This window comes from Leifsonia sp. Y862 (assembly GCF_057669585.1).
In genome coordinates this window covers 455,988-917,360 of sequence record NZ_JBYHFR010000001.1, presented here as the reverse complement: position 1 = coordinate 917,360, position 461,373 = coordinate 455,988, and the positions used below count along the sequence as shown (strand labels likewise).

The following is a 461,373-nucleotide window of genomic DNA, read 5'->3' as shown; positions in this document are numbered from 1 at the left end:
TCTTCCACGAGCGATCCCTTTGGGGTGCGGATGGCGAGCACGTCCTCACCGTCTTCGCCGCGCGTGTAGAGACGGGCAAAGGCGCCGTAGCGCACGTAGAGAGGGCCTTCGTTGTACCGCAGGTCGGAGAGGATGTATGGGCCGGGCATTCCGCCCACGAGATCGTCAAGGCCGAGCAGTGTTTCGCGCAACTGGTGCTCGTCCCGCGGGTAGACCGTGATGAATTTGCCCGATCCTGCGCGGTCGGCGTCTTTCGAGTTGCGTCCGACGAGGGCGTCGGCGGAAGGTGCGTATTTAAAGGTAAGAGAGTGTGCGTTGCAGTAGCCCGTTACGAGCCGCAGGATTTCGGCTGCCCCTGCGGGTGTCGCTGCCACGTGGATCTTCCAGCCCTGCTCGGGAAGTGCCGAATGGTGAGGGCGCCAACCCGACCAGTCATTGTCGACGTCGCGGCGCCATCCGTTCCAGTCGCTCTGTGCGTCTGGCATAAAGGTGTCGTGTCGTTGCTCCACAGAACCGCGGGCAGGCGTCTCGTAGAAGTACGGGTCGATTCGGGCAAAGCGCAGGTAGGTCGTATCCACGTAGGGAGCCTCTCGACGGTGCCTCAGCCCCCGGCTCGCCCGAATCGGCCGGCGCAGCTTCGCGTTACAAGTCTCCGAATTGCAGAGGTGCAGCGCGCCTGCCGAAAGTTACTATTCGCCCTATGTCGTTCGGCGCGCCCTTATGACGAGATGCCGTTGCGGAAGGCCCAGATCACGAGTTGCACGCGGCTCTGCACGACGAGCTTGCCCATGATGCGCGACAGGTGCGCCTTCACTGTTCCCGACTCGAGGTGTAGCAGCTCGCCGATCTGCGCATTGGTATTTCCGTGTCCAAGGGCTCGGACAATGTCCAGTTCGCGCGCGGTGAGCACGCCGGTGACGGCATCGGTGGCAACGGGCGAGCGTCGGCGCCGGGCAAACTCGGCGAGCACGCGCCGGGTGACGGCGGGCGAGACCAGGCCGTCGCCGCGGGCGGCAGCGCGCACGGCGGCGGCAAGTTCTTCGGGTCCGGTGTTCTTCAGGAGGAAGCCGACGGCCCCAGCTTCGAGCGCACCGAACACGTAGTCGTCGAGGTCAAAGGTCGTGATCACGATTACCGGCACCGGCTCTGGGCTGGTTGCGATTGCACGGGTAGCCGCGATTCCGTCGCCCTCTGGCATGCGGATGTCCATAATCACCACGTCGGGCTTCACGTCGTTCACCAGCTGGATCGCCTCAGGGCCAGACGCGGCTTCGGCCACCACCTCGATGCCTGGGAAGTCGTCAAGCAATACGCGCAGGCCGCGCCGCACGAGAAGTTGGTCGTCGACGATGAGAACTCGAATCATACGATGGAGCGCCGTTCTATAGGGATGACGGCGCGGGTCTGCCAACCGCCGTCGAGGGTGCGGCCGCTGTCGAGGCTACCGCCGAGCATGGTGGCGCGCTCGCGCATGCCGACCATTCCATAGCCGGGATCGGCGGTTGGAGCGGAGGCGAGCGCGGGCGCCGAGTTGGACACCCTGACTACGACATCGCGCGCGGTGCGATCGATGTGGATGGTCACGTAGGCGCCCGACGCATGTTTGCGCGCGTTGGTCAACGACTCCTGGATAATCCGGTAGCAGGCCAGCGACGTCGCGGGCGAGAGGTCATCGATGTCTCCTTCGACGACGAGATCGATCGTCGGGTGCAGGGCGCGCACCGATTCGATGAGGTCGGGCAAGCGACTGAGGGTCGGCTCTGGCACGGTGCCGATCTCTCTTTCTTCTCGAAGTACGCCGACGACCTCGCGAAGGTTCTGAAGGGTGAGCTCACCCTCGCTGTTGATCGACTCGAGCAACTCCGCGGTTGTAACCGGGTCTGATGTCTGCACCCGGATCGCCGCTTTCGTCTGCAGCAGGATGCCGGACAGGTGGTGCGCCGCCACGTCGTGGAGTTCCCGCGCCATGCGGTTGCGTTCTTCGGCGACGGCCGCGGCAAGCTGCCCGTCGCGGGCCTTGGTTATGGCGGAGCCCGCCTGGGCGGCAAGCTCGGCCCGCCGGCGCTGCGATCCGTAGAGCAGACCGGCAAGAATCGCCGTCACGTACGACGGCACTATACGGATGAGCGTCGCCAGAATCGCAACGGGCGGCAGCGCCCCGATGCTCACCCAGGCGAGGGTGAGATGGATGGTGAAATCGACGACGAATGCGGCGCCCAGCACAACACTCCAGGTTCGCCACGAGGTGAGAGCCGTGACATTGAACATCGCGAAGAGGAGTGTCGGGGTGACGGTGAGGTTACGGTCGATCGAAATTGCGATCGCGATTAAGAAACACGTGAACACGAGCACAAAGCTCAGCACCGGCAACCAGCTGCGCCAGATGAGCGGCACTGCCTGCAGGCCGAAGACGGCGACGCTCCCCCACACGCTCTCTGCGCTGACGGTAGGCCCGCCGTTCGCCTCGAAGAAGCTCGTTCCTGTCGCGATGGTGATCAGGAAATAGCCGATGGATGTGACGCCGAAGATCATTGCCCACGCCCAGTCGGGCAGAGGCAGGCGTTGGATCATTGGGCCCGAGGTGCGGGAAGCCATAGAGTCTCGTGTCTGTGTAGGGATGCTCCTGGCGGTGAGCGTCACAAGTTGGGGATTGCTCTTTCAGGCTATCCAAGCGGTGCCCGCGGCAGACGAACGGGAGTTTAATCCTCTCCAAACGACGTGCGGCACGGAAGCACCCCGAGTGCCCACTGTTATCCCGCGCCGTGCACGAACGGCATAGGCCTAATGGCCTACCCTGAGTGAATGGAGCAGACGCGATGATCCGGCGTGAACAGGCCAAACGCACGCGTGACGCACTGCTCGACGCCGCAGCGGAAGAGTTCTGGCTGCACGGCCTCGAAGGCACCCGTATTCAAGACGTGCTCGACCGCGCCGATATGACCAAGGGCGGGCTGTACCACCACTTCACGAACAAAGTGCAGATGGCCGAAGCAATCGTTGAGCTCGAGGCCGAGCGCTGGCCAGAGCTGGTCGCCCTGGTAGAAGGCTCTGGGCTTCGCGGACTCGCCGCACTCGAAGCGTTTTCCATCGCCGTCGCCGAGCGTATCGACGGTGATGTGCGCGCACGCGCGATCATGCGCATCGCCGAAGAACTCGACCCACCGGCCGTCGCGGCATTCGAGCTCTGGCATGACTTCGTGATCCTCGCTCTGCAGCAGGCCATCGCCGACGGCGACGTCTCCGACTCGATCCCGATCCGCGAACTCGCGCAGACGGTCGTTGAGTGCATCTACGGGGCCAGCATCTGCCCCTTCCCGATCAGCCGTCAAGTGGTCGTGAGCGAACGCCTCGCGAGGCTCTGGATGATCCTGGGTGCGGGCCTGCGCACGACCGCCCGCTGAATCTCGACACGGCACATTTGAGCGATTCGCCACAAATTAAAGTGATTCACCTGCCGGACATACGCGACTAACCGTATTCACCGACCCTTTCGCCCGTGAACTAGCGGGTTCGGATGACCGAACTCCGCCTCCTCCTGTGCTTCGGACGTGCGGCGTTAACCTAGTGTTCATCTTCGAAAGCGGCGTACCGGGCCCCCTGGCGGGGTTTTACCGACGAATAGGTTTGCGAAATTTCGTCGGGTATTGCATGATTGCCGAGCCAGCCACCGTGGGCCCCCGAGAAGCGGAACTCTGGCACGCACACGCCACACAAGCGCCAGAGCATCCGACCGACCGTCGGGTCTGTGAGCGCGCTCACCACTAGGGGGAACCGATGGAGATTCGCGACACAGAGCGAACCTCTCACGAGGGCGCAGTGCTCGAAGGCACGTCGCTCGACGACACGCCGCTCGACGAGCAGGCGCACGTCAAAGACAAACCACGCCAACTGACGACGGTGCGCGGCATCTCCGACAACGCCTTCCGATTCACGGCGCACGGCGGCGGTGTCGTTGTGCTCAGCATCATGACCCTCGTCGGCGTGTTCCTCGCGGTGCGCGGTGCAGAGGCGATCGCCGCCGCAGGCCCCAACTTCTTGACCGAGCAAGACTGGGAGCCCAACTCTGGCAGGTTCGGCATCGCCGCCGTTCTCTTCGGCACGGTGACCATCGCGCTCATAGCAATCAGCGTGGCCCTGCCGCTCGCCGTTGGCACGGCAACCTACATCTCGGAGTACGCGCCCGCCGCCATCAAGCGCTTCCTGGTGGGCATCGTCGACCTGATGGCCGCGATCCCCTCTGTGGTCTACGGACTGTGGGGCATGTTCTGGCTCGAGGGGTCGATCCTGCCGATCGCCCAGTGGATATCCACCTACTTCGGCTGGATCCCGATCTTCGCTGTGCCGAACTTCGAACCGGGCGACCCGCTCGCCACGCCGACGGTGTTCACCGCCAGCGCCTTCCTGGCCGGGCTGGTCGTGGCCATGATGGTGGCTCCGGTCGCGGCATCCATCATGCGCGAGGTATTCGCCCAGGCGCCCGTCGGTGAACGCGAGGGCGCCTTGGCGCTCGGGTCGACCAAGTGGGGCATGATCCGCTCGGTCGTCTACCCGTTCGGCCTCGGCGGCATGATCGGCGGCGCGATGCTCGGCCTCGGCCGCGCGCTCGGCGAGACCATCGCGGTCTACCTGGTGATCTCGCCGGTGTTCGTCATCCAGCCGCACATTCTGCAGACCGGCACCAACTCCATCTCGTCGCTCATCGCTCTGCGGTACGGCGAGGCGAGCCCGTTCGAGCTGTCGGCCCTGATGGCTGCCGGGCTTGTTCTGTTTCTGATCACGATGGTCGTCAACTTCGGTGCCGGCATCATCATCCAGCGTTCCCGTTCGGGCGCGGCGAGCTGAGAGACCCATGACCACGATCGAATCCCCCCGCACTCAGCGCCGCGTCCAGCGCCCGGCGCGCATCACGCGCACCCACCTGCCCGGCCGCGACGGTCGCAGCACACACCCCACCCGTCCGGAGACGCGGCGCAACCTCGCGCGCATCCGCCGCGATGACGTGCTGCGTGTCGTCGGCGCCGCGGTGGCCGCTATCGCGACCACGGCCTGGCTGTACACGCAGGTGTTCCCCTTCGAGGGGCCGGTCACCTTCGTCGTGGTCGCCTACCTGCTCTTCGTCGGCTTCTTCGTCACCGTGATCAGCTTCGACGACAACCGGGTGACGATCCTCGACCGCGTGGTGTCCGTGATCGTGCACTCCCTCGCTGTCGTGCTGATCCTCGCTCTCGCCGTGGTCGTCATCTTCACCCTCGGCCGAGGCACTGAGGCGTTTCTCAACTGGAACTTCTGGGTGCAAGACCTGTCGCTGGCCGGCCCTCTCGACCCGATGACCGTCGGCGGCATGGCCCATGCAGCGGTCGGCACGCTCATCATGATCGCCATCGCCCTCGCGATCGCCATCCCCCTCGGGCTGCTGTGCGCGGTCTTCCTCGCCGAGTTCCCCAGCCCGTTCGCCCGCATCGTGCGCACCGTGGTCGAGGCGATGACTGCGCTGCCATCGATCGTCTGCGGCCTGTTCATCTACGCCACCTACATTTTGCTGTTCGGCTTCGACAAGTCGGGATTCGCCGCCAGCCTCGCCATCACGATCATGATCTTGCCGATCATCATCCGCTCGGCCGACGTGGTGCTGCGGCTCGTGCCCGGCACGCTCAAGGAGGCCTCGCTCGCCCTCGGCACCAGCCAGTGGCGCACGATCTGGCACGTGGTGCTGCCCACCAGCAAGTCGGGGCTGATGACCGCGATCATCCTCGGCACCGCCCGCGGCATCGGCGAGACCTCGCCGGTGCTGCTCACCGCCGGCTACACCACGTTCTACAACTTCAACCCGTTCTCGGGCCCGATGGTGTCGCTGCCGTTCGCCACGTTCACCCTGGTGAAGAGTCCGGAGCCCACGCAGATCGCCCGCGGTTTCGGCGCCGCAGCTGTGCTCATGGTGCTGGTCTTCGTGCTCTTCCTCGTCGCCCGCATCATCGGCGGCCGCGGCGCAGGGCTCCTGTCGCCGCGCGGCCAGGCCCGCGCTCTCGCCGCATCACACCGCGACGCCGAACGCTTCGAACACCGTCTCGCGCCGGTCGCGAGCGGGGCGCCGCCCGCGAAACCCGCGATCACAGAAACATCGACAACAGGCACGGAGGCCAGCGAATGAGCATAACGCGGATGTCACGGTGGAGCTCAGCTCGCGCGGTTGCCGCGCTGCTCGGCCTCGTGCTGATCGGCACGGGTGTGCTCGGCTTCGTCGGCGCCCCGCAGGCCCTCGCCGTTGGCGCCGTTCACTCGCCGCTCGTCGGCTCGGGTTCCACCTGGTCGGCTAACGCGCTGCAGGCCTGGATCCGCAACGTGTGGGCCAACTACCAGTGGAAGATCACCTTCTCGGAGTCGGGATCGACCCAGGGCCGCAATGACTTCGGCAACGGGACATCCGATTTCGGCGTCTCGGAGATCCCCTACGGCATCGTCAACAGCAACGAGGCCGATGTTCGCCCCGAGCGCCCGTTCGCGTACATGCCCATCGTCGCGGGCGGCACCGCGTTTATGTACAACCTCGACATTGGCGGCCACCGGGTCACCAACCTGCGGCTCTCGGGCGAGACGATCGCCAAGATCTTCACCGGCACCGTCACCCGCTGGGACGACGCCCTGATCAAGGCCGACAACCCCGAGCTCGCGCTGCCGTCGATTCCGATCGTGCCCGTGGTGCGCTCCGACGGATCGGGAGCGACCGCGCAGGTGTCGATCTGGCTGCGGCAGGAACACGCGGCCGAGTGGGACGCCTACTGCCCCAAGGTGGGTCGGACGCTGGTCAACGGACACTGTGGCGTCACCAGCAACTACCCGGTCGTGCCCGGCACCGGTTTCGTCGCGCGGTCGGGATCCAACGGCGTCGCGGGATACGTGGCACAGTCGCATGCGGTGGGCGCGATCACCTTCGTCGAGTACTCGTACGCCCTCAACTCCGGGTTCCCGGTGGCGAAGGTGCTGAACAACGCGGGTTACTACACCGAACCCACGGCGCAGAACGTGGCGGTGGCGCTGCTCAGCGCGCGCATCAACGAAGACATGACCTCTCCCGACTACCTCACGCAAGACCTGTCTGGCGTCTATACTTCGGGCGACGCACGCACCTATCCGCTGTCGTCGTACTCGTACAGCATTCTGCCCACCGCGCTCGGTTCGGGATTCACCGAAGACAAGGGTCTCACCCTCGCCGACTTCGGTGCCTATTTTCTCTGCGAAGGGCAGATGAGCGCCGAGATACTCGGCTACTCGCCGCTGCCGATCAACCTGGTGCAGGCAGGCCAGAAGCAGATTCAGAAGATTCCCGGCGGCGACCCGCTGATCAAGGGCATCAACGACTGCAACAACCCCACCTTCTCGCCCGACGGGTCGAACAAGCTCGCCAACGAGGCGCCCCAGCCGCCCGACTGTGACAAAAAGGGCGTAACCCAGTGCACCACCGGCACCGGCGGGGCGAAGGATACGCCCACCACGGCGACGGGGGGCGGCGCGGCGGCGGGCGGAACCACCAACACCGACGGCACCACCTCGGGCGGCGCCTCTGGTGATGCGGTTGGCGACGCGGGCACCGGCTCGTCCGGCGGTGGCGGAAACTCGTCGGTCATCGACGCCGACGCGAGCCCGGTGATCGTCGCAGCAACCCCGCAGTCGATTCCCCCGGCCGGCGTGGGCGTTCTGCCCTCGGTGGCCATGCTTGGCGCGGGTGGCGGCCTGCTCGCCTTCGCCGCCGTGCCGCCGCTGCTCGGCAAGCGCGGCCGCAAGACACTCTTTCCCACTCCCACCCGCGGCTCCCCCAGCTCAACCCCGAAGGACTGATGCTCTCGTGACATTCCCCGCCCCCCGCAGCGACTCCGCCCGGCTGCGCCTCGTGCGCGGCCTGAGTCTGGCGCTCGTCGCATTCTCTGCCCTCGGTCTCGCCGCCGTCTCCACCCCGCCGAGCGCCCAGGCGGTCGTTGACGACTCGTCGGTCACCGTGGCGTGGGCGGGCGGCAATGACCCCGCGCTGCAGAAGTTTCAGCCGGCTCACCCCGACGCGACGGATAAAAGCGGCGACTACGAGGACTTCAAAGACCTCACGGTGACGGTCGATCGCACGCGGAACCTCGCCGACGGCGGGGTGCGGGTGACGTACGACGGGATGGGGGGGACGCAGCGTGGCACAGGGACTGGGTCGGGGGCGGTCAGTTACAACTTCCTCAGCGTCATGCAGTGCTGGGGGCCCAACCCACTCGCTGATAATTTCGCAGAGACGTGCCAATGGGGAGGGGTGTGGAACTCCGACCACGTGCTGCCCAGTAACGATGGCTCGGCAGGAAAGTACATCGACAGCGCGGGCCTCGCGACGACGGTCGTCGAACGTGGAGCGACAGCCTTCCGCTCCGCGGCAGGCGGAGGGTATGGGGAGAGCGACCCACAGTCGAAAAAGTTGGAGTACTTCGGTGAAACGACGACCAACGAAGTTTCTATAGCTCGTGTGGGAGCCGACGGGCACGGCGAAGTCACTTTTGAGACGCAGAACGCCGTCGGCGCGCCTCACTTGGGTTGCGGCGCCGACGACGACTCGGGCGCAGTCCGACGCTGCTGGCTCGTGGTGGTTCCCTATGGAAGTCACACGCAGATAGTCGACGTAGCAGACCCGAAGTACGGTGCAACGTTGACCGATATCGGGAGCACCGGGAGCCCGTTCGACCCACAGTATTCGCGGTGGAGTGAACGAATGGTCATCCCGCTCGACTTCACTCCCGTCGGCGCTGCGTGTTCGTCGGGAACCGAAGAAATTCGCGCCACCGGTTCGGCCCTGATGTCAAAGGCGATGGGGTCGTGGCAGCGCGAACTATGCGACAAGGGCCTGTACTCGATGGTGACCAACGGCGACGACGTCACCCGGGGGCAGATGCTCTCTGGATCCACCCCGTTCATCTACACCTCTCAGCCGGTGGATGCAGAAGCAGCATCGACAGCGGGCGCCGACATCGTGTACGCACCCGTGGCCGCGACGGGCGTCGTAATCGGCTACAAGTTCACGACCTTCGCGGGCACCGTGACTACCGCAGACATATCGCCACGGCTGCTCGCGAAGCTATTGACGCAGTCATACCCGCATCAGATCACCGGCAGGATCTCAAACATGGGCCCTTCCGAGACCACGACCAGCGAGCACCTCGCCTGGTGGAACGCAATCGATACTTCACCAGCGTTCTGGCAAGACCCCGACGTCGTGCGGGCATTTCACCTCGACGATCCAGACAACCCTTCCTCACGGAAGACCCCCTACCCGCCGCTGCCTCAGGTGCTTGGGCCGCAGACCGCGGATGCTTTTGCACAAGTCTGGGCGTGGATCCAGGCCGACGACGAGGCGCGCGCATTCCTCGAAGGCCGGCCCGATGCCGACAATCACGGCATGACAGTGAACCCGTATTACCTGCCTGTCGGCCACCCAGGAGCCGTCGTATCACCTGTCTATTGCGTGAACGGCCTCCCCGCGCTGAGCAGCGGGGCCCCTTGTGTCGACGGCGATAAGGTGCTCGGTCCGAACGGGGACCCGATCAGCAAGGCCGTCGGCCTCGATGTGAATCTCGCAACGGACACGATCAACTACTTTCCGAAGGCGGACGAGACCCAGGCTCCCTACTCTCACCCAACGGTTGTAGGGCAAGCCGGCTATTCCACGGAGGGCACGGTCCGCATTGACGCGCAATCGTACCCCAGCTACGCCGGGAGCTTCGAGAACGTAGCGCAGCGGATAGGTCGAGGCGACACCGGCCGACTCACCGCGTGGGACTACCAACTCAAGGCGTTCAAGGCTGAGCAGCCCTCATACCCGATTGCCACATTTGTAATAGGTATTCTCGACGCCCCCACGGCAGAGGCCTTCGCGCTGCGCACGGCGCGCCTTCAGCTGCCGAATAGGCCCGGCGTATTTGCCGGCGCGGATGCCGAGGCGCAGGGGCGAACGCTCGACGCGCAGAAGGCGACGAGCGTTGCGGGGGTGACAACCACCGACTTCGCCGCCCTGCCCGACGACGCCTACCCCCTCACCTCGATCGTCTATGCGGCGGCCGACCTCAACGACCCCGCGATGGGCGCTGACGCGCGCGGCAAGTACGCCGAGCTCATCCGCTATGCGGCGCAGGGGGGAAATGAACTCGGCTTCGGTCCGGGGCAGCTCCCGCCCGGATACGCGCCGCTGAACGCCGCGCTCGTGACTCAGGCGCTGACGGCGGCCGACGTGCTCGAGGCCGGGCCCCAAGCGGCGCCCGCCGCAGCACCGACCACGCCACCTGCCGCTTCCAGCGCCATCGTGACGGTCCCCTCGAAGACGTCCACCACCGGTGCGGCTCCCGCCGCGCCCGGAACCACCGCGACCTCGACCCGTGCGTCGACCACGGTGACCGCCGCGGAGCCGACGAGCAGCGTAGTCGGGTCAACGGCCCTCGGCGGGTCGCTCATCGCCGGCCTGGCCGGGCTGGTGGGAGCGCCGTTCCTCCTGCGACGGAAACCGCAATGAGTCGCCCTTAAAGCTTCTTGCCACACTAACGTCCGGTGGCATGAAGAAGCCCCCACCAAGGCTTCAAATCGTGGTGAGGGCTTCCGCGCAACAGCGCATGTAACAAGTGGACATCATAACCGAAAGGTTGCACAAAGTGAAACTCATCAAGAAAATGACGGTTTCGGCGCTCAGCGTCGCCACCATCGCGGCCCTCGCTCTCGGTGGAGCTACCGCCGCGAACGCGGACCCGATCGGCGACACCGCCGACCGCTCACTGCGCGGCGTCGGCTCCGACACCACGCAGGACTTGTACAACGGTCTCTCGCAGGCGCTGCTCGACGGCGTGGGCGACCAGTACATCGCCTCGTTCAACGCCACCCCGCTCGGCAGCACCATCAAGACCTGGAGCGGTGGAACCACGTTCAACCGTCCCGACGGTTCGAGTGCTGGCGTGAAGGCGCTGCGTTCGGCGATCGACGACACCACCACCCTGTTCAACGGTTCGACGAGCGTCAACCTCAACCACGACGACGTCAACTTCGCGCGCTCCTCGAGTGGCGCGAAGTGGCTGACCAGCGGTACCGGCGCGCTCACCTACCTGCCCTACGCGGCTGACGGCGTGACGTGGGCGACCACCGAGGACAGCATCCTGCCGACCACCATCCCGGTGGGCGAAACGACGGATGCGTCCACCCTGCTGACCCTGCGCAACATCTACGCGGGTAAGGTGACCAGCTACACGTCGGGCGGAACGACCATCACCCTGCACCCCCTGCTTCCGCAGGATGGTTCGGGAACGCGCAAGTACTTCACCGACACCGTTCTCGCCGGCACAACAATCAGTCCCACCATCCCGGCAACCTATGGACCGGCGAACACGCCGGTGCAGGAGAACAGCGGCGCGCCGCTGCTCGACGGCAGCTACATTGTGCCGTTCTCGGTCGGCGCGTTCATCGAGCAGAGCAACGCGGCAACCCTCAACGCCAACTACGCAGCCGGCGTAGTCGACCGTCGTGGAGCCGCAGAACTGCAGCAGGTCGATGCTAGCGTGCCCGTCTCGGGCGGCGTGCTGAACTCGGCATTCCCCCTCAAGCGCGTGGTCTTCACCGTCGTCGAGACGGCAGCGATCACCACGGGCAACGCCCTCTACAACGCCGACCTCGCCTCGACCTTCGTCGGAGCAGCCGGCTCGGCCTACACACGGAACAGCCCGTACAGCGGAAACAAGGTCTTTGAAGACTTCGGCTTCAACGCCCTCCCGCTGACCATCGGGGTAGACGCCTACACCGCCGGATCCACGGCGTTCACCATTAACTAGCACCACCAGCAACACCCTGTGGGGCGGATTCCGGTCCGCCCCGCAGGCGCACGTTTCTCACCCGCTCGCCTACCGAAAAGAGACAGACAGATGCACACCATCCCCCGCACGCGGCGCCAACGGCTGGTCGCCGCCCTGCTCGTGGGTGCCGGTCTGCTCGCCGGCATCGTTCTCGCGGGCACAGCAGCGCACGCCGCAGACGTCGACATCCCACCGGGGGTGGGCACCTACGTCGGCCCCCTGCACGTCGAGCCGAGCTCGGGCGGGTGGGACGACAAGCTCACCCGTGTCTGGACCGACACCGCCTTCGATCCTGCTGTCACGGCTACAACCCACCCGTTCGTGTGGCTCTCGCTACAGAAGGGCGTCGGCACGGGCACAATCGGCGTGCTGGATAGCAACGCCCTTTACACAGGCCCGCTGTATGGCCCCTACAACTTTGGCTCCGGCTCCGGCGCCGCGGGCGGCGACGTCATCACTCGGGCGTTCTCCGGGCGACTGAGCAGTGTACCAACACTCGACACCACGGCTGTCGGCTCGACCTTTTCGACGGTTCTCTCCGCGAGAAATACCACCGGGTCAACCTTCTACTTCCGCGCCGACTTCGAGGTCACCGCCACCGGCTGGAAACTCATCGAAACGGCGCCCGTGGTCAAGGCCGATACCGTGACGACCCTCGGCGCCACCGCGCTCAAGACCGGCGCGGTGCGGCTCTCCGCCACCGTGACTCCGGCGGCGGAGACAGGAACGGTGACGTTCAAAGACGCCACCGGAGCCGAGCTCGCCCAGGTGACCCCCGTGCGCGGCGTCGCCACGTGGACATCCGCGGTACTCTCCCCGGCCACCGAGCACACCTATTCGGCCGACTACTCCGGCAGCGACCTCTACAACCCGTCAACGGCCGCTGCCGTCACAGTCACCACGGTCGCCGACCCCATCGCGCCCGCGAACACGAACATCACCGTGGCGATCCCAACAGCCCCCATCGCCTTGCAGTTCACGATCACCCCCGGCGGCGTTTCGCTCAACAAGGCCCTTCTCGAAGGCGACGCTCTCGTCGCGACCGGCCAACTCAACAGGGTGACGGTGAGTGACCAGCGCCGCACTCGAACCGCGTGGACGCTCAACGGCAAAGCAACCGACTTCGTGAACGTGGCCGACTCGACCAAGACGATCGCGGCCTCGGGGCTCGGGTGGGTGCCCGCACTGGTAGGCCAGCAAGCGGACAGCGCTGGCAGCCCAGGCGCGATCGTCACCGCGGGCGTAGGAGGCGGGCTGTCTTCCGCAAAGCCGCTGGCGCAAGCAACGAGCGGCGCGACCAAGGTGCAGACGAGGGTGATCGCCAACGTCATCTTCACTGCGCCCGCCGACACCACTCCCGGCACCTACACGTCCACGCTCACGCTCACCCTCATCTAACTTCTTCCATCCGCTCCCGACCGCACACCTAGAGAAAGAGACACCCGCATGCCTACCCAGCCCACCACCCGCTCGCCGCGGCGGTTCGCCGCGCTGCTCATTGGCGCCGGCCTCGTCGCCGGTGCCGTGCTCGCCGGCACACCCGCCCACGCCGCAGACGTCGACATCCCGTCCGCCTACGGCACCTACGTTGGCGAGCTGCACGTCGAGCCCAGCTCGGGCACATGGGACGACAAGCTCACCCGTGCCTGGACCGACACCGCCTTCGATCCTGCTGTCACGGCTACCACCCACCCGTTCGTGTGGCTCTCGCTACAGAAGGGCAACTTCTCGGGCACAATCGGCACGCTGAACAGCGTCGCCGCCTACACGGGTCCGCTCTACGGCCCGTACAACTTCGGCTCCGACCCCGCGGCCACCGGCGGCGACATGATTGCCCGTACGTTCTCGGGCCGCCTCAGCTCGGTCACAACCATCGACACCACGGCAGTCGGATCCACCTTCTCAGTCGTGCTGCACGCTAAATCCACCACGTCGAATCCGTCGGCCGGCAACCCCTACTTCCGCGCCGACTTCGAGGTCACCGCCACCGGCTGGAAGCTCGTCGGCGACGCGCCCGTCGTTAAGACCGACACCGTCACGACCCTCGCCGCCAGCGCCCTCAACACGGGCGCGGTCACCCTCACGGCCACGGTTGCCCCCGCGGCCGCCACCGGAACGGTGTCGTTCAAAGACAGCGCCGGCGCCGAAGTTGCTAATGTCGCGCCCGTCAACGGTGTCGCGTCGTGGACCTCGGGCGTGCTGACCGAAGGAACTACCTACAGCTACACCGCCGCCTACTCGGGCGACGCGTTGTACAACACCTCCACGTCGAACGCGGTGACCGTGACCACGGTCGCCGAGCCCGCCCCGCCGCAGGACACGAACATCACCGTGACCATTCCGGCATCCGCAACCGGCCTGCAGTTCACGATCACCCCCGGCGACGCGGCGCTCGGCCAGCCGACGCTCGACGGAACCAACTACGTCGCCACCGGCGCACTCGGCACGGTGACGGTCTCTGACAGCCGTGCCGCGCGCACCGCGTGGACGCTGAACGGCAAGGCGGGCGACTTCGTCGGTCTCACCGACGCCACCAAGAAGATCGCAGCGAGCAACCTCGGTTGGGTTCCGGCCGCGGTCGGCGCCACGAACGCCGGGACCGCCGGTGCCGCCGTTGTCGCGGGCGTCAACGGCGGCCTGTCGAACGACAAGCCGCTCGCCCAGGCAGCGGCCGGAGCCACCACGGCGCAGACCACCGTCAACGCCGCCTTCACGCTGAAGGCTCCCGTCGACACGGCTGCCGGCAACTACACGGCGAAGCTCACGCTGACGCTGATCTAGCACGGTGTCGGGGGGGGGGTGTTCCTTCTCNCTCCCCCTTGTTTCCGGTTGGTGTCTCTCCTCTAGTCTCCCCAGCGCGACACACCCGCTCACTCTCCGCTCAACCCGAAAGACCCCGATGACCACTCACTTTACGGCCGCCACTGTGGCCGCCGCCCTGCTCGCGGCCGCGCTCGTCACGGCCGCCGCCACCCCGGCGCACGCCGAGGGCGAGAGCGACGTCACCTGGAGCGTGCAGCCCTCTTCCCCGCAGGGTCCCGATGCGCGTTCCGAATTCGACTTCACCGTGGCACCCGGCACCACGATCAGCGACTGGGTCGCCGTCTCCAACTTCTCCGCAGGCCCGGCCACCTTCCGCGTGTACGGCTCCGACGCCACCACCGACTACAACACCGCGGCCTTCACCCTCATCGGCGCCGACGAGGCCTCCACCGACGTGGGATCCTGGACCACCATCGACTCGTCGTCACCCGCCTGCGCCGACAGCAACGACGCCGGCGAAGCGGCCTGCGCGGCGACGATCGGCAAGACGATCACGCTCGAGCCGGGCACCCGCGCCGACATTCCGTTCACCATCACCGTGCCCGCCGACGCCACACCGGGCGACCACGCCGCCGGCATCGTGGCATCCTTCCAATCCGCGGCCACCGACGCCACCGGCTCGGCCGTGCAGGTGGAGCAGCGCGTCGGCACCCGCATCTACCTGCGGGTCGACGGCCCGCTCGAACCGAAGCTCGCCGTCACCGGCGTCGTCTCCGGGTTCGACGGAACCCTCAACCCCTTCGGCCCTGGCACCGGCCGCGCCGGATTCGACATCACGAACCAGGGCAACGTGCGCGTCTCGGCGGTGCCCACCGTGCACCTCACCGGCCCGTTCGGCATCGACTTCGGCTCGATCACCCTCGACCCGGTCGAGAACATCGTGCCCGGCGGGGTGGCCCACGTGGAGGCGAGCTTCCCCAACGTCGCGCCGTTGTTGCTGCTCTTCGCCGACATCACCCTCGACCCGGTACCGTCTGCCGGCGCCGCAGCGGCCGACCCCCTGCCGGCCGTGCAGACCGCGAGCACCATGGCGTGGGCCGTGCCCTGGTCGCTGCTCGGCCTCGTGGCCGCGATCGTGGCTGTCGTCTGGCTCACCCTCTGGTGGCGGCGCCGGTCGCGCGAGCTGCTGGGCTCCGAACTCGCCGCCTACGCCGAACAGATCCGCACCGAAGAACGCACCAACCTCGGGCACAGCGCCCCCGCACACGAAAGCGAGACCGTTCGATGAACGTTTACACCCAGACCCCAGGTCGACGAGCGGTGCGGATGCTGGTTTCCGCCGCCCTGCTCGGTGCGGCGTTCTCCGCGGTCAGCTTCGGCGCTGTCGCGGCCCACGCCGAAGACCAAGACACCGGCTTCACGGTGGTCATCCCGACGACGGCCCCCACTCCCACGCTAACTCCGACTCCGACTCCGACACCGACACCGACACCGCCTCCTGTCACCGCGCCGGCCACGACGAACACGACGACGAAGACCACGACCACCGTCAAGGCACCGGTGAAAGCGGCCACCACGTCGCCCACCGCACCGGCCGCTGCCGCCGAGTGCACGCCGGCCGAGCCGCCGGTACCCACGGCCCCCGCGTCGAACGGTTCGAACGCGGCTGTCGACAAGGACTTCTACGAGCCCGGCCAGAACGTCACCGCCACCGCCACCGGCTACGCAGCGGGCGAGCAAGTGCAGCTCGTGCTGTTCTCCGAGCCCACGCTCATCGGCACGTTCAGCGCCGACGCCGACGGGCAGGTTGAGGCCGTGTTCCCGATCGACAAGAAGACCACGCCAGGAACCCACACCGTGCAGTTCACCGGCTGGTGCAAGAAGATCGCGACCGCCGACGTGCTCATCGGCAGCGGCCCGCTCGTCGCGGCCAGCTTCGACATCCCCGTGGGCGTCTGGATCGCCGGCGGCGTCGGCGGCGCCGCGGTTCTCGGCGTCGCCGCCTGGCAGCTGCTCGGCCTGATGCGCGCACCCGTTCTCGGCAAGCTGGGCGCCTGATGACGATCGACACCCGACCTCCCGCAGCCCCGACGCCACCAGCGACATCGCGGTTCGCGGTGACCGAGAAGATTCGGATGCGCGTCGCCAGGGCCCACCGCCCGATCCCCGCGGGCGGCGGTCGGCCGCCCAAGCGCGGCGGCAAGCCCCGACCGCGGCTGCGCCTCCCAGACGCTCCCCGCCCGCTCGCACCGCGCGACACCCGCTGGTGGGCGGGCGCCGCGATCCTCACCGTGTCGCTGCTGCTCGTCGGCTTCGTCGGGCACGTCGCCCTGTTCTCGGTGTTCCAGCACAACCGCGCCCAAAACCTGAGCTACCACGAGCTGCGCACCACCCTCGCGAAGGCAGAGACCCCCGTGGGGCAGCTCAATCTCGACGCCGAGCTGGTGCCAGCCGGAACGCCCGTCGCGCTGCTGCAGATCGACGCCATCGGCCTGAGCGAGGTCGTCGCCGAGGGCACCACGGGCGAGGTTCTGCGCACCGGCATCGGCCACCGCCGCGACTCGGTGATGCCAGGGCAGGCCGGAACATCCGTGATCCTCGGCCGACAGACCACCTACGGCGGGCCGTTCGGCGGTCTCAGCCGACTGAAACCCGGCGACGACATCACGATCACCACAGGGCAAGGCACCAGCACTTTCCAGGTGTTCGCACTGCGCCGTGCTGGCGACCCGCTGCCCGAACCGCTGCGCGCCACGGAGGGCCGGCTCGAGCTGATGACCGCCGACGGCCTCGCACTGTTCCCCTCCGGCGTCCTGCACGTCGACGCCCAACTCACCTCGAAGGTGCAGACCACCCCCACCAAGGTGCTCGCCTACGCCGCCCTGCCGCCGGCCGAACGCGCCATGGGCCAGAACGCGAGCGGATGGTTCAGCTCGTTCTTCATACTCTTCTTCTTCGTGGCATCCGCCATCGGTCTCTGGTGGCTCTGGACCCGCTGGGGCCGCTGGCAGGCCTGGCTCATCGGCGTTCCGGTGATGCTCGTTCTCGGCGTCACCGCGGCCGACTCCGTGATGAACGCCCTTCCCAACCTCCTCTGACCACCCGCTAGCCCCAAGGAAACCATGACAGCCCCTTCTGCTCAGCCCACGCCGAGCCACAACGACATCACCACCGTGCACCTCACCGCGGCCGACGCCGCCGAGCTCGCCGCGGAACGCGTGCCGCTGCACAATGACGACGTCACCTCTGTGCTGCCCTCGCTCAGGATCTCGACCCGCCCGGCACCTCCTGCGCCGCCCGAGACCATCCACGACGCCGACGCAGAGATCGCCGACTCCGTGGCCCTCCCGACGGTGTCCGCCGCCCCGCTCTCCGGCCTCGAGGCGCGCGACGTCTCGGCCTGGTTCGGCGAGCACAAGGTGCTCGAACGGGTGTCGCTCTCGATGGGCGCCGGCGAGGTGACCGCGCTCATCGGGCCGTCGGGCTGCGGCAAGAGCACGTTTTTGCGCATCCTCAACCGCATGCACGAGCTGGTGCCCTCAGCCGCCCTCGCCGGCGAAGTGATTCTCGACGGCGTCGACATCTACGACCGCGAACGCAAGCTCACCGACGCCCGCCGGCACATCGGCATGGTGTTCCAGAAGCCCAACCCCTTCCCGGCCATGTCGATCTACGACAACGTGATCGCCGGCCTGAAGCTCACCGGCGTGCGCGCCTCGCGCGACACGAAAGACGAGATCGTCGAGCGCAGCCTCACCAGCGCCGGCCTCTGGCGCGAGGTGAAAGACCGCCTGCGCCAACCCGGCGGCGGACTCTCGGGCGGCCAGCAGCAGCGCCTCTGCATCGCGCGGTCGCTCGCGGTGAAGCCGAAGGTTCTCTTGATGGATGAACCGTGCTCGGCCCTCGACCCCACGTCGACCCGTGTCATCGAAGAGACCATGGGCGAACTGCAGAAAGAGGTGACGATCGTGATCGTGACCCACAACATGCAGCAGGCGCAGCGGGTGTCGCAGAAGTGCGCGTTCTTCCTCGCATCGCAGGGCACCCCCGGCGGCATCGTGGAACATGGCGACACCGATGCGATGTTCTCCGAGCCGCAAGACGAGCGCACGTTCGACTACGTGAACGGTCGATTCGGATAATCATGCACCTCGACGACCACCCCGAGAACCTCATCGGCGGCCGGTTCCGGCTGGCCGAGCTGCTCGGGGTGGGCGGTTCCGCCTCGGTGTTCGCCGCGGATGACACGCTAAACCCTGGTTTGCGCGTGGCACTCAAGCTGCTGCATCCGCACCTCTGTGCCACCGAGGAATCGCGCGACGCGTTTCTGCGCGAGGCGCGGCAGGCCGAGGCTTTGCGTCACCCGAACGTCGCCGCCATACACGCCAACGGGCTGCACGAGGCCGGCGGCATGATTCAGGCCTGGATCGCGCTCGATCTCGTTGACGGCGAGAGCCTGGGTGAACGGGTGGCGCGCGGAGGGCCGCTGCCGGCCGCCGAGGCCGCGGCCGTGCTCGACGGCGTGCTCGCCGGGCTCGGCGCCGCTCACGCCGCCGGGCTCGTGCATCGAGACGTGTCGCCCGCAAACGTGCTGATCACCACGCATGGCGGTCCGTTGGTCGCCTCGCACGTGCGGCTGGTCGACTTCGGGCTCGCCGATGCGACCGGACATTCGGTCGTCGGCCGCGACGTGCTGCTCACCACCAATGCTCCGGATGTCGCGGCCAGCGATATTGGCGTGATCGGCAACGCTGCCTTCATGTCACCAGAGCACGCGCAGGGCAGACCCGTGCGCGCAGCGAGCGACCTCTATCAGGCCGGCGCGCTGCTCTACTTTCTCCTGACAGGTCACCCGCCCTACCTGCGCGACAGCACCGCTCAGGTGCTCGAGGCGCACGTGTCAGCGCCGCCGCCCGTTCCGTCGGTGCTCGCGCCCGCCGCCCGCCCACTCGACCGCGTCGTGACACGCGCGCTGACCAAGACGCCGGCCAGACGGTTTCGCGACACCACCGAGTTTCGCGCCGCGCTGACCGACGCGCTGCCCGCGCTGCCCGACGCGGCGGATGCGCCCGCGGAGGCAGGCGCCACTATCGACCCTGCGACCCGCGTGCTGGGCTCGAGCACCGCGGGCCAGCTGGCCTATCTCTCCCCCGCGGCCCTGGCCCCCGCGACCCCGTCTGGCGTCGACGCCGGACAGCCGCAGCGAACTCCGGCAACGCCCGCCGGTCTCGCCGCGCTCGTGGTGGCCGCACTCATCTGCGGCCTCGCCGTCTGGGGAGTTGTGGCGGCCGCGGCAGTGCCCGAACCCGACGCCCACAAGACACCGATGGCGAGCGACACGTCCACGCCGACGGCCACGGCATCGGCGACGGCTGCGGAGACCCAACCCTTCGCATCCGCCCCGCCCAGCGAGTCGCCCGTCGCGACCGACGTCTCGGTGCCCACGCTCTACGGCACCCTCGCCGACGCCGAACGGGCCCTCGCCGCGCTGGGACTCGCGCTCGGCACCGTGTCACGCATCGACTCGGCCGAGAAGGCCGAGCGCGTGCTCGCTCAATACCCCCAGCCAGGGCAAACCGTGCCCGCGGCATCGGCCGTCGACGTGAGCGTTGCCTCTGGCACCAACACCGTCCCGGCAGTGGCCGCGCTCAGCGTCGGGGCGGCCACCGCCCTGGTCGAATCGGCCGGGTTTGTCGTGAACGTTCACGGCACCGTCTCGCCGGCCGCGATCGTGAGCGGCACCCTGCCGGCGCAGGGGGCCGTGCTGCGGGTGGGCGTGACCGTGGTGCTCGTCGTCGAGCCCCAACCGACACCGCCCCCCGCAGAACCGACGCCCGAACCAACGGAGGAACAATGACGTACCTGACTCTCGAAGGCTGGGCAATTGAGGTGCCCCTATCCGGCATCGACCCTTACCTGGCGGCCGCGATCTGGCTGATCGATCGGCGGGATGGGGCGCTTATCCTCGACCAGTCTGGTCACGGCAATTCCATTCATGCCCGAGTCCTGATCGAGACAGTGCCGGTAGTGGATCTGCGCCCACGTGCGGCCTTCGCTCACTCCGAAGGGCTGGGAATCGTGCTGGTCACCCCGACCCCGAAGACTTTGGAATTGCTCGACAGAAACGAGTTCTCCGCATCCGCTCAATGGTTGTTGATCCCCTCAGACGGCTCCAGCGTCGACCGTCCGTTCCAAGACGCCTGGCTCTGGGCGCAGCAACGGCCCGCGACGATTACCCTGGCCGGCACGACAATGCCCGATTACGATCTCTCGTACATTCTCACGCCGCACGAAACGTGGGCGCTGGCCGTGCGATCGGGTCTGTCGCGCTCTCAGATCGCAGACCTACGCGGAGCCGCGTTAGCCGCCTGACCCTCACCGAGCGCTGGCGGTAGCGCGCGGCACAGAAGATCATCGCGCGGAATCCTTCACCTGCCGTCGTCGTCGTGGGAGAGACGTCCGCGGTGCCGATCGCTGGAACGGCTTCACCAGCTGTTTACCGGCCGTTCTATTGCGAGTACCACGGTCTCGTAATTCCCGCTTACCTTCGCGAGTTTGAATACATGTGTTCTCGTAATCGTCGAGACCCGCACTCCGAAAGGTCACCATGCGTCGCTTTACCCTTCCAGCGGTGGGCTTGCTCACCATCTCCGCGCTTGCGCTTACCGGCTGCCAGGCATCCGGAGCAGACGCGGCGGCCGTGGCAAACGCTCCGATCACGATCGCTACCATTCCCGTCTCCGACGACCCGACGGCTGAGAACCCGATCGAGGTTCTTGCCGAACTGCTCGAGAAAGAGACCGGCCGCGCCGTCGAGATTACCGACGTGCCGGACTACCTCAGCGTCGTCGAGGCCATCCGCTCTGACCACGTGGACATTGGGATCATGAGCGGCTTCCCCTCCGCCCTCGCCCTCAATACCGGTGAAGTAGATGCATTGCTCGCGTGGAAAGGCAGCGACGAGCCTGTCTCGACATGCGTGGTGCTCGATGACTCGCCCATTGAGACTGTTAAGGATTTGAAGGGCACAACTGTCGCCTTTGCCGATCAAGCGTCGAGCTCGGGGTATTTCATGCCCGTGTACATGCTCCACGAAGCCGGGCTCGAACAGGGCGAGGACTATGAGTCCATCTTTGCGGGCGGCCATGAAGGAAGCTTCGCGGCGCTGCAGCAAGGCCAGGTGGATGCCGCATGTACAGCCTTCGCCATCACCGAGATGGGAGCGCCGATGTTCCCCTTCGCCGACGATGAGTGGAGAGCAGTTGGCGAAAGCCCGTCGATGGATGTCATCGGCACGGTTCTCGCACGCCAGTCGCTCGATGACGGGACCCGAAAGCTCCTTGAGGAGGCACTGCCGAAGGTGTTCTCGGAAGAGAACAAAGAAGCGCTCTCGGCATACAGCGCCTTTGTTGGTCGAGATGTCATCATCGAACCAAGCCCAAGCATCTTCGCGTCGTTTGCCAAAATCGCGGAGGTCGCGGGCGTGAAGCTCGAGGACCTCAAGTGAGTATGCCGGTTCGTTCTGTGCCACCAGGCACCACCCGTGCAACCTCTTCCAGGGACGTGGCTACATCGGAATTGCGCGCAGCTCTTCCCCTCGTCACGGTGCGTGGTCTCCGCGTCGCCTACGACGATCAGCTCGTTCTTGACGGCGTCGATCTCGACCTGTTTCCTGGGGAAATGGTCGCGCTCCTCGGCGCATCCGGGTCTGGCAAATCCACTCTCATGAAGAGTCTCACGGGCTTCGCGCCTGTTTCGGGCGGCACCGTCCGAGTGGCCGGCCACGACGTCACCAACCTCGGGCGGGGCGAGCTCCGCGGTCTCAGGTCTGAGGTGGGACAGGTATTCCAGCAGTTCAACTTGATCCCACGAATGAGCGTGCTCACCAACGTGCTCACCGGAGCGCTCCATGAAGCGGGCCCCATCAATATTCTTGGCGGGTTCTCCAGCGTCCACCGGAAACGGGCCATGCATCTTCTTGACCGGGTTGGAATCGCCCACAAGGCGAAGGACGCGGCGCGGGAGCTGAGCGGTGGCCAGCAGCAACGCGTCGCCATCGCTCGTGCACTCATGCAGGAACCGAAGGTGATCCTCGCGGACGAGCCCGTTGCATCGCTCGATCCGAAACTTGCTCATTCCGTTCTCGAGTTGCTTCGTGAGATCGCAACCGAGGATGGCATCCCCGTACTGGTGAGCCTGCATGTGCTTCCTTTGGCCCTCGCGCACAGCGACCGCATTGTCGGACTCCGGCACGGCGAGATGCTCGTTTCCGCACCCACCTCCGAGCTAAGCGCTGCGAAGCTTGCGGTGCTCTACGACGAAGAAGAGGATGCTGCCGATGACCACCACAGCTGAAAATCGCACCCGAAACACGGCTGCGCCCGCGCTGTCGAGGTCAGAGCGTGCGCGTCTCGAGCGCGCGGTCTCTGCACCTCGAACACGGTTTCTCGTTGCTATCCCTCTTGCACTCGTGTTGCTGGTCTGGTCATTCAATGGCGCGGAGTTCAACTTCGCGAAGTTGGGACAGGGCACTGTCAACATGGGCGAATTTTTATCCAGACTGTTCCCGCCCGACTTCGGCAAGTTCGAAACTATCCTGACGTTGCTCATCGAGACGTTCCAAATGGCAATCGTTGGCACTGTCCTTGGCGCGGTGCTTTCTCTGTTCGTTGCATTTGCTGCGGCGTCCAACATTGCACCGAGATGGCTGTATTTCCCGGCGCGCTGGACGATGAACATCATCCGCTCCGTGCCCGACCTTGTATTCGCTCTCATGTTCGTCTCGGCCGTCGGACTCGGCCCGTTCGCGGGAATCCTTGCCATGACCCTCGGCTCTTTGGGATCCATCGGCAAAATCTTCGCTGAGGCCATGGAATCCGTCGACCGAGGCCCGATTGATGCCATGCAAGCGGTCGGCGCATCGAAACGGCAGGTCGTGCAATACGGAGTCCTTCCCCAGGCGGCTCCGCTGCTGGTGTCATACACGTTGCTCCTGTTCGAGGGCAACGTCCGCGGAGCGACAATCCTCGGCCTCGTCGGCGCTGGCGGGATCGGCCTCGAACTCACCACAGCGATGCGGATGTACGACTACGGACACCTCAGCGCCATCATCATCTGCATCATCGTGCTCGTCACAGCGATAGACCAGGGCAGCGCCCTCATCAGAAAGAGAATCACATGACCATCTCCACCCTGGATATCCAGCTCAGCGCCCCGGCCAACATCCGTGACTTTGGCGGCATTCCCGTCGCAGGAGGCACCGTGCGCGAAGGATTCGCCATCCGCGCCGATGACCTCTCCACGATCACATCCGACGTGGCCAGCTCCCTCGCCAAGAACGGATTGGCGGCGGTGATCGACCTGCGCACCTCACACGAGGTAGCGATCACCGGGCGCGGACCGCTCGCAGAGCACCCGGTCGCGTACCACCACCTGCCACTCATCGCGAGCGTGGCCGACTCGATGTCAAAGGACGCACCGTTCATGGTCCATCAGGCGATGGGAGAGATGTACGCCGACATGGTCGAGAACGCAGCTCCCCAGCTGGTCACCGCACTGAACATCATCGCTCACGCCCCTGGGGCAACGGCATTCCATTGCTCAGCAGGCCGCGACCGCACTGGCATCCTCGCAGCAGTGCTCCTGCTCGCTCTCGGGGCGCACGACGACGACATCGTCACCGACTACGCACGAACCGGTCCCAACATGGCAGCGATCAGGGAACGCACCAAAGCCGTGATGGGTGCGCTATTTGCAGGCCTCGGTATCGACTCTGACCAAATCCGAGCGGCCACCATCTCGGACGAGCCCATGGAGGCGTCGATGCTCCTCCTCCTCGAACGCCTCCGCGAACGACACCGGGACGCGCTTACCCCGCTGCGCAATGCGGGCCTCAGCGAGAGCACGATCGCTCGCCTGAGGGAGAAAGCACTCATCGCGTGACGTCGAACGCGATTCAGGACGCCGGGACTGCGGTCCATCGCGGTCCCGGCCGTCCGCGCGACGAAGATCTCGACAACCAGATCATCGAGGCGACGCTCGCGCTCATCGATGCTGAGGAAGACATCACCGTCTCCCGAGTGATTGAACGCAGTGGCGTAAGCCGAGCGGCGCTCTACCGCCGCTGGCCATCACTCACGGCGCTCATCGCGGCTGCTTTAGATGTCGGACGGACAATCCCATCGTCCATCTCCACGGACGGCGACCTTCGCGAGGCGATCTTCACCGCAATCCTCGGTGGCCCAATCTCCGTGACCGCAGCCGGATACTCGAACGCGCGGTTCCGGCAACGGATCCGACTCGTGATGGCGGACCGCCAACTGCAACAGGCGTATTGGTCCTCCCATGTGGTGCGGCGGCGTGTTCCAGTCGAGAAAGCGCTTCGGGTCGGCGTTGAGCGCGGGATCCTTCGCGCCGACCTCGACGTCGAAGCATGCTTCGACGCGATAGCCGGCGTTCTGTACTACCAACTTGTGGTCCGTGGAGATGCGCTCGACTCCCCGGCCACTCAGTCACGACTACGCTCTGCAGTCGAAACGGTATGGCGCGGAATGCTGGCTGACAGTTCACCGACCGCTGAACAATCAACGCCGACATCCGCATGGGGCTGAGTTGAAAAAGGGTCGTGAGCGCGTCGGAGTGACGCTGTAGTGTCGTCGGAATGAGCATGAGCGCGAGCACGAGCACACAAGAGACAAGGGCGGCTGGACCGCGATCGGGCTGGGAAGTCGCCGCGTTCGTTATCCTCGGGTTGCTTCTGGGGTTCGCGACGATCTTTGCGAGCTTCATTGGCAGCTTTCTCGGCTTCGCCGGGATCACCGACCCGTCTGCCCCGTCGACACTGCCGGACGGGGTGAAGGTGGCAATCCTGTATGTTGCCATCGGTGGCCCGTGGGTGATCACAGCTGTCGTTCTGCTGTGGGGATTCCTGCGCCTCATGAAGGGCAAGGCGTCCTGGCCGCTTCCCCTGGCCGGTGGCGTCCTGCTCATCGTCAACTTCTACGTCTGCGGGGGCCTCATCACTTCATGAGCTGAGGAGGCGCTTGAGGTGCATGACTGAGCGCACTCACCTGGCGCTTTCCCCAATCGCAAAAACCGTCGACCCGACCGGTACGTGCAAGCTTCGTTCTAAAGGGCGATACGCCTTGAATGCGGGTGCGCCGGCGGATCAGCGATCAGCCAATCAGCCAATCAGCAAGTTACTGCGGCCTCCATGGCGGCGACGGCGTTTGCTTGGAGGGCTCCCAGGGCCTCCCTGTCAAGCTTTGCGTGCTTTGCGAGGCGATACGCGTACCAGGCGCGGTGCACCCGCATGTATGCCTCGTCGTTGCCCTCGTTGAGCCAGTCCAATGCGTCGCGACCATGAGCGACTAGGTCGTGATCGAAGTCGTCGGGCTCATCGAGCCGAAACGGCATGCGCCACAGTCAGGGACGCTCGACCGGCTCAGCGTCGTCGAGCCACTCGACTGGGCGGCCTGAGAGTCCAGCAGCGATCGCGGTTGCCGTCTCGCGCCAGGAGGTGAGCTCGGCGATGGCGAGGTGTGGCTGCCCCGTAGCGAACGACGCTCGAGCGGCGTTGACGAGATCCTGCGCGCACTGTGCCTGATCCTTCGCTGACAACGCAAGCATCCATTGGAACCGGTCAGCCATTCTCGATGCGAGAGTGCCCTTGTCATCGAGTGTGACCGTGATGAGGTCTGCTGCGAATTGCAGCAGGGCCGCGCGGGCGTCCGCCTCGCGCTGGGACATCAGCACCAGTGGCTCGCCATCGCGGCGCGTGATCTGGACAGTGTGGTCCTCGGCCTCGGCGAACACATCGGCCTGTTTGCTCAGCTCCCGCCTCCGATCACGTTGATGCCGATGATGATGACGATGGCAAGGAACGCGAGAACCCCACCCAGCACTGCGAAGAGATTCCACTGCGGCGTCGCCTTCGGACGGCGGAACGTTATCTGCGACTGGAGAAGCCCCTGGCTCTGGCTGACGAACTCCCAGCCGTCGTCCTGCCACTTCGCCGTCGTCTTGGCTTCGGTACCGCGGATCGCCTGCACCGTCGTCAGTTCGTATTTCACTGCATCGTCAGCCATAAGGCTCCCGACCCCCAATCGGACTTATGACTCGTGGAGCACTCGTGAGCATAACAGAGGAGTGCCCGCATACCGCGCCTTCCGCCAACGCTGGCGGTTCATCGATGACAGTGATGTCGAATTCCGGCCTACCGCCGAAGGTGCCCACAGGCAGGCGAGGCCGGCCGGGCATCAGCGCACCCCCTCACGGAGCGACAGATCAGCCGAGGGCTCGTGCAGTCCGTCCAGCCAGCCGACTAACTACGTCGGAGACGCGGTAACGAATCTCGCGCCCCACCCGAATGCCGGAGGGGCCGCGTCCGTCGGCGCGCAGATCGTAGATGGCTTGCACGTGCACGCCGAGATACTCGGCAAGTTCGCTCGTAGTGAGAACCGGCTCAAGGCTGAGCCCGGAGAGGCGTTCGGTGTTCATAACACCAAGGTGCTCGAGGCCATCCCAGATGAACCGAGGCGGGCCGAACACCACTCCGCGAAGGTGCCGCAGGAGGGTGGAATTTTCGAATAAGTGTTGAATAAACGTTGAGTCTATCAAGTTTCTGCCTTTTCACTAAGACAAGAAACCCTGATCAGACCAATCTTCCAGTAGGGCGGACGGGACTTGAACCCGTGACCGACGGATTATGAGCAAGTTAATTTTAAACCGCTGGTCACGATCATGTTTAATGCTGGTAAACCAGCGTTTAGCGACATCAATGCGCCCGTAGTGGCCCGGAGGAATACCGACAAACCCCGGAGCTAGAGCGGAGTTTAGAACGGACCTCCGGTGATCTAAACGGCACGAAGTCGACGGGCGGCGGCGATCATGGTGGACGTGTCCGTGAGGTCGGTATACGAGCCCCTGTTCACGGCTGCGTCATGCCCGAAGAAGGCCGCGCGGACCACCTCAGGCACCTCAAGCAGCATTGAATTGAGCGTCGCTCGCCAGACGTGCGTCCTCGCAGTGTTCAACAGTTTGATGTCGAGGGACTCAGCCAGTTCGAGGTAGAGCTTTGCAACCTCCCCACCGCAGTTGCGACGATCCCATTCGGTCGTCGAATCTGCTGGCGAGCCGATTACGTACGCCGCTTGACCCAGGGCAACGTTCTGGCGAGTCAGCAGCCGCTCGGCGACCCGGTCGTCGAGAACTGGCACGCGCCGCTCTCTATTAGTTTTGGAGATGTCCTTTGTCACGGTCACGTGGATCACGCCGCAGTCGTCGGTCTCGACGTGCCGCCGCCAAGTGATTGCGTTTGCCTCGGAGACCCTCAGACCCGTGGCCGCTTGGAGGAGTGTGAGGTCGATGGCGTTTCGGCGTTTTGCGATCTTGTCTCCGAGCGACCATCGGCCACGGCGTGGCTCGATCAGACCGTCCGCCGGATCGAGTTCCAAGAGGTAAGCCAGCACGGCGTCGTATTGATCCCGCGTGAGCGCCTGCCCTCCTCGTTCGATCGTGTTTGGCTTGGCGTTGGACTTGAGGTCAATCGACATTCCGGACAGCGGGTTGCCACTGATCACTTCGTCACGAATTAGCTGCTGCAAAACATACTTCGACAGCACTGTGCGGGCTTGCTTTGCGCTTTCGGCACCGTGCAACTCCGCGATTTCCATAAGGCACGCCTCCAACGCCCTGAAGCGCGTACCTGAACTAATTGAGTGACCCTTGAGTGAGTGTGCGTGCGCATGCCCTGCGCACTCCCCCACGAGTTGGCCCAGCACAATGAAATATCGTGCGCGGCTATTCGGCCTCAGCTGCGCGCTCTCAATTGACGGCCTCGACACTTGCTCGAGGTATTCAGTCAACGATGAAGTGGTTTTCCAGGCACTCCCGCCCGAGGAGAGCAGCTCGTCGGCAGTGGCTTTAGCGCGCTGGCGGAGCTGACCTTTGGTGGCACCCTGAGATCGTTTGGCCACCAGTCGGCCGTCGTGGAGCCGAATGGACCAATCGAGCAGCCATACATCCTCGCGCTTCCGGGGAGTCGCTCGGTCGATCGAGTGCTGCCCTGGCTCAAGACGGGTGGTTGCTGCACGCTGCGTGGTCATAGCTAGAACGTATTTTGTATACGCGTTCAAGTCAAAACGGGCGGCAACGGGCGGCAGCGGGCCGGTGTGATACGTTTACGCCAGCCCAATAATCTAAAAAGGGTCAGAGTCTCTCGGCTCGACGAAGTGGAAACGCCAAGCAACCGTTAATAGGTTCGGCTATCAGGTCCCTCGAAAATTCACAATTTTTGAGGACAATCATGGCCACCACTTCCACTCGGGGAAACCTCCCACACTCGATCGCTGCCATCCCGCCCTGCGCGCTGCCGAGCGTGATTGCTGCGCCCTACGTCGGCGTCTCACGTAAAACGCTGTCCAACTGGCGCGCGCTCGGCGAGGGCCCGCCGTACGTCCGACTCGGAAAGACCGGCGCCAGGATCGTCTACCGGATTGCTGATCTCGATCAGTATCTGGCCGACCGCGTGATCGGTGGTGCCCGATGAGCGCCGCCAAAAATACGGGCACCCACGATTCAGGGGGTTTCGCAGTGCCCAAATGCCAGAACCTAAACTTTGGGTGGACAGGACTCACAAGCCTGTCAGGAAGGATGGGCATCGTTGCCGGGCGTGTTCGGCGACGTGTGCAGGCGCCATTCAGACTTTCCCATGGAGCACTTCAAACGAGGGTTCTCCAGTCAATTGCACAGCCTGCACGACACCCGCGAGCCGCCAACTTACGTCGCGAGGCGTCGGGCGATGGCCAACGTCGGCCACGCTCCAGAAAGCTCAATCACGCGTTGAAGGTGCCCTTGCGCAGCGCGAACAAAGCAAGCGCGGCATGAGAACCAAGAGAGGGGCTTCCGCTCCGGTTCGAGTCCCCCGATGGCTGTCCGCGGTGGCCGCGGTGTTGGTGGCGGGCATATCCATGCTCGCCTTCGTCCTGTCGTTCGAGGTGTTGCGTGACCTCGCGTCCCGCTCAGGCGTTCCTGCCGAAATTGCGTGGGCCTGGCCGTTGATCGTGGATGGCAGCATCGTCACCGCGATGCTCGTGATCTTCGCATGGCGCGGTCGTTCACGCCGTGCGACAGCGTGGCCGTGGGTCACGTTGTCGGGATTCGCCATCGTGTCAGTGGTCGGAAATGGTGTGCACACAGCAGCCGTGTACGACCCCACCCAGGGAATCTCGATGGGTTTCGCAATCTTCGTGGGTGCGATTCCACCGGTTGCCCTGCTGTTCTCCAGCGAGATGCTCGTGCGTCTGCTGACACCGGCCGAAGAACTTGTCGCAGAGCTCGCGTCAATCGGGGAGGTTGTCGTGCCAGAGGCACCTGCGCCTGTCAGCTTGACAGTGGTGGATGACACGGCTGTCGCGGACACTCTCACAGCCGTCACTGCCTCCGATAGGGGCGCGACAGAGTTTGTCGCGCCTGTCACGATCCATGACACGACTGTCACAGCTGCTGTCACGACTGTCGCGACGCGTGACGCGGTGACTGTCACCCCTGACACTGGCGAGACAGAGGTTGTCACTCCTGCAGACCAGGTGCCGCACTTACACGCAGTTGAGTCCATTCCGGCTGACCGGGCAGGACAAGTCAATTGGATTGTGTCGCGGGCCGCGACAGGGCGTGACGTGACTAAGGAAACTCTGTCGCAGCTGTTCGGGGAGGCAGGAAAGCCCATGAACGACCGGACTGTATTGCGTCGTCTCGCTGATGCTCGCAAGCAGGCTCCCGACATGGTGCGCGCCAACTGGTGAGCAATCCCCGAACCAAGTGAACTATGAGAAGGAGGCCGGGTACGACTACCTCCACAGGGCACCCGGAGATCGACGGGCGGCCACGGCCGGGGCATCCGGACTGCGCCTTCGAAGCGTCGACCTGAGCAGCATTAGGCCTCAACCCGAACGGCATTGGGACTAACCCATGTCACACGACACACGACACACGACACACGACACGACACGAAGGAACCACATGAGGCAAACAAAGTCACAGCTCCGAGCTGAACAGATTGCGAAGCTCCAGGCCGAGCAAGACGCATACGACAGGAGCGTGAAAGAGTCGGTGAGAGCAGCAGCGTTCGCGCGCTGCGCTGCGGTCGAGGAGCTCTACGAGATGCTCCGCATCGAACCCGAGAAGCCTTCGATGCGCGAAGGCAAGAACGGACCTGTGCAGGTCTCGACCGACAAGGACGAGACCAAACGAACCGTCCGCCTCGTCGAGGCGGTTGCACGGCTCATCGGCGAGCGTGACGCGCGCGCTGCTGCTGCGCCCCAGCAGCAGCCACAGGCGGCGACCGCGCTTGGCGCGGCGTCGTCTGCTTCCGGTTAAACGATGGGCTTCCGCCAGGTTGGATGACCGGTGCGGAGCCACAGCATGACTGTGGCGATGCGCACAACGAAACCCCGCCACGCCTTGCGGTGCTGACGGGGTCTCGTTGTATCGGCAGGGGGGACCCGCCACAGGCGGGGGGAAGGCGCGAGCCCTCCCCCGGGTGTCGGGCCGGAGGCCTGACCAAGCCGTTATCCAGAAGACAAGAGCGAAGCGATATGTCTGACGGATAAACTGCTTGCCGTCTCTCTTGTAGGCTGGTACCACCCTCGCGGAGCGTGGGAGACACAGGACCAGGCTGCAAGAGAGACCGAGCGAAGGGGGCGGACTGATGACGAGGAACGATGAGGCAAGCGAAGCGACGCCGAAGCGTCCGAGGAAGAAGGCCGTCAACTTCGCGAAGCGCCGCACGTTGAGATTCAGCGACGATGAGGAACGAGCGGTCGATGACGTGCGACGGGCCTTGGCCCAGACCAGCGGCCGAGACCTCGACGAGGTCACGTTCAGTGAAGCATTGCGGCTGCTCATCACCGACAAGGTGGGAGCGGCCGACATTGAGGCTAAAGCGCTAGCGATCGAGCGAAGCGGTACCGCCTCGAGCGACTGGGGGCTTTACGCAATCTCTGACCGACTCGGCTACGAGCTTGGTCCGATTCGCAACCATGCTTCTCGACTCGGCGGCAATCTAAACCAGGTCGCAAAAAAGCTCAACGCCGGTGACCCAACCACCGCCGCGGAGATCTCCGCAGCTCTCGAAGGCGTCGCAGCGCTGCGCGCCGTGCCCGATGATATCGAGCGTCGAATTGCGCTCTTGGTCGATCGCGGGCTCCCCCGCCGCGGGGAGGCTTGAGCCATGGCGGTCATCATGGCGAGCCCGACGCGCAGCAGCGCTGCTCTGAACAACTACGTCCTCAACGACAAGAAGGACCAGCAGGGCGAGCGGTACGTCATGGCATCCGGCGTCGGTGGGCTGCTCGTATCGGTTGCCGAAAAACAGATGCGCGACGTGCGCAAGAAGTTCAACAAGGACAAGCCCGGCGCGTACGTCCAGGCCTACCACGTCATCCAATCGTTTGGACGAGACGAGATGGCGCCTGACGATCCGGATTCTTGGCTGACCGCGCAAAAGCTTGGGAGGGCTCTGGCAGAAGACAGATTTCCTGGACGGCAGGTGCTCGTTGTCACCCAGCGTGACGGCAAGACCGGGTGCATTCACAATCACCTCGTCGTCAATAGCATCGAGACCAAGACAGGAAGAAGCCTCAACAGCAGCATCGTCATGCACTCGCGTCTGGTCGAAGTGCATGAGCGAATTCTCGTGGCCGAAGGGTTCGAGCAGCGCGCAGATCTCAAGCAGGCATTCTCTGACGCAACTGAGCGTAGGGAGCGGGGTGAGCCGAGTGGCTTGCGAAGAGCTCACTCCACTCAAGGCAGCGAGCTTCGCGAGTTTCAGCGCTACATCCTGTGGGAAGCAGACAACGAGATTGCCGATGAGTTCGGGGCGGCGCACAAGCCTGAGCCGTTCAGTACGACCATCCTCAAGCACAGCATCGAGCAGGCTCTAGCGGACCCCGCGGCGACCGATTGGGCCGGGTTCGTTGAGGCCGGCCGAACGCACGGCGTGCGCATTGAGCAGCGGGGCAAGAAGGGCCGTGGAATCTCGTATGGCATGCTCCGCGAGCAGCCCGATGGAACACGCGCCGAACCTTCGTCGAGCGACCGGCGACGGTGCGCAACGCTCGGCGCAGACTTCGAAATGGACGCCGTGGAGGAGGCCCTGGCGCGCAATTGTGCAACAGTGCAAGCACAGGTTGCGCTCGCGCCGGTCGTTGCCACAGTGTCGCAGTCGGTCTCTTCAGGTCCACCGAACAAACCGATGCAACGGATGGCGTCGATGAAAGAACGGATGCGGGCCGCATTGGATGAGGCCGGCGAACAAGCGGACGCCATTACTCGACGCATGATCGCCGACCACGTGGCGGGCAAAACGTCGGAGGCGGCGCCACAGGAGACCAACGCAGCCCACGTGCAGGCCGCAGTGCAAGTTCCCAGTGGCGCATCGCTCTCAGATACCCGCGAAGCTGACGAGATCCAGGAAGCCACCCCGCCGGTTTCCTGGACGGGGGACGAAGCTGACACCACCGAGAAGGTCTCAGAAGTTCAGGTTAAGAAAGGCGAATCAGACGAGCTGCAAAAGATAAATGCGCGAAACCGTCGATTGGGCCTGCCGCCGGTGTCAACTGCGCAATACGCAGAACGCAAAGCGATGACGCTCGAGCAGCGCAAGCGGCGGCTCGAGCACCCCGAGTGGTTCGAGGACACCACGCTCGCCGCCACGCCCAGCAGGCATGGCCCCGAACTCGGCGACTGACACCTGCCACGGTTTCGCCTAGGGGCGAGGCCTGCGTGCGCATTGCCGCCGCGAATGCGGCCCAGAGCGTCGTCGAAAATGCATCGAGCACCCACTGTGCGGTGACGGGCCCTAGCCCACGACCGCGGCCGCGACCGTTTTGAGCCCAAGAACACGAGCATTGTTTGTCTTGCTTGTCTTGAATTCGGCCCGTGACTTCGGCGACGGGGACCTGCTGGTGTGAGTCAGCGACCTCACCCGCCAGGGTGCGCTTCGGCGGCGCGCTGGACCAGAGCCTGCGTCCCGTGGCCCCGCGCCTACATCCATCAGAACAAGTCGGGTAAACACGAAACACATTGATTTCCATGTTGGGCTGGCTGCTCGGTACCGTCGCCGATCCGCGTGATCCATGAGCAGCTCAGTGAACAACACTGAAAGCACGACTACAGTCAGGGGCATGAACCCTGCCCGCGATTCTGACTCCCCGACCGACGCATTCGTTCATTGGTGCGAGTCGTGTGGTCGTGAAGAACTGCTCGAGTCACAACGCGCATATGAGGCCGGTTGGGACTACCCACCCAAGATGGGAACGTGGGGTGTGATCTCGCCACGCACTTGCCCAGATTGCACCATCAAAGACACTGTGTGGTGGGTGATCGCGATCGAAAAGCGCGGCATCGACGAGATGACTCCTGAGCAGCGGAAGGCTGTTGGGCGAATCCTTGACGAGCTGCCGCCGGGCACCGTGACTGCCAGCAACCTGTGAATCTACCGAGTCGGCAGGCGTCCTGAACCTGAGAGATTCGTGCCTTATATGTTCGTTCCCGAGCAAAAAGGATGCCGCGATGGACCTCTTGAGCCCTATTCCCCCACGAGCAGCGATGCTGGGGAACCTCTAGCGTTGGCCCTTATGACGTGTTCGCCACCCGCCTCCAATGGCACCGAAGGACGATCTGGACCGCAGGTGTCGGACGACGCCCTGCGACGCTTCGGAGAAGCGATAGCTCAGCTTGGAGGCGACTCGAATTATTTCGTCCAAGCGCTCACCGAGATGTTGCTCGCCATGAGACCGGTCTCGAGAAACAGGCACACCGAGGCCGAAAAGTGCTTCCTGATCGAATCGGGCACGTTCACCGCTGAAGAGTGGACCGAGACTTCCGCGGCCGTGGACCGAGGTAGTTTGCAGCTCGGCGAAGCGGAGGAGTGGTTAATGGGTCTCTTCACAACCAAGTCGCTGGAGGACATCGCAGGATTCCTGGGTTGGAGCGACGAAGCCATCCAGGCTGCCGTTGCCGAGGGGCACCTGTACGCGTTCGAGATTTCGGGCCGGCTCCGCTTCCCCAGCTGGCAATTCAACGTCGGGTTCCCCGAGAAGCTGCTTCCCGGGCTCTCCGAGATTATCGAGGTCGTCACCCCTAGATTGCACTGGAGGAGCGCAGCCGCATTCATGGCGACCCCGCAGCGGAGCCTCGTCGCCGTTGGGCGCAAGACTCCAGTCGAATGGCTCCGCGACGGAGGCGTCGTCGACGACGTGACACAGATTGTTGAGACCAACGATTGGTGGTGAGCATCTAGTGGCAACATCTACCCTTCGCGCCGCGACCCATGTAGTCGTCGCCGGCGACTGGCACGGAAACACCGACTGGGTGGGCAAGGTCATGCCGGCAATAGCCCGCGAGATCTCTGGCGTAAGGACGATCCTGCATGTCGGAGACTTCGGAATCTGGAGTGGCGCGAAAGGACGCAAGTTCCTCCACGCTGTCGACTTCTGGTGTGACAGAGCCGGGATCTCACAAGTACTCGTCACCCCGGGGAACCACGAAGACTGGGCTTGGATCGACAAGGAATTCGACTCACAACCCGGCACACCGGTGGCACTGAGCTCCGTGGTTGAGGTCCTCCCCCGCGGCTATCGATTCCAGATCGGCAACAGGAGCTTCGCATCATTCGGCGGTGCCGCTTCCGTCGACTTTGAAATGCGAACCGCGGGCGTCGACTGGTTCCCTGGCGAGATGCCCACGGCACGGGACGTCACGCATGCGATCAGCGGCGGCCCCGCAGACGTCCTGCTCACGCACGAAACTATCGATGGAGGCACCTCGGCTTCGGAATCCGTACTCGGCAGCAACCCGATGCGCTGGCCCCCGGAAGCCTTGGACTACTCACGCCAGTCGCGGGCGCTCGTTACGCGGGTTTGGGAGGGACTCGCCCCTACATTGCTCTTCCACGGCCATATGCACGTCGCAGATGACGTCACACTCCCGTCAGGGCAGCAAGTTGTTTCGCTCGGCCGTGACGGCCAGGCCAGAAACCTCGCCCTCCTTGAGCTGTCGACGCTGAACTGGCAATGGCTCTCGGGCGCACCCAAGCCGCCGCGGGTTCGACGCACAAGAGATTGGGAGACCCAGTTTATGACCCGGCCCGAGAGCGAGGGAACCAATAGCTGAGCCGCAACTCCCCAAGACGATCGACGCTGTAAATGGCAGGTCTGATAAACGACGCGTTCTGCGGTTGATCCGGAGACTCTGCGCGCAAGCACGACCATCGCCAACAGTTCAGAGCCAGTGAATCCTACGTGATTGCCTAGGATCCACTCCCAAGGAGGCAGCGTGGCCATCGCATCAATCGACATAGACCAGGCCCAGCCCAAGGGTTGTCCAGGGTCACCTCGAATCGCAAAACTGTCGGACTTGCCTTCCGGACCCTGATCGCCGTCGCCGCGGGGCGCAAGACCCCAGCCGGGTTGCTCCGTGACGGCGGAGACGCCCATGGTGTGGTTGAATCCGTCGAAACTATTGGTTGGCGGTGAGTGACTAACACCAGCTCCGGAACATTCGGCACCCAAAACGTGAGAACATTCATGAGGGCAACGGATCCCCCACTTTGGAACGCTACCGACCGAGCTTCCAAAAAGTGAAAGAAAGCAAGTGGCTTCGCCGTATCGCTATTGTTCGTCGATGGATACGAGTTCCAGCATTTGGGTCGGCAATTGCAGATGGAGCTACCCATATGTCCACACGTACAACTCTCGCCCGCCGCGCATCCCTGCGAAGCGCCGCTCTACTCGAGCCCTACAACCACTCCCTCAACGCTCTCAAATCACGCCGAACTTCGGCTGCGATCGTTACGCCTCCCACCGCATCGCAACAATTTCTCGAGGGTGAAATATTCGGTTCGCTGCGACCGCTGCACAGTCCGATCCGTCGGGACCGTGCTGGAATCGAAATCACTCGGATCGCAGCGGCGAGCGACTCGCTCGAAGTCCATGTCTCTCCCAGCGGAGTGGCACGGCGTCTCGCTAGTGAATTGCTCCCCAATTGGGAGGAAGGCTCCAGCACCGTCAGCAATGGCATCCCCAGCCTCAGGTATCGGACACACCACGATCTGGATGGGGTCGAATTCTTTCTCCTAAACCGCCCAGGTTCAGTGCGCTTTGTGGGAGTACCCGTCGGTGAATTCCTTCGGGCTCGAAGGGCAGCATATGGGCGGGGAACAGGACATATCTCGGTGGGCCCAACCGACGTGCTGTCGCCACAAGAAATACAAACACAACTTCGCCCTGACGACGCTGAGGTCGTAAGTGCGGTAGTCAGACGGTTCGGGCTACTTCGCCGTTTTGGAGCCCGAAGCATTGACAGTTGGTGGAACCAACCCGGCCGATTCAGTGTGGAACTCACGGTGGAGCGATTTGACGCGCCTCGATTCGGTCGCTTGGTGTCAGCCCTCCAGTCACCGGAGTTCTGCCCCCGGCTGGTCCTGCGCGGAGCGAATATCAACCCGCAGCACACGTACTTTCGCGTCGCTGGGACGACGTCCGAACTCGATTTGCGCATCCATGAGGTCGGGGTCCCGCGAACCATTTCGCATGGAATTGAATTCGCATAAGGGCTTTCCGGCTGTATCCACTTCGGCGGGTGTGCAGACGCCGAGGTGCGAGCACACCACAATCACCTCATGCATCAACCGAAACGCGACGGCCTGACGGCGTTGCTAACTGCTCAGTGAACCCCGTGAAGTTGCCAGGCCATGTATCGGTTAGCTACCTCATCCGCCTAGGCAGGCCCTCAGTGTGTCTGGCAGCGTCGTAGTGGCCGCTCCATGGCCGGGCACCGGTTCCTGCCGCGGCCTTCGAAGGCGGACGTGGACCTGCTCGGGGCCGCATCGACGCCCATATGCGCTCCCGCGCTTTGGGCCCCGAGCCCAACCCCCACGTCTGGGGGCGAGTTGTTCCCGCGGGCCAGCACGAGGATGGGAGAGCCTTAGCAATGCCCAGAAACTCCATGAAGATCATTCCGATGACAATCATGGCCATCGCGACCATCCTCCTTGCAGGCTGCGCAGCAGCCGAGCCGGCCGCCTCTCAGCCAACCCCTGTACCCAGCGCGACCGCCGAGGTGCCTCAGACGGTGCCTGACAGTCGTGAGATCGAGATCGTCAGCATCACGAATGTCGCAACTCTCGTAGTTGCGCCCACCCAGGAGCTCGACCCGCTGTACGGCACGGACTTCACGCTGCACATCACCGGCGTTGTCGCACCCACTAAGGGTGAATGCGGCTACGAGGAATCTGTCACCTTCGCGTCGGAGAGAATCGGTATCCCGACCTATTTCGATTACACCTCTGTCACTGACGGGGTCTGGATCGACGCCGATGGTGATCACTATGGATCACTCCGTGCGAGAGGTCAGGATACCTACGGTTCGAACCTGATCAAGGTCGGATACGCCTACGCCTACGCCAACTCCGACACGACCTCCAACTACGTGCAGGTGCTTCAGCAAGAAGCTCAAGACGCACCGCTCGGCCTCTGGCCAGCTGCCCTGGCTTCGGCAAGTAACCCGCTGCCGAGCACCAACTACCAAGCACTCACCCCACAACTTCAAGAAGGAGATGATGACCATGACTGACGAGATCAGCACCCCAATCACCAAGCCACCGAGGTCGCGCACGAAGCTCATCGCGATCCTCGCGGCGAGCGTACTGGTCCTCGCGACCGGCGTTACCGTCATCTCCGTGAGCGTCGCCAGTGCAGCCGCTGACGAGACCGCGCGCCAGTGCGTCGCTGCCCTCGACAAGGGTGCGGCTGCGACCAAGGCTGCCAAGGCATCCATCGAGAAGGCAGACGCTGCGCTCGAGACGGTCAAGAGCACCACGTTGCCGGCGGATGCCAGTGGAACAGCGCACACGAGCGCTGACTACGCAACCGCGCGTCCCGCCGTCGAAGCGGTCAAGGCTGTGAAGGCAGTCGAGGCCAGCGAAGGCGTTGAGGCCGTTGCCGGCGTCGACGCAGTCACTGCTCGCGCCAGCGGCGCCGACCTGGTCGCCGACGTGACCACGGCTCGCGCGGCACTCGCGAAGATCAAGATCCCCACCGAGTGCACAACCCGCGACGAGGCTTCAGCCATCACGGCAAAGACTGCAGACTCCAAGACGGCCACCGAGGCGCTCGACACGAGCGTCGCGGCTCTGACCGCCGACTTCGCTGTGTTCCAGACTGGTGAAGCTGCCCGCATCGCCGCTGAGATCGAAGCCGCGCGCGTCGCGGCTGAAGCCGAGGCTGCTCGTGTTGCTGCTGAAGCCGCTGCCGCGGCCGAGGCTGCACGCATCGCTGCCGAACAGGCTGCTGCTGAAGCTTTCTACTACGACGACTCCGACTCCGGGTACTCCGGTGGAGGTGGCGGATCGAGCAGCGGTGGCGGTTCCAGTTCTGGAGGTAGCTCTGGTGGCGGGGGCGGCAGTTTCCACGTTGGTGGTCCCACAAACCCCACCGGCGGATGTCTAACTGACAACGGCATGGGCGGCACCAAGCCCTGCTAGGCGCCTAAGCCCAGAGCCCAGAGCCCATCACAATCACCTCGTCTACCAGCGGTAGATGGAGGATCGGGCCACGTCACCAACCGGGTGGCGCGCCCAGCACTGATGGTTCGCCCTCGGGCTCACCATCAACACACTGAATCCCCCGGGGAGCTTCGGCTCTTCGGGGGATTCTTTGTCTGCGACCCTAGTATCCAACGACAACACGAGGTTGATCATGGCTGACAACAGCACGCCAGCACAGCCGCTCACCGAAGACCAGATCAACGAGCGAATGGCCCGCGTCGATGGCATCAATGGCTCGGCCGGGCACACGCTCGAAGATCCATACCTGCGGGACCTCCTGCGCAAGTAGATTGCCGGCGAAATCACCGGCGACGAGTACGACGCCTCGGCATGGCACACCTACGCAAACGGGCGGAACGTTGAGCGAGTAGGACTACATCCCCGGACGCGGTGATCAAGAACCTCGTGGACGCCCGCTTCGAGCACCAGCGCCTTCGCGCCACAGACGCTCTCAGCGCCCAGGAGGCGGCTCAGGAGCTTGCGAACGTGTTGTTGCTCGTAATCGAGGCTGATCGGTCCCCAGAGGGCGCTCTGCGGCGCGGCAAGAAGACACATGCGTCTGTGACCGCGACAACCGTCAAAGAGCGACACGTGCGGCATCCAGAGCTGCGCGATATGACGCTCGACCCCCGTGGGCTGGAGCTGGAGCTGGAGCTGGACCCACAACGCGCCCCGCACTCCAATACCGATACCGATACCGACATCGACTACCAGCTCTGACGCGTGCCTTTCGGGGTGCGCACCAGAGCACACAACCTGAAAGGCACGCCCCATGACATATCAAGCCACTGGCCTAGTCCAGCCCATCATCGTGCGTCCCTCGACGCGCTTCGACACCATCGCCGCCGCAGCTATTGCCTCCGGGCTCGCCATGGCGAACGCCGACCTCGGTGCTGACCCCTGGCACACGTGGTTGCAGGGCAGCTTCACTAAGAGCGTGCGACGCACGAAGCGGCCGGCTGATCTTGAACGCCTCAGGCGGCTACCGCTGCTGAGCACCGAGGTGACCGTCGGTGAGGCCGTGGCTATCAGCTTCGCGCCGCTACGCTACGACGAGAGTCCGTCTGCAATTAGCCGGCTCCAGGTCGCGGGATTGGATCTTCACCGCGAGGCTGAGGACTTCTACCGTCCGGCGGCCGTGACCCCGTCCATCGAGGTCAATGCGGACGTCACCATGAGCACCGGCAAGACTGCCGCTCAGGTGGCTCACGCGCTGGGCGCCTGGCTGCTGGCGCAGTCCATCAGCACGCGGGTTGCCTGGGCTAATGACCCTGGTCTCAGCCTCTACGAGGTCAGCTTCGCTGACGACACAGACGCACAGGACCTCTCGATCATCACGATCGTCGACAAGGGTCTGACAGAGATTGTGCCGGGCACGGCCACAGCTCGCGCCCACCTCGAGCGCCGCGAACAGCTCGTCTGAGCACGCCAGAAGGCTGCTGAGCACGTGTTTTAGGGCCGAAAACCAGCCAGAACAGGCAGCGCACCTTATGTTGGATTGCAATCGGAGGTGCGGTGCTGCACTGTGTCTACTCCCCTAAAATGCCTGATCAGAGAGGGAAAGTGTCTCTCGTGTAAGCGATCGCCCAGAGGAGCGCACCTCCGATTAAAAGTCGATAAGGTGCGCTCTTTTTGCACCCTCACCAGGTAAAACGCTTCAATGCACCTTATGCACCGCGATATTGGAAGAACTATATGCGTGTGTGTGCGCAGGCGCGCATGTGTAGGGTTTCTGCGATGTGGAGGTGCATAAGGTGCATTTCTCTATAACTCTCTACTCTTTGTTGATAAATCAAGAGAAAAACACCCAAAGAGCGCACCTTCGATGTAAAAACCAGTCGAAATCGCCGGTGCGCTAGCTCCAACCCTGAGCTAGGGAAACACCTCCTCATCAGGCAATTATTCTGACGAGCGCGCACCTCCGATTGAAATCAATCGGAGGTGCATCTGCCCTTTTGCGCGGAAAAAACGGAACAAGTACAAACTCAACAAGGAAGAAGTCGCCATGCGCAACACCGAGCAGACCCTCAGTACCGCCATCGGCGAACTCAACTGCCTGAGCACCCACCGACCAGCCACCATCGACGAACTCACCGCTCTCAGCGCCGCACGAGACTGCGTCGACGAGCTACTTCGCTCCTGCGTCGCCGAGCTCCGCACTGATCCACAAACTCGCCACAGCTGGGCGGACATTGCCTACGCGCTCGGGCTGTCATCAGCATCTCTTGCCCAACAGCGCTACGACCTCAAGCTCGTCGACATCGACGCCGATGAGAAGGTCCTGGCATTCTGGAGCGCCTTCGCCGACCAGTTCGCCTGGGACTTCCTCCCCACGGACTTCGTCCACGCCCTGTACGAGCGGTGGATGGGTGTCGAGTTCCCCGAAGACGCACCCATCCGGAAGAAGGCGCTCACGCGACGCCTGAAGGAAATCATGAGTGCATCAGGCGAGTGGATCCACTACCGCTCACGTCCCGGCTCGCTGATGGATGCGCCTGAACCCCTCGCCAGCGGGCTGCCCTCCTGGACTCGCGACACGTCGCACGCTTGCATCCACGGGTTCCGCAGGGCCTCGACCCTGCCAGGCCGCGCCGGCACTGCCGCAGCTACCTCACGCTGAGCATACGCCTGGTGGCCTCGGCCAGCGACGTGCGCTGGAGGCCAACCAAATCAATCCGAGCAGGCCCGTGCCGGCACTGACAATCCAACGCCGATCTTATATAGTCACTTATATAGATCAAAGGAGGCACCATGGCCATCACCTCAATCGACATCGACCAGGACGAGCTCAAGCAGGCCAAGCTGCTGGCCGGGACCACGTCGAATCGCGAGACTGTTGATCTCGCCCTCCGAACCCTGATCGCTGTTCGCAGGCAGCCCTCCGCTGTCGAGCGCATCATCGGCCGCCGTTTCGAGCCAGACCAGATCGACGCGCCGACCATCGCGCCGACCAGCGCGAGCCTGCCAGCCGAGTACGACACGCTGTGACGACGTACCTCGTCGACAACAGCGTCTGGCAGAAGGCCGGCACCAGCCCGACCATCGCGCAGCGGCTCAGGGAGATCTCTCCCTATCACCTCATCATCACCTGCCCTCCCCAAGTCCTGGAGTACTGCCACTCCGCGCGAACAAGCGATGAGTACACGGAGCTGAGAGAGGATATGGAAGAGCTCCTCGCGGCGTGGGAGCATCCATCTGAGAAGGACGCGCTCAATATCCAGCAGGCGCTGTGGGAAAGCGGGCTGATGCGTGCCGCAGGCGCCTTTGACTGCCTCATCGCTGCATACGCCATCGCCAACGACGCTGTCGTCTTGAACTCCGATCACGACTTCAAGTACCTCGAGATTGCCACGGATGGCGCAGTTCGCCAGGAGTACATCACGGCGTAGGGTGCTGCGCTGTCTATCGAATGACCCTTCGAAACATGTCCCCAGCCTCAATACCAAGGAGCACCCACCATGAGCACTGAGATGACTCACCGAATAAGGGTGACGTGCAGCGACTGCACAGGAACTGATGACCATGGCTGCTTCGGTGGCACGTTCGGTTGGGCGACCAACGAGGATAACCAGTACGACGTAGACGACGGCGGAGCGAGCGAGGACGAAGCTGCAGTCTTCGAATCGGAGCAACGGGCACAAGTCGTCGCTGAACAGCTAAGAATGAGCACCGACTGGCCGAGCACCTGGTCGACCGAAGTCGTATCGATTCTCTGAGCCACACCTGCAATCGCCTCGCCTCAGAAGGGACCCCATGGCAAACGCCACCGAACAGTCGACAACCCGAGACGAGACACGTGAGACACGCGCATGCCTCGCTTGTGGGACCTGGGTCTGCGACGACTGCGGCGCCCAGCGGCCCTACGCCAGCCGGTTCTCCAGAACGCCGCAGCATTGCGCGAAGTGCTCAAGCGCCAGCGGCCACATGGCCACGGCTATGCACCGCGAGAGTCGCACCGACGACCACGATGAGTCCTATGACCGGAGCATCGCCAGTGGTCTCGTGCTGAGCTACCCGCTGGAGACCACAAAATGAACAACCCACGCGAGATCACTCGGCGCTTGAACGCCGCCCTCGGCGGCACCCTCGTCGCCGCTCTGGCTGGGTCGACTGACTCGGCCGCCGCAAGCGAATGGGTGAAGCATGACGGCCCCGAGCCGAGGGCCGAGGCAATAGCCCGCCTCCAGTTCACCTACGAGCAGTGGCAGATCGTCGCGAGGGCTGAGGGCGAGCATGTCGCGCGTGCTTGGTTCGTCGGCGCCAATCCCTGGCTCGAGAACGACACCCCAGTGAACGCGATCCGCGAGGGACGGCTGGATGAAGTCGCCCGCGCCGCCCAGGCGATGGTTGACGACGCGTTCAGCGGCTGAACCGAGCTGCAGTGCCCACGCTCCGTCCCCTACCTGTTCAGCATCGGCAGCCGGCAAGCCGGGCACAGCCAGTAGGTACGGCCGTGCTTCTCGACCGCGACGCACTGGTGCAGGCAATTCGGGCAGTTCGGAGGGCCCACGCTCTCAAGGTCAACCATGAGACCGGAGGCTACTCCGTGCTGTTGGCCAACGGCCAGAGGTAACTAGACGCCGGACCTCTCGACGAGTTGAGCACCCGGCATAGCTGCCGGCCGGCGCAGTGTCTCCGCATAAAATGTAGAACGCGGGCTACATGCTTGATAAGATCGAGTCATGAATACCGACCAGGCAGCGCCCGCGCAGACGGTACCTGCGCAGGCAGCGCCCCGACAAACAGTGGGCATCAGGGAGCTGAAACAAAACCCCAGCGAGATCATCGCCAGGGCGGCGAGTGGCGAGCAGTTTGACGTACTCAGCAACGGCAAGGCCGTCGGAGTGGTCATTCAGCGTGATGCCACAGTCCGGAGCAGATTCGTGAGCAGCGCGTCCCTGACCGCGATGTCCCGGCTAGCTGGCGCCAGCACAGCAACGAGCGAAGCCAGCGCAGACTGGGCCCGCGAACTTAGGGAAGCGCGAGAACTCGAAAACGATCCGATCGTTGATCCCTGGGATGCGGCAGCGCGCCGCGCCGCCGAGCAGGTCGCCGCCGCCGTTGGGCTTGAAGTGAACGCAGCCGCACAGGACGCAGCCGAAAAATGATCATGCTCGACACCAGCGTCCTCATCGACTTCCCTGCCGCGTGGCCGGAGAACGAGCTGTTCGTCTGTAGCGCGATCACGCTCGCTGAGCTTCAGTTCGGACTTCAGCTGACGATCGGTACTCCCAAACACGCCGCACGCCAGGCGAAGTTGACGCTCCTGGATTCCAAGTTCGAGTGGACACCGTTCGATGAGAAGGCGGCCATCGGGTACGGAACCCTGGCTGTCACCGTGCATCAAACGCGCCCGAATCATGCACGCAGCAAGGACATCATGATCGCTGGCCACGCATACGCAATGGGCGCTGCCCTGATGACCCGTAACCCGAAAGACTTCGAACTGGTCAACAAAATGATCGAAATCATCGCGGTCTAAACCTGCAGAGCACAGCGGAGCGCAAGACAGGCGTTTGAGTCGCGACGCTGAGGCGCATCTGTCGCTACGCTGGCCGCATGAGCAGCTCCAGCTTGCATGACATCCAGCACGTGCTCTCGGGCGAGGCCAACTACGACGACCTCGATGAGCGTGGTCAGGCACGAGCGAGCTGGGATGAACGAGTCAACTATCGCGTGGCGCATCTGAACCTCGCCGCCGAGCTCACACAGGCCCAGCGATCATGGACCGAGGCAGACGCGCAAGGTGGCATAGTCAAGCGCGGACCTGCGCGCTGAGCAACTATTCTGTGCGACCAGATGTTTCTCGTTCACGGACCAGCTGTACAGCGTCACGTGCCCGGTCCAAGGGAATGCGTTCTTGCTCGAGCCGTCGATGTCCTGTGCGCTGAATATCAAGGACACGCAGATACACGGCCCGTTCATCCGCATGGAGCCTCCCCACGGGTTTTGGGGTTCCGGCCGTGATCGCTTTTCCGTTCTTGTCGAAGTCGGTGCCGAACTGCTCGTACGCCTCGTAGGTCTCCGGATCCATGAGGATCGAGTCAACGTCGCGATCGAAGTCGACCCGGTAGCCGTCGAGGATCTCGTAGCCATCCCGGTCGATGTCGCCCCAGTAGACCACCACGGGCGCGTCTCTGACCCAAGGGAACGACGCGACCGTCTTGCCACCCTTGCCAACGCCTTCGACAGACATGCCGCCGGCAATGGTCGGGAAGTGGATGGCCGTGTCCTTGTTCTCCGAGATGACGACGACCTCGGGCTGATAGGCCGGCGCGAATGCATCGCCGACTGTGGCCGAGTCGTGGACGCGCGCACCGGACGCCCTGTAGTCAGGGTCGAGGTAGGTGAAGTGGATGCGGGACGGGTGTTCGGGCAAGAGGCCAAGGTCGGCAAGACCTGTGAGCGCTTGGACCCCCGGCCGGTGGGACTGAAGCCATTTCGCGTGCACGCCGGGGATCGGCACTTGGCGCGGGGTGACGCCGAGCGCGGCGCGGGCCGGATCCTGGAGGTACCAGTCGGCAACGGTGAGGAGCAACTCGAAATCGACATCCGAGTACGCGTCAACGAGCCGCAGCGTACGACCCATGTCGTTCACATCGGGGTAGCGCTCGCGCAGGATGATGAGCCGCGCGCGGCCGCGCTCAAGCTTGTCGGGCCAGTCGCCGCCAACGATCGCGACGGCGTGATCTATCGAATTGACTCGTGCGTGAGTGGGTACTCTCTGCACGGACTTGCCCTGAGCCTTACGATTTGTGAAGGCGAGCAGAACGTCGGTTCGCTTGGCCCAGTCCTGCAAGTCCTCCGTCCGCACATGTATTAACGCGTAGGCCTCGCTCAGCTCGACCTCGTCGGGAGCCCCCAGGGGGAACGCGCGCGGAAACACAGCTTCCTCGCCGACCAGGTCCGTGTGCCACTTATCGCTCAGTCGGCGGCGGATGTCCGCGACGATGGCGACAGGTGTCTTCATGCTTCATCTCCGGCATCAGGCTCATCGAGCAGATCAACGACGTACGAGTACCCACGGTCGTTCTTGGTGACGGTGAGCAGCATGTCCATGTGGGGCTCGAGTGCCGTCACCTTGTCGAGCGGTGCGCCGATGACGAGCTGGAACCCGAGGTCCTGCCATGCCTTGACGGCCCGGCCGGCGAACTCGCTGTCGGACTTCACGAACCCTTCGTCGAGGAACACCGGCGCGAACCGGGGCCGTGAACGTGCCTCGTCGCCGAGCTGGTACCGCAGCGCCGAGCCGACAATGAACGCGATGAGTTCCTGCGTCTCTCCGCCGGACTTGCCACCGAGGGAGTCGTAGCTTGCGATCTCGTGTCGGTTCTCGTCGAGACAAACCGCGGTTACGACGACGTGCTGGCGCACGTCCAGGTACCTGTCGCGCTGCGAGGTTGAGGACCGCGTGTGCCCTTCAGGGACGCGCAGGAGGGTCATGAAATCGCGAAGCTTCTTGAACCGAGTCTCGACCTGCTGGTCGGTGAGCTCCTGTGCCAGTCCTGACGACAGCTCGCGGAGGCCGCGACGGAACAGGCTCAGCTCGGCACTCTGCTGACGACGCAGGCTGATCTGCAAGACGCCCTTGCCGCCAAACGGAAGCGTCTCGAGGATCCGGTTGATGGGCAGGAGGCGGTCCTCAATGTCCTCCAGGGCAGTATCGAACGCGTCGTTTAGACGCAGCAGGTCGTCGCTGGACCACGCTGCGAACTCGCGGCGCCACCGGTCACGACGCTCATGCAGTCCCTCTGACTGGATCCGGTCAAGGATCTCGCGGTAGCCGTCCGCCGAGGCGACCGTGGTGCCGAGGTTGTGCTCCGTCCAACGGCCCTTGTACGCCTCGAACATGCTCTCCATCGAGTTCGCCGCGGTGCGGGCGCCGCGACGAGCAATGTCAACCTCCTCCCCCAGGCGCTTGTGCAGGGCGCTCATGTTCCTGGCGAACGAGTCCAGACTCGTGGCATCCCAGTTGTCCCTGAACAGCGCGTCCAAGTAGGCCTGCTGATCATCGGTGACGGTGGCTGTCTGCGCATCGACGATCGCATCCACCCCGTCCTGAGCGCTGTCCTGCCCGGTGACGAGATCGCCGTGGCGCTTCTCCAGCTTCTCCAGACTGTCCTGGGCGAGGACCTTGGACCGATTGGCCTTCTTCAACAGCGGCTTTATGCGTTCTTCGTCAGCCTGTAGGGCATCCAGGATCGAGTTGGCGGAGCGAAGCCTGGCGATCTCATCCTCGAGTTCGCCGATGCGACGTTCGATCCCGAGATAGTCGATATTGGCCCAGACGGTGTCCTGGACGAAGACGTGCGCCTCCTTCTGCTTGCGGAGATCGACGAGGCGTGCCTGCACCTGGTTGATCCGCTTGCGCACCGAGACGAGCTGTGGTTCGAGCTCAGTCAGTAGCCTGTCGATGTCGGCCAGCCGGCGCTCGTTGGAGAAGCCGATGATGTCGCCGTCCCCGGACTCCCCGTGCGCACCCTTGTCGCCGTTGCGGGTCTGCCCAGAAGGTGTGACGCGCGGCTCCCGCCCGTCGAGGGATGCCGTGTCGAGAACGCAGAGGTGGTCGACGCCCGGGTCACCCACTCGATCCTGAACCCAACGCGAGAAGGGCGAGTCCTTGAACGCGAGCTTCCCCGAAACGTGGTCAGCATCACCTCGCCAGTCCTCGTGCTCGGCGAGCGTGACAGCCTGAAAGCGGATGCGCGGACGAATCGAAACCCCGTCGATCGCGGCAGAGAGCTGGTCGCGGATACGTCGGTCAACGAGCACAGTCCGAGCGATGCCGCCGAGCGTGTTCTCGACAGCCGTGCGCCAGCGCGCTTCCTCCGGGAGCACGTCGATGAGCTCGGCCGCGAACGGCAGATCAGCCATCGGGTCAAGGCCCGCCGCCTGTGCCATCCGCACCCGCGCATCGTGCAGTCGGCGCGGTACCATTCCAGCACGCCCTGTGAGGGACTTCTTCTCGCCCAACAGATCCACTTGCCGGCTGGTCAACGGGGAAAGCTCGCCGCGGACCTCTTCCTCCTCGACCTGCAACGCCGTCTCGCGTGCGCTGAAACCCGCCATGAACTCCACTGCTGCGACCTGCGCCTCAGCGAACTGTTCAGTCGTCTCGGGCACAACCAGGCCGATGGCCTCAGTGCGCAGCTGGAACTTCACGTTGGCGTCGTACACGCCGTCTCGGCTGCCGCCGAGACGCCCCATCTCCTCCCGGCGCTCGTCGATTGCCTCGCCGCCGTTGCTGCGCTTGTCCTCTGCAATCTGAGTGAGCTGGCGCTCGTACTCGGCTTCATCGGCCTTGGCCTGCTTGTACGTAGCCGTGGTCTCGGCGTGCTCCCGGCGGTTCTCCGTCACGGCGGTGTCGAGAAGTCCCCGCTCAGTGCGCAGCATCCACAGCCGGAACGGTGATGGTCCCTGGTCGTCGGCGCCGAACTGGCGGATCAGGAGTTCTCTCGCCTCGGCCTCTGCGAAGTCCTGTTGCAATCCGGGCAGCCGGTTCAGCGCCTTGACCTTGTCCGCCTCCTCAGTCATCTTGAAGTAGGCCGCCTCCAGGTTGGCGAAGTGCTCGAGGGCGTCGTTGGCCACCTGGTAGGTGATCGGCTCCTCAAGGACCATCGACTTGTAGAGCCCGTCGACGCGCTTGACCTGCATCCCACCCTGAACGCGCGCGAGCAGCCGCATGGCCTTCCGGCCGCCGTCACCGACGCCGATGCCGAGACGCGTGTGGATGTTGTCTTCGAATTCCCAGAACGTGTTGAAGGTGACCAGACCCGGAAGGGCGGCCTTCAGCGCGCGCTTATCGAACCGAGTAGCTGCCAGAGGCGCGAGCCTAGAGAGATCGAGACGCCCCTCGAAGGTCGCGAAGGTCGTCGTGACGTCACTGCCAACACTCGCGCCGGCCTTGGCGAAGTAGATGCGCAGGACGGTGTAGCGCCGGCCGTCATCGTTGATGAACGTCCCAGCCAGTGCGCCCCAGATGGGCTTGCCGTCGGCACCGCGAAGCACCTGGTCGCGCAGCTCCTCCGAGCCGTCAACACGGCTCGTATCCATCTTGCCGCGTAGGTAGGTGAGCAAGTTGCGCTGCTCAGCCGAGCGGGCTCGTCCTCCGGCGTCGTTGGAGGCCCCGTTGAACGGCGTGTCAGAGGGCATCATCAGGGCGAGGTAAGCATCGAGCAGGGTCGACTTTCCCGCTCCCGAAGCGCCTGACATGAGGCTGGAACCGGGCGAGAAGTTCACCTCGTGGAGGCCGTGGAACCCACCCCAGTTCGCCATCTGGAGCGCTTCGATGCGCCACTGTGCATGATCCATTCCACGCGCCGGCTGCACGGGGATCACCAGGTCGAGCGTCATGCGTCATCCTCCTCAAGGTCGAACAGCGAATCGAGAGTGTCGTCGGAGTCGCCAGTGTCACCGTTGGTGTCACCTGTGTTCTCGGCGCCAGACACGTCAGTGCCGTTCTGGGCCATAAACCACGTCCACAGGGCGCGGAGCCGCTCTATCGGCATGAGGACCTCGATGATCGGCGAGATCCTGAATCGGTCCGGGTCTGCGGTCTTCAGGAGTACGCCCGCGCTGACCAAAGAGTCGATTGCCTTGGCGGCTCGCTTCTGATCCATGGCGCGGTGCGTGGCGTGCTCAGGGCGCTGGTCGGCAACTTCGTCGAGCAGCGTCTGGCGGTCCACGAACACGACGTCCTCGCCGTCCTGTTGCTGCGCAAAGAACCGCTGCCGCAGCGACATCAGCACGATGGTTTCTTCCTTGGTGTGCGCGATATCGCGCAGCAGTGAAGGGAGCGGATCTCCGGTCTCCGTGCTGGCCTGTCGCTTGAATGCAACCTGGAAGTCTCGGTCGACGTGGAGCTCGAGGAACAGATTGTTCAGGTGGCTCTTGATCACGTCCTCACTTACAAGGAGGGTCGCCCAGTACTCTGGGTGCCGCTCGGCCGAGATGTACCGCTGCTTCAGCAACGCATGGAGGCAACGTCGCTGATCGGGGAAGAGCGTGCCAGTGTCACCCTCGAACATCGCCAGGCTTGCCTGATCGGCCTCGTCGTCTTCGTAGTTCGGTCCCGCCTCGACGTCGAACGCATCGAACGCGTAGGTCGGGTCCTTCTCTACGGCGAGGACGCCCTCGTCGTCTGTCAGTGTGTCTGTCATCGCGGTTCCCCCTCGGAACGAGCATTCTCGGTTGCCTGGATAGTGGACGTCGGGATGAGGAACCGACGCATGCTGCCGTCCGGCCGCACTGCAGAGACTCGCTCGCGCAGCGCCGGGTCGATCTCTGCCCCCATCCGGGTGAACAGGTGCAAGAGGCCGAGGATCTCAACCGGCCGGCGAAGGTCACCGGGCAGCGCATTGAACAGCGCCGCCGCGGACTCAAGGTCGCCCGTAACCTGCATCTCCTCGATCTGCCGACGAAGCTGGTCCAACGACGGGCCACCCTGCTTGCGGATGTCGTCGAGAGACAGTCCAACAGGGGCCTCACGGGACACGTCCTCGAGCGGTTCGGGCGCGCGTTCGCTTTCAGGGTCGAACGTCCGGAACCTCAACGCTGCAATGTCCATGCCCGGTGGAACGAGCTCGACGTCCACGTGATCGCGGGCCTTGGCCGATTGCATCCACGCGCGCATCTCACGATCGACACCGCGCAGCGCAGCGTCAAGCTCGCGGTTCTTGATGTGGTCGTAGTTCTCGATGTGCTCGCGCAGCGTCGCCGTGAGCCGCTGGCGCTGGCTGAGGACGTCAGAAATGCCACGGCGAATCACGTCGACAGTCGTCCGGAGCTGGCGTTGCTCGTCGGGGAGCAGTGTGCCCGACCAAGGGTGAGCGAGGATCGTCTCGAGATCAACGCGCAGGCTCGTCAGCCAATCAGGCTTGCGGAGCAGCTCCAGGGCGCCAGAGAACGCTCGACCCTCAGGGGTCACGGTCAGCAGGTTGGCCGACTGGTCCAGATAGTCGTCGACCACTTCACCCACCGGGCGCTCCTCCTCGCGGAACCGCTTGGTGATGACCCGGTGCATGTCGCGGACGGTCTCTTCGACGCGGCGGAAGTCCGAGGGCAGGCCATCGAGTTCCCGCAGCACGTTCGCGAACTGCTCGGTCAGCTCGACCTCCGAAGACCCCGGCAGCTCGCCGCCGGCGTCCAGACGCTCGTACTCGAATTGCAGGCGGCTGATCTCTTCAGCGAGACGGCGCTTGCGCTCTTCGCGGTCTGGATTGGCAACGAGTGCCGCCTCGGAAACGACGCGTCGCATGGTCTCGATCCGAGACAGGGAGACGTTCAGCTGTGTGCGGGTCGCCCGGGTCACGAAGTCCATGGCCTGTTTGGCATCGCCGGTGAGCTGATAGGTCTCCTGGCCACGGCCGGGATCGCGGTAGAGCCAGCGCTCACGCACCCACTGCATCGCCAGAGTCTTCCCGTTGCTCGAAGGCGCGGCGTATCCCAAGCTCTTGAGCTCATCGAGAAGAGCCTCGACCACGCTGTGGAAGCGCTCAACCGGTATCGGCTGAGCATCCTGCTGGAACACGGCAGCGAAGATTGACATGGCGACGCCAGCGGACTTGCGGTCCAGCAGCTTCAGAGTCGGCGTGTTCAGGCCCGCCTCGATGCGTGCGACGTCGCCCTCTATACCTGTTGCCATGCCACCCAACTCCTTTGTTGCGATCTGGTCTACGTCAGTCGCCCGTAGTGGTGCGAATCGTTTCGAGCTGGGCGAGCAGCCGGTCGCGTTCGGCGGTCACAGTCCCCAGCGCGCCCTCGGCCCGGTCTGCTCGCGAGCGTTCGTCGGCAAGCCGTGACGCCTGGTCAGCCGCCGTCTCTGCCGCTAGGGCTCGTGCCGCCTCAAGGTCCTGCTCGAGTTCGTCGACCGCCGCGGTGAGCTTGGCCACTTCGCCCTCGGACGTGAGCAGCTTCGCCTCCAAGCCGGCACGTGCGCCATCGAACTCGGAACGGGACAAGGCGCGCGCCTCGCGCCATGCGCCTTCGAAAGCAGACAGGAGGCGGGCCTGAAGCTGCTCCGGCACTGGCTCGGCGAACTCTTCCCTGGACTTCTTCTCCCGCTCCTTCCACTCCCTCGAGGCCGCGAGTGCGGTGGACATGCGCACACCGGAGCGCTCTCGGACGGCCGCGGCAGTCACACTTAGACCCTCGGCGGCCAGCTCGTCGGCGGCGCTCGTGGCCCTCTCCTCGGCAGTGAGGCTCTTGGAATCCTCGCTCATGTCAGCTCCTCAAGAACGTCGGCAATTGGGCAATTCGGTAAGGGGAAATGCGGTAATAGCGTTACCTTACCAATTACCTTACCGAAAGACGAGACCGGATTCCGGACGCTTGGTGTCGTTGGCCAGGCGCATGGGCTGACTAACGGCCCGCCCCGCTAAGTTCGCCGTTAACCAGGTCGACAACGACGTTTCCCACTTCCGGCCTGAACCGGCGGAGCAATGACGGGGTGGTCGATGGGGCTCACGATTCCATGTTGGTCCCTGGGTCTGACATCAGCTCGACGCCGACCATCAGCACGCCTCCCGGGACGCGAACATCGACTGGACTTCCGAATACACTCCCGCAGAGTTCTCGAGGCCCTCGCCCTGTACGCGTATGGCAACGCACGTGAATCCGCCGCTGCGGCCCAATGGATCACATCCGCCCAGGAGGGGCTCCCCCGACCCCGACGACAGCCTGCCACCGTTGAGCGCATCATAAGTCGCCACTTCGACCCTGACCAGATTGATGCTCCAACGATCGTCCCGGCCTCAGGCGCGTCGTCGGCCGAGTGACCGCCTCGAGCAGCTACTTCCGGCGCGTCTTCTGCCTGGGATCGTTGGCCTCCGCAAGCGGGTCGAAGTAGTCCTTGCGCTGATTCGCCGGCACCCACCCGGTCAGTGCGTGGCGGCAAGCGCAGACAACCACATGCTCGCTGTAGTGCACAAAACGAACCGCGCAGAGGACCACGACGCGAGCTATCACCTGAAAGTGGCCAGAAAGCTAATCTCTCGCTGTCTGCTGTAGACCTGGCGCTCAGATGAGCCCCTCGAACTGGGGTTGCGAAGCACCCTGTCGCGCACAGTCGCCTTTATACACTCGGTTGTTATGGCCCGTTTGAAGCAAAGTCTCGTCCCCGCGGTCGTCCTGCTCCTCGGGGGGTTAATCACTTCCGGCTGTGCGACCAGTCAATCAGAACCCTCTCCCCCGCCCTCGGCGCAAACGGAGGCGGAGTCCGCGGCGGAAAAGCTCACAGAAAAGCCAACCCCCAAGCCGACACGTACTCCGCCGGCGGACACCGACGCGGATGGCGTGATCGACATACTTGACGACTACCCGCAGGATCCGACACGGTCGAAGCAATTGCTTTACGCCTCCGGAGCCCCCGTCGTGGAGGGCTACCCCCTCGTGGTCGACACGGCCCAACTGGACGACCGCCTAGCGAGTTGGATCAAGTCGCCGCAGACGGTCGCGCTCGCTCCAGGCGTCTACGTTGGCTACAACCCCGCAGTCACCGAACTCGCGACGTATTTGGAGTCCAATGTCGGCGATGGTGACTGCGCCGTTCGGGATCTCTATCAGTTTGGTGGCGGTGCTTGTTGGAACGGCGTCCTGGCTTCGCCGGCCGAGCCCCAGCCGTGACGCCCCTCGCGCCGAAAAGACAAGAAGCCCCCGCAATAGCGCGGGGGCTTCTGAGGTAGTCACGCCGGTCCATGCCCGGCGCTCATGGCGAAGACGCTACCACAAGGATTCAGGGATCCCCGCAGTTTCGAGTGAGCAGTACGCAACTGCCTCAGTGATCGCCACACCACGGGACGAGATCGAGTCTGGGATGCACCTCATCACGACCATCGAGTCTGGTTCGGGGTACCCCTTCTCCACTAGGCCCTTTTTCACATTGAGGATCGAGTCCCAGACACTCCGTCGGGCAGATTCGGTCAAACTCTCTCCGCCAGCCATGAGCGCAATATCCGTGGCGTCCTTCAGTTCGTCGTAGGTGTAATCGCCGCCCAGGATGACCCATGCCTCATGGATCGCGCCCTCGGTTTCGTCCGCCTCTGCGGGACTCGATACCTCTGAGCTGTCGACGGACTCTGCCTCATCGGCAGCATTCGCCGTCCCCGAGCTGCATCCTGTCAAGACGACTCCGGCTACCAACAGCCCAGCCGCGAACACTATCGAGCGCATTCCCCCACCTTCCATTAGGAACGCCCAGTCTGGCATGCGCAGCGCCGCTGGTTCGTGAAGCAGAGCAGCAAAGTCCCGCCAGCACCTGGGTCCCAATGTCCGAACCACTCAGTAAGGTCCAACCATGCCGCTATCAGCGCTTTTCCAAGGCGAACGCCTCGAGTCCTGGAGCATGACCCCAGACGATTGGGCTCAGCTCAAACGCGAGTACCGAGCCACCGGCCTCGTCATGTCGTGCGGTCAAGCAGGTGTGCCCAAGACCAGCAGCCTCGGTACGCAGTTCTTCGCTCACAAGTCCGACACAGACTGCCAGCTGCACGAAGGTGGCCCAGAGTCGCCGGAGCACCTGGCAACCAAAGCCGCAGTTGCCCAGGCGGCGCGCGAGATTGGCTGGAATGCCGTGATCGAGTTCCCGGCGCCTGACCGCTCATGGATCGCCGACGTCATGGTGACCAACGGCGAGCGACGCATCGCTATTGAGGCACAGTGGTCGCCGCAGTCACGTGTCGACTTCGAGCGGCGCCAGAAACGCTACGAGGCCGCTGGGCTCGAGTGTCTCTGGTTGACAACGGAGGCCAATCTCTCGAACGCTACAACCGTGCCGCACCACAGGATCGCCGGCGCCGTCGACGACCTGAGTGTCTGGTTGCCCGATCTGCCGACCATCGGCGCCTTCGAGCTGAGCGACGCGATCAGAATCATCCTGCAGGGAGAAATAGCGCCCGTCGCAGAGTTCATCGCAATGAGTGCAGCTGTGAGAACGCAGATGTACAAGTGCTGGAAGTGCGAGCGCTGGATGACGATGTGGACTGTCACCGAGCTCGACCTCGAATCACGCTGCGGGCGTGTGACAACGCTCATGTGGCACGAATCCTGGGAGCGGTGGGCCCAAGACCGTCACGAGCGCTTGCTCGAGGAGCCAATCCGGCTAGCGATCCAGAACAGCGACTTTCCTGCGCCGGTGAAGCTGATGTCCAAGCACAGCCGGATTGAGGACGTCACATACCTCGCGATGAACTGTCCAACGTGCGGCATCATCCAAGGCGATGGGCTCCTGGAGTGGCACCGGAGCTGGAGCGAGTACCAGATCTCGCTCAAACCCGGCATTCGGCTGCGCTTCACCGACCAGATCCAAGCAAGGCTCCATGCCTGCCAAGACGTCGGCCGTGGGCGGTGCTCGCAGGACTCGATCCAAGGGCAGGAGATTCCCGGCCTTGGCTACCCTCCTGCAAATGAGCACGTGTACGCAGATGGCTACGGCGTCGACCGCGAGACGCTGCCGCCGAAGGGCTCCCGCCGGGCGGCTCGGTAGCGAGGCGCCCACGTGCACGACTGACATCTCAACGCCGGCGCTTCCGCCTCATCCGCTGCTTCGCCACCTCGAGACTCACAGGCCATTCAAGCCCCAAGTTCGTCGCCGTGTTCTTGTGCGTTTCCAGCCGTGTGCCTCGGCCTGCGTTCTCCCAGGACTGCCTGATGCACGGCCCGTCCTTGAGCCCCATGCAGATGAGGCACATCTCCGTGTTGAACTGCGGACGATTCGGCTTGACCCGCACGATCTTCCCGCCCATCGAGCCACCTGTCTGCCCCTTAGCCATGGACTCCCCTATCCGCTCCGCCATGTGATTGAGCTGCTCGTCGGTGCACGCAGCACCTAGATCGCGACCTCGCCCCAGTCTCCACAGGAGCGCAGGCCGCTTCCGTTAGATCGTCGCACAACCTGTCGCATCGGGCCCAGCGATCGTGCGGGCTGCCAAACAAACTATCGCCGCCCCGGGCCCTCAAGCCCTTTTTTCAACTCCGCCCCATGTCACTTCAAGGGGTTGGTATTCTGTACCCGATAATCGCACTTATCCGGACTATCGGCGCGTAGTCACCGGGCGCCGGTGTTGCTCATTGCGAGTCCGGATCAGTTCGTGGCGTCACGATCCTGAAGTTGATTGACTGAGCCTTCGGAGGCGCAACGGTGTACACCTCTACCCCGAGCGAGTACTGCCCGCGGGTGTATCCGCGCTCGAAGCTTTGTTTGCCCGGGGGGAACTCGCCGTCCTTGTTTCGCTCCCAGCCCTGTTCCTCGAGCCAGGGCTCCAGCGCATCGGCGAACTCGGTTGGGGTCTGAGCACCATCAGGTTGAAGCTCGACTATCTGAGCCCAGTAATAGTATTTCGGCCACTCTTCGTAGTTGGCACCCGCCTGGCGAGTGCCACCGAGGAGGCCTGAGATGCTCGCTGTTTCGCCTGCGGGAACCTGCGCGATGATGTCTGCACCCCAAGCGTCTGCCTGATCAACAAATTCCCGCAGTTGGGCTTCCTGAGAGGCCACCGCTTCCGCCTTTCGCTCCTCCGACATTCCACACCCCGACAATAAGCACAGGACGACCCCGATCGTGACGACCGCCAGCGCGGCACGAGTATTGAGTTGCATCATCCCACCTTAGATAGATCCAGCGAAGAGATATCCTCCGCCGGTTTTCCCGCACCACTACCCGGGACGTCGACGCCCTGGACCCACCCTCCGCTGTGCACCCACTCAACGTCGTTCGGGTGGTAGAGGGAGACGGGATCCCCCTTAACAACACGCGCGATGTTTCCTAGAGAGGTGCTGTCCGGTGCGAACGGTGTCGAGTGGGTTTCAAAGCCACCAGGGCTTTCAATTGTGCCGGAGCCAGGATCGCGGGCATCGAGGTACCCCGTTTCGAGCCGAGTCACTCCGGGTGTGTCCAGCGGGTTTGCGTCGCCGTGACCAAGGCCGAGAATGGAGTTTCCCTGGTTCCAGCCCACGACCAAGTCATTGCGTGCCTGCAGTACGAAGTGTGGCTTGTCTTTTGTGTGTGGGAAGTCCGCGATACCTGTCGCATCGTGACCGAGGCCGGCCGGTGCAACATAAACGATGCGATCCGCCCTGAGGCCTAGCAGTTCCGCGGTCCCGAGCACAGCGGCGCCATAGCTGTGCGCGATCGGGACCATCGCTGTGCTTGCCGGAAGGGCGAGGCTGTTCGCAAAGGATGCTAGGCGTGGTGCTGCGGTGTCGGCAAAACCCTGTTCCGCGGCTTCCGCAAGGTGCGCACCGAGGTCAAAATCAGGCAGCGGCGCCCCGTGCCAAGTGAAGTATCCGGCCTCTGTGCCCGATAAGAAAAACAGGTCCTTCCCGCGATCGAGGTCGCCGGTGAATGCTGCGAGCTTCGATTTCGTGCCGGGCACCACCACACTCACCTGCATCATCCAGGACGGGACGTTGCCGGTCTCGGGGTCGAGCGCGCCCTGGAACGTGACGATACTGTCCCGAAGCGGGTTGAACCCGACCAACACAGCCCCGCTTTGGTACGAGGCCCTGCCGTTCTGATCAAAAACAAGGTACTCGCCGAACGGCTGACCGCTCGCATCCTTTTCCTTGGAGTATTTCCAGTTCCGGTCTCCGAGGATCGCGTCCAAACTCCTGACTTCGCCTTGCAAGCCAGAGATCTTGTCTGCGAAAAGCTGATCATCTCCGGATTGCTTCTCGAGGAGTTGAAACGTCTTGATCTGTTTCTCTAGCTCGCTGCGGTACTCCTTCGCCGTGATCACGTTCGCGGTGTTGCGATCACGCAAAGCAATGCCGTCGAGGTTGCCGATGAGCAGCGGAAAGTCAGCGATGAGCTGTTGACGTTGCTCCAAAGTCAGCGCCTCCCAGACTTCCGCGATGCGTGTGGGATCTTTTAGCTTCGCAATGTCGACTGCCGAGATCGTGCGTGTGGTGCCGTCTCGCATTCGCGCTGACACCCGCACCCCTGCCGAGATGGTCGGGGGGTTCGGCATTGCGTTCCGTGCGGAAACGTACTGCTGTCGATGTGTCAGGATGGAATTCGTCGCCGAGGAATTGGCCCCCTGCCGCTCCTCGTCGAGTGCCTGCAGCCGTGATGTCGCTGCTGAGACACGTTCCGTCGCTTCGTTCACCGCTCTTACGAGTCTTCGCCGTTTTGCCCAATCGACGTCGTCGCTCGATCGGTCAAAGTCGTTCAGTCTCTGCTGCGAGATGTCTTCATCCCGACGTGCCGAGTCAAGAGCGCTGCGTGCCGTATTAGCTCTGCTCTCGATGTCGGTCATCTTCGCGCCGAAGGCGGAGACGTCGCCACCCCAGGTCTGGTCTGCCATCTGGACAAGGTTTGCCGGGGCGGACGATGCCTGGATCATGGTGAGTATCCGCTCGACCGAGAGCGCGGAGCCTGACTGTCCGCCCAAACTCGTCGCCGCGGATGAGAGGCTGTTGTATGCGTTGGTGCCGACGGTGCGCCATCGCAGTCTTGACCCTGCTTGTCGGACCGTGTCAGGGTCACCTGCAAGCGCCGTGTCGCCTACGGTCATGCTCTCGGCCTCGCACACTTCATGGTTTAACCTGGGACGCGATCTGCGCGTCGAGCAGCTTGAACAGGGTGGTCATCTCTGCGCACGATTTGCTTTGCGCAGTCATGAGTTCGCTGAGCCTATGCAGGGTGGTTCGACGATCACTGGCCGCACTCGAATGGGCGTCGTCCGGCGCCGCGGCACCTGAGCCGAGCTCCCCAGATGCCGCTGGTTCAGCATTCACCTGCGAGGCAGCAGCCGCCAAACTTGTGGCTGCCCTATTCAGAGCGCTGTAATCAATTTGCATGAGTTATCCGTCAAACGTCACCAAGCAGTGCTGCAGCAACGCGTCGAGGACATCGCTGTCCCGGGGCCACAACAGCTCACCGCCTGGCAACGCTGTGAACGAAACGAATCAGTTGATCTTCGAGGCGATTTGCGAATCGAGGTCGCGCATCGCGTTCGCGGTCCCGTTCAGGAACTGCTGGATCTCGTTCAACTGTGAGATCAGCGTGTTCGCGCTCGTCGTGTACTTCGTGTAAGCGTCGTTGAACTTGCCCGACGCCTGATCGGTGACAAAGCCCGAGGCAACGAGCTGGCCGATCTGGCTCTGCATGTTCTGAAGCTTCGTTGTGATCTCTTCACGACCCGTACCCAGCTGGGTTGCGGCGGTCTCGATCTCGGCGTAGCTGACCTTGATATTCGACATAGAAGCGGGCCTCTCTCAATAAGCAGTAACTAGATAACGGTTCAATGCATCCGGAATCATAGATCCCCCCGGAACTGCCAATCACAGCGCGCAAACTTACGGTCTGTTCGCATTGGCCAATCGGCTACAACTTACAGGCGCTGTGTTCCTCTGCACAAGTTACCTGCAAAGATGCGTCGCATCACAAACGTGCCGGCAGTGCAATGTGCACCCCGGTGAGTTTTCCGCTTTCGATGAGGAAGCCTCGGCCCGGTGGGAAGTTCGCGCGACGCGCATGGGTGAATGGGGTCGTGAACACGCTCGGCGCGTCGTTGGCGTCAGGCTGAAGAGCAAGTGCCCAGCGGGCCCCGCGCAGCGGACTCGCAAGCTCCCACACTGTGCCCAGCGTCGCGTTTTCACCCTCGACGATGACGGTCAGCTCGCTCCGACGCAGAAGTTTGAGGAGCTGGGCCAGAGCACGCTCATTGCCGCTTCCGTCAAACCCACCGATGTCTTCGATCACAACTACCCCACGATGTCCCGGCATTGGGAATTCCGGTGCAGTCACTGGTTCAGCGGGCGGTGTTGCGGCGAGAGGAAGGCTTGTACCGATCAGCGGCAAAAGAGACAAGCCAACAGCGGCGGGCGCGCTTCCACCCAGGGACCGCGTCAAGTTTTCGATGACGACCTCGCGGCGCTCTGGCGAATCAGCGATCTCCTGCCAGATCGGCAGGTGACGCAGAGTCGATCGATTCGGGGAGATGAGGACCGCATCAAGCAGCTGCCCCGCCGCACGAGCTTGTACTTCAAACGCTTCCAGGAGTGAAGCGATCGCTGTTGTTCGGCCAGAACCGGCCGGCCCCGTGACCAGCAAGAATCCGCCATTCGGAGCGGCGAAGGGTTGGAGTTGCACGGTGTCGATCGCAAAGGGCGCACCCGCCAGCGCGGGCGCCCTCAGGTCAATTCTCTGAATCGCCTCCGGGATGCGGGGCACCGGCGCAGGCGCAAGCCCTGGCACCAAACGCTGCTGATCGGCCAACCGTGCAAACGCCGCGTCTGTGTCCGCGGGATCATTACTTGCCCCGGGGACCGCGAGTTGGATCTCGTCGTCTGCACCAATACGAACGGCGCGGCCCGCGGGAGCGCCCTCGAAGATGCCAGCTGAGACGCCGAGCATCTGATAGTCACTCTCAGCGGCCAGCCGGAGAACCAGGCGCTCCGGGATGCTTGAGGCCAGTGACGCGGGGAACCCGCTTGCGCGCTCTGACGTGAAGACAACGTGAACGCCGACATTTCGGCCCGACCGAGTGATCTCCACAAGGTCTGCGAATGGGTCTGCCCCGCCTCCGAGGTGTTCATAGGCATCCCGGAAAGCCGAGAATCCATCAATAAGGAGCAGCACCGGCGGCGAAGCCAGCTGTGCGGCGGCACGGTCGGCTACAAGGGAGCGCAACATTCTGAGCAGGCGAACAACCCGGTCGCGCTCGTCGCTTAGAAGGATGTCGCCTGTATTGGGAAGCTGAGCGAGAATGTCCAGGCGGCCACCGCTCGCATCAATGCCATAGATGTGAGTGCTGGGGTCTGCCGCGATCATCGCGGCCGCGATCGTCAGAAGTGCGGTTGTCTTTCCGCTTCCACCGCCACCATAAATCGCAACGTTGCCCACCTCGCCGAGCCCGCAGATGTACGGCGACTGGCGTTGCAGATGCGGCTCATCAATCAGTCCGGCAATGATGCTCAACGGGCCGCCTTGTGCCTGTGAAGAGCGGTCCATGGCAGGCCGTGACACGAGAAGCGCCTCAAGCGAGACAGTCTCTGGCAGTTGGTCTACCCAGGGTTTGCGTGGCGATGACACCTGCGCTCCCGTTGCGGCTTGCTGAATGTGCGCGGTGAGCACTTCGATGTCGCGGGGGCCCTTCTTCGCGCTGCGACGCTGGCTTCGCACCTCCGGCTGCAATGCCCAGGGTGCATGCTCGCCGAAACCCAGCGTTCGGACCTCGACGGGTTCCAGGTGCTGGGCTTCAGAGCGGCCGCCGAGGTAACCAGTCTGGAAGTGGGTGAGCCTGCCCGCACCAATCTTGACCGCAGCACGACCCGGAGTGTCAGGCGCGAACTCCGCCGCATCCGTCACCCCCAACACATCTGTGCTGTCGGCCGGGTCAGCCATGCGCAACCCGATCCGCAAGTTCGTGTTCGCCCGTAGATTGTCCTTGATCACGCCGGCTGGCCGCTGGGTCGCCAGTACGAGGTGTAAGCCGAGCGAGCGGCCTCGTTGCGCCACATCAATCACACCGTCCACGAACTCAGGGATCTCGCTCACCAACGCAGCAAACTCGTCGATCACGATCACGAGCGCTGGCGGGGCGTCCGGGTCAGATCGGCGTTCGAGGGCGATGAGGTCCTTCGCTCCCTTCGCAGCCAACAGCTCCTCCCGATACCGCAGCTCCGCCCGGAGTGAGGTCAATGCCCGGCGCACGAGGTGGGTGTTGAGGTCGGTAACCAGGCCGACCGTATGCGGAAGGGTCGTGCATTCTGCGAATGCGGCACCACCCTTGTAGTCAACGAGCAAGAATGTCAGCCGGTCCGGTGAATATTGCGCAGCCAACGACAAGATCCAGGTCTGCAAGAACTCCGATTTGCCAGATCCTGTCGTGCCACCGACCAACGCGTGCGGGCCATGTACGCGCAGATCGAGCGCGACCGTCCCTGCACCACCTTGCCCGACAACCGCTGTGAGCTGACCCGGCTCGCGTTCCCGGCCCGACTCCCAGTCCGACACCAGGCTGTCTGTGGAACGCCAGTTAGAGAGCACAGCGTCGCTGGCGCCCATCACATCGCGCGGCAGAATCTGTCCAAGTGTCACAGAACGCGGGAAATCGCTCTCATCAAGCACCCGCGCACCAGCATCCACAAACGGTGCGATCGCCCGCCCAAACGTCTCGGCAACCGGCGCGTCCACAGCATCGATTTGGCTCAGGGCCACCATCTCGCCCTGACGCACAAAGTGCACCCGCCAGGTGTTGTCCTGCACCTCAACTGTCGTGCGACACGCAGCAGGTACCGCGCCCAAGTGCTCGGCAACCCAGATGAGGTGCACTCCAACGTCGGCACCGTCTTCCGCGAGCCCAACCAGCCGGGCGCGCTCAACTTCTGAGTCAGCAAGCACGAGCACAACGACGGCCGGTGTCGGCGCCGGCGAGGACACCGGTGCGAGCCGTTCGCTCGAATCGGACGCACTGTCATCCACTCGTGATCTGACCGTCGCACCGCGAGCAGCGGTCGCACGCGTCGCGATCAAACCTTCGAGCGCGGTCAGCAGGACTGCCGAGCTGCGCTCATCGTCGGCGAGGTGAGGCACCGGAAGCGGACTATACGCTGAATCGGCGTGCGGGAGCCACTTGAGCCAGGCCCAACTCGACTGCGACTGCCCTCGATCAGCAAACACGGTGAAAGTGAGATCTGCCGGAGAATGCAGCGCAAGCAGCTGTACGAGCAGGGACCTCGCCACCGACTCCGACCAGAGCCGCGGACCCGCGACGCCCAGAGATCCACACCGATCTAGCCGTTCCAACACTGGAACATCGGCGATGGTGCTGAACTCGTCTTGAACGGCGGTCAACTGCTTCCAGATCTCCGCAGGAATCTTCCCCCTGGCAGGCATCTCGATCTGTTTGCGGCTCGGCATCTCCGCCCTTCCGAGGCGCAGTTCGAGAAACGCGCGGTGCTCCGGCCTGCGGGTCCACAGCAACCCATTTGGTTGAGACGGCAGCGTCAGCAGTTCGGCAGGAGACACGGATTCACGATTGCGTGCTTGGTGCTCCGTGTCGCGAGCCACCGTCAGCTCATCCGTCGCAAGCTGCAGACCCTCGTCAAACTCTTTCTGCTTTTCACGGAAGGTCCGCCGACGCGTCAGCCGGTTATCAAACCAGGTGCCCAGCATGATGATCGGCGAGAGGGCGATGAAGATCAGGCTGAGGGCAGACTGCGTCACCATGAACAGCACAGCGCCCATCGCCAGCGGTGCGAGCATCGCGATCAGCGGGAAGCGTGCAGGCTCCGGTGGGTCAGGCGGAGAAGGCAGAGTGATCGGCTCCGGGATGTGCACCGGATCCACGCGAGGCGACTGCAAGTGCGCAACGAACGCCTCAAGGTCCGGCCCTGCCAGAGCTGGCGGCCCCACCTCGATGCGCACCTGCACGTCACCCAACAAGAGGACGCTACTTCGTTGAATCAGTACCGTTGTGACCGGTTTCTGACCGGCACTCGTGCTATCCAGCAGGAAGCTGCTGTTCGCAGAACCCAGGTCCTCGAACGTCAGCGCCCCGTCTTCCGCACGCAGCACCGCGTGTTGTCTGGACACGCTTGGGTCATGCAGCTCAACCCGGTTTGCCCGGTCGCGGCCGATAAAGTTCTCGCCCTGCACGATGCTGAAGGCGACCCCCGACTGTTCCCCCGAAAGCACCGTTACCGTTGCAACCGGCGTCTTCGTCCGCTGCCCATCGCCTGGGCTCGACTCAAGTACCGGCTCAACCATGCTGCCTGACTGGATGCCAGATTTGCCGAGCGGATCACCCGCGTCCAGGATCAGTCCGGGCCGATTTGGGAACACTGCCCGGAGAGTCAACGGCGCGTGCCGGTGAACGGCAAAGCTCAAGAGCCGAGGATCGCCGGCCCCGGCACGAACCAATCCGCCCGCAACCTCGCCCACCGTCGCCGTGACATCGGCAGTCAAGGTGACATCTTTGCTCTGCTGCCTCGGCCCCGTGGGGTGCTCGGCTAGGGACACACGAAGTTTCAAACCAAAACTACTTTCGGAAGAGGGGCCACATGTTCAACACTGATGTGCCCGCCGGCGCAGTATTGGTGCTTATCCGAGATCATGCCATGACATCGACTACGTCGTGGCCAACAGCCAACCGCGGCGGCCGGAGTGTCAATCGGGCACCCATGGCAGGTGTTTCGCAGCAACTTGCGCGATTCCCTCCTGTCGGCGTTCGAACCTCCGTGCATTCCTGGTGCGGGCCATCACTGGACGCGTCACCTACGCACGAACAGCACACGCGAAATTGCACTCACCTTCGGGCCACACTTTTGGCTTTCGGACGAGAGAACACTGTCTTGAAGGACACTTTGTTCGTGTATTCGATCGACCCATATCGGAACAGTCGGACGGCGAGTTGGAGCACGACAGCGCTAAGCAAAAACAGTTCGGTGATGACGATAGCGGCTTCCCAGACGGCGAGAGAGCCGAACGCGTTGCGGAGCATCGCGGTGATCGGCGCCGAGTACGGGAAGTACGTGAACAGCTGCACGACGGGACTGTGCGGGTCCGAGAGGATTAGCGATAGAGCATAGAGCGGGACGATCATCAGGATGATCAACCCAGCGAATAGGTTGCCGGCGTCTTTCGCGGTGGGCATGACCGCCCCGATCGCGACCAATGTGCCCGTGAATAGGGCGAACCCGCCGAGTGCAAGCAGGGCACCGATGATCATCTGGACCGGGTCGAAGGTGAAGCTGGAGAGGTCGATCTCCGGCAAGTTCAGTGACGTGCGGAAGAACAGGTAAGCGATCAGCACGGGCAGCAGGAACACGAGGACTTGAACGAAGCCGACGATGAAGAGGGAGATGATCTTCCCGCTGATCAGCGCGGTGGGGTTCAGCGTGGTGAGGATCATCTCCGTGACCCGGTTCTCTTTCTCTTCCAGGGTGCTGGTGAGCATCTGGTTGGAGAGCAGGGTGAAGACGAGGAAGAAGATCACTACGAAGATCAGCGGCGGGATCATTCCCATGAACCCGGCTGCTTCTTCCCCAGCAGTGAAGGTGGTGGCTGTCACGGAGACGTTGCCCTGCGCCAACGCTGTCAGCGTGGGATCCCCAATCTGGTCCTGGGCGCTGGTGATCAAGACTTGGGTGGCGACACCGTTGTACTCACCGTTGCCGAACAGTCCTTTATCGACCCCGTAGACCTGAGTGGGTGTCGTGGTCGGGTCGGCCGGGTACACGAAATGGGCGTCCTCGTCCCCCGACTTCACCGCGGCGATCGCCGCCGCATCATCGGTGACAGCTGTGCCGCCGAGGGCGGTCGCCACGGCGGGGTCGACGTAGCCGGATGCGTCACTGTAGGTGAAGGTGAGTTTCGCGTCGGATTGGGCGTCGACCGTGCTCGCGGCCGACGTGTTGCCCAGGATCACTAGGGCCATGACGATGCCGATCGCGATCGGGACCAACAGGGTGATGATCCAGAAACGTTTTTTTCCCAGCGTGCGGCTGACTTCGAACCCGATGACAGTGCGGAGGTTGTGCTGACCCATCTCAGACTCCTGCCATTTCGTTCTGATCGCCATAGACGCTGACGAAGATCTCCTCGAGCGACAGCTTGCTCGTGGTGAAGCTTCGGACCAGCACGCCCGTGTCGACCAAGTCCCGCAAGATCAGGGCCTCGTCGACGGTACCGGTGAGGGTGAGTTCGGCGTAGTTGCGGTCGCGGAGACTGATCTCGTAATGCGCAGACGCCGGTATCTCACCGGAATAGCCGACTCGGATCATTGTCCCGCCGTACTGGTTCTGCACCTCGGGGATCGTCCCGTATGCCTCAGCCCGACCACCCTTGAGCAGGATCACCCGGTCGCACAACCGCTCGACTTCCTCCATCTGGTGCGTGACCATCAGCACCGTGGCGCCGGCCCGCTTCTGCTCCTCGATAATGTCCATCAGCAAGCGCCGATTCACCGGGTCGAACCCTTTTGTCGGCTCGTCCAGTATGAGCAGCTCCGGATCGTTCATGATCGTGACGCCCAGCTGGACCTTCTGCTGCTGCCCACCGGAGAGCTTTTCCACCCGGGTCTTCGCCTTGTCCCCCAGACCCACCCGCTCGAGGTAATTCGTCGACCAGGTCACTGCCGCCTTCTTGCTCAATCCTTTGAGCTCTCCGAAGTACGTCATCACGGTCAGGACGGATTCCTTCTTGTACAGCCCGCGCTCCTCCGGAAGATATCCCAACCGGCTACCAGCCTCCGGAGTGAACGGTCGACCCTCGATGTGGAGGATCCCCGCAGTCGGGATGTATATCCCCAGCAACGCTCGGAGCGTGGTGGTCTTTCCCGAACCGTTGGACCCGAGGAACCCGAACGTCTCGCCGCGCTTCACGTCGAAAGAGAGGTCCTCGACAACCGTTGTGCGGGCGAAATCCATCCGGAAATGCTCAATATTAACAAGTGACTCTTCATGAGATGTCATGCCCCAAACCCTAGCGGTGAGGTACGTCTCCACAGGCTGAAGGCGCATGGGCGGCCCTAGAACTGGGGTGTCAGCGTCTCATAACCCATGGGTTTCAACACACTGAGGTTATGAGACACCTCACATATGAGTCGGATTGCAGCGGGCGAGCTGCGCGGGCGCCTAGATCTCAGGGTTGCCCGCAGGAGGAACCTTTAGGCGGGCGAGGCCGTGGCCGACGCCGCTACGCTGCGGGAGCGCTCAGCGTTGACAGGAGTGCTGCGGGGGTTTCGGGGGCATTGAGCGAGAGAGCGAATTGCTTGCCGTTGGTGAGGTTGACGATGATTCCGGGGCCAGTGCGGAGAATGATTGCTGATCGGCCCGGCATGAAACGGTAGCCCCAGCCGCCCCATTGCATCGGTTCCAGGGCGTCGGTGTGAACAGACTCGACGGCCGTCAGCGGAATTGTTTTCAGCGAGATACCTAATATCCCCGTGACGACTTTGAGGCCGCGCCAGTCCACGCTGATCCGCAGTCGCGCGAATGCCAACATCGGTACAGAGAGAACTAACAGAACCACTGCGCCCCAGAAATCTTCTTCTGCTGTGCCCTCGCGCGCTGCGAGAATGAGCATAACCACTGCGGTGGCAAGCATCGCAAGGCCGACCAAAGCGAACAGCGGAACGGTCACGGTCGTGATCCATGCGCCGGTTTCTGTCGGTGCAAGCGTGACCTCCACGGGGGGCGGTTCGGGTGCATCGTCGACCCACCGATGCGCGGTCAGGAACGGGATGAGGCCATACCCCATCAACGCCATGAGAAGTAGCGGCCACGCACCCACTTCTGGTTCGGCATTCGCGCTGGCGGTGATTGTTGATCCGGCAACCATCATCCAGGTTCCGCACGCCAGTCCCGCAGCGAACCCGGTCCACAGGAATGTCTTCCGGCGGCTACGAGCCGCGCCCTGACGGAGCGCGAACGTTGCGATGATCGCCGAACCGAGGCAAACCAGCGCCACGAGGGCGATCGCGAACCACGTCGGCCACGTCGAGCTCACCCCACCGCTGCCCCACTGACGTGGCAACTCGGCCGGGAGCACATCCCTCCATATCAGCCACGTCGTGACGACAACGACGAGAGGTGCCCAGAGCGTGAGCGCTGCGATGACATCACGAACGCGTGCTTGACCGGATTTGAGTGTGTTCATGGTTAGGTTCCTTCAATCAGGCGATGGATCTCTGGCTGGGACAGCCCCAGCTTTCGCGCTTCAGTGAGGAGCTGATCGGCGAGTTCGGTCAGCCGGACGAAGCCCGGCTCCACGTCCTGGCGAACCCACGCTCCCCTGCCCTGCCGCATCTCTATGATGCGTTCATCGCGCAATGCGCCGTAGGCGCGGAGCACGGTGTGCATATTGACGCTCAACGCCGTGGCGAGTTCGCGAGCAGGCGGAAGGCGCTCGCCTGATTTGAGGTCACCATCGCGGATCGCTACACGCATTTGGACTGCGATCTGTTCCGCAAGCGAAACCGTGGACGCGTGATCCACTCGAAACAACATGTTCTACACACTAGTAGAACAATGCTGCAATGGGCCCAAAGCCGGCGGGTGCGAAGCATCTCCGTGCCGACGCCGCTGATGCAAGTGCCGCATGTCGTGCCCCCAGGCCCAATCTCAGTACAAGGGGACGCCGACAACTTCGACTTTGAAGCCTGCTTCGCCCACTGGCATTGGGGGCGTCGGTACCCGCTCGTGCTCACACGCTAGTCGCCAGCGTTCTCTTCAGCGCGCGATCGCTCCAGTGCGCCACTCCACCGTCTCGTAACCCTAGGGTTTCGAGACAGATCGGTGGGAAATCCTCAAGTGTAAATATCGGCGCACGAAAGTCGTTATCGATCAAGGCGTAAAGCCCGTGCGGATCAAATGGTTATGTGTGCCCCTCGGCGGCGCGAGCCCACAACTCAAGGGGGTGACGTGATTCGGCTGTTCATAATTGCTTCGGGCTATATAAAATCCGAGCCACGAATGTATACGAGAGTCCTTCCCTGGCTGTCTACGCCTTCTGTTATGACAAACTGCAGATGCAATTTTTGCCTCTCTGCCGACCAAGAAACCTGCTCCATCCCTTGTTCCTTTAGCTCCTTGGACTGAAACTCCGAAATGTCGTCGATTGCCACGTCGAGATAGGAATCGGCAAGCACAACGTCCCGATCAGCGGGCAAGCGGAGTAGCGCAGTCATATCCCAATTCGAAAGAACGCTACTTGTCTCGGATCGCAACACTTCCGTGTCGGCAGGAAATTTGGCATCGACGAGATTTGAGATGTAGGACGAGCTCAGATCCGTGCACCAGTCGGGATCAATTCGAGAACATGTAACGTCAGATGTTGTGTGGAAGGTGAGGGCATGAAGCCCCTGGGCGAGGACTGAACTGAGCCCAACGACAGCTGCAGCGAGCAAAAGCAAAGCGACCACAAGCCAGCCCAAGAGAGGCCCCGTTCGGGGAACGCCGTTGCCTGTGATGTCCACGAATTCAGGGCGTATTTCCTCTTCCATCCACACAATCTCTCATACTGGTCTGCCATAAGTCTTCCTTGGCGGCAGTTAGCTTTGCGGATTTGCGGACTTTGGCCCCATGCCTGATACAACTCTCCTGCCCGAGGTGAGTGCCTTGGGCGTCAGACAACCTCCAAGCGACGGCCCGCGGCGTTTGACTGCTCGATCCTGGGTTTCGCGGGCGAGCAGACCTGTCCTGCGATGAATCCTCCAGAGAAGGGAAAAGTGGGCTCTGGCCCGATGTCGTTTTTGAAGGTGTATGCCTCCGACTCCGTGTGAAGCGTCGGTGATACTGGCCTGGACAATACGATGCGGTCGGGCGACGCTCGCTACGATCTGCGATCGCGATTGACTCAGCTAATTGCGCAAGAGTAAATAGGCTATCGCCGCCAGGACCACGAGGAACACAGAGAGGCCGATGCCTAGTAGCGGCCGTTTGGCAAACAGGATGAGGCATAGTCCAGCGGTCTCCGCCAAAAGCAGGGCGGCCAGAGGAGCGTAGATATACCCGACTTCCTCGGAGGCCCGACATTGCACGCCCTCGGAGAAAACAACACCACCGCAATGGCGCAGATATTGCAGGACGCCATAGATAACTACGGTACCGATCACGACTGTTGAAAAGAACAACAGGCCGATCCCGGCCCATGCGACGGTAAGGGTCGACCGGTTTGGCACCACGAGATGCTGCGAATGATGAATCCCCTTGAGAGGCTCATCTTCTCTCAGTCGAGGCGGGTGGGTCATGCGGTGCAGTCTAATGGGGCGAGCTACTCGCTGGCGGTCTCACCCCGTGCGTCACTTCTCCCAGAGGACCTCTGCGAACGCACTCTGAAGTGATGAAATTCGGATCCTTCAAGGGGCTTCGTACCAAGTAGCGGGCTGGGCTGATCCGATGATAAAGCGGCACCCCGAACCCACAGACATCGCGGGGACGACACCAAGCCCGACCGTCCCTCCGGCGGTCAAGGCCGAGGAATGTCACCTCTGGGAGTTTGCGCTACCGGAAGACCCGGAAGCCGTGGCTGGGTGGAAACAGCAGATTCCCGTGGACAGCGGTCCACGCGAACAAGCCGCAGGTACTGTGACGCTTCGCGACTCTGGCGTTCCCGTCGCCTACGTCGTCGCAGCCGATGATTGGCCGATTGCCATCGGCGAGCAATTCTGCGTGAATCCGGCATACCTAAACGTGTTCAATGGCGTTCGCGGGCAGGGCGCCCTGCAACTCTGGGCTGGCGACACACTCAACCTGGACGCGCACGCCATCCAGAACGGCGTTGTCTACGACAACGCCCCATCGTCGCCGATCCCGCCACAGCGATGCCCGACGACCATTCACCGGTGCGCGAGAGCACGGTCGTTTCTGGGGCAAGGGCAGACAGAGGTCACTGGTGCCACGGCGCGGGAGGGCCGTTCACGCAATGTCGCCCAACTAGGCAATACACGAAGCGAGGAACATCGATGGAGCCAAGTCCAACCACACTCAGCGAGATCATCATGTTTTGTATCACCGGCGGTGTGGCTGTGTTAATTGTCCCCGGAACGTTGGCATGGTGGGTGATCGCTCAGCGGGTGAAGTACGTTCGTCGGAAAACGGGCATGCAGCGAGATGTGGGCTGCTGGCATCTCCTCCGCTTCGGCCCCGCCGCCCCGCTGTTGACGCTGATCGCGTTCATTGGTGGGGTGGTGCGGTTTAGCGAATCTTCGTTCCCAATCGATGCCATGGCGTTGACCGTTTTCGGCCTGGTGGCGTTCCTGATGAGCATGGTCCTCTGGTCGTACGCAAGCGACCCTGCAGAATCTGCGGAGGTGGAGTAGCTGGTTTGCGCCCTGGCCCCGTCGTGAGGAGTCTCGTAACCTAGGTGGCTCGAAACCCGTGGGATGCGAGACTGGGGATCGCTCGCGGCGCTAACCAGAGTGGCTCGTGAGATTTCCCCAGGGAAAAGCAATGCAGCTCGTACCGGGTCAGCTGGCTGTAACCGTTTGTGCTCGTATGGCAGGTAATGCTGGTCCCGCCTTCGTCCGGCCGCGAGACACCATCAGCCACGCTCCAACGAGGACGTGGAACACGAAGAGCAGAATCACAGCGCTCAATGCGGTCGCCTCCAACCCGGAGAGGACGACAGCGGATGGTCCAGGCCCCACGTCGCAGGAAATCTGGGTCGGGAACAACGTCGTGCTGATGTGCAGGGTTTTTCCGATTCCCCCGTTTGCACCCGCGTCGATGAGTGAATACCAGCAAGCCGAACGCAGCTCCTCCCCGTCCGGCAGGAACCACATGGGGAGGACGAAAGGCCAGCCCGCTAGGGAGAGTGCTCCGCCGCCGGCTGATAGTGCTCCCCACACAAAACGTGCTGTCTGACCGCGGGGGGGGGGTTACGTGTCGGAGCAATCGTGCTCGTACAACGGGTCCCCCGGTGTGCTGGTGCTCGGCGCTGACGGCGCACTCCTCACCGGTAGAGACGATTCACTCGGGCCGGTTGGCTCGCCCGGGACGACTGCTGAGCTCACGCCGGGGGCGCTCGCCCCAGGTGAGTCCGTCCAGGTGGAAGGACAGCTCACAGTAGCCAGCGCGTACGACTGCACGCCCACGACTGCGACCACGGTCCGGGTGCTCGTCACATCCGACGGTGCCGGCCCGGGCGTCGACATTCCGACCGACCTGCAGGTCTGCGGCGAGGCTCGGGGCGATCTCTCGATCGGTTCATTCTTTCCTGTTTCCTGACTCCGCTCGGTGCCACGCTGCGCTCGGCAGGCCATCGTCGTGTCGCGGCCCACATTGCAGCCCAGTAGCTCAGCGGTTGAGGGCGCCAGCGGCGACCGCCGGCGGCACCACGAAAAGGATCGCCTGCCGAACCAGTCGAACATCGCCACATGCGCGCACCCACGTGACCTGGGGACAAACTCCGAATGACGTCACCCTGGAAGAGAAGGTTGACGCCACTAAGGGATGCGCGGAGAAGCTGCGAGACTTGTGCCTACTTAGCCAAGCGCGAGCGCAAACCTTAAGGACGGTGAGTCCGAACATTGGAACCACGCTACGTCAGCCCAGCTGATACAGCCTTGTCACTGCTCATCATCCTTGTATCGCTAGCACTTGGCCCGGCCAGCTTGACCTGGTGGCTCATTGCCCAACACGTCAACAGTCGTATGATGCGCGCAGGAAGGCAGCTACACGGAGGTCGCTGGCACTTCCTGCGGTTCGGACCGACGGCACCTCTCATCTCGGCCGCTGCCTTTTTATGCGGAACTTTGGCATATTCAGTACCGCAAATTCACGACGCGCTTGACCCGGAAGTGTCCTTCGCGGCATTGATTCTGGCCGCTTGCAGTCTATTTTCCTTCATGATGAGCATGGTTCTTTGGTCATACTCCAACGCACCGCCACGACAGACAACGAACTAGCACGCACGGTCAATGGCGCGACCTCTAGTGCCTCGGAACCTAACTGTCTCTTATCCCATGGGGTTCCAGACTGGGGCCGTCTCCTGGGTTCCTCTAGTACGGCATCCGCAGGGACGGGGCGCGCGGCTTCGCTGCGTCTGAACGCACTGCCGTCGAATGCCAGCATGGGTTCTCCACGAGGCAGGACCGCGAAGCCTCATCATCCAGATACCCGACGGCTAGGATTCCACCGTGACCCTCGAAGAACATACGGTAACCCAAGGAGAGACACGCGCCGCCATCGGCGGCTACGGGGTCGGCTTGACCGTCCTCATCGCGTCTTTCATCGTCTCCTGCTTCGACCTTCCGGAGACCAACTACGCCAGCACTTCAGCTCTCATCCTTCTGCTGGCTGGCGCCGGCGTTGCATTCGTCTCATCATTCTTCGTCTGGACGACAAATATCGGGCAGACTGCACGCTTCGTGGCGGGCGCGCTGTCTGCCGGCGGCGCTGCACTCGGCCTTGCCATTTGGCCTCTCGCCCTCACCGCTTTCATGCTCCCGAGTGCTGAGGAATGGCGCTCGGTTTGCTGGTCCGCACTTATCGATGCCGGCGCCCACGGTGGGGTGGGCAAGACCCTCGAAATGTCTACGACGCTCCTACCGACACAGATCCACTGCAGCATCGGAACGGAGCCGTCCGCTGTCGTTCTAACTGGGCTCGAGTCCACGGCACTGAGCGCAGTAATCTTCGCGCTGGTGGTCCTTCTCATCGGCGGAATCTACTTGATGGTGACTCCGAGGAAGCCAAGCAGCGTAGGTGCATAATGCGCCTCGCAGCACCGCCCGCTTCAGCTGCGGCTGAGACTCGACGGGGAAGGGGCCGGTGAACGATGCGTTCGTCGACTGGACCGACAGACTAGGCAGGGAGGGCATCTACACGTAGGCCCATTCTCCAGTCTGTTTTCAGCGGCGGGGTGAACGGACACCTTCGCAATGACAAGTCGTCCTAGCGGGAATGAGGTAGCGCGGTAGACAACGGCCTCACGTGCGGTCACCTGGCGTCTTGCTCAGCGCGTCGGACGGAGGCGTGCTGTGATTTCAATCGCACGTAGACCCAAATTCGAATGGCAACTCCGGCTCCAAGGACAACGACAAGGGCTGAAATGACTACCAGGCCCCCAGTCGGCCAGCGGGCGATCAGCCCGTAGATGAGCCAGACAACGGCTCCGGCGAATACGAGGACGCCGATGACGATTGACACGAGGAGTGACGTTCGCGACTCGGGAAAGCTTCTCGGAACAGTGACGTCGCGCATGGTGACAGTTTCCACCTGCACCGCTGTGCTGGCTACTCCGCGACCAGTTCGCCCGACCTCTGAGAGATCAGTTCACGGCCTGCGGGGTGTCTCGAAACCCAACCGTCGCATAACCCATGGGATACGCGACATAGGGATCGCTCCTGGGGCTGTGTTTGTGGCATGTGAGACGTCTCGATTCCAAGGGTTTTGAGTCAATAGGATGACGTGCTTCCTGACATCTCATCATCAGGGCTCGCCCAGACCCAGTCGCAATTGCCGTTGCCATTCTGGTGGCCCGCGATTCTTCAACGAGCCCTGGGCTGTGCCATCATCGGAGCGGGTACGCCCTGGCAGAGTCGGCGGGCGATCAGAAATCGCCGGGGTCCCCCGGCGTCCGCCCGCGCGAGCGGCGCAGGAGCGTCAATGCGGAGCAGCGGCGGCCGACGCATTGAAGGTCAGCGTGGCGCAGCATCCTTCTACCGGTGGTTATCTCGTGGAGAATCTGCCACGATTCAACCGTGCAGCTCATCGAACCGCCAGCATTCGCGCGTCCAGCCCTGTTCGGAGTCTGGATAGCACATCCGAGAGCATGGTCGACCCTGGCCGTGGCCGCAGAGATCAGCGCTGGGGTCTTCGGCCTACAACAAGGTGGCCCGGCGGGTCAGTCACTTGTGATCGGAAGCGTCGTGGGCGTGGTGCTACTTATGCTGGTGCGCAAGCGACACGCCTGGGCGTGGTGGGTGTACGTGACGATCAACACCGTTGGATTCGTCTCAATGGCTGCTGCGACGTTGTTAGTCGTCGTTTCTGGGACTGGGACTGTCGTGATCAGCTGGCTCGGACTGAGTCTTTCTTTGATCGCCTTCGTGGCAGTCTTTGCGCCAGGAGTGCGACCGCGCAACGCTGTGCCCGATCAGCCCGCAGTCGTCGTGGGGCCGGACAGTTCTCCTTGGAACGACTGATGACGATTCGCAGAGCTACGTTCGCAACCTCACCATCTTCGACGCGAATGGGTCCCGCAGGGGGTTCGTCTTGAGGGTATCCCTGAGACCGAGGCGCCCCGCAGCTCGCCCATTGCAATCCGATTCATGCACGAGGTGTCTCATAACCTGGGTGCCTCGTATCCCATGGGTTTCGACACACTGAGGTTACGAGACAAGCTGTGGCGGTTCGCTTAGAGCAGTGACCGCTCAGTACCCGCCAGAGTAGAGAGCGAGCGCAGCGAGCGTGCCGCCGTCAACGACATCGCCGCTCCTGACCAGCGCCCAAAGTTCGGCCAGAGTCACCAGCGATGGAGTCCAGTCCTCGCCGGGTTCCAAGGCCGCGCTGTGTGTTGCAGCAAGAGTGGCAGTGAATACGTGGCAGCGGGAGGCACTAATGCCAGGCGACTCGACAAAGGATCCGAGTACCACCAAGGATGAAGCGGAGAAACCACTCTCCTCACGAGTCTCCCGGATCGCCGCATCGGCGGGTCCTTCGTCAGCCTCGATTGCCCCGCACGGAAACTCGTAGAACGAACCGCGGCCGGTGGTGTCACGCGTCCCACGAAGCACGAGGATCCGCTCATCGGGCGTTCTCCCGACGATCATCGCACTGTCCGACCGCTCAACCCGATACCACTCTTGGGTCGCGATTGCTGTGAGTGAGATCGAAAACCACGGGTTCGTGTGAACAACGGAAGCAGCCATTCTTTGAGCCTGCCACAGTGATTAGCCTGCATCGACTATGACAACGGGCACCAGCCCGGAATCTGGCGGTTCTGACAGCGCCAGAGCGCGACGGTACCCACGAGCTTGAGCTCGTCGTCCTGCTGTCTCACAACCTATGGGATACGAGAGGGTGCGATCGGCGCTGATCGCGAGAAGCGACGGGTGAGACGTCTTATATCCCTAGGGATACGAGACAGTTGGTGGTAATCGTCTGTCAGTACAGTCCGCATACTGGTCGAGCACCGAACGAGAGGGTATGCCGATGCGGGGTCTTTTGTGGTTCTTGATCATCGGGTCTTCCGGAGTGATCCTGGCGAGCCTCTGGCTGGTCTTTTTCGAGGGCTCGACCAACTGGATGACGCCTGCTGGTTCGGCATGCCTCCTGGCAGGTGCGACCTTCGCTCTGATATCGATGCATAGACAAAAGTCAGCGAAAGCTGCGGAGACCACAGAGAGCTCATCTCACGGAAACCCCGGGGCCTAGTTTCTCGGACGGCCCGTGCCCGACTATTCCATATTCCGTGAGGCGTCAGTCTCTGTGGCGTTTGACCTTTGGCTGCGCTGCTTTCGGATCTGAGAGAGGTTGATGCTTGCACTATCGGCGGAGACAATGGCGAGGACCACACAAGGGGCCGTGCTGTTCCGCAGAGAATTCCTCTTGCGTGACTCTGAGGACTCAAGATGCCCCTCCCCCAGGTCGGACCTGCAAAATCTGCCCTGCACAGTGCTAGACGGCAGCTTTGGCGCCACCCTCTCCCACCGACAAGCCAACGCTAGTGACTTAGGCCACACGCATCGACGACTCGAAGGTAGGTAATGCCCACTGAGGGATCTGCTCACGGGCTTGCGGTGGGCTGTCGGCTTTGCCGCGACAAGCAGGACCTTCGGTCCCCGGAGGTACCGAGCCAGACGCGCAGCGTACCGATCGTCGAAGATCCGCGGGAAACGAGAATCGATAGCAGTCTTCTAAGATCAGCAATGTGCCCTCGACAACATTTCAACGTACGGATACGCGCTACATAGCGTCAGCTCTGGCAGACAACACAACCCATTCGGGGATCGGTACATTCGAGTTGTCGCTCGGCAACTTCGAGAGTTCGGGCAACAAAGGTGAACGTGCCAATCAGATCGTGAGTGAGATTTTTACGCGAGCTGATACTGACGCTCTTGTGCTTGCGCTTCTGAATTATCTGTTCGTCGAGAACCCCTACGCGGTTACTTCCGAACAAAATACTTCATATCAAAACCTCTTAACAAAGGTGTTGAATCCCCGCGGGGTCGTCCTCACTGACAATGGCTACGCGCTGCCAGACGGCCGAGACGTTGACTCAATCAACCCCAGATCAGCAGCTCAGAAGAGCGGAATGCCTGCACCAGTTCGCCCGGAGCTGGCCACTGACACTCTCCCCCCATCGACGACGGCAACAACTCCTGCTGTATCCCGCGACCGCAAGAAGATATTTGTCGTGCATGGTCGTGATCCACGGCCGGTCACCGTCCTCGCCACGTACTTACAGTTCCTGCATTTGGAGATGATGCCCTGGTCGGCTGCTGTCGACCTCGCAGAGGGTACGCAGCCGCACACGTATGACATTGTCAAAGCGGGCATCAACAACGCGGCCGCCGTCATCGTAATTTTCTCCCCCGATGACAATGCCCGCATCAAAGACGAGTTTTCGACTGTCGGCGACCCCGACAGAATACCTACCGGCCAAGCGCGTCCGAACGTCCTGCTAGAAGCAGGTATGGCATTCGCTCTTGGTCGCGAGCGAACGATATTTCTTCAGAGCGCGAAAACACGCGACATCTCAGACATTGCAGGTTTCAACTGGGTCAAACTCAACGGAATCTGGGACAGCCGTAACGATCTAAGAAACCGGCTCGAGAAGGCGGGCGCTGACGTCCGGAAAGGCAATTTTGACCTGATGGACTCTCTTGCTGGTCCCTTCTCTGTAGTGCCGTAGTAGTAGTCCAGTCCAAAGAAACCGTCGTCTAGAGGTACGTCCACCGGAGACAAATCAAGTCCTACGTGATGGCTTTGGGGAGCTCGTTGCGGATCGTGTTCGCATAGCCTCGGAATGGATCCAGAGCGGCTGTCATGATGCCCGCGGCGAAGCCCTCAGCCTTGGTTCTTGAGCCAGTCGGTGTCGGCCTTCCCGTAGGGCGGCAACTCCGCGCCCTGCGCTCGCCCCATTCCTGCATCTGCTGCAATTCCGCGGAGACTCACATATGTCGGCGGGTTGATCTACACTTTCAGTATCGAATGTTTGTTCGAGACTTGTAAGGAAGTTGGCGCATGCCTCAGATCATTGACGCGGCCGTCGACGTGGAACTTTCCGCCGACGGCGACCCTCGCGCGTTCATCTGGAATCGCTTCGAGCACACCGTGATCGGGCAACCGCAGGCAGTGTTCACGCGTACGCGTTGGTGGGAGAACGAGGGCACGCCAACCCGGATTGACACCGAACTGTGGCGCTTAGACGCGTCGCGCGGAGGCGAGGAGCAGCACCGGTACGACCTGCGGCGGGACGCCGACGGGTCCTGGGTGCTCGCCCTCGACTGGGGATGACCTTCTCGCACCTGCACGTCGCCAGCGCCTACTCCACCCACTACGGCGTAACGATGCCGGAGACCCTCGTTGATCAGGCTGCCGCGCAGGGCGACACGTTCCTGGCCGTCACCGACCGAGACGGACTCTACGGAGCCGTGAAGCATGTTCGCGCCTGCGTCGCCGCCGGCATCCGGCCGGGGCTCGGTGCCGACCTGGCCGTCCACGACGAGGAGCACCGCCCATTGGGGCGAGTCGTGGTGCTCGCGCACGGAAACATGGCGGGCCGCGGGTACGCCGCGCTCTGCCGGGCGGTATCGGCCGCCCACAAAGCCGGGAAGAAACCCAGCATCAGCCGGGCCCGCCTCGCCCAGCTGGCTGGGCTCCGCTCCCTCACCGTGCTGATCGGACCAGCGTCCGACGTGGGTGCAGCTCTGCTTCGGCGCGACAGCACCGACGCACGCGCCCGCCTGACAGCCTGGATGCGGGTCATGCCGCCGGAGTCGCTGGTCTTGGAGGTCGTCTGCCACCTGGCCGAACCAGGGCAGGCAGGGAGCGTGGCTCCCGCAACACGGATGCTGGGCCTCGCCGAAGGATTCAGGTTGCCTGCTGTGCTCACGAACGCCGTCCGCTACGGGACCCCGGAGGAGGCGGTCACCGCGGATCTCGCCGACGCTACCCGCACCCTCACCCCGCTGGCGCAACTGGATCACCTGCAGGCCAACGGGCAGGCCTGGCTCAAGCCCGCCGCGTTGATGCGGCAAGTCGCCCGAATGGTCGTCGACGCCGGCAGTCATGATGACGGTGCGCTCGAACAACTCCTCCGAGACACGGAGCGTCTGGCGGAGCGCTGCGCCCTTGACCCGGTGGCCGACATCGGTTTGGGCCGGCCGAGAATGCCGGAGGCGAGTGTCATCGGGGTCACCGGGGACCCCATCGCGGAGCTGTGGCGGCGCGCCCGGCACGGTATCGACGAGCGCTACGCCCACACCGGCGCCCGCACCGTGGAGGCCGCGCACGCCCGCCTGGCACACGAAATGGAGACGGTGGAGCAGCTCGGATTCGCCAGCTACTTCTTGACTGTCGCCCGGGTCGCGGACCTGATCCGGGACATGGGCATCCGCATTCAAGCGCGCGGTTCCGGTGTCGGCTCCGTGTTGAACTACGCCCTGCACACCTCGTCGGTGGAACCGATCTCTAACGGGCTGCTCTGGGAGCGGTTCCTCTCCCCCGAACGCCAGACCCTCCCGGACATCGATTTGGATGTTGAGTCAGCCAGGCGGCACGACATCTACCGGGCCATCTTCCACACGTTCGGCGCAGACCGGGTGTCGCTGATGTCGATGACGAACGCGTACCGGGGCCGCGGAGCCGTCCGTGACGCCGGCCTGGCCCTCGGTATGCCCGACGATCAGGTGGCCGCGATCGCGAAACAAATGTGGCGGTTCAACGCCCGCGACTTCCGCCGCGCCCTCGAGGAGAAACCAGAACTCGAAGCGCTGGCCGCCGAAGTGCGCCAGTCCCAGCAGCTGGACATGCTGGTCGACCTCACCGCGAAACTCGACCGACTCCCCCGCCACATCAGTGTGCATCCCTGCGGTGTCATCCTTTCAGACACGTCGCTGCTGGATCGCACCCCGGTGCAGGCCTCCGGGATGGGTCTCCCCATGAGCCAGTTCGATAAGCACGACATGGACCCGATGGGCCTCATCAAGCTCGACATCCTCGGCGTCCGGATGCAGTCCGCGATGGCGCACGCCGTTGAGGAACACCGCCGACTCACCGGGGAACACATCGACCTCGACCGGGTACCGCTAGATGACCCGGAGACGTTCGAGCTGATCCGGTCCACCCGCACCCTCGGGATCTTCCAACTGGAATCCCCCGGCCAAATGGAACTCGTCGGGAAACTTCAACCGGAAGTATTCAACGACCTGACGGTTGAGATCTCCCTGTTCCGGCCAGGGCCAATGCAAAACAACATGCCGCTGCAGTATTTGCAGGCACGACACGGCGAGGTCACCCCTGACTACATGCACCCCCGGTTTGAACCGATCCTCCGCGAAACCAAAGGGGTCGTCATCTTCCACGAACAGGTGATGCGCCTCTTCGACGAGCTGACCGGCTGCGGCCTCGGCAAAGCCGACGTGTACCGTCGCCACCTCGGCAAACCAGACGACCTCCCCCCAATCGAGGCATACGTTCGCCAGCGCGCCCTCGAGCGAGGATTCCCACCGAATGTGATCGATCGGGTGTGGCAGGTCCTCGCCGGATTCGGCAGCTTCGGCTTCGCCAAAGCACACGGCGCCGCGTTCGCCCTCCCGACCTACCAATCGGCCTGGCTGAAAACCCATCATCCGGCCGTGTTCCTGGCCGGCCTGCTCACCCACGACCCGGGCATGTGGCCCAAAGACCTCCTCGTAGCCGAAGCCCGCACCCTCGGCGTGCCCGTGCTGGGGCTCGACGTGCAGCACAGCGCAATGGACTACCGGGTGGAAGAACTCGTCGACGGCCGACACGGCATCCGCCTGGCCCTCCCCGAGCTGGCCGGCAGCACAGAAGCAGAACGCACCCGCATCGCCCAGCATCAACCATTCACCTCACTGCAGGACTTCCGCGACCGCGTCCGGCCACGCCGAACCACGTTCGAAGCCCTCGCCCGGGTCGGGGCGCTGGACAGCTTCATCGGCTACGACCGCGACCGCCGCCACGAACTCCTCGCCCACATCCACGGCCTCCGCGGCACCGCGATCACCATCAACGACGACCAGCTCGCCTTCGACGTGGACCTGCCAGTCCCGACCTACAACAACACGATCACGTCCCTCGATCTGCGCGGGCGCACCCAAACCGACCTGGAGCTCCGCGACCTACACCTGGCTGCCAGCAGCCATCAAATGGCACGCTTCTACGCGCTGTTCCGAGAGCTGGGCGTCACGCCTGCCTCGGAGCTTGGGGCGCTTCCCGGCGGGACCGACGTGCTCATCGCTGGTGTTCGGCGCGCCACCAACACTCCCCCGATGCGAGGCGGCCGCCGAGTTGTCTTCGTCAGCCTCGACGACGGCACCGGCCCCGTCTCAAACGTGGTGTTCTTCCACGACGCCCAGGAACGCGTCGGCGGGCAGGTGTTCGCGACGAACTACATGCTCGTACGAGGCCGAACCCGCCGCTCCGGCGCCAAGGGTGTCTCCGTCACGGGTGAAAACCTTTGGGACCTCTTCGACGTCGCCCGCCAAGTTAAACAACGCCAGACCACCGAAGGGGTCACCGCGGAGGACGGGCGGCAGCACGACAACGTGCATCAGCTGTGGCCATCAGCGAAGCGCGCCTGACCCGTCTCAACGGTAGTTTGCGGTGAGAACGGTTAGTTGTTCTGCTTGTGTTCTGCTTGGGAGGCTTCGTCGCGGTCGAGTTGTTATCTGCTCGGTCCGCACTGCTGCGCCGTTCGCGTGCTTCTATTCTTCACGGAGCTGGGCGATGCGGCAGCCGACACCCCCAGTCATCTTGCTCAACGACGTTTCGCCCCGCTATACCCCCCCCCCCGAACAAACATCGCCTGATGCGAATGATCGATAGGTAGAGACAGAATGGCGCGCTTGAGTGATGTCTCTACGAATACCAATCCGCAAGACAATCAAAAAAACGGTCGACAACCGAGCCTGGCAAAGGCCATGTCGGGCTAGAGCAGCAGCCGCGAGAGAAGAACAGCCCCAAAGCGGATACTCCGGAGCTGTTCTGACAGTTGCGGCCAGATGGGCGTGTGTTTCGCGGGCATCAATCGAGGAGATGGACCTCGCCGCCACTGAAATGACTCGATCTGCGCAGCGGGTCGTTGAGCGCTCGCTCGAGTGTGGTTGTAGAGATCGTGCCGCCGCGTCGCACACCGGTCTTCACAGTGATCGTTCGTTCCGCGGCTACGTCAAGCTTGAAGAGCGTCAGCGGATACTCGGCATCCGGGCGGACGTCAGCCCACGGCACGGGCTGGAGGCTTGCGCTGTCTACGCCAGCTGGTGCCGCAATTGTCTCGCCTGCAACGCCTCGCTGCGTCTGCACCCAACGGACCGGGTAGACACCCACTTCGTAGAGACCGTGGCTGTTACGCGGAGCACCGGCCTTGTAGAGCGCCAACAACGTCGGGCGACGCGTTCCGATGTGTCCTGAGGAAATTGCCGGGCAGACGTACGCTTCGAGAATGTCCAGCTCAGACTGACCGCCAAGCCGATCCACAGGAGCGTACGCCGACTGAGTCGGTTGAAGCCGCCCGAAGAACTCGACGATGCGAGCTTCGGACCACACAGGCTTGTCGGTCCTTCGAAGATCCGGTTTCGGTAGCGTGCCCTCATCGACCATGCGGGGCAATCCTGCTACCGAGGAGAGCCCGAGCTGGTTGGCGAAGTTGGTGTCTAGGACAACGTTGGGCAATTCAAGCAATTCACTGATATCCATGGTTCTCCGTTCGTGACCCTTCGGCCATCATCCCGCTACTGGTTAGATAATGTTTAGTATGTTGTCATATTGATATAACCGTTGTCAAGCGGTAATCGGTCGACTGCTGAACGCTCTACGCACCCCTGAAACACGCACCTGTTCATGCGTGTCGGCGTTCAATAACCCGTTCAAAAACAGGTGGGTTCGAACTGCATAATTGAACACGTGTATTGAACGGAAGTATCTCCATGACACTGGTAGGACTCGTACGGGTAAGCACCACGGGTCAAGACACAGCAAGACAGCACGATGCACTCGACCCAATTTGCGTAAAGGTCTTTGAAGAGAAGGTCAGTGGCAAGCTCACGGTCGAACAGCGACCAGGCCTGATGGCTGCCCTTGAGTATCTCCGCGATGACGACATGCTTGCCGTTCAAGAGATCGATCGCCTGGGTCGCAACATGTTGGAGGGGCTCATCGTCCTCCACGGGCTGTTCGAGCGTGGTGCGGCTGTCAAAGTGCTGATGGGGACGGCAGCAGGCGAGCACACCGAACGTAACGTGGTTCTGGACATCGCACTGGCCCTAGCTGAAGACCGTCGGCGTGACATCGTCCGTAAGACCAAGGATGGTCTGGAGGCTGCACGTAAGCGCGGCAACCTCGGAGGTCGCCCTCGGGTGATCAACGACGACAAGCGCGCAGTGATCCTTGCTCGCCGCGAAAAGGGTGAGTCGATCCGGGTCATCGCCAGCGCACTGAACGTCTCTGTAGGGACCGTGCACAGCGTGCTGACCGATGAAGCGACGAGGATGGCAACATGGTCAAGTACCCATTAAATCAAGAGCCCGACTTCTGGGAGCCGAATCCAGGCGTGCAGTCACATCGCTTCGCGCTGGGAAATGCAGCCACGGCGGCAGTCGGCACCCCACCGCTCATCGTGATCGGCATGAACCCATCGCACGCGCAAGAAACACAAGCAGACAAGACCGTCAATCGGATCATCGAAGCTAGCCTGCATCACGGCTACGGCGGCTGGATCATGCTCAACCTCTATCCGGAACGATCACCTAAGCCAAGCAAGCTTTCTCAGTTCGATCCGGCGCTCTCGGCTTTGAACTGCGCCGCGATCGAACAGGTACTCCTGCGACATGACGCGACCGAGGTACTCGGCGCGTGGGGCAACATGCCTCATGCAACGCTCAGACGGGCGAAAGTGGATGTCGAAGCGATGCTCGACCAAATGCGCGTCCGGATCTTCACCTGGGACCCTCTGACCAAACAGAACAACCCACGGCACCCGAGCCCACCCGGAAAACCGCTGCCCATGCTCGGCCCGAAACTGTACCTGGCTTAAAGGCGACGCTAGTCGACCGGCTCAATGGGTGCGTCCGTGAAGCGATGCGCATCGTCAAGCATGCTTTCCAAGACCTCGACGTTGCTGAGAATGATCGACGACTCGTGGCTGTTCGTGACCTGTAGCCGCTGCATTCTGTCAATGAGTTCGCGATCAGGGAGCGACTCCAGCCACGCAATAAGCTGTTCGCGGCTCGGTGCACCGTCCATCTGCGCCAGCGATTCAGCCATGTCGAGACGCGTAAAGGCAGCACCGAGCCGTTCTCGGTGACGCTCGGCGGCTGAAACCATGGATCCGCCCGATAGCGCTTGACGCTCGTCATCATGACCGGTCTCGATGTCATATCGGGTGGGTAGAGCGGGGACCGGCGGCTCGGTACCGGTGATCAGGCGCGGAACGGCCTGGGTCCGCACCCAATGAGACAGTTCTTCGAGTTCCTTCATGAGAACGGGCCATCGCTCCGTGCCAGGTCGGTTGATGCCGATGGTCGGGAACAGCGCCACTGGAATTCGCTCACCTAGCGGCGTCCGCGCGATGACATCACCTACACGTAGCGGAAATTCGGGAAGCCGTTGCACGTCTGCTCTCGACGGAGGCGACTGATCTTCACGATGGATCGCGACCAGACGTACAGCCGTAATTGCGGGAGCACGGTGCTTCGAGTAGTTGGTGTGCAAAGTCAAAAGTGCCATCGGGTGATCTTGGGGATCTAGGGTCCGTTGGTAAGGCTGTAGCCCATCGATTCGGCGGACGAGGTCACTCCCTCGTTGCAGCGATCGAGGGCCATTCTTCCTCCGACGATCAATCCACTCCTGGAAGTCGACATATGTGAGTGCGGCTGGCATTTCAACGAGTCGTGCGGCCTTCCCATCCAGCAATCCGTCACGGAACTCGATCTCGCCGAAGATGGTGTGCTCGATGGCGTTGCGCAGAGACACCAATGCGTCTGCCACGAGCAATGGCACCTTCTTCGGGATCGGGGCGATGCTGGTGACGACAGTCTCGCTGTAGTTAACTACGGGTATCTCTTTGAGCTGGAAGATCCCGTTAGCTTTGCACTGGTACTCGTGAAGAATACTGGCCGCTTGGGCAATGACCCCGTCCGCATGTGCCAATGTTGCCGCGACCCCAAGATGGTGGTCAGGAAGCCAGTCATGGCGCCGATTCAAAGTGCCCCCCCTGGGCTGAGCGTAATGGTGACCTCAACCCGTGGCCCGAATCTGATCTTCCGAATAAGTCTCCAATATCGAGTATCCCAGCTTCGATACCGAGGATAGTTTGTTCTTCAACGTCGCCAAGAATGACGATTATCGAACATGCTCCGTCTGTGGCGGTGGCTGCGAGGCGGATGTCGGCTTGGGATCAAATGAGCACGGTGCGCGCATCGCGTCCCGCGCGTGCTCTCCTGGATGAGCATGTTTGATCAGGCCACCTTGCACACGTGCGCGAAAAGAGGCCCAGGATTCACTGCCGTGTGCGTTGAGCGGTAGCCGGCGGGTGAGCGGAGTACCGCCGAACTTACATCGCTTATCGACGCGATTAGCTCGCCATCCCGACGCGAAACGCTGAGCTGACTGCCCGCCTATCAGCGGCGAATCACAGCCCGATCTCAACCAGGAAAAGGGAGCCATATACCCACCTCAGTAAGTAACAGTTACCCCGGACATTGTTGTTCATATATGTGGGTACAGGGGCATGGTGATCCCTGACAATTCATGATTCGATAGTTGCGCGAAGCGTCGATTTGACACCTGCAGAGCAGCGGTCCAAGGCACGCTGCACGCCTACCCTTGGGCGCGGCGCAGATCAGTAGACGCGACCTGTGTCGTATGCATCGTGCGGAGCAGAGTGTCGGACAAAGTCTCATCTCTTACGCCGCGCCAACCTCCGGCGCTCGCGCTCTGACAATGCGCGCGTTCCCCGTTTGAACGCATGGAGTTGGAACGAAGGGTAATTCAGCTCGGAGGGAGCACCTGCCGGATCCGTCGCCGCACGTTGCACCGCTCGCACGAGGTCAGAGGGAAAGCTTTTGTCGCGAAGGTCTCCGTCGGCAAGAGACGCGAGGTGTTGAAATCCCGCGATTCCGGCGCTCGCAACTCGCCGATGGACACGAGGGTTGTCATGCGCCACCAGCACTTCGTCAGCAACGTGATCGAGCGCCTTCACGCTGCGGAGACTGGCGAACTCTTTCCACATCGACCTGTAGTCGTCATTCGTGCCGCTCAACGTTAGCAAGACTCCGCCGGGAACAAGTGATCGCGCCAAGGTTTCGAGATCGGCGCTCAAGACGCTCATCATCTCGTGCGTTGTGAGGAAATTCGCCACGATGATGAGGTCATAAGCTGAAGGCGGCGACATGCTCGCAGCATGCTGATCAAGAAGGTTTTCCTCGTCGAGCGGGTAGTAGAGGAACTCCTCCTCGTCGAGGAGGTGTCGCTTGTATTGTTCACGAGCGGAGACGTGGATGTGCTTCGGGTCGAAACCTGCCATTTCCTTGTATGTCACGCTGAAGAGCCCCACCTCCGAGTTCCGGTCACCGGTCCTCAACAGTTCCTCTGAAAGTCCATGCAGCAATGGGCCCCAAGCGCGACCTCGATCAAGTGTGTGCGCGTCTACGTTGGAGGAACTTCGAAATTCTCCTGCTAGTGAGCGGCTCCATGCGCCCAGTGCTGCGTAGTAGTGTGTGGTCGCGTACGAGGCTGGCGCAGGCCCGGAACCAACCTCAAGTATTCTTAGGGGCCGTTCAGGCTTTGCGATGGGGAGCGCTCCTAGAGCGAACAAACGATCGAGAGCTTGCGTTACCCGATGATAGCGATCGACTTGATGCCAAAGGAGGTACGCAAGACCTGACGCCTCATCGTCGAACGGGAGGACATCGCACTTCGCGAGCGTCGGAACCAAGTTGGAGAACACCTCGTTTGCGATCTCTTTCGTCGAGACACTCCTAGCGAGAAAACCCACCACCGCAGACGAAAACTGGTTCGCCAGTTGATTCCGCAGCGAAGATGCAGCAAGGCTCGTAGCGAACCACTCGTCTGCATTCTGCTCTTGCCATCGGCGTGCATTCATCCGAAGGTCCGGACGCTCAATCAGCGGAGGGTTGTCCAAGTGTGGGGCGCTCATTCGACGCAGTCTAACCGGGTTTGAATCCAACAGCTGCTGCCGGCGCGAGGCGTCGTCTCCAGACGATACCGGGACGGTCGCGGCGACAGAGGCTCGTCGGCGTGGACTAACACTCTGGGCGAATGGAGGCCTGTGCGTGCGGCGGGGACACCTCTAACTGGGAGCCGAACCCAGTCAACGGCCCGCGTCCCGATAAGCTCAGGATCGAGTCCCTGGCAATCGCCGACTCACTTTTCGCATGAGTAGAGGGTGGAGATGTCGAGACTTTCAGACCTGCTTCGGATAGCGTACTGACGATGGGCAAGGCAAGCAGGCTCAAAGCAGGGCGGGCTGCGCAGAAGCGTTCGGCACAGGCACAGCAGCGGACCGTTCTCTCGGCTGAAGAAGAACTGAGCGCAGCAGTCATCGTCGTCGGAGACGTCTTCGGTTCTGAACCAGACTGCGCTGGCGCAGCCGGTCTGCTCGCCGAAGTTGGTTTGCATCTCGGACATGAGCTTCGCCCACGCCCAGTCTCGGCGATCATCCGTGACAAGAAGACGAGCACGCTGCTTGCGATGGGTCCAAAGGCGACGGAGAAGTTCTCGTCAGATCAGCTAACAGAGATGGTCAACTTTCGCCCCGACGGCAAAGACAACGGGCATTTGGTCCTCACCTCCGAGGAGCACTCACTGATGCTCGACCCCAACATGCGACAACTGGGCACCTATGGCGTTGAAGCACCAAGCATTATCATCCGCGTCAGAAGCACGGAACCTCACTCCGGTGTGTGGGAGTTCACGAGGGGGGGCCTCGACATCCTCTACCTACTTGACGAGGAGAACCTAGCGCTCCTGCCAAGGTTTGAGGACGCCCGCAGCGAAGGAAAGGACTACGCCAAGGCGATCGCACGTAGCATTCGGGCAGGTCTAGCGCCTGAGCAGATAGCGACTCAGCTCCGGAGGAACTAGCAAGTGCGACTGCCTCATCAGGCCTTTGAGAGCACCGCGGACTCACGGGGTTCTCGGAGAGGGCCGGCGAGTCATCGGTGCGGATGCGACACCCGGCGCTGCACCACCCGATGCGAGAACACAATCCGGGAATGCGCCTAGCAACAGACATGCACCTCTGAGTCGGAAACATGAGTTCGGTTTCCTAGGAGCTGCTCGCAACGGATCATCCTGGACCTCGACGCCATGTCGGCCGCCCCACGACGATGTCGTCTCCGACATCAGGAGACTTCGTGTCGTGGTGCCGTACTCCTTTGGGGTTTCGATTCGGGCTCAGTGCCTTTGCTGCGGCTGCGCATAATCCTGGCCCGGAACGATCCCGGCTCCGCTGCCGTCAGGAGAAAACGACACGGCGCTTTCGGGCTTCATCGTTGGTCACGCATGTAACGTATCTGATACATTTTCAGAACGAGCAACTAAAGAATTGAGACGGCATGGCAAGTGCACCTACTGCATCAACGATGACAGCGCGCATCGTTTGGGACACCGCAGACAAGTTCCTTCGGAACGTTGTCGAACCCAATGAGTACGGCGACTATATTCTCCCCTTCACGGTGCTTCGTCGACTGGAGTGCTTGCTCGCCGACACCAAGCCCGAGGTCATCAAGTACGTCGAGTCTCTCGGTGAGATGCCTCTCCACTTGATCGATATCGCAGTGAAGCAGAAGTTCGGTCTGAGCTTCTACAACGTGTCGCCGCTCGATCTTAAGACGATCGCCTCGGTCGACGACAACGTCGAGAAGTCCGTGCTCAGCTACGTCGCCGGCTTCTCGAACAACATCGCGGACATCTGGACTTCGTTCGATCTAAATCGTTTGGTGACAACGCTTGCAGCATCGAACCGGCTGCATGCAGTGATTCGTCATTTCTCGACGCTCGATTTGAGTCCGACGAGTCTGAGCAACACGACCATGGGCGATCTCTTCGAGGACGTCATGTACCGGGCGTTTGACAAGAAGGGTAAGGCTGCGGGTGCGTTCTACACCCCACGTGACGCGATTAAGCTCATGGTCGATGTGCTGTTTGCCTCGGACGAGGACTCGCTGGCCGGCCAGAATGCGCTGCGTTCGATCTACGATCCGACCGCAGGCTCCGGCGGCATGCTGCTCGTAGCGCAGGAACACCTGACGAGTCTGAATCCTGACATTCAGGTCACGCTATTCGGCCAGGAGCTCATGCCCAGCGCCTACGCTCTGGGCAAGGCCGATCTGCTGATCCAAGGCGGTCGCCCGGATGCAATCCGCAAGGGCGACACACTGTTGCAGGACGAGTACGAGGGGCAGTCGTTCGACTACGTGCTCTCCAATCCCCCGTTCGGCAGCGACTGGGAGGTGCAAGAGAAGTCTGTCAGGGAGCAGGCGAAGATTCCTGGCTCACGGTTCAGTCACGGCCTGCCTAGCAAGAGCGATGGTCAGATGTTGTTCTTGGCACACTGCGCCTCCAAGCTCAGCCCCGCGGGTAAGAACGGGCATGGTGGTCGTGCGGCTGTGGTGTCGAACGCTTCGCCACTGTTCACCAGCGACAAGGGTCCGAATGCGATCCGCCAGTGGCTCTTTGATGAAGATCTCATCGACGCGATCATCGCGTTGCCGACTCAGATGTTTTATGGCACCGGCATCGCCACCTACGTGTGGATCCTCGACACCAACAAGGAGGACGAGCGCAAGGGCAAGATTCAACTGATCGACGCGAGCGGCGAGTGGTCATCAATGAAGAAGCCTCTTGGCGAGAAGCGTCGACGGATGAACAAGGGCAACCGTCTGACGGTGCACGAAGCGTACAAGGCATTCGAAGCCGCAGATCCGAAGATTTCCCGCGTGATGACTCCTGCAGACCTAATGTTCCGCGATGTGCCCGTGTTCAAGCAGGCGCACCTTGCGGCAAAGTTCAGCGACGAAGCAGTCGCAGCTGTGCGAGAGCACCGTGATTTTGTTGACGGTCATGAGCAGATCATGCGCGAATTTGATGGGAAGGCTTGGAACGATCTTGCTTCAGAGTTCCCGACGGCCGCTAAGGCTGCGGGTCTGAAGGCACCGCTAGGGCTGATTGACGCCGTGATGCAGGCCATGGCGGAAGTGGACGCTGACGCACCGCCAGCTCTGGACCGCAAGGGGCACCCTGTCCTCGCTGAGGGTTGGAAGATCACCGAACGCGTGCCGTTCAGCGAGGACCTCGATGATCACATGCAGCGCGAGGTACTACCGTTTGCACCCGAGGCTCAGTGGGACGAGCCCAAGGCCAAGACAGGCAACGAGATCCCGTTCACTCGTTTGTTCTATGTGCCCGAGGAGCCCCGTGCGCTCTCGGAGATCGATGCTGATGTAGAGAGGATCATGGCGGAGCTTGCAGAGCTGTTCCAGGCGGTGAGCGATAAGTGAGCGCACAAAATGCTCGACTTGTGCCCCTCAAATTCATTGCGCAGTTCGTAAGCGGCGGTACCCCAACGGCGGATGCCGCCAATTGGGGAGGTGATCTCCCGTTCGTAACTCCTCCGGATCTCAATGGCCTGGATGGTAGCTCGATCTTGGATTGGGGCCGTTCTCTGACGGATCATGGCGTATCTGGTTCGGCAATCGCGAACCATGCGGTACTACTTTCGTGCCGAGCCCCGATCGGCCACATCGGTATTGCCAATCAGGAAGTTGCATTTAATCAGGGTTGCAAGGCAGTTATTCCGGAGAGTCGTGAAGACCTCCGGTACCTCGCTTACACGCTAGTGGCTGGCCGTAAGGCACTAAATGCGATGGGTCGCGGCACGACGTTTACGGAACTGTCGACAACCCAACTTTCGATGTTCGAGGTGCCATGGCCGCTTTCTCCCCATCGGAAGGCCATCGCCGACTATCTCGACCGCGAGATAGGCGAGATCGACGCGATGGTAGGCAAGCTGGATGAGCTGGATGAGACGCTTCGCGTTCGGAAGAATACATTGGCCTCGCAGCTGTTCGTTATGGGTTTCGACCGTGTCAAGCTCAAGTGGCTTGTGACGGAGGTCGACCATCGGGCCGGAGCTTTGCGCAACGCCCTCCCGTTGCTTTCGGTTTCTATCCATCACGGGGTTCAGCTCCGAGAGGATTCAACGTCGAACCAGAGCGCAAGCGACGACCTGAGCCACTACAAGGTGGCTCGTGCGGGTGAGATTGTGCTAAATCGTATGCGCGCGTTCCAAGGCGGACTGGGTTTGGCCTCGTTCGACGGCTTGGTGAGCCCTGATTACTCGGTGATTGGGACTAACGAGCAACTCACCCCCATCTGGGCCGAATACATCATGCGGACTCCGGAGTTTGTTTCGGAGATGGCTCAGCGGCTGCGAGGCATTGGTGGCGCGGATCAGGCCAACGTTCGAACCCCCCGGATCAACTTCCGCGACCTTATCGAGCTAGAGATTCCTCTTCCATCGCCCGACGAGCAGAAGCGCATCGCTGATCGCCTCGACGAGGCGACCGGCAAGATCGACGCCATGCTGGCGAAGGTCACTGAACTTAAAGCACTACTGATCGAGCGCCGTGCTGCGCTCATCACCGACGTCGTTACCGGCCGAAAGGATGTGGCTTTGTGAGTGATAAACAGCTAATGGAGCTTGAATTTGAGGAGAACCTTTGTCGGGAGCTAGGCGAAGGTGGCTGGCTATATGAGAACCAGGGCAAGAACTCTGGCTGGGACGTCGCTCTGGCAATGGTGCCCGCCGACGTCATCTACTGGCTGGACACGCAGTACCCCGAGGAGTACGAGAAAGCTGTGCCGGCAAACTTGGTCAACGGTCAGCGCACCACGGCTGAGCAGAAGCTCCTTGCCCACATCGTGAAGGAGCTCGGGAAGACCACGAAGATGGACCCGACGACCGGTCACCCGGTGGGCGGCCTTCTGGGCGTGCTCCGCAAGGGTTTCACCTACGCACAGGTTGGGCGCCCCGCTGCGAAGTTTGGGCCAATGATGGCCTTCCCACCGGCGAATCCGAAGCTCACCGAGGTACTCGAAGCCTCAGATGCCGTTCGTCTGCGTGTGCTCCGCCAGGTGCGATTCGACACCTCGACCAACGAGTCGATCGATGTCGTCCTTACAGCCAATGGCCTGCCGGTGGCGACCATGGAACTCAAGACCAGCAACACGCAAACGGTTAATCATGCGGTCCGTCAGTACAAGCAGGATCGGGTGCCAGGCGCGAACCGCGCACTGCTGGCTCCAGGACGCGCGCTGGTCCACTTTGCTGTGTCAAACGATCTCGTCTTCATGGCAACGAAACTGGCCGGCGCAGACACCGTGTTTCTGCCGTTCAACCAGGGCGATAAGGGTCATGAAGGCAATCCGGCATCGAGCACTGGTTCAGCGACGAACTACCTGTGGCGCGAGATTCTGGCCCGCCCGATGTTCATGCGCATCCTGAAAGACTTCGCGCTTTATGAGCCGAACCGGTCGCAGAAGAACGATGGCCGTCTGGTCTTCCCGCGTTTCCACCAGCTGCGCGCAGTGGAGCGAGTCGTCGCAGACATCGAGAAGCAGGGCCCCGGCGGCAGATATTTAGTCTGGCACTCGGCAGGCTCCGGCAAGACGAAGACGATCGCGTGGCTGAGCCACCGTTTGATTCGCCACATGGATCAGAACGCCACTTCGACGTTCGACTCGGTCATCGTGGTAACCGACCGCACTGTGCTGGATGAGAACATCCGTGACGATATGAACCTTGTGCAGTCCAGCAAGGGACTGGTGGTCGCCGTCGGCGAGAAGTCCGGCGCTAAGTCGCCTCAGCTGAAGAAGGCGCTGGTAGACGGCAACCACATCATCACCTGCACCCTGCAGACCTTCCCCGAGGTTATGAAGCTGATCGAGAACACCACCGAACTCAACGGCCGGAGTTGGGCAGTGATTGCCGATGAGGCTCACTCCTCGCAGTCGGGCTCGACCGCACGAGATCTGAAAGCTCTGCTGGTCGACGTTGGCCTGGACGCCGACGATGAAGATTTGACGCTGGATGAGCTGTTGGCTGCGAAGGATTCCGCAATCGCAGCCTCGAGCAACATCACCTTCATCGCTCTGACCGCGACGCCGAAGTCCAAGACGCTGCGTCTCTTTGGAACTGAGTCGGATGGTCGCTGGGAGGCGTTCGACACCTACACGATGGCCCAGGCCATTGAAGAGAGCTTCATCCTCGATGTCCTGACGAACTACTCGACCTACGACATGTTCTTGCGCGTCAAAGATGAGCTGACAGGTGAGAACAGTGAAGAGAAGCTGGTTGAGACCGGAAAAGCAGTTTCAGATATCGTGCGATACGCCCGGTTACACCCGACGGCGATCACTCAGAAGGTGCGCGTCGTGGTCGAGCACTTCCGCCGCAATGTCGCGCACATGCTGAACGGCACCGCTCGGGCGATGGTCGTCACGGCTGGCCGCAAGGAAGCACACCTGTGGTCAGAGAAGATGAACGCCTACATCGAGGAGCAGGGATATGAGGGTCTGGGCACGCTGGTCGCCTTCTCGGGATCACTGACCACCGAAACCGGCGAAAGTGTCACCGAGGCAAGCCTGAACGGCCGCAGCGATATAGCCAAGGCGTTCCGTGAGGAGGAAGAGTACAAAGTGCTCATCGTCGCGAACAAATTTCAGACAGGCTTCGACGAGCCGCGCCTCATGGCGATGTACGTCAACAAGAAGCTCTCGGGTATCGCCACCGTCCAGACTCTGTCCCGGTTGAACCGCATGCATCCAGGTAAAGGCTCCCCCATGGTCGTCGATTTCATCAATACCCCAGCGAGCATCCAGAAGGACTTCAAGACGTACTACTCGGACGCTTTCGTCACCGGGGAGGTCGATCCGAACTCCCTCTACACTCTGGGCGACCGCTTGGACACGGCAGGGATCTACACACTTGACGAGATGATCGAACTGGCCGACGCGTATATCCAGAAGAAGGGTGGCGAGGCGATCGCGCGTGCCCTGGGGCCGATCAAAAACCGTTGGAACGGCCTTCTGCGTCAGGCTGTGCTAAATAAGGACAAGCCTGCCCGCGAAGCACTGGAAAGCTTCCGCGGTGACATCATCAGCTACCGCAATGCCTGGCAGTTTCTGAGCCAGATCGTCGACTACCAGGATGAGGATCTACACCGTCGTGCGATTCTCGCGACGCTGCTGAGCCGCAACTTGCATTTGAACGCAGAGGAGTACGACGACAGCTATCTGGCCGGCGTGCAGCTCTCGGGAGTCAAGTTGGTTCCGCAGGCCATCAGCACGGATTACTCTCTGACCGAAGGCAGTGACACCGGCATGGAGTTGCCCACATTCGAAGGCGAGCACCGCGGAGAGGCAACTCCACAGCGCGGGCCCTTGGAGGAGGCAATCGAGAAGGTCAACGAGATGTTCAAGGCAAAGAGCATCGATGTCAGCGCCAAGAGCATCTCGGGGTTCATCACCAGCTACTGGGGGTTCCTTGACGCCAGCGAAGAGGCTGTGGCCATGGCGAAGAACAACTCCGTGTCGCAGCTGAAGGCGTCCGAAGGCTTCAGCAATGCGGTCGGCCTTGCCATGTTCCAAGCGTTCCAGGAGGCGGAAGAGATCCGTTCACAGGTCTCTGACCCTGAAGTGCTCAAGCAACTCGCAGAGATCAGCGCGGAAGCACTGTACGCGCAGCATCATCTTCAGGCACAGGAGCCAGCAGAAGTTGAGGAGTCGGGCGATGACCAGTGATAAATCACCGACGACCGTAGCGATGGGTCTGGCGATTCGTGAAGCGAGGGCCAAGCATGGTTGGTCACAGAACGAATTAGCTGATCGTGCTGTGGTGTCACGGCCAACGATCGCCAGGGTTGAACGTGGTGATGATGTTTCCACTGCGACGCTTGCCAAGGTAGCTGCGGCGCTTGGAATGACCGTAGCGATCTCTGAGGAATAGGAAAAGGAAAAGGCTATGGATCTCCGTGGCCCTATGGTTGCGGGGATCTATAGCCTGAACTAGCTGAGCAATCTAATCTCCAGCTTCGCCTGGGCAGTCATCAGCCCAACGCGACAGTGTCTGACTCAAGTCGGCAGACTAAGAACGAGATCCCACCCACCTCTCGGTAGCCGATTGGTGGCGTGAACACTCCGAGGAATTGGTATCCCGATCGCCCGACTGCGTCCTTCGTTCGAACGAAAGTGCTCCGCCGGGCCGCCTCCCATGGATTCGACTCCGAGGGTTGCGGAGCTTCCCAGTCCGCGGTATTTACTCGACTGGTCATTTCCTCGTCCGAGAGAGTGTATTCCCAGGGTGGCAGCGGCTTGACTAGTGCTTCCGTGGCCTCTCCGCGCCGCGTGATGGATTCAGGGTTGGGGTCAGCCTGTCCGATCAAAACATCCTCAGAATCAAGAATGATCCAGTTGAGATAGCCCCCAGTGTTGATCGACCGAAGCGGCTCACCGGGGCGCTGAACCGCGAGTATTGGACACCAAACGACGTGAGCGTGATCTGGCAGTTCGAAGTTCGAGCGGAACGAGTTGAACTTCTCGCCTGTTCCATCCCCTAGCCCGAATAGCTCCCGAACCTGTCCGTTATGACGGAAGACATAGCCGTCACCCGCACGAAGCACCCCCGCGTCCCGAGCGAGCTCCCAGTCCAGCTGCTCGATTCTCCACGCGATGGGCCCCGACGGTGCCCAGTCAAAATGGCCGCTCTCCACAATGGCTTTGCGCTCAGCTATTCGTCGCACTACTTCGTCAATCTGATCAAGCACGGCCTCCGGCGACAACGCCACACCGTTCTCGTCTATCTCGACGCGCACTCGCAATTCTTCGTATCCCGGGATCGCTCGTTTGATGTCCGAGGTACGGGCACGATCAGCCTTAGTCGCCGATGAATCCTGATGCTGTGCTTCGTCGCATTCGACGCCGAGGCGCAACGCTGGGAAATATAGGTCGATCAGTGCACGCCGAGCGTCTTCCCCCTTCGTTCTTTCCTGACGTAGATCGACGAGTGCGAGGCCTCTGTGCTGCACGCTCCGATTTACATACTGCTGGGTGACGGGCCGCAGTGTTTCGTCTGCCAGCGCGTTCCAAATCGCGTTGACGACATAGTGTTCATACTTCTTCCCAGCGGGCCGCTTCGAGAGCGTGGCAACCAGGTACTCGAAGTTCTCTCGTGTCGCTTGCCGAATGCCCCCATCCGGCACCAGTCGCTCCGTCGGACGCATGCTCGCTCCATTGTCCATGCCAAAATGCTTTCAGCGTCGCCGCAGACCGATGCTCACTTTATCGTGAGCCCAGTGACTGCGTGAATGTGGCGGTGGTCTCAGTCGGGAGGCTGCTGTCTGATTCGACCGTGTATGGCTGAAGTCTAGTCATTCTCCCTCACCTACTCGTGGGCCCCACGGCCGCTTGATCGGCGGCCCTTAGCTCGTGAGCAACGCGCGCAGCTCGCGCAGCTCGCGACGGACTATCTTGTCGTGTACGTCGCTCGACGTCCATCCCGTCTAGGCCACCTCTTTGACGATCGTGTCGATGCGGTTCACGAGGCAAGGTGAGCTTGTCAAGACAAAATGATCGGGGGTGTCGTGTTCATCTCCTGCACTCCAAGGGTTGACTGCGTACCCGTTGATCCGCCCTTGGTCAAGGCTGCACGAGTCGCTCTAGCTTCGGCGGCGACGTAGCCCACAAGCGGATCGCCGTCATCGACCAAGGCGTCGATGATCCCAACAGGAACGTCCGGGTTCATTGCGACCAGTAGCGCGAGGTCGATGCTGGTGCCGGCGAGCTTGGCGAGGATGTCGGGTGGGGTCGCGCCGTTGAATGCAACCGCCTGGCGCACCTCTTCGTCCTTGTCCTCGGCGAGCGATCCTAAGGCGGCCTTGGGCGTGTTCGGGTTCGCCGCGACGGCACGCCTCACCTGGGCGCTTCGCCGCTCCCCGCCGAGGAGATCGAGTACATCCGGGGGCGTACGTCGGTCGAAGGCGACCTGCATCCGTACTTCCGCACGTGTGTTGGCGACTAGCTCATTGAGGTCGTCTCTGCTTGGGGCCGACGCCTGGTAGGCGAGTTCCCAGACGGCCTCGGCGTGTTCGCGATCCTCGGTGCTCGTTGCCGGGTTCCTTATTGCGGCCACCCGCACGGATCTGTCGTCGTCGAGGAGCAATTCGCCCAGCAGCGCAGTGCCGAGCCGCGGGCTTCTCGCTGCGCTCGCCCGGACCTCGGGTTCGTCATCGTAGGCGAGCGTGATGAGCAGGGCGATGTCCAGCGCCTCGTTGCCCGTCGCAGCCGCGCGCACCTGATGCACCGGGTCCACAGCGAGCATTGAAAGCGTCAGAGACGGCGTACGGGAATTGCCCGCGACGGCGCTACGCACGGAGTCGTCAGTGCTCCTGGCGAGCCGCTCCAGGGTCCGAGCTCCCGTGCGTTCATCGTCGGCTGCGATCGTGCGCATGTCCGGGCAGCGAACGCGGCTTTTGGATAGTCTCTCCAGCGCATCCTCGAGTAGTGTCTCAGACAGCTCAACGTCGGCCCGTGCCGCGACCGCATTGAGGGTGTCGAGCAGCTGCTCGTCCGTGCTGATCTGGAGGAGGGTCCCAGCGATGGAGGCCGCGATTGCGGCGGGCGCGCTCGGGTTCGCTATAACGGCCAGGCGAATGGACGGCTCTTGGTCGTCTGCCAGACTTGCCAGCGCTTCGGTGGGCGCTGCTTTGTTCCGCGCGAGCGCTATGCGCACTCGGGCATCTCGGTCGTTGACGAGCAACGTCGCGGCTGCGGATGGGATCCTGCTCGAGGCGGCGAGTCGTTCGCGGGGCTCGAAGGACCTTGTTGAGCATAGCCGTGGCAAGAGAGAGGCGAGGTCCACGCTAGGAAGGGAGGTGTTCTCGACGAGGCTCACGAGGATGTCGGCCGATTTCGTGGCCGTGAGTTCCCGGAGCGCCGCGAGAGGCGTGGAAGGGTGGGTTGCGACGAGTTGCAGGGTCTCTTTGTCGTGCTCGGCCGAGGTGCGGTTGCGCTCCCAGGTCGGCTGGTCGTCTCCCTCCGTTCGGAAGCGGATGCGCTCCTTCCGAGAAGCGGCGAGCTCGCCAAGCAGGGCACCGAGGACATTGTCCGGTGCGTCGACCGTTCGCTGAAGCGCCGACCAGCGAATCTCGGGATCGGCGTCCGCGAGGAGTATGTCCCGAACTGAGGGGTCGGCGACGGGCAAGTCTCGGGCGACGACCTGTCGCACCCAGGCCGGGCGGTCCTTGCGCATGAGGTCGTCCTTCACCAGGTCTGGGAGCCCCGCCTTCAGCCAGTCGGGAGCGTCGGCCGACCGCCCCGTGTTCCGGGCCCAGCGCTCACTGGCCGTGGGTAGAGGCATGCGGGAGCCGACGCCTTGTGGGAAGCCGCCCCTTGTGAGCATCAGGAAATCCCTAAACCACCGCGCTTCGAGGGCCGAGTTGTCGCGGTCCTGCGAGATCCGCACAACGGCCGCCTCTGCGGAACGGGGCAGGGCAACTTCATCGCTGCTCAAAGTCCCGGTGGCAAGCTGAGCCTTTCCGGACCGACCGTCGACAGGAGCATTCCCCAAAGCCATCTGGGGTGCTTTTGGGGTACGGGGGTTCACGACGGCCGCTCGTCGAACGACGGCGCTGCTGTCTTGGGAGAGCGCCTCGAGCACGTCCGTAGGTACGCTTTCGTTCTTTGCGACGCCTTCGCGGACCTTGGCGTACCTGTCCCGCGCGAGTTCCCGCATCGTCTCCTCGGGGGTCATCGCGTTCCGCCCGATGCGGAAGCGGATGCCTGCGTCCTCGTTTCGAGCCAAGTCGATGAGCATTCGGCGCGGTGTGTGCTTGTTGTCGGCGAGGATCTGGTGCTTGCGGCGCTGAGTGACCGGGACGTGGATCCCGATCTGCTGACCGCCAGTGGCTTTGAGGAACCCCTGGCGCAGCGCGGGCAGTAGTTCCTCGGGGTCTCCGCCGAGCAGCCTCTCGAGCTCCCACGTCCTCGTCAGTCCCTGTCTCGGGAGCCACATGCCTACGGTCCGGATGTGTAGTGAGTCGTCGAGGTCGAGCATGACGTACCCGAGGAGCTGCCGGATAAAGCTGCGTAGCTTCGGAATGGTGAGCTCCGCGTAGGCCTTGGAGTCGATGAGTACGTCCCCGACAAGCCAGTCGGCGTCGGCGCCACCAACGAGCATCGAGCCAGCGAACTCAGGGTTCGGCTCGAAACGCTCCCCGTTCTCTATCTGTGCCCCCCATTGATCTACCTGGGCGCTGTTGGACTCCATCATCAAGCGGAGGTCGGTCAGAGAGGGCGTATCGAGGGCGTCCGCGAATTCCTGGCCGTCGTCGGCCAGATCGCAGGCCTTCCCTACCGACCCTTCTAGAACAGCGATCCCGCCGCGATGGATCTGCTCGCAGTGGGCGAGCAGGAGTGCCGCTCGGTCGAGGTCTGCTTCGCCGGAGGGTCTCCCGAGGATCCGCACGGCCACCTCGAATGCCTCAGTGAGGATCCGCGCCCGATGGAATCCGTTCTCGACTTCGCCCTTGTGCAGAGACAGTTCAGCGACGCCACGAGCTGCGGCCGAGTTATGAGCATCGAATCCACCGAGCGCGATTCGCACACGGAAGTCGACCGCCGTTCCCGCCCGTGCGACATCCACACCGGGGGAAGGTGGCAGGATCGCGCTGTGCGCCGCGAGCTCGATGAGGCCGAGCGTATCGGCCGCTGCACGCGCCCCGCCGGTTCCGCCCTGCAGGCCGGCCAGGGCCGGCGAGACCCCGTCGATGTAGGCGCGGACCGGTGAGCCGGAATCCCTCAGATGCTCCGTGAGGCTCATGAGTCGTCCCCCAGGAACAGCGGCCGCGCGGGAATGCTCCGACGCCCCGGCTGGTGGAGGCCCTGGGGCGTCGTCGATACAGACATGTGCCAACGCTACCGTCCGCGCGGGGTTCAGAGAGCCGCCGACCCGTTCGATGGCGAACGTAGAGACGCATGAAGACGAATGGAATCGGGCTTACCGATCTAACCGAGTGCGCTCGCTATTTTCGTGGAGATCCGTGCTGGCTGAGGCCCGAATCCCCAAGGGTGCCCAGGGTGCAGCTATCACAGCCAGACGCCGCGGCGTCGATGCGCTGTCGATCGAGACACTGCACACGCTCTTCCGAACTGTGCCCCGATTTTGCCAATCTTCGCGGCACTTCGGGTTGTTGGGGGAAGTGCGCCGATCTGGCGTGAAAGTCAGGGCTTGATTTGCTTCATCTGCGCGTTCATCTGAATGGGTGAGGGTTTTCGAACAGGATGGAAGATGGAGGCCTGTTGCGGTGACGAAAGCACCGACGACATGTCAGCGCCGAAGACTTGTGTCGAGCACTGAGCGCGCACAAATCGGTATGCGCGATCCACGTTGAGCTTGCAAGAAGAACGGCCATCCAGATGAGACTGGTACGCCGCAATTTTTGCGCACTCCGGCCACGGGAGATTCGATGATTGCGGGACACGACGGCGCGCAACGGAGTCGCATGCGAAACGTCGTTCTAGACCGGAGCTTAGAGCGGAGCTTTAGCGAATCCCGAAGGAAAGAAGGCCACCTTGATCAACATAAACCCTGATCAGTTGGCCTTTATTAGTAGGGCGGACGGGACTTGAACCCGTGACCGACGGATTATGAGTCCGCTGCTCTAACCAGCTGAGCTACCACCCCGAGTCCTGCCTACTCCGGGGAGTGTGCAGAAGCTTCGTCGGTGACAAGATCTGCCACCGGCTCACCACGATACAGGCTTTCGAAAGTGCTCAGTGTGCGGTTGATGTCGTGAGCCTCAATCATCTTCAGCGACTCCCGCTTCAGCAGGTCGAGGTTGTCGGGTGACGCCGTCAGAACCGTCGTGAGCTTCTCCGCGAGGTCTGTCGCGCTGCCCGGCTCGAACAGGTAGCCGTTCTTGCCGTCGTGCACGAGGTGCGGCAGCGCCATGGCATCCGCTGCAACGATCGGCAAACCGGATGCCATCGCCTCCATCGTCGCGATACTCTGCAGTTCTGCAATCGACGGCATGGCAAAGACGGAGGCACGCGAGTATGCCGCGCGCAGCTCGTCATCCGTCACATAGCCGGTGAAGGTCACGCGGTCCTTGATGCCGAGGGTCTCAGCGAGGTGCTCCAGGTTGCGCTTCTGGTCACCGCCGCCCACGATCTCGACCTGCGCGTTGAGGTCTGCGCCGAGCAGCGCCACAGCCTGCAACAGCACATCAATCTGCTTCTCACCGGTAACCCGGCCAACGAAGAGAATGCGGTTCTCGGTGCGCGGCTCGAAGCTCGGCGAATAGTTGTCTGCGTTGATGCCGCAGGAGATGGCTCGCACGCCGGTCAGCCCGGTGTACTTCTCCAGGAACTCGGCAGCACGCCGCGTCGGAGTCGTGACGGCCTCTGCGCGCTGGAACGTGCGCCTGGCAGCCTTCCACGCCATCTTGATCCCGCGATCCTGCAAGCCCTTGGGGATGAGCGTGAACTCAAGCATGTTCTCCGGCATGAAATGGTTGGTGCCAATCATGCGGATGCCACGCTTCTCAGCTTCAATCGTCAGGCCGTGGCCGACGTTGATGTGCGACTGGAAGTGCACGACGTCGGGCTTGAAGTCGTCGAGAATCCGTCGACTGACCGGACGGATGACCCAGGGCAGAGCGAAGCGCAGCCAGTCGTGTGGGTACCAGCGCCAGCTGTGCAGGCGGTGCACAACCATCTGCTGGCCCTCGTGGGTCTCTGTCCATGAGCCGTGCTTGCGCGACGCTGCGGGGGCCATCACGTGAACCACATGCCCACGGGCCACAAGGCCGGCAGCAAGCCGTTCGGCGAAGCGCGCCGCACCATTCACATCTGGAGCAAACGTGTCCGCAGCGATGAGCACGCGGATCGGCGTCTTCGCCTGTGCGGGATCGCCGGCAACCGCGCCGCGTGGGTGGGTCGAATCTGACAAGTGGCTTGGTCCCTACGTTGGTGTGCCGGGAATCATCATCCGACAGGAAGTCTGGGAAGCGAAATAATAAGCGCTGATACGCACGTCACTCCGCACCCTATTCTAAACAGTCAGTCTGCGAGTGACCTTGCGCCCCGGCGCGTCATGACTCGACACTCTGTCTCAACTGCCGGATTCTGCGGACTGCGGGTGGTATTTCGACAACCGGAAAACGCCCCAGATTGCGATCGCACCCGCAACGATGAAGACGACAGCCGCCCACGGAGGCGCCTGCGAGGCCTCCCCCAGCACGATGATTCCAATGGCCACCGCAACGAGCGGGTCGACAACGGTGAGCCCGGCGATGACGAGGTCTGGCGGCCCGGACGAGTACGCATTCTGCACGAAGTATCCGCCGAGTCCGGCAGCGAGCAGCAAGCCGAGCAGGCACACGAAGGTCAGTCCTTCAAAGTTCTCGTGCTGCACCCGGTTAATGATGACCTTGGCCAGGGTCGCAACGAACCCGTAGAGCACGCCGGCCCCGATGATGTAGAAGATCGCCTTGAACCGCTTGCGCAACAGCACGAACGAGATGCCGGCGAGAACCAGTACAACGCCGAGAATGATGAGGATTGTCACCAGGTTCTGGTCGGTGACGGGCTTGTCGACTGCTGTGAATGCCGCAACTGTGACGAACAGACCAACGCCACCCACACACATGCAGATGGCAATGATCGACGCGCGATTCAGCCGCACGTGGCTGATCCTGGCGTTCAGGATCGCCGTGACGACCAGCGCGAACGCCCCGAGGGGCTGCACGACGATCAGCGGAGCAAAGAAGAGGCTCGTGAGTTGCAGCACGATCGCCAGGCCCAGCATGATCGTGCCGAACACCCACGACGGGCGGGAGAGCAGCAACAACAGCTGGCGAGGGTTGAGACCGCCCGTCACCTCGACGGTGTTTGCTTCCACCTTGTTGACGCCCCGGTGCTGGAACTGGGCACCGAGAGACAAGAACACGGCACCGATCAGCGCGAGCGGAATTCCGATGGCCTGTCTGGGGTCAATCGTGATATCCGCTGCGAGTTCGGTCAGGTCGGGGGTCACCATTCGACAATATCGAGAAGACGCCCGATATTCTTGCTGAATGGCCGTACGCTCAATAGTTATTTCTGGTGACCCTGTTCTGCACTCCCCCGCCGCACCCGTCGTCGACTTCGACGATGACTTGCGCACGTTGGTTGCCGATATGTACGAGACGATGGATGCCGCGCCAGGCGTCGGTCTTGCCGGCCCACAGGTCGGCGTTGGCCTCCGCTTGTTCACCTTCGGCTACACCGACGATGCCGACGTTCTGTGGCGCGGCGTCGCCATCAACCCCGAGTTGTGGATCACTCCTGTTCCCGCTGGATTCGCCGACGACGATGAAGACGTCGAAGGCTGCCTGTCCTTCCCCGGCGAGCGTTTCCCGCTGCTGCGCGCCCAGTCCGCGATCCTCCGCGCTGTTGACCTCGACCAGAAGCCATTTGAGATTCGAGCGGATGGCTGGCTGGCGCGCATTTTCCAGCACGAGTTCGACCACCTGGACGGCACGCTGTACGTTGACCGCCTTGAGCACCCATACGCCAAGATGGCCGCGAAGATCACTCGCAAGCGCAGCTGGGGCGTACCGGGCCTCTCCTGGCTCCCCGGCGTGGACGACCTCGACAGCTAGACGACCTCGACAGCTAGCTGAACGCGCGGATTGCGGCGGCGACCACCGCCGCAACCACGACCACCACGATGAATGGCACGCGGAGCGCGAAGAGCAGGACAGCCACGATCACGGCCGGCACCCGCGCGTCGATGACGACGGCCTGGCCCTGCCCGAGCGTCTGCACAGCGATCAGCGCGGCGAGCAGCGCCACGGTCAGCAGGTCGGCGATGCGGAGGGCGGCGGGTTTCTCCAACACGCGCGCCGGCACCAGGAAGCCCAGCATTTTGAGTACGACGCAGGCGATCGACGCCAGGATGATGATCTGCCAGAGCGTCATGCGGCATCCTCTCGTTCTCGTCTGGGCGCGAACCAGTTGAACGCGCCCACCACGATCGCGACCACGGCAGCAACCAGGATGGGGATGCCGGGCATCAGCACGGGCGTGAGCAACGTCGCCACGGCAGCTGCTGCAACGGCCACAGCACCGGTCTGAAGGTTTTTCAGGCGCGGCCAGAGCAGGCCGACAAAGGCAGCCGCAGCTGCTGCGTCCAGCCCGTATGCGCGCGTGTCCCCCAGAGCGTCCCCCAGCAACGCACCGGCCAGTGTGGTGATGTTCCAGCCGATGAAGATTGCGACGCCGGTGACCCAGAAACCGATGCGGCTGCTGCGCTGTGTCGGCTGCGCCAGCGCCACAGCCGTGGATTCGTCGATGGTGAGCCAGGCGCCAGCAATCCGCTTCCACCATCCGCTGCCCACAATGGGCGACGTACGGATGCCGTAGATGCTGTTTCGGGTACCGAGCAACGCGGCACTCGCGATGGCCGCAGGCCCCGCGGAGAGTCCCCCACCTGCCAGCACACCGACGAGCGCGAACTGGGATCCGCCTGAGAACAACACCAGGCTTAGGAAACACGCCTGCCAGATGGACAGACCGGATGCCACGGCCAGCGCACCGAAGGACACACCATAGGCCGCTGTGGCCAGCCCAACAGCCACGCCAGAGCGCACAGCAGTCCGGCCTGCTAGCACCTCAGCTTCGGGAAGCCCCTCGTCGTCCGCGGCGGCGGGCATGCTCACGAGCGGGCCAGATCCACTCCGTGAACGCCGTTGTGGAAGCGCAGGGACGGGAAGACCGCAGACACGGAGAAGCCAACGCCGGGAACGGTTCCGGCATTGAACACGCCGCCGAACAGCTGGGTGCGTTCGCGCATCTGGGTGAGTCCTGCTCCGGCGATTGTTTCGCTCAGTGCCTTGAGATCGTCTTCGATCGTGTACCCCGTGCTCGCAGCCTGCTCGTCAGGGCTGGCGTGTGCGCGGCGTGCTGCGGCACGAATGCCGTCGTCGTCGATCAGGAGCTGCAGCCCGTCATGGCTCCAGCTGAAGGAAACACGCGCTTCAGTGCCGATGCCACCGTGCTTGAGGGCGTTGGCCAACGCGCTCTGCAGGATTCGGAAAACGGCCAGTTCTGCGCCGGGCTTCAGCGGGAACCGGTCACCGGTCTCCGTGAAGTTGATGACGAGGCCTGCATCACGCATCACACGGAAGAGATCGCGAGCAGACTGCAGGCCGGGCTGCATGGTGGCGACCGATTCGCCTTCGCGTGCGATCGTGAGAACGCGGCGCATATCCGCCAACGCGTAACGCCCGTCCTCAACGAGGGCCGTCATCACCCGCACCGCACTCGACGGGTCGCTCTCCGCCGTGTAGCGGGAACCCTCTGCACGCGTGATCAGTTTGGAGACGGCCAACACCGCGACATCCTGCAGCTCACGGATGATGCCGAGCCGACCCTGCTGTTCTGCGAGCGACAGCTCGAGGTCGATCCGCGTGCGGTCAGCGGTTGTGCGGTCGAATCGCGTGCGGCGAGAACGGACCAGGGTTGTCACCCAGAGGACTGCAAACACCACGGTGAGAACGCCGAGTATCGCAGTGAGGACCAGCCAGAAGTCCATCGCGTGCCTTTCGTTGTACGTGCTGCATCACAGTTGATTGACTATGTCACCATCTGGGCAGTACAAGGGAATAAAAAAGGCCACCAGGGGTGGAGCCCTTGGTGGCCTTTCGCTCCCCGAGTTGGAGTCGAACCAACAACGATCCGCATGAAACGGTCGATGCCCTGCTTTATCCGGGGTGAGCTGAAGTTCTTTGTTCACGCTGATCTTCCAGCACTAGCTCTGAGACAACTATACCGGGCATGTCGTCTGCACGGCCGCCACTCGGCGCATCCGGACGGTGCAGGCGTATCGTGCGACGAGAAGAGCGTCAGGGCGTTCAACGCGGGCGACCAGAGGACGCACACACGTAGAACGAGGGAGATAAGGCTATGAAGGCATGGCAATTCACCGGCACGAACAAGCCGCTGGCATTCAACGACGTTGCAGAGCCAACGGCAGGCCCAGGTCAGGTCGTCGTCGAGGTCAAGGCAGCCGGAGTGTGCCACTCCGACGTCTCAGCACTTGATGACGCTGGATGGATGGCACTCTTTCCCGTACTCCCCCGCACCATGGGACACGAGAACGCCGGCGTGATCACCGAAGTCGGCGACGGCATGGACGAGTGGAAAGTCGGCGACCGCGTCGGTCTGGCCCCCGTGATGAGTGACGGCGACGCCCTGGGCTATGGCCAGTGGGACGGCGGCTTCGGCCCCAAGCTGCTCGCCACCAATGACAACCTCGTCAGGCTCCCCGACGAGGTCTCATTCGAACTCGGCGCCATGGCAACAGACGCAGGCCTCACCGCCTACCACGCCATCATGGCCGTCGGCGGTGCCAAGGCCGGCATGAAGGTCGGCGTGATCGGCCTCGGCGGACTCGGCTACATCGGTGCCCGCGTTGCGGCGCTGTCTGGTGCTGAGGTCTACGGCGCAGAGGTCAACCCCGAGACCCGAAAGCTGGCTGATGAGATCGGCCTGACCGATGTCGCGGATTCAATCGACGTGTTCAAGGATAAGAACCTCGACCTCATCGTCGACTACGCAGGCTTCGGAACCACCACCGCCACGGCGATCGAGACGCTCGCCGAGTTCGGCACCCTGGTGCAGGTGGGGATGGGGCGCCTTGAGTCGACCATCAACACCTACCCGATCATCATCAACCAGCTCACGATCAAAGGCTCGAAGTCAGGCACAAAGGAAGACCTGGAAGCCCTCTACGAGCTCATGAGGTCGGGCAAGCTGAACCCACCGATCAATCTGATCACCCAGGCGGAGATCCCTGACGCCATCGACAAGCTCCGCGCTGGCGGCGTAGTCGGTCGCTTCATCGCCCTGTACGAGTAGCCGCACTGTACGAATAGGGTGGTTGGTCAGCGCGCTGATGCACCTGTCGAGCGCGCACGCAGGTGCATGCGCTGACCCTGCTTGCCAAACAAACTCAAAATCTCGACCTGTCCGCCAGCTGAGCCGAACCAGTGCGGATTCTGGGTGTCGAATTCGCCGGCCTCACCGGGGCCGAGGATCACATCATGCTCGCCGAGCACGAGCCGCAGTCGGCCGGAGAGCACGTACACCCACTCGTATCCGCTGTGGGTGCGCAGCTCCGGGGTCCTTTCAGATCCGGCGATCGTGATCTTGTATGCCTGCAGATCGCCCGGATACTGGGACAGCGGAGTGAACGTTCGCCCGTCGGCGCGCGTGGAATTCAGCGACACCCGGGGATCCTCAATGGTGGGCGAGGTCACGATGTCGTCCAGGGGCACGCGCAGGGCGGCCACAATCGGCAGGAGCAGTTCAAGGCTGGGCTTTCGCTGGCCGGATTCCAGCCGCGACAGCGTGCTCTTCGAAATACCGGTCTCGCGCGACAGGTCGTCAAGGGTCACGTTCTTCTTCTGACGGATGCGACGCAGCCGGGGCGCAATCTGGTCGAGTTCCGTGGCCATCCGTTGCGTTGAGCTCATGACTCCATCGATATCAGGTTGTTCCGGTTTCAGCAACGAAAGTTCCGATTGTCTCAACAGGGGCGTCATCGTGGCTGCGGAGGTAGTAACTATGACCAATTCAACGGATGCCGCTGCACAGCACGGCGACTCTCACCACGACGTGATCATTCTGGGGGCCGGGGCCGCTGGCCTGAGTGCAGGACTCGTGCTCGCGCGTGCGCAGGCCGATGTGCTCCTGATTGATTCCGGCACGCCGCGGAACGCGGCAGCTGATCACATGCACGGGTTCATCTCGCGGGACGGAGTGCCGCCCCTCGAGTTCCTGCGTATCGGCCGAGACGAAGTCCTCGGCTACGGCGGCGCGTTCGTCGCTGCATCTGTCACCGATGTCCGACGTGATTCGGATGGCTGGTTCACCGTCGGACTGGCTGGTGGGCGCTCAGAGCGTGCACGGGCCGTGCTGGTCACGACGGGATTGGCCGATGAGTTGCCCGACCTGCCCGGCGTCAGGGAGCGGTGGGGAACATCCGTTCATCACTGCCCGTACTGCCATGGCTTCGAGGTGAAAGACCAGAACATCGTCGTCATCGGCGGGGCTGCTCGGGCGATGTCGCTCAAACAAGCGTGCCTGCTCCGCCGCTACAGCGATCGCGTGACACTCGTGACGAACGGTGTCGACTTCACCGACGTCGAGCTGCACCGTCTCGAAGCATTCGGCGTGGTGATCGTCGACGCTGTGGTCGAGGCCCTCGTCGACCACGAGCATGGCGGCACAGGACCGCTCGACGGCATAGTCCTGTCAGACGGACGGACGCTGGGGTGCGAGGCCGCCTTCATCGCGCCGAAGCCGCACCCCAACGACGGCGTCCTTCGGTCGCTGGGCTGCGACATCGATCCCACGACGGGACTCATCGCCGTCGACGCCACCGGACAAACCAGCGTTCCCGGCGTGTGGGCCGCTGGCAATGTCGTCACACCGAGCGCACAGGTCATCAGCGCCGCAGGGGCAGGCAGCACGAGCGCCATTGCACTCAACGGATGGCTGCTTGAGAAGGACCTCGACAGTGCCGCTCCGTCCGTCGACCAGTCACCGGCGGCGCCGGCAGCGGCTCCGAAATCGGCATCCGCACCGGCACCGGTCAAACCACCGTCTGTCCATGCCAGAGCGGCGATCACCTGGATCGCCATTTTCCCGCTCGTGTCGCTCGGCTTTTATGTCATAGCGCCATTTGCCGGCGACTGGCATCCGGTTGTGCGCGCCTTCGTGCTGACACTCATCGTGGTGCCGCTGGCCGTGTACCTGGTGGTGCCACAACTGATGCGCGCATACGGCAGGATCCGGCGAAGCCAGCGCTAAAGCGAGTTAGAAGCCGTACGCCACCGTCGAGGCGAGCGTACCCGCGCGCAGGTGTTCGAGCACGAAGAGCTCATGCGGAACGACGGGTGCCGGCAGCGCATCGAGCGGGAACCAGGCCAGCTCGGCGGCCTTCTCTTCCTGCAGGGCCGGTGTGCCGCTCCACTCGCGGCACGCGAAGAAGAAGTCGACTCGTTCATCGATCGCCCGGCCGTTGGCGTGGGTGCGGTGCATGGCGGTGAGCGGATGCAGCGCGGCCTCCGCGATCGCGATGCCGAGTTCTTCGGACGCCTCCCTGGCTGCGGCAGCGAAGACCGATTCGCCAGCCTCCACGTGACCCGCGGCGCCGGAGGCCCAGTGATCGTCGAAGTAGCCCGTACCTCGGCGCAACTGCAGGAGCACCTCGTCAGTGCCGGCGTCAGTGGCGGAGCCCGCGGCTGTGCCGGAACCCGGGCGAAGCAACAACACGTATGCTGCCGGAATCACCTGGAATCGGCTCATCACTGCGGCCGCGGCATCCGTGCGCTCGTGTCCACTCATAAGGCCAGTCCACTCATCAGGTCAGTCTATGGGCGAGCAGTAGATACAAAAAGGCCACCAGGGGTGGAGCCCTTGGTGGCCTTTTGCTCCCCGAGTTGAACTCGAACCAACAACCTGCCGGTTACCGCGAAAACTCGCGGATCTCCCCGAAATTAGCATCCATGCAATTCCAAGGGATTCCATCTAAAACGTGGACCTGCGCGATTGAAAACGTCGAGTAAACATGAACCTTGCCGCAGGCGCGGACATCGGCATTGCCGATGGCGCGCTCACTGCTGGCCAGGATCGGTTTCTGGGGTCACGATGCTGAAGTTGATTGACTGAGCTTTCGGAGGCGCTACCGTGTAAACCTCTACCGCGAGCGAGTACTGCCCGCGGGTGTAGCCACGCTCGAAGCTCTGTTTGCGCGGGGGGAACTCGCCGTCTTTGTTTCGAACCCAGCCCTGTTCCTCAAGCCAGGGCTCCAGATCATCGGCGAACTCGGTCGGCGTCCGGGGGCCGTCGGGATGAAGATCGACGCCTTGGTCCCAGTAGTAGTACTTCGGCCACTCTTCATAGTTGGCACCCGCCTGGCGACTACCACCCAGCTGCCCTGAGATGCTCTCGGCTTCGTCAGCCGGAACCTGAGCGATGAGGTCCGCACCCCACCCGGCAGCCTGATCAATGAATTCCCGTAGTTGGTCTTCCTGAGACGCAACCACTTCCGCCTTCCGCTGCTCCGACATTGCACACCCCGACAACAAACACAGCACGATCCCGGTCGTGAGGACCGCCAACGCGGCACGATTGAGTGGATTCCAGGTAAGAATCATCACAGCTCGAAGGTGTTGCTCACTGCGGGCCAGGATCGGTTTCTGGGGTCACGATGCTGAAGTTGATTGACTGAGCCTGCGGAGGCGACACGGTGTACACCTCCACCATGAGCAAATAACCCCCGCGGGTATATTTACGCTCGAAGCTTTCCTTGCCCGGGGAGAACTCACTGTCTTTGTTTCGCACCCAGCCCTGTTCCTCGAGCCAGGGCTCCAAGTCATCGGCGAGCTCGACTGGCGTCCGAGGGCCATCGGGGCGAAGATCAACGCCTTGGTCCCAGTAGTAGTATTTCGGCCACTCCTCGTAATTATCCGATGCTTGGCGACTGCCACCGAAGTTTTCGAAGATGGTCTCTGGTTCATCTGCGGGAACCTGCGCAATGATGTCCGCGCCCCAAGCGTCTGCCTGATCAATGAACTCTCGAAGTTGGACCTCCTGAGATGCCACCACTTCCGCCTTTCGCTGCTCCGACATCGCACACCCCGACAATAAACACAGCATGACTCCGGTCGTGAGGACCGCCAATGCGGCACGCGTATTGAGTTGCATCATTCCACCTTAGATAGGTCCAACGAAGAGATCTCCTCCGTCGGTTTTCCCGCACCGCTATCGGAGACTTCGACGCCCTGGACCCACCCTCCGCCGTGCACCCACTCAACATCGTTCGGGTGGTACAGCGAGACGGGATCCCCCTTGACGACACGCGTAATGTTTCCGAGAGAGGTGCTTCCCGGTGTGAACGGTGTTGAGTGGGATTCAATGATGCCACGGCTTTCAATTGTGCCGGAATCAGGATCGCGGGCATCGAGGTACCCCGTTTCGAGTCGAGTCACTCCGGGTGTCTTAAGCGGGTTCGTGCCGCCGTGACCGACGTCGAATAGGGATTTTCCCTGGTTCCATCCCACCACCTGGTCGTTGCGTGCCTGCAGCACGAAATGCGGCTTGTCTTTCGTGTGCGGGAAGTCCGCGATGCCTGTCACATCGTGACCGAGGCCGGCCGGTGCAACATAGACGATGCGATCCGCCCTGAGCCCTAACATCTCTGCGGTCCCGAGCGCTGCAGCGCCGTAGCTGTGCGCGATCGGGACGAGCTCTGTGCCCGAAGGGAGGTCGAGGCTATTCGCAAAGGATGCTAGCCGTGGTGCTGCGGTGTCGGCAAAGCCCTGTTCCGCGACATCGACGATGTGTGTCGAATCAAATTCAGGCATCGGCGCTCCGTGCCACGTGAAATACCCGGACTTTGTACCCGACCATCTGTGCAGGTTCTTGCCGCGATCGAGGTCTCCGGTGAATGTAGCGAGCTTCGAGTTCGTGCCGGGCACCACCACACCTACCTGCGCCATCCAGGACGGGATATTGCCCGTCTTCGGGTCGAGTGTGCCCTGGAACGTGATGATGCTGTCCCGAAGCGGATTGAATCCGACCAGCACGGCCCCACTTTGGAAGGATCTCTTACCGTTCTCGTCAAAAACAAGGTACTCGCCGAACGATTGACCGCTCGCGTCCGTTTCCTCGGAGTACTTCCCGTTCCGGTCTCCGAGGATCGCGTCCAAGCTCTTGACTTCGCCTTGCAAGCCAGAGATCTTGTCGGCAAAAAGCTGCTTGTCCCCGGATTGCTTCTCGATGAGTTGAAACATCTTGATCTGTTTCTCTAACTCGCTGCGGTACTCCTTAGCCGTGATCACGTTCGCGGTGTTGCGATCGCGCAAAGCGACGCCGTCAAGGTTGCCAATGAGCAGCGGAAAGTCAGCGATGAGCTGTTGACGTTGCTCCAGAGTCAGCGCCTCCCAGACTTCCGCGATGCGTGTGGGATCTTTTAGCATCGCAAGGTCGACTGCCGAGATCGTGCGTGTGGTGCCGTCTCGCATTCGCGCTGACACCCGCACCCCTGCCGAGATGGTCGGGGGGTTCGGCATTGCGTTCCGTGCGGAAACGTACTGCTGTCGATGTGTCAGGATGGAATTCGTCGCCGAGGAATTGGCGCCCTGACGCTCCTCGTCGAGTGATTGCAGACGTGATGTCGCTGCTGAGACACGCTCTGTCGCTTCGCTCACCGCTCTTACGAGCCTTCGCCGTTTTGCCCAATCAACGTCATCGCTCGATCGGTCAAATTCGTTCAGTCTCTGCCGCGCGATGTCTTCATCCCGACGTGCCGAGTCAAGATCACTGCGTGCCGAATTAGCTCTGCTCTCGATGTCGGTCATCTTCGCGCCATAGGCGGAGACCTCGCCACCCCAGGCCTGGTCTGCCATCTGGACCAGGTTCGCCGGGGCGGACGATGCCTGGATCATGGTGAGTATCCGCTCGACCGAGAGCGCGGAGCCTGACTGTCCACCCAAACTCGTCGCCGCCGATGAGAGGCTGTTGTAAGCGTTGGTGCCGACGGTGCGCCATCGCAGTCTTGACCCTGCTTGTCGGACCGTGTCAGGGTCACCTGCAAGCGCCGTGTCGCCTACGGTCATGCTCTCGGCCTCGCACACTTCATGGTTTAACCTGGGACGCGATCTGCGCGTCGAGCAGCTTGAACAGGGTGGTCATCTCTGCGCACGATTTGCTTTGCGCAGTCATGAGTTCGCTGAGCTTATGCAGGGTGGTTCGACGATCACTGGCCGCACTCGAATGGGCGTCGTTCGGCGCCGCGGCACCTGAGCCGAGCTCCCCAGATGCCGCTGGTTCAGCATTCACCTGCGAGGCAGCAGCCGCCAAACTTGTGGCTGCCCTATTCAGAGCGCTGTAATCAATTTCCATGAGTTATCCGTCAACCGTCACCAAGCAGTGCTGCAGCAACGCGTCGAGGACATCGCTGTCCTGCGGCCACAACAGCTCACCGCCTGGCGACGCTCTGAATGAAACGTGTCAGTTGATCTTCGAGGCGATTTGAGAATCGAGGTCGCGCATCGCGTTCGCGGTCCCGGTCAGGAACTGCTGGATTTCGTTCAACTGTGAGATCAGCGTGTTCGCGCTCGTGGTGTACTTCGTGTAAGCGTCGTTGAACTTGCCCGATGCCTGATCGGTGACGAAGCCCGAGGAAACGAGCTGGCCGATCTGGGTCTGCATGTTCTGTAGCTTCGTTGTGATCTCGTCACGACCCGCACCCAACTGGGTTGCGGCGGTCTCGATCTCGGCGTAGCTGACCTTGATATTCGACATAGAAGCGGGCCTCTTTCAATAAGCAGTAACTAGATAACGGTCAAAATGCATCCGGAATCATAGATCCCCCCGGAACTGCCAATCACAGCGCGCAAACTTACGGTCTGTTCGCATTGGCCAATCGGCTACAACTTACAGGCGCCGTGTTCCTCTGCACAAGTTACCTGAACAGATGCGTCGCATCACAAACGTGCCGGCATAGAGCAAATGTAAGGCGACCAATGTGGGTACAAAAAAGGCCACCAGGGGTGGAGCCCTTGGTGGCCTTTTGCTCCCCGAGTTGGACTCGAACCAACAACCTGCCGGTTAACAGCCGGCTGCTCTGCCAATTGAGCTATCGAGGATTACTGCTTTAGCAGCGTTGCTACTTTATCAAAGGTTGCGTATTCACCAAATCCACACGGAGCAAATATGGCCTCCTCAATACCCCAGGTGGGGATCAACAACCCCGATAAATCGGGCATCTGAGAGGAATGCGGCCACATTCAACCGAATTCTTTCCGCCAGCAATGGAGCAGTCATCTCGGGCGTGTCGGCCATGTGTGGCGTGATCAGGCATCGGGGCTCTGTCCACAGCGGATGCCCGTCTGGCAATGGCTCCGGTTCGGTCACGTCGAGCGCGGCCCCCGCAATGCCTCCCGCGCGGAGTGCAGCGACCAGCGCATCGGTGTCAACGAGCGGTCCCCTGGCGATATTGACGAGATATGCCGATTCCGGCATGAGTGCCAACTCGGCTGCGCCAATCAGGTGCGTGGTGCCGGCGGTGAGGGCAGCAGCCACCACAACGACATCCGCTGTTGGGAGCACATCGTGGAGCGAGGATGTCTGCACCGTGGCGTCTGCGCCGGCAACAGCGTCTGGACTGCGACGCACGACGGTAATGCTCACCCTGAACGGCGCCAACAGGGCGATCAGCTCATGGGCGATGCCGCCAGCCCCGATGATGACCACATTGAGTCCATAGAGGGAGCGTCCCGCAGGCACCGAATTCCAGCTGGTCGCCCGCGCGCGCTTCGGAAGCAGCCGCAGCAGCGCCAGGGTCAGCGCAAGTGCGTGCTCTGCAACTGGCTGGGCGTAGGCGCCCTTGGCACTCGTCCAGACGAGTCCTGGTCGGTCATGCGCCGCCATGACGCCGCTGAACGCGTCGACGCCAGCCCAGGGCAGCTGCACCCATCCAATCTCCGGATAGGCGGCGAGAGTGTCTCCCAGCTCCCCTGCGCGCGAGTACGAGAGCCAGACGAGGCCCCTCGTCTCCGAGGACAGCGGGGCAACGACTCCCCCGCCGGCCTCAACGGCCTGGGTGAAGACGAGCTCTGGGCTCGGCAGGACCGCGATGGGCCCTGGCGCCGGCGGCAGAGGAACCGGCTCTGTCCCTGTGGCATCTGCCGGAGTCACCGCGCAGTGCTGGGCCATTACTGTTGGCTACCTGAGTTCGGGTGGCTGTCCAATGCCGACGCCATGCTGGCGACGTACGGATGCCACGGGTCTCTGAACACGTCCTCGATCGTGCCGAGTCCCACGAGCACACCCTGGTGCATCACGGCAATCCGGTTCGCGAGGCGCCGCAACACCTGGAGGTCATGGCTGATGACGAGGGCGGAGAACGCACGCTCCTGCTGGAGTTCGACGATGAGGTCGATCACAGCATCCCGCACGCTCACGTCAACGCCGGCCGTCGGCTCGTCGGCAATGAGCACCGTCGGGCCGAGCACCAATGCCCGCGCCAGGGCCACGCGCTGGCGCTGTCCACTGCTCAATTCGTACGGGTACTGGGTGAGCACCGCCAGGGGCAGCCGCACCGCATCGATCATGGTGGCAACCAGCGTGTTGAGCGCAGCCGTGTTGTAGTGCCTGTCGCGATGAAGGATCGGCTCCGCAACAAGGTCTGCCACGGTCAGGTCGCCCTGCAGGCTCGCCGCAGCATCCTGCGCCAGGTAGCCGACCCCGAACGTGAGTCGCGCGAGCTTTCGTTTGCCGATGCCGCGAATGGGGATGCCCTGAACCGTCGCAGACCCGCCGGTGATCTGGGGCCTGAGCCCGCTGCCGGTCAGAGCCTCGCCGGCGAGAACCCTCGCCAGCGTGCTCTTCCCCGAACCGCTTTCGCCCAGCAGTCCCACGATCTCTCCCGGCGCGATCTGCAACGTCATCCCGTGCACTGCGACGAACGCCGGACTCGCTCCGTGCGGCGGATACTCGATCGTCAGGTCGTTCGTCGTAATCGGAAATTCTGATGCTGCGCCGCGAGTCATAGTACTTATCCTGCCGCACGCAGTCGGCGCAGCTCCTCCCGACGCAACGCTTGCTCCGCAGGATCCGGCACTGGAAGTGAGGCGAGCAGCCGTTGCGTATACGGATCCTTCGGTGCGCCGAGTACCTCTGCGCCCGTGCCTTCCTCCACCAGCTTGCCTTTGTACAGCACGGCAATCCGGTCAACGAGGATGTCGACGACAGCCAGGTCATGACTGATGAACAGGGCCGCAAAACCGAACTCGCGCTGCAGCTCAGCGAAGAGTTCGAGAACCCTCGCCTGCACGCTCACGTCAAGCGCAGAGGTGGGCTCATCGGCGATCAGCAGCTTCGGTTCGAGGGCAAGCGCCCGCGCGAGACTGGCACGCTGGCGCTGGCCACCGCTCAGTTCATGCGGGAAACGATCACCATACGCACGCGGCAGCTGAACAGCCTCGAGCAGGTCATTCACCCTGGCCCTCGCCGCACTCGTGCTCGATGCGCGCCCGTGCACGATGAGTGGCTCTGCCACGCAGTCTGCAATCGTCAGCAGCGGGTTGAAGCTCGACGCCGGGTCCTGGAACACGAAGCCGATATCACTGCGCACCGGCTTGAAGTTGCGTTCCTTGAAGCCGTTCATCTCGTGGCCGAGCACCTGGAGCGAGCCCCCTGTGACACGGGTGAGCCCGGCGATTGCCCGCCCAATCGTGGTTTTGCCTGAACCGCTCTCGCCCACCAGTCCCACAACTTCACCAGCACGGATGCTGAGACTCACGCCATCAACGGCGACGAACCCCGGCTTGCCGAAACGGCCCGGATACTGGATGCGCAGGTTGTCAGCCACCACGACGGCCGGCTTCGACGCCCACTCCTCGTCGCGGGCTTCCGCGCGTTCCGCAGCCCGTTCGATGCCCTGGCCGACGTGCGGAACCGCCGCGAGCAGCCGCTTCGTGTACGGGTGCTTCGGGCTCGAGAACAACGTCTGGGCATCCGCTTCTTCAACGACCTTGCCCTGGTACATCACGACAACGCGATCTGCGAGATCGGCGACGACACCCATGTTGTGGGTGATCAACACGATCGCGGTACCGAATTCGTCGCGACAGCGCCGCAGGAGGTTGAGAATCTCGGCCTGCACCGTGACGTCAAGTGCCGTTGTCGGCTCGTCGGCGACGATGAGCCCAGGATCAAGCACGAGAGCCATCGCGATGACCACGCGCTGCTTCTGTCCGCCGGAGAACTGGTGCGGGTAGTAGTTGATGCGGGTTTCGGGATCTGGAATGCCAACGCGCCCCAGGATCTCAATGGCCTTGGCCCGCGCCTCTGCCTTGGTGTACTCGCCGTGCGCGCGGATTCCCTCCGCGATCTGCCAGCCCACTGTATAGACGGGGTTCAGCGCGGTCGACGGCTCCTGGAACACCATGGAGACGTCAGTGCCTCTCACCTGCCGCAGCTGCGCCTTGCTCAGGGAGATGATGTCATTCTCGCTGCGGCCGTCTTTGCTTGACAGAACGACGGCGCCATTGGCTGTGGCCGTCTCAGGCAGCAGCCCGAGGATGGTCTTGGCGGTGACGGTCTTGCCGCTACCGCTCTCCCCCACGATGGCCACTACTTCACCAGGAGCGACGCTGAGCGAGACGCCATCGACGGCCTTCACCGCGCCGGCATCCGTTGAGAATGACACCCCGAGGTTCGTGATCTTCACGACATGTTTCACGGCTTGGTCTCCAATCCGTCTAGGTCTATTGTCGGATCACTTTCGAGTCCGTCAAGGCCTCCAGGGCCAGCGGTCAGCGTTCCGCCAGGAACGACGGATGTTTCAGCCACCAAACCGGCTGACTTTGCGACCTTGCGGCGTCCGCGGAGGCGCGGGTCGGCGAGGTCGTTGAGGCTTTCGCCCACGAGCGTGATACCCAGCACCACCAGCACAATCGCGAGGCCGGGGAACACGGATGTCCACCAGATACCGCTCGTGACGTCTGACAGCGACTTGTTGAGGTCGTAACCCCACTCTGCGGCCGCTGTCGGTTCGATACCGAAGCCGAGGAATCCGAGCCCGGCCAGGGTCAGGATCGCCTCTGAGGAGTTGAGCGTGAAGATGAGCGGCAGCGTTCGCGTGGCATTCCGGAACACGTGCTTGAACATGATCCGACTGTTGCTCGCACCGAGCACCCTGGCCGACTCGACGTAGGCCTCAGCTTTGATACGGACGGTCTCTGCCCTGATCACCCGGAAATATTGCGGGATGAACACCACGGTGATGGAGATGGCCGCGGCCATCACACCGCCGACGAGGTTCGACTTTCCGCCAGAGATCACGATCGACATGACGATGGCGAGCAGCAGCGTCGGGAAGGCGTAGACGGCATCGCAGACCACAACGAGTACGCGGTCGAGCCAGCCACCAAAGTAGCCAGAGACAAGACCAAGGAGCACGCCGGCGAAGATCGACAGGACGACGGCGACCACGATCACGAAGAGCGCGGTCTGTGAGCCCCAGATCACGCGCGACAGCACGTCATAGCCACCCACCGTCGTGCCAAGCGGATGCTCGCCACTCGGCGGCTGCTGAGCCCCGAACAGGCCGTCGGCGCCGCGCAGTTGGCTGAAGCCATACGGCGCGAGCAGCGGAGCGAAGATCGCGGTCAGCACGAAAAGGCCGGTGATGACGAGGCCGACGATGAGCATTCCGCGCTGCAGTCCGACGCTCTGCCTGAGCTGGTGAACGACAGGCAGCCGCGACCAAATGCTGCGCTTGGGGGCGGGAGAAACGACGGCGGAACTCGACGTGTCGAGCGCCTCAGGCTGCGTGGTCGGAAGCGTTTGTTCCGGTGGTGTCAGGGTTGACATGATCAGTACCTCACCCTTGGGTCGATGATGGCGGCAATGATGTCGACGATGAAGTTGGAGAGTGCAACGATCACTGCGAGCAGGGCAACGATTCCCTGCACGGCGACGAAGTCCCTGGCCTTCAAGAACTCGGAGAGCATGAAGCCAAGGCCCTTCCACTCGAAGGTGGTCTCCGTCAACACGGCGCCAGCGAGGAGCAGTGCAATCTGCAGGCCGATGACCGTGATGATCGGGATCAGGGCCGGGCGGTATGCGTGCTTGCGCACCAGGCGGAACTCGCTCACCCCACGCGAGCGGGCGGCATCGACGTAGTCGGTGCCGAGGGTTCCGATGACGTTAGTGCGCACAAGCCGGAGGAACACGCCTGCGGTGAGGAGCCCGAGGGCGAGAGCCGGGAGAACGGCGTGAGAGAGCACATCCGCTACCGCCGCAGGGTCGCCCGTCATGATGGCGTCGATCGTATAGAAACCAGTCTTGTTTGGCAGGAACTCCATTTGGAGTTCCGTGCCCGTTGAGGCACGGCCTGCAACGGGAAGCACCTTGAGCCAGACGGCGAAGACCAGCTTGAACAGCAGGCCGGAGAAGAAGACGGGAGTGGCGTAGCAGAGGATTGCGAACACGCGCAGGGAGGCATCGGGGGCCTTGTCACGCCAGTAGGCGGCGACCATGCCGAGCGGGATACCCACGATGAAGGCAACGAGCAGCGCGTAGAACGCCAGCTCTGCCGTGGCAGCGCCATAGGTGATCAAGATCTCGGTAACGGGCCGATTCGTGCTGATCGACGTGCCGAAGTTTCCGGTGAAGACGTGGCCGAGGTACTCGAAGTACTGCACGAGGATGGGCCGGTCGTACCCGGCGGCGTGGATGCGTTCGGCCAGTTGGTCTGCCGTGAGCCGGCCGCCCTGGGCTGCGGTGATCGGGTCGCCCGTCGCCCGCATCAACCAGAACACCATCGAAACCAGGATGAAGATTGTGGGGAAGATGAGCAGGAAGCGGATGAGGAGATACCGAGCCAGCCCACCCCCAGCTTTACGTGTGCGCTCTGCGGGCCGAGTGGAACTGGCCGGCGGCGTCGATGCCACTGTGGTCATTGTTACCTAACATGTGCAAAACGGGCCCGCCCGCAGAAGCGGGACGAGGCTGACAGACGGTTCTGACAAACGGTTCTTGAAACGGTAGTGCTTGAAACGGTGCAGGGGCACCCTGCTCAACACGCAAGCAAGATGCCCCCGGTAATCGCGCTAGAGCTTCATACCCTAGCGAAAGAACTACTAACCCTTGGCCAGCGCTCCGTAGCGGAACTTGAACGACGCGTCGAGCGTGGTGTCGGTTCCGGTGACGTCGGTGCCGGTCACGGCAACCTGTGCACCCTGGAGCAGGGGCAGGGTTGACAGCTGGGCAGCAACCTTGTCCTGGATCTCCTCGATCATTGCGGTGCGCTCTGCGACGTCAGGCGTCACGGCCTGCTTGAGAATCAAATCGTTGACCTCAGGGTCGTCGAAGTGGTTGCTCAGGAAGTTCTCCGTGAGGAAGAACGGCGTGAGGTAGTTGTCGGCGTCTGAGTAGTCAGGGAACCAACCGAGCTGGTACAGCGGGTACAGGTCTTCCGTGCGGTCCTTCGAGTACTGAACCCACTCTGTGGTCTGCAGGTTGACCGTGAACAGGCCGGTTGATTCCAGCTGGTCCTTGATCAGGGCGTACTCGTCACCCGACGACGGGCCGTAGTGGTCGTTGCTGTACTGGATGTTCAGCGTGACCGGCTCGGTGATCCCGGCAGCGGTCAGCGTTGCCTTAGCCTTCTCGGCGTCAGCGCCACCGTTGCCGTCGCCGTAGAGGGGCTTCAGCGACTCCGTGGCACCGGTCAGACCGGCGGGCACGTAGGAGTAGAGCGGAGTGTAGGTGTCCTTGTAGACCTGCGTCGCGATTTCTTCGCGGTCGATGGAGTCTGCAACGGCCTGGCGAACAGCCAGGGCCTTTGCCTCATCGGCTTCAGCGGTCGTAGCGCCGAACGGCTGCGTGTTGAAGTTGAAGACGATGTAGCGGATCTCTCCACCAGGACCATCGACGACCTTGACCTTGTCGTTGCCGCGCAGGTCTTCGATGTCGGTCGCAGACAGGCTGCGGAACGCGACGTCGATGTTACCTTCCTGCACGTCGAGCTTGAGGTTGGAGGAATCGGCGTAGTACTTCACGTTGACGACGTCGGTCTTTGGGGCGCCAAGGACGCCCGCATAGTCTGCGTATGCCTTGTAGCCGACGAGTTCGTTGAACTTGTAGCTCGTGATCGTGTACTGGCCTGCGAATGCGTCGCCCTTGACGATGTCGTCGTCTGAGGTGAGCTCGTCTGCAGCGAAGACCTCTTCATCAACGATCGGGCCTGCGGGGCTCGACAGGATCTGCGGGAAGATCTGGTCGTTGGCCTGCTTGAGGTGGAACACGACGGTGGTGTCATCCGTTGCCTCAACGCTGTCGAGGTTGTACAGCAGTGACGACGGGCCGTTTTCGTCAGCGATCTTGACCTGGCGGTCGAAGCTGAACTTCACGTCTGACGACGTGAGGTCGTTGCCGTTGGCCCACTTGAGGTCTGGCTTCAGCGTGACGGTGTACTCGGTGGGAGAGGTGAACTCTGCCTTCGTTGCGATGTCTGGCTCGACGTCGGGGCTGCCATACGGCGTGTTCATGAGGAACGGGAACACCTGGTTGGCGACCTGGAACGAGCCATTGTCGTAGGCGCCGGCGGGGTCGAGGGTAGTGACCTTGTCGGTCGTACCGATGGTGAGGGATGCCCCACCTGAACTGTTGGAACCGGCAGAGCAGCCGGCAAGCACGATCGCTGCCGCAGCGAATGCTGCGGTTGCGGCGATGGCGCGCTTACCGTTGGTGGTTGCGGATGTCATATCCGTATACCTCTTCCTGTTGGTGTCTGTACATCGAAGGCACGCGAACGTGCTTCAACGCAGTGCTGTACAGACAGAATTAGCACAGAAAGAGGGCAAAACCTGCGGATTACGCAGCTTCTTTACATACCTGCAATGTTGGGGGCTATTCCGCCCTGAGATTGCGCCGTTCAGCTTCGACGCGAACAAGCTCACGCTGGATGGCCGAATAGATCTCTCGATCTGTCGGGTCAGCGCGCTGGAGACGGCCCATGAGATCTGCTTTCAGCCGGAGCAGTTCGCGGTCGATCAGCGCGGTCGTGATGTCCTTCACGTAGGGGCCAACCTCACGCTCAGACCGTTCTGGCAACGGGGCGACGGCCAGTTCCTGTGCGAGGTTCGCGAGCGTCGCCGGCACTTCACCGATGACGTGATCGAGCCAGCCAGGGCTGTCGGTGTGATCAAGACTGGCCGCAATGCCGTCACGAACGACGGCGAGCGATGGGTGGGTGAACATGGTCTGTGTCGCCCTGGCAATGAGGTCGGCGCCGACAAGGGCTGGACGCTGCAACATGGCCATGAGCGCATCGCGCTCGAGCCTCGTTGCCGGATCAGTTGGAAGCTCGACCAGTGAGAACGGCTTCTCGCGTGGAGCCTCCTGCGTCTCATCAGAGTGGCGCTGCTGGGTCTTCTCTGACTTCTCAGACTTCTCGCCTGCACGTGCTCGTGCTGCTGCGGCGGAGACGGCCTTGGACACCTCGCTCATGTCGAGACCGAGCATGCGGGCAAGCTCACGGGAGTAGCCGGGCCGGAGCGCGGGGTCACGGATCTCGCTCACGATGGGAGCGGCAGAGCGCAGCGCCGCGATCCGACCCTCAACGGTCTCGAGGTTGTACTGGCTGAGTTGCTGCTTGATCACGAACTCGAACATCGGCTTCTTCGAGTCGATCAGGCGGCGAACGGCGTCATCGCCCTTGTTCAGCCGAAGGTCGCAGGGGTCGAAGCCTTCAGGTGCCACCGCGACGAAGGTCTGCGCGGCGAATCGTTGTTCCTCTGTGAAGGCGCGCAGTGCTGCCTTCTGGCCTGCGGCATCGGGGTCGAAGGTGAAGACGACCTCTCCGAGGCGGGAATCGTCGCCGAGCACTCGGCGAAGCACCTTGATGTGGTCGACGCCGAACGAGGTTCCACAGGTGGCGACGGCCGTCGTGACACCGGCGAGGTGGCAGGCCATGACATCCGTGTAGCCCTCAACGACGACAACCTGGTGCGTACGGGAGATGTCACGCTTGGCCAGGTCGAGCCCGTAGAGCACCTGTGCCTTGTGGTAAACCGGCGTCTCTGGAGTGTTGAGGTACTTCGGGCCCTTGTCGTCGTCGAGCAGCTTGCGCGCCCCGAAGCCGATCGTCTGGCCGGTGATGTCGCGAATGGGCCAGACGAGCCGGCCCCTGAACCTGTCGTAGACACCGCTCGCCCCCTCGCGGCTGGAGACCAGCCCGGCGAGGGTGATCTCCTCCGTGCTGAAGCCGCGCGAGCGCAGGTGGTTGGTGAGTTCGTCCCAGCTTTTCGGCGCGAAGCCGATGCCGAATCGTTCGGCTGCCATCGCATCGAAGCCGCGCTCACCGAGGAAGCGGCGGCCGACGTCGGCGCCTGGGCTGCTCAGCTGTTCGACGAAGAAGTCGGCAGCAGCCTGGTTGGCGGCGAGCAGGCGTGCTCGATTGGCATGGTCGGGGGCAGCGCCACCGTCTTCATAATGCAGCTCGATGCCGACCCGGCCGGCCAGCCGTTCGACGGCCTCGCTGAAACTGACGTGGTCCATTTTCTGCAGGAACGAATAGACGTCGCCGCTCTCTCCGCAGCCGAAGCAGTGGTAGAAACCCACCTGAGGGCGCACGTGGAAACTGGGGCTTCGCTCGTCGTGGAAGGGGCAGAGGCCCTTCATTGAACCGACACCCGCAGACTTCAAGCTGACGTAGTCGCCCACGATGTCTGCGATGTTCGTGCGGGCCTTGACCTCTTCGATGTCGCTCTGTCGAATTAGTCCTGCCATAGCTGAATTCTAGTGCAGCTCCCTTGGCGTAACCCGCTCGTGCGAGAGGTGCTCGTTGACGAGCCGTTCGTGCCAGGCCAAAGCCGACTGGTCGGTGAGGCTCGCGACCTGGTCGACGACAACGCGCTTGCGTGCGGCATCGTCAGCGGCGGCGTGCCAGTCGTCTCTGAAGCCGGGGTCGAGCTGTGAGGACCCGGTGGCCAGCAGTGCGTCAGCGAGCTCAACGAGCACCTCGCGCTGCATGGTGTAAATCGGTTGCCTCGTGGTCTTCGACATGACGAAGGCGGCGACAACGCCCTTCAACACCGCAATCTCGGCCTGGATTTCGCGGGGCACCACAATCGAGCCTGCGAAGCGGATGAGGTTCTCCTGCGGGTACGCGGCCCGGGTTGCCTCGACGGCCGCACCACAGAAGCGCCCGATCAGCTGGCTGGTGAGGTTCTTCAGCCTGCCCTGGTCCTGGCGGCTTGCGGTCCAGCTCTCGAGCCAGGCGTCGAGGGAGTCGAGCCGGTCGAATGCTGCGATGAGTTCGTCGTGGCTGATCTCGCCGCCGATCCACTCGTACATCGAGGCGACCAGCTCGTCGTGGTTGACGCGGCTGCCAAGCTCTGCCACGTCGATGTAGCCGTTGACGACGGCATCCTCGAAGTCGTGCACGGAGTATGCGACGTCGTCTGAGAGGTCCATGACCTGGGCTTCGATGCAGAGACGACGCTCTGGTGCACCGTCGCGCATCCAGGTGAAGGCTGGGGCGTCATCCGGGTAGAAACCGAACTTTGCCCTGCCGCTCGGGTCGGCGACCGACGACGCCGTCGGCCACGGGTACTTGCAGCTGGCGTCGAGGCTGGCGCGGGTGAGGTTCAGTCCGTAGCTGTGGCCGTCAGCGCCGAACACCTTCGGCTCAAGACGGGTGAGCAGGCGCAGGGTCTGTGCATTGCCCTCGAAGCCGCCGATGTCGGCAGACCAGGCGTTCAGTGCCTTCTCGCCATTGTGGCCGAACGGTGGGTGGCCGATGTCGTGCGCGAGGCACGCGGTGTCGACGATGTCGGGGTCGAGGCCAAGACGGAGCGCGAGCTCGCGGCCGACCTGGGCGACCTCAAGCGAGTGGGTGAGACGATTGCGGGCGAAGTCGAGCCCTGCGGTGGGGCTCAGCACCTGGGTCTTTGCGGCGAGCCGACGGAGCGCGCTGGAGTGCAGCAACCTGGCACGATCCCTGGCGAAATCACTGCGCCTGGAGCTGTGCGCCTCCGGCAGCGCGCGTTCTTCGTCGTGCGCGCTGTATCCCGTGCTGTTAGCCACCGCTGGTGTCCCCTTCGCCTTCGGTCAGATTCTCGCGCTGCACACCGTCGAGCTCGCGTGAGTCAAGCCAATTCTCCGGCAGGGCCGGCTTTTTCGGCGTTCCGGCGCGACCTCGGGGGCCTTCTGCGCCGATGCCGGGGTACGGCTGGTCGGCATCAAGCTGGCCGAGCAGATCGTCGAGCATGGCCAGCGACTGCACGGTGGCCATGCTGGCACGCAGGTCGCCGCCGACCGGGTAACCCTTGAAGTACCAGGCGACGTGCTTGCGGATGTCGCGGCATCCGCGCTCTTCACTGTCGAAGAATTCGGTGAGCAGCTCTGCGTGGCGGCGGAACGTCTGGGCGACGGTCCCGAGGTTCGGCTGGATCAAGCCCTCCCCTGGATGCGCCTCAGGGTCGAACGCTGCGGCGAGGTCGCCGAACAGCCAGGGCCGTCCGAGGCAGCCGCGGCCGACGACGACGCCGTCGCATCCGGTCTCGCTCATCATGCGCAGGGCATCGTCGGCCGACCAGATGTCGCCGTTGCCGAGCACGGGCACAGAGGTGATCGCGCTCTTCAGGGCCGCGATGGCAGACCAGTCGGCCTGACCGGAGTAGAACTCGGCGGCCGTGCGGCCGTGCAGCGCGATGGCGGCAACCCCGGCGCCCTCAGCGGCCTTACCGGCTTCGATGTAGGTGAGGTGATCGGAGTCGATGCCCTTGCGCATCTTGACCGTGAGCGGCAGGGGGCCTGCGGCCTTGACCGCGGCTTCGACGATCTGACGGAACAGGGTGCTCTTCCAGGGCAGTGCTGAGCCGCCGCCCTTGCGGGTGACCTTGGGCACAGGGCAGCCGAAGTTCAGGTCGATGTGGTCGGCGCGATCCTCTGCGACCAGCAGGGTCACGGCATCCGCCACGGTCTTCGGGTCGACCCCGTAGAGCTGGATGGAGCGAGTCTTCTCGCTCTCGTGGTGGGTGATCAGGCGCATGGACTCCGGCGTGCGTTCGACGAGGGCCCGCGACGTGATCATTTCGCTCACGTAGAGGCCGGCACCGAATTCGCGGCAGAGCCTGCGGTAGGCCGTGTTCGTGATGCCGGCCATCGGCGCAAGCACGACGGGAACGTCGAGCTTCAGGGGTCCGATGGTCAACGGTGCTGGCTGGCTTATCGTGGATACAGGAGTCATTAACTTCAATTCTCCCAGAAAGACGGGGCGTTTCATGAATGCTGCCAATGAGAGCGCTGAGACCGGCGCTGAGACGAGCAGTGCGACCGTCGGTCACGAGCGCGTTCTGACGGATGCCGCAGCGCGCGGCCTCGACGTTCGTATCGTTTCGCGTCCTGCCGCCGGCAGCCTGGCGGAAGCCGCCGCGCTGATGGGAATCGAGCCGGGCGACATCGTCAAGACGCTCGTGGTGAAGCGTCACGACGGCGACTACGTGTTCGCGCTGATACCGGGCGGCCGCAAGATCTCCTGGGCGAAGCTGCGCACTCTGGTTGGCGTGAACAAGCTCTCGCTCCCCCACGAATCCTTGGCGCTGGAGGCGACGGGATACGAGCGGGGAACAATCACTCCACTCGGGAGCACGACGGCGTGGCCGGTGTTCGCCGATGCGAGCCTGGTCGGTCGCGAGGTGGCGATGGGAGCCGGCGAACACGGCTACAGCGCATTCGTGGATGCCGATGCGCTGATCCGGGCCCTCGATGCGACAGTGGCCGACATCTCGGACGCTGAGTAGCGAGCTGGTCACGGAGGCTGATTTCGAGACCCTCGTCGCGACGATTTCGCGCTGCGCGGGTTGAACGCAGCTGCGCTGTCACTGCAGTTACCGCATCGCTGCGTTCGACCCGCGCGGCGCCGCCCTCGTGTTCGGCGGGAGCGGATTTCGAGACGCGACCTCGTTCCTCTGGCGCTCCTCAACCAACGAAAAACCGGTGGTCGAGGAGGCCCGCCAGGGCCGTCTCGAGACCCTAGATGCCGCAGGCACCACCACCGCAGCATCCGCCGGCCTCAGCCTGGCCGAGCAGTTCGATGGTCGGGCGTGCGCCAGCGTCGACGACGGTGGCTTCTTCGGTGGTGACGGTGTCGCTCATGTGGTCTACTCCTCGGTCGATGCGCTGGGGGTCGATGCGCTGGGGGTCAGCACTGCAGCTGACTCTGACTTCTCTGATCGTACTTGCTCAAGTACCTGGGCAAACGTTGACGCGTCCTGCGCGCCAGAGACGCCGTACTTACCGTCGATGACGAAGAACGGCACACCCTGGATGCCGTATTCCTGGGCCAGCGCGACATCCGCTTTCACGTCGGCTAGGAATTCGTTCTCGGTGAGGGCGCGCACCACGTCTGCACGGTCGAAACCGATCTCTGCTGCGAGGTCGGCGAGGTCTTCGATGCGTCCGACGTGGGCGCCATCAACGAAGTACGCCTTGAGCAGGCGCTCCTTCATGTCAAGCTGGCGGCCCTTCGACTTCGCGTAGTGAATGAGCTCGTGTGCCTTGACCGTGTTGGTCTGGTGCACAGAGCCGTAGTCGTAGTCGAGACCGACGCTCTTGGCGATGTCGGTCACGTTCTGGAGCATCTGCTCGACCTGCTCAAGGGGCATGCCCTTGCGCTGGCTGAGGTACTCGGTAGGGGTACCGGCGAAATCAACGGGGGTATCGGGCGAGAGTTCATAGCTGTGGTACTCCACCTCGACATCGCCGCCGAACTGGGCTGCGCCAGCTTCGAACTTGCGCTTGCCGATATAGCACCAGGGGCACTGGATGTCTGACCAGATGTCTACTTTGATAGTTTCACTCACGGTTGGCCAAACACGACACCCCTCCCCGGTATTCCCGATTCGCCGGTCTCCCGGCCGGCGGGCACGGCGACTACAGGCCGGCTGATTACAGGCCGGTTGACTCCGTCGGCTTGTCGATGGCTCCGCCGTAGCGCCGATTGCGCGACGCGTAGAGTTCGATGGCCCGCCACAGGTCGACGCGAGTGAAGTCCGGCCACAGCGTGTCGAGGAACACCATCTCCGCATAGGCGCTTTGCCACAGCATGAAGTTACTGGTGCGCTGCTCCCCTGAGCTCCGCACGAACAGGTCGACGTCAGGCAGGTCAGGAACGTAGAGGCGACGCTGGATCGACTTCTCCGAGACTGCCGACGGCTTCATCCGGCCTGCCGCGACGTCTTCTGCGATCTGGCGCACGGCATCCGTGATCTCGTTTCGCCCGCCGTAGTTGACGCACATGGTGAGGGTGAGGGTGCTGTTGTCCTTCGTCAGCTCCTCTGCATACTGCAGTTCGTTGATGACGGATGCCCAGAGCTTCGGCCGTCGTCCGGCCCAGCGCACGCGCACTCCCCACTCATTCAGCTGGTCGCGCCTGCGGTGCAGAACATCCCGGTTGAAGCCCATGAGAAAACGCACCTCGTCGGGAGAGCGCTTCCAGTTCTCGGTGGAGAACGCGTACACGCTCAGGTGCTTGACGCCGATCTGGATGGCGCCGGCGACGACATCCAGGAGCGACGCCTCCCCAGCCTTGTGCCCCTCGATTCGAGTGAGCCCACGCGCGTTCGCCCAACGACCGTTGCCGTCCATAACGACTGCGACGTGGTCTGGTACGACCTTGGCCGGCAGCGCAGGAGGGTAGAGCCCCGTCCAATCGAGTGGCTTGTACTCCACCGCGTCCTTGTGGGTGAACTGCTTCGGACTCATCGACTCTCTCTCACTTGCTGACGTGGCTCACTTGCTGACGTGGCTCACTTGCTGACGTGTCTCACTTGCTGACGTGTGTCACTTGCTGACGTGTTGCAGGGATTTCAACGATCGTTCCAGGTGCCACTGCGTGTACGCGGCGACGACGCCGGTCGCCTGCCCCTGAGTTCGTGCCTCAGCAGCTTCGGCCTGCGCCCAGTCGCCCGTGAGCAGCGCGCCGAGCAGCGCAATGGTGGCGGCGTCGAGGCGCGCGGATCCGGGAGGAGCACAGTCGTCGCAGACGATGCCGCCCAGTTGCACCACCACAACGGAATGCTCGCCGACAGCTCCGCACCGGGAGCAGTCCTGGAAGCTTGGAGCCCAGCCCGCCATCGACAATGCACGCAGCAGGTAGGAATCGAGGGTGAGAGCCGCGCCGTGCTCGCGCTTGGAGAGGGAACGCAACGCCCCAACGAGCAGCAGGTACTGCTGCAGCGACCCCTCAGACTCCGTCAGTTTGTCGGCGGTCTCCACCATCGCACTAGCCGCGGTGTAGCTCGCGTAGTCGGAGGTGATGAGCGCGCCGTATGACCCGAGTGACTCTGCCTGGGTAATGATGTCGAGGCTTCTGCCCTCGTAGAGCTGCACGTCGGCGACCATGAATGGTTCGAGCCGTGCCCCGAACTTCGACGTTGTCCTGCGCACGCCCTTGGCTACTGCGCGAACCTTGCCATGTTCCCTGGTGAGCATCGTGACGATACGGTCGGCCTCGCCCAACTTGTGGGTACGCAGCACAACGGCTTCATCTCGGTAAACAGGCACTCTTCTATTATCGACCGTTTATATCGACAGTTGCCGCACAATGGATTCATGATGACAGGCCAGGAACCGTGACCACCGTGCTGGTCACCGGTGCAACCGGAACGCTCGGTACGCCCACCGTTGCCCAGTTGCGCAGCGGCGGATATGACGTGCGGGCTCTCAGCCGCAGCAGCGGGCCTGGGCTCACCACCGGAAATCTGTTGACGGGCATCGGGCTCGCGTCGGCGGTCGCCGGCGTCGACACTGTCGTGCACCTCGCGACGGGAAAAGACGACGTTGAAGCGGCATCCAACCTCGTGACAGCCGCACGCGCGGCTGGGGTGCGGCACGTCGTCCAAATCTCGATCGTGGGCATCGACAACATTCCGCTGCCGTACTACCGCGACAAGCTGGCCATTGAGACCCTGGTGTCGACATCCGCCATGCCGTTCACCATCCTGCGCTCCACCCAGTTCCACCAGCTCATCGAGCGAATCTGCACAGCGCAGCGTCTCTCCCCCGTGCTGTGGGCACCATCATTCAGGGCGCAGCCGATCCACCCCGTCGAGGTCGCCACCCGCCTGGTTGAGCTGGTGGGAGCGGATGCCGCCGGCCGGGTCGCAGACATCGGTGGACCAGAGCGCCGCCCCGTCCGCGAATTCGAGGCGATCTGGGCCGCCTCAACCGGTACTCGACGCCCGATCTGGCCCCTCAGAATGCCCGGCAAGATCTTCACGGGCTTCGCAGCGGGCAACATCCTGGTTCCTGGAGAGCCGTATGGTCGCCGCACCTTTGCAGAGTTCATCGCCGAACGGGGTTCACGGGTCGGGTAGCGCGCACCGGCACCCTTCGCGTGGTACTAGTAGTAGGTGACCGAGACGCTTTTCACCATCCCCCTCTGGATCGACCTCGTAGCAGTCGCGATCGGTGCCATCCAGGGTGCGATGTTCGCCGGTCGCTTCAAAGACAGGCGCTTCGACCTGCTCGGCATCGCCCTGATCGGGATCGTCGTCGGACTCGGCGGCGGTATTCTGCGTGACATCCTGCTGGGTATCAGCCCCGCTGCCCTGCAGTCGAACTGGTACCTGCCGGTTGCGACGGTGTTCGCGCTGCTCGGCATGCTGCTGCAGAGTGCGTTCGACCGACTGGGTCCGCTCATCATCGTGCTCGACGCCGTCACCATCGGCTTGTTCGGCGTCATCGGAACCACCAAGGCGCTCGCCTTCGGGCTGCCTGAAATACCGGCCATGTTCGTGGGTGTGGTCTCTGCTGTCGGCGGGTCGATCATCCGTGACGTCATGCTGAACATCCCGATCGCCGTCATGCACGTCGGCTCGCTCTATGCGGTCGCCGCCGGCGTTGGCTGCGGCTTGATGGTCGTCTTCATCCGATTCGGCGTGCCGGTCATTGTGGCGGCAGTCATCTGCACGCTGGCGACGACGGTCATCCGGATCCTGGCCGCCAAGTTCGGCTGGAGCCTGCCCCAGCAGCGCGCACTCGGCAGCTGGCCGCGCTGGCGGCGACCCGCGATTGTGCTGAGGCGCCGCAAGCACGACTAGCGGGCGTGCGGCGCCTACTCCTGCGGTGTCGCGCACCTCACCCAGCGGATGTCGCGAAAACCGGAAAGGTCGCCGCAGAGAGCGCGATCCGTCCTGTATTCGGTGACAGTTGCTCGATTCATCCTGTTTTCGCTACAGGTTGGGCCGCTGCCGGCGCGACGGGCGTAACCGGCGCCCTGAGGCAGTGGATGCGGCATCCGTTCACCGAGAATCGCCGCTACAACCGAGAATCGCCGTTGGAGCGGCGATTCTGGGCGGAAACGGCGATTCTCGGGTGTGACAGCTACAGGTGCGACGAATACAGGTGGCGACGAGCTAGGCGTTCGCGAACTCGCGGTCGCCCGTCTCAACGCGGATGCCACGGTTGACCGCTGAGACGACGGCCTTCAGCGACGCCGTCGAGATGTCGGCGTCGATGCCGACGCCCCAGTAGCGCTTGCCGTTGACGTCGAGGTCGACGTATGCAGCGGCGAACGCGTCGCCCCCGGCCGACATCGCGTGCTCAACGTAGTCGTAGAGCGTCACGTCGATACCGCGATCCGCCATCACGCTGAGGAATGCGGCGATAGGACCGTTGCCGGATGCCGTCGCGCCAGACACCGTGTCGCCGTCGCGCAGCTCGACCTCAAGGTTCACCGAACCAGCCAGGTCACTCGACGTGCGGGTGGAGAACAGCTCAAAGCGGCCCCACTTGGCTTCGGCGTTGTCGTGCTTGGCCGGCAGGTACTCGTCGTTGAAGATCTCCCAGATCTGCTCGCTGGTAACCTCGCCACCCTCGGCATCCGTTTTGGCCTGCACGACGCCGGAGAACTCAATCTGCAGCTTGCGCGGCAGGTCGAGGGCGTGGTCGGTCTTCAGCAGGTAGGCGACGCCGCCCTTGCCAGACTGTGAATTGACGCGGATGACAGCTTCGTAGCTGCGGCCAAGGTCCTTCGGGTCGATGGGCAGGTACGGCACAGCCCAGACCAGATCGTCGACGCTCTTACCTGCGGCCTCCGCCTCAACAGCCATGGCCTCGAAGCCCTTCTTGATGGCGTCCTGGTGCGAACCGCTGAATGCGGTGAAGACGAGGTCGCCGGCCCACGGGCTGCGCTCAGGAACGGGCAGCTGGTTGCAGTGCTCAGCGGTGCGCTTGACCTCGTCGATGTTGCTGAAGTCGATCTGCGGGTCGATGCCCTGCGTGAACAGGTTGATGCCGAGTGCGACCAGGTCGACGTTTCCGGTGCGCTCTCCGTTGCCGAAGAGGCAGCCTTCGATGCGGTCTGCGCCGGCCAGGTAGCCGAGCTCAGCTGCGGCGATGGCCGTGCCGCGGTCATTGTGCGGGTGCAGCGAGATGATGATGTTCTCGCGCTGGGCCAGGTTGCGACTCATCCACTCGATCGAGTCTGCGTAGATGTTCGGCGTCGACATTTCAACGGTGGACGGCAGGTTGATGATGACCTTGCGCTCCGGCGTCGGCTCGAAGATGGCAACGACCTGGTTGCAGATGTCGAGGGCGAACTCGAGCTCTGTGCCGGTGTAGCTCTCCGGCGAGTACTCGTAGTAGATCGCGGTGTCTGGCACCGTGGATTCCATCGAACGACAGATGCGGGCGCCGTTCAGGGCGAGGTCGATGATGCCCTGCTTGTCTTCGCGGAACACCACATCGCGCTGCAGCACGCTCGTCGAGTTGTAGAGGTGAACGATGGCCTGCTTGGCGCCGGCCAGCGATTCATACGTGCGCCGGATGAGGTGCTCACGCGCCTGCGTCAGCACCTGGATGGTGACGTCATCGGGGATGGCGTTCTCTTCGATGAGGCTGCGCACGAAATCGAAGTCCGTCTGGCTCGCCGACGGGAAGCCGACCTCGATCTCCTTGTAGCCCATGCGCACGAGCAGGTCGAACATGATGCGCTTGCGCTCTGGGCTCATCGGGTCGATGAGTGCCTGGTTGCCATCACGCAGGTCGACGGCGCACCAGCGCGGCGCGACAGTGATGCGGTTGTCTGGCCACGTGCGATCCGGCAGGTTGACACGGAACTGCTCGTGGTACGGACGGTACTTGTGCACGGGCATTGCCGATGCAGACTGGTTGTTTTTCATAATCTGGAATCTCCTCGCGAATGGTGATGAGCCAACGACAAACTCCGCGACGAGGGAGGCCTCAGATTAGGACTCGTCGCGGCAGCTAAGGAGAAGCGCACCGAACAACACAGATTCAGGCTAGCACCGTTTATCGCAGATCGTTTCACGAATCAACGGATGCCGGTCGATCCTCTGGCCGGGAGGGGTCACCGGCGTTCACGCACAACGGTGAGCACATCCCGCACCGATGCCGACGGCAGGTATGCCCTGGCCAGGGCGAGGCCGATCGCCGGGAGCGCGATCGGGTCGGGGTAGGCCAGAAACAGCGGCTGGAATTCCGGCTGGAATTTGCGTTTGAATGCCAGAAGCGATCGAAAGCCGTACACCGGCTCGAGAGCCGCGCCCAGGAAGGCCAGGATTCGGTTCAGGAAACCGCTGTCGCCGGCCGCGGTGTCTACGCTCCCGTCTGAGCCTCGGTCCGTCACCGTCTGTGCGAGCGGGGCGGCGGAGAGACTGAGGAACTCGATCTCGGGCTGTTCCCGCAGCATGGTCGCCGTCTGCGCGATGAGAAACTCCATCACGCCATTCACGCCGTCTGGCCTGCGACGCATGAAGTCAAGCGTCCAGCCAATCACGACGCCGTTGCGATAGGTCGGCAGCCAGCTGGTGACGGCGTGCACATGGGAGCCACCATCGATGGCGAGCATGAGTCGCACAGCGGGGTCCGTGAGCTCTGGCAGTCCCCCGAGAGTGAAGCCGAGTTCCGGCAGGTCCTTCTCCTGCACCCATTGCTCCGAGATCTCGGCAATCTGCGCGGCACCGCCGGCTGGGAGTTCGTCGTAGCTCGACCAGATCGCTCTGACCCCTGCGCGATGGGCCCTGTTGATCGATGAGCGGATGTCTTGCCACTTCTTTCCCGTCGTCTCCCATGATCCGGGCCGCAACACCGTCTCTTCCGCGACGGTCATGCTCTGCCAGCCCATGTTCACAAAAACCGGCACCCACCGGGCATGCACGCTGTAGAAGACAGGAATCCAGCCGCGGTCGTCACACATGACGGCAAAATCGGCCACGGCCTTGACCGCTTCGCTGCCCACATCGTCGATCACCCCGCCGTCCGCCCCGCCGTCCACCTCACCAGCGCGACTGTCGGCATCCGTTTCACCGATCGGATCGGCGGTCGTGATGGCAATGCCGTTCACGACGCGGTAGGCGATCGCGATGGTTCCCGCATCGTTGAACCACACGGTATTACCGTCCCACGTCGACATGAACGACAGCGATTCACCCCCGCTTCGTTCCAGCAGGGCACGAAGGCGCGCCTCGTCATCCGCCAGCGCGGGGTCCTGGGAACCTCGCAGGCACACGATGGCACCTGCGATCGCGATGATCCAGAACAGCGGCCCCACCCACTGATACAGCGCCGTCGTGAGCGGATCGGTTGGCAGGAACGCAACCCGCTCCAGCCGAAGGAACCCGACGGGAATGAATCGTTCTGGGATGTCGGTGATGAGCTCCCCCAGCGTGACCGCGGGGCTGAAACTGCCGCGCAGCAGCCAGCCGACTCCGACGTACAGCCCAGCCAGGGCGGCAAAACTCACGACCGTCGTGACGACAAAGCGCCTCAGCCGGCGCGGCGTGACCTTCACGGGAAAGTGACGCAGGTTGCCCAGGATGATCATGGCCGTCGCGAGCGGGACAAGTATTGACACCAGTAGCATGAGCGCGATCTCCCAGTACGGGGTCGCATGCCAGTGCCAGACAAACGGTTGACCGGAAGTCGGCAGGACTCCGTAGTACCAGGCGCCGAGGGCCGCCAGGCCGAGATTGACTGCAATGGCGAGCCACGCCGCAAATCGCTTGCCGCGCGCCAGCCCGAATGACGCGACGAGCAAGAGGATCAAGGGAAGCAGGCCTACCAGAAGCGGGCCGATCCCATCCACTCTCTCCAGGGTGAGCTCGTGCACGCACTGCCGGGTGATGTTGCCGACCAGGCACCGGTCTGCGACATCCGCCGCATCCGGGATGTTGTGGGTGAACAGTGTGCCAAGCGGTGCCAGAATGCCGAATCGTCCGCCCGAGACCAGCGATGCCACTGGTCCGACAGCCAGCACGCCGACCACGACTGCGAGCAGTGTCCGCGACTCATGGTCTGAGCTGCGGTGCCAGGTGAAATGGAACTGTACCGGCCGGAAAGCGAGGCCAAGCGCGAGCCCCGCACCGGCGGCAATCAGCCGATACACGTCGGACGGCTGTCCGGAATAGAGCAGCAGAGTCAGCAGCACCGTCAGGGTCACCACGCGTATTCGGCGCTTCCACAGTGGACTCGCGAACCAGCTGGCTGCCATGATGCAGCCGGCCATGGGGGTGAACGGGTCGAACGTGAAGAGTTCACGCACGCCGCGCGACCACATCTCACCGTCGGCGACACCCAGAGCCTGGACCAGGATTCCGAGCCCAGGGCCGACGAGGCTTGTCACGACGAAGGCTGTCGCCACGCGCCAGGTCCCCACGAGGCGTTCAGCGTAACCGAGGACGATGATCGCCCCCAGAAGCGCCAAGACGAGATCTAGGCCATTGTCCACACCGAACACGCTCGTGAATGGCGACCACCAACGGCCATGACCTACAACGGAGTCGTAGCCGGTTCCGAGAGCACCCCTGATGGATTGGCGCATTCCGAACAGGGGGCCTGCGACACACGCAACAACCAGGACGGCGGCTGCGTAACCCACTGAGAACGGCTGAGTTGCAAGAAATGAGACCAGGGCGCGGGCCCGCAGTCGCGGTCCGCGCTCTGGGCTGTATGTGGGCTGCGAACTGGTTGCAGCTTCGGCCGAACTCATGTTGCTCCCCCTATTCCTCCCCTGACCGCGATGAGCTGCAGGGCCTGTTTCCAGCCGTACTGCACGGTGTGCCAGTCATGGGCCGTTCCGGGGGATACGAAGACGTGGGTGGTCGCCCCGGCTGCACGTGCTGCTGCAGAGAGAGTCGTAGCCCACGGGAGATAGCGCGAATCGTCAGCTCCCACCGCAAAGATCGTCATCAGGTCCGCATACGGCGCGTGGGCGGAGAGGATCGCGGCCGGCGCCGCGGCGGCGTAGGCGTCGGCGCTGCCGGCGAACCCCGTCGCGATCGTGTTCTCCTGGGTACCGTTCGCCGGTACCAGCTCCCCCGAAATATCGAGGATGCTTCCAAATAGCTCAGGGTGCGCAGCTCCGAGTTGCACTGAGCACGTTCCACCCTGCGAAAAACCCGCGATCGTCCAGCCGTGTGCGTCAGCGACGACAGGGAGATGCGCCCTGATCCAGTTGGGGACGTCAACGGTGAGATAGGTCGCCGAGTTCCCGAGCGCCGAATCAACACACATCGGGTTCTTGTCGGCCGCGCCCAGTTGATCTGGCACAACGACAATCGGTGCCTGTCCGGCGTGGGTCCCTGCGAACGAGTCGAGGATCGCTGCGAGGCCCCCTGCTGTGAACACGTCTGCAGGGCTTCCCGGCTGACCAGAGAGCATCACAACAACGGGCAGCGGAGGCGGGTTGTGCACACGTGCCGCCGGTGGCAGGTAGATCAGAGCGTCGCGCGCCGTGAAACCCGAGTCGGTGGCAGGGATCGGCACGGTCCCAACTACCCCATGTGCAGAGTCGGGGGTGCCGCCGGCGGCGCTAAACCCCACGCCAGGGTCCGACAGGGCAGCTTCGAGAGGCTGGTAGGCCGGGAGACCAAGTGCTGTGCGAAGCGTTGGGAACTGGCCGAAGTCCACATTCACGCCGGCAGCTGCCGTCACGATGACCAGCGGGATGGCGACCACTGCAAGAATGCGCAGCCCCCAGTGGCCGACTATCGCAGCAAGAGTGACCAATCCAAGGCCAGCAAAGCCAGCGGCGACCCAGAGCCGCGTCACGGGTGTCAGCGACACCCCGAAGACATCCCAGACATCGTCCACCAGCCAGCACACGGCGTACCCGAGCGCGCCGGAGAGCAGAGCGACGGACACGCCGATGAGCACCATTCGCCTGTGCCCGCGTCGCGCCAGCCCCACGAACAGCGCAAGTACAACGACACCCGCACAGCTGTACAGAACAGCCGGCAACGGGCCGTCCACGATACTCACGTCGAGCAGCGAATCGGTCATCTGCGTCCTCCTCGACCACTCTCACACCTGGAGGTGAAAGCGGCCGTTGGGAACGCGTGTTCTGAGTGAGCCTTCAGCCCGCAGGCTGCTCACTCACAGCGGTCATTCGGCGCGGGGTGAGGTTGCCTACTCTGTAAGGCGGTGTTCGAACGCGAAGACGACGAGCTGCACTCGATCGCGGAGCGACAGCTTCGCCAGGATACGGCTGATGTGGGTCTTCACCGTCGCCTCAGAGAGGAACTCGGCGGCAGCGATCTCGCCGTTGCTGAGTCCCCTGGCAGCCAGCACAAAGATCTCGCGTTCACGAGCGGTGAGGGTGCCGAACGATTCCGGTACCTCAGGTGCTGCCGACTGTCGTGCGTCGAAGTGCTGGAACAGCTCACGGGTGGCGGAGGCCGCGATCACGGCGCTACCGGAGTGCACCGTGCGGATGGCAGCCAGCAGGAACTCAGGGTCTGCGTCCTTCAGTACGAAACCACTGGCCCCGCCCCTGATCGCCCTGGTCGCGCTCTCGTCAAGGTCGAAGGTCGTGAGCACAATGATGCGCGGCGCGTCGCCCGCACGGCCTTCCGCAGATGCCACAATCTGGCGGGTCGCTTCGATCCCGTCCATGACCGGCATTCGGATGTCCATCAGGATCACGTCTGGATGGGTCAGGGCGGCCATGCTCACCCCCTCTGCGCCGTTGCCGGCTTCACCGACGAACTCGAGGTCGGCCTGCGACGAGATGAGCATGCGGATGCCGGCACGAAACAGCGACTGGTCATCGACGAGGGCGACCCTGATGCGCTGGGGAGGGGTCGGTATTTCTGAGTTCATGGATTCCCGATCTGTCATGAGTGCTGCAGCCGCCCTGCCGGTATGCGCGCGGTCACGGTGAAGCGGCCGCCCTGCGCGTCGGTGTGCAGGGTTCCCCCGGCCAGAAGTGCGCGCTCACGCATGCCGGGGAGGCCGTGACCAACGCTCCCCGCCACCGTGGCGGTAGCCGTTGAGCTGTCACGAATCGCGTTCGACACGGTGACGCTCACACCCTCAGCGTCCCAATCGATGCAGAGGCTCACCTCGCCGCCAGGTTCACCATGGCGCAACGCGTTGGTCAGCGCCTCCTGGATGATCCGGTAGGTCGCCAGTTGGGCGCCGGAGCCCAGGGCGAGCACATCGCCGGTGACACTCCAGGTGATGACGAGACCGGCACTCCGCATCTGGTCGACGAGGCGGTCGAGGTCGGCCAACATGGGCTGCGGCCCAACGGCCTCGTCTTGCCTCAGCTGCGCCAGCAACAGCCGCACGTCGCCGAGGGCTTCCCGTGCGGTGCTTGAGATGGTGATGAGAGCGGCGTCGACGGCGGTGGGGTCGCTCGCCCGTGCATAGCGGGCGCCATCCGCTTGGGCAATGACGACAGCGAGAGAATGCGCGACGACGTCGTGCATGTCGCGGGCGATGCGGTTACGTTCCTGTTCGACGACAATCGTGCGTTCGGCGAGCTTCTGCTCCTGGAGCGCGACCGATGCCAGCCGTTTGCTGGCGCGCGCCGTCTGCCAGGTGCGAACCAGCAGTCCGAGCGTCCACGCGAGGCCCAGTACGCCGATGGATGCGATGAGGGTGGCCACGAGTTGGAGAACGCCACCAGCGATGTCAACCGCCGCACCGATGCCGCCTGGGTTCAGCAGGCTCCCCGACCGGAGCGACACGTAGCCTGTCGCCAGGAGCGCACCAACGCCAACGGATGCCAGGCCAGCCCATTTGGTGATGCGGCCGCCATACGCGGCGCTGGCAAAGAGCACGATCAGGATTGCAAAGTCTGCGGTGAGAACGTCGAGGCCGCACAGCATCTGCAGGATGGCTGCAACCCACGCCACCGTGAGCGAGACACCGGGTGCAAACCGACGGGAGGCGACGGCCACTGCCAGCGTGAGCAGAACGATAGTGCCCTGCACCGATGACCCGCTCGATGTCACCATGTCGAGCGCCACGAAGACCACCGCTATCGTGACGTCGACCATGAACTGCCGCGGGGTGAGTTCGCGTATGAAGCGGGATGACGCAATGACCGCTCGATCGTTGACCCCGTCACCGGTACCGAGCAGCCACGCCTCCACGGCGCTCTGCGACACGTGGCCGTTCAGGGCGCGGCGTCGGAGCAGGAGTCCGATCGCCCACGAGCCGCACAGCACTCCCGCCACCAGCTGAGCGCAGCCCAGGAACAGTGCCAGCTCACTCACTGCTCCGCTGATGCCCGGCATGAACCCGGAACCGGTCGATCCACCCAAGGGCAGGACCGTGACCGACACGATGATCGAGACGACGACGGCACCCGTGAGCCCGATCCAGCGGGACGTCCGACTGCCGTAGGCACTGGCGGCGAAGAAGACGACGGCGCTGGCGACAACCAATGCGCCGCTCCCCAGCGCCCCGGCATCCGCTGAGCCGGAAAAGAGCACCATGAGGGCGAGGACACCTGACGCGAGAGCGCCGCCTGGGCTGACGCGCGACACGGCGATCGCCATCGTCAGGAGCAGGACCCCGCTGGTCTCTGCGAGGGTACCCGTCAGTGCCGCCAGGATCAGCCAGAGCACGAAGAACACCAGGCCGAGCGCCGGCTCGAGCAACCAGCGAGAGCGTTGGGCGTTGCCGGGCACACTCCACCATCGACGCAGTGAATCAGTCAGGCCAGGCACCGTTCTACAGTAGGCCGAGATCATGGGGAGTTGCCGACCCTGCCGCTCATCTCCATCGCGCGGCGACTGAAATCATCCTCTGGGTGTACGCCAGAGGACCCATGCGTTTGAACGCATGGATCCTCTGGTGTGCTGGTGGTGATGAGCCGTTAGAAGCCCAACCCGTTAGAAGCCCAGGCGGCCCAGCTGCTTCGGGTCGCGCTGCCATTCCTTGGCCACCTTCACGCGAAGGGACAGGAAGACGCGCTTGCCGACGAGCGGTTCGATCTGCTTGCGGGCACGCATACCGACGTCCTTCAGGCGGCTGCCCGACTTGCCGATGATGATGCCCTTCTGGCTGTCGCGCTCGACGAAGAGGTTCGCGTAGATCTCAACGAGGTCCTGGTCGTCGCGCTCGATCATGTCGTCGATCGTCACGGCGATGGAGTGCGGCAATTCATCGGTGACACCCTCGAGTGCAGCCTCACGGATGTACTCGGAGATGCGGGATTCCAGACTCTCGTCGGTGATGGCATCCGCTGGGTACAACGGAGCTTCGGACTTCGGCAGCAGGCGCAGCAGCTCACCGGCGAGGGTGTCGAGCTGGATGTGGCTGGTGGACGAGATCGGCACGATGGCCTCCCAGTCGCGCAGCTGCGAAACGGCAAGCAGCTGGGCGGCAACACTCGTCTTTGAGGCGGCATCGATCTTGGTGACGATCGCCACCTTCTTGGCGCGCGGGAACGCGTCGAGCTGCTCGTTGATGAATTTGTCGCCCGGGCCGATCGGCTCGTTGGCCGGGATGCACAGTCCGATCACGTCGACGTCGCCGAGCGTGGCCTGCACCAGGCTGTTGAGGCGCTCCCCCAGCAGGGTGCGCGGGCGGTGGATGCCGGGGGTGTCGACCAGGATCAACTGGCCGTTCTTCTGGTGAACGATTCCTCGAATCGCACGCCTGGTGGTCTGCGGCTTCGACGAGGTGATCGCAACTTTTTCCCCCACCAGTGCGTTGGTAAGGGTGGATTTGCCCACGTTGGGGCGCCCCACGAATGATACGAATCCTGCTCGGTAGTCATCGTTAGCCACGACCATGTGCTCCTTCTTCTTCAGGCTCTGTGACAAACGCGGTTTGCGCGTCGATCAAGGCCTTGTCACGCTCCACCAGCACCGTGCTGATGTGTTTTCGCCGACCCTCTGTTCGTTCGGCAGTCAAAACCAGTCCGCTCACGGTGGCAATCGAACCAGCTACTGGCAGTCGACCCAATGCCTTGGCGAGCAATCCCCCCACGGAATCCACGTCATCGTCTTCCAGTTCAAGGCCGAAGAGCTCCCCCAGCTCATCGACGGGAAGACGGGCGCTGACCCGGTAATGCCCGGATCCAAGCTCCTCGACCTCCACGACATCGCGGTCGTACTCGTCCGAAATGTCACCGACGAGCTCTTCGATCAAGTCTTCCAGGCTGACGAGGCCGGCAATACCGCCGTACTCGTCGACGACCATGGCCAAGTGGTTGGACTCCAGCTGCATCTGCCGCAGCAGAGCGTCTGCCTTCTTCGATTCGGGCACGAAGACCGCTGGACGTGCCAATTCGGCCACCGTGAGCGAATCGACGTTGTCAGGGCGTTCGTAAATGAGCCTGGCGACGTCCCTGAGGTACAGGATGCCGGTGACGTCATCGACTTCACCGTCGACGACGGGCACCCGGGAGAAGCCCTTGCTCAGGAACAAACCCATGCCGGCGCCCACCGACGTATCCGCGTCGATCGTGACCATGTCTGTGCGCGGGATCATGACCTCGCGCACCACTGTCTCGTTGAACTCGAAAATCGAGTGGATGAGTTCACGATCGTCTTCTTCGAGGACGTCGAGTTCTGTGGCCTCGTCGACCATGCTGAGCAGCTGGTCTTCAGAGGTGAAGGTGTTCAGGCGGCCGCGCCCTGGCGTCACCCGGTTGCCGAGCGAGACGAGGGCGTTGGCGATGGGGCCGAGCAGCACACGCAGGAAGTGCACGAGCGGGGCAGTGGCCGTCACCAGGCCGGCCGGATGCGCGCGGCCAACGCTGCGAGGGCTCGCGCCGACAAGCACGAACGACACACCCGTCATGATCAGCGCTGAGAGCAACAGAGCGAGCCAGATTTGATCGATCGTCGTGGCGAACACCAGGGTCACGAGAACGGCCGCGGTGGTCTCTGCGATGATTCGCATGAAGTTGAGGGCGTTCAGGTGCGCGCCCGTTTCACCGGCGATCGCCAGGAGTGAGCGCTTCGCTCGGGAGTCCTCTGCGAGCTCGATGATGTCTGCCCTGGATTGGGCCGTGATGGCAGCGTCGACTGCCGCCATCAGCCCGCCGAAGGCGACGAGGATGATGGCGAGAGCGACGAACCAGCCGATGAACATGATCAAACGCGCTTTTCCTGCAGGTTGAAGGCCAGGAGGATGTCGCGCTGAATGCCGAACATCTCCTTCTCTTCGTCTGGCTCTGCGTGGTCGAAGCCCAGCAGGTGCAGGATGCCGTGGGTCGTGAGCAACAACAGTTCATCGAGGGTGCTGTGGTTGGCCGCAATGGCCTGTTCCTCTGCGACCTGCGGGCACAGCACGATGTCGCCGAGCAGCCCTGGGGGCGTCTCAACTTCTGCGGTGCCAGGACGCAGCTCGTCCATGGGGAAGCTCAGGACGTCGGTGGGGCCCGGCTCATCCATCCACTGCACGTGCAGCTGCTCCATGGCGCCCTCGTCCACCAGGACGATGGCCAGGTCGGCATCCGCGTGCACGTGCATCGCATCGAGTGCGAATGCGGCCAACCGCAGGATGGCGGCCTCGTCGACGGGAATCGCCGACTCGTTGTTGATTTCGATGCTCAACTCTGTCTCCGTTTCGGGATGCGATCGCGCACAGAACCGGAGCGACGCTCGGCTCGGTTGGCGAATTCGCGGGCTTGTTCGCTTTCGTAGCGCTGCGCCTGCTTGTGGGCGTCGTACTCGGTGTACGCATCGACGATGCGGCCAACGAGCGAGTGACGCACAACGTCAGCACTGGTCAGGCGGGAAAAATGGATGTCATCAATGTGGTCGAGGACCCGGGTCACGAGACGCAGGCCGCTGGATCCGGCCGGAAGATCGACCTGCGTGATGTCGCCGGTGACGACCATCTTCGACCCGAACCCGAGGCGGGTGAGGAACATCTTCATCTGCTCTGGCGTGGTGTTCTGCGCTTCATCGAGCACGACGAACGACGAGTTCAGGGTGCGTCCACGCATGTAGGCCAGCGGGGCGACCTCGATGGTTCCTGCCGCGAGAAGCTTGGGAACCAGCTCAGGGTCCATCATCTCGTTCAGTGCGTCGTAGAGGGGGCGCAGATACGGGTCGATCTTGTCGGTGAGGGTTCCTGGCAGGAATCCGAGTCGCTCGCCGGCCTCGACGGCCGGGCGGGTGAGGATGATGCGTTCGACTTCTTTGCGCTGCAGCGCCTGGACGGCCTTGGCCATCGCGAGGTACGTCTTGCCGGTTCCGGCCGGTCCGATGCCGAACACGATCGTGTGCTCGTCCATCGCGTCGACATAGTCCTTCTGGCCCAGGGTCTTTGGGCGGATGCTCTTGCCGCGCGACGTGAGAATCGCCTGGCCGAGCATCTCTGACGGGCTGCGTGTGCTGTCGTCGTTCAAGATCTTCGCCGAGGTCGTCACGTCGTTCTCCCCGAGGTCCTGGCCGTTGTGGATCATCAACTGCAACTCCTCCATCAGGCGCCTGACGGCTTCCACCTGGACGGCGGGGCCGGTCAGCGTGATTTCGTTACCGCGCACATGCACGCTCACGCTGGGGTACTGCTTTTCGATGGTGGTCAGGAACCTGTCCTGTGGCCCGAGGAGGCGCACCATGGCGATACCGTCAATGTGGATTCGTGCCTCGGCCACATCCCCGGGCGCCGGGTTCCCGACCGCCGGGTTCACCGGCCCCGGATTCACTGCCGGATCCGCGTTCACGCCCGGCCCCTCGTTAGCGTCCGCCAAGGGATCCCTCCGCGAGGTGGCCGCCGAGCAGGTGCGCGTGCACGTGGAATACCGTCTGACCGGCATCCGCCCCGGTATTGAACACCAGGCGGAACTGTCCGTTCGTGCGTTCGACAGCGATCTCGTTCGCGACAGCGACGAGTTCGGCAAGCAGTGCAGGATCACCGGCGGCAAGCTCAGCCACGTTTCGGTATGCCTCCGTCTTCACCGTGATCACGATGTGTACGGGGGCCTGTGGGGCGATGTCCTCGAACGCGATGACGCGATCGGTTTCGGCCACAATGGTGGCCGGGATCTCGCGCGCGATGATGCGGCTGAAGATCGACGGTGCTGCACTCTCGGTATGGCCCGCGCTTGAAGAAGACATATCTCTATCTTAAGCGGCGCTTACCAACGGTGAAGCGTTGCGTTCAGGATCGCCAGGGCGGCCGGCCCGGCCGTCGACGTGCGGAGGACTGTCTCGCCCAGACGAACCTGGGTTGCCCCTGCCGCCTCGAGCATCGACAGCTCAGAGGGGGCGATGCCGCCCTCTGGGCCGACGACGAGCACGATGTCCCTGTCGTCGGGTGCACTGTCGTCACGTGCACTGTCGTCACTGGCACTGTCGTCGACGGTGAATTCGGTGAGTCGGAGTGACGCGGTCGGCTCCAGCAGCAGCATCCGCGTCTCGGCCGCGAGTTTCACCAACTGTTTGGTCGTCACGAGGTCGGCGACATCAGGCAGCCACGGGCGAATCGACTGCTTGCTCGCCTCGCGCACAATGGCAGCCCAGCGTTCCCTGCCCTTGGCGACCTTCGCGCCGTCCCAGCGCGAGATTGAGCGGGCGGCTGCCCACGGAATGACCCCGTCGACACCGAGCTCTGTCGCCGCCTGGATGGCCAGTTCGTCACGGTCACCCTTGGCGAGGGCCTGCACCAAACGGATGCGAGGGGTCGCCGCCGCGTGCAGCGTCGCTTCGTCGACGCGCAGCGTCAGCTCGCCGGACTCCGCCGTGACCACGGTGCCGGAGAGCACCAGGCCATGACCGTTTCCGAGCAGCAGCGACTCGCCGGGGCGAACCCGGCTGACCGTCACCGCGTGCTTGGCTTCGCTGCCGCCGATGCGCACAATGGCACCGGCGGAACAGTCTTCAGGGCGCAGCGATTCGTCCAGGTAGAAATGGGCCATCAGGATCTAGCCGAGGAAGCGATCGCGCAGCTTGGAGAACAGGCCCTGCTGGAACTGGCTGAGCTCTGGGGCGTGCCCCTTGTGCCTGGCCGCGAACTGCTGGATGAGTTCCTTCTCCTTGTGATCGAGCTTCGTCGGGGTGACGACCTGGATGCCGATCTTCAGGTCTCCTCGGCCGCTGCCGCGCAGCTTGGTGATGCCGCGGTCCTTGATGGTGAGGATCTCGGCGCTCTGGGTGCCGGGCTTCAGGTCGATCTCGATGTCGCCGTCGAGACCCTTGAGCGTCGTGGTCGTGCCGAGGATGGCATCCGCCATTTGCACTTCGAGCGTGCAGAGCAGGTCGTCGCCGTTGCGGCTGAAGATGTCGTGGTGACGTACCTTCATCTCGAGGTACAGGTCACCGTTCGGGCCGCCAGCGGGGCCGGCCTCTCCACTGCCTGGCATCTGCAGGCGGAGACCGGTGTCGACGCCGGCGGGGATGTCGACGGCCACGGTGCGACGGGCGCGAACACGGCCCTGTCCCTGGCAGGTGACGCACGGCGTTGCGATGATGGTGCCGTAGCCGCGGCAGGTGCCACAGGGGCTTGACGTCATCACGTTGCCGAGCAGGGAGCGCACTGCGCGCTGGATGCTTCCGGTGCCGTGGCAGATGTCGCAGGTGACGGGCGACGTGCCCGGCTGGCAGCAGCTGCCGTTGCAGGTCTCACAGACGATGGCCGTGTCGACCTCGAGGTCGCGGTGCGTGCCGAAGATGACCTCTTCGAGGTCAACCTCGACGCGGATGAGTGCATCCTGGCCGCGTTCACGACGTGAGCGGGGTCCGCGACTGCCGCCGCCACCGCCGCCACCGAAGAACGTCTCGAAGATGTCGCCGAAGTTTCCGAAGTTGCCGCCGTCGAATCCGCCACCGCCCTGGCCGCCCATGTCATATTGCTGGCGCTGCTTCGGGTCGCTCAGGACGTCGTAGGCGTGCGTGACGAGTTTGAACTGTTCCGATGCTTCAGCACCAGGATTCACATCGGGGTGGAGCTGCCTGGCAAGGCGACGGTACGCCTTCTTGATCTCATCGATCGTTGCGTCTTTGGAAACGCCCAGGACTTCGTAGTGGTCAGCCAAAAGCGGCTCTCCTTGTTGATCTGTGTGCGGGAAAGTGGATATAAAAGCTAGTTCTCACCGAGATGACGGGAGAGGTATCTGGCAACAGCGCGTACCGCAGCCATGTTGTTCGAGTAGTCCATGCGAGTCGGACCGAGCACACCCAGCCTGGCCAGGTCGCCGCCGGCTGAGGTGTATCCACTGGTGAGAACGGATGTCTCCCCCAGCCCGAATGACGCATTCTCACGTCCGATGCTCACCGAGACACCGTGCTGGTCGGCCACCATCTCACCGAAGAGGCGAAGCAGGACAACCTGCTCCTCAATCGCTTCGAGCACGGGGTAGATACTGCCACTGAAGTCTTCCTCAGTGCGCACCAGGTTCGCAGCTCCTGCCATCACCAGGCGGTCGTGGCGGTTCGCCCCGACCTGTTCGATGAGGGTGGACACGATCACGCCGAGCAGATCGGCTTCTACGGCAGGGCCGAAGTCGCCGGCATCCGTCAGCGTTTTGGCTGCCTCTGTCATGGTCGACCCACCGACAGACTGGTTGAGCCGGGCACGGATCGAGGCAAGCTGCTGCTCATCGACAGCACGGGGCAGGTCGATGACGCGCTGTTCAACCCGACCGGAGTCGGTGATCAGCACGGACAACACTCGGTGATCGGTCAGCGGCACGAGTTCGACGTGGCGAACGCGGGCGCGGGACAGCGACGGGTACTGCACGAGGGCGACCTGCTTCGTCAGCTGTGACAAAAGTCGCACGCTGCGAGCCAGGACCTCGTCGAGGTCGGAGGACTGACCGAGGAAGGTTTCGATCGCCTGGCGCGCAGCTGGAGTCAGCGGGCGCACATTGGCGAGGTGATCGACGAACAGCCGGTATCCCTTGTCGGTGGGGATGCGCCCCGACGAGGTGTGCGGTGCGGCGATCAGTTCTTCTTCTTCGAGCAGGGCCATGTCATTGCGAATTGTCGCGGCCGAGACGCCAAAGGAGTGCCTGTCGACGATCGATTTCGATCCGACCGGCTCGCGGGAGGCGACGTAGTCCTGAACAATGACGCGCAAGACTTCAAGGCTGCGTTCGGAAACCATGCTGTTACAGTCCCCTCTTCACTCGGCGTTCACGTCGGCGCTCGCATACTCTTCGCGTTAGCACTCGCATTGACTGAGTGCCAATCATATCGCGTCTACCTGTGCCTTCATTGATTGCCAACCGGAGTTTCACCGCAGTAGCGTTGGCATACAGAACGGCGCGCGAGATTGGCATGACCGCCTGGAGCGTGCAATCGTCTGAAAGGCGCGATCATGACTGATCCGGATGCACAGACTCCCCCAGAACCGCCAGACGGCGAGGAACAGCCGCCGCCCGGCTTCCGGCAGTCTTACGTTCCGCCGAACCCGAATACCACCCTGTCGACAATGGACGACCGGCAGTGGGCGTCCCTGGCTCATCTGGGCGGTATTTTGGGGTTCCTTCCCTCGCTCATCATCTGGCTTGTCTTCAGACAGCGCGGTCCGTTCACCAACGTGGAAGCCAAGGAAGCACTCAACTTCCAGATCACCCTGTCGATCGGGTACGTGGTGATCTACGTCGTCAGCTTCATCGTGACCGTCGTGACCTTCGGCCTGATCTCGTTCATCGGCCTGTTGTTCTGGGTGCTCTGGATCCTCGGTGTCGTCTTTTCCATCCTCGGCTTCATGAAGGCGAAGGATGGGTACCACTATCGCTACCCGTACGCCATCCGCTTCATCGGATAGCCGGCTTTACCAAATACGGGCTTGACCAATACGGGCTTGACCAAACAGTGGTCACGGAGCCCGCGGATGACGTAGCCACGCCAGACACGCGTATTCGTCCCCAATTGCGTCTCGCTCTGTCTGTACTGTATTGACTGGACATCACCGCGTTTTCCGCATGTCCGCGTTTCACTGCACGTCATCATTGCCCGCCCCGTGCGCGATCCAGCGCCATACGATCCCAGCGCCAAAGGAGACACCATGTCTGATGCACCTCCACCCCCTCCCGCCAACCCGTACCAGTCTCCCAGCCAGCTCAGCCCGGCTGACGAAAAGCTCTGGGCGACGCTCATCCACATCGGCGGAATCTTCTTCGAGCTGCTGCCCGCACTGATCGGTTACCTGGTCCTCAAGGATCGCGGCCCGTTCATTCGCCAGCACACCGCTGCGGCATTGAACTTCCAGCTCACCATGCTGATCGCGTACATCATCGGCGCCATCTTGACGGCCGTCTTCATCGGCATCCTGATCGTCTTCGCCGTATGGGTCGTGACGATTGTCTTCAGCATCATGGCCGCAGTCGCTGCCAACAAGGGCGAGGCGTACGTGTACCCGCTGTCGATCAAGTTCGTCAGCTAGCTCGCACTCTCGTGTGAGGCCGCACCGGCGGTCACGCGGAAGAAGCCGCTCACCAGGTCACGATCTGGTGAGCGGCTTCTTTCGTTGAGCGGATGTCGGAGCAGAACGTGAACGCGCGCTCGCGGCCCACGGTGCGCCCGGTGCGCGCTCGGGCCCCCTAGGAGCATGCTTCACGCGGGTCCTGATCATTCAACCGGGTGGGGTCTCGGACCAATACAGACACGGCCGGGTCGGTTCTGTTCAGCCCGTTTGCGGATGATCACGTCTATCGGCGAGTTGGTCTGCCATCCGGGTCGGGGACTTCGTGGCCACATGCCACCGCTGCTGCCCGTCCATCCAGATCGGGGCCTTCACCTGCGGCACCCCGTCGACCATCCGGATCTGCCACCCCGACCGGTGAATCGTTCGGTGGTGGAACCAGCACAGGGTCACTCCGTTACCCACCTCGGTGGGCCCGCCGAGCGCATCCGGGATGACGTGGTGAATCTCGGCCCACGCGGCCGGGCTCTGGCAGCCCGGGATGATGCAGCCGCCGTCCCGGAGGGTGATTGCACGGCGCTGCTGGCCGGAGAAGCACCGGTCGGTGACCCCAAGTTCGATGATCTTGCCCTTCGCATTGATCGTGACCGGTTGCACTCCCCCGGCACACGCCATCTGCTCCACCGTCAGCATTGAGATGGGTGCCACCTGCCCATCAATGTGACCGGCACCCGTGCCGGCCAGGAAGTCTTCCTGCCGCACGCTGACCAGCACGGTCGGGGCGGCCCCGCCAATCGAGGGTGCTTCGGCACTTCGCGCGGCAGTGTCAACGATCATCGTGAAGAGGTCGTGGCGCAGCTGGTCGCGGGTCCGATCGTCGTGCTCGAGCACGTCCCGGTCGATCTCTTGCTCCTGCTCCTCCACAGTCAGGAACTTGACCTGCGCGGTCCGCGGCGACATGTATGCATCCATCAACCGTTGGAACTTGGCGGCCGTCTCCGGCATCAACGCTCCCGACACGGGGATGAGTCCGTCGCGCTCGGTGCCGAGCCGGAACCCGCGGTTCAACATCGCCCGCTTCTCATCGGGCTCAAGACCGTCCGGGTCGATGAATGCCTTCCACACCTGCGCTTGCAGCAGCGTTTCATCCGCAGCCACCGGGGTCGTGGCCTCGTCGCCCGGCCCGATCGGTTGCCCCGTCGCCGCTGAGACGAGGGCTTCCTCGGCGAGTTGGATCTCACCGACCGCGATCCGGCCACGCAACGGGCTAAGTGCCGCAATGATCACTTCGGCACTGTCCCGACCGAGCAGCCCACTGGCCAGCCCGACCGCCACGGCCGGGAACTTCGCCGGGAACGCCGCCCCGTCCAACCCGTACTGGGTGCGGACGTGGTCGCCCAACCGGATGCGCTTGGCGATGGTCTTCGCCGACACGCTTGTGAGCCGTTCCAACAGCTCGGTGCCGCTCCGGCATCCGCGCTTGGATGACAGCCGCTCGGAGACCTCCAGGGTCTTCCGCGACCGCTCCTCAATCTCGGCGGCCAACGACACTCGGTACGCGTCGATGATCCGTCCGGCCTGCTCCGCCTGGATGGCACGTTCGACCAGATCATCATCACTGTCGACGCGCACCGTGGCGCAGGGCTGGGCCTCCGAAAACTCCGCCGTGAAATCCTGCAGCATGTCCTTCACTGAGCGGGATTCCTCGATTGTGAGCATGCCTCAATACTACCAGTATTAGAACAGATAGGCGAGCTTTTCTCAATCCCAGCCAGGGCTTAGTCGTAAGTATGTTCGGGTAGATGTTCCGGAGGGCGGGCCGCTATCGGCCCCGAGGTGCGAGGGTGCGAGGTGCGAGGGTGCGAGGGTGCGAGGTGCGAGGTGCGAGGTGCGAGGTGCGAGGTGCGAGCGAGAATAGGCGTTCGGTCACCGCGCCGAACTCTGGCGCGCGTTTTCCCGCCTGGCGCGCGGTTTATCGCGCGCCAGCCGCATTTTCGCGCGCCCCGATGAAATCACGACGGCCCGTCGCCCAGTTGACTCTCGTGGGCGGCGCTACGTGTCGAGGTGGCCGGTGGGACCCGCCGCGGGGGTCGAACGCGGCGGCGCGGTAGCTGCAACATGCGCATTGCTGCGTTCAACCCGCGTACCCCGCTGCCGGTGCCCCCTTGGGGTGCGCGGTCGTCTGAGTCCGCCGTGCCGCTTGATTCGGCGAGAAGGGTCTCGAGACACTCGCTGGCGCTCGCTCCTCGACAAACGGATTCGACCAACGGAGACCTCGGACAACGGAGACCTCGCTACTCAACCAAGAGCTCGCTCCTCGACCGCCGGAACCAAGCGCGAAGACTCACTTAGCCTGCCGAGACGAAGCGCAGGTCCGGCTCCATTGGCAGCGTGGCGGGGAGTACGACGCTCAGCACGCGGTCACCGAGCACTGCGCCGTGCGCCCGGTATCCACGGTGCTCAATTCGGATTCCGGCAACGGGCAGGCCGTCGATCTCGATCGAGTGCTCCAGAGCGAGGCTTGGATCGGTCGCATCCTGAGCCGAAAATGGATCCGCTTCCAAACCATTAGCAGAGGCATTCCGCCAGACGTGATCGAGGTGCTGCGCAAGGGCCGCAGCATAGGAACCCCACGACAGCGCATCAGTGGTGGTCGAGGTGCGCACGGCTTCCCACAGCATCGGGTACCTGGAGCGCAGCATCCGCTCTCGCACCCAGTCAGGCAGCCCATCCGCGCGCTCGGCAGACAGCAGATGCCCGTCGTTGTGTGCGTCATCGCGTCGAAGAAAGTTGGCGGGATCATCCCGATCGTCCGGATTGACAAGGACGCTGTAATGCACCGCGATCGCGGAAATCTCGCCATTCGTGCGTTCCACATTGACGCCCGCCTGTTCGATGTGCCGTTGCGGGGCAAAAGTGACCACGCGGCCGCCGAACTCTGCAACAGCGTCGTCGAATGACAACGGCGCCGGCGGCCATTCGATCGGTCCGGGAACGAACTGCATGAGGCGATCCTCTCGCTGACGACTGTGTGGTCACACGGTATCGCGCTCCAGACAGAAATTGGCGGATGCCACTGCGCACCCCAACGCTTTACGTTCGGCCCGCGGTGTGGTCGAGTGGAGCCGGGGCACCCGCTGCCCCACGCAGAACCAGTTCACGCTCAGAACCGAGTCCACACGCAGAACCGGTTCAACACGCAGAACCGAGTCAACAAAAGGAGTGCACCGCGATGGCTGAGAAGCAGAAGTCCACTGCAACATCCACGGCGAAAAGTGAGCCGGCCGAGGGATTCTCTGAGGAGGAACGGGCCGCCATCAAGGAGCGTGCCGCTGAGCTCAGAGCAGAGAAACGTCGCAGCAAGGACTCCGACAAGAAGGCGCAGGACGAGAAGGCCGTTCTCGCAGCAATCGCGGACATGCCGGACGCAGACCGTGCCCTCGCAGAGCGAGTCCATGCCGTCATCACGGAGAACGCACCAGACCTCGCACCCAAGCTCTGGTACGGGATGCCCGCGTATGCCATCGACGGCAAGATCGTCTGCTTCCTCCAGCCGGCAGAGAAGTTCAAGACGCGGTATGCGACCCTCGGCTTCAATGACGTGGCTACCCTCGACGACGGCACCATGTGGCCAACTGCATTCGCCCTTGCGGAGCTGACCGCGGCAGACGAAAAGAAGATCGGCGCCCTCGTGGCGCGCAGTGAGCTGACATGCAACGTGTCGAGTGGCGCCACAAGCCACGATCGACGCGAAGCAGGGCACGATCGACGTGAAGCAGGGCACGATCGACGCGAAGCAGGGCACGATCGACGCGAAGCAGGGCACGACGGCACACGCCGGGCTTGACCATTGCTGACGCCGGATGGATTCTGGGCCCATGGACACCCCAGGCAGCCAGACCACAGAGACCCTGCCCACTGCGATCGCTTTCCCCTTCGAACCACGCGGCCCACTCAGCGGGCGGCTTGTGGTCGCTCTCGCCGAACCGCCATCCGTCACTGACGACCTAGCGGATTTCCAGGCGGAGCTGGAACGCGCATTGGCGGACAGCACCGACCTCCTCCGCGACGATGACCTGCAGCTCACGCTCTTCGTGCTCTACGGCCTGTTCTATGGAGACGTTGGCACTGTCGACGATGCCTGGGAATGGCATCCGGCAACACTCGCCGCCCGTGCCAGCATCGAGGCGACGTTCGAGCGGCAACTGCGGAATTCCGTGGTCATACCGCCGTTGCCCCCGGCCGACGCCGAGTCGGTCGCTGCCGCACTGTTTCGGCTGACGGGTAAGGATTCGGGGCCCAGCCTCGCGCGATTCGTAGCGCAGCGTGCGTCGGCAGACCAACTCGTGGAGTTCGTGATCTACCGCTCCATCTACACACTCAAGGAGGCCGACCCGCACTCGTGGGCCATTCCCCGCCTCACCGGCAAGGCGAAGGCTGCCTTGGTCGAGATTCAGGCCGACGAGTACGGAGGCGGGCGCCCGGAGCGGATGCACTCCGCAATCTTCGCCCGCACGATGACAGAGCTTGGGCTCGATGCTCGCTACGGCGCGTACGTCGACCAGGTTTCCGCGCTCACCCTGGCGTCGATGAACATGATGTCGATGTTCGGCCTCAACCGTCGACTGCGTGGCGCCATCGCTGGCCACCTGGCTGCGTTCGAGATGACCTCGTCAATCCCGAACCGGCTCATCGGCAATGGATTCCGCCGATTGGGTTTCGAGAAGAACGTCACGGACTATTTCGACGAGCACGTTGAAGCGGATGCCGTGCACGAACAAATCGCCGGTCGCGAACTCGCCGGTGGCCTCGCAGAGGACCAGCCGGCACTGCTGGCGGACATCTTCTTCGGTGCGAGCGCCTGCCTGACGGTAGACGGATTGGCTGGGCAAGAAGTTCTCGACGCATGGACCTCTGGGCGGTCCTCCCTGCGCACTCCGCTCGCCCCGCAAGCACGTCCCGCACCCTCGGCATCATGAGCTCGCCCCTGCCGGCCGACTACGTACTGCCGCTCCTCTGGCGAGATGATCGCGGCATAGACGAGCTCACCGACTACCTGCACACGCTCAGTGGGTGGATCGCCGTCACCGTCGTTGACGGGTCGCCCGGCGGCATGTTCGACGACCACCACGACCGGTGGTCTGGGTTCGTTCGGCACGTTCGTCCGGATCCGTGGCCAGGCAACAATGGCAAGGTCGCCGGTGTCATGACCGGCCTCGGCCTCGCCGACACCAATCTGGCCGACGGCAATCGCGTCGTCATCGCCGACGACGATGTTCGTTACGACCTGCCTGGGCTCACCCGAATCGTCACGGCGTTGGACCACGCCGACGTGGTGCGACCGCAGAACTTCTTCACCAGCCTCCCCTGGCACGCCCGCTGGGATACGGGGCGCACTCTCGTGAACCGCGCGCTCGGCGCCGACTACCCTGGCACCCTCGCCGTGCGGCGCGACCGCATTCTGTCAGTCGGCGGATACGCCGGTGACGTCCTCTTCGAGAACCTGGAACTGATCCGCACTGTGACCGCAGCAGGCGGCCGGGAGGCGCAGGTTGCCGACCTGTTCGTGGGCAGGATTCCGCCCACCGTTGGCCACTTCGCCGGCCAACGCATCCGCCAGGCCTATGACGACTTCGCCCAGCCACTGCGTCTCGTTGCAGAGCTGGCCCTGCTGCCGCTGACGCTGTGGGCGCTCAGACGACCCCAGCGGATGCTCGTTGGCGTCGTCGTGGCGTGTGCCGTGGGTGAGTGGGGTCGGCGGCGAGCCAACGGCGCATCCGTCTTTCCCTGGACGAGTGCCGCCTGGGTTCCCCTCTGGATGCTGGAGCGCGCCATCTGCATGTGGCTGGCCGTTGGCCTTCGCGTGCTCGGCGGGCCCCGGTATGGAGCCGGACGGCTTCGCCGTGCCGCTACCCCGCTGCGGCAGCTGCGGGAACGCGTTGCCACACATACAGCAGGGACACATACAGCAGGGACACATACAGCAGGGACACTGACGTGAACGACGAGATGCAGGACGCCGCTGCAGAACCGACGGGCGACGAGCGACGGGAGAGCCTGCATCCGCTCATCACCGTGTGCGCCGATGGCCCCCTTCTCATCCGCGGCAGCGTCGACATCGTTGGAGCTGGGGGAGATCCTGTGCCCGTCACACGCAAGACCATTGCCCTTTGCCGATGCGGCGAATCGACCATCAAACCGTTCTGCGATGGCTCACACAAGCTCGTGGGATTTCACCCGGACCAGCCGCCTACGGAGTAACTCATGCCCCTGAGAACTTATTCGGTTCGAGCCCGGCAATGCGATGCGCGTGCTCCTGGAGATCCGCTTCGCTGATCTGGTGCCCGCCGTTCGCGAATCTCTCACGCAGCGCTTCCATGACTTTCGCCTCGTCGTGGCCGGCCAAATCCGCTTCCTGCTGCCTGAGAATGCCCGCCACCTTGGCGTCTTCCGGCTGAGAATGCTGGGCCTGAATTGGTTCGTCCTGGGTGTCATCGCGGTTCGTCATGCGTCCTCCGATCAGAGAGCTGCTTCGGGACTAGAGGTGCTTTCTGGCTATTGTGCCTCGTCTGCGGTGAGCTTTGGCTGTACGGATTCAGCTCGGTTCGCTCACGAAACCGATCTTGTTGCCGCCCAGGTCGGTCGGCTCACGGATCGGTGACTGGGATAGCGACTGTCACGTCCTTGGTTCTCAGACCAGACTCAGACCGGACCCTGGCGGGAACCGGATGCCCTAGTCGTCAGCGAGCAGGCGGCGCACCACGGCATCCGCGAGCAAGCGACCGGTGAGCGTCAGCTCAACCGTGCCAGAGAGTGCAGCACGCGGATCGACCAGCTGGTCTGCGATGAGTCCTGCGACCTCGAGCCTGCCTCGCTCCGACAGCGAGTCGATGCGAATACCCTCACGGATGCGGCTGGTCAGGAGAACCCGCTCGACCTCGCGGGTTGCGTCGTCGAGGGTCTCACGGCCGGCAGCTGGCGAGTGTCCGGCGAGCACCCGGTCTGCGTACGCTGCCGGGTGCTTGACGTTCCACCAGCGCAGTCCGCCGACGTGGCTGTGGGCGCCGGGGCCAACGCCCCACCAGTCCTGGCTGCGCCAGTACGAGAGATTGTGGCGTGACCTGTGGTCGACATCCGTTGCCCAGTTGCTGACTTCGTACCAGCCGTAGCCGGCCTCCTCAAGCATCCTGTCGGCCATCTCGTAGAGGTCTGCCTGGTGATCTTCGTCGACGGGAGCGATTTCGCCGCGCTTGATCTGCCGGGCGAGCTTGGTGCCTTCCTCGACGATGAGCGAATATGCGCTGATGTGGTCTGGGCGCTGCGCGATCGCGTGCGTAAGACTCGTGCGCCAGTCGTCGAGCGACTCCCCCGGCGTGCCATAGATGAGGTCGAGACTCACATCGAGGCCGACATCCCTGGCCCACTGCACGACGAGTGGAATGCGCTCTGGATCGTGGGTGCGCTCCAGCGTGGCGAGCACGCGCGGCACCGCAGACTGCATGCCGAACGAGACACGGGTGAAGCCGGCCTCAGCGAGGGAAGCGAGGTAGGCGGCATCCACTGAGTCTGGGTTGGCTTCTGTCGTCACCTCTGCGCCGTCGGCGATTCCGAAATTGGAACGGATGGCGTTGAACATCTTGACCAGGTCAGTGACCGGCAGCAGCGTCGGCGTGCCACCGCCGAAGAAAACGGTCGCGGCCTCCCGAGGGGCGACACCGGACTCGGCGAGAATCCGGGCACCTGACTCGACTTCGATCACGGCCTGGCTGGCATAATCGCTCTGCTTGACGCCGCGCAGCTCGGTGGCCGTGTAGGTGTTGAAATCGCAGTAGCCACAGCGCACCCGGCAGAACGGCACGTGCAGGTAGACGCCGAAATCGCGTTCAGCGGATCCAACCGCGGCGGATGCCGGAAGGAGTCCGTCGAGAGGTGCGGGGTCGCCGAGGGGAAGTGCACTTGGCACGTGGTTTACGCTCCAGACGCGGGGTGCAACGCCCGCAAGTACTGCTTTGTGATTTTTGCCTGCTGGTACCGGAGGATCGGCGCCACCAGCTTGTACTTCAGCGTGCTGGGCTGCGAGAACGACCGGATGGTCAGCCAGACGGAGTCGTCTTCGAGCTTCTCAACGACGAATGACTCTTCGCCGCTCTCCGGGTGCCCGGCCATGGTTCCGTACGCAAAGCCGATCTTGTTGGCTTCGTCGATGACGTAGACCACGCGAACCGGTGCGACGACATTGAACGGGCCTGCCTTGATGGACAGCTTCGCCGTCATGCCGTTGGCGATGTATGGGGTGCCGTCATCGGCAAAGGTCGCTTCATTGACCGGATGCCGCTGGTCGCGCGAGGGAGAGCCGTCTTCGTTGAACGCGATCCCCGCATACTGCACGCCGGTGCCGACTTCAAGGTCGGTGACCTCCATGCCGCTTCCGCGCTGCACGCCCCAGGTCATGAGCGACGTCGCTGCCGCCCTGAATCGGTCGCTGCCGCTACCGAGCTTCACCGTGCTTTCGGCCGGACGGTACCCGGCTGGCGGGAACGTCATGAGGTCGGCAGCCAGCGTTCCGCCGATCGCACCGTAGGTAACAGATGCATCGGTGAAGGTTGCGCGGCGCATCAGAGTACGTCCCGACCGTCTGTACGGGCGAGGCCCGACTGCGTGACGAACGACAACTGCTGATTCATGAAAAAACTCCCGCTTGCGCTTGAACTACTAGCTCTAAGGGTATGCGACGAACCCTTGGCGTTGGTCGCGTGTGCCGGCACGCAGCACAATGGGCTGCCTGGACCCAGTCCAGACAGCCCACCGAAAACCAGCTGCTACTTCTTGTCCTTCTTCTCCGTGTCTCCGGTAAGAGCTGCAACGAAGGCCTCCTGCGGAACTTCCACGCGGCCGACCATCTTCATGCGCTTCTTACCTTCCTTCTGCTTTTCAAGCAGCTTGCGCTTACGGCTGATGTCGCCGCCGTAGCACTTGGCAAGGACGTCCTTGCGGATGGCGCGAATGCTCTCGCGCGCAATGATGCGTGCGCCGATGGCAGCCTGGATCGGAACCTCGAACTGCTGGCGAGGGATGAGCTCGCGCAGGCGCGTGGTCATCAGCACGCCGTATGCGTATGCCTTGTCGCGGTGCACGATGGCGCTGAACGCGTCGACCTGCTCGCCCTGCAGCAGAATGTCAACCTTGACCAGGTCGGCTTCCTGCTGGCCGGTGGGCTCGTAGTCGAGCGAAGCATAGCCAGCGGTACGGCTCTTCAGCTGGTCGAAGAAGTCGAAGACAATCTCACCGAGCGGCATCGTGTAGCGAATCTCGACGCGGTCCTCACCGAGGAACTCCATGCCGAGCAGAACGCCTCGGCGGCTCTGGCAGAGCTCCATGATGACGCCGACGTAATCCTTCGGCGCGAGAATAGCGGCCTTGACGACCGGCTCCTCAACCTTGGAAATCTTTCCACTCGGGAACTCGCTCGGGTTGGTGACCGTGACGGTGCGCTTGTCGTCGGTGGTGACCTCGTACGGCACGCTCGGCGCCGTGGCGATCAGGTCGAGGTCAAACTCGCGCTCAAGGCGCTCCGTGATGATCTCGAGGTGCAGCAGGCCCAGGAATCCGCAGCGGAATCCGAACCCGAGGGCAACGGATGTCTCGGGCTCGTAGACGAGGGAGGCATCCGACAGCTTGAGCTTGTCAAGCGCCTCGCGCAGGACGGGGAAGTCACTTCCCTCGATCGGGTAAAGACCGGAGAAGACCATGGGCTGCGGTTCGGTATAGCCGGGAAGGGCAACGGTCGCGGGCCTGGCCGCCGTCGTGACGGTGTCACCGACCTTCGACAGGCGCACGTCCTTCACACCGGTGATCAAGTAGCCGACCTCGCCGACACCGAGTCCGTTGCTCTGGGTGGGCTCGGGAGAGCTCACACCGATCTCGAGAATCTCGTGCGTGGAACGCGTCGACATCATCTGGATCTTCTCGCGCGGCTTCAGTTCACCGTCGATCATGCGCACATACGTCACCACACCGCGGTAGCTGTCGTACACGGAGTCGAAAATCATGGCGCGAGCCGGTGCGTCAGGGTCGCCGACGGGAGCCGGGATCTGGCTGACGGCCAGGTCGAGCAGCTCGCTGACGCCCATGCCGGTCTTGCCTGACACGCGCAGCACGTCTTCTGGCTTGCCACCGATGAGGCTGGCCAGCTCTTTGGCGTATTTCTCGGGGTCGGCAGCCGGCAGGTCGATCTTGTTCAGCACCGGGATGATGGTGAGGTCGTTCTCGAGAGCCAGGTACAGGTTGGCCAGCGTCTGGGCTTCGATGCCCTGCGCTGCGTCAACGAGCAGGATGGCACCCTCGCAGGCCGCAAGGCTCCGCGAGACCTCGTAGCTGAAGTCGACGTGACCAGGGGTGTCGATCATGTTGAGCGCGTAAGTCTTGCCGTCGAGCTCCCAGGGCATGCGAACGGCCTGGCTCTTGATCGTGATGCCGCGCTCGCGCTCGATGTCCATACGGTCCAGGTACTGGGCACGCATGGAACGGTCGTCGACGACACCCGTGATCTGCAGCATCCGGTCGGCAAGGGTGGACTTGCCGTGGTCGATGTGGGCAATGATGCAGAAGTTACGGATGAACTCGGGGGCAGTTGCGGCCGGTTCAAGCGCTGTGTGAGCTCTCGGTGACATGATCTGCCCATTGTCCCATGAGAGGGCGACTTCGAGCGCCGCAGCTCGCTTCGAACTTCGCACGTGCGGCCGGCAACAGGGATTCACTCTTTTGATGGATGCTCGCTCACACGTGCGCTGGTTAGGCTGATCGCGATGTCCACCTCAGATGCCACGCTCATCAGCAGGCTGCCGCATTCCGCCCTGACTCCCGTCTTGACGGGCCTGCGCATTGCGCTGCACATGCTGATCGTTGGGCTCACCGCATTCGTGATTCTGCGCGCGGCGTTCGGCGTCTGGCCGTATCCAGCGCTCGTCATCACGCTCGCAGTTGTCTTCCTCGCCACGTATGTCGGTGGCAATGTGCTCCTCACGGTGCGCGCCGACCGCTGGATCGTGCCGGTGTGGCTGCTGGTCCTGATAATCGAATGGCTGGCGTTCACGTTGCTGGCCTCCGATGCCGCGTACATCGTCTTCCCCCTCTTCTTCCTGCAACTCCACGTTCTCCCGCTGCGCTGGGCGATCCCGACCGTTGCCGTCAGCGTGATCCTGGCGATCTGGGCGCTCACCTGGCACCTGGGCTGGAACCTCGGTGCCACGCTCGGGCCTCTTATCGGCGCCGGTGCCGCGGTGGCGGTTGGCCTCGGCTATCGCGCCCTCCTGCACGAGGCCGTCGAGCGGCAAGCGCTCATTGCCGACCTCATCGATACACGGGCGGAGCTGGCCGCGACGGCCAGGGCATCAGGCACCGCCGCAGAGCGGGAGCGCCTGGCGCGGGAGATCCACGACACGGTGGCCCAGGGTCTGTCGAGCATCCAGCTGCTGTTGCACGCCGCTGAGCGTACGGTGACGGATGCCACGGCGCTCGAACACCTGCGACTTGCGCGGGAGACCGCGGCGATCAACCTGCAGGAGGCCCGCCGCTTCATCCGGGAACTCACGCCGCCAGCGTTGGACGCCCAGACGCTGCCCGCCGCCCTGGCGCGGCTGGCTGAGGGGGTGTCGGCATCCGCTGAAACCGTGAGCGGCGAGCCTGGAGCAGCCCGGCTGTCGGTCATCGTCCACGTCACCGGCGAACCAGTGCCGTTGCCGATGCGCCTCGAGGCCACGCTGCTGCGCATTGCCCAGGGCTCGCTCGCCAATGTGGCCCAGCATGCCCGTGCAGACAGGGCCGAGCTCACGCTCAGCTATATGCCTGACTCCATCGCCCTCGACATCGTCGACAACGGCGTCGGGTTTGATCCGGCAGGGCCGCAACTGGCCGGGCGGCCGGACTCATTCGGCCTGCGCGCGATTCGTGCCAGGGTCGAACAGCTCGGCGGCACCTTCGTGCTGGAGTCGGCACCGGGCAGCGGAACCGCCATCGCCGTCACGTTCCCGCTCGACGAGTCGATCAACACGCCACTCGCTGACGTGCTGCTCACCGACGCGCCGCTCACTGACGCGCCGGCCGACCTGTCCATGCCGCCTGTCGACGCGCCACCAGCCGCCACCCCACTCAATACGGAGTTCTCATGATCCGCCTGCTCATCGCCGATGATCACCCTGTCGTGCGCGCCGGCCTGCGGGCGTTGTTCTCCGCCGAGCCCGACATGGACATCGTCGCTGAGGCATCGACAGCGGAACATGCCGTCGAACTGGCCGCAGAGCTCGACGTCGACGTCGTGCTGATGGACCTTCAGTTCGGCGGAACCCTGCAGGGCGCTGAAGCCACCCGGCGCGTGCGGGCGCTCCCCCAGCCTCCGCACGTGCTGGTGCTGACCAACTACGACACGGACGCCGACATCCTGGGCGCCGTCGAGGCCGGTGCCAGCGGATACCTGCTGAAGGACGCGCCCCCTGCCGAACTCGTCGCAGCCGTTCGCGCTGCCGCTGCCGGCGAGAGCGCACTCGCGCCCGCCATTGCCTCCCGGCTCGATCCGAGCACCAGGGAGCCGGAGACGCAGCTGACCCTGCGCGAAACGGAGGTGCTGACGCTGGTGGCGGCTGGGCTTTCGAACCGACAGATCGGGCAGGAACTGTTCCTCTCCGAAGCCACCGTCAAGTCGCATCTCGTACACATTTTCACCAAGCTCGGCGTCAGCTCGCGCACGGCCGCCGTCGTGCAGGCCAGGGCCCTCGGCACGATCAGGAACCCGCAGTAGCCTGCACGTGGGGTGCCACCTCGCCGGCACCTCATGACCACCGGCTGAAAGGTGTGCAGATGACAGACAGCATTCCGATTGTGCTCGTGCACGGCATCCGTGCCTCTTCGACCATGTGGCGACACCAGGTCGACGCGCTGCACAAGGCCGGCTATCGCGTGCTGGCAATCGACCTGCCCGGCCACGGCATTAACCTCGAGTCAGAGTTCTCAGTGGATGCCGCCCTTGACGCCATCGATGCCGGAATCGACGCCGTCGCAGAGCCAGGCGAACCCGTGATGCTGGTGGGCCTCTCGCTCGGCGGATACTTCGCCACGGCGTACGCCGCCACCCACCCTGAGCGGGTACGCGGGCTCGTTGCCGCCGACTGCGCCGCGCTGCCCCTAGGGTTGCCGCTCCGGGGATACCTCGCGCTGGCCGATCTCATTCACCGGATGCCGGACAAGGGGCTCTGGCTGCACACCACGATCGTGAAACGCACGCTGCCCGCAGAAGCCGCGGCCGACGTGCTGGCCGGCGGGGTGGCCCTCGACGTGATGGCTGCTGGGCTGTCGGCGACCGGAGCGCTCGATCCGCTGGGTGATCTTGCCGCGTATCCAGGGCCGGTGTGGCTGCTCAACGGGCAATTCGACCACTTCCGGCTGCACGAGCGACGCTTCCTGGCGGCCAACCCGCGCGCGCGGCTTGTGATCGTCTGCGGGGCGTCTCACCTGGCCAGCCTGTCGCAGCCGGAACGCTTCACGGCAGCCCTGCGCCGCATCGCGGCGGAACTGGATGCATCGCTCCGTCAGGATCCGGCGCCCTCGATTGTCGGCAAGGCCAAATAACTGATAACGTTGCTTGTTGACTTGCGTGATGGGTCCCACCCCACACGACTTTCGCCGCGAAACGCCCCTCTACCGTCTAGCGGCACATCCAATTAGAACCGAACGAGAGCGTATAAACGTGGCAAACATCAAGTCGCAGATCAAGCGTATTGGCACCAACAAGAAGGCCCAGGACCGCAACAAGGCCGTCAAGAGCGAGGTCAGGACCGCCGTCCGCACGACCCGCGCAGCTGTAACCGCAGGCGACAAGGACAAGGCTGTAGCCAGCCTGGCCCTCGCTTCGAAGAAGCTTGACAAGGCCGTCAGCAAGGGCGTCATTCACAAGAACCAGGCTGCTAACAAGAAGTCGGCAATTGCCAAGGCAGTTGCTTCCCTCTAAATAGCACTCTCGCCTTCGGGCGATTTCAATACCCCCGTCTTTCGAGGCGGGGGTTTTGTGCGTTAAAGGGCGGAGTTCGACCACCCGGTGGTCGAGGAGGCCGCCAGGCCGTCTCGAGACCCTGGTGAGCCGGGGTTCTAAAGGATGGCCTGCGAGGTCTCGAGATACTCGCTGGCGCTCGCTCCTCGACCACCGGCGGGGGTGCTTGCGCACGGCTGTCGCAGAAACAGGAACAGTTCTCCCAGAGAGCGCGATCCGTCCTGTTTTCGATGACACAAGCACGATTCGTCCTGTTTTCGCGACACTGCGGCATCCGTGACAGTTCGCACCGCGGCATCCGTTGGCAGGTCACCGCGCGGCATCCGTGACAGGTCGCCTCGCGGTATCCGCTGCTTCGCGATGATCCGCATCACGAGACGAGCACATGACGCCTCAACCGCGGGGCAACCATATGGTCGGTCACGGCCCTCTTTCGGCCTCATTCCCGCCGAGAGTCGCCGTTTCCGCCGAGAATCGCTGTTGCAACGGCGACTCTCGGTCGTAGCGGCGATTCTCGGCGAGCGGATGCGTGGCCCAGGGGTTCTGAAGGACGGCCTGCGAGGTCTCGAGACGCTCGCTGGCGCTCGCTCCTCGACCACCGAGGTGGTGAATCGCGCAGGCCGACGGGAACCGGTTCGACCACAGACCGGGATGCGGCGGGGTGCGGCCGGGGCCCTAGCAAGCGCGTCAGGGGGCGGGTAGGGGTTAGCTATCGCCGCGCTGGGCGATGACGCCGATCAAGCGCTCGAGGGCGAAGACCGGGTCGCGTCCTGCGCCCTTGATGCTGGCATCCGTTTCGGCCAGGACCTGGATCGAGCGGGCGAGACCTTCGTCGGTCCAGCCGCGCAGGTCGCGCTGGGCTCGTTCGACCTGCCACGGTGCGAGCCCGAACTGCGAGGCGAGCTGCCCGCTGCCGCCGCGCACGCCGTAGAGCTTCGCCATGGTGCGGATCTTGCTCGCGAACGCAGCGACGATCGGCACGGGATCGGCACCGGACGACAGGGCGTGACGCAGGGTGATCAGCGCCTCACCGCGGCGGCCGGCAATGGCCGAATCTGCCACCTTGAACGCGTTCGTTTCGATGCGACCGCCGTAGTACCGGTCGACCGTGGTCTCGGTGATCTCTGACGTGGCATCCGCAATCAGCTGCTGGCAGGCGGCCGACAGCTCGGCGAGGTCGTCGGAGAAGGCAGCGACGAGGGAACGCAGTGCGCTGGCCGTGACCCGCTTGCCGGCGACCTTGAACTCCGTTGACGCGAACTCGTACTTCTCGGCGTCTTTCTTCAGTTCGGCGCAGACGACCTCCACGGCGCCGCCGACGCCGCTCCGCAGGGTGTCGAGCAACTTCTTGCCACGCACTCCCCCGCCGTGCCGAAGAATCACGTAGGTGTCTTCAGCTGGGTTCGTGATGTACTCGAGGATTTCCGCAAGGAAGGTATCGCTGCACTTCTCAACGGATGCGACGCGAATGAGCCGGGGCTCATTGAACAGCGACGGGCTCGCGAGAGTCAGGAGTTCGCCAGGCGCATAGCTGTCGGCCTGGATATCGCTGACTTCAATGCTGGGGTCTTCCAACTTCAGGAAGTCGCGCAATTGACGCGTCGCGCGCTCAGCCAGGAAGGTCTCCGTGCCCGAAACCAGCACGATCGGGGCTGGGCGCACCTGATTCCAGCTGAGCTGCGGGATTGCCACTGAGGACTTTGCGCGGCTTGATGCTGCAGGTCGTGTCGCCACTCGGCTCCTCTTTCTCGTGCTTTCCAGCCTAGCCGTGACCACTGTCATCCATTCCCAGCTTGCCGTGCACAGCCAGCCCGCCCAGCTAGCGACCACTGCTACTACTACCTGCCAACCGCTCCGTCCAAATGGTGAGGGCATCGCCGTCCTCGTCGGGATCAGAGTCGGGATCGGGGTCGGGATCGGTGGCGGGCGCGATCACGACCAACCCCCGCTCGTCCGTGCGGAACTCGGTGGTGCGCGTGCTCTCCAACAGGTCAAGCAGGCGCGGCGTCGGATGCCCGTATCCATTGTCGAGTCCCACCGAGATCACCCCGACTCGCGCGCGCAGTCGCTCGTAGAGCTGGGCGCTCTGGTCGCCGGAACCGTGGTGGGCGACCTTGACCACGTCGACAGGTGCCGGATGCGACGCCGTCCAGAGCGCGTCCTGGGCCTCTTCTCCCAGGTCGCCGAGAAAAATTGAGCGGATGCCGCGCCCCTCGAACGTGACAACGACGCTGCCGTCGTTCCCCGTCTCAAACGACGAATCAGCCAGCGGCCAAAGCACCTCCCACCACAGTTCGCCGAGTTGGCCGGCATCACCCTTCGCCGCTTGCCGCACGTCAGCCGCACCGGCGCGCAGGCGGGCTTGCACGCGCTCGTCGGTGACTGAGGCCGGCTCGCCCACCAGCGCCGTGTCGACCATCCCGAGCACGGCGTCGAGTCCGCCGACGTGGTCCTGGTCGTAGTGGGTCAGCACCAGGAGGTCGATGTGCGTGATACCAACCTCGACCAGGCAGTCGTCGAGTAGCGCAGGGTCTGGTCCGACGTCGACGAGCGCGATCTGGCTTCCGTCACGCACGAGTACGGCATCGCCCTGACCGATGTCGCATGCCGCGATCTGCCAGTCAGCGGGGAAACTCGTTGCGCGCCCGATGAGCGAGCCGATGCCCGTTCCGGCGTATCCGGCGACGAAGGCGGCCAGCACGCAGAACCCCACGGCCCTCGCTATCTGCGTCGCCCGACGCCCGACACCGGCAGTCCGTGTCAGCAGGAGTGCCAGCGCCAACGCCGTCAGAACCACCAGCGATATGACACCAACCATGCCGCCCACCCAGGGCAGCCTGCTGCCCGGAAGCTCTGCAGTGAACCTGGCCGTTGCCGCGATCCACGACGACGGCCACCAGGCCGCCTGCAGCACAGCGTTGGCCACACCGGGCAGGAACGGCAGGAGCAGGCAGGCGAGGAGACCGAGCATCGTGGCAATCGGCGCAGCTGGCGCCGCGAGCAGGTTCGCCGGAACCCCATACAGTGCCACGGTGGGGCTGAGGAGCACGAGCACCGGTTGGCATGCCAGCTGCGCCGCCAGGGGAAGCGCGAGCAGTGCCGCCAGTCCCTGCGGCATCCAGCGCCCGAGCGCCTGTGCCAGCGGGGCTGCGAGCACCAGCAGGCCCGCGGTCGCCAGCACCGACAGCGCGAAGCCGTAGTTGCGGCTGAGCCAGGGGTCTGAGATGAGCAGGATGATGACGGCCAGGAGCAGGGCAGGCACTCCTCTGCCCGGCCGACCCGCACCCAGAGACAGCATCACGATCGACGCCATGACCGCGGCTCTCAGGACGCTTGCTTCCGGCGTGACAAGGACGACGAACCCGACAAGCACCAACAACGAGAGCGCGATGCGCAGCCCCCGGCGCAGGCGCAGGTAGCCGCCGCAGACCATGATGATCGCGATCACCAAAGCGCAGTTCGCGCCCGATACAGCGGTCAAGTGGCTGAGCGAACTCTGCTTCATGGCCGCGGCGAGGTCATCCGTCACCGCCGACGTGTCCCCGATCGACAAGCCTGGCAATAGGGCCGCACCATCGCCGCCCAGAGGGGCTGCGGCCGCAGAGAATCCCGCGCGAAGCTCATTGGCCCACGCGAGCCACCAAGCTGGCGGCGTGAGCACCTCTGGTGGGTTCGTACCGAAAAGCAACACAGCGGCTGCGTCGCCAGACGTGGTCGCCTTCATGGTGCCGGTCAGCGAGAGGGTTGCCCCGATCTCGTAGCGAGAAGCCGATTCGCCCGCTTCGAAGAAGATCACCGCCGGCACGGCGACTGCGTGCACGCTGCGACCGTCGTCACCCTCGCCGTGACCACCGTTCCCTGTGAGGCTCACGATCGTGCCCCGAGCTCTGAGTTGGACGCCACCTGCGCCAAACTGGCCGCCACCCATCGCGTCACTCGCCACGGGCACCGACTGAAGCACGATCTCCACCGTCGGGCTGTCATGAGTATCGATCGCCTGAGCCACCACAGCTGGCATGCGAGTGGGTTCTCTGACAGCAACAACGGATGCCAGGAGCGCCGCTCCCGCGAGGCTTACGCCGAGTACGGCGATCGTGGTGAGGCCGGGGACCGACCGCTTCGTGCCCGAGCGATGGTGACGGTGAAATGGCCGTGGGAGTTCGCGCCGGATTCCGCGCGCCGAGACTGCAAGCAGCGTGGCAGCAGCTGCGGCCGCAATCCCGAACGCGATCGCAGCAGACGCCGCCCAGTCAGGGAAGCCGATCAACAACGCCGCCACCAGCCAGCACGCTGCCGCCGGGATAGCCAGCCGCGCATCGATGCGCGCACGGTCAACCGGCACCAATCGAACGAATGGATCGTGCGATTCCGGATCCGCCATCTCAGCAGGCTAAGCAGGGGCGCGTGCTGGCGCCCGACCGCCTTGGCACCTGTGTAGACCTCGCGTCGAACGCCGGATGTGGAGAAGCAGGAGGGTGCATCCGGTGGTGGATCACAGACCGCTGCGGTTCAGCTCCCTCTCAGTCTGACTCCTGGGATCGAAGCAGGCCGCGTTCGCCGAAGACCTTCTTGGCGACGAAGGTAGCGTTGAGCGCTTTGGGCAAGCCGCAATAGACAGAAGAGTGAAGAAGCGCTTCAACGATTTCATCTGGGCTGAGCCCGACATTGAGCGCTGCGTTGATGTGCACCTCGAGCTGGGGTTCGCATCCGCCGAGCGCAGTGAGCATTCCGATTGTCACCAGTTGACGGTCACGCGGGGCAAGAGCAGGCCGCTCGTACATCTCGCCAAACGCCCACGCCACGACTTGATGACCGAGTTCGGGTGAAATATCCTGCAACGAATCGATGACGTTCTGCCCGGCTGCACCGTCGATTGCCGTCAAGGTTCGCATTCCGCGGGCGAACGCCGCCTCGCGAGAGGTTCGAGATGCTGTCGTGCCGTTGTCTGGGTTCATGATCGGTCTTCTCCCTGTGCGTTCTGCAGTTGCACTGCGTTCTGCAGTTGCTCATAGTGGGCGATCTTCTCGCTGAGGACGAGCGCGTTCTGTTGGAGGGTACGGATGTGGTCGGCAAGCCCGTCCGCATGAGTGCGGAGCATCGCAATACGGTCGGGGATCGACGGATCGCCCGCCGCTCTCAGATGAGCGAAGCGTTTCATTTCTGCGATGGACATTCCGGTCTCGCGCAGGCGCAGTAAGAATTCCAGCCACGCTAGATCTGCGGATGAGTATCGGCGCTGATTGCCCGTCGTCCGTCCGACGCGCTCAATCAAGCCTGCCTTCTCGTAGTAACGCAGCGTGTCTGTCGAAAGTCGAGTGAGCTCCGCGACCTGTGCGATGGTCAGGCTCGCATCATGTCGACCGAGCGTTTCATTTGCTGTCATGCCGCGAGCCTAGGACTTGGAGCGCACTCCAAGTCAAGCCGACCGCGCGTCCACGCCGCGCGTCATAGCGTGACCAGGTCTTTCAACGCCTCAAAGGTCTTGTCGCCGATCCCCGTGATGTTCCGCAGGTCGTCGATGCTGGAGAAGCGGCCGTTGGCATCCCGATAGTCCATGATGCGCTGCGCCATGGCTTCACCGATTCGTGGCAGCGTCTGCAGTTCAGTACTCGTCGCCGTGTTGAGGTTGACCTTGCCACCACTCGCGCCGTCCGCGCCTCCGGCGCCCGCTGCACCCGACCCGCCGGCTCCCCCGGCCGGGCCAGCCACTACTTCCCCAACAGCCGGGACATATAGTTGCTCGCCGTCGGACACCAGGCGGGCGAGGTTGACGCCAGCCGGGTCCGCGTTCCCGGCGAGGCCGCCTGCCGCCGCGATGACGTCGATCACCCGAGCGCCCTCGCCCAGTTCGAAGAGGCCCGGGTTCGCCACCGCACCGAGGATGTGCACAAATACCTGCGGCTGGCCATCGGCATCCATGCGCCCGCCAGCCTTACCAGCCTGACCCGTCGCATCCGTTTCCGTCTGCGCCGTCGACTCGTCGGTCGCCGGCATGATCGTTGAACGATTGTTTTGCGCACCGACGGCAGAGATCACCACTGACGCCGCGAGAGCGACCACCAACACCACGATCGCCGCGCCGATACCCCAGCGCCACCGTGCACCATGACTGGCACCCCGGCCGGGCGCCAGACGGGCGAATGGATCTTCCGGTGCCGCGGGGTGCTCCATTCCAGCAGGCTACGGTCGCCGAACCCGGTCCCCGCGCCGGTCGTCGCGCCTGTGGACTGCCGTCACCGGGGACATTCTGTGGAGGGGCGAGGGCACGCTCCCCGATTGGGGGGTGACCGATTCCTCGCGCCCGCCCGTGCTCCTCAGTACATTCAAGGGGCTCAGTACATTCGAGGGGCACTCACTCATTTAGCCGATGCGGAGTGTGCGTATCGGCGCCGTCGCCGAACCTGCGCACGTCACATGGCTGGTATTCGGGGGAATTCATGCAGAACGACGCATTCACGTCACCGCGGAGGTTAGCAGCAGGCGGAGGGGTTGCCGCGCTCTCGCTGGCGCTGGTTCTCATCGGCACATCGCTTGCTCCAGCTTCGGCCGCGACGCTCGATGTACCCGCCGACTCCCCGGCCGTGGACTCCTCAACATCGGTTGATGTTGAAGGCACAATCGTCATCTACTCCGGCCGCGACCTGACGCCGGGTGCAGGTGCAGAATCCCTACTGCCCGACATCATCAGGCTGCGCACCACAGACGGTCAGTCCGTCTTGATTGACGGCGCACTGACCGATGGCGTCGTCAGCGGCAGCACATTCGTCGGCACCGTGGCGATCCCTGCCAGCGACGCACCGGAGATCGCAGACGCAGTGCGCCTTGAACTTCCCGATGCAGAGCTGAGCGAGGCTCCTGTCGAGAGCACCTCAGACCTCGGCCAGGAGATCCTGGCGGCAGCAGAGAGTCTGGAGACCACTCTCACCGTTACGGCCGGCAGCATTACAGCCCCGCTGGCCGCAGCCCTTGTTGCTCCGCTTGCCCACACCGTCGACGTCGCGATCGTCACCGAGGCCGGCGGAGACATCGTGGTCGCAGACTCCGTCGTCTCCACGCTCCTCCAGACGCTGAGCGGCTATTGGGCGACACAGTCGGCGGGTCAGGTTGCGAGCATTGCAAAGCCACTCCCCATCAAGCGCCTTGTCGATGCAGACGCCTGCGACCCAGACCTCGCGTGGGAGGTGGCCGCAACCGCATTCGGCGACCCCAGCCAGGACAGCTACTTCGCCGACACAGGTCGGCACCTCATGGTGATCGTGCCGGATTCCTGCGCAAACGGAGACGGTATCGGCTGGGGCACGGTCGGAACGCTGAACTCTGGCGGAGTCATCTGGGGCACATATGTCGATTACGCGGCCACAGAGCTCCTGGCTCACGAATTCGGTCACAATCTCGGCTTGAGCCACTCCAACGGCCACTTCTGCCCCGACATGACCGTTGAAGGCGCCAACCAGGGCAACGGCACGTTCTCCAACGGATGCTTCGACGAGGAGTACTTCGACCCGTACGACATCATGGGTGCGACTTTCAGTACGCCGACGCTCTTCAACGCTCAGCTGACGGCGTTGAACGTCACCCAGAAGAGCCTGCTGGGCGCGCTCAGCCCCAGCGAGCTGCCGACGGTGACCAGTGCGGTCGGCACAGGGACGAGCACACAGTCATTCGCGGTGAACCCCGCCTCTGCGAGCTCCGGCGTGCGCGGGCTGCGCGTGATCGATCCACGCACCGGAGAGGCCTACTTCATCGAGTATCGCTCTGGGACCGGGATTGACGCCGGCTCTATCTATGCGTCGCCACAGGCCATTCCGACACTGCACACCGGAGTTCGAGTGCTCCGCCTGCGCGCCGACACCTCGTCGGCGGTGCTGACGGTGCCAAACAGCGCCGGCGTGAACGGTCGCCACTTCGCGCTTCGGGCGTCTGAATCCCTGGCGATGGCATCCGGTGGCCTGTCAATCAGTGTCGCGTCGCTCGGGGCAACCGCGACGGTGACGCTCTCGTTCGGCGCCTGGAAGCCGTCGGTCGATCGGCTTTGGGGCGACGACCGCTACACCACGGCAGTGAGCATTTCGAAGGCCGCATACCCCGGCACCGCGGCTGTCGTCTACATCGCGACGGGTGAGAACTATCCTGACGCACTCGGCGCGGCACCGGCAGCGACGAAGGAGGGCGGCCCACTGCTGCTGGTCCAGCCCGGCAAGCTCCCCGACGTGGTGGCCACCGAGATCCGGCGACTGAAGCCGGGGAGGATCGTCGTGGTCGGTGGACCGAACGCAGTCTCGGACGTCGCGCTGTCCCAGATCAAAGCCCTGGTGCCGAACACGATCCGGCTGTCAGGTGCCGACCGCTTCGAGACCTCGCGACTCGTCGTCGGGCACGCCTTCCCTGGCGCCGTCGGCGCAGCCTACGTTGCCACGGGATTGAACTTCCCCGATGCGCTGTCTGCCTCTGCTGCAGCCGGCACAGCGGGAATTCCCGTCGTCCTCGTTGATGGAGGCGCAGCATCCGTTGACAGCGCCACCACGACCATGCTGGCCGCCCGGAAGATCACCTCACTCACCATCGTCGGCGGCCCGAATGCCGTGTCAGACGGAGTCTCCCGGTCACTGTCTGCCGTTGGGACGGTTGCCCGCATCAGTGGAACCGACAGATTCGACACGTCGCAGAAGCTGAACAAGGCTGCGTTCTCCAGCGCCAAGCAGGTGTATCTCGCCACCGGGCTCGCATTCCCCGACGCCCTTGCCGGTGCGGCACTTGCCGGCGCGCGCAAATCGCCGCTCTACGTTGTGCAGCCGGGCTGCATTCCGCCGGCGATTCGCGCCGACCTGGTGGCGTACAGCACGCCGGCCGTGACGCTGCTCGGTGGCCCCAACGCACTCAGCGAGAACGTCGCAGCGATGAAGGGGTGCTAGGCCGTTCGAGCGGGTGAACGCCCCAACACAAACGCGCCCGCCCGACTGCATGACAGCAGCCGGGCGGGCGCGTTATCGCTGGGAGCGGGTGACTAGGCGGCGGGCGCCGTCACGATACTGACCATGCGGGGCTCCCGCACAATCACCTTCACGATGCTGCGGTCGCCGATAGAGCGGATGACGGATGCCGACTCACGGGCCAGCTTCTCCAGCTCGTCGCCGGAGATCTTCGGGGAAACCTCCAGGCGGTCACGAACCTTGCCGTCAACCTGGACAACTGCGGTCACGGATTCTTCGACGAGCAGGGTCTGGTCTGGCTTCCGCCACGGCACGAGTGCCACCGTCGCCTCGTAGCCGAGGTGCTCCCACATGTCCTCAGCCGCGTACGGCGCGAACAGGTTGAGCGTCATGGCCGTGACCTCAGCGGCTTCGCGCACCGCGGCATCCGCTGCACCTGCACCGGTGTCGATGACCTTGCGGGTCGCGTTGACGAGCTCCATAAGGCGGGCAACCACCACGTTGAACTTGAACGACTCGACGAGGCTCGGTGCGTCAGCGAGGAAGCGGTGGGTGACGCGGCGAAGCGACACATCTCCGGTCTTCCACTCGACGTCTGGAGCGCTCGTCACGTCACGCGCAACGCGCCAAGCGCGAGCGAGGAACTTCGCAGAGCCAACCGGGGACACGTCAGCCCAGTCGATGTCGTCCTCAGGCGGGCCGGCGAACGCCATGGTGAGGCGGATGGCGTCAACACCGTGACGGTCGACTTCCTCGGTGAAGTACACGAGGTTGCCCTTGCTCTTCGACATCTTGGCGCCGTCGAGGATGACCATGCCCTGGTTGAGCAGGGCGGTGAACGGCTCGGTGAAGGAGACGTAGCCGAGGTCGAACAGCACCTTTGTGATGAAGCGCGCGTAGAGCAGGTGCAGGATTGCGTGTTCAACGCCGCCCACGTACTGGTCGACGGGCGCCCACTTCTCGGCTTCCTTCGGGTCGAACGCCTTGGTGTCGTCCGTCGGGTTCAGGAAGCGCAGGAAGTACCACGAGCTGTCGACGAAGGTGTCCATCGTGTCGGCGTCGCGCTTGGCCGGGGTGCCATCGATCGGGTTGGTGACGTTGACCCAGTCGGTCGCGCCACCGAGCGGCGATGTACCCTTCGGCTTGAGGTCGAGACCTTCGGTCGGCGGCAGCAGCACGGGCAGCTGGTCTTCTGGAACCGGAATCTCGGTGCCGTCTTCGCCGTGGATGATCGGGATCGGGGTGCCCCAGTAACGCTGGCGGGAGATCAACCAGTCGCGCAGACGGTAGTTCTTGGCTGCGCGGCCGGTTCCGGCTGCCTCAAGCTGCTCAATGATGCGCTTGATCGCGGTGTTCTTGCTCATGCCGTTGAGCGCGCCTGAGTTGATCAGGCGGCCTTCGCCGGCCAAGGCGATGCCGGTGGATGCCGGGTCGAGCGGCGGCAGTTCTTCGTCGCCGGACAGCATGGCCTCGGTGACAACGGGGATGACCCCGGTGACCGGAGCCAGCGTGTCGACGACGACGCGAACGGGGAGGTCGAACTTACGGGCGAAGTCGAGGTCGCGCTGGTCGTGCGCAGGCACGGCCATGACGGCGCCGTGACCGTAGTCGGCCAGCACGTAGTCTGCGGCCCAGATCGGCAGGCGTTCGCCGTTGACCGGGTTGATGGCATAGCGGCCGAGGAAGACACCGGTCTTCTCACGGTCGGTGGCCTGGCGCTCGATCTCGGTGCTGTTCTGCACCTGGACGAGGTAGCTGGCGAATGCCGTCTTGATCTCGTCTGACGAGTCGGCGACGAGCTCAGCCGCGAGGTCGGCATCCGGTGCAACGACCATGAACGTGGCGCCGTGCAGGGTGTCTGGGCGGGTGGTGAAGACGCTGACGGGCTCGTCGCGGCCTTCGATGACGAAGTCGACGTCGGCTCCGATGGAACGGCCGATCCAGTTGCGCTGCATCTGCAGCACCTTGGTCGGCCAGCTGCCCTCAAGCTGGTTGAGGTCGTCGAGCAGGCGGTCGGCGTAGTCGGTGATCTTGAAGTACCACTGCGTGAGCTTCTTCTTCACGACAACGGCGCCGCTGCGCTCACTCGTGCCGTCGGCCAGCACCTGCTCGTTGGCGAGCACGGTCTGGTCTACCGGGTCCCAGTTGACCCAGCTGTCCTTGCGGTACGCCAGGCCCTTCTTGTACATCTGCAGGAACAGCCACTGGTTCCACTTGTAGTACTCAGGGTCGCTGGTGTGAATCTCTCGCGACCAGTCGAAGGAGGCCGCGTAGAGCTTCATGCTCTTCTTCTGCTGCGCGATGTTGTCGTAGGTCCAGCCGCGCGGGTCGATGCCGCGCTTGATGGCGGCGTTCTCAGCCGGCAGGCCGAAGGAGTCCCAGCCAATGGGGTGCAGCACGTTGAAGCCCTGGTGGCGCCAGTAACGGGCCACGATGTCACCGAGCGCGTAGACCTCTGCGTGGCCCATGTGCAGGTCGCCTGAGGGGTACGGGAACATGTCGAGCACGTACTTGCGCGGGCGGGTGTCGTCTGGGTTGTTCGTATTGAACGGGTCAAGCTCCTCCCAGATCGGCTGCCACTTGGCCTGGATGGCAGCGAAGTCGTAGACCTCTTCGTCGCTCTCAGGTCCGTTCGATGCGGTGTCGTGCTCGTGTGCCACGTGACTCTCATTCAGTGCGGTGATGGGGAAAGCACCCCAATGCAGCGCCAGCGTGGCGCCATCCAAGCTCCTAGGTTACTAAACCCTGACCCAATGCCGCGGCTAAGTCTGATTCGGGTACCCCAAGCACGACCGCCAGGGCTCGCGCCTTCACGAGAGTCTCCTCGATTTCATCGGCTGGATCCGACAGCGCCGTGATTCCCCCGCCCGTGCCAACGGATGCCCCGCGCGGGTCAAGCAGGATGCTGCGAATGACCATGGCCAGGTCTACAGAGCCGTCAACGCCGAGGTAGCCGAAGGCCCCTGCGTACACGCCGCGCGGCCCGGCCTCCAGTTCGTCGAGGATACTCATGGCGCGCATCTTGGGAGCCCCCGTCATAGACCCTGCCGGGAAAGCGGATGCGATGGCATCGAGCGCACTGAGGCCGTCGGCCAGGGTGGCGCTGACCGTGCTCACCAGCTGGTGCACATGTTCATAGCTTTCGACGGCCAGCAGATCAGTGACCTGCACAGACCCGAGCGCGGCAACCCTCCCCAGGTCGTTACGCATCAGATCGACGATCATCAGGTTCTCTGCCCGCTCCTTGTCGCTGGCCAGGAGTTCGGCAGCCAGTCGCGCGTCCTCAGCGGGATTCGCCGACCGCGGCCGGGTGCCCTTGATCGGCTTGGTTCGCATCCGGCCCTCCGGTGTCACCGTGAGGAACTGCTCCGGCGTCGCGCTGAGCAGCGAGTGGTCGCCGAACCTGAGGAGTCCGCCGTGATGGCTCGGACTCCCCCGCCGCAGTGTCAGGTACGCCGCCACCGGGTCTGGGGTGGCATCCACCCGGATTTCGTTGGTCAGGCACAGCTGGTAGGCGTTGCCGGCCCGAATCTCCTCCTGGCAGCGACGGATGAGTTCGGCGTATTCGGTGGCGCTGTGGCGCCAGGCCAGGGTGGGGGTGGGTGTGGATGCCGGTGGCACCGCAGCGTGGGCGTCAGCGGCATCGGCATCGGCATCGGCATCGGCATCGGCATCGGCATTGGCGTTGGCATCGGCTTCAGCATTCGCGGCGCGCAGCTGCGCCGCCGCCCAGGTGACCCAGTCGTCGAGTTCTGCAGGATCCTGCGTCTGTCCGGCATCGACGATCAGGGTGACGGTGCGTGCAGCGTGATCGAAGGCGACAACGCGATCGGCCTGCAGCCAGGCGGCATCCGGAAACCGAGACCGGTGAGCTGGGAGCCCGAGCGTCTTGGCGCCGAGCTCGTAGCCGAACCAGCCCACCCAGCCGAGCGTCAGCCCTGGCATCCGCTCACCCTGCTGCGACGAATGGACTGCTGCAGCGTCCCGGTTGTCCTGGTTGACCGCGTCGACCGCGTCGACACGCGGCAGCTCACGCGCGAGGAACTCGAAGATCGAGCCCTCGTAACGCACATCGGCGACCGTCGGGTCTGCCGGCCGGGTCACGGTGAGGGTTTCGAGGTCAGAAGCAGGGTCGACGGATGCCGTCACCCACCGGGTGCCGCGGCTCGCAGCCCCGAGGTAGCTCATCCCTGTCGTGGCGTTGACGCCTGCGTCGAGCCAGAATGCGTGTCGCGACTGGCCGAAAAGTGCCACGAATGCACGCTCTGGATCGCTCCATTCCCGGAGTGGAATACGTCGAATGGAGGAGGGCACCTGCCCAGCCTAGGGTGCACCGCTCTGACCGTTTAGGCTGAGTCGGATGAATGACATTCTCAGCTGGATTCTCGACACCGTCTCAAGTGTCGATCCAGTGCTGCGCACGGTGCTCGCCGGCGTCGCAATCATGCTCGAGACGTCAATCCTGATTGGCCTGGTCGTCCCTGGGGACACAGTCCTCATCGTGGCAAGCACCGCCGTGGCGAACCCGGTCGAGTACGTCGCGCTCATCGTCGCCGCGATCCTCGGGGCGCTGATCGGTGAGACCATCGGCTTCGCCCTTGGTCGGGCGTTCGGGCCAGTGATCCGACGCAGCTGGTTCGGTCGCAAGATCGGTGAGAAGAACTGGCACAGGGCTGAGAATTACCTGCGTAAGCGCGGCGGCATCGCCGTGTTCATCTCGCGGTTCCTGCCCGTGTTGCACTCACTGATCCCCTTGACCGTTGGTATGAGCCCGATGCGTTATCGCCGGTTCATCGCCTGGACTATTCCGGCGTGCGTGATCTGGGCGATCGCCTACGTGTCTGTGGCATCTGCCGCCGCCGGCAGTTACCGGGAAATGTCGGAGCGCCTGCACTTCGCCGGATACATCTTCGTGGGAATCATCGCGGTTTTCCTGCTGCTCGTCTTCGTCGTGAAGAAGGTGATCTCGCACCGGGAGGAGCGTCACATGGCAGACGCGGCAGCGCCGGTGGAGCCCCTGCAGCCGGCAGAGCCGGAACACGGGACAGACTCGGAGACGCAGCGCGACTAACCACGCCCCCGTTGGTCGAGGAGGCCGCTCACGGCCGTCTCGAGACCCCTCCGCCAGGCCTGCAGAAACCGGTGAGGTGGTCTCGAGACACTCGCTGGCGCTCGCTCCTCGACCAGCGGGATTGTCGCGAATACGCGATGCGCGCCATGAGAGGGCAGCCAGGTGCGGTCGCTACAGCGCGAGGTGCGTGAACCGGCCGTTCAGCATCGTCGCGGCCACCGGCATCCGCCTGAGGTCTGCAACGGATGCCACGAACGGGTCGATCTCGCACACCGTTAGGTCTCCGACATCACCACTGGCAACCGTGTGCCTGCCGCGCGCGCTGGCGGCCAGAGCGGCCTGGCGAGAGATCGCCTGTTCGAGGTGCCACGGCTCGCGGCCGTCCCTGGTGCGGCCGACAGCTGCGGCCATACTCACCCACGGGTCGAGGGGGGCGACGGGAGCATCGGACCCGAGGGCCAATTCGACGCCGGCTGCCCGCAGGCTGGCCAGCATGAATGCGTGGTCGGTGCGCCCAGCCCAGAATCGTTCGGCGACGTCGCGGTCGTCCATGGCGTGCTCCGGCTGCATGCTCGCCACCACGCCGAGCTCTGCGAACCGGGCGATGTCGCGATCGGTGAGCAGCTGGGCGTGTTCGATGCTGCCGCGGCAGCCGACCTCGGCGAATGCATCGAGCGCGAGGCTGTTGGCATGATCGCCGATGGCATGCACGGCAGGGCGGAGGCCGGCGGCATCCGCTTTCCGCATCCACTCGACCAGTTCCTCGTGCGGAACGGTCAACAGCCCGTGTGCGTTCGGCTGGCCGGCAAGGTCGGGATACTCGGCGAAGCAGAACGCCGTGCGCGTGTTGAGCGAGCCGTCGGTGATGACCTTGTACGGCCCGACGGATAGCAGGCCTTGCGTACCGTCAACGATCTGGCCTGTGCGGAGGCCGAGTTCGATCGCGCGATCGAGATCGTGTGTGTAGATGCCGAAGTCAACCCGGAGGTCTGTGGCCCCTGCGGCAATGCGACGCGTCCAGACGTCCAGATTCCAGTCCATCTCCAGGTCGACGATGCCGACGACTCCGCGCGCGGCGGCCTGCCGTGCGGCGTCGGCGGCCCAGACGTCCATCACATCGTCGTCGACCATCCCGATGGCCACCAGCACCGCGAACGCGTCGTCTTCGCGCAACAGTCCCGTCGGGTGGTCCCCGTGGCCGTGCGCGGCCAGCGCCGCCGAGTTCAGCCAGCAGCAATGCAGGTCACCGCTCACCAGTACCACAGGAACCGTGCCGGATGCCGCATCGAGCGTCGCTCGCGACGGCGCGTCTGGCCAGAGCCCGTCTCTGAACCCAAAACCGACCAGGGTCTCCCCCGGCAGCGACCTGCTGAGGCGATGCGCAACAAGGCCTGCAACGCCGAGAGCGGATGCCGCGTGCGACACGTCGAGGCGCCTGAACGTCTGCGCCCACTGCGTGAAGTGCACGTGGTTGTCCCAGAGCCCCGGCACCACGAAACGTCCACCGAGGTCGAGCTCCTCTGCAGAAGCAGAAGCGGAAACATCGCCGCCTGCACCGCTGCCGGCGCGGCCGATGTAACCCATGCGCCCAACGGTGGCCGTGCCATCCGCTGTCTTAAGAATCTCGATATCGACGACATCGTCGCTACCCGGCAGGCGGGCGTCCCGCAGGATCAGGCTCACGGCGCCTCCCGCTACCGCTGGCAATTCGGGCACCAGTAGAGCTTTCTGGCGCCCATGCCTTCCAGCGTGATGTGCACGCCGCAGACACGACACGGCAGCCCCTCGCGCTTGTAGACCCAGTGTCGGTCGGCGCGACTGCCCATCGCCTTCACGTAGTCCTCCGGCGACAGCTGGTCCATGGTCATCATCTGGCCGGTGGTGACGCCGATCTCAAGCAGGTGCGCCCAATCGCGCCACAGTCCCCTGACGATCTCTTCTGGAACGAGCTTGCCGGGCGTGTGCGGATCGACCCTGGCCCGATAGAGCATCTCTGCCCTGTACACATTGCCGATGCCGCTGACCACTGACTGGTCCATCAGCAACAGGCCGATCGGCGTGGCCTTCTTCCGCACGACGGCGGTGAACCTGTCTTCGGCAGCCTTGCTGGAGTCGAGCAGCGGATCGGGTCCGAGCCTCGCCAACACAGCCTCAACATCTTCCGGCTGCAGCACTTCGCACGCCGTCGGACCGCGCAGGTCTGCGCACACGGTGTCGGTCAGCAGCCGCACCCGCACCTGGCCGACCGGCTCAGGCGGGAAGGTGTCGATCTCGCCGGTTTCCTTCTCCTGCTCAGACATCCGCACCCTGGTGCGCCTGGGCGCCCCGATGCTGTGCAGCGAGTTCTCGCCGTCCGCGTCGAAAATGGCAGCGCCAGAATCACCAGCGCCAGCAGCAACACCCTGGGAAGCGGATGCCGCATCCAGCACCGTCCCGCGCTGGTTCGTCTGACCCATTCGGCCGTTCGCAGAGGCGATCGTGGCATCCATCTGGATCTCACCGGCGAAGTCCCAGGCCCCGTAGAGGCCGAGATGCACGCGCAGCCAGAGGCCGTTGTCGAATTCGAGGAACATCTGCTTGCCGACAGCCTTGGCATCGGTCATGACATGACCGTCCAGCTCGGCCGCCCCAGCGGCAAACCTGCCCTGCGGCGACGACAGCGAAACCCGCTTGCCCACAAAGTTGCGGGCGAATTGCCGGGCGATTCGATGAACGGAATGTCCCTCAGGCACGGCTAGTGGTCGATGCCTTTGCCGGCGATGTCGCCGGTGCGTTCGTACTCGGCGAGCTGCGCGATGCGGCGGGCGTGGCGCTCGTCGCCGGAGAATGGCTCTGCGATGAATGCGTCAATGAAGCTGGTGGCCTCCTCGATCGAGTGCTGGCGCGCACCGATCGAAATGACGTTGGCATCGTTGTGCTCGCGGGCCAGCTTCGCGGTGCTGAGGTTCCAGACGAGGGCTGCGCGAACACCGGTCACCTTGTTGGCCGCGATCTGCTCCCCATTGCCAGAGCCACCGAAGACGACGCCGAGCGCCTGGATGCCCGCTGCCTGGTCATTGACGACAGCCTGCGCCGCGTTGATGCAGAACGCCGGGTAATCGTCGAGCGCGTCATAGCTCGTCGGTCCGTGGTCGATCACGTCGTGACCGCCTGCGGTGAGGTGAGAGATGAGGTGCTGGCTGAAATCCAGCCCCGCGTGGTCGGTGGCGATATGGATGCGCATGAAAACAGTCTATTGAGGATGTGCGGGGCCCCGCGCTCGAGGCCCCGCACATGCCACTGGTCAGCTCTCGGTCAGCTGTCGTCGGTCAGCGTCGTCGCTGACGGGCGACCTGGCATCTCTAATTGAAGACTGGTCCTCGGGTTCTGGTGCGCTTGATCTCGAAGAATCCGTCGTAGCTGGCAACGGCCACAACGCCGTCCCACAGTTTGACGGCTTCTTCGCCGGTCGGGGCCGGCGAGATGACAGGGCCGAAGAAGGCGACGCCGTTGACCGAGATCACCGGGGTGCCGACCTCCTGGCCAACACGGTTGATGCCGTCGTTGTGGCTTGCCCGCATCTCAGCATCGAATTCGTCGCTGTCTGCATAGGCGGCCAGGCTCTCCGGCAAACCCGCTTCGGCGAGCGCCGCAGGAATCACCTCGTCCGGGTTTAGGTTGCCACCGGGGTGAATGCGCGTGCCCAGTGCGTCATAGAGCGGCTTGACGACCTCCTGGCCGTGCAGTTCCTTGGCCGCAGTCACCAGGCGGGTGTACTTCAGGGCGCGCGGGAAGAATGCCTTGTATTCGTCGCTCACGTCCTTGTCCTCATTGAGCACGGCCAGGCTCATCACATGCCAGGTGACGTCGAGGTCACGCTGGCGTGCGACCTCATCCACCCACCGGGAGGTCATCCAGGCCCAGGGGCACGACGGGTCAAACCAGAAGTCAACGGAATCAGTCATTCCCCCACCCTAAATGCGCCGCGCGTCCCATCTCGGCAGGCCTTCAGCCTGCTCAGCGTAGAATTCTCTGATGACCTCTGAGCTTTCCTCCCCTGAATCGGCGCCGCGCATTGACCCGAATGATCTTGAGGTCACACTCCGCGTCCTGGCGTCACTCAGCACCATTGACCCAGATGACCCTGACTACACAACAGTTCGCCAGGCCACAGCCAAGATGTTCAAGTCGGTAAAGGTCGTTCGCCGGGCAGAGAAGCGCCACGCCATCGCAGAGGCCGACCGGGACGTCATCGCCGCGACGGCTACAGGCGCCCCCACTCGTATCGACGACGAGACCCGCGGCGCACAGCTCACCCGGGGAACGGATGCCCCCACAGCCGGCGAATTGCTCGTCGCACGCCCCTGCTACATCTGTAAGCAGCGCTACACGCTCGTCGACGCCTTCTACCACCAGCTCTGCCCCAGCTGCGCAACCCTCAGCCACGAAAAGCGCGACGCCCGAACCGACCTCACCGGCAAGCGCGCCCTGCTCACCGGCGGTCGCGCGAAGATCGGCATGTACATTGCGCTTCGCCTCCTGCGCGATGGCGCACACACCACCATCACCACGCGCTTCCCCCGCGACGCTGTGCGCCGCTTTTCCGCCATGCCGGATTCAGCCGACTGGCTGCACCGCCTGCGCGTGGTCGGCATCGACCTCCGCGACCCCGCCCAGGTCATCGGCCTCGCTGACGATGTCGCAGCCCAGGGGCCCCTCGACATCCTGATCAACAACGCTGCGCAGACGGTTCGCCGCTCCGCTGGGTCGTACTCGCCCCTCGTCGAAGCTGAGTCCTCTCCGCTGCCTGACGGCCCGATGCCGGAGATCGTGAGCTTCGGGCACACGAACGACGCGCATCCGCTTGCCCTTGCCGCATCGGTGGCCAGCCACCCGATCCTGGCCGCTGCGGCCATCTCGGGGACCGGCGCACTCACGGCAGACGACCTCACAGCCCTTGCCCTTGCGCCGGGCTCCTCGTCGCTTGAGCGACTCGCGGCCGGAACAGCCATCGATGCCGGTGGCCTCGTGCCAGACCTGCACAAGGAGAACAGCTGGACGGCCAACGTCGAAGACGTCGATCCGCTGGAGATGCTGGAGGTACAGCTCTGCAACACCACAGCGCCGTTCCTCCTCGTGAGCCGCCTGCGTGCCTCGATGGCGTCGTCCAGTGCGCGCCGCACCTACATCGTCAACGTGTCGGCCATGGAAGGCGTCTTCGGTCGCGGCTACAAGGGACCAGGGCACCCGCACACGAACATGGCCAAGGCCGCCGTCAACATGCTCACCCGCACGAGTGCGAAGGAGATGCTGTCAGACGGCATCCTCATGACCAGCGTTGACACCGGCTGGATCACCGACGAGCGCCCCCACCCCACCAAGGTGCGCCTGGCCGAAGAGGGCTTCCACGCCCCCCTCGACCTCGTCGATGGCGCGGCCCGCGTGTACGACCCGATCGTGCGCGGCGAAGCGGGCGAAGATCTCTCAGGCGTCTTCCTCAAGGACTACAAGCCAGGCACCTGGTAGCGCAGCGCGACCCTGCACGCTGGCCCTACCCGCTGGCCTTGCCCGCTACCCCTGCCCTTCATCGGGCGGGGCGCGTATCGTTGAGACTGCACACCAGAGGCCTCAGCCAAGGAGTCGTCATGCCCAACCCATCTGCCCTTCCCTCCGTCGAACGGTGGTGGCCGCACCTCGATATCCCGGCCAAGCAGTGGCTGGTCGCCCATCTCGATGAGCCTGTTCCGGTGCGGATCGTCACGGAGATCACCACGCTGTGTGATGTGGACGCGATCGATGACGACACCATCGTGCTGACACCAGAGGACCAGCACTTCATCTCGACCCAGACCGAGTTCGTCGACTAGCGAGCGTCCCGTCTATTGCTGAGCACCCACTAGCTCAGCAACCAGCGCACCGTCCGACCATGCGGCTGCGTGAAGGCCACGGGCGTGCCATCCTGCGACAGCACGAAGTCGCTCGTCACCGTTGGCAGTTCACGCAGCTGCTCCACGACGCCCGGCACGACCTTCCGCCCCTCGTTGGCCAGCCAGGTCACCGGGAGCCGCGCCATCGTCGCGGCAAATCGCGCCCTGGCCGCATCATCGAGGTAGGCAAGCACCACAGTGTGGAAGACCACGACGGTGGCGCCGCTGGGTGCCTGCCCCACACATTCGTCGATCAACTCGTTCAGGTCGCCCCGCACGATCTGCACCGGCTCTCGCCTGGCCACCTGCACTGCAGCCGCCAGCCTCACCCGACGGTCCTCATGCTCGGGCCAGATGAGGGCGTTCAGCCAGGCGATATCCGCTTCACTGTGCACATCGAGCGGGTTGAGGTCGATTCCGGCACGCCACACCACCTCCGGCAGTTGGTCTGGGAGGGGAACAGGGCCGCTGACCTCGCACTCCAGCAGCACGGGGCTGGGACCGTCTGCAGGATCGATCGTGCGCACCCCGCCCCTGGCATCCCGATAGCGGTAGCTGTATCGGTCGGGGTAGAGGCAGAGACCAGCGGATGCCCCCACCTCGATCAGCGCAAGCGGCCCGGGGAGCCCGGCGAGCGCTGGCAGCAGCGGGGCACACCGCCCTGCCTCATTGGTCTGGGTGGAATGGGACAGGCATGTCTCCTCGACTGCACCCCAGTGCTCGGCGAGCCAGGCCGCGAAGTCCGCGTACCCGCCGGCTTCAGCGCCATGCAGGCGGGCGGCACTGAAAACGAGGTTGGGCTGGCGTTTGGCGGCGGGCAACCGATTGATCAATTCGAGTGTTGCCGGGTCTGACGCGACACCACGCGCCCAGGCTTCGTAGCACTCGCTCATCCCGCGAGCCTCCACCTCCGCGAAGACGCGATACCGCTCTGCTGTCGCGACGCGTGGATCCATGCTGACCTTCATCCGGAGCACCCTCCCTGCCAGCAGAGTAACCCTGCGGGGCGGTGTGCTGCGCTGCGCTCCGCCATGCGGATCATCAGTGCACAGGCGCGTCAGAGTGCAGAGCGCGGAGAGCGAACAACCGGTATCCCTGAGCACCCGTTCTACGCCGTCGATCATGGCTAGGCTTGACACTCGTGCACTGACGCCACGAGCGCTGGTGAGTCGTTGATCGAATTGGAGAAATCGTTGCCCGGAGAAAACCTGACCAGGGTCGAAGCCCAAGAGCGTGCCGCGCTCGTCGCCGTCCAGAATTATGACGTAACCCTTGACCTGACCACCGGGCCTGAGTCGTTCGCCAGCACCACCACGGTGACATTCACCGCCACCCCCGGCGCATCGACCTTCATCGACGCCATCACCAAGACTGTGCACTCAGTCACCCTGAACGGAATTGCACTCGACCCCGCCGTCGTGAGCGATGGCATCCGTATTCAGCTGAACGACCTCGCCGCTGAGAACGTGCTCACCGTCGTCGCCGACGCGCTGTACACGAACACCGGTGAGGGACTGCACCGCTTCGTCGACCCCGTCGACCAGGAGGTCTACCTCTACAGCCAGTTCGAGGTGCCGGACTCGCGTCGCATGTTCGCGGTCTTCGAGCAGCCTGACCTCAAGGCCACCTTCGCATTCACCGTGACCGCACCTGCCGAGTGGGAGGTCGTGTCCAACTCGCCGACCCCCGTGCCCACCGACGCAACACCAACGGCCGACGGCGCAGCTCGCAAGACCTGGGCGTTCGCTCCAACGCACACCATGTCCAGCTACATCACCGCGCTCGTCGCCGGCCCGTACGCCGTGGTTCGCAGTGAGCTCACCTCACGCGATGGCCGCACCATCCCGCTCGGTGTCTTCAGCCGCAAGAGCCTGTCTGAGTTCCTCGACGCCGACTACATCTTCGAGAAGACCCGCCAGGGCTTCGCGTACTTCGAGGAGAAGTTCGACTTCGCGTACCCGTTCGACAAGTACGACCAGCTGTTCGTACCGGAGTTCAACGCCGGAGCCATGGAGAACGCCGGAGCCGTGACGTTCACGGAGACCTACGTCTTCCGCTCCAAGGTGACGGATGCCATCAAGGAACGCCGCGTCGTCACGATCCTGCACGAGCTGGCACACATGTGGTTCGGCGACCTCGTCACCATGAAGTGGTGGAACGACCTGTGGCTGAACGAGTCTTTTGCCGAATGGGCATCGACCATCGCGACGGCTGAGGCCACCGAGTGGACCGAAGCCTGGACCACCTTCGCCTCCATGGAGAAGAGCTGGGCATACAAGCAGGACCAGCTGCCCTCAACCCACCCCATCGTTGCCACGATCAACGACCTGGAAGACGTTCTCGTCAACTTCGACGGCATCACGTACGCCAAGGGTGGCTCCGTCCTGAAGCAGCTCGTCGCCTGGGTCGGCATCGACGCATTCTTCGCCGGTGTAGCCGCGTACTTCAAGAAGCACGCCTGGGGCAACACCGAGCTGTCCGACCTGATGGTCGAGCTCGAGGCTGCCAGCGGACGCGACCTGTCTGAATGGACCAAGCTGTGGCTCGAGACGGCCGGCGTCAACACGCTGCGCCCCGAGATCACCATCGACGACGCCGGAATCATCACCGGTTTCGCCGTACTGCAGACCGCAGCTGCCGACTACCCGACAATCCGCCCGCACCGTCTGGCCATCGGCCTGTACGAGCTGCTCGACGGCAAGCTCGTTCGCACCAACCGCGTCGAGCTTGACGTTGACGGCGAGCGAACGGATGTCGCAGAGCTCGTCGGTCTCGCTCGTCCGGCACTCGTACTCCTCAACGACGACGACCTGGCATACGCCAAGATCCGTCTCGACGAGACGTCGCTGTACGTTGCCATCGAGAACCTTGCCGCTATCGAGAGCCCGCTCGCGCGCTCGCTCGTGTGGGGTTCGGTCTGGGACTCGACCCGCGATGCAGAGACGGCCCCGCGCGACTTCGTTCGCCTGGTGCTGAACAATATCGCCACAGAATCAGAGTCGACGACCCTGCGCACCGTGCTCGGCCAGCTGATCCTGACCGCGACGAGCTACGTGACGCCTGAGCACCGCGACGCGACCGTGACCGAGGTCGGCGATGCGCTTCTCGCGCTGGCACGCGGCGCAGAGGCCGGCAGCGACGCGCAGTTCCAGTTCGTCAAGTTCTTCGCATCCGTTGCCTCAACCCCTTCGCAGCTGGCCGCCGTGTCAGCCCTGCTGAGTGGTGCAGAGAAGCTCGATGGACTCGAGATCGACACCGACCTGGCCTGGGAGCTTCTCATCGCCCTCGTCGCCGGTGGCGTTGCAGGGGCCGCTGAGATCGATGCTGCACTGGCGGCGGACAACACCGCAACCGGTGCGCAGGCGGCGGCGCAGGCTCGTGCCGCGATTCCCACCGCGGAGGGCAAGCTCGCCGCCTGGTCGTCGCTCATCGATGTCGACACCGCGCCGAACACCATCGTGCGTGTCACCGCAGCAGGCTTCCTGCGCGCGAATGACACCGCGTTGCTCTCCCCGTACGTGGAGAAGTACTTCGCAATGGTGCAGACCGTCTGGGAGAACCGCAGCTACTCGATCGCTGAGAAGCTCATCGACGGCCTCTACCCGTCGCCGCTGGTGAACCAGGAGCTCGTCGACGCGACGCGCACCTGGCTCGACGCGAACGCTGCTGAGCCCGCAGCACTCCGCCGCCTGATCGTGGAGAACCTGGCCGGCGTCGAGCGCGCACTGGCGGCACAGGAGCGCGACGCGAAGTAGCACGTAACACCACCCCCACCCCGGTGGTTGAGGAGGCCCGCTAGGGCCGTCTCGAAACCACACACAGGCCAGCCCTCGGACCCCGTCCGGCGGCTGGCCTGTCTGGTTTCACCTGTGTTCTCTGCCCGCCAGGATCCGGCACCGCGCTGCTCACGGCATCCGTCGAGTGTCGCCGTTTGTGCCGAGAGTCGCCGTTACAACGGCGATTCTCGGCCGTAACGGCGATTCTCGGCGAGCGGATGCGCTGCCCTGCCACTCAGCCGACCTCACGCTCCGACCTCACGCCCGAAGTGCTGAGGTCTGATCAGTTCAGCCTTCGCACAAACCACGCTCAGTAGACTGGCGGAGTTATGGACTGGACCTCATTCTGGAAATCTGTCGACGCCTTCTTCGACACACCCGTTCTCGGCCCCCTCGTCAGCATCGTCATCATCGTGGTCATCGCCTTTGCCCTGCGGTGGATACTGCACCTGGCGATCGACCGCGTCGTCAAACAGATCGTGTCCGGCGCCAAGAAGAAGCAGAACGTCCAGGACACCCAATCGCTGTTGGTCTCCCCACTGGCCGCAGTCCGCCTGGTGCAGCGCACACGCACGCTCGGCACGGTGCTCAGCAACATCGTCAACGTCATCCTGCTGGTCGTCACGCTTATTCTGATCGTCAACACAATCGACCCGAGCATCCTGGGTTCACTGGCGCTCCTCACGGCCGCAATCGGTGCCGGTCTCGGTTTCGGCGCCCAGAACATCGTCAAAGACGTCCTGAACGGGCTGTTCATGGTGATGGAGGACCAGGTCGGTGTCGGTGACGTCGTCGACCTCGGACCCGCAACCGGTGTCGTCGAATCCGTGGGTATCCGCATCACGCAGGTGCGCGATGTGAATGGCACGCTCTGGTTCGTTCGGAACGGTGAGATCCTCCGCGTCGGCAACATGTCGCAGGGATGGGCTCGCGTCATCATCGACCTCGCCGTGCCGTACGACTCCGATGTCGACGAGGTGCAGGACGCGATCTCGCGCATCGCCCTTGAGATGGCATCCAGCTCCAAGTGGCGCTCCCGCATCCTCGAACGCCCGGAGGTCTGGGGCCTGGAATCAATCTCGGCTGAGGCGCTGGTCATCCGTCTCGTCGTCAAGACCCGCACGTCTGCCAAGGACGACGTGAGCCGCGAACTGCGCCTCCGGCTCAAGAAGGGGTTGGACGAGCTGGGCATCCAGCTGCCGTCGCTCAATACCGTCGTGCTCAGCGGCTTCGACAATGCCGGCAGCGTCATGGGCGCCAAGCCGCCGCGCACCCGCCCGATTCCCGTCGCCGAAGAGCCTGTCGCCACCGGCAAGAAGGCGCGCGCGAACTCGCGAGCCGCGAAGGCCGCTGCGGTATCCGCTGCCCCTGTAACGCCCCGCGTGGCTGCCACGCCAGCTGTGCCAGCCACCCCTCAGAAGGATGCGCGCAGCATCACCACGATCAAGAACTCCGGCGTGACGCCGGCATCACGATCGACAACGGCTTCGCCCACGACAGCATCGCCCGTGACTCCGCCCAGCACCACGACAGCAAAGCCGAGCACCACAGCCAAGCCGAGCACAGCGCCGCCGAGCACTGCGCCGCCCAGCGATGCAGACCCCTCCACCCCACGAAACACAAAGGCCAGCGATGAGTGAGAAATCCGGAGTTCACCTTCGAGACGGTGAGAACGGCGCGGCCGTCACGCCGAGCTTCTACGAGCAGGTAGGCGGTCGAGCGTTCTTCGAACAGCTCGTCGCTCGCTTCTACGAGGGTGTCGCCGGCGATCCCGTCCTGAAGCCGATGTATCCGGAAGACGACCTCGGGCCGGCGGCTGAGCGCTTCACGATGTTCCTCGAACAGTACTGGGGCGGCCCAGGCACGTACAGCGAACAGCGCGGGCACCCCAGGCTGCGGATGCGTCACCAACCGTTCACGGTGAACCCCGATGCCCGCGACCGCTGGCTCGGACACATGAAGAACGCTCTCGACACGATGGACCTCCCTCCACTGCAACGTGAAGTCTTGTGGGATTATCTCGACAGGGCTGCACACGCCATGTTGAATTCGTTCGAGAGCTAGAGCACCGCAAGCGCGCCGCACCACGCACCACACGCACTAACCATTGCCGACAAAGGAGTCGCGTTGAGTACACCCGTAACCGAAGCAGATGTCATCGTCGTTGGCGCAGGCCTGGCCGGCCTTGTCGCGACAGCCGAACTCATTCGAGCCGGCAAACGCGTGATCGTGGTGGAACAGGAACCGGCAGCCTCATTCGGCGGTCAGGCCTGGTGGTCGTTCGGCGGGCTCTTCCTGATCGATTCACCAGAGCAGCGCCGCATGAATGTTCGCGACTCGCTGGCACTGGCCACCCAGGACTGGTTCGCCAGCGCCGGCTTCGATCGCGAAGAGGATGCCTGGCCCAAGCGCTGGGCGGAGGCCTACCTCAACTTCGCCGCCGGAGAGAAGCGCGCCTGGCTGCACGAGAAAGGCGTCCGGTTCTTTCCGGTCGTCGGCTGGGCTGAGCGGGGCGGCTACTCTGCCCTCGAGCACGGCAATTCAGTCCCGCGCTTCCACATCACCTGGGGCACCGGTCCAGGCGTCCTTGCACCGTTCATCGCCGAGGTGCGCGACGGCGTCACGGCCGGGCTCGTCACCATCCGGCACCGCCACCGCGTCGATGGCCTCCTCGTCGACGACGGCACCGTCGTCGGGGTGCGCGGCAGCGTGCTCGCGCCGAGCACCGCGGTGCGGGGAGCCGCAAGTTCGCGCGATGTCATCGCCGACTTCGAGCTCCGCGCGGCGGCCACGATCGTCACCAGTGGCGGTATCGGCGGCAACCACGATCTCGTGCGGAAGCAGTGGCCGGAACGACTGGGCACTCCCCCGAAAACCATGCTCTCCGGCGTTCCAGCACATGTCGACGGCCGCATGCTCGGCATCGCGGAGGGAGCGGGCGCTCGCCTCATCAACGGCGACCGGATGTGGCACTATACGGAGGGCATCACGAACTGGGATCCGGTGTGGGCCGCACACGGTATCCGGATCTTGCCCGGCCCGTCGTCGCTCTGGCTGGATGCAACCGGTAAGCGACTGCCGGTGCCGCTCTTTCCAGGGTTCGACACCCTGGGCACCCTCGAGCACATCCAGCAGACCGGGCACGACTACAGCTGGTTCGTGCTGACGCAGAAGATCATCGAGAAGGAGTTCGCACTTTCAGGCAGCGAGCAGAACCCCGATCTGACCGGCAAGGACCTGAAGCTGCTCGCCAAACGGGTCACCCCTGGCGCTCCAGGGCCGGTAGAGGCCTTCAAGCGCAACGGTGCGGACTTCGTGGTGGCGGACACCCTGCCGGAGCTCCTGGCTGGCATGCAGCGCCTCTCCCCCGATGTCGTAATCGATGCTGCTCGGGTCGAACAGGAGATTCGCGGGCGTGATCGTGAGCTCGACAACGACTTCTCCAAGGATGCCCAGATCAATGCGATCAGGCAGGCCAGGCGCTATCGGGGCGACAAGCTCATTCGCGTGGCGAGCCCGCACAAGCTGCTCGACCCGAAGGCCGGCCCGCTCATCGCCGTCAAGCTGCACATCCTCACCCGGAAGAGCCTCGGCGGCATTCAGACTGACCTGTCAGCGCGCGCGCTCGGCGCTGACGGCCGTCCAGTTCCCGGTCTCTACGCGGCGGGAGAAGCGAGCGGCTTCGGCGGTGGCGGCGTGCACGGCTACCGGTCGTTGGAGGGCACATTCCTTGGCGGATGCCTGTTCTCGGGCCGCACGGCAGGCCGAGCCGTCGCCGCGGCGGTGTAGGCGGTCGATCCAAGACCGTCGACCCGCACGCGAGCGGCGTGCGTGCTGACGCGCCTGAGCGCGTCAGCACCCACGGCACGCTAGGAGTTCAGCGACCATGCCTTACGCTTCACCAGGATGTGGCCGCGACTCGTGCTGAGCCTGGTCCAGGTACCGGTGTCGAAAAGTTGAACGGGGTCGTCATCGGCCAGGAATCCCAGGCTGAATGCGGCGAACCCTGCGCCGGCCGGAACGTGGTCGAGCGTGTCGATGGGCCGGCTCCACACGTCTGAGCGCACCCGCTGCACGAGCTGCTCGCCCGTTCCGGCGGGGATCGCGTTGGCGACCTCATCGATTCCGGCGCGTGCTGCGGCTTCGAGCGTCGCGGCATCCGCTTGACCGAGTGGCTTCCAGCCGCCCCTGGGCGGTGAGATGCCGGCCCAGGTCACCGTGTTCACCTGCAGGGGAACGGAGATGGTGACAGGCTCGTCTGATTCTTCGCCGTCAAGGGTCTGCAAGCGGGCGACCCGGTCAAGCAGCGACCGCACCGGTACAACGACGTCGAGGTCAACCGGCTCGCTCAGCGCGAAGGTGCGCAGGCCGAGAACGGTGGGGCTCGTGTCGAGCAGGCCGCGGGGATACAGGATCGCCGTGTAGACGGCGAGCACGCCGGCGGCCGAAATCAGGCGCACCGAACCGTCCTCGACTCGGCTGGCACGCGACAGGTATACCTGAAGGTCACGGAGGGAGAGGGAATCTGTAAGAGAAAATGACTGGCTCATCTGGTTCTAAACTACCAAGGTAAAGTTGGCGTTCGCGCAGCGTCGACTGCGCACGCCTGAGGAGACACCATGCACGAACCGCTTGACGCCCTGCTTGCCGCCCTTGACCTCACGGATACCGGCGCCCGAACCAGCGAGGATATCTTCACCGGGCCCTCCCAGTGGATGCCGCTGGGGCGCGTTTTCGGCGGCCAGGTGCTCGCCCAGTCGCTCATCGCAGCCATGCGAACGGTGCCAGACGACCGGCACGTTCACTCCATGCACGGCTATTTCCTGCGTCCTGGCGACGTCAACCACCCGATCACATTTTCGGTGGATCGCATTCACGACGGTCGTTCGTTCGCCACTCGTCGCACCCAGGCGTACCAAAACGGTGTGCCGATCCTGTCGATGATCGCCTCATTCCAGGATGACGACGAAGGCCTCGAGCACCAGATCGAGATGCCCGCAGACCTTCCCGGTCCAGAATCCCTGCCGACCGCCGCAGAGACCCTGTCGCAGGTGGACCACTCCATCGCCCGGTATTGGGCAACGGAACGTCCCTTCGACATCCGTCACGTGCCGTCGCCGATCTACCTGTCTGTCGATGGTGAGCGCACTGCTCGCCAGGCCGTGTGGATGAAGACCATCGGCCCCATGCCAGACGACCCCGACCTGCACCGCGCTGCCCTCGCCTATGCGAGCGATTACTCGATCATGGAGCCGATCATGCGCCGCCACGGTGTGCCGTGGGCCGCGCGCGGCCTCAAGGTTGCGAGTCTCGACCACGCCATGTGGTGGCACCGCTTCGGCCGGGTTGATGAGTGGATGCTCTATGTGCAGGATTCGCCGTCGGCCCAGGGTGGCCGCGGTCTTGCGACAGGACGCATCTACAGCAAGGATGGCGTTCTGCTCGCCTCGGTCGCCCAGGAGGGCATGATCAGGGTGCCGACCAATCAGGAGAAGCCATGACCGACGCGACACAGATTCATCGACGCACCATCCTGCTCGGCACCGGCGTCGGGGCGGCAATTGTTCTGGCCGCCTGCGCGAGCCCTGAGCCGAGCCCAGGGACGAGCCCCGGGTCAGGTACCGGCAGCGGCGCCGGCAGTGACGCTGGCTCGGAAACCGCCACAGCCACGACACCGCCCAGCGCCTCAGACGGCGCAACGGGCGAGCCTTCCGGCACGGCCATCGCGAAACTTTCCGACATTCCGGTCGGCGGTTCTGTTGCTGCAGAGCTCGACCGGGAACCCATCATCATCTCGCAGCCCACCGCGGGCACCGTCGTTGCCTTCAGCGCCATCTGCACGCATCTGGGCTGCAAGGTGGCGCCCGCCGCGAAGGGGCTCGACTGCCCGTGCCACGGTTCGCGCTTCAATGCGATGACCGGAGAAGTCATCAACGGCCCTGCCACGTCTCCGCTGCCGGCCGTGCCTGTCAGCGTCAACGGTGAGGACGTCGTCGCCGGCTGATCGGTGTCGCTTGCGATGTCGGCGAGTATCGACCACGAATGCAGGCGCAAGCGCAGCCCTACTAGTGCCGCTTGAACTCGATCGGTTCGTCAAGGTACGGCGTCCAAGCCGCCCGTTCCGTCTCGCTGATCCTGCGCGGACGCGCACTGGCGGCATCGACCAGCACGATCGTGGTGTTTGCCCTGGCGTATTTCACGGCAGGTTCAACACCAACCGGCGACCAGACCTCGTAGCAAACATCGAGGCTGGCACCGCCCAGCTTGCCGAGCCACAACCGGATGTCGATCGGCTGCCGAAGATAGGGCACCGGCGCCAGGTACTCGATCTCCTGGCGTGCGATCAGCGTGAGCGTATCGGCGCCCGGACGGCCGTCGAGCACAGCAGTGCTGGCGCCGACGGCCGTTCTCTCAGCGATTCCTGGGCGGTCACCGGTGTCGAAGAAAACAGAACCGTTCTCTTCGTCCGTCAACCAGAATGCCTGGATGCGCGCCTCCTCGAGGAGGCGCAGCATCTCAGCATTGTTGACGTGCCCATAGGCATCGAGGTCAGACCAGCGAAGCCGAATGGGCACGTGCAGTTTCATCGGCAGGCTGCTTAGTCGCGCGTCAGCTTGCGGTACGTGGAACGGCTCGGCTTTGCTGCATCCGGACCGAGGCGTTCGATCTTGTTCTCCTCGTACGCCTCGAAGTTGCCCTCGAACCAGTACCAGTTGCCCGGGTTTTCTTCGGTGCCTTCGTACGAGAGGATGTGCGTCGCGATGCGGTCGAGGAACCACCGGTCGTGAGTGATGACCACGGCACAACCGGGGAACTCAAGAAGCGCGTTTTCCAGCGAGCCCAGGGTTTCGACGTCGAGGTCGTTAGTCGGTTCGTCGAGCAGCAACAGGTTGCCGCCCTGCTTCAGGGTGAGGGCCAGGTTCAGTCGGTTGCGCTCTCCACCGGAGAGGACGCCAGCCTTCTTCTGCTGGTCTGGGCCCTTGAAGCCGAAGGTCGAGACGTAGGCACGCGACGGGATCTCGGTGCGGCCGACCTGGATGTAGTCCTGGCCGTCTGACACCACTTCCCACAGGGACTTGTTCGGGTCGATGCCGCCACGACTCTGGTCGACATAGGAGATCTCGACCGTTTCACCGATCTTGAGCTCACCGCCGTCGAGCGGTTCGAGTCCGACGATCGACTTGAACAGCGTGGTCTTACCCACACCGTTCGGGCCGATGACGCCCACGATGCCGTTGCGGGGCAGGGTGAAGCTGAGTCCGTCGATGAGCACGCGGTCATCGAACTGCTTCTTGAGCTTCTTCGCGTCGATGACCTGCGCACCGAGGCGCGGGCCGACGGGAATGACGATCTCTTCGAAGTCGAGCTTCCTGGTGCGCTCTGCTTCGGTGACCATCTCTTCGTAGCGGGCCAGACGGGCCTTCGACTTTGCCTGGCGGCCCTTGGTGTTTGAACGCACCCAGTCGAGTTCCTCTGCGAGGCGCTTGGACAGCTTGGCGTCCTTCTTGCCCTGGACCTGCAGACGTTCCTGCTTCTTCTCGAGGTACGTCGAGTAGTTGCCCTCGTATGGGTACAGGTGGCCGCGGTCGACCTCTGCGATCCATTCGGCGACGTGGTCGAGGAAGTACCGGTCGTGAGTAACGGCGAGCACAGCGCCCGGGTACTTGGAGAGGTGTTGCTCGAGCCACAGCACGCTTTCGGCGTCGAGGTGGTTAGTGGGCTCATCGAGGAGCAGGAGGTCGGGCTTCTGCAGGAGGAGCTTGGTCAGTGCGACGCGACGCTTCTCACCACCAGACAGGTTTGCCACCTGGTAGTCGCCCGGCGGAGTACGAAGTGCGTCCATGGCCTGCTCAAGCTGCGAGTCGAGGTCCCATGCGTCTGCGTGGTCGATCTCTTCCTGCAGCACGCCCATTTCGGCGAGCAGGGTGTCGAAATCAGCGTCGGGCTCTGCCATCGCGGCGGAGATCTCGTTGAACCGGTCAAGCTTGGCCTTGATCGGGCCAACGCCTTCCTGCACGTTCTCGAGCACGGTCTTGGTCTCGTCGAGTTCCGGTTCCTGCATCAGGATGCCGACGCTGAACCCCGGCGTGAGTTTTGCCTCACCGTTGCTCGGAGTGTCAAGGCCGGCCATGATCTTGAGAATGGTCGACTTTCCGGCGCCGTTGGGGCCGACGATGCCGATCTTGGCACCGGGGAAGAACGACATTGTGACGTCGTCGAGGATGAGTTTGTCGCCGACCGCTTTGCGGGCGCGGACCATCTGATAAATGTATTCGGCCATAGTGCCTACCAGTCTATTTGGCGCGTCGCCCCTACGAGACACGTTCCGGTTCCGAGGAGGGGCGCAACCATGGTGTGCAGGCCGTCGCTGGCCGGTCCAAACTGGCCGATGAGGCATTCGCCGTTGAGCTGAACGGAGAATTGCACCGAGTCTGCGGCGAGGTCGATGGAGGTCCGATCGGGCGTGACCTGCATAGCGGCCTTGTCGAATCCGCCTGCGACCAACGCATCGACGAATGCACGGCCACCCGCGTTCGAATCATCCGCCGCCACCTGTGCGGCGAGTGAGGTGAAATACGCCAGGTTGTCGGCGGCACTCTTGTCGGGGGCAAACGCCAGCGGAGTCTTCACCGGTGCGGGTGTCTTCGTCGCGGATGGCGAGGCGGATGTCGGCACGTTCGGCTCTGGGGAGGCCGAGCATCCGGTCAGCATGATCGCCGCTGCGATGGCAATGGCGGCTATACCGCCCGCGCCAGTGCGAGGGCGACGACTCTCTCTCCGAAGCAGGCGCACGCTTGTCCTCCCCTGGCCACACCCTGCAGCCTGCCTACGAGTCTAGGGTGGCGAACCCTCCGGCTCCTGACGGCAGGAAGCCATCCGCTCGCGTGCCTGAATCAGTCTCCTCGTCAGCCTCATCGAACGCGGCGGTCTCATCGAACTCGGCCGTCTCATCAGCATCCCCGGCCACGCCGAACTCAGGTGGGCCGCCAACCTCGTGCGACCCGGCGAACCCGCGGGACTCGGCGAAATCTCCCCGTGCGGTGTCCGCGGTATCGCGATTCAAGGAGGCCCCGTTCCCAAAGCCGAGTTCGCTCCGCACGGAGGGCACCGCGGCCGTGGTGCACCAGCGAAGGTCGTGACCGACAGCGTCGGCATCCACTTCGACAGTTGTGCCTTTGCGGCCGTCTTTCTCCCAGGTCTTGATTCGAATCCTGCCGGTCACAACGACGTGCTCGCCCCTGTTGAGGGAATTGACGATGTTGAGCGCCAGGTCTCGGTATGCCGAGACGGTGTACCAGTTCGTGTCGGTCGACTCCCAGGTGCCTGTCGTGCGATCAAACCTGCGTTCCCCAGATGCCAGCCTGAAATCGGTGACCGCCAATCCCGCACCGGTCACCCGGTGATCCGGCTGCGTACCCACTATTCCCCGGAGGGTGATCATGTCGTTCATTGCGTCTCCCGGCACTGGTGTCTGCCGGATCGTTCGACCCGGCGCCCTCGCGCAAAACGGATGTCCACGCGCACAGCCCGGGATCGACCACTCGTGCCAGTTTCGTCGTCCCGGGCTGCGTGCAAGCAGTCTCGATCAACGCGTTGGCACCCAGTCTCGCGGCCCGGTGATCCGTGGAATTGACCGCATTGGAGCGCCTGTTGAGGAGCCGGTCAGCGTTTCGGCATCAGGCGACGATGTAGTCGGAGTACGACTTGCGGATCTTGTTCACCTTGGGAACAGCGACGGCCATGCAGTAGCCCTGACCAGGGTTCTTCGCGAAGAAGTCCTGGTGATAGTCCTCAGCAACGTAGAACTCGCCGAGCGGTTCAATGGTCGTGACGATGGGCTTGTCCCACCACGATGCGGCACGTTCCTTCGCGGCCTCGAAGAGTTCTCTCTGCTCGTCGGTGGCGTAGAACATCGCTGAGCGATACTGCGTGCCGACATCCGCTCCCTGTCGATTCAACTGGGTGGGATCGTGCAGCGTGAAGAAGACATCGAGGATGACGCGTGCCGGGATCACAGCCGGATCAAACGTCACGGCAACCGCTTCTGCATGGCCGGTGTTGCCCGTGCACACCGCCTCGTAGATGGGATTCGGATCGATGCCGCCCGTATACCCGGACACGACATCGCTGACCCCGCGAAGAACGCGGTAGACCGCGTCGAGACACCAGAAGCACCCGCCTGCAACGACAAAAGTTTCCACCGTCATAGAGTAACCCCATGACATTTGAAGCTGCATCAGATCGCTATGACTCAATGACGTACCGCCGCACTGGTCGTAGCGGACTGAAATTACCCGCCCTCTCACTGGGGCTGTGGCACAACTTCGGTCACGAACGACCCAGCGAAACCCAGCGCGCCATTCTGCGCAGGGCCTTCGACCTTGGCGTCACCCACTTCGACCTGGCCAACAACTACGGTCCCCCTCCCGGATCGGCCGAGACCAACTTCGGTCGCATCTTCGCCGAAGATTTCCGTCCGTACCGCGACGAGATCATCGTGTCGAGCAAAGCCGGCTACGACATGTGGTCTGGCCCCTACGGCGAGTGGGGTTCGCGCAAGCACGTGCTGTCGTCCCTCGATGCCAGCCTGAACCGTCTCGGCCTTGACTACGTTGATATCTTCTACTCTCACCGGCCAGATCCTGAGACGCCCATTGAAGAGACCATGGGCGCCCTGGCAACAGCCGTCAAGCAGGGCAAGGCGCTCTATGTCGGTGTCTCGAACTACAGCCCTGAGCAGACACGTGCCGCGGCAGCCGCACTCGCCGAGCACAAGATTCCGCTGCTCATTCACCAGCCGCGTTACTCGATGTTCCAGCGTCAGCCAGAGGACGGGCTCTTCGCTGTTCTCGAAGAGCTGGGCATCGGCAGCATCGTCTTTTCCCCGCTTGCCCAGGGCCTGCTCACCGACCGGTACCTCGGCGGTTCTGTGCCGACGGACTCGCGTGCCGCGACCAGCCGCTTCCTGTCGGAGAACGCACTCACCGACGAGTACATGGAGCGTGCGAACGCGCTGAATGAGATCGCGGCAGGGCGCGGCCAGTCCCTCGCGCAGCTCGCCCTCACCTGGATTCTGCGCCAGAGCGCCGTCACCTCTGTGCTCATCGGCGCCAGCAGCGTCTCCCAGCTCGAGCAGAACGTCGCCGCCCTGAACTCGCCAGCCCTGAGCGCGGATGAGATCACAGCCATCGAGCCTTTTGCCGTGCACGGCACGGCCTGAGTCTGACGAGTGGGCTACCTCTACGCGCTGCTCGCGTCTCTCCTGTTCGGTCTGAACGGCAGTACCACCAAACTCATCGTCGAATCCGGGATCTCTCCTGCCCAGTTGACGTTTGTGCGGGTCACAACGATTGCCATCCTGTCTGGTGCGATCCTGCTGTTCACCAACCGTCAGGCGTTTCGGATCAGCCGCAGGCAGCTCATGGTGATGGCCTTCCTCGGCATTGCCGGGGTCGCGCTCATCCAGTGGTTCTACGCGCTCGCTATCAGTCTTTTGCCGGTTGGCATCGCCCTGATGTTCGAGTATTCCGGCATCCTGCTGGTTGCGATCGCCGCCCGGTTCCTGTTCAAGGAGCGGGTCAAGCCGCGAATCTGGGTGGCGATCGCGGCCGTGCTCGTTGGCATGGCGGTCGTCGCCCAGGTCTGGGCAAGCACGCTCAACGGACTCGGCGTGGTGTTCGGCATCCTGGCGGCGCTGTGCCTCGCGGTGTATTTCCTGGTCGGAGAGCGACAGGTCACCACGACATCACCCCTCGTCGTGTCGTTCTGGTCGATGCTGTTTGCCAGCGGGTTCTGGTTGCTCTTCAGCTCGTGGTGGAAGATTGACCCCGCGCTTCTCGGCCACCCCATCGCCCTCGGCGGGTCCCTTGATGAGCTGACGGCGCCGCTCTGGGGGCTGCTGCTCTGGAACGGAGTGTTCGGCTCGTTCGCGCCATACCTGCTGTCGTTCATGGCACTCGGCAGGCTGACCGCGACGGCGGCAGGGATCGTCTCTGCGTCTGAAGTGATCTTCGCGTTCGCTTTTGCGTTTCTGTGGCTCGGCGAAACTCTCAACTCCGTCCAGGCCATCGGGGCCGTCCTCGTGCTCATCGGCATCGTGGTCGCGCAGACGGCCAGGACCAACAAAGTGGTCGACCTCGACCTGGCCAGCCAGCACCTCGCACTGCACGACAGGCGCGCCCACGACAGCCCCCTCCCGTAACCGGATCTCCCCCGGTGCAACACGCCGCTCTCACTGTCAGTGGCTGCCCGTAGCCTGAACTCACATTCACTCGGCCGGCTGACATTGGGAGGTTCCACATGAGAGTTTCACCCACACGCGCACGCACGCCTGCCCGCCGAGGCTACCCGGTGTCCCCCGAGCTGATTCGCGTCAAAGACGGTCTATGGCGAGTCGCAGACGCGACCGGCGCAATCCTCGGCCACATCGAACGGCGAGCGGATGCCAGGGGCGACCGATTCCTCGCCAGGCGCGTCACCACCGCGGCACGCACGATGGAGCTCGGCGCTTTCTGGCGCATTGACGACGCCACCGACTGTTTCCGCTCCTGATCAACACGCCAATTTCGTGTCTGGAGGCGCGCCGCCCAAACTCCCCGTGAACGGGGGTGGACGCCGGTAAAGTTCCGCACATGCAGTGGTGGAATAATTTCGTTGACTGGCTCACAGCAGCCAGCACACTTCCGGTCTTTTATGGCGCGATCATCGTTGTGATCGCCATCGTGGTCGCCAGCGTCCTGTCTGCGTGGATCGCGGGCGGAGCGATCCGTCGCCTCATCAACCAGCGCGATCGCGAGCAGCGGGCAGCGGCCATTGGCGCCCTTGTCGATGCCGCAACCGAGGCATCCGTGTGGAACTCGCTGACCCCGCAGGAACAGGTCATGGCCGATCGCGCTGTCGGCCAGGCCGACATCCAGGTGCGACTGCTCCCGATCAAGGGCTCAAGCATTGCCGCCAACTGGGCTGCCCACCAGCTCACGGAGTTCAAGCGCACCTCGGCCACCTTCGGTTACCAGCTGGAGCCGGCCGTGCTCGAATTCCGCGATCGCCTGCTCGACTGGCAGCTGAAGCCCTCTCGCGCCCGCAAGATCTTCCAGGCCGACCTTGACCGCTGGAAGATGCAGAGCGCCATCCCCGAATCCAAGGTCCTTGCCGAGCAGGACGCGTGGGTTGCCAAGCAGCACCATGACCAGTTCGCGACTCCGCTGGCCTCTGGCGCCGCACCGGTGGCATTCACCCGTGACCCTGCCTACCCATCGACGGAGACCCAGCGCCTCCTCGACGACGTGCAGGCACTCGAGGTTCGTCCGGTGGCCACAGCCGCTCCCGAGACCGACGCCCAGCCGACGCCCCTCACCAGCAACTAACGAAGCGGCCGTACCGGTCGGCATCTGCCGAACGGTACGGCCGAACGACAGACGCCGTACGTCAGCGCCACCAGGAATCTGCTGGGGATGCTGGGGTGCGGCGTTTGTGTTCGGTCGCGAGGTAGCGCTGCTCGATGGCCTTCGCCACCTCGGCGTCGATCTCGTGCCCCTCGAGGAAGGCGTCGATGTTGCTGTACGTGATGCCGAGGTTCGCCTCATCCGTCTGGCCAGGGTTGCCGTCGAGCAGGTCGGCCGTCGGCACCTTCACGTAGAGGCGCTCCGGCGAGTCCAATTCCATCAACAGCTGCTTGCCCTGGCGCTTCGTCAGACCGGACAGCGGCAGGATGTCTGCGCCGCCATCACCGAACTTGGTGAAGAATCCCGTCACGGCTTCTGCGGCGTGGTCGGTGCCGACCACGAGCAGGCCGTACTGGCCGGCGATCGCATACTGGGCGACCATCCGGGCGCGCGCCTTGACGTTTCCCTTGTTGAAGTCGCTCAACTCCTCACCGGTGGCGTCAGCGAACTCGGCGTCGATACCGTCGACGCCGCGTTGGATGTTGAACGCGATCGAACGCTCTGGGCCAATGAACGACAGCGCCAACTGCGCGTCGTCTTCGTCGTGTTGGGTGTTGTACGGCAGCCGCACCGCGATGAACGTGCATGGCGTGCCTGCAAGAGTGAGTTCTTCCGTGGCCAGCTGGCACAGCCGCCCAGCCAGCGAGGAGTCCTGTCCGCCGCTGATCCCCAGCACGAGCCCCTTGGCGCCCGTCGTGACGACGTAGTCCTTCAAGAAATCGATCCGGCGACGGATTTCCGCGGCTGGGTCGATGGTCGGGGCAACGTTGAGGTCCGCGATGATTCGCGCCTGGAGTTCTCGCATGTCTCGAATCTATCAATCCGTTGCCTCGCACGGGTTACAGGCATCTCCGGAAACTCCCCCGGCCGTCGAGGATGACCCTGCGCGAGACGCACTGGCCGCTCGTAATAGAATTGGCCTGCCGCCTCCGTAGCTCAGGGGATAGAGCAGGAGCCTTCTAATCTCTTGGTCGCAGGTTCGAATCCTGCCGGGGGCACCCAATCAAGCGTTCCACCGTCGTTCCACCGTGCGGCCGCCGCATGCAGACGGATGCCGGTGAACGTCCCACCGCCACACCTCGTTGGCGCGCCAGCGCCTCAGCCGGTTCGCGCCGCAAGGTAGTGCGTGCGCGTCTGCTCGTCGAGATGCTCCATGGCGAAGCGCAGCGACACGCGCGGCATGGTGGCCGCATGGTCGTCAAGAAAGGCGAGCAGGCGGGGTCTGTCGTGGTCACCGGCCGCACGCAACACGGCGCCGATGGGCTTCTGCACCATGTCTTGCGAATCGCCAAGCAGCAGCTCGGCTATCGCGTACGCATCGTCGAGGTCTCCCCCGCGCACGAAGGCGAGCGTGGCGAGCATCGCGGTTCGGCGCTCCCAGAGCGACTCCGATTCGGCCAGGCGGTACAACACGTCGCGGGGGTGATCGCGCAGCCAGCCGCCGACGACGTCCCACGCACCGAGGTCGACGAGATCCCAATTGTTGATGCGATCGTGTCGGCGCAGATAGAGCTCATAGAGGTGCAGGCGGGTCTCCTCGTCGACCTTCTTCGCCTTGGCCTTGTTCGCCATGATGCGCAGTGCCCCTGCCCGCGCCTCATGGATGTCCTCATCGAGCAAGGCTTCGATCTGCTCGAGAGGCAGCTCGGCATACTCGGTGGCCAGGGCGAACACGGTGCCCATCCGCACGCCGATGAACACGTCACCCTCTGCATACTCTCCGGCGCCGAACTTGAAGTACCTGTCGTACTTCGCGCGCTCCGCGTCGGACTGCTCCCGCCAGAGCGCTGCGACAAAGTCAGAAGCGGTCAGCCGAGGAGCGGGATTGAGCAGTTCGTCACCCATGAGCTGCATTCTGCCGCCGATTGCCCATGCAGGCACGGGGTGCAGCCTGAAACGACTTCAGCGGGCCTCACACGGCCTTTGCCGCCGCAACCAGCACCTGGGCGAGCGTCGGTACGCCAACCGCCCTGAAAACCTCGCTGCCGTCGTCGCTCGTGACGATCACCGTCGGCGTCGAGCGGATGGCAGCAGCTTCGGATTCCTCGCTATTCAGGGCCACATCGACAACGCGCACATGGGCGCTCGGCACCAGGCGCTCAACCTCGGCGAGCACGGTCCTGGTTTGGATGCACGGGTCACAGAACGACGACGAAAATAGGGTGAGCTCCACGGGAAATCCTTTCAACGCATCCGCTTGCACCGATCACGGTGAACCGACCCTTCCAGTCTAGATACGCTCGAGAAGCTGGCGCGTCATGGGCCCCCGGTAGACTCCAACCATGACAAATAGCAGTGACCGGTTGGTTTGGATCGACTGTGAGATGACCGGGCTTGACCTGAAATCTGACGAACTCGTGGAGATTGCGGTGGTCATCACCGACTACGACCTCAACATCCTCGACCCCGGCATCAACATCGTGATCAAGCCGGATGACTCGGCGCTGGAGAACATGGGCGACTTCGTGCGCAACATGCACACCACGTCGGGATTGATCACGGAGATCCCGAATGGCGTCAGCGTCGCGGAAGCCGAATACAGCGTGATTGAGTACATCCTCAAGTTCGTTCCTGCAGAGCAGAAGGCTCCCCTGGCCGGGAACACGATCGGCACCGACCGTGGATTCATCGCGCAGTACATGCCGCGCCTTGATTCGCACCTGCACTACCGCAACGTCGACGTGTCGTCGATCAAAGAACTTTCGCGTCGCTGGTACCCCCGCGCGTACTTCAACTCGCCCGCAAAAGACGGCGGACACCGAGCTCTCGCAGATATTTTGGAATCAATTCGCGAGCTCGCTTACTACCGAAAAGCCGTATTTGTCGCGGATCCTGGGCCCACAAGCGACCAGGCAAAGGCCATCTCAGCCGAGGTTGTGTCCACGTACGGTCAAAAACTGTAATAGTATTCTTGAGTTGCCTTCGACCGAGAGGAAGAAAGCAAACATGGTGGGTATAGCTCAGTTGGCAGAGCGCCTGGTTGTGGTCCAGGAGGTCGCGGGTTCAATCCCCGTTACTCACCCCAATGAAGTCCAGCGTCTCCAAAGTTTAGAAATAAATCAGGAGGCGACAACGGATGCTGCAGGTCGATTCAGAAGAATTCGAACGACTCGTCGTAGATGAGCTCGATCTTCTTCCAGACGAGATGGTCGACGGACTCGACAACCTCATCTTCGTCGTCGAGGATCGGCCAGAAGACGGCACACTCGACACGCTCGGACTGTACGACGGTGTCGCGCTCACGGAGCGCGGCCAGTATGGGTTCGGCGAGATGCCAGACCGCATCATCCTCTATCGGGAACCGTTGCTCGACGTGTCCGCCGATCTGGGTGAACTGCGCGATCAGATTCACATCACCCTGGTGCACGAAATCGGTCATTTCTACGGAATAAATGACGATAGATTGCACGAGCTCGGCTGGGCCTGACCCCCTGGTCGCCCTGAGGGTTACCCTGACGCCATGAGCAGCTTTCACCTTGGCCGGGTCGTGGGAATCCTGTGCGTCTCGACCCTCGTCCTGGCCGTCAGCATCTATGGGTCGGCCATCCTGATCGGCCCGCTCCCGGCTGCCACGGCAACGATGGAGTCCCCCGTGCCAGCCGCATCCAACCCCTCGCCGCCCGCGCTGCCGACCGCGGGAGCCAGCGCTGTCATAGCGCCAGGCGCCTTCGCGCCCATCGCATCCGCTGGCCAGCCTGGGCCGCTGCCGATGGCATCCGCTACAAAGGTCGTCACAGCGCTCGTCGTGCTTGACGCACACCCACTGGAGCCAGGCGAAGACGGCCCTGCCATCACAATCACCGAAGAGGATTTCGCCGACTACGCCTACTACGCAGCTGACGGAGCCAGAAATGTCGCGGTGATCGTCGGCGAAACCTGGAGCGAGCGCGACATGCTCCAGGCCATGATCCTCGGTTCAAGCAACAACCACGCCGATCTCCTCGCCCGGTGGGCTTTCGGTTCCGTGGACGGTTATCTCACCGCGGCGGCAGCGTGGCTTGCCGCGCACGACCTCACGGGTATCACCGTTGTTGACACCAACGGCTTGCACGACCAGAGCGCAGGCACGGCACCCAACCTCGCTCGGCTCGCCAGCCTCGCCGCATCCGAACCAGCCATCACCGAGATGCTCGCGGACCCGGCAGCAGCCCTCGCCGATATGCCAGGAGTGACGAACACGACCTCGTTCCTGGCGAACGAAGGCGTCACGGGCATTTCACTCAGTAGAACGGATGCCGCTGGCGTCTGTTTCCTGTTCACCGCCACGGTGTCCACCACGCCTGTGGGCGACGGAGACGGCGTGTACAGCTTCGCCGGAGCGATCATCGGCCAACCGGATTACGACGCGCTCACCGTGGACCTGACGGCCCTGATGGCCAGCGCGCGCGCCGGGGTTGGCACAGTGCCGATCCTCACGGAGGGCGACAGGTACGTCACGTTCGACACCCCATGGGGCGACACCGCCTCTGGCGTAGTGGCCACGACCAAAAGTCGGCTGGGATGGTTCACGGGCCGGTTACCCAGGCCGGAGGTGACTTTGGACGACATCGCCACCGGCGGTCCGGGGGACCCGGTAGGAAGCGTGACCGTCACCATTGGGGACGACGAGATCTCCTCCCCCCTGATCCTCGACAGCACGCTCACCGATCCGGGACTGGGCTGGAGAGTGACGAACCCGCTCCCGGTTGTCGGTGCGCTCATCGACTCGCGCAGGGACTGAGCCTGCAGGGACCAACACTCGCGGGTCACCCAGCCGTCACATTTCTCCGGAATCATTGACGACAGGCTGCACGAGCTCGGTCGGGCCTGACCTGCACCTTGTTAGCCTGATGCCATGAGCAACTTCCGTCCTGGCCGATTCTTCGGCATCCTGGGCGGAACAGTCCTGATCCTCGCACTCGGCGTCTACGGCCCTGCGACCCTGATCGGCCCGCTGCCCGCAGCCACCGCGACCATGGTCTCCCCCGCGTCGACAGCGGCCAATCCCTCGCCGCCGGTGCTGCCTGTCAACGGAACCAGCGCCGTCATCGCTCCTGGCGCGACGACGCCCATCGCCGTCGGCGGCCAGAGTGAGCCGCTGCCCATGGCATCCGCTACGAAGATCGTCACGGCACTCGTCGTGCTGGACGCCCATCCGCTCACCGTCGGCGACGACGGGCCAGCCATCACGATCACCCCAGATGACTTCGCCGACTACGTCGCGTACAACAGGGACGGCGCCAGAACCGTCTCGCTGTTCATCGGCGAGACCTGGACCGAGCGTGAGGTTCTTGAGGCCATGATCCTCGGGTCTAGCAACAACCACGCCGACACGCTCGCACGGTGGGCGTTCGGCTCTATCGACGCATACCTCGCCGCCGCCGCTGACTGGCTCGCTGAGCACGATCTCACCGGCATCACCGTCGTCGACACCAACGGCCTGCACGACGACAGCGCAGGCACCGGAACCGACCTCGCGCGGCTGGCCGCCCTCGCGGCCTCCCAACCGCTCATCAACGACATCCTCGCGAACCCGGCATCCACCCTCGCCGGCGTGCGTGGTGTGGAGAACACCACCTCATTCCTCGCAGACGAAGGGGTGACCGGCATTTCACGCAGTTATACGGATGCCGCCGGCGTCTGTTTCCTGTTCACCGGCACGGTGGATCTCACGGGAACGGTCGACCTCACGGCGACGGCCGGCTCTGGCACTGATGGCGCTGGAGATGCCATGTACAGCTTCGCTGGGGCGATCATCGGCGAACCGGATTACGACACGCTCACGGCTGACCTGACGGCGCTGATGGCCAGTGCCCGCGCCGGGGTCGGCGCCCTGCCGATCCTCGCGGAGGGCGAGACATACGTCACCTTCGACACTCCATGGGGCCAAACGGCGTCCGGCGTCGTTGCAACGCCCAAGACCGAGGTGGGGTGGCTCGCAGCAGCGACTCCGGCACCTGATATCACCGTCGATGCGATTGCGACTGGACGGTCGGGGGCACGGGTCGGGCGCATTGCTGTCGCCGTTGGCGAGACGACTGTCTCGTCTCCCCTGGTTCTCGACGGGTCATTGACCGATCCGGGGCTGGGCTGGCGACTGCTGAACCCGATCCCGATGATCGGTGCACTCATCGACTCCCGCTCGAACTAGGGCGAGCCGGTCGGGTCAGCTCACACAGCAGCCCACGCAGCGGCCTACGCACCCCGTTACGGGTATTCGAGCTCTTCGTCTTCGTCAGCGGCCACAGGGTCGCTGTCGCTGGCATCGAAGGAGTAACGCACGTGCAGCTCTCCCTGCACATCCCTGCTGTCGACTTCGTCGTACCAGAACACGGATTCCAGACCTTCAACGGCAGCGATCATGCTGATGCGCGGTTGGTGCTTTCCGTGCAGGAAGACGCGCGAGTCAACCTGCCCTTCGAGCGGACCGTCGATGAACTCTGCAATGTAGCGAGTGGCTTCTGAGTCAGGACTTGTCATGGCACCAACCTAGTCCCGAGCGGACTCGACTGCACCCGTTGAATACAGGCGGGCTGTCGCCAACTCCGTGGGATTCTCGCGGAGGCAGTACGTGTCCCACTCGTCTTGCCACTGGTCCCAGTAGGCGTCGAAAGCGCCCCCGTCGCGCAGCAACGCGCGCTCCTTGCGTGAGTGTTCATCGGCATCGAGCCAAATTCGGATGTCGCTGACAGGCGCGTTCGCGCGGGCCAGTGCGCCACAGCCTTCGACGATCAGCGGCCGTGCAGCATCGACCGGATGCCACTCCGCTGCGGTTCCCGTCGTCCAGTCCCAGCGCTGCCAGCCCGCAGGCTCGCCCGCACGCCGCGGGCGCAGGAGTGCTGCGGTCACCTGTTCGGCGGCGGCATCCAGGCCGTTCCAGCCAGGGTAGATGTCATCGAGCCGCACCAGCTGGGGTACCGCGGCACCCCGCCAGGTCGCGACCAGATAGTCGGCCAGCGTGCTCTTGCCTGCCCCGCTTGGTCCGTCGATGAGAACGACGGCACTCGCCCCTGCCTCCGAAATGTCGTGCTGAATCCGGCGGACAGTTGCCGACGGCGTGAGCCACAGGGGCGGGGCAGCCTCACTTTTAACCGAGAACAAAGTTCCAGCTTCCGCTCGCGACTGCGGCCGTCACGGCGATGGCCGCGACCAGCCCGCCGATGCCGACCAGGCCCCATTCCCTGGCCCCGAACGTCGATTCACGTGCCCAGCTGCGGGGGGTGTCTCCCCCGAACCCGCGCGCTTCCATCGCCGTTGCGAGCTTGCTGCCGCGCCTGATCGAGAGCACCAGCAGGGCAAATGCCTGGCTGCCGAGGCGGGCAAGCGCCCAGCCGTCAGCCACGCCACGTGCCCGCCTGGCCAGTTCAAGCGCACGCCAGTCTTCCAGGAACAGGCCGACGAGGCGAAGTCCGGCGAGGCCGCCGAGCACGAACCGGGCGGGGAGCTTGACGACCTGGCCAAGGCCGTCGGCCAGGTCCGTTGGGTCGACTGTGATGAAGAGCACGACGGCGGGCAAGCCGATGGCCAGGATGCGAAGCAGCGTCGCAATGGCCAGGTCGAGTGAGCCGTCAGTGACCTGCACAAATCCGAATGACCAATACACGGTGCCGGATGCCTGTCCGTAGAGCAGCGTCGTCAGCGCCGCGGCCGGAGCCGCGATCCAGATGGGCAGCGTGCGCAGCATGAATGTCTTGAATGAAACACCAGCGAAGAAGAAGAGCACGGCCTCGCAGGCCAGCGCAACCGCGGCGGAGACCCAATCAATGGTCAGCACGAGCACACCGGCCAGGAGCAGTGACGCGGCGAGCTTGGCGACAGGGTTGATCCGGGTGATGGCCAGGTCAGCTCGTTCCGGCGTGAGGATGTCCGTCATGTCGCCGACCTCGCAGTGCGCAGGGGGAACGGCGATCCAGCGTCCGACCGTGACGCAGGGCTGGTGCTCTCCAGGGTGAAGACGCGATCGGCCAGCGCCTCGATCAGGTCGGCATCGTGCGAGACCGCGATGATTCCGGTTCCCTCGTCGGCCAGACCGGCCAACAGCCCCACGATTTCCTGCCAGGTGCGGAAGTCCTGCCCGAAGGTCGGCTCATCGAGAACCAGCAGCTGGGGTTGGCTGGCCAGCACTGTCGCGACAGAGAGTCTGCGCTTCTCTCCCCCGGAGAGCGTGAACGGATTCGCCTCCGCAAGGTGCGATAGCCGGAGCCGGTCCAGCAACTCACCGGCACGTGAGTCGATGAGTGCCTGGCCGAGCTTCAGCCGGCGCGGACCGACGGCGAGCTCCGCCCGCACCGTGCTGGCCACGAACTGGTGTTCCGGATCCTGAAACACCGTGCCGATCCGCGGGAGCAGTTGCGTGGAGGACCACCTGATCGGTTCGGCGCCCGCCCCGTCCGCAAAGGACGACGAAGCGAGCACCCGGCCGGCCGGCGGCTTCAGGAGCCCGGCAATGGTCAGGGCAAGCGTCGACTTGCCGACGCCGTTCTCCCCGGTGATGAGCTGCACTTCACCTGCGGTGACGCTCAGGTCGATTCCGCCTTGAACGATCACGTCTTTCGTGCGCGCGATCGACAGGGATTCGCACGTCAACAGCGGCTCGCGGCGTGCGCGTTCCGCGAGAGGACGACGGGTGAGACGCGGATGCGGGATGCCGGGCACCCAGACGCCGCTGGCCGCGAGGCGTTGGCCCTCTGCGCCCAACACGTCGTCCGGCGTGCCGTCAGCCACGACGCCGGCCCCGGCATCCAGCACGATCACCCGGTCGACGAGGTCCTGCCAGACCGAGACCCTGTGCTCGATCACGATGAGCGTGGCGTTCGTGCGCTCCACGACACGCGCGACAGAATCACGCACCTCGCGAACGCCCGACGGATCGAGATTGGCCGTTGGTTCATCGAGCAGGACGAGTCCCGGTTGCATGGCGAGTACCCCGGCCAAGGCCAGGCGCTGCTTCTGGCCCCCTGACAGCCGTGATGTCGGGTGGGACAGGGGCAGGTCGAGCCCGACCAACTCCACAGCGTCGTTGACCCTGCGCCAAATCTCGTCGCGTTCCACGCCGAGGTTCTCGCAGCCGAACGCAACGTCGTCTCCGACGCGGGCGAGGATCACCTGGGAATCAGGGTCCTGGAGAACCAGGCCTGCGACTCCGCGCCGTGCCCGAGGGTCGAGGCCGTCGAGGCGAAGCTCTCCGCGCTCCTCGCCCTCCTCATCGCCCCCAAGCACACCGGCCATGGCCTGCATGAGCGTCGATTTACCGGCACCGGATGTGCCGAGCAGGAGCACCTTCTCCCCAGGCTCGATGTGGAAGTCGACCCCGGACAGCGCCCAGGCTGCGCGCCCGGCATGGCGCCAGCCCCAGCCACTGGCCTGCACGGAGACGCCAGCGCCCTTGTTGGTGGGGTGATTCAACCTCGTCATCACACCAACTTCCCGGCCTCCCTGCCGGAAGCGAAGCGGCTCAGGGCGCCGGTGCGAGCCAGGCCTCTGGCGGCCAGCCAGGACAGGAAGCCGGCGATCACCGCGCCGGACACGATCGCGGACACGGTGTAGATGGTGGCGAAGATAGACGCAGATCCTGGGTACCACAGCACCAGGTCATTGATGGCGAGTGCGAGCCCTGCGCCTGCGCCCGCGAGAACGGCGACATAGACCCGGTAGTTGGCGTACAGGAACAGCGCGAAGACGAGCTCCGCACCCAGTCCCTGCACGATCCCGGAGACGAGCGTGAGAGCTGCCCATTGGTTGCCGACGAGTGTCGACACCACTGCAGCCAGCAGCTCGGTGTAGATGGCCGCGCCCGGTTTGCGGATCACGAGGCCGCCGAGCACGCCGGCGAAGAGCCAGCCGCCGCCGAGGAGCGCCTGGAGGCCTGGAAGCACCGGTTGCAAGAGTCCGCTGAGCGGATTGGATGCCTGGTTCCAGATCACGAAGATGAGACCGCTGGCGACGCCGATCACACTGGCAACGACGATGTCGACGACGCGCCATCGATAGCTTCTCGTCGGGTTTTTAGCGCCGGGGACAGCCTGGAGGGTGGGTGATGAATGCACTGATCGTGCCCTTTCCGTAGATTAATACAGGGCACGGGTTAGAGAAGCCTTCCTGCGCTGGCATGATCCAGATCAGGTTCGACGGTCGAAGCTTGAGAAGCTTCCTCTCAGCCCGGCTCACCGGACTCCCGTGTTCACCTCGATTATAGCCCCGCCTAGAATCGAGCTATGGGACAAATCCGGGCAGTGGCGCAGTGTGCCCGTCGATCGAGGCCTGCCGAGTGACCGTGATCCTGCTGGTCCTTGCCGGACTCATGGTGCTGCTGCTGCGCGCGTTCACCTTGAGGCGACGTCGAATCCTCAAGGGACTGCCGGTACGCGGACCATGGCGCTGGCCACGCTTCCTGACGCCACGACCCGGATGGCGTGGTCGCCTCTGGGCACGCTTCGGCCCACGAACCCGAAACCGGTAACCGCGCGGTGTTATGGCGTGCCGCGCGACGAGAGAGCAGCAGACATCCGCTGTGACGTGCTACCGATCGATTAGCGGGAGCGCCGGGAAGCTGTGATGCTCCCACAGCAGCCGGGAGGCCTCCTCAGGGTAGGCGGTGACGGCCGGGCCGGTATCGAGGAGTTGAACAAGCCGATGCTCAGTGTCGTACGTGGGCCAGCCTGGGTCGCCATTGGTAGCGAACGCCGTCCAGGCGGCGCGGATTCGAGCAGACAGCGCCTCCGCCTCCACCTGCACTGAGGGGGCATCCCCAATCAGCATGGCCGGCTGGCCGCTGCTCAGGTTGCCGAAGACCAGCGGAACGTCGAGGCCATGGCAGGCGCCGAGGGCGCCCATCCCAGGGGAAGCCCACGTCAGTTCGTAGAGATAGGTCCGGCCGCCGGCGACGGCGTGCGCAGTGGCGAGGTGAAGCGTCGGCATGCGGAACAACCAGTCACCGTTGACCAGTTCATACAGCTCCTCAGGCCCGGCGTCTGGGAAAGCCTCACGGTAGCGGCGGGCGCCGTCATGGTCGGGGGCCAGCGTGCGCAGGGCAGTCTCAGCTTGCTCCTCAGTCACCTGGCCGAGCACGCCGTCAATCAGGCTGAACAGCCGATGCTCGTCGCGGACGTGGCCGACGAGCAGGTCTTCATCCCGGCTGGCACCGCTGGCCAACGCCTCCCATGGAGTCGCCGGCAGCACGTCGCCGTCGACGACGGGTGCGAACGGGATGGGCCGGAGGGCGATCGGACCCCAGCGATCCCGCCATCGGCCGATCTTCGCCGCGACGGCCTCGCCCGCTGCGGGCAGCCGCGACGGGGCAACCGCGGACAGGCCGGGTACCGTGGGAGGCACTCCAAGCTCAGCGGCGCAGGCGGCAGCGATATCCGCGGCGAGTTCCGGCGAGAAGAACGTCCCAGGCACGCTCTGGGCGATTGCGCGGCGAAAGAGCCCTGCCGCTCGCGGCATAGCCAGCAGGGCTGCGACCGATCCGCCACCTGCCGACTGGCCGAAGATGGTTATCCGATCTGGGTCCCCGCCGAAGGCGAAGATGTTGTCGTGCACCCACTGCAACGCGGCGACCTGGTCGAGGAGGCCGCGATTGGCCGGCGCACCGTCAATCTGCGCGAAGCCCTCCATACCCAAGCGATAGTTGAGCGTCACCACGACGACGCCGGCAGCGGCCAGCCGTGCGCCATCGAACTCCGGCAATCTGGACGCTCCGATGACGTAGCCGCCCCCGGGGATCCACACCATCACCGGCAGGGCAGCATTGCGGCCAGGATCTGGCGACCAGACGTTGACCGAAAGCCAGTCATCGCCCGCAGCCGATTGCGCGAGCCCGTCCGTCCCGAACAGGCCGCCGGGCTGCGGCGGCGGTGGACCGTACTCGACAGCCGCCCGCACCCCCGCCCAGCCTCGTACCGGCTGCGGGGCGGCAAATCGAAGTGCACCAACCGGCGGCTGTGCATACGCGACGCCGCGGAAGACAGCCAGTCCAGCCTCGCGCCTTCCGCGCAGCACCCCAGCCGTCGTGCGAACCTCAGGCTCTGGCGCGCCCTGTGACGACCGGGTTGAGTCGAAGGACACGACGCTTTCCCTTCTGACGGTGCGACCAGTTTTCTGGTCGTTCTCGTCGAAAGACAGCTCCGTCAGCGCCGGCAGCGGATGTTCAAGCCCAGGGAGACCTGACGCGCCTGGCTAGCGCTTGATAGCGCGGATCACGCGAGCGAGCCCGCGGCCGGCGACCCAGACAAAGGGAATACCGACGGCCAGCAACGCGATGATGTTCGGGTCGAATCGCACCGACGTGCCGTGCTTGATGTAGACACCGAGCGGGATCGACACTCCGCCACCGCCGCCGCCCCCGAAACCGTCAGCCTTCTCGGAGTTCTGGTCCCCAGCGTCCTGGCCGCCAGCACCAAATCCGTACTGGACAAGAGCAACAGGCACCACGGTGACGCCCTCAATCTGCACGGCCTCTCCATACGCGGATGAGACACCGATCGAGCGTGCGTTTTCAGCTAGCTTCAAGGCGAGATTCGTCATGAGGCAAGGGTACCCCGACTAAGGCCCCGGTGAAGGGGGTGTTTTTCTGGGGTTGCCGCCGCCGAGCTGTGACGCTGGGCGAATCATGCCGCGGCCGAACCGTTCGGTGACCGAATCGACGGCCAGCTCTGCTTCACGCCAATCATCATCCGGGTCCCACAGGCTGAACCCCTGGCTGCCCTCTTCGGACAGCTGCTCGACGCGCACGCCAATCAATCGAACCCGAATTCCGCGAGCGGCGAGCGTCTCGAAGCTGGCCTGCGCTTCCTCAGAGATGCGGCGCCCAACATTCGTCGACTCCGCCAACGTGCGCGACCGCGTGACGGTACTGAAATCGGCGTAGCGCAGTTTGAGCACGACCGTCCTTGCGACAAGTCCACCTCGCCGCAGCCGAGCGGCAACCTCATCGGACTGGCGCAGAATCTCGCTGCGCAGCCGTGCCGTGTCGGTCACGTCGTGTTCGAAGGTGATCTCGTGCCCGATGCTCTTCTCTTCGCGTTCCACCGTCACAGACCGGGGGTCCCTCCCCCACGCCAGGTCGTGAAGCTTCCTGCCGGAGGCCTCACCCACCGCAGACGTCAACACTGACAACGGCGTCTGGGCGAGGTCCCCGACGGTGCGGAGTCCGAGGCGCGTCAGTGACTGCTCCGTTGCAGCCCCGACTCCCCACAGCGCTGAAACAGGCAACGGATGCAGGAAGGCGACGGTGTCGTCGTGAGGAACGACGAGCAAGCCGTTGGGTTTGGCCATGCTCGAGGCCAGCTTCGCGACGAATTTAGTGGATGCAGCGCCAACCGAACAGGTCAGCCCCGTCTCGGCTTCAACCCGACGACGGATGAGCGCACCGATCTCAGCCGGAGAGCCGTGCACCAGGCGGGAGCCGGCAACGCTGAGGAATGCCTCGTCGATGCTGAGCGGTTCGACGAGCGGGGTGATGTCGCCGAAGATCTTCATGACGCGGTTGGAGTAATCCTTGTACCGCTCCATGTGCGGTTCGAGCACGACAGCGGCCGGGCAGCGACGGAGCGCCATCGACATCGGCATGGCGGAGTTCACGCCATATCGCCTGGCCACGTAGTTCGCGGCAGTGACAACGGAACGACCGCCGCGGTGGCCGACGATAACCGGCTTGTCTCGAAGCTCTGGGTACGCGAGCAACTCGACTGAGGCGAAAAAGGCATCCATATCAATGTGGAGTACCGTCGCCGTACTGTCGTCGACGGCTGAATCTGAGACCTGTCTGCCTCTGCCGTCTTGTTTGCTCACATTCCGACCTTAATGGGCAATGCTGACGGAATAGTGCGGGTGCCTGGTCGCTTGCATTCTTCATCACCAGCTTTGGATCACCAGCAGTGAATGAGTACGACTTTGAATGAGTACGAGGAGCAGCACATGACCGTCATCACCGATTTCAACTGGCTCGAACTGCAGAAGAAGGCCCACGCAGAGTTCAGCAAACGGGTAGCGGCAATAACCGACTGGGATGCTCCCACTCCCGACACCCTGTGGACCGTGCGCGACCTGGTGCGGCACGTCGTGCAGGAGCAACAGTGGATTCCGCCGCTCCTGGCCGGAGCCTCGATCATCGAGGCCCGCCGTCAGCTGCGCCCGCTCGGCCCGGACCTCAGCGCCGAATGGCACACCTACTCTGCGCTGGCCACGGAGGCCTGGCAGTCAACGCCATTAAAAGCGGACGTTCAGCTCTCATACGGGACCGTGAGCGTTGCGGACTACCTGAGCGAACAGGTGTCGGATGTCACCATCCACAGCTGGGACCTGGCGCGCGCCAGCGGGGCGGATGAACAGCTCGACCACGCGCTCGTCGAGGCCGTGTGGTCGGTGTTCGTGCCACAGAAGGACACCCTGGAGGCCAGTGGCCTGTTCGATTCTCCGATTCCACTGCCAGACGATGCCCCGCTCCAGTCACGCCTGCTCGCCCTGACGGGGCGCGACGACCGCCGGAGTTAGACGACCGCCAGCGTTAGACGACCGCCAGCGTTAGACGACCGCCAGCGCTAGCGCGTCATCCGTTCAGCACCGGCCAGGCGCTGGGCGACATAGATCGGAATGATGGAGACCAGGACCATCACGACGGCTATGACGTTCACGATCGGCGCCTGGTTGGGCCTGAACAGGTTGTTCAGGATCCAGATTGGCAATGTGGTGACCCCAGAACCGGCGGTGAACGTCGTCACGATGATCTCGTCGAAGCTGAGGGCGAACGCCAACAGTCCCCCGGCTAAAAGCGCCGACCGTAGCTGCGGGAACGTCACCAGCCTGAACGTGGTCCACAGGCCAGCGCCCAAATCGGCGCTGGCGTCTTCGAAATTGGTACCCAGCCGGCGAAGGCGCGCGATCACATTGTTGAACACCGTCACGATGCAGAAGGTGGCGTGAGCGATGACGACCGTGACGACCGACAGCTGAATCCCGAGGATCGTACGAAATCCGTTGTTGAGCGCGAGACCAGTGATGATTCCCGGCAACGCGATCGGCAGGATGACCAGCAGGCTGATGGCATCACGACCGAAGAACTCGAATCGTTGCAGGCCGAGGGAGATGAGGGTGCCAAGCACCAGCGACACTGCCGTCGCCAACACCGCGACCTGCAGGCTCGTCACCACGGCATCCAGTGCACCCTGGCTCTGGAACGCCTTGCCCCACCATTCAAGGGTCAGGCCTGGGGGCGGCCAGGTGAGGTTCTGGCTGGTGCTGAACGAGTTGATCAGGACCACGGCCAGCGGCAGGTAGATGACTAAGAGGATCACCACGGTGACAGCGCCCAGGATGACCCTGGACGGACGGCTGAGTCGCACGAGAGTCTCCTAGAGGTTGTTGAGGGCACCGGTGCGGCGAACCAGGGCCAGGTACCCGAAGATGATCACGATCGGGATGAGGGCGATTGCTGCAGCGAGGGGCAGGTTATTGGCCGCACCGACATTCGAGTAGACGAGATTGCCCAGCATCTGGTTGGCGCCGCCGACGATATTGACGGTGATGTAGTCGCCGAGCGACAGCGAGAAGCTGAAGATCGAGCCGGCAATGATGGCCGGCCAGATCATCGGCAGCACGATCAGCCTGAGCGTCGACCACGTCTTGCCGCCCAGGTCGCCCGACGCCTCAAGCAGTGAGTCAGGCACGCGTTCCAGTCCGGCATAGATCGGCAGAATCACGTACGGCAGCCACAGGTACGACAGCGTGATGATGGTGGCGGTCAGGCCGTAGCCAGGGGTCTCTCCGCCAAACGGCGCGACCAGCCATTCGAAGATGCCGTCCTGGGAGAGCACGGAGCGCCACGCGTAGGCCTTGACCAGATAGCTGGCCCAGAGCGGCATCAGCACCGCGACCACCAGGATGCGCTGCATGCGCGAACTGGCCACCTTCGCCATGAAGAACGCGATGGGCAGGGCGATCGCCACGTCGATGAGCGTCACGAGGAGCGCGACACCCACCGTGCGAACTGTCACCACCTGGTACAGCTGCCCGGTCAGCACGGTGATGATGTTGTCGAGTGTCCAGGTCTGTGAGATCTGCCCGGTGAAACTGTCGACCGTCCAGAGCGCTGTGATGAGCAACGCTGCCAGAGCGACGACGTAGACCAGGCCGAGCCAGAACAGCGGCGCGGTGATCAGCAGCGTCAACCGCACCCGCGGGTGTTTGCTCAGGAAAATCGATCCTCGCCTGGCCAGCGAATCCCGTGGCACAGGAACCGCGACCAGGGCGGAGGACCGATCGGCACTCATGAGCCTGTGCTCGCCTGGCCCGCTAGCCCTTGATCTCCTGCCAGGCCGTCGTCCATGCGGAGTAGTCGGTGCACGTGACATCCGTTCGTCCATCCAGGCACTCCGCGATGGGTGTTGACCAGTACCAGATCTTCGAGGCGTACTCTTCATCGCCGGCGTGGAAGAGCTCGCACTGGTCTGGGTTCGTCGTGAAGTCGCAGGCCGCCTGGTTCGACGGTGCCTCACCGAAGTACTCCGTCGCCTGCGCGTTCGCCTCCGGGCTAGCCATGTAGTTCAGCCACGCGTAGGCGCAGTTGGGACTCTTCGCCTTCGATGCGATCATCCAGGTGTCAGACCACCCCGTCACTCCCTCGTCTGGGAGGACGACGTCAGCCGGCGTTCCCTCGGCGAGTGAGTTCTTGATGACCTGCCAGGTGGTGCCGACGACGGAATCGCCGGTCTCGAATGCCTGGATCGCCTTGAGGTAGTCAGACCAGTACTCGCTGACATTCGGGCGCTGCTGCTTGAGCAGGTCAACTGCTGCGGCGAGCTGCGTCTCGTCAAGGGCATACGGGTTCTGGATGCCGAGGTCTGGCTGGTGAGCCATGAGGTAGACGGCGGCATCCGCTATGTAGATAGGTGAGTCATAGGCGGTGACTTTGCCTGCATAGTCGGACGACTTGTCGAAGACGACGTCCCACGAGGTGGGGGCCGGGCTCACCACTTCCGTGTTGTACATGAGGAGGTTGGCTCCGTAGCCATGCGGGATGCCGTATGAGACGCCGTCAACACTGTTCCACGACTGCATCTTCAGGAAGTCGTAGATGCCCTCGTAGTTCGGGATGAGGTCGGTGTTGACGGGTGCGACGTCGCCAGCGGCCACCAGCCGGAGCGACGCGTCGCCCGATGCGGCGACAACGTCGTACTCGCCGGTCTTCATCAGGTTGAACGCCTCGTCGGAGGTACCGTACGTCTTGGTGGTGACCGCGCATCCCGTGTCTTCCTCGAACGCGCTCACCCAGTCGACGCTGGGATCGTTGCTGCCGTCTTCGACGTAGCCGGGCCAGGCGAGGATGGAGACGGACTCTTCGTTCTCGCCGAGCTCCGTCATCGCCGCAGTTTCGCTCGATGTTCCGCCTGACGTACCGCAGGCGGTGAGAAGCGCTGCGACGGACGCCAGTGCAAGGCCGCTCATGAGTGCAGATGACGTGCGGTGTGCTGTGTGCCGTTTCATTGCGTTCTCCATTGTTCGATGGGTCAGTTTTCGTGATGCAGCAGTTCTCTTGATGGGTCAGTTCTCTTGATGGGTCAGTTCTCTTGATGGGTCAGTGCAGGAGGAGGGACCGAGCCGGTTGCAGAATGAGGTTCGGAGATGTCGGCGGCCACCAGGACCACGACGTCGCGATCGTTCCACCCCACATTCACGCGCTCTCCGCGCTGGTCTTCCCCCACCCGGTGGGTATCGTTCTGCTCGAGAGCGGTCACCCGTTGCCCCGCATCGAGGTCGATGATGAGCCGCGTTCCGCTTCCCACGTAGATGACTTCTGCGAGGGTCCCTGCCGCGCTCCGATCGGTCACCAGGGCTGCCCCCGCCCGGCCAACAGTCACCTTCTCCGGTCGCACGGAGTGAGTGCCAGCGCGGCCGAGCAACTGCTGCGACATCACATCGGTGAAGACGTTTGACGTGCCGACGAACCTGGCGACGAACGGAGACGCCGGACGATCATAGATCTCTGCGGGGGTGCCAAGCTGCTCGATCTTCCCGTCGTTGAACACGGCGATCCGGTCGCTGAGCGTCAGCGCTTCCTCCTGGTCATGGGTGACGAAGACGAAGGTGATCCCCAGGTCGCGCTGAATCTCCTTGAGCTCGACCTGCATCTGTTCACGCAGCTTCAGGTCAAGTGCGCCCAGCGGCTCGTCGAGCAACAGCACTTTGGGGGCGACGACGGTTGCCCTCGCCAGGGCGACCCGCTGGCGCTGTCCGCCGGAAAGCTGCGACGGCTTGCGGTCGCCGAATGTGCCCAGCCGCACCTTCTCCAGGGCTTCCATGGCACGCGCCCTGCGCTCTTTCTTCCCAACGCCGCGCACCCGCAGCCCATAGGCAACGTTGTCCACGACGTTCATATGTGGGAAAAGCGCATAGTCCTGGAAGACCGTGTTCACATCACGGTCAAACGGCGCGTTCGACGTCACATCCTGGCCGAACAGCTCGATGGTGCCGCTGGTCGGTTGCTCGAACCCGGCGATCAGGCGCAGCACGGTGGTCTTGCCAGACCCTGAGGGGCCGAGCATCGAGAAGAACTCACCGGCCGCGATGTCGAGGTCGAGGTGATCGACGGCCTGCAGCGCGCCGAACGCCTTCGTGAGTCCCGTCAACCGGAGTGCCGGCGTCTCAACTGTCACCAGTGCTGCCTCTCTGCCGCAGGCCAAAAGCATCCTGGCCACAGCATATGGAAACAGCTGGGTGATGAACAGCCCCTGGGCGTCACGCTCGACGAGCACGAAACCCAGGGGCTGCAGTCGCTAGATGCCGGTCGTTCCGAACAACAGGCCGAGAACGTAGGTGACGGCCGCTGCACCAAATCCGATCAGCAACTGCCGGATGGCGCGCTTGAGCGGCGGGGCACCGGAGAGCACTCCGACGACAGCACCGGTGGCGAGCAGGGCGAGACCCACCAGCACGGATGCCACGACGATGGCTGCGAGTCCGTCAAGACCGAACAGGTACGGCAGCACGGGCAGCAGGGCGCCGGAGGCGAAGAAGCAGAAGCTGGAGATGGCAGCGCTCAGCCCGTTGCCGATCGCTTCGTGCTCATCGATGGGATCTTCATCGGGCGAGGCGAGGCCGGCAGTGCTGATCGGCCCAGTCTGGATGGCGACCGCGAGCAATACTTCACGAGCATGCTTCGCTGCTTCATCTGGGGCCATGCCCCTGGCGCGGTAAACCAGCGTGAGTTCGTTGGCTTCCAGGTCGAGGTGCGGCAGGATCTCCCTCGTCGCTGGGTTCGGAGTGGATGCCTCCAGAAGTTCCCGCTGCGATCGCACGGAAACGTACTCCCCCGCACCCATCGACAGCGCACCGGCCAGCAGGCCGGCGATGCCGGTGAACAGGATCGTCGCAGCAGGCACGCCGGTCGCCCCAATACCGAGAACGAGCGCCAGGTTGCTGACGAGTCCGTCGTTGACGCCGAAGACAGCCGCACGGAACGTGCCTGAGAGCCGCATTCGGCCGCGCGCAGCCAGGCTGCGCACGACCTCTTCGTGGATGCGCTCGTCGGCAGCCATGGCATCCGTTGCATCGACGTCAGCCGTGTACGGCGACCGGGATTCTGCCGACTGGGCAAGGGCCAGTACGAACACCGACCCGAATCGACGCGCGAGGAACCCCAGCATGCGGGTACGAAGCGCGCCTGGGCGCTCTGGTCCTACCTGGTCGCCGAGCAGTTCACGCCAGTGCGCCTCGTGTCGACCCTCCGCCTCGGCGAGGGCGAGCAAGATCTCGCGTTCTTCACCTGAGCGGCGACCGGCAAGATCGCGATACACGGCGGCCTCTGCCTGCTCATCGGCCAGGTAGCGGCGCCAGCGCCTGATCTCAGACTTCGAGGGAGACCGCGCAGACATTGCATTCACGGCGCGTGCCATTCCGGTGCAGCCGACAGTGAGCTGGACGCCACGCGTGCCGTCTCGAAGGGTCCTGACCCGTCAAGCGCGTAAAACGGCTCGTCGAATTCAACCACCCAGACAGCGTCGCGAATGGACGTCGGAGCGAACAGCCCACCGCCGGTCATGTCGCCCGAAGCCACGATGACAGCGCTCGGGTCCTGTACGGTCGAATCCGGATATACACTCCGGTCCAGCCGCACGATCACCTGGGCGCCAACACCGAACACCACAGCGGATCCCGATTCCTGGCCGTCTGCTGCGGGGTTCGGTTCAGCGGCGGACCCTGCCGACTTGTCGCGCTTCCTGATCATGATTAGACGGCGGCCGAAGCGCGCTCAAGCACCAGCTCGCGCACGCGAGCGGCATCTGCCTGACCCTTCATAGCCTTCATGACAGCGCCGATGACGGCGCCAGCGGCCTGCACCTTGCCATCCTGGATCTTCGCAAGCACGTCGGGCTGGCTCGCGAGAGCCTCGTCAATGGCGGCGATCAACGCGCCATCGTCTGAAACAACAGCGAGACCACGAGAGGCGACGACCTCTGTCGGGGTGCCCTCTCCGGCGATGACGCCCTCCAGCACCTGACGGGCGAGGCGGTCGGTCAGCGTGCCGGCCTCAACGAGTTCGATGAGCGCGGCAACCTGCGCCGGCTCGACGAGGGAATCAGGGGTAACGCCCTGCGCGTTGGCGAGCCTGGCGATCTCGCCGGTCCACCACTTGCGTGCGGACTGCGCTGGGGCACCAGCGGCGACGGTGGCCTCGACGACGTCGAGGAGGTCGGAGTTGACGACGTCCTGGAACTCGAGGGCTGCGAAGCCCCAGTCGGCCTGCAGGCGCTTGCGACGTTCCGCAGGAGGCTCCGGCAGGGTCAGGCGCAGTTCCTCGACCCATTCGCGCGACGGCGCGACGGGCAGCAGGTCTGGTTCCGGGAAGTAACGGTAGTCATCAGCATCCGACTTCGGACGACCGGCCGACGTGCGTCCGGTGTCTTCGTGCCAGTGCCTGGTCTCCTGCGTGATGGTGCCACCGGCGGAGAGCACGGCAGCCTGACGCTGGATCTCGTAGCGAACCGCACGCTCGACGGAACGAAGCGAGTTGACGTTCTTGGTTTCCGTGCGCGTGCCGAGCACGTTCGAACCGCGCGGGCGCAGGGAGACGTTGGCGTCGCAACGCACGTTTCCCTCTTCCATGCGGGCGTTGGACACGCCGAGTGCCTTAACGATCTCGCGCACGGCGGCGACGTAGGTCTTGCCGATCTCCGGGGAGTCAGCTTCGCCGCCCTCGATCATGCGCGTTACGATCTCAACGAGCGGAACGCCGCCGCGGTTGTAGTCGACGAGCGAGTAGTCAGCACCCTGGATGCGACCCGTCGCGCCACCCTTGTGGGTGAGCTTGCCTGCGTCGTCCTCCATGTGGGCGCGCTCGATGTCGACGGTGACCTGGCGGCCGTTGGCCAGTTCGATGGTGAGCGATCCGTTGAAGGCGATGGGCTCGTCGTACTGCGAGGTCTGGAAGTTCTTCGCGGTGTCCGGGTAGAAGTAGTTCTTGCGTGCGAACCGCGAGCTCTCCGCGATCTCGCAACCAAGGGCGAGGCCGAGGCGGATGCTGGACTCGATGGCCTTCTGGTTCACCTGGGGCAGGCCGCCGGGGAGGCCGAGGCAGGTCGGGCAGGTGTTCGTGTTCGCACCCTGGCCGAATTCGTTTGCGCAGCCGCAGAACATCTTGGTCTTGGTGTTGAGTTCGACGTGTACTTCGAACCCGAGTACCGGTTCGTACAGCTCGATGGCCTTGTCGTAGTCCATCAATTCAGCCTTCGCCATTAGAGGGCCCCTTCTTCGCTGGCAAACATTTCAATGGACGTCAGTGACGGCGCCTGGCTGAGCAGGGTGTGACCCCAGTTCGCCTCAAGCAGTGCTTCGACAGCGGCTCCGAACGTGTAGAGACGCGCGTCCTGGCGAACCGGTGCCATAACCTGCAGGCCGACGGGCAGGCCGTCCTCCGGCGCGAGGCCCATGGGAAGTCCCATTCCGGGGATACCGGCCAGGTTCGCGGGAATCGTCGTGATGTCGTTCAGGTACATCGCCATCGGGTCTTCGAGCTTCTCGCCGAACTTGAATGCCGTCGTCGGCGCGCTCGGGGACACCAGGACGTCGACCTTCTCGAACGCTGCGTCGAAGTCGCGCTGGATGAGCGTGCGAACCTTCTGGGCGCTGCCGTAGTACGCGTCGTAGTAGCCCGCGGAGAGGGCGTATGTGCCGAGGATGATGCGGCGCTTGACCTCTGGACCGAAGCCGGCCTCACGGGTCGCAGCCATGACGCGCTCGCTCGTGAGTGAGCCCTCTTCGGGGTTCACCCGAATGCCGAACCTGACGGAGTCGAAGCGCGCCAGGTTGCTCGAGGCTTCAGCCGGGAGAATCAGGTAGTACGCGGCAACCGCATACTCGACGTGAGGGGTGCTGACCTCGGTGATCTCTGCGCCTGCAGCGGCCAGCATGGCCAGCGTCTCGTTGAAGCGCTGGGTGACACCGGGCTGGAAGCCAGCACCGGAGAGTTCTTTGATGACACCGACGCGCACGCCCTTCAGCGCGCCGTCCTTCAGACCGGCGAGGGCGGCATCCGTCATGGATGGCCAGGCGTCGGTGAGGGAGGTCGAGTCGAGCGGGTCGTGGCCGCCGATGACATCGTGCAGCATGGCAGCGTCGAGGACGGTGCGGGAGACGGGGCCGACCTGGTCGAGTGATGACGCCAGCGCGATGGCGCCGTAGCGGGACACCCCGCCGTAGCTGGGCTTGACGCCGACGGAACCGGTGACGGCTGCGGGCTGCCTGATCGATCCACCGGTGTCGCTGCCGAGGGCAAGCGGAGCTTCGAACGCGCTGACGGCAGCGGCGGAACCGCCACCGGAGCCGCCGGGGATGCGCTCAAGGTTCCAGGGGTTCCTGGTGGGGCCGTATGCGGAGTGCTCTGTGGATGACCCCATGGCGAACTCGTCCATGTTGGTCTTGCCGAGGGGAATCAGGTTTGCGGCACGCAGGCGCGCGACGACCGTGGCGTCGTAGGGCGGAATCCAGCCTTCAAGGATCTTCGACCCAGAGGTGGTCGGCATGTCCTTGGTCGCCAGGACGTCCTTGATGGCGATCGGCACGCCCGCGAGCGGGCCGAGCTTCTCACCAGCGGCACGGCGTGCGTCAACGAGGGCTGCGGTGGCGAGGGCTGCGTCGCCTGCGATGTGCAGGAAAGCGTGCACGTCGGTGTCGACGGCCTCGATGTGGTCGAGGTGTGCCTTGGTCGCCTCAACGGAGCTGACCTCACCTGAGGAGAGGAGCCCGGCCAGTGCGGAGGCGGAGTGCTTGATCAGTTCGGTCATTGTTAGTCCTCGTCCAGAATTGCGGGAACACGGAATTTGTCGCCATCGCGCTCAGGAGCGCCCGACAGGGCCTGCTCAACGGTGAGCGAGGGAACGACGACGTCTTCCCTGAAAACGTTGGTGAGTGGCACCGGGTGGCTGGTGGCCGGAACATCCGGTGTGGCAACAGCGCTTACTTTGGCCACGGAGTCGACGATCTGGCCGAGTTCTGCGGTGATGCCCAGAATTTCCTCTGGACTGAGGTCGATTCGGGCGAGGTTGGCCAGGTGGGCTACCTGCTCAGCCGTGATTTCAGACATGAAGCTCCATACGGTTCGTCGAGGTGGATGCTTCAATTCTATTCGTCGCCGGCCGTCACCAGTTCCGCGTTGTCGGTTCCGATCAACGCCATGTTGTGCAAGGACTCGCTGCCGGGGGTGAAATAGTCGTTGTGGCCGAAGGAACCGGCGAGGTATTCCCCCGTCACCCTGTCAGTGGCGCCAGAGACACCGAGCGTGCGGGCGCCGAAGGAGGCATCGCCAGGATCGGCACCGAAGAAGGCACTGTCGACCGCTGGGTCCCAGTCGGCTTCGCCGACGAAGACTTTATTGGCCGGCACGTCGAGACTGTCGACGCTCTGCACCGGGCTGCCCGGTGAGCCGACAAGAACCAGGGCATCTGCGCGCACAGAGCCCTGTGCCAGGGCAGCGAGCGACACGGTCGACCCGTACGAGTGGCCGATGACGGTGAGGAATGGCCGGTCGAGTCCGCGTGAGGCCTGCAGGCCGAGCCAGTCATTCTCGAGAAGGGATGCGCCCTTCGTGGCCTTGTCCAGACCGCCGACGGTGAACAGTGATGGCGTCTCATAGCCGATCCAGGCCACGGTGGACACGCTCTTCCTGCCCGGGTCTGCGGTCTTCTTGTCGTTTGCCGCTTTCAAAACAGAGCGTTGCTCGTCGTAGAGGTCTTCGGCCATGTTCGTCCAGTTGACCATCTGCTCGTAGACGCCGAAGTTCATTCCGGGAATCAGATAGCTCACGTGCGACGCAGTGTCGGGGTTGCCGATGGCAATGGCAGCGCGACCGCCGTCAGCGATGTCGAGGAGAACCAACGTGCGAACGGCACCGTCTTCCCTGGGCGTGAGCGCCAGCCGGACCTGCGTCAGGACAGCCAGCGTGCCTGTCGCCTTGGAGCGGTCTACCGATGACAACGTTCCGTTCAGCTGGGTTTGCAGCCCAGCCATGCTCTCGTTGAGGTAGCGCAGGTTTGCTTCGCCGCGTGCTTTCAACGGGATGCCGTCGAGATTGCCGACCAGGCGAGGGCTCGCCGAGAGCAACGTTGCCCGCTCCCGCGCTGAGAAGGAGTTCCACAGCGCACTCACGCGCACGGCGACCGGCGGATTCGTCAGGAGGGCGTCGACCTGCGCGGGGTATTTGCCGACGAAGCTGGCCATTTCGCTCTGTGGCAGCTTCGACATGCCGGCCAAAAGCGTGAGCCCAGAGACGTTGCGAAGGGCCGCCAGATCGACTTCAACAGACGACCCCAGACCAGGAGAAACGTTGAGCCAGAGAGCCGTCTGCACACCATCGCCGGGGCGATCGGAAACACGCGCCTCAACCGACGCCGCGACTGACGTAGCGACGGTCCCTGTTACCTGCGCATGCGCGCCAATGTCCTCACGCACTCCCATGAGAGCGAGCGAGGCGGTGAGAACTGTTGCAACGTCCAACAGCAAGCAGGGCACGTCCCCTCACGTACGAAAGACCACATGTGGTCTCGCGCCAAACACCTGTCTGGTGGTTTCAGCTTATCGGCGGAGCAACCCCAAAAGGCGGCCAGTCCACCCCCGTTACGGGGGGTTTGTGGGGTCAATTACCCAATTGGCACGCCGGCGTAGCCAGGCGGAAACGAGCCGGAAACGAAACGAGGTTCGACAAGGGCCAGCTGCACTTACCAGACGGCTTTCGTGACGGCTTATAAGACCGGGAGCGCTGAGGGACCCTCAGCGAGCAGAAGTCGGAAGCCATCGGCGTCGATCACCCGAACGCCCAGTTGTTCTGCCTTGGCCAGTTTTGAGCCGGCACCGGGTCCCGCGGCGACGAAGTCGGTGTTCTTGGACACGCTGGATGCCGCCTTGCCGCCCGCCGCGATGATCGCCTCCTGAGCGCCTTCGCGCGAGAAGCCCTCAAGTGATCCAGTGGCAACAACCGTCAGTCCGCTCAAGACACCGCCTGCGGCCGCCGCGGCGCCAGGTCCGGGGTGGTCAGGTGTCGAGAACTGCACGCCGGCGTCTGTCCACTGCGACACGATGTCCTGGTGCCAGTCGACGGTGAACCAGTCGATGACCGCGTCGGCGATGATGCCGCCGACACCGTCCACCTCGGCCAGCTCGTCACGGCTCGCGGCACGAATCTTGTCGAGGGACCCGAAGTGGTTGGCCAGCGCACGTGCGGCGACCGGTCCGACGTGGCGGATGTTGAGCGCGACCAGGATGCGCCAGAGCGGCTTGGTCTTGGCCAGCTCCAGGTTCGCGAGCAGCTCCCTGGCGTTCTTCGATGGCACGAAGTCTGCGTCGCCGTCGAACTCGGTCGCTGCCGGATCGAATGCAGCGTCGGCGTCCTTGCCGGTCTTCTTCCGTTTGCGACGGAAGGGCGTGACCTCCTTGGGGACACCATCCTCGGTCAGTTTCGGCAGCCCGGTCTCGTTGTCCCGCACAATCACGGTGACCGGGAAGATGTCTTCCAGCCGCAGCGAGAACAGGCCGGCCTCGGTGGGAAGCGGCGGGTCAACGGGCGCAAGCGGCTGGGTCAGCGCGGCAGCGGCTACCTCGCCGAGAGCCTCAATGTCGAGTCCTCCGCGTGAACCGGCGTGCTCCACCCGGCCGCGCACCTGGGCGGGGCAACTTTTCGCGTTGGGGCAGCGCAGGTCGATGTCGCCTTCCTTGGCAGGGGCCAGGGGTGTGCCGCACTCCGGGCAGAGAGTGGGCATGACGAACTCCCGCTCGCTGCCGTCGCGCAGTTCGACGACGGGGCCGAGGACCTCTGGGATGACGTCTCCGGCCTTCCGCAGCACGATGGTGTCGCCGATCATGACACCCTTGGCCTTGACGACGTCCTGGTTGTGCAGGGTGGCCTGGCGCACCTCTGAGCCGGCAACGCGCACCTTTTCCATCACGGCAAACGGGGTTGCCCTTCCGGTGCGACCGACGCTCACCACGATGTCGAGCAGCTTGGTGTTCACCTGCTCAGGCGGGTACTTGTATGCGATCGCCCACCGCGGCGCCCGGCTGGTCGCACCGAGTTCGGCGTGCAGTTCGAGTTCGTCGATCTTGATGACGATGCCGTCGAGCTCGTGCTCGACGCTGTTTCGGTGCTCGCCGTAGTAGCGAATGTACTCATCGACGGCGTCGACCGTCTCGACCACCCGGTAGTGGGTGCTGGTCGGCAGACCCCAGCCTGCGAGCAGTTCGTACACCTCAGACTGCGCGGCCACGGGCGGGTTGGGCCAGGCGCCGATACCGTGCACGAGCATGCGCAGCCGGCCGAGGCGCGCGCGCATGAGCTTCAACTGCGCGTCGGTCTTGTTCTCTGACTTCTGGCGGAGCGATCCGCTGGCCGCGTTGCGGGCGTTGGCGAAGACGCGCTCCCCCGACGCGCTTTGCAGGGCGTTCAGTTCTGCGAACGACTCGACGGGGAAGAAGATCTCTCCGCGCACTTCGACGAGCGGCGGATGCCCGGTGCCGAGCAGGCGGCGCGGTATGCCGGGGACCAGCGCGATGTTCTCCGTGACGTCTTCACCGACGACACCGTCTCCGCGAGTGGCCGCCGTGATGAGCACGCCGTTCTCGTAGCGCAGGTTGATGGCCAGCCCGTCGATCTTGAGCTCGCAGAGGTAGTGCACTGGACGGCCGGCGTCACGCCGTGCCTTGGCGGCCCAGGCTTCGAACTCGTCGATGCTGAAGACGTTGTCGAGGCTGAGCATCCGCTCTGCGTGTTCGACGGGATCGAACAGGCTCTGCGCACGCCCGCCGACGGTTTGCGTTGGGCTGTCCTGGCTGGCCAGCTCTGGAAACAAGCGCTCCAGCTCTTCGAGCCGGTGCATAAGGCCGTCGTATTCCTCGTCGGAGGCGATGAGCGCGTTCTGCTCGTAATAGGCGTCGCGGAGCTCAAGAATTCGGGTGGTGAGCTGCGCGACTTCCTCGCTGGCGGCGTCACGTTCTGCTGCGGAGTACATATCTGTCACGCCCCCAGTTTAGGCAGGGGCACCGACAGGGGAAGAAGCGACGCGGCTAAGCAGTAACCGGCACGGGGGCCGGAAGCGGAACGGGTACTGCAGACACCGTGCGGTCGATGGTGCACTGGCCCAGCACGCGAGTGCCGACGTAGACGACGGCCGTCTGCCCGGGAGCGACGCCGTTCAGGGGGTCGTTCGGGATGATCTTCAGTTCGGTCACGCCATCGACGCCAGGCACGACCTGTGCGACGGCGGGAACCGGGTCTGCGTGGGCGCGGATCTGCACTTCGCAGTCGAAGGCGACATCCGGGTGCAGCGGAGCGACCCCTGCCCAGGTGAACTTCTGCCCGGCGATCTCGGCGATGTCGAGTGCCTCACGCGGACCGACGACGACCTCGTTGGTCTTCGGTCGCACCTCGAGCACGAAGCGGGGCTTGCCGTCTTCTGCCGGGTAGCCGATGTTGATGCCCTTGCGCTGTCCGACGGTGAAGGCGTGAGCGCCTTCGTGCTTGCCGATGACCTCGCCTGCGCGGTCGAGCACTGCGCCCTGCTCTGCACCGACGCGATCGGCCAGCCAGCCGCGGGTGTCGCCGTCAGGGATGAAGCAGATGTCGTGGGAGTCGGGCTTGTTGGCCACAGAGAAACCGCGTTCTGCGGCCTCAGCGCGCACCTCGGCCTTGGACGGCGTCGCGCCGAGCGGGAACATCGAGTGATTGATCTGCTCTGCGGTGAGCACGCCGAGCACGTAGGACTGGTCTTTGGCCCAGGCCGCAGCGCGGTGCAGTTCTTTGTTGCCGTCGGCATCCGTCTCGATGCTCGCGTAGTGGCCGGTCACGACAGCGTCGAAGCCGAGGGCGATGGCCTTCTCAAGCAAGGCGGCGAACTTGATGCGCTCGTTGCAGCGCATGCAGGGGTTCGGTGTGCGTCCGGCCGAGTACTCGGCGATGAAGTCGTCGACGACATCGAGCTTGAATCGCTCTGAGAAGTCCCACACGTAGTACGGGATGCCGATGATGTTGGCCGCGCGTTGGGCATCCATTGAGTCTTCGATGGTGCAGCAGCCGCGGCTGCCGGTGCGGAGTGTTCCCGGCATGCGACTGAGTGCCAGGTGAACCCCGACCACCTCGTGCCCTGCCTCTACCGCGCGTGCTGCGGCGACGGCGGAATCCACCCCACCGCTCATTGCTGCCAAAACCTTCATGGCTTAAGTGTAAGCGCCGGTTCCTGGCAGTCGATCGGCAAGACCGGCGCGCGAGGCTTGCGCGTAGGCCACAGGCAGCGCGGCGAGGAAGGCGTCGACGTCGGCGTCGGTCGACGTGCGGCCAAGCGTGATCCGCAGCGCGCCGCGGGCCTCGATCTCGGTGCGGCCCATGGCCCGCAGCACGTGTGACGGCTCTGGAATACCGGCCTGGCAGGCGGAGCCCGTCGACACGGAAACGCCGGCGGCATCGAGCAGGAACAGCAGTGAGTCGCCCTCGCAGCCGGCGAACGTGAAGTGCGCGTTGCTGGCGATCCGCCCTGCTGGCTCTGGGTCGCCGTTCAGCACGGCGGACGGCACCGCGGCGAGCACACCGTCGACCAGGCGGTCGCGAAGCGCGCCCAGCCGCTCGACTTCGCTGGGCATGGCCTGCATTGCAGCGGATGCCGCCACAGCGAAGGAGACGGCAGCTGCGACATCCTGTGTTCCGCTTCGTACCTGCCGCTGCTGCCCGCCGCCGTGAATGAGCGGCACGACCGTGGCCGTGCGCGACAGTACGAGTGCGCCGATGCCGACGGGGCCGCCGATCTTGTGGGCCGAGATGCTGATGGCCGAGACACCGAGGGCGCTGAGGGAGGCGAAGTCGATGGGGACATGGCCGTAGGCAGAGATCGCGTCGACGTGCACAGGAATGCCGTGCGCTGCGGCGAGCGCGGCTACCTGCTCGATGGGCTGGATGGTGCCGACCTCGTTGTTCGCGGCTAGCAGGGTGACGAGCGCAACACTGTCAGGATCGGATTCAATGGCGCGTTCAAGGGCGCCCAGGTCGATGCGTCCGAGGGAGTCGAGCGGGATCCACTCGATGGTGGCGCCCTCGTGTCGCTCCAGCCATTCGACGGTGTCCATGGTGGCGTGGTGCTCGCCGCCGGGAACCAGGATGCGCGTGCGAGGGCTCCGCGCCCACCAGAGACCCTTGATAGCCAGGTTCACAGACTCCGTGCCACCGCCAGTGAAGACGATCTCGATGGGATCTGAGCCGACACTGGCCGCCACGATCTCTCTGGCTTCTTCCAGCATCCGCTTCGCGTTCTGGCCCAAGCTGTGGATGGATGCCGGGTTTCCGACGACGCCCATCGCCTCCGCGTAGGCCGAGATTGCTGCGGGGAGCATGGGGGTGGTTGCTGCATGGTCAAGGTAAACCGTCACATTCACTACTCTAGAACGCATGACAGCGGCTGATTCCCTGCGCAACCTTGGCGTGAGGGTGACCTCCAACGGAGGTGAGCTTCGCGTGTGGTCTGAGGCAGCAGACGCCATGGAGTTGTGCATCTTCGACGACACCGACCCCAACTGGGTCATCAAGACAGTTGCGATGACCAGGGACGCTGACAATGTCTGGAGCGGCAAGAGCCGCACGCTCTCCCCCGGGCGCCGGTATGGCATCCGCGTGTATGGCGCCGCTGGCCCCAAGAACGCGTTCCACCCCGAGAAGACGCTGGTGGAGCCGTATGCGCGGGGCCTGGTGCGTGTCGGTACCAGCCAGTGGCAGTCCGTCGTCGTCGATGGCAGCTTCGACTGGGGCGACTCGGCCAAGCCCGCCATTCCGCTCGACCACACCGTGGTGTACGAAGCCCATGTGCGCGGGCTGAGCATGCAGAACCAGAACGTACCGACGGAGCTGCGCGGCACCTATGCAGGTCTCGCCCACCCCGCTGTTACTGACTACCTCACAGAGCTCGGCGTGACGAGCATCGAGCTGCTCCCCGTTCACGCGTTCGCCTCTGAGGACCGCCTGATCAAGCAGGGCAGGACCAACTACTGGGGATACAACACCCTCAACTTCTTCACCCCGCACGCCGACTACGCGACGAAAGCTGCGCAGCAAGCCGGCCCAGAGGCCGTGCTCCGGGAATTCAAGGGCATGGTCAAGATGCTGCACGAGGCCGGCCTCGAGGTCATCCTCGATGTCGTGTACAACCACACAGCTGAGGAGGGCCCCAACGGCCCGGTGTACAGCTTCCGTGGCATCGACAACGCTGCCTACTATCGGCAAGACGAGAACGGGGCGTACATCGACGTCACCGGCTGCGGCAACACTCTCGACTTCAGCCGGGCTGAGCCGAGCCGTCTCGTGCTCGACTCACTGAGGTACTGGGCCAACGAGGTGCAGATTGACGGGTTCCGCTTTGACCTGGCTGTCGCCCTCGGTCGCGATGAGACCGTCACCTACCGGCGCGACCATCCGCTGCTCGTGGCCATCCAGGATGACCCAGAGTTGCAGAACGTGAAGCTGATCGCCGAACCGTGGGACGTTGGCATGGGCGGCTGGCAGACCGGCAACTTCCGGGACGGCTGGTCGGAGTGGAACGACAGGTACCGCGACCGCATGCGCGACTTCTGGCTGACCGACATCCAGGTGGCCAGGGAAACGGGCTCGGCTGGGAGCGGCATCGGTCGGTTCGCGACCCGGCTCGCCGGCTCGTCGAACACCTTCGCTGAGGAGCGCGGCCCGTTGGCCTCCCTCAACTTCATCACGGCGCACGACGGGTTCACGCTCGCGGACCTCACCGCGTACAACGTGAAGCACAACCTCGGCAACGGGGAGTCGAACCGCGACGGGAGCAGCAACAACAACTCGTACAATCACGGCGTTGAAGGCCCGACCAGGGACGCTTCCATCCTGACCACGCGTCGGAAGGCCATGCGCAACCTGCTGGGCACCCTGTTACTGTCGGCCGGCATCCCGATGATCACAGCCGGTGACGAATTCGGTCGCAGCCAGCGCGGTAACAACAACCCGTATTGCCACGACAGTGAACTCACCTGGCTGGGCTGGTCGCTCGACGACTGGCAGAAGGACCTCCTCAGGGTGAGCAAGCGCCTGCTCCAGCTGCGCCGCGAGAACCCGGCGCTCCGCCCGGTGCGGTACGGCCGGTTCGGCGAGACCATCCCGGGTGCCAGCCAGATGGACTGGTACGACACTGACGGCAGTTCGATGTCACCAGAGGACTGGAACTCCCCCACACAACGCACGCTGCAGTACCTGGTTGCGAGCACGCCTGAGCACGAGGAATTCAACCGAGTGCTATTGATCGTGCATGCTGTCGAGAGCGACACCCTGGTGACCCTGCCTGCGCACGAGGGCGTCACCTCGTACGAGCTGCTCTGGGACTCCAGCCACGATGAGCTAGGGGCCGATCGTGAGCCGTTGCTCCCCGGCGGTACCGTTGCCATGTCAGGTACCTCGATGCAGCTGTTCAGGGCACACTGAGGCAGACATATCGAGACGCAGGCGAGTAGCGCAGGCGAGTGAGGCGGGATGATGGCCAACAAGACAGCTGCGGGCAAGAAGCCTGACCTGGGCGCTGGCACCCCGGCGACTCTCGCATTGGCAACCGCCGGCATCCCGTTCACCCCGCACCTGTACGCGCATGAGTCCAACGCCGTGAATTACGGGCAGGAGGCCGCGGACAAGCTGGGTCTCGATCCGGCCCAGGTGTTCAAGACGCTCCTGGTTGAAGCGGATGCCGCGCTCGTCGTCGGCGTCGTTCCCGTCACCGGCCAGCTCGACCTCAAGGCGCTCGCCACGGCGGTCGGTGCCAAGAAGGCCGTCATGGCCGATCCGAAGCTTGCTGAGCGGAAGACCGGCTACATCGTCGGCGGTATCAGCCCGATCGGCCAGAAGACCCCGTTGGCCACCGTGGTGGACGAGACGGCATTGCTCTACGACACCGTCTTCGTCTCCGGGGGCCGGCGCGGCTTCGACATCGAACTGGCACCCGCCGACCTGCAGCTGGCCACCAACGCGATCTTCGCGGACATCGCTCGCCCCTGAGATATCCGCGCAGGGCCGCTTCCGGTGATTGAGGAGCGAGCGCCAGCGAGCGTCTCGAAATCCAGCACGCCGAACTCCTGGGTCTGCATACGGACTCGCGTGGTTTCGAGTCGCGACCTCGTTCCTCGGGCGCTCCTCAACCACCGGGAGACCCTACCCGGCGAGCGCCACCAGTCCCATCTCTGCATGACTGGCCAGCAGCGGGTTGTTCGGCACGATCCGCACGGTGTAGCCGAAGCTCCCCGCACGCTTCAGCCTGACGGTTCCCGTGTAGAGCGCACCGGTGCGAGGCACCGCTCCCCCTGCCTTCTCGTTGTCCACGAGTGACAGCGCCTGGGTCTCGACGTCGGAGAGGTCCTCTGCGCTTGAGCTGCGCCCGTAGACGACCTCGACGGAGACGTCGTCGGCCGTCAATCCGTTCAGCTGCACGTGAGCGCGCAGGTGCAGCTCATCGCCCACCTGCGGCACAGGGCCGACTCCCCCGGATTCGACATGGCTCACCGCGACGCCTGGCCACGCCGACTGCACGGTGTCCTTCCACGCCGCGAGATCCCTGGCCGCGAGATAGTGTTCCTCGCTGAGTAGGGCTTCGTAACGACTCGCGGGCACATAGAGCTCTTCGACGTACTGCCGAACCATACGGTCAGCGCTGAGCTCAGGCGACAGCCCTGAAAGCGTGTGCCGCACAGCTCCCACCCAGCGCTCTGGGATGCCGTCAGCGTCGCGCTCATAGAAGCTGGGGGCCACCTGGTGCTCGATGAGGTCGTAGAGCGCCTCAGCCTCCAGCTTGTCTCGCTCGGCCGAGTCGCCGGCAGAGTCGGCAGAGGGAATCGCCCAGCCGTTCTTGCCGTCGTAGTACTCCGGCCACCAGCCATCGAGGATCGAGAGGTTGAGCACACCGTTCAGTGCGGCCTTCATCCCCGATGTTCCACACGCCTCAAGCGGGCGGAGCGGGTTGTTCAGCCAGACATCCGTTCCCGGGTACATCAGCTGCGCCATCGCGATGTTGTAGTCGGGCAGGAACGCGATGCGGGTGCGAAGCTCAGGGTCCTCCGCGAAGTGCACGATCTGCTGGATAAGCCGCTTGCCCTCCTCGTCGGCCGGGTGCGACTTGCCCGCGATCACAATCTGAATCGGGCGTTCCGGGTGCGTGAGCAGGGCGCGCAGGCGCTCGGGGTCGTGCAGCATCAGGGTCAGCCGCTTGTACGTCGGCACGCGCCTGGCGAAGCCGATCGTGAGCACGTCAGGGCTGAAAACCTGGCTCATCCACACCGGGGGCACCCCGCCCTGATTCTGCTGAACCCAGGCAGAGCGGATGCGACGCCGCGCGTCTTCAACGAACTGCAGGCGCATGAATCCGCGCACCGCCCAGAGGTCGGCGTCTGTGATGCTCGGCGAGTTCCAGTCGGCCGTCGTGGTGTCGACGGCACCGAGCCGGCTGTGGGCGAGGCGCAGCAGTGCAGGATCGGTCCACGTTGGCGCATGCACCCCGTTGGTGATCGACGTGATCGGCACCTCGCTGGGGTCGAAGCCCGGCCACAGGCCCTTGAACATCTCCCGGCTGACTTCGCCGTGCAGTTTCGACACACCATTGGCGTGCTGGCCGAGGCGCAGCCCCATGGTCGCCATGTTGAAGACGTCTGGGGAGGCGCCCTGTCCGGCCTCCGCTCCGAGGGCGAGGATGTCATCCACCTCAACGCCCGGCAGCAGGTCGGTTTCGAAGTAGCGCCGAATGAGGGACCGGTCAAACCTGTCGATTCCGGCGGCGACGGGAGTGTGGGTGGTGAACACGGTGCCGGCCCTGGCCACCTGGAGTGCCTCCGGGAAGCTGAGGCCTTCCCCGATCAGACTGCCGATCCGCTCCAGGCCGAGGAATCCCGCGTGCCCCTCGTTGGTGTGGAACACCTCTGGTTCTGGCAGGTCGTTCAGCTTGCTCCACAGCTTGACGGCCCGCGCTCCCCCGATGCCGAGCAGGATCTCCTGCAGCAACCGGTGCTCTCCCCCGCCTCCGTACAGGCGGTCGGTGACCAGGCGCAGCTCGTCGTCGTTCTCCGGAATGTCGGTGTCGAGCAGCAGCAGGCTCACCCGGCCGACCAGCGCCTGCCAGACCCTGGCGTGCAGGGTGCGACCATCGGGCAGGGCAAGGGCCACCTGAACATCTGAGCCGTCCGGGCGACGGAGCACCGACAACGGCAGGCCATCCGGGTCAAGCAGCGGGTAACTCTCCATCTGCCAGCCGTCGGATGAAATCGACTGGCTGAAGTAGCCGGCCCGGTAGAACAGGCCGACGCCGACCAGCGGAACGCCGAGGTCTGAGGCGCTCTTCAGGTGGTCACCGGCCAGGATGCCGAGGCCGCCGGAGTACTGGGGCAGGGCTGCGGCGATGCCGAACTCTGGCGAGAAGTATGCGATTCGCTCTGGCTTCTGGCCTTCAAGGCCCTGGTACCAACGCGGTTCGTTCAGGTATGAGCGCAGCTCATCGCGCTCGGCGTTGGCCCCAGCGACGAAGTCAGCGTCTGTCGCCAGAAGTGCCAGCCTGGCTGGATCGACGGCGCCGAGCAGCGCAACAGGGTCGTGGCCGAGGTCGCGCCACAGGTCTGGGGCGATGTGCTCGAAGAGTTGCCTGGTCGGCTCATGCCATGACCATCGAAGATTGCCGCACAACTCTTCGAGAGCCAGCAACGGCTCTGGCAACACAGCACGGACAGTAAATTTCCGGATCGCCTTCACGCTGCTAACACTATGGGCGGCGCGGGAGGAATGTGTACACGTCGGCACTCCGGATTTTGTGGCGTTTCACGCTACGGTCATGGTGTGGCTAAGACAGCGAATCTCACCAACGTTCCCGGCAGCTCCCTCGCGGCAGCGGATGTCCACACACACATTGAGCACACGGGCTCGGGGCGCAGCCACACACCGCTGCCGCCGGTTCCGCCCGCGCAGGTCGGGCGCATCCCCATCCTTGACCTGTCGCCGCAGCTCGGCGACAACCGCTGGCCAGCGCGTGCGTTCGCCACGGAGGTCGTGCCATTCGCCGCGACGGCGTTTCGCGAGGGCCACGACCAGATCGGTGTCGCGCTGCTGCTCACCGCACCGAACGGTGCAACGACCACGCACCCCATGTCACTCCTCGCGCCAGGCACCGACAGGTTCGGCACAGACGTGCAGTTGCACGAACAGGGCGCGTGGACCTATCGAGTGCGGGCATACACGGATGACTTTGCCACCTGGCAGCACAACGCCACGGTCAAGATCGCGGCCGGTGTCGACGTCCCGTTGATGTTCACCATCGGCGAAGAGCTGCTGTCAGGGGCGGCGCACGACGCGTCCCGCACACCAGCAGAACGGCGCGCATTCGCCGCTGCGGCCGCGACGTTGGCCGATGTGACACTGACCAACACCGAACGGCTGGCCGCCGCGGAGAACCCGAAGCTCGCGGCGTGGATTGCGCGGCATCCGCTCGCCAGCCTCAGCACCGAGTCAGAGAGCCGCACGGTCATCGTGGAACGCACGAGGGCCGGCGTCGGCGCCTGGTACGAGTTCTTTCCCCGCTCTGAGGGCGCCAAGCGGGGCCCTGACGGCACCTGGACGAGTGGAACGTTCCGCACAGCCGCTCGCCGACTGCCGGCCGTCGCGGCCATGGGATTCGACGTGCTCTACCTGCCGCCCATCCACCCGATCGGCCGGGCATATCGCAAGGGACCGAACAACTCGCTGGATGCCGGGCCGAACGACCCAGGGTCGCCATGGGCGATCGGATCGTCGGCCGGCGGGCACGACGCCATCCACCCCGACCTCGGCACGCTGAAGGACTTCACGTACTTCGTCGGCAAAGCAGAATCACTCGGCATCGAGGTGGCGATCGACCTGGCCCTGCAGGCCTCGCCAGACCACCCATGGGTCGCCGAGCACCCTGAGTGGTTCACGACCCTGCCAGACGGCACCATCGCATACGCAGAGAACCCGCCGAAAAAGTACCAGGACATCTACCCGATCAACTTCGACAACGATCCGGAGGGCATCCGGGCAGAGGTGCTCCGCATCGTGCGGCACTGGATCGTCGCCGGCGTTCGGATCTTCCGGGTCGACAACCCGCACACGAAGCCGCTCGACTTCTGGGAATGGCTGATCGGCACGGTCAACGCAGAGTTCCCCGATGTGGTCTTCCTCGCAGAGGCCTTCACCCGGCCAGCACTGCTGCACGCGCTCGCCAAGGTCGGCTTCCAGCAGTCGTACACCTACTTCACGTGGCGCAACACGAAGGAGGAACTCGAGGAGTTCTTCGATTCGCTTGCCCATGACACCGCCGACTTCCTGCGGCCAAACCTGTTCGTGAACACGCCGGATATCCTCAGCGAGTACCTGCAGTTCGGTGGCCCTGCCGCGTTCAAGATCCGGGCAGCCCTGGCCGCGACGGCCAGCCCGATCTGGGGCGTGTACTCCGGCTTCGAGCTGTACGAGAGCGTGGCCAGACCCGGTGCAGAAGAGAACATCGACAATGAGAAGTACGAGTATCGGCCGCGTGATTTCGCGAAAGCTGAGGCGCGCGGGCAGTCGCTCGCACCGTTCATCACACTGCTCAACCACATCAGGGCAGAACACCCAGCGCTCCGGCAGCTGCGCAATCTCACCCTGCACGAAAGCGAAGACGACTCCATCCTCGTCTACAGCAAGTACCTGGCCGCACAGTTCACGCCATCAGGCCACGCGGATGCCCTCATCATCGTTGCGAACGTCGACCCGCATTCCGTGCGCGAAACCGTCGTGCACCTCGACGTGGCGGCATTCGGCATTGAGCCCGGCGAGGCATTCGAGGTGCGCGACCTGGTCACGGGGTCTGTGTGGACCTGGTTCGCCGACAATTACGTGCGCCTGGATGCCTTCACGGAGCCCGTGCACATCCTTCAGGTCCTCCCACGCACCGCACCGAAAGCCACCCACCAGCGAGTCGCCGCACCACGAAAGGAAATCGGCCGATGAAGCAACCCGCGAAGGACGACCGCCTGCAGATCCCGGTTCCGCCGACCGCAGTTGTGGAGGCCGTTGCCGCCGGCAGCTATTTCAACCCGCACGCGGTGCTCGGCCAGCATCTCGTCGAGATGCCCGGCGTCAGCGACCCCGTCACGGTGATCCGTGCCCTGCGTCCGTTGGCGGCTGAGGTCTTCGCGGTGCTCCCGACCGGTGCCAGGGTGGAGCTCGCCCACATCGGCCACGGCATCTGGCAGGGCTACAGCACACTCGGCATGCAGGACTACACGCTGGAGACCACCTACGCCAACGGTCCGGCATGGATCGCTGACGATCCGTACCGCTACACGCCATCGATCGGCGAACTCGATCTGCACCTCATCGGAGAGGGCAGGCACGAGCGCCTCTGGGACGCGCTCGGTGCGCATTATCGGGAGCACGCCGGGGTTCTCGGCACGACACTCGGCACATCATTCACCGTCTGGGCGCCGCACGCACAGGCCGTCCGAGTCATCGGTGACTTCAACGGCTGGGCCGGCGCGACGCACGCCATGCGCAATATGGGCAGCACAGGGGTGTGGGAACTGTTCGTGCCTGGGCTGCAACCCGGCAGCAACTATAAGTTCGAGATCCTCGCGCAGTCGGGCGAGTGGGTGCGTCGTGCCGACCCGATGGCCCGCTACACGGAGGTCTCGCCGGCGACGGCATCCGTGATTGGCACCTCGTCGTACAGCTGGGACGATGCGGCCTGGCTGGAGCAGCGCGGCAACACCGATCCGCACAATCGCCCGATGAGCGTGTACGAGATGCACGTCGGGTCCTGGCGGCCAGGACTTGGCTACCGCGATCTCGCCGACGAGCTCATCGCGTACCTGGGCGAGCTGGCGTATACGCATGTCGAGTTCATGCCGCTGGCCGAGCATCCGTTTGGCGGGTCGTGGGGCTACCAGGTCACCGGGTACTACGCCCCGACCAGCCGGTTCGGGCACCCTGACGACCTGCGCTACCTGATCGACCGCCTGCACCAGGCCGGCATCGGCGTGATCATGGACTGGGTACCTGGCCACTTCCCCAAGGACGAGTGGGCGCTGGCCCGCTTCGACGGCCAGCCGCTATACGAACATCCAGACCCCAAGCGCGGCGAACAGCTGGACTGGGGCACATACGTCTTCGACTTCGGCCAGTCCCAGGTGCGCAACTTCCTGGTCGCCAACGCCCTCTACTGGCTGGAGGAGTTTCATATCGACGGTCTCCGCGTCGACGCCGTCGCCTCCATGCTGTACCTCGACTATTCGCGGGAGGAAGGTGGCTGGGAGCCCAATATCCGCGGCGGCCGGGAGAACCTCGAAGCCATCGCGTTGTTGCAGGAGGTCACGGCCACCGCGTACAAGCGCAACTCAGGCACTGTGATGATCGCGGAAGAGTCAACGAGCTGGCCGGGCGTCACGGCGCCGACGCACAGCGGCGGACTCGGCTTCGGCCTGAAGTGGAACATGGGCTGGATGCACGACTCCCTGCAGTACATGCAGCAAGACCCGATGTATCGCTCGTACCACCACAACGACATCACGTTCTCGTTTGCATACGCTTTCAGCGAGAGCTTCCTGCTGCCCATCAGCCACGACGAGGTCGTGCACGGCAAGGGCTCGCTGGTCTCGAAGATGCCGGGCGACTCCTGGCAACAGCTTGCCAACACTCGCGTGTACCTGGCCTTTATGTGGGCGCACCCCGGAAAGCAGCTCTTGTTCATGGGCCAGGAGTTCGGCCAGCGCTCAGAGTGGAGCGAGCAGCGCGGCCTCGACTGGTGGATGCTCGACCAGCCGGCCCACCGTGGCCTCTTCAGCCTGGTTGGCCGCCTCAACCGCGTCTACGTGGAGACGCCGGCGCTGTGGCAGCTCGACAACGATTCGCGCGGCTTCGAATGGCTGGATGGCGGGGCTGCCGGCCAGAACGTCGTGACATTCCTCCGCAAGGACGATGACGGCACAGTGCTGGCCTGCCTGTTCAACTTCTCGGGGAACCCCCACCTCAACTACCGGATCGGCCTGCCGTTCGCCGGTGAATGGGATGAAATCCTGAACACGGATGCCGTCGAATACGGCGGTTCTGGCGTCGGCAACCTGGGCGTGGTGCACGCTACAGACGAGCCGTGGGCCGGGCGCCCTGCGTCGGCGAGTGTGTCGCTTCCTCCGCTCGGTGGCCTCTGGTTGAAGCTGCGTCGCTAAGAGCGGGAGTCACACGCCGGAAGACTCACTCGACCCCTGAGCGGACCGAGCACGGAATGGCCGGTAGAAGTCGCGAAGGTCGCGAACGAGACGTTCAGGCTGTTCAAGCGCGAGGAAATGGCCGCCGGGCTCAGGACCTCGCCAGAGACGGATGTCGCGATAGGCTCTGGCTGCGAACTCGCGCGGGTAGTTTGCGTCCTCCGGGGTGAGTATCAGTCCAGCAGGAGCGGTGACCGGTGGTAGGGGCGGGGTCGCTTCCTCGTCGTAGTACGGCAGGAACGACGTGCCGATCGAGTTGGTGACCCAGTACAACGTGGCGATGTTCATCAACGTCTGGCGGTCGAGTGCCGACTCGAGACGACCATCGCAATCACTCCATTCCCGGTATTTCTCGATCAGCCAGGCGGCGAGGCCTGCTGGGGAATCTGACAGTCCTGGCGCGAGGGAATTAGGCCTGGCAGCCTGTACCGCTGCGTAGCTGTCATCCCTGCCACCGGCATCGGCACTCCGCTGCTGGACGTAGAGCTGCTCGGCCGCGGAGAGCGGAACGTCAGGGTCAAGATCGGGGTGCAGATTCGGATGGTGGGTGAACACCCCCACTAGACGGTCAGCGTGCCGTGCCCCGAGAAAGTTAGTGACATGCGATCCGATGTCGCCGCCATACGCACCGAAGCGTCCGTAGCCGAGTGTGTCCATCAGCTCCACCCAGAGGTCGGCGATCCGGGACGGCTCTGTCGGGCCATCCGCTAGTCGAGAGGAGAACCCGAAGCCAGGGAGGGAGGGAATGACGACATCGAATGCGTCAGCGGCATCGCCACCGTGGCGCGCTGGATCGGTCAACGGTCCGATCACGGGAAGAAACTCGAAAAACGAGCTCGGCCAGCCGTGCGTCAGCACGAGGGGAATCGCGGGCGGTTGACCTGCATCCGCTTGGGCCGAAACGTGGATCACATGAATATCGGTCCCAGACACGCGCACAAGCTTCTGCGGCAGCTGGTTCACGGACACTTCGGTGACACGCCAGTCGAAGTCGTGCGCCCAGGACGTCACGAAGTCGGCGAGGTAGTCCGGGTCAGTGCCCGCTTCCCAGCCCTCACCGACCGGACGCGAGAAACGCGTCCCCTCCAGGCGCTCGCGCAAATTGACCAGAGTCTCGGTCGGGACGTCAATCGTGAAGTCGCGCCGGTCAGTCATGCCCCGACGCTACACGCAGTGCCGTTCAGCTCCTAGAGCTGTGCGGCCTGGGGTCGAGCAGCTCGTCAGCAGTGCCGTACGGCTAGTAGAGCAGCGCGGTGAGCCTGGCGCGAGTCGGTGCAACGCGCGGGTCGTCGAGGCCGATGACCTCGAAGAGTTCAAGGATGCGCTCACGGATCGCGTTCTTGCCCGCAGCGTCCTGCTTCGGGAAGAGCGTGAGTAACCGATCGAATGCGTCCTCGACGTGCCCACCAGACAGATCGAGGTCTGCCACGAGCAACTGGGCATCGAGATCGTCCGGTGCGGCGGCGGCGCCTGAGCGGATCTCGTCGAGCGTCTTGCCCTGCAGGCGGTGCAACAGGCTGACCTGGGCAAGACCGGCAACGGCCATGGTGTCGCGCGGGTCCTGGGCAATGGCCAACTTGTACTCAGCGATAGCCGCCGGGTAGTCGCCGCGCTCGATGGCGTCGTATGCCTCTCGGTGGTGCGGGGGCAGTTCGGGCTCCACCGGCTCCGAAGGGGCATCTGAGGTGTTCTCAGCGCTATTGTCACCCGCAGGCACGAACGCGGTGCCCGTCACGCCGTGCTGGGCTGCCAGCTCGAGCACACGCTCGAACACGTCGCGCACCTCGCCTTCTGGCAGGGCGCCGGCGAACAACTGCACCGGCTGCCCGTTGATGACGGCGGCAACTGTCGGAATCGACTGCGCCTGGAACGCCTGGGTGAGCTGCGGGTTCCCGTCGACATCGACCTTCGCAAGCACGAAACGCCCACCGTATTCGGTGATCAACTTCTCCAGCACGGGGGTGAGCTGCTTGCACGGCTCGCTCCACTCCGCCCACAGGTCAACGATCACCGGGACGAAGTTCGATAGCTCAAGGAGCTCACCGAAGTTCGCGTCCGTGCCATCGAGGATCAGGCTGGGCACCGGAATGGGACCGGCCGCAGCTGCTGCGGTATCCCCTGCTGCCGCGGTCGGCGCGCCGCCAGCGGCCGGCCGGTTCACGAGAGAGGACAGGTCAACGGCTCCGCGCAGGTTGCCGCCAGGAGGGGTCATATTGGTCATTGCAGCTCCGCAGATGAGATCAGTCCCCTGGAGAATCCCAGGAGTACGATTTTGTCGGTTGACCCAGCCGGCGGCACGAGGAACAGCAGCTGGTCTTCATAGTTACTCTGGATGCCCTTGGCCGTAGCCGAGACGCCGGACAGCGCCTTGCTTCCACCCTCAGGACTCACCGTAGCCCCGCTATCAACGGGTTTGACGACCTCGGTCTCTGTCATGCTCACCGCGACGATCGCGCCGGCATCGTTGGTGCCGAGAGCAACCGGAGTACCGGTGCCTGCGGCCCGCGAGAATTCGATCGACGCGGTCGACGGCAGCGCAGCGCGCCACTCGTTCATCTTGTCGACACCGATCTGGGCACGCAGCGAGTCGCCTTCACCCTCGAAGAGGCTGTAGAACTGGCTCGCCTCCCCGTTCATCAGGATGTCGGCATACGAGGATGCGAGCTGGTCAGGGGCCATCAGCTGCAGTTTGGACTCCGGGGCCACAACCGGTGCACCGATGGTCGCCGGCGCAACACCGCCGGTGATTTCAGCGGATGCCTCCAACTGCACGGCGCTCTGCACCTGGTAGTTGGACCGAGCGGTTTCCTGCCTCAGCACGAGTGCCGTCGGCGGAACCGTCGCGTCGTCCTCGTCGATGATCATCGTCATGACAACGCGCGGCCAGCCAGACGCCTGCTGTGGCAGCGTGAGGTTGAGCGGCGAGCCTGGGAGCGCGACGGGTGCCGCGTACTCTGGCGTAACGGCGCGAATCTTGTAGTTGGCGAGGCGCTGTTCAAGGGCGGGGCCCGTGAAACGGGTTTTGATCGCGTCGGCGTTCAACGTCGCGTCAGCGTCCGTCGTCAGCGTGGAGATCTTGTCAACGATGCGTTCGAGCTGCGGCACGGTCACGGCCGGCTCCACCACGGCAGCGGCAGGGTCAGGCGTCGCCGTGCTGAGGTCAGAATCTGCGTCCCCGACAGCGCCAGACGAACTGGTTGCACTGTCAGACGGATCGCTGCCCTGCGGCCAGAACTCGGCGGAGCATCCGCTGAGAACGAGGCTGGAAACCACGACCACAGGCACGAGCGCGGCCATCGACTTCGAAATTGACTTCGGGCCGCGAGTGATCTCGCTGGCCTTGATGGTCTTCGGCCGGGGTGCGCGGGGCAGCTTCGGCATGCGAGGGCCGCGCGGCAGGTTACGACGAGGTCCGCGGGAGCGACGCATGTGCAGGAGTGCCAACGCATAGAGAGCGAGGCCGATAACCAGCAGTGCGGCGCCGCCGACGATGAGCGGTCCGGCCCATGGCGTTGAATTGTCGACAGGCCACGACACCGACACATCGGTTGGTGCAGGGGCTGTGCCGTCTGCTGCGATGATCACTGAAATATCGTCCGGCACGTTGATCGTGGTGGTCAGTGTCTTTTCTGCCGTGAATTCTTCGAGCCACAGGTCAGATCCGGCAGGGTCGGTGATCGTGGCCGCCGGCGTGGCTGCGGCGTCAGTCATCGCGCCAGCAGCTCCGCTCGGCGCGGTCTCCGAGACAGTGGTCGCGAATTCCCCGTCGTCTGACGAGTATGAGACGACTGCGTGTGAAGACGAACCAAGCCAGGCTTCGACATCCGCTGTTCGCCCGTAGGCCATGAACACCGTTCCCTCACCATGCAGCGTGATGGTTTGCGCACCTTCATGGGCACTGAGGGCGTCAGGGGTCAGCACGGCGTACGGTGCACTGTCTTCAATGGTCGCTGAGAGCGGCGTCGATGACGGCTCAAGGAAAATGGTTCGCTGGGCGATGCCGAATACCAGCATGACTGCGGCGAGAACAAACGCCACAATGGCTAAAACAAAACGCACTTATAAACCCTCCTGCGTCGCCCGTAGCAACTGCAGATTTGGAGACCTGCCTCTATCTGGACCCCATCTGGCCCACGGGACAACAGACACGGATGTGCCACGATACCCGATCGGGCTGAACGTGCACCGGAAACCCCCTGAAAGGGAGGTGAGGTGTACCCCCCGGCAAGCAGACTAAAATTACCGTGGCGCCGCATCGCATTCCGTCATGTTGACGAGGGCTGCGCCCCATTGACGAGGAGAGACTGTGCCGAACGACGAGGCTGAATTCACCCAGGTATTCCGTGGCTACGACAAGGATGAGGTCGACAAGGCCATCCAGGGCCTGCGCCGCGACCTGATCCAGGCGAACAACCAGGGCGTCGAAGCGACGAAGGAAGTCAAGCGCCTGAACGCGCGCATCGACGACCTGAGCGCTGAGATCGAAGAGGTCGGCAGCCCCACCTTCTCCGGCCTCGGCACCAAGCTCGAGAACACGCTTCGCGTGGCAGAAGAGCAGTCCACCCGCGTCATCGCCCAGGCCGACATCGACGCTGAGAAGCTCCGCGCATCGGCATCCGACGATGCACAGCGGGTTAAGAGGGACGCGGCAGAGCACGCAGAGCGCTCCCTCTCCGATGCGAGCATCAAGGCAGCGCGCATTCTTGACGACGCCCGTGCAGAAGCGGATGACTATGTCGTTCGCGCACAGGAACAGCACGCCATCCTCACCCAGGAAGCCGTTCTGGAGGCAGCAGCCATTCGCGGCGCCGTCGCCACAGAGGCCGCTGAGCTGCGTGCCACTGTCAAGCGTGAAGCCGCAGCCATCCGTTCAGAAGCTGAGCGTGAAGCCGCAGAGGTGCGCGTTGTCGCACAGCGAGAAGCCACTGAGGCACGCGAGATCGCTGCCGGGCTGACCAGCGAGACCGAGCTGACGCGCGCTGAGGTCGCTCACGAGCTTGACCAACAGCGCGCCGATCTCACCATGGAGACAGAGCAGGCCCGCATCGACCTCGCCGCAGAGACCGAACAAGCGCGCATCGACCTCGCCACCGAAACCGAGAATGCCCGCATCGACCTCGCCGCAGAGATCGAAGAGGCCCGCGCAGCGCTGACCGAGGAAATCGAGCAGGGTCGCACAGACCTCGCTCGCGAACTCGACCAGGCGCGCAGCGAGCTGGCCGTCGAGAGCGAGCAGACGAGAACCGATCTCGCCCGCGAGATCGCCAAGAAGCGTGCGGCACTTGCCAGGGAGGCCGAACGTGCCGCCGCTGCCCTCGAGGCAGAGCGCGAGCAGACCAAGGCCGACCTCGACCGCGAGAACGAACAGGCCAAGGCCGACTTCGCCGCCGAAAGCGAGCAGCTTCGCATCGACCTGGAGAACGACCTCACCGCCGCCCGCAAGCGGGGCGCCCATGAGGCAGCCAAGCAGAAGCGCGAGATCGACCAGACCCGCGCCGACCTTGAGGTCGAACTCAAGGCTCGACGCGACGAATCAGAGCAGGACCAGCTGGGCCGTCACCAGGAGGCCGTGTCACAAACCCAGAAGTACCTGGACGAGGCCACAGCGCAGCTCACGGCAACGACCAAGCGCACGGCTGAGCTTCGTGAGCTCAACGACACGCTCGACTTCGGTGCCCGTGAAGAAGCCAAGACGTTGAAGGCGCAGTCGGAGAACGAGGCAGAGCAGATTGTGCACGACGCACGAGCAGCAGCCAAGGACCTTCTCGACGAAGCAGAGGAGCGCACCCGCATCCTGGTGGCAGACGCCGAAGATCGCCTCGCGCAGATTAGGATTGAGCGCGATGCGGTCGCGGGATACTTTGAAAGCCTGCGAGGCGTTCTCACCCAGGCGGAGCGCGTGACATCGATAGATGAGTAGTCTCGGGTCACGGAGTAGTCGTACACGCGGCAATCGCACAATACGCGGGGAGTTCCAGTGAAGATTCAGAATGCGTTCCGGTTCGGCCTGATTGCAACGCTGGGCGCAGGCCTCGGCGTGCTGATCATCTCATCGGTGATCACGCTGCAGACGATCATCACCTACGTCGGCGCCGCCCTGTTCCTCTCACTCGGTCTCGATCCAGCTGTGTCGTGGCTGGAAAAGAAGAAGTTCCCGCGATGGGCGGCAATACTGAGCGTCCTCGTCGCCGTCGTTGGTGTGCTGACCGGCATCGTCTTCGCGATTGTGCCGATCATCGTCGACCAGGTGTCCAAGTTGGCCGAGAGCATCCCCCGCCTGATGGATGCGGTGAATACGTCGACAATCCTCGACGACATCCAGAAGCAGTTCCCCGGCCTTGACGTCCCGAAGATCACGACGTCGGTTACCGACTTCCTGGGCGAGAACCTGACCAACATCACCTCAACGGTGATCCAGTCGGGTATCGCTGTGGTCAGCGGCATCTTCGGCGGTTTGATCATCCTGATCCTCACCCTGTATTTCACGGCGTCGCTCGGTTCGATCAAGCGTGGTCTGTACCAGCTGGTTCCGGCCTCAAAGCGTGCACGTTTCGCTGACATCGCCGAACAGATCACCACGTCTGTCGGGCGCTACGTCGTCGGGCAGGCCGCGCTGGCCTCCTGCAACGGCATCCTGAGCTTCATCTTCCTGACGATCATCGGGGCACCGTTCCCCGCGGTACTCGCCTTCCTCGCGTTCGCCCTCTCGCTCATTCCGTTGGTCGGAACAATCACGGGCTCTGTGATCATCGTGCTGACCTGCCTGATTCCCGGAATCGGGAGCTCAACGCTCACCGCGTTCGTCGCCGCGATTTACTACCTGATCTACATGCAGGTCGAGGCGTATGTGCTGAGCCCGAACATCATGAACCGGGCCGTCCAGGTACCGGGAGCCGTCGTCGTCATCGCCGCGCTTGCCGGCGGTTCGCTGCTGGGACTGCTCGGCGCCCTGGTCGCCATTCCGGTGGCCGCGTCAATCCTGATGATCATCAAGCAAGTCGTCATACCGCGACAGAACGAGCTGTAACAGCTGTTCCACCTCGGGCTGTCGCCACCACTCAGCGAGCGGATGCGACAGCCTGCGGCGCCGTGTCAGCTCACGGCAAGGCGAGGGTCGTCAGCCGCCAGCTCTGTGGGTAGCGGCGCGGCTGTCGGATTCACGATGGCGACGATCTCGTTCAAGACCCGCCTGCTCTGCTTCTCCCCCACCCACAGGTGCTTGCCATCTTCGACGGCAATGACCTGGGCGTGAGGAACAGCAGCGAACTTCATCGCGGCTTCCTCCGGCCGCAGGAAATCGTCGAACTCCGGGATGAGCGCGATCATACGACGCTCATCACCGTGCCACGCAGCCAACTCAGCGGCCGTGGTTCGTCTCAGCGGGGGCGACAACAGGATGACGCCTTCAATGGGATAGCGGCGACCGTACTTCAGGGCGAGTTCGGTTCCAAATGACCAGCCAAGCAGCCACGGGCGCGGCAGGCCCCTCGATTCGATGAAGGCCATCGCGGCCTCGACATCTGCTGCTTCGGTGACGCCGTCACCGAACTCACCCTCGCTCGTCCCTCGTGGCGAGGACGTGCCGCGGGTGTTGAACCGCAAGACCGCGAGATCGGCCAGCGCGGGCAGTCGGCTCGACGCCTTGCGCAGAATGTGCGAGTCCATATACCCGCCGTGAGTGGGCAGCGGATGCAGCGTCACCAGCGTGGCGACCGGGGTGCGATTCACCGGAAGCGCGAGCTCTCCAACGAGGGTCAAGCCATCGCTGGTGACCAGCTCGATGTTCTCCCGTACGGCGGCAAGCTCGATCCCGCTTCGGATTTCGACGGTATCGGTCACGACAACTCCTGCTTCTGGCTGGGTCATTTCAGTTTCCAGCAGTGTGAGTGCCAGTGCCGACGCGCGGCGAGGTCTGCCGAATCGCCCATCAGGCCATCCGCTTTCCACGCGACGACATGCGCAACACCCGGAGCGATCTGCAGGTTGCAGCCGGGACATGAGTAGCTCTTGATCGCCTGCTTCGCCGAGATGGGCTGCACGTTCCACGCTCCATCGCGTCGGCTTTCGGTGCGCTTCCAGCCGGCAATCATGCGTGACAGGCCGTCTTCGTCGTCGTCACGTGAGCCATCGGATCGGCGACCGTGGGGACGATTACTGCGTGGCATCCGTCAAGTCTAGGGCTAGTACCAGCCGGCGTCTTCGGAGTGTGCCCACGCGCCGCATGGCGTGCCGTAGCGGCCGGTGATGTAACCAAGACCCCATTCGATCTGGGTGTTGGCGTTGGTTTCCCAGTCAGCTCCCGCAGAGGACATCTTCGACCCAGGCAGTGCCTGCGGGATGCCATAGGCGCCAGACGGGTTTGCCGCGTTGACGCGCCATCCGGATTCACGGTTCCACAGCGACACGAGACAGCTGTACTGCTCTTCTCCCCAGCCACGGGATGCGACGGCAGAGTACGCGTATGCCTGGGCAGATCCCGGATCGGGGATTGCGGCGGCGCCAACGGCATAGCTCTTGGCTGCGGGCGCAACCACGACGGGCTTCGGCTTCTCTGTCACAGTGAAGTTGTCGCGGGTCACGGTGTTCGTGAACGCACCGGCAACGGTCACCTGCTGCACAGCCTGGCCACCAAAGCGATCGCCGGCGACCTGGAAATACGGAGAGGCAGTGGCACCGGAGTACGGATCGACCACGGTGACCATCACAAAGGCGAACGCAGCCGTGAAACCGAACATGGAGAGTACCGTCTTGCTGCGCGAGGCAGGCCGACGCATTCGGAGCTTGGCTGGTTTGGGTACGTGCTGCTCCAGTCGTGCGGGCACAAAGGCTGCCCTGGCCGGCTGGATTTCGTTCGCATGTCTACCCACGATAGAAAGACCCTAGCCCAGATATTGCATAACAGCACGATAACGGGCCGGTGGTCATCAAATCGCTGCTCAACGAACCGCCAGCATGACGTCAACGACGGCATCCATCACGGCATCAACCTGGTTCTCGCGATATCCGCCACGCGCCGGCCGGAAGACGACCGTACGAACGTCGTCGACGGTGATGGGGAAACCATCCTGAAAGTACTTGATGAGCCGGTTGGCGAATCGGTCGACATCGGCCTTGTTGTAGCCGACGGTCAGGAAGCTCGTGCGGGCGAAACGCTGTCCGGGCTCGCGACTGAGCCTGTTGATCACAACCTGAGCCGTCGCACGTGCCTCATCGAGCCATGCGGCCTCACCGATCGTGCCCGCGGCGCGCTCACGCTCTTTGGCGGCGAAGGCGTCTTCGAGGCGCTCCAGCGCAGCATCCACGAGTTCAGGCGCGTAGCCGCCCTTCTTCATCGAGAATGCGGTGTGCCTGATGCTCAGCGCGGTGAGGTCTCCCTCTCCGTCATATGCGCGTCTCGCGCCGGCGAGGAAAGCCTCAACCTGCTCGGTGTCGTATCCGAGTGCTTTTTTGCCCGATCGGGGAAACGTTGTGCTCACTGAGTTATTCTCTCCCACTGGGACGCGACTTGTCGAAAGCCGGGCGGCTTACGCAAAAATCAGGAATAGTGCATATGCGGCAGCAGCCGACGGCAGGATCGAGTCAAGTCGATCAAGGAACCCGCCGTGACCCGGCAGCCATGAGCTCATGTCCTTGATGCCGATATCCCGCTTGATCAGGGATTCTGCAAGGTCACCGAAGGTGGCGGTAAGCAGCATCACGAGGCCGAAGATAACGCCGAACCACCAGGGCTGCTGGAGCATGAAAATGGCCAACAAGATTCCGGCGACCACGCAGGCTGCAGCTGCTCCCGCAAAGCCTTCCCACGTTTTCTTCGGCGAGATGCTGGGTGCCATAGGGTGCTTGCCGAACGACAACCCGGCCGCATAAGCACCTGTGTCTGAGGCGATCACCAGGATCAGGAACGCGAGCGTCCACCACTGGCCGTCATCCTGGGCAACCAGCAGAACTGAGAAGCTGGCCAGGAAGACGACGTAGACCTCTGTCAGGATGCCGGCGCCAACGTCGCCCCAGACGGATGCAACGCTGCCCCTGTGCCGCGGCCAGATGAGCAGCACGAGGCGCCAAAGGGCAATCAGCAGGATTCCGGCGAATGTCGCAACCAGCTGGCCGGTCGCGCCGAGGTAGAACGCACTCGGCACCACGGCTACCGCAGAGATGACCACAGGTATGCGCGGCACGGTGCGCCCCGCCCGCCGCAGCGCTTCAGCCAACTCGAACGACGTGAAGCCAGCGGCAACCACCGCCACGATCATGAACAGCTCTTTGATGTAGATCAGGCTGAACAACATCGCCAGCCCAAGCACAAGGCCGATCAGGGTGGCCAGGATCAGGTTCCTGCCTGTCTTGGCCACGATCCGCTCGTTTGTGGCATCGATCTGGGCACGCGTCGCCTGCATCTGCCGCTCGATATCGGCACGCGCAGTTTTGACCTGCGCCCGAAATTCGGCGCGACTGACACCTCGGCCGCGAGACTGCGGCGGATCTTCCTCTGGGGTGGGCGTCATGGTGTCTCGACTCCCCTAGATCTCGAGGAGTTCAGTTTCCTTGCGCTTCAGAGCATCGTCGATTGCGTCGACGTTGCTCTTGGTCAGCTGCTCCAGCTCCTTCTCGGCGCGAGCAACCTCGTCGTCGCCGACATCGCTCTTGAGTGCGTCGAGTTCATCCTTGGCCTTGCGGCGGATGTTACGGACAGACACCTTGGCGTCTTCGGCCTTGCCGCGCACGATCTTGACGAACTCCTTGCGGCGCTCCGTGGTCAGCTCGGGCAGCGAGGCGCGGATGACAGTTCCGTCATTGCCGACATTCGCACCCAGGTTTGGGGTGTCGCGAATGGCCTGCTCAATGTCGCGCAGTGCACCCTTGTCGTACGGGGTGATGAGCAGGGTGCGCGCTTCCTGGTTGTGCAGCGAAGCGAGCTGGCCGAGCGGAGTGGGCGTTCCGTAGTAGCTCACCAGGATCTTCTGGAACATCTGGGGGTTTGCACGACCCGTGCGCACGCTCCCAAAGTCTTCTTTGGCTGCGTCGAGCGCTTTGCTCATACGGGTGCTGGTGTCTGACAGGACATCCGCGATCACGGTGACTCCTTAGGTTTTGGGACGTGTCTAATTCTAGTTGGAGACGAGAGTGCCGAGTTCAGACCCGAGGATCGCGGCCGTGACGTTTCCGTCCGGCGCCATTCCGAAGACCTGCATCGGCATGCCGTTGTCCATGCACAGGCTGAATGCGGTGGAATCGACGACCTTCAAGCCGCGCTGCAACGCTTCCTGGTAGGTGATCGTGTCGATCTTGTGCGCATCCGGGTTGGTACGGGGGTCATCTGAGTAGACCCCATCAACACCATTCTTGGCTACGAGCACGACATCGGCATCGATCTCTAGTGCGCGCTGCGCGGCAACGGTGTCTGTCGAGAAATACGGGAGACCGGCGCCGGCACCAAAAATGACGACGCGGCCCTTCTCAAGGTGACGCTCGGCGCGGCGAGGAATGTACGGCTCGGCGACCTGGGTCATGGCAATGGCAGACTGCACGCGCGTTTCGGCGCCTGCCTGCTCAAGGAAGTCCTGCAGGGCAAGGGCGTTCATGACCGTGCCGAGCATTCCCATGTAGTCGGCACGTCCACGGTCCATGCCGCGCTGCGACAGTTCAGCACCGCGGAAGAAGTTACCGCCGCCGACAACGATTGCGATCTCGACGACCTTGGCAGCCTCAGCGATTTCACGCGCGAGAGCACCGACGACGTCTGGGTTGACACCGAGGGAGCCGCCCCCGAATGCCTCTCCGGAAAGTTTGAGAAGTACCCTGCGCTTTTTTGGTGAATCATTCATGCGGTGCGAAACCTTCCATTGCGACCTGCCCGTACGGCTGTCGTCCGTGTATTGCCTATGGTGCTGTGTTCTGCTGATGCTCAAACTACCGGCGTGGCCGGATCAAAAGTGGTGACGCGCACAGAAAAGGAGACCGGATCGCCGAGGCAATCCGATCTCCTTCATTGTGAAACTTAGGCGCCGACCTTGAAGCGGGCGAAGCCCGATACGGTCAGGCCTGCGTCTGCAAGGACCTTGCTGACGGACAACTTGTTGTCCTTTGCGTAGTCCTGCTCGAGGAGTGCGACCTGCTTGAAGAACGCGTTGACGCGGCCTTCAACGATCTTCGGAAGGGCAGCCTCAGGCTTGCCTTCGTTCTTCGAGATCTCGGTGACGATCTTGCGCTCAGACTCAACGGCCTCAGCAGGAACGTCTTCGCGAGCCAGGTACTCCGGGTTTGCGAACGAGATGTGCTGCGCAATGCTGCGAGCGGTCTCTGCGTCGTCACCTGAGTAGCCCAGAACAACGCCGACCTGCGGGGGCAGGTCCTTGCTGGTCTTGTGCAGGTAGATCGCGAAGTTCTCTCCGGTGACGGAGGCAACGCGACGGAGTTCGATCTTCTCGCCGAGGATTGCTGCCTCATCGTTGATGAGGTCTGCAACTGTCTGCGATCCGGCCGGAGCAGCAAGTGCTTCTTCGAGCGTGGTGGCGCCGGCTGCGGAAACCGCATCCAGAACCTTCTCGCTCAGTGCAACGAACTTGTCACCCTTTGCAACGAAGTCGGTCTCGCAAGCGAGTTCGATCAGCGTGGCGGTGTTGCCGTTCTGCTTTGCTGCGACGAGTCCTTCAGAGGTTGAACGGTCAGCGCGCTTGGCGTTGCCCTTTGCACCCTTGAGGCGAAGGATTTCGACGGCCTTCTCCATGTCGCCCTCGGCTTCGACGAGAGCGTTCTTGGTGTCGACCATTCCAGTGCCAAGGCGCTCACGGAGAGCCTTGACGTCTTCGAGGCTGAAGTTTGCCATACCGGGATTCCTTACTTGGTCTCTTCTGCGGCGACGGTCTCTGCAACTACTGCAGCAACTTCGCCCTCAATGAAATCAGCTTCTGCGGCTGCAACGGTTGCGTCGGCAACCTTCTCAGTCTCAGCAGAGGACTGTGCAGGAGTTGCGTCAGCGTCTGCGGTCTCTGAAGCCTGGAGAAGCTCTGCTTCCCATGCAGCCAGCGGCTCAACTTCGACGCCTTCTTCAGGCTTCTGGTGGCGCTGGATGAGGCCCTCAGCTGCTGCGTCTGCGATGATGCGGGTCAGCAGGCCGACCGAGCGGATGGCGTCGTCGTTGCCCGGGATCGGGTACTGAACGTCGTCGGGGTCGCAGTTCGTGTCGAGGATTGCGATGACGGGGATGCCGAGCTTGTGCGCCTCGTCAATGGCGAGGTGCTCCTTCTTGGTGTCAACGATCCAGATTGCCGACGGGGTCTTCGTGAGGTTACGGATACCACCGAGGCTCTTCTGCAGCTTCACAAGCTCACGCTTCTGAATGAGGAGTTCCTTCTTGGTGTAACCGCGAGTCGTGTCGTCGAAGTCGACCTCTTCGAGTTCCTTCATGCGAGCCAGACGCTTTGAAACGGTCTGGAAGTTGGTGAGGAGGCCACCGAGCCAACGCTGGTTGACGTAGGGCTGGCCCACGCGGGTTGCCTGCTCGGCGATAGCGCCCTGAGCCTGCTTCTTGGTACCAACGAAGAGGATGGTTCCGCCGTGTGCGACGGTCTCCTTGACGTAGTCGTACGTGCGGTCGATGTGCACGAGGGACTGCTGAAGGTCGATGATGTGGCTGCCCGAGCGCTCGGTCAGGATGAAGCGCTTCATCTTCGGGTTCCAACGACGAGTCTGGTGTCCGAAGTGGACGCCGCTGTCAAGCAGCTGGCGGATTGTTACGACGGCCATGAGCCGTACTCCTTATCCGGTGTTCCTGCATGGCAGGCAAAACACCAATCGGTTTCTGCGATGATCGAGCGACCACCACACCTGGCGCCCAACACACCCCCGCCTTGCCCCTGGGAGGCTCGGACCGATGGAAGTGTGCACGAACGGGCGCGCGTAGTCAGCGCATGAGCGCTGCAGGGAAAATCTTAGCATCCCCGCAGACCATTCTGCTGCCACTCTGCGCGTGCGACGCACCACGACAGCAGCCCCTCCACATCGGCCCGTCCGGCCGGAGTGTCCCCTGGTCTCTCCCCTGGCAATGTCGGGCACGCCTGCCAGGACATCCTGATGCCATGAAGGTGATCCCTGTCTTGGTTTCTGTCCTCGTTGCCATGGGCGCAACCGTTACCGCAACGGCCTCCGCGGCTGCCCCGGCAGCTCCGGCAGGGGCAGCAGCGGCATCTGCATCTGCATCTGCATCGGCCATCCGCTCATCGACCACACAGAATCCCGTGTGGGTGTGGCCGCTGGTGCCACCCCACACCGTCGTGGGTGGCTTCGAAGCCCCGCTGACCGCCTACGCCTCCGGGCATCGAGGGATCGATATTGCGAGCCAGCCAGGCGAAGCCGTCTATGCCCCTTCGGGCGGCGTGGTCTCGTTCGCGGGCAGGGTGGTTGATCGCGGCGTGCTCACGCTGGCGATCGACGGAGATCTTCTGGCCAGCGTGGAGCCCGTCATCCCCCTGGTCACCGCTGGAGAGCGCGTCGTGGCCGGGCAGGTGATCGCCACGATCGATTCGGGTGGACTCGAATCAGGCGGGCACTGCGCGGCACGCTGCCTGCATCTCGGCGTACGTCTGCACGGGAGTTACGTCTCTCCGCTCCGCTTTCTCGGCGGCGTGCCGTTGGCCATACTCCTGCCCGTCGATGAGGAGTGAAGCAGCTCTAACTAGCGCACTGCGAGTATGACCGACACCGGGCAGGCACACGACACCTCACTCCATGCGACGTCAGGCGCGCGGATGCGAGAGCTGGTAGCTCTCCTTGAGCCGTTCTGCGGAGACGTGGGTGTAGATCTGTGTGGTGCCAAGACTCGCGTGACCGAGCATTTCCTGCACGGCACGCAGGTCGGCGCCTCCATCGAGGAGGTGGGTCGCCGCGGTGTGCCGTAGCGCGTGCGGACCGGCCGGCCCGTTCCCTGGAATCTCGCCCAGGATGCTGGCGACCAGCCGATAGACGGACCGCACCCCCAGCCGCTGGTGATTGCCTCCCACGAACAGTGCACGGGAACCCGCCGTCGGCTCGAGTTGTGGTCTGGCGATCCGTACGTAGTCCACAATCGCTGACTGGGCTGGTACGCCGAAGGGGACGACGCGTTCCTTCGATCCCTTACCGAGGACCTTGACCGTTAAGCGATCGAGATCGACGTCGGCGATATCCAATCCGACCAACTCCGACACTCGAAGCGCGGAGGCGTAGAGCAACTCGACGACTGCCAGGTCGCGCAGTGCGACCGGGTCGGCCGTGGCGGCGCGGGCGCTCAAGGAGTGCAGGAGCTCATCCATCTGCGCCCGGCTGATGACTCTCGGCAAACTGCGCCCTGGCTTCGGCGAGCGCAGCCGTGCGCCCGGGTCTGTCGGCGAGACACCCGTCCGTTCCAACCAGGCAGTGAATCCGCGAACCGACGACGAGCGCCGCGCGAGCGTGGCTCTCGCCAACCCGGCCTGTGTACCGATCCAGAGCCAGTCGCGCAGCACATCGAGAGTGAGCAGGCTTGTGCTGTCGATGGACCGTTCGGCGAGGAATGCGCTGAGCTGGCCCAGATCGGTGCGATACGCCCTGATGGTGTTCTCCGAGAATCCACGCTCGAGAGCGAGGGCGTCGACAAACGCGTCGACCGCTGCATCAACGTTCATCGGCCACTCACGGCTGTCGGGAGAATGCGTCGAGGCGGTCCGCCGGGCTCAGCGCTTCCATGCGGGCCAGATACGCGTCGGCGAAGTGACTGGCGGTGTCGAATCGACCAAGGGGAACGACCGAGTGCACGATCTGATCGTCGTAGACGTGAACCAGGTTGATCGATTGTCCGCCGATCAGTCCGGTGAGTTCCCTGACCGGTGCGGTGGCGTCCATGGTGTAGCAGGTGGCGGCGGCTACCGAGACGGGGATGCCGGCGAACATACCGGTCGAGGCATGGTGCAGGTGGCCGCCCATAATCGCTCGAATGTCGCTGCCTCGCACGACGTCGGCGAGCGCGCCCTGCTCCTGCAGTTCCAGGATGCCCATGAGCGGGAGCGCTGTCGGTATCGGCGGGTGGTGCAGCGCGAGCAACGTCCCGAGTGGGGCAGGCGTAGCCAGCACGCCGCTCAACCAGTCGAGTTGTTCCTGGGACAGCGCCCCATGGTGGTAGCCGGGCACGCTCGTGTCGATCGAGACAATACGCAGCCCAGCGCAGTCGATGACCCTGTCGACGGGAGCATCCATCTCGGCATCCGCCTGGTCGCTCCGAGCATTGCCGGCGGATGGCGCTTCATCGAGCAGCTCTGCCCGAAATGCGGCCCTGACGTCGTGGTTGCCCATCACCCACACGAGCTGTGATCCCATGCGGTGCGCTGCCGCCTCCACGATGCCCCTCACCCTGCGGTAAGCGGCAGGCTCACCCCTGTCGGCTATGTCACCGGTGATGACGAGGGCGTCGGGTCGGAGGCCAGAGCGCTCCAGCTGCTCCATCGCGCGATGCACGGTGCCATCGGTTTCTACGCGCCCGTGCAGCAGGGCATCGTCTGCCAGGAAATGTGTGTCACTGAGATGGGCGATGATCCGCACGGCTGGTGCGTGAGTCCCCAGTTGAATCCCTGCCATGAAGCGCCTTTCGTCGACAAGCATCCACACTATGACCTGCCACCGCCATTCCGCCCCCCGGAACGGCTGCAGCCTCATCGACGTGTCGACACGCGAGCGTCTCACCTTTGCAAATACCCGCGCACTGCGCGCACAGTCAACAGGCTCGCGGTCGTCAACGAGCCGACCTCGCCCCACCGACAGGGGCAAGCACCCACCCCGTGTCCCGCTCCCTGACGACGCCGTCGAGTTCGAGTGAGCCGAGCGTGCTTGTAACTGTGTGCACAGAGAGGCCGGACCGGCGCGCGACGTCAGCGGGGGCCCGTGCAGACCTGGCGGACAGGGCGTCGATCAGCCGAGTCTCATCGCTGGTGCGTTCCGCGTCGCGGGGAGCGGCAGACTCCCCCGCGACCTCGCCTCTGGCCAGGGCCGCCATCTCTTCAGCAGATGTGACGCAGACGGCATCGTATTCCCTGATGAGTCGGTGACAACCAGCTGACGATGGACTCGTCACCGGCCCAGGCACGGCACCGAGTGGTCGGCCGAGCGTTGCGGCGTGGCCGGCGGTGTTGAGCGAACCAGAACGCCATCCGGCTTCAACAACCACGGTCGCCTCTCCCGATGCTGCTATCAATCTGTTGCGTTGCAAAAAGCGCCACTTGGTGGGGGCCTGGCCGCACGGCAGTTCTGACATGACGGCGCCGACCTCACTGATCCGGGTGAGCAGGGCGTCGTGGCCGCTGGGGTAGAACCTGTCGACTCCCCCGGCCAGAAAGGCGACGGTCACACCACCGCTCGCCAGCGCGGCCCTGTGCGCCATGCCGTCGATCCCGTACGCGGCTCCTGACACGATTGCGAAGCCTCGGTCGACGAGTCCTGCCGCAGCCTCCATCGCCACGTGCTCTCCGTATCCGGTTGCAGCTCGCGCCCCGACGAGCGCAACAGAGTGGTCGAGCATCCGAAGCGAGTCCTGGCTCCCCCGCCACCACAGCGCGGTAGGACCGTGCACGCCCAGGTCATCGAGCTGGCGCGGCCACAGCTCATCGCCCGGTATCAAGAGACGAGCAGACACTCGCGCCGCCTGTTCAATGGCCCTGATGATGTCTGGCGACCTCAGCCGCGGTCGCCACCGCTCAAGGCCGCCCACAATGTTGTCGACGGTGTGCGAATCGTCTTCATCGCTGGCCAGTCCGTGCGACGCAAGCGCATCTCGCACCCGAGCAGGGCCGCCGTGACCGATCACCAATTCGAGGGCAGCCCCTGCGCCGATCGCCCCGATCAACACCCCGGCAACGCCATCACCCGGTTCTGCGATGCACGTCCAGGCCGCACGGGCAAACGTCTCCGCGATATCACTCTCCACGGCAGTTCCCTGTGTGCCAGCTGGCTCTGTGCCAGCTGGCTCTGTGCCAGCTGGCTCTGTGTCACGGGGCACTGAGTCATCGAGCTCAGCTGGGTTACCTCTCTCCCTGGTATCGCTGCGTCTCGCGTCGACCAGGCTCCCGCGGATGCTGGTCACCAGCCGCACGACATCGCGCTCCGGCAGGTCGAATATGGTCATGATGCAATTCCTCTCCGCAAGTACAGCGCTTGTCCGACATCATCGGCAGAAGGGACGGATGCCCCTGACAAATCAACGATTGACCAGGCAACGCGCAAGACCTTGTCGTAACCACGCATGGTCAGGCCCCCGCGTTCCAGAGCGCGGTCGAGGCTGACCGTGGCCGCTCGCGGCAGCCTCGCCGTGCGGCTTCGCAACCAGCTGCCTGGCACCTGGGAGTTGAGCGACCAGGGAGTACCGGCCAGGCGCTCGCGCGCAGCGGCGCGGGCGCTGACAACCCGCGCTCTGGCTTCAGCGCTGGTCAGGCGTGGTTCATCCTGGGAGAGCTGCAGCTGTGCTGCCGTGATCCGCCGCACGGAGAGCTGGATATCGATCCGGTCGAGCAATGGACCTGATAGGCGTCCCAAGTAGCGGCGCCGCGAATTCGGTGGACAGGTGCACTCCTGATCGCGTGCCCCGTACTGACCACACGGGCAGGGATTCGCTGCCATCACCAATTGGAAGCGCCCGGGGAAGTGCGCCACTCCATTGGCGCGATGAACGCTGATCTGCCCCGACTCAAGCGGTTGCCGCAGCGCGTCGAGCACCGCTGCAGCGAACTCCGGAGCTTCATCGAGAAAAAGGACGCCGTGCGCCGCCCTGGCTGCGGCACCCGGCCGGATGATGCCGCTTCCGCCGCCCACCATCGCTGCGGCCGTCGCCGTGTGGTGCGGCGCTTCCAGCGGCGGTCGGGTCACGAGCGACGATCCGATGCCGTACCCGGCCACCGATCGCACAGAGCTGACCGCCAGGGATTCCTCCGGCCCGAGATCAGGCAGGAGCCCAGGCAACCTGCCCGCGAGCATGGTCTTTCCCGCGCCGGGCGGGCCGAGCATGAACAGGTGGTGGCTGCCAGCCGCCGCAATCTGCAGTGCTGTGACTGCTTCGTCGTTGCCGATGACGTCGGACAGGTCGAGGTCGTCAACCGCGTCGGCACTGAGCGTCGGCACCTCGATCGGCGACACCACAATCTCCTCCAGCTCTGCACCATGCCAGATGGCTGCGTCACGAAGCGATGCGATACCCACGACCCTGATGCCCGGCACCAGGGCGGCTTCAGCCGCGTTCCCTGTCGGAACCATCACCGTCTTATGGCCGAGCTGGGCAGCGGCGACCACCGCCGGCAGAATGCCAGGAACCGGTCGCAGCCTGCCGTCGAGTGCCAACTCGCCGAGGTGCACCACCGCAGCGACCGAGGTCGCAGAGATGACCTGGTCTGCTGCGAGGCAGGCCACAGCAATGGCGAGGTCGAAGGCCGACCCACGCTTGGGCAGTGACGCCGGGGAGAGGTTGATGGTGAGCCGGTTGCGAGTCAGCGGGCATCCGGAGTTCTTGGCCGCGAGTCGCACACGCTGGGTGGCCTCGGAGAGCGCCGCATCTGGCAAGCCGATGAGGTACATGCCGGGAAGCTGGCCAGAGATATCGGCCTCAACTTCGACCAGCGAACCTGTGACGCCGAGCAGGGCAACCGAGAATGTGCGGGCCAGTCCCATCAGAAGACCCCGGTCAGGTGCTCGATGACGGGGTCGACGCCACCGGGCGCCACCACTCCGATCACGTCGATGCGGATCCGGCCGGGATGCAGGTCACTCTGTTCACACCACGCAACGGCCAGCCGCCTCAGCCTAGCCAGTTTGGCCACGGTGATGGCTTCGAACGGATGCCCGAAGCTCAGTCCTGAGCGCGTCTTCACCTCCACAAACACCACTTCGTCTCCGCGTCCAACGATGAGATCGACCTCGCCTTCGCGGCACCGCCAATTGCGTTCGATCACCGCGTAACCGCCGCGGATCAGGTAGTCAGCCGCCCATTCCTCGCCCCGCTTGCCGAGTTCGTCTTTGCGTGCCACGAGCACCTCCGACTCCCACTGTGGGTCAGGGTGTGCCGTTGGCACCCAGCCGCCGGGGATGTGCGGGATCCACGTCGGTTCGCCGCCCTGTTAGGGAGCTACTGTCGCCCGCAGCATGATCCGCCCGGCGATTGTTCTCTGCGCACTACGGGGGCAAACTGGGGGCAAAACCCTGGATCGGCCACGCAGTTGATGACCACGCGATCCGCGATCGGGGAGGCATCATGAACCATACAGTGAGTATCATTTTCCGGGCGATTCCGCTCCTCATGGGGGCTGTCTGCCTCGCCTTCGGCCTCTACATCCTGGCCGGGCCAGCCAACGCCAATCACTTCGTGGCCGGCCACGTCAATGTGGGGCTGACCGCGATCTGTTATGCACTGTTCACCACTGCGGCCACCATCATCCGGCAGCTCATCAACAAGTACGGGCGCGTCTGGCAGATCATTCTGCCGCTCTCCGGTTATGTGGTTGCCGCCGCCGCCATCATTTGGGGCATCGTCCTGGCCAACATGGACAACACCCCTGAGAACCTCACGGCGGGCTTCATCGTGATTGGCGTCGGCTTTATCGCCGCGTGCGTCAGCACCGTCGCGACGGCATCCACCAAGTTCACCTTGATCGAGGCCTCCCAGAAACTAGAGCCCCAGGGCGGCCCGCCCGCCAGCGCGTACTCTCGCGCCACTGGAGCTGTGCTGATAGCTATTCCTCTCGTGGTCGCCATCGTCGGCTTTTGCCTCGCGATCGGCCTGTTGGTGCGCGGAGACACGCCGGGATTCGTTGCAGGACACGTCATGATCGGCCTGTCGGCGATCTGCGCCTCGCTGATCGCGCTCGTCGCGAGCATCGTGCGCCAGGTGCGCAACGAATACGGCAACAGCGAGCGTTTCGCCTGGGTCTGGCTCGTCGTCGCGATGGGCACCATCAACCTGCTGCTTGGGCTGTTCGTGCTGCTCAGCTCTGACGAGCCATACCGGATAGCCCCTGGGTTCGTCCTCATGGGCCTCGGACTCGTGTGCTTCAGCATCCTGTCGAAGGTCCTGTTGCTCGCGCTCGTCTGGCGGCGCACATTCGCGCTGGCCAATCGCATCCCGCTGCTGCCCATCGGAACGGCGCTGACCTGCCTGTTCCTCGCCGCTTTCCTCTACGAAGCTGCCGGAACAGATCCCTCATTCTTCGTCGGCGCGCACGTGCTTACCGGCCTCGGAGCTGTGTGCTTCACGCTCTTCTCGATCGTGTCGATCCTCGAAGCGGGAACCTCAAAATAGAAAGCGCTACTCGTCGAGCGCGAGTTCCTTGGGCAGCTCGAATTCCTTGGAGGCCAATTCCTCGACGTTGACGTCCTTGAACGTCAACACTCGAACCGACTTCACGAAGCGGTCTGAGCGGTAGACGTCCCAGACCCAGACATCCTTCATCGTCAATTCGAAGTAGAAGTCGTGCTCGGTGTCGCGCCGTACGAGTTCTACCTCGTTGGCCAGATAGAAGCGTCTCTCGGTTTCGATCACATACTGGAACTGCCCGACAACATCGCGGTATTCGCGGTACAGGGCAAGCTCAACCTCGCGGTCGTAGTCCTCGAATTCGTCTTCTTCCATGGTGAGCCAATCTTACGCTGTCAACTTGAGCCAGGTCTTGCGATGGTGGACACTCGGCCCGAGTTCAGCGATGGCGCTCATGTGTCCAGCGCTGCCATATCCCTTGTTCGAAGACCAGCCATAGCCTGGCTCGTGGCCATCCGCTTCGATCATCAGGCGATCACGGTGCACCTTTGCAATAACGGATGCTGCCGCGACCGACCCGCAATCGCGGTCGGCCTTGACCCTGGTCACCACGTTCAGCGGGGTGTCGAGCGCGCGGTTCAGCCAGTCGTCGCTGCCATCGAGGAGGACGACGCTGGAGGTGATGTCGACGCCGGCCGCGAAGAGTGCCCCGAGAGCACGTTTTCCGGCCAACCCGAGGGAAGCCATGATGCCGAGCGCGTCTACTTCGGCGGCAGAGGCGAGGCCAACTGCTGAGTGCGGTGCCCACGCGGCCGCGATGGGGGCGAGCGCCTCCCTGCGCACCTCGCTCAGCATCTTCGAGTCCCTGATACCGGCGGGCAACGCCTGAGTGGATGCGGTGAAGACGGCGACGCCGACGGCCACGGGGCCGGCCAGCGCCCCACGGCCTACCTCGTCACAGCCGATGACGCAGGTTGCACCGGCAGCAAGCATCGCCCGTTCGACATCGAGTGTCGGATCGCTCACAGCCACTACTCCGCTGCCTCCTCGACGCCGCGGAACACCTCAGGGTAGTTGTCGAGCAAAGACCATCGGCTGGCAGGCCAGGAAATGACGAACGCGCGTCCGACGACATCCTCGATCGGCACGAAGCCCGTTCCAGGAGTGTCGCCGTTGTAGCGCGAGTCCTTCGAGTTGTAGCGGTTGTCACCCATCACCCAGAGCGAGTCCTCTGGCACGATGACATCGAAGTCGTCCTTCGAGACGCTCGTTGATCCAGGGGGAAGCTTCACGTATGGCTCGTCGAGCGGGACGCCGTTCACGCTCATCTGCCCGAGGGCGTTGCAGCACTCCACGTGATCGCCCGGCAATCCGATGACGCGCTTGATGAGGTGGTCGTTGCTGTCTGGGGCAGAGAGGCCAACGACGGAGAGCAACCAGTCGATGCCCGCGACGAAGGGATTCTGCTCAGGGGGAATCGTGGCCTGCAGCCATCCGCCCGGATCTTCGAAGACGACGACGTCTCCGCGCGTGATCGGCATGAGCGATGGCTCAAGCTGATTCACGATAATGCGATCGTTCTTCAGGAGCGTTTCTTCCATGGAACCGGACGGAATGTAGAACGACCGGATGAGGAACGTCTTGATGAGAAACGAGACAAGAAGCGCGACGACGAAAATGATCAAGAGGTCGCGTAAAAACAGAACCACACCGCGCTTTTTGCTTGGGGGTTCTGCTGCCGGGCGATCCGTTCGCGTTGGCAAGGTGTTTTCTATCATTTAACCGCCTGAGCTCCTCACCCAGCTTATGGGATGAGGAGCTCAGTCAAATCGCATTCAGGCACAGATGGCCTGAAACAGACGCAATGTCTGACTAGCGCTTTTCCTTGATCTTGGCCTTCTTGCCGCGCAGGTTGCGCAGGTAGTAGAGCTTCGCGCGACGAACGTCACCGCGGGTGACAACTTCGATCTGCTCGATGACCGGGGAGTGTACCGGGAAGGTACGCTCGACGCCGACCTGGAAGCTGACCTTGCGAACGCAGAACGTTTCGCGCACGCCTTCGCCGGAGCGGCCGATAACGACGCCCTGGAAGACCTGGACACGAGAGCGGGAGCCCTCAACGATGTTGACGTGAACCTTGACGGTGTCGCCGGCGCGGAAGTCGGGAAGATCCTTCTTCAGCGATGGGGCGTCCACGTGATCGAGAATATGCATGGTTATTCGCTCTCTGTAACCGCCACAGGTCGACTACGGATGTAAGTGTGATTGAAAGGCCGCGTTTTGCTGGCTCCCCTGTGGCAGAGGCATGCAGCGGCACAAACGCCTATTCTGCCACTAAACGGGTGTGCGCCGCAAAACGGTGCCTACTTTTCGTTGGGCTTTTCCTGCACGACGATGACGGTCGGGTCGGGGGTGCGGGTGAATCCGGGACCCTGCGTCGGATCGCGAAGGTCTTCGAACGATGGTGCGACGGGGCGCGCAGCCGCGTCGAACTGGTCGAGCGCATCCCGCATCCGACGGCGTGCGGTGTCGAACAATTCCCAGATCGCGAACCAGAAGGCGCCGATTCCGACGGCGATCACGAGAGCGGTGAGCCACGGAGACGCTGCGGCATAGAACCCCAGACCGATGATCAGGACGTGCCAGAGAGTCAGGACTCCGACATCCGGCCACGACACCGCCCTGGTGTCGCGCACGTCCTTCCTGGCGTAGATCAGCAGTGCAACCACGAGCAACGCGATTCCGAGCACCACGGCACCGAGGAAGACGCCCAACACCTGCCAGCCGCCTGCACCGAAGATGGGCCAGCCGACGACAAGCCAGAGGGGCAGGGCAACGGCAGCGATGAACTGCCAGTAGAAGAAGAGTTTTCGGAGGGCCACGGAATCAGAATATCCGTGGCACCAGCGAATGGGCCGGGAGTTCGCTGGGGGCAGAAGCGCGCCCTGTGTCGAGCGGCACGCTTCGCGATCACATTGTGGGGCTCACGCTGCGGGGCTCACGCGTCGCTGGTGCGCTCCAGAAGGTCAGGACGAACGCGCCTGGTGCGCTCCACCTGCTGTTCGTGTCGCCACGTTGCGATGGCGCCGTGGTTTCCGCTCAACAGGACAGGGGGAACCGTCAGGTCCCGCCACGCGGCCGGCTTGGTGTAGCTCGGGTATTCGAGCAGCCCATCCTCGTGGGATTCCTCGACCAGGCTCTGCGGGTTGCCAACGACACCGGGGATCAGCCGCCCGACGGCCTCGATCATGGCCATGACGGCCACCTCTCCCCCGTTCAGGACGTAGTCGCCGAGGCTGAGCAGGCGCACACGACCACGGGAGGCATAGTGGTCGAACACCCGCTGGTCGATGCCTTCGTAGCGGCCGCAACCAAAGACGAGGTGCTGCTCGTCGGCCAGCTCGCGGGCGATCGCCTGGGTGAACTGCTCCCCAGCCGGTGAGGGGAAGATCAGCACAGGGCCGGCGTCGTCGGCAGCATCGTCTGCGCCGGCATCCGTTTCGAGAATCGCGTCGAGGGCTTCGCCCCATGGCTCTGGTTTCATGACCATGCCAGCGCCCCCACCGTATGGCGTGTCGTCGACCGTGCGGTGCCTGTCGTGCGTGTAGTCGCGCAGATTGTGCACGCCCAACTCGATGATTCCCGACTGGCGGGCCTTGCCGAGGAGCGAGATGTCCAGCACATCGAAGAACTCGGGGAAAATCGTGACGATATCAATGCGCATACAGAGAATTCTACGAGAGCAGAAACGCCTCGGCTCGCGACAGCACGTCGCGCGCGGCCAGATAGCGGTCGAGAACGAGTTCGACGAGCAGTTCAGGCGGATGCTCCGTCGAAAGCAGTATGGGGTCGGTCACCAGATCTGCTCCCACGTCCTGGCAGAGGGACGAGAAGTAGCCGGGCGCAAGGAGATAGGTGCTTACGACCACCCGCTGTGTCGGATTCGCGGCTCGCGCTGCGTGCACCGCGTCGACGAGGCGAGGGGAGGTTGCTGAGATGAATCCGACTGTCACTGACGCCGAAAGGCGAGCCGACAGCATCCGCCCGACCGTGACGCAGTCGTCAACTGCACGGGAATCGCTGGATCCTGCTGCGGCCAGGACGACAGAATCGCCCTGCCGGTAACCCGCCCGTCGAAGGCGCATCTCGAGTATGTCGATCAACCTGGCGTCGGGACCAAGGGCTGCCGAGATCGTACTCTCGCGCTCGTGCCGTCCTGATTCAACGGCCAGGTCGACGTGCACGTGGTACCCAGCCGAGAGCAGGAGCGGAACGATCACGGCCGGCGTCCCTGGGTCGAGCGCGCCGAGTGTTGCGGCGACGTCTGGCTGTTGCACGTCGACGAATCCACCGGCGATATCGAGGTCAGGGCGACGCAGCGCCACGGCGTTGACCAGGGCGGCGACGGCAGCCTGGCCGAGAGGCGACGAGGTCCCATGGGAGATGGCCACGAGCGCGGGAGCTGTGGTCGTGAGGTTCAGGGTCATGCGTCGACTGCGACCTCAATAAATCCGCCAACCACACGCGTGCTGTATGTGCGCAGGAACAGGGATGGATCGGTGAAGCACTCCCCCGTTCCCAGGTCGTACACCTCTTTGTGGAGCGGCGATGCCACTGTGGGCCGGTCTCCCCGTGACCCGACGATGCCCCTGGCCATGACGTAGGAATCCGTGTGCGGATCGCGGTGCGCAACGGCGTAGATCTCTCGCGGAGAAATGAGGAACAACGCGATTTGTTTCATGCGCACCAGGGCGGCCTCACCCCACGACGGCTCCAAATCTGTCACAGCACAGGCGCGTTCCCACACGATCCCTGCCGGTGCGGTTGCTGCTGCATTCGCTGTCATAGTCATGTCGCACTCCCTGGTGTGGCGGGTGATTGGTGGGTACTTGCCACCGTACGAGGGCCACGTTTCGCCCAATGGCTGCTGGTGTTTCGTCCGCGTGAATCCGACCTCACAACGGCTCAGTGCGACTGTGCGTGTTTCGTAATCGAGGGATACGCCGGGGAAACACCGGGGTAATTGCCTCCTTGTACGCTCGGATGCATCACCGCATGCCTAACGAACAGGACCCCTGATGCCGTCACTCTCTTCCTCTCGTGAACCGAAGAGGCACGTCGTCGTCATCGGAGGCGGGCCTGCCGCACATCGGCTGACGGATGCGATCAACTCCAGAGCAGACGGGATGCTCACGGTCACCGTCATCACGGAGGAGACGCACAAACCATATGACAGGGTTGCCCTCAGCCAACGACTCATCAGCGACGTCGATCTGACTCTGCAGCCTGCGTCGATCTGGGACGACGAGCGCATCACGTTGCTCACCGGAACACGTGCGAGCGCGGTCGATCCCGTCCGGCGCTCTGTCACGCTCGCCGGAGGCGACGAGATCCACTACGACGAGTTGGTCTTCGCAACAGGCTCTAGCGCCCCTGTGCCTGAGATTCCAGGTGCCGGCCTGGCCAGGGTCTATCGCACCATCGACGACGTCCAGAATCTGGCTGCAGAGATCGCCGCTCTGACGGGCACGCTCGGACGACCTCCGCGCGTCGTGGTGGCCGGCGGGGGTCTTCTCGGCCTGGAAGCGGCCGGCGGAGTCGCCGTACTCGGAGCCGAGCCTGCCGTCGTGCATTCCGGCTCGTGGCTGATGAGCGCCCAACTGGATGAGGGCAGCGGCCAGGCGCTCGGCCGACTGATTGCCGCCCAGGGGATCACATTGCATACGGGGACACGGCCGCGGGACATCCTCACCACAGACGACGGCACGCAGGTCGTCGGTGTTCGGCTCAGCAATGGACAGAAGATTCCCGCTGATGTAGTGGTCTTCGCCATCGGCATCCGGCCGAGGGATGAACTGGCCGCTGCCGCCGGCATCACACTCGGTGCGCGCGGCGGAATCGCCATCGGCGCTGACTGCCGAAGCAGCGACCCGTCCATCTGGGCCATCGGCGAGGTCGCCAGCTTTGAGGACCAGTGCGTCGGCCTGGTCGCTCCGGCCAACGCCATGGCTGAAGTCGTGGCCGATCGCCTGCACGGCGGGCACGCCACCTTCACGACAATTGACGACGCGACAAAGCTCAAGTTGTCGGGAGTCGACGTCGCGAGCTTCGGCGATGCGCTGGCCACGACGCCGGGTGCATTGGAGATCGTCTACGCTGACCCTGCACGGGGCCTCTACCAAAAGCTCGTGGTGACGGATGACGCGAAAACACTCCTCGGCGGAATCTTTGTCGGCGACGCGAGCCCCTATTCCTCCCTTCGCCCGCTCGTCGGACGTGAGCTTGCAAACGAGCCGGCCAGCTACCTCTCAGCGGCCGGGGCTGAGGCGCCCAGCGGTGACGAACTCCCCGATGATGCTGTCCTCTGCTCCTGCAGCAACGTATCGGTCGGTGACGTGCGTGCCGCCGTTCGAGGGGACCATGCCGAAGCCTGCACCCAGCTCGGTCCTCTCAAGGCGTGCACGCGCGCCGGAACCCAGTGCGGATCGTGCGTTCCGCTGGTCAAGAAGATCCTGGAGAGTGAGCTCACCAAGTCGGGCATTGCCGTGTCCCGCGCGTTGTGCGAGCACTTCAGTCTCAGCCGCCAGGAACTGTTCGAATCGGTTCGGGTGCTGGAGTTGGCCTCCGCCGAGGAGATATTCGCCCGGTTCGGCAGCGGGCGCGGCTGTGACGTGTGCAAGCCGGCCGTCGCGTCCATCCTGGCCAGCCAGCAGGGCGCGTACATCCTCGACGCCGGCCGAGGCACCCTGCAGGACACCAACGACAGGGCCATGGCCAATATGCAAAAGGACGGCACGTATTCCGTCGTTCCTCGAATCCCAGGCGGAGAGATCACGCCGGCAAAGCTCGCCGTCATTGCCCAGGTTGCGACAGACTACGGGCTCTACACCAAGATCACCGGAGGGCAGCGCATCGACATGTTCGGCGCCAGGCTTGAGCAGCTTCCCGACATCTGGCGGATCCTCGTCGATGCGGGCTTCGAATCGGGCCAGGCGTATGGGAAGGCGCTGCGCAACGTGAAATCGTGCGTCGGGTCCACCTGGTGCCGCTTCGGTGTGCAGGATTCCGTGGGCCTGGCCATCCGCCTCGAGCTGCGTTTTCGGGGACTGCGCGCCCCACACAAGTTCAAGTTCGGCGTGTCAGGGTGCGCCAGGGAATGTGCAGAGGCCAGGGGCAAGGATGTCGGCATCATCGCATCGGAGTCTGGCTGGAACCTCTACGTCGGCGGCAACGGGGGTTTCCAGCCGACCCATGGCCAGCTGTTAGCGGCCGACCTCGACGAAGAAACGCTCATCCGCTATATCGATCGCTACATGATGTACTACATCCGCACGGCCGACCGGCTTCAGCGCACAGCCCGTTGGATCGAAGACCTGCCGGGCGGGCTTGATCATGTGCGAGAGGTCGTCGTCGAGGATTCGCTCGGCCTGGCCACCGAACTTGAAGAGGCGATGAACAAGCACGTCGACACCTATGAAGACGAATGGGCCGCAACGCTTGCGGACCCTGAACGGTTGCGTCGATTCCGGTCGTTCGTCAACGCGCCGACGGTGCCAGACCCGAGCATTGCCCACGTCGCTGAACGCGATCAAGTGCGCCCAGCCACGTCGGAGGAACGCGCGAATACCGGTACCGTTCTTCTAAGTGGGAGTCGAATTCCCATCAGGGGCGAATGAGAAATCAGGGGCGAATGAGAATGAGGGCACATGACTGACCAGAAAGAATCAGAGGTCGGCCGCGTGACACTCGTCGGTGGAGGCCCGGGCGATGTCGGGCTGCTCACCGTCGCCGCCCGTGACGCACTGGTGGCAGCAGACGTCGTACTCTACGATCGCCTCTCCCCCCACGCCAATCTCGGTGAGCTCTCGCCCACGGCGGAGCTCATCAACGTCGGCAAACAGCCGGGAAACCATCCCATCAGCCAAACGGATATTGAGGCACTCATTGTGAAGCACGCACTCACGGGTGCTCACGTTGTGCGGTTGAAGGGCGGCGACCCTTATGTGTTCGGTCGCGGCAGCGAAGAGGTCATGGCCTGTCATGCACACGGAATCGCCGTCACGGTGCTCTCCGGGGTGACGAGTGCCATTTCCGTTCCCGCTGCTGCCGGCATTCCGCTGACCCATCGCGGGCTCAGCCACGCGTTCACCGTCATCTCCGGGCATGCGCCGTTGGGCGACAACGAGCTGGAGGCTCTCTGCCTGCTTGGCGGCACCATCGTGGTACTCATGGGTGTCGGGACACTGCCGACCTTGACCCAGGGACTGATCAGGCACGGTATGACTGGGATGATGTCCGTCGCGATCATTGAGAATGGATTCAGCCAGAACCAGCGCACCACGATCGCTACCCTGGGCACCGTTTTGGCGGAGGCTGCAGCAGCGAAGGTGTCTGCACCGGCGGTCCTCGTGATCGGAGAGGTCGTGGCACTCGCGTACAGCGCTGATGCATCCGCTGAAGAGCTGATGGCGCGTGCAAGCCGATACACGGATATCGCCTCAGCCACAGGGATGGCTGCACATGGATCTGAGTGAACAGCCGACCCTCCATTTCAATCCCACCCAGTTGGAGGGATTCCGGATCGGAGTGACGAGCGACCGTCGCTCTGGGGATCTCATCGATGCTTTCGAACGGCGCGGAGCGAAGGTCACTCACGCTCCCACACTTCGCATCGCGAACTCTCAGCAGGAGGGTCCACTCGTTGAAGACACCACACGCCTGATCAGAGCGAAGCCCGATATTCTGCTCGCCACCACCGGGTATGGCGTTCGTCGCTGGTTCGAAGTAGCAGATGCTGCCGGCCTCGGGCAGGACCTCATTGATTCGCTGGCTGACACCGACGTTCTGGTGCGCGGCCCGAAGGCGAGGGGCAGCATCCGTGCTGCGGGCCTGAACGACCGCGGGATGAGCGACGAGGAAACGACATCGTCATTGATTTCCAAAGTTCTCGCTGAGTACCCCCCTGATCTCACGATCGCCATCCAGGTGCACGGCTATACCGACGAGCAGCAGTTGGATCGACTCAGGGCAGTTCATCGCGAGGTGATCACCGTCGCTCCATACCGGTGGATCGCCATCGACGACACTGACGAAAAGGTGCAGGGGCTCATCGAAGCCGTCTGCACCAGGCAGCTCGACTGTGTCACGTTCACCAGCGCCCCTTCCGTTCATGCACTCTTCGCCGCAGCGGAGGGTATGGGCCTCTACCCGCAGCTCATCTCTGCCCTTGGAACCTCTGTGGTTGCGGCTGCAGTCGGACCTGTCACTGCAGCTCCCCTGGTGCTCGCCGGGATTGTCCCGCTCCAGCCGACACGCTTCCGGATGGGTGCGCTGATCCGACTGGTATGCGAATACCTCGACGAGGATGGCGCGGTGCGCCTCGACACGGCGTTTGGACCGCTCTCACTCCGTGGGCAGGTGTTGGACGTCAGCCCGAACGATGGACCGCAGAAGCGCATTCAACTGCCGCCCTCTGCCCTTGCGATCCTCAGGACGCTCGTTTCCGCCAAGGGGTCTGTCGTGTCACGGGACGAGCTAGTTGCAGCGCTCGGTAGTGCAACGCTCGGCCAGGCACCAGATGATCACGCCATGGAAGTGTCGCTCGGGCGCCTCAGAAACATCATCGGTATCCCCGGCCTCGTGTCCACCGTCGTGAAGCGGGGATACCGAATCACCGTCTGAACGCGCTTACTGTCGGATCCCGTCCATTGCTGGAACGGGGGTGATGTCCCGTTCAATCTTCGTTCGGTGCGAGAAGTAGAGCAGAGCGGCCGTCAGCGTGACTCCCCCGACAAAGTTGCCGAGCAGAACCGGCAGTTGGTTCCAGCCCCACCAGTCGAGCACGCTCACGTGCGCACCAAGCAGCATGCCGGCGGGGATGACGAACATGTTTACGACGGCATGCTCGAACCCGAGCGCGAAGAACATCGTGACGGGAAGCCACATGGCCAGGATCTTTCCGCCGGTGGTGGTCGATGTGAACGCCAGCACAGCGCCGAGCGTCACCATCCAGTTGCAGAGCACGGCCTTGATGAAGACCAGAGCGAGGCCAGATATTCCGAGCGCCTCGTAACCGATGGTCTTGGTTTCTGCGATCTTGATGATCATGGCGACGAGAGGATCTGACTGGTCGGTGCCCATCTTGGTGATGGCGGCCAGATACAGCGCCGCGTACAGTCCGCACCCGATGAGGTGTCCGATGATGACGAACAGGAAGTTCCTGAGCATCCGTCTGACTGTGGTCTTTCCCTCAAGCACTGCCAGGGGAATCAGTGCAAAACTCCCAGTGACGAGTTCCAGGCCGAGCAGCACAATCATCACGAAGCCCACCGGGAAGATGACGGCCCCGACGATGCCCAGCTGAGACTGAGAGGTCGCGGTAAACGCGAGCGTTGTCGCGCAGGCGAGGATCGCCCCTGCGAGGGTTCCGCGCGCGAGAAGCTGGCCGATGCTGAGTGATGACTTGTCAACGCCGGCCTGTACGATGCTGTCGATGAATTGATCGGGTTTCACATAGGACATGGCGTGTCGCCTCCAGATGAATACAGCGGACGAATATGGCCCGATTCGAACCAGTAATCCCCGATTCGAACCAGTCATCCGAGCGTAGAAGCGACACGGTCCCCGCCGGTTTCGCTCCGATCTCTCCGCCGTAAATTCCGCCTCAGCACGTCCGCGACGCGATGTGAGTTTGTGCCCAGATACGACTGTGGCCCGCCTCATCCCTGTTCAGGATGTGGCGGGCCAGAGTGCACTGAGCGAGAACGCTATTCGGCCGGGCGAGTTTCCTCAGCTGGCGTTTCAGCGACCTCGGCAGACTCGTCTGCTTCCTCAGCAGGAAGCTCTTCAAAGAGCCCCAGCGGCGGAGTGACAGTGACGATGCCGGCCTTCACGTCAACCGTCGGCACGATGGCCTTGACGAACGGGACCATGACGTCACCGTTCGGGGTCTTGACGATCAGCAGGTCTTGCGCCGGGAAGTGGTCAAGGCGGGAGATCGTTCCCACCGTGACCCCATCACGGACGACGTCGAGCCCAACCAACTGGTGGTCGAACCAGGCATCTTCTTCGTCGGACTGCTCGGCGGCATCCTGCTCGATCCACAGGATCGCCTTTGCAAGCGTTTCTGCGGTCGTGCGGTCTGACACGCCCTTGAAGAATCCGACTGCGTGCTCGTTGTACCAGCGAAGTTCGACGAGTTCAAGCGTCTTACCGTGCCAGGGCGAGCCCGATGGAACCTGAAGCGTGAACACGGCGCCAGGGACGAAACGACGCCCTGGGTCATCCGTGAACAGCTCAAGCTTGATAGCACCCTTGAGGCCATGAGCCTTCGTCAGGCGCCCCACCCGAAGTTGGGTGTGCGGCGGTGTTGCGTTATTCTCCGAGCTCATTGCCAACTCAGAAATCAGTGTCAACGACATCGACACGCACGCGCTTGCCGTCAGCGAGAGCGGCCACGAGGGTACGCAATGCCTTGGCGGTGCGACCTGCGCGACCGATCACCCGACCGAGGTCCTCGGGGTTCACACGAACCTCGAGAACATCGCCGCGGGGTGAGTTCTTAGCTGCAACATGCACATCCTCAGGGTGATCAACGATCCCCTTGACGAGGTGCTCAAGCGCGGGAGCGAGCAAAATTACGCCTGGTCCTCTGCTGCTGCATCGGTCGAAGCGTCATCGGCCGGAGCCTCGACTGCTGCTTCTTCCTTGACAACGACCTTCTCAGCCTTCGGCTTGAGAACAGGCTTCTTCTTCTCGTCAGCGACGAAAGCAGCCTTCGGCTCCTTGACGCGGACGGTGCTGACAGCGTTCTTGTCGCCCTTGAACTTGCCCCAGTCGCCGGTCAGCTTGAGGAGAGCCTCAACCTGCTCGGTCGGCTGAGCGCCAACGCCCAGCCAGTAGAGGGCACGTTCGGAGTCGACCTTGATGACCGAAGGCTCTTCGGTCGGGTGGTACTGGCCGATTTCTTCGATGACGCGACCATCGCGCTTGGTGCGCGCGTCAGCGACAACGATGCGGTAGTACGGCGCGCGGATCTTGCCCAGGCGCTTCAGACGGATTTTGACAGCCACAATTCTCCTGTGTGTTCTTTATTTTTGGCGAACTGAGGGCCGTGAGCGTGGGGGCACACTCGGCACAAGCTCAATGGGGTTCTGAACGCCGGATTAGAGGGTCGGGCGAAACAGAACTCGACTAACCATTCTGTCAGACTTGGTGAAGATTGTGATAATCGAATATCGCCGTCGGACAACCGCAGCAGGAGAATCTACGTGAAAATCGATTTCAGCCGCTCAGAGCGATCCACCATCGGCATCGAATGGGAGCTTGCCCTCGTCGATCAAACCAGTGGCGACCTCGTGTCGATCGCGACGGAGGTTCTCGATGGCCTGCGCTCCCCTGACGGCTCTCCGCACGCCCACATCACCGGCGAGCTGCTGCTGAACACCGTTGAATTGGTGTCCGGCGTCCATCACACGGTGGCTGACGCCGTCACCGACATCACCGGCCAGCTCGACGAAGTTCGCGAGGTGGCTGCGCCGTTCGGCGTCGACCCTATGTGCAGCGGCTCGCATCCGTTCGGCCAATGGTTCGACCAACAGGTGACCGACAACGAGCGCTACCACCGTCTCATCGATCGCACCCAGTGGTGGGGGCGAAACATGATGATCTGGGGCATTCACGTTCATGTCGGGATTGAAGACGTCAACAAGGTCATGCCGATCCTGAACGGCCTGCTCTGCTACTTGCCCCACCTCCAGGCCCTGTCGGCCTCCAGCCCGTACTGGGCCGGCGTCGACACCGGTTATGCGTCCAATCGCGCCCTCATGTTCCAGCAGCTCCCCACAGCAGGCGCACCGTGGGGCCTCGCCGACTGGGCGGCGTGGGAAGAGTACGTCGCAGACATGACCAAGACCGGAATCATCACCGATGCCACGGAGGTGCGCTGGGACATCCGCCCCGCACCACGCTGGGGCACGATCGAGGTGCGGGTGTGCGACGGCGTCTCAACCGCCCTGGAACTCGGCGCGATCGCCGCACTCATCCAATGCCTGGTCGAATGGATGTCGAGCAGGATCGATGCCGGGGAAACGATTCCGACCATGCAGCCGTGGTTTGTACGCGAGAACAAGTGGCGTGCTGCGCGCTACGGACTCGACGCGGAAATAATCCTGGACGCGGCGGGCACCGAGCGCCTCGTGACGGATGACGTGCGCGAACTCGTCGAGACGCTGACACCCATCGCCATCACACTCGGCTGCCTCGCCGAACTCGAGTACCTCATTGTGATTCTCGACTCCGGCGCCAGTTACCAGCGGCAGCGGGCAGTGGCTGCGTTGAATGACGGTGATCTGGTTCACGTCGTTGCCGCACTTCGCAACGAGCTGAAGACCGGCAGGGCGGCCGTCACACCCGATAGCTAGGGCGTTGCCTCGTTCTTCGAATCGCGCCAGGCCAGCCAGTCCCTCACCGGGGCCAGATCGTAGTCCGGGCCGGAAATACCGATCGTGTACAACCGGGTCCCTAGCTCGTAGAGATCGTCGGCTTCGCTCACGGAACGCGACCTGAGTTCCGTCGAAATCTCGATGGCCGAGAGGTCACGCCCCACCCGGTCACACCACGAGCCCAGCACACCCAGCTTGTGCTCGAGCACGGATGGGCTCGAGAAGGAGTGCCAGATATCCGCATGGGTGGCAACGATCCGCAGCGTCTTCTTCTCGCCTCCCCCGCCGATCAGGATCGGGATGTCGCGAACGGGCGGCGGGTTCAGCTTCGCCCACCGTGCCTCGATGCGAGGGAGGGCATCCGCCAGGGCATCGAGCCGAGTACCCGGCGTACCGAATTCATAGCCGTACTCGTCGTAGTCACGTTCGAACCAACCGGAGCCGGTTCCGAACAGGAAGCGGCCGCCACTGATGTGATCGATCGTACGAGCCATGTCGGCTTGCAGGTCGGCATTCCGATAGCTGTTGCAGTTGACCAGCGCCCCGATTTCAATCGTCGACGTCTGCTCTGCCCAGGCAGCCAGCATCGTCCACGACTCGAAGTGCATTCCGTCTCGGTCACCGCTGAGCGGGAAGAAGTGGTCCCAATTGAAGGCGATGTCAGCGCCGAGCGCCTCGACCGCGCCAACAGTTTCCCTGATCTTCTCGTATGAAGCGTGTTGGGGTGCGAGTTGCACGCCAAGCCGGACAGGGCGTGCGTCTGCGGATGCCACGACTCAGCTCGCTGGGGTGGGTGCCGTGCCGGGGATCAACGAAACCAGGACATCGCCGGAGGCGTCCTTGAGCTCAAGTGAGTCACCGTCACCGGAGACCGACTTGGCCGTTGCCATCAGTGTTGGCAGGGGCTTTCCCTCGCAGTAGATCAACGTCGACGGGCCGGCCGTCGTGGTCAACGCACCGTCTGAGCCGAGCTCCCACGTGCCCTTGACGGTGTTACAGCCGTCGGATGACGTCCAGTCTCCGCCGTCGTCGATTGTCAGGTACGGCTGCGTATCCACATCGAACGTCTCGTCGACGACCCAGGTGCCGATGAGGTCATCGGCAGCAGGATCTGAACCAGACGAGCCGGTACCCGCCGTTCCGGCACAGCCGGACAGCAGGGTGAGAGCAAGAGCACAGCTACCGGCGAGTGCCACGAATCGACGCATTGAAAACCCCTCACGAGTCAGTTGAATTGACCCGAGCCTAGCGGTTCGCGCCTCTAGCGCCCCAGCATCTTCTGGAGCGCCGCCATTTCCTCTTCGGTCGGCGCGCCACCCTTATTGCCACCGAGGCCGAACCCTGAGCCGCCTGCTGCACCATCGCCGGCTGCCTTCACACCAGAGGCCAGCGCCGCGTTCTCAGCGGCGCGCTTGGCGGGGTTGCCCGACTTGGAGCCCTTCTTCTTCGCGACCTGCTTGCCGCGGCCACCGCCGAAGCCGGCTCCGGGGATCGGACCCATTCCTGGGATGTTCGGCATGCCGCCCTTTGCGACGGTCTTCATCATCTTGGCGGCCTGCTCGAAGCGTGCCACCAGTGAGTTCACCTCTGTGACACTCGAGCCGGAGCCCTTGGCGATACGAAGGCGCCTGGATCCGTTCAAGAGCTTGGGGTTGACGCGCTCTGCCTTGGTCATCGACTGGATGATCGCTTCTGTACGCACAATCTCGCGTTCGTCGAAGTTCTCGAGCTGCTGCTTCATGGCGCCGGCGCCTGGCAGCATGCCCATCATCTTCTTGATCGAACCCATGTTGCGCAGCTGCTGCATCTGGCCGAGGAAGTCGTCGAGCGTGAAGGTGTCTGTCGCGAACTTCTCCGCGACCTTCCGTGCCTCTTCCTCGTCGAACGAGGACTGTGCCTGCTCGATCAGGGTGAGGATGTCACCGAGGTCGAGGATGCGGCTGGCCATGCGGTCGGGGTGGAACGGCTCGAAGTCGTCGAGGGATTCACCGGTTGAGGCGAACATGATCGGGCGACCGGTCATGGACGCCACTGACAGGGCGGCACCACCGCGCGCGTCGCCGTCGAGCTTGGTGAGCACGACTCCGGTGAAGTCGACGCCCTCCTGGAAGGCCTTGGCCGTCGCGACCGCGTCTTGCCCGATCATGGCGTCGATGACGAAGAGAACCTCGTCTGGATTGATGGCCTTGCGGATGTCTGATGCCTGCTTCATGAGCTCGGCATCCACACCGAGGCGACCAGCGGTGTCGACGATCACGGTGTCGTAGAGCTTCGTCTCTGCGAACTTAATGGCGTCCTTGGCGACCTTGACCGGGTTGCCAACGCCGTTGCCTGGCTCCGGGGCGAACACGGGAACGCCGGCCTGGTTACCGACAACCTGCAGCTGGGTGACGGCGTTCGGACGCTGCAAGTCGGCAGCGACGAGAAGTGGAGTGTGGCCGTCTTTGGCGAGCCACTTGGCAAGTTTTCCGGCCAGCGTGGTCTTACCGGCACCCTGGAGGCCGGCCAGCATGATGATGGTCGGCGGCTTCTTGGCGAACTCAAGTCGACGCTGCGACCCACCAAGGATCTGCACGAGCTCTTCGTTGACGATCTGAACGACCTGCTGGGCAGGGTTCAGCGCCTTGTTGACCTCGTCGCCGAGCGCGCGCTCACGGACCTTGCCCGTGAACTCCTTGACGACGTCGAGCGAGACGTCTGCATCGAGCAGAGCGCGACGGATTTCGCGAACGGTGCCATCGACATCCGCTGCGGAGAGCTTGCCCTTGGTGCGGAGATTCTTGAAAGTCTCGGCCAGGCGATCTGAAAGGTTCCCAAAAGTTGCCATTGTGGCTCCAGTTTAACCCGGTGAAACCGGTTAGTTTTCCATCTGCACGGCGATGGTGTCGCCGTGCACGTCAATTGTGACCATGAGTACGTAGTCCGTGTCCTCAGGGCTGATCGAATACTCCAGCAGCGCGAAGCGCTCTTCGTTTCCAGCATTGTGCGGCATGAACGTCACGCGCTGCACCTGGATCGAGCGCAGGAAGTCAATCTGCCTGTCGCCTGAGTCCCAGATGATTGCGTCATCCAGTGCGCTGGAATCCATGTCGTCAACTACAGCGGTGATGTACTCGATTGTCTTCGAGCCTTCGGCGCTGAGGTCGGCCACGAGGGACTCCCTCACCTGGGAGTCGAGCTCTTCAATGGCGTTGATCATGCCGGCGACAATGTCGAGGGATTCGACGAGAACGGCAGCCTCGTCGGGCGCGGTCACGTCAATGTCGACGCTCTGGTCACCGAGTTCCGTCGTGTCAGACCAGTAGATCTCGCCGTCGTCGTCGCTGCCGAGAATGCCGAAGTAGTCGTGTTCGATGGTCATACTGTCCTCAATAATCGATGTCTCACGGGCCTCAGCCCACGAGCTTCTGTGCAAATACGTGTGGCGTGAAGCCGGTGAGGTCGTTGATTCCCTCACCCTGCCCGATCAGCTTGATCGGGATGCCCGTCTTTTCCTGCACGGCGAGCACGAAACCACCCTTGGCTGACCCGTCGAGTTTCGTCAACACGAGCCCGGTGACCCCGGCGTGCTCGATGAACGCCTCGGCCTGGGCGAGCCCGTTTTGGCCTGTTGTGGCATCCAGCACGAGGAGGACCTCAGAGATCGGCGCCTGCTTTTCGACGACACGACGAATCTTCGTGAGTTCGTCCATCAGGCCGCCCTTGGTCTGCAAACGCCCGGCGGTGTCGATGATCACGATTTCCGTGCCCGTCGCCATCGCCTTTTCCACGGTCTGGAATGCGACGGATGCCGGATCCTGGCCGTGCGCCTGCGGACGCACGATGTCGGCCCCAGCGCGCTCTGCCCAGGTCGCGAGCTGCTCAACGGCCGCAGCGCGGAACGTGTCAGCCGCGCCGATGAGCACCGTGCGGTCGTAGGTGCGCAGGAACTTCGCGAATTTGCCGATGGTGGTGGTCTTGCCCACACCGTTCACACCGACGACCAGCACGATGGCCGGGCGTTCGCTGAGCTTGAGGGTTGGATCGTATGCCGCCAGGCGTTCTTCGATGCCCTCGCGAAGCATCCGCTGCAGGTCTGCCGGATCGGTGGTGTTGTACTTCGCCACCTTCGCGCGCAGGTCAGAGACGACGGCGTCGGTGAGGTCGGGTCCGAAATCGGCTTGTATCAGCGCGTCTTCGAGGTCGTCCCAGCTCTGGTCGTCAATGAGTTTCTTCGTGAACATGCCGCGCAGCGCGCCAGACAAGGACCAGGGGGTGCGTTCAGCCATACCTCTAGCCTAGGGCCGGTCGGGGGCGATCGCCTGTCGGCCAGAGGGGGCTGGCAGAGCGCCTAGATGCCGGATACCCTCTGTCCCAACCCGACGATGTCGCGTCACTGGCGCGCCATCACCCTTTCGAAAGGACGACTCCCGTGACACTCTCCCCCGATCACAGCGCTTCCCCTGATACCAGGGCTGATGCAGCCACGGAAGCGCTTGAGAGGTTGGCATCGGCGTTGACCGGCTCGTTGCTTCTCCCAGGAGACACCGACTGGGATGTGGAACGCATGGGCTGGAACCGTGCCGTCGACCAGCATCCGGTTGCCGTGGCTTCGCCACACACGACCGATGACCTGCTGCTGATCCTGGCCACCGCCCTCGCCGGCGAGTTCGAGGTTGCGGTGCAGCCGAGGGGGCACGGGGCCAACGATCCACTGACCGACTGCATCCTGGTTCGGATGAATGCTTTCGACGAGATCAGCATCGACGTTGAGAAGCGGACCGCTCGCATCGGCGCTGGTGTGAAATGGGGCAGTGTCCTCCCCCTCCTCGATGGCACGGGACTCGTTCCGCTCTCTGGTACCAACCCGGACGTCACCGTTGCCGGCTACCTGCTCTCTGGGGGTCACTCCTGGTTCAGCCGCTGGAAAGGGCTGGCCGCCCACTCGATTCGTGCGGTCGAACTGGTCGACGCATCAGGGACGTTCCGCCGAGTCACCGCTGACTCGGATCCTGACCTGTTGTGGGCGCTGCGCGGAGGCTGCGGGCTGTTTGGCATCGTGACCACACTCGAAATCGACCTCTACCCGGCACCGGAACTCTTCGGCGGAAAGATCATCTTCCCTGGCGACGCGGCTGAAGCGGTCTTCACCAGCGTCGATGCGGTGATGACGGACGCGCCTGATGAGTTCAGCATCTTCTTCGGCATGATCAACATGCCCGACGTCGAATTCGTTCCTGAACCACTCAGGGGAGGCACCTTTGCCACCGTGGATGTGGTCTACGTCGGGACGCCCGCGGACGGCACGGCGTTGCTGGCCCCCATTCTCGCGTCGGCGCCGGTGCTGATGGATCTCACGCATCCGTTCAGCATTGGCTCGATCGGCGAGGTGTCTGCGGAACCGACGGAGCCGTCGGCCACGCACGACTGGTCGTGTGCGCTCACCGATTTCGGCGACGCGGGGTTTGCCGGCTTTATTGCTGCATTCAAGGCAGGGAGCCAGCACGGACTCACGCTTGTGCAGGTGCGTCCGCTCGGCGGAGCGCAGGCCGACCCGAGCTTGGATGACACGGGCGCCGTCGGACACCTGGACGCCGGCTATCTCGTCTTCGCTGGGGCCATCTTTGGCGGCCCTGGCATCGAACTCAACGTGGCGGAGATCTTCGCTCCCCTCGAAGCCGCAACGGCAGGCCTCACCAGCCCGCGCTCCGTGCCGTCGTTGCTCTCCCGCGGGCAGGACCTGTCGGACGCGTACAGCATTGAGGTTCTTGAGCGGCTCTCGCTGCTCTCAATCGCGGTCGACCCTGAGCGCCTCCTGCACAGCAACCGGCCGCTCCCCCGCGCGTAGGCTGCGCCAGCACCGGGGAGAAGGCCTCCTACGAGGCCTTCTCCTCTGCTGCGGCGATCCGTTGACCGACGACGGCAGACACGCCGTCCTGGCGCATGGACACACCGTAGAGCGCGTCGGCGATCTCCATGGTGCGCTTCTGGTGAGTGATCACGATCAATTGGCTGGTTTCGCGCAGGTCTTCGAAGATGGTGAGCAGGCGGCCAAGGTTGGCGTCGTCGAGCGCCGCCTCGACCTCGTCCATGATGTAGAACGGGCTCGGTCGCGCCTTGAAGATGGCGATGAGCAACGCAACGGCGGCCAGCGACCGTTCGCCGCCAGAGAGCAGCGACAGCCGTTCGATCTTCTTGCCGGCCGGCTTCACCGTGACCTCAATGCCTGTTGTGAGCATGTCGTCGGGGTTGGTGAGCTGGATGCTGCCTGTTCCGCCGGGGAACAGCACCGGGAAGACCTTGCCGAACGCTTCCTGGGTATCGGCGAATGCGCTGGAGAAGATCGTCTCCATCTTGCCGTCGATCTCCTCGATGATCGTCAACAGGTCGGAGCGGGTCTTCGTGAGGTCTGTCAGCTGTTCCGTCAGGAATTTGTGGCGTTGCTCCAACGCCGCGAACTCCTCAAGGGCGAGCGGGTTGACGCGGCCCAGCTGCCCGAGCTTTCGTTCGGCGGCCGCCAGGCGCAGCTTCTGTTCGTCACGGTCGAACGGGATGCCGGCGGCCGGGTCGGTCCCCTGGGTCGCAGCGTCACCCGTCACCGCATCCTGATTCCGGCCACCGGCCGTGGTCACGACATCGAGAGGGATGAGTTGGTCAGGACCGTATTCGGCGACCAGGACCTCCTCGACGAGGCCGAGTTCGCTCCCGACCCGCTCCAGGAGGTTCGACAGGTGCAGTCGCTTCTCGTAGATCTGGAGTTCGAGTCCGTGGACGCTCTCCGTGATGGTCTGGAGCCGCAGTCTGGCCGCAGATTCCTCTCGGCGGAGGGCGAGGAGTTCTTCGTTCTGGGTCGCGCGCTCCGCCTCGGCGGCTGCGAGACACTGCCTGGCCTCTGCAACAGAAGCATCCACGGAGCTCAGCACCGCGGGAAGCGCCTCGGCAACCGAGCTGGCGGCATCAATCTGCCTGCGGCGGATGACGGCCAGGCGGGCTGCCTCTTCTGCGGCGGCGCGCTCGGCTTCCTGTCGAGTTGCCAGCGCTGCAGCGCGGCTCTCCTCGGCGCGAACGCGCTCTTTGGCCGTCTCGACCCTGAGCCTGGCCTCGATCTCCCCCTCGCGAGCGGATTCGAGTTCGGCGTACACGGCGTCCCTGGTGCTGACGTCGAGGAGGGGGCGTGGCCGGGATCGCGCGGTCTCCAGCTCTGCCACGGACTCGGCGACGGCACGTTCCGCTGGGAGCACGGCGTCTGTGGCCTGCTCAAGACCGGCGGTGAGCCTGTCGTACTCTGCAACGGATGCTTCCAGCTGCACCTTCGCCCTGTTGAGCTGCTCTGCGTGGCTGGCGCGTTGGGATTCCTGCGCGCGAATCTCGGCTCTCGCCTTCGTCGCCTGCTCTTTCGATGTGTGCAGGTCTGCGCGATGCTCTGCGAGCACGAAGCGCGCCCGTTCGATCACGGATGTGACCTCAATCAGACGCTCAGCGGCGCTGTCGCGTTCTGCGACGAGCTCGAGCCTGCTCTGCTTGGCCCCAGATCCGCCACGCAGCACGTACTCGGTCAGCACTTCCCCGGCCAGCGTGATCAGCGTGGGCTGCGGAATATTCTCGCGCGCGGCCAGCGCCTGGAACGCGCTTCTTGCCGTTTCCAGATCGTCGGCGATGAGGGTGTGCCGCAGGATCCCGATGACCCCGCCTGGCGCGTCGACCACGGTGTGGGCAGGCACGACTCCCGGGAGGTCGGGTGGTGATCCCCACGCCGCGCCCTGCTCTGTACGGGCATCGGCTGTGCGCGCGTCGGCTGCGCGTGTTGCCGGCGTGGCCACGATGACGTCGACCCGGCCTAGATCGGCTGACTTCGCCTGTTCAATGGCGGCAAACGCGGCGTCGCGGTCATCGGCAAGTACAGCGTCGGCCAGTGAACCGAGCGCCGCGGCGATAGCCGCCTCGTAGCCTGGCTGCACCCGCACATGTTCTGCGAGCAAACCGGTGACACCGGGGATCCCCGCTGCGACCAGCGCACTGGACCCATCACGCTGGTCGAGGGCGAGTGAGAGCGCACCCGACTTCGCGGCCAGCGCGTCGCGTTCCCGCTCTGCGGTGTGCAGCTCGTCGCGCAGACGTTCGATCTCTGTCTCCGTGTCGCGGATATGAGCCTCTGCCTGTTCCAGGATCTGGTCGAGATCGAGGCCATCGTCGGCGCCTGCGTCGTCGGCGCTTGCCTCGTCGCCGTTCGGAGCGCCCGCCGTCTCGAGCTCGGCGAAGCGTGCTGCGTGCACGTCACGTCGTTCGCGGGCGGCATCGATGGCGTTCTGCTGGCGAAGCACTTCGCCGCGCAGCATGGCCAGCCGCGATGCGGCCGTTTCTGCTCGGCCGGCAAGTTGGGAAACCTCAAGGTCGTGTGATGAGACGAGCGCGGCCTGCGCTGCGATCTCTTCGTCGATGGCGTCGAGCTGGCTTCGCGTGGCAACGGTCACCGCGTGCGCGTGTGTCCAGGCAGTCTCGGCAGTCGTGATGGCGGCGCGCAAGCGTTCGATCTCGTCCGCGGCATCCGTCAGCATCTGTGGGGTGACGCTCGGGCCGGTCTCAATGTTGTCGGCCTGGGAGCCGAGCAGTGCCAGCCGCTGATTGGCGAGCGTGTACAGGCCGCGCAGCCGTTCCTGCACCGACTCAAGGCCGAAGCTGGTCTGCCTGGCGACATCCACCGCGTCGCCGACCTGCGCCTGCTCAAGGCGCTCGATGCGGAGTTGCTTCTGCTCGAGCTGTTCCTGCAGCACCATGCGTTCGGCGTGGCGCTCGCCTTCTGAACGAGAGTGCACGTCGAGCGCGCGTCGGAGCGTGACAACCTCGTCAGCCAACAGACGGGCACGCGCGTCGCGCACGACGGCGGCGATGGTTTGGGCTTCGCGGGCGATCTCCGCCTGTCGGCTGAGGGGCTTCAGCTGGCGCCTGAGCTCACCAGCCAGGTCACTGAGCCGCGTGAGGTTGGCCTGCATCGCGTCGAGCTTGCGCAGCGTCTTTTCCTTGCGCCTGCGATGCTTGAGGATTCCGGCAGCTTCTTCGATGAAGCCGCGACGATCTTCGGGGCTAGCGCGCAGGACGGCATCCAACTGGCCCTGGCCGACAATGACGTGCATCTCTCGGCCGAGGCCGGAATCGCTGAGCAATTCCTGCACATCGAGAAGGCGACAGGCCTGCCCGTTGATCGCATACTCGCTTCCCCCATTGCGGAACAACGTGCGCGAGATGGTGACCTCTGAGTACTCGATCGGCAGCGCGCCATCTGAATTGTCGATTGTCAGGATGACTTCTGCCCGGCCGAGCGGACCCTTCGTCGTGGTGCCGGCGAAGATGACGTCTTCCATTTTGCCGCCGCGGAGCGTCTTGGCGCCCTGTTCACCCATCACCCAGGCGAGGGCGTCGACGACGTTCGACTTGCCGGACCCGTTCGGCCCGACCACACAGGTGACCCCCGGCTCGAATGCGAATGTCGTCGGGCGCGCGAACGACTTGAAGCCCTTCAGGGTGAGGCTCTTCAGGTACAACGGGCCCGCCCTCTCAGCTGGTCGGTGGCGAAACGTGTGGCGAAAAATGGCGGATGCTGTGGCGCGATCCGATGCGGACTATGGCTGCCACGCTGGGTCAACGGTACCGGATTTCCGCCGAAAATCAGGGATCGGGGCCGACGATTCGCCCTATCGGAAGCCGCAGGCCCCCGGCTACGCTCTGACGATGACAGCTCCCGCGTTTGCCGTCGCCCGTATTCCGATTCCCGCTGCACCCCACGCTGCAGGTTGGGCGGACTTTGCGGCATCCGTTGACGTGCGGAATGCGGTCGAAGCCGCGGCGTACGGCAGCGACGAACTGTCGCTCACGGCAGAGGAATTATTGCCGGGGTGGCTGGACCAGGAGCACGAGCCGAAGCAGTTGCTCGTTGCCCGGATCTCCGGGCGCGTGGTGGCGCGGGCTGTCTACGAGACGCAACCAGAGGAATCCGCTGAGGTCGCGTGGGTGTCGGTGGAGGTTCGCCCCGAGTATCGGCGCCGCGGGATCGGCAGCGCGCTTGCCGACGCTGTTGAGTCGATCGCGCGCTCTGAGGGGCGAAACACCCTGATCGTGTACGCAGCGGCGGCGGAGATGCCCGGCGAACGGATCCCGGCACCAACGGGATACGGCTCGATCCCTGCCGCCGATCCAGGAGCGGCGTTCCTGGTAAAACGGGATTACCGCCTCGAGCAGGTGGAGCGGGGCAGCAGGCTGACTCTTCCCACAGATCCCGACATGCTCGATTCTCTCTACTCAGAGACCACGGCGCGTGCCGGTGATGAGTATCGCGTTCATCTCTGGACGGATCGGACTCCGCCCAAGTGGCTGGACGACATGGCGATCCTCTATACGCGCATGTCAACGGATGCTCCGACGGCCGGCCTTCAGGAGCCAGAAGACGTCTGGACCGTCGAACGCCTTCTGGTGAGCGAGGACCTGCACGCGACGGCACCGCGAACCACCCTGGTCGCCGCCGCGGAGCATGTGGCGAGCGGGCACCTCGCCGGCTTCTCAGAGTTGTCGGTGCCGGCCCAACTCACGCGTGCGGTCGCCCAGGAGGACACCCTTGTTCTTCGCGAACACCGGGGGCACCGTTTAGGCATGCTGGTGAAACTCGCCAACCTGCGTCATCTAGCGGATGTCGCGCCTGGGCATCCGTCTGTCGTCACGTTCAACGCAGAGGAGAACCGCTACATGCTCGACGTGAACGAAGCGCTTGGCTTCGTGCCGATGGGCTATGAGGGCGGCTGGAAGCGCGTGGTGCCCGCGGCATAGCTCACTCGGTCACGTTGCGCGCTTCGGACGCCATTGTGCGTTGTGCGCTTCGGTCGTCATTGTCACCTTGATCGCTTCGGTCGTCATTGTCACCTTGATCGCTTCGGTCACCACTGCCACGTTGCTCGCGTCGACGCCTTACTCGCCGGACGTGGCTCGCACACGTGGCGCGGCTAGAACGGCGGGATGCTCGTGTCGGGCTCGACCGGGACCGCGACCGGGACCGCGACCGGGACCGGAACCGGGATGCTTGGCCCGAGCTCGTTCTCTGGTTCGGTGTCGTACTTGTGGCCGGTCGGTGATGTCCAGTGCAGGATTCCGTCGTCTGCCTGGCTGACCTGCCAGCCGATTTCGTGTTTGTCGCGGTGGTTCTTCGCGCAGAGGCAGGCCATATTCGTCAGCCTTGTCTCACCCTGCTGCCCGTTCTCAGCGAACGGCACCGTGTGATCGAAATCGCTCTGCCTGGCCGCCCGATTGCAGCCGGGGAACCGGCAGGTGCCGTCCCGCAACTGCAACACCGTGCGGAGGCCGGCGGGTGGCCGGTAGCGATCCCGCCCCACGGACAGGAACGCTCCTGTCTCGGGGTGGGTGAGGATGCGGAGGAAGCTCGTCGCGTCGCCGACGAGTTCTTTCGCGGTGTCGAGGTCGATCGGTCCGTAGCCTTCCAGCACAGCGGGTTCGTCGCTGCGGCCGAGGAGCGTTAGCGCCGGAACCAGGATGGCGACGTCAGCTTTGATGCCGCGGCTGCCGCCACCGTTACCGTTGCCGGCGTCGAGGACCAGGTCAACGAACACATCAGCCTTCAGCTGGGTGAGAGTGCGGGACTCATCCGAACCCTGCAGGCTCATCGCGAAGTTCGTGATCCGGCTCACGATTGCCTGTCCTTTCGCTGCCGGCAGGAACGCGCTGACCCAGCACATGCCGTCCTTGGCGGGTTCGAAGAACACCGCTCGGTCTGCGACGCTGCGCTCATGCCGAGCGGTGATGGATTCTGCATCGAGTCGTTCCCGCACCCGCCGGGTCTTCTGGGCGAACTTCGCCACGGTGAGACGGCCGGCATCGGGCAACACCGCGGCCTCCAAGGCTGCCGTGTTTTCCGGGGACAGCCCGATGCTCTGGTCGACGAGGGTGGTGGCGTGCCGGTAGCTGATGTCCCCGGCCTGCAACACTGCCAGGGTGGTGGGCAGTTGGTGCACGAGGATCTTGCTGACGGCGATCGTCGTTTCCATGGTGCGTTCTGGCACTCGGAGCGCGCAGGCCAGTTCGGTGACGAGCAGTCGCTCGTTCGCCCAGGCCTGTTCCGCCTGGGGCACGGTGACCGGGGCGGTGGTCATGGACTCGCTGGTCAGGCGGGCCCGGTCGATCGCGACGGCCTCTGCCGCGGCGATCGTCGCGAGGCTCCGATGTAATCGGGCGGCCTCCTCGACTTCTCTGCCGAGTTGTTTCATGAGGGGGTTCATACCCTGAATTATCCTCGGCACCACTGACATTCTTACTGGCCGGAAACAGGTTCTGATCTGGATATTTGGCTGTGGATAGCTGTCGCGACGGGTGGCCCGTGGAGGAGCCTCTCTGGCGCCGGCTGAGAGGTCTCGAGACGCTCGCTGGCGCTCACTCCTCGACCAACGGGATGGGATCAGGAGGTCGTAAGTCGTTCACTGGCGCGCACCTCACCGCCGGAGGCACTGGCGGGCATCGCGGCCCTGCTACTACGGGCGCAGTTGCTGGCAGACGGGGCAGAAGTGTGAACCCCGGTTCATGAACTGCTCCCTGACCATGGTGGCTCCGCAGCGCTGACAGGGCTTGCCGTGCTGCCCGTACGCCGTGAGGCTGTGCGAGAAGTAGCCAGACTCACCATTCACGTTGACGTACTGGGCGTCGAAACTGGTTCCGCCCTCGGCAAGCGCCTTGTTCAGGATGAGGCGCACGGCCCTCAGCACTGTCGACACCTCGGCCGCCGAGAGTGAGTTCGCCGGCTGGTTGTAGTGCAGGCCGGCCGCAAAGAGCGCTTCGTCTGCGTAGATATTTCCGATGCCGCTGATCAGTGACTGATCCAGCAGCACTCGCTTGATTCCGCTGTTCTTCCGCGTCAGCGCGTCAGCGAACGAGGCGTCAGAGAATGCGGGATCGAGCGGATCCCTGGCGATGTGGGCGACCTGCGAGGGAAGCGAGTAGGCCCACGTCGGCAGCAGAGCACTTCCGCCTGCCGTTCCGGCCGCCAGTGCTCCGGCACCTCCGATACCGCCGACCGTCAGCGCGACACCCGAGTACCCGGCGACTTCGCCGTCTGCCGTTGGTGCCATGGAGTCGATGGCCATGCTGCCGAAGATTCGTTGGTCGACGAAGTTCAGCCACACTTCACCGAATGTGGGCTGATCCAGATGGATGCGAATGCGGAGCTGCTTCTCGGCGGCGGCACCGGGCGCGCGGAGCAGCACCTGACCGCTCATTCCCAGATGCGTGACGAGGGCATTGCCGCTCGACAGGGGTATCCAGAGGAATTTTCCGCGCCGGACAGCGCCGAGCATCCGCTGGCCCTCCAAGAGGTCGACGAATGATCCCCTGGTGCGGTCGTGCCGCTTGAGGGATCGCTCATCAAAGACCTCGACACCGGCAACGGTCGCGCCAACGACGGCAGGCTCGATACCGCCTCTGACGACCTCAACCTCAGGAAGTTCAGGCATGCATCACGACCAGCGTCATCACAACCCGAATCTGATTACCGGGCCGAGAGCTCGGTCCACGCGAGGAGAGCAGCTGCCATCTCGGCGTGTTTCTTGCTCGTGCCTTCACCGGATGCCGTCACTGCAGTACCAACGGTGACCGTCGCGACAAAGACCTTCGCGTGATCAGGTCCACTCTCAGACACCGCGTAAACGGGTACGCCGGCGCCACGGTGGGCGGCAAGCTCCTGCAACGACGTCTTCGGGTCCATAGCGGCACCAAAGCGTGTCGGATCGGCGAGCAGCGGACTGATCAACCGCATCACGAAGTCGGTAGCGACGTCGCCGCCCGCATCCAGGTACACAGCGCCAATGAGCGCTTCGACCGTGTCTGCCAGAATCGACGCCTTTTCGCGGCCTCCTGTGAGGAGTTCGCCACGTCCGAGCCGAAGGTAGTCGCCAAGACCGATCCCGCGTGCGATCTGCGCTAACGCAGCACTGGAGACCAGACTGGCCCTGCGCTTGGCAAGGTCGCCTTCTTCGAGATCGGGATTCTCACGGTAGAGCATGACCGTAACGGCCTGCCCCAGGATCGAATCACCGAGAAATTCAAGGCGCTCATTCGTGGGAATGCCGCCGTGTTCGTACGCATACGACCGGTGCGTCAGTGCAAGTTCAAGAAGCTCGTCGTCAATATCGACGCCGAGAATGGTTTGCAATGACGACCGGTCGGTCCCCAGGCCTGTCATGAAATCGCGACTGGCTGGATGCGTCGACTAAACGTCTGCTACCTTGCGGCCCTTGTACTCCATGAACAACGGAGTACCGGCTGAATCCTCAACGACCTTGGCGCGGTGCGGGAGGCTGTAAGTAACCTTGCCGTTTTCAACCGTCTTGACCAGGGTTGGCGCTTCGGCCTTCCACTGTGAACGACGCGCGTGGGTGTTGCTTCGTGACTGCTTCCGCTTCGGAACTGCCATGACTACTTCTCTTCTCTATCTAATTCAACGTGGATGTCTTCATCCGAGCTGCTGTCTTCGGAAGCTTGAAATTCCGCGAGTGCTGACCAACGGGGATCACGCACTTCTCTCGGTTTGAGCTCCGGGAATTCGGCAAGCCTCTCCCCGGTCTCCGGGTCGAGACCTGGACAATCCGGCCGGCAAACCGGCTGGAACGGAAGTGCAAGCACAACCGCATCCCTGATCAGAGGTTCAAGATCCACGTGATCATCTTGAACTTCAAACTCAAAAGCTTCGTCTAGAGAATACGCGAAAAGCTCCTGAAACTCGACTTGGACAGGCAACTCGATGTCAATCAGGCATCGACCGCACACTCCGCGGGCGATTCCATTGACGTCTACCGAGGCCAAAATGCCCTCGTGCATGGACTCCAGGCGCACATCTGCCTCTAGAACAGATCCGGCCTTCACAGCTACCAGGGCTTCGCCGAGGTCTTCAGGAACCACGATGTCGAGATTTACGTCTCGCATCATTCCTGGTCGATTGATGACATCGCGTACGTCGATCTTGTACGGGGTCTTGATGAACTTGCTCACGTTGCCAAATTCTACGCGCCCGTGCGTGCCTTATTCCGCCAGCTGAGCATGGTGGGCCAGAGCGACGCCGGAACCAGGATCGCCCGCACTCGCTCTACCGGCCGCGAAGCGGCCTCGATCCGTCGAAGCAACAGGGTCAGGTCGTCAGCGATCGGGGTGCCGTCAGCGGCGGAACCACGGCTGAGAAGTTGCTGTGATTGGCTGTACCGCAGCTGTTCCTCCGCCACCAGGAGCCGATCTACGGCCGTTCCGACCTCCCACGCCCCTTGCCCCTCACCCACGCGCCCCTCACGCGGCAGCGAGGCACCAAGCAACGCACAGAGAGCGGATGCCTGCTCCCGCAGGGTCGACGTCTCACTCACGACCATCCCATGGTCGCGAATGGTGTCGGTCAGCTCGGCCCACGCCGTACTCGGCCCTGCGCGGCCAGCACGGATCTGCGACACGCGCACACGCCGTCTGATCCATCGAATGAGTGCCGGAAGCAGCAGGAGACACAACACGCCGATCAGGGCGAGGACTCCCCTGGTCGCATACCCGCTGTCTGTGGCGTCGCTCTGGCCAGCGGCCGCGCCACCAGAGTCCGGCCTGGCCGCGGAATCTGTCGGCACGGCGGCATCCGTTGGCTGCACTGGAGCGCTGGTCGGATCAACGACCGAGCTGTCCTCCGGCCGCGCGTAATCGGGAACCGAACCGCGACCGGGTGTCGGCTCGAAGGGAAGCCAGCCGATGCCGGCGAAATACAGCTCAGGCCAGGCGTGGAGATCGTGGGAGTCGACAATGTACTGGCCGTAGCCCTGGGTGACGTCGGTGACCCTGCCACCCGGCAGGTAGCCGACGGCAATTCGGGCCGGTATGCCGAGATCCCTCGCCATGACGGCCATCGTCGCCGCGAAGTGCACGCAATAACCGCGCTTGACGTCAAGGAACGCGGCGATGACCTCGAGGCTGCCGCCGTCATAGCCCGCCTCGACCGGTGATTCCGTGTCGTAGGTGAACTCACTCCCCCGCAGGTAGTCCTGGATTGCGACGGCGGCGTCGTATCGTGAGGCGGCGTTGGCCGTCACGTCTGCTGCCGTCGTGGTCACGATGTCGGGGATCTCTGCTGGCAGGGTCAGGTTGAACAGGATGTTAGTGGGATAGTCAGTACCCGACGAACGCAGCTGCGCCTCAGTCGGGTGCAGCTCAAGCGCCGTCACCTGGTAGGACTCTCCACGGGTTGTCGGGTTGTCTCCGACGATCGTTCGATTGCCGCTCAGCCACGTCCAGTCTTCGCCCAGCCCCTCGACCTGTGTCGGCTGTGCCGGTGCCGGCAGCCACTTGCTGCGCACGTTGTCGATCACGATCGACGTCTGGCTTTCCGATGTCGCGATATCCGGTGACAGCCCGTCGGGCGGCGCGATGGATGTAAGGCTGTTCCCTGCCTCTTCAGCGTCGCTGGACACCCACGTCGTACCGTCGAGAGTGTCGAGCGTCAGGAGCTTCAGGTACGGCGGTGACTCTGCCGTCGTGCGGTAGTGCAACGCCTTCGACGATTTCGGGCGCCGCAGATCCTGGCCAAGGTCGATCATGGGGCTCACGCCGGCGCCGAACAGCAGGCCGCTGCTTCGCGCATTCGGCGAGTCCCCTGTCGATAACAACGGCGTGCTCAGCGACAACACAAGGGCCACCGTCACCGAGACGGCCCCCACGGAGAGGGCGCTCCACATCGGGCCGGCCGGCCGACTCGCACGGGAGACGCTGACCCTGGGCCTCGCGCCCGGTCCGCTGGGAGACGTGCCAGATCTGGCCTGGGGCAGATCGGCTATGCGGCGCAGCCTGGCATCAGTGCGGAGCAGGAACAGGTAGGCGCACGCGGTGGCAACGAGGGGCACCAGTCCGGCGCCCTCGTCGATGATGAACCCGGGAATCAGGAGGGGAACCAGCGCGGGAATAGCGGCGATGGCCGGGCTCCGCAAGGAGATGGCCGCAACGTCCATCACGATCGCCAGTAGGCCCGCCCCGCCGACAAGAAGGAAAATGATGCCGGTGATCGGTTCGGCAGGGGTGCTCTGTTGCACGATGGAATTCGTGCCGGCGGCGACCAGCTCGGCGAAGTGAGCGAGCGTGCCTGGCATGGGGATCAGCCACAAGAGGCCGGTCCCGCCGCCGAACAGCACGGTCATGAGCACCAGAAGCACGCCAGCGGATGCGAGAGGCGTCAGCACCCTGGACAACCCGGATCGGCGGAACAAGGCGGCAGCACCGAGCACGATCGCAGCGATCAACGTCATCGCCCACCACCACCCAGAGCCGCGCAGCAGTGCTCCGAGTGCGGCGTTGCTGGTCGCGCTCAGCAGGATGAGGGCGATGGTCATCGGCCACCATGCCTGCGCGGGCATCCTCGGTCGGCGCTGGCGTCGAGTTGGCGGCGCTGGCGGTGCGGCTGGCGTCGTGCGACTGCCAGTGTCGGGGAAAGAACCAGTGGTCTGGCGGGAGCTCAGCGTGTCACGAGACACCGATGCCACCCCGCTCTCGTTGCACTCGTTCCCACGCCTCAGGGATGTCCCTGAAGGTTCGCAGGGGAATGCAGGCCCAGCCGGCATTCTCCAGAATGTTGATCGCCGACGGCTTCATGGTGCTGAGTACGAATGCGATCGCTGGCTTTGCGCGTACCCGGAACGACGCGAGAAGCACGGCCTCCTCATCCGATAGGTCGACGAGCATCGCGAATGTCGGCAGCGGGCGGGATGACCCGCGTGCGCCGGTACCTGCCGATTCGTTCCCCGTCGCGTCATCGGCAGGGTTGCCAACCGGAACGACGCTTGCCAGCCCTTCGAGGAGCATCCGGTCGCCGCCTGGGGCCTGGAAGACGCTCGGCGGCGCCCCGCGCAATCCGCCCTGCTCGTGAGCGCCAGCAGAAAGCTGCGTTCGTCCGGTCTCAATGACCTGGAGTTCAAAGCCGGCAGACATCAGGTGCACGCCGACGGAGGCGACCATCTCGATCACCGCTTCGAAGGACTGGACATGCAGCGGGTCTGGGGCAAATCCCATTTCCCCCTGCGGCTGATAGCCGCTGAGCGTTGTATCGATGATGATGCGCGCCTCTGGGTTGCTCCGCTGCTCCTCCTGCCGCACCATGATCTCGCCATGCCTGGCCGTCGCCGGCCAGTTCACGCGTCGCAGCGGATCTCCTGGGCGATACTCCCTGGCGATCAATTCGTCTGAGTTCGGGTTGATGTGGCGCAGAAGTTCGTGCATGACCCCATCGCCGCTGGCCAGGCTGATTCCGTTGCCTGGCAGTGCGGAAATCCTCGGGGTGACGATGAGGTCGTGCGGCTCGCCGATCCGGCGCTCACTGGATGCCATCCCGAACGGATCACTGCGAACGATCACCAGGGGGCCGACGCCGTAGACGCCGCGCTGACGAGGCGTGAGTGTGTAGTCGAGGGTTGCGGTGTCTCCTCCGCCGTCCGGGCCCTGAGAGTACCCGTCGAGGGTCGGTAGCTCCGTGCCAAGCGGGCTGGACAGCCCGTCGTCGACCACATCTCGCCAGCGAGTGCCGAAGAGCGGACGTGAACTGAGGTTTCGAATGGTGATCGAGACGACAGCATCCGTTCCTGCAACGACGATCGCCGGTCGGAAGACCCGGGTGACGCGTAGCCTGACGGGATGCGTGAGCACGGCGAACATTGCAACGATCGGCACACCCATCAGGAACCACGCGATGAACAACATGTCGACGCGACTGGCGATGAACGCCGCCGCGAACACCACGATGCCGAGGGCAAGAAAGCTGATTCCCCGCAGGGTCAGTCGTGGAGCCCGTGATGCGCTCGTTCGCCGACCCCCCGAATTCATCAGATTACGTCCTGTTCTGCACACCAAGCGGCACGGGAGTCGCTGCCACGATGCGACGGACGATGTCTTCGACGAGGGGCGCGCTGTCCTGGTGGTGATGGCCGAGCGCACGACTGGTGGGCATCAACCGGTGTCCGAGGACCGGGATCGCCAGGGAGTCGACGTCATCGGGCAGCACGTACTCACGGCCATGCAACGCGGCCTGGGCTTTGGCGGCCCGCACCAGCTGCAGCGTCGCCCGTGGGCTGGCGCCGAGGCGAAGGTCCCTGTCGTCCCGTGTCGCCGTGACAAGATTCACCGCATATTCCTTGACCGCCGGGGACGCGAAGACACCGCGGGCGGCAGTCATCATGGCACGGAGTTGGTCGCCGGACACGACGGCGTTGATCGCCGACAGCGGGCTGCGGGTATCTCTGGCGTCGAGCATGGCGAGTTCGGACTCCGCGTCGGGGTAACCCATCGAAATCCGGGCCATGAAGCGGTCCCGCTGCGCCTCAGGAAGCGCGTACGTGCCTTCCATCTCGATGGGGTTCTGCGTGGCAACGACGGTGAACGGCGATGCAAGACGGTATGTGGTGCCATCGACAGTGACCTGGCGCTCTTCCATGCACTCGAGCAACGCGGACTGGGTCTTCGGGCTTGCCCGGTTGATCTCATCACCGATGACGATGTTCGCGAACACCGCGCCGGGCTTGAACTCGAATCGGCCCTCCGCCTGGTTGAACATCGACACGCCGGTGACGTCTGAGGGCAGCAGGTCAGGGGTGAACTGGATGCGGCTCACGCTGCAGTCCACCGATTTCGCCAGCGCCTTGGCCAGCATGGTCTTGCCAACCCCTGGCACGTCTTCGATGAGCAGGTGGCCTTCGGCCAGCAGCACGGTCAGCGCGGTGAAGACGGCGTCAAACTTGCCGTCGATCACAGCCTCGATATTGCGGACGATGGCCTGGCCATACATCTGCACGTCGGCTGGTGACAGCGCAGTTCCAGCGACCGCCGCCGTACCTGGCACAGATTGTCCTGAAACCATTTTCGTCGGCGCTCCATTCATACTCGTGCTCCCTGGAGGTAAGTGGCCACGGCGGCCGGCACATAGGGCGCAACGTCTCCGCCGAGCGAGGCCACCTGACGCACCAGCGAGCTGGACACGTGTGCGTGTGCAGGGTCTGGAAGCAGGAAGACGGTTTCGACACCGGCAAGGTTGCGGTTGACGATGGCCATCGGCGTCTCGTACGCAACGTCAATCTGCGAGCGGATGCCCTTCACCAGGACACTCGCACCGACATCCGTGCAGTAGTCGACCAGCAGGCCGACGTTCCACGACGACACCACGATGTTCCCGGGCAGCCCGGCATCCTGTATCGCCTGCTCCAGCAGGGACACCCGTTGGGCGATGGGGAGCAAGGCTGTTTTTGCGGGGTTGTGCACCACAAGCACGTGAAGCTCGTCGAAGAGCCCCGCGGCCCTCCCGATGACATCGAGATGTCCGAGGGTGACGGGGTCGAACGAACCAGGGACAACGGCGATCCTGCGCATAAGGATCACCCTAGCGCCACAGGGAAGTCGGAGGGACACTACACAGGAAGGTATCGGGTTGATCAGCAGGTTCTGTGGTGCAGTGAACCTAGTTGCGGGTGAGCGATGCCCGCTCATCGACGCTGAGTCGCCGCTGGACGGCTTCATGGAGCGCGGGAATCGAGGACAGCTGGGGATCGTCGTCCAGGACTTCCCCCGCCGCCACCCTGGCGTCAGCGATCAGGTCGCCGTCGGTGGCCACGCGCAACAGGCGAAGCGAAGAGCGGACCCCTGACTGGGTGTTCCCCAGTACGTTGCCCTCTCTGCGGAGGTCCAGGTCGACCTGGGCAAGCTCGAAACCGTCGAGTGTTGCCGCGACGGCTTCGACCCGTTCCCTGGCGACGGTTTCCAACTCAGCGCTTGTGACCAGCAGGCAGATGCCGGGCACGGAACCGCGACCCACCCGGCCGCGCAGCTGGTGCAGCTGGGAAACGCCGAACCGCTCGGCATCCATCACCACCATCGCTGAGGCGTTCGGCACGTCGACGCCGACCTCGATGACCGTTGTCGCCACGAGCACATCGATCTCACCTGCCGCGAACGAACGCATGACCCGGTCTTTCTCCTCGCTCGTCATCCGGCCGTGGAGCGCTTCGATCCTGGCGTCGGCCAGAGCAGGGTTGCGTCGGAGTTCGGGGAGCAGGGTCTCGACGGCTGTTGGCTGCCTGGTCACAGCGGCATCCGCTGACTCTGGAATCGGTTCGAGCGATTCACCCTCCTCCACCTCGCGCGGCGTGATGGCAGGGGCGACGACGAATGCCTGCCGGCCAAGCGCCAGCTCTTCGGCCAGACGCAGCCACACGCGTCTCTCCCAGATTGGTTTCTCGGCGAGCGGTACGACGAAACTCTCGATACCGACACGGCCGACGGGCAGCTCTGCAATGGTGCTGATCTCAAGGTCTCCGAAGACCGTCATGGCGACGGTACGAGGGATGGGCGTTGCCGTGAGCACCAGCACGTGCGGCGGCGTAGTGCCCTTCACTCGCAGTGCCTCGCGCTGTTCTACGCCGAATCGGTGCTGCTCGTCGACGACGATCAGACCAAGGTCGAAGAACTCCACCGATGCACCGAGCAGCGCATGCGTGCCGATCACGATCCTGGACTGGCCGGACACCGTGCGCAGCAGTGCCTTCCGGCGTTCGGCCGTCGACAGCTGCCCTGTGAGCAGCGTCGGCATGAGTTCGGCGGCCAGGTCTGGTCCGAGCACCTTCACGATGGAGCGGATGTGCTGGGCCGCCAGTACCTCGGTGGGAGCGAGCAGCGCAGACTGTCCGCCGCTGTCGGCAACAGCCAGCATCGCGCGCAGGGCGACGAGTGTCTTCCCAGAGCCGACCTCCCCCTGCACGAGGCGGTTCATGGGCCAGGATTCGGCCAAGTCGGTGGCGATGTCGGCGCCCACCTGCTGCTGGTCGCCGGTGAGCGTGAACGGGAGGGCAGCGTCGAAGCGCTCCAGGTATCCGCCAGGAACCGGAACCCGCGGCGTCGAGGAGGTACGCCGTGCGCGGGCGCGCTGCTGCAACAGCGCCGTCTGCAACACGAAGGCCTCTGTGAACCGGAGCGTGTCTCTGGCATTCCGCCAATCGGCATCCGTATGTGGGCGGTGCAGCATCTCGAGCGCCTTGCCGTGCGTCAGCAGTCCGCGAGCCCTGCGCACCTGCGGCGGAATGGGGTCTGGGATGACGCCGACGCTGCCCAGGACGACGTCAATCGACTTGTGCAGGTCCCAGCTGTTGACGGTGCTCGTTGCCGGGTAGATGGCGATGGGGGCCGTGGCCCACTCAGCAGCCGCGGCGTCCGGAACGAGCTCTGCGCCCTCATCCGCTGCACTGGTGAACAGCTTGTACTGGGGATGGGTCAGCTGCATGTGGCCGCGGTAGTCAGAGACCTTTCCGGAGAATATGCCGCGTGTGCCTGGCACCAGTTCGTTGGTTCGCCACGCCTGGTTGAAGTACGTGAGGGTGAGGATGCCGGTGCCGTCGGTGATCTTCACCTCGACGATGGTGCCCTTGCGGGTCTTCATCTCGCGCTTCTCCACCTGGCGCACCTCGGCCACGATCGTGACGTCTTCGTCGAGCGGCAGCTCGCTGAGCACCGTGAGCTCACCCCTGCGCGCATAGCGCCGCGGGTAGTGGCTCAGCAGATCGTTGATCGTGAGGAACCCGAAGGCCTTCTGCAGCGCGATGGCCGTTTTACCGCCGAGCACCGACGACAGCTTGTCGTCGAGGTGTGCGTCTCTGATGGAATCCGGGTCGCGGGGGGTATCAGAGTGCGGGGCAGCGGGTGTTGCGGTCATTCTTAGATGGTAGGCGAGCCCCCCGTCATTTCTGCGAGTTCGACGGCGACGGATGACTCTGACGGACGTTCTGCGGCCAGCTCACGTTGGATGGCGATCGCCTCATCCGTGCGTCCGAGCGCCCGCAGGCACTTGGCTTTTGCCCAGCGCGTGATGAAGCGTTGGTTCTCGGTGCCGACCTCGGTGGCGAAGTGCCACGCCGACTCGAAGTGGTCGAGCGCCGCCTCTGGATTGCCCGCATAGAGCAGGCGCCAGCCCAGATTGTTGTGGAATGCGATGCCCCAGCGCCTGGTGCGTGGGTCTGTCACTGAGTCAAGGGCGTCGATGCCCTCGTGCGCCCACTCCTCCTCGTGCCCTTCGTCAACGAGCGCGAGCATGTGCAGCGCGTCAAGTGCGATGAACGCAGAGCCGGCGGCCGACGCCTTACGCACGGCCGTCAGGAGTTCGGCCACGGCCTCCGCGTTGCGCTTGTTGGCAACGTCAACCCGTGCTCGCTCGAGTGCGATCCTGGCCTCGACCAGGTCTGACGGCTCCGTGAGCGCAGCGTGCGCAGTGTCAAGCATCGCCAGTGCTTGCTCGCGCTCTCCCTGCGCACCGAGCGCGCGTGCGACCTGTGTGAGCAGTTCAGCCCTGATCACCGGGCTGAGTTCTGGGTCGTCTGCTGCTGCCCTGAAACGCTCGACTGACACCTCCAGGTCATTGAAGTCCCAGAGTGAATCCAGTTCAGATTGACTGATTGAGGCGCCGTCGTCCACATTTGCATACTGACACTCCCCTGCGCCCGCGGCGATAGGCTCGATGCATAATGACTCGAATTGTCGCCGGTTTCGCCGGCTCCCTCCCCCTCGCCGTCCCGAAGTCAGGTACGAGGCCGACCAGTGATCGAGTGCGGGAAGCGATCTTCTCGGCCCTCGAGTCCCAGGATGCCGTTCACGGCACCCGCGTACTTGACCTCTATGCGGGGTCTGGCGCACTCGGCCTGGAAGCGGCCAGCCGCGGTGCGAAGGCCGTCACCCTCGTTGAGAAGAGCTTCGGGGCTGCGCAAATGTGCCGGAAGAACGCCGACGCGCTGGTCAAGGCCGCCCCCAAGCGCGATGCGCCCGCCATCACGGTCTCCAGCCAGGCCGTGCAGGCCTTCCTCACCGCAGGAACCTCAAGCTTCGACCTGGTCTTCCTCGACCCGCCATACGAGCTCAGCGACGCTGAACTCGCCGGCAACCTGCTCGCGCTCTCCCCGCGACTTGAACCGGATGCCGTCGTCGTCGTTGAGCGCAGCTCCCGCTCGACGGAGCCAGACTGGGGCTCCGCGTTGCAGATGACCAAGCGCAAGGACTACGGCGACACCACCGTCTGGTACGCGGAGCCTGTCGCGGTCTAGCGCTCGCAGGACGGCGCTCACTGCGCAGTCTGCGGTCACAGCGCCTGCTGCGACGACGAAGCGTTCGTCTGTACGTAGATGCCACCTCGGCAGTCACAGATGTCGCGAATACAGGACGAATCGGCCAGATGTCGTCGAATACAGGACGAATCGGGCCATTCCAGGTCGAGCTTCCTGTATTCGCGACGACCGGAGCGACCAGCCGCAGGAATGCGAGCGCGAATGCAGCGGAACGGCGAGCGGATGCGGCGGTTATCCCGCGGCCGCGCCATCCCAGCCGCGGTACGGGTCCCAGCCGCCCTGGCCGTGCGGGCTGCCGTCCACGGCGATGACGCCGCTGTCGGCGGTCACCGTTCCGATGCGGACGAAACCGCCCGGCAGCACGGTGCCTGCAGGGAAGGTAGCGAGCAGGGCGTGGTCCTCCCCGCCGTTCAGCGCGATCTCCGGGGCATCGCCGAGCGCCGCCGAATCGAAGTCGAAGCCGACGCCGCTCGCACGGGCGATGCGGCCGGCGTCAATGGCCAGGCCGTCTGAGACGTCGAGCATCGACGTTGCACCGGCATCCGCTGCCCGCGGGCCGTCGCTGACCGGCGGCTCGGGCCGCAGCTGCGCCGCAATGAGATCTGGGTGACCGGCCGCAACTCCTGCCGCCAAGTTCGCATTGGGCACACCGTCGGCGTCGACAGCGTGGGTGAACAGCAGGTTGAGCCCCCTGGCTGCCTGGCCCATCCGCCCGGAGAGCGCAATCATGTCACCGGCGCGTGCGCCTGAGCGCAGCACGGGGGCGCGACCCTCAAGATCGCCGATGGCGGTGACGGCCAGCGTCAAGACAGCGGATGCCGACAGGTCTCCCCCGACGACGCCGCACGCCGGTGCGAGGGCAGCGCAGCACTCCCTGAGTCCGTCTGCGATGCCTTCAAGCACGGAAACGGGCGTGGACGGTGGAGCGGCAATCGCCATCAACAGCGCGGTCGGGGTGGCGCCCATGGCTGCAACATCCGACAGGTTCGTGGCGGCGGCTTTCCAGCCGAGATCGGTCGGGCTCGACCACGCCAACCGAAAGTCAGGGCCGTGTACCATCATGTCGGTCGTGACGACGTAGCGGCCGTCAGGAGCCGCGACCATCGCCGCGTCATCCCCTGGCCCAAGCAGCTCAGCGCGTGCCGACGGCAGCCGAGGGAAGATGCGCGCGAGCACCTCAGATTCGCTGAGATCGGCCAGGGTCAGCTCGTCGTCATCGAGAACGGAATCGTCGCCCGCAGAAAGTGTCATGCTTCAAACGGTAGCCTGAAAGGGATGACTCCCCGATCTGCCCGCATCCGCCTGTCCGCCGCGCTCAGCGTTGCCGCCGCCAGCCTCTTCCTCACCGGTTGCACCGCAGCAGTGCCCTTGCAGCCTGCAGCGGATGCCAACAACCCCACGTGCGCAGACGTGATTGTGCGCCTGCCCGATTCGGTCGCTGACCAGCCCGAACGCGAAACGAACGCGCAGGCCACCGGGGCATGGGGCGATCCGGCTGCCGTCCTGCTGCACTGCGGCGTCGACGTGCCAGGCCCGACAACGACACCGTGCCTGAACGTGAACGGCATTGACTGGCTGGAAGACGACTCAGAGGCACCCACATACCGCTACACGACGTACGGGCGCGACCCAGCCGTCGAAATCGTGATCGACTCGGACAAGGTCTCCGGCTCGACAGCACTCGTCGACCTGGCCTCCGCAGTGTCGTCGATCCCGGCCACTGGCCAGTGTGTCGGTGCAGAGGACGTCATTCTGCCAACGGATGGCGCCTCAACCGCTCCGACCCCGTAGCCACACCTCGCTGGCGGCACGAGCCTGGCGGCACAGGTCAGCCAAGCCCCGGGTCTCGAGCTGAGGCCTCCGCTGCGTGGCCTGGCACTGGCCGAGAACGGCCGTGCACTCCCGGCAATCGAATTCTGGCGCGCGAAAACGCGCCAGGCGCGTGCTTTATCGCGCGCCAGGCGCGTTTCCGCGCGCCCAACTGAAATCCACGAGGCCATTCGCCCACGAGACGGCCGTGAAAGGCCTCCTCGACCACCGGAAAACAGGTCAGGCTGCGTGTGACAGCGCAACCTCGATGAGTTCGTCGATAAGTGCCGGGTACGTGTACCCGCTGGCCAGCCAGCAGCTCGGGAACATGGAGATGGGCGTGAAGCCCGGCATCGTGTTGATCTCGTTGATGACCCAGCCGTCGGACGTGAGGAAGAAGTCAACTCGAGCAAGTCCGCTCGCGTCGATCGCCTCGAATGCCCTGATTGCCAGCGCCTGCATGTCGGCGAGCTCTGCATCGGTCAGTGCCGCCGGGCACACCAGGTCGATGCCTGGGGCGTCGAGGTACTTGGCCTCGAAGTCGTAGAAGTCCCGGCCGGTGACCACCACTTCGCCAGCCACGGATGCCCGTGTCGGCTCCCCCGGGCGGCCCTGGAGCACGGCGACCTCGATTTCGCGGCCGACGAGCGTCGATTCGATGAGCACCTTGCTGTCTTCGGCGAGAGCGAGTTCCATCGCGGCCGCGAGGTCTTCGACGGCCGAGACCTTGCTCACACCGACGCTGGACCCGGCTCTGGCCGGCTTCACGAATGCCGGGAGACCAAGGGTGGCCACTGCCGCGTATGCGAGCCCCTCGTCGGAGGCCCACTGTGCTGCGGTGATGGTGCGCCACGGCGCGACCGGAATCCCGGCCTGCGCGAAGACAGTCTTGGTGAAGTGCTTGTCCATGCCGAGCGCGGAGGCGAGCACGCCTGATCCGACGTATGGCAGGCCGACGAGTTCGAGCATGCCCTGGAGCGTGCCGTCCTCGCCGAACGGTCCGTGCAGGATTGGGAAGACCAGGTCGACGGTGCCGAGTGACCGGCTGACGCCGTCGGCGTCCACAACGGTCAGCTCGCGCGTCGCAGAGCTCTCCGGGAAGCGCACGCGGGTGCCGTTGTCGACAATCTCTGGCAACGCGTCGACATCAAGCGTGAACTTGGCCGAATCGTCGTCCTCAAGGATGAAGGCGCCGTCGCGCGTGATCCCGATGGGAATGACGTCGTAACGCTCGCGGTCAATTGCCGCCAGCACTCCGCCCGCCGTGGCGCAGCTGATCGAATGTTCGCTTGAACGCCCCCCAAAGAGCAGCGCTACCGTGAGCTTGTCCGTCATCAATCGTCCTTTCGCCCTGAGGCTGCCCAGAGTCGGTGGTGAGGTGAGGCGCGATATCCCGCGGAGCGAGCGTGCCGGCCAGGACCTGGCGCACCTGCTCCACGATCGGCATCTCAACACCGCGAGCCGTGGCGAGCTCCAGAATTGGTCCGACAGAGGCGAGTCCCTCTGTCGTCTGCTGCATCTGCTTCACCACGTCGTTGTAGCTGTAACCCTGGCCGAGAAGACGGCCAGCTGTATTGTTGCGCGACAAGGGCGACTGGCAGGTCGCAATCAAGTCGCCGAGACCCGCGAGTCCCGCAAGTGTTTCGGCCTGGGCACCATATGCCACGGCGAAGTCCGTCATTTCGACGAGTCCCCTGGTGATGATCGAGGCCTTGGTGTTCTCGCCGTAGCCGACACCGTCGACGATGCCGATCGCCACGGCGATGAGGTTCTTCAGCACGCCGCCGAACTCGGTGCCGATGACGTCGGTGTTGACGTATGACCTGAAATACCGGTTGCTGGCCAGCAAAGCAACCGCCTGGGCGGTCTCCAGGCTCGCGGAAGAGACCACGGCTGCCGTCGGCTGCTCCTTGGCGATTTCCAGCGCCAGGTTCGGGCCGGAGATCGCGGCGATCTTATCGCTCGAGATCGGGAGGATCTCGGCGATGACCTCGCTCATGCGCAAGCCAGTGGCGCGCTCGACGCCCTTCATCAGCGACACGATGATGGCATCTGGCGCAAGGAACGGCTCTGCGGCGATCAGGTTTTCGCGCAGGGACTGGCTCGGCACAGACACGAAGACCTGCTCTGCGCCCTGCAGCGCGAGTTCGAGGCTCGACGTGGCCCGAAGGTTTGCCGGCAGGTTGATGCCTGGCAGGTAGTCGCTGTTGCGACGAGCCTCTGAGATCTCCTTGGCGAGCTCAGGACGCCGGGCCCACAGCACGACATCCGCTCCACCGTCTGCCAGAATTTTCGCGAAGGTCGTCCCCCAGCTGCCGGCTCCCAGTACTGCGACTCGTGTCGGCGGCTGAACTTTAGGCTTCAAAACGGCCTGTCTCTTTCTGGTCGTGTGCTGCAGGGTTCCAGCGCTCTGCGGGTGCCTTTTCCTGGCGGATGTCTTCCAGGAGCACGGTGATGGCTGCCATGACAACGGCCGTCGCTTCGGTGAGCGTTGCGCTGTCGAGAGGGCGGCCCCTGAACTCCGTGAGTTCGAGAGGATCACCGATCTTCACAATGATGCGCTTACGCGGAAAAATGCTGATCTTCTTGGAATAGCGGGGCATGAGCTCCTGCGTGCCCCAGTGAGCGGCGGGGATGATGGGAATCCCCTGCTCGAGTGCGACACGCACGGCGCCGGTCTTGCCGCGCATCGGCCACAGGTCAGGGTCGCGCGTGAGCGACCCTTCTGGGTACACGACAACCATCTGGCCCTTTTCGACCAGAAGCTCCGCGGCCTTCACCGGCTCGCTGCCGCGCACAGACCCACCACGCTGAACCGGAATCTGTCCCGATTTCTTCAAGAGGTAGCCGACGACCGGAATCTTGAACAGTGATCCCTTGGCCATGAAGCGCGGCAACCGGCCAAGCTTCCAGGCGACGACGCCCATCACAACGGGATCGATCTCGCTGTAGTGGTTGGGCGCGAAAACGAACGCCCCCGTGCGCGGGAACTTGTCGCGGTCCCTGATGTCGTAGCTGGCAGCCAGGTTCATCACGGGTAGCGCGATACCGGCCAACAGCCAGAACACCGACGGACGGCTCTTCTCAGAGCGAACTTTCTTGGTACTGGTTCGGTGAGGGGAAGCGGGTGCTGAGTCTGGCGCTGAATTCGGTGCGGTCACAGACTCATTATCCTTCGAGATCGAAGTCCGCCCCGAGCAACGCCAGCTTGGTGATGAAGTTCTCATAGCCGCGGCTGATGATTCCGACGTTACTGACCGTCGACGTTCCCTCTGCAGAGAGCGCCGCAATCAGGTGGCTGAAGCCACCGCGCAGGTCGGGGACCTCAATGTCGGCACCGTGCAGCTTCGCCGGGCCCAGGATGACGGCCGAGTGGTTGAAGTTGCGCTGGCCGAATCGGCAGGGATGTCCGCCGAGGCATTCCTTGTGGATCTGGATGGTTGCACCCATCTCGACCAGGGCGTCGGTGAAACCGAAGCGCTGCTCGTACACGGTCTCGTGCACGATCGACATGCCCTTGGCCTTGGTGAGCGCGACAACGAGCGGCTGCTGCCAGTCGGTCATGAAGCCGGGGTGAACATCCGTTTCGATGATGACGGGCTTCAGGTCTCCACCTGGGTGGTAGAAGCGGATGCCGTCATCGTGGATCTCGAATGCGCCGCCGACCTTGCGGAAGACGTTGAGGAAGGTGAGCATCTCGGCCTGCTTGGCTCCGCCGACGAAGATGTCGCCGTCGGTGGCCAGCGCTGCGGCAGCCCAGCTGGCTGCCTCATTGCGGTCGAAGAGTGCACGGTGACGGTAGCCCTCGAGGCGCTCGACGCCCTCGATGCGAATCACGCGGTCGGTGTCGACCGTGATGATGGCACCCATCTTCTGCAGGATGTTGATGAGATCCATGATCTCTGGCTCGATCGCGGCGCCCTTGAGCTCCGTGATGCCCTCTGCGCGCACAGCCGTGAGCAGAACCTGCTCAGTGGCTCCGACGCTCGGGTACGGCAGGTCGACCTTGGTGCCCTTGAGGCCGTTGGGTGCAGACATGCGGATGCCGTTGGGCTGCTTCTCGACGACGGCGCCGAACTTGCGCAGCACCTCAAGGTGGTAGTCGATGGGGCGGTCGCCGATGCGGCAGCCACCGAGGTCTGGAATGAACGCTTCGCCGAGACGGTGCAGCAGCGGGCCGCAGAAGAGGATCGGGATGCGCGACGAACCAGCGTGCGCGTCGATGTCGGCGAAGTGCGCGCTCTCAACGTTGACGGGGTCGAGGATGAGGTCGCCCTCTTCGGCGCCGTCCGTCACCTTCACACCGTGGACCTCGAGGAGTCCACGGACGATGCGCACATCGCTGATGTTGGGGACATCCTTCAGGATGCTGGGGCTCTCTCCGAGGAGAGCTGCGACCATCGCCTTCGTAACGAGGTTTTTAGCCCCTTTGAGTTCGATGCGTCCGACAAGCGGAATACCGCCGCGGATGGTGATCCTGTCGCCGAGAAGACCGACGGCAGCACCGTGGTTCTGCGCGTCTTCGCCGAGTGTGCTCACTAATTACCTACTTTGCGGGGAGTGTCTGGGGTCGCCATGACTCCCGTTGGGATTCGAATTCTGCTATTCGCGCTTCATCACGCAGGGTAAGACCGATGTCATCGAGTCCTTCCAGCAGCCGCCATCTAGTGTAATCGTCGATGTCGAAGCTAACTGAGAGCGTACCCAGCCGAGCAGTTTTAGTAACCAGATCGACGGTCAGTTCTATTCCGGGTTCTGCCTCAATTGCCGTCCACAGCAGCTCGGCATCCGCTTCGCTGATGGTGCCGGCGAGCAGCCCCTGCTTGCCGGAGTTGCCCCGGAAAATGTCGCCGAACCGCGGGCTCAGCACAACATCGAAACCGAAGTCGCGGAGTGCCCACACGGCGTGCTCACGAGAGGAACCAGTGCCGAAGTCGGCGCCGGCGACCAGGACGCGGGCGCCCTGGTATGCGGGCTGGTTCAGGATGAAGTCTGGGTCCTGGCGCCATCCGTAGAACAGCGCGTCTTCGAAGCCGGTCTTGGTGACGCGCTTGAGGAAGACCGCAGGAATGATCTGGTCGGTGTCGACATTCGAGCGACGGAGCGGCACGGCAACGCCGGTGACAGTGGTGAATTTCTGCATGGCTACTGAGCCTCCTGCTCTGTCGAGGTCGACGTGGACGCTGACGCTGTGATGAGGTCCCAGGGGCTCGACAGCGTACCCCTGATTGCGGTGGCCGCGGCCACCAGCGGGGAAACGAGGTGCGTGCGCCCGCCCTTGCCCTGCCTGCCCTCGAAGTTTCGGTTGCTGGTCGACGCGCAACGCTCGCCTGGGGCCAGCTGGTCTGGGTTCATGCCGAGGCACATGGAACAGCCGGCGAAACGCCACTCTGCACCGAACTCGGTGAAGATCTTGTCGAGGCCTTCAGCCTCTGCTTCGATACGCACGCGGGCAGAACCGGGCACGACGAGCATCCGCACGCCGTCTGCCATTTTCTGGCCCTTGACGATCTCCGCCGCGGCACGCAGGTCTTCGACACGGCTGTTCGTGCATGAGCCGAGGAAGACGGTGTCGACGCGAATGTCCTTCATCGGCGTTCCGGCGGCGATATCCATGTACTCCAGCGCGCGCTCTGCAGCCGAGCGCTCGTTGGCGTCCTGGATGTCTGCCGGGTTCGGAACCGACTCTGAGAGCGAGACACCCTGGCCGGGGTTGGTCCCCCAGGTGACGAAAGGCTCGAGGGTGTTCGCGTCGAGGATGACCTCTGCATCGAACGTTGCGCCCTCATCGGTGGCGAGCGTGTCCCAATAGGCGACAGCGTCGTCCCAGTCCTGGCCGGCCGGCGCGTGTGCACGGCCCTGCAGGTAGTCGTAGGTGATCTGGTCTGGTGCGACCATTCCGGCGCGGGCGCCGGCCTCGATCGACATGTTGCAGATCGTCATGCGGCCCTCCATGGAGAGCGAGCGGATGGCGCTGCCACGGTATTCGAGCACGTAGCCCTGTCCACCGCCGGTGCCGATCTTCGCGATCACAGCCAGGATGATGTCCTTGGCCGTCACACCGGGGCGCAGCTCACCATCAACGGTGATGGCCATGGTCTTGAACGGCTTCAGCGGCAGGGTCTGCGTGGCCATGACGTGCTCGACCTCGCTGGTACCGATACCGAACGCCATGGCACCGAAGGCGCCGTGGGTTGAGGTGTGTGAGTCGCCGCAGACGACGGTGATGCCGGGCTGGGTCAGGCCGAGCTGCGGGCCGACGACGTGCACGATGCCCTGCTCGATGTCTCCCAGCGAGTGCAGGCGGATGCCGAATTCCTCGCAGTTGCGGCGCAGCGTCTCGATCTGCGTTCGGCTGGTGAGGTCGGCGATGGGCCGGTCGATGGCCAGCGTCGGCGTGTTGTGGTCTTCCGTTGCGATGGTGAGGTCTGGACGCCGAACGGGGCGACCGGCCACGCGCAGGCCGTCGAATGCCTGGGGGCTGGTGACCTCGTGCACGAGGTGCAGGTCAATGTAGATCAGGTCTGGCGTGCCGTTTTCGCCCTTGGCGACCAGATGTTTGTCCCAGACCTTCTCGGCCAGGGTGCGGGGGCGATCACTCGCAAATGCTGCGTTAGTCATGGTGCGTCTTCCTCAGTGATTGGTGGTCAGCCAACGACGAACTCCGCGACGAGAATGGCCTTTAAAATTGGGGCTCGTCGCGGCACAGAAGAAGAAGTCGACCGAACAGCACGCTTCAGGCTAACACCTTCAACCGGTGCGACGCGCTAACCGACTGGCGGAGTATCTGGCGTGGGGCTGGGTTCATCCGGCGTGCTGATGGGCAGGCTGGTGGTGGAGAACGAGTCAATGAAGATGACGCTCACATTGTCGCGAGCACCGCGGGAGATCGCGGCCTCGACGAGTGCATCCGCGATGGTGCTGCGCGCCTCAGGTGTGGCAGCGCGCCGGGCAACTATGCGTTCGATGTCGTGCGCGTCGAGTTCTTTGGTGAGGCCGTCTGAACAGAGCAAGAAGGAATCCTCCGCGCCGACGGGCAGCATCCACACATCAGGATCGACAAACTCGTCTGCCCCAATCGCCCTGGTAATGACGTTCCGCTCAGGGTGGTGCTCTGCGTCGCTGAGCGAGATGAGGCCGGCGTCGACGAGTTCCTGCACGGCAGAGTGGTCGACGCTGATCTGCCGCAGGTGTCGGCCATCCCAGCGGTAGAGGCGGGAATCGCCAACGTTGAACGCCATCCAGAAGTAGCCGAGCCCGTCACCGGCGTCGACGAATGCGACGCCGGTGAGCGTGGTGCCCGAGATTGCCGTACCGAAGTCATCCGTTGCGCTGAGGTCTCTGACCGCATCGTTCGACGAGTGGATGGCGTCGAGGATTCGCTCAGGGGTTGACGGTTCGCCCTGCGCGATGTGCTCATCGAAGACGCGCACGACGGTCTGGCTGGCCGCATCTCCCCTGGCGTGACCACCCATGCCATCTGCCACCAGGAAGACCGGCGACTGGGTCATCATGCTGTCTTCGTTTGCGGTGCGAACCATGCCGACATCGCTCCGCGCACTGAACAGGATCTGAATTCGCGAGAGCGGAAGTGTCAGGTAGCTCTCTCCAGTGCGCGTCACGTGCGGTTACTCCTCGATCGGGTGGGAAATTTCCTCTGCGAGAGTGTGACCGCGCTTACGTGCATCATGACTCGCCTTGATCAGGCTAGCGATTGTGGCGACCGCCATGGAAATGATGATGACGGCGAGCGACGTCCAGGTGCCGATCTCCGGCGCCCATTCGAAGCCTTCGCCACCGTTCAGGAACGGCACTTCATTGGTGTGCAGCGCGTGGAGCACGAGCTTCACACCGATAAAGGCGAGGATGAACGCGATGCCGTACTTAAGGTACTCGAGGCGCTCCAACAGCCCGCCAAGCAGGAAGTAGAGCTGGCGGAGGCCCATCAGGGCGAAGATATTCGCCGTGAAGACGATGAACGGACTCGTCGTGATTCCGAAGATGGCCGGAATGGAATCCAGCGCGAAGAGCAGGTCTGTCGTGCCGATTGCGATGAAGACGATGAGCATCGGCGTAAAGAACTTCTTACCGTCGATGACGGTGCGAATCTTGGATCCGTCGTAGCCCTCAGAGATTTTCATGTGGCGACGCAGGAAGCGGATGAAGCCATTCTCGCCGTCGCCGTCGTCTTCCTTGGCCACAGCCTGGTGTACGGCTGTGTAGAGCAGGAATGCGCCGAAGATGTAGAAGATCCAGCTGAAGTTCTCAATGAGCGATGCACCGAGCAGGATGAAGATTCCGCGCAGGACGAGGGCGATGATGATTCCCACCATCAGCACTTCCTGCTGGTACTTCCTCGGCACCTTGAACCTGGACATGATGATCACGAACACGAACAGGTTGTCGATGCTCAGGCTGTACTCCGTGAGCCAGCCGGCCAGGAATTGCCCGGCATGTTCCGCATCGGCGAAGTACAGCATGCAGGCGGCGAAGATGAGCGCGAGCACAATGTAGAAGACCACCCAGAGCGTTGACTCTTTGACCGATGGAATGTGCGGGCGTTTGAAAACGAGCAGGAGATCCGCAACCAGGATCAGCGTCAAGAGGACGAGGGATCCGACTTCAAATGCGATGGGGAGCTGAAGTTCCACGGAGGACCTTTCGAAGGAAGGGATGTGCTGGACGCAGCACGGAATCTGAAAGTCTCTCCCGCATCAAGATTCTGATGCCACCGTGCCCGGGACCCCGACGATGCGGCCCGTACTGACGATCACGGCATAGGACCCGAATCGAGTCCAGAGGGATACTCCCCTTCACCCGTAAGAGCCTACCCGACCAGCACTGTACGCCGGCACAGGCCTGACCATCCCGTCTGAGGAGTGGTTAGCTGGCACCGTGACTCAGGACTTGATGAGTGCCGAGCAGAATGTGCGACGCATCATGTGGACGGGCACCGTGTGGTTCGCGGCGGCTGTTGGCAGCGTCGCCGTCACGCTTGGTCTCCTGCTGGCGTCCGGGTGGCGGCCAGCCGTCTTGTCAGTGAGTGGACAAGTCGCGTGGTGGGTGGCATCCGCTCTGGTCACGCTGAGCGTTGGACTGCTCGGCTGGTCTGGCTGCCCGATCCTGGAAGTCGACGTTCCCACCGCCGACCGGAACAAGACGTGGACGATGCGGCTCGGCACCCTGCTGTTCATCGTCGGGGGCGCGCTGGCACTGCTCGCGATTCTTCTCGGGCCTGCTGGCTGACAGCAGCATTCGCATTCACCGAATCGAGCGGCGCTGCCGCTTCGTAAACTGAAGTTGAGGGCACTTAACGAAAAAAGCCCGATTCCCTTATAAAATAAGGGAATCGGGCAGTTGTGACCCCAGCGGGATTCGAACCCGCGTTACCGCCGTGAGAGGGCGATGTCCTAGGCCGCTAAACGATGGGGCCGTTTTTGCAACTCAATGAGTATGCCACACAGATCACGTGCTTTCCAAATTGAGGAAGACCCACGTAAAAACGCGGCACGCGGTGGCAGATTTTCCACGTGCCGGGGAGGCTGGTGCCACCACAGTATCTGGCGCACCGGCACTGAGGGAAGAGTGCGGTGACAATTAGTCACGTTGCGCCACCGATCGATTGGGTATTAGCTCGCCCTATGGAACTGACAAAGCTTGAGCACGCAGCCCTTCTCCTGCAGATCGGCTCGCACAAACTGGTAATCGATCCAGGAAACTTCACCACGCCCCTCACAGACACGGCGGGTACTGACGCGGTCGTCATCACCCACGAGCACGCTGACCACTGGACTCCAGAGCAGCTCGACCGAGTCATCGAGATGAATCCAGACGTTCGGCTCTTCGGTCCGGCCGGGGTTGCTGCGGCCGCACCCGACTACAACATCGAGGTGGTCGCTCATGGTGACGTCATCGAGATCGACCCATTCACCCTGCGCTTCTTCGGAGAGAAGCACGCCGTGATCCACGCGTCGATCCCGGTGATCGACAACGTGGGCGTGCTCGTCAACGACACGCTGTACTACCCAGGAGACTCCTTCACCATCCCGGACGGCGTCGAGGTGAACACCCTCGCCGCTCCTGCCGGCGCTCCCTGGCTCAAGATCGGTGAGTCAATGGATTTTGTGACAGCGGTCGGCGCCCAGCGCGTCTTCCCCACCCACGACATCGTGCTGTCCCGGATCGGGAAAGACCTCGCGGACGTGCGCCTGAAGAGTGCCGCAGAGGGCGCAGGCGGCGAATACCACCCGCTGCAGCCCGGCGAGAGCCTCTCGATCTAGCCGATTCCTGGATCGGGGCTGGTTGCCCGACCTGGCTGACTACCCGAGCTGGCCGACTACTCGACCTGAGCCGTGTCCTCGTTCGAGCGACCGAGAGTCAGCGCAGCGATGACGGCCGCGGCCAGCACCAGGGCAACACCGATCCAGGCCGTCACGCCAACACCACTATCGAAGGCGTGCCGCGCGGACTCCATCAGCGCCTCGGCCTGGGCGGCCGGCAGTCCGTCTGCCACCGCAGCGGCGCCACCGATGGTCTCCCCTGCCGCGCGCGCCGCGTCAGCGGACAAGCCGGAGGGCAGCACGATCGCCGCGCGGTACGCAACGGTGATCATCGTGCCGAGGATCGCCGTTCCCAGTACAGCCCCGAACTCATAGGCCGTTTCGGAAATAGCGGATGCCGCCCCAGCCTTGTTCGCCGGGGCAGCAGACAGGATGATCTCGTTCGACACGGTCTCGGCGGCCCCGATGCCGACACCAAGGGCGACGAAGGCAATCATGAGTGTGACCGCACTGAGGTCGCCGGCCATCATCGCAACTGCCGCGTATCCGCTCGCCGAGATGAGGAGGCCGACCGGCACCACGATGCTCGCCCGCACCCGCCTGGCAATAGGCACGATGACGAGGCCGGCCACGATCATGGCCACCGAACCGGGCAGCAGAGTGAGACCAGCGTCGATCGGATCTTGCCCGAGTACCAGCTGGAGGTGCTGCGCCACGAAGAAGAGCCCGCCGACGAGCGCGATGACGCTGAGCAGGTTGACCATGACGGCCCCGCTGAATGCCGCGCGGCTGAACAGGCGCACATCAAGCATGGGGTCTGGACGGCGCAGTTGGCGACGGACGAACCACGTGCCGGCCGCAAGTCCTGCCACCATGGTGAGGCCACCGACAAGATTCAGCCCCTCAGTCGCCAGTGATTTGATGCCGTAGACGACCGGGGCCATGGTGGCGAACGACAGCAGGATGCTGGGAACGTCGATGCGGCCCGGCTTCGGGTCCTTCGACTCCGGAATGAGGATCGGCGTGAGGATCAGAAGCGGCACCAGCACGGGAACGGCGATCAGGAAGACTGAGCCCCACCACCAGTTGGCCAGCATCACTCCCCCGACGATCGGTCCGAGTGCAGAACCTGCGCCAAAGGCAGACGCCCAGACCGCAATCGCCAATCGGCGCTGGTCGCGGTTGACGAAGATACTGCGCAGCAGCGACAGCGTTGACGGCATCAACATGGCGCCGAACACACCAAGGAGCGCCCGAGCGAGAATCAGCATTTCAGTGGTGGGCGCGAAGGCGGCGAACACCGACACGACGGCGAACCCGACGGAGCCGACCATGAGCAAGCGGCGGCGCCCGATGCGATCGGCCAGGCTGCCCATGGACACCAGCAGGCCCGCGAGCACCAGCGGGTAGATATCGACGATCCAGAGCAGTCCGGCACCAGTGGGCTCGAGGGACTTCGAGATGGCAGGCAGCGCGACGTTGAGCACAGTGTTGTCGACCGACACCAAAAGCACCGGCAGCATCAGGACGACCAGGGCTATCCATTGCTTGCGACCGGCTCGCGGCTGGGCGCGCCCTGTTGTCGGCTGGGCGCGCCCAGTTATCGGCACGCTGCCGCGACCGCGAGCGGCGGTCGTGGCATCCGTTTCGATGGGCGTCGTCACGCTGGTTCCCCTTAGTTCAATGTCAGCTAGGTCGATGACAGCTAGCTCAGTGTCAGTGTCGGTGAACATTTCGTTACTGTACCGGCTGGACGGTATAGTAACACGGCAGGCCCCGGACTCTCTGGATACGATGTGGACGTGACATTGACCCCTACCACCCGTGATCGACTGCTGGACGCATTCGAAGACATCCTCATCCAAGACGGCGAGCGCGCCGCAACCCTCGAGGCCGTTGCAGCGAAGGCCGGCGTCTCCAAGGGGGGCCTGCTCTACCACTTCACCTCGAAGGATGCCCTCGCAAACGGGATGACCGATCGCCTCCTCGCCGCGGTTGCCGAGGACGTTGTGCGGATGCGAGCGGCGCCGGAAGGCATCGTGGCCTATTTCGTTCGCTCGTCGGTGTCGATCGGCAGCCCGCTGGACCGCGGAATCATCGCCGCCACCCACCTGGCCCAGGGATCGCACCCCAAGGTCAAGGAGGCGCTGCAGGCTATGCAGAGCCAGTATCTGGAGGTCATCAAGCTCGACGTGCATGACCCCACCGTCGCCCGCGCGGTCATGCTTCTCTGCGACGGGCTGTATTACAACTCTGCGCTGCTCCCCGCCGCCGGAACCATCGTGCCTGACGAGAGCGGCATGGATGACCTCGTGGCTCTCGTTGCGACTTTGGCGGCGTCTGGCGCTCACGGTTCAGCACCCTCAGCATGAACACGGCCGTCGATCCCCTCGCGCTTCTCGGCCAGTGGCTGCCAGGCTCCGAGAGCGAGCAACGCCCCGTGATGACGCTCAGCACAATCGGTGACGACGGCTACCCAGACGCGCGCAGTGTGCTGCTGAGCGCGTTCGATGGCTCAGCGGTGTACTTTCACACCGACATCCGCTCACGTAAAGCCGAAGAATTGGCCGCGAACCCCCGGGTTGCCCTCGTGCTCGCATGGCCGGAGCTCGGCCGACAGGTGACGCTGCAGGGCGATGCCCAACTGACCAGCCGCGAACAGGCAGCGGATGCTTATGCCGACACGTCCCGCTATCTCCAGTTGCTCGCGTGGCTCAACACGCCGGAGATCGCCGCGCTGCCCGAAGACGCCCGCCACGCACGCTGGGCGGAATTCAGCTCTGCTCACCCTGAGGGCACGCTCGCTGTACCGGCCACCTGGGTCGGCTTTCGCGTCGTTCCCGTTCGCATCACCTTCTGGCGGGGCGATACAGAGGGGCCGAGCACTCGCGTCGAGTACCGGCGCGCCGGCACGGCCTGGGTGACGACGATACTTCCCGGCTAGCTGGGCGCGCGCCACTGATGGCCTGACACATGTCCGACATCAGCGGCTGCTACCGTCAACCTCCGGAGGACACATGAACCAGGAATTCGACGTGGTGGGCATTCGCGCTTGGGCAGGTTTCGTATGGGCAGGTCTCGCATGAGTGGCGTCAACGCCGTTCCCGGGGGTGCTGCGCCAGCCGATGCCGAGTGGCTGCAGCACGCGGTCGATCTGGCCGTGGCCAATGTCGCGGACGGCGGAGGGCCCTTCGGCGCGCTCATCACGCTGGACGGAGAACTGGTCTCCACCGGGCAGAACCGTGTGACGCGCGACAGCGACCCGACTGCTCACGCTGAGGTGCAGGCCATCCGCGCTGCATGCGCCGCCCTCGGTGCGTTCTCGCTGGCCGGAGCGACGCTGTACACGTCATGCGAGCCCTGCCCGATGTGCGTGTCCGCCGCCCTGTGGGCGCGCGTCGACCGCATTGTCTTCGCCGCCGATCGCGATGACGCCGCACGTGGCGGATTCGATGATCGCGAGTTCTACGAGCTGTTCACGCGTGATCGGGCAACCTGGCCGACCGAGCTCGTCAGCAACCGGCTGCCGAGCGCCACAGCGCCGTTCGATGCCTGGCTGGCAGACACGGCGCGCACCAGCTACTGATTCACGGAGCAGCTCACACACCGCGCAGTTCACACCGTGCGGGTCGCATGCTGTTCGCACCTGAAGAGGCCGACGGCATCTGTGTGCCTTCGTGAGTGCATCCGCTGCGCTTTAGCGGTTGACTGTGGTCATGACGAAGCCTGCTGGCCCCAGCGACGTTGACCCATCCCGCGCCGGCCCATCCCGCGCCGGCCCATCCTGCGCCGGCTTGCTGCTGGCAGCCGGTGCCGGGACCCGCATGGGACTCCCGAAGGCGCTGGTGCGAGGAGCGGATGGCGTGCCGTGGCTTGTCCGCGCGATTGCCCTCCTGCAGGGTGCCGGCTGCGATCCGATCGTGGTGGTCCTCGGCGCTGAAGCGGATGCCGCCCGGCAGCTGCTCCCCCATGATGAGCGTGTCCTGCCGGTGGTGAGCGCCCGCTGGAGCGCAGGCATGGGCGAATCGCTGCGAGACGGGATGGCCGCCGTGTCAGAGCACGCCCCATCCGCGCCGGCGGTGGTGATCACCCTCGTCGACCTGCCGGGCCTCTCCAGCGATGTCATGGCCCGCCTCACCGACGGCGTGACGCAGGACACCCTGCGCCAGGCGACGTTCGACGCGCGGCCAGGTCACCCCGTGGTCGTTGGACGGGACCACTGGGCCGAGTTCAGTGCCGGGTTGGCGGGCGACACTGGCGGGCGTGGGTACCTCCGCACGGCTGGGGCTGCACTGGTGGAGTGCGGCGACCTGGGCGACGGCAGGGACGTCGATACTCCGGAGCAGCTGAAGCACAGCTGAAGCGGGGGCTACTCACCACCCGCGGATTTACGCACTCGAGCCACATACGCTTTGATTGCTCTCGGCAACCGACCGCCATAACGCCAAGGAGAACAATGTCGAAGACCGCAGAGCAGGACAAGCTCCACCTCATGCTCATGCTCGCTTTGACGTTCTCAACGGGTGTGATCGACGCAGTCGGCTACCTCGGGCTCGACCGCGTCTTCACCGGCAACATGACCGGAAACGTCGTCATCCTTGGCATGGGGTTGCTCGGTGCAGATGACCTGCCGATCGTCGGTCCGGTGGTTGCGCTGGCGTGCTTCATGCTCGGCGCCGCCGTCGCAGGACGCGTGCTCCGTCCGATTCCCTCCGGCTGGACCGGCAGGTCGACCACCCTCTTCGGTGTCGTCGGCGCCATCCTCGCCGGTGCCGCCGTCGTCGTGCTTCCGTTTGCCGGTGAGATTCCGCTCGCACTCCAGTTCGTGATCACAGGCGCCCTTGGTTTCGCGATGGGCATGCAGGCGGGCACCGCCAGGCACATCGCGGTGAAGGACGTCACTACTGTCGTCGTCACGTCGACCCTCACCGGATTGGCCGCGGATTCACGCTTTGCAGGCAATACCGGCCAGCAGTGGAAGCGTCGCGCTGGGGCCGTGGTCCTGATCGGGCTCGGCGCGCTGGTCGGCGCCGCAGCGCTGCACGTTGACATGGCGTTGGGCCTCGGCATCGCCGCCGCGATCACTATCGTGGTCGCGGCTCTCGGTCACGTGAAGTCCGGCACCGCCGCGCGCTGAGCTGCGCACGGGCTGCGTGAACACACCGGCCAACGCTCGACCGGATCACAGCATCCGTTCGTATGCTCGCCACATGGTTCCCCGAGACGCAGCCCGGCCGTCATCCAGCGCCTGGTGGCAGGTCGCGGCCGGCTGCGCCGCCGTACTCGCCGGAGTGGGCGCAGCTGAGCTGGTCAGCGCACTCGTCGCGCAGAACGGCAGCCCGATTCTCGTCGTCGGGGCTCTCGTGATCGACCTCGTGCCGGGCTGGCTCAAGGACGCCGTCATTGCCGCTTTCGGCACAGCAGACAAGGCCGTGCTCATCGTGTCACTCGCGATTGTGCTGCTCGTCGGAGCGGCTGCCGCCGGCATCCTGGAGTATCGACGGCCACCGTTTGGTCGCCTGCTGATCCTGCTCGGCGGGGCCATCGGTGTCGCCGCAGCACTCACCCGTGCCGGCGCGTCGGTGATGGATGCCGTGCCATCCGTCGTCGCTGTGCTGATTGGCGCGTATCTCCTGCAGCTTCTCACTCGGCGCTTGCGCGATCTCGAGCACGAGGCGGCGACATCCGTTTCATCCGCCGGAGTCACTCCCCGTGAAGCGCTCACCCGGCGCCGATTTCTCACCGCGACAGGGACCGGCGCGGGAATCGGCATGCTTGCCCTCATCGCTGGACAGGTGATCTCGACCGGGTACCGCGCGGCAAGCGCCACCCGTGCGATCTTCACGCTCCCGCAGCCCGCGGTCACTGCTCCGCCTATCCCCCCGGCCGCATCCCTCGACGTGCCTGGACTCACTCCCCTCATCACGCCGAACGCTGACTTCTATCGCATCGACACGGCGCTGCAGATCCCCGGCATTGACCCGGCGAACTGGACTCTGAAGATCACCGGCATGGTGGAGAACGAGGTCACGCTCACGTTCGACGACCTGCTGAAGTTGCCGCTCGAGGAGAGCACGACCACCCTCACGTGCGTGTCGAACGAGGTGGGCGGCGACCTCATTGGGAATGCAACCTGGCTCGGGTATCCGATTCGGAATCTGCTGGCGCAGGCGAAGCCGCTGGCCGACGCCGACATGGTCCTGTCGCGCAGCCAGGACGGTTGGACGGCCAGTACACCCATCGAGGCCCTCACCGACGATCGCAACGCCATACTGGCCATTGGCATGAATGGCGCCCCGCTTCCTCTTGAGCACGGCTACCCGGTTCGAATGGTCGTGCCTGGCCTCTACGGCTACGTCTCTGCCACCAAGTGGGTCGTGCAACTCGAGGTCACGCGTTTCGATGCCGCAACGTCGTACTGGACCGATCGGGGCTGGTCTGAACAGGGGCCGATCAAGTTGTCGTCGCGCATCGACGTGCCATCAGGGGGCACCGTCGACGCCGGGGACGTGGTCGTAGCCGGTGTCGCGTGGTCACAGCACACCGGGATCAGCGCCGTCGAGGTGCGGGTCGACGATGGGGAATGGAACACCGCCACCCTGGCCGACGCGCTCTCCATCGATACCTGGCGCCAGTGGAAATGGGTGTGGCCAGCGACCGCCGGCACACACAGCCTGCGGGTTCGGGCGACGGATGCCAACGGGCTGGTTCAGACAGCCAAGGTCACCAACGTGGTTCCAGACGGCGCGACCGGCCTGGACAGCAGATCGATCACCGTGAGATAAATACAACTGAGATACAAGAGCAACGCAAGAACTGCGCCTGCTGCGCCGCCGCCGCACTGCTTAGAGCAGGCGACTCCCGCGCTCGATCTGCTCCTGCACGCTGCGCAGCGCCTCAGCCTGTTCCGCGCTCTCCGCGCTCTGTGGCCCGGTTTTACGCGACTGGTCGAGGCGATGGCGCCGCGTCAGAGTCATCGCGAGAATAATCACCACGACGATCACAATGAGCCCACCACCCGACGCGATAATTGCACCTGTCAACATGCCAACCCCCATTGCCGTTCCTTCTGCACACGGTAGCAATAGCCGTCGGCCGCTCCGGCAGGCTCACCAGCGCTGTGACCGAGCTGTGACCTATCGGCGTCGCACGGGCAGAAGGCGAGCCTCCGGCATCCGCTGGCTACGAGATCGAACGGATGACGCGCGCCGGGTTTCCGACGGCGACCACGTTGGCCGGCACATCCTTGGTCACCACAGAGCCAGCGCCGATAACGCTGTTGTCGCCGATCGTCACACCGGGAAGCACGATCGCTCCCCCGCCAAGCCAGACGTTGTCGCCGATGACAATGGGCAGCGCCGCTTCGAGCTTGTCGCGGCGAGGCTGGGGCGCAAGCGGATGCGTTGGCGTGAGCAGTTGCACGTTCGGGCCGATCTGGCAGTCCCGACCGATCGTGATCGGAGAGACATCGAGCGCGGTGAAGTTGTAGTTGATGAAGGTGCCGGCGCCGATCGTGATGTAGCTGCCGTAGTCAACGAACAGCGGCGGCTTGATCTCGACATCGGCCCCCAGACTGCCGATCAGATCGGCCAGGATCGGCCGCGCGGCGACAGGGTCCTCGGCGTAAACGGCCAGGTACCGGTTGGCTAGCCGTACAGCGCGCTGCGCCTCAGCGATGCTGACGGGGTCGTCGGCGACGTAGAGGTCGCCCGCCAGCATCCGCTCACGATTCGTACGCGGATCACCGGCGAAGTAGTCAGTTTTCTCTGTCATGCGTACGCATCGTACACACGCACGTGGGGAACGTATCGAGCCCGAATCGGCAGCACGAATCAGCACCGCGAATCAGCACGAGGAATTAGCAGCACGAATCGGCAGTACGAATCAGTGGAACGCAGCGGCACAGGCAGCACGCGCGAACGTAGGCTGTTCGCATGGACGAACGACGCAGCATCCCGTCACTGGTCGCACCGGGTGCGCCGCTGTCCGTTGACCGCGAAGAGCGGTATTCCCGCACGCAGATGCTGCCCGGATTCGGACCAGCAGCCCAGCAGCGCCTCCGTGCCGCGCGTGTGCTCGTCGTTGGCGCAGGCGGGCTCGGCAGCGCGGTGCTTCCCGGCCTCGCCGCCGCGGGCTTCGGCACGATCGGGGTCATCGACGATGACCGCGTTGAGGCGAGCAACCTGCCGCGCCAGATCATCCACACTCCGGCAGATCTTGGCCGGCCCAAGGTGGCGTCCGCGGCCGAGACAATCAGTGCACTGGATGCCGACACCACCGTGATCACCTTCGACACGCGGCTCGACGCGGCCAACGCCCTCGCGATCGTCGCCGACTTCGACCTCATCATTGACGGAAGTGACAACTTTCCGACCCGCTATCTCACCAATGACGCGGCCGCACTCACCGGTTTGCCCGTGGTGTGGGGCGCGGTGCACCAGTTCGGCGGGCAGGCCGGTGTGAGCTGGGCCGCTCATGCACCGCAGTACAGGGACCTCTTCCCCGAGCCGCCGGCGCCTGGCACGGTGCCGAGCTGCGCAGAGGCCGGGGTGCTGCCCTCGGTCTGCGCCGTCATTGGCGGCATCCTGGTCTCAGAGGCCATCAAACTCGTAACAGGCGTCGGCGAACCCCTTCTCGGCCGGGTCACGACCTACGACAGCCTGCGCGGCACATTCCGCGAGGTCGCATACTCACGGGATCCGCTCGCCGCCCCCATCGCCGCGCTGATCGACTACGACGCGTTCTGCGGCATCACGCCCAGCGAGGACTCTGGCGTTGCTTCCGGCGTCGCATTCGGCGTGGCATCCGCTCACACACAGAGCGCCATCAGCGCACCCGACCTGCAGGCGCGGCTCAGGCGCGGCGATTCAATCACCCTGATCGACGTGCGCGAGCCGTGGGAAGCGCAGCTGGCCATCATCGATGGCGCAGCGCTCGTGCCACTCGGCGAGCTCGAGCAAGACGTCTTCGACGATCCAGCCGGCGTCGCAACGGCCCTCCAGGGCGCCACGGTCATCGTGTACTGCCACCACGGACCGCGCGCGGAGCGAGCCCAGCAGATTCTCGTGCAGGCCGGGCTGCCGCAGACGATGACCCTGACCGGCGGAATCGATGTCTGGGCGAGGGACATCGACCAGAATCTCGCGCGCTACTGACCGGCACCGATACCGAAATAGCGGCCCCGAACGCGCAATACTGAGTCCATGACCACCGTTGACGATCACGCCCGCCTGGTCGAGCGGATGCTGGCGCCTCGCCTGGCCGGCCTCGGCACGGAGTCCGTCCTCTTGCGTGACGCCCTCGGGCGGGTCGCCGCGGAAGACGTGCACTCCGCTGTCGACCTGCCGCTGTTTCGCAATTCTCAGATGGACGGCTTTGCGGTTCGTGCGGCCGACGTCGCCACCGTGCCGGTCACCCTCAGCGTCAGCGACGAGGTGCCGGCTGGCCCTGGGGTGCCGAATGCTTTGCTGCCGGGCGCCGCCGCACGCATCATGACGGGAGCACCGATCCCGGCGGGCGCCGATGCCATCGTCCCTGTGGAAGACACCCGGGCCGCCGAGGCAGGCCAGTTCAGCGAGGCAGACCAGAACAACGGGCCAGGCCAGTCCAGCGAGCCAGGCCAGTCCAGCGATTCAACCCAGGCCCCTTCGCCCCGCATCACCATCACCCGACCGCGAGCGGCCGGCGAGTTCGTCCGCGAACGCGGCAGCGACTTGCGGGCCGGTGAACAGCTCGTGCCCGCTGGCACGCTCCTGGCTCCCCGGCACCTTGCCGCCCTGGCCGCTGCCGGAATCGACAGCGTGCTGGTCCGCCACAAACTGCGGGTCGCGGTCATCACCACCGGCGCAGAACTCGTCGGCGACGGCGCAGAGCCCGCCCCAGGCCAGATATTCGACGCCAACCAGACGGCTCTGGTCGCCGCCGTCTCCGAGGCCGGCGCCGTTGTCTCATACGCGGCACGAAGCACCGACGACCCTGCCGCGTTTCGTCGCATCCTCGATGACGCGGTCGCCGCATCCGACCTGGTGCTCACCTCAGGCGGCATCTCGATGGGGGCCTATGAAGTCGTGCGTGACGTGCTCGAGCCGCTCGGCGCATCCGTTGGACACGTCGACATGCAGCCGGGCGGCCCGCAGGCAACGACCGTGCTCAACGGCGTTCCCGTGATCTCGTTTCCCGGCAATCCCGTCAGCACGCAGGTCTCATTCGTCGTGTTCGTGCGGCCGCTGCTGCACCGCGCAGCTGGGCGGCCGGTCGATCAGCTGGCCTCCTTCCGCCTCGCGAAACCCATCGTGTCCATCGCAGGCAAGCGGCAATTTCTCCGCGGCGTCATCATCGATGACGTGCTCGTCGAACAGGTTGCAGGGGCGAGCTCGCACCTGGTCGCGGCGATGGCGAGAGCTGGTGTCCTCATCGAGATCCCCGACAGCGTTACGAGCCTGGATGCCGGTGCCGACGTGAGAGTGTGGGCCTTGTAAATGAGCAAGCCTGAGCGAGCCCGAGTGAGTGGCATCCGCGTGGCACCGAGTGAGTGGACATCATGAGTGAACTGACGCACATCGACGGCGACGGCCGCGCCCGCATGGTCGACGTGAGTGACAAGGCCGAGACGACGCGGATTGCCCTCGCGCGCGGCCGGTTCGTCACCACGCGGGAGGTCGTCGACCTGGTGCGCGCGGACGGCCTGCCCAAGGCCGATGTGCTCGCCACCGCCCGCATCGCGGGAATCACCGGCGGCAAGAAGACCTCAGACCTCATCCCGCTGTGCCATCCGCTGCCCCTCTCGTCGCTCGTTGTGGACTTCGAACTGGGTGAATCGACCATCGAGATCGCCGCGACAGCCAAGACCACCGGCCGCACGGGCGTCGAGATGGAAGCGCTGACCGCCGTCGCGATCGCCGGGCTCACCCTGCACGACATGGTCAAGGCGGTCGACCCAGCAGCCATGCTCACCGACATCCGCCTGGAGGAGAAGAGCGGCGGCAAGCGCGGGCAGTGGCAGCGCGCGAATGCCATGGCTGAGCGCGAGGCCCAGGCGCGGGCGTCGGCGTCGGTGCAGGCGCAGGACGACGACACACAGAGCACGCCTGCCGCGCAGCCAGCCCAGCCGCACTCGCGCAGCGCCCGCGTGATCGTCGCATCCACCCGTGGCGCAGCCGGCGAACGCCCGGATACCACCGGCCCGGTGATCGCCGCGTGGCTGGCCGAGCGTGGCTTCGACACCGCACCGGCGCTTGTCGTAGCAGATGCCGACATCGAGACAGCACTGTCGGCCGCCGTCCGTGCGCAGCCGGCCGTCATCCTGACCACCGGCGGCACGGGCGTCTCATCCACCGACGCCACCCCGGAGGCGACCGCGCCTCTCCTCGACCGACTGTTGCCCGGCGTCGCGGAGGCACTGCGCGCTCGGGGACTCGACTCCACACCGATGGCAGCCCTCAGCCGTGGACTTGCCGGCGTTGCCGGACGCACCGTGATCGTGAACCTCCCCGGCTCACCCAGCGGCGTCACCGATGGCCTCGCCGTTCTGTCCAATCTGCTCCCGCACCTTGTCGACCAGGTCTCCGGCTCGGCCCAGCACGTCTCCGACCCGGCCCCGCACGTCTCCGACTCCGCCCAGCACACAGGCACCCAGCACATGGGAACGCAGCACGCGGGAACCGACCACACCGAGGAGGCCCCGCATGCCTGACGTTTTCGCTCAGATCTCACGCGAGCCGCTCCACCAGGCCGTGGCCGACACCTTCGTCACCACACCAGAGAACGGTGCGCTCGTCACCTTCCAGGGCATCGTGCGCAACCATGACGACGACCGCTCGGTCACGGCTCTCGACTACCAGGCGCACCCGGACGCCGAGCGGTTCCTGCTCGACTGCTGCACCGAGATCGCCACAGAGTTCGGACTCCGCGTGGCCGCCATGCACCGCGTTGGCCCGCTCCACATCGGTGATGTCGCCTTGGTTGCCGCCGTCGCCGCTCCACATCGTGCAGAGGCGTTCGCCGCCTGCGCCGAGCTCGTCGAGCGGATCAAGGCCCAGGTGCCTATCTGGAAACGACAGCACTTCACCGACGGACAGTCAGAATGGGTTGCGCTCTAACCCCAAAGAAAGTTCGCCTGCAACCGCAAACAGTGTCCTAGCATGTGCTTTATGCCGCAGATACGGATAAAGGATGCCGCACGTTACCTCGGAGTTAGCGATGACACCGTGAGGCGCTGGGTCGATTCAGGCCTGCTGGAGAGCTCTCAGAATGACGCCGGTCGCACCGTCGTCGACGGACTCTCCCTCGCGCATCTGGCCAAGAAGAACGCCACACTTCCTGACGACCCGTCAACGGTTGGCCGTTCGGCGCGCAACCAGTTCGTCGGCCTGGTCACCGCCATCACGATGGACACCGTCATGGCGCAGGTTGAGCTGCAGTGCGGTCCGCATCGGGTCGTGTCACTCATGAGCAGCGAGGCCGTGCGGGAACTCGGCCTCGAACTCGGCAGCGTCGCAATCGCCGTGGTCAAGGCAACGACGGTCATCGTCGAAACCCCCACCGGAAAGACACTGTCATGATGCCAACGTCTCTCGCGCCATCCGGACGGCGACTCCGCGCCCTCGGCGCAGTGATCCTGGCCGGCGCGCTCCTCGTGGGCGCAAGCGCGTGCGCGGCAGATCCCGGCGACGCCGCCGCCGATGCAGGTGCGCCCCACAGCGCCACGCCCTCCAGCTCCGCCGCGTCGCTCAGCGGCACCCTCACCGTTTTCGCGGCGGCATCCCTCACCGCGACCTTCACGATTCTGGGTGAGGCGTTCGAAGAAGCCAACCCCGGCACGCACGTCACATTCAGCTTCGCGGGTTCCTCCGACCTCGTCACCCAGCTCGTCGAAGGGGCACCCGCCGACGTGTTTGCGTCTGCCGATACAGCGAACATGGCCAAGGTCATCGACGCCGCACTAATCGACGGCACTCCAGTGAATTTCGCCACCAACGTGCTCACCATTGCCGTGCCCCCTGGCAATCCGGCGAAGATCACCAGCTTCGCCGACCTCGCAGCGCCCGGCGTGAAGACCGTCATCTGTGCGCCCCAGGTTCCGTGTGGCGCCGCGACCGTGAAGATCGAGACCGCCACCGGCGTCACGCTCACCCCTGTCAGCGAAGAATCGTCGGTGTCAGGGGTGCTCGGCAAGGTGACGTCCGGTGAAGCGGATGCCGGCCTCGTCTACATCACCGACGTCGCCTCTGCAGGCGCCAGCGTTGACTCCGTCGATCTCCCCGAGGCGTCGACGGCAGTCAACTCCTACCCGATCGTCTCACTGGCCGGCGCTGTCGATAGCGACCTTGCTACCGCCTTCGTGGACTTCGTCACTAGCCCTGCCGGGCGCTCGGTTCTCGCCGCGGCGGGCTTCGGCGCTCCCTGAGGGCCCTGACACATGACCGCACTGCTCAGCACTCCAAGAACCGTTCCGCGCTGGATCATGGGCGTCGCGGTTGTTGGCGCTCTCTTCGTGCTGCTCCCCCTGGTGGCTCTGGTCACCCGCGTTGACTGGACCCAGTTCATCCCCCTGATCACGTCTGAGTCATCCGTTGCCGCGTTGCAGCTCAGCCTGCGCACGTCGCTCGTCGCGACAGCGCTCTGCATCGTGTTCGGCGTGCCGATGGCGGTGGTGCTCGCTCGCACCGTGTTCCCCGGCCAGCGCATCGTGCGCTCTCTCGCACTGCTCCCCCTTGTGCTGCCGCCCGTGGTCAGCGGTCTGGCGCTGTTGTACCTGTTCGGGCGGCGCGGCCTGCTCGGCGGGGCGTTCGAGGTGCTCGGCATCCAGATCGCCTTCTCAACGACAGCGGTGATCCTTGCGCAGACCTTCGTCGCGCTGCCGTTCCTGGTGCTCAGCCTCGAAAGCGCGCTCCGCACCGCTGGCACCCGCTACGAGGCGGTCGCGGCCACGCTCGGCGCGCGCCCGACCACCGTACTTCGACGAGTGACATTGCCCCTGGTCATGCCCTCCCTCGTGTCGGGGGCCGTGCTGTCGTTTGCCAGGGCGCTGGGCGAGTTCGGCGCCACCCTCACCTTCGCGGGCAGCTTGCAAGGCGTCACGCGCACACTGCCGCTCGAGATCTACCTGCAACGAGAGACCGATCCGGATGCCGCTGTCGCGCTTTCCCTGGTGCTCGTTGTGGTGGCCCTGGTCGTCGTGGTCGTTGCCCACGGCGCGACCGAGCCCGGCAGGTCTCGACTCTCGGGTACGTCGGGTGCGTCGGGTACGCCGAATGCGTCAGGTGCATCAGCACGAACAGGCCCTCTGTCATGAGCCTCTCCTTCAACGCCAGCCTCGCCGCTCGCGGGTTCGACATGTCCCTCACGATCCAGCCCGGCGAAACGCTCGCCGTGCTCGGGCCGAACGGAGCAGGCAAGTCCACGCTTCTCGGACTCATCGCCGGGTTGCTCAGGCCCGATTCGGGACGAGCCGACCTCAACGGCACCGTTCTCTTCGACCAGAAGGCGGGAGCGAGCAGCTGGCTGGCCCCGCACAAACGCGGAGTTGCCCTGCTCGCCCAGGAGCCGCTGCTCTTTCCGCATCTCTCCGTGCACGCCAACGTCGCTTTCGGACCACGTAGCGCAGGCCAGTCCCGCGCTGCCACGGCCGTGAGCGCAGATCGGTGGCTGAGGGAGACCGACAGTCTGGAGTTCGCCGACCGGCGTCCGCACGAACTCTCCGGCGGGCAGGCGCAGCGCGTTGCCATCGCCAGGGCACTCGCCGCGGAGCCGAGCCTGCTGCTCCTCGACGAACCGTTCGCGGCGCTCGATGTCACGGCCACTGTGACACTGCGACGGATGCTGCGCCAGGTCACCGCTTCCCGCACCACGATCATCGTCACTCACGACGCGCTCGACGCGTTCCTGCTGGCCGACCGTGTCATCGTGTTGAACGACGGTGCCATCGTCGAGGAGGGGCGCACTCGCGATGTCCTCGAACGGCCGAAGCAAGCGTTCACGGCGGAGCTGGTCGGCTTGACCTTGCTCACGGGTCGGCGCACCGCTCAAGGTCTTGTCACCGCTGCCGGCGTGGAGATCGCCGCGGCCGCTGGCACCACCGGAGCGCTGGGAGAGCCGGTGGCGGCTGCGCTGCGGCCGACCGCTGTACGGGTGTCGCGGCCGCAACCTGCGAGGTTGAATCCCCCGGTAGCGCTCCAGCCCGCACCGACACTACAGCCGACAACGTTCCCGCCCTCAATACAGCCACGGGTTGCTGCGGAGCGGGTACCCGAGCATCAGGCCAGCGATGAGCATCTGCAGGATCTCCTGAGCAATACGATCATCGGCACGGTGCATGATCTTGAGCCGCGCGGCGACCTCATCCGGGTGCGCACGGAGTGGCTGTCCGCTGACCTGGAACCGAGCCGTGTTGCCGACCTCGACCTGGCACCGGGAGTGCCGATCACGCTCAGCTTCTCACCCGAAGACGTGGAGCTCTACCCCGCAGGTTGAGGTACCGCGACTATCCGCAGCCCAGCCTGCGCCGCGCCGCCCGATGTCACGTCAGGAGGCGTTTTTGCGTCACACCCATGTCCCGCGCCACCCGCACGCGGCGTGTCACATTTCCTCCTCCTGAACCCACCTCCCCGGCGGTCGAGGAGCGAGCGCCAGCGAGCGTCTCGAGACCTCTCAGCCGGCGCCAGACAGGCTCCTCAACAGGCCACCCGTCGCGACAGCTATCCACAGCCAAATATCCAGATCAGAACCTGTTTCCGGCCAGTAAGAATGTCAGTGGTGCCGAGGATAATTCAGGGCATGAACCCCCTCATGAAACAACTCGGCAGAGAAGTCGAGGAGGCCGCCCGATTACATCGGAGCCTCGCGACGATCGCCGCGGCAGAGGCCATCGCGATCGACCGGGCCCGCCTGACCAGCGAGTCCATGACCACCGCCCCGGTCACCGTGCCCCAGGCGGAACAGGCCTGGGCGAACGAACGCCTGCTCGTCACCGAACTGGCCTGCGCGCTCCGAGTGCCAGAACGCACCATGGAAACGACGATCGCCGTCAGCAAGATCCTCGTGCACCAACTGCCCACCACCCTGGCCGTGCTGCAGGCCGGGGACATCAGCTACCGGCACGCCACCACCCTCGTCGACCAGAGCATCGGGCTGTCCCCGGAGAACACGGCTGCCCTTGAGGCGGCGGTGTTGCCGGATGCGGGTCGGCTCACCGTGGCGAAGTTCGCCCAGAAGACCCGAAAGGTGCGAGAGCGGCTCGATGCGGAGTCGGTCACGGCCCGGCATGAGCGCAGTGTCGCGGATCGGGCGGTGTTCTTCGAACCCGCCAAGGACGGCATGTGCTGGGTCAGCGCGTTCCTTCCGGCAGCGAAAGGGCAGGCGATCGTGAACCGGGTCACGAACTTCGCGATGAGCCTGCAGGGTTCGGATGAGTCCCGCACGCTGACGCAGTTGAAGGCGGATGTATTCGTTGACCTGGTCCTCGACGCCGGCAACGGCAACGGTGGCGGCAGCCGCGGCATCAAAGCCGATGTCGTCATCCTGGTACCGGCCCTGACGCTCCTCGGTCGCAGCGACGAACCCGCCGTGTTGGAAGGCTACGGGCCGATCGACCTCGACACCGCGAAAGAACTCGTCGGCGACGCGACGAGCTTCCTACGCATCCTCACCCACCCCGAGACAGGAGCGTTCCTGTCCGTGGGGCGGGATCGCTACCGGCCACCCGCCGGCCTCCGCACGGTGTTGCAGCTACGGGACGGCACCTGCCGGTTCCCCGGCTGCAACCGGGCGGCCAGGCAGAGCGATTTCGATCACACGGTGCCGTTCACGGAGAACGGTCAGCAGGGTGAGACAAGGCTGACGAATATGGCCTGCCTCTGCGCGAAGAACCACCGCGACAAACACGAAATCGGCTGGCAGGTCAGCCAGGCAGACGACGGAATCCTGCACTGGACATCACCAACCGGTAACAAGTACGACACCGAACCTGAGAACGAGATCGGGCCAACCGCTCTGCCTACGGTTTCGGTCTCGGCGCCGATCCTGGTTCCGGTTCCGGTTCCGGTTCCAGTTCCGGTTCCAGTTCCGGTCCCGGTTCCGGCCCTGGTCTCGGTTGAACCGGACACCAGCCTCCCGCCGTTCTAGGTGCTCGGCCGGTTTCCCGTCAAAAAACGTGCGCTACCGAGCGACGGTCGCCGCCGCACGCGGCCCTCGCACGAGGTGCGGCTGCTTCTTGAACTGGCCGGTGACGACCAACAAGCCGATTGCGACGGCCATCACGATCCACGCAACCAAGCCGAGGGGTCCGAGCACGACAGGGTCAGCGTTCGAATTCACGGCAATGACCAGCGCCAAGAATCCGGCGGCAGCGTTGAATGCACCGTGCGCGAACACGGCTGGCCAGATGGAGGCCGTACGCAGGCGCAACCACCCGAGCAGCACGCCGTAGAAAATGCACCCTGTGATCATCATGGCGACACCCAGAAGATTCGGCTGGCTGAAGTTGTACCCAAGCAAAATCAGCGGGCTGTGCCAGATACCCCAAAGCGCTCCCGTTATCACGAGGGCTGGCCAGGTTCCGAGCGGCAGCAGGCTCGGCAACAGCCAGCCTCGCCAACCGATCTCCTCGCCCAGTGCGAACAACCCATTGAAGACCGCGGCGATTGGCACCAGGAGGAGCTGCAGCAGTACCACTGTCCCCACCGAGACGGAGAGCGGGTCTGCGCTCACGGCACCCAACGATGCCGCGAACCCGGAGAACTCAACGAGATCAAGCTGGACGAGGCCGAGTGCTCCAGCCAGGAACACGGCCGCTACGACTATAAGGATGCTCCCGAAAATGCCGACCACAGTCATCCCGATGGTGCGACCGGCCGGTCGCAACGGCCACAGCCCAAGATATTCGGCGGTGGGCCGCGGCCGCGGCTTCTGCACGAAAAAGACGACAACGAGCGTAGCCAGGAGCGGTGTGAACATCATGGCCGGCAGCAGCAGTCCGGCCAGCGGGTTACTGAGCCCGTCTCCGGAGACCCAAAGGGGTAGCACGACCAGCCAAGCCAACCCACATGCGAGAATCGCGAAGACGATGACGGCTCGCCACGGCACGCGAGTCGGCCACTCGAGTGCGCCCGTTGGTGAATCGTCCAGGGCGAAGTCCTGTGACGCAGCGGTGGGGGGCGTTGCCCTCATTGGCTACTCCTTAGTCGTGCTGGTTGGTACTGCGTGGTTGGTACTGCTGATGTGACAGGGATTGTTGGGCACGTTGTTTGCGGCTCCTGCACGCAGGAGGTCGCACGGTGTGGGCGCAGCAGACTTAGCCGCCGGCAAACGGCGGCAGCACGTCGACCGTGGCCGAAATGGCCCGGGATGGATCCCGGCAGACGACGGTATCCACGAGGAACGATCCTGAGCGCATCACGCGCGCCATTGCAGCGCCATAACGATCTTCGAGGTCAGCGCGGAGCGCGCCAAGCGTGGCATCCGTCAGCGTCAGCTGCTCCTCTTCGCGGCCGGCAGCCTCAGCGGCAGCCGCGAAATAGCGCACCCTGACAGTCGTTGATTCAGCCACCGATTGCCCCCATGCTCCGTTCCGGCGGTACGAAACCGCTGGCGTTGATTCCGTGTCCGGCTTGTTTGCCCCACATCGCTCCCCGCCAGTATCGCGCGATCTCAGCGTCATCGCCGCCGCCGCGCAGAAGCGGGCGCAGGTCGGTCTCGTCGTCACTGAACAGGCAGGAGCGCACGGTGCCCTCAGCGGTGATGCGAGTGCGGTCGCACGCCGCACAGAAAGAGCGGGTGACGGATGCGATGATCCCCACGGTTGCAGGCCCGCCATCGACCAGCCATTCCTCGGCGGGCGACGACGGATCGTCCCTGCCCACCTCAGTCAGGGCGAATCGCTCCCCGAGCACATCAAGCAGTTCCTGCGCGGGGACCATATTGTCGCGTGCCCAGTTCTGGTCGGCATCCAGCGGCATCTGTTCGATGAAACGCAGCTGACAGCCCTCGATGAGTGCCCATTCGAGCAGGTCGACGGCACCGGGAAGCGTTTCGCGCATCAGCACGGCGTTCAGTTTGAGTGGAGTGAGTCCCGCGGCGTGCGCGGCCCGGATGCCGGCCATCACAGCGGGCAGGCGATCGCGTCTGGTCAGCGATGCGAAGTGATCGCGGTCGACAGTGTCGAGCGACACATTGATCCGGGTGAGACCGGCAGCGACAAGTCCGGCGACGCGGTGGTCAAGCCCGATACCGTTGGACGTGAGCGACAGGTCGATGCCGGGGGCGGCATCCGCACACAACTGAATGATCTCGGCGAGGTCTGCGCGCATCAGGGGCTCCCCGCCGGTGAAGCGCACTTCGCGCACGCCCAGATCGTGTACGCCAATGCTCACGAGGCGGGCGATCTCGGCTGGGGTCAACAGGTCGTCGCGCGCAATCGCAGGCAACCCTTCCGCCGGCATACAGTACGTGCAGCGCAACGAGCACTTCTCAGTGAGGGAGATCCGCAGGTCACGCGCCACGCGACCAAAACGGTCAACCAGCCCCGCGGTATCCGGTCTGCCAACCATGGTGGGAGCCACACCGCCGACCACGGTTGGAGCCGCACCGGATGCCGGCGCATCACTGATGCGCTGGGTGGGCAATCCGAGGTTCACGGCGGGCACATCCTTACCCTAGACCGCACAGGTCGATACCTGCCCAGTCAATAACTGACCAGTCAATACTTGCCCAGTGAAGACCTGCCCAGCCATTACCTGTCTAGTGGTGGAACCCGGGTCGCTGACCCTCAGCCGGCATCGGGCTCGACAACGCGTCGAGGAATGCGGTCTCCTTCTCGATGTCGGCGAGAAGTTCGGCGGCAATATCCATGCTCAGTCCGTTGCGCACGACGATTCGCTGCACCGTCTGGTCGGCCAGGTTGTCGGGCAGCGGATACGCCGGAACCTGCCATCCCTTCATCCGCAGTCGGTCGGAGAGGTGGTAGAGATTCCAGTTGGCTGTATGGCCGGGCTTCAGCTGCCAGGCGAAGACCGGAATGTCGGATCCGTCGCTCCACAGCGTGAACGCGCCGATCTTCGCGACGCCGGCGGAGAGGAACAGTGCAACATCCTGCGTCTCCTTCTGGACGGCCGTGAACCCCTTCATGCCGAGCCGCAGGAAAAGGTAATACTGCAGCAGCACCTGGGCGCCGGGGCGAGAGAAGTTGAGGGCAAGCGTCGGCATGGTTCCGCCGAGATAGCTGACGTTGAAGATCAGTTCCTCAGGGAGGTACGCGCGATCACGCCACACCACCCAGCCGAGTCCCGGGTAGACCAGGCCGTATTTGTGTCCGGAGGTACTGATGGAGTGCACGCGGTCGACGCGAAAGTCCCAGAGCAGGTCTGGCTGCAGGAAGGGCGCGATCATGGCACCGGATGCCCCGTCGACATGAATCGGAATATCGAGGCCGGTCTGCTTCTGAATGGCGTCCAGCGCTGCGGCGATTTTCAGCACTGGCTCGTATACGCCCGTGTATGTGACACCCATGATGGCGACGACACCGATGGTGTTCTCGTCGACGTACCTGTCGAGCTCGAATCCGTCGAGCATCTGGTGCTCGGCGCTGACCGGCACATAGCGAGCCTCGATCTCGAAGTAGTTGCAGAACTTCTCCCAGACCACCTGCACGGCCGAACTCATCACGATGTTGGGCTTGTCCGTTGACGCTCCCGCTGCACGCCTGGCAATCTGCCAACGCCGTTTCAGGGCGAGCCCGCCCAGCATGCAGGCCTCCGACGATCCAATAGTGGATGTCCCGATCGCCGCTTCGGCGTCTGGCGCGTTCCAGAGGTTCGCGACCATGCGCCAACAGTTCTCTTCGACCGCCGCTGTCTGCGGATACTCGTCCTTGTCGATCATGTTCTTGTCGTAGGACTCTGAGTAGAGCTTGTTGGCCTGGTCGTCCATCCACGTCGTCACAAAAGTCGCGAGATTCAGGCGCGAGTTGCCGTCGAGCATCGTTTGGTCGTGCACGACCTGGTACGCCGTTTCCGGCAGCATGCCTTCAGCCTCGAGCCGGTGCCTGGACGTGATGGTGGCTTCGCCCGGCCGTGCGTACGACGGCGTTTCGTCGTCGGTTCCGAAGCCGCCGCTTCCCGTGGATGCTGTCATGATCCGTGTCCCTTCCGTGCGGGCGACGGCGCGAGGAATCGGCGAACCCCGAGCGTGACGCCGTCTGACAGCGACCCTAGTCACGCACGCGCATTCGGCCTAGGCCTGAAAAATACCGACCGTCAGATCGACTGGCGATAGCCGAAGAACTCATGGTCGTTGTTGTAGCCGCCCAGCCCTCCGCCCACCTCAGAGAAGTGCTCAACGAACTCGATGCCCTTGATCCATTTCACCATTTTGAACCCGAGCTCCACCTCGTTGCGCAGGCGAAGCGGGGCGCCGTGGCCAAAGGAAAGCGCGTCGTCGTTCATGTCGTAGGCAAGCATCGTCAGTTCATAGCTCATGTGCTCGATGGGCTGCGCGTCGTAGTAGAGGCCGCCATCCGGGCCGACCGCAAACGAATAGAAGATGACCCACTTGGCTTCTGGCTTGGGCTTGACGACATCGAGGATGGACTGCATCGAAACCCCTCCCCACTTCGCGACCCCCGACCAGCCCTGGATACAGAAGTGCTGGGTGATCTGCTCGTGGTACGGAAGTGCGCGCAGCTGTTCCAGACTGAGCTCGACAGGGTTCTCGACCAAACCGTTCACTCGCACTGTGTAGTCAGCGAAGGCCCCGGCCTCGAGCTCTTTGTATTCTTCGGTTTCGGGGTATTTGCCGTTGTGCCAAAAGTACGGGGAGATGTCTTTCTCTGTGTATTGGCCCGGTTTGGAATCGATGTGCTCAAACAGTCTCTCGAACGGCCCGATCAGGGCGGAGCCGGCCCTCTGCACCACGCGCGGATGGCGGTACGTGAATGGAGTTGCGGCTACCCAACCAACGATGACGACCACCATCGACGCTGCGAATATCCAGAACCCAACCCACGACTCGTCGTCCCGTGACGCATACATGTGGTTGAGGTTCTGCAGTGCACCTGTGGTCAGCACCAGGGCAACGTGGATGACGATGAACAGGACGAACCAGCACAGCACGAGGAAATGCAGCGAACGCGCGACCTGGATACTGAACACCGAGCTGATCGCGCGGAAGCGGGTGGACAGGGCTGGTGACATTCCGAGCCCGGTGAGCAGCGCTGCGGGAGCTGCGATGAAGACGGTCACGAAATAGGCGATCAACTGCAGACTGTTGTAGTTGACCCAGCCCGATTCCAGTGGCCAGTCCAGGGAGAGGTACTGGATCGCGACGGACAGTGAGTTCGGGATGACGTCCCAACTGAGCGGCACCAGTCGCATCCATTGCCCTGTCGTGAAAATGAGGATGTAGAAGACGATCCCGTTGAGCAGCCACAGTGTGTCGATTCCGAGGTGCCACCAGCGGGCCAGACCGATGGAGTGGCGGCGCCCGGGAAGTCCGACACCGTCGAGGAGGGTGATCGAGTCCTGCTTCGCCGTGTACAGGGGATCGGCCGGCACAGGCTTCTGCACGCGAAACCAGTCCTTGCCTGGTGTGGAGTGCCTGGTCCAATAGAACCGCGGGTGGTCGGCGATGATCGTGACCCCCGAGCGGATGATGAAGATCATCAGGAACAGGTTGAGGAAGTGCTGCCAGCCCAGCCACGCGGGGAAGCCGACCGGCGCGCCGGCCGGGAGCGGAGACGCGCCCGGATACTGCCGCATGAAGTCCTGCACGGCAGGGAGGTCACGGATGCCTCTGGCCACCGCGATACCGATGACCAGGAGGAGCAGTCCGAGCGGAATCAACCACAGCAGATTGAACCATTTATCCTGCCCAATCCTCACTCGAGGTGCGACCCCGTATTGCGCAGGGAGATGCCCGGCCCAGTCCTCGTCGACCGCTGTGTAGCGCGTGCTGTCGAGCTCGTCGCGGAAGCTTTCTGTCACCCCCGGCCCGGCGTCGGCGGCGGGAACGTGCTGATCTTTCGGGTCGTCCAGCGGCGTGTCCATGCCGCGGAGCCTAGCAACGCGTGCGCACCAGGGCTACGATCGCCCGGGCGCACGCCGCAGAACGAGCACGACTCCGGTCGTTGCTCCTTGCGCAGGCGCTGCGACCGCTCAGGCGGTCGCTATCCCCGGTCAGGCCTCGCCGTCACGGAATGCGCGTGGTGCGCCAGTAGCGATCATCCCGGCTGTGATCGGGGACGGCCTGAAGCCTTTGACGACCAGGTAGACGCCCAGCGAGAACTCCCACGCCGCGATCGGAAGCGCGGCGAGCCCTGCCAACGCTGAGGCCCGGTCGATGACGCCGAATATCGTTGCGATGAGGGCAACGAAGAGCACGCCCGCCCCGACGAATCCCAGTATCGGGAGAAACCGTGGCACAAGGCGCGACTGGTAGAGCAACGAGCCGAGCAAGAGGGCGTTCACGATCGGCATGAGACTCTGCCCGAGGAAGAACCGCTCATACTGCGCGACCAGCGATTGCCCGGTGATCAGGGCATCCGCTCCGACCCCTGCCCGCCGCAATGTCACCAGCGACAGGAGGCTGACGGCGCCGGCGAAAATGGTGCTGGCTTCCAGGATTCGTGATCCGACGAAGCCGAGGGCGACCGCCTCATTCTGCCTCTTGACCACGGGGAACAGCACCACAGCTGTGCCGATACCGGCGAGCGCCACAATGATTTCGAGAAGCGCCCCGACAACGGTAGCCGTGTCAGGGCCCGGACCGACGATGTAGTTCGGGTCGTGCACCGGAACATAGAGAAAGAGAGTCGGGATCGAGACAAAGGTGATCAGGTACAGGATGCCCGCGACAAGCGCAGTCTTTCGCAGCGAGGTCATCCGGACTTTAGCTGGCGGCGTGCGGTCGGATGCCATGATGTCTCCTTCACGGATCGCGAACGCTACTTCAGATTTTCACGACCGCGCTGTGCCGAACACTACGCCGGGTGCGAGACCAGAGACACCGGCAAAGACAACGCTCCCGTTTCGGTCAGCTTACCGGCTCGCGGTCAGGGATCGAGGCGGCAACAGCATCCGCTTCGGCCGCATCTGCGGCAACGGCGGCGGGGTTCTTGCGGCGCTTGACACTCGCGAGGGCAGCCTTGCTGAGTTCCAGCAGGATCGGGATGCCTGAAAGGAGCACGATCGCGATGATGAAGTACTCGGCGTACTCGGCGACGAAGTCGATCTGGCCCAGGAAGAATCCGACGAGAGTCAGGCCGACACCCCACAGGAAGGCGCCGACGACGTTGTACGAGACGAAGGTGAGGTAGCGCATCCGGCCCACGCCGGCAGCAACCGGCACAAAGGCACGGAACACCGGCAGGAAGCGCGCCATGATGAGCGCCTTCCCGCCGTGCTTCTCGAAGAAGGCATTGGTGCGCTCAACGTTCTCCGGGTTGAAGAATCGGCCCGATTCGCGTTTGAAGACCGCAGGGCCGGCCTTGCGTCCGATGTAGTACGCAAGCTGGTCGCCGGCAAATGCCGCGATGAAGACGACCGCTGCCGTTACCCAGATGGGAACATCCACGAACCCGGTCGCGGTGAGAAGCCCAACGGTGAACAGGAACGAGTCGCCAGGCAGGAACGACAACACGATGAAGCCGGTCTCAATGAAGATGATGCTGGCCACTCCGAGGAGCACAAACGGGCCAAACCAGCGAATAAGCGAGTCGGCGTCGAGGATTTCAAGTCCGGGAATGCTCGTGAACATAGAGAAGTGGCTTTCGTCGAGGGTGTTGGCGGCGGATCACCAGCTTTTGATTGTGGCAGGTCTCGCCTGAAAGCTCCCGGTGCGAGCGTCGCAGAGGTTCCCTGTAGCCGAACAACCGCCTAGCCTTACCGCAACATCCGACGAATGGAGAGACATGCGCGCGCTCGTGGTCTACGAAACGCTGTGGGGCAACACCGAGCAGGTAGCGCGGGCGATCGCCACCGGCTTGAGCGATGCGATGAACGTTGAAGTCGTCGACTCCGATGCTGCGCCGAAGGATGTGGACACCTACGATCTCGTGGTCGTTGGCGGGCCCACCCATGCGTTCTCAATGACGCGAGCCACTACGAGAGAGAACGCTGTCGCCCAGCAGGGGGCCCCACGCGCGCCGACGCGTGGCATCCGGGAGTGGCTCGTTGACGTGACCCCGCCCAGCAGTGCCATACCGGCAGCCACCTTCGACACCAGGGTGGACAAGCCCCGGATGCCTGGTTCTGCAGCCAAGGCCGCCAAGAAGGAGCTCAGAGAACTCGGCTTCATCATCGCCATCAAGCAGGAGTCATTCCGCGTGCACGGCTACGAGGGTCCACTCATCGACGGAGAGCGCGATCGCGCCGAGCGGTGGGGCCGCGACCTCGGCGCAATCATCGCAGGGCGATAGGCCGCACGCTGTGCTCCCCTCCCACTGCCCGCTGCGCGGCGACCGACGGAACTTTCGCCCCTGAGCGACACTCTCCGAGATTCGTAGGATCAAAAAACGCCCGCAAGTTATGAAGGAGCGACGCAATGAGTGATTTCCAGCTGCCCAACGAGGTACCGAACCTGTATGCCAGCATCGTCGTCGGGATCGACGAATCGGACGGGTCGGTGCGGGCCTTGCAGCACGCCATCGAAATCGCACAAAAATTCGGGTCAAGCGTTGAAGCGGTGTCCGTGTGGAACTTTCCGGTGTCGTATGCGCCGCTTCCCACAACCTGGCACCCAGACCGCGACGCCCAACATGCCCTGCAGGAAGTCAGCGACACAGTCCTCGGACCCGAGTGGCCAAGCTGGTACACAGCGCGGGTACTTCAGGGGTCCCCCGCCGATGTGCTGGTGGCGCGGAGCGCGACCGCCGACCTGCTGGTCGTCGGCAGTCGAGGACTGGGCGGATTTTCTGGCCTGTTGCTTGGTTCTGTCAGCTCACAGGTTGCCGAACACTCCGCGTGTCCGGTGCTGATCGTTCATCGCCCCACGAACAAGAACACGTGACGACACACCTGTAAACAGCGTCGGGGCGCTCATCTGCACGCCCGGCGACAGATGCCGTCGCACTGCCCCCATCGCACGTCCATCGCGCAGGTCAGCCACGGCCGCTGCATCAACTCGGCTATGCTCGGCACGGGAATTATCGGCTCGCCACTCCTGTCACGGGCTCACGCGGACAAAGTGGGCGATGACCGGCCATTCCTGAGTCAACAGCATGACCCATCGCACAGCATGACCCCACTGAAGTAGAGGAGTAACACGATGAGTATTGGTTTGGGAATCTTCCTGATCGCGGTCGGCGCGATCCTCACGTTCGCCGTCAATGTCTCGGTCGAATGGGTGGACCTCGACTTGATCGGGTACATCCTCATGGGTGCTGGCCTCGTCGTCGTCATCATTGGTCTGGCCCTCCTCACCCGAAAGCGACGCTCAGTTGTCACCAACCGGAGCGGCGTTGACCCGGCAACGGGCGCCCGCGTCGAGACGGCCGAGCGGAACGACACGCTCTAAAGCATGAACGCGAACGGGGAGGGCAACCGAAAGTTGCCTTCCCCGTTCGCGTTAAGCCACGAGGTGAGCCTGGCCATCCAGATCTGCCTGGCCATCCAGATCAACGGACGGATGCCGGGTCACCAGCGACGCGCGACGTCCTCCACGTGCCCGTAGACGTTGTCGAACGACACGACCTCTCCGCTCTCCAGCGTGATGTCGCCCGAGAAATGTCCGTAGCAGGTATCCGCTCTGGCCATGATGATCCAGCGATTGAACATGTTCCTGAAGTGGTGGACCGGTGTGAACGTCACGTTCACCGTCGGCCCGGTGATGCTCCAGGGTTCGAGCCAGTGTGACGGATCGTAGGTCCATTCCAGGTCGTCACTGATCTTGTGGAGCTCGCCGTCCCGCCGCAACCAGTTCTCGGTCGACCCCGTGCCATCTGTCCATTTACCGCCGAACTGGAGACCGATGTCGTGGCCGAGGCTCGAGCCACTCCCCGAGCCCCAGTTCCAGAACGTGCGATACGGCCAGCGACCGCGCCCGTGATCGTGGGTGGCACTGGTTGTGTCTGGCTCGAGCCGATATTTCACGCCGTCTATCACCATGGTGCCTTCCACTCGCAGGCAATTGTTCTTGCGCGTGTACTGGAATGTGCGCCTGCTCCACGGCACAACGACACCCATTGACTGGTGGTCCTTCGGTTCGAGCACCTGCACGTCCACCTGGATTCGCTCGGATCTCGCATGCAGGGCTGTGCCGCGACTGTTGGCGGTCAGCTCAACCACGGTACTTCCGCGTCGTCCGCGCGCAACCGATGCACCGCTCGGATCCTGCAGTCCGCCTCTGCGCGGGAGCCAACGGTTGCCTCCCTGACGTATTTCGTCGAATCTCACGCGATCCATCACCGTTACAGAGACATTCGCTCGATAGTCATGCTGCGAGATGTTGAGCGCCAGAATGTGGTCGGGCGTCGTGATCGCCCAGTACTCAAATCTTTTGTTACGCCCCCAGCCCCGCAGATTCGTGCGATGGAGTGGACGGCGGGTCCACCCCACAGCGGCGGGGTTCAGCGAACCGTCTGACAGACACAGGTCCACTGGCTCAGTGATCTCGCGCTCTCGACGAAACGGATTCGGATTCGGATTCGGATTCAATTCGGGTGAAACCACGTCGTACATCAACCTTTCGTGGCGCCTTCGGCGAGGCCCCTGATCAACCACTTCTGAACGAGCAAGGCGAACAGCACCATCGGAATGACGGTGAGGGTTCCGGCGGCTGCCAGAGCTCCCCAGTTCGCTCCGTTGTCGGTATCTGCCGCCATACCCAGGACAGCCACCGGAATCGTCGAGGCCTTCTGCCCCGTCAAAACGAGTGCGAAGAGCAGCTCTTCCCAGCCGAGAATGAGACTGAAGATGAACGTCGAGATGAGCCCGGGAACCGAAATGGGAACGATGATCCTGAAGAACGTTCCCAGCCTCGAGCATCCGTCGATCATGGCCGCCTCTTCGAGTTCTCGCGGAAGCGCAAGGAAGAAGCCACGCATCAGCCACATCACGTACGGAATCATGAAGGTGCAGTAAGCGAGGATCAGCGTGAGGTGCTGATCGAGCACACCGAGATTGCGGGCCACGATGAACAGCGGCACCGCCAGGGCGATCGACGGAACACCACGCGAGGCGAGGATCAGCACACCGATCGTGGCTGCACCTCGGATCTTCAACCGTGCCAGTGCGTACCCCGCCATCGAGCCGACCAGTAGCGAGATGATGCTCGCGCCGCCGGCAATGATGACGGTGTTGAGCATCCGCTCTGGAATATCGGCATTGGCGAGCGGCGCAAAATACTGCTGGAACGTGACGTCGAAGAAGAAGGTCGGAGGCGTGGTGAAGATGTCACGCTGCTTCTTGAGCGAGGTGAGCACCATCCAGAACACCGGGAAGAGGAACAGTGCGCACACCACGACACCGGACCAGATGTGAACTGACCGACCGATCTTCCGTCGGCGGCGCTGCGGTGCGGCTAGTGAAGCGCTCACAGGCGATCCTCCATTTTCTTGCTTACAGACAGGAATACAAAGGTGAGCGCCATGGTCAGAATGAGAACAATGACGGCCATTGCGGATGCCTCGCTGAACTTCAGTGACTGGAATGCCTGTTGGTAGATGTACAGGTTGACCACGTTGGTGGCTTGGCCTGGCCCGCCGTTCGTTGTCGTGAGCACGATGTCGAACATCTTGACCGCACCGAGCCAGCGAACGACGAAGGTGGCGGCGATGATGGGAGCGAGCAGCGGAAGCGTGACCGACCGCAGCGTCTGCCACCAGTTGGCCCCGTCAACCCTCGCCGCCTCGAAGATGTCTTTCGGCAGTCCGAGAAGTGCCGCCGACGCGATGAGTGCGACAAACGGCGTTGACCGCCACGTGTCGATTCCGACGATGCTGATCATTGCCAGTGCCGGATCTCCGAACCAATCCAACGGGGGAATACCGAACAAACCGAGGAACCAGCTGATCACGCCCCACAGCGGGTCGAGCATCATCTTCCAGATTCCGCCTGACACAACTGGTGCCACCACCATGGGGATGAGGAAGAGGGCGCGAACGACGCCGCGCCCTCTCCATGCTGCGTTCATCAGGAAAGCGATGCCGAAGCCCAACACCATCTGGAGCGGAAGCGCGAGCACCAGGTAGATGCCGGTGATCACGAGAGAGTTTCCGAAGTTCTCGTTCTCGAACACACTCGTGTAGTTGTCTACACCGACCCACTCCGACGGAGCGAAGGTGGCCAGATCCAGTTCGGAGAAACTGATCTGGATCGTATAGAACAACGGGTACGCGAGAACCGCGGCCAGAAGCAGTGTTGCGGGGGTTAAGAACGCCCACCGACTTCCGAAGTCCGCCGCTCGTGCGCGATCGGCCGAGAAGGGCCGTTTCAGCGCTCGGCGCCTTTCGCGTTCCTCCCGTCTCTGTTCGGGAGCCTTATTGCGAACGATCTGTGAACCCATGGCGCTACTTCAGCAGCTTCTTGATTTGGTCACTTGCCTTCTTCAGCGCGTCTTCCGCGCTGACCTGGCCGTTCACAGCGGCGCTGGTCTGGTCGGCGAGAATCTCCTGGATCGCGTTGGACTGTGGTGACCTCGGACGCCACATGTCGCCAGCTTCTGCCGCCACAAACCCCTCTTGAATAGCGGCGAACACGGGAACCATCCACTCCTGCTCTGGCGCGGTGGACAGGGTTGATTCACGAGCAGGGAACGAGCCGAGGTTGTTGACGGCCCAGGATTCACCCTTCTTCGAGCTCATCCACTGCAGCAATGCCCATGCCGCTTCCGGGTTTTCGCTCTTCTTCACGACGGATCCGCTCCAGATGCCGCGGTGCGTGCCGGCGGACTCGCTGCCGGCTGGCATGGTCTGGATGCCGACCTGATCTGGAGTGAGAGTCGTCACATCGGGGTCTACCGCTGCGCTCTTGAACGCACTCCCCCATGTGAAGACACTCGCGACCTTCCCTTGGCGGAAGGCGTCAAGCGGCTCGTTGTAGTTATAGTTCGTCGCGCCGGCAGGGGCGTATTCGAGCAGGTCAACCTGCGTCTGCAGCGCCTCGATGCCGGCTTTGTTGTCGAACGTGGGGTTCATTTCGTCATCGAAGAGTTCTCCACCGTTTGAGTCGAGAATCGTCTGCCAGATCGTGGGCGAGAGCGGATCGCGCGCCCACGTCATTGCGTTGGCCCACGAGTCGGTCGCGCCGTCCCCATCGGTGTCCTGCACCAACTGGGGTGCCTGCTCGATGAAGGTGTCCCACGACAGTTCTGGGGTGGGTTCGGCCACGCCGGCATCCTGGTAGAGGGTCTTGTTGTAGAACATCAGGAGAAGATTCGATCGCAGCGGAACGCCGTACTGCTTGTCATCCCACTGGCTCGCAGCCAGCGCCGCGTCGTAGAAGTCGTCCCAGTCGTAGTCCGCGTCAGTCCAGTCTGCGGCTTCGGCCTCGAGGTCGAGCAGGCCACCCGTCGCAGCAAGTTGCGGAGTCCAGGGGTCGTCGGTGATCAGGATGTCGTGCTCCGGCGATGCACCGGTCAAGTCGAGTACGCCTTTGGCCAGGAGATTTGAGTACGGAACCCCGTCGACATCAACCTTGATGTAGGGAAAATCCTTGTTGAACTCTGGGACGAGCTGGTCTTGCCACGCTTTCGCAAACGCTTCGTTTGCGAGAACTCGAATCTCGACGGGGTTCTCGGCCGTGCCGATTCCGCCGCCGTCGGTGCTGGTCGTGGTTCCGCCGCCGCTGCAGCCTACGAGCACCAGCGCGGCCGCGGTCGACATGGCGAGTGCGCCGATCGACCGGCGATACCGCCGGGGTGCCCTCATGGACGTGTGCGTCATTGCATCCTCTTCTCTGAGACGTTCATCGTGTGCGAAGTCGCCACATGACACGTGTAAGCGCTGCGTGTCCGCAACAGGGCAGCCCCAATGTTGCAACGTGGAAACAAACTGCTAGTTAGGTACTAAACCAGACGCCCAGAAAAATTGCAACGTGGGAACATTTGGGTCATCTCGTCTATAGACTGGGGCCATGAGCGAGGGCGACGGCGAGGCGGCAGGCAAGTCCAAGCGGCCCAGCATCAAGGATGTGGCCGCTCTCGCTGGCGTGTCATGGCGAACGGTGTCCAACGTCATCCACGGGCATCACTACCTCAAGGCTGAAACAAAAGCGAAGGTGGAAGCGGCGATCGCCGAACTGGGCTACCGCCCGCAGCTTGCCGCGCGGCAGCTTCGGAGCGGTCGCAGCAATCTGGTGACGCTTGCCGTGCCCTATCTCGCGCACCCGTACTTCGCCAGCCTCGCCCATGCCGTCGTCGAGGCCGCAGAGGAGCGCGGGTTCACCGTCTTAGTGAACGAAACTCGAGGTCTCCCCGAGCTGGAAGAGAAGGTGGCGCGCGGGTATCGCAACGTGCTCTCAGATGGGATCATCTTCAGCCCGCTCTCGCTCGAGGTGGATGCGATAGTCGCAATGCGTGACACGACGCCTCTCGTGCTCCTGGGCGAGCACACCCTCAACTCGAAGATCGACCACGTCTCCGTCGACAACGTGGGTTCGACGCGTGAAGCGACGCAGCACTTGATTGATCTCGGCCATAAGAAGATCGCCTTCCTCGGCTACCTGTCGCAGGGGTCTCTCGGAACAGCAGATCTGAGGCTCGAGGGATACCGGCAAGCGCTTCAAGCCGCGGGCCTACGAGAAGAGTCACGGCTGATCATGGGCTCCCCAGACGACAACGCGCCCCTCGAATTCGCGGTTGGTGCTGAAAGCGACTACTCGCGCGAAGAGGGATTCGCCCGCGCCGAGCAGATGCTGTCGACCATCGACGATATCGACGCCATCGTCTGCGCAAACGACCTGCTCGCCGTCGGCGTGCTCCGGCGATTCCATCTCAGCGGCATCCGTGTTCCCGAGGATGTGGCCGTGGTGGGCTGGGACAACACGCCAGAAGGCGGCTTCTCCTCCCCCACACTCACGACAGTCGCACCCGACATGCAGGCGATTGCCCGGCACTCCGTCGAGGCTATCCAGCGGCGTATCGACAACCCAGACGCGCCAGCGGCAGGTTACGTCGCCGGCCATCGTCTCGTCGTGCGCGAGTCGACAGCCGGAAGCAGCTCGGTGCGGCGGCAGGGTGGGCCTGCACTGAAACAGCCCGCGGTCCAATGACCCCGATCTGCCCGATGGCGTTCTCCTTCATTGAGCGTTTCGCCTTCATTGAGCGTTTCGCCGGTCCTTCAGCTGTTAGGGCTCGACGTGCGGCAACGAGTCCGTCGGCGCCCTGACGCGCAGCACGACGTTGCCCTTCTTGCGTCCGGTGTCGACGTAGCGGTGCGCTTCGACGATCTCCGCGAGGTCGTAGGTGCGGTCGATGACTGCCTGATACCTGCTGGAATCTGCAAGGCTGACGAGGAAAGCCAAGTCCTCGGCTCGATGCTTGCCGACGTTGGCCGTGACCAGCTTCTTGCTCTTCCTGCTCTGCCTCGAGGCCCGCATCATCCCCTTGAGATCACTGATAACCAGCAGGAGTGCCCCGCCGGGCTTGATGATTGCCTCGACCCGCTCGAATGGAGCGTTGCCGACACAGTCGACGATGACGTCGTAGGTGCTCCCCTCAGCAGCGAAGTCCTCCGCGGTGTAGTCGATCATCCGGTCGGCGCCGAGGGCGGCGACCAACTCCCGGTTGGGTGAGCTGGTCACTGCGGTGACGTCGGCGCCCAGGTGCTTTGCGAGCTGCACCATCGCGCATCCCACGGCACCGGATGCACCGTTGACGAGCATGCTGTCCCCCGGCTTGATCGCGACCTGATTCAGGAAACCTCGCGCCGTGCTGCCACCGAATACGAGAGTCACCGCCTCTTCCATAGTCATCGTGCGGGGCGCAGCAGTGATGGCGCCATCCTGCTGGGCGCAGACATACTCCGCGTGGCCGCCGAAGTCGCCACCGCGGAGTGCGATTACCTCGTCGCCGGGGGCGAATGCGGTCACGTTTGCACCTACCGCGTCAACGACGCCAGCGGCATCCATGCCGAGAATATGGTGCCGGGGTCGAAAGAAGCCGAGCCCGAGTGCGGCGAGCATCCCCAACCCACGGGGGACAATGCGGCTGCGAGCCCGATGGTCTGCGACGCTCACCGTGCTGGCGTAAACCTTGATGAGCACTTCGTCGGCTTTCGGAATGGGTCTGGTCATCTGTTCGACGTGGACGACGTCTGGGGAGCCGAATCTGCGGTAGACGGCCGCCTTCATGGTGGGACGGATAGCGGTGCGGTGTGCTGTCATGGTCGGATCGCATCGATCGCGCTTCGGATAGTGATCACAATGATGGCCCTCCTTCTCGTTGTCTGGCCGGACGTGGTCCACACCTGCCGGCCCGTCAAAGCTCAGTGTGCCCCCGTGCCGCCGTTTCGCGGCCTCGGACCTCATATGGCGACTTCGCCCACCCCCTTGCGCACGGGCGCCACCACGAGGAGGGTGGCGTGAGGCAAGCCACCCAGCCGACAAGGGACCGGACACGCAACGGAGGATGGTGCGACTGTGACCACAACCGGATATGACGGAAGCCCTCCGCCGCCCGTCAGCCAGCCAGTGCGGCTGAAGCCGGGAGGCATCGTCCTGCTGATTATCGGCACGTTGCTCGGGCTGATCGGAACAGGACTCTTCGCGGCGGGCGTCGTGTTCACGGCAGCCAGCGCCCTGCAGCGGGACGACGGCTTCTTCAGGTCACCATCGGTGAACTTCTCCGTGGGATCGTATGCGCTCACGTCGCCGAATCTCGATGTTGCCGGAAACCTGAAGTCTGGCTCCGGAGCGCCGTTCGACCTTGCCACGCTGCGCTTGGAGGCAACATCAAACGAGCCGAACCAGGAGATCTTCATCGGTATCGCACCAAAGTCGGATGTTGATGCCTATCTCTCTGGAGTGCAGCACAGCGAAATCAGCGGCGTGCGTGTCTCGCCATTCGTCGTGCAATTCCGTGAGGTGCCCGGCTCCCAAACACCGGGAGAACCTGCCTCCGAAACGTTTTGGACCGAGTCGGCCTCCGGCGCTGGAACTCAACATGTGGACTGGACCCTGCGCTCTGGCAGCTGGTCTGTCGTGGTGATGAACGCCGATGCGAGGCCTGAAGTGAACGTCGACCTCACTGCCGGCGTGCACAGCGGCGTCATCCTGCCCTTCGCCATCGGGCTGCTGATCGGTGGCGCCGTGCTCTTCCTCATTGGTGTGGCCCTCACCGTCATCGGCGCTGCAATGCTGGGCCGCCAGCTGGAACCAGTGTCGCCTCCCGCGGGCCTTCGTCCCGGGCTGCAGGCATACCCAGCGCACCTCACCGGCCACCTCGACTCCCCGCTTTCGCGTGGGCTGTGGATCGTGAAGTGGCTCCTGGGTATCCCGCACTTCATCCTGCTGGCATTCCTCTGGTTTGCCTTCGTCGTCGTCACGATCATCGCCGGCTTCGCCATCCTGTTCACCGGCCGGTATCCGCGGTCGTTGTTCTGGTTCAATGTCGGCGTTCTGCGCTGGAACTGGCGTGTCGGTTTCTACGCCTACTCCGCGCTCGGCACTGACAGGTACCCGCCGTTCACGCTCGCCAGAACGGATTATCCTGCCGACTTCGACGTCGACTACCCCGAGCGGCTCTCCCACGGCCTCGTGCTGGTGAAGTGGTGGCTATTGGCCATTCCGCACCTGCTGGTCATCAGTATCCTCGGCGGCGGCATCGGATGGTGGTGGGGCTTCAGCTACGGATGGGGATCAGGCATCTCGTTGCTCGTCCTCCTGGTGATCATCGCCGCCGTCATCCTGCTATTCAGCGGCCGCTATCAGCTCCCGCTATTCGACTTCATCATGGGCATCAACCGCTGGGTATACCGGGTAATCAGCTATACCGCGCTGATGCGCGACGAGTACCCGCCGTTCCGCCTCGACCAGGGGCCGGTTGACCCGGTTGCGCCAGTTCCGTCTGCTGCGCCGGTTCCATCGGCTACACCCGTTGAACCAAACCCAACCGAACGCCATCAAGGCGAGTAACGGCTGCGGTGACGCCGGTCCCGGCTCGTCCGTCAGCCTGCGATGGATTGACGATATCGGTCCCGCCAGTCGCGAGGGGCGAGTCCATAGCGGGAGTGAAAGGCTCGGCTGAACGTCGAAGCGGATGAGAATCCAGATCTGGTCGCGATGGTGCCGAGGGCTAGCTCGCTCGTGCGGTCGCGCTCCATCAGAGACCTGGCTCTCGTCAGTCTGCTCTCGAGGATGGCACGAGTGAGCGTGGTCTCTTCGAGCTCGAATGCCTTCTGAAGCGTTCTGCCCGATACCTGCAACGCGGCTGCGACGGATGCCGCGGTGAGGGCTGGGCTTCTTGAATACAGCTCGACGTGTTGCCGCGCTTCGGTCACCAGGTTGCTGCGGATGGTGTCTGGGGCAGAGTGACGCCCGAGGAAATCGTCGACGAACGCCGTCGTGAGTTCGAGAATCGAATGGGCGAGCGCTGCTCCAGAAGCTGGGCCGAGGTCGGTGTCCATTCTCATGGCCTGCGACGCAAGCGAACCGATCATGAGAGGCAGGCCCTCGGTGAGAGGGAAAACTGTGCGGGCAATGGAGTCAATGTCTGACGAGCTGAGACCGATCGCCTGGCGATCCATCCGTATCGACAGTGCACGGAAGTCCGGCGTCATCTGGAAGCCGCTCAGCCGCGGCATATGGTTCATATTCATGTTGCCGGCGTGGTTTTCGATGTCGTTGTATGCACGTTTGCATACGATCGCGCCATCGGTGATGAATGCCCACACGAGCGCATCGCCCGGGTCGGTGTAGCCGGCAAAAGGATCATTGCCTGCGGTGGGAGCCTTGGTGTGAATCAGGTGCACTGGGCCGAGTGCCTTGCTTTTCACCACCGTTGCGACAGCAGACGAGAAGCCGGTCTGTTCGCGTGTTGCTTGAGGGAGATACATCGGGACCAACTTTTACATAGGCGTCGACGTGTGTCCACCGAGAACGCCCGTACTTGACCACAGCCGAATTAGTTCTTCACAATTTGCGAATCCCCTCTGCAGCACGCGACGAGTGGCGACACCATGTAATCAGCGACTGCAGACGAGCGTCGAGCCAGTGGGCGCTGAACCAGTCACTCCACCAACATCAAGGAGAAACCATGCCGTACTTCACCACTTCGGACGGAACCGAGCTCTACTACACCGATCAGGGCGAAGGGCAGCCCGTCGTACTCAGCCACGGATGGCCGCTGTCGTCGGATGCCTGGCAGGTTGAGGTAAAGCTCCTCGCCGACAACGGCTACCGTGCCATCGCCCACGACCGCCGCGGGCACGGCCGCTCGGCAAAGACCTATAACGGCAACGACATGGACACATACGCCCGTGACCTCGCCGAGCTGGTCGAGCACCTCGACCTCACGAACCTCGTCGTCATCGGCCACTCCACCGGCGGCGGTGAAGTCGTGCGCTACGCAGCTCAGCACGGTGTCGGACGCGTCGCAAAGGTGATCACTGCCGGCGCTGTTCCGCCCCAGATGGTGAAGACCGACAGCAACCCCGACGGGCTGCCCATTGAGGTGTTTGACGGCATCCGTGCTGGCGTTCTGGCGGACTCCTCGCAGTTCTACATCGACCTCACAGAGGCGTTCTTCGGAGCAAACCGCGAAGGCAGCACGGTCTCAGAGGGCGCGAAGCGCGAGTTCTGGCGCCAGGGCATGCTCGTCAACCTCGCCGCGGCCTACGACTGCATCAAGGCCTTCTCTGAGACCGACTTCACCGAGGACCTCAAAGCCCTCGACGTGCCGATCTTCCTTGCCCACGGAGATGACGACCAGATCGTTCCCATTTCTGACGCGGCGATCAAGTCAATCGAGCTCGTCAAGGACGGCACCCTGAAGGTATACCCCGGCGCCCCGCACGGTATCTACGGTTCCTACCAGGCTGAGCTCGACCAGGACATCCTCGACTTCATCGCGAAGTAGCACGCTTCGAATACCTGAGACCAACAGGTATTCCAGGCTCCCCGCCCGGGCCGTCGTTCGACCATGACGGTCCGGGCGCATTTGCTATCCTCCATGTGAGGGCGAGCGGATGCCCGGCAGTGAGCCCGGCAGCGATCCAGTCATGAGCGCGACCGAACATAGGGCGCCGGTGCGACACGCTCGGCCACACGGCGCACGAACCGAGCACGAGATACACGTAGCGGAGGGCGAAGATGACGATGGCGGATGTGAACCCGATGATCCCGCCGAGCGGTGACGGCTGCCTGGAATGCCTGGACTCCGGCGGCTGGTGGTTCCATCTGCGGCGCTGCGCGGCATGCGGCCATATTGGCTGCTGTGACAGCTCCCCCGAGCAGCATGCGCGCGACCACGCGACCGGCACAGGCCACCAGGTTGTCCGCACGTTTGAGCCTGGCGAGAGCTGGTTCTGGGACTACTCAATCGAGGCATACATCGACGGCCCGGAGCTCGCCGCGCCAGCACATCGGCCGATCGAGCAACCAACGCCCGGCCCCCTCGGCGCGGTTCCGGCCGATTGGAAGACGCTACTCCACCGCTGAGCGGATGCATTGAGTACGGATGATCTCGTATCCCCCTCCGCATCGATTGATGCCTTCTCTGCGCGCGTGAACAGCGAGGTCAGAACCACCTACCGACTCTCGCTCGGCAGGTTTGAAGGCGCGCCGCCTCCCCCCGGAGGGGTCCCGCCGCCCATCCCGGAGGCCCCCTGCTGAGTGACGCTGTTGGCGTAGTCATTGGTCGGGTCGCGGTAGATGGTGTGCACATGACCCCAACCGGACGTGGTAACCCCGCTGATGTCCGCGCCGGCCGACCCCTGCTGAGCCTGGAAGGCGATGTACACGTTCGGGCCGGAGATCGAGAACGAGATGCCGTCACCGGTGCTCATGTCGTACGTCGTCTCGCCGGACCAGGCGATGACGGTGTCATCGAGGGTCGCCTCGATCTTGGCGAGAGCCGCGGCGGTGGTCTCCTCATCGGCCATTCCGACCCAGTTGGCGATCACTTCCAGGAGGAACTGCTTCTGCTCGTTCGTGAGGTCGGCACCGGTGAGCCCGGCGCCGGTGGAGAAGTCGCAGGTGTCGCCCGGTGCGCACATGCTCACGTCGCCCGAGGTCAGGGTCGCCTGCTGCTCAGCCGTGAGGCTGTCGAAGAACGCGAACGCGTCGGTGTAGATCCCGTCGAACGGCTGGACCTCGGTGCCATCGCCATCCGTGTAGACGGCAGGTTGTACGCCCAGATGTGTCGGCGCAAAGGTGATGGCGTCGGCAGAGCCGTCGAGCGTGGCATTGATGCCGAGGTGGTGGCCGCCGAACTGCACCTCGAACGCGCTCGTGTCGGACGGGTCGCCGAAGAACGCGATGTAGTACTGGCCGAGCGAGCTCTCGGTACTCGAGCTGTTCTCGGCCAGATACTCGTCTCCGCCCATGATGCCGGTGACCGTGGCATACGCCTCGTCGCTGAGCAGCGACTCGAGCACCGCGAGTGCCCCGGCCTGCTGCTCGGCGGTGAGGTCGGTGAGGTTTAGTCCCGCGCGCTCGACGAAGGTAACCGGGAAGTTCGACCAGGATGTGGTCTTGGTCTCATCGTCGTAGTCGTACAGCACGGCCTCGCGCTGCTCGCTCGTGAGGGTGGATAGGAATGCGTCAGCCGCCTCAGCCGTGGCGGAAATCGTTTCGGCTGTCGTGGTCGCGTCCGTGGTCGACACGGTGGAATCGGTATGCGTGCTGGAGCTGGCGCTGTTCGAGGAGCTGGTTGTGGAATCGGTCATGGTGGTGGCGCAACCTGCCAGGGCGATGCCGCCCGCCAACAGCATGGCGGTCATCCAGGTCGTTCTTTCCCGCAATGGCCGCTTCGCAGTAGTGGATTTGGTCGCGTCGATCTTCATCATGACGACCACGATAAGCAGCCTCGCTATGCGTTCCCTATGCCGTTCCTATGAGAACCGAAGGCAACGAGCCTGCTCTCACCCGCAGGAACCCGTCTGTCGCGTCGGGGATGTGGCCAGCGAGAGAACCGGTGAAGTCAAGGTGTTCTGACAACGGCTCCCTGAGTCCGGTGCCGTCGTCGACCATGACGGCCCTGGCATGCGTGGCGTGGGGCTGTGGCAGTCAAGCCCGCCAGTAGTTGTTCGCGGCCGCAATGGTCTGGAACTCTATCGCGATGACTTGGCTGACAGCGATGAGGCTGTCTGGGTCTGTGGAGTAGTTCGGGCGGCCGCCTGTGAGCACGTCGAGATCAGGTTGGATGTTGTGGATGCTGTGTCTGGCCATTGTGATGGCTAGCGCGCGGCCTTCCTCAGCCGTCGAGGTAATTAGGGTGCCACCTGGCACGAGTACGAGTTCGGAATCTGGGACTCTGTTCATCGCTTGCTCCTTTTATGTCGGGATGAGCCGAATGCATCTCGGGGTTACCCGAGTGACTGGTAGCGGATCGACAAATCAGCGCCCGTCTCCGCGCGCAGTGAGCTTCCGTCAATCAGCCACTGTGCACCCACCACGGAGCTTTCGCGAGGGCACGGTCCTTTGTGCGGCTGCGCGGCGGGGTGTACAACGGGTGACATGGTCCGGATCACGAACACAATCGACATAGACGCGTCGACCCAGCAGGTCTATTCGGCCCTTCGCGCGCTCGACGCCTACCCGACCTGGCTCGGGCATTCAACGGTGTACCGCGGCACGAGAATCCGCACACCGCAGGCTGGAGCGCGGCCCACCTACGAAGATGCCACCATGGTCGGCCGAATGCCCGGCGAACTCGTCGAAGATGTGCCAGATCACGCGCTGCAGTTCCACCAGGGGAAACCGTCCGGCGGCCTGGATGCGCTCATCCGATACGAACTGGATGCCGACGGAACAGGCACGCACGTTACCAGGGTCGGTGAGATGACGACCCATGGGATGCTCCGGATCGTTCAGCCGATCCTTCTGCGGATGGCTTCCGCAGAGAGCGAGCGGACAATGAAGTCACTGAAGCACCATGTTGAACGAAAGACGGGATTCCCCGCCGCCAGTCAGCGGTCGGAGGAATCGGACTAACCGCACGCACATGGCCCAGGCAGCCACGCCTTCGCACTGTTTGCGCTGAACCGCGGAACACCCGCTCCAGTCGCTCCGACTGAGGTGCTCGTCGTGACGGGGGCGTACCGTTTCGTGCGCAATCCCATGTACCTCGCGGTGCTCGCGATCATCCTCGGCCAGGCGGTGCTGTTCGGCAACTGGTGGCTCGTGCTGTACGCCGCTATCGCCCTCGTCGCTGTCGTCGCGTTCGTGAAGGGCTACGAGGAGCCGACACTCACCTTGGCTTACGGAGAGCAGTATCTCGACTACCGGCGCAACGTCCCCGGGGGTGGCCACGGCTCACGCCGTGGCGTGCGTGACCGCAGCCACATGTCGACGTCTTGACTCCCAGCGAGCAATATATCGAGCCACGTATTCTGTCGGTGGAGGAATCCGGCAAAAAATTCAGCGACAGTAGTAGATATATCAAGGAGTATCGGATGACTTCCACCAAACAGGTTCCTCCGGGAAGAGCCCTCGTAGTGGGCGCGACGGGGATCGCAGGCCAGACCGTGGCGAGGCAGCTGACGGAACAAGGCTGGACGGTGTTTGGCCTCTCTAGAAGAGGCCGCGTCGAGCAAGCCGACATCATCTCGGTCACCGCAGATCTTCTCGACCCGGCATCGCTCTCTGAGGCGCTCACGGGCACCCGCCCAGACCTCGTCGTGATCACGGCGTGGATGAAGCGCGACAGCGAGGCCGAGAACATCCGGGTCAACAGTGCGACTGTCCGCAATGTGCTCGCTGCGCTGGAGCCGGAGAAGTCGGTGCGCCACGTCGCACTTCTCACCGGTCTGAAGCATTATCTGGGGCCGTTCGACAACTACGCGACGGGCGTCATGGCCGATACCCCGTTCCACGAGAACGAGCCGCGCCTGAGCGCACCAAACTTTTACTACGCGCAGGAGGACGAGCTCTTCGAATCTGCCGCTCGAAACGGATTCACCTGGAGCGTTCACCGTGCTCACACCGTGTTCGGCTTCGCAACAGGGAACGCGATGAACATGGTGCTCACCCTCTCGGTCTACGCCACCATCTGTAAGGAGCTTGGCCTGACCTTCACCTTCCCAGGCTCGTCCACTCAGTGGAACGGCATCACGGATGTGACCGATGCCGAACTGCTCGGTGAGCAAATTGTGTGGGCCGGCACCCATCCCGAAGGTCGGAACGAGGCGTTCAATATCGCAAACGGCGACGTCTTCCGGTGGCGGTGGCTCTGGCCACAGATCGCCGAAATCTTCGATGTGCCGTGGGCTGGATTTGAGGGAGAGCCTCGCCCGTTGGCCGTTCAGATGGCCGGCATGGAAGAAACCTGGCGCACGATTGCCGAGCGAGAGGGACTTGTTGAGGCTGACGTTGATCTCCTGGCTTCCTGGTGGCACACCGACAGTGACCTTGGTCGCAACATCGAGTGCTTTACCGACATGAACAAGAGCCGCGAAGCCGGCTTTCTGGGCTTTCGGGCGACGCCAGAGAGTTTTATCGACAAGGTCGAGCGTTACCGCGCAGCCAACGTCATCCCCTAAATCGGGACACAGCGAAATTCCAGCAGGGCTGGCTCCCTGGCAGGACATTTCTACAACGTGTTCAGAGCAACTATTAGCGCGATCTTACGGCGGGGAGTCATTCATTCGCTTCCTGACAGACCTCACTCGTCGGGACGCCGTTGGCGGCGGGACTCAGAGTTGTGCAACGAGGCTTTCGCCGAGGTGATCCAGGAGGTCTGCAGCGTCGTCGTAGACCTCGCTCGCGCCCGCCGCGAGAAGTTCTTCTGCACCGAATCCGCCGCTGAGAAGACCGATGCAAGAAACGCCCGCCCGCAGTGCTGCTTTCACGTCCCAGGTTGAGTCGCCGACCATTACCGCTTGGCCAGAGCTGACCTCTGCCTTTTCCAAGGCGGATTTGATCACGTCCGGGTCGGGTTTGGCGGTGGTCACGTCACTGGACGATGTCACCGCGGAAAGGTGCTGGTCGGCATCAAGTACGGATAAGAGGACTTTCAACTCATCTTCTGGCGCTGAGGTAGCCAGCACGACTGCATGGCCACGATCAGCCAACGCGGCCAAGAGTTCCCGCGCGCGGGGAATCGGTCGGAGCCGCCCCGCCGATGCGAGGTAGAACTCTGAGTGTCGCTCTTTCGCTTGATCGCCGATTGTGTCGGCATCCTCACCCAGAAGACTCTCGAGGAGCTTTCCGGAATCCATGCCGATGCTTCGGTGGATCCGCCAGAGCTCGACGGGGTGCCCGACAGAAACGAACGCCCGATCCCAGGCGTCGATATGGAGGTAGTTCGATTCGACGAGGGTGCCGTCGATGTCGAGAAGGACTGCAGTGAGAGGTGTTTCCGAAGGCTCCATGGGGCCATCCAACCGCGTTCTCGCTGGAAGCGACAGGGGCAGCGATGAATCGGCCTGTTGACATTCTTTTGCCCTCACCTTCGTCGATCGAAGGCGAACGGTCACGAGGGCGGCCATGGCCAATCCGAAGCAGTGACGAAGACTGGCCTGTCCTCTGGCGTGATCTACACTTGCGCAATGGATGCTGCAATCTCTCGCACAGCCGCTGTCATTTACAACCCCGTCAAGGTCGATCTCGACACGCTCCGGGAGGCCGTGAATGCAGAAGCGGCCGCCGCCGGATGGGCTGAGAGCGTTTGGTTCGAGACGTCCATCGACGACGTCGGCCAGGGCGTGACAGCTAAGGCGCTCGAGCTCGGCGTGGATCTGGTTGTCGTCGCCGGCGGTGACGGTACCGTCCGCGCGGTCGTTGAAGCCGTCCGCGGGCACGACGTACCCGTCGCGCTTCTGCCATCGGGCACGGGAAACCTCCTCGCCCGCAATCTCAAGATGACCCTCAACGACATGCCCGAAAGCGTCCGCGCCGCATTCAGCGGCGAGGACCGCCGCATTGACGTGGGAATGATTCGTGTTGAACGTGAAGACAAAAGACGCGATGAGCACGCGTTCGTCGTGATGGCCGGCTTGGGTCTCGACGCGAAAATGATCGCCAATACCGACGAAGATCTCAAAGCGAAAGTGGGATGGGCCGCATACGTGAAAGCGATCGTCAAGTCCCTGCGGGACCCGGACGAACTCCACATGCGTTTTCGGCTCGACGGTGGCACGGAAAAGCGCGCAACGGTACACACCCTGATCCTTGGCAACTGCGGCTCGCTGCCCGCCAACATCTTGCTCATGCCAGAAGCCGCGCTGGATGACGGACTATTCGATGTGATGATGACCAGGCCAGGCGGCCCATTGGGCTGGATTCGGGTGTGGGTAAAAGTGGCCTGGACCAACGGCGTTGTTCGACGGACAAAAGCAGGCCGTGCTCTCGCCGGAGACCAGAAAAATGACGGCGACCTGCGCTACGAAACAGGCTCAGAATTCACGGCACGCTTTTCCCGACCGGAAGAAATCGAACTCGACGGCGACGGATTCGGTAAAGCCGTCGCGTTCACAGCGTGGATCGAGCCCGGCAAACTTCTCGTGCGCGTTCCTGCTGCTACTGAGTGATCATGAACGGTGAACAGCGGTCCGCTTGAGCCTGCGAGTTCATCCGCGGGCACCGCAATGGACGCCGCAGTGCACTGAACCGAGAGTGGGTGGATGAACTTGTTCTCATCCTGACGCCGTAGAGGCAGTCGGCTGCACCCCGCCGGACACGCTGCCGAGGTCGAGGTCAGCCTTTCACTGCGCCAGCGGCAACCCCGGAAACGAGGTGGCGCTGCACGAGGAGGAAGAAGACGACGACGGGCGCCGAGAACAGTACAGAGGCCGCCATCTGGCTCCCGAAGTCAGTTCCGGTCGGCGTCGAAAACGACGCCAGCCACACCGGCAGGGTGTACATCGACTGATCCTTCATGAAAGTGAAGGCGAAGATGTAGTCGTTCCACGCCGTGATGAACGCGAAGACGCTCGTCGAGATCAGCCCCGGTAACACGAGCGGGAACAGTACGCTCCAGAGGATTCGCCAGGTTCCCGCGCCATCGATTGCGGCAGCCTCCTCGATCTCGACCGGAACGGTGATGAAAAACCCGCGCAGCACCCAGATCGAGAACGGCAACACGAGTGCCACGTAGGCGAGCATCAGCCCCATATAGGTGCCGATCAGACTGATGTCGTTGAAGATGAGGAACATCGGGATGATGAGTGCCGGCCCCGGCAGCATCTGCACCACCAGGATGGTGACCATGATCGGGCGGCGGCCGCGGAACCGGAAACGGGTCAGCGCCGCTGCTGCGAAAAAGGCCAGTAGGAGCGAGAGCAGCACCGCGCCTAAGACCACGATGAGGCTGTTGAGCAGGTTATTGAGGAAGGAGCCTGACCCAATCGCGATAGCGAAGTTATTCAGGGTCGGCTCCAACGGCCAAAACTGCGGTGTCACCGACATCACTCCGCTGCGCGGCTTGAATGCTGTGTTGATCATCCAGTAGACGGGGAAGACCCACACAACGATCATGGCGAGGGCGATGATATTGGGGAGCCGACGGGTGCGGCCCCTGGCGCGCATGCCAGTGCGCGGCTTCAGCGCGCCGCTCGGTGTGGTCTTTGAGTTCACAGGTCTTCCCCGGATCGAATGAGGTTACGGACGTAGAAGCCGCTGATCAGCAGGAGCAGCAGGGTCGTGATGATCGCAATCGCGGCACCGTTGGCGATGTCGAAACTCACGAACGCCTGCTTGTAGGTGTAGATCCCGAGCGTGGTGGTCGCATTGTTCGGTCCACCCTGTGAGATGAGCCAGATCTGGTTGAACACGTTGAAATCCCAGATTGCCGAGAGCACTGTCATGAGCAAAATCGTCGGCCGGAGGAAGGGGAGCACGATCTGCCAGTAGACGCGCCACTCGCTCGCACCGTCGAGGCGTGCCGCCTCGAGGTACTCGGCGCTCACCTGCGATTGCGCGGCGTAGACGGTCAACGCAATAAGAGGTACGGCCTGCCAGACGATGAGGAGCCAGATCGAGACGAAGGCGAGGTTGGTGTCTTGAGCCCAGTTCACGTGCGTCATGTCACCGAAGATCAGCAGCTTCGTCAGAATCCAGTTCACGACGCCGTACCCAGGCTGAAACAGCCACAGCCACACCTGGCTCGACGCGACGGTCGGCATCGCCCATGCCAGCACGAGCGCGACTGTCAGCGCCATGCGCATCCGCTTGCCCAGCTGGATCATCAGCCGCGCCGAGAAGACGCCGACCGTGACACTGCCGATCACCATCGCCGCGGTGAACAGGACAGTACGCACGAGCGCCGCCCAGAACTCGGAATCGGCCATGATCGCGCTGTACTGGTCGAGTCCAACGAAGTTGAATTCCCCGGTGAACAGGGTGCGCTGGTTGAAGTTCGTGAACGAGGTGAACGCGAGGAACCCGATCGGCACGATGACGAGAGCGATCAGGACGAGGGCGGCAGGCCCAAGGAGCAGGAGCGGCGTTCTGGCCGCTCGGCCGCGCGAGCCGCGCCGCGGCGCCCGAGGGGTTCCCTCGGGCGCCGGGCCCACGATGGCCGGCTCAACCATCGTCATTTCAATCATGGTGATCGAAACCTAATTCTTGTTCAGTGCGGTTGTCAGGTGCTCGTCGAACGCCTTCGCCGCGTCTTTGACGCTGGACGACCCCGTCGCAACAGACTGGAAGAACTGCTGCATTGAGCTGTCGCCCTCGATCGTCGCCCATCCGCCAGAAGCAGGAGTGGAGTCGGAGCGTAGCGCGGCAGTGAAGAAGGCCTTGGCATCCTCAGAGAGTCCGCTTGCTTCCGCCTTCTTGATGCCCTCCTCGCTGTTCGGGATCCAGCCGTCTGTGCCGAAGATGAACTTGTCCTGGATCTCGGGGCTGGCCGCGATCTTCGCCCACTCGATCGCGAGGTCTGGGTTGGAGCTGTGCGCGGCGACACCCCAGTCGCTACCGAGGATCACAGCGGGCTGGTTTTTGCCGGAGACGCCGGGGAACGGGAAGGTCCCAATGTCATCGGATGTGAGCGCGGGGTTCAGGGTCAACGCCTGTTTCACGAACGACTGGCTACCGAGCTGGGCTGATGCCTGTCCGTCGGCGAAAACCTGGTTCTGGCTCGGCGTCTTCGTGAACAGCGTCTGCGAGGCCACGCTTGAGTAGGTGTTCTGGAACTTCTTGAATTCCTCAAGACCCTTCACGCTGTCTGCAGTTCCGAACGCGCCGGACCACTTCGAGTCCTTCTGCGTGGCGATCTGTCCGTTCGCATCCCATACGAACGGCACGCCGGCGTACCAGTTCTGGCCCGGCAGGTAGAACGTAGAGAAGTCAGGTGACGGGTTCGCGGCCTTGACCTTGTCGAGGGCTGCCGTGAGCTCCGGGTACGTGGTCGGCACAGTCGTGACTCCGGCCGCGGCCCAGATCTTCTTGTTGTAGATAACGGCCCGAGCGGAACCGAAGCTCGGCACTGCGTACAGGTGACCGTCGACCTCGGCCGGCTCGACGAGGCCGGCAAGCCAGGTCTGTCCCTGTTCAAGGTCTTTACGCTGGTCCGTCAGGTCGAGCAATCCGCCGCTCGCCGCGAAGAGTGGCACGTCGGTGTTGCCGAGGTCGACGACGTCGGGAGAGTTTGAGCTCGCCAGCGAGGTCGTCATCTTGGTGTTGATGCTGTCCCACTGCTGCAGCTCGACCTTGACCGAGGCTCCGGTCTTCTTGGTGAAGGCGTCGTTGATCGCCTTAACGGTGGCGTCGGTAAGGTCGTCCTGCATCACCCAGACGGTGATTGTCTTGCCTGTGCCATCCGTTGCAGCCGCCGCGGGCTTCGCAGGCGCTCCCCCTGAACAGGCGCTCAGGGCGAGAACAGCGCCGAGACCAAGAGCTATGGCGCCGAGTGATGTGCGATTCATGATTCTCCTTCGTAGGTGAGTTGCAGGGTGTGGCGGGGTGCAAGAAGTCAGGCGACTCCGAGTTCAGTGGAGAGCACGAGGGCGGCGGCGCCGAGGAGCACTAGGTCCTCCCCGCCCGGGGCCGACTCGACGGTCAGACCATCGCTCACGCTCCAGAAAACGCGAGACGTGATGGTCTCGCGCACGATGGTCAGGAATTCCTCCGTTACGAGGTCGACGGGCCCGCCGATGACGATGTCATTTACCCCGTTGGCCGCAATCATCGGCGCAAGAGACTTGCCGAGGGTCAGGGCAGCGGTAGCGAGGATGGCATTGTGTCCGACATCGGTCTCTCGCAGCCGTTTGCGCAGGCTCGGCGCCGAGACGGCGAGGTCGAGGCATCCGCGCAGCCCGCACGGGCAGGCATCGCCGTCGTCGTCGACCACAATGTGCCCGATCTCGCCGGCTGAGGACTGCGCGCCCTCCACGAGAGACCCTCCGATGATGAGGCCGGCGCCCACGCCATGTTCGATCGAGACGAACATGAGCGAGGACTGCGAGAGGCCGCGGTACGTGTAAAGGCCGAGGGCGGCCGCGTTGGCATCATTGGACACTCTGACCGGTCCATCGAAAGTGCGGCTAATGCGAGCGGCCATGTCGACGTCCTGCCAGCCGAGGGTGGACGCGAGACGTACGACCTTCTTGCTCGCGACAACACCCGGTGTGCCGATGCCCACGCCGAGGATTGGCGCGGCCGACAGCTCGGTGAGGCGCCCCACGAGGCCCGCAACAAGATCGAGTGCCTCGTCCCCCGCCTTGCCGGCGACGAATGCCTCCGCCCGGTGCAGGACTTCCCCGCGCAGATTCGTCACGACACCGACGAAACGCTGCTCGTCCGACAGGTCGATTGCGACCATGTGGAAGGCGTCATTACGAACCGCAAGAAGCGTCGCCGGCTTTCCGACGCCCGTGCGCCGCTGCACGCCGATCTCCTCGACGACGTCCTCCTCGATCAGCTCCCCGACCAGATCCGAGACCAAGACCCGCGATAGCCCGGAGCCTCGCGCCAGGTCGGCGCGGCTCTGCTGCCCCTCCTTGAAGAGCTTCTGGAGCAGGAGCGTTTTGTTCAGCTTGCGACTGTCCTCTGGCGACACCATCTTCGTCACGCGCAACGGCCGCAGGGCCGTGTTGTGTCGCCCCACTGTGGTGGTCTCTTTCGCCATCCGCGTGCCCTTTCGTTGCGTCCCCTCGGAATGTTTCACTAATAAAGCAGGCATTCATACTTATGTCAACCGCCTTTTTGCTGCTGTCATAGACCTGTAACACAAGGGAAATACGTGCATTGGCTTCGGGCACCGCTCTTGCCGAAAGCGTCAGGATGCTATTAGGGTCCATTACATACAAATCGGATTGCCTCGAGAGGAACTAATGTTCGGTCTGATACCCCAACCGGATACTGTCGAGACGGGATCCGGCGCCTTTACTCTCGGACCCCGGACGCGGATCCTCGCGGCAGCGTCGGCCTCCGACGCCGGAGAATGGCTGCGCGCCGCACTCCGGCCCGCGACCGGCTTGCGGCTTACACTCTCGGACGATGGCGTCGCATCCGCCGATACGATCGATCTCCGAATTGACTCGGCTCTTGGGGCGGAGGCCTTCGAGCTCCGATCGACCCCGGACGCGGTGGTGATCGTCGGTGGTGACCCGGCCGGCGTGTTCTACGGCTGCCAGGTGTTGCTCCAACTGCTGCCGCCCTCGATCTACCGTGCGGCGTCGACGTCCACCGAGAACTGGTCGGTTCCCTGTGTGGTCATCCGGGATCGGCCCCGGTTCGCCTGGCGTGGGGTCATGCTCGACGTCGTGCGACACTTCATCCCGAAACATGAGCTCCTTCGCTACATCGACATCTTCGCGCTGCACCGGCTGAACACCCTGCACCTGCACCTGACTGACGATCAGGGATGGCGCATCGAGATCGAGCGCTACCCGAGGCTCACAGAAGTCGGAGCCTGGCGTACTGAGAGCCCCCGCGGTGCGTCACCAGATGCGCCAGGAGACGGACGCCCGCACGGCGGCTTTTACACACAGGATGACCTGCGCGAGATCGTCGCCTATGCCGCTGAGCGGTTCATCAACGTCCTGCCGGAGATTGAAACGCCCGGGCACGTGTGCGCCGCCCTCGCCGCCTACCCCGAACTCGGGGTCACGGGAGAGCCGGTCACTGTCTCGACCCGGTGGGGGGTGAGCGACGACATCCTCAACATTGAGGAATCGACCGTCGAGTTCTTTCAGAACGTGCTCGACGAGGTCATGGACATATTCCCCTCGGCCTACATCGGCGTCGGTGGCGACGAGTGTCCCAAGACGCAGTGGCGCTCCGACCCTCGCACACAGGAGCGGATGCGTGAACTCGGTCTCGCTAGTGAGGCTGAGCTCCAGAGTTGGTTCATGGCGCGACTTGAGGTTGGCATCCGTGCTCGCGGACGCCGAATGTTCGGCTGGGACGAGATCCTCGAGGGGTCACCGTCACAGTCGGCGACCGTCGCCTCCTGGCGGGGCGTCAACGGTGCGATCAGTGCCGCCAAACGCGGGCTTGATGTCGTGTCCTGCCCGGACAACCTCGTCTACCTCGACTATCGGCAGTCGGACGGCGACGACGAACCCGTGCCGTTCGCGATCCCCGTGACGGTGCGCGACACCTACCACTTCAGCCCAGTGCCATCGGGGCTGACACCTGAGGAAGCTGCCCATGTGATCGGGGGCCAGGCCAATGTGTGGACCGAGAACATGGACTCGTCCAGGGCGATGGACTACATGATGTTCCCGCGGCTCTGCGCGATCGCCGATGCGCTCTGGCGCACTGGACCGGCCAACTTCGACGCTTTCGCCGACGATCTGTCCCTGCACCTCCAGCGGCTGCGCGCGATGGGCATCGAGTATCGGGAAGCCGACGGACCACGGCCGTGGCAGCGACGGCCGGATGCCATCGGGTTGCCGTCGAACCTCGCGGATCATGCTGCGCTCATCGCCCGGCTGACCGAATCGATCTCGTCCTGACGCGGTAGAGGCCGGCGGCCGCACCCCGCCGGGCACGGTGCCGAGGTCGTTTCCGTTTAACCGGGTAGTCGGCCCCCGCCGTCCGCTATGCTGCGAGCCTGTAGCTACCTTCCGCATCACAACGAAAGGCCACATCGTGTCAATAGCAACCGTTCCGGCCACGGCCCTGAGCGCCACCAAGATCAAGGTAATCAAGCTCATCGGCTGGGCCGGCATCCTCGGTGCAATCGTCATGATCATCGGTGGCGGCGTGGTGTGGGGCATCGTGAGCTCACAGCTCGCTGCCGAGAACATCACTGTGTCAGAGGACGCTGAGTTCCTCGCCGGCGCTCCGGTTGTCGGTCCGTTCTCTGCTTACGCGCAGGCGACCATCATCAACCATCACGCGCTCGAAATGGCCGGCAACAAAACCTATGCCGAGCTCGAGCAGGATGACCCGCTGCGCGCGACCGTCATGAACGCGTCGTTCTTGCGCACCTCGCTCTTCACCTCAGTGGTGTCATTCGGTGTCTCGGCCTTCGCCATCGGTATGGGCGTGCTTTCCGGCCTGTTCGGCTGGGCCATCCTGACCCTCGCTACGGCCAGGCCCGACAAGGCTGTCGCAGTGGGCGTCGTCGCCTAGCCACTCACCCGGCTGACCGAATCGATCTCATTCTGACGCGGTAGGGGCCGGCGGCTCGGCCGACAGCGCCAGCCATCCTTCGATGCCGTCGAGCAGCCGCTGAAGCCCGAACTCGAACAGGGCATCCAGGTCGAGATCGAAATCGTCCGTTCTTACGAGGGACGCAAGCAGCGGTAGCTCCAGCGGCGACACCATCGCGGCGATGTCGGTAGATCGGGTCGTCATGTACTCGTCGGCCGTCAGACCCGTGTCTTGCTGCTGTTCAACCTCGGAGGCGACGTCGATCGCCATCCCCTTAACATGGCTGAAGATGATGACACTGATGTACATCATCGACTCCATACTCAACCCGAGCGGAGCGAGCGCCCGCAGGCACCACTCCGTGTACCGAAATCCATTCGGTACGAGCTGCGGCCTCGAAATGGACATCACGCCGGCCAGCCACGGATGCCGCCTAAAGCCCACCCACTGCAGCCGCGCCGAGACCTCCAAATCGGCTCGCCAATCAGCCTCGGAGGACGGCGGGAAGGAATCCTCCCCCAGCACCGCATCGATCATGAGCAGGACTAGCGCGTCCTTGCTGTCGACGTACCGGTACAGCGACATGGTCGATGCACCGAGATCGGCGGCGATCCGCCGCATCGAGACCGCTGCGATTCCCTCCGCGTCGGCCATCGCGATTGCCCTCGCCACGACCTTCGCGGTCGACAGCTGTGTCGATGGCTGGGCGGCCGATGACGCGACAACGCTGCCGATGCCCGGCGTCGACACGACGAGGCCCTGCTGCTGCAGCTGCGCGAGCGCCTTGGTGGCTGTGGCGATCGCAACGTTCCACTCCTTGGTGATTCCGCGCGCTGAGGGTACGCGGTCGCCTGGTCTCAGGATTCCGGATGCGATCCGCTCGGAGATCTCCGCCGCAATACTCTGGGAAGTCACACGCACTGTACTAGTACACCATCCTTAATCTAGAACACTTGTACACCGTACATTACCTGTATTACCGTGCAATACATGAACGAATACAGCGTACTCATATCCGGTGCAGGCATCGCAGGCCCTGCCCTCGCCCACTGGCTACACCGACAGGGCATTCGGTCCACGATCGTCGAGCATGCACCCAATCTGCGCCTGGGCGGGCAGGCCGTCGACCTGCGCGGTCTCGGCGAGGTGGTCGCCGAGAGGATGGGCATCATGCCCCGCGTGCGGGAGCGCATCGTGCATGAGAAGGGTCTGCGTTATGTCGACAGCGAAGGCCGAGAGCTCGCCACGATGCCCGCCGACCTCTTCACCGGCGACGGCAGTCCGGTGACCGAGATCGAGATCATGAAAGGCGACCTCACGGAGATCCTCCACGACCACATCAAAGACCACACCGAGATCATCTTCGGCGACCGCATCACGACGCTCGAGGCCGGCCCAGACGGCGTCGCCGTCACCTTCCGCAGCGGGCTCGTGCGGTCCTTCGACGTTGTCGTAGGAGCCGACGGCATCCACTCGGGTGTGCGCTCGCTCGCCTTCGGACCCGAGTCCCAGTTCGTCGTCCACCTCGGCGCCTACCTCGGCTACTGCAGCGTCCCTGATGCCGGGCCGCTCGACTCCTGGTTCGATATGTATAGCGAGCCAGGGCGGATGCTCGCCCTCCGTCCGGAGCGAGGCGGCTCAGCCAGGGCAATGCTCGCCTTCTCCGACACCGGACTGGACGTCGATCGGCGCGACGTCGCCAGCCAAAAGCGCCTCCTCCACGAGGTTTTCGCTGGCATGGGATGGCGATCAGAGGAACTGCTCGCGGCGGCCGATGCTGACGACGACTTCCACCTCGACACGGTCAGCCAGGTGCACATGGATTCCTGGTCTCGCGGTCGGATCGTCTTGCTCGGCGACGCGGGCTACTGCGGCTCACCGCTCACCGGCATGGGCACGAGCCTGGCGCTGGTCGGCGCGTATGTGCTGGCCGGCGAACTGGGCCGCGCGCGCGGCGATCACACCGCAGCTTTCGCGCGCTACGAGGAGATCATGCGACCGTACGTCGTGGCATCCCACAAGTTGGCCCCCGGCGGGGTTGACGGCTTTCTGCCGCGCGGACGCTTCATGCTCCGGATGCGGGTGCTCTCGACGCGGCTCATGCACCACTGGCCGATGCGCCAACTCGTTGCTCGAATGCTTGACAGGTCTGACGCGATCGCCCTCCCCGAATACAGCTGGACGGCGCGAATGCCCACCTGACTGTCGCTGCCCGGGCATGAACCCTCAGATTAAGTCCCATGGCCAGTTGTGCAGGCAGCAACACGGAGCCGCACTGATGCCCCAAACGATGGGACAGGGCTGGTCCTCACCGTCTTGACCAAGGAGATGGCTGCGTCCGCAGGTCGGGAGTACCGTTCGAGGGGAACCGGAATTCAGACAGAGGAGTCTGCCATGCCAACGACCATCGCTCCGAAGACACCCGTTCCGCCTTCGGCCATCACGCCATCGAGCGTCCCGTCCCTCGTTGGTGAGTTGAAGTTCATCGACGGGTATCCGGTGGGAGACACCGCGGCGAGGCTGCGTGATCACTTGGACTATCTGCACGGTGTTGATGCCTTCATGAACACGTTCAGGGAGTGTCGACCATGGCGATCCGAAATGGGTTTCACGACGCGGGTGTCAACGACGGTGATGTCCTGATCTTCTCGAAACTGATGGACTCGAGATCGTTGTTCCTGACAGGGAACGCCGACACAGTCTATTTCTGGATGTTCCTGGATCTGTCGCGGGGACCCGTGGTGCTCGAGACCCCGTCCGACACTCTCGGAATGTTTGATGACATGTGGTTTCGGTGGATCTCCGATTTCGGTCTTCCCGGTGCGGATCGCGGCCAGGGCGGCACCTATCTCCTGCTCCCACCCGGTTACGACGGGCCTCTCCCCGAGGGCGGATATTACACACGCCACTCGCGCACGAACCTTGTGATCGCGTGCGGGCGCGCATTCATCAACGAGTATCCCGGCAATGATCCCGCGCCTGCCGCCGACCGGATCAGGGAGCAGCTGAAGATCTACCCGTACGTGCCGGGCGGCATCGGGAGCAGCGTCGGGGCTTTCATCACCGGCAATGGCGTGCTCGGCAAACTGGGCAGCCCGAAAAGTCCTCGCTTTGTGGAGGGCACAGGGCTGGCGATGAACACACTCCCACCCACTGACTTCGGCCACTTCGAGCTACTCGACGCGCTGGTGCAACGTGAGCCCGCTGAGGCACTAGACCCCGAGCTAGCCGGTCAATTCGCCGCGATCGGGATCGTCAAGGGGGAAAAGTTCGCTCCCGATCCCCGGTTGCGTGCAATCCTCGACGAGTCTGCCGCCGTCGGCAACGCCGCTTCACGCCTGGTCGGGATGGGCGCCCATCCCACAGACGGTTTTCGCTTCTACGACGACGGCTCTGTCTGGTGGAACATGCTTTTCGCCGGCGGGTTCGAGTTCCTCAATCCGCCCCCGCTGGTCACTCCAGATGGGGTCGAACCGTTCCCCAACAGCGGGGCGCGCAAGCTCCACTCGCGGACCTCAATGTTCTACACGGCAACCTGCGTCACCCCTGCCATGTGTATGCGGTTGACGAATGTCGGTTCACAATATCTCGTGGCAAATCTCGACCGGGATGGCGCGCCATTCGACGGGTCGAAGACCTACCGGGTGTCCCTGCCGAAAGACATTCCCGCCGCCAGGTTCTGGTCACTCAACGCCTATGACAACCAGACCCGCTCGTTGCTCCAGACCGACCAGATCTATCCGCGCGCCGGTAGCCAGGCGTACCCCTCACCCGCAGCAGAGGCAGAGTCCGACGGATCAACGGCGGTCTACTTCTCTCCGGATCAGCCAGACGGCATCTCTCGTGCCAACTGGATCCAGACCAATCCAGACCAAGGCTGGTTCGTCATCCTGCGCCTGTACAGCCCCCTGCAGTCATTCTTCGACAAGACGTGGAGGCCTGGCGAGTTCGAGTTGGTCGGGTAGCAGCGTGTGTGGGGGTCGACAACACTCTCGGGTTCGCAGTGGCCTACAGCAGAACCTAGCAAGCAAGGAGAAACATTGTGACCAACTCAGAAACTGCTCCAGTACGGCCCGCGGAGACCGTTGAGTCCCGGATCGGCCCGTTGCATTTCCCTCTGGGATGCCCCGCCCCTGAAACATCGCAGCGGCTCTTCGATGAAATGGACTTCCAGCGCGCCGTACAGGCATACCTGTGGGCTTATTCGGCTGTGTCCTTTGAGTCGATCCGCTTGACGGCGAAGAACGATCTCGGCATTGACTACTTCGACCTGGGAATCGCCGACAACTTCGTTGACCCGAAATCGCTCTGGCTAACCGCGAACGACACGACCATCTACGCATTCGTGAACTTCGACCTTTCGCACGGGCCCGTCGTGATTGAGGTTCCACCGGGCGCAATCGTGGGATTGGTCGACGATTTCTGGCAACGCTCGCTCGTCGACGTCGGTTTGCCCGGTCCGGACGCCGGAAACGGGGGCAAATTCCTGCTGCTACCGCCTGGCGACACCGAGGAGTACTCGGCCGCCGGTCATTACATAGTGCGGGCACACATGAACGATCACAACATGCTGGTGCGCGGCATCATCGTCAACGGCGACGTTCCTGATGCTGTCCAGCGCATTCGGAATGTGAAGGTCTACCCCTGGAGCAACCGCGAGAGCCCTGAACCAAATCGGTTCATCTCAATCTCTGGCAAGGCCATCGACACAACTCCGCCGGACGGACTTGAATTCTGGGCACGACTAGCCAGGGTGATCGAAAACAACCCCGTGCAGGACCACGATCGATTCTTCATGGCGATGATCAAACCGCTCGGCATCGAAAAGGGCATGCCGTTTGACCCGGATGAACGACAACGGACGATCCTGACGGAAGCGGGAACGTTTGGCGATGCCATGTCGCGCAATGTGATGTACGAAAACACCCAACGGATGACCGGCGCCACCGCGTTCCCCGGATCGCAATGGGACTGGGTGATCCTCGTCAATCCCAGCCACGAGACCGAATATTACAGCCAACTCGACGAGCGCCTTCAGTACACATATGGCGCCATTTACATGTCACCCGGCATTGGCAAGAGAGTACCCGGACCGGGCGCGACCTACGTCCAGGCTTTCAAAGACCGAAACGGACATCACTTCGATGGGGGTAGGTCCTACCGGCTCCGCATCCCGCCGAACCCGCCAGCCGCGGCATTCTGGTCCTTGACGCTCTACGACACCGGAACACGGTCGATGGTGCAGAATCCTTCGAATGACGCCGCCCGTTCCGGGTACGACAAACTCGTCACGACCAGCGACGGATCTATCGATCTCTACTTCGCACCCGAACCTGTGGGAGGAGCCACCAGCAACTGGATTGAAACAGTGCCGGGTAGAGGGTTCTACCCGATGTTCCGTTGCTACAGCCCTACGGCACCATTGTTCGACGGCACGTGGAGTCTGCCAGACGTGGAGCCTATTTGAGTGGCGTTTTGGCCAGGAACAGTGTGTAGAAACACAAAAACCCCTGAATTTCCGGAGAAACTCAAGGGTTGTAATGCTGGGGTACCTGGACTCGAACCAAGAACAACTGAACCAGAATCAGCCGTGTTGCCAATTACACCATACCCCACTGGCCTACCCCGAAGAGCGGGCCGGTTAGTAACTCTAACCTACCTGTGCGGCCGAGACAAATTGAGTCATATTTATCATTTGCGCTCCGCGTTGACTGCCGAACAGGACCTGAAACGGATGCCTTCATTCCTATTTCGACATGTGACTGCGCCGCGCGGGCACACGTCGATAACTAGAGCGCGCCGATCAGATCGCGGTTGATCGCAGACGCCGCATGCGCTCCGAAACCGGCCGCAACCATCAGCTGTTCCGGCCCTGGCGGGGTGAGGTCACCGGCCGCGTACAGACCCGGGACGGCCGTCCTGCCGTCGGCGTCCACGACGACCAATCCGTCAGCGTCTCGCTCAAGACCCGGCGCTGCTATGAAGTCGACCTGCGGGTGCCAGAACGGGCGCACGAATCCCCCGTCGCGCGTGACCAGCTCGCCGTCTTCCAGCTCGATGCCGGTCATGGCACCGCGCTCCCCCACGACGTCGCGAATGGGTCGACGCTCTACACGGATGCCTCGCGCAGCCAGGCCGCGCTCCTCGGCATCCGTCACGGTTCCGACACCGTTCGTGAAAACGATGAGGTCGTCGGTCCACTGCGAGATGAGCAGCGCGCGCTCGGCGAGATCATCGGTTTCACCGATGAGCGCAAGCGCCTGCCCGGTCTTCTCGTAGCCATCGCACTCGATGCAGCTGTGCAGGTTGGTGCCGTACCAGGCACGAATGCTCGGCAGGGCAGGCAGCGTCTCAGACAGACCTGTTGCGACGAGAACGACTCTGGCCGTGACATCCAGGTTCTGTGCGCCGCGCAGCCCCTTCGTCACGACGGTGAAGCGGGGCGACGGGTTGTCGAGACTCACGTCACTCGTACCCTCGATCGGTGTGACTGAACGCACCATCCCGGTGTGGAACGATGCCTCCGCGTAGCCCTCGAACTCTTCCCGGCCAATACGACGCAGCTCAAGCGGCGGCACACCGTCGCGCGACACGAAGCCGTGCGAGGCCAGCGTCGCCGCATTGCGCGGACGATTGCTGTCGATCAGCAACGTCCGTCGGCGGGCGCGAACAAGACTCAGCCCGGCTGCGAGCCCCGCAGGGCCCGCACCGATGATGACAACGTCGTACTGCTCGGTCATGCCGGCAGCGTTGCCCCGAGCTTCGCCAAACGAGCGAGCGACTCAGGCTTTCCGAGGATCTCCATGGATTCGAACAGCGGCGGCGACACCCGACGGCCAGAGATCGCAACGCGCAACGGACCGAATGCAACGCGCGGCTTCAGCTCAAGGCGCTCAATCAGCGTTTCAGTCAGCGTCGTGTGCACACGCTCGTGGGTCCATTCCGATTCCGGAATGTTCTCGAGCGCTGCGGTAGACGCGGCCAGGATCTCCGCAGCATTCGCCGGAAGTGACTTCAAAGCATCCGCTTCGTGAACCAGCGCATCGCTCGTCGTGAAGAGGAAGCCGAGCATGGCGGGCGCCTCGCCGAGCAACGCGATGCGCTCCTGCACGAGCGGGGCTGCCGCCGTCAGGATGGCGCGCTGCTCGTCAGAAAGCGGCTCGCTCAGGATGCCGGCGGCCGCGAGATACGGAATGGTGCGCTCCGCAAAATCAGCGGTCTCCAACAAGCGGATGTGGTCGCCGTTTATCGACTCGGCCTTCTTCAGATCGAATCGGGCCGGGTTCGGGTTCACGTTGACCACATCGAACGCGGCGATCATCTCGTCGATGGAGAACACGTCGCGGTCGTGCGTGAGTGACCAGCCGAGCAGCGCCAGGTAGTTGACGAGGCCCTCAGGGATGAAGCCGCGATCACGGTGGTGGAACAGGTTCGACTCAGGGTCGCGCTTGGAGAGCTTCTTGTTGCCATCACCCATGACGTAGGGCAGGTGGCCGAAGCGCGGCACGAACGTCGTCAGCCCAATGTCGATGAGCGCGTGGTACAGCGCAATCTGACGCGGGGTCGACGACAGCAGGTCTTCGCCGCGCAGCACGTGCGTGATGCCCATCAGCGCATCGTCGACGGGGTTCACGAACGGGTACAGCGGATGTCCGTTGGGGCGCACCACGACGAAGTCGCTGAACGAGCCGGCCGGGAAGGTGATCTCGCCACGAACCAGGTCGTCGAAGGAGAGGTCTTCGTCTGGCACGCGCAGGCGCAGTGCCGGCGAGCGGCCCTCTGCCCGGTATGCAGCCTTCTGCTCCTCGGTGAGGTCGCGCTCGAAGTTGTCGTAGCCCATCTTCGGGTCGCGGCCGAGCGAGACATTGCGCGCCTCGATCTCTTCGCCGGTGGCGAAGCTCTCATAGATGTGGCCGGACTCGACGAGCTTCGCGATCACGTCGCGGTAGATGTCGTAGCGCTCAGACTGGCGGTACGGCCCGTGGGGTCCGCCGGCGTCAACGCCTTCGTCCCAATCGAGCTTCAACCAGCGCAGCGCTTCGAGGATCTGGCCGAAGCTTTCCTCGCTGTCGCGCGCGGCATCCGTGTCTTCGATCCGGAAGATCATCTTGCCGCCGGTGTGCCTGGCGTACGCCCAGTTGAACAGGGCGGTACGGATCAGGCCGACGTGCGGCGTTCCGGTCGGTGACGGGCAGAACCGCACTCGCACGTCAGTGCCGGTTGCGGTGGAGAAGGGGTGTGCAGTGTTCTCAGACATCAGGATCAATTGTAGTTGAGTGCCGGCGGTGAGCGGGCTGAACCGCCAGCATCGGCCCCACCGGCCATTCCGGATGCCGCATTCAGGAATACCCTTGAACCATGACCAGGCAAAGCCGGGTTCTCCTCATCGCCATCATCGTGACGTTCGTGGCCTTCCTCGATAGCGCCGTCATCAACGTCGCACTCCCCGCCATTTCGCGTGATCTCGGCGGCGGGCTGATTGTGCAACAGTGGGTCGTCGACGGCTATCTCATCACCCTCGGCACGTTCATCCTGATCGCCGGGTCACTGTCCGATTCGTATGGACGACTACGCGTTATGCGCATCGGATTGATCGGCTTCGGCATCACGTCGCTGCTCTGTGCGCTGGCCCCCACCGACCTGTTTCTCGTGATCTCGCGCATCCTGCAGGGCGGAACAGCTGCCCTCCTCGTGCCGAGCTCGCTGGCCATCATCATTGCGACGTTCAAGTCGGATGACCAGGGAAAGGCCATCGGCACGTGGACGGCGTGGACGACATCCGCTTTCATCATTGGGCCACTACTGGGCGGGTTTCTCGTCGACCTGTGGTCGTGGCGCCTCATCTTCGCGGTCAACGTCATTCCGATCGCGGTGGCGCTGCTCTTGATGAGAAGGCTTGGGCGGGACCAGCTCGGAGCAACTCATGCTCGCGTCGATTACGTGGGTGCGACGCTCGGGGTGCTGGGCCTTGGCGGTCCGGTCTTCGCCCTGATCGAGCAGGAGCGATTCGGCTGGTCAAGCCCGGTGGTCTACCTGCCGCTGATTCTCGGTGTGGTGTGCTTTGGCCTGTTCATCTGGTGGGAGCATCGTGCGCCAGAGCCCATGATGCCGCTCGGATTGTTCCGGATTCGCAATTTCGGGATGGGCAACCTCGCCACATTCTTTATTTACGCGGCGTTCACGTTCGGCCCATTCGCGCTGACCGTGTTCGTGCAACAGGTGGGCGGCTACACCGCGCTGATCGCCGGCGCCGTCTCGTTGCCCTCGTTCATCCTGCTCATCGCATTCGCGTCGTACTTCGGCGGGTTGTCGGGGAAGTACGGTCCGCGGCTGTTCATGACGGTGGGCCCGATCGTCTGCGCGATCGGGTTCCTGCTGACGCTCAGCGTGACCGGCGAGGTGATCTTCTGGACGCAGATCCTCCCCGGCGTGATCGTGCTCGGCCTCGGGATGGCGATCACCGTTGCCCCGCTCACCTCTGCGATCCTCGGCGCGGTCGACCCGGCCAGGGCCGGTATCGGGTCGGCCATCAACAACGCCGTCGCCCGGATCGCCGGACTCATCGCCGTCGCCTGCACCGGCATCATCGTGGGTTCAGCCCTCGACCTGCCCGGCTACCACCGGGCGGCGTGGGCGTGCGCCGCATTCCTCGTTATCGGCGGCCTCGTCTCGTTCGTCGGCATCCGCAATCCAGCGCGCACCGAAGCGACCGACGCGGGCTCCCCCGCGCCTACAGCCGCCGACTAGCAGCGCACTGCTAGCAGCGCATCGCTAGTGGCGGACGACCGAGTTCAGCAGCGTACCGACGCCGGAAACCTCGACCTCGACGACATCGCCATCCACCAGCGGGCCGACGCCAGCCGGCGTGCCCGTCAGGATGACATCGCCCGGAAGCAACGTCCACACGCTCGACGCGTAGGCCACGATCTCTGCGACCGAGTGCACCATGTCGCTCAGCTTGCCCGACTGGCGAACCTCGCCGTTCACCCTGGTCTCGATGGTCGCAGTGCCGAAGTCGACATCCGTTTCAACGACAGGGCCGAGTGGGCAGAACGTGTCAAAGCCCTTGGCCCGTGCCCACTGGCCGTCAGCCTTCTGCAGGTCGCGAGCGGTCACGTCGTTGGCCACGGTGTAGCCGAGCACGGAGTCCAGCGCACTCTCAACGCTGACGTTCTTCGTGATCTTGCCGATCACGACGGCCAGCTCGCCCTCGTGCTCCACCTGCGAGCTCTGCGGGGGCAGCACGATGGTGTCGTCAGGGCCGATCACCGAGGTGTTCGGCTTCAGGAACAGCAGCGGCTCTGCCGGTGCGTCCCCGCCCATCTCGGCAGCGTGGTCGCGGTAGTTCTTGCCGACGGCCACCACCTTGGAGCGAGGAATCACCGGAGCAAGCAACTTCACGTCGTCCAGCGGGATCCGCTGCCCTGTCGGCTCGAAGCCGGCGAACATCGGGTCGCCCTTCAACACCACCAGCGCGTCATCATCGATGATCCCGAAGGCGATCACGTCGTTATGGCTGAAGCGTGCGATCTTCATGAAGTCCTGCTTTCACTACAAAAATACGAATACGGGTGCTGCGTGTCTGCGAAAGCCGGGTACGACTGCATTGAATCTGGGCGTCGAACCCGGCGTCGCACCTACGCGTCGAGGCGCGTGAGCCAGCCGTGACGGTCAGGCAGACGACCGTACTGGATGTCGGTCAGCTCCTGGCGCAGCGCCATGGTGATCTCGCCAGCCGGTGCGTCGGGATCTCCAATGGAGAGATTGGCGTTCTTCAACTGCGCGATGGGCGTGATCACGGCGGCCGTTCCACAGGCGAATACCTCAGTGATGGCACCGGATGCCACACCGTCACGCCATTCGTCGATGCTCACGGCGCGCTCTTCCACTGACATACCGCGGTCGCGGGCCAGCTGCAGGATACTGTCGCGGGTAACGCCCTCGAGGATGCTGCCGGTCAGGCGCGGGGTGACGAGGGTGTTGTCGCCACCGTGCACGAAGAACACGTTCATGCCGCCGAGCTCGTCGACGTTGGTGCCGGTTTCAGCGTCGAGGAACAATACCTGGGCGCAGCCGTTCTCGTAGGCCTCCATCTGGGGCAGCAGCGACGAGGCGTAGTTGCCGCCGCACTTGGCAGCGCCGGTGCCGCCGCGGCCGGCGCGGGAGTACTCGGTCGTCAGCCAGATCTTCACCGGCGCAACACCGTCGGCGAAGTAGGCGCCTGCCGGGCTGGCGATCACGTAGAAGCTCGCGGCCTGCGCGGCGCGCACACCGAGGAAGTTCTCGTTGGCGATCATGAACGGACGAATGTAGAGGCTCGACTCCAGCGCGCTCGGCACCCATTGGCTGTCCACCTGTACGAGCTGCTTCACTGCTTCAACGAAGTCGGCGATGGCCAGTTCCGGCAGGGCAAGGCGGCGCGCTGAACGCTGCAGGCGCTCCGCATTCTTCTCAGGACGGAACGTCCAGATCGAGCCGTCCTCGTGCTTGTAGGCCTTCAGCCCCTCGAAGATCTCCTGTGCGTAGTGCAGCACAGCGGATGCCGGGTCGAGCTGCAGCGGGCCGTAAGCGCCGACGCGTGCATCGTGCCAGCCCTGCTCAAGGGTCCAGTCGATGGTGACCATGTGGTCGGTGAAGTGCTTGCCGAACCCGGGGTCAGCGAGGATGGCCTCGCGCTCGGCTTCGGCGCGGACGGCGGGCGACGGTGTCAGGGCGAAGCTCAGCGGGTACGTGGTGGTTGAGGCTGATTGGCTCATGTGAGTCCCTATCTGTGTCAGGCGAATTCTTGTTATCAGGCGAGTGCTGTAATCCGATGGGCGATCGCGTCGCCGATCTCAGCAGTGCCGCGCGGAACTGCGCCGGCTCCGGGAGCCGTGCGGTCTGCAATGTCGGCGGTGACGGCTGCGCTCACGCGTGCAGCGGCGTCACCGAGTCCCAGGTGGTCGAGCAGGAGGGCGACCGACAGAATCGCTGCCGTCGGATCGGCGAGCTGCTTGCCCGCGATGTCTGGTGCCGACCCGTGAACCGGCTCAAACATGCTGGGGAAGCGACCACTCGGGTTGATGTTTCCGGAGGCCGCGAGACCGATGCCACCGCTGATTGCGGCGGCCAGATCGGTGAGGATGTCGCCAAAGAGGTTATCCGTGACGATGACATCAAATCTACTCGGTTGTGTGACGAGAAAGATGGTTGCGGCATCAACGTGCAGGTAGTCAACCGCAACATCGGGGAATTCGGCCGCTACAGCATCCACCGTGCGCTGCCACAGGCCGCCGGCGAACACCAGCACGTTGGTCTTGTGCACGAGGGTGAGCTTCTTGCGTGGACGAGCAGCGGCGATCTCAAAGGCGTTGCGCACGACACGCTCGACGCCGAAGGCGGTGTTCACCGACACCTCGTTGGCGACCTCGTGCGGCGTGCCCAGGCGGATCGCTCCGCCGTTGCCGACGTATGGTCCTTCCGTGCCCTCGCGCACCACAATGAAGTCAACGTGGCCGGGAACAGCAAGTGGGCTGGCAACGCCGGGGAACAGGATGCTCGGGCGCAGGTTCACATAGTGATCCAGTGAGAATCGGAGCTTGAGCAGCAGTCCGCGCTCGATGTTGGCGTTCGCGAGGCGCGGGTCGCCGGGTACGCCGCCGACGGCGCCGAGCAGGATCGCGTCGTGTTCCGAAATCGCCGTGAGGTCGGCATCCGTCAGCACGTCGCCTGTCTCGAGGAATCGAGTGGCCCCGAGCGAGAAATGCGTCAGGTCAATGACGACGTCTTCCGCACTGATGGCAGCGTCCAAAACCTTGATGGCTTCAGCGATTACCTCTGGACCGATCCCGTCTCCGGGAATGACAGCGAGCTTGATTTGACGCGACATGGGGCTCCGTGTGTCTGTGATTGAACTGTACGTCAACTGTACTGCGACGAATCATCACTCCACGCGAAGCCCCATGTCGGTGGCTTACTTGAATGCCCGTGTTACTCGGTCAGGTCGATTTCGACCATGACGCTGGCCTGGATGGCCTCGCGAACGGATGCCAGCAGCCCTGCGGGCACTGGAGAGTCGACGGTCAGCACGCTGAGCGCCGTTCCGCCGGCTTCGTGGCGTGCGATCTGCATACCGGCGATGTTGATCTCAGCGTCGCCGAACTCGCGACCGTACACGGCGACGATGCCTGGACGGTCGGTGTACAGCATCACGATGAGGTGCTTGGCGAACGGCACCTCAACCTCGTAGCCGTTGATCTCAACGATCTTCTCGGTCTGCTTGGTGCCGATCAGTGTGCCGGACACCGACACCTGCGAGCCGTCAGCCAGCGCGCCGCGCAGCGTGATCACGTTGCGGTACTCAGGCGACTCCGCGTCGGTGATCAGGCGCACGTTGATGCCGCGCTGCTCGGCGAGCAGCGGTGCGTTCACGTACGAGACAGTCTCGCTGACAACGTTGGTGAAGATGCCCTTGAGTGCAGCCAGCTTCAGCACGCTCACGTCGTATTCGACGAGTTCGCCGCGCACCTCGATGTCGACGCTGGTCAGCGGGCTGTGGCCTGCGAGGCCGGAGAACACCTGGCCGAGCTTCTCGAGCAGCGGGATGCCGGGGCGCACGTACGGGTCGATGACGCCACCTGCAACGTTGACGGCATCCGGAACGAGCTCGCCTGACAGGGCGAGACGCACCGACTTGGCGACGGAAACGCCGGCCTTCTCCTGTGCCTCGTCGGTCGATGCGCCGAGGTGCGGCGTTGTGATGATGTTCGGCAGGCCGAGCAGCGGCGAGCCGACGGGCGGCTCGTTCACGAACACGTCGAGGCCGGCACCGGCGATGGTTCCTGCGGTGAGGGCTTCGTACAGTGCATCCTCATCGATCAGGCCACCGCGAGCCACGTTCACGATGAACGCGCTCGGCTTCATGAGCTTGAACTGCTCAGCACCGATCATTCCGGTGGTTTCCGGCGTCTTCGGCATGTGGATGGTGATGAAGTCTGAACGCTCTAGCAGTTCTTCGAGGCTGACAGGGGTGACGCCGAGCTGCTGGGCGCGTGCCGACGTGATGTAGGGATCGTACGCGATCACGTTGGTGCCGAATGCCTGCATACGAGCCGTGATGAGCGCACCGATGCGGCCGAGGCCGATGATGCCGATCGTCTTTTCGTACAGCTCGACGCCGGTGTACTTGGAGCGCTTCCACTGGCCTTCGGCGAGGGCGCCGTGAGCGGCCGGGATGTGGCGGGCCAGGCTGAGGATGTGGCCGACAGTCAGTTCTGCGGCCGAGATGATGTTGGAGGTCGGTGCGTTGACAACCATGACTCCTGCGGCCGTTGCAGCCTTGATGTCGACGTTGTCGAGTCCGACGCCCGCGCGGGCGATGACCTTCAGCTGCGGGGCAGCGGCGATGGCTTCGGCGTCAACCTTGGTTGCGGATCGCACCAGGATGGCATCCGCTGTGGCCAATTCAGAGAGCAGGGCGGCTCGATCTGTTCCGTCTACAGTCCGGACTTCAAAGTCAGGACCGAGCGCATCGACGGTGGCGGGTGAAAGTTCTTCGGCGATCAGTACAACTGGCTTCGACACTAAAGTGGTTCCTTCGATTGCGAACAGACAGGAGCTTGCGCCACACCAGTGGGGCGCCAGATAGCTGCAACTCTACCGGCTGCGCAGATGAGCATCTGAATTGTGACGCTGCCAGACGGCGTTCGACGCTCCCGGCGGCTAGACGATCAGGCGGCTGAAACCGAACATCACGAGAATGTCGAGCGACAGCGCTGCGACCAGGCACAGCCCCACGAACAGCATGATGGCTTGCACGAGGGCAGTGCGGGTGCGGCCCATCCAGAATGCGAGCGCGAATACGACAACGGGCATGACCACGCCGATGATCAGGATGGTCCAGCCGAACGCCGACAGCGACGTATCGAGGGATTGCGCGGCCATGTTCACACCGATCAGGTTGCCAACGCCCTCCCACGCGTCGAACGCGTAGAACAGGCCGAATGCCACCGCAATGGTGACGGAGAGCCACAGGGGGGCAGGCTGTGCGGCGGTCACGGGGGCGACCTCTGGTGCAGCTGACGCGTTGCTCATGCGCTCACTCCTACTCCGAAGATGAACGGGAACGGCGCAAGCACGATGACACCGATGAAGAGCCAGAGAAGGCGAAGCCTCGGTCGAGTTGACGTCAGCCAATAGACAGAGGCGAACCAGACCAGGGGTGATGCGATGGCGAGCCAGGCGCCGAACGAGAACATGAACTCGCCGAGCGGCTCGGTGATGGGGTTGCCGATGCGGTTCGCCCCGATGTACCAGCCCACGATGTAGAGGAGGTAGATGCCGGCGAAGATTCCCATGCCGATCAGGGCAACGGATGACTGCGCGCCAAGAGCGGCGCCCGGGGTAGCCGTCGCGTCCGCCTCGGCTTCAGCCGCCGGAGCGGGGCTGCCCTGTGTTCCGACAGCGGTCCAGCCCTCCGGCAATTCGCCCGCGTTGGTGCCAGCGGGTGCGTCTGCGTCGACGTCGATGCCTGCGTCTGCCTCTGCGTCTGCCCCTGCGATGTGCGACGTGCGCCCGGTGTCTCCAACGACGAGCGTCGCGTCGTCGTCACCGGCCCAGCTCAGGGCGTCGTCGTCTCGCTTAGAACTCATCCCTCCACAGTACTGCGCGCGGCAGCAACGGCAGCCAGAACCAGTGCGGAATCTGTGGCGTCGTACTCGGCCGCTCCCCCGCCCGGCCCGCTGGGCCCCGCAGCGTTCAGCACGTGCCGCGCCGACAGGTGAACGGCGTCGACGCCGGCAGCGACGAGCGTCGGGATGCTCGCAATGCTCACGCCGCCTCCCGCCATCACCTGGAGGCGGCCGGCTGCGCGCGCCACCATGGTCGTGAGCACGTCAACGCCATCGAGGCTGTGCACCGCGCCGCCGGAACTCAGCACGCGCGTGACGCCCAGCTCGACCAGGGTGTCGAGCGCTGCCAGTGGGTCTCCCCCTGCATCGATGGCACGGTGAAATGTCACGCTCAGGCCGTCTGCGGCCGCGACGAACTCGCGGGTCGCAGCGACGTCGACACGGTTGTCAGGGGTCAGGGCGCCAATCACGATGCCGCCGGCACCGACACGCTTCGCGGCGCGAATGTCGCGCACCGTCGTGTCGATCTCGCTAGCCGAGTAGACAAATCCCCCGGCACGCGGGCGCACCAGCACATGCACGAATCCCGGACGCCCCATGGCATCCGCTGCCTCGACAGCTGACTCCATCGTGCCGAACGATGGAGTCAGTCCGCCGACGCCCAGTGCGCTGCAGAGCTCGACCCGGTCGGCACCGCCGGCCACGGCGATGCGAAGCCCGTCGACATCCTGCACAGCGATCTCAACGGCGGCTGTCGTGCCGTAGTCGGTCGCAGCGGTGTCGGCGTCACGGGCGGGCGTATGAGACTGCATGGCACTCCTCAGTACAGCGTTGGTTCTGTACAGCATTGGGTTCAGTGCAGCACCAGGTTCAGTGCGGCATCCGCTCTGGGTAACGGCGGTAACTCGCTACGCTACCTCGATCGCCGCCGCTCAGTTGCCACTGAAAAGACCGACGAGCCCGTGAGGTGCGCTGTCGCCGAAGATCATGTGCATTGTCTCCCGTGCGGCGATTGCCTCTGCTTCGCTGCGCTCGAACATCACTTCTTCGTAGGCCGTGAAGGCAGCCTCGACGTCGCCGGGGTTGGCGGCGATAGCCAGACCGAGCTCTGCACCATCGAGCATGGCGATATTGGCCCCTTCGCCGCCTGGCAGCGTGACGTGCGCGGCGTCCCCCAGGAGCGTCACGCCGGGCACCCGGCGCCACTGGTGGCGGTCGGGCAATCGGTAAATGCTGCGGAGTACCGGTGCGGAGTCCGCAGCGGTGATCGTGTCGGTGAGTGCAGGCGCCCAACCGCCGAATTCAGTTGCGATTACAGCTTTCGCTGCAGTGGTGTCGGTGAAGTCGATGGCGTCGAACCAGGCGGCGGGGCGGTCCAGAACGACATATGTGTGGATGGTGCTTCCCGCTTCACGGTGTGCGAGGAATCCCTTACCTGGGATGAGGGCATACATCGCGCCGGCTCCCACGGCCTCGGCCGTCGCGGTGTGACGCTCGTCGACGTCGTACAGATACGTCTCGATGTAGCTCATGCCCGCGTACTCCGGCTTGGCGTCCGAGAGAAGCCCGCGAACTTTCGACCACGCTCCGTCGGCGCCGACAAGGATGTCGGCGGTGGTCACCCAGCCGTCCGCGAACACCAGTTCGTGCCGACCATCACCGAGTGGTGAAGCGCCGAGGAACTTTTTCCCCCACTGCACGGTGCCGGCCTGAAGTGAGTCCAGGAGGATCCGCCGGATGTCGCCGCGGAGCGCCTCTGGGCTCTCCAATGAACCGTCGTCTGGGAGCCCGGCGAGCAGGTTCCCGTGCCGGTCGAGCACTCGCTGCTCCGCGCCGCCCTCGTGGATGATCGAACGGAACTCCCGTGTGAGGCCTGCGATCTCGAGTGCGAGCTGACCGTTGTGCTCGTGGAGGTCGAGTTGTCCGCCCTGGGTGCGCGCATCCGGTGACGCGTCCGCGTCGTAGACGGTGACGGGAATGCCGTGAAGGCTGAGCACGCGCGCGAGGGTGAGGCCGCCGAGGCCGGCGCCGATTATGGAGACGGGAGTCGTCATCTGTGTTCCTTTCATTGTTTGGAATCTGATTCCAAAGCCAATCTTGGAACTAGATTCCAACTGTGTCAAGATGATGTTTATGACGACGGACAGGAAGCGGTCAGACAGGCGTACTGATGCGCTGTCGAAAGAACGGATCGTCGCGGCTGCAATCGAGATCCTCGACACTGAGGGCGAGGGCGCTCAGCTGTTCCGTGCGATCACGACCCGCCTCTCGACTGGCGTTGGCGCGATCTATCACCACGTCGCCAACAAGGACGATCTGCTCGCTGCGGCCGCGAACGATGTGATCGCCGGGGCGATCGCCGTGACAGGTGACGGCTCAGATCCGCGCGATGCGGTGCGCGACGTTGCCCTCGGCATATTCGACGCAATCGATTCTCATCCCTGGGTGGGCACACAGCTTTCCCGCGACCCTGGACAACCCGCGGTGTTTCGCATCTGGATAGCCATCGGGCGGCAGCTCAGCGCTCTCGGCATCGCAGGACCAGCGCAATCGGATGCCGGTTACGCTCTCGTCAACTATGTTCTCGGCGCTGCGGCACAGTACGCGGCGGGTCCGCGCCGCCTACCTCTCGAAGCGGACCGAAAAGCCTATCTCGCTACGCTCGCGACACAGTGGGCACAGCAATCCAACGACCAGTCCGCTTTCTCGCTCGATATCTCGTCACCGCTACGCGAACATGACGACCGCCGACAATTCCTCGCCGGCGTTGACATCTTCTTGGCCGGAATGGTTGCGCGGGGCCGTTAGCCGCACCGAACACTCTCGCGTAGCCCGGACACAAAGCGGCCGCAGGTGCAGACATCCGGCGCCCTGATTAGTAGAGTCCGTGCAGGAGTGTGTTGCCGAACCGGGGAGCTTCCATGGGAATCATCTCGCGCGCCTTTTCAGGACGTGGTCGCAGTGCAGATCTGAGCCTGCCGCCTGGCCAGTACCTCACCGAGGACTTTCCGGTGCTTTCGGCCGGCCCGACGCCCCGCATCGATACCGCAGACTGGGCGTTCAGCATCCGCACGGAGTCGGGAGCGATGCACCGGTGGGATTGGGCACAGCTCATGAGCTTGCCCACAGCGGATGTCTCCACCGACATCCACTGCGTGACCAGATGGTCGAAACTCGGCACGTCGTGGCGCGGGGTGTCCCTCGACACGCTTTTGGACGGGGTCGATACGACCTACGAGTACGTCATGGCGCACTCGTACGGCGGCTACACCGCCAACGTTCCCCTCGCCGACCTCCGTAACGGCCAGGCGTGGATCGCCTACGAGTTCGACGGAGAGCCCCTGGCAGCCGAGCATGGCGGACCCGCTCGCCTCCTGATCCCGCATCTCTATTTCTGGAAGAGCGCAAAGTGGATCAGCGGCCTGGTCATGATGAAGAACGATGACCCTGGGTTCTGGGAGCAGAACGGGTATCACCTGTACGGCGACCCTTGGCGCGAGCAACGCTATTGGTAGTCGACACGGGTGTCTGGACGGTCGGGACCGTCGTCGATACCCACACCGAAAGCCCCACCGCGCGCAGCATTACCCTGGATGTTCCCGACTGGCCAGGCAACATCGCGGGACAGCACGTCGACGTACGACTCACGGCAGAAGACGGCTACACGGCCGTCCGGTCGTACTCTCTCGCCTCCTGGGGCAAGGCTGCGACGGTGCAGCTGGCCGTTGACGAGGTTCCAGACGGCGAAGTCTCGCCGTACCTGGTCGAGGAGCTGCGCGCCGGCGACCAGCTCGAACTCCGTGGCCCCCTCGGCGGCTGGTTCGTCTGGAAACCAACGGAACCCGCACCAGGTGCGGTGTCCACGCCGGTGCAGCTCATCTGTGGCGGCAGTGGAATCGTTCCGCTGATGGCCATGATCCGCGCCCACGCAGAAACGAAGGATGAAACACCGTTTCGGCTGCTGTACTCGGTGCGCACACCAGACGACGTCTTCTTCGCCGATGAACTCGCCGAGCACGCGGAGTCGCCTTTCCTCGCCGTGACGTTTGTGTACACCCGTCGGGCCCCAGCGGGCTGGACCGCTCCCGTTGGCCGAGTGACGGCCGCGATTCTCGAAGCAGAGACGTTTCCGCCTGCGAGCTCGCCCGCGGTGTATGTGTGCGGGCCGACGGGTTTCGTCGAGAGCGTCGCCGACACGCTGGTGGCTCTCGGCCACGACCCCATTGCGGTGAAGACAGAGCGATTCGGAGGTGCCTGATGGTGAGTACCGGCGGTTCCCACTTGGACGGCAACGTGCTGGCCGGTCCCCTAACCGAGCTGTTCGGACGGGACATGACGCTGGCCACCGGGCGGTGCACCGGCTGCGGTGATGTCACGACCCTCGCTCGCGCACTGGTCTACCCGGATGCACCTGGCCTGATCGTGCGGTGTTGCACCTGCGACAGCGTGCTGTTCACCGTTGTGCAGGCCGAAGGGCGGACCTGGCTTGACCTGCGGGGGCTAACTGGCTTACAGCCGCCTGGCTGATGTGTACGGCAACCCCGAACACCCACCCCAGGATGCCAAGCAGGCAGATGCGCTCAGCCAGCCCAATGAGCTGCGGGGCAAGCAGGGCGGCGACGCCCAGCGCGAGTAAACCCGCTCCAGCCACAATTGTGAACGCAAGTGCCGTCCTGAAACCTGCCCGCAGTTCGGAACTGCTGCGCATCCACACGGTGAGCACCAGACAACCAATGAGCGCAGCAACAAAGCCGGTCACAGCCACGGCGAGGTGCACGACACCCGGAACGGTGGTCGCCACAACGCCGACCTCGCCAGGCATCCCGACATCCGTTGGAAAGAACGCGAGCACGCCGGAGCAGACGCCACCAAGTAGCAACAGGGCAACGCCCACGCCACGCAAAGCGGATGCCGGGCGCACCTGCACGATGGCGCCAACCACACACACGGTGGTTACCATACGGCCGAGGAAGTTGAGGTTCATAATCCAGCCGTACGGGCCGACGGCGAGATTGCTCTCTGCGTCACTGATCGGGCTGTAGTGCGGGGGCAGCGCCTGCAGCACAACGTCAACCACGACGTACACGAGCACGCCGATCATGGCAGCCGTTGCCCATCGTCGGCGCGAGTCGGCACGGCGCGAGTCGGCACGGCGCGAGTCGGCACGAGGCGAGTCGGCACGGGGCGTCTGCTTCATTAATCCAGCCTGACACAGAAGCGGGGCCCGCCAATACGACGGGCCCCGCTTGTAACTACTTCAGACTCGGTCTGACTAGCGTGCCACTTCGCCGTCAACGTAGTCGTCGTCGTTCGATGCGTTCCAGGCGAAGAGCTTGCGCAGTTCGCGACCGGTGGCCTCGATCGGGTGCTCTTCACCCTTCTTGCGGAGTGCGAGGAACTCGGGAGCTCCGGCATCCTGGTCGTTGATGAAACGCTCGGCGAATGCACCGTTCTGAATGTCAGCGAGAACAGCCTTCATGTTCTCCTTGACGCTCGGGTCGATAACGCGCGGGCCGGAGACGTAGTCGCCGTACTCAGCGGTGTCGGAGACGCTCCAACGCTGCTTGGCGATGCCACCCTCCCACATCAGGTCAACGATGAGCTTGAGCTCGTGCAGCACCTCGAAGTAGGCAACCTGCGGCTGGTAGCCAGCCTCGGTGAGAACCTCGAAGCCGTACTGGATGAGCTGCGAAGCGCCGCCGCAGAGCACAGCCTGCTCGCCGAACAGGTCGGTCTCGGTCTCTTCGGTGAACGTGGTCTTGATGCCGCCGGCGCGGAGGCCGCCGATTGCCTTGGCGTAGCTGAGGGTGAGCGGCCAGGCGTTGCCGGTCGCGTCCTTCTCGACAGCGACGATGACGGGAACGCCACGGCCTGCTTCGTACTCGCGGCGAACGGTGTGACCCGGTCCCTTGGGAGCAACCATGACAACGTCGACGCCTTCGGGCGGCGTGATGTAGCCGAAGCGGATGTTGAAGCCGTGTCCGAAGACGAGTGCCTTGCCCTCAGACAGGTTGGGCTCGATGTCGTCTGCGTACAGGTGACGCTGCACCTGGTCTGGTGCCAGAACGACGATGACGTCTGCCCAAGCGGATGCCTCGGCTGCACTCAGCACGGTGAAGCCGGCTTCCTCAGCCTTGGCGCGTGACTTGGAGCCTTCCTTCAGGCCGACAACGACCTCAACACCGGAGTCGCGAAGGTTCTGTGCGTGGGCGTGGCCCTGTGAGCCGTAACCGATGACGGCAACCTTCTTGCCCTGGATGATCGACAGGTCGGCGTCTTTGTCGTAGTAAATCTCAGACACGGGTGAATCTCCTTGTTTATCGTTGGTCGAGCGTGTCGAGACCCTGAGGTCCCTGGAATAGTCGTTAGTTCTTGAAAACGCGTTCGGTGATCGACTTCGAGCCACGGCCGATCGCCAGGAGGCCAGACTGTGCAAGCTCCTTGATCCCGTACGGTTCCAGCACGCGCAGCAGGGCCTGGGTCTTGCCAGAGTCGCCGGTGACCTCGATGACGAGAGCATCCGTTGCCACATCGACGACCCGCGCACGGAACAGGTTCACTGCCTCCAGCACCGCAGACCGCGTGGTGTTGTCGACGCGAACCTTGATCAGGAGGTGCTCGCGCAGCACGGACTGGGTGGGATCCAGTTCAACGATCTTGATGACGTTGATCAGCTTGTTCAGCTGCTTGGTCACCTGCTCGAGCGGCTGGTCCTCAACATCGACGACGATCGTGATGCGCGACAGTCCATCGATCTCACTGTGGCCGACCGCGAGGCTTTCAATGTTGAAGCCGCGGCGGGCAAACAGGCCGGCGACGCGAGTCAGCAGGCCGGGCTTGTCCTCAACGAGGAGGCTCAGAACGTGTGTGCTCATATTTACTCCTCGTCCCAGGTCGGTGAATTGTCTTTCGCATACTGGATGAAGCTGTTGCTGACACCCTGCGGCACCATCGGCCACACCATGGCGTCACGGCTGACCACGAAGTCAATGACGACGGGGCGGTCATTCGTTGCCAGCGCGAGCTTGATAGCGTCGTCGACCTGGTCAGCGCTTGTCACACGGATGCCGAGGGCACCGTATGCGTCAGCCATCTTCACGAAGTCGGGCACCATACGCGTTTCGTGACCGGTGTTGAGGTCGGTGAACGAGTGGCGTCCGTCGTAGAACATGGTCTGCCACTGGCGCACCATCCCAAGCGACGAGTTGTTGATGATCGCAACCTTGATCGGGATGTTGTTGATCGTGCAGGTTGCCAGCTCCTGGTTGGTCATCTGGAAGCATCCGTCGCCGTCAATCGACCAGACAACGCGGTCTGGTTCTGCGACCTTGGCACCCATCGCGGCCGGAACCGAGTAGCCCATGGTTCCAGCGCCACCGGAGTTGAGCCAGGAGTTCGGACGCTCGTACTTGATGAACTGCGCTGCCCACATCTGGTGCTGGCCGACGCCGGCGGCGTAGATGCCCTCTGGGCCGGTGAGCTCGCCGATCCGCTTGATGACGTACTGCGGTGCCAGGAGGCCGTCGGCCGGCTCAGGGTAACCGAGCGGGAATTCTTCGCGCAGGCCGTTCAGGTACGTCCACCATTCAGCGGTGTCCGGCTCCCCCGACGTCTTCAGCGCCTCGGCGAATGCGAGCGACAGGTCGGCCATGACGTCCTTGGCGTCGCCAACGATCGGCACGTCCGCCATGCGGATCTTGGAGATCTCAGCGGGGTCGACGTCGACGTGCACGATTGTCGCGTTCGGTGCGAACTCGGCTGCCTTGCCGGTGACGCGGTCGTCGAACCGGGCGCCGAGGGCAATGATGAGGTCGCTCTCCTGCAGCGCGAGCACCGCGGGAACGGTGCCGTGCATGCCCGGCATACCGAGGTGCTGCTCGTGGGAGTCGGGGAACGCGCCTCGCGCCATGAGCGTCGTGACGACGGGTGCCCCGGTCAGCTCGGCCAGTGCAAGCAGTTCGGCAGATGCACGGGCACGAATGACACCGCCACCGACGTAGAACACCGGCTTCTTCGCGTCGACGAGCAGCTGGGCCGCGGCCTGCACCTGCTTGCCGTGTGCTTTGGTGATCGGCCGGTAGCCAGGCAGGTCAATCTTCGGCGGCCAGATGAATGGCGCCGTGTTCTGCTGGGCATCCTTGGTGATGTCAACGAGAACGGGGCCTGGGCGCCCGGTGTTTGCGATGTGGAAAGCGGATGCGATGGCAGCCGGAATGTCCTCTGGCTTCCGCACCAGGAACGAGTGCTTCGTGATCGGCATCGTGATGCCGACGATGTCGGCCTCCTGGAAGGCATCCGTTCCCATCAGGGTCGAGAACACCTGCCCTGTGATGGCGAGCAGCGGAACGGAGTCCATGTATGCGTCGGCAATCGCCGTCACGAGGTTCGTGGCGCCTGGCCCTGACGTCGCGATGGCGACGCCGACCCTGTTTGAAGCGGATGCGTAGCCTTCTGCAGCGTGGCCTGCGCCCTGTTCGTGGCGAACCAGGATGTGCCGGACGGCATCCTGCTGCATGAGTTCGTCATAGAGCGGGATGACAGCGCCACCTGGCAGTCCGAAGACATCGGTGACGCCGAGCAGTTCGAGCGTGCGAATGATGGCGCCAGAACCGGTGAGCAGCGGAGGTTCAGTCGATATCGGAGCAGAGGGCGTTGGCACGGCGGATGATTCCGTGGTCATGAGTGATCAGATCCCTACATTGAATGCGGATGGTGGGGGCAAAGTTAGCCTGTGATTGCGCCTACGGCAGCAGAATGCACGAGCTTGGAATACTTTGCAAGAACGCCACGGGTATAGCGCGGAGGAAGCGGAGCCCAGCCTTCACGGCGGGCGGCCAGCTCGGCAGGGTCGACCAGTAGGTCAAGCGTGCGAGCTGCGATATCGACCCGTATCAGATCACCATCGCGCACGAAGGCGATGGGACCTGCGTCCACCGCTTCGGGTGCTATGTGGCCGATACACAGTCCGGTTGTGCCGCCTGAGAATCGACCGTCAGTCAACAATAGTACATCGGCGCCGAGGCCTGCGCCCTTGATGGCTGCGGTGATGGCGAGCATCTCACGCATGCCTGGGCCGCCCTTCGGGCCTTCATAGGTGATGACGACGACGTCGCCCTTGTTGATGCGGCCCTCTGTCAGGGCATCCATGGCGCCGCGTTCGCGCTCGAACACGCGGGCAGGGCCTTCGAAGACGGTGGCGTCAAAGCCGGCCGTCTTGACCACGGCGCCCTCCGGGGCGAATGAGCCCTTGAGGATCGTGATGCCGCCGCTCGGGTGGATCGGGTTGTCGAGCGTGCGCAGCACGGTGCCGTCGAGTGCCGGCGGGTCGATCTCTGCGAGGTTCTCTGCGACGGTCTTGCCCGTCACGGTGAGTGCGTCTCCGTGCAGCAGGCCGGCCTCGAGCAGCGCCTTCATCACGACGGGCACGCCGCCGTGACGGTCGACGTCGTTCATGACGAACTTGCCGAATGGCTTGAGGTCGCCGATGTGCGGAACCTTGTCGCCGATGCGGTTGAAGTCGTCAAGAGTGAGCTCGACCTCTGCTTCGTTGGCGATGGCCAGCAGGTGCAGTACGACGTTGGTCGAACCACCGAAGGCCATGGCGACGGCGATGGCGTTCTCGAACGCCTTCTTGGTGAGGATGTCACGAGCAGTGATGCCGAGACGCAGCATGTTGACGACAGCCTCGCCTGAGCGGTGCGCGTAATAGTCACGACGGCGGTCAGCGGATGCCGGCGATGCGGAACCCGGCAGGCTCATGCCGAGAGCCTCAGCGACACTGGCCATGGTGTTGGCGGTGTACATACCGCCACAGGCGCCCTCGCCTGGTGCAAACGCACACTCGATGCGCTTGGCATCTTCCGCGCTCATGCGGCCGGCCTTGACCGCGCCGACGGCTTCGAAGGAGTCGATGATGGTGATGTCTTTTTCGGTGCCGTCAGAGAGCTTGACCCAGCCTGGAGCGATCGAGCCTGCATAGAGGAAGACGGATGCCAGGTCGAGGCGGGCGGCAGCCATGAGCATGCCGGGCAGCGACTTGTCGCAACCGGCAAGCAGCACCGAACCGTCGAGGCGCTCTGCCATCATCACTGTCTCGACAGAGTCGGCGATGACCTCGCGGGAGACGAGCGAGAAGTGCATTCCCTCGTGTCCCATGGAGATGCCGTCTGAGACGGAAATCGTGCCGAACTGCAGCGGGTATCCGCCGCCGGAGTGCACGCCTTCCTTCGATGCCTGCGCCAGGCGATCGAGGGACAGGTTGCACGGCGTGATCTCATTCCACGAGCTCGCAATACCAATCTGGGGCTTCTCCCAGTCGGCATCTCCCATTCCGACAGCTCGAAGCATGCCTCGAGAGGTCATGGCTTCGATACCGTCGGTGACGACACGACTGCGTGGTTTCAGATCATTCTCAGGCATGAAATGAGTCTAGAACCTCCGCGAGTGTTCCCTTGTCCGGTCCGACGCCCGGTGTCACGACTCCCGGAGCTACGACGAGGAAGTCTCGTCGCTGCCCGATGATGACGCACGGTAGTCGGCGAGCAGCGCAAGTACCTGCGCGACTTCCTCAGGGCCACGCACCCGGTATTCGGCCCCGCTGGCTCCTGGCCCGATCTTCAGCCCGAGGTCATCGTCGCCGAGAACCGCGAAGGCGTCTTCATCGGTCACGTCATCGCCCGCATAGAACACGGCCGTTGCTCCTGTGTAGTCGCGAAGCTGTTCAAGGGCATCGCCCTTGGTGCTGGAGCGCACCGAGAACTCCAGCACATTCTTGCCCTCCCGAATTGTCATTCCGGGCAGTAGCTCCTCAACCTGTTCCCTGGCTTCGCGTTGCACGGCAGGGCCGTCCTGCGGAGCGGCAAGCCTGGTGTGAAGGGCAAGCCCAGCCGGCTTCTTCTCGATCCACGTGCCCGCTACCGGGCCGCTGATGCGTTCGAGTACCCTGGCCAGCGTGTCGAGCTGTTCGAGCTCTGAGTCGATCAGGGTGATTTCGGCGTGAGGGGTATCGAATTGCACTTCGATGCCGTGTGATCCGGCGAGCAGCACTCCCTGCGAGGGTTCGGCAACATGGCGCAGGCTTTCGAGAGCCCGGCCGGATACAAGTGCGACCCGAACGCCGGGAAGCTCCAGCAGTCGTTCCACCGCTTCCCTGGCACCATCAATGGCCCGTGCGTCGTCCGGTTCATCGACGTGAGGAGCGAGCGTCCCGTCGAAGTCCAGTGCGACGAGCAGGGTCTCACTGGCAGACAGCTCGCGCAGGGCTGCCACCAGGTTCTCTGGCACACCGCCCTGTACGGCGGCGCCGCCGGTCAGGGTCTCCAGGAACGACTTCGACCACGTGGATACGTCGTTGTCGAACACACGCTTACGCAGTGCGCGCATCCGTCTGGTCCGCTCACGTTTCGGCATCTGCACGGCCTGCAAAATAGCGCTCTTCACGCCTTCAATGTCGTGCGGATTGATGAGGACGGCCTGCTTCAGCTCATCAGAGGCACCCGCGAATTCGCTCAGCACCAGAACGCCGTCACCGTCGAACCGCACGGCCACATATTCCTTGGCAACCAGGTTCATGCCGTCCCGCAGAGCCGTCACCAGCATGACGTCAGCAGCCAGGTAGAGGGCGACCATCTCTTCACGTGGATACCCGCGGTGGTAGTAGCTGATCGCGGAGTTGCTGATGGTGGAGTAGTCACCATTCAGTCGCCCGACGGCGAGCTCAATTTCGTCCCTGAGCGCCATGTATGCGCCAACACGCTCACGCGACGGGCTGGCGACCTGAACCAGCGTGACATCTTCGACGCTCAGTCGGCCCTCTCGAAGCAGCTCACCGTATGCCTTGATCCGGTGGCCGATCCCCTTCGTGTAGTCGAGGCGGTCGACGCCCAGCATGATCGTCTTCGGGTTACCGAGATCTTCCCTGATCTGCTGCGCCCTCGCCTGGATCTCGGGGCGCCTGGCCAATTCTTCGAAGCTGTCCGCATCAATGGAGATGGGGAATTGCTTGGCAATGACGCGACGCGGGCGTCCGTCGGGGTCCGTGACGTCAATGGCGGCGCCACGCGTTGAGTAGCCGAACAGTCGCCGGACGGCGCGGGTGAAGTTCCCGGCGTCGGCGATGCGCTGGAAGCCGATGAGATCGGCGCCGAGCAGGCCGTCGAGAATCTGCTTGCGCCAGGGCAGCTGCGAGTAGATGCCGTATGGCGGGAATGGAATGTGGTTGAAGAAGCCGATTACCAGGTCGGGGCGGAGGTTGCGCAGCATGCGTGGCACCAGCTGCAACTGGTAGTCGTGCACCCACACGGTCGCGCCTGTCGCCGCGACTGCGGCGGCGGCTTCGGCGAATCGGCGGTTGACCTTGACGTACGAGTCCCACCATTCGCGGTGGTACGCCGGCGGTGAGATGACGTCGTGGTAGAGCGGCCACAGCGTGTCGTTGGAGAAGCCTTCGTAGTACTCCTCAAGCTCTTCGCTCGTGAGGACAACGGGGACGATGGAAATACCGTCGTTCTCGAAGGGTTCGAACTCACGATCGGCCACCCCCGGCCAACCCACCCATGCGCCGTCAGAGGCGCGCATCAATGGTTCGAGCGCGGTCACGAGGCCACCGGGTGACGTCGACCACCCGTCTGTGCCGTCGTCGTTGACCACGTGGTCAACCGGCAAACGGTTGGAGACCACGACAAGGGAGAACGCGCCTGTGTTCACGTTCGTTCGTATGGTGTCGGCTGGGATTGCGATGACTCGTCCGTTCCGGCGTGAGCTCTGGGGTTCACACCTTGCTGCTCACAGCAGACTACCAGTTGTTCATTTAGCAGGACCGGCAGGTACGTTAGATCGTGGAGGCAAAAATGCGAAAGTTCATCTTTAGCACTGCGATGCTCAGCGTGCTGTCCGGCGGTTGGAACACCATTCAGGCCACGAGGAAGGGCCCCAGGGACTGGCGCCTCATCCTCATGTGGATCGGATGGGCGATTGGCGCCGCGATCGCGATCGGCACGGTCGTCGAGGAAGCGAATGAAAAGCGCTCAAATAGCTGATTGCTCCGCGCCGCACGGCGTGTCAGGCCCGTAAAAGCGCGGTGGTGACCGAGACTGGTATCACTGCTGTTGCCAGCGCGGAAGGGGTTCAATATGTTCGGTCGTCGACGTCGTGTCGCACCCGTCGTTCAACCCCCGGCTCCTGAGCTCAGCGACGAACAGATCCTGGAGACAATTCAGGCCACGCTTGGTGAACTCATCGGTTCCGCTGGCTCCTGGACGCTCACGCCGCGCAGCGACGATGACACCGACGTGATCTTCCACGATTTGAAGACCACACAGATCGCTGAGTTGCTCACTGCCCAGTTGCGCACCCAGCTGTCCGTCTTGCGCGGAGAGGTGACGGCTGAACCTGCTGCCCTTCCCTGGACCCCAGCACCGATCTCAGTGTGGGCAGATCCGGTAACGGGCCCCACGACTGTCATTGCAGAGGCTCCAGTTGCGGATGCCGTTGCTCACGACGTAGAGATGTCTACAGATCTCGTGGTCACCTCTGCCGCCCGCGCATCAAGCCAGCGCGAACGCCTCGTCGCGTAGCTACTAGCTACACTCGCTACTCGCTACTCGCTACTCGCTACTCGCTACTCGGCAGCAAGCTGGCGCACGTAAAGTGCTGCCGCGTTCTCGCGACAGCACCTGGCCGGCTACGGAGTGGCGGGCGCTGCGGTTTCCGATTTGGTGGCCGCGCCAGCAATCTCCTCGAGCACGTCCGCGGGGTCAAGCACGATCCACGGTGAGCTGTCCGGATCGGTCTCAGCTGCCTGTGGGCTGTCGCCCTGGGTCCACCACTTCGCCTCGTACGGGTGTCCGTCGAAGAGAACGCGGTCGCCGGCGGCATAGGTCTGGTTGCCCGCCCACTCAGGGAAAGTCCCTGGCTCGATGGTCGGCACCGGCACCGGGGTCTCCCCTGGCATGACCGGACCGATCAGTGTCCACGGCGTTTCGAAGGCCTGCAGCACGGGGTTGTCGGGGACATCGCCCTTTGTCCACCACTTTGCCTCGTACACATTGCGGTGCCAGACAACCTTGGTTCCTGCACGGTAAGAGACATCCTCTGACCAAATGGGATACGGGCTCGTTGCAGGGTCGTCGGTGAGGTCTTCGTCGGATACGGGCTCCACGGTGGTTTCGACGCCAGCCCTGGAATCGGGCACACCAGTGAATCCTGCTCCCAGAATGAAGCTGAAGCTCTCCTCGCCCTGTGCAACGCCGCTGCAGGCATCAGAGACGCGAGTCACGTCGTCGTAGTTCGGGCCGCAACTCTGGTCACGGTTCGACGACCACATCGAGACACGACCGACATGCTTCTCCTGGGCGAAGGCATTGAGCGCTTCGGCATCTTGAGGGGTGAAAACCTCATCGCGCACGTCGTTCTGACCGATCATGGGCGTTGCCCCGATCTTGCCCCAGAGCGTGACGTCTGTGAGGTTGATGTCGGCGCGGCTGTAGAGCACACCCAACTGGCGCTGCGTCGCGGTCAGCGCCGAGGTGACAGCATCGATCATCGACTGCTTTTCCGGCTTGCTGTCGCCGAAGTCCATGGTCATGGCATTGACGCCCGTGATCTCGACTCCGGCATCCAGTGCACCGGCAACGAGGTTCGTCCCATCGACGGACAAGCCGTCAGGTGTGACGGGAAGGGTGAACCAGACAGCAAGAGGTGTGCCGGCAGCAGCGGCTTCGGCCTGCAACTCGGCGAGCACGCTCGCCCGCCGCTCGTTGGCCTCGGTGTTCGCGAGAGCGTCGCCCTCGATGTCAAGGTCGATTGACTGCACGTTGTAGCGGTCGATCACGTCGGCGTATGCACGCTTCAGTTCGCTCGGATTGGTGCAGCTCACGGCAAGCTCGTCGTTCAACAAACCACCGAACGAGATCATCGCATTGCCGCCCTGCTGCTCGAGGCGGGCAAGACGGCGGTCGAGGTCAAGCTGGTCTGATGCCTCCTGCAGCGTGTATGCGGCTCCCCACGTTGGCGTGCACGCCGAGTCGGCGTCAGCCACCACGAACGAGAGCACAACATTCTTGTCTGCGGCGGTACGCGGCGACTCGAAAGTGAACTGCGGCGTGGCCGTTACGTCGACGTAGCCGGCGAACCAGGCATCCGTTGTGGCCGTGTACTCGTTCTCGAACCATTTCCAGCCCTGAACACCGGCGAATCCCACGCCGGCGACAATTCCGACGAGCACGGTGAGGCGCACCAGGGACAGGCGTCGATTGGGAAAGCGCGCAGACACAAAACCTCACAGCGTTGGAGAAAAAAGGGAGTATGCGGTCGGGTGCGCACGTATCAATTGTGACAATAGTTGCATACCACGACGCAATACATTGTCACGATTGCCCTATCCTACGAGTGCGGTCCGAAAATATGAGTACGGGGAAAAGCTTAAAAAATGACACTTGAACAGGAACAATCGCGCGCCCGCAAACGGCAGTGGGGTTCGGAGCGCCGATCTGAGCCGCTCTCGATCATGCATCCCCGCCCGAGTGTGAGCAAGATTATGTGGGGACGCATCGCGATGCTGTCCACGTTCGTCTTCTGGCTTATTTATGTGCTCACCACGATCGTTCGCGAGTTCATCGAATCACCGGGCGGATTCCGCTTCACGATGGAAGCGATCAGCTATTTGATCGTCGTCACGTTCCTCAACTTCTCCGCGTTCATGTACCTGCTCGCTCGTCAGGGTGCGCTGTACCGGTTCCGCGACCACGCTCGCGTCCCCCGCGCTGAGCTCGACCGACACTTCCGCGACTACGACAGTGCCGTCACGGTGCTTGTTCCCTCGTATGCAGAAGAGCCAGCCGTCGTTCGCGGCACGCTGTGGTCGGCTGCGCTGCAGGAGTTCCCCAATGTCCGCATCGTGCTTCTGGTTGACGATTCCCCTGTCCAGACCAACGACAGCGATCGGGAACGACTCGCCGCAACGCTGCGCCTTCCCGGAGAAATCGAAGAGGCCCTCGAAGGGCCACGCTCCCGCTTCGAGGCCGCTCGGCAGAAGCTGGACGACGAGCGCCAGCGCGGCGCATCCGTTCTGCGTCGCCACGTCAAGGAACTCGCCGGGGACTACGAGGCAGCCGCGGTCTGGCTCGAAGAGATGGCTGCTGCAGAGCCGATGGAAGACCATGTCGATGAGTTCTTCATCGACCAGATCCTCATGGGCCTCGCCTCAGAGTTCAGGCTCAACCTGCTCGCCCTGAACGCGTCGCTTGACCAGAAGGAATACCCCGATATCGACCGCGTCTTTGAGATGCGTCGCCGACTTGAGCTCACGTTCACTGCTCGCCTGAGCAGCTTCCAGCGCAAGCAGTACTCATCGCTCTCGCACGAGTCGAACAAGGCGATGAACCTCAACTCCTACATCGGCTTGATGGGCCGCAACTGGCGCGAGGAGAAGACGGCGAACGGCGTCGTCCTGCGTCACGCCGCCAACGAAGCCGATGCTGACCTGGTCATTCCTGACAGCCCGTACCTGCTCACCCTCGACGCTGACTCCCTGCTGCTGCGCGACTACTGCCTGCGCCTGGTCTACTTCCTTGAGGAGCCGGGCAACGAGCGGGTCGCCGTCACGCAGACCCCGTATTCCTCATTCAGGGGAGCGCCCACCCGCATCGAACGCATCGCCGGTGCAACCACCGACCTCCAGCACATCCTGCACCAGGGCATGAGCTACTACGGCGCAACCTTCTGGGTCGGCGCCAACGCCGTCATCCGCAAGCGTGCGATCGAAGATATCGTCGAGATTGAGAACGTCGGCGGCTTTGAGATCGCCACCTACATCCAGGACCGCACGGTCATCGAGGACACCGAGTCGAGCGTCGACCTCGGTACCCACGGCTGGACCCTGGTGAACTACCCCGAACGCCTCAGCTACTCTGCAACTCCCCCAGACTTCGGTTCGCTCGTCGTGCAACGCCGGCGCTGGGCAAACGGTGGACTCCTGATCCTCCCCAAGCTGTGGGACCAGGTCAGGGAGCGCCGCTTCCGCCGCGAACGAATCCTGGTTCGCGAGCTGTGGCTGCGCGTCAACTACATGGCGTCGATCGCCTGGGCCAGCTTCGGTCTGCTGTTCCTGCTGGCGTATCCGTACGACAGCCGTTTACTCTCCCCCGTCGTGTTCCTGGCGGCGCTTCCCTATTTCCTCGCGATGGGCAGCGACTTGCGCGCATGCGGCCACCGCTTCAGCGACATTTTGCGCATCTACGGGTTCAACCTCGTGCTGCTGCCTGTCAACCTGGCTGGTGTGCTGAAGTCGATCCAGCAGGCCATCACCGGCGAGAAGATCCCGTTCGTTCGCACGCCGAAGGTCAAGGACCGCACGGCGGCACCTGTGCTCTATGTCGTCGTCCCCTACCTGATCATTGCGTTCTCGCTGCTGACCCTGGTGCGCGACATCTCGGCACAGAACTGGGGAAATGCCCTCTTCGCCGCATTCAATGCGTCGCTTGCCGGGTACGCGACTTGGGCTTACGTTGGGCTCCAAAACTCGGTGGTCGACCTGTGGCTCGGCACTCTCAGCTGGCTCTACGTCGACAAGAAGAAGCCGGTTGCCGAAGTACGGTCGCTCGTCGACCCATCAAAGCCCGTCGACTGGTCATCGATCCTGTACCACGGTGATCGGCGTCTCAACCGCGACCTGCGTCGCAAGAACGACCGCCGACGACGGGTGGGTGCTGCGCGCTAACAGTCAGGAGGAGCGGATGGCGCTGAATATAGAGGACTATGCCCTCATCAGCGACAGCTACACTGGCGCGCTCGTTGGCTCTGATGGCAGCATCGACTGGCTATGCCTGCCGCGCTTCGATTCTCCCTCGCTATTCGGCGCGCTCCTGGGCGCAGAAGACCAGGGCCGCTGGCTGGTTGCTCCCGTTGATCCCAGCGCGACGTGCACGCGCGAATACATCGATGACACCTTCATCCTCCGCACGGTCTGGACCACGAAATCCGGCCAGGTGGAGGTGGTGGATCTCATGCCACATGGCGATCATCGAGCGGATGTCGCGCGCCTCGTCCGCGGGATCTCCGGCTCTGTCGAGATGCAGCAGGATCTTCGTATGCGCTTCGGCTATGGCTCCGTCATTCCGTGGGTGCGCCAGCTCAAAGGTGAACGGACCCACGGGCTCATCGCGGTGGCCGGTCCCGATGCCGTCGTGGTGCGCGGCCTGTATCTGCACGCTGAGGAGAAACGCCACGTCTCCTTTTTCACCGTGGATGCTGGCGACACGATCGAGCTGCAACTGACGTGGTATCCCTCTCATCGCCCGACACCCGAAGCCGTCGACGTGCCGGCCGTGATCGTCGCCTCAGCGGCGTGGTGGAACGAATGGGCGAAGGCCTGCGACCACGACGGACCATTCCACGCAGAGGTCGTGCGGTCGATGCTGGTGCTTCGAGCGCTGACCCACGAGGCGACAGGGGGCATCGTCGCCGCGGTGACCACCTCGCTCCCCGAGTCGTTCGGCGGCTCACGCAACTGGGACTATCGATATGTGTGGCTGCGAGACGCCGCGCTCACCCTGCAGGTGCTGCTCTCGCACGGCTATGCGAGCGAGGCTGAGGCCTGGCGCAATTGGCTGCTCCGCGCCATCGCCGGTGACCCGAATGATGTGCAGATCATGTATGGCCTTGCCGGCGAGCGCTATCTGCCGGAGCGTGAACTCGACTCGCTACCCGGCTACCGCGGAGCGGCTCCCGTCAGGGTCGGCAACGGCGCCGTGAGTCAGTTCCAGTCCGATGTCATCGGCGAGGTGATGGTGGCCCTGCATTCGGCGCGGGAGGCCGGCGTGGAGGAGATCGAATTTTCCTGGCCGCTCCAACGGTCGCTCATGTCGTTTCTTGAGAACAACTGGCGACGGCCGGATCACGGTATTTGGGAGGTACGCGGCCCCGCCCGTGATTTCACCCATTCCAAGGTCATGGTGTGGGCAGCTTTCGATCGTGGTGTGCGCGGCATTGAGGAATTCGGTCTCGCCGGACCGCTGAAACGCTGGATCGCACTCCGCGACGAGGTGCGCCGAGACATTGAAGAGCACGGGTTCAGCGTGGAACGCAACAGCTTCGTGCAGTACTTCGGGTCGGACGAGGTGGATGCGTCGCTCCTTGCACTCCCCCAGGTCGGGTTCTGCAGCGCCTCAGATCCACGCATGCTCGGAACCGTTGCCGCACTTGAAGCCGACCTCATGCGCGATGGCTTGCTCATGCGCTATCGAACGCACGCAGACGTCGACGGGCTGGAGCCCGGTGAGCATCCATTTATTGCATGCTCCTTCTGGCTCGTGGAGCAGTACGCGGCATCCGGTCGGACCGACGATGCTGTCGCACTCATGAACCGGCTGATCGGCCTGACGAACGACGTTGGACTGTTGTCTGAGGAGTACGACGTCACCAGCAAGCATCAAGCGGGGAACACGCCGCAAGCGTTGTCGCATTTGGCGCTGGTGCGGGCAGCGGATGCCATCCTCGCTGCGACCGAACGTGCCGCTGGTTGAGGAGACTGCGACAAAGGAGCCGTCGTCTCGAAACCAACGTCCCCGAGGGGCAAAACTGAACATCATAGAAAACAAACGAAATCTTTGTAGACACTCGTCGACATCCGCCCACAGCCGAATCCTAAATTGAAATACATGACTTCATCCACGCTCACCGCCAGGGATCTGGCGCAGATCGCGATCTTCGCTGCAATCATTGCTGCCCTTGGCCTTCCTGGCGCACTGAGCATTGGCGCTGGTGCCGTGCCGATCACGTTCCAGACGCTGGGCGTCATGCTGGCCGGAGCCATCCTCGGCGCGCGCAAGGGATTTCTGGCCGTCTTGCTCCTTCTCGTGTTGGCCGCTGCCGGGTTGCCACTGCTATCCGGCGGTCGGGGTGGACTCGTCTGGTTCACCACCTCTCCCGCTGCTGGCTACCCGTACGGCTGGCTGCTCGGTGTGGCCGTGATCGGTTTCCTCACCGCTCGCTTGCTCCCCCGCTACCCGTTCTGGCCGGCTATCGGTGCAACCTTTCTCGGCGGAGTCGTTGCCGTGTACCTCATCGGTATCCCCGTCACCGCGATCAACCTCGGCATCCCGCTGTGGGTGGCTGCTCTCGACAGCCTCAAGTTCCTGCCCGGTGACGTGATAAAGGTCGTCGTGACCGTCCTGGTCGCCCGCCAGGTGCACAAGGCGTACCCCGGCTTGATCTCCCCGGCGCGCTGGCGCCGAACGCCAGACACGCGCGACGCCCCAGAGACTCCAGCACCGGTCGCACCGTGAGCACCATCCGCTTCGATGACGTCTCCCACTCCTTCGGCGATCGTCGGGTGCTCGACAGCCTGCAGCTCACGCTGTCCGAGCACCGAATTGGCATCGTCGGCGCCAACGGGTCTGGCAAGTCGACCTTCGCCAGACTCATTAACGGACTCGTCACGCCCGACACGGGCACGGTCACGGTAGACGGGCTCGACGTCGCGCGGCACGCCAAAGAGGTGCGCCGCCGTATCGGCTTCATCTTCACGAACCCCGACAATCAGATTGTCATGCCGACGGTGCAGGAAGACGTGGCGTTCACGCTCCGGCGACACAAGCTGGGCGCTGCAGAGAGTGCCGCGCGAACGGCAGCGGCGCTGGAGCGATTCGGCCTCACCGCACACGCTGAGCACCCCGCGCACCGTTTGTCTGGGGGCCAGAAACAGCTGTTGGCCCTGGCATCCGTTCTCGTCGCCGAACCCGCCGTGATCGTCGCCGACGAACCGACGACGCTGCTCGACGCCCGCAACGCCCGACTCATTGCAGAGCAGTTCGAATCGATGAGCCAGCAGGTCATCATCGTCACTCATCACCTGAGCCTGTTGGAGCGATTCGACCGCGTCATCGTCCTGGAAGACGGACGCGTCGTCGCGGACGACGTGCCGGGCGCCGCACTCGGGGCATACAGGTCACTGCTGGCATGATCGGCCTCTACTATCCGGGGTGCTCCTTCGTTCATCGGACGCCAACGCTATTGAAGCTCACCGTGCTGGCGGTGAGCTTCATCGGCGTCAGCCTGATCTCCGATCCCTGGTATCTGGCCGCTGCCCTTGGCGGCGTGGTCGTGCTCATTCTTCTGGCCGGGGTACCGCTTCGGGTTGTGTGGACCCAGGTGGCACCGGTCCTGTGGCTGCTCGTGATTGCCGTGCCGCTGCAGGCGATTTTCGCCGGCTGGGTTGTCGCCGCGCTGATGGCCGGTCGCTTGCTCATTGCGGTCGCTCTCGCTGCGCTGTTCACGCTGACGACAACCGTCACGTCCGTGCTTGAGACGTTCCAGGTGTTGCTCCGGCCGTTCCGCCGGTGGGTTGATACCGATCGCGTCGGCTTGCTCGTCGCTCTCACTATCCGATGCATTCCGCTCATCGCCGACATCGTCACAGAGGTACTGGAGGCACGGAAAGCCAGGGGCGTGCAGGGCTCAATGGTTGCGCTGGCCGTCCCTGTCGTCGTGCGTTCGCTGTACGCGGCAGACGCGATCGGCGAAGCCTTGACGGCGCGTGGATTCGACGACTGAACGACATCATCCATTCCGGCACAGGCACGCAGTCGATGTGCCGGCTCGTTCCGGCATGGCGCGGCCGCATCCCAGTATGGTGTTGTCCATGAAGGCCTCACTCATTCTGATCGCACTCGCCGCATCTGTGACACTGCTCACCGGCTGCGCCGCTTCCGGCTCCTCGGCTGAAGCGGGCATTCCCGGCATTTGGGGTGCATCCCCAGAGTCGGGGGACGCCTACCTCGAACTCACCGACGCCGGTGACCTGTCGGGCTCTGACGGATGCAACCGCTTGATCGGCGGCTGGAGCGCGGATGACGACACGACCGTCACGTTCACCGAGATCGGTTCGACGCGGATGGCCTGTGACGGCGTTGACACCTGGCTGTCGGACGCGGCGTCTGCCACAGTCGACGGCGAGATCATGACGGTGCTCGATGCATCCGGCGCAGACATCGGCACGCTGGTCAAGCAAGGCGACTAGCCGCACCTTGGCAGAAACTCAGGTCGCACTGAGGTTCTTCAAAGGTAGACCGGGCACTCTGAAGGGGTCGAATTCTCGATTCACCTCGTACAGGAAGACTTCTCGTGCCCAAACTCCCCGCAATTCTCACGATCGTCGGCGTTACTCTCGCCCTGACCGCCTGCAGTAGCAGCGGTGATGACGCTGCGAACACCGACGCCGCTTCGGTGACGGATGAATGCACGACCTCAGGCACGAACTCTGACGCCATCTCGGTGAGCGGCGATTTCGGCACCGAGCCCACTGTCACCTTTGACAAGCCGCTCAGCACCGACACCACGGAGCGCAGCGTTGTCATTGAAGGCGATGGCGATGAAGCCGCAACAGACGGTTCGTTGCTGTACATCTCATACACGGCATACAACGCCACCTCTGGCGAGACCATCGACAGCACCGGCTATGGCGATGAAGCCGCAACAGCGACCCTCACCGTCGACGACTCCCAGTACATCACCGGCCTCGTGAAGGCCCTCAACTGTTCAGTGACCGGCGACCGCGTCGTGGCAATCATGCCGCCAGACGAGGCGTTCGGCGAGACCGGCTCCACCGACTTCGGTGTGGGTGCAGACGACTCGATGATCTTCGTCATTGACGTCAACGAGGTTGTTCCGTCCCGCGCGACCGGCGTCGACCAGCCGGCAGAGGACGGTTTCCCCACCGTCAAGCTGGCCAAGGACGGCTCGCCGACCATCACGATTCCGAGCACCGACGCCCCGAGCGATCTCCAGATCTCCGTCCTCAAGAAGGGTGACGGCGCAGTCGTCGCCGACGGCGACACCGTCGCTCTCGAGTACACCGGCGTCGTCTGGGCCACCGGCAAGACCTTCGACAGCTCGTGGACGACCGCAGGCCCCACCACGCTCGCCACCGACCAGGTCGTTCCCGGGTTCAAGGCTGCACTGGTCGGCCAGACCGTCGGCTCACAGGTCATGGTCGTCATCCCGCCGGCTGAGGGCTACGGCGAGGCTGGCAACGAACAGGCCGGCATCAGTGGCACTGACACCCTCGTGTTCGTCATCGATATCCTCGCAACGGCCCCGACCGCACCCACCGAAGTCGGATAGCGTTTAGCCGTTCACCACGAGTGCACCGGATGCCTGGCATCCGGTGCACTCGACGTTAACCGCCGGCCTCGCCAGCCGCCTCGGCACACCCAGAGGACAGGGCAGGCTTACGTGTCGCTGCACCGTGCCGATAGTGCTCCATAGTCACTGAGCGGAAGGTATAGCCCATGAAAACAGGATTCATCCTCGCAGCACTTCGCGGGCCACATCTCACCAAGTACCCACCGCGCATCGCGCTGGAGCCCGATCGTTTCGGCGATCTTCCGGCACTCCTCGTTGATCCGGTCGACCAGCGGGGTCGCACGGTATCCGGTATGTGGCTCCTCGCGGTGCAACAGCGCCCCCGGGGGGAAGCCATCTATGAATTGGTTGAGACGCGCTCGTTTGTGTAGGCCGGTTTGGGATCTATTCGGGCGACCCCGACAGCGATAGCCTCGGCAGTGTCATGCTCGACGAGCATGCGTCACGGCCTGGAGGATACGCATGGACTGGAAAATCGAACTCGTCGCACTCCCCGTCACCGACGTCGACCGGGCTAAAGCCTTTTATGTCGACCAGGTCGGGTTCAATGCCGACTTCGACGAGCGAGTGAACGAGAGCCTGCGATTCGTGCAGCTCACGCCGCCCGGCTCGGCGTGCTCTATCTGCTTCGGCGAGGGGATCACTGAGATGCAACCCGGTTCGCAGAAGGGCATCCAGATCGTGGTCGCCGACGCCGATGCGGCGCGTGCCCAGCTTGTGGCTGCCGGCGTGGATGCCAGTCCGGTTGACGAACAGAGCTGGGGTCGTTTCGTCTATTTCGCCGATCCCGACGGCAACACGTGGGCATTGCAAGAGCTGCCCCAGCGCGACTGAGGCCTGCGACCATGACCGATCCTGACAACAAAACCAAGAAGACCCCGGCGGCGGATCTCGAGTATCCAGATGAGGCCGGCTACCCGGACGGCACAGGAACGCTCGACGAAGGCACAAGGGCCGAAGCTGCTGGTCACGCCGACGAGGCTGATGAGGCTGACGAGGCCGACGAAAGCGATGAAGCACCTGTCCCTGAGGTGGCCGAAGAGGCCGCCGCAATCGAACATTTTGCAGACAACGACACCGAAGACGACTGACACGCCACACGCTGCCGGCTAGCTTCCGGCGAGCACAAGCACCGCCATCGCGGCGATCATCAGCCCTGAACACACGGCGTGCGAAACGCCGATACTCCGTTCTGCCCGCAGCGCAGGGGCAACCAGGATGGCAGCACACGCCAGCCACGTTGCAAGCACGGCCCACATCATCACGCCACCCTCCGTCATTGCATGCTGATCGCCCATCACTGACGCAGAGGCCGTAGCGGCCGCCAGCGACTGCGTCGCCACCTGGAGAGTTCCATGAGCCGGCATCACCAGCACAGCGAGCGACATGAAGCCAAGATCGACGACGGCAAGGCCCCCGACACACTTCTGCCAATGCTGGATCGATCCGCTGCCCAGCGCTGACAGTCTCCGCATCCGATCAACGGCGACCATCGTCACCACGATGAGCAGCAGCGCTCCGCCGAGTGCCACCGTCATGAGCGACGTGAATTCCGGCAGCAGCAGGGGGACGAACATGAGCGCGCCCATGCCCATCGCCGAGACCGTCGTCGATGCTCCGAGTAGCCACCGACCGCTCACCTGTCGCCCACGCACAAACTGTGCACCGGGTCGTGCGACAGGTCCCGCAACAGATCCCGCAACAGATCCCGCAACAGTGCGAGCACCGGGCCGTTGATGCCTGATCGCAACGACCATCGCGGCAACAGAGAGGCACAACGCCACCGCGATCATCATTGCCCACTCCCCCCGCCACCGTTGGCGAGTCGTCCGTGCCACCGAACGCGTCGCGCCGGTTGGAGAAATATTGACATCACCGAAACGGCAGGGCAAGATGTGAGCTAGTTGAGCCAAGCTCACGTTGTGGGCCACTCGAAGATGAGGAGGCCACAATGCAGATTCCGGCTCCATTCGACTATGTCAGAGCCACAAATGTCGACGACGCCATCGCCCTTCTCGACCGGCACGGACCTGAGTCCCTGGTCGTCGCCGGCGGGCACAGCTTGCTCCCGATGATGCGTCTCCGGCTGGCCAGGCCGGAATGGCTCATCGACATCAACGACCTCTTCGAACTCGACTTCATCCTGAGACAGGATGATCGCTTGCGGGTGGGCGCGATGACACGGCACGCCGCACTCCTTGCATCAGCGGATGTCGTGAGCCTGTTCCCGATCATCGCCGACGCCGAGCGTGTGATTGCTGACCCAGTGGTGCGTAACCGCGGAACCATCGGTGGCTCGCTGTGCCAGGGAGATCCCGCGGAGGATCTCGCCACCGTGTGCGATGTCCTGCGCGCAGAAGTCGTGATCCGCGGACCAGGCGGCGAGCGCGTCATCCCCATGACCGAATTCCACCAGGGCCCGTATGAGACGGCCGTGGCCCACAACGAGATACTGTGCGAGATCCGTTTCCCCATTCATCCGCTCACGGGCAGCGCCTACGAGAAGGTGGAGCGCCGCGTTGGAGACTGGGCGATCGTGGCAGCGGGCGCCGCGGTGACACTCGCCGATGACGGCACCATCGCCGACGCCGCACTCGGTCTCACGGCGGTCGGGATCGAGGGAACCATCACCACTGCCGAAGCTGTGCTCAGGGGGCAAAAGCCCTCAGCTGAGCTGTTCATCGAGGCCGGTCGGCTCGCCGCGGCAGCCGCAAAACCGGTTGCCGACCAACGCGGGCCGATCGACTACAAACTCCATCTCGCCGACGAGCTCACCCGCAGGGTGCTGCAGCGTGCCACGGCGCGCGCCATCGCCGACACCCCACAGGAAGGCTGAAGCCGATGCAGGTGAGCATGACGGTCAATGGCGACGACGTCACACGGGAGATCGAGCCGCGTGTCCTGCTCGTGCATTTCATCAGGGACACACTGCGACTGACGGGCACGCACTGGGGGTGCGACACGTCCAATTGCGGCACCTGCGTGGTGCTCATGGACGGCCAACCCGTGAAGTCATGCACCGTGCTTGCCGCTATGGCAGACGGCCATGCCATCACCACGGTGGAGGGACTGGCCGTCGGCGGCACGCTCGACCCCGTGCAGCAGGGATTTATGGAGGAACACGGCTTGCAATGCGGCTTCTGCACCCCAGGCATGATGCTCACCGCCCGCTCGCTGCTCGACAACAATCCGCACCCCAGCGACACCGAGATCCGCCAGGCGATCTCCGGCCAGATGTGTCGGTGCACGGGCTACGCCACCATCGTCAGATCGGTGCAGTGGGCAGCCGAACACCCACAGGCCGCCCCCGAAGCGGATGTGACGATCGAGCAGGTTGAGATGGCCGAGACAGACGAAATGGTCGAGATACACGAACGCATCGCCGACGCCACTGAAAAGGAGGTCAGCGCATGACTATCGCACTCGACCACCCCGCCAACCCTGCAGCCGGAGACGAGGACCGCCCGATCGGCTACGGCCGCATCCAGCGCAAGGAAGATCCACGCTTCGTCAGGGGGAAGGGCCACTACGTCGATGACATCGTGCTGCCTGGCATGCTGCACGGCGCCATTCTTCGCTCGCCGGTCGCGCACGCCCGCGTGGTCTCCATCGACACCACCGCAGCGCTTGCCCACCCTGGCGTTGTCGCTGTCATCACAGGACAAGACCTGCTCGGACTCAACCTGGCGTGGGCGCCCACCCTGTCTGCTGACGTCCAGGCCGTGCTCGTCACGGACAAAGTGCGCTTCCAGGGCCAGGAGGTCGCGTTCGTCGTGGCGGAGGACCGCTATGCAGCGCGCGATGCACTGGAACTCATCGAGGTCGAATACGACGTACTGCCCGCCGTTGTCGACGCCAGACGGGCGATGGATGCCGACGCTCCCGTCGTCCGCGACGAAATGGACGGCCGCACCGACAACCACATCTTCGATTGGGAAGCGGGAGACGCCGCTGCCACCGACGCCGTCTTCGCCACAGCCGACGTGATCATCTCGCAGGAGATCGTCTATCCACGCTCGCACCCTGCACCCATGGAGACCTGCGGCGCCGTCGCCGACTTCGATCCGATCGACGGAACGCTCACCCTCTACGAGACGAGCCAGGCCCCGCACGCGCACCGCACCCTGTTCGCGATCGTTGCCGGCATCCCTGAGCACAAGATCAGGGTCGTGTCCCCCGACATCGGCGGCGGTTTTGGCAACAAGGTCGGGATCTACCCTGGATACATTCTCGCGGTGGTCGGGTCCATCGTCACCGGCAAGCCGGTCAAGTGGGTGGAAGACCGGTCGGAGAATCTCATGTCGACCTCCTTCGCCCGCGACTACATCATGCAGGGCGAGATCGCAGCGACGAAGGACGGCAAGATTCTCGCCGTGCGCACCAACGTCCTCGCCGACCACGGCGCCTTCAACGCGACGGCGCAGCCGACGAAGTACCCTGCGGGGTTCTTCCACATCTTCACCGGCAGCTACGACATCCAGGCTGCGCATTGCACAGTGACCGGCGTCTACACGAACAAGGCGCCTGGGGGCGTGGCATACGCCTGCTCATTCAGGGTCACGGAGGCCGTGTACCTGGTCGAGCGGCTGGTGGACATGCTCGCCCACAAGCTCGAGATCGACCCCGCTGAACTCCGGCTGAAGAACTTCATCCAGCCAGACCAGTTTCCATACCCGAACAAGACCGGGTGGGAGTACGACTCAGGCAACTACGAAGCGACGATGCGGCTCTCGATGGAGATTGCCGGGTACGACGAGCTTCGGCGCGAGCAGAAAGAGAAGCGGGAGCGCGGCGAACTGATGGGCATCGGTGTTGCCTTCTTCACGGAGACTGTCGGCGCCGGACCCCGAAAGCACATGGACATCGTCGGCCTCGGAATGAACGACGGCGCGGAGCTGCGCGTCCATCCGACGGGCAAAGCGGTCGTACGGATCTCTGTCCAGAGCCAGGGGCAGGGACACGAAACAACCTTCGCCCAGATCGTGGCGGAGGAGATAGGCATTCCCCCTGAGGACATCGACGTCGTGCACGGCGACACCGACCAGACCCCGTTCGGTCTGGGCACCTATGGCAGCCGGTCGACGCCCGTCAGCGGCGGAGCGGTGGCTCTCGTCGCCAGGAAGGTGCGTGAGAAGGCGCGCCTGATCGCCGCAGCGATGCTGGAGACCCGACCGGAAGACCTGGAATGGGAGAAGGGCCGCTGGTTCGTAACCGGCGACCCGAGCGTGGGAAAAACCATCGCAGAAATTGCGATGGGCGCGCATGGCACTGTGGCGCTCCCCGAGGGCGTGGATGGCAACCTCGACGCGGAGGTGACCTACGATCCGCCCAATCTAACGTTCCCGTACGGTGCATACATCTGCGTTGTCGACATCGATCCAGGTACCGGCCACGTCACCGTGCGGCGGTTCATTGCTGTTGACGACTGTGGAACGCGCATCAACCCCATGATCATCGAGGGCCAGGTACACGGCGGTCTGACGGATGGCGTTGGCATGGCGCTCATGCAGCTCATCGAGTTTGACGAGGCCGGCAACAACCTGGGCGGCACATTCATGGACTATCTCATCCCCACCGCGATGGAAGTTCCCAATTGGGAGACCGGGTTCACCGTCACCCCGTCGCCGCATCATCCGATCGGCGCAAAGGGCATCGGAGAGTCGGCCACAGTCGGGTCTCCCCCGGCCATCGTCAACGCGATCGTCGACGCACTCTCGCCGCTCGGTGTCACCCATATGGACATGCCGTGCACGCCAGCCAGGGTCTGGGAGGCCATGCAGGGCAGAGCACGGCCCCCGATCTAACATGGCAACGTCACCCGACATGGCACCACCGCCCGACGTGGAGTCACCGCCCGACCCCGCATCACAGGGAGACACCCTGTCCACGCGCGCGCACGAACTCGCAGCGCGCCGCGAAGCGTTCGTGCGCGCCACCGTCGTGCGTGCGCAACGGCCGACAAGCGCGCGGCCAGGAGACACCGCGCTGGTGAACGCACGCGGCGAGATCGACGGATTCGTCGGCGGCAACTGCGTCGAGGCATCCGTTCGGCAATACGGCTTGATGACGCTCTCGACCGGTGAACCACTGCTGCTCAGGGTGCTGCCAGGCGAACCGTCCGCGGAGCCGGAGTCTGGCGTGGTCGAAGTGACGAACCCGTGCCTGAGCGGCGGCGCCATTGAGATTTTCCTCGAACCCAGGCTTCCGGCTCCCCGGGTCGTCGTGGTCGGTACCACCCCGATTGCGCATGCCATCGTCGCCGTCGGTACCGCGGCAGGGTGGAGCATGTCCCTCCGGGATGGCCTGTCGGTGGACCCAGCGCCCGATGACGCCGCTCTTGTTGTTGCCTCACACGGCCGCGACGAGGAGCCGGCCCTCGAAGCGGCGTTGATAGCGCAGGTGCCTTACGTCGGTCTGGTTGCCAGCCCACGGCGCGGCGCAGCAGTGGTGAGTTCGCTGGGCACTGCAGAGGCGGATCGCATCCGGGTGCACAGTCCTGCGGGGCTCGACATCGGTGCCAAGACGCCGGGAGAGATCGCGGTGTCGATCTTTGCGCAGCTGATTCAGGAGCGCGCGACGTCCCGACCGCCCAGCATCCAGCAGGCATCAACCATCGCCGTCGACCCTGTCTGTGGCATGTCAGTTGCCGCTGTGTCGGCATCCATTCATGTCGACGTCAACGGTGAGTCGTACTACTTCTGCTCTGCTTCCTGTCGGACGGCCTTCCTCGCCAGCCCGGATCAGTATGTCGCCGCTCGGTGATTTCTCGCCTCGTGACCGAGGATGTCGAGGCGCACGATGATCGACGGGGCCCGACCGGGCGCAACGGATGACGTGCGTAGCCACATTCCAGACGTCGAGGCTCTGCGCGCGGCCCTTGACGACGTCGGCTATCTGGCCGATGCGGGCCTGGCTACCGCCCTCTTCCTGGCCGTGCGCCTGCCGCAGCCCATCCTGCTCGAGGGCGAACCCGGCGTGGGGAAGACTGAGGCAGCGCTCGCGCTGGCACGGGTGCTCGACACTCCGCTCTTCCGACTGCAGTGCTACGAGGGCATCGATGCCGGGGAAGCACTCTACGAGTGGAACTATCCGCGCCAGTTGCTCGGCATCCGCCTGGCAGAGGCAAACAGGTCGAATGTAGACGAGATAGAACTGTTCGGGCCGGAGTACCTGCTGCGCCGGCCGCTACTCAAGGCCATCGAGCATCGCGGCCCGCGTCCGGCTGTGCTGTTGCTCGACGAAATCGACAGGGCGGATGCCGAGTTTGAAGCGTTCACCTTCGAGATGCTCGCAGAGGCCGCCGTCACGATCCCGGAGCTCGGCACGGTACGCGCGTCGCATCCCCCGGTCGTCGTTCTGACATCCAACCGCACCCGTGACCTGCACGACGCGCTGACCCGGCGATGCCTGTACCACTGGATCGACTACCCATCGCCGGACCGCATTGCAGAGATCGTGCGTCGGAAGGTCCCACAGAGTGCGGAACCGCTTGCGCTGCAGGCCGCATCGGCCGTCGCCCGGCTGCGCTCGCTCGATCTCGACAAACCCCCTGGCATCGCAGAAGCGATCGACTGGGTGTCGGCGCTGACCGTGCTGGGTGTTGACCGGCTCGATGTACCGAGCATTGATCGCACCTGGGGATCGCTCCTCAAGAACCGTGACGATCGCGAGCTCGGAACCGCGCGAGGCGCCGCCTGGCTGATGGAGAGCCAGGGACAGCACGAGGGTCAGCATGGCTGAACAACGTCTCTACCCCGCGCTCAGCGTCGAAGCCGCATCGCTGGCGGTGGGGATCACAACGGCGCTGCGGCGGGCTGGACTGCCCAGCTCCCCCGATCGTGCGGCGAGACTCTCCCGGGCATTTCGTCTCGTTCCGCCCGTCACCATCGACGCACTGTATTGGACGTGCAGGGTCGTGTTCGTCACCGGCAGGGACCAGCTCGACCTCTTCGACACGGTGTTCGCGGCAGTCTTCGCAGGAACCGGCGACCCGGCAGAGAGCCGCGGCGACCCGAATGCGCCGCCGATTATGGCGCCATCGCCGGCACGGCCAACGGCCAGTGATCAGCGCCCTGAGGCATCGCCCCAGGACGTGCCGAGTGTTGATACCGCCGTCACTGTCGGTACCGGCGGAGGCGGTGACGACACGCAGGAGTCGACGCGCGACGCGATTCTTGCCGCCGCATCGGCCGACGAACGCCTCCATGAGACGTCGTTCGCGCAGCTCACGCCTGAGGAGTTGCTGCACATGCACGAGCTGGTGCGGAAGCTGGCGATGTCGACGCCGGTCAGGCTGAGTCGCCGAACGCGACCCTCGCTGCACGGCGGCAGAGTTGACCTCCGCCGCACAGTGCGGGCGGCCCATCGAACGGGTGGCGATGCGCAGAGGCTCATATACGCCGAGCGCACAGCGCGGCCGCGCCAGCTTGTGCTGCTCTGCGATGTCTCCGGCTCGATGGAGCCGTACACGCGCGTCTTCCTCTCCTTGTTACAGGGCGCCGTCGCGGGCGCGCGGGCAGAGGCCTTCGTCTTCTCGACCCGATTGACACGGCTGACGCGCCAGCTGACGGCCCGCGACCCCAACCGGGCGCTGGCCCGTGCGGCCGCGCACGCGCCCGACTGGGCCGGCGGAACCAGGCTCGCAGAGAGCATCCGCAGTTTCATTGATGAGTACGGACGTCGCGGCCTCGCGAGGGGCGCCGTAGTCGTCGTGTTGTCGGATGGCTGGGCGCAGGATGACCCCGATCAGGTCGCCGCTCAGATGAAGCGCCTCCGGCTGCTCGCGCGCACGATTGTCTGGGTGAACCCGCGCAAGTCCGCGGAGGGCTACCAGCCGTTGGTCGGCGGCATGGCGGCTGCGCTCCCCTACTGCGATGCCTTTGTCAGCGGACACAGCTACGCGGCATTGGCGGATGTCGCCAGGGCGATTCACACCGACACGAATGGTGCTGCGCCCATTCACCCCGAACATCTTCACTCGACCGCATCCAGATGACGAACAGAGGACACCGCCATGCAGATTGAAAGCACCTTCAGCGTTGATGCACCCATCGACCAGGTTTGGGATGCCCTGATGGATTTTGAACGGGTGGCCGGCTGCGTGCCGGGGGCCGAGATCCTGAACAAGCTCTCTGACGACACCTACCAGGTGGCCATGAAAGTGAAGCTGGGTCCAATTGCCATGCAATACCGCGGCCAGCTCACCGTGGCTGAACGAGACGCCGACCAGCATCGGGCCGTGTTCGACGGCCGGGCCCAGGAGACGAGGGGGCAAGGCGCCGCGCAGGGGTCTGCGACGCTGGTGCTCGCCGAGTCAGACGGGCACACCACCGGTTCCGTCACGGCGAATGTCGATCTCTCCGGCAAGGTCGCAGCGATGGGCAAGAGCATCATTGGCGGCGTGACCGATCAAATGATGTCTCTTTTCGCCGACAACCTTCAGGCAATGCTCGGGGAAGCGACGCAGCAGACCGGGCCAGAGGTGGCCGGAGCTACCAGCGCGGCTAGCGGACCCGAAGCCACGGCGCGCAGCGCCACCACCTCCACACGAGCCGCCACCCATTCGAACGCGGCGCACTCCTCCACCGCCCCCGACAACAGCCTGAATGCGTTCTCGTTCATGAGCCGAATGGTCATGGACCAGCTTTCCCAGCCAGGGCGTCTCATCGGCGTGCTCGCCGCTGTCGCGTTCGTTGCGTTCCGCGTTGGCAAGCGCGTAGGTCAGAAATCACCGCAGTGACCACGCAGCAACGGAGCCTCAGCCATGCGTGACGTTCTCGACACATTGTTGGCCGAGTGGCACACCGGCGAGGTGGCCGGACTGGCAACGGTCGTGCGCACCTTCCAATCGGCACCGCGGCCTGCCGGGGCATCGATGCTGGTCACCGCGCAGGGGGCAGTCGTCGGGTCCGTATCCGGCGGGTGTGTTGAGAGCGCGGTCTACGAGCTGGCCACCCAGGTGATCGCAGAGGGGAAGCCAGAACTGGTGCGCTACGGCATCAGCGACGAAGACGCCTTCTCGGTCGGCCTGACGTGTGGCGGCATCCTGGACGTTTTCGTTGAACCCATCTCACCGCACACGTTCGCCGACCTTTCCGCACTCGGAACAGACATTGGGAACGACGTGCCGGTGGCCGTCGCAACCGTGATCGAGCATCCGGATGCCAGTTGGATCGGCCGCCATCTTGTGGTGCGCCCGCACTCAATCAGCGGTGATCTCGGATCAGCGGAGGCGAATCGCGCTGTCGGAGAGGACGCCCAGGGGATGCTGGCGGTCGGCAGGAATGGCACTCTCCCCTATGGGCCCAACGGGGAACGTCAGGACACCGGGATGCGGGTGTTTTTCCAGAGCTTCGCCCCCAAGCCGCGCATGCTGGTCTTTGGCGCCATCGACTTCGCTGCGGCGCTGGCCACACTCGGGACCTACCTCGGCTACAGGGTCACGGTGTGTGATGCCCGCGAAGTGTTCGCCACCCCCGCCCGATTCCCTGCCGCGGCTGAGGTCATCGTGGCTTGGCCGCACAACTACCTCGCAGGGCAGTACGCCACAAGACTGCTCGATGCGCGAACTGTGATCTGCGTGCTCACCCACGATCCCAAGTTCGACGTCCCGCTGCTGCAAGTGGCCCTGCGCGGCCCACGGGTCGCCTACATCGGCGCCATGGGATCCCGACGCACGCACGAGGACAGACTCGCTCGGCTGCGCGCCGCTGGTGTAAACGAGCCTGAACTGTCGGCACTCCACAGCCCGATCGGCTTGGATCTGGGCGCGCGCACGCCGGAAGAAACCGCGGTGTCAATCGCGGCCGAGATCATCGCCTTGCAATGGGGCGGCAGCAGAGAACCCCTGGTGAGGCTGACCGATCGCATCCATCACGACGAGCCGCTTGAGGCCAGCCCCGATCCGCTGTAGCGAGCTAGGTGACGGCGATGAGGTCGATCTTTCTGATGTCAGGGTCGCCGACCAGCAGCTGTGGCCCGTTCTCCGCAACGGCAGCCGGGATGGCGCCGGTGAGGTGAGCCTGCCGGCCATCTTCCGTCTCGAACGTGTCAAAGATTCCAAAGTGCGTGTCGTCGATCTTGAAGGCGTACCAGGTCTTGGTCTCAGGTTCCCCGGCCGCGATTTCGCGAGCAGAGGCCAGGAAGTCCCAGACATCTCGCCCTTTACCCGGTTGGGCTTCCACCAACACCAACAGTCCAAACTTGAGTGCCATCACCGTCTCCTCAGCGTCGCTTCGCAATCGGCGACATCGCGTGACTGCGTGACGGCCATGGCGGCCGTGATCCGAGTGTATGAATATGCTTCGGATCGGACAATGGGACGCTGCACCGCGAACCAGCGTTGGTATCGCGATCGCGATGTGGGTGGAGTTCCCGCCCGACCTAGTGTTCAGAGCGCGGTGGACGCAGTCGGGTTTCCTCAAGGTCGAGCATCGCCTGCGCTTGGGCAAGGATGCGCGACGGGTAGTCCCCACGCCCTCTGGCAGCGAGCAGACTCTGGCGCTCCGCATCGACGACGGCCATGCGGAGTTGTCGATAGGTGCGGTGCGGCGTCTCCCCAGAGCCGGCGCCCAGGTCGTTCGCGCGCTCCCAGGCTGACTCCGAACGGAGGAACGACGATTGGCGTACGCGCTCGACGACGTCAGGGTCGATCACGTCGTCATGGTTGATCGCTGCCGCGGGGTCATCCAGCACGGCAAGTCCGTCGTAGCTGATCTCATCGAGGAGAGTGGCGAGCTGCTCGCGGTCCTTCGATTCATCCACGCCCTGGATGCCGAGCACACGGATCAGCAACGGCAGGGTGCCGCCCTGCACGACGAGCGTCACCACGGCGACGGTGAAGGCAATGAGGATGAGCTGCTCGCGGTACGGCGTTTCCTCCGGCAGCGACTGGGCTGCGGCAAGCGTGACTACACCTCGCATGCCTGACCAGCCCAGCACGATTCCCCCACGCCAATCGATGGCCTCGTCACGCAGCTGCGTGAGATCGGCTCGACGGCGTGCGTAGAGTTTCTCCGCCCGAATGCGTTGCTTGGTCTTCAGGCGGCTCGTACTGGGATGAGTGCGGAAGTACCCCAGCATCAACCAGAGGCCGAGCGTCTTCTTCTCCGTGCGGGCGGCCTGTGCGTGCAACCCAAGCACAAGCGGCCCTACCCAGAGGAATCGCAGCGCGATCAGCGCAGCCGTGGCGATGAGCCCGATGAACACCGCATTGGCTGCGCTGATGGTTCCCGGTGCAACGTTCTCGATGAGCGTTCGGATCTCAAGACCGATGACGAGGAAGACTGCGTTCTCAAGCAGGAACTGAACGGTGCGCCAGTTGATGCGGTCGCTGACCCTGGACTGCGCGGTGAAGATCGCGGGACTGGCATGCCCCGTGTACAGGCCGGCGACCACGACGGCCAGCACTCCTGAGGCGTGAATTCCCTCTGCGGGCAAGAACGCGATAAAGGGGACGGCGAGCGAGATCGCGGTGTCGAGTACGGGGTCGTTCAACTTGGATCGCACGAACACGGTGACGAAGCCGGCTGCCAGCCCGATTGCGATGGCAAGGACCACCGCGTAGAAGAAGTCGACCACACCGTCCCAGGGACTGATGATCGCGCCGCCCGCCACGGCGACCGCAGACCGCAAGAGCACCAGCGCTGTCGCGTCGTTGACAAGCCCTTCGCCCTCGAGCATCGTGAGGATGCGCGGGGGAAGACCAAGGCGACGTCCAACGGATGTCGCGGCCACGGCATCCGGTGGACTGATGATCGCTCCCAGCGCCACGGCAGCGGCGAAGTTGAGGTCGGGCAGCAGTGTGTAGAGCAGGAAGCCGACGCCGAACGCGGTAACAATGACCAGGACCACGGACAGGCTCGTGATAGTTCCCAGGTTTCGGCGGAAATCGATGATCGGAACGCTGATCGCGGCGGCGTAGAGAATGGGCGGGAGGAGGACGTCGAGCACGACCTCGCTGGGCAGGATGAACGGCGGCATGCCAGGCATATACGAGAGCGCGACGCCGGCGCCCACCAGCAGGATGGGCGCGGCGACTCCCAGACGTTTGGAGAACGCGGCAGCGGCCACGATGATGGCCAGGCCAATTACGCCATAGATACCAAGTTCCATTATTCGGTCAGGTCCTTGGAGCTGATAGCGCGCGTCCCATCCATTGTCTGAGGCCTTTCGACGTGTCGAAAGCAATCACTTAGTTAAGATCGCACTAACTATATTGCGTCGAACTGAGTGATCTACTCAGGAAAGCGACCGCAATGGCGACTGCTCACCACCAACGTTAAGCCATGCTCGCCCAGGCGCCGAGGGTCTGCACGCACTGTGGCCGCACCATCACCAGGATCGCGCCTTCCGCGGAGTAGCGGCTAGAACGCCACTTCCAGCGTCTCGGGCTCCTCCACCGGTTCTACGAATTCGACGGCGGGCCGCGCGGCCGGGTTCTGCGCCTGTTGCGCCGCGTGTAGCGCGCCGATGTAGCCGAAGACGCCGGCGGGGGCGATGCTGGCGCCTGGGCCTGGGTAGGTGTGCCCCATGACCGACGCCGTGTTGTTGCCGGCCGCATAGAGGCCCTCAATCACCGACCCGTCGGTGCGCAGCACCCGTGCGAACTCGTCGGTGACGAGACCGCCCTTGGTGCCGAGGTCGCCTGGGTACACCTTGAAGGCGTGGAACGGCCCGCGCTCGATCGGCGCCAGGTTCGGGTTGGGCTTGACGCCAGGGTCGCCGTAGTAGCGGTCGTAGGCTGTGCGTCCACGCTGGAAGTCCCTGTCGACTCCGGCCGATGCGAAACGGTTGAAGCGCGCGACGGTCTCCGCAAAGGTTGCCGGTTCGACGCCGATTTTCGCGACGAGCTCCTCGATGGTGTCGGCCATCACAATTTCACCGGCCTCGGTCATTTCCTTCTTGGCAGCGAGGGCGAATGTGTTGAGATAGCGCTTGGTGTGCCTGGCATCGGTGACGAGCCAGGAGTGGATGGCCGGGCTGACCTTGTTGTGCTCGAGCATGTGGTGGCCGAAGTCGACGTACGACTCAGACTCGTTGAGGTAGCGGTTGCCCTTCTGGTCGACGACCATGCTGAACGGCATCGAGCGCTCGCCGAGAATGAAGCTGTTACTGCCCGGCTTGAGAATTACCCCGGCGCCCCACCAGGCGTCCTCCATCATCGCAATCTCGCCACCGACATCCATTCCCACTTGGATGCCCGTGCCCATCTGTCCATCCGGAGCTGCAGACCAGCCGGGGATGCCCTGGTACTTCTGCCGCCAGGCCGTGTTGCGGGCAAACCCTCCGGCCCCGAGCATGATGCCGCGGCGCGTGCTGATGCGGTGCTCACGCCCGTCGTGCTGCACGACCGCTCCAATGACGCGGCCGTCCTCAACGAGCACCTCGGTGATCGGCGACTCCAGCCAGACGGGAATCTCGTGCTTCTGCGCAATGTGCATGAGATTCCCGGCGAGTGCCGGTCCCATGCCGCGAGCCTGCTGGCCGATGATCCCATGCCCGAGCACCCGCAGAACGAGTTGCGCACCGCGAACGAAGCCGCCCAGCGACGACCACGCCCTGCTTAGTAGCCAAAAGTCGTCGTTGCGGACAGGCAAAGGGACACCCTGCTTCATGCGAGAGAGGCGCTGGTAACCCTTGAGCTTCCGCATGTTGAACGACGTGACCTCGATACTGCGGCCGATCTTGCCGCCGGGGAGGTCGGGGTAGTAGTCGGGATAGTCCTTCGCACGCGACCACTTCACGCCCTCGTCGGCGAGCAGATTGACGTAGTTCGGGATGGCGGTGAGAAAAGCGAGCTTGCGTTCCCTGCTCGTCCACGGGCCGACGTCGCCGATCACGGCATCCATGTAGGCGAGCGCTTCGTCGATCGAGTCCTGCGCGCCATCCCGATTCATGAGCGGATTGTTCGGCACCCAAAGCCCGCCCCCAGAGATGCACGTCGTGCCGCCCCAGAGGGCTTCGCTCTCAACGACGAGGGTGTCGAGTCCGTTGATCTTCGCTGTGATCGCGGCCGAGAGGCCGGCGGCGCCCGTACCGGCCACGAGATAGTCGACGGTGTCGTCCCAGTGGCCTGGTGAAACGTGGGCGGCTGGGTCGTGAGCGGAAGCTGGCATTGCGATCTCCTCTGACCGGGCAAAACCGAGACGGTGCGTCTCACTTTCCCGAAAGTTACGCCAGTTTTATGCGTACCGCAAGAGGCGGTTCGGCGACCGGAACGTCGCACATTCAGTCGACGGAGGATTTCGACTCGACGCCCACGCCGAAGCGTCGCTTTTGTACCCGAGGGACATCAGCTTGCTGCCTATCTGGGCAGCGTCATGCCCGAGCGCGACAGGTCATAGAGGTCAGGTTGTTCTTGCTCAAAAAGTGTTTCAAGAGCCTCGCTGCCGTGCGCCATGACGAACATCGCCTCATCGTCGGTCGCAGGAACCACCTGAAGCCACGTCGCGTAGACATCCTCGTCTTCGTAAGGCGGGAATCCTTCGTCCCAAGTGAACGGCGGAAGAAGCAAGGCGTGCGGCGTTGTCACCGCCTGCCCGTGATTTGCGAACGCATCGGAAATCACTGTTCCTGGTCGTGATGGCCCTCCATCAGCAACATAAAACGCGCAGTATGCAAGACCGTAACCGAAGATTGTCCATTCTGATGCGGCACAGCCGACAAGCTCGGTGACAACCGGCTTCTCGTTATTTTTCCTATATCCCGTATCAAAGAAGCTCATCGCGACCGTAGCCCACGAAGTAAAAGACCGAGCAGGGCAGTCTGGAATGGAAAACCCGCCGATCGCATGCCCTGAGATGGCAGTCTCATACTTTTCAACCACAGGTGCCGCACTATGCTGCCCGAAGCCAGCAAGAGCCTTGTCGCGCGCAATATAGGAATTGATCATGTATCACCAATGCTTGGTCTACGAGCAGCTTGGCTCGATGCTGTCCGTGAGGCGCTTCGCGGAGAGGCGGAATGCTTGCCCTCGCCCGCAACTACCTTGTCGCCGGGATAAACGGGATCGCGATCTTCGGGTTAACAACACGGGTGCCTGCTGAAGACACCCCGACAATGGACACAACGAGGTGCCCAATCCAAGCCGCCCAAACCAGCACATTCGCCACGAGAAGCGTTGGCGGCAGTCCCCGGCTGGCTTGCATATCTCCAGTCAGAACGAGCCCGAAAATCATGTTGAACAACACAAGGGCTGCCGCGATCGCTGCGACAAGCGTCACAGTAATCGCCCAGTTTGCTGCCCACCGCGAATTCTCGCGCACCAGCAAGTCCGGGTGCCGGCGGTTCTTAGCCGCGAACACACCGAGCAAAATCGGAGCAAGCACCGCGCCAAAGAACGGAACAAACCAGAGGAACCCAATCCCCCAAAAACGGCGGCCGGACGCGTTCGGCACGGGCGAGTACTGGAACGTCATTTGCTCCGAAGGAAGAGATGTCATGTCGGATCGTATTCTAGTTCCGCCAAAAGGCCGCATGTCGAATTCTGGATCAGATCGGGCTTCGCACTCGCTCCCGTCCCGAGGCTGATAGCGGGCTCAGAAGAGCTACCGGTCGTCACCCAAGCGGGAATCAACTTCGGACTGCCATTTCTTGCTGAGATCTATGCTGTGCAGCGAAGTGTCATTCGAGTACTGGGGGGTGTACACGAAGTCAGAATCCAATGACCGCGTTTCGGCAGAATAGTGGAGCTTGAGCTGGGTCGGAATCGCAACACCCAACTCCTTGCAACCGTCATAGAGGCGCTTCAGCTGCGCGGTCCCAAAGTTCACCAACGACTTCTGGCGTGGGATCGATGTGTCTACGCCGGGAACCTCGCTCTTGGCCACGAGCTCTCCCTGAACCACGAAGAACGGGTCGAAGAAGAGTGTGCCATTCTCCATCGAGGCATAGATGAAGATATCGCTCGCCGCATCCCCGACGTATTCCAAGCTCACGCCTACGAGTTCAGACTGGACATCGGCAAGGAGATCTTCAATGCTGCTCATTTTGGGGTTTCCTTCGACGCCTAATTCAGAATGGATTCTTGATAAAACTCGTCACCAATGGTGCACTCCACGTCAAACTTTACTGGACGGCCCGTCGCGGGATCAGTCTCGATCTTCACCTCGACTGAGACTCTTTCTGGTCCGCCTTCCCTCTTCGGGTCCAAAGCGCGAGCCCACTGGTTTTCGATTCGTCCGTAGTCGCTCAGATTTACAGGTGAGATCACGCAACGGTCAGGATTGAACTTCTTGAGATGCTCCATTGTTCTCTCGTTGACAATGAGCCCGGGCACGCCAGGAACATGAGCGAAGTCATCCACACCGATTACTCCAGTGACTGCCAAACACACAAGATCCGGAAGAGTCATCCCATCGAATGTTCCGAGCTCAGCCATCTGCGACTCGAAAGCGAGCGTAAACGGGCTGCTTTCAAGCCCTGTGAACCCGTCAAGAGTCGACGCCAATTGTGGAGTCACGAGATAGAGCCCTTGGATCGTCGACAAGTCCGAAACAGGCATCTCCCACAGGACCAGATCAACTCGAGCAAATGGCTTCACACCTTGGACCAGTGCGGCCGGGTCTTGGTCAAATTCAGCACCGTCGCCAAGACCGAAGGGCACGTCAGGCTCGAGGAGAAAAGAGCTCATAGATAGATAACCCAATCAAGCGTTCCTAGGAAAGTCGTCTCACGATAAAACTCGCATTGACAATCGCGTCCGGGTTCAACTGGACCCGGACAGCATCCGCCGCGGATACCAGCGACCCACCCAAGACGCTGCGTAGATCGGTGACTCCTGCAGCAATTGCGACATCTTCGTCGGTGTAGGCCCGAATTTCCTCCGGAAATTGACCCGGGGCAAATTCATGCGAGCCAGTTGGAACCCAGACCACTGCCCGGAGGAACTCCTCAGAAAGTGTCTCGTCACCCACAAGGCCAGCGGCATGAAGCTGAACGAACCGTTCAAGTCGATTCCTAGCTTCAGGCCAACCGAGCGCAGTCGGCGATGGACGATAGTCCGGGTTTGGAACGAAGTCGCCGGTGATTTCTCCCTCCTCAGAGACCTTCCACGCTCCCTCGATCCCTGCAGGCGGAACCTCCTCATTCGCGTTGAGTTCAGGGTCAACGACATAGACCCACGCGCCAGGACTCTGCGCGGCGAGTTGGCGGAGCGCAGACGTAATCGGCGGAATGAAACGATCGTTGACGTTCACGGCTTACCCCTAACAGTTGCGAATAACAGTTGCGAAAGCGGACCGGTGGATCGATCCTTACGCGGGGAACTCGACGCCCTAGACCTGTCCTCCACCGAGGCCCAAAGGTCGCAAGTCGAGTTCTGCATCAAATCCCGGCTTCGCTCCCGGCCCGAGGATGGGCGCGGGCTAACCTTGCTCTTTGGCGAGCGACAACTGGACTTCGCTCTGCCAAGTGCTACTCAGCTCAGAACTGTCCAACGTTGCATCGTGGGAATACTGCGGTTCGTACTCGAACTCCGCATCGAGCGAACCCGCTTGAACGGAATAATGGAGCTTGAGCTGCGTAGGTATGGCAGTCCCCGAATCCTTACCAGCGTCGTACAAGCGCCTAAGCTGCTCGTTCCCGTACTTCACCATCGCCCGTTGACGAGGGATAGATGTATCTACTCCGGGAAGGCTCTCTCGGGCCACTACTTGCCCGTGGACAACAAAGAACGGGTCAAAGAAGACAGTCCGGTCCTCAATCGAACCGTAGATGAAAATGTCGCTCGCCGATTTGCCCGCGTACTCTAGGCACACTGCGATCATCTCGGATTGGGCGTCTGCGAGAAGTTCCTCTAAGGAATCCATTTGTCTGCCCCAAATTCTATTCATTCATCAATGAGCGCTCGAAGAAGCGGTTGTCAATCGTATACTCAACGTCGAACCTAACCGGCCGCCCCGTCGCAGGATCGGTTTCTATTCTCATATCGACGGAGACCTTCTTTGGCCCGCCCGGCTGCTCTGGTTTTAGTGCCTTGGCCCACTGTTCCTCAATTCGGCGGTACTGACTAAGGTTCACGTTTTTCAGCTGCGAGACTATGTTGTCGAGCTCTGGTGATCCACCAAATCGATCCCCCGCGAGGTGCCCTGCGTGGTCGCCCGGGAGTTTGCCTGGCGTTTTCGGATTATGCGGAAGCCGGCCCTCATGCGTTTTCAGATTCAGATCGTCCGCATGGAAGCTCGAGATGTGGCCGTTCTTATCGGTCGTGTAGATGTACTCGAACTCACCGGTCTTGTACGTGACATTTGGTTTGAGCGTGCCATCTGAGTTGAAGTGCTCACCATTTCTGAGCGTCACACCCGCAATCTCAGCACTCTTGATGCCTTTCAGCCCCTTGAGGGTCTTGAGCACGCCTGCCCCACCAAGCAGGAGAAGCGCAACGTTGGTAGTGACTCGCCCTGTCCCTTCGCCGGCATATTCGTCCCACTGGTCGGCAGCGATGAAATCGTCCCACAGCGCTTTGGCCACGCCCCCAGGGTCCTCGACTATCGCGCCAATAATGCCGCCCCAGAGATCGCCGACGTATTGATCCCACCACGATTTGCCGCCACCGAACCAGTCGTCGAACATGTACTTGATCGGCAGCATGTCCCACGCGCCAACAACTGTGTCCCCGACCTGGAGGATGACTCCTTCGACGAATCGTCCGGGGAACTGGAGGATCTGATCCCACCATTCGATTCCGGGTTTCTCATTCGAAGTCTGCCCGGCCGCTGCGCGTATCTCGGCAGCAATTTCATCACCGGACCGCGTGAAGCCGGCAAGTGCAGTTTGTGCGCGGGCCTGCGCGCTTGAGAGTGCCACCGCACCAGGGTCTCTGAACGGGGCGACCACCGCCTCTCGCGTTCCCGGCTCGGCGGCGTAGGCCCTTCGCTTCGCCGCACGGTGCTCTTGGAGCGCGGCCGCGGTGGCATTCTCGGCCCTGGCCGCGTCCTGAATCGCCGCCTCGATTTCCGCCCGCGCCGAGAGGAATGCCGACTGGTACCGGAGCATGGCCGACGCAGCCCTACTGAACGCGGCCGGCGCTTTGCCGGTCCGCGCTGTTTCCCGGGGGACGAACGATTCCCAGCTGGACGCTGCGCGCCCGTGCCACTCGGGCAGGGACATCGTCTGCCAAGCACTGGTGACGGCGCGTGCAGGGCCAGCACCGGCACCTACCGCCTCCAGAACCGTAGAGATCGCCGTGGGGCTCCCGGGAAGAACCGTTTCAACCGATGAACTGCCGGAGATCATCGGCTCATCCCAAGCCCGGATGCTGCATTCGATAGGAGCGTGTCCAGACGACTCGTGTCAGCTGCAGCACCGGTGAGAAGCCGCGAAGCTTCACTGGCCGCGTTCCCACGCAGCTGGAACTCACCGGACCATGCCGACCGGAAAGCGACAAGAGCAGCCGCGACTTCCGCATGGCCCAGATTGCCGCTCGACAAGTTGTGCACGGGATGCGTTCCGATCGCGTTTCCGATCGTTGTCGCGTTGGTCGCTGCATTCCGCAACTGCTGCGGCGAGCACTGAAAGGTACTCATTCACTTCTCCGGAACTGCAGCACCCAAATTATGGGGACCGCCACTGATACTTCCATCGGGTAACAACTCAAGATCGATAGCGATCGGCGGCGCACCGTTCGTGATCGGAGGTGGCGTTTCTCGGGAACGCAGGTCTACGACCACGCCATGCTCTGAACCAGGATCGATGAACAGATGCCTGGCTCGAACAGGAAGGCCGAAGAATTTTATGCCGGTTAGGCGAACCCAGTCGTACCCATCCTCGGCATTGTCCAGGTCAATCTGATCTTCTGCAACCATGAAGCGCGCGAGTTTTTCTTGGCTCGAAAACACCGGGGAAACGAGCTGACCAGTCACAGTGAACACCGGCGCCCCGAAGTAGTCCGGACGATGCAGATACATCTCGCTGAGGTCAAACAGTTGCCAAAGTTTGCCTGTGTCGGCAAGCCCCCGACTCCATAGCTCGGCGAACTCTACAAGAAGCGGACGCTCAACTTGATCACCTTCCGGCGTCACAGCATTGGCCGCGCTAGGCACAGGCGACGCTCGTTCGCTCGGCGACATACCTCGACGTGTCAGTTGATCTTCGAGGCGATTTGAGAATCGAGGTCGCGCATCGCGTTCGCGGTCCCGGTCAGGAACTGCTGGATCTCGTTCAACTGTGAGATCAGCGTGTTCGCGCTCGTCGTGTACTTCGTGTAAGCGTCGTTGAACTTGCCCGACGCCTGATCGGTGACGAAGCCCGAGGAAACGAGCTGGCCGATCTGGGTCTGCATGTTCTGTAACTTCGTTGTGATCTCGTCACGACCCGCACCCAACTGGGTTGCTGCGGTCTCGATCTCGGCGTAGCTGACCTTGATATTCGACATAGAAGCGGGCCTCTTTCAATAAGCAGTAGCTAGATAACGGTTAAATGCATCCGGAATCATAGATCCCCCCGGAACTGCCAATCACAGCGCGCAAACTTACGGTCTGCTCGCATTGGCCAATCGGCTACAACCTACAGGCGCCGTGTTCATCTGCACAAGTTACCTGAACAGATGCGTCGCATCACAAACGTGCCGGCAGCGCAATGTGCACCCCGGTGAGTTTTCCGCTTTCGATGAGGAAGCCTCGGCCCGGTGGGAAGTTCGCGCGACGCGCATGGGTGAATGGGGTCGTGAACACGCTCGGCGCGTCGTTGGCGTCAGGCTGCAGAGCAAGTGCCCAGCGGGCCCCGCGCAGCGGACTCGCAAGCTCCCACACTGTGCCCAGCGTCGCGTTTTCACCCTCGACGATGACGGTCAGCTCGCTCCGACGCAGAAGTTTGAGGAGCTGGGCCAGAGCACGCTCATTGCCGCTTCCGTCAAACCCACCGATGTCTTCGATCACAACCACCCCACGATGTCCCGGCATTGGGAATTCCGGTGCAGTCACTGGTTCAGCGGGCGGTGTTGCGGCGAGAGGAAGGCTTGTACCGATCAGCGGCAAAAGAGACAAGCCAACAGCGGCGGGCGCGCTTCCACCCAGGGACCGCGTCAAGTTTTCGATGACGACCTCGCGGCGCTCTGGCGAATCAGCGATCTCCTGCCAGATCGGCAGGTGACGCAGAGTCGATCGATTCGGGGAAATGAGGACCGCATCAAGCAGCTGCCCCGCCGCACGAGCTTGTACTTCAAACGCTTCCAGAAGTGAAGCGATCGCTGTTGTTCGGCCAGAACCGGCCGGCCCCGTGACCAGCAGGAATCCGCCATTCGGAGCGGCGAAAGGTTGGAGTTGCACGGTGTCGATCGCAAAGGGCGCACCCGCCAGCGCGGGCGCCCTCAGGTCAATTCTCTGAATCGCCTCCGGGATGCGGGGCACCGGCGCAGGCGCAAGCCCTGGCACCAAACGCTGCTGATCGGCCAACCGTGCAAACGCCGCATCTGTGTCCGCGGGATCATTACTTGCCCCGGGGACCGCGAGTTGGATCTCGTCGTCTGCACCAATACGAACGGCGCGGCCCGCGGGAGCGCCCTCGAAGATGCCAGCTGAGACGCCGAGCATCTGATAGTCACTCTCAGCGGCCAGCCGGAGAACCAGGCGCTCCGGGATGCTTGAGGCCAGTGACGCGGGGAACCCGCTTGCGCGCTCTGACGTGAAGACAACGTGAACGCCGACATTTCGGCCCGACCGAGTGATCTCCACAAGGTCTGCGAATGGGTCTGCCCCGCCTCCGAGGTGTTCATAGGCATCCCGGAAAGCCGAGAATCCATCAATAAGGAGCAGCACCGGCGGCGAAGCCAGCTGTGCGGCGGCACGGTCGACTACAAGGGAGCGCAACATTCTGAGCAGGCGAACAACCCGGTCGCGCTCGTCGCTTAGAAGGATGTCGCCTGTATTGGGAAGCTGCGCGAGAATGTCCAGTCGGCCACCGCTCGCATCAATGCCATAGATGTGAGTGCTGGGGTCGGCCGCGATCGTCGCGGCCGCGATCGTCAGAAGTGCGGTTGTCTTTCCGCTTCCACCGCCACCATAAATCGCAACGTTGCCCACCTCGCCGAGCCCGCAGATGTACGGCGACTGGCGTTGCAGATGCGGCTCATCAATCAGTCCGGCAATGATGCTCAACGGGCCGCCTTGTGCCTGTGAAGAGCGGTCCATGGCAGGCCGTGGCACGAGAAGCGCCTCGAGCGAGACAGTCTCTGGCAGTTGGTCTACCCAGGGTTTGCGTGGCGATGACACCTGCGCTCCCGTTGCGGCTTGCTGAATGTGCGCAGTGAGCACTTCGATGTCGCGGGGACCCTTCTTCGCGCTGCGACGCTGGCTTCGCACCTCCGGCTGCAATGCCCAGGGTGCATGCTCGCCGAAACCCAGCGTTCGGACCTCGACGGGTTCCAGGTGCTGGGCTTCAGAGCGGCCGCCGAGGTAACCAGTCTGGAAGTGGGTGAGCCTGCCCGCACCAATCTTGACCGCAGCACGACCCGGAGTGTCAGGTGCGAACTCCGCCGCATCCGTCACCCCCAACACATCTGTGCTGTCGGCCGGGTCAGCCATGCGCAACCCGATTCGCAAGTTCGTGTTCGCCCGTAGATTGTCCTTGATCACGCCGGCTGGCCGCTGGGTCGCCAGTACGAGGTGTAAGCCGAGCGAGCGACCTCGTTGCGCCACATCAATCACACCGTCCACGAACTCAGGGATCTCGCTCACCAACGCAGCAAATTCGTCGATCACGATCACGAGCGCCGGCGGGGCGTCCGGGTCAGATCGGCGTTCGAGGGCGATGAGGTCCTTCGCTCCCTTCGCAGCCAACAGCTCCTCCCGATACCGCAGCTCCGCCCGGAGTGAGGTCAATGCCCGGCGCACGAGGTGGGTGTTGAGGTCGGTAACCAGGCCGACCGTATGCGGAAGGGTCGTGCATTCTGCGAATGCGGCACCACCCTTGTAGTCAACGAGCAAGAACGTCAGCCGGTCCGGTGAATATTGCGCAGCCAACGACAAGATCCAGGTCTGCAAGAACTCCGATTTGCCAGATCCTGTCGTGCCACCGACCAACGCGTGCGGGCCATGTACGCGCAGATCGAGCGCGACCGTTCCTGCACCACCTTGCCCGACAACCGCTGTGAGCTGACCCGGCTCGCGTTCCCGGCCCGACTCCCAGTGCGACACCAGGCTGTCTGTGGAACGCCAGTTAGAGAGCACCGCCTCACTGGCACCCATCACATCGCGCGGCAAAATCTGTCCAAGTGTCACAGAACGCGGGAAATCACTCTCATCAAGCACTCGCGCACCGGCATCCACAAACGGTGCGATCGCCCGCCCAAACGTCTCGGCAACCGGCGCGTCCACAGCATCGATTTGGCTCAGGGCCACCATCTCGCCCTGACGCACAAAGTGCACCCGCCAGGTGTTGTCCTGCACCTCAACTGTCGTGCGGCACGCAGCAGGTACCGCGCCCAAGTGCTCGGCAACCCAGATGAGGTGCACTCCAACGTCGGCACCGTCTTCCGCGAGCCCAACCAGCCGGGCGCGCTCAACTTCTGAGTCAGCAAGCACGAGCACAACGACGGCCGGTGTCGGCGCCGGCGAGGACACCGGTGCGAGCCGTTCGCTCGAATCGGACGCACTGTCATCCACTCGTGACCTGACCGTCGCACCGCGAGCAGCGGTCGCACGCGTCGCGATCAAACCTTCGAGCGCGGTCAGCAGGACTGCCGAGCTGCGCTCATCGTCGGCGAGGTGAGGCACCGGAAGCGGACTATACGCTGAATCGGCATGCGGGAGCCACTTGAGCCAGGCCCAACTCGACTGCGACTGCCCTCGATCAGCAAACACGGTGAAAGTAAGATCTGCCGGAGAATGCAGCGCAAGCAGCTGTACGAGCAGGGACCTCGCCACCGACTCCGACCAGAGCCGCGGACCCGCGACGCCCAGAGATCCACACCGATCTAGTCGTTCCAACACTGGAACATCGGCGATGGTGCTGAACTCGTCTTGAACGGCGGTCAACTGCTTCCAGATCTCCACAGGAATCTTTCCCCTGGCAGGCATCTCGATCTGTTTGCGGCTCGGCATCTCCGCCCTTCCGAGGCGCAGTTCAAGAAACGCGCGGTGCTCCGGCCGGCGAGTCCACAGCAACCCATTTGGTTGAGACGGCAGCGTCAGCAGTTCGGCAGGAGACACGGATTCACGATTGCGTGCTTGGTGCTCCGTGTCGCGAGCCACCGTCAGCTCATCCGTCGCAAGCCGCAGACCCTCGTCAAACTCTTTCTGCTTTTCACGGAAGGTCCGCCGACGCGTCAGCCGGTTATCAAACCAGGTGCCCAGCATGATGATCGGCGAGAGGGCGATGAAGATCAGGCTGAGGGCAGACTGCGTCACCATGAACAGCACAGCGCCCATCGCCAGCGGTGCGAGCATCGCGATCAGCGGGAAGCGTGCAGGCTCCGGTGGGTCAGGCGGAGAAGGAAGAGTGATCGGCTCCGGGATGTGCACCGGATCCACGCGGGGCGACTGCAAGTGCGCAACGAACGCCTCAAGGTCCGGCCCTGCCACAGCTGGCGGCCCCACCTCGATGCGCACCTGCACGTCACCCAACACGAGGACGCTACTTCGTTGAATCAGTACCGTGGTGACCGGTTTCTGACCGGCACTCGTGCTATCCAGCAGGAAGCTGCTGTTCGCAGAACCCAGGTCCTCGAACGTCAGCGCCCCGTCTTCCGCACGCAGCACCGCATGTTGTCTCGACACGCTTGGGTCATGCAGCTCAACCCGGTTTGCCCGGTCGCGGCCGATAAAGTTCTCGCCCTGCACGATGCTGAAGGCGACCCCCGACTGTTCCCCCGAAAGCACCGTTACCGTTGCAACCGGCGACTTCGTCCGCTGCCCATCGCCTGGGCTCGACTCAAGTACCGGCTCAACCATGCTGCCTGACTGGATGCCAGATTTGCCGAGCGGATCACCCGCGTCCAGGATCAGTCCGGGCCGATTTGGGAACACTGCCCGGAGAGTCAACGGCGCGTGCCGGTGAACGGCAAAGCTCAAGAGCCGAGGATCGCCGGCCCCGGCACGAACCAATCCGCGCGCAACCTCGCCCACCGTCGCCGTGACATCGGCGGTCAAGGTGACATCTTTGCTCTGCTGCCTTGGCCCCGTGGGGTGCTCAGCTAGGGACACACGAAGTTTCAAACCAAAACTACTTTCGGAAGAGGGCCACATGTTCAACACTGATGTGCCCACCGGCGCAGTATTGGTGCTTATCCGAGATCATGCCATGACATCTGCTGCGTTGCCCATCGTGCAACATGCTCCGACAGATATGGATGATATTTGTGCCTGCGCGGCATCATCTATTGGCTCGAGCGCAATCGTCAGAACCGGCGATAAGACATCCCGGCTGAATCCAACTGCGTGAACCTACTCAAATTGCATTCACCGTCGGGTCGCGCCTTTGGCTTTCGGACGAGAAACACTGTCTTGGAGGACACTTTGTTCGTGTATTCGATGGACCGATATCTGAACAGTCGGACGGCGAGTTGGAGTACGACAGCGCTAAGGAGGAAGGTCAGCGACGTACGGAAGAACAGGTACGCGATCAGCATGAGAACCCGGACAAAGCTGTGCTTGAGGGCAAGAAAAAAGCCCAGGTAGATCGTAAGATCTACCTGGGCTTGCCTGTGCACCCCCCGGGACTTGAACCCGGAACCCACTGATTAAGAGTCAGTTGCTCTGCCAATTGAGCTAGAGGTGCTTGCTTTTCGGCCGTAGTTCACAACCCCGGCCGAGGTAAAACAATAGCATCAGATTCCACGACGACGCTAATCGAGCGTGCACGTCGGCGTGTTGCGCCTTCCTGACTATTCTTGGAGGGTGACTGACGCCGGAAATTACACTCTCGAAGACGACCTCGCGCTGGCCATTCAACTGGCCGACACAGCGGATGCCATTTCCCGCGAACGCTTCAAGTCCGTCGATCTCGAAGTGTCCACCAAGCCGGACCGCACCTTTGTCACCGACGCCGACCAGGCGGTAGAGCGCGCCATCCGCGACCTGGTCACGACAGAGCGCCCGTCAGACGCCTTCTTCGGTGAGGAATACGGCACGACCGGAGAGGCCCGGCGGCAGTGGATCATCGATCCCATCGACGGCACCGCTAACTTTCTGCGCGGCGTGCCCGTGTGGGCAACGCTCATCTCACTGGCCATCGACGGCGTGCCCGTCGTCGGCGTCGTCAGCGCGCCGGCCCTTGGCAGGCGCTGGTGGGCGACCACCGGCTCAGGCGCCTGGATCCAGGAGAACGGCGAAGCGCCTCGCCAAATCCGTGTGTCGGGCGTCGCAGAGCTCGGTGACGCATCCCTGAGCTTCCAGAGCATCGAACAGTGGGACGATGCCGGCTACCTTGACCGGCTCATCAGCCTCACCCGCACCGTGTGGCGCGATCGGGCCTATGGCGACATGTGGCCATACATGATGCTCGCGGAGGGCCTCCTCGACGTCGTGGCCGAATTCGACGTCAAGCCGTACGACATCGCCGCGCTCATCCCGATCGTGCAGGAAGCCGGCGGACGCTTCACGACAATCGACGGCCGCGACGACCTCGCCCATGGCAGCTCACTCGCCACGAACGGGTTGCTCCACGAGAGCGTCGTCGCCCACCTACACAGCTGAGTCCGACACAGTCGGCCGCATCCAAGCGGATGCCGCCTCACCGCCCTACGGGGTGACTCTACCTACAGGGTGACTCGGCCTACAGGTGACTCGACCTACAGGTTGATGAGACTTCCACCGGCCAGGGTGATCAGCATCGTGGCGACGCCGATGGTCACGGTTCGCGTTACCGTGCGGGCAACGCGAGTGCCGCCGAGGCGCGCGGCCACCAGCGAGGTCACGACGAGCGATACGACAGCGGCTCCGAACGTCACCGGGATTCGCAGGTGGTCTGGCGCCAGCACGACGCTCATCAACGGGATGCCGGAGCCGAGTGCGAAGGAGACCCCGGCCAGGATGCCGGTCACCACCGGACGATGCCGGGTCTCGGCCGTGATGTTGTACTCGGCGTCGGCATGCGCGGCCAGCGCGTCGTGTTCGGTGAGTTCGATGGCCACCTCGCGGGCCAGCTCTGGCGTGAGCCCTTTGCGTTCGTAGAGCTGCGCCAGTTCGGCGAGCTCTGCGTCTGGGTCACCGGCGATGCGTTTGCTCTCCCGCTCGAGCACGGCTGTGGCGGCATCCGCTTCGATCGCTGCCTCTGCATACGATGCGGCGCCCAGCGACATGCCACCGGCGACCATCGCCGCCAGGGCCGCAACGACCACGGTCATTCCGGTGGCTCCAGCGGCGGCGAGCCCCTCCACGATCCCGGCGGTGGCGATGATCCCATCGTTGGCATCGACAACCCGAGAGCGCAGCATCGTGCCATCGACCCAGGACGCGCGCCTTACAGTCGTCGTTTTATCCGATGCAGCCATCCGTCACCTCTCGCCGCGAGAGTAGCATCGCTGCGCTTAGCTCTCGGGTCGAACGCGCAGCTTCCCGGGGAGAAAGGGCAGCCAGGGCGCAGAATAGACGAGCACTCTCGGCGGCTCGCTGCCCATGGAGTATTCCGCCTCGCCGTACTTCCACAGCCTGTTGAAGAGGAACACCTGGATCGTGGCCGTGGCCGACCCGTCTGACCCCTCCGCATCGACTTGCCAGGTGCCGCTCCCCCACTGCGCCGGCTGTCCACGACCGTTCAGCACGACGGTGGGCTTCGGAAACCAGCCGATGGCAGGCTTGGCAAGTACGAGCTCTAGCCGATTGCGCGGCGTCTGTGCGGGGGCATTCATCCCCACAGCCTATGGCCGGACAGTGCAGGCCGCTCAGTCAATGCAGGCCGGTCAGTGCACCAGCGTGCTCAACCAGATCACGCCCAAGCCGAGGGCCGAGGTGACGGCCGCGCTGAGGAGGCGCACCGGCCAGCGATTGCCTCGCCGAGTTGAGTTCTCCCAGCCGAGCACCGCCAGGATCACGACGCCGACCCAGAGCGCCAGATAGTACGCCACGTACTCGTCGAGTAGGCCGATTGTGGCCACGAGCAGGAACATTGCAGGCACGAGCATGGCCAACACAAGACCCAGTGAATGACGGGCAGAGTGCAGGGCGGCCTTCCACAACGCCGTGGCGCGTGGTCCGTCCGTCTGCTCGGAGGCGATCACCCCTGAGTAGATGTGGGCAAGCCAGAAGACCCCAATCGTGCCGACGACGAACAGCAACACATCCAGATCGGTGTCGTACTTCCACCCCACGGCAATGAGGGCGCTGACGAGCACGGTTCCATAGATCGCGTATTCCGTGCGGTACGCGCGCAGCACGAGGACGATGGACGGGCTGCGGCCGGAGCGGGCGTTGTCCTGGGAGGTGGTGTCCTGACCCGTGCTGCCGCGCGCTGTGCTGGCGCGCCCTGACTCAGGGGGTATGCCCTCGGCATCCGTCATGGTTTGCCTCCGTCGTTGCCGGTACGCGCATCGGGTTTTCCAACGGTACTGACGGATGCGGATGCGGTCTACCCGGCACCCCTATGGCTGGTCAGTGCGTGGCTGGTCAGTGCGTGGCTGGTCAGTGCGTGGCTGGTCAGTGCGCTGGCTGGTCAGTGCGNTGGTTTGCCTCCGTCGTTGCCGGTACGCGCATCGGGTTTTCCAACGGTACTGACGGATGCGGATGCGGTCTACCCGGCACCCCTATGGCTGGTCAGTGCGTGGCTGGTCAGTGCGTGGCTGGTCAGTGCGTGGCTGGTCAGTGCGCTGGATACGATTCTTCGCGATGTAGACATTCAGCGCCCTGATCGCCGTGATCGCCAGCCAGAACAGGATCACCAGGCCTGCGAGGAGGAAAACCAGGTAGAGGACGGGGATGATTCCGAAGACTTGACTCATGGGCAGAGCATAGCGGTGGGGATGCGCCGGCCAGGCGCGGCAGTGCCCCGCCGCGCGGGTCGAACGCAGGTTCGCGGGGGTTGCAACTACCACGCAGCTGCGTTCATACCGCGAAGCTCGGTTTCGAGCGCCACGGTCGTTGGTGAGGAAGGTCGGCCTCAGATGCAGGGCACAAAAATGGCCCGCACTCACGGGGAGTGCGGGCCATTTCGGCCAAGAGCGTGTGACAGCAACCCAAATGGTGGAGATGGGGGGAATTGAACCCCCGTCCACTGCTGTGGTCATGTGCCTTCTACGGGTGTATCCAGTGAAATCGTTCTACTCGGCTCCGGAATTTGCCACTGGCACCTAATCCGACAAGCCCAGCCCTCGTTTTAGTCCCTCTACACCCCGCGGCTCAATGTAGAAGCAAGCTCTCTAGATAACGCCAGGGTCCGGGTAGAGAGCATTCCCGGTCTGACGGACTCTATAGTTGCTTTACTTAGGCCGCGAGGGCGTAAGCAGAAGCAGAGTCAGTGCGGTTTGAATTGGCACTTATTGTTTTGCAGAGATCGTTAACGAGATAACCCTGCATCCTCGACCCGCTTCTCACAATTGCGCAGGCAATGTCGAAACCGATCATCCCCATGCACACCTCGCCCACTATGGAGCATTGAGGCGGGTCACTGTCACACGCTGTTGAATTACCAATGCAGTGAGCCGGAATGTTCCAGCACGCTGCAGCCTTTCATCCTACAACACAACGGCAGTGCCTTTTATGCCGACGACGTGACCAAACGGCGATCCAGCAGGGCGATCTCCGCGGCGGTGAACCCCTGCGCCAACAGATAATCGGCCACAGAGCCGAAGCGGTCATCGATCATCTCGAGCAAACCAGCCATCACCTCCGGCGGGGTACCGCCCATGATCATGCGCAGCTCTGGCGACTCCTCGATGCCATAGCGCGCCACCAGGGCCAGCATCTCGTGGAGCCATTCGCCCTGGAGGTTCTGTTCTGAGATGGCGTAGTCGGCAACGACGACCTCCCGCGCCACTCCCACCGCGCTGAGAGCCAGCGCCACGACGATTCCGGTGCGATCCTTGCCCGCTGTGCAGTGCACGAGCACCGCGCCGTCGTCGGGCTCGGCGATGACACGCAACGCACTCACCAACATTGAGCCGTGTTCAAGCACCATGCTCTCGTACATCGTCGGCAGGGTGATTCCTGGCCCGCTGTTCGCCGCCGCTGTCCCCTCGTAGACCGGCAGGCTCACTACATCGATGTCGAGGTCGTCGATGGCATCCGGCTGAACCTTTACCTCGAAGTCATCGCGCAGGTCAACGATCGTGCGCACGCCCAGATCGAGAAGCTGGCTGCGCCCGGCATCCGTCAGCCCTTTGAGCGCGTCTGAGCGATACAGCACGCCACTTCGGATGACCCCGTTGGTCGCCTGGAAGCCTGCCGGCTCTCGAAAGTTGAACGTGCCATCCACTGGAAATCGAACTTCTTTGTTCATACAGCTCCCCTTGCCCGACCTCAGACGGATATTAGTCTCCGAGGTTCTTACGTGCCGAAATGGCCCTGTCAGATTCGCGCTTGTCCTGGCGTTCCCGCAGGGTCTGGCGCTTGTCGTATTCTTTCTTACCCTTGGCGACCGCAATCTCGACCTTGGCCCGACCATCCTTGAAGTAGATCTTCAGCGGAATGAGGGTGTATCCGCCCTCTTTGGTCTTGTGGCTGATCTTGATGATCTCCTGCTTGTGCAGGAGCAGCTTGCGCTTGCGGCGCGGCGGGTGGTTCGTCCAGGTTCCGGCCGTGTACTCGGGGATGTGCACCGCATCGAGCCAGGCCTCGCCGGATTCGATGAATGCATAACCGTCGACCAGGGACGCCCGACCGGCCCGCAACGACTTCACTTCAGTACCGTTGAGCACCATTCCGGCCTCGTAGGTGTCTTCAATGAGATAGTCGTGACGCGCCTTGCGGTTGGTCGCTACGACCTTCTCGCCACGTTCCCTGGGCACGGAGGTTCTCCTCGATCTAATGTCTGTGAACGCCCGGCGTGTGCCGGGCAGCCCACCAGTCTAGCGCGCAAGCGGATGCCGCCAGTTGCCGCAGTCGTGCGTCGCCGGTGGACCCTGCCGCTGAAACGTGGTCGCTAGACCTTCAAGTACCGGCTGATGGCGAAGTTCGCGGACAGTGCGGCGAGCACCGCTCCGAGCGCCAGCAGGATGGGCACCACGATCAGCGCGTCGTCCAGCCCGACCAGGGCGAACCCGGTGAGCCTCGCGCTCAGGAAGTCCTGCACGAACCATTTCACGATACCCAGGATGGCGGCTCCCGCGAGTACCGATCCGAGCAGGGCCGCAAACACACCCTCCAGGATGAACGGGGTTTGGATGAACCGGTTCGACGCACCCACCAATCGCATGATGCCGATCTCGCGTCGCCGCGAGAAGGCCGACAGTCGGATGGTGGTCGCGATCAGGAGCACGGCGGCCACCAGCATCAGGGAGGCAATGCCGATCGCGGTGTAGCTCGCCACGTTGAGAACAGAGAAGATCTGGTCGAGGTACTTCCGCTGGTCAGCAACGTTCTCAACGCCGGCGACACCGGACAGGCTCTCCACGAGCACATCTGACTGTGACGGGTCGACGAGGTTCACCCAGAACGTCTGGTTGAGCTGGTCGGCCGTGACGTAGTCGGCGACCGGGTTGCCGGCGAACTGCTTCTGGAAGTTCTCGAACGCCTGCTCGTGGGTCTCGAAGTAGAACTTGTCGATGAAAGGAGCGAGGGTCGGTGACTCTAGCTGCGCCTGCACCGTGTCGATCTGTTCCTGGGTGGCTTCGCCCGCGGTACACGTTTCACCAGGCGAGATGGCCGTGCACATGTAAATGCCCACCTGCGCCTTCTCGTACCAGAAGTTCTTCATCTGGCCGATCTGCATTTGCAGCAGGATCGCGGCGCCGACAAAGGTGAGGGAGATGAACGTCACCAGAACGACGGAGACCACCATCGACGCATTGCGACGCAAGCCGTTCGCGGCTTCGGAGAGTACGAGTGCAAGTCTCATCGGGTGGGCCCTACATTCTGCTCACCAGTTTGGTCAGGCTTCTCTCCTGGCGCCCGCAGGCCCAGTTTCTCGGCAAGTGTCAACTGCTCTGGTACCTCGTGCTGGGTGACCGGCAGAACCGGTCGGCTCATCGTACGCATGGCATCCGTCGGAGGCTGGGCGTCTGATTCGGGCTCAACGGGCCGTGTCGCCTCGGTCGGAGGCAGGAACGGCATCCCGGTGTCCGCGGCGATCGCGTGCTTCTGCTCTTCGACGGTCTGCGCTGCAACCGGGGCGAAGGGAGCAACGGGCTCTGGGGCCGTCTGCGCAGCTGGCACCGGTGCGGGTGCCTCGACGCGCGGCGCGAACGCCGCGTGTGCGGGCGGAACCGTCGTGCGTCCAATCGGCGCCCGATAAGCGGCAGCGGATGCCGGAACACCGCTGTACGCGGCAGGTGCAGCGTATGCGGTTGGCGGCTGCGGTGCTGAGGGCTCGGCTCGCGGCGGCGCCTCGGGAGCGGTGGCCGGTGCCGGTGCCGCTGTCGGTGCTGTCGTTGGTGCAGCGGCTGTCGGCGTTGCTGCCGTTGGCGTGGCCGCTGCGGGGGTTGCTGTCGTAGGGGTTGCTGCTGCGGGTGCAGCCGCCGTGATCGTCTCGCGTGGCGTTGCCCCGCCGACGGTGGGGATGGCGCTGGTGCGGTCGTAACCACCCTGACGCTCGTCGCGCACGATCTGGCCACTGGCCAGCTCGATCACGCGTCGCTGCATCTTGTCGACGATGCCGGCCTCGTGGGTGGCCATGAGGATGGTGGTGCCACCGGCGTTGATGCGCTCGAGCAGCGACATAATTCCGGCGCTCGTGGTGGGGTCGAGGTTACCCGTCGGCTCATCGGCGAGGAGAATCTGCGGCTTGTTGACGATGGCGCGGGCGATGGCCACGCGCTGCTGCTCTCCACCGGAAAGTTCGTGCGGAAGTCGCTGTGCCTTCTCGGCCAGCCCGACCATCTTCAGCGTGTCAGGCACGGCTTCCTGGATGAATCCGCGTGATTTACCGATCACCTGCAGGCTGAACGCAACGTTGTCGTACACGCTCTTGTTCGGCAGCAGTCGGAAGTCCTGGAAGACGACCCCGAGGTTGCGGCGGAAGTACGGCACCTTGCGGTTGGAAATGGAGCGCAGATCCTGCCCCAGCACGTGAATGCTGCCGCTGGTCGGCTTCTCCTCCTTCAACACAAGTCGCAGACAGCTCGACTTCCCCGACCCGGATGCTCCGACGAGGAAGACAAACTCTCCACGCAGGATTTCGAGGTCGATGGAATTCAGGGCCGGTCGGTTCGTACCCGGATATTGCTTGGTGATGTGATCAAAGCGGATCATGGCCTTTCGAGCCTAGGCAGGCATCCGCTAATTTGCGAGTGCGACATGCCTATTCAGCCGAACCGCTAGTTTGTTGGGGCCTGCTTGCGCCAGCGGATGCCGGCAGCGATGAAGCCGTCAAGGTCGCCGTCGAACACGTTGCTCGGGTTGTTGACCTCGTAGTCGGTGCGGAGATCCTTGACCATTTGGTACGGCGCGAGAACGTAGCTGCGCATCTGGTCGCCCCAGCTGGCGGTGATGTTTCCGGCGAATTCTTTCTTGGTTGCGGCTTCCTGCTCGCGCTGCACCAGCAGAAGACGGGACTGCAGCACGCGGAGTGCCGCCGCGCGGTTCTGGATCTGGCTCTTCTCGTTCTGGCAGCTCACCACGATGCCGGTCGGAAGGTGGGTGATGCGCACGGCGGAGTCAGTCGTGTTGACAGACTGTCCACCTGGCCCGCTCGAGCGGAACACGTCAACGCGGATGTCGTTGTCGGGAATCTCGACCGACTCGGTCTGCTCGATCAGCGGCACTACCTCGACCGCGGCAAACGAGGTCTGGCGCTTGCCTGCGGAGTTGAACGGGCTCATCCGCACCAGGCGGTGCGTGCCGGCTTCGACGCTCAGCGTGCCGAACGCGTATGGGGCGTCAACTTCAAACGTCGTGGACTTGATTCCGGCTTCTTCTGCGTAGCTCACATCGAGCACGCTCGTCGGGTACTTGTGCTGTTCGGCCCAGCGCAGGTACATGCGCATGAGCATCTCGGCGAAGTCAGCGGCGTCAACGCCACCGGCGCCTGCGCGGATCGTGATGACGGCCGGGCGCGGATCGAACTCCCCGTTCAGCAGCGTCTGCACTTCGAGCTCGCCGAGGATCTTCTGGATGCTCTTCAGCTCCGCTGCAGCCTCCTCTGCGGAATCCGGATCACCCTGGCCGTCGAAGGCCATCTCCACCAGCACCTTGAGGTCGTCGAGGCGCGAGTCGATGCTCTCCAGCTTGGCCAGTTCCGACTGGCGGTGGCTCAACGCGCTGGTGACCTTCTGCGCACGCTCAGTGTCATCCCAGAGGTCTGGCACCCCCGCCTGCTCGCTCAGGTCGGCGATCTCAGCGCGGAGTCGATCGACGTCGATCACCGATCTGATGTCTCCAAAAGTGGCCCGCAGTGCGGCGATCTGCTCCGAGAATTCCTGCTCATCCATGTCACAGAGAGTCTAACGGCCCCTGTCGCAACTCTTGCTGGCATAGCATCGAAGCGTCATGAGCAATCCAGAGCGCCCCTTCACAATGCGCTCCGTCGCACTTGCCGCATTCCTGCCCACGCTGCTGTTCTCCATCGGCGAGGGTGCGATCATCCCCCTGATCCCTGTGGTGGCGCACAACCTTGGCGCCACCCTCGCGGTGGCCGGACTCATCGCCGCGATGGTGATGGTCGGTGAGCTGGTCGGCGACATTCCGAGCGGATGGATCGTGTCCCGTATCGGGGAACGCAACGCCATGATCGGCGCATCCCTTTTGACGATCCTCGCCGTGATCGTGTGCATGGTCGCCCCGAACCCGCTGGTGCTCGGAATCGGCATCTTCATCGTCGGTCTCGCCACGGCCGTCTTCGCCCTCGCCAGGCATGCCTTCATGACCAGCTACGTTCCGATCGCCTATCGGGCCCGCGCCCTGTCAACGCTCGGTGGCATCTTTCGCGCCGGCTGGTTTGTCGGACCGTTCATCTCGGCCGGCCTCATCTACCTCACCGGCAGCACAGAAGCCGTGTTCTGGGTGTTCATCGTGAGCTGCGTGGGCGCCGCAACGATCCTCATGCTGCTGCCAGACCCCGAGAGCACCTTCGGCCAGCCGCAGCTCGCGGTGGCGAAGGACGGCAGCGTCCGAAGCGCCGGCGAAGAACTCGCGGCCGAAGAGTCGGAGGGACTTTTCAAAACCCTCTGGGGCTTCCGCGGGGTGCTGGTGAAACTCGGAACCGGCGCCGGCTTGATCGGGGCGATGCGCGCCAGCCGCACCGTCATCCTTCCGCTCTGGGCGGTGAGCATCGGGATCAACGTTCCAGACACCGCGCTCATCATCGGCATCGCCGGCGCCATCGACTTTGCGTTGTTCTACGTCAGCGGGCAAATCATGGACCGCTTCGGGCGCATTTGGAGTGCCCTGCCCTCGATGATCGGGCTGGGCGTCGGACATCTCGTGCTCGCATTCACGCACGACCTCCCCCAGAACGTGGACTGGTTCATCGGCGTGGCCATGTTCCTCTCCCTGGCAAACGGCATCGGCAGCGGCATCCTGATGACCCTCGGCGCCGACCTGGCACCCAAGGATGACCCAGCACCGTTCCTCGGCGCCTGGCGCTTCACCGCAGACCTCGGCGGGGCTGCTGCGCCCCTTGCGGTAGCCGGGATCACCGCCGCCGCGTCGATCGCGCTGGCCAGCGGCGTGATGGGCGTGCTCGGGCTGTTCGGCGCCGTACTCCTCGGGCGCTACATCCCCAGGTACATCACCCACGCGCCAACGCGCCGCATGCCGCCGGCCTCGAAGACTGATTGAATGTAGAGATGCCTCTCAACGGAGAATACGAACCAAGCCAGGAAAAATGGGTGCGCGACCAGGTCGAGCTGTACGAGAGCTCCGGCGGCACCAAGGGTACGACGTTGCGGGGAATGCCCGTCGTTGTGCTCACCACCGTGGGCGCGAAATCCGGCAAGCTGCGGAAGGTCGCGCTGATGCGCGTCGAACACGACGGCGAATACGCGATCGTGGCCTCACTCGGCGGCAGTCCGAAGAACCCGGTGTGGTACTACAACGTGGTCAAGCATCCGGTTGTTGAACTGCAGGACGGCCCGGAGACGTGGGACATGATTGCCCGCGAAGTCTTCGGCGCAGAGAAGGCCGAGTGGTGGGAGCGCGCCGTTGCCGCATACCCCGACTACGCGAACTACCAGACGAAGACCGAGCGCGAGATTCCCGTCTTCGTGCTTGAGCGCCTGCCAGAGAGCGCAGAGTGAAGAAGAGCGGCACCCTCAGTCCCTCGATCGACGCGATAGTCCTGGATGACCTCCTGCCTGTCGACGGATCGCTGCTCCGCTCAGGCAGCGACTCTGAAGGTGAGCTCTTCGACCGGGTCGAGTTTGACGGTCGCGACCTTACAGGGGCGACGTTTCGGGAATGCGAGTTCAGGGGCGTCTCCATCCACGACACGAAACTGCGCGGGGTGACCTTCGCCGAGTGCGTGATCGCCGACCTGCAGGCGCCCGTGTTCAGCGCACCGCGCTCCAGCTGGCGCGATGTGCGGATCGAGCACTCCCGCCTCGGCTCAGTGGAGATCTACGAGGCCACCATGCGCTCGGTGCAGATCGACGGATCCAAGCTCGATTTTGTGAACCTGCGGAACGCGAACCTCACCGACGTCTTGCTGACGAACTGCATCATCGAAGAGCTCGACCTCAGCAGTGCCACGGTGCAGCGCCTCGAACTGCAGAACTGCCGCATCGGCACACTCGACGTGTCTGGCTCACGGTTCAAAGACGTCGATCTGCGCTCAAGCGACTTCAGCGCCGTGCTCGGCATCGAGGGCCTCAAGGGTGCCACGATCGATGACGCGCAGCTCAGCCTGTTCGCGCCGGTCTTCGCGGCTCACCTTGGCGTGATCGTCGAGTAGCCGAGACAAAAATATTCTGTCTCACAAGAATTCGTTCGTCGTACGACGTAAGCGGATGCTGGTGACTTAGGTCACGGCATCCGCTGTGCGCTCGAGATCGGTCTTGGGACGCTCGCGCTGCGTTGCGATGGCCGCTCCGGCGGCGACGCACACCAGCAGGATGGCGATCTGCTGCTGCAGCGTGAAGGTCTCCCCCAGCACCAGAACACCGAACACGGCGGCAATGACCGGGCCGAAGCTCGTAATGATCGCGTAGAGCCGGGGCGGGATCCGCCGCAGGATGAAGGTGTCGAGCGAGTACGGGAACGCTGAAGACAGCAATCCGATCGCAGCCAGCAGGCCAATGACGCCCCAGTTGAGCGCGCTGTAATCAACCGTGAGCAACGCCAGCGGCAGCACGAGCACGAGGCTCACCAGCCCGGCGATGGAGATGCCTTCGAGTCCGGCGAAGTCCTTGCCGACCCGCCGGGTCAAGAGGATGTAGCCGGCCCATGACACCGCGGCGACGAGGGCGAGCGCAATGCCGAGCACGTTCGGCTCGGTGTCAGACCAGGTCAGGAGCACGACTCCCCCGGCCGCGGCGAGCGCGCACACGAAGTCCAGCAGTCGGCGTGACCCCAGCAGCGCAAGCGTGAGGGGGCCGAGGAACTCCAGCGTGGCTGCCATGCCGAGGCCCAGGATGTCGACGGCCTCGTAGAACGACAGGTTCATCACGGCGAGCACCACACCGAGCAGCAGGGCCGGCCAGATGCGTCGCCAGGCCAGGTGCGCCAGCTTCGGCCGGTAGAACGGCAGCAGCACGATGATCATCACCAGCTGCCGCACGGCGACGACGACGGGAGACCCGACGAGCGGTATGGCTAGTCCGGCGAGCGACGACCCGAAGTTGATGCTGACTTCGGTGACGATTTGTGCTCCCGCACCGATCGTCTGTTCACGCCTGGTTGACACGCCATCTCCTGTCTTGGCCGCTAGATGGCACCTCTTGAGGGTACGGGATGCAGCGCCACTCGAAAGCGGATGCGAGCGCGCCCGGCTACCAGAACACCGACCGGGCGACCACGGTCACGTCAAGCGGCACGCCCTCCGGCAACACCCAGGCCACGACGGGCGGTCGCCAGTATGCGTGCAGCGTCACCGTCGCGCTGACGCCGTCCGACGACGTCGCCTCGCTGACGGTCAGCCCCTCCATGTCGGGATGCGAGGCGGAGTCCAGATAGTCCAGCACGGCAGCCCGCACCTCATCCGGCGTGAGAACAGGCTGCAGTTGATCGCCGTCGAGACTCATACCGGCGATCTGAAACGATTCTGCACCGGCCAGGGCCGCGCCGTCGGCCAGCGTGAACAGTCTCTTCCGCTCCAGGTAGAGCGAGGTCGCTGCCGTCACCACCAGCACCACCACGAGCGCCAGCGCGCAGAAGAACATCGTCAGGATGAGGATCGTGCCCTCGTCGCTGGGGCGTCCGGGGCCCCCGGAGCTGATCCTCGCCCCGAATCGCCGATGCAGTGCCAGGCGGGTCATCCCGCCCGCCAGAACCGAGAGACGACCTGCGTTGCCGTTGCCTCCACCGGGATCGCCGCCGCGCCGAAGGAGAATATGTCGGGAACCAGAGGTAACGGCACCACAATGCGAACCGTCACCGTTACAGCGCTCTGGGGCATGAGGCATCGAGCGGGATTCTCGCAGTCGATGCTGGCTGCCACGTCGGTATTCTCCAGCCCGTAGTCGGTGAGACCGACATCCACTGCCCTGGCCACACGGGCACGCCCCTCCGCCTCGTTCGGTGCCAGCACGTACGCTCGCGCGGCCTGTCTGGCGGCGCCCTCCACGGCGAGCGCTCCGCTCTGCACCGCCGAGAGCGCAAGCACCAGGTAGACCAGCGGCACCAACAGGATCATGCCAACGGTGATGAATTCCAGGGATGCTGTTCCGGTGTCGTCAGGCATCCGCCCCCTGATGATGCTCATGGCTCTCACTCCAGCGATTCCACGGCGGCATGACCGGCCACGCTCAGCCCGGACTCGAAGCCGAGCAGTCCAAGCAGCGGTAGCGGCGTCACCACACGCACTTCGGCGCTGGTGTACCCCGCGGACTCACCGAAGGTGGCCACGATGTTCCGGGCGTAGCTGTCGCCCAGTGCCGCCGTAATGAGCAGACGGGTCCGTTCTTCCCCCTCCGCCAGCCCACCGTCCGCGAGCGCGGCGTAGCGGGCACCCTCTGCGGCGGCATCCAGCACGGTGTTGCGCACGTGCAGCGCCAAGGCGAATTGCAGCACGGAGAGTGTCAAAAAGGTCAGGAGCGATACCACCATCACGAATTCAGCGATCGCCGAACCACTGTCGTCCCCGCGCAGAGACGACGACCGATTCGGCGACGCGAACGGCTTCATGGTGCGATCTAGAATCCGCTGACGCGATCGATGGCCTGTTGGAACACACCGCTGAGCGCCGGTCCGGCCAGTCCCCAGATGATGACGACCAGTCCTGCCGTCATGAGCGTGATGAGCACCCAGCCGGGGACATCTCCCCGCTCGTCGGGGCGACTGTCGTGGTGCGAAGTGTCGGTGGCAATGCTGTTGATCGTGGCCATCAGGATTCCTTTCTCGCGGGGTGACTGTGGTGGTGGATGACGAACTCAAAAGCCCGTCTGGAGCACGAAAATGCCTGGAAATATCGCGAAAAGTACGGTCAGCGGGAGGATGAGGAACACCAAGGGCACGAGCATGGCGACCTCCTTCTTTCCCACGGTTTCGAGCAGACGGCGTTTGGTCTCTTCACGGGCGTCCTGGGCCTGTGCGCGCAGCACCTCGGCCAGCGGTGAACCGCGTTCCAGCGCATTCGTGATCTGGTCGACGCACCGGGTGAGCGCTGGAAGTTGGAGCCGCTCTGCCAAGCGGTTCAACGCATCCGCCAGTGGAACCCCCGTGCGTACCTCGCCGATTACGCCAGCCAGTTCGGCGGAGAGTTCACCGGAACTTGAGGCAGACACGCGCCGCAGGGAATCCAGGATCCCTTCCCCGGCCGAGAGCGACAAGGTGAGGAACTCCAGCACCGTCGGGAGCTCGCTTTCCATGCGAGCAAGCCTGGCTTTCGCCGCGCGCTGCAGGATCAGGTCGCGAGCGAGGCCAGCGCAGCCTGCGGCGACGAGCGGGAACAGTGCGCGCACAATCAACGGCACAGTGCTGAAGGCTGGCGACACGGCAACGAGAAACACACCGCCAGCCAGGCCGGCAACGCCCCACAACAGTTGTTCAGACCTGAACTGCTGCAGCGACATAGCGGAGCCCGCCTGCTGGAGCCGTTGCCGGATCGTGTCCGACCCGCCGAGCACCCGGGAGAGTGCGGTCGTGCCGCGGTTGAACATCGGAGCGAAGAGCGACCCGAGCACGGGCAGCGGGTCGGTACTCCGCCTGCCCACGAAGAGTCGGGCCTCGGCAGAGACGTCCAGCACGTAAGGAGCGACGCGATCAACCAGCCGCGGGCGAGAGAGCCTAGGCACGAGGCTCACCAGCGACCAGAGCCCGAGACCCAGGGTCGTTCCGCACAGCAGCGCCAAAGCCACTGTCGAGCTCACTGAAACCACCGCTTCTCTTCAGGTAGCTTCCCCAGTGCGATCATGACCCGGTATGCGACGACCGACACTGCGAGACCGCTCACGATGACGACGAGCCCTGAGGCTGAGTTGTACGCCACGGCGGCCTCCGGTCGCGATGCGAGGAGGACGAGGATGATCCATGGAGCTGCTACGCCGAGCTTGGCCGCGTTCATAACCCACGACTGCCTGGCCTCTGCCTCCTGCCTGATCGCGGCATCCTGCCTGAGCCACGCCGCCAGACTGCGCAGTACCTGGGTGAGGTCGCTTCCGCCCACCTCTCGCGCCATGCGCAATGTCTCCAGGATTCGATCGGCGACCGGGTCAGCCAGGGTCGCCTTCAGCCGGTCGATGGCGTGGGAGAAGCTTCCCGTCGTTCGGTACTCCTGCTCGAACTCTGCAAATGCCTGTCGAGTCTCCTGCGGCCCTGTGAGCGCGAGGCTGCTGACGCTGTCGGGCAGCGCGAGCCCCGAGCGCACCGCAGAGACCAGGTGATCAACGACATCCGGCCACACCATGCGGGTGGCGATACGCCTGGACTTCGCCTTCACCATGACCAGCAGAGTCGGCAGCGCGAGCGCCGCGCAGCCGGCCGCGATCGTGATCGCCATCACCCCGATGATGGCGTGGCTGAGCGCTGCGCCGACTATGCCAACGAGGGCCGAGAGCAGCAGGAATGCCGAAACGGGAACGGATGCCAGGCCGGCCTGCGTCAATCTCGCCCGCACGATATCGAACGGGCCGGGCTTCACTGACTGGCTCCTGCGGTGGGCCGGCCACAACAGCGGAGAAATGGTGAGCACCATCCCGCAGCCGAGCATGCAGCCAACGATGAGGATCATCGGGGGTCACCCCTCAGTACCAGCGCCGGGTCGAGACCCGCCGCCTCAAACTTCGCGAGTTTCGTCGGATAGCCGCCGGTGGCCTCCAACACGCCTGAGGAGATGAGGAAGATCGGGCTCGCTTCGATCAGGGTGCCGGATAGCCCGCCGCTCGGAGCGATGATCTCCGATACACGGCGCCTGCCATGTCGATCGATCTCGCAGTGCACCACGATGTCGATGCAGCTGGCCACGGTCGGCAGCACGAACGCGGAGTCGATGTTGCGTCCGGCCAACAAGGGCAGCGTTGACAGTTTCGAGAGCGCGTCGCGCGCACTGTTGGCATGGATCGAGCACATCCCCGGCAGGCCACTATTGAGCGCGATCAGAAGGTCGAGGCTCTCCGCTTCGCGCACTTCGCCGACAACCAGCCGATCCGGGCGCATCCGCAAAGACTCCTTGATCAACTTGCGAAGCGTGATCTCCCCCGTGCCCTCAAGGCTGGCCTGCCTGCACTGCATGGCAACGACGTCGCGCGCGTTCACATCGAGCTCGAAAGTCTCCTCCACCGTCACGATGCGCTCGTTGTGCCGGGATGCGGAGAGCAGGGCGTTCAGCATCGTCGTCTTGCCGGTCTGGGTCGCGCCGGACACCAGGATGTTCTGCCCGGCCAGCACGCACATCCGCAGGAACTCGGCGGCCTGGTGGCTGAGCGAGCCGAGGGTGACGAGTTGGTTCAGGTCGCGGATGCGTGCCGTGAACTTTCGCACGTTGACGGCCCAGTGCTTCTGGGTGATGTCGGGAATGACGACGTGCAACCGGGAGCCGTCTGGGAGGGATGCGTCGACAAACGGGGAGGACAGGTCAACGCGGCGACCGGAGGCCTGCAGCATCCGCTCGACCAGGTCTCGCACCTCTCGCTCGGTCATCAGCAGGCTCGTCAACTCTGGGACACCATTGCGAGCGATGAACACCCTGGTGGGCGAATTGATCCAGATCTCCTCGATCTCGGGGTCGTCGAGCAATGGCTGCAGGACTCCGAACCCGGTGAGTGTGGCGACCACTTCCCTGGCCGCCTGCCCCTCGTCTGCGAGCAGCGGAAGCGAACCGCCGAGTGCTAGCTCGCTGTACCGACGAACTTCGTCGTGCACGTACTTCTCGGCGAGCACGCCATCGGAGCTGAGGTCGACGCCCTCGCGGCGCACCCGAACACGAACCTGCTCGATGATGGTGCGGACGGCCTCGCTCATCCCTGCATGATGCTCCACCCGCGCGTTTGCCCGCAGAACTTATCCACAGAGCGGATGTCCAACGAACACCGACGAGGCACGAGGACATGCTCGATGCCCGTACACTAGAACGGCACTCGCGGGAGTGGTGAAATTGGCAGACACGCAGGATTTAGGATCCTGTGCTTTCGAGCGTGGGGGTTCAAGTCCCCTCTCCCGCACTGGGGTACTGATAAGGCCAGAAAAGCCTGCACGGCGAGACGCTGTTAGGTTAGCATTGCCTTACATTCCCCTTCGAAGACTGGTGCCGTGATGACCTCGACTCTTGCCGCTGAACCCGTAGATCTTGCCGATCTCATTCGATCCGGCTCGAGCGAGCAGCACAAAAGCACAGAGAATCGCGCCTTCATCACGCAGCTGATGCGCGGTGAGCTGTCCTTGGCGGACTACACCCGGTACCTGGCACAGTATGGCTGGGTTTACGAAGCGCTGGAGAAACTGGTCGCGCAGATCGACGGCTACGAGCTGTTCGACGCCCGCCTGTCCCGTCTCGCGGCGATTGAGAATGACCTCGCTGCCCTCGGCGCCGCAGACTGGCGCACCAGCCACCGACCGCTGCCGGCAACGGCTGCCTACGTCGCGCACCTGAACAGCCTGGGCGCAGACGACGGGATCGAATGCCTCGCGCACCACTACACGCGCTACCTCGGCGATTTGTCGGGCGGGCAGGCCATTTCTCGCCTCGTCGCACGCCACTATGGCGCTACGCCAGAGCAGCTCACCTTCTTCACGTTCACTGACATCGGCGACATCGTGCCCTACAAGCGCGCGTACCGCGATGGCATGAACGCGCTGATGCTTGACCAGGGCGAGATCGACGTGCTCGTGCGCGAGGTTGACGCTGCCTTCTCGTTCAACGGCGCAATCTTCGACGAACTGGCGGGATAACGACATGGTTCGTGCCTCCGCCCTCGATGGGCAACTGGCCGACATCTTCGCCCACTCAGGGGCGATCCTGTTCTACCTGCTCGTCTGGGGCCTGGTCTTTGCGGGCACGGCACTCTTCCTCGGGGTCTTCATCCCGTTCATCACGGGAGATTCACTCCTCTTCGCCTCCGGCCTCGTCGCGGCATCTTCAGACAACCTCAACATCGTGATCCTGGCCGTCGGCACCGGCATCGCCGCGTTCCTCGGCGACCAAGTCGGTTTCCTTCTCGGACGCCGGTACGGCCGGGGCTACCTCGACCGCCGCGGAGGGAGACGAACGGCCATCGCCGTCGTCAAAACCGAATCGTTCTATCGCAAGTACGGATGGTGGTCAGTCGTGATCGCCCGATTCATGCCGTGGGCGCGCGTGCTTGTTCCCGTGGTCGCCGGCGTTGGCCGGATGAACTACTACAAATTCCTCACGAGCAACCTCGTGGGAGCCCTCGCCTGGGGCGTCGGCCTCACGCTGGTTGGCTACTACGCAGCGTCAATTCCCGGCGTGAAAAATGCCGCATATGTCATTGCTGGTATATTCATCGCGGCGTCCATCGTTTTCGGAATTCGCACCTGGCGGGCTGACAGAGCTGCACAGAAGAAAATAGCTGCTGAGCAGTAAGAAACTCACGGCACTTCTGGAGGGTAACCCCCCGGTGCGAGTCCGACCAACACGTTAGCCTTGGAGAACCGCAGCGATCATCGCCACAGCTTCGACTTGACCGCGTCCACTGGAGACTCCCCCTTGGTTAATACCGCATTGATCCCTTGGCTAGACCCGGAACTGATTATTCAATCCGCCGGGCCATGGGCGCTCCTCATCGTCTGCGCGATTGTCTTCGCGGAGACCGGGCTTCTGGTCGGGTTCCTGCTCCCTGGTGACACCCTCCTGGTGATCACGGGGCTTCTCACTGGGACACTCATCAACATCGACATCTGGTGGGTCTGCCTGGCCATCGGGTTCGCTGCATTCCTCGGCGGAGAAGTCGGCTACCTGATCGGCCACAAGCTCGGCCCGAAGGTCTTCGAACGAAAAGAATCCGGCATCTTCAGCGTTGCCAACGTGAGACGCACCAACGCATTCTTCACGCGCTTCGGTGGCCTCGCGGTCGTCCTGGCCCGCTTCGTTCCGATCGTGCGCACCTTCGCTCCGGTTGCGGCCGGCGTCGGCCACATGAATTACCGCACGTATTCGCTCTACAACTTCATCGGCGCGATGGTCTGGGGAGCGGGCCTCACCTACGCCGGATACCTCCTGAACAACATTCCGCCCGTCGCTGACTTCGTGAAGGAGTACATCGACATCATTCTGCTCGGCGCCGTCTTCATCACTTTGATTCCCACGGTGATTCACTACGTGCAGTCCAGTCTCAAGGCCCGTCATGCGGCAAAGAGCGGCGTCGTACATGGTGAAGACCTCGCGCTCGACCCCGATGTCTTCAACGCGCCGCACCCCGACGCCAAGCCAGAGGCGTAACCAGAGTCAGCGGATGCCGCTCACGCGCCGTCAGGCGTGCGAGTGCTCCTCGTGGCCAGCATGCTCAGCCGGCTCAAGCTGGAACGTCGAGTGATCGACGTCGAAGTGCTCTGACAGACATCCGCCCAATTGATCGAGCAGGCGGCCCGCGCCACCGGAGTTGAGGACGCCGGGTTCAACGACCACATGCGCGGTGAAGACGTGCGCGCCAGAGGTGATGGCCCAGACGTGCACATCGTGCACGGCCACGACGCCAGGGGTTTCCAGGATGTGGCTGCGGATCTGGGCCACATCGGTGTCGGCAGGCGCTGCCTCGCTCAACACCCGAACGGCATCCCGCAGCAGCGAGTACGCCCGCGGCGCGATCATGAGGGCGATGAGGAGCGAGGCGATCGAGTCGGCCTGCTGGAAGCCGGTGGTGAGAATGATCACGGCCGCAACGATGACGGCAAGAGAGCCGAGGGCGTCGCCCAGCACTTCGAGGTACGCGCCCCGCATGTTGATCGAGTGGGAGGCGGCTGGGCGCAGCAGCAGCAGGGCTGCGATGTTGGCGACCAGACCAACCACGGCGACGATCAGCATCGGCCCGCCGTGCACCTCCCCCGGTGCCGCTGAAGTCAGCCGGATGACGGCACCGACCACGACGGACACGGCAACGCCGATGAGGATCAACCCGTTGATCAAAGCGCCGAACACCTCGGCGCGCTGATAGCCGAACGTCTGCCGATCAGTCGCCGGCCTGGCCGCAACAATGGTGGCGATGAGGGCGATGATCAACCCAGCCAGGTCGGAGAACATGTGGCCGGCATCCGCCAGCAACGCCAGGGAACCGGTCAACCATGCACCGACGACCTCGATGACAAGCACGAACGCCACAATGGCGATCACGATCACCAGACGCCGGCGATTCGTCTGCGTGCCGTGGCTGTGATCGTGACCCATACTTCAACGGTACGGGGGCCGGCGAACAATCGCCAGCGCCCCGCACAGTTGGGAATGAGTGCCGTTCTCAGCAGCGCATCAGCGGGCGGCCAACTCCTGCACGATCGGGATGAGCTTCTCGAAGGCGATGGCCCGGTGGCTGGTGCTGTTCTTGACGGCCGGATCCATTTCGGCGGCTGATACGTCTGATCCGTCTGGGTGGAAGATCGGGTCGTAGCCGAAGCCGTGCGTGCCCGCCGTCTCCCGCAGGATGCGGCCAGGCCACTCCCCCGTCACCGCGTGTTCGGCGCCGTCAGGGGTAGCCAGGGCTGCAACGCACGTGAAGTGCGCTGCGCGATGCTCGTCGCCCATGTCGCTCAGCTGCCAGAGCAGCAGTTTCAGGTTCTCGGTGGCATCCCTGGCCGGACCGGCCCAGCGCGCAGAGAAGATGCCAGGGGAACCGCCGAGAACGTCGACACAAATACCAGAGTCGTCAGCGATGGCGGGCAGCCCTGTGTGCGCCGCGGCCGCACGGGCCTTGATCAGCGCGTTCTCCGCAAACGTGGCACCGTTCTCAACGGGCTCAGGTCCGTCATAGGCCAGCACCTCGATGCCGGGGAGCTGAGGCTCCAGAATTCGACGCAGCTCCTCAACCTTGTGCTGGTTGTGGGTGGCGAGCACGATCTTGACCATGATTACGCCCCGAGTGCCTTCTTCTGGAACTCGGTGAGCGTCATGGCTCCCCCGAGAGCCAGGTCAAGGAGCGAGTCGAGCTCGCGGCGGTCGAATGGTGCGCCCTCTGCGGTGCCCTGCACCTCGACGAACAGGCCACGGCCGGTGACGACGACGTTCATGTCGGTCTCTGCGCGCACGTCTTCGACGTAGGCAAGGTCAAGCATGGGCGAGCCGTCGATGATGCCGACGGAGACAGCGGCAACACTGTCGATGAGCGGAACAGCCTTCTGGCCGATGAACTTCTTCTGGCGACCCCACTCCAGAGCGTCGGCCAGGGCGACGTATGCGCCGGTGATCGCTGCGGTGCGCGTGCCACCGTCGGCCTGCAGCACGTCACAGTCGATCACGATGGTGTTCTCGCCGAGCGCCTTCATGTCGACGACAGCGCGCAGGCTGCGGCCGATGAGGCGGCTGATCTCGTGCGTGCGGCCACCGATCTTGCCACGCACCGACTCGCGGTCCATGCGGTCGTTGGTCGAGCGGGGCAGCATCGAGTATTCAGCCGTCACCCAGCCCTTGCCCTTGCCGGCCATCCAGCGCGGAACGCCGTTGGTGAACGATGCGGTGCACAGCACCTTGGTGCGGCCGAACGAGATGAGGGCAGACCCTTCGGCCTGGTCGCTCCAGCCACGTTCGATGGTGATGGGACGCAGCTCGTCGTTGGTGCGTCCGTCTGAGCGCAGGGTGTCGGTCACGAATTCTCCTTGGTGAGTGATGGGTTCGATGCGGTGCGGTTCGACAGCGCACCAAGATTCAGGGCGCCCGTGTGCACGAGGTCTACCCGCGAGACTTCTGGGCCGATCAGGCGGTGGGCCAGGCGCAGGAAGTCGGCTTCACTGCTGCCCGTCGCTTCGTAGCGATAGCTGGGAGGGGTGGATGCCGTGCGCAGCATGCCCTGGCTGACCAGAACGCGGTAGACATCGTTGGCGGTCTCCGTGTCGCTCGAGACCAGCGTCACGTCTTCCCCCATGACGTAGGAGAGCACGCCCTTCAGGAACGGATAGTGCGTGCAGCCGAGGACGAGCGTGTCGACGCCGGCATCCTGGAGCGGCGCGAGGTACTCGGCCGCAACGGCGAGGACCTCGTCACCCGTGGTCACACCAGCCTCAACGAACTCCACGAACCGGGGGCACGACTGCGTGAACAATGACAGGTCGGTCGCGGCGGCGAAGGCATCTTCGTAGGCGCGGGACTTGACGGTGCCGACCGTGCCGATCACGCCGACGCGCTTATTGCGCGTCGTGGCCACCGCTCGTCGAACGGCTGGCTGGATGACCTCGATCACAGGAACGCTGTAGCGTTCGCGCGCGTCACGCAGCATTGCAGCGGATGCCGTGTTGCACGCAATCACGAGCATCTTGACGTCTTGCGCGACCAGGTCATCGAGCACCTCGAGCGCGTACTTGCGCACGGTCGCGATCTTCTTGGGCCCATAAGGAGAGTGAGCCGTATCGCCGATATAGAGAATCGATTCGTTCGGCAGCTGGTCCTTGATGGCCCTGGCCACCGTCAGGCCGCCTACGCCGGAGTCGAAGATTCCAATCGGTGCATCCGTCACGTCACAAGCTTAGCCGCGCGGGTGGCTAGGCTTTCTCCTGTGACCGCACCTTCCTCCGCACTTCGCACCGACCGCTACGAACTCACGATGGTCGATGCCGCCATCCAGAGCGGCACCGCCGATCGCGACTGCATGTTCGAAGCCTTCGCCAGACGCCTCCCAGATGGGCGACGCTACGGCGTCCTGGCCGGCACCGGTCGGCTGCTGGAACTGATTACCCAGTTCAGATTCACGGATGCCGAGATCACCTGGCTGCAGGACAACTCTGTTGTGCGCCAGCCCACTCTCGACTGGCTCGCCAACTACTCGTTCAGCGGCGACGTGTGGGGGTACCAGGAGGGCGAGGTCTACTTCCCCGGCTCTCCCCTGTTCCTCGTCGAAGGAACGTTTGCCGAGGGCGTCATCCTCGAGACGCTCATCCTGAGCGTCCTCAACTACGACACGTCTGTCGCCAGCGCCGCGGCGCGAATGGTGTCCGTGGCCCTCGACCGTCCGATAGCGGAGATGGGCTCCCGACGCACCAGCGAGTACTCGGCCGTCGCCGCAGCGCGTGCCGCGTACATCGCCGGCTTCGCAGCGACCAGCAACATGGAAGCAGGTCGGGCATGGGGCATCCCCACCATGGGCACAGCCGCACACTCCTTCACGCTGCTGCACGACACAGAAGCTGACGCGTTCAGGGCTCAGGTCGCCGCATTCGGCCCTGAGACCACGCTGCTGGTCGACACCTACAACATCGAAAACGGCATCTCGCTGGCCGTCGACGTCGCTGGCCCCCAGCTGGGCGCGATCCGGATCGACTCCGGCGACCTGCCAACCGTTGTCGCAGCGGCCAGACGCCAACTCGACGAACTCGGCGCCGTCAACACCACCATCACGGTGACCAGTGACCTGGACGAGTACTCGATTGCTGCCCTGTCGGGGTCGCCGGTCAACGCGTTCGGCGTTGGAACATCCGTCGTAACTGGTTCAGGATCCCCCGCCGCCGGAATGGTCTACAAGCTGGTCGCGCACACCAACGACGACGGAGACTGGGTCTCCGTCGCCAAGACGTCAGCGTCGAAGGCATCCGTTGGTGGTCGGAAGAATGCGGTCAGGCGCCTCGACTCGTCGGGTATCGCCCGCGAGGAGATCGTGCTGCTCGGCGATGGGCCGATGGGAGAGCCAGAAGCGATTGATGACGGAAACGAACGCCGCCTGCTCGTCCCGCTCATCACCTCTGGCGTCGTTGACGACCAGTACCTGGGCATCGCGGGAACCGAACGCGCTCGCGCGCATCACGCGCTGGCGATGCAGGAACTGCCCATCCAGGCGTTCCGACTCGGTCACGGCGACCCCGTGATTCCCACCAGCTACCGGTAGTAGTCAGTAGCCGCAAGCGGCGAACGAGGCTGCATCTCGCGGCGATCGGTGCGTGCGTCGCCAATACAGGAACCATTACCGCAGAGAGCGCGATCCGTCCTGTTTTCGACGACACATGGCCGATTCATCCTGTATTCGCGACCACACCGTGCTCGCGACGCATCGAACGCACCGTCGTACGCGCGTCGCCTCGAATCGCAGAGATAGAAAGCAGTTACGGCTTCATGTTTTCGAAGATTGACTTGCACGTCGGGCACACTGGGAACTTCTCCGGGTCGCGGCCCGGCAGCCACTTCTTGCCGCACAGCGCTTTGACGGGCTTACCCGTGATGGCCGATTCGAGGATCTTGTCCTTCGGCACATAGTGCGAGAAACGCTCGTGGTCGCCCGGCTCGATCTGCTCCTGGTTCAGGAGTTCTTCCAGTTCGCGGTCAAGCGTCGACGTTCCCCCACCTGGCTGGCCTGGGTCTGCAATGCTCGCACGGAATTGTTCAGTCATACGCCTAGTCTAATTCGGTCTGGCGCACCCGTGCTTCGCCTGCGCTGTGAGTTAGGCACGGAGAGCGGAAGACAGCATCTCCGGGCCGCGCCGCTCGAACGTCACTGCCCCGAGCCAAATACCGCCGGTGAGCGCGAGCACACCGATTCCGACACCGGAATACAGTGCGGGGAAATACCACACCGGGTCAACGAGCAGGCCGAGAAGCGCGAACGCGATGACGGGCAGCGACACCACGACTGAGCCGATAAAGCTGACCGACTGGATGAGAGCGGATGCGGTGTCTGATGACTGCGGTTGCGCGAAGGGGCTGTCGCCCGGCTTGGCCACGGGGTACGGGAAGCGGGCTGAGGTGTAGCTGGAGAATCCGCAGCCGGCCAAGAGGATGCAGGTGCTGACTCCGAGCATGGCCGGCAGCGCGGCCCAGTCTCCGTATGCCCACATGCTCAACACTGTGCCGATACCGATCAACGGGATGCCCACCAGGAGTGCGGGGATGGCGCGCCCGATACGGTCGGGCACGCCACGGGCGCCCGACACGATGTGCAACCAGATCGCCGTGTTGTCGTAGGCGACGTCATTGTGCATGGCCCAGCCGAGGAACACGCACATCAGGGGAACCGGCACCAGCGCAAGGGCATCGGTTGGTACCCCGGCGATCGCCAGCGGCACGATCGCCAGAACAGGCACGACAGGAATCATGATGAGCGACACCCAGTAGCGGGAGTCCCTGCCCCAGTAGGTCAGGCTCCGCGCCGCAATCGCGCCGACGGAGTTGGCTGGCATCCGGTCGAACCAGCCGAGGCCTCCGTACTGCTTGATCTGTGCTTCACGCTCCGGCGTGACGAGCATACGAGCGACGAGGCCTTGCCAGGCCAGCCACAGCAGGTACATCGTGGCCGATGCGATGACCAGGCGCAGGAGTGCCAGTCCCCAGTCGCCGTTCGCGGCATCCGCTGGAACAGCCCAGGCCGCGCCGAGCGGAGTCCAGCCGAGAATCGCTGCCAGCCCCTCGAGCAGGTCGAGACCGTAGCGCGTCCAGTCCATGGTGAGCACAACGATGATGGCCGGGGAGATGACGACGAGCAGCAGAAGCCCGAGGATGCCGGTGAACTCCCGCGAGCGGCGAGTTGCGAGCAGGAAGGCGGCCATGGAGGTACTCACCCTGGACGCCAGCATGCACGTTGCCAACAGCAGCGCCGCGGCGATGATGGCGAGAAGCGTCTCGCCAATGCCCCGAGACCAGGTGAACACGCTGCCAAGCAGCACGATGGTCAGGGCGATTGCGGGAATGCCGATCACCGACGAGAGCGCAAGGCCAAATGACAGCGTGCGATTCGGAATCGCCAGGAGCGAGAACGACCGAGGATCCATGGAGTCGTCGACGCCGAAGATCAACGGCAGCACGATGAACCCGAGCACGACAAGCGAACCGCCTACGATCATGGCGTTTCGAACCAGCTCAATGTCACCGATGAATCGAAGGCCGATCAGCACCGCAGCGAGTCCGACCGAAACTGCCAGCGCGTAGAGCAAGCCGACAACGAGCCCCACGATTTGCCAGGGACTACGTCGGAACAGGTTTGCGAGCAGCCGGAGTTTTAGTCCGAAAAACTGTGCAACCATTCCATACCTTCCGCTACCTTGCGCCCGCCGGCGAGTTCTACGAATCGATCTTCCAGCGACATCTCGCCACGAACCTCATCGATGGTCCCCGACGCGAGGACGCGCCCCTGGACGATGATCGCGACACGATCACACACTCGCTGGATCATGTCCATGCCGTGGCTGGAGAGCACAACAGTGCCCCCGCTTGCGACGTATTTCTGCAGGATCTCCGTGACGTTCACCGCGGAGACCGGGTCGACTGATTCGAACGGCTCGTCGAGGATCAGCACTCGCGGGGAGTGGATCATGGCGCAGGCCAGTGCGATCTTCTTCGTCATACCGGCGGAATAGTCTGCGACCAACCGGTTCAACGCGTCTTCCAAGCCGAAGGCCGCAGCCAGGTCGGCAGAACGAGCGCGAACAGTGTCGTTATCGATCCCCCGCAGAACGCCGGAGTAGTACAGCAACTGTGCACCGGTGAGGCGGTCGAACAACCGAAGGCGGTCAGGCAGCACACCAATAATGCGCTTCGCCGCGATCGGATCAGACCACACATCGATACCGTTCACGTTGATCGATCCTGAATCCGGGCGCAGCAGCCCGGTGATCATGGACAAGGTCGTGGTCTTTCCGGCGCCGTTCGGTCCGACGATCCCGTAGAACGATCCGGCCTGGACCTCAATGTCGATCCCGTCGACGGCCAGATTCTGCCCGAAGCTCTTCGTCAAGTTCGACACCGACAGCACCACGGGGTTGTTGTTCACCGCGGGCACGCCGGCGACGGGCACAGCAATCACCGACGACGTATCGGTCGGCGGCGTCTTGCGCGGCTGCTTTGCAGCCTTGGTCTTTTTCGCCGGAGCGGATGCCGGAGCCGGAGCGGATGCCGGCGTTGTAGCGATGAGAGCAGGCAAGACCTCTGTCACCTGGGCGGCAACAACAGCAGCGGATGCCGGAGCAGGGGCTTCTGCGTGTGCCAGCGCCTGCGTGAATGCGGCGTCTGCGGCGCGTGCGCGTTCGGCTCGTTCTGCAGCCTCCGCGACATCTGCGAGCCGGGCAGCTTCAGCAAGTTGGGCAGCTTCCGCGGCCTGGGCCTCGTGAGCTGTGGCCTTGGCCTGCGCCGCAGCCTCTGCCTGGGCGGCCTCGGCTTCGGCAGTCGCGGCCGCCAGACCGGCGGCTGCACGCGCAGCAGCGGCGCGCTCTGCGGCAGCCTTCGACGCTGCAGCCCTGGCGGCCGTTCGCTGAGCGGCGGCCTCCCGTGCTGCGGCAGTCTTGGCTGCGGCAGCGGCTCGCGCCTGCGTGGTCGTCGGGCGCTTCGGGCGTTCGGGCGTGGTTTGAGTGACAGCGGCTGCTGTCGTGGGCGCCGACTCTGCTGACGCGTCGGCAGGTACGGGAGTCGCTGCCGTGGCTGACTTCTTCTCAGAGAGCACGCTCGCCCCCTCAACCAGGGCTGCAGCGCTCTGTGCTGGGGTCGCCTTGGGCTTGCGGGCCGCAGCGGGCTGACGCTCGGTCGTCTGACGCGGAGTGGTTGTCTTTCGAACCGGTGGCTTACGGGCCGGAGGCGTTCGTGGAGTCACCGGAGCCGCCGTGGCTGACCCAGTGGGCGCCCTCTTGGCTGCCCCAGCAGCTGCCCCAGTAGCTGCCCCAGTGGCTGCCTCGGTTGGCTCAGCGGCTGACGCGGCGGCCGCAGCACCAGCTGCTGGCGCGGTCGGCTTCCTGGCTGTCGTCGCCTTCGGCGCGGCAGCCTTTCGCGTCACAGGCTTTCGGGCAGGCGGAGTGCGCGGAGCCCTGCTGGCCGACGATGAATTGGATGAAGTGTCCGTTTTGTGCTCCCCCCGAGCAGTCAAAGCTGTGGTGTCCGCCCCCGCGGATATCCGTCCTGACGCCTCATCCTGCAGAGGCTTGTCAGGTGACGATGAACCGATGGCAGCATCATCCGGTTTGGCGCGAGTCGCGTCATCTGGCTGAAAGGGCGGCGGTACAGAAGTCACCTCGCTAACCTACCAAGGACGACACCGTTGCGGCGGGTCAGAAAGTAAGCCTGCCGGTTCCCTGTGAATACGCAGGGTGAACGATCACAGCTTGGTCACGTCGACACGCCCGCCTTTCCCCCCGTCAGGGAGGCAAGTTACAATCAAAATGGCATAACGATGTGTCTGCACGTGAACTTATGGGTAAACGGAAGACAAACTCACAAAATTGAGAGCGTCTTGCGATTCTCACCCAGGATTTATTGAGGAGATATTCGTGACCACTCAGGTAGTCATTCTTGCCGCAGGAATGGGCAGCCGTCTCGGCCGCTCATTGCCCAAGCCGCTGACCGAACTGGCCGACGGCCGCACAATCATGAAGCAGCAGTTCGACAACATCCACCACGCCTTTGGCAACGCCGCCAAGGCAACAATTGTTGTCGGCTACAAGCTCGAGCACATCATCGAGGCATTCCCAGAGGCATCGTTCGTGTACAACGAGCAGTACGACCAGACGAACACCTCGAAGAGCCTGATGCGTGCCCTTCAGGCATCGACCTCAGGTGGTGTCCTGTGGATGAACGGTGACGTGGTCTTCGACCCCGCCGTGCTCGACCGTGCCGCGGCCATGATGTCCCGCGACCAGTCATTCGTCACCGTGAACACCTCCAAGGTCTCCGACGAAGAAGTGAAGTACACCACGAGCGCAGAGGGCTACATCAAAGAGCTCTCCAAGACCGTCAAGGGCGGACTCGGCGAAGCCGTTGGCATCAACTACATCTCGAGCGCCGACAAGGCAGTCCTGCTGCATCACCTCACCAAGGTGGCAGACCAGGACTACTTCGAGCGCGGCCTTGAGCTTGCGATCGAGCAGAACCACATCCTCGTGGAGCCCGTCGACATCTCTGACCTGTACGCCGTTGAGGTCGACTTCGCTGAAGACCTCGAGCGCGCCAACCTCTACGTCTAGCACGTGACGCCTAGCAATTGATCGCCCTGTTCAACCGCTCTGGTCCAGAGCGGATGCTGCTGTGCAATGAGCGCGGCCGTGCGCCTCTACGATGGGTGTCGTGAGTAACTACACCGAAGTGCGGCCGGAGCAACGCACGCCGTTCGCTCGATATCGGCATTCGCTGTGGCTCCTCACGCAGCGTGACCTGCGTGTTCGCTACTCGACGTCGGTACTGGGCTATTTCTGGTCGATCCTTGATCCGCTTGTCATGGCGGGCATCTACTGGTTTGTCTTCACCCAGGTCTTCCAGCGCACCGTTGGCAACGACCCGTACATCGTCTTCCTGTTGTCGGCTCTGCTGCCGTGGATGTGGTTCAACGGGACAGTGGCTGACAGCACGCGCGCTTTCCTGCGCGAGGCGAAGCTCATCCGCTCGACGCGCATTCCGCGCACGATTTGGGTGAACAGGCTCGTTCTCTCCAAGGGCATCGAGTTCGTGGCTTCACTGCCGGTGCTCCTGCTGTTCGCCTGGATCTACGGCGCGCAGATCAACGCTGACGTGCTCTACTTCCCGCTCGCGATCATCATTCAGGCTGCGCTGACCGCGGGCGTCGGCCTCATCGTCGCGCCGCTGGTGGTGTTCTTCCGCGACCTTGAGCGCGCGGTGAAACTCATTCTTCGATTCTTGTTCTACGCGTCGCCCATCATCTACGGAACGAGCGACCTCCCTGAGCAACTGCATTTCTGGGCGGCATTCAACCCGCTCAGCGGGATCTTCAGCCTCTACCGGGCGGCGTTCTTCCCTGATCAGCTGGACTGGTTCGTGGTAGGCGTTGGCGCTGTGATCTCCTTCGCCTTCCTCGGTATAGGGCTTCTCGTCTTCTCGCGCACCGAGCGCGCCGTCTTGAAGGAGATCTAACGATGGCGCCGGTAATCACATTGACGGATGTCGGCATCCGCTTCCGCCGCAACAGGCGCGGACGCCGGACCTTCAAGGACCTCTTCGCCGGAAGTAAACGGCGCAGTCGTCCCGGCGAGTTCTGGGCGCTTCGCAACGTCTCCTTCAGCGTCGAGCGCGGCGAAGCGATCGGTGTCGTCGGCCGCAACGGCCAGGGCAAGTCGACGCTGTTGAAGCTGGTCACCGGCGTTGTGCTCCCCGATGAGGGAACCGTCAAGGTCGACGAGGGCGTCGCACCCCTGATCGAGATCACCGGCGGGTTCGTCGACGATCTGAGCGTGCGCGACAACGTCTTCCTGACCGCAGGACTCCACGGGATGACCAAGAAGCAGATCGAGTCGCGCTTCGACGACATCATCGATTTCGCTGAGATCGGCGATTTCATCGATACGCCGTATAAGCACCTCTCCAGCGGCATGAAGGTTCGCATCGCGTTCGCCGTGATTTCGCGTCTGGAAGAGCCGATCATCCTCGTTGACGAAGTGCTCGCCGTTGGCGACAAGGCCTTCCGCGAAAAGTGCTACCGCCGGATTGAGGAGCTTCTCGCCGGCGGTCGGACGCTGTTCTTCGTCTCACACAACGAGCGTGATCTCCGCCGGTTCTGCACCCGAGGCCTGTACCTCGACAAGGGTGCCCTCGTACTCGACGCCCCCATCACCGAGGTGCTGGCGAAATACAACGAGGACTACGGCGTCACGCCGGCCAAGGCCTAGGTACGAGACGGGGTTGGTGCGCGAGCGTCATCGCGGGTGGGCGGCAGGTGCTCAGCGGTGAAATCGGCGAGCAGCTCGCTGGGCTCCATCCCCAGCACCACTGCCAGGCGGATCAAGGTATGGAACGTTGGGTTGCCGTTGCCCCTGTCGATGCGCGCATAGTTCGATACGTTGATGCCGGCCAGATGAGCCACCGTCTCCTGGTTGAGGTCGAGCGCCAATCTCCGCTGCCTCATGCGGATTCCCAGCATTCGCGAAGCCTCTGACCTCTGAACCGACATGTCGTCCCCCCACCATTGGCGTCACCGTGCTGTACATATAGCCACAGCAGGACGGTTTCAACAACGATCACGGCGACCTTTTTTCTTGCAGCAGCCCAGCACGTAAACTCGGATCATGGCCAGGAAAAGCAAACCGCTCATTTCCCCGAGTGGCGGAGCACCGCTCGGCGGAGACATGCCGACAGGCTTCGTCAAAGGGTTTGATCGCTACATAGCCGTGCAGCGACCGGCCGTGCTGGCGTACATCCGCAGCCTCCGTCGGCGTCACCCCGATGCGTCGCCCACACAGCTCATCAGGATCCTGGAACGCCGGTACCTCGCGACGGTGACCACCGGTGGCGCGACTGTGGGAGCGACCGCGGTTATCCCCGGCGTCGGCACCGGAATCACACTCGCGCTGTCCGGCGTCGAAACCGCGGGCTTCCTGGAAGCCACAGCCCTGTTCGCCCAATCCATCAGCGAGGTCCATGGCCTGGCCGTCGATGATCCAGATCGTGCCCGCGCACTCGTCATGGCGATGATGCTCGGCCGCGAGGGATCAGACCTCGTGCGCCAGCTGGCCGGTCAGGTGCAGGGCATTGGAGTCGGGCGCAGCTCATACTGGGGCGAACTCGTCACGTCTAATATGCCGCGCGCCATCATGGGGCCGCTCACCGACCGCCTCCGGAAGTCTTTCATCAAGCAGTTCACCGCCAAGGGCAGCGTCAGCTTCATCGGAAAGGCCATCCCGTTCGGTGTCGGAGCTGTGATCGGCGGCGGTGGTAACCACATCCTGGGTAAGCGGGTCGTGCACTCGTCCCGCCTCGCCTTCGGCGCCGCACCCGGCTACTTCCGGACAGAACTCGATCCGGTGGCGCGAGTCGTGCGTGTTCGTAGCGCATCACGCGGAGCGGCGCAGACAAACCAGGCCAACATCGTCGGAGCCACGACCCGACGGCTGACGGCCATCGGGTCAGGGATGCTGAACGCCGTTCCCAAAGTGAAGCCGGGAGCACTGATGCACTCCATTCGGCATCCGCGCACGGCACAGAGCACCGATAAGCCCGGTACTCCCCCCGGTAAGCCCGGCACTCCCCCGGAGCTTCCCCCTGGGGACGGTTCAGGTCAGACGCCCTGATCCTCGTCTTCGAGGGCCGCGTGCTCCTCGATCACACCATCACCGGCGTGGATGGCGGCGTTGCGGTCCCATTCGGTCATGAGGTGCTCAACTGCGCCGTGGAAGCGCCGGGTGGCGACGCCAGGAGACGTATCACCGAAGTAGTGCTCGACCCAGCGGTGGAGACGCGACTGCACGGCGTCGTCGTGGGTCAGCGTGTCCAGCGCGCCAGCGATCCCCGCGGCCGCATCGGCTGTCAGCCACTCACAGTCTGAGAGATAGCCACTCGTATCGATCTCGGCGCCCGGGTTCAGCGGTCGCGTGATCATGAGGGGTTTGCCGACGGCGAGGCGGTCGTAAACCATGGCCGAGATATCGACGATCGCGACATCCGCTGCCGCGAGCTGCCAGCCCAGGGAAGGGCCGTGGTCATAGATGTGCTTCGCGGAAGGGTCGCGGACGTTGGCCGCTTCGATGGCCGCGATGATGCGCTTGTTCGCCGCACCGTATTCAGGGTTGATGACACCGCTACGCGGGTGCGGCCGGTAGATCACGCGGTGCCTGCCGGTGGCCAGCAGAGCTGAGACAAGCGCGACGCCGTGGGTCGCAATGGAGCCGTACGCGGCCGCAGCCCTGTCGCCTTCCCAGGTGGGGGCATAGAGGATGACCTGACGCTCATCGGGCGTGTACGGCAGGGGGTCGCCATAGTAATAGTCGGCCTGTGGGCGGCCGATCTCGATGGCGCGTTTGTCGAAGTCATAGTCCCACAGCACCCGGTTCAGGCGTGACAGCGCTGCGTCACCCGCGACGAAGGAATAGTCGTATGCCTTGAATTGGTTCGTGGTCATGTACATCTTGTCGCTCTCACCATGGTTGATGAAAACGTGCCAGCGGCGCCCGTAGCGCATCATCTGGAAGTTGCGGGTGTTCTGGTTGACGTAGAGGACGATGCGGATGTCCTGCTCTTCAAGCACGCGCTCCAGGTCGTTGACCTTGCGCACGTAGGCGACAGGAACGGGTGACTCCTTCAGGAGTGCGAGGGCTCCACCGCCCGAACGGCTCAGGATGAGCACCGGCCAGCGCTCCGCGAGTTTGGCGAGCGGCTTGTACCACTGGCGCAGCTGATACAGGTTGACGGGGCCATCAGCGAAGTAGACCGCCACCTTGAAGTGCTTCCTGGGCAGCGGTATGCGCTCTGCCAGGGTGCTGTTCAGCGCGCGCTGCGCTTTTCTCGAGGATCTGACATCCCTGACCAATTTGCGTGCACGTCTAATGTCATTGCTGATACCCACCGTCCAAGGTTACAGAGCGACTTCGTGCCACTCTGGGGATCTGCCCCGAATTGGGTATACCGGTAGTGAATCGTTAGACGATAGGGGGCCGACCGGCTACGGTCATCCGCCACACCGTTCGCCACGACATGGGCCTGCGCACACCAGGATCCGTTGCCCAGCCTTCGCGCCATCCGCTGAACCATGCGCGGAGAGCAGGCCTGTTGCGCGCCCATCGCAACACCTGGATTCCTGTCCACGACCCGACATACACTGGAACCAAGATGGCTGGCAGGTTGCGCCTGGCCAGCCAGACGCGGTTTCGGGCGTTCAGCCGGTAGTAGTCGGCGTGGCGTGTGGGCTGGATGACCGGGTGGTTGGCTTCCAGGTCGCCCGCATACCAGGCGCGGAGGCCCAGGTCCCAGACGCGCCAGGCCAGTTCGATGCCTTCGTGGGCGTAGAAGAACGGTTCGGCCCAACCGCCCGTTGCGTCGAAGACCGCGCGGGGCAGGATGACCGCGCCTTCCCACACGGAGAAGACGGGGCCGGAGTGCGTCGCCTCCCCCTTGCGGATGCGAGGAATCCAACGCCGTGGCGAGGTGAGCCCTGACGGGTCGACGACGCGAGGCTGAAGCAGTCCGATCGACCGATCGCGGCGCAGCTGCGCGATTGCCCTGGTGAGGAACGCGGGGTCTGGGATGCTGGCATCGTCGTCGAGGAAGAAGATAAATTCGCCTGTGACAGCCTCAACGCCGCGGTTGCGGCCGGCAGGAATTCCGAGGTTCTCCGGCAGGCCAAGCGCACGGACGCTGGCAGGCAGGCCCGTTGGCTGCCAGCCGTTGCCGACGCACACGACGTCGAGGTGCACACCGGTCTGGCCCAGAATGCTCCGGATGGCGCGATCAAGGTCGTCAGGCCGCGTGCCCTGGGTCAGCAGGACAACGCCGACGGTGGGCGCCGGATGCAGCGACGAGTGATCGGTCGACACGTTAGGAACGAACCCGCTTGGACGCCATGATCGCCACGAAGTGACCGATGAGCGCCAGGAACGCCAAGGGAACAAGCGCGATGAGCACAACGCGGTCGACCTCAGGCTGACCGACGAAGAGCCCGACAACGGCGGCGAGGAAGATGATGATCGTCATCTCGACCGAGTGGTACAGGCGGTGGAACGGCACAAAGCGCGCCACACGCTTCAGCGTGGCAAGCGCGCTCGAGGTGAGCGCCTTCTCACCGTGCGTGTCAGCAAGCTTGGTGAGACCCGCGTTCGCACGGGCGACGTGCACCATGTCGTTGAGCGCCTTGTTAAGCACGATGATGAGCGCGAGCAGCAGTCCGAGGGTGGTCCACAGGTAATCTGCCGGCGCCTCGAACGGATACGCGGCCGCGCGGATTCCGAGCGCAATGGGGATCAGCGCTTCGGTCGAGTAGTGCCCCACCTTGTCGAGGAAGACACCGGCCGGTGACGATGTGCGGCGCCATCTGGCCACCTCACCGTCGCAGCAGTCAACGAGCATCTGCAGCTGGCCGAGCACCAGGGCGAGCAGTGCACCCCAAATGCCGGGGATGAGCAGCGCGGCGGCCGTAGACCACCCGACCAGGATCATGATCGCCGTCACTCCGTTGGCGGAGATGCGCGTCTTCAGGAACAGCCAGGTGAGGTATGGCGAGATATCGCGCAGGTAGAGCGACGCCGTCCAGTGCTCGGCGTTGGCCCGCAATCTGACCTCTGGCGGCTGTGCCACTCTGCGCAATTCGGCGATCGACGAAGGGCGAGTGGGCAGGGCGCCTGAAGGGGCTGGCGTACCGTGCGTCATGGTCATCTTCCTGTGTGGGCAGTGATGTTGCTGGTGAGTTTCAGGTACCCGAGGATGAACCCGAGACCCCAGCAGAAATGAATGCAGGGCAACACTACGAGAAACCATAGCGAAGCACGAAACCCGTCTGGCCGCGAAACGGCAATCGTGGCCGCGATGACGAACACGAGGTAGACGGCCGGTATGGCCAGGCCGAGCAACAGCCATGGCTGCGCGCCCGCGATGGCCTGGCCGACGCCGATGATGCCGAGGAGAACGCCCAGGATCACGCCGGCAACCATGGCAGGAGGGATGAAGTAGCGGATGCCGTTATCAGCGGGAAAACGTCGCGCGAGTTCGCCGCGCCAGAGCCCGGTCGACAGCATCTGGCGGGCG

At 63.7% G+C, this 461,373-nt stretch carries 436 protein-coding genes, 8 tRNA genes, 1 other RNA gene and 1 riboswitch (2 of these 446 running past the window's edge); of the genes, 181 read left to right on the top strand and 264 right to left on the bottom strand.

All coding sequences use genetic code 11. The annotated features are described in order from the left end of the window. From lanKC to AC25Z0_RS04295, 3 genes are all read right to left on the bottom strand, one after another. Positions 1-578 carry the 5' end (the start) of a class III lanthionine synthetase LanKC gene (lanKC, locus tag AC25Z0_RS04305; protein ID WP_488132436.1) on the bottom strand. 2,104 nt of this gene lie to the left of the window's left edge, so 578 of the gene's 2,682 nt are visible here — the first part of the coding sequence; its start codon is at positions 576-578; its stop codon lies off the left edge, out of view. Between the two features lie 140 nt (positions 579-718). Beyond that, the gene (locus AC25Z0_RS04300) at positions 719-1,366 is read right to left on the bottom strand and encodes a response regulator transcription factor (protein WP_488118967.1); all 648 of its coding nucleotides are present in this window, start codon (positions 1,364-1,366) and stop codon (positions 719-721) included. Further along, a complete protein-coding gene (locus AC25Z0_RS04295) occupies positions 1,363-2,595 on the bottom strand; it encodes a sensor histidine kinase (RefSeq protein ID WP_488132435.1) in 1,233 nt (410 codons plus the stop codon). Before AC25Z0_RS04295 ends, AC25Z0_RS04300 begins: the two co-directional genes overlap by 4 nt. Before the next feature lie 221 nt (positions 2,596-2,816). Between AC25Z0_RS04295 and AC25Z0_RS04290 the strand changes: the two genes are divergently transcribed. From AC25Z0_RS04290 to AC25Z0_RS04195, 20 genes are all read left to right on the top strand, one after another. Beyond that, positions 2,817-3,401: a TetR family transcriptional regulator gene (locus tag AC25Z0_RS04290; protein WP_488118965.1), complete on the top strand. Its 585-nt coding sequence runs from the start codon at positions 2,817-2,819 to the stop codon at positions 3,399-3,401. Between the two features lie 373 nt (positions 3,402-3,774). After that, positions 3,775-4,842, top strand: a complete 1,068-nt coding sequence (pstC, locus tag AC25Z0_RS04285) for a phosphate ABC transporter permease subunit PstC (protein ID WP_488132434.1) — start codon at positions 3,775-3,777, stop codon at positions 4,840-4,842. A 7-nt stretch (positions 4,843-4,849) separates the two neighbouring features. Then, positions 4,850-6,148 (top strand): phosphate ABC transporter permease PstA, encoded by a 1,299-nt coding sequence (gene pstA, locus AC25Z0_RS04280; RefSeq protein ID WP_488132433.1) that lies wholly within the window; start codon positions 4,850-4,852, stop codon positions 6,146-6,148. Beyond that, the gene (locus AC25Z0_RS04275) at positions 6,145-7,833 is read left to right on the top strand and encodes a phosphate ABC transporter substrate-binding protein PstS (protein WP_488132432.1); all 1,689 of its coding nucleotides are present in this window, start codon (positions 6,145-6,147) and stop codon (positions 7,831-7,833) included. The genes pstA and AC25Z0_RS04275 overlap by 4 nt, the downstream gene beginning before the upstream one ends. Before the next feature lie 7 nt (positions 7,834-7,840). Further along, a complete protein-coding gene (locus AC25Z0_RS04270; RefSeq protein WP_488132431.1) occupies positions 7,841-10,525 on the top strand; it encodes a hypothetical protein in 2,685 nt (894 codons plus the stop codon). Between the two features lie 136 nt (positions 10,526-10,661). Next, complete coding sequence (locus tag AC25Z0_RS04265; RefSeq protein ID WP_488132430.1) at positions 10,662-11,825, top strand: type 2 periplasmic-binding domain-containing protein; 1,164 nt, start codon at positions 10,662-10,664, stop codon at positions 11,823-11,825. A gap of 90 nt (positions 11,826-11,915) precedes the next feature. Continuing rightward, positions 11,916-13,244 (top strand): Ig-like domain repeat protein, encoded by a 1,329-nt coding sequence (locus AC25Z0_RS04260; RefSeq protein WP_488132429.1) that lies wholly within the window; start codon positions 11,916-11,918, stop codon positions 13,242-13,244. Positions 13,245-13,292: 48 nt separating this feature from the next. Next, complete coding sequence (locus AC25Z0_RS04255; protein WP_488132428.1) at positions 13,293-14,627, top strand: Ig-like domain repeat protein; 1,335 nt, start codon at positions 13,293-13,295, stop codon at positions 14,625-14,627. 118 nt (positions 14,628-14,745) lie between these two features. Then, entirely contained in the window at positions 14,746-15,897 is a 1,152-nt protein-coding gene (locus AC25Z0_RS04250; protein WP_488132427.1) for a hypothetical protein, read from the top strand. After that, positions 15,894-16,667 (top strand): hypothetical protein, encoded by a 774-nt coding sequence (locus AC25Z0_RS04245; protein WP_488132426.1) that lies wholly within the window; start codon positions 15,894-15,896, stop codon positions 16,665-16,667. Before AC25Z0_RS04250 ends, AC25Z0_RS04245 begins: the two co-directional genes overlap by 4 nt. Then, positions 16,667-17,707, top strand: a complete 1,041-nt coding sequence (locus AC25Z0_RS04240; protein ID WP_488132425.1) for a sortase — start codon at positions 16,667-16,669, stop codon at positions 17,705-17,707. Before AC25Z0_RS04245 ends, AC25Z0_RS04240 begins: the two co-directional genes overlap by 1 nt. A 255-nt stretch (positions 17,708-17,962) precedes the next feature. Further along, entirely contained in the window at positions 17,963-18,751 is a 789-nt protein-coding gene (pstB, locus tag AC25Z0_RS04235) for a phosphate ABC transporter ATP-binding protein PstB (RefSeq protein WP_488133112.1), read from the top strand. Between the two features lie 2 nt (positions 18,752-18,753). Beyond that, positions 18,754-20,466, top strand: a complete 1,713-nt coding sequence (locus tag AC25Z0_RS04230) for a protein kinase domain-containing protein (protein WP_488118953.1) — start codon at positions 18,754-18,756, stop codon at positions 20,464-20,466. After that, positions 20,463-20,981, top strand: coding sequence for a hypothetical protein (locus AC25Z0_RS04225; RefSeq protein ID WP_488118952.1), 519 nt, complete (start codon positions 20,463-20,465; stop codon positions 20,979-20,981). Before AC25Z0_RS04230 ends, AC25Z0_RS04225 begins: the two co-directional genes overlap by 4 nt. 235 nt (positions 20,982-21,216) lie before the next feature. Further along, complete coding sequence (gene phnD, locus AC25Z0_RS04220; protein ID WP_488118951.1) at positions 21,217-22,116, top strand: phosphate/phosphite/phosphonate ABC transporter substrate-binding protein; 900 nt, start codon at positions 21,217-21,219, stop codon at positions 22,114-22,116. Between the two features lie 56 nt (positions 22,117-22,172). Next, positions 22,173-22,964, top strand: a complete 792-nt coding sequence (locus AC25Z0_RS04215) for a phosphonate ABC transporter ATP-binding protein (RefSeq protein WP_488118950.1) — start codon at positions 22,173-22,175, stop codon at positions 22,962-22,964. Continuing rightward, entirely contained in the window at positions 22,948-23,790 is an 843-nt protein-coding gene (gene phnE, locus AC25Z0_RS04210; protein ID WP_488118949.1) for a phosphonate ABC transporter, permease protein PhnE, read from the top strand. Before AC25Z0_RS04215 ends, phnE begins: the two co-directional genes overlap by 17 nt. After that, positions 23,787-24,551, top strand: coding sequence for a tyrosine-protein phosphatase (locus tag AC25Z0_RS04205; protein ID WP_488132424.1), 765 nt, complete (start codon positions 23,787-23,789; stop codon positions 24,549-24,551). The genes phnE and AC25Z0_RS04205 overlap by 4 nt, the downstream gene beginning before the upstream one ends. Next, the gene (locus AC25Z0_RS04200; protein WP_488118947.1) at positions 24,548-25,219 is read left to right on the top strand and encodes a TetR/AcrR family transcriptional regulator; all 672 of its coding nucleotides are present in this window, start codon (positions 24,548-24,550) and stop codon (positions 25,217-25,219) included. The genes AC25Z0_RS04205 and AC25Z0_RS04200 overlap by 4 nt, the downstream gene beginning before the upstream one ends. Positions 25,220-25,269: 50 nt before the next feature. Next, a complete protein-coding gene (locus AC25Z0_RS04195) occupies positions 25,270-25,638 on the top strand; it encodes a hypothetical protein (RefSeq protein WP_488132423.1) in 369 nt (122 codons plus the stop codon). 161 nt (positions 25,639-25,799) lie between these two features. Here AC25Z0_RS04195 and AC25Z0_RS04190 read toward each other — a convergent pair whose 3' ends face one another. The 5 genes from AC25Z0_RS04190 to AC25Z0_RS04170 form a co-directional block, all read right to left on the bottom strand. After that, positions 25,800-26,024, bottom strand: a complete 225-nt coding sequence (locus AC25Z0_RS04190) for a hypothetical protein (RefSeq protein WP_488132422.1) — start codon at positions 26,022-26,024, stop codon at positions 25,800-25,802. A gap of 9 nt (positions 26,025-26,033) precedes the next feature. Then, the gene (locus tag AC25Z0_RS04185; RefSeq protein WP_488118945.1) at positions 26,034-26,423 is read right to left on the bottom strand and encodes a prevent-host-death protein; all 390 of its coding nucleotides are present in this window, start codon (positions 26,421-26,423) and stop codon (positions 26,034-26,036) included. A gap of 14 nt (positions 26,424-26,437) precedes the next feature. Further along, positions 26,438-26,695 carry a hypothetical protein gene (locus AC25Z0_RS04180; protein WP_488118944.1) on the bottom strand — a complete coding sequence of 86 codons (258 nt, stop codon included), beginning with the start codon at positions 26,693-26,695 and terminating at the stop codon, positions 26,438-26,440. Between the two features lie 199 nt (positions 26,696-26,894). Beyond that, on the bottom strand, positions 26,895-27,107 hold the full coding sequence (locus tag AC25Z0_RS04175; RefSeq protein WP_488118943.1) for a helix-turn-helix transcriptional regulator: 213 nt from the start codon (positions 27,105-27,107) through the stop codon (positions 26,895-26,897). A 356-nt stretch (positions 27,108-27,463) separates the two neighbouring features. Continuing rightward, positions 27,464-28,162, bottom strand: a complete 699-nt coding sequence (locus AC25Z0_RS04170; protein WP_488132421.1) for a hypothetical protein — start codon at positions 28,160-28,162, stop codon at positions 27,464-27,466. 752 nt (positions 28,163-28,914) lie between these two features. Between AC25Z0_RS04170 and AC25Z0_RS04165 the strand changes: the two genes are divergently transcribed. The 20 genes from AC25Z0_RS04165 to AC25Z0_RS04070 all read left to right on the top strand — a co-directional run bounded on the left by AC25Z0_RS04165 (position 28,915) and on the right by AC25Z0_RS04070 (position 44,994). Continuing rightward, positions 28,915-29,157: a helix-turn-helix transcriptional regulator gene (locus AC25Z0_RS04165; protein WP_488132420.1), complete on the top strand. Its 243-nt coding sequence runs from the start codon at positions 28,915-28,917 to the stop codon at positions 29,155-29,157. Between the two features lie 334 nt (positions 29,158-29,491). Further along, positions 29,492-30,412, top strand: coding sequence for a DUF2637 domain-containing protein (locus AC25Z0_RS04160; RefSeq protein WP_488132419.1), 921 nt, complete (start codon positions 29,492-29,494; stop codon positions 30,410-30,412). Between the two features lie 217 nt (positions 30,413-30,629). Next, positions 30,630-30,986 carry a hypothetical protein gene (locus AC25Z0_RS04155; protein WP_488132418.1) on the top strand — a complete coding sequence of 119 codons (357 nt, stop codon included), beginning with the start codon at positions 30,630-30,632 and terminating at the stop codon, positions 30,984-30,986. A 331-nt stretch (positions 30,987-31,317) separates the two neighbouring features. Then, positions 31,318-31,836 (top strand): hypothetical protein, encoded by a 519-nt coding sequence (locus tag AC25Z0_RS04150; RefSeq protein WP_488132417.1) that lies wholly within the window; start codon positions 31,318-31,320, stop codon positions 31,834-31,836. A 3-nt stretch (positions 31,837-31,839) separates the two neighbouring features. Continuing rightward, positions 31,840-33,357: a relaxase/mobilization nuclease domain-containing protein gene (locus AC25Z0_RS04145; protein WP_488132416.1), complete on the top strand. Its 1,518-nt coding sequence runs from the start codon at positions 31,840-31,842 to the stop codon at positions 33,355-33,357. Between the two features lie 436 nt (positions 33,358-33,793). Then, on the top strand, positions 33,794-34,102 hold the full coding sequence (locus tag AC25Z0_RS04140; RefSeq protein WP_488132415.1) for a hypothetical protein: 309 nt from the start codon (positions 33,794-33,796) through the stop codon (positions 34,100-34,102). Between the two features lie 198 nt (positions 34,103-34,300). Further along, entirely contained in the window at positions 34,301-34,903 is a 603-nt protein-coding gene (locus AC25Z0_RS04135; RefSeq protein WP_488132414.1) for a hypothetical protein, read from the top strand. 7 nt (positions 34,904-34,910) lie between these two features. Beyond that, complete coding sequence (locus AC25Z0_RS04130) at positions 34,911-35,783, top strand: metallophosphoesterase (protein WP_488132413.1); 873 nt, start codon at positions 34,911-34,913, stop codon at positions 35,781-35,783. 1,833 nt (positions 35,784-37,616) lie between these two features. Then, positions 37,617-38,243: a hypothetical protein gene (locus tag AC25Z0_RS04125; RefSeq protein ID WP_488132412.1), complete on the top strand. Its 627-nt coding sequence runs from the start codon at positions 37,617-37,619 to the stop codon at positions 38,241-38,243. After that, the gene (locus AC25Z0_RS04120) at positions 38,236-39,153 is read left to right on the top strand and encodes a hypothetical protein (protein WP_488132411.1); all 918 of its coding nucleotides are present in this window, start codon (positions 38,236-38,238) and stop codon (positions 39,151-39,153) included. The genes AC25Z0_RS04125 and AC25Z0_RS04120 overlap by 8 nt, the downstream gene beginning before the upstream one ends. Positions 39,154-39,367: 214 nt before the next feature. Next, the gene (locus tag AC25Z0_RS04115) at positions 39,368-39,505 is read left to right on the top strand and encodes a hypothetical protein (RefSeq protein ID WP_488132410.1); all 138 of its coding nucleotides are present in this window, start codon (positions 39,368-39,370) and stop codon (positions 39,503-39,505) included. Between the two features lie 101 nt (positions 39,506-39,606). Beyond that, positions 39,607-39,936, top strand: a complete 330-nt coding sequence (locus AC25Z0_RS04110; protein ID WP_488132409.1) for a hypothetical protein — start codon at positions 39,607-39,609, stop codon at positions 39,934-39,936. Positions 39,937-39,988: 52 nt separating this feature from the next. Continuing rightward, positions 39,989-40,639, top strand: a complete 651-nt coding sequence (locus AC25Z0_RS04105) for an aminoacyl-tRNA hydrolase (RefSeq protein WP_488132408.1) — start codon at positions 39,989-39,991, stop codon at positions 40,637-40,639. Between the two features lie 582 nt (positions 40,640-41,221). Further along, positions 41,222-41,836 carry a primase-like DNA-binding domain-containing protein gene (locus AC25Z0_RS04100; RefSeq protein ID WP_488132407.1) on the top strand — a complete coding sequence of 205 codons (615 nt, stop codon included), beginning with the start codon at positions 41,222-41,224 and terminating at the stop codon, positions 41,834-41,836. Between the two features lie 131 nt (positions 41,837-41,967). Then, the gene (locus AC25Z0_RS04095; protein ID WP_488132406.1) at positions 41,968-42,204 is read left to right on the top strand and encodes a type II toxin-antitoxin system VapB family antitoxin; all 237 of its coding nucleotides are present in this window, start codon (positions 41,968-41,970) and stop codon (positions 42,202-42,204) included. Beyond that, positions 42,201-42,605, top strand: a complete 405-nt coding sequence (locus tag AC25Z0_RS04090) for a PIN domain-containing protein (protein WP_488132405.1) — start codon at positions 42,201-42,203, stop codon at positions 42,603-42,605. Before AC25Z0_RS04095 ends, AC25Z0_RS04090 begins: the two co-directional genes overlap by 4 nt. Positions 42,606-43,247: 642 nt before the next feature. Continuing rightward, the gene (locus AC25Z0_RS04085) at positions 43,248-43,586 is read left to right on the top strand and encodes a hypothetical protein (protein ID WP_488132404.1); all 339 of its coding nucleotides are present in this window, start codon (positions 43,248-43,250) and stop codon (positions 43,584-43,586) included. Positions 43,587-43,898: 312 nt separating this feature from the next. Further along, positions 43,899-44,324, top strand: coding sequence for a type II toxin-antitoxin system Phd/YefM family antitoxin (locus AC25Z0_RS04080; RefSeq protein WP_488132403.1), 426 nt, complete (start codon positions 43,899-43,901; stop codon positions 44,322-44,324). 2 nt (positions 44,325-44,326) lie between these two features. Then, the gene (locus AC25Z0_RS04075; protein ID WP_488132402.1) at positions 44,327-44,698 is read left to right on the top strand and encodes a PIN domain-containing protein; all 372 of its coding nucleotides are present in this window, start codon (positions 44,327-44,329) and stop codon (positions 44,696-44,698) included. Positions 44,699-44,775: 77 nt separating this feature from the next. Next, the gene (locus AC25Z0_RS04070; protein ID WP_488132401.1) at positions 44,776-44,994 is read left to right on the top strand and encodes a hypothetical protein; all 219 of its coding nucleotides are present in this window, start codon (positions 44,776-44,778) and stop codon (positions 44,992-44,994) included. 4 nt (positions 44,995-44,998) lie between these two features. Here AC25Z0_RS04070 and AC25Z0_RS04065 read toward each other — a convergent pair whose 3' ends face one another. From AC25Z0_RS04065 to AC25Z0_RS04045, 5 genes are read right to left on the bottom strand one after another with little or no spacing between them, the layout of a single operon-like run. Further along, complete coding sequence (locus tag AC25Z0_RS04065; protein WP_488132400.1) at positions 44,999-46,186, bottom strand: Wadjet anti-phage system protein JetD domain-containing protein; 1,188 nt, start codon at positions 46,184-46,186, stop codon at positions 44,999-45,001. Further along, on the bottom strand, positions 46,183-49,569 hold the full coding sequence (locus tag AC25Z0_RS04060; protein ID WP_488132399.1) for an ATP-binding protein: 3,387 nt from the start codon (positions 49,567-49,569) through the stop codon (positions 46,183-46,185). Before AC25Z0_RS04060 ends, AC25Z0_RS04065 begins: the two co-directional genes overlap by 4 nt. Continuing rightward, complete coding sequence (locus tag AC25Z0_RS04055) at positions 49,566-50,375, bottom strand: DUF4194 domain-containing protein (RefSeq protein ID WP_488132398.1); 810 nt, start codon at positions 50,373-50,375, stop codon at positions 49,566-49,568. The genes AC25Z0_RS04060 and AC25Z0_RS04055 overlap by 4 nt, the downstream gene beginning before the upstream one ends. After that, positions 50,372-51,859 carry a DUF3375 family protein gene (locus AC25Z0_RS04050; protein WP_488132397.1) on the bottom strand — a complete coding sequence of 496 codons (1,488 nt, stop codon included), beginning with the start codon at positions 51,857-51,859 and terminating at the stop codon, positions 50,372-50,374. The genes AC25Z0_RS04055 and AC25Z0_RS04050 overlap by 4 nt, the downstream gene beginning before the upstream one ends. A 34-nt stretch (positions 51,860-51,893) precedes the next feature. After that, positions 51,894-52,436 (bottom strand): DNA-binding protein, encoded by a 543-nt coding sequence (locus AC25Z0_RS04045; RefSeq protein ID WP_488132396.1) that lies wholly within the window; start codon positions 52,434-52,436, stop codon positions 51,894-51,896. Positions 52,437-53,508: 1,072 nt separating this feature from the next. On the opposite strand from AC25Z0_RS04045, the gene AC25Z0_RS04040 reads away from it, so the two are divergent. Next, entirely contained in the window at positions 53,509-53,838 is a 330-nt protein-coding gene (locus AC25Z0_RS04040; RefSeq protein WP_488132395.1) for a hypothetical protein, read from the top strand. Between the two features lie 96 nt (positions 53,839-53,934). On the opposite strand, the gene AC25Z0_RS04035 is transcribed toward AC25Z0_RS04040, so the two are convergent. Next, a complete protein-coding gene (locus AC25Z0_RS04035) occupies positions 53,935-54,384 on the bottom strand; it encodes a hypothetical protein (protein ID WP_488132394.1) in 450 nt (149 codons plus the stop codon). Positions 54,385-54,556: 172 nt separating this feature from the next. Between AC25Z0_RS04035 and AC25Z0_RS04030 the strand changes: the two genes are divergently transcribed. Continuing rightward, a complete protein-coding gene (locus tag AC25Z0_RS04030; RefSeq protein WP_488132393.1) occupies positions 54,557-55,696 on the top strand; it encodes a competence protein CoiA in 1,140 nt (379 codons plus the stop codon). A 28-nt stretch (positions 55,697-55,724) separates the two neighbouring features. Here the strand turns inward: AC25Z0_RS04030 and AC25Z0_RS04025 are convergent, their stop codons facing one another. From AC25Z0_RS04025 to AC25Z0_RS03975, 11 genes are all read right to left on the bottom strand, one after another. Beyond that, complete coding sequence (locus AC25Z0_RS04025; RefSeq protein ID WP_488132392.1) at positions 55,725-55,982, bottom strand: hypothetical protein; 258 nt, start codon at positions 55,980-55,982, stop codon at positions 55,725-55,727. Between the two features lie 295 nt (positions 55,983-56,277). Continuing rightward, a complete protein-coding gene (locus tag AC25Z0_RS04020; RefSeq protein ID WP_488132391.1) occupies positions 56,278-56,706 on the bottom strand; it encodes a hypothetical protein in 429 nt (142 codons plus the stop codon). Positions 56,707-56,807: 101 nt separating this feature from the next. Then, positions 56,808-58,514 carry a hypothetical protein gene (locus AC25Z0_RS04015; RefSeq protein ID WP_488132390.1) on the bottom strand — a complete coding sequence of 569 codons (1,707 nt, stop codon included), beginning with the start codon at positions 58,512-58,514 and terminating at the stop codon, positions 56,808-56,810. 604 nt (positions 58,515-59,118) lie between these two features. Next, positions 59,119-59,412, bottom strand: coding sequence for a WXG100 family type VII secretion target (locus tag AC25Z0_RS04010; protein ID WP_488132389.1), 294 nt, complete (start codon positions 59,410-59,412; stop codon positions 59,119-59,121). A gap of 181 nt (positions 59,413-59,593) precedes the next feature. After that, positions 59,594-64,123 carry a type VII secretion EssC family protein gene (locus tag AC25Z0_RS04005; RefSeq protein ID WP_488132388.1) on the bottom strand — a complete coding sequence of 1,510 codons (4,530 nt, stop codon included), beginning with the start codon at positions 64,121-64,123 and terminating at the stop codon, positions 59,594-59,596. 340 nt (positions 64,124-64,463) lie between these two features. Beyond that, a complete protein-coding gene (locus tag AC25Z0_RS04000; RefSeq protein WP_488132387.1) occupies positions 64,464-65,705 on the bottom strand; it encodes an ABC transporter permease in 1,242 nt (413 codons plus the stop codon). 1 nt (position 65,706) lies between these two features. Next, a complete protein-coding gene (locus tag AC25Z0_RS03995; protein WP_488133111.1) occupies positions 65,707-66,585 on the bottom strand; it encodes an ABC transporter ATP-binding protein in 879 nt (292 codons plus the stop codon). 268 nt (positions 66,586-66,853) lie between these two features. Then, complete coding sequence (locus AC25Z0_RS03990) at positions 66,854-67,816, bottom strand: hypothetical protein (protein ID WP_488132386.1); 963 nt, start codon at positions 67,814-67,816, stop codon at positions 66,854-66,856. Positions 67,817-67,818: 2 nt separating this feature from the next. Continuing rightward, positions 67,819-68,166, bottom strand: coding sequence for a GntR family transcriptional regulator (locus AC25Z0_RS03985; protein ID WP_488132385.1), 348 nt, complete (start codon positions 68,164-68,166; stop codon positions 67,819-67,821). A gap of 443 nt (positions 68,167-68,609) precedes the next feature. Continuing rightward, positions 68,610-69,161 (bottom strand): hypothetical protein, encoded by a 552-nt coding sequence (locus AC25Z0_RS03980; RefSeq protein ID WP_488132384.1) that lies wholly within the window; start codon positions 69,159-69,161, stop codon positions 68,610-68,612. A 357-nt stretch (positions 69,162-69,518) separates the two neighbouring features. Beyond that, the gene (locus AC25Z0_RS03975) at positions 69,519-69,908 is read right to left on the bottom strand and encodes a hypothetical protein (protein ID WP_488132383.1); all 390 of its coding nucleotides are present in this window, start codon (positions 69,906-69,908) and stop codon (positions 69,519-69,521) included. A gap of 714 nt (positions 69,909-70,622) precedes the next feature. Between AC25Z0_RS03975 and AC25Z0_RS03970 the strand changes: the two genes are divergently transcribed. The 3 genes from AC25Z0_RS03970 to AC25Z0_RS03960 all read left to right on the top strand — a co-directional run bounded on the left by AC25Z0_RS03970 (position 70,623) and on the right by AC25Z0_RS03960 (position 73,373). Then, positions 70,623-70,979 carry a hypothetical protein gene (locus tag AC25Z0_RS03970; RefSeq protein WP_488132382.1) on the top strand — a complete coding sequence of 119 codons (357 nt, stop codon included), beginning with the start codon at positions 70,623-70,625 and terminating at the stop codon, positions 70,977-70,979. Positions 70,980-71,541: 562 nt separating this feature from the next. Further along, on the top strand, positions 71,542-71,886 hold the full coding sequence (locus AC25Z0_RS03965) for a hypothetical protein (RefSeq protein ID WP_488132381.1): 345 nt from the start codon (positions 71,542-71,544) through the stop codon (positions 71,884-71,886). A gap of 911 nt (positions 71,887-72,797) precedes the next feature. Further along, positions 72,798-73,373, top strand: a complete 576-nt coding sequence (locus tag AC25Z0_RS03960) for a hypothetical protein (RefSeq protein ID WP_488132380.1) — start codon at positions 72,798-72,800, stop codon at positions 73,371-73,373. Between the two features lie 226 nt (positions 73,374-73,599). Here the strand turns inward: AC25Z0_RS03960 and AC25Z0_RS03955 are convergent, their stop codons facing one another. Together AC25Z0_RS03955 and AC25Z0_RS03950 are read right to left on the bottom strand one after the other, a co-directional pair. Further along, positions 73,600-73,863, bottom strand: a complete 264-nt coding sequence (locus AC25Z0_RS03955; RefSeq protein ID WP_488132379.1) for a hypothetical protein — start codon at positions 73,861-73,863, stop codon at positions 73,600-73,602. Positions 73,864-75,035: 1,172 nt separating this feature from the next. Further along, on the bottom strand, positions 75,036-75,533 hold the full coding sequence (locus AC25Z0_RS03950) for an NUDIX hydrolase (protein WP_488132378.1): 498 nt from the start codon (positions 75,531-75,533) through the stop codon (positions 75,036-75,038). 1,001 nt (positions 75,534-76,534) lie between these two features. Here AC25Z0_RS03950 and AC25Z0_RS03945 point away from each other — a divergent pair. The 3 genes from AC25Z0_RS03945 to AC25Z0_RS03935 all read left to right on the top strand — a co-directional run bounded on the left by AC25Z0_RS03945 (position 76,535) and on the right by AC25Z0_RS03935 (position 81,434). Then, on the top strand, positions 76,535-77,518 hold the full coding sequence (locus AC25Z0_RS03945; RefSeq protein ID WP_488132377.1) for a TIR domain-containing protein: 984 nt from the start codon (positions 76,535-76,537) through the stop codon (positions 77,516-77,518). Positions 77,519-77,850: 332 nt separating this feature from the next. Then, on the top strand, positions 77,851-78,123 hold the full coding sequence (locus AC25Z0_RS03940; protein ID WP_488132376.1) for a hypothetical protein: 273 nt from the start codon (positions 77,851-77,853) through the stop codon (positions 78,121-78,123). Next, positions 78,120-81,434, top strand: coding sequence for a DNA polymerase III subunit alpha (locus tag AC25Z0_RS03935; protein ID WP_488132375.1), 3,315 nt, complete (start codon positions 78,120-78,122; stop codon positions 81,432-81,434). Before AC25Z0_RS03940 ends, AC25Z0_RS03935 begins: the two co-directional genes overlap by 4 nt. 442 nt (positions 81,435-81,876) lie before the next feature. Here AC25Z0_RS03935 and AC25Z0_RS03930 read toward each other — a convergent pair whose 3' ends face one another. Then, entirely contained in the window at positions 81,877-82,548 is a 672-nt protein-coding gene (locus tag AC25Z0_RS03930; RefSeq protein WP_488132374.1) for a hypothetical protein, read from the bottom strand. 230 nt (positions 82,549-82,778) lie between these two features. On the opposite strand from AC25Z0_RS03930, the gene AC25Z0_RS03925 reads away from it, so the two are divergent. Both AC25Z0_RS03925 and AC25Z0_RS03920 read left to right on the top strand, forming a co-directional pair. Then, positions 82,779-83,366 carry a recombinase family protein gene (locus AC25Z0_RS03925; protein WP_488132373.1) on the top strand — a complete coding sequence of 196 codons (588 nt, stop codon included), beginning with the start codon at positions 82,779-82,781 and terminating at the stop codon, positions 83,364-83,366. Continuing rightward, entirely contained in the window at positions 83,348-83,884 is a 537-nt protein-coding gene (locus tag AC25Z0_RS03920) for a DUF1643 domain-containing protein (RefSeq protein ID WP_488132372.1), read from the top strand. Before AC25Z0_RS03925 ends, AC25Z0_RS03920 begins: the two co-directional genes overlap by 19 nt. Before the next feature lie 8 nt (positions 83,885-83,892). Here the strand turns inward: AC25Z0_RS03920 and AC25Z0_RS03915 are convergent, their stop codons facing one another. Both AC25Z0_RS03915 and AC25Z0_RS03910 read right to left on the bottom strand, forming a co-directional pair. Continuing rightward, entirely contained in the window at positions 83,893-85,053 is a 1,161-nt protein-coding gene (locus AC25Z0_RS03915; RefSeq protein WP_488132371.1) for a hypothetical protein, read from the bottom strand. A gap of 694 nt (positions 85,054-85,747) precedes the next feature. Continuing rightward, positions 85,748-86,389 carry a hypothetical protein gene (locus AC25Z0_RS03910; RefSeq protein ID WP_488132370.1) on the bottom strand — a complete coding sequence of 214 codons (642 nt, stop codon included), beginning with the start codon at positions 86,387-86,389 and terminating at the stop codon, positions 85,748-85,750. A gap of 914 nt (positions 86,390-87,303) precedes the next feature. On the opposite strand from AC25Z0_RS03910, the gene AC25Z0_RS03905 reads away from it, so the two are divergent. From AC25Z0_RS03905 to AC25Z0_RS03885, 5 genes are all read left to right on the top strand, one after another. Then, the gene (locus AC25Z0_RS03905) at positions 87,304-87,954 is read left to right on the top strand and encodes a hypothetical protein (RefSeq protein WP_488132369.1); all 651 of its coding nucleotides are present in this window, start codon (positions 87,304-87,306) and stop codon (positions 87,952-87,954) included. A 473-nt stretch (positions 87,955-88,427) separates the two neighbouring features. Next, entirely contained in the window at positions 88,428-90,371 is a 1,944-nt protein-coding gene (locus AC25Z0_RS03900) for a type I restriction-modification system subunit M (protein WP_488132368.1), read from the top strand. Between the two features lie 20 nt (positions 90,372-90,391). Then, on the top strand, positions 90,392-91,552 hold the full coding sequence (locus AC25Z0_RS03895; protein WP_488132367.1) for a restriction endonuclease subunit S: 1,161 nt from the start codon (positions 90,392-90,394) through the stop codon (positions 91,550-91,552). Next, positions 91,549-94,674: a type I restriction endonuclease subunit R gene (locus AC25Z0_RS03890; RefSeq protein ID WP_488132366.1), complete on the top strand. Its 3,126-nt coding sequence runs from the start codon at positions 91,549-91,551 to the stop codon at positions 94,672-94,674. Before AC25Z0_RS03895 ends, AC25Z0_RS03890 begins: the two co-directional genes overlap by 4 nt. Then, a complete protein-coding gene (locus AC25Z0_RS03885) occupies positions 94,664-94,879 on the top strand; it encodes a helix-turn-helix transcriptional regulator (protein WP_488132365.1) in 216 nt (71 codons plus the stop codon). The genes AC25Z0_RS03890 and AC25Z0_RS03885 overlap by 11 nt, the downstream gene beginning before the upstream one ends. A gap of 100 nt (positions 94,880-94,979) precedes the next feature. On the opposite strand, the gene AC25Z0_RS03880 is transcribed toward AC25Z0_RS03885, so the two are convergent. The 5 genes from AC25Z0_RS03880 to AC25Z0_RS03860 all read right to left on the bottom strand — a co-directional run bounded on the left by AC25Z0_RS03880 (position 94,980) and on the right by AC25Z0_RS03860 (position 102,964). After that, the gene (locus AC25Z0_RS03880) at positions 94,980-96,170 is read right to left on the bottom strand and encodes an AbaSI family restriction endonuclease (protein ID WP_488132364.1); all 1,191 of its coding nucleotides are present in this window, start codon (positions 96,168-96,170) and stop codon (positions 94,980-94,982) included. A 317-nt stretch (positions 96,171-96,487) separates the two neighbouring features. After that, the gene (locus AC25Z0_RS03875) at positions 96,488-99,748 is read right to left on the bottom strand and encodes a hypothetical protein (RefSeq protein ID WP_488132363.1); all 3,261 of its coding nucleotides are present in this window, start codon (positions 99,746-99,748) and stop codon (positions 96,488-96,490) included. A 790-nt stretch (positions 99,749-100,538) separates the two neighbouring features. Beyond that, positions 100,539-100,612: transfer RNA gene (locus AC25Z0_RS03870), tRNA-Ile, on the bottom strand. A gap of 9 nt (positions 100,613-100,621) precedes the next feature. After that, entirely contained in the window at positions 100,622-101,878 is a 1,257-nt protein-coding gene (locus AC25Z0_RS03865) for a glycosyltransferase (protein WP_488118942.1), read from the bottom strand. A 162-nt stretch (positions 101,879-102,040) separates the two neighbouring features. Continuing rightward, positions 102,041-102,964: a DMT family transporter gene (locus tag AC25Z0_RS03860; RefSeq protein WP_488118941.1), complete on the bottom strand. Its 924-nt coding sequence runs from the start codon at positions 102,962-102,964 to the stop codon at positions 102,041-102,043. Between the two features lie 40 nt (positions 102,965-103,004). On the opposite strand from AC25Z0_RS03860, the gene def reads away from it, so the two are divergent. Then, the gene (def, locus tag AC25Z0_RS03855) at positions 103,005-103,571 is read left to right on the top strand and encodes a peptide deformylase (RefSeq protein WP_488118940.1); all 567 of its coding nucleotides are present in this window, start codon (positions 103,005-103,007) and stop codon (positions 103,569-103,571) included. Between the two features lie 13 nt (positions 103,572-103,584). On the opposite strand, the gene AC25Z0_RS03850 is transcribed toward def, so the two are convergent. The 3 genes from AC25Z0_RS03850 to AC25Z0_RS03840 are packed head-to-tail and all read right to left on the bottom strand — an operon-like array spanning position 103,585 to position 105,505. Continuing rightward, entirely contained in the window at positions 103,585-103,890 is a 306-nt protein-coding gene (locus AC25Z0_RS03850) for an AzlD domain-containing protein (protein WP_488118939.1), read from the bottom strand. Beyond that, a complete protein-coding gene (locus AC25Z0_RS03845) occupies positions 103,887-104,624 on the bottom strand; it encodes an AzlC family ABC transporter permease (protein WP_488133110.1) in 738 nt (245 codons plus the stop codon). Before AC25Z0_RS03845 ends, AC25Z0_RS03850 begins: the two co-directional genes overlap by 4 nt. 2 nt (positions 104,625-104,626) lie before the next feature. Next, on the bottom strand, positions 104,627-105,505 hold the full coding sequence (locus tag AC25Z0_RS03840) for a sensor histidine kinase (protein WP_488132362.1): 879 nt from the start codon (positions 105,503-105,505) through the stop codon (positions 104,627-104,629). A gap of 371 nt (positions 105,506-105,876) precedes the next feature. Between AC25Z0_RS03840 and AC25Z0_RS03835 the strand changes: the two genes are divergently transcribed. Continuing rightward, the gene (locus tag AC25Z0_RS03835; protein WP_488132361.1) at positions 105,877-106,830 is read left to right on the top strand and encodes a zinc-binding dehydrogenase; all 954 of its coding nucleotides are present in this window, start codon (positions 105,877-105,879) and stop codon (positions 106,828-106,830) included. Between the two features lie 26 nt (positions 106,831-106,856). Here the strand turns inward: AC25Z0_RS03835 and AC25Z0_RS03830 are convergent, their stop codons facing one another. Then, complete coding sequence (locus AC25Z0_RS03830; RefSeq protein WP_488132360.1) at positions 106,857-107,447, bottom strand: helix-turn-helix domain-containing protein; 591 nt, start codon at positions 107,445-107,447, stop codon at positions 106,857-106,859. A 91-nt stretch (positions 107,448-107,538) separates the two neighbouring features. Between AC25Z0_RS03830 and AC25Z0_RS03825 the strand changes: the two genes are divergently transcribed. Beyond that, positions 107,539-108,786, top strand: a complete 1,248-nt coding sequence (locus AC25Z0_RS03825) for an FAD-dependent oxidoreductase (protein WP_488132359.1) — start codon at positions 107,539-107,541, stop codon at positions 108,784-108,786. A gap of 6 nt (positions 108,787-108,792) precedes the next feature. Here AC25Z0_RS03825 and AC25Z0_RS03820 read toward each other — a convergent pair whose 3' ends face one another. The 15 genes from AC25Z0_RS03820 to dusB form a co-directional block, all read right to left on the bottom strand. Next, positions 108,793-109,323, bottom strand: coding sequence for an NUDIX domain-containing protein (locus tag AC25Z0_RS03820; RefSeq protein WP_488118933.1), 531 nt, complete (start codon positions 109,321-109,323; stop codon positions 108,793-108,795). A gap of 269 nt (positions 109,324-109,592) precedes the next feature. Further along, entirely contained in the window at positions 109,593-110,099 is a 507-nt protein-coding gene (locus AC25Z0_RS03815; protein ID WP_488132358.1) for a hypothetical protein, read from the bottom strand. Positions 110,100-110,154: 55 nt separating this feature from the next. Then, positions 110,155-110,688: a hypothetical protein gene (locus AC25Z0_RS03810; protein WP_488118931.1), complete on the bottom strand. Its 534-nt coding sequence runs from the start codon at positions 110,686-110,688 to the stop codon at positions 110,155-110,157. Then, entirely contained in the window at positions 110,685-112,388 is a 1,704-nt protein-coding gene (locus AC25Z0_RS03805) for an alpha/beta hydrolase (protein ID WP_488132357.1), read from the bottom strand. The genes AC25Z0_RS03810 and AC25Z0_RS03805 overlap by 4 nt, the downstream gene beginning before the upstream one ends. A 604-nt stretch (positions 112,389-112,992) precedes the next feature. After that, positions 112,993-113,286, bottom strand: a complete 294-nt coding sequence (locus AC25Z0_RS03800) for a WXG100 family type VII secretion target (protein WP_488118643.1) — start codon at positions 113,284-113,286, stop codon at positions 112,993-112,995. Positions 113,287-113,557: 271 nt separating this feature from the next. After that, positions 113,558-113,630: transfer RNA gene (locus tag AC25Z0_RS03795), tRNA-Asn, on the bottom strand. A gap of 76 nt (positions 113,631-113,706) precedes the next feature. Then, the gene (locus AC25Z0_RS03790) at positions 113,707-114,699 is read right to left on the bottom strand and encodes a D-isomer specific 2-hydroxyacid dehydrogenase family protein (protein ID WP_488132356.1); all 993 of its coding nucleotides are present in this window, start codon (positions 114,697-114,699) and stop codon (positions 113,707-113,709) included. Continuing rightward, entirely contained in the window at positions 114,699-115,535 is an 837-nt protein-coding gene (locus AC25Z0_RS03785) for an ABC transporter ATP-binding protein (RefSeq protein WP_488118928.1), read from the bottom strand. Before AC25Z0_RS03785 ends, AC25Z0_RS03790 begins: the two co-directional genes overlap by 1 nt. Positions 115,536-115,540: 5 nt before the next feature. Then, positions 115,541-117,229 (bottom strand): ABC transporter ATP-binding protein, encoded by a 1,689-nt coding sequence (locus tag AC25Z0_RS03780; RefSeq protein WP_488132355.1) that lies wholly within the window; start codon positions 117,227-117,229, stop codon positions 115,541-115,543. Further along, a complete protein-coding gene (locus AC25Z0_RS03775) occupies positions 117,226-118,362 on the bottom strand; it encodes an ABC transporter permease (RefSeq protein ID WP_488118926.1) in 1,137 nt (378 codons plus the stop codon). The genes AC25Z0_RS03780 and AC25Z0_RS03775 overlap by 4 nt, the downstream gene beginning before the upstream one ends. Before the next feature lie 2 nt (positions 118,363-118,364). Further along, complete coding sequence (locus tag AC25Z0_RS03770; RefSeq protein WP_488118925.1) at positions 118,365-119,453, bottom strand: ABC transporter permease; 1,089 nt, start codon at positions 119,451-119,453, stop codon at positions 118,365-118,367. A 180-nt stretch (positions 119,454-119,633) separates the two neighbouring features. Next, entirely contained in the window at positions 119,634-121,259 is a 1,626-nt protein-coding gene (locus AC25Z0_RS03765; protein WP_488118924.1) for an ABC transporter substrate-binding protein, read from the bottom strand. Positions 121,260-121,404: 145 nt separating this feature from the next. Further along, on the bottom strand, positions 121,405-123,285 hold the full coding sequence (dnaG, locus tag AC25Z0_RS03760) for a DNA primase (RefSeq protein ID WP_488132354.1): 1,881 nt from the start codon (positions 123,283-123,285) through the stop codon (positions 121,405-121,407). A gap of 9 nt (positions 123,286-123,294) precedes the next feature. After that, positions 123,295-124,584, bottom strand: coding sequence for a deoxyguanosinetriphosphate triphosphohydrolase (locus AC25Z0_RS03755; RefSeq protein ID WP_488132353.1), 1,290 nt, complete (start codon positions 124,582-124,584; stop codon positions 123,295-123,297). After that, positions 124,577-125,749, bottom strand: coding sequence for a tRNA dihydrouridine synthase DusB (gene dusB, locus AC25Z0_RS03750; RefSeq protein WP_488132352.1), 1,173 nt, complete (start codon positions 125,747-125,749; stop codon positions 124,577-124,579). The genes AC25Z0_RS03755 and dusB overlap by 8 nt, the downstream gene beginning before the upstream one ends. 34 nt (positions 125,750-125,783) lie before the next feature. On the opposite strand from dusB, the gene AC25Z0_RS03745 reads away from it, so the two are divergent. After that, complete coding sequence (locus AC25Z0_RS03745; protein ID WP_488132351.1) at positions 125,784-126,302, top strand: aminoacyl-tRNA deacylase; 519 nt, start codon at positions 125,784-125,786, stop codon at positions 126,300-126,302. A gap of 232 nt (positions 126,303-126,534) precedes the next feature. Here AC25Z0_RS03745 and AC25Z0_RS03740 read toward each other — a convergent pair whose 3' ends face one another. From AC25Z0_RS03740 to recO, 4 genes are all read right to left on the bottom strand, one after another. After that, positions 126,535-126,657, bottom strand: a complete 123-nt coding sequence (locus tag AC25Z0_RS03740) for a hypothetical protein (RefSeq protein WP_488132350.1) — start codon at positions 126,655-126,657, stop codon at positions 126,535-126,537. A gap of 5 nt (positions 126,658-126,662) precedes the next feature. Continuing rightward, positions 126,663-127,364: a DsbA family oxidoreductase gene (locus AC25Z0_RS03735; protein WP_488118918.1), complete on the bottom strand. Its 702-nt coding sequence runs from the start codon at positions 127,362-127,364 to the stop codon at positions 126,663-126,665. A gap of 85 nt (positions 127,365-127,449) precedes the next feature. Then, complete coding sequence (locus AC25Z0_RS03730) at positions 127,450-128,265, bottom strand: isoprenyl transferase (RefSeq protein ID WP_488118917.1); 816 nt, start codon at positions 128,263-128,265, stop codon at positions 127,450-127,452. 78 nt (positions 128,266-128,343) lie between these two features. Further along, complete coding sequence (recO, locus tag AC25Z0_RS03725; RefSeq protein ID WP_488118916.1) at positions 128,344-129,066, bottom strand: DNA repair protein RecO; 723 nt, start codon at positions 129,064-129,066, stop codon at positions 128,344-128,346. Positions 129,067-129,134: 68 nt separating this feature from the next. On the opposite strand from recO, the gene AC25Z0_RS03720 reads away from it, so the two are divergent. Together AC25Z0_RS03720 and AC25Z0_RS03715 are read left to right on the top strand one after the other, a co-directional pair. Beyond that, positions 129,135-129,878 (top strand): SDR family oxidoreductase, encoded by a 744-nt coding sequence (locus tag AC25Z0_RS03720; protein ID WP_488118915.1) that lies wholly within the window; start codon positions 129,135-129,137, stop codon positions 129,876-129,878. Positions 129,879-129,914: 36 nt separating this feature from the next. Continuing rightward, the gene (locus AC25Z0_RS03715) at positions 129,915-130,604 is read left to right on the top strand and encodes a trimeric intracellular cation channel family protein (RefSeq protein ID WP_488118914.1); all 690 of its coding nucleotides are present in this window, start codon (positions 129,915-129,917) and stop codon (positions 130,602-130,604) included. A 315-nt stretch (positions 130,605-130,919) separates the two neighbouring features. Here AC25Z0_RS03715 and leuA read toward each other — a convergent pair whose 3' ends face one another. From leuA to hrcA, 13 genes are all read right to left on the bottom strand, one after another. Then, complete coding sequence (leuA, locus tag AC25Z0_RS03710) at positions 130,920-132,686, bottom strand: 2-isopropylmalate synthase (protein ID WP_488132349.1); 1,767 nt, start codon at positions 132,684-132,686, stop codon at positions 130,920-130,922. Positions 132,687-132,874: 188 nt separating this feature from the next. Continuing rightward, the gene (locus AC25Z0_RS03705; RefSeq protein WP_488132348.1) at positions 132,875-135,514 is read right to left on the bottom strand and encodes a bifunctional lysylphosphatidylglycerol flippase/synthetase MprF; all 2,640 of its coding nucleotides are present in this window, start codon (positions 135,512-135,514) and stop codon (positions 132,875-132,877) included. Beyond that, the gene (locus AC25Z0_RS03700) at positions 135,511-136,806 is read right to left on the bottom strand and encodes an alpha/beta hydrolase (RefSeq protein WP_488118911.1); all 1,296 of its coding nucleotides are present in this window, start codon (positions 136,804-136,806) and stop codon (positions 135,511-135,513) included. The genes AC25Z0_RS03705 and AC25Z0_RS03700 overlap by 4 nt, the downstream gene beginning before the upstream one ends. Positions 136,807-136,932: 126 nt before the next feature. Continuing rightward, positions 136,933-137,625, bottom strand: coding sequence for a response regulator (locus AC25Z0_RS03695; protein ID WP_488118910.1), 693 nt, complete (start codon positions 137,623-137,625; stop codon positions 136,933-136,935). Positions 137,626-137,639: 14 nt separating this feature from the next. Further along, positions 137,640-139,484 (bottom strand): sensor histidine kinase, encoded by a 1,845-nt coding sequence (locus AC25Z0_RS03690; RefSeq protein WP_488132347.1) that lies wholly within the window; start codon positions 139,482-139,484, stop codon positions 137,640-137,642. A gap of 165 nt (positions 139,485-139,649) precedes the next feature. Beyond that, complete coding sequence (gene era, locus AC25Z0_RS03685; RefSeq protein ID WP_488118908.1) at positions 139,650-140,549, bottom strand: GTPase Era; 900 nt, start codon at positions 140,547-140,549, stop codon at positions 139,650-139,652. After that, positions 140,542-141,861 (bottom strand): hemolysin family protein, encoded by a 1,320-nt coding sequence (locus AC25Z0_RS03680; protein WP_488133109.1) that lies wholly within the window; start codon positions 141,859-141,861, stop codon positions 140,542-140,544. The genes era and AC25Z0_RS03680 overlap by 8 nt, the downstream gene beginning before the upstream one ends. 2 nt (positions 141,862-141,863) lie before the next feature. Continuing rightward, complete coding sequence (gene ybeY, locus AC25Z0_RS03675; protein WP_488118906.1) at positions 141,864-142,325, bottom strand: rRNA maturation RNase YbeY; 462 nt, start codon at positions 142,323-142,325, stop codon at positions 141,864-141,866. Continuing rightward, complete coding sequence (locus AC25Z0_RS03670; protein ID WP_488133108.1) at positions 142,322-143,338, bottom strand: PhoH family protein; 1,017 nt, start codon at positions 143,336-143,338, stop codon at positions 142,322-142,324. The genes ybeY and AC25Z0_RS03670 overlap by 4 nt, the downstream gene beginning before the upstream one ends. 118 nt (positions 143,339-143,456) lie before the next feature. Beyond that, complete coding sequence (locus tag AC25Z0_RS03665; RefSeq protein WP_488118905.1) at positions 143,457-143,837, bottom strand: histidine triad nucleotide-binding protein; 381 nt, start codon at positions 143,835-143,837, stop codon at positions 143,457-143,459. A gap of 20 nt (positions 143,838-143,857) precedes the next feature. Beyond that, positions 143,858-144,637 (bottom strand): 16S rRNA (uracil(1498)-N(3))-methyltransferase, encoded by a 780-nt coding sequence (locus AC25Z0_RS03660; protein ID WP_488132346.1) that lies wholly within the window; start codon positions 144,635-144,637, stop codon positions 143,858-143,860. Between the two features lie 6 nt (positions 144,638-144,643). Continuing rightward, complete coding sequence (gene dnaJ, locus AC25Z0_RS03655; protein WP_488118903.1) at positions 144,644-145,753, bottom strand: molecular chaperone DnaJ; 1,110 nt, start codon at positions 145,751-145,753, stop codon at positions 144,644-144,646. Between the two features lie 47 nt (positions 145,754-145,800). Next, positions 145,801-146,823, bottom strand: a complete 1,023-nt coding sequence (hrcA, locus tag AC25Z0_RS03650) for a heat-inducible transcriptional repressor HrcA (RefSeq protein ID WP_488118902.1) — start codon at positions 146,821-146,823, stop codon at positions 145,801-145,803. Positions 146,824-147,036: 213 nt separating this feature from the next. Here hrcA and AC25Z0_RS03645 point away from each other — a divergent pair, with 213 nt between their 5' ends. Together AC25Z0_RS03645 and AC25Z0_RS03640 are read left to right on the top strand one after the other, a co-directional pair. Then, a complete protein-coding gene (locus AC25Z0_RS03645; RefSeq protein ID WP_488132345.1) occupies positions 147,037-147,489 on the top strand; it encodes a DUF4870 domain-containing protein in 453 nt (150 codons plus the stop codon). A gap of 240 nt (positions 147,490-147,729) precedes the next feature. Continuing rightward, on the top strand, positions 147,730-148,107 hold the full coding sequence (locus tag AC25Z0_RS03640; protein WP_488118900.1) for a DUF4870 domain-containing protein: 378 nt from the start codon (positions 147,730-147,732) through the stop codon (positions 148,105-148,107). Between the two features lie 240 nt (positions 148,108-148,347). Here AC25Z0_RS03640 and AC25Z0_RS03635 read toward each other — a convergent pair whose 3' ends face one another. Further along, entirely contained in the window at positions 148,348-149,805 is a 1,458-nt protein-coding gene (locus AC25Z0_RS03635; protein WP_488132344.1) for an HNH endonuclease signature motif containing protein, read from the bottom strand. Positions 149,806-150,434: 629 nt separating this feature from the next. Continuing rightward, a complete protein-coding gene (locus AC25Z0_RS03630; protein WP_488132343.1) occupies positions 150,435-151,091 on the bottom strand; it encodes a hypothetical protein in 657 nt (218 codons plus the stop codon). 227 nt (positions 151,092-151,318) lie between these two features. Here AC25Z0_RS03630 and AC25Z0_RS03625 point away from each other — a divergent pair, with 227 nt between their 5' ends. Genes AC25Z0_RS03625 through AC25Z0_RS03610 form a run of 4 tightly spaced genes read left to right on the top strand, consistent with a single transcriptional unit; the run spans position 151,319 to position 154,347 of the window. Next, positions 151,319-151,933 (top strand): iron chaperone, encoded by a 615-nt coding sequence (locus AC25Z0_RS03625; RefSeq protein ID WP_488132342.1) that lies wholly within the window; start codon positions 151,319-151,321, stop codon positions 151,931-151,933. 31 nt (positions 151,934-151,964) lie between these two features. Continuing rightward, positions 151,965-153,065 (top strand): iron-containing redox enzyme family protein, encoded by a 1,101-nt coding sequence (locus AC25Z0_RS03620; protein WP_488132341.1) that lies wholly within the window; start codon positions 151,965-151,967, stop codon positions 153,063-153,065. Further along, positions 153,062-154,087, top strand: coding sequence for a glycosyltransferase family 2 protein (locus tag AC25Z0_RS03615; RefSeq protein WP_488132340.1), 1,026 nt, complete (start codon positions 153,062-153,064; stop codon positions 154,085-154,087). The genes AC25Z0_RS03620 and AC25Z0_RS03615 overlap by 4 nt, the downstream gene beginning before the upstream one ends. Beyond that, positions 154,084-154,347, top strand: a complete 264-nt coding sequence (locus AC25Z0_RS03610; RefSeq protein WP_488132339.1) for a CDGSH iron-sulfur domain-containing protein — start codon at positions 154,084-154,086, stop codon at positions 154,345-154,347. Before AC25Z0_RS03615 ends, AC25Z0_RS03610 begins: the two co-directional genes overlap by 4 nt. Position 154,348: 1 nt before the next feature. On the opposite strand, the gene AC25Z0_RS03605 is transcribed toward AC25Z0_RS03610, so the two are convergent. The 4 genes from AC25Z0_RS03605 to lepA form a co-directional block, all read right to left on the bottom strand. Next, a complete protein-coding gene (locus AC25Z0_RS03605) occupies positions 154,349-154,594 on the bottom strand; it encodes a hypothetical protein (protein ID WP_488132338.1) in 246 nt (81 codons plus the stop codon). Positions 154,595-154,819: 225 nt separating this feature from the next. Beyond that, entirely contained in the window at positions 154,820-156,049 is a 1,230-nt protein-coding gene (gene hemW, locus AC25Z0_RS03600) for a radical SAM family heme chaperone HemW (protein ID WP_488132337.1), read from the bottom strand. Between the two features lie 5 nt (positions 156,050-156,054). Then, positions 156,055-156,702, bottom strand: coding sequence for a DUF1990 domain-containing protein (locus AC25Z0_RS03595; protein ID WP_488118890.1), 648 nt, complete (start codon positions 156,700-156,702; stop codon positions 156,055-156,057). A 203-nt stretch (positions 156,703-156,905) separates the two neighbouring features. Then, positions 156,906-158,756, bottom strand: coding sequence for a translation elongation factor 4 (lepA, locus tag AC25Z0_RS03590; protein WP_488118889.1), 1,851 nt, complete (start codon positions 158,754-158,756; stop codon positions 156,906-156,908). A gap of 135 nt (positions 158,757-158,891) precedes the next feature. Between lepA and AC25Z0_RS03585 the strand changes: the two genes are divergently transcribed. From AC25Z0_RS03585 to rpsT, 4 genes are all read left to right on the top strand, one after another. Next, complete coding sequence (locus tag AC25Z0_RS03585) at positions 158,892-160,253, top strand: sensor histidine kinase (protein WP_488132336.1); 1,362 nt, start codon at positions 158,892-158,894, stop codon at positions 160,251-160,253. Further along, positions 160,250-160,879, top strand: coding sequence for a response regulator (locus tag AC25Z0_RS03580; RefSeq protein ID WP_488132335.1), 630 nt, complete (start codon positions 160,250-160,252; stop codon positions 160,877-160,879). The genes AC25Z0_RS03585 and AC25Z0_RS03580 overlap by 4 nt, the downstream gene beginning before the upstream one ends. 59 nt (positions 160,880-160,938) lie before the next feature. Continuing rightward, the gene (locus AC25Z0_RS03575; protein WP_488132334.1) at positions 160,939-161,706 is read left to right on the top strand and encodes an alpha/beta fold hydrolase; all 768 of its coding nucleotides are present in this window, start codon (positions 160,939-160,941) and stop codon (positions 161,704-161,706) included. 118 nt (positions 161,707-161,824) lie between these two features. Beyond that, positions 161,825-162,085, top strand: coding sequence for a 30S ribosomal protein S20 (gene rpsT, locus AC25Z0_RS03570; RefSeq protein ID WP_488118885.1), 261 nt, complete (start codon positions 161,825-161,827; stop codon positions 162,083-162,085). Between the two features lie 744 nt (positions 162,086-162,829). Here rpsT and holA read toward each other — a convergent pair. The 5 genes from holA to AC25Z0_RS03545 all read right to left on the bottom strand — a co-directional run bounded on the left by holA (position 162,830) and on the right by AC25Z0_RS03545 (position 168,295). Further along, positions 162,830-163,858: a DNA polymerase III subunit delta gene (gene holA / locus AC25Z0_RS03565; RefSeq protein WP_488132333.1), complete on the bottom strand. Its 1,029-nt coding sequence runs from the start codon at positions 163,856-163,858 to the stop codon at positions 162,830-162,832. An 85-nt stretch (positions 163,859-163,943) separates the two neighbouring features. Next, positions 163,944-166,505: a ComEC/Rec2 family competence protein gene (locus AC25Z0_RS03560; RefSeq protein ID WP_488132332.1), complete on the bottom strand. Its 2,562-nt coding sequence runs from the start codon at positions 166,503-166,505 to the stop codon at positions 163,944-163,946. 139 nt (positions 166,506-166,644) lie between these two features. Beyond that, positions 166,645-167,079: a carboxymuconolactone decarboxylase family protein gene (locus tag AC25Z0_RS03555; RefSeq protein ID WP_488132331.1), complete on the bottom strand. Its 435-nt coding sequence runs from the start codon at positions 167,077-167,079 to the stop codon at positions 166,645-166,647. Beyond that, the gene (locus AC25Z0_RS03550) at positions 167,076-167,507 is read right to left on the bottom strand and encodes a MerR family transcriptional regulator (protein WP_488132330.1); all 432 of its coding nucleotides are present in this window, start codon (positions 167,505-167,507) and stop codon (positions 167,076-167,078) included. The genes AC25Z0_RS03555 and AC25Z0_RS03550 overlap by 4 nt, the downstream gene beginning before the upstream one ends. A 62-nt stretch (positions 167,508-167,569) precedes the next feature. Continuing rightward, complete coding sequence (locus AC25Z0_RS03545) at positions 167,570-168,295, bottom strand: ComEA family DNA-binding protein (protein ID WP_488132329.1); 726 nt, start codon at positions 168,293-168,295, stop codon at positions 167,570-167,572. Between the two features lie 266 nt (positions 168,296-168,561). Between AC25Z0_RS03545 and AC25Z0_RS03540 the strand changes: the two genes are divergently transcribed. Beyond that, positions 168,562-171,036: a cell wall-binding repeat-containing protein gene (locus AC25Z0_RS03540; RefSeq protein WP_488132328.1), complete on the top strand. Its 2,475-nt coding sequence runs from the start codon at positions 168,562-168,564 to the stop codon at positions 171,034-171,036. Positions 171,037-171,128: 92 nt separating this feature from the next. Here AC25Z0_RS03540 and leuS read toward each other — a convergent pair whose 3' ends face one another. Both leuS and pabB read right to left on the bottom strand, forming a co-directional pair. Further along, entirely contained in the window at positions 171,129-173,714 is a 2,586-nt protein-coding gene (gene leuS / locus AC25Z0_RS03535) for a leucine--tRNA ligase (protein WP_488133107.1), read from the bottom strand. A 70-nt stretch (positions 173,715-173,784) separates the two neighbouring features. Then, positions 173,785-175,368, bottom strand: a complete 1,584-nt coding sequence (pabB, locus tag AC25Z0_RS03530) for an aminodeoxychorismate synthase component I (protein ID WP_488132327.1) — start codon at positions 175,366-175,368, stop codon at positions 173,785-173,787. Positions 175,369-175,414: 46 nt separating this feature from the next. Between pabB and AC25Z0_RS03525 the strand changes: the two genes are divergently transcribed. Next, positions 175,415-176,125: a DedA family protein gene (locus AC25Z0_RS03525; protein ID WP_488118873.1), complete on the top strand. Its 711-nt coding sequence runs from the start codon at positions 175,415-175,417 to the stop codon at positions 176,123-176,125. Between the two features lie 171 nt (positions 176,126-176,296). Here AC25Z0_RS03525 and AC25Z0_RS03520 read toward each other — a convergent pair whose 3' ends face one another. From AC25Z0_RS03520 to AC25Z0_RS03505, 4 genes are all read right to left on the bottom strand, one after another. Beyond that, positions 176,297-177,841, bottom strand: coding sequence for an amidohydrolase (locus AC25Z0_RS03520; RefSeq protein ID WP_488132326.1), 1,545 nt, complete (start codon positions 177,839-177,841; stop codon positions 176,297-176,299). Further along, a complete protein-coding gene (locus tag AC25Z0_RS03515; protein WP_488132325.1) occupies positions 177,820-178,857 on the bottom strand; it encodes an Fpg/Nei family DNA glycosylase in 1,038 nt (345 codons plus the stop codon). The genes AC25Z0_RS03520 and AC25Z0_RS03515 overlap by 22 nt, the downstream gene beginning before the upstream one ends. Positions 178,858-178,859: 2 nt before the next feature. Continuing rightward, complete coding sequence (locus AC25Z0_RS03510) at positions 178,860-179,348, bottom strand: ribose-5-phosphate isomerase (protein ID WP_488118870.1); 489 nt, start codon at positions 179,346-179,348, stop codon at positions 178,860-178,862. Positions 179,349-179,466: 118 nt separating this feature from the next. Then, positions 179,467-180,069 carry a mycothiol-dependent nitroreductase Rv2466c family protein gene (locus AC25Z0_RS03505; RefSeq protein WP_488132324.1) on the bottom strand — a complete coding sequence of 201 codons (603 nt, stop codon included), beginning with the start codon at positions 180,067-180,069 and terminating at the stop codon, positions 179,467-179,469. A 70-nt stretch (positions 180,070-180,139) separates the two neighbouring features. Here AC25Z0_RS03505 and AC25Z0_RS03500 point away from each other — a divergent pair, with 70 nt between their 5' ends. Beyond that, positions 180,140-181,630 carry an SDR family NAD(P)-dependent oxidoreductase gene (locus tag AC25Z0_RS03500; RefSeq protein ID WP_488118868.1) on the top strand — a complete coding sequence of 497 codons (1,491 nt, stop codon included), beginning with the start codon at positions 180,140-180,142 and terminating at the stop codon, positions 181,628-181,630. A gap of 119 nt (positions 181,631-181,749) precedes the next feature. After that, positions 181,750-181,971 carry a hypothetical protein gene (locus AC25Z0_RS03495; protein ID WP_488118867.1) on the top strand — a complete coding sequence of 74 codons (222 nt, stop codon included), beginning with the start codon at positions 181,750-181,752 and terminating at the stop codon, positions 181,969-181,971. 29 nt (positions 181,972-182,000) lie between these two features. On the opposite strand, the gene AC25Z0_RS03490 is transcribed toward AC25Z0_RS03495, so the two are convergent. After that, a complete protein-coding gene (locus AC25Z0_RS03490) occupies positions 182,001-182,987 on the bottom strand; it encodes a DUF2332 domain-containing protein (protein ID WP_488132323.1) in 987 nt (328 codons plus the stop codon). A gap of 237 nt (positions 182,988-183,224) precedes the next feature. On the opposite strand from AC25Z0_RS03490, the gene pepN reads away from it, so the two are divergent. The 4 genes from pepN (at position 183,225) to AC25Z0_RS03470 (ending at position 189,596) form a co-directional block, all read left to right on the top strand. After that, complete coding sequence (pepN, locus tag AC25Z0_RS03485) at positions 183,225-185,786, top strand: aminopeptidase N (protein WP_488132322.1); 2,562 nt, start codon at positions 183,225-183,227, stop codon at positions 185,784-185,786. Between the two features lie 350 nt (positions 185,787-186,136). After that, entirely contained in the window at positions 186,137-187,447 is a 1,311-nt protein-coding gene (locus tag AC25Z0_RS03480) for a mechanosensitive ion channel family protein (RefSeq protein WP_488132321.1), read from the top strand. Then, entirely contained in the window at positions 187,440-187,871 is a 432-nt protein-coding gene (locus AC25Z0_RS03475) for a globin (RefSeq protein ID WP_488118863.1), read from the top strand. The genes AC25Z0_RS03480 and AC25Z0_RS03475 overlap by 8 nt, the downstream gene beginning before the upstream one ends. A gap of 63 nt (positions 187,872-187,934) precedes the next feature. Next, positions 187,935-189,596 (top strand): FAD-binding dehydrogenase, encoded by a 1,662-nt coding sequence (locus AC25Z0_RS03470; protein WP_488132320.1) that lies wholly within the window; start codon positions 187,935-187,937, stop codon positions 189,594-189,596. Positions 189,597-189,676: 80 nt separating this feature from the next. Here AC25Z0_RS03470 and AC25Z0_RS03465 read toward each other — a convergent pair whose 3' ends face one another. After that, positions 189,677-190,357 carry a DUF8185 domain-containing protein gene (locus AC25Z0_RS03465; protein ID WP_488132319.1) on the bottom strand — a complete coding sequence of 227 codons (681 nt, stop codon included), beginning with the start codon at positions 190,355-190,357 and terminating at the stop codon, positions 189,677-189,679. 69 nt (positions 190,358-190,426) lie between these two features. On the opposite strand from AC25Z0_RS03465, the gene AC25Z0_RS03460 reads away from it, so the two are divergent. Both AC25Z0_RS03460 and AC25Z0_RS03455 read left to right on the top strand, forming a co-directional pair. Further along, positions 190,427-191,308, top strand: a complete 882-nt coding sequence (locus tag AC25Z0_RS03460) for an acyl-CoA thioesterase (protein ID WP_488132318.1) — start codon at positions 190,427-190,429, stop codon at positions 191,306-191,308. Continuing rightward, a complete protein-coding gene (locus AC25Z0_RS03455) occupies positions 191,305-191,811 on the top strand; it encodes a QcrA and Rieske domain-containing protein (RefSeq protein ID WP_488132317.1) in 507 nt (168 codons plus the stop codon). Before AC25Z0_RS03460 ends, AC25Z0_RS03455 begins: the two co-directional genes overlap by 4 nt. Before the next feature lie 61 nt (positions 191,812-191,872). Here the strand turns inward: AC25Z0_RS03455 and AC25Z0_RS03450 are convergent, their stop codons facing one another. The 5 genes from AC25Z0_RS03450 to msrA form a co-directional block, all read right to left on the bottom strand. Beyond that, on the bottom strand, positions 191,873-192,394 hold the full coding sequence (locus AC25Z0_RS03450; protein WP_488118858.1) for an acyl-CoA thioesterase: 522 nt from the start codon (positions 192,392-192,394) through the stop codon (positions 191,873-191,875). A gap of 11 nt (positions 192,395-192,405) precedes the next feature. Further along, the gene (ettA, locus tag AC25Z0_RS03445) at positions 192,406-194,088 is read right to left on the bottom strand and encodes an energy-dependent translational throttle protein EttA (RefSeq protein WP_488118857.1); all 1,683 of its coding nucleotides are present in this window, start codon (positions 194,086-194,088) and stop codon (positions 192,406-192,408) included. 5 nt (positions 194,089-194,093) lie between these two features. Further along, positions 194,094-194,600, bottom strand: coding sequence for a DUF6993 domain-containing protein (locus tag AC25Z0_RS03440; RefSeq protein WP_488132316.1), 507 nt, complete (start codon positions 194,598-194,600; stop codon positions 194,094-194,096). Positions 194,601-194,634: 34 nt separating this feature from the next. After that, on the bottom strand, positions 194,635-195,258 hold the full coding sequence (ssb, locus tag AC25Z0_RS03435; RefSeq protein ID WP_488132315.1) for a single-stranded DNA-binding protein: 624 nt from the start codon (positions 195,256-195,258) through the stop codon (positions 194,635-194,637). 226 nt (positions 195,259-195,484) lie between these two features. After that, positions 195,485-196,009, bottom strand: a complete 525-nt coding sequence (gene msrA, locus AC25Z0_RS03430; RefSeq protein ID WP_488132314.1) for a peptide-methionine (S)-S-oxide reductase MsrA — start codon at positions 196,007-196,009, stop codon at positions 195,485-195,487. Between the two features lie 17 nt (positions 196,010-196,026). On the opposite strand from msrA, the gene mgrA reads away from it, so the two are divergent. The 4 genes from mgrA (at position 196,027) to AC25Z0_RS03410 (ending at position 199,174) form a co-directional block, all read left to right on the top strand. Beyond that, on the top strand, positions 196,027-197,028 hold the full coding sequence (mgrA, locus tag AC25Z0_RS03425) for an L-glyceraldehyde 3-phosphate reductase (protein WP_488132313.1): 1,002 nt from the start codon (positions 196,027-196,029) through the stop codon (positions 197,026-197,028). 9 nt (positions 197,029-197,037) lie between these two features. Beyond that, positions 197,038-198,009 carry a DMT family transporter gene (locus AC25Z0_RS03420; RefSeq protein WP_488132312.1) on the top strand — a complete coding sequence of 324 codons (972 nt, stop codon included), beginning with the start codon at positions 197,038-197,040 and terminating at the stop codon, positions 198,007-198,009. A gap of 98 nt (positions 198,010-198,107) precedes the next feature. Further along, on the top strand, positions 198,108-198,359 hold the full coding sequence (locus tag AC25Z0_RS03415) for a hypothetical protein (RefSeq protein ID WP_488132311.1): 252 nt from the start codon (positions 198,108-198,110) through the stop codon (positions 198,357-198,359). 80 nt (positions 198,360-198,439) lie between these two features. Then, the gene (locus AC25Z0_RS03410) at positions 198,440-199,174 is read left to right on the top strand and encodes a hypothetical protein (protein WP_488132310.1); all 735 of its coding nucleotides are present in this window, start codon (positions 198,440-198,442) and stop codon (positions 199,172-199,174) included. 61 nt (positions 199,175-199,235) lie between these two features. Here the strand turns inward: AC25Z0_RS03410 and nadE are convergent, their stop codons facing one another. Then, on the bottom strand, positions 199,236-200,057 hold the full coding sequence (gene nadE, locus AC25Z0_RS03405; protein WP_488132309.1) for an NAD(+) synthase: 822 nt from the start codon (positions 200,055-200,057) through the stop codon (positions 199,236-199,238). A 120-nt stretch (positions 200,058-200,177) separates the two neighbouring features. Between nadE and AC25Z0_RS03400 the strand changes: the two genes are divergently transcribed. Continuing rightward, positions 200,178-200,250: transfer RNA gene (locus AC25Z0_RS03400), tRNA-Arg, on the top strand. 100 nt (positions 200,251-200,350) lie between these two features. Here AC25Z0_RS03400 and AC25Z0_RS03395 read toward each other — a convergent pair. Continuing rightward, entirely contained in the window at positions 200,351-201,097 is a 747-nt protein-coding gene (locus AC25Z0_RS03395) for a DNA alkylation repair protein (RefSeq protein WP_488132308.1), read from the bottom strand. Positions 201,098-201,164: 67 nt separating this feature from the next. Continuing rightward, positions 201,165-201,425 (bottom strand): thioredoxin family protein, encoded by a 261-nt coding sequence (locus AC25Z0_RS03390; RefSeq protein ID WP_488132307.1) that lies wholly within the window; start codon positions 201,423-201,425, stop codon positions 201,165-201,167. 109 nt (positions 201,426-201,534) lie between these two features. Here AC25Z0_RS03390 and orn point away from each other — a divergent pair, with 109 nt between their 5' ends. The 5 genes from orn (at position 201,535) to AC25Z0_RS03365 (ending at position 205,382) form a co-directional block, all read left to right on the top strand. After that, positions 201,535-202,155, top strand: a complete 621-nt coding sequence (orn, locus tag AC25Z0_RS03385; protein WP_488118846.1) for an oligoribonuclease — start codon at positions 201,535-201,537, stop codon at positions 202,153-202,155. Positions 202,156-202,201: 46 nt separating this feature from the next. Further along, positions 202,202-202,277 (top strand) — tRNA-His (locus AC25Z0_RS03380). Positions 202,278-202,328: 51 nt separating this feature from the next. Then, the gene (locus tag AC25Z0_RS03375) at positions 202,329-202,679 is read left to right on the top strand and encodes a metallopeptidase family protein (protein ID WP_488132306.1); all 351 of its coding nucleotides are present in this window, start codon (positions 202,329-202,331) and stop codon (positions 202,677-202,679) included. Between the two features lie 33 nt (positions 202,680-202,712). Beyond that, positions 202,713-203,972 (top strand): D-alanyl-D-alanine carboxypeptidase family protein, encoded by a 1,260-nt coding sequence (locus AC25Z0_RS03370; protein ID WP_488132305.1) that lies wholly within the window; start codon positions 202,713-202,715, stop codon positions 203,970-203,972. 114 nt (positions 203,973-204,086) lie between these two features. Further along, positions 204,087-205,382, top strand: a complete 1,296-nt coding sequence (locus AC25Z0_RS03365; protein WP_488132304.1) for a D-alanyl-D-alanine carboxypeptidase family protein — start codon at positions 204,087-204,089, stop codon at positions 205,380-205,382. 56 nt (positions 205,383-205,438) lie between these two features. Here AC25Z0_RS03365 and AC25Z0_RS03360 read toward each other — a convergent pair whose 3' ends face one another. The 8 genes from AC25Z0_RS03360 to AC25Z0_RS03325 all read right to left on the bottom strand — a co-directional run bounded on the left by AC25Z0_RS03360 (position 205,439) and on the right by AC25Z0_RS03325 (position 213,022). Further along, a complete protein-coding gene (locus AC25Z0_RS03360) occupies positions 205,439-205,711 on the bottom strand; it encodes a hypothetical protein (protein WP_488118842.1) in 273 nt (90 codons plus the stop codon). Between the two features lie 9 nt (positions 205,712-205,720). Continuing rightward, positions 205,721-206,332 carry an AAA family ATPase gene (locus AC25Z0_RS03355; RefSeq protein WP_488132303.1) on the bottom strand — a complete coding sequence of 204 codons (612 nt, stop codon included), beginning with the start codon at positions 206,330-206,332 and terminating at the stop codon, positions 205,721-205,723. Next, positions 206,319-207,104, bottom strand: coding sequence for an energy-coupling factor transporter transmembrane component T family protein (locus AC25Z0_RS03350; RefSeq protein ID WP_488132302.1), 786 nt, complete (start codon positions 207,102-207,104; stop codon positions 206,319-206,321). Before AC25Z0_RS03350 ends, AC25Z0_RS03355 begins: the two co-directional genes overlap by 14 nt. Further along, entirely contained in the window at positions 207,101-208,645 is a 1,545-nt protein-coding gene (locus AC25Z0_RS03345) for an ABC transporter ATP-binding protein (protein WP_488132301.1), read from the bottom strand. Before AC25Z0_RS03345 ends, AC25Z0_RS03350 begins: the two co-directional genes overlap by 4 nt. After that, entirely contained in the window at positions 208,645-209,277 is a 633-nt protein-coding gene (locus tag AC25Z0_RS03340) for an ECF transporter S component (protein ID WP_488132300.1), read from the bottom strand. Before AC25Z0_RS03340 ends, AC25Z0_RS03345 begins: the two co-directional genes overlap by 1 nt. A 32-nt stretch (positions 209,278-209,309) precedes the next feature. After that, a riboswitch (TPP riboswitch) is annotated at positions 209,310-209,410 on the bottom strand. 339 nt (positions 209,411-209,749) lie between these two features. Next, positions 209,750-211,297, bottom strand: coding sequence for a carboxylesterase/lipase family protein (locus AC25Z0_RS03335; protein WP_488132299.1), 1,548 nt, complete (start codon positions 211,295-211,297; stop codon positions 209,750-209,752). A 111-nt stretch (positions 211,298-211,408) separates the two neighbouring features. After that, positions 211,409-211,756, bottom strand: coding sequence for a spore germination protein GerW family protein (locus AC25Z0_RS03330; RefSeq protein ID WP_488118836.1), 348 nt, complete (start codon positions 211,754-211,756; stop codon positions 211,409-211,411). A gap of 18 nt (positions 211,757-211,774) precedes the next feature. After that, the gene (locus AC25Z0_RS03325; protein WP_488118835.1) at positions 211,775-213,022 is read right to left on the bottom strand and encodes a DNA polymerase IV; all 1,248 of its coding nucleotides are present in this window, start codon (positions 213,020-213,022) and stop codon (positions 211,775-211,777) included. 90 nt (positions 213,023-213,112) lie between these two features. Between AC25Z0_RS03325 and AC25Z0_RS03320 the strand changes: the two genes are divergently transcribed. Continuing rightward, entirely contained in the window at positions 213,113-213,724 is a 612-nt protein-coding gene (locus AC25Z0_RS03320) for a TIGR03086 family metal-binding protein (protein WP_488132298.1), read from the top strand. 47 nt (positions 213,725-213,771) lie between these two features. Here the strand turns inward: AC25Z0_RS03320 and AC25Z0_RS03315 are convergent, their stop codons facing one another. The 13 genes from AC25Z0_RS03315 to AC25Z0_RS03255 form a co-directional block, all read right to left on the bottom strand. Continuing rightward, the gene (locus AC25Z0_RS03315; protein ID WP_488118833.1) at positions 213,772-214,572 is read right to left on the bottom strand and encodes an ABC transporter permease; all 801 of its coding nucleotides are present in this window, start codon (positions 214,570-214,572) and stop codon (positions 213,772-213,774) included. A 9-nt stretch (positions 214,573-214,581) separates the two neighbouring features. After that, positions 214,582-215,499: an ABC transporter permease gene (locus tag AC25Z0_RS03310; protein ID WP_488118832.1), complete on the bottom strand. Its 918-nt coding sequence runs from the start codon at positions 215,497-215,499 to the stop codon at positions 214,582-214,584. 22 nt (positions 215,500-215,521) lie between these two features. Then, a complete protein-coding gene (locus AC25Z0_RS03305; RefSeq protein ID WP_488132297.1) occupies positions 215,522-216,712 on the bottom strand; it encodes an ABC transporter substrate-binding protein in 1,191 nt (396 codons plus the stop codon). Positions 216,713-216,786: 74 nt separating this feature from the next. Next, a complete protein-coding gene (locus AC25Z0_RS03300) occupies positions 216,787-217,881 on the bottom strand; it encodes an ABC transporter ATP-binding protein (protein ID WP_488132296.1) in 1,095 nt (364 codons plus the stop codon). 120 nt (positions 217,882-218,001) lie between these two features. Further along, a complete protein-coding gene (locus AC25Z0_RS03295) occupies positions 218,002-219,099 on the bottom strand; it encodes a VIT1/CCC1 transporter family protein (protein ID WP_488119512.1) in 1,098 nt (365 codons plus the stop codon). A 5-nt stretch (positions 219,100-219,104) separates the two neighbouring features. Beyond that, complete coding sequence (locus AC25Z0_RS03290; RefSeq protein ID WP_488132295.1) at positions 219,105-219,452, bottom strand: hypothetical protein; 348 nt, start codon at positions 219,450-219,452, stop codon at positions 219,105-219,107. Between the two features lie 2 nt (positions 219,453-219,454). After that, on the bottom strand, positions 219,455-220,960 hold the full coding sequence (gene gatB, locus AC25Z0_RS03285; RefSeq protein WP_488118828.1) for an Asp-tRNA(Asn)/Glu-tRNA(Gln) amidotransferase subunit GatB: 1,506 nt from the start codon (positions 220,958-220,960) through the stop codon (positions 219,455-219,457). Further along, complete coding sequence (gatA, locus tag AC25Z0_RS03280; protein ID WP_488118827.1) at positions 220,960-222,507, bottom strand: Asp-tRNA(Asn)/Glu-tRNA(Gln) amidotransferase subunit GatA; 1,548 nt, start codon at positions 222,505-222,507, stop codon at positions 220,960-220,962. The genes gatB and gatA overlap by 1 nt, the downstream gene beginning before the upstream one ends. A gap of 2 nt (positions 222,508-222,509) precedes the next feature. Then, positions 222,510-222,806, bottom strand: a complete 297-nt coding sequence (gene gatC, locus AC25Z0_RS03275) for an Asp-tRNA(Asn)/Glu-tRNA(Gln) amidotransferase subunit GatC (RefSeq protein ID WP_488118826.1) — start codon at positions 222,804-222,806, stop codon at positions 222,510-222,512. A 38-nt stretch (positions 222,807-222,844) separates the two neighbouring features. After that, positions 222,845-224,221, bottom strand: coding sequence for an alpha/beta hydrolase (locus AC25Z0_RS03270; protein ID WP_488132294.1), 1,377 nt, complete (start codon positions 224,219-224,221; stop codon positions 222,845-222,847). 239 nt (positions 224,222-224,460) lie between these two features. After that, positions 224,461-226,719 (bottom strand): NAD-dependent DNA ligase LigA, encoded by a 2,259-nt coding sequence (ligA, locus tag AC25Z0_RS03265; protein ID WP_488133106.1) that lies wholly within the window; start codon positions 226,717-226,719, stop codon positions 224,461-224,463. A gap of 55 nt (positions 226,720-226,774) precedes the next feature. Then, positions 226,775-227,920, bottom strand: a complete 1,146-nt coding sequence (gene mnmA / locus AC25Z0_RS03260) for a tRNA 2-thiouridine(34) synthase MnmA (protein ID WP_488132293.1) — start codon at positions 227,918-227,920, stop codon at positions 226,775-226,777. A 3-nt stretch (positions 227,921-227,923) separates the two neighbouring features. Beyond that, on the bottom strand, positions 227,924-229,123 hold the full coding sequence (locus AC25Z0_RS03255) for a cysteine desulfurase family protein (RefSeq protein WP_488118823.1): 1,200 nt from the start codon (positions 229,121-229,123) through the stop codon (positions 227,924-227,926). A gap of 19 nt (positions 229,124-229,142) precedes the next feature. Between AC25Z0_RS03255 and glgX the strand changes: the two genes are divergently transcribed. Then, positions 229,143-231,188 (top strand): glycogen debranching protein GlgX, encoded by a 2,046-nt coding sequence (gene glgX / locus AC25Z0_RS03250; protein ID WP_488132292.1) that lies wholly within the window; start codon positions 229,143-229,145, stop codon positions 231,186-231,188. A 51-nt stretch (positions 231,189-231,239) separates the two neighbouring features. After that, positions 231,240-231,752 carry a Cys-tRNA(Pro) deacylase gene (gene ybaK / locus AC25Z0_RS03245; protein ID WP_488132291.1) on the top strand — a complete coding sequence of 171 codons (513 nt, stop codon included), beginning with the start codon at positions 231,240-231,242 and terminating at the stop codon, positions 231,750-231,752. A 153-nt stretch (positions 231,753-231,905) separates the two neighbouring features. Here ybaK and glgP read toward each other — a convergent pair whose 3' ends face one another. After that, a complete protein-coding gene (glgP, locus tag AC25Z0_RS03240) occupies positions 231,906-234,482 on the bottom strand; it encodes an alpha-glucan family phosphorylase (RefSeq protein ID WP_488132290.1) in 2,577 nt (858 codons plus the stop codon). 84 nt (positions 234,483-234,566) lie between these two features. On the opposite strand from glgP, the gene AC25Z0_RS03235 reads away from it, so the two are divergent. After that, entirely contained in the window at positions 234,567-236,732 is a 2,166-nt protein-coding gene (locus tag AC25Z0_RS03235) for an alpha-1,4-glucan--maltose-1-phosphate maltosyltransferase (protein WP_488132289.1), read from the top strand. Next, entirely contained in the window at positions 236,729-238,945 is a 2,217-nt protein-coding gene (glgB, locus tag AC25Z0_RS03230) for a 1,4-alpha-glucan branching protein GlgB (protein ID WP_488132288.1), read from the top strand. Before AC25Z0_RS03235 ends, glgB begins: the two co-directional genes overlap by 4 nt. A gap of 9 nt (positions 238,946-238,954) precedes the next feature. Here the strand turns inward: glgB and AC25Z0_RS03225 are convergent, their stop codons facing one another. The 3 genes from AC25Z0_RS03225 to AC25Z0_RS03215 form a co-directional block, all read right to left on the bottom strand. Then, positions 238,955-240,139, bottom strand: coding sequence for an epoxide hydrolase family protein (locus tag AC25Z0_RS03225; protein WP_488118817.1), 1,185 nt, complete (start codon positions 240,137-240,139; stop codon positions 238,955-238,957). 82 nt (positions 240,140-240,221) lie between these two features. Then, positions 240,222-241,205 (bottom strand): tetratricopeptide repeat protein, encoded by a 984-nt coding sequence (locus tag AC25Z0_RS03220; RefSeq protein WP_488118816.1) that lies wholly within the window; start codon positions 241,203-241,205, stop codon positions 240,222-240,224. Beyond that, a complete protein-coding gene (locus AC25Z0_RS03215; protein ID WP_488132287.1) occupies positions 241,202-243,043 on the bottom strand; it encodes a DUF8094 domain-containing protein in 1,842 nt (613 codons plus the stop codon). The genes AC25Z0_RS03220 and AC25Z0_RS03215 overlap by 4 nt, the downstream gene beginning before the upstream one ends. A gap of 247 nt (positions 243,044-243,290) precedes the next feature. On the opposite strand from AC25Z0_RS03215, the gene AC25Z0_RS03210 reads away from it, so the two are divergent. Both AC25Z0_RS03210 and AC25Z0_RS03205 read left to right on the top strand, forming a co-directional pair. Next, positions 243,291-244,904: a DivIVA domain-containing protein gene (locus AC25Z0_RS03210; protein WP_488132286.1), complete on the top strand. Its 1,614-nt coding sequence runs from the start codon at positions 243,291-243,293 to the stop codon at positions 244,902-244,904. A 57-nt stretch (positions 244,905-244,961) separates the two neighbouring features. After that, the gene (locus tag AC25Z0_RS03205) at positions 244,962-246,011 is read left to right on the top strand and encodes an AI-2E family transporter (protein WP_488118813.1); all 1,050 of its coding nucleotides are present in this window, start codon (positions 244,962-244,964) and stop codon (positions 246,009-246,011) included. A gap of 65 nt (positions 246,012-246,076) precedes the next feature. On the opposite strand, the gene AC25Z0_RS03200 is transcribed toward AC25Z0_RS03205, so the two are convergent. The 9 genes from AC25Z0_RS03200 to rpsB all read right to left on the bottom strand — a co-directional run bounded on the left by AC25Z0_RS03200 (position 246,077) and on the right by rpsB (position 252,730). Next, positions 246,077-246,850: an alpha/beta hydrolase gene (locus AC25Z0_RS03200; protein WP_488132285.1), complete on the bottom strand. Its 774-nt coding sequence runs from the start codon at positions 246,848-246,850 to the stop codon at positions 246,077-246,079. Then, the gene (locus AC25Z0_RS03195) at positions 246,847-247,149 is read right to left on the bottom strand and encodes a hypothetical protein (RefSeq protein WP_488118811.1); all 303 of its coding nucleotides are present in this window, start codon (positions 247,147-247,149) and stop codon (positions 246,847-246,849) included. Before AC25Z0_RS03195 ends, AC25Z0_RS03200 begins: the two co-directional genes overlap by 4 nt. Before the next feature lie 15 nt (positions 247,150-247,164). After that, the gene (locus tag AC25Z0_RS03190; protein ID WP_488118810.1) at positions 247,165-247,851 is read right to left on the bottom strand and encodes an aggregation-promoting factor C-terminal-like domain-containing protein; all 687 of its coding nucleotides are present in this window, start codon (positions 247,849-247,851) and stop codon (positions 247,165-247,167) included. A 69-nt stretch (positions 247,852-247,920) separates the two neighbouring features. Beyond that, on the bottom strand, positions 247,921-248,460 hold the full coding sequence (locus tag AC25Z0_RS03185) for a DivIVA domain-containing protein (protein ID WP_488118809.1): 540 nt from the start codon (positions 248,458-248,460) through the stop codon (positions 247,921-247,923). 48 nt (positions 248,461-248,508) lie between these two features. Further along, positions 248,509-249,489 (bottom strand): phosphatidate cytidylyltransferase, encoded by a 981-nt coding sequence (locus tag AC25Z0_RS03180; RefSeq protein WP_488118808.1) that lies wholly within the window; start codon positions 249,487-249,489, stop codon positions 248,509-248,511. A 15-nt stretch (positions 249,490-249,504) separates the two neighbouring features. Then, positions 249,505-250,059 (bottom strand): ribosome recycling factor, encoded by a 555-nt coding sequence (gene frr, locus AC25Z0_RS03175; RefSeq protein WP_488118807.1) that lies wholly within the window; start codon positions 250,057-250,059, stop codon positions 249,505-249,507. A 33-nt stretch (positions 250,060-250,092) separates the two neighbouring features. Continuing rightward, positions 250,093-250,809, bottom strand: a complete 717-nt coding sequence (gene pyrH / locus AC25Z0_RS03170) for a UMP kinase (RefSeq protein WP_488118806.1) — start codon at positions 250,807-250,809, stop codon at positions 250,093-250,095. A gap of 173 nt (positions 250,810-250,982) precedes the next feature. Next, positions 250,983-251,810, bottom strand: coding sequence for a translation elongation factor Ts (gene tsf, locus AC25Z0_RS03165; protein WP_488132284.1), 828 nt, complete (start codon positions 251,808-251,810; stop codon positions 250,983-250,985). A gap of 11 nt (positions 251,811-251,821) precedes the next feature. After that, positions 251,822-252,730, bottom strand: coding sequence for a 30S ribosomal protein S2 (rpsB, locus tag AC25Z0_RS03160; RefSeq protein ID WP_488118804.1), 909 nt, complete (start codon positions 252,728-252,730; stop codon positions 251,822-251,824). A gap of 332 nt (positions 252,731-253,062) precedes the next feature. Here rpsB and AC25Z0_RS03155 point away from each other — a divergent pair, with 332 nt between their 5' ends. Beyond that, complete coding sequence (locus AC25Z0_RS03155) at positions 253,063-253,647, top strand: murein hydrolase activator EnvC family protein (RefSeq protein ID WP_488132283.1); 585 nt, start codon at positions 253,063-253,065, stop codon at positions 253,645-253,647. A 72-nt stretch (positions 253,648-253,719) separates the two neighbouring features. On the opposite strand, the gene AC25Z0_RS03150 is transcribed toward AC25Z0_RS03155, so the two are convergent. The 5 genes from AC25Z0_RS03150 to AC25Z0_RS03130 all read right to left on the bottom strand — a co-directional run bounded on the left by AC25Z0_RS03150 (position 253,720) and on the right by AC25Z0_RS03130 (position 259,005). Then, entirely contained in the window at positions 253,720-254,625 is a 906-nt protein-coding gene (locus tag AC25Z0_RS03150; RefSeq protein WP_488132282.1) for a tyrosine recombinase XerC, read from the bottom strand. A gap of 7 nt (positions 254,626-254,632) precedes the next feature. Further along, on the bottom strand, positions 254,633-255,571 hold the full coding sequence (locus AC25Z0_RS03145; RefSeq protein WP_488132281.1) for a phosphodiesterase: 939 nt from the start codon (positions 255,569-255,571) through the stop codon (positions 254,633-254,635). Positions 255,572-255,725: 154 nt separating this feature from the next. After that, a complete protein-coding gene (gene dprA, locus AC25Z0_RS03140) occupies positions 255,726-257,111 on the bottom strand; it encodes a DNA-processing protein DprA (RefSeq protein WP_488132280.1) in 1,386 nt (461 codons plus the stop codon). Then, on the bottom strand, positions 257,108-258,643 hold the full coding sequence (locus AC25Z0_RS03135; protein ID WP_488132279.1) for a YifB family Mg chelatase-like AAA ATPase: 1,536 nt from the start codon (positions 258,641-258,643) through the stop codon (positions 257,108-257,110). Before AC25Z0_RS03135 ends, dprA begins: the two co-directional genes overlap by 4 nt. Continuing rightward, positions 258,643-259,005 (bottom strand): YraN family protein, encoded by a 363-nt coding sequence (locus AC25Z0_RS03130; protein ID WP_488133105.1) that lies wholly within the window; start codon positions 259,003-259,005, stop codon positions 258,643-258,645. The genes AC25Z0_RS03135 and AC25Z0_RS03130 overlap by 1 nt, the downstream gene beginning before the upstream one ends. 230 nt (positions 259,006-259,235) lie before the next feature. Here AC25Z0_RS03130 and AC25Z0_RS03125 point away from each other — a divergent pair, with 230 nt between their 5' ends. Continuing rightward, positions 259,236-260,267, top strand: a complete 1,032-nt coding sequence (locus tag AC25Z0_RS03125) for a DUF2776 family protein (protein ID WP_488118797.1) — start codon at positions 259,236-259,238, stop codon at positions 260,265-260,267. Between the two features lie 6 nt (positions 260,268-260,273). Here AC25Z0_RS03125 and AC25Z0_RS03120 read toward each other — a convergent pair whose 3' ends face one another. From AC25Z0_RS03120 to nirD, 8 genes are all read right to left on the bottom strand, one after another. Then, entirely contained in the window at positions 260,274-260,597 is a 324-nt protein-coding gene (locus AC25Z0_RS03120; protein WP_488118796.1) for a DUF2469 family protein, read from the bottom strand. A 12-nt stretch (positions 260,598-260,609) separates the two neighbouring features. Then, a complete protein-coding gene (gene rnhB, locus AC25Z0_RS03115) occupies positions 260,610-261,254 on the bottom strand; it encodes a ribonuclease HII (RefSeq protein WP_488132278.1) in 645 nt (214 codons plus the stop codon). Then, a complete protein-coding gene (gene lepB / locus AC25Z0_RS03110) occupies positions 261,254-262,000 on the bottom strand; it encodes a signal peptidase I (RefSeq protein ID WP_488118794.1) in 747 nt (248 codons plus the stop codon). Before lepB ends, rnhB begins: the two co-directional genes overlap by 1 nt. Positions 262,001-262,094: 94 nt before the next feature. Further along, on the bottom strand, positions 262,095-262,436 hold the full coding sequence (rplS, locus tag AC25Z0_RS03105; protein WP_488118793.1) for a 50S ribosomal protein L19: 342 nt from the start codon (positions 262,434-262,436) through the stop codon (positions 262,095-262,097). Positions 262,437-262,585: 149 nt separating this feature from the next. Further along, positions 262,586-263,104: a hypothetical protein gene (locus AC25Z0_RS03100; protein ID WP_488132277.1), complete on the bottom strand. Its 519-nt coding sequence runs from the start codon at positions 263,102-263,104 to the stop codon at positions 262,586-262,588. A 116-nt stretch (positions 263,105-263,220) separates the two neighbouring features. Further along, entirely contained in the window at positions 263,221-263,946 is a 726-nt protein-coding gene (gene trmD, locus AC25Z0_RS03095; RefSeq protein ID WP_488132276.1) for a tRNA (guanosine(37)-N1)-methyltransferase TrmD, read from the bottom strand. Positions 263,947-263,956: 10 nt separating this feature from the next. Then, on the bottom strand, positions 263,957-264,709 hold the full coding sequence (locus AC25Z0_RS03090; protein ID WP_488132275.1) for a sirohydrochlorin chelatase: 753 nt from the start codon (positions 264,707-264,709) through the stop codon (positions 263,957-263,959). Next, positions 264,706-265,074, bottom strand: a complete 369-nt coding sequence (gene nirD, locus AC25Z0_RS03085) for a nitrite reductase small subunit NirD (protein WP_488118789.1) — start codon at positions 265,072-265,074, stop codon at positions 264,706-264,708. Before nirD ends, AC25Z0_RS03090 begins: the two co-directional genes overlap by 4 nt. A gap of 226 nt (positions 265,075-265,300) precedes the next feature. On the opposite strand from nirD, the gene nirB reads away from it, so the two are divergent. Genes nirB through AC25Z0_RS03070 form a run of 3 tightly spaced genes read left to right on the top strand, consistent with a single transcriptional unit; the run spans position 265,301 to position 269,903 of the window. Continuing rightward, positions 265,301-267,898, top strand: a complete 2,598-nt coding sequence (gene nirB / locus AC25Z0_RS03080; RefSeq protein ID WP_488118788.1) for a nitrite reductase large subunit NirB — start codon at positions 265,301-265,303, stop codon at positions 267,896-267,898. Positions 267,899-267,928: 30 nt separating this feature from the next. Continuing rightward, on the top strand, positions 267,929-268,756 hold the full coding sequence (gene cobA, locus AC25Z0_RS03075; protein ID WP_488118787.1) for a uroporphyrinogen-III C-methyltransferase: 828 nt from the start codon (positions 267,929-267,931) through the stop codon (positions 268,754-268,756). After that, positions 268,743-269,903: a uroporphyrinogen-III synthase gene (locus AC25Z0_RS03070; RefSeq protein WP_488118786.1), complete on the top strand. Its 1,161-nt coding sequence runs from the start codon at positions 268,743-268,745 to the stop codon at positions 269,901-269,903. The genes cobA and AC25Z0_RS03070 overlap by 14 nt, the downstream gene beginning before the upstream one ends. A gap of 6 nt (positions 269,904-269,909) precedes the next feature. On the opposite strand, the gene AC25Z0_RS03065 is transcribed toward AC25Z0_RS03070, so the two are convergent. The 4 genes from AC25Z0_RS03065 to rpsP all read right to left on the bottom strand — a co-directional run bounded on the left by AC25Z0_RS03065 (position 269,910) and on the right by rpsP (position 272,293). After that, on the bottom strand, positions 269,910-270,743 hold the full coding sequence (locus AC25Z0_RS03065; RefSeq protein WP_488132274.1) for a formate/nitrite transporter family protein: 834 nt from the start codon (positions 270,741-270,743) through the stop codon (positions 269,910-269,912). 245 nt (positions 270,744-270,988) lie between these two features. Further along, positions 270,989-271,612 (bottom strand): ribosome maturation factor RimM, encoded by a 624-nt coding sequence (rimM, locus tag AC25Z0_RS03060; protein ID WP_488132273.1) that lies wholly within the window; start codon positions 271,610-271,612, stop codon positions 270,989-270,991. A gap of 7 nt (positions 271,613-271,619) precedes the next feature. Next, the gene (locus AC25Z0_RS03055) at positions 271,620-271,856 is read right to left on the bottom strand and encodes an RNA-binding protein (RefSeq protein ID WP_441728429.1); all 237 of its coding nucleotides are present in this window, start codon (positions 271,854-271,856) and stop codon (positions 271,620-271,622) included. A gap of 2 nt (positions 271,857-271,858) precedes the next feature. Continuing rightward, positions 271,859-272,293: a 30S ribosomal protein S16 gene (gene rpsP, locus AC25Z0_RS03050; protein ID WP_488118783.1), complete on the bottom strand. Its 435-nt coding sequence runs from the start codon at positions 272,291-272,293 to the stop codon at positions 271,859-271,861. A 198-nt stretch (positions 272,294-272,491) separates the two neighbouring features. On the opposite strand from rpsP, the gene AC25Z0_RS03045 reads away from it, so the two are divergent. Beyond that, the gene (locus AC25Z0_RS03045; RefSeq protein WP_488118782.1) at positions 272,492-273,643 is read left to right on the top strand and encodes a glutamate--cysteine ligase; all 1,152 of its coding nucleotides are present in this window, start codon (positions 272,492-272,494) and stop codon (positions 273,641-273,643) included. Here AC25Z0_RS03045 and AC25Z0_RS03040 read toward each other — a convergent pair. Genes AC25Z0_RS03040 through ftsY form a run of 5 tightly spaced genes read right to left on the bottom strand, consistent with a single transcriptional unit; the run spans position 273,640 to position 277,932 of the window. Continuing rightward, positions 273,640-274,437, bottom strand: a complete 798-nt coding sequence (locus tag AC25Z0_RS03040) for an LLM class F420-dependent oxidoreductase (protein ID WP_488132272.1) — start codon at positions 274,435-274,437, stop codon at positions 273,640-273,642. The two genes, AC25Z0_RS03045 and AC25Z0_RS03040, sit on opposite strands and share 4 nt — an antisense overlap. Before the next feature lie 3 nt (positions 274,438-274,440). After that, positions 274,441-274,872 carry an META domain-containing protein gene (locus tag AC25Z0_RS03035; protein WP_488118780.1) on the bottom strand — a complete coding sequence of 144 codons (432 nt, stop codon included), beginning with the start codon at positions 274,870-274,872 and terminating at the stop codon, positions 274,441-274,443. A gap of 53 nt (positions 274,873-274,925) precedes the next feature. Continuing rightward, positions 274,926-276,491, bottom strand: a complete 1,566-nt coding sequence (gene ffh, locus AC25Z0_RS03030) for a signal recognition particle protein (protein WP_488118779.1) — start codon at positions 276,489-276,491, stop codon at positions 274,926-274,928. A gap of 30 nt (positions 276,492-276,521) precedes the next feature. After that, positions 276,522-277,025, bottom strand: coding sequence for a DUF2004 domain-containing protein (locus tag AC25Z0_RS03025; protein ID WP_488118778.1), 504 nt, complete (start codon positions 277,023-277,025; stop codon positions 276,522-276,524). A 31-nt stretch (positions 277,026-277,056) separates the two neighbouring features. Next, the gene (gene ftsY / locus AC25Z0_RS03020; RefSeq protein WP_488132271.1) at positions 277,057-277,932 is read right to left on the bottom strand and encodes a signal recognition particle-docking protein FtsY; all 876 of its coding nucleotides are present in this window, start codon (positions 277,930-277,932) and stop codon (positions 277,057-277,059) included. 143 nt (positions 277,933-278,075) lie between these two features. On the opposite strand from ftsY, the gene AC25Z0_RS03015 reads away from it, so the two are divergent. Continuing rightward, entirely contained in the window at positions 278,076-279,491 is a 1,416-nt protein-coding gene (locus tag AC25Z0_RS03015; protein WP_488132270.1) for an FAD-binding oxidoreductase, read from the top strand. A 28-nt stretch (positions 279,492-279,519) separates the two neighbouring features. On the opposite strand, the gene smc is transcribed toward AC25Z0_RS03015, so the two are convergent. Then, positions 279,520-283,182 (bottom strand): chromosome segregation protein SMC, encoded by a 3,663-nt coding sequence (gene smc, locus AC25Z0_RS03010; RefSeq protein ID WP_488132269.1) that lies wholly within the window; start codon positions 283,180-283,182, stop codon positions 279,520-279,522. 187 nt (positions 283,183-283,369) lie between these two features. On the opposite strand from smc, the gene AC25Z0_RS03005 reads away from it, so the two are divergent. Continuing rightward, positions 283,370-284,458 carry a GNAT family N-acetyltransferase gene (locus AC25Z0_RS03005; RefSeq protein ID WP_488132268.1) on the top strand — a complete coding sequence of 363 codons (1,089 nt, stop codon included), beginning with the start codon at positions 283,370-283,372 and terminating at the stop codon, positions 284,456-284,458. 173 nt (positions 284,459-284,631) lie between these two features. On the opposite strand, the gene AC25Z0_RS03000 is transcribed toward AC25Z0_RS03005, so the two are convergent. The 11 genes from AC25Z0_RS03000 to AC25Z0_RS02950 all read right to left on the bottom strand — a co-directional run bounded on the left by AC25Z0_RS03000 (position 284,632) and on the right by AC25Z0_RS02950 (position 297,139). Then, entirely contained in the window at positions 284,632-285,918 is a 1,287-nt protein-coding gene (locus AC25Z0_RS03000; protein WP_488132267.1) for an HNH endonuclease signature motif containing protein, read from the bottom strand. A gap of 249 nt (positions 285,919-286,167) precedes the next feature. Further along, positions 286,168-287,142, bottom strand: coding sequence for an Fpg/Nei family DNA glycosylase (locus tag AC25Z0_RS02995; RefSeq protein ID WP_488132266.1), 975 nt, complete (start codon positions 287,140-287,142; stop codon positions 286,168-286,170). Between the two features lie 35 nt (positions 287,143-287,177). Then, the gene (gene rnc, locus AC25Z0_RS02990) at positions 287,178-287,870 is read right to left on the bottom strand and encodes a ribonuclease III (protein WP_488132265.1); all 693 of its coding nucleotides are present in this window, start codon (positions 287,868-287,870) and stop codon (positions 287,178-287,180) included. 27 nt (positions 287,871-287,897) lie between these two features. Beyond that, positions 287,898-288,101 (bottom strand): 50S ribosomal protein L32, encoded by a 204-nt coding sequence (rpmF, locus tag AC25Z0_RS02985; protein WP_488118769.1) that lies wholly within the window; start codon positions 288,099-288,101, stop codon positions 287,898-287,900. A gap of 2 nt (positions 288,102-288,103) precedes the next feature. Continuing rightward, positions 288,104-288,676, bottom strand: coding sequence for a YceD family protein (locus tag AC25Z0_RS02980; protein ID WP_488118768.1), 573 nt, complete (start codon positions 288,674-288,676; stop codon positions 288,104-288,106). Between the two features lie 11 nt (positions 288,677-288,687). Then, positions 288,688-291,033 carry a transglutaminase TgpA family protein gene (locus AC25Z0_RS02975; RefSeq protein ID WP_488132264.1) on the bottom strand — a complete coding sequence of 782 codons (2,346 nt, stop codon included), beginning with the start codon at positions 291,031-291,033 and terminating at the stop codon, positions 288,688-288,690. Between the two features lie 130 nt (positions 291,034-291,163). After that, positions 291,164-292,516, bottom strand: a complete 1,353-nt coding sequence (locus AC25Z0_RS02970) for a DUF58 domain-containing protein (protein ID WP_488132263.1) — start codon at positions 292,514-292,516, stop codon at positions 291,164-291,166. A gap of 4 nt (positions 292,517-292,520) precedes the next feature. Beyond that, entirely contained in the window at positions 292,521-293,474 is a 954-nt protein-coding gene (locus tag AC25Z0_RS02965) for an AAA family ATPase (RefSeq protein WP_488119510.1), read from the bottom strand. An 89-nt stretch (positions 293,475-293,563) separates the two neighbouring features. Beyond that, complete coding sequence (gene coaD, locus AC25Z0_RS02960) at positions 293,564-294,052, bottom strand: pantetheine-phosphate adenylyltransferase (protein WP_488118765.1); 489 nt, start codon at positions 294,050-294,052, stop codon at positions 293,564-293,566. Between the two features lie 88 nt (positions 294,053-294,140). Further along, positions 294,141-296,384, bottom strand: a complete 2,244-nt coding sequence (locus tag AC25Z0_RS02955; RefSeq protein WP_488132262.1) for an ATP-dependent DNA helicase RecG — start codon at positions 296,382-296,384, stop codon at positions 294,141-294,143. Positions 296,385-296,386: 2 nt separating this feature from the next. Further along, positions 296,387-297,139 carry a tetratricopeptide repeat protein gene (locus tag AC25Z0_RS02950; protein WP_488118763.1) on the bottom strand — a complete coding sequence of 251 codons (753 nt, stop codon included), beginning with the start codon at positions 297,137-297,139 and terminating at the stop codon, positions 296,387-296,389. 50 nt (positions 297,140-297,189) lie between these two features. Between AC25Z0_RS02950 and rsmD the strand changes: the two genes are divergently transcribed. Continuing rightward, entirely contained in the window at positions 297,190-297,762 is a 573-nt protein-coding gene (gene rsmD / locus AC25Z0_RS02945; RefSeq protein ID WP_488132261.1) for a 16S rRNA (guanine(966)-N(2))-methyltransferase RsmD, read from the top strand. Between the two features lie 252 nt (positions 297,763-298,014). Here rsmD and thiL read toward each other — a convergent pair whose 3' ends face one another. Continuing rightward, positions 298,015-299,034: a thiamine-phosphate kinase gene (gene thiL / locus AC25Z0_RS02940; protein WP_488132260.1), complete on the bottom strand. Its 1,020-nt coding sequence runs from the start codon at positions 299,032-299,034 to the stop codon at positions 298,015-298,017. 24 nt (positions 299,035-299,058) lie between these two features. On the opposite strand from thiL, the gene AC25Z0_RS02935 reads away from it, so the two are divergent. Further along, positions 299,059-299,574, top strand: a complete 516-nt coding sequence (locus AC25Z0_RS02935) for a DUF3515 domain-containing protein (protein WP_488132259.1) — start codon at positions 299,059-299,061, stop codon at positions 299,572-299,574. Between the two features lie 258 nt (positions 299,575-299,832). Here the strand turns inward: AC25Z0_RS02935 and AC25Z0_RS02930 are convergent, their stop codons facing one another. The 8 genes from AC25Z0_RS02930 to AC25Z0_RS02895 all read right to left on the bottom strand — a co-directional run bounded on the left by AC25Z0_RS02930 (position 299,833) and on the right by AC25Z0_RS02895 (position 308,243). Beyond that, a complete protein-coding gene (locus AC25Z0_RS02930) occupies positions 299,833-300,927 on the bottom strand; it encodes a D-alanine--D-alanine ligase family protein (RefSeq protein WP_488132258.1) in 1,095 nt (364 codons plus the stop codon). Further along, complete coding sequence (locus AC25Z0_RS02925) at positions 300,830-301,957, bottom strand: NAD(P)H-dependent glycerol-3-phosphate dehydrogenase (protein ID WP_488118758.1); 1,128 nt, start codon at positions 301,955-301,957, stop codon at positions 300,830-300,832. Before AC25Z0_RS02925 ends, AC25Z0_RS02930 begins: the two co-directional genes overlap by 98 nt. Continuing rightward, positions 301,947-302,753 carry a lysophospholipid acyltransferase family protein gene (locus tag AC25Z0_RS02920; protein ID WP_488118757.1) on the bottom strand — a complete coding sequence of 269 codons (807 nt, stop codon included), beginning with the start codon at positions 302,751-302,753 and terminating at the stop codon, positions 301,947-301,949. The genes AC25Z0_RS02925 and AC25Z0_RS02920 overlap by 11 nt, the downstream gene beginning before the upstream one ends. Before the next feature lie 7 nt (positions 302,754-302,760). After that, positions 302,761-304,131, bottom strand: a complete 1,371-nt coding sequence (gene murA, locus AC25Z0_RS02915; protein WP_488118756.1) for a UDP-N-acetylglucosamine 1-carboxyvinyltransferase — start codon at positions 304,129-304,131, stop codon at positions 302,761-302,763. Between the two features lie 7 nt (positions 304,132-304,138). Further along, on the bottom strand, positions 304,139-304,735 hold the full coding sequence (leuD, locus tag AC25Z0_RS02910; protein ID WP_488132257.1) for a 3-isopropylmalate dehydratase small subunit: 597 nt from the start codon (positions 304,733-304,735) through the stop codon (positions 304,139-304,141). A gap of 2 nt (positions 304,736-304,737) precedes the next feature. Next, positions 304,738-306,213: a 3-isopropylmalate dehydratase large subunit gene (gene leuC, locus AC25Z0_RS02905; protein ID WP_488132256.1), complete on the bottom strand. Its 1,476-nt coding sequence runs from the start codon at positions 306,211-306,213 to the stop codon at positions 304,738-304,740. 146 nt (positions 306,214-306,359) lie between these two features. Next, positions 306,360-307,214, bottom strand: coding sequence for a PP2C family protein-serine/threonine phosphatase (locus AC25Z0_RS02900; RefSeq protein WP_488118753.1), 855 nt, complete (start codon positions 307,212-307,214; stop codon positions 306,360-306,362). A 6-nt stretch (positions 307,215-307,220) separates the two neighbouring features. Beyond that, positions 307,221-308,243: a TerC family protein gene (locus AC25Z0_RS02895; RefSeq protein ID WP_488118752.1), complete on the bottom strand. Its 1,023-nt coding sequence runs from the start codon at positions 308,241-308,243 to the stop codon at positions 307,221-307,223. 244 nt (positions 308,244-308,487) lie between these two features. On the opposite strand from AC25Z0_RS02895, the gene AC25Z0_RS02890 reads away from it, so the two are divergent. After that, positions 308,488-308,838 carry a hypothetical protein gene (locus AC25Z0_RS02890; RefSeq protein WP_488132255.1) on the top strand — a complete coding sequence of 117 codons (351 nt, stop codon included), beginning with the start codon at positions 308,488-308,490 and terminating at the stop codon, positions 308,836-308,838. 114 nt (positions 308,839-308,952) lie between these two features. On the opposite strand, the gene AC25Z0_RS02885 is transcribed toward AC25Z0_RS02890, so the two are convergent. Then, positions 308,953-309,025: transfer RNA gene (locus tag AC25Z0_RS02885), tRNA-Glu, on the bottom strand. A 208-nt stretch (positions 309,026-309,233) separates the two neighbouring features. Between AC25Z0_RS02885 and AC25Z0_RS02880 the strand changes: the two genes are divergently transcribed. Further along, on the top strand, positions 309,234-309,872 hold the full coding sequence (locus AC25Z0_RS02880; protein ID WP_488132254.1) for an MBL fold metallo-hydrolase: 639 nt from the start codon (positions 309,234-309,236) through the stop codon (positions 309,870-309,872). Positions 309,873-309,928: 56 nt separating this feature from the next. Here the strand turns inward: AC25Z0_RS02880 and AC25Z0_RS02875 are convergent, their stop codons facing one another. After that, positions 309,929-311,605, bottom strand: coding sequence for an MFS transporter (locus AC25Z0_RS02875; protein WP_488132253.1), 1,677 nt, complete (start codon positions 311,603-311,605; stop codon positions 309,929-309,931). 69 nt (positions 311,606-311,674) lie between these two features. Here AC25Z0_RS02875 and AC25Z0_RS02870 point away from each other — a divergent pair, with 69 nt between their 5' ends. The 6 genes from AC25Z0_RS02870 to AC25Z0_RS02845 all read left to right on the top strand — a co-directional run bounded on the left by AC25Z0_RS02870 (position 311,675) and on the right by AC25Z0_RS02845 (position 316,657). Beyond that, positions 311,675-312,244 (top strand): TetR/AcrR family transcriptional regulator, encoded by a 570-nt coding sequence (locus tag AC25Z0_RS02870; RefSeq protein ID WP_488132252.1) that lies wholly within the window; start codon positions 311,675-311,677, stop codon positions 312,242-312,244. Then, a complete protein-coding gene (locus AC25Z0_RS02865; RefSeq protein WP_488132251.1) occupies positions 312,241-312,816 on the top strand; it encodes a pyridoxine/pyridoxamine 5'-phosphate oxidase in 576 nt (191 codons plus the stop codon). The genes AC25Z0_RS02870 and AC25Z0_RS02865 overlap by 4 nt, the downstream gene beginning before the upstream one ends. A 138-nt stretch (positions 312,817-312,954) precedes the next feature. Continuing rightward, positions 312,955-313,458: a nucleoside deaminase gene (locus AC25Z0_RS02860; RefSeq protein ID WP_488132250.1), complete on the top strand. Its 504-nt coding sequence runs from the start codon at positions 312,955-312,957 to the stop codon at positions 313,456-313,458. A gap of 130 nt (positions 313,459-313,588) precedes the next feature. Further along, a complete protein-coding gene (locus AC25Z0_RS02855; protein ID WP_488132249.1) occupies positions 313,589-314,233 on the top strand; it encodes a nucleotidyltransferase family protein in 645 nt (214 codons plus the stop codon). Between the two features lie 95 nt (positions 314,234-314,328). Continuing rightward, positions 314,329-315,009 carry a YoaK family protein gene (locus AC25Z0_RS02850; protein ID WP_488132248.1) on the top strand — a complete coding sequence of 227 codons (681 nt, stop codon included), beginning with the start codon at positions 314,329-314,331 and terminating at the stop codon, positions 315,007-315,009. 73 nt (positions 315,010-315,082) lie between these two features. Beyond that, complete coding sequence (locus tag AC25Z0_RS02845) at positions 315,083-316,657, top strand: molybdopterin-dependent oxidoreductase (RefSeq protein ID WP_488132247.1); 1,575 nt, start codon at positions 315,083-315,085, stop codon at positions 316,655-316,657. A gap of 60 nt (positions 316,658-316,717) precedes the next feature. On the opposite strand, the gene AC25Z0_RS02840 is transcribed toward AC25Z0_RS02845, so the two are convergent. Together AC25Z0_RS02840 and AC25Z0_RS02835 are read right to left on the bottom strand one after the other, a co-directional pair. Continuing rightward, positions 316,718-316,930: a hypothetical protein gene (locus AC25Z0_RS02840; RefSeq protein ID WP_488132246.1), complete on the bottom strand. Its 213-nt coding sequence runs from the start codon at positions 316,928-316,930 to the stop codon at positions 316,718-316,720. A 124-nt stretch (positions 316,931-317,054) separates the two neighbouring features. Next, positions 317,055-317,645, bottom strand: coding sequence for a sugar O-acetyltransferase (locus tag AC25Z0_RS02835; protein ID WP_488132245.1), 591 nt, complete (start codon positions 317,643-317,645; stop codon positions 317,055-317,057). A gap of 161 nt (positions 317,646-317,806) precedes the next feature. Between AC25Z0_RS02835 and AC25Z0_RS02830 the strand changes: the two genes are divergently transcribed. From AC25Z0_RS02830 to AC25Z0_RS02790, 9 genes are all read left to right on the top strand, one after another. Further along, positions 317,807-319,027, top strand: coding sequence for a ThiF family adenylyltransferase (locus tag AC25Z0_RS02830; RefSeq protein ID WP_488132244.1), 1,221 nt, complete (start codon positions 317,807-317,809; stop codon positions 319,025-319,027). Between the two features lie 48 nt (positions 319,028-319,075). After that, on the top strand, positions 319,076-320,350 hold the full coding sequence (locus tag AC25Z0_RS02825; protein WP_488132243.1) for a molybdopterin molybdotransferase MoeA: 1,275 nt from the start codon (positions 319,076-319,078) through the stop codon (positions 320,348-320,350). Between the two features lie 62 nt (positions 320,351-320,412). Continuing rightward, positions 320,413-321,564: a bifunctional molybdenum cofactor biosynthesis protein MoaC/MoaB gene (gene moaCB / locus AC25Z0_RS02820; protein ID WP_488132242.1), complete on the top strand. Its 1,152-nt coding sequence runs from the start codon at positions 320,413-320,415 to the stop codon at positions 321,562-321,564. Then, positions 321,557-321,970, top strand: a complete 414-nt coding sequence (locus AC25Z0_RS02815) for a molybdenum cofactor biosynthesis protein MoaE (RefSeq protein ID WP_488118737.1) — start codon at positions 321,557-321,559, stop codon at positions 321,968-321,970. The genes moaCB and AC25Z0_RS02815 overlap by 8 nt, the downstream gene beginning before the upstream one ends. 51 nt (positions 321,971-322,021) lie before the next feature. Next, complete coding sequence (locus tag AC25Z0_RS02810) at positions 322,022-322,432, top strand: TOBE domain-containing protein (RefSeq protein WP_488132241.1); 411 nt, start codon at positions 322,022-322,024, stop codon at positions 322,430-322,432. Next, positions 322,429-323,277, top strand: a complete 849-nt coding sequence (gene modA / locus AC25Z0_RS02805; RefSeq protein ID WP_488132240.1) for a molybdate ABC transporter substrate-binding protein — start codon at positions 322,429-322,431, stop codon at positions 323,275-323,277. Before AC25Z0_RS02810 ends, modA begins: the two co-directional genes overlap by 4 nt. A 12-nt stretch (positions 323,278-323,289) precedes the next feature. Then, positions 323,290-324,165 carry an ABC transporter permease gene (locus AC25Z0_RS02800; protein WP_488132239.1) on the top strand — a complete coding sequence of 292 codons (876 nt, stop codon included), beginning with the start codon at positions 323,290-323,292 and terminating at the stop codon, positions 324,163-324,165. Further along, positions 324,162-325,343, top strand: coding sequence for a sulfate/molybdate ABC transporter ATP-binding protein (locus tag AC25Z0_RS02795; RefSeq protein WP_488132238.1), 1,182 nt, complete (start codon positions 324,162-324,164; stop codon positions 325,341-325,343). Before AC25Z0_RS02800 ends, AC25Z0_RS02795 begins: the two co-directional genes overlap by 4 nt. Positions 325,344-325,646: 303 nt before the next feature. Then, positions 325,647-326,993, top strand: a complete 1,347-nt coding sequence (locus AC25Z0_RS02790; RefSeq protein ID WP_488132237.1) for an HNH endonuclease signature motif containing protein — start codon at positions 325,647-325,649, stop codon at positions 326,991-326,993. A gap of 33 nt (positions 326,994-327,026) precedes the next feature. On the opposite strand, the gene AC25Z0_RS02785 is transcribed toward AC25Z0_RS02790, so the two are convergent. From AC25Z0_RS02785 to AC25Z0_RS02755, 7 genes are all read right to left on the bottom strand, one after another. Then, entirely contained in the window at positions 327,027-328,037 is a 1,011-nt protein-coding gene (locus AC25Z0_RS02785; RefSeq protein ID WP_488118731.1) for a CPBP family intramembrane glutamic endopeptidase, read from the bottom strand. Between the two features lie 124 nt (positions 328,038-328,161). Continuing rightward, on the bottom strand, positions 328,162-328,416 hold the full coding sequence (locus AC25Z0_RS02780) for a MoaD/ThiS family protein (RefSeq protein WP_488118730.1): 255 nt from the start codon (positions 328,414-328,416) through the stop codon (positions 328,162-328,164). After that, positions 328,409-329,512: a GTP 3',8-cyclase MoaA gene (gene moaA, locus AC25Z0_RS02775; RefSeq protein WP_488132236.1), complete on the bottom strand. Its 1,104-nt coding sequence runs from the start codon at positions 329,510-329,512 to the stop codon at positions 328,409-328,411. Before moaA ends, AC25Z0_RS02780 begins: the two co-directional genes overlap by 8 nt. Positions 329,513-329,606: 94 nt before the next feature. Continuing rightward, on the bottom strand, positions 329,607-330,998 hold the full coding sequence (gad, locus tag AC25Z0_RS02770; RefSeq protein ID WP_488118728.1) for a glutamate decarboxylase: 1,392 nt from the start codon (positions 330,996-330,998) through the stop codon (positions 329,607-329,609). A gap of 122 nt (positions 330,999-331,120) precedes the next feature. Next, positions 331,121-332,908 carry a molybdopterin-dependent oxidoreductase gene (locus AC25Z0_RS02765; RefSeq protein WP_488118727.1) on the bottom strand — a complete coding sequence of 596 codons (1,788 nt, stop codon included), beginning with the start codon at positions 332,906-332,908 and terminating at the stop codon, positions 331,121-331,123. Between the two features lie 129 nt (positions 332,909-333,037). Continuing rightward, positions 333,038-333,778 (bottom strand): DUF4386 domain-containing protein, encoded by a 741-nt coding sequence (locus tag AC25Z0_RS02760; protein ID WP_488118726.1) that lies wholly within the window; start codon positions 333,776-333,778, stop codon positions 333,038-333,040. 115 nt (positions 333,779-333,893) lie between these two features. Beyond that, positions 333,894-334,616, bottom strand: a complete 723-nt coding sequence (locus AC25Z0_RS02755) for a DedA family protein (RefSeq protein WP_488118725.1) — start codon at positions 334,614-334,616, stop codon at positions 333,894-333,896. A gap of 154 nt (positions 334,617-334,770) precedes the next feature. Between AC25Z0_RS02755 and AC25Z0_RS02750 the strand changes: the two genes are divergently transcribed. From AC25Z0_RS02750 to AC25Z0_RS02740, 3 genes are all read left to right on the top strand, one after another. Next, positions 334,771-335,277, top strand: a complete 507-nt coding sequence (locus AC25Z0_RS02750) for a flavodoxin family protein (protein ID WP_488118724.1) — start codon at positions 334,771-334,773, stop codon at positions 335,275-335,277. Between the two features lie 125 nt (positions 335,278-335,402). Then, entirely contained in the window at positions 335,403-335,867 is a 465-nt protein-coding gene (locus AC25Z0_RS02745) for a universal stress protein (RefSeq protein WP_488118723.1), read from the top strand. Between the two features lie 258 nt (positions 335,868-336,125). Next, entirely contained in the window at positions 336,126-336,374 is a 249-nt protein-coding gene (locus tag AC25Z0_RS02740) for a DUF6458 family protein (protein ID WP_488118722.1), read from the top strand. A gap of 119 nt (positions 336,375-336,493) precedes the next feature. Here AC25Z0_RS02740 and AC25Z0_RS02735 read toward each other — a convergent pair whose 3' ends face one another. Genes AC25Z0_RS02735 through AC25Z0_RS02720 form a run of 4 tightly spaced genes read right to left on the bottom strand, consistent with a single transcriptional unit; the run spans position 336,494 to position 340,740 of the window. After that, positions 336,494-337,537, bottom strand: a complete 1,044-nt coding sequence (locus tag AC25Z0_RS02735; protein WP_488132235.1) for a DUF2804 domain-containing protein — start codon at positions 337,535-337,537, stop codon at positions 336,494-336,496. Continuing rightward, positions 337,537-338,394, bottom strand: coding sequence for a carbohydrate ABC transporter permease (locus AC25Z0_RS02730; RefSeq protein WP_488118720.1), 858 nt, complete (start codon positions 338,392-338,394; stop codon positions 337,537-337,539). Before AC25Z0_RS02730 ends, AC25Z0_RS02735 begins: the two co-directional genes overlap by 1 nt. Continuing rightward, complete coding sequence (locus tag AC25Z0_RS02725) at positions 338,391-339,362, bottom strand: carbohydrate ABC transporter permease (RefSeq protein ID WP_488132234.1); 972 nt, start codon at positions 339,360-339,362, stop codon at positions 338,391-338,393. The genes AC25Z0_RS02730 and AC25Z0_RS02725 overlap by 4 nt, the downstream gene beginning before the upstream one ends. 4 nt (positions 339,363-339,366) lie before the next feature. Continuing rightward, a complete protein-coding gene (locus AC25Z0_RS02720) occupies positions 339,367-340,740 on the bottom strand; it encodes an ABC transporter substrate-binding protein (RefSeq protein ID WP_488132233.1) in 1,374 nt (457 codons plus the stop codon). A gap of 190 nt (positions 340,741-340,930) precedes the next feature. On the opposite strand from AC25Z0_RS02720, the gene AC25Z0_RS02715 reads away from it, so the two are divergent. Further along, positions 340,931-342,067, top strand: coding sequence for a LacI family DNA-binding transcriptional regulator (locus AC25Z0_RS02715; protein ID WP_488132232.1), 1,137 nt, complete (start codon positions 340,931-340,933; stop codon positions 342,065-342,067). A gap of 75 nt (positions 342,068-342,142) precedes the next feature. On the opposite strand, the gene AC25Z0_RS02710 is transcribed toward AC25Z0_RS02715, so the two are convergent. Next, positions 342,143-343,180 carry an NAD(P)-dependent alcohol dehydrogenase gene (locus AC25Z0_RS02710; RefSeq protein ID WP_488132231.1) on the bottom strand — a complete coding sequence of 346 codons (1,038 nt, stop codon included), beginning with the start codon at positions 343,178-343,180 and terminating at the stop codon, positions 342,143-342,145. Between the two features lie 255 nt (positions 343,181-343,435). Here AC25Z0_RS02710 and AC25Z0_RS02705 point away from each other — a divergent pair, with 255 nt between their 5' ends. Next, positions 343,436-344,929: a DUF4389 domain-containing protein gene (locus AC25Z0_RS02705; RefSeq protein WP_488132230.1), complete on the top strand. Its 1,494-nt coding sequence runs from the start codon at positions 343,436-343,438 to the stop codon at positions 344,927-344,929. A 32-nt stretch (positions 344,930-344,961) separates the two neighbouring features. On the opposite strand, the gene AC25Z0_RS02700 is transcribed toward AC25Z0_RS02705, so the two are convergent. Next, complete coding sequence (locus AC25Z0_RS02700; RefSeq protein ID WP_488132229.1) at positions 344,962-345,849, bottom strand: helix-turn-helix domain-containing protein; 888 nt, start codon at positions 345,847-345,849, stop codon at positions 344,962-344,964. Between the two features lie 200 nt (positions 345,850-346,049). On the opposite strand from AC25Z0_RS02700, the gene AC25Z0_RS02695 reads away from it, so the two are divergent. Both AC25Z0_RS02695 and AC25Z0_RS02690 read left to right on the top strand, forming a co-directional pair. Further along, positions 346,050-346,871, top strand: a complete 822-nt coding sequence (locus AC25Z0_RS02695) for an alpha/beta fold hydrolase (RefSeq protein WP_488132228.1) — start codon at positions 346,050-346,052, stop codon at positions 346,869-346,871. Positions 346,872-347,104: 233 nt separating this feature from the next. Then, entirely contained in the window at positions 347,105-347,452 is a 348-nt protein-coding gene (locus AC25Z0_RS02690) for a UBP-type zinc finger domain-containing protein (RefSeq protein WP_488118712.1), read from the top strand. Between the two features lie 89 nt (positions 347,453-347,541). On the opposite strand, the gene AC25Z0_RS02685 is transcribed toward AC25Z0_RS02690, so the two are convergent. Beyond that, a complete protein-coding gene (locus tag AC25Z0_RS02685) occupies positions 347,542-348,618 on the bottom strand; it encodes a DUF3500 domain-containing protein (protein WP_488132227.1) in 1,077 nt (358 codons plus the stop codon). On the opposite strand from AC25Z0_RS02685, the gene AC25Z0_RS02680 reads away from it, so the two are divergent. Continuing rightward, a complete protein-coding gene (locus tag AC25Z0_RS02680) occupies positions 348,608-348,949 on the top strand; it encodes a hypothetical protein (RefSeq protein WP_488132226.1) in 342 nt (113 codons plus the stop codon). The two genes, AC25Z0_RS02685 and AC25Z0_RS02680, sit on opposite strands and share 11 nt — an antisense overlap. A 72-nt stretch (positions 348,950-349,021) precedes the next feature. Here the strand turns inward: AC25Z0_RS02680 and AC25Z0_RS02675 are convergent, their stop codons facing one another. Beyond that, positions 349,022-349,276 (bottom strand): hexameric tyrosine-coordinated heme protein, encoded by a 255-nt coding sequence (locus AC25Z0_RS02675; RefSeq protein ID WP_488118710.1) that lies wholly within the window; start codon positions 349,274-349,276, stop codon positions 349,022-349,024. Between the two features lie 195 nt (positions 349,277-349,471). On the opposite strand from AC25Z0_RS02675, the gene AC25Z0_RS02670 reads away from it, so the two are divergent. The 3 genes from AC25Z0_RS02670 (at position 349,472) to AC25Z0_RS02660 (ending at position 351,495) form a co-directional block, all read left to right on the top strand. After that, positions 349,472-349,948: an SRPBCC family protein gene (locus tag AC25Z0_RS02670; RefSeq protein ID WP_488132225.1), complete on the top strand. Its 477-nt coding sequence runs from the start codon at positions 349,472-349,474 to the stop codon at positions 349,946-349,948. 93 nt (positions 349,949-350,041) lie between these two features. Beyond that, on the top strand, positions 350,042-350,314 hold the full coding sequence (locus AC25Z0_RS02665; protein WP_488132224.1) for a methyltransferase family protein: 273 nt from the start codon (positions 350,042-350,044) through the stop codon (positions 350,312-350,314). A gap of 95 nt (positions 350,315-350,409) precedes the next feature. Beyond that, on the top strand, positions 350,410-351,495 hold the full coding sequence (locus tag AC25Z0_RS02660; RefSeq protein WP_488132223.1) for an SDR family oxidoreductase: 1,086 nt from the start codon (positions 350,410-350,412) through the stop codon (positions 351,493-351,495). A 153-nt stretch (positions 351,496-351,648) separates the two neighbouring features. Here AC25Z0_RS02660 and AC25Z0_RS02655 read toward each other — a convergent pair whose 3' ends face one another. Further along, complete coding sequence (locus AC25Z0_RS02655) at positions 351,649-352,326, bottom strand: HAD family hydrolase (protein WP_488132222.1); 678 nt, start codon at positions 352,324-352,326, stop codon at positions 351,649-351,651. Between the two features lie 177 nt (positions 352,327-352,503). On the opposite strand from AC25Z0_RS02655, the gene AC25Z0_RS02650 reads away from it, so the two are divergent. Beyond that, positions 352,504-353,484: a diacylglycerol/lipid kinase family protein gene (locus AC25Z0_RS02650; protein WP_488118705.1), complete on the top strand. Its 981-nt coding sequence runs from the start codon at positions 352,504-352,506 to the stop codon at positions 353,482-353,484. 166 nt (positions 353,485-353,650) lie between these two features. On the opposite strand, the gene AC25Z0_RS02645 is transcribed toward AC25Z0_RS02650, so the two are convergent. From AC25Z0_RS02645 to AC25Z0_RS02630, 4 genes are read right to left on the bottom strand one after another with little or no spacing between them, the layout of a single operon-like run. Further along, on the bottom strand, positions 353,651-354,529 hold the full coding sequence (locus AC25Z0_RS02645; protein WP_488132221.1) for a carbohydrate ABC transporter permease: 879 nt from the start codon (positions 354,527-354,529) through the stop codon (positions 353,651-353,653). Then, positions 354,526-355,500 carry a carbohydrate ABC transporter permease gene (locus tag AC25Z0_RS02640; protein ID WP_488118703.1) on the bottom strand — a complete coding sequence of 325 codons (975 nt, stop codon included), beginning with the start codon at positions 355,498-355,500 and terminating at the stop codon, positions 354,526-354,528. Before AC25Z0_RS02640 ends, AC25Z0_RS02645 begins: the two co-directional genes overlap by 4 nt. A gap of 12 nt (positions 355,501-355,512) precedes the next feature. Beyond that, positions 355,513-356,820: an extracellular solute-binding protein gene (locus AC25Z0_RS02635; RefSeq protein ID WP_488118702.1), complete on the bottom strand. Its 1,308-nt coding sequence runs from the start codon at positions 356,818-356,820 to the stop codon at positions 355,513-355,515. 47 nt (positions 356,821-356,867) lie between these two features. After that, complete coding sequence (locus AC25Z0_RS02630) at positions 356,868-358,022, bottom strand: ROK family protein (protein WP_488132220.1); 1,155 nt, start codon at positions 358,020-358,022, stop codon at positions 356,868-356,870. Between the two features lie 205 nt (positions 358,023-358,227). On the opposite strand from AC25Z0_RS02630, the gene AC25Z0_RS02625 reads away from it, so the two are divergent. Together AC25Z0_RS02625 and AC25Z0_RS02620 are read left to right on the top strand one after the other, a co-directional pair. Beyond that, on the top strand, positions 358,228-359,856 hold the full coding sequence (locus AC25Z0_RS02625) for a beta-N-acetylhexosaminidase (protein WP_488132219.1): 1,629 nt from the start codon (positions 358,228-358,230) through the stop codon (positions 359,854-359,856). A 136-nt stretch (positions 359,857-359,992) separates the two neighbouring features. Beyond that, positions 359,993-360,478, top strand: a complete 486-nt coding sequence (locus AC25Z0_RS02620; protein ID WP_488118699.1) for an aromatic ring-opening dioxygenase LigA — start codon at positions 359,993-359,995, stop codon at positions 360,476-360,478. A 27-nt stretch (positions 360,479-360,505) separates the two neighbouring features. Here the strand turns inward: AC25Z0_RS02620 and AC25Z0_RS02615 are convergent, their stop codons facing one another. Further along, the gene (locus AC25Z0_RS02615; RefSeq protein WP_488132218.1) at positions 360,506-361,414 is read right to left on the bottom strand and encodes a TetR/AcrR family transcriptional regulator C-terminal domain-containing protein; all 909 of its coding nucleotides are present in this window, start codon (positions 361,412-361,414) and stop codon (positions 360,506-360,508) included. A gap of 75 nt (positions 361,415-361,489) precedes the next feature. Between AC25Z0_RS02615 and AC25Z0_RS02610 the strand changes: the two genes are divergently transcribed. After that, on the top strand, positions 361,490-362,701 hold the full coding sequence (locus AC25Z0_RS02610) for an FAD-dependent monooxygenase (protein ID WP_488132217.1): 1,212 nt from the start codon (positions 361,490-361,492) through the stop codon (positions 362,699-362,701). Between the two features lie 173 nt (positions 362,702-362,874). Here the strand turns inward: AC25Z0_RS02610 and AC25Z0_RS02605 are convergent, their stop codons facing one another. After that, entirely contained in the window at positions 362,875-363,009 is a 135-nt protein-coding gene (locus AC25Z0_RS02605) for a hypothetical protein (protein WP_488132216.1), read from the bottom strand. A gap of 78 nt (positions 363,010-363,087) precedes the next feature. Here AC25Z0_RS02605 and AC25Z0_RS02600 point away from each other — a divergent pair, with 78 nt between their 5' ends. Next, complete coding sequence (locus tag AC25Z0_RS02600) at positions 363,088-364,464, top strand: DUF1254 domain-containing protein (protein WP_488132215.1); 1,377 nt, start codon at positions 363,088-363,090, stop codon at positions 364,462-364,464. A 77-nt stretch (positions 364,465-364,541) separates the two neighbouring features. Next, positions 364,542-365,966 carry a DUF1254 domain-containing protein gene (locus AC25Z0_RS02595; RefSeq protein ID WP_488132214.1) on the top strand — a complete coding sequence of 475 codons (1,425 nt, stop codon included), beginning with the start codon at positions 364,542-364,544 and terminating at the stop codon, positions 365,964-365,966. Positions 365,967-366,042: 76 nt separating this feature from the next. On the opposite strand, the gene AC25Z0_RS02590 is transcribed toward AC25Z0_RS02595, so the two are convergent. The 3 genes from AC25Z0_RS02590 to gltX form a co-directional block, all read right to left on the bottom strand. Beyond that, positions 366,043-366,114 (bottom strand) — tRNA-Gln (locus AC25Z0_RS02590). A gap of 174 nt (positions 366,115-366,288) precedes the next feature. Next, positions 366,289-367,239, bottom strand: a complete 951-nt coding sequence (locus AC25Z0_RS02585; RefSeq protein ID WP_488132213.1) for an NAD(P)/FAD-dependent oxidoreductase — start codon at positions 367,237-367,239, stop codon at positions 366,289-366,291. Beyond that, positions 367,236-368,756: a glutamate--tRNA ligase gene (gene gltX / locus AC25Z0_RS02580; protein ID WP_488132212.1), complete on the bottom strand. Its 1,521-nt coding sequence runs from the start codon at positions 368,754-368,756 to the stop codon at positions 367,236-367,238. The genes AC25Z0_RS02585 and gltX overlap by 4 nt, the downstream gene beginning before the upstream one ends. Positions 368,757-368,857: 101 nt before the next feature. Here gltX and AC25Z0_RS02575 point away from each other — a divergent pair, with 101 nt between their 5' ends. Further along, positions 368,858-370,246, top strand: coding sequence for an MFS transporter (locus AC25Z0_RS02575; RefSeq protein WP_488132211.1), 1,389 nt, complete (start codon positions 368,858-368,860; stop codon positions 370,244-370,246). Positions 370,247-370,270: 24 nt separating this feature from the next. Here the strand turns inward: AC25Z0_RS02575 and AC25Z0_RS02570 are convergent, their stop codons facing one another. The 8 genes from AC25Z0_RS02570 to AC25Z0_RS02535 form a co-directional block, all read right to left on the bottom strand. Further along, the gene (locus AC25Z0_RS02570; RefSeq protein ID WP_488132210.1) at positions 370,271-371,035 is read right to left on the bottom strand and encodes a fumarylacetoacetate hydrolase family protein; all 765 of its coding nucleotides are present in this window, start codon (positions 371,033-371,035) and stop codon (positions 370,271-370,273) included. 101 nt (positions 371,036-371,136) lie between these two features. Beyond that, positions 371,137-372,255, bottom strand: coding sequence for a branched-chain amino acid aminotransferase (locus AC25Z0_RS02565; RefSeq protein WP_488132209.1), 1,119 nt, complete (start codon positions 372,253-372,255; stop codon positions 371,137-371,139). Positions 372,256-372,290: 35 nt separating this feature from the next. Beyond that, positions 372,291-373,367, bottom strand: a complete 1,077-nt coding sequence (locus AC25Z0_RS02560; protein WP_488132208.1) for a 3-isopropylmalate dehydrogenase — start codon at positions 373,365-373,367, stop codon at positions 372,291-372,293. A 101-nt stretch (positions 373,368-373,468) separates the two neighbouring features. After that, positions 373,469-375,061 carry a phosphoglycerate dehydrogenase gene (gene serA, locus AC25Z0_RS02555; RefSeq protein ID WP_488132207.1) on the bottom strand — a complete coding sequence of 531 codons (1,593 nt, stop codon included), beginning with the start codon at positions 375,059-375,061 and terminating at the stop codon, positions 373,469-373,471. A gap of 138 nt (positions 375,062-375,199) precedes the next feature. Further along, on the bottom strand, positions 375,200-375,571 hold the full coding sequence (locus AC25Z0_RS02550; RefSeq protein WP_488132206.1) for a bacitracin resistance protein: 372 nt from the start codon (positions 375,569-375,571) through the stop codon (positions 375,200-375,202). Beyond that, on the bottom strand, positions 375,568-376,128 hold the full coding sequence (locus AC25Z0_RS02545; protein ID WP_488132205.1) for a hypothetical protein: 561 nt from the start codon (positions 376,126-376,128) through the stop codon (positions 375,568-375,570). Before AC25Z0_RS02545 ends, AC25Z0_RS02550 begins: the two co-directional genes overlap by 4 nt. Further along, on the bottom strand, positions 376,125-376,919 hold the full coding sequence (locus tag AC25Z0_RS02540; protein ID WP_488132204.1) for a copper homeostasis protein CutC: 795 nt from the start codon (positions 376,917-376,919) through the stop codon (positions 376,125-376,127). The genes AC25Z0_RS02545 and AC25Z0_RS02540 overlap by 4 nt, the downstream gene beginning before the upstream one ends. A 120-nt stretch (positions 376,920-377,039) precedes the next feature. Beyond that, positions 377,040-378,161: an FAD-dependent oxidoreductase gene (locus AC25Z0_RS02535; RefSeq protein ID WP_488132203.1), complete on the bottom strand. Its 1,122-nt coding sequence runs from the start codon at positions 378,159-378,161 to the stop codon at positions 377,040-377,042. Positions 378,162-378,240: 79 nt separating this feature from the next. Between AC25Z0_RS02535 and AC25Z0_RS02530 the strand changes: the two genes are divergently transcribed. The 4 genes from AC25Z0_RS02530 (at position 378,241) to AC25Z0_RS02515 (ending at position 380,634) form a co-directional block, all read left to right on the top strand. Continuing rightward, positions 378,241-378,915, top strand: a complete 675-nt coding sequence (locus tag AC25Z0_RS02530; RefSeq protein WP_488132202.1) for a TetR/AcrR family transcriptional regulator — start codon at positions 378,241-378,243, stop codon at positions 378,913-378,915. Positions 378,916-379,028: 113 nt separating this feature from the next. Further along, entirely contained in the window at positions 379,029-379,622 is a 594-nt protein-coding gene (locus tag AC25Z0_RS02525) for a sulfite oxidase-like oxidoreductase (protein WP_488132201.1), read from the top strand. Further along, positions 379,616-380,365: a ferredoxin reductase gene (locus AC25Z0_RS02520; protein WP_488132200.1), complete on the top strand. Its 750-nt coding sequence runs from the start codon at positions 379,616-379,618 to the stop codon at positions 380,363-380,365. The genes AC25Z0_RS02525 and AC25Z0_RS02520 overlap by 7 nt, the downstream gene beginning before the upstream one ends. Then, positions 380,365-380,634 carry a DUF6510 family protein gene (locus tag AC25Z0_RS02515; RefSeq protein WP_488132199.1) on the top strand — a complete coding sequence of 90 codons (270 nt, stop codon included), beginning with the start codon at positions 380,365-380,367 and terminating at the stop codon, positions 380,632-380,634. The genes AC25Z0_RS02520 and AC25Z0_RS02515 overlap by 1 nt, the downstream gene beginning before the upstream one ends. On the opposite strand, the gene AC25Z0_RS02510 is transcribed toward AC25Z0_RS02515, so the two are convergent. The 6 genes from AC25Z0_RS02510 to AC25Z0_RS02485 form a co-directional block, all read right to left on the bottom strand. Further along, a complete protein-coding gene (locus AC25Z0_RS02510; RefSeq protein WP_488132198.1) occupies positions 380,561-381,304 on the bottom strand; it encodes a DUF998 domain-containing protein in 744 nt (247 codons plus the stop codon). The two genes, AC25Z0_RS02515 and AC25Z0_RS02510, sit on opposite strands and share 74 nt — an antisense overlap. 75 nt (positions 381,305-381,379) lie before the next feature. Continuing rightward, the gene (gene ilvC / locus AC25Z0_RS02505) at positions 381,380-382,408 is read right to left on the bottom strand and encodes a ketol-acid reductoisomerase (protein WP_488118680.1); all 1,029 of its coding nucleotides are present in this window, start codon (positions 382,406-382,408) and stop codon (positions 381,380-381,382) included. A gap of 64 nt (positions 382,409-382,472) precedes the next feature. Next, positions 382,473-382,982, bottom strand: a complete 510-nt coding sequence (ilvN, locus tag AC25Z0_RS02500; RefSeq protein ID WP_488118679.1) for an acetolactate synthase small subunit — start codon at positions 382,980-382,982, stop codon at positions 382,473-382,475. A 2-nt stretch (positions 382,983-382,984) separates the two neighbouring features. Then, positions 382,985-384,787, bottom strand: a complete 1,803-nt coding sequence (locus AC25Z0_RS02495; protein WP_488118678.1) for an acetolactate synthase large subunit — start codon at positions 384,785-384,787, stop codon at positions 382,985-382,987. 44 nt (positions 384,788-384,831) lie between these two features. After that, positions 384,832-386,526, bottom strand: a complete 1,695-nt coding sequence (ilvD, locus tag AC25Z0_RS02490; RefSeq protein ID WP_488118677.1) for a dihydroxy-acid dehydratase — start codon at positions 386,524-386,526, stop codon at positions 384,832-384,834. 69 nt (positions 386,527-386,595) lie between these two features. Continuing rightward, on the bottom strand, positions 386,596-388,812 hold the full coding sequence (locus tag AC25Z0_RS02485) for a bifunctional alpha,alpha-trehalose-phosphate synthase (UDP-forming)/trehalose-phosphatase (protein ID WP_488132197.1): 2,217 nt from the start codon (positions 388,810-388,812) through the stop codon (positions 386,596-386,598). A gap of 143 nt (positions 388,813-388,955) precedes the next feature. Here AC25Z0_RS02485 and AC25Z0_RS02480 point away from each other — a divergent pair, with 143 nt between their 5' ends. Next, positions 388,956-389,144 (top strand): hypothetical protein, encoded by a 189-nt coding sequence (locus AC25Z0_RS02480; RefSeq protein ID WP_488118675.1) that lies wholly within the window; start codon positions 388,956-388,958, stop codon positions 389,142-389,144. Positions 389,145-389,237: 93 nt separating this feature from the next. Continuing rightward, positions 389,238-389,681, top strand: coding sequence for a hypothetical protein (locus tag AC25Z0_RS02475; RefSeq protein ID WP_488132196.1), 444 nt, complete (start codon positions 389,238-389,240; stop codon positions 389,679-389,681). Between the two features lie 107 nt (positions 389,682-389,788). Here the strand turns inward: AC25Z0_RS02475 and AC25Z0_RS02470 are convergent, their stop codons facing one another. Then, positions 389,789-391,378: a chitinase gene (locus AC25Z0_RS02470; protein WP_488132195.1), complete on the bottom strand. Its 1,590-nt coding sequence runs from the start codon at positions 391,376-391,378 to the stop codon at positions 389,789-389,791. 156 nt (positions 391,379-391,534) lie between these two features. Here AC25Z0_RS02470 and AC25Z0_RS02465 point away from each other — a divergent pair, with 156 nt between their 5' ends. From AC25Z0_RS02465 to AC25Z0_RS02420, 10 genes are all read left to right on the top strand, one after another. After that, entirely contained in the window at positions 391,535-393,823 is a 2,289-nt protein-coding gene (locus AC25Z0_RS02465) for a glycosyltransferase family 2 protein (protein WP_488118672.1), read from the top strand. A 16-nt stretch (positions 393,824-393,839) separates the two neighbouring features. Beyond that, the gene (locus AC25Z0_RS02460; RefSeq protein WP_488132194.1) at positions 393,840-395,627 is read left to right on the top strand and encodes a glycoside hydrolase family 15 protein; all 1,788 of its coding nucleotides are present in this window, start codon (positions 393,840-393,842) and stop codon (positions 395,625-395,627) included. A 135-nt stretch (positions 395,628-395,762) separates the two neighbouring features. After that, positions 395,763-396,389 (top strand): biotin transporter BioY, encoded by a 627-nt coding sequence (locus tag AC25Z0_RS02455; RefSeq protein ID WP_488132193.1) that lies wholly within the window; start codon positions 395,763-395,765, stop codon positions 396,387-396,389. Beyond that, positions 396,386-397,066 (top strand): energy-coupling factor ABC transporter ATP-binding protein, encoded by a 681-nt coding sequence (locus AC25Z0_RS02450; RefSeq protein WP_488132192.1) that lies wholly within the window; start codon positions 396,386-396,388, stop codon positions 397,064-397,066. The genes AC25Z0_RS02455 and AC25Z0_RS02450 overlap by 4 nt, the downstream gene beginning before the upstream one ends. Then, entirely contained in the window at positions 397,063-397,656 is a 594-nt protein-coding gene (locus tag AC25Z0_RS02445) for an energy-coupling factor transporter transmembrane component T family protein (protein ID WP_488132191.1), read from the top strand. The genes AC25Z0_RS02450 and AC25Z0_RS02445 overlap by 4 nt, the downstream gene beginning before the upstream one ends. 88 nt (positions 397,657-397,744) lie before the next feature. Beyond that, positions 397,745-398,122: an META domain-containing protein gene (locus tag AC25Z0_RS02440; RefSeq protein ID WP_488132190.1), complete on the top strand. Its 378-nt coding sequence runs from the start codon at positions 397,745-397,747 to the stop codon at positions 398,120-398,122. A gap of 104 nt (positions 398,123-398,226) precedes the next feature. Beyond that, positions 398,227-399,225 carry an FKBP-type peptidyl-prolyl cis-trans isomerase gene (locus AC25Z0_RS02435; protein WP_488132189.1) on the top strand — a complete coding sequence of 333 codons (999 nt, stop codon included), beginning with the start codon at positions 398,227-398,229 and terminating at the stop codon, positions 399,223-399,225. Between the two features lie 167 nt (positions 399,226-399,392). Then, positions 399,393-399,617 (top strand): hypothetical protein, encoded by a 225-nt coding sequence (locus tag AC25Z0_RS02430; RefSeq protein ID WP_488118665.1) that lies wholly within the window; start codon positions 399,393-399,395, stop codon positions 399,615-399,617. Positions 399,618-399,708: 91 nt separating this feature from the next. Next, on the top strand, positions 399,709-400,080 hold the full coding sequence (locus AC25Z0_RS02425) for a glyoxalase superfamily protein (RefSeq protein WP_488118664.1): 372 nt from the start codon (positions 399,709-399,711) through the stop codon (positions 400,078-400,080). A gap of 11 nt (positions 400,081-400,091) precedes the next feature. Further along, positions 400,092-400,337: a hypothetical protein gene (locus AC25Z0_RS02420; RefSeq protein WP_488132188.1), complete on the top strand. Its 246-nt coding sequence runs from the start codon at positions 400,092-400,094 to the stop codon at positions 400,335-400,337. Between the two features lie 18 nt (positions 400,338-400,355). Here AC25Z0_RS02420 and AC25Z0_RS02415 read toward each other — a convergent pair whose 3' ends face one another. Beyond that, the gene (locus tag AC25Z0_RS02415) at positions 400,356-401,042 is read right to left on the bottom strand and encodes a hypothetical protein (protein ID WP_488132187.1); all 687 of its coding nucleotides are present in this window, start codon (positions 401,040-401,042) and stop codon (positions 400,356-400,358) included. A gap of 155 nt (positions 401,043-401,197) precedes the next feature. On the opposite strand from AC25Z0_RS02415, the gene AC25Z0_RS02410 reads away from it, so the two are divergent. From AC25Z0_RS02410 to AC25Z0_RS02375, 8 genes are read left to right on the top strand one after another with little or no spacing between them, the layout of a single operon-like run. Next, a complete protein-coding gene (locus AC25Z0_RS02410) occupies positions 401,198-402,082 on the top strand; it encodes an FAD binding domain-containing protein (protein ID WP_488132186.1) in 885 nt (294 codons plus the stop codon). A 5-nt stretch (positions 402,083-402,087) separates the two neighbouring features. After that, positions 402,088-402,660, top strand: a complete 573-nt coding sequence (locus AC25Z0_RS02405; protein ID WP_488132185.1) for a (2Fe-2S)-binding protein — start codon at positions 402,088-402,090, stop codon at positions 402,658-402,660. Next, the gene (locus AC25Z0_RS02400; protein WP_488132184.1) at positions 402,657-405,050 is read left to right on the top strand and encodes an aerobic carbon-monoxide dehydrogenase large subunit; all 2,394 of its coding nucleotides are present in this window, start codon (positions 402,657-402,659) and stop codon (positions 405,048-405,050) included. Before AC25Z0_RS02405 ends, AC25Z0_RS02400 begins: the two co-directional genes overlap by 4 nt. A 19-nt stretch (positions 405,051-405,069) precedes the next feature. Next, positions 405,070-406,008 (top strand): XdhC family protein, encoded by a 939-nt coding sequence (locus AC25Z0_RS02395; protein WP_488132183.1) that lies wholly within the window; start codon positions 405,070-405,072, stop codon positions 406,006-406,008. A gap of 36 nt (positions 406,009-406,044) precedes the next feature. Further along, the gene (locus tag AC25Z0_RS02390; RefSeq protein WP_488132182.1) at positions 406,045-406,986 is read left to right on the top strand and encodes an AAA family ATPase; all 942 of its coding nucleotides are present in this window, start codon (positions 406,045-406,047) and stop codon (positions 406,984-406,986) included. Continuing rightward, positions 406,979-408,241 carry a vWA domain-containing protein gene (locus AC25Z0_RS02385; RefSeq protein WP_488132181.1) on the top strand — a complete coding sequence of 421 codons (1,263 nt, stop codon included), beginning with the start codon at positions 406,979-406,981 and terminating at the stop codon, positions 408,239-408,241. Before AC25Z0_RS02390 ends, AC25Z0_RS02385 begins: the two co-directional genes overlap by 8 nt. Positions 408,242-408,259: 18 nt before the next feature. After that, positions 408,260-408,985, top strand: a complete 726-nt coding sequence (locus AC25Z0_RS02380) for an SRPBCC family protein (protein WP_488132180.1) — start codon at positions 408,260-408,262, stop codon at positions 408,983-408,985. A 24-nt stretch (positions 408,986-409,009) separates the two neighbouring features. Then, positions 409,010-410,158, top strand: a complete 1,149-nt coding sequence (locus tag AC25Z0_RS02375) for an XdhC family protein (protein WP_488132179.1) — start codon at positions 409,010-409,012, stop codon at positions 410,156-410,158. Positions 410,159-410,162: 4 nt separating this feature from the next. Here AC25Z0_RS02375 and AC25Z0_RS02370 read toward each other — a convergent pair whose 3' ends face one another. The 13 genes from AC25Z0_RS02370 to AC25Z0_RS02310 form a co-directional block, all read right to left on the bottom strand. After that, positions 410,163-410,459, bottom strand: coding sequence for a putative quinol monooxygenase (locus AC25Z0_RS02370; RefSeq protein WP_488118653.1), 297 nt, complete (start codon positions 410,457-410,459; stop codon positions 410,163-410,165). Positions 410,460-410,628: 169 nt separating this feature from the next. Next, on the bottom strand, positions 410,629-412,359 hold the full coding sequence (locus AC25Z0_RS02365; protein WP_488132178.1) for a cation:proton antiporter: 1,731 nt from the start codon (positions 412,357-412,359) through the stop codon (positions 410,629-410,631). A gap of 251 nt (positions 412,360-412,610) precedes the next feature. Beyond that, positions 412,611-414,362, bottom strand: a complete 1,752-nt coding sequence (locus AC25Z0_RS02360) for an FAD-binding protein (protein ID WP_488132177.1) — start codon at positions 414,360-414,362, stop codon at positions 412,611-412,613. 188 nt (positions 414,363-414,550) lie between these two features. After that, a complete protein-coding gene (locus tag AC25Z0_RS02355; protein ID WP_488132176.1) occupies positions 414,551-415,138 on the bottom strand; it encodes a suppressor of fused domain protein in 588 nt (195 codons plus the stop codon). 91 nt (positions 415,139-415,229) lie between these two features. Next, positions 415,230-415,688, bottom strand: coding sequence for a magnetosome magnetite crystal formation protein family (locus AC25Z0_RS02350; RefSeq protein ID WP_488118649.1), 459 nt, complete (start codon positions 415,686-415,688; stop codon positions 415,230-415,232). Positions 415,689-415,793: 105 nt separating this feature from the next. Then, positions 415,794-416,234 carry a hypothetical protein gene (locus AC25Z0_RS02345; RefSeq protein ID WP_488132175.1) on the bottom strand — a complete coding sequence of 147 codons (441 nt, stop codon included), beginning with the start codon at positions 416,232-416,234 and terminating at the stop codon, positions 415,794-415,796. Positions 416,235-416,254: 20 nt separating this feature from the next. Next, positions 416,255-416,878 carry a hypothetical protein gene (locus AC25Z0_RS02340; protein WP_488132174.1) on the bottom strand — a complete coding sequence of 208 codons (624 nt, stop codon included), beginning with the start codon at positions 416,876-416,878 and terminating at the stop codon, positions 416,255-416,257. Between the two features lie 25 nt (positions 416,879-416,903). Then, the gene (locus AC25Z0_RS02335; RefSeq protein WP_488132173.1) at positions 416,904-417,443 is read right to left on the bottom strand and encodes a type VII secretion system-associated protein; all 540 of its coding nucleotides are present in this window, start codon (positions 417,441-417,443) and stop codon (positions 416,904-416,906) included. A gap of 168 nt (positions 417,444-417,611) precedes the next feature. Then, positions 417,612-418,055 (bottom strand): hypothetical protein, encoded by a 444-nt coding sequence (locus AC25Z0_RS02330; protein ID WP_488118646.1) that lies wholly within the window; start codon positions 418,053-418,055, stop codon positions 417,612-417,614. A 16-nt stretch (positions 418,056-418,071) separates the two neighbouring features. Further along, positions 418,072-419,481: a DNA/RNA non-specific endonuclease gene (locus AC25Z0_RS02325; RefSeq protein ID WP_488118645.1), complete on the bottom strand. Its 1,410-nt coding sequence runs from the start codon at positions 419,479-419,481 to the stop codon at positions 418,072-418,074. Positions 419,482-419,771: 290 nt separating this feature from the next. Further along, a complete protein-coding gene (locus AC25Z0_RS02320) occupies positions 419,772-420,287 on the bottom strand; it encodes a hypothetical protein (RefSeq protein WP_488118644.1) in 516 nt (171 codons plus the stop codon). 38 nt (positions 420,288-420,325) lie between these two features. After that, on the bottom strand, positions 420,326-420,619 hold the full coding sequence (locus tag AC25Z0_RS02315) for a WXG100 family type VII secretion target (protein WP_488118643.1): 294 nt from the start codon (positions 420,617-420,619) through the stop codon (positions 420,326-420,328). A 181-nt stretch (positions 420,620-420,800) separates the two neighbouring features. Then, positions 420,801-425,330, bottom strand: coding sequence for a type VII secretion EssC family protein (locus AC25Z0_RS02310; protein ID WP_488132172.1), 4,530 nt, complete (start codon positions 425,328-425,330; stop codon positions 420,801-420,803). Between the two features lie 94 nt (positions 425,331-425,424). Here AC25Z0_RS02310 and AC25Z0_RS02305 point away from each other — a divergent pair, with 94 nt between their 5' ends. Further along, a complete protein-coding gene (locus tag AC25Z0_RS02305) occupies positions 425,425-425,622 on the top strand; it encodes a hypothetical protein (RefSeq protein WP_488118641.1) in 198 nt (65 codons plus the stop codon). Positions 425,623-425,885: 263 nt separating this feature from the next. Here the strand turns inward: AC25Z0_RS02305 and AC25Z0_RS02300 are convergent. Further along, a tRNA-Lys gene (locus AC25Z0_RS02300) sits at positions 425,886-425,958 on the bottom strand. 119 nt (positions 425,959-426,077) lie between these two features. Here AC25Z0_RS02300 and hisN point away from each other — a divergent pair. Next, positions 426,078-426,875 (top strand): histidinol-phosphatase, encoded by a 798-nt coding sequence (gene hisN, locus AC25Z0_RS02295; RefSeq protein WP_488118640.1) that lies wholly within the window; start codon positions 426,078-426,080, stop codon positions 426,873-426,875. A 95-nt stretch (positions 426,876-426,970) separates the two neighbouring features. On the opposite strand, the gene AC25Z0_RS02290 is transcribed toward hisN, so the two are convergent. The 10 genes from AC25Z0_RS02290 to prfB form a co-directional block, all read right to left on the bottom strand. Continuing rightward, positions 426,971-427,672: a VIT1/CCC1 transporter family protein gene (locus tag AC25Z0_RS02290; protein ID WP_488118639.1), complete on the bottom strand. Its 702-nt coding sequence runs from the start codon at positions 427,670-427,672 to the stop codon at positions 426,971-426,973. Between the two features lie 36 nt (positions 427,673-427,708). Continuing rightward, positions 427,709-428,029 carry a hypothetical protein gene (locus tag AC25Z0_RS02285; RefSeq protein ID WP_488132171.1) on the bottom strand — a complete coding sequence of 107 codons (321 nt, stop codon included), beginning with the start codon at positions 428,027-428,029 and terminating at the stop codon, positions 427,709-427,711. Positions 428,030-428,080: 51 nt separating this feature from the next. Continuing rightward, on the bottom strand, positions 428,081-428,677 hold the full coding sequence (locus AC25Z0_RS02280; protein ID WP_488118637.1) for a hypothetical protein: 597 nt from the start codon (positions 428,675-428,677) through the stop codon (positions 428,081-428,083). Positions 428,678-428,920: 243 nt separating this feature from the next. After that, a complete protein-coding gene (locus AC25Z0_RS02275) occupies positions 428,921-429,115 on the bottom strand; it encodes a hypothetical protein (protein WP_488132170.1) in 195 nt (64 codons plus the stop codon). Positions 429,116-429,354: 239 nt separating this feature from the next. Beyond that, positions 429,355-429,741, bottom strand: a transfer-messenger RNA (tmRNA) gene (gene ssrA / locus AC25Z0_RS02270). Positions 429,742-429,870: 129 nt separating this feature from the next. Then, positions 429,871-430,611, bottom strand: coding sequence for a tyrosine-protein phosphatase (locus AC25Z0_RS02265; RefSeq protein WP_488118636.1), 741 nt, complete (start codon positions 430,609-430,611; stop codon positions 429,871-429,873). A 31-nt stretch (positions 430,612-430,642) separates the two neighbouring features. After that, positions 430,643-431,119, bottom strand: a complete 477-nt coding sequence (gene smpB, locus AC25Z0_RS02260; protein ID WP_488118635.1) for an SsrA-binding protein SmpB — start codon at positions 431,117-431,119, stop codon at positions 430,643-430,645. A 134-nt stretch (positions 431,120-431,253) separates the two neighbouring features. After that, the gene (gene ftsX, locus AC25Z0_RS02255; protein ID WP_488118634.1) at positions 431,254-432,168 is read right to left on the bottom strand and encodes a permease-like cell division protein FtsX; all 915 of its coding nucleotides are present in this window, start codon (positions 432,166-432,168) and stop codon (positions 431,254-431,256) included. Beyond that, positions 432,165-433,520, bottom strand: coding sequence for a cell division ATP-binding protein FtsE (gene ftsE, locus AC25Z0_RS02250; protein WP_488132169.1), 1,356 nt, complete (start codon positions 433,518-433,520; stop codon positions 432,165-432,167). Before ftsE ends, ftsX begins: the two co-directional genes overlap by 4 nt. Positions 433,521-433,585: 65 nt before the next feature. Beyond that, on the bottom strand, positions 433,586-434,698 hold the full coding sequence (gene prfB, locus AC25Z0_RS02245) for a peptide chain release factor 2 (RefSeq protein WP_488132168.1): 1,113 nt from the start codon (positions 434,696-434,698) through the stop codon (positions 433,586-433,588). Between the two features lie 58 nt (positions 434,699-434,756). On the opposite strand from prfB, the gene AC25Z0_RS02240 reads away from it, so the two are divergent. Genes AC25Z0_RS02240 through AC25Z0_RS02230 form a run of 3 tightly spaced genes read left to right on the top strand, consistent with a single transcriptional unit; the run spans position 434,757 to position 437,157 of the window. After that, positions 434,757-436,046 carry an MFS transporter gene (locus AC25Z0_RS02240; RefSeq protein ID WP_488132167.1) on the top strand — a complete coding sequence of 430 codons (1,290 nt, stop codon included), beginning with the start codon at positions 434,757-434,759 and terminating at the stop codon, positions 436,044-436,046. Positions 436,047-436,054: 8 nt separating this feature from the next. Continuing rightward, entirely contained in the window at positions 436,055-436,504 is a 450-nt protein-coding gene (locus tag AC25Z0_RS02235) for a nitroreductase family deazaflavin-dependent oxidoreductase (protein WP_488132166.1), read from the top strand. After that, entirely contained in the window at positions 436,501-437,157 is a 657-nt protein-coding gene (locus AC25Z0_RS02230) for a pentapeptide repeat-containing protein (RefSeq protein ID WP_488132165.1), read from the top strand. The genes AC25Z0_RS02235 and AC25Z0_RS02230 overlap by 4 nt, the downstream gene beginning before the upstream one ends. Before the next feature lie 66 nt (positions 437,158-437,223). Here AC25Z0_RS02230 and AC25Z0_RS02225 read toward each other — a convergent pair whose 3' ends face one another. From AC25Z0_RS02225 to AC25Z0_RS02190, 8 genes are all read right to left on the bottom strand, one after another. Beyond that, entirely contained in the window at positions 437,224-438,108 is an 885-nt protein-coding gene (locus tag AC25Z0_RS02225; RefSeq protein WP_488118628.1) for an EamA family transporter, read from the bottom strand. A gap of 85 nt (positions 438,109-438,193) precedes the next feature. Next, a complete protein-coding gene (locus AC25Z0_RS02220) occupies positions 438,194-438,679 on the bottom strand; it encodes a pilus assembly protein TadG-related protein (protein WP_488118627.1) in 486 nt (161 codons plus the stop codon). After that, positions 438,676-439,125, bottom strand: a complete 450-nt coding sequence (locus tag AC25Z0_RS02215; RefSeq protein WP_488118626.1) for a hypothetical protein — start codon at positions 439,123-439,125, stop codon at positions 438,676-438,678. Before AC25Z0_RS02215 ends, AC25Z0_RS02220 begins: the two co-directional genes overlap by 4 nt. 5 nt (positions 439,126-439,130) lie before the next feature. After that, positions 439,131-439,547 (bottom strand): TadE family protein, encoded by a 417-nt coding sequence (locus tag AC25Z0_RS02210; RefSeq protein ID WP_488118625.1) that lies wholly within the window; start codon positions 439,545-439,547, stop codon positions 439,131-439,133. 8 nt (positions 439,548-439,555) lie between these two features. Beyond that, positions 439,556-439,747, bottom strand: coding sequence for a hypothetical protein (locus tag AC25Z0_RS02205; protein WP_488118624.1), 192 nt, complete (start codon positions 439,745-439,747; stop codon positions 439,556-439,558). A gap of 45 nt (positions 439,748-439,792) precedes the next feature. Beyond that, positions 439,793-440,731 (bottom strand): type II secretion system F family protein, encoded by a 939-nt coding sequence (locus AC25Z0_RS02200; protein WP_488118623.1) that lies wholly within the window; start codon positions 440,729-440,731, stop codon positions 439,793-439,795. Next, positions 440,728-441,591, bottom strand: coding sequence for a type II secretion system F family protein (locus AC25Z0_RS02195; protein ID WP_488132164.1), 864 nt, complete (start codon positions 441,589-441,591; stop codon positions 440,728-440,730). The genes AC25Z0_RS02200 and AC25Z0_RS02195 overlap by 4 nt, the downstream gene beginning before the upstream one ends. Continuing rightward, complete coding sequence (locus AC25Z0_RS02190) at positions 441,588-442,820, bottom strand: TadA family conjugal transfer-associated ATPase (RefSeq protein ID WP_488132163.1); 1,233 nt, start codon at positions 442,818-442,820, stop codon at positions 441,588-441,590. The genes AC25Z0_RS02195 and AC25Z0_RS02190 overlap by 4 nt, the downstream gene beginning before the upstream one ends. A gap of 118 nt (positions 442,821-442,938) precedes the next feature. Between AC25Z0_RS02190 and AC25Z0_RS02185 the strand changes: the two genes are divergently transcribed. From AC25Z0_RS02185 to AC25Z0_RS02170, 4 genes are all read left to right on the top strand, one after another. After that, positions 442,939-443,020 (top strand) — tRNA-Leu (locus AC25Z0_RS02185). 91 nt (positions 443,021-443,111) lie between these two features. Then, entirely contained in the window at positions 443,112-443,747 is a 636-nt protein-coding gene (locus AC25Z0_RS02180; protein WP_488133104.1) for a biliverdin-producing heme oxygenase, read from the top strand. Between the two features lie 4 nt (positions 443,748-443,751). Continuing rightward, positions 443,752-444,402 (top strand): DedA family protein, encoded by a 651-nt coding sequence (locus tag AC25Z0_RS02175; protein WP_488132162.1) that lies wholly within the window; start codon positions 443,752-443,754, stop codon positions 444,400-444,402. Between the two features lie 123 nt (positions 444,403-444,525). Continuing rightward, complete coding sequence (locus tag AC25Z0_RS02170) at positions 444,526-445,257, top strand: DedA family protein (protein WP_488132161.1); 732 nt, start codon at positions 444,526-444,528, stop codon at positions 445,255-445,257. Between the two features lie 30 nt (positions 445,258-445,287). Here AC25Z0_RS02170 and AC25Z0_RS02165 read toward each other — a convergent pair whose 3' ends face one another. The 4 genes from AC25Z0_RS02165 to murI form a co-directional block, all read right to left on the bottom strand. Continuing rightward, positions 445,288-446,199: a cation diffusion facilitator family transporter gene (locus AC25Z0_RS02165; protein ID WP_488118618.1), complete on the bottom strand. Its 912-nt coding sequence runs from the start codon at positions 446,197-446,199 to the stop codon at positions 445,288-445,290. A 78-nt stretch (positions 446,200-446,277) separates the two neighbouring features. Continuing rightward, positions 446,278-446,871: an RdgB/HAM1 family non-canonical purine NTP pyrophosphatase gene (gene rdgB / locus AC25Z0_RS02160; RefSeq protein ID WP_488132160.1), complete on the bottom strand. Its 594-nt coding sequence runs from the start codon at positions 446,869-446,871 to the stop codon at positions 446,278-446,280. A 2-nt stretch (positions 446,872-446,873) separates the two neighbouring features. Next, on the bottom strand, positions 446,874-447,608 hold the full coding sequence (rph, locus tag AC25Z0_RS02155) for a ribonuclease PH (protein WP_488132159.1): 735 nt from the start codon (positions 447,606-447,608) through the stop codon (positions 446,874-446,876). After that, the gene (gene murI / locus AC25Z0_RS02150; protein ID WP_488132158.1) at positions 447,605-448,471 is read right to left on the bottom strand and encodes a glutamate racemase; all 867 of its coding nucleotides are present in this window, start codon (positions 448,469-448,471) and stop codon (positions 447,605-447,607) included. The genes rph and murI overlap by 4 nt, the downstream gene beginning before the upstream one ends. Positions 448,472-448,510: 39 nt before the next feature. Between murI and AC25Z0_RS02145 the strand changes: the two genes are divergently transcribed. After that, entirely contained in the window at positions 448,511-449,833 is a 1,323-nt protein-coding gene (locus AC25Z0_RS02145) for a nicotinate phosphoribosyltransferase (RefSeq protein WP_488132157.1), read from the top strand. A 214-nt stretch (positions 449,834-450,047) separates the two neighbouring features. Here the strand turns inward: AC25Z0_RS02145 and AC25Z0_RS02140 are convergent, their stop codons facing one another. The 3 genes from AC25Z0_RS02140 to AC25Z0_RS02130 are packed head-to-tail and all read right to left on the bottom strand — an operon-like array spanning position 450,048 to position 453,517. Next, complete coding sequence (locus tag AC25Z0_RS02140) at positions 450,048-450,332, bottom strand: DUF3039 domain-containing protein (RefSeq protein WP_488118613.1); 285 nt, start codon at positions 450,330-450,332, stop codon at positions 450,048-450,050. A 51-nt stretch (positions 450,333-450,383) separates the two neighbouring features. Continuing rightward, on the bottom strand, positions 450,384-451,958 hold the full coding sequence (locus AC25Z0_RS02135; protein ID WP_488118612.1) for a hypothetical protein: 1,575 nt from the start codon (positions 451,956-451,958) through the stop codon (positions 450,384-450,386). Next, positions 451,934-453,517, bottom strand: coding sequence for an ABC transporter ATP-binding protein (locus tag AC25Z0_RS02130; RefSeq protein ID WP_488132156.1), 1,584 nt, complete (start codon positions 453,515-453,517; stop codon positions 451,934-451,936). The genes AC25Z0_RS02135 and AC25Z0_RS02130 overlap by 25 nt, the downstream gene beginning before the upstream one ends. Positions 453,518-454,187: 670 nt before the next feature. Here AC25Z0_RS02130 and AC25Z0_RS02125 point away from each other — a divergent pair. From AC25Z0_RS02125 to AC25Z0_RS02115, 3 genes are all read left to right on the top strand, one after another. Then, entirely contained in the window at positions 454,188-454,880 is a 693-nt protein-coding gene (locus AC25Z0_RS02125; protein WP_488118610.1) for a phosphocholine cytidylyltransferase family protein, read from the top strand. Positions 454,881-454,980: 100 nt separating this feature from the next. Continuing rightward, positions 454,981-455,781: an ABC transporter permease gene (locus AC25Z0_RS02120; protein WP_488118609.1), complete on the top strand. Its 801-nt coding sequence runs from the start codon at positions 454,981-454,983 to the stop codon at positions 455,779-455,781. A 2-nt stretch (positions 455,782-455,783) separates the two neighbouring features. Beyond that, positions 455,784-456,533 (top strand): ABC transporter ATP-binding protein, encoded by a 750-nt coding sequence (locus AC25Z0_RS02115; protein WP_488118608.1) that lies wholly within the window; start codon positions 455,784-455,786, stop codon positions 456,531-456,533. On the opposite strand, the gene AC25Z0_RS02110 is transcribed toward AC25Z0_RS02115, so the two are convergent. Further along, the gene (locus AC25Z0_RS02110; RefSeq protein ID WP_488118607.1) at positions 456,530-456,784 is read right to left on the bottom strand and encodes a helix-turn-helix domain-containing protein; all 255 of its coding nucleotides are present in this window, start codon (positions 456,782-456,784) and stop codon (positions 456,530-456,532) included. The two genes, AC25Z0_RS02115 and AC25Z0_RS02110, sit on opposite strands and share 4 nt — an antisense overlap. 145 nt (positions 456,785-456,929) lie before the next feature. Here AC25Z0_RS02110 and AC25Z0_RS02105 point away from each other — a divergent pair, with 145 nt between their 5' ends. Further along, positions 456,930-457,931, top strand: coding sequence for a hypothetical protein (locus AC25Z0_RS02105; protein WP_488132155.1), 1,002 nt, complete (start codon positions 456,930-456,932; stop codon positions 457,929-457,931). Here AC25Z0_RS02105 and AC25Z0_RS02100 read toward each other — a convergent pair. From AC25Z0_RS02100 to AC25Z0_RS02085, 4 genes are all read right to left on the bottom strand, one after another. After that, a complete protein-coding gene (locus AC25Z0_RS02100; RefSeq protein ID WP_488132154.1) occupies positions 457,919-459,202 on the bottom strand; it encodes a CDP-glycerol glycerophosphotransferase family protein in 1,284 nt (427 codons plus the stop codon). The genes AC25Z0_RS02105 and AC25Z0_RS02100 overlap by 13 nt on opposite strands. Before the next feature lie 73 nt (positions 459,203-459,275). Then, entirely contained in the window at positions 459,276-460,169 is an 894-nt protein-coding gene (locus tag AC25Z0_RS02095) for a glycosyltransferase family 2 protein (RefSeq protein WP_488132153.1), read from the bottom strand. 1 nt (position 460,170) lies between these two features. Further along, positions 460,171-460,998, bottom strand: a complete 828-nt coding sequence (locus tag AC25Z0_RS02090) for a CDP-alcohol phosphatidyltransferase family protein (protein WP_488118603.1) — start codon at positions 460,996-460,998, stop codon at positions 460,171-460,173. 2 nt (positions 460,999-461,000) lie between these two features. Beyond that, on the bottom strand, positions 461,001-461,373 hold the end of the coding sequence (locus AC25Z0_RS02085; RefSeq protein WP_488132152.1) for a glycosyltransferase family 2 protein. Its footprint extends 683 nt past the window's final position; only the last 373 of its 1,056 coding nucleotides appear in the window; its start codon lies beyond the right edge, outside the window; its stop codon occupies positions 461,001-461,003.

Coding starts and splice junctions, on each gene's coding strand:
- AC25Z0_RS04300 (WP_488118967.1), bottom strand. CDS start 1,366: ATGATTCGAGTTCTCATCGTCGACGACCAACTTCTCGTGCGGCGCGGC.
- AC25Z0_RS04295 (WP_488132435.1), bottom strand. CDS start 2,595: ATGGCTTCCCGCACCTCGGGCCCAATGATCCAACGCCTGCCTCTGCCC.
- AC25Z0_RS04290 (WP_488118965.1), top strand. CDS start 2,817: ATGATCCGGCGTGAACAGGCCAAACGCACGCGTGACGCACTGCTCGAC.
- pstC (WP_488132434.1), top strand. CDS start 3,775: ATGGAGATTCGCGACACAGAGCGAACCTCTCACGAGGGCGCAGTGCTC.
- pstA (WP_488132433.1), top strand. CDS start 4,850: ATGACCACGATCGAATCCCCCCGCACTCAGCGCCGCGTCCAGCGCCCG.
- AC25Z0_RS04275 (WP_488132432.1), top strand. CDS start 6,145: ATGAGCATAACGCGGATGTCACGGTGGAGCTCAGCTCGCGCGGTTGCC.
- AC25Z0_RS04260 (WP_488132429.1), top strand. CDS start 11,916: ATGCACACCATCCCCCGCACGCGGCGCCAACGGCTGGTCGCCGCCCTG.
- AC25Z0_RS04255 (WP_488132428.1), top strand. CDS start 13,293: ATGCCTACCCAGCCCACCACCCGCTCGCCGCGGCGGTTCGCCGCGCTG.
- AC25Z0_RS04250 (WP_488132427.1), top strand. CDS start 14,746: ATGACCACTCACTTTACGGCCGCCACTGTGGCCGCCGCCCTGCTCGCG.
- AC25Z0_RS04245 (WP_488132426.1), top strand. CDS start 15,894: ATGAACGTTTACACCCAGACCCCAGGTCGACGAGCGGTGCGGATGCTG.
- AC25Z0_RS04240 (WP_488132425.1), top strand. CDS start 16,667: ATGACGATCGACACCCGACCTCCCGCAGCCCCGACGCCACCAGCGACA.
- AC25Z0_RS04230 (WP_488118953.1), top strand. CDS start 18,754: ATGCACCTCGACGACCACCCCGAGAACCTCATCGGCGGCCGGTTCCGG.
- AC25Z0_RS04225 (WP_488118952.1), top strand. CDS start 20,463: ATGACGTACCTGACTCTCGAAGGCTGGGCAATTGAGGTGCCCCTATCC.
- phnD (WP_488118951.1), top strand. CDS start 21,217: ATGCGTCGCTTTACCCTTCCAGCGGTGGGCTTGCTCACCATCTCCGCG.
- phnE (WP_488118949.1), top strand. CDS start 22,948: ATGACCACCACAGCTGAAAATCGCACCCGAAACACGGCTGCGCCCGCG.
- AC25Z0_RS04205 (WP_488132424.1), top strand. CDS start 23,787: ATGACCATCTCCACCCTGGATATCCAGCTCAGCGCCCCGGCCAACATC.
- AC25Z0_RS04195 (WP_488132423.1), top strand. CDS start 25,270: ATGAGCATGAGCGCGAGCACGAGCACACAAGAGACAAGGGCGGCTGGA.
- AC25Z0_RS04190 (WP_488132422.1), bottom strand. CDS start 26,024: ATGCCGTTTCGGCTCGATGAGCCCGACGACTTCGATCACGACCTAGTC.
- AC25Z0_RS04180 (WP_488118944.1), bottom strand. CDS start 26,695: ATGGCTGACGATGCAGTGAAATACGAACTGACGACGGTGCAGGCGATC.
- AC25Z0_RS04175 (WP_488118943.1), bottom strand. CDS start 27,107: ATGAACACCGAACGCCTCTCCGGGCTCAGCCTTGAGCCGGTTCTCACT.
- AC25Z0_RS04170 (WP_488132421.1), bottom strand. CDS start 28,162: ATGTCGATTGACCTCAAGTCCAACGCCAAGCCAAACACGATCGAACGA.
- AC25Z0_RS04165 (WP_488132420.1), top strand. CDS start 28,915: ATGGCCACCACTTCCACTCGGGGAAACCTCCCACACTCGATCGCTGCC.
- AC25Z0_RS04160 (WP_488132419.1), top strand. CDS start 29,492: ATGAGAACCAAGAGAGGGGCTTCCGCTCCGGTTCGAGTCCCCCGATGG.
- AC25Z0_RS04155 (WP_488132418.1), top strand. CDS start 30,630: ATGAGGCAAACAAAGTCACAGCTCCGAGCTGAACAGATTGCGAAGCTC.
- AC25Z0_RS04150 (WP_488132417.1), top strand. CDS start 31,318: ATGACGAGGAACGATGAGGCAAGCGAAGCGACGCCGAAGCGTCCGAGG.
- AC25Z0_RS04145 (WP_488132416.1), top strand. CDS start 31,840: ATGGCGGTCATCATGGCGAGCCCGACGCGCAGCAGCGCTGCTCTGAAC.
- AC25Z0_RS04140 (WP_488132415.1), top strand. CDS start 33,794: ATGAACCCTGCCCGCGATTCTGACTCCCCGACCGACGCATTCGTTCAT.
- AC25Z0_RS04125 (WP_488132412.1), top strand. CDS start 37,617: ATGAAGATCATTCCGATGACAATCATGGCCATCGCGACCATCCTCCTT.
- AC25Z0_RS04120 (WP_488132411.1), top strand. CDS start 38,236: ATGACTGACGAGATCAGCACCCCAATCACCAAGCCACCGAGGTCGCGC.
- AC25Z0_RS04115 (WP_488132410.1), top strand. CDS start 39,368: ATGGCTGACAACAGCACGCCAGCACAGCCGCTCACCGAAGACCAGATC.
- AC25Z0_RS04105 (WP_488132408.1), top strand. CDS start 39,989: ATGACATATCAAGCCACTGGCCTAGTCCAGCCCATCATCGTGCGTCCC.
- AC25Z0_RS04100 (WP_488132407.1), top strand. CDS start 41,222: ATGCGCAACACCGAGCAGACCCTCAGTACCGCCATCGGCGAACTCAAC.
- AC25Z0_RS04095 (WP_488132406.1), top strand. CDS start 41,968: ATGGCCATCACCTCAATCGACATCGACCAGGACGAGCTCAAGCAGGCC.
- AC25Z0_RS04085 (WP_488132404.1), top strand. CDS start 43,248: ATGAACAACCCACGCGAGATCACTCGGCGCTTGAACGCCGCCCTCGGC.
- AC25Z0_RS04080 (WP_488132403.1), top strand. CDS start 43,899: ATGAATACCGACCAGGCAGCGCCCGCGCAGACGGTACCTGCGCAGGCA.
- AC25Z0_RS04075 (WP_488132402.1), top strand. CDS start 44,327: ATGCTCGACACCAGCGTCCTCATCGACTTCCCTGCCGCGTGGCCGGAG.
- AC25Z0_RS04070 (WP_488132401.1), top strand. CDS start 44,776: ATGAGCAGCTCCAGCTTGCATGACATCCAGCACGTGCTCTCGGGCGAG.
- AC25Z0_RS04065 (WP_488132400.1), bottom strand. CDS start 46,186: ATGAAGACACCTGTCGCCATCGTCGCGGACATCCGCCGCCGACTGAGC.
- AC25Z0_RS04060 (WP_488132399.1), bottom strand. CDS start 49,569: ATGACGCTCGACCTGGTGATCCCCGTGCAGCCGGCGCGTGGAATGGAT.
- AC25Z0_RS04055 (WP_488132398.1), bottom strand. CDS start 50,375: ATGACAGACACACTGACAGACGACGAGGGCGTCCTCGCCGTAGAGAAG.
- AC25Z0_RS04050 (WP_488132397.1), bottom strand. CDS start 51,859: ATGGCAACAGGTATAGAGGGCGACGTCGCACGCATCGAGGCGGGCCTG.
- AC25Z0_RS04045 (WP_488132396.1), bottom strand. CDS start 52,436: ATGAGCGAGGATTCCAAGAGCCTCACTGCCGAGGAGAGGGCCACGAGC.
- AC25Z0_RS04035 (WP_488132394.1), bottom strand. CDS start 54,384: ATGCGCTCGATAGTGTTCGCGGCTGGGCTGTTGGTAGCCGGAGTCGTC.
- AC25Z0_RS04030 (WP_488132393.1), top strand. CDS start 54,557: ATGACCCCAGACGATTGGGCTCAGCTCAAACGCGAGTACCGAGCCACC.
- AC25Z0_RS04025 (WP_488132392.1), bottom strand. CDS start 55,982: ATGGCTAAGGGGCAGACAGGTGGCTCGATGGGCGGGAAGATCGTGCGG.
- AC25Z0_RS04015 (WP_488132390.1), bottom strand. CDS start 58,514: ATGGCAGACCAGACCTGGGGTGGCGACGTCTCCGCCTTCGGCGCGAAG.
- AC25Z0_RS04010 (WP_488132389.1), bottom strand. CDS start 59,412: ATGTCGAATATCAAGGTCAGCTACGCCGAGATCGAGACCGCCGCAACC.
- AC25Z0_RS04000 (WP_488132387.1), bottom strand. CDS start 65,705: ATGGGTCAGCACAACCTCCGCACTGTCATCGGGTTCGAAGTCAGCCGC.
- AC25Z0_RS03995 (WP_488133111.1), bottom strand. CDS start 66,585: ATGGATTTCGCCCGCACAACGGTTGTCGAGGACCTCTCTTTCGACGTG.
- AC25Z0_RS03990 (WP_488132386.1), bottom strand. CDS start 67,816: ATGAACACACTCAAATCCGGTCAAGCACGCGTTCGTGATGTCATCGCA.
- AC25Z0_RS03985 (WP_488132385.1), bottom strand. CDS start 68,166: ATGTTGTTTCGAGTGGATCACGCGTCCACGGTTTCGCTTGCGGAACAG.
- AC25Z0_RS03980 (WP_488132384.1), bottom strand. CDS start 69,161: ATGGAAGAGGAAATACGCCCTGAATTCGTGGACATCACAGGCAACGGC.
- AC25Z0_RS03975 (WP_488132383.1), bottom strand. CDS start 69,908: ATGACCCACCCGCCTCGACTGAGAGAAGATGAGCCTCTCAAGGGGATT.
- AC25Z0_RS03970 (WP_488132382.1), top strand. CDS start 70,623: ATGGAGCCAAGTCCAACCACACTCAGCGAGATCATCATGTTTTGTATC.
- AC25Z0_RS03955 (WP_488132379.1), bottom strand. CDS start 73,863: ATGCGCGACGTCACTGTTCCGAGAAGCTTTCCCGAGTCGCGAACGTCA.
- AC25Z0_RS03950 (WP_488132378.1), bottom strand. CDS start 75,533: ATGGCTGCTTCCGTTGTTCACACGAACCCGTGGTTTTCGATCTCACTC.
- AC25Z0_RS03940 (WP_488132376.1), top strand. CDS start 77,851: ATGCCTCAGATCATTGACGCGGCCGTCGACGTGGAACTTTCCGCCGAC.
- AC25Z0_RS03935 (WP_488132375.1), top strand. CDS start 78,120: ATGACCTTCTCGCACCTGCACGTCGCCAGCGCCTACTCCACCCACTAC.
- AC25Z0_RS03930 (WP_488132374.1), bottom strand. CDS start 82,548: ATGGATATCAGTGAATTGCTTGAATTGCCCAACGTTGTCCTAGACACC.
- AC25Z0_RS03925 (WP_488132373.1), top strand. CDS start 82,779: ATGACACTGGTAGGACTCGTACGGGTAAGCACCACGGGTCAAGACACA.
- AC25Z0_RS03920 (WP_488132372.1), top strand. CDS start 83,348: ATGGTCAAGTACCCATTAAATCAAGAGCCCGACTTCTGGGAGCCGAAT.
- AC25Z0_RS03905 (WP_488132369.1), top strand. CDS start 87,304: ATGGGCAAGGCAAGCAGGCTCAAAGCAGGGCGGGCTGCGCAGAAGCGT.
- AC25Z0_RS03900 (WP_488132368.1), top strand. CDS start 88,428: ATGGCAAGTGCACCTACTGCATCAACGATGACAGCGCGCATCGTTTGG.
- AC25Z0_RS03885 (WP_488132365.1), top strand. CDS start 94,664: ATGACCAGTGATAAATCACCGACGACCGTAGCGATGGGTCTGGCGATT.
- AC25Z0_RS03880 (WP_488132364.1), bottom strand. CDS start 96,170: ATGGACAATGGAGCGAGCATGCGTCCGACGGAGCGACTGGTGCCGGAT.
- AC25Z0_RS03875 (WP_488132363.1), bottom strand. CDS start 99,748: ATGAGCCTCACGGAGCATCTGAGGGATTCCGGCTCACCGGTCCGCGCC.
- def (WP_488118940.1), top strand. CDS start 103,005: ATGGCCGTACGCTCAATAGTTATTTCTGGTGACCCTGTTCTGCACTCC.
- AC25Z0_RS03850 (WP_488118939.1), bottom strand. CDS start 103,890: ATGACGCTCTGGCAGATCATCATCCTGGCGTCGATCGCCTGCGTCGTA.
- AC25Z0_RS03845 (WP_488133110.1), bottom strand. CDS start 104,624: ATGCCCGCCGCCGCGGACGACGAGGGGCTTCCCGAAGCTGAGGTGCTA.
- AC25Z0_RS03840 (WP_488132362.1), bottom strand. CDS start 105,505: ATGGACTTCTGGCTGGTCCTCACTGCGATACTCGGCGTTCTCACCGTG.
- AC25Z0_RS03835 (WP_488132361.1), top strand. CDS start 105,877: ATGAAGGCATGGCAATTCACCGGCACGAACAAGCCGCTGGCATTCAAC.
- AC25Z0_RS03830 (WP_488132360.1), bottom strand. CDS start 107,447: ATGAGCTCAACGCAACGGATGGCCACGGAACTCGACCAGATTGCGCCC.
- AC25Z0_RS03825 (WP_488132359.1), top strand. CDS start 107,539: ATGACCAATTCAACGGATGCCGCTGCACAGCACGGCGACTCTCACCAC.
- AC25Z0_RS03820 (WP_488118933.1), bottom strand. CDS start 109,323: ATGAGTGGACACGAGCGCACGGATGCCGCGGCCGCAGTGATGAGCCGA.
- AC25Z0_RS03810 (WP_488118931.1), bottom strand. CDS start 110,688: ATGATGCAACTCAATACGCGTGCCGCATTGGCGGTCCTCACGACCGGA.
- AC25Z0_RS03805 (WP_488132357.1), bottom strand. CDS start 112,388: ATGGCAGACCAGGCCTGGGGTGGCGAGGTCTCCGCCTATGGCGCGAAG.
- AC25Z0_RS03800 (WP_488118643.1), bottom strand. CDS start 113,286: ATGTCGAATATCAAGGTCAGCTACGCCGAGATCGAGACCGCCGCAACC.
- AC25Z0_RS03790 (WP_488132356.1), bottom strand. CDS start 114,699: ATGGCCCAGCACTGCGCGGTGACTCCGGCAGATGCCACAGGGACAGAG.
- AC25Z0_RS03785 (WP_488118928.1), bottom strand. CDS start 115,535: ATGACTCGCGGCGCAGCATCAGAATTTCCGATTACGACGAACGACCTG.
- AC25Z0_RS03775 (WP_488118926.1), bottom strand. CDS start 118,362: ATGTCAACCCTGACACCACCGGAACAAACGCTTCCGACCACGCAGCCT.
- AC25Z0_RS03770 (WP_488118925.1), bottom strand. CDS start 119,453: ATGACCACAGTGGCATCGACGCCGCCGGCCAGTTCCACTCGGCCCGCA.
- AC25Z0_RS03765 (WP_488118924.1), bottom strand. CDS start 121,259: ATGACATCCGCAACCACCAACGGTAAGCGCGCCATCGCCGCAACCGCA.
- dnaG (WP_488132354.1), bottom strand. CDS start 123,285: ATGGCAGGACTAATTCGACAGAGCGACATCGAAGAGGTCAAGGCCCGC.
- dusB (WP_488132352.1), bottom strand. CDS start 125,749: ATGACTCCTGTATCCACGATAAGCCAGCCAGCACCGTTGACCATCGGA.
- AC25Z0_RS03745 (WP_488132351.1), top strand. CDS start 125,784: ATGAATGCTGCCAATGAGAGCGCTGAGACCGGCGCTGAGACGAGCAGT.
- AC25Z0_RS03740 (WP_488132350.1), bottom strand. CDS start 126,657: ATGAGCGACACCGTCACCACCGAAGAAGCCACCGTCGTCGACGCTGGC.
- AC25Z0_RS03730 (WP_488118917.1), bottom strand. CDS start 128,265: ATGAGTCCGAAGCAGTTCACCCACAAGGACGCGGTGGAGTACAAGCCA.
- leuA (WP_488132349.1), bottom strand. CDS start 132,686: ATGAAAAACAACCAGTCTGCATCGGCAATGCCCGTGCACAAGTACCGT.
- AC25Z0_RS03705 (WP_488132348.1), bottom strand. CDS start 135,514: ATGAGTTCGGCCGAAGCTGCAACCAGTTCGCAGCCCACATACAGCCCA.
- AC25Z0_RS03700 (WP_488118911.1), bottom strand. CDS start 136,806: ATGACCGATTCGCTGCTCGACGTGAGTATCGTGGACGGCCCGTTGCCG.
- AC25Z0_RS03695 (WP_488118910.1), bottom strand. CDS start 137,625: ATGAACTCAGAAATACCGACCCCTCCCCAGCGCATCAGGGTCGCCCTC.
- AC25Z0_RS03680 (WP_488133109.1), bottom strand. CDS start 141,861: ATGTTCATCGGCTGGTTCGTCGCTCTCGCCATCATCCTCGTCGCCTTC.
- AC25Z0_RS03670 (WP_488133108.1), bottom strand. CDS start 143,338: ATGGTGCGCCTCCTCGGGCCACAGGACAGGTTCCTGACCACCATCGAA.
- AC25Z0_RS03665 (WP_488118905.1), bottom strand. CDS start 143,837: ATGTCTTCTTCAAGCGCGGGCCATACCGAGAGTGCAGCACCGTCGATC.
- AC25Z0_RS03660 (WP_488132346.1), bottom strand. CDS start 144,637: ATGGCCCATTTCTACCTGGACGAATCGCTGCGCCCTGAAGACTGTTCC.
- hrcA (WP_488118902.1), bottom strand. CDS start 146,823: ATGGTTTCCGAACGCAGCCTTGAAGTCTTGCGCGTCATTGTTCAGGAC.
- AC25Z0_RS03645 (WP_488132345.1), top strand. CDS start 147,037: ATGACTGATCCGGATGCACAGACTCCCCCAGAACCGCCAGACGGCGAG.
- AC25Z0_RS03640 (WP_488118900.1), top strand. CDS start 147,730: ATGTCTGATGCACCTCCACCCCCTCCCGCCAACCCGTACCAGTCTCCC.
- AC25Z0_RS03635 (WP_488132344.1), bottom strand. CDS start 149,805: ATGCTCACAATCGAGGAATCCCGCTCAGTGAAGGACATGCTGCAGGAT.
- AC25Z0_RS03630 (WP_488132343.1), bottom strand. CDS start 151,091: ATGCAGTTCGTTCCCGGACCGATCGAATGGCCGCCGGCGCCGTTGTCA.
- AC25Z0_RS03625 (WP_488132342.1), top strand. CDS start 151,319: ATGGCTGAGAAGCAGAAGTCCACTGCAACATCCACGGCGAAAAGTGAG.
- AC25Z0_RS03620 (WP_488132341.1), top strand. CDS start 151,965: ATGGACACCCCAGGCAGCCAGACCACAGAGACCCTGCCCACTGCGATC.
- AC25Z0_RS03615 (WP_488132340.1), top strand. CDS start 153,062: ATGAGCTCGCCCCTGCCGGCCGACTACGTACTGCCGCTCCTCTGGCGA.
- AC25Z0_RS03605 (WP_488132338.1), bottom strand. CDS start 154,594: ATGACGAACCGCGATGACACCCAGGACGAACCAATTCAGGCCCAGCAT.
- AC25Z0_RS03595 (WP_488118890.1), bottom strand. CDS start 156,702: ATGCGCCGCGCAACCTTCACCGATGCATCTGTTACCTACGGTGCGATC.
- lepA (WP_488118889.1), bottom strand. CDS start 158,756: ATGTCACCGAGAGCTCACACAGCGCTTGAACCGGCCGCAACTGCCCCC.
- AC25Z0_RS03585 (WP_488132336.1), top strand. CDS start 158,892: ATGTCCACCTCAGATGCCACGCTCATCAGCAGGCTGCCGCATTCCGCC.
- AC25Z0_RS03580 (WP_488132335.1), top strand. CDS start 160,250: ATGATCCGCCTGCTCATCGCCGATGATCACCCTGTCGTGCGCGCCGGC.
- AC25Z0_RS03575 (WP_488132334.1), top strand. CDS start 160,939: ATGACAGACAGCATTCCGATTGTGCTCGTGCACGGCATCCGTGCCTCT.
- AC25Z0_RS03560 (WP_488132332.1), bottom strand. CDS start 166,505: ATGGCGGATCCGGAATCGCACGATCCATTCGTTCGATTGGTGCCGGTT.
- AC25Z0_RS03555 (WP_488132331.1), bottom strand. CDS start 167,079: ATGAACCCAGACAACGGCACGACAGCATCTCGAACCTCTCGCGAGGCG.
- AC25Z0_RS03550 (WP_488132330.1), bottom strand. CDS start 167,507: ATGACAGCAAATGAAACGCTCGGTCGACATGATGCGAGCCTGACCATC.
- AC25Z0_RS03545 (WP_488132329.1), bottom strand. CDS start 168,295: ATGGAGCACCCCGCGGCACCGGAAGATCCATTCGCCCGTCTGGCGCCC.
- AC25Z0_RS03540 (WP_488132328.1), top strand. CDS start 168,562: ATGCAGAACGACGCATTCACGTCACCGCGGAGGTTAGCAGCAGGCGGA.
- AC25Z0_RS03525 (WP_488118873.1), top strand. CDS start 175,415: ATGAATGACATTCTCAGCTGGATTCTCGACACCGTCTCAAGTGTCGAT.
- AC25Z0_RS03510 (WP_488118870.1), bottom strand. CDS start 179,348: ATGCGCATCCATATCGCCACCGACCACGCGGGGCTGGATTTCAGCCAG.
- AC25Z0_RS03505 (WP_488132324.1), bottom strand. CDS start 180,069: ATGACTGATTCCGTTGACTTCTGGTTTGACCCGTCGTGCCCCTGGGCC.
- AC25Z0_RS03500 (WP_488118868.1), top strand. CDS start 180,140: ATGACCTCTGAGCTTTCCTCCCCTGAATCGGCGCCGCGCATTGACCCG.
- AC25Z0_RS03495 (WP_488118867.1), top strand. CDS start 181,750: ATGCCCAACCCATCTGCCCTTCCCTCCGTCGAACGGTGGTGGCCGCAC.
- AC25Z0_RS03490 (WP_488132323.1), bottom strand. CDS start 182,987: ATGGATCCACGCGTCGCGACAGCAGAGCGGTATCGCGTCTTCGCGGAG.
- AC25Z0_RS03480 (WP_488132321.1), top strand. CDS start 186,137: ATGGACTGGACCTCATTCTGGAAATCTGTCGACGCCTTCTTCGACACA.
- AC25Z0_RS03475 (WP_488118863.1), top strand. CDS start 187,440: ATGAGTGAGAAATCCGGAGTTCACCTTCGAGACGGTGAGAACGGCGCG.
- AC25Z0_RS03465 (WP_488132319.1), bottom strand. CDS start 190,357: ATGAGCCAGTCATTTTCTCTTACAGATTCCCTCTCCCTCCGTGACCTT.
- AC25Z0_RS03460 (WP_488132318.1), top strand. CDS start 190,427: ATGCACGAACCGCTTGACGCCCTGCTTGCCGCCCTTGACCTCACGGAT.
- AC25Z0_RS03455 (WP_488132317.1), top strand. CDS start 191,305: ATGACCGACGCGACACAGATTCATCGACGCACCATCCTGCTCGGCACC.
- AC25Z0_RS03450 (WP_488118858.1), bottom strand. CDS start 192,394: ATGAAACTGCACGTGCCCATTCGGCTTCGCTGGTCTGACCTCGATGCC.
- ettA (WP_488118857.1), bottom strand. CDS start 194,088: ATGGCCGAATACATTTATCAGATGGTCCGCGCCCGCAAAGCGGTCGGC.
- ssb (WP_488132315.1), bottom strand. CDS start 195,258: ATGAACGACATGATCACCCTCCGGGGAATAGTGGGTACGCAGCCGGAT.
- mgrA (WP_488132313.1), top strand. CDS start 196,027: ATGACATTTGAAGCTGCATCAGATCGCTATGACTCAATGACGTACCGC.
- AC25Z0_RS03415 (WP_488132311.1), top strand. CDS start 198,108: ATGAGAGTTTCACCCACACGCGCACGCACGCCTGCCCGCCGAGGCTAC.
- AC25Z0_RS03410 (WP_488132310.1), top strand. CDS start 198,440: ATGCAGTGGTGGAATAATTTCGTTGACTGGCTCACAGCAGCCAGCACA.
- nadE (WP_488132309.1), bottom strand. CDS start 200,057: ATGCGAGAACTCCAGGCGCGAATCATCGCGGACCTCAACGTTGCCCCG.
- AC25Z0_RS03395 (WP_488132308.1), bottom strand. CDS start 201,097: ATGGGTGACGAACTGCTCAATCCCGCTCCTCGGCTGACCGCTTCTGAC.
- orn (WP_488118846.1), top strand. CDS start 201,535: ATGACAAATAGCAGTGACCGGTTGGTTTGGATCGACTGTGAGATGACC.
- AC25Z0_RS03375 (WP_488132306.1), top strand. CDS start 202,329: ATGCTGCAGGTCGATTCAGAAGAATTCGAACGACTCGTCGTAGATGAG.
- AC25Z0_RS03370 (WP_488132305.1), top strand. CDS start 202,713: ATGAGCAGCTTTCACCTTGGCCGGGTCGTGGGAATCCTGTGCGTCTCG.
- AC25Z0_RS03365 (WP_488132304.1), top strand. CDS start 204,087: ATGAGCAACTTCCGTCCTGGCCGATTCTTCGGCATCCTGGGCGGAACA.
- AC25Z0_RS03360 (WP_488118842.1), bottom strand. CDS start 205,711: ATGACAAGTCCTGACTCAGAAGCCACTCGCTACATTGCAGAGTTCATC.
- AC25Z0_RS03350 (WP_488132302.1), bottom strand. CDS start 207,104: ATGACGGACATCCTCACGCCGGAACGAGCTGACCTGGCCATCACCCGG.
- AC25Z0_RS03345 (WP_488132301.1), bottom strand. CDS start 208,645: ATGACGAGGTTGAATCACCCCACCAACAAGGGCGCTGGCGTCTCCGTG.
- AC25Z0_RS03330 (WP_488118836.1), bottom strand. CDS start 211,756: ATGACGAATCTCGCCTTGAAGCTAGCTGAAAACGCACGCTCGATCGGT.
- AC25Z0_RS03320 (WP_488132298.1), top strand. CDS start 213,113: ATGAGTACGACTTTGAATGAGTACGAGGAGCAGCACATGACCGTCATC.
- AC25Z0_RS03310 (WP_488118832.1), bottom strand. CDS start 215,499: ATGAGTGCCGATCGGTCCTCCGCCCTGGTCGCGGTTCCTGTGCCACGG.
- AC25Z0_RS03305 (WP_488132297.1), bottom strand. CDS start 216,712: ATGAAACGGCACACAGCACACCGCACGTCATCTGCACTCATGAGCGGC.
- AC25Z0_RS03295 (WP_488119512.1), bottom strand. CDS start 219,099: ATGTCTGCGCGGTCTCCCTCGAAGTCTGAGATCAGGCGCTGGCGCCGC.
- AC25Z0_RS03290 (WP_488132295.1), bottom strand. CDS start 219,452: ATGATCAGGAAGCGCGACAAGTCGGCAGGGTCCGCCGCTGAACCGAAC.
- gatB (WP_488118828.1), bottom strand. CDS start 220,960: ATGGCGAAGGCTGAATTGATGGACTACGACAAGGCCATCGAGCTGTAC.
- gatA (WP_488118827.1), bottom strand. CDS start 222,507: ATGACCGAACTGATCAAGCACTCCGCCTCCGCACTGGCCGGGCTCCTC.
- gatC (WP_488118826.1), bottom strand. CDS start 222,806: ATGTCTGAAATCACGGCTGAGCAGGTAGCCCACCTGGCCAACCTCGCC.
- ligA (WP_488133106.1), bottom strand. CDS start 226,719: ATGTACTCCGCAGCAGAACGTGACGCCGCCAGCGAGGAAGTCGCGCAG.
- mnmA (WP_488132293.1), bottom strand. CDS start 227,920: ATGAAGGTTTTGGCAGCAATGAGCGGTGGGGTGGATTCCGCCGTCGCC.
- glgX (WP_488132292.1), top strand. CDS start 229,143: ATGACAGCGGCTGATTCCCTGCGCAACCTTGGCGTGAGGGTGACCTCC.
- ybaK (WP_488132291.1), top strand. CDS start 231,240: ATGGCCAACAAGACAGCTGCGGGCAAGAAGCCTGACCTGGGCGCTGGC.
- glgB (WP_488132288.1), top strand. CDS start 236,729: ATGAAGCAACCCGCGAAGGACGACCGCCTGCAGATCCCGGTTCCGCCG.
- AC25Z0_RS03225 (WP_488118817.1), bottom strand. CDS start 240,139: ATGACTGACCGGCGCGACTTCACGATTGACGTCCCGACCGAGACTCTG.
- AC25Z0_RS03220 (WP_488118816.1), bottom strand. CDS start 241,205: ATGACCAATATGACCCCTCCTGGCGGCAACCTGCGCGGAGCCGTTGAC.
- AC25Z0_RS03200 (WP_488132285.1), bottom strand. CDS start 246,850: ATGACCCAGCCAGAAGCAGGAGTTGTCGTGACCGATACCGTCGAAATC.
- AC25Z0_RS03195 (WP_488118811.1), bottom strand. CDS start 247,149: ATGCCACGCAGTAATCGTCCCCACGGTCGCCGATCCGATGGCTCACGT.
- AC25Z0_RS03180 (WP_488118808.1), bottom strand. CDS start 249,489: ATGACGCCCACCCCAGAGGAAGATCCGCCGCAGTCTCGCGGCCGAGGT.
- pyrH (WP_488118806.1), bottom strand. CDS start 250,809: ATGAATGATTCACCAAAAAAGCGCAGGGTACTTCTCAAACTTTCCGGA.
- tsf (WP_488132284.1), bottom strand. CDS start 251,810: ATGGCAAACTTCAGCCTCGAAGACGTCAAGGCTCTCCGTGAGCGCCTT.
- rpsB (WP_488118804.1), bottom strand. CDS start 252,730: ATGGCCGTCGTAACAATCCGCCAGCTGCTTGACAGCGGCGTCCACTTC.
- AC25Z0_RS03155 (WP_488132283.1), top strand. CDS start 253,063: ATGAAGGTGATCCCTGTCTTGGTTTCTGTCCTCGTTGCCATGGGCGCA.
- AC25Z0_RS03150 (WP_488132282.1), bottom strand. CDS start 254,625: ATGAACGTTGATGCAGCGGTCGACGCGTTTGTCGACGCCCTCGCTCTC.
- AC25Z0_RS03145 (WP_488132281.1), bottom strand. CDS start 255,571: ATGGCAGGGATTCAACTGGGGACTCACGCACCAGCCGTGCGGATCATC.
- dprA (WP_488132280.1), bottom strand. CDS start 257,111: ATGACCATATTCGACCTGCCGGAGCGCGATGTCGTGCGGCTGGTGACC.
- AC25Z0_RS03135 (WP_488132279.1), bottom strand. CDS start 258,643: ATGGGACTGGCCCGCACATTCTCGGTTGCCCTGCTCGGCGTCACAGGT.
- AC25Z0_RS03120 (WP_488118796.1), bottom strand. CDS start 260,597: ATGGAAGAAGACGAATTCGAGGACTACGACCGCGAGGTTGAGCTTGCC.
- lepB (WP_488118794.1), bottom strand. CDS start 262,000: ATGATAGAAAACACCTTGCCAACGCGAACGGATCGCCCGGCAGCAGAA.
- rplS (WP_488118793.1), bottom strand. CDS start 262,436: ATGCATATTCTCGATCACGTGGACGCCCCATCGCTGAAGAAGGATCTT.
- trmD (WP_488132276.1), bottom strand. CDS start 263,946: ATGCGCATTGATATCGTCACGATTTTCCCCGAGTTCTTCGATGTGCTG.
- AC25Z0_RS03090 (WP_488132275.1), bottom strand. CDS start 264,709: ATGACCCTGAACCTCACGACCACAGCTCCCGCGCTCGTGGCCATCTCC.
- nirD (WP_488118789.1), bottom strand. CDS start 265,074: ATGACTATGACAGCGAATGCAGCAGCAACCGCACCGGCAGGGATCGTG.
- nirB (WP_488118788.1), top strand. CDS start 265,301: ATGCCGTCACTCTCTTCCTCTCGTGAACCGAAGAGGCACGTCGTCGTC.
- cobA (WP_488118787.1), top strand. CDS start 267,929: ATGACTGACCAGAAAGAATCAGAGGTCGGCCGCGTGACACTCGTCGGT.
- AC25Z0_RS03070 (WP_488118786.1), top strand. CDS start 268,743: ATGGATCTGAGTGAACAGCCGACCCTCCATTTCAATCCCACCCAGTTG.
- AC25Z0_RS03065 (WP_488132274.1), bottom strand. CDS start 270,743: ATGTCCTATGTGAAACCCGATCAATTCATCGACAGCATCGTACAGGCC.
- rimM (WP_488132273.1), bottom strand. CDS start 271,612: ATGAGCTCGGAGAATAACGCAACACCGCCGCACACCCAACTTCGGGTG.
- AC25Z0_RS03035 (WP_488118780.1), bottom strand. CDS start 274,872: ATGCGTCGATTCGTGGCACTCGCCGGTAGCTGTGCTCTTGCTCTCACC.
- ffh (WP_488118779.1), bottom strand. CDS start 276,491: ATGGCAACTTTTGGGAACCTTTCAGATCGCCTGGCCGAGACTTTCAAG.
- AC25Z0_RS03025 (WP_488118778.1), bottom strand. CDS start 277,025: ATGACCATCGAACACGACTACTTCGGCATTCTCGGCAGCGACGACGAC.
- ftsY (WP_488132271.1), bottom strand. CDS start 277,932: ATGGCTGAACGCACCCCCTGGTCCTTGTCTGGCGCGCTGCGCGGCATG.
- AC25Z0_RS03005 (WP_488132268.1), top strand. CDS start 283,370: ATGACAGCTCCCGCGTTTGCCGTCGCCCGTATTCCGATTCCCGCTGCA.
- AC25Z0_RS03000 (WP_488132267.1), bottom strand. CDS start 285,918: ATGAACCCCCTCATGAAACAACTCGGCAGAGAAGTCGAGGAGGCCGCC.
- AC25Z0_RS02995 (WP_488132266.1), bottom strand. CDS start 287,142: ATGCCTGAACTTCCTGAGGTTGAGGTCGTCAGAGGCGGTATCGAGCCT.
- rnc (WP_488132265.1), bottom strand. CDS start 287,870: ATGACAGGCCTGGGGACCGACCGGTCGTCATTGCAAACCATTCTCGGC.
- rpmF (WP_488118769.1), bottom strand. CDS start 288,101: ATGGCAGTTCCGAAGCGGAAGCAGTCACGAAGCAACACCCACGCGCGT.
- AC25Z0_RS02975 (WP_488132264.1), bottom strand. CDS start 291,033: ATGACCATCGCCCTCATCCTGCTGAGCGCGACCAGCAACGCCGCACTC.
- AC25Z0_RS02970 (WP_488132263.1), bottom strand. CDS start 292,516: ATGAATTCGGGGGGTCGGCGAACGAGCGCATCACGGGCTCCACGACTG.
- AC25Z0_RS02965 (WP_488119510.1), bottom strand. CDS start 293,474: ATGTATGGCCAGGCCATCGTCCGCAATATCGAGGCTGTGATCGACGGC.
- coaD (WP_488118765.1), bottom strand. CDS start 294,052: ATGCGCAGGATCGCCGTTGTCCCTGGTTCGTTCGACCCCGTCACCCTC.
- AC25Z0_RS02955 (WP_488132262.1), bottom strand. CDS start 296,384: ATGACCGCAACACCCGCTGCCCCGCACTCTGATACCCCCCGCGACCCG.
- rsmD (WP_488132261.1), top strand. CDS start 297,190: ATGACTCGAATTGTCGCCGGTTTCGCCGGCTCCCTCCCCCTCGCCGTC.
- thiL (WP_488132260.1), bottom strand. CDS start 299,034: ATGACACTTTCTGCGGGCGACGATTCCGTTCTCGATGACGACGAGCTG.
- AC25Z0_RS02935 (WP_488132259.1), top strand. CDS start 299,059: ATGACTCCCCGATCTGCCCGCATCCGCCTGTCCGCCGCGCTCAGCGTT.
- AC25Z0_RS02930 (WP_488132258.1), bottom strand. CDS start 300,927: ATGACGGACAAGCTCACGGTAGCGCTGCTCTTTGGGGGGCGTTCAAGC.
- leuD (WP_488132257.1), bottom strand. CDS start 304,735: ATGCAGAAATTCACCACTGTCACCGGCGTTGCCGTGCCGCTCCGTCGC.
- leuC (WP_488132256.1), bottom strand. CDS start 306,213: ATGACTAACGCAGCATTTGCGAGTGATCGCCCCCGCACCCTGGCCGAG.
- AC25Z0_RS02880 (WP_488132254.1), top strand. CDS start 309,234: ATGGAACTGACAAAGCTTGAGCACGCAGCCCTTCTCCTGCAGATCGGC.
- AC25Z0_RS02875 (WP_488132253.1), bottom strand. CDS start 311,605: ATGTTCACCGACACTGACACTGAGCTAGCTGTCATCGACCTAGCTGAC.
- AC25Z0_RS02865 (WP_488132251.1), top strand. CDS start 312,241: ATGAACACGGCCGTCGATCCCCTCGCGCTTCTCGGCCAGTGGCTGCCA.
- AC25Z0_RS02860 (WP_488132250.1), top strand. CDS start 312,955: ATGAGTGGCGTCAACGCCGTTCCCGGGGGTGCTGCGCCAGCCGATGCC.
- AC25Z0_RS02855 (WP_488132249.1), top strand. CDS start 313,589: ATGACGAAGCCTGCTGGCCCCAGCGACGTTGACCCATCCCGCGCCGGC.
- AC25Z0_RS02850 (WP_488132248.1), top strand. CDS start 314,329: ATGTCGAAGACCGCAGAGCAGGACAAGCTCCACCTCATGCTCATGCTC.
- AC25Z0_RS02845 (WP_488132247.1), top strand. CDS start 315,083: ATGGTTCCCCGAGACGCAGCCCGGCCGTCATCCAGCGCCTGGTGGCAG.
- AC25Z0_RS02840 (WP_488132246.1), bottom strand. CDS start 316,930: ATGGGGGTTGGCATGTTGACAGGTGCAATTATCGCGTCGGGTGGTGGG.
- AC25Z0_RS02835 (WP_488132245.1), bottom strand. CDS start 317,645: ATGACAGAGAAAACTGACTACTTCGCCGGTGATCCGCGTACGAATCGT.
- AC25Z0_RS02830 (WP_488132244.1), top strand. CDS start 317,807: ATGGACGAACGACGCAGCATCCCGTCACTGGTCGCACCGGGTGCGCCG.
- AC25Z0_RS02825 (WP_488132243.1), top strand. CDS start 319,076: ATGACCACCGTTGACGATCACGCCCGCCTGGTCGAGCGGATGCTGGCG.
- moaCB (WP_488132242.1), top strand. CDS start 320,413: ATGAGTGAACTGACGCACATCGACGGCGACGGCCGCGCCCGCATGGTC.
- AC25Z0_RS02815 (WP_488118737.1), top strand. CDS start 321,557: ATGCCTGACGTTTTCGCTCAGATCTCACGCGAGCCGCTCCACCAGGCC.
- AC25Z0_RS02810 (WP_488132241.1), top strand. CDS start 322,022: ATGCCGCAGATACGGATAAAGGATGCCGCACGTTACCTCGGAGTTAGC.
- modA (WP_488132240.1), top strand. CDS start 322,429: ATGATGCCAACGTCTCTCGCGCCATCCGGACGGCGACTCCGCGCCCTC.
- AC25Z0_RS02800 (WP_488132239.1), top strand. CDS start 323,290: ATGACCGCACTGCTCAGCACTCCAAGAACCGTTCCGCGCTGGATCATG.
- AC25Z0_RS02795 (WP_488132238.1), top strand. CDS start 324,162: ATGAGCCTCTCCTTCAACGCCAGCCTCGCCGCTCGCGGGTTCGACATG.
- AC25Z0_RS02790 (WP_488132237.1), top strand. CDS start 325,647: ATGAACCCCCTCATGAAACAACTCGGCAGAGAAGTCGAGGAGGCCGCC.
- AC25Z0_RS02785 (WP_488118731.1), bottom strand. CDS start 328,037: ATGAGGGCAACGCCCCCCACCGCTGCGTCACAGGACTTCGCCCTGGAC.
- gad (WP_488118728.1), bottom strand. CDS start 330,998: ATGACAGCATCCACGGGAAGCGGCGGCTTCGGAACCGACGACGAAACG.
- AC25Z0_RS02765 (WP_488118727.1), bottom strand. CDS start 332,908: ATGGACACGCCGCTGGACGACCCGAAAGATCAGCACGTTCCCGCCGCC.
- AC25Z0_RS02760 (WP_488118726.1), bottom strand. CDS start 333,778: ATGGCATCCGACCGCACGCCGCCAGCTAAAGTCCGGATGACCTCGCTG.
- AC25Z0_RS02755 (WP_488118725.1), bottom strand. CDS start 334,616: ATGTTCACGAGCATTCCCGGACTTGAAATCCTCGACGCCGACTCGCTT.
- AC25Z0_RS02750 (WP_488118724.1), top strand. CDS start 334,771: ATGCGCGCGCTCGTGGTCTACGAAACGCTGTGGGGCAACACCGAGCAG.
- AC25Z0_RS02745 (WP_488118723.1), top strand. CDS start 335,403: ATGAGTGATTTCCAGCTGCCCAACGAGGTACCGAACCTGTATGCCAGC.
- AC25Z0_RS02740 (WP_488118722.1), top strand. CDS start 336,126: ATGAGTATTGGTTTGGGAATCTTCCTGATCGCGGTCGGCGCGATCCTC.
- AC25Z0_RS02735 (WP_488132235.1), bottom strand. CDS start 337,537: ATGTACGACGTGGTTTCACCCGAATTGAATCCGAATCCGAATCCGAAT.
- AC25Z0_RS02725 (WP_488132234.1), bottom strand. CDS start 339,362: ATGGGTTCACAGATCGTTCGCAATAAGGCTCCCGAACAGAGACGGGAG.
- AC25Z0_RS02720 (WP_488132233.1), bottom strand. CDS start 340,740: ATGACGCACACGTCCATGAGGGCACCCCGGCGGTATCGCCGGTCGATC.
- AC25Z0_RS02715 (WP_488132232.1), top strand. CDS start 340,931: ATGAGCGAGGGCGACGGCGAGGCGGCAGGCAAGTCCAAGCGGCCCAGC.
- AC25Z0_RS02710 (WP_488132231.1), bottom strand. CDS start 343,180: ATGACAGCACACCGCACCGCTATCCGTCCCACCATGAAGGCGGCCGTC.
- AC25Z0_RS02700 (WP_488132229.1), bottom strand. CDS start 345,849: ATGTATCTCCCTCAAGCAACACGCGAACAGACCGGCTTCTCGTCTGCT.
- AC25Z0_RS02695 (WP_488132228.1), top strand. CDS start 346,050: ATGCCGTACTTCACCACTTCGGACGGAACCGAGCTCTACTACACCGAT.
- AC25Z0_RS02690 (WP_488118712.1), top strand. CDS start 347,105: ATGACGATGGCGGATGTGAACCCGATGATCCCGCCGAGCGGTGACGGC.
- AC25Z0_RS02675 (WP_488118710.1), bottom strand. CDS start 349,276: ATGAACAGAGTCCCAGATTCCGAACTCGTACTCGTGCCAGGTGGCACC.
- AC25Z0_RS02670 (WP_488132225.1), top strand. CDS start 349,472: ATGGTCCGGATCACGAACACAATCGACATAGACGCGTCGACCCAGCAG.
- AC25Z0_RS02660 (WP_488132223.1), top strand. CDS start 350,410: ATGACTTCCACCAAACAGGTTCCTCCGGGAAGAGCCCTCGTAGTGGGC.
- AC25Z0_RS02655 (WP_488132222.1), bottom strand. CDS start 352,326: ATGGAGCCTTCGGAAACACCTCTCACTGCAGTCCTTCTCGACATCGAC.
- AC25Z0_RS02650 (WP_488118705.1), top strand. CDS start 352,504: ATGGATGCTGCAATCTCTCGCACAGCCGCTGTCATTTACAACCCCGTC.
- AC25Z0_RS02640 (WP_488118703.1), bottom strand. CDS start 355,500: ATGATTGAAATGACGATGGTTGAGCCGGCCATCGTGGGCCCGGCGCCC.
- AC25Z0_RS02635 (WP_488118702.1), bottom strand. CDS start 356,820: ATGAATCGCACATCACTCGGCGCCATAGCTCTTGGTCTCGGCGCTGTT.
- AC25Z0_RS02630 (WP_488132220.1), bottom strand. CDS start 358,022: ATGGCGAAAGAGACCACCACAGTGGGGCGACACAACACGGCCCTGCGG.
- AC25Z0_RS02625 (WP_488132219.1), top strand. CDS start 358,228: ATGTTCGGTCTGATACCCCAACCGGATACTGTCGAGACGGGATCCGGC.
- AC25Z0_RS02610 (WP_488132217.1), top strand. CDS start 361,490: ATGAACGAATACAGCGTACTCATATCCGGTGCAGGCATCGCAGGCCCT.
- AC25Z0_RS02600 (WP_488132215.1), top strand. CDS start 363,088: ATGGCGATCCGAAATGGGTTTCACGACGCGGGTGTCAACGACGGTGAT.
- AC25Z0_RS02585 (WP_488132213.1), bottom strand. CDS start 367,239: ATGACCGAGCAGTACGACGTTGTCATCATCGGTGCGGGCCCTGCGGGG.
- gltX (WP_488132212.1), bottom strand. CDS start 368,756: ATGTCTGAGAACACTGCACACCCCTTCTCCACCGCAACCGGCACTGAC.
- AC25Z0_RS02575 (WP_488132211.1), top strand. CDS start 368,858: ATGACCAGGCAAAGCCGGGTTCTCCTCATCGCCATCATCGTGACGTTC.
- AC25Z0_RS02570 (WP_488132210.1), bottom strand. CDS start 371,035: ATGAAGATCGCACGCTTCAGCCATAACGACGTGATCGCCTTCGGGATC.
- AC25Z0_RS02565 (WP_488132209.1), bottom strand. CDS start 372,255: ATGAGCCAATCAGCCTCAACCACCACGTACCCGCTGAGCTTCGCCCTG.
- AC25Z0_RS02560 (WP_488132208.1), bottom strand. CDS start 373,367: ATGTCGCGTCAAATCAAGCTCGCTGTCATTCCCGGAGACGGGATCGGT.
- AC25Z0_RS02550 (WP_488132206.1), bottom strand. CDS start 375,571: ATGAGCAACGCGTCAGCTGCACCAGAGGTCGCCCCCGTGACCGCCGCA.
- AC25Z0_RS02545 (WP_488132205.1), bottom strand. CDS start 376,128: ATGAGTTCTAAGCGAGACGACGACGCCCTGAGCTGGGCCGGTGACGAC.
- AC25Z0_RS02540 (WP_488132204.1), bottom strand. CDS start 376,919: ATGCAGTCTCATACGCCCGCCCGTGACGCCGACACCGCTGCGACCGAC.
- AC25Z0_RS02535 (WP_488132203.1), bottom strand. CDS start 378,161: ATGACGACTCCCGTCTCCATAATCGGCGCCGGCCTCGGCGGCCTCACC.
- AC25Z0_RS02530 (WP_488132202.1), top strand. CDS start 378,241: ATGACGACGGACAGGAAGCGGTCAGACAGGCGTACTGATGCGCTGTCG.
- AC25Z0_RS02525 (WP_488132201.1), top strand. CDS start 379,029: ATGGGAATCATCTCGCGCGCCTTTTCAGGACGTGGTCGCAGTGCAGAT.
- AC25Z0_RS02515 (WP_488132199.1), top strand. CDS start 380,365: ATGGTGAGTACCGGCGGTTCCCACTTGGACGGCAACGTGCTGGCCGGT.
- AC25Z0_RS02510 (WP_488132198.1), bottom strand. CDS start 381,304: ATGAAGCAGACGCCCCGTGCCGACTCGCCTCGTGCCGACTCGCGCCGT.
- ilvN (WP_488118679.1), bottom strand. CDS start 382,982: ATGAGCACACACGTTCTGAGCCTCCTCGTTGAGGACAAGCCCGGCCTG.
- AC25Z0_RS02495 (WP_488118678.1), bottom strand. CDS start 384,787: ATGACCACGGAATCATCCGCCGTGCCAACGCCCTCTGCTCCGATATCG.
- ilvD (WP_488118677.1), bottom strand. CDS start 386,526: ATGCCTGAGAATGATCTGAAACCACGCAGTCGTGTCGTCACCGACGGT.
- AC25Z0_RS02480 (WP_488118675.1), top strand. CDS start 388,956: ATGCGAAAGTTCATCTTTAGCACTGCGATGCTCAGCGTGCTGTCCGGC.
- AC25Z0_RS02475 (WP_488132196.1), top strand. CDS start 389,238: ATGTTCGGTCGTCGACGTCGTGTCGCACCCGTCGTTCAACCCCCGGCT.
- AC25Z0_RS02465 (WP_488118672.1), top strand. CDS start 391,535: ATGACACTTGAACAGGAACAATCGCGCGCCCGCAAACGGCAGTGGGGT.
- AC25Z0_RS02460 (WP_488132194.1), top strand. CDS start 393,840: ATGGCGCTGAATATAGAGGACTATGCCCTCATCAGCGACAGCTACACT.
- AC25Z0_RS02455 (WP_488132193.1), top strand. CDS start 395,763: ATGACTTCATCCACGCTCACCGCCAGGGATCTGGCGCAGATCGCGATC.
- AC25Z0_RS02445 (WP_488132191.1), top strand. CDS start 397,063: ATGATCGGCCTCTACTATCCGGGGTGCTCCTTCGTTCATCGGACGCCA.
- AC25Z0_RS02440 (WP_488132190.1), top strand. CDS start 397,745: ATGAAGGCCTCACTCATTCTGATCGCACTCGCCGCATCTGTGACACTG.
- AC25Z0_RS02430 (WP_488118665.1), top strand. CDS start 399,393: ATGAAAACAGGATTCATCCTCGCAGCACTTCGCGGGCCACATCTCACC.
- AC25Z0_RS02425 (WP_488118664.1), top strand. CDS start 399,709: ATGGACTGGAAAATCGAACTCGTCGCACTCCCCGTCACCGACGTCGAC.
- AC25Z0_RS02420 (WP_488132188.1), top strand. CDS start 400,092: ATGACCGATCCTGACAACAAAACCAAGAAGACCCCGGCGGCGGATCTC.
- AC25Z0_RS02415 (WP_488132187.1), bottom strand. CDS start 401,042: ATGATGATCGCGGTGGCGTTGTGCCTCTCTGTTGCCGCGATGGTCGTT.
- AC25Z0_RS02410 (WP_488132186.1), top strand. CDS start 401,198: ATGCAGATTCCGGCTCCATTCGACTATGTCAGAGCCACAAATGTCGAC.
- AC25Z0_RS02405 (WP_488132185.1), top strand. CDS start 402,088: ATGCAGGTGAGCATGACGGTCAATGGCGACGACGTCACACGGGAGATC.
- AC25Z0_RS02400 (WP_488132184.1), top strand. CDS start 402,657: ATGACTATCGCACTCGACCACCCCGCCAACCCTGCAGCCGGAGACGAG.
- AC25Z0_RS02395 (WP_488132183.1), top strand. CDS start 405,070: ATGGCACCACCGCCCGACGTGGAGTCACCGCCCGACCCCGCATCACAG.
- AC25Z0_RS02390 (WP_488132182.1), top strand. CDS start 406,045: ATGATCGACGGGGCCCGACCGGGCGCAACGGATGACGTGCGTAGCCAC.
- AC25Z0_RS02385 (WP_488132181.1), top strand. CDS start 406,979: ATGGCTGAACAACGTCTCTACCCCGCGCTCAGCGTCGAAGCCGCATCG.
- AC25Z0_RS02380 (WP_488132180.1), top strand. CDS start 408,260: ATGCAGATTGAAAGCACCTTCAGCGTTGATGCACCCATCGACCAGGTT.
- AC25Z0_RS02375 (WP_488132179.1), top strand. CDS start 409,010: ATGCGTGACGTTCTCGACACATTGTTGGCCGAGTGGCACACCGGCGAG.
- AC25Z0_RS02370 (WP_488118653.1), bottom strand. CDS start 410,459: ATGGCACTCAAGTTTGGACTGTTGGTGTTGGTGGAAGCCCAACCGGGT.
- AC25Z0_RS02365 (WP_488132178.1), bottom strand. CDS start 412,359: ATGGAACTTGGTATCTATGGCGTAATTGGCCTGGCCATCATCGTGGCC.
- AC25Z0_RS02360 (WP_488132177.1), bottom strand. CDS start 414,362: ATGCCAGCTTCCGCTCACGACCCAGCCGCCCACGTTTCACCAGGCCAC.
- AC25Z0_RS02355 (WP_488132176.1), bottom strand. CDS start 415,138: ATGATCAATTCCTATATTGCGCGCGACAAGGCTCTTGCTGGCTTCGGG.
- AC25Z0_RS02350 (WP_488118649.1), bottom strand. CDS start 415,688: ATGACATCTCTTCCTTCGGAGCAAATGACGTTCCAGTACTCGCCCGTG.
- AC25Z0_RS02345 (WP_488132175.1), bottom strand. CDS start 416,234: ATGAGCAGCATTGAAGATCTCCTTGCCGATGTCCAGTCTGAACTCGTA.
- AC25Z0_RS02340 (WP_488132174.1), bottom strand. CDS start 416,878: ATGAGCTCTTTTCTCCTCGAGCCTGACGTGCCCTTCGGTCTTGGCGAC.
- AC25Z0_RS02330 (WP_488118646.1), bottom strand. CDS start 418,055: ATGGATTCCTTAGAGGAACTTCTCGCAGACGCCCAATCCGAGATGATC.
- AC25Z0_RS02325 (WP_488118645.1), bottom strand. CDS start 419,481: ATGATCTCCGGCAGTTCATCGGTTGAAACGGTTCTTCCCGGGAGCCCC.
- AC25Z0_RS02315 (WP_488118643.1), bottom strand. CDS start 420,619: ATGTCGAATATCAAGGTCAGCTACGCCGAGATCGAGACCGCAGCAACC.
- AC25Z0_RS02305 (WP_488118641.1), top strand. CDS start 425,425: ATGTTCAACACTGATGTGCCCACCGGCGCAGTATTGGTGCTTATCCGA.
- AC25Z0_RS02290 (WP_488118639.1), bottom strand. CDS start 427,672: ATGGCTGCATCGGATAAAACGACGACTGTAAGGCGCGCGTCCTGGGTC.
- AC25Z0_RS02285 (WP_488132171.1), bottom strand. CDS start 428,029: ATGAATGCCCCCGCACAGACGCCGCGCAATCGGCTAGAGCTCGTACTT.
- AC25Z0_RS02280 (WP_488118637.1), bottom strand. CDS start 428,677: ATGACGGATGCCGAGGGCATACCCCCTGAGTCAGGGCGCGCCAGCACA.
- AC25Z0_RS02275 (WP_488132170.1), bottom strand. CDS start 429,115: ATGAGTCAAGTCTTCGGAATCATCCCCGTCCTCTACCTGGTTTTCCTC.
- AC25Z0_RS02265 (WP_488118636.1), bottom strand. CDS start 430,611: ATGAACAAAGAAGTTCGATTTCCAGTGGATGGCACGTTCAACTTTCGA.
- ftsX (WP_488118634.1), bottom strand. CDS start 432,168: ATGAGACTTGCACTCGTACTCTCCGAAGCCGCGAACGGCTTGCGTCGC.
- ftsE (WP_488132169.1), bottom strand. CDS start 433,520: ATGATCCGCTTTGATCACATCACCAAGCAATATCCGGGTACGAACCGA.
- prfB (WP_488132168.1), bottom strand. CDS start 434,698: ATGGATGAGCAGGAATTCTCGGAGCAGATCGCCGCACTGCGGGCCACT.
- AC25Z0_RS02240 (WP_488132167.1), top strand. CDS start 434,757: ATGAGCAATCCAGAGCGCCCCTTCACAATGCGCTCCGTCGCACTTGCC.
- AC25Z0_RS02235 (WP_488132166.1), top strand. CDS start 436,055: ATGCCTCTCAACGGAGAATACGAACCAAGCCAGGAAAAATGGGTGCGC.
- AC25Z0_RS02220 (WP_488118627.1), bottom strand. CDS start 438,679: ATGACCCGCCTGGCACTGCATCGGCGATTCGGGGCGAGGATCAGCTCC.
- AC25Z0_RS02215 (WP_488118626.1), bottom strand. CDS start 439,125: ATGAGCATCATCAGGGGGCGGATGCCTGACGACACCGGAACAGCATCC.
- AC25Z0_RS02210 (WP_488118625.1), bottom strand. CDS start 439,547: ATGAAGCCGTTCGCGTCGCCGAATCGGTCGTCGTCTCTGCGCGGGGAC.
- AC25Z0_RS02205 (WP_488118624.1), bottom strand. CDS start 439,747: ATGGCCACGATCAACAGCATTGCCACCGACACTTCGCACCACGACAGT.
- AC25Z0_RS02195 (WP_488132164.1), bottom strand. CDS start 441,591: ATGATCCTCATCGTTGGCTGCATGCTCGGCTGCGGGATGGTGCTCACC.
- AC25Z0_RS02190 (WP_488132163.1), bottom strand. CDS start 442,820: ATGAGCGAGGCCGTCCGCACCATCATCGAGCAGGTTCGTGTTCGGGTG.
- AC25Z0_RS02180 (WP_488133104.1), top strand. CDS start 443,112: ATGACCTCGACTCTTGCCGCTGAACCCGTAGATCTTGCCGATCTCATT.
- AC25Z0_RS02175 (WP_488132162.1), top strand. CDS start 443,752: ATGGTTCGTGCCTCCGCCCTCGATGGGCAACTGGCCGACATCTTCGCC.
- AC25Z0_RS02165 (WP_488118618.1), bottom strand. CDS start 446,199: ATGGGTCACGATCACAGCCACGGCACGCAGACGAATCGCCGGCGTCTG.
- rdgB (WP_488132160.1), bottom strand. CDS start 446,871: ATGGTCAAGATCGTGCTCGCCACCCACAACCAGCACAAGGTTGAGGAG.
- AC25Z0_RS02140 (WP_488118613.1), bottom strand. CDS start 450,332: ATGACTGAACAATTCCGTGCGAGCATTGCAGACCCAGGCCAGCCAGGT.
- AC25Z0_RS02135 (WP_488118612.1), bottom strand. CDS start 451,958: ATGGTTGCACAGTTTTTCGGACTAAAACTCCGGCTGCTCGCAAACCTG.
- AC25Z0_RS02115 (WP_488118608.1), top strand. CDS start 455,784: ATGGCGCCGGTAATCACATTGACGGATGTCGGCATCCGCTTCCGCCGC.
- AC25Z0_RS02110 (WP_488118607.1), bottom strand. CDS start 456,784: ATGCTGGGAATCCGCATGAGGCAGCGGAGATTGGCGCTCGACCTCAAC.
- AC25Z0_RS02105 (WP_488132155.1), top strand. CDS start 456,930: ATGGCCAGGAAAAGCAAACCGCTCATTTCCCCGAGTGGCGGAGCACCG.
- AC25Z0_RS02090 (WP_488118603.1), bottom strand. CDS start 460,998: ATGACGCACGGTACGCCAGCCCCTTCAGGCGCCCTGCCCACTCGCCCT.